Origin of the sequence: Streptomyces radiopugnans (assembly GCF_900110735.1) — a bacterium.
In the GTDB taxonomy this organism is placed as follows: Bacteria; Actinomycetota; Actinomycetes; order Streptomycetales; family Streptomycetaceae; genus Streptomyces; species Streptomyces radiopugnans.
Map to the genome: position 1 here is coordinate 346030 of NZ_FOET01000001.1, position 453099 is coordinate 799128.

The following is a 453099-nucleotide window of genomic DNA, read 5'->3' on the forward strand; positions in this document are numbered from 1 at the left end:
GCACATCCGCCGCTGGACCTCCGGCCACACCGAGGCGATCGTCACCTCCGACACCACCGCGGCCCGCCGCTTCGTGTCGCTGGTGGACTCCACCGCGGTCATGGTCAACGCCTCCACCCGCTTCACCGACGGCGGCCAGTTCGGATTCGGCGCCGAGATCGGCATCTCCACCCAGAAGCTGCACGCCCGCGGACCCATGGGCCTGCCGGAGCTGACCTCGACGAAGTACGTGGTCACGGGCGAGGGGCACGTACGCGGCTGAGCCCGCCGCCGGCGCGCTCCCGCGGGGGCCCACGGGCTCCCGCAGGCCCCCGCGGACGCTCGCGGACCTCGTACGAAGCAGACGAATCACCGTTCTCCCTGCCCAAAGTCCTCCGGCGGGTCTACGCTGGTCCCGTGCCGGAGGATGTGGGGGGCCAGCCGCACCAGAGCGGTGAGGAGCCCGACGACCGCGACCGCGCGGCGGCGGACGACGCGTTCGCCTCCGTGGTACTCGACGAGTCCTTCGTACGTGCCGCCCTGATCCACGAGCCCACCGCCGCCGAGCGCACCCTGGCCGCCGCCCAGTCCCCCTCCGAGACCGAGGCGGCGCTCGCGCACGACGACCAGTACGGCTACGGACCGTGGCGGGACGATCCCGAGGGCGCCGAACACGACCGCGACACCGGGCCGGACGACGGCGACGACCACCACGGCCGGTACCGCTACGGCCGGCTGGAGTTCGCCGACCGCCTCGACCACCTGGAGTACGTGGAGGACACCGAGTACCCCGAGGACGCCGGGTACGCCGGCTACACCGAGGAGAGCGACGGCCGGGGCGGCCTCCACGGGCGCCCCCCGCGCCCGTACCGGGGCCATGTCCGCTGGCAGCGGCCGGTCGCCTGGGTGCTCGCCGTGGTGATGGGCGTCGGCATCGTCGCGATGGCCTTCGCCGCCGTCCACCGGGGCGCCTCGGGTCAGCGGCAGCAGACCCCGCCGGAGCCGCCGCCGGCCACCAGCGGGGTCGACGCCCCGCCGCCGGCCGGCCGGTCCGGCGCGCTGCCCTCCCTGTCCGGCCACTACAGCACCTCCTCGCTCGGCGGTCCGGCGTAACGGGCGCGGCCGGGCCGCCGGCCTGCCGGGTGCCCGGTAGGCCGCCCGGCGGACACCGCCCGACTTTTCCCGTGATCGATGCCTGCGGGCCGGTTTGGGATCTTTCCTCCGGCCTACTCTGGGGGTATGGCCGGGCCTGGAGACCCACCGCCCCGGGGCTTGCCCGGAGGCGGTGACGACGAGTACCGCTCCACCGTCTTCGACGAGTCGTTCGTCCGGGCTGCCCGTCTCCAGGAGTTCTCCGCGCGGGAGCGGCTGGTCGACTGCGAGCACCCCGTCCGCCCCCTCCCGCCCCGGCCGCTGCACGGGGTGCCGTGGCGGGGCCTGGTCCTGGCGGTGCTGATCGTGCTCGCCTTCGGAGCCGTGGTCTACGCGGGGGTGAGCGGCCCGCGGCAGCCCGTGGAGCAGCCGGGCCCGCGGGTGATGAGCAGCACGGTCGTCCCGCTCTCGCCGGACGGGGGGAACGGGGTGCCCGGGGGGCGGCCGTCACGGCTGTTCGAACGCAGCCCGGCCGCGGAGTTCTACACCGGGGCCGCCGGGGTGACGCTCCCCCCGGTCCGCTCCACCGCCCACTTCGCCGACAGCCAGGTGCTCGCCGCGCTGGCCGTCGCCAAGGAGTACGTGGTCGAGAGCTCCCTCAACCCCGAGGTGCTCAGCGGCAGGACCGCGCGGCCGGTGCGGATACTGATCGACCCGGACCAGCACGCGCAGTTCGACCGCAGCATCAAGCGGCCCGCGGCGGACGGCCACCACGCGGCGACCGGCTGGCTGGTGCGCTTCGATCCCGAGCGCACGGAGTTCGCCGGCGAGGGGGTGCGCGTCCGCGGCACGATGAAGGTCCGCGAGGCGGAGGCCGACGCGCTGGAGATCGTCACCGACCACGTCTTCGTCTACGCCGTCCGCCCCGCCGCCCGGGCGGACGGCGAGGCGGCCTCGCTGTTCACGGTGCGGCGCGAACTGCGGCTGCGCTTCGACCGCGAGGACCTGCGCGACCACCATCTGACGGTGGAGCGCAGCGAGGTGCGGGCCGGGCCGATGTCCTGCGCGGCCCGGGCCCACGACGCCCTGCGCCCGCTGACGGCCGGGCAGACCGCCGACGCCGACCACCCGGCCGGCACCGACCCCTACGTGCGCGACGGCGGCGACAGCCCGGTGTGCGGGACGCTGGACCCTAGCTCCCTGCCGCGCCCGTAGCGCCCTCCGCGCCGCCGCTCCCGCCGCCGTCGCCCTTGGCGCCGCCGTTCGCACCGCGCCCGGCGAAGCGGTCGCGCAGCTTCCCGCCCAGGTCCCCGGCGCCGTCGCCCAGGTCCCGCAGCAGGCCCATGAGCGGGTCCTTGCTGGTGCGCACGGTGTCGGAGTAGTGGCTCGCGGACTGCCGGAACGACTCGTAGACCGAGGTGTCCTTGTCGTCCTCGCGCCGGTCGTAGTGGCCTTCCATGATCCGCTGGTGGTCGCGGCTCGCGGCCCACTTGCGCAGCTCCGCGGCGCGCACGGTGGTGAAGGGGTGGCTGCGCGGCAGCACGTTGAGGATCTTCAGTACCGAGTCGCGCAGATCGCCGGAGGACTCGTACTCGTCGGCCTGCTTCAGGAACGCGTCGACGTTCATCTCGTGCAGGTGGTTGCCGCCGGCGATCTTCATCAGGCCGCGCATCGACGCCTGGAGGTCCTGGCCGGCCAGCAGCCCGGCCCGGTCCGCCGACAGCTCCGACTTGCGGAACCACTCGCGCAGCGCCGTCACGAGCGCCATGATCGCCACGTTCCCCAGCGGGATCCACGCCACCTTGACGGCCAGACCGGTCAGGAACAGCAGGATCGTCCGGTACACCGCGTGACCGGACAGGGCGTGGCCGACCTCGTGGCCGATCACCGCCCGCATCTCCTCCTCGTCCAGCAGCTCCACCAGCCCGGTGGTCACCACGATGACCGGCTCGTCCAGGCCGATGCACATGGCGTTGGGCTTCGGGTCCTGCGTGACGTACATCGCCGGGACCTTCTCCAGGTCCAGGATGTAGCAGGCGTCGCGCAGCATGGCGTACAGGTGGGCGAACTGGGCGTCGTCCACCCGGACCGAGTCCGACAGGAACAGCAGGCGCAGGCTGCGCTCGGGCAGCAGCCCGCTCAGGGCCTTGAAGACCGTGTCGAATCCGCTCAGCTTGCGCAGCGCCACCAGCGCGGAGCGGTCCGCGGGATGCTCGTAAGCCCGAGAGGAGATCCCCGGGAAGCGCCGCCTGCTGCGGCCGGGAAGGTGCTCGGTGGTGCCGTTGCCGTTGGTCATCGTCCGCCCCCTGCGGGTCTGGTGTGGGCCCGTCCCCCGTGTCGGACCCCACCCTAGGTGGTGGGTGCCACACGCCACAGCACCCCGCCCCGCTTACGATGTGGCTCAAGTTTCCGCCCCTACCCGATAGGTCTGCCGACGATGACCCTCCCCGACACCGTGCACACCCTGACCCTCCTGGCCTCCGGTGCCGAGAACGGCGAGCACGGCGGCGCGTCCGCCAACCCCTACGCCACCGGTTTCGGCGCTCTGGCGGTGCTGCTCCTGCTGCTGTGGATCACCACCCGCTTCAACCGGGACCGCTGAGGCACCGGGCCCGGGCGGCGGCGCGATCGGCGCCGGACGGCTAAGGTCGGCACGCATGGGAGAGCACATAGTGTCCGGCGCCGGCAAACGGCGGCTGGGAGTGATGGGCGGGACGTTCGATCCCATCCACCACGGGCACCTGGTCGCGGCGAGCGAGGTGGCGGCCAGGTTCCACCTGGACGAGGTGGTCTTCGTGCCGACCGGGCAGCCGTGGCAGAAGAGCCACAAGGCGGTGTCGCCGGCCGAGGACCGCTACCTGATGACGGTCATCGCCACGGCGTCCAACCCGCAGTTCTCGGTCAGCCGCATCGACATCGACCGCGGCGGCCGGACGTACACCATCGACACCCTGCGGGACCTCAGGGCGCTGCACGCCGAAGCCGACCTGTTCTTCATCACCGGCGCCGACGCGCTCGCCCAGATCCTGACCTGGCGCGACGTCGACGAACTGTTCTCGCTCGCCCACTTCATCGGGGTCACCCGTCCGGGGCACGCCCTCGCCGATCCGGGCCTGCCGGCCGGCGGGGTGTCCCTGATCGAGGTCCCGGCGCTGGCCATCTCCTCGACGGACTGCCGTGCGCGTGTGGCGCAGGGGGACCCCGTCTGGTATCTGGTGCCGGACGGTGTGGTGCGCTACATCAACAAACGCCGGCTGTACCGGGACGGCCGGGCGCCGAAGGGCTAGAGGGGCGGCAGTCGTGAACGACCGACAGGACCCGTACGGGCTGGGGGACCCGCCGCAGGCGAGCGGCCACATCTACGGTTACGACGAGTACGGTCGGCCGGTCTACGGCGAGCAGGGCCACGACAGCCCCGCCGGGCAGTACGGGGACGCCTCGTACGACCCGGCGTACGGCTCCGCGTACGGGCAGGGCCCGGGGACGGGGCAGCAGCCCGCTTACGACCCGTACGGCACCGGCGCCTACGGCACGGGGGCCCACGACCCGGGCACGTACGCCCCCGACTCCTACGCCCCCGACCCCTACGCCGCGGGCGCCCGGGGCGGGTACGCGCCGGACGCGTACGCCCAGGGCGGCCCCTACGCCCCCGGCTCCCCCGCCGACGGGTACGACGGGCAGGGGCGGTACGGCGACTGGGACTCCTCCGCCACCGGTCACCAGGAGCCGGTGACGGAGGCGTGGATCCCGCAGCAGGCCCAGGGGCCCTGGTACGGGGAGCGGTCCGCCGGGGACGCCGGTCCGGCCGGGTCCGCCGGAGCCGAGGCGGCGACGGAGACCGGGCCCGGCGCCGACCGCGGCGCGGGCGGGCGTGCCGGTGACGGCGCCCCCACCGGTGACGGCACCGATGCCGACGAGTACCGCACCGAGGAGTTCTCCTTCGTCGAGGAGCAGGACGAGGAGTCCGAGGACGTCATCGACTGGCTGAAGTTCTCCGAGAGCCGCACCGAGCGGCGCGAGGAGGCCAAGCGCCGGGGCCGCAACCGCACGGTGGCCCTGGTCGTCGCGCTCGCCGTGGTGCTGGCCGGCGGGGTCGGCTGGCTCTGGTGGGCGGGCATGCTGCCCGGCACCTCCGGGGACGGCGGGGCCGCCGAGGCGGCGTCGAGTGCCCAGAAGCGCAAGGTGATCGTCGTCCACCTGCGGGAGATCGACGGCGGGGAGATGTCCACCGCGCTGCTGGTCAACAACGAGACGGCGGGCAGGGGCACCACCGTTCTGCTGCCCAACTCCCTGGTCGTCTCCTCCGGCGGCACGGGCGGGGGGACGACGCTGGGCAAGTCCTTCGAGGCCGAGGGCGCGGCGGCCACCCGCGACGCGCTGGGCCTGCTGCTGGGCACCGACATCAGGGGCACCTGGCGACTGGACACCCCCTACCTGGAGAACTGGGTCGATCTGGTCGGCGGCATCTCCCTGGACGCCGACGCCACCGTGCCCGGTGCGAAGGAGGGCGACGATCCGCTGGTGCGGCGGGGCAAGGGGCGCGATCTGGACGGGAGGGCCGCCGTCGCCTATGCCACGCACCGGGCCGCGGGCGAGCCGCAGACGAAGCAGCTCGCCCGGTTCGGGCAGGTCCTGCGGGCCACGCTGGAGAAGATGTCCGACGACCCGAAGACCGCCACCGGCACGGTCCGGGCGCTGACCCAGATCCTCGACCCCTCCCTGACCGACGGACAGCTCGGAGCCAGCCTCGCCTCGCTGGCCGGATACGCCAGGAAGGACGCCTACGGCACCGAACTGCTGCCGGTGGAGGCGGACGGCACGCTCAGCGACGCCACCAGCGAGGGCCTGGTGAAGGACGTGCTCGGCGGCACGGTGAAGAACACCGATCCGAACGCCACGCCGCGCGTGAGCCTGAAGGACGCCACCGGGGACGAGAAGGCGGCGAACAACGCCCGGGTGGCGCTGGTCAACGGCGGCTACACCGTGGTCGGCGGCGGCAGCGCGGACTCCGCGCAGGCCACCACCCGCGTGACCTACTCCGACGCCGGGGACAGGGCCAGGGCCGAGGAGGTCGCCAGGACCCTCGGTCTGTCCGAGAAGGCCGTGGCCAAGGGCAAGGGCGCGGCGAACGCGGACATCACGGTGGTGCTGGGCCGGGACTACGGCTCCGGGGGGCAGTGAGGCCGGCGGGAAGGGCGGGGAGACCCGGAGGGAAGCCGGCGGGGTCCGGCGGGAGGGGGCCGCCGGGCCCGACGGAGCCGGTCCGCGGCGGATCGTGAGACCCTGGAGGGGTTGTAGACCACCGACCGAAAGCGTTGCCTGTGACCGCCACGGACCGCTCCATCGAGCTGATCAACGCAGCAGCCCAGGCTGCCGCCGACAAGCTCGCCCACGACGTCGTCGCGTACGACGTCAGCGATGTGCTCTCCATCACCGACGCCTTCCTGCTGGCCTCCGCGCCCAACGACCGCCAGGTCAAGGCGATCGTCGACGAGATCGAGGAACGGCTGCAGAAGGAGAAGGGCGTCAAGCCGGTGCGCCGCGAGGGCGAGCGCGACGGTCGCTGGGTCCTGCTGGACTTCGTCGACATCGTGGTGCACGTCCAGCACAGCGAGGAGCGGGTCTTCTACGCGCTGGAGCGCCTGTGGAAGGACTGCCCGGAGATCGACCTGCCCGAGGACGCCAAGGCCACCCGGGGCAAGGGCGAGGCGGGCGAGGGCGGTGAGCTGAGCTGAACGGACGCGTGGCCGGACGCGGTCGCCGCATCGTGCTGTGGCGGCACGGGCAGACCGCGTGGAACCTCGAACGCCGCTTCCAGGGCACCACGGACATCGAGCTGACCGAGGCGGGCCTGGAGCAGGCCCGCCGCTCCGCGCGGCTGCTCGCGGCGCTCAGGCCGGACGCGATCATCGCCTCCGACCTGAAGAGGGCCGTCGACACCGCCGCCGAGCTGGCCGCGATCACCGGCCTGGAGGTCACCCGCTACGAGAGCCTGCGCGAGACGTACGCGGGCGTGTGGCAGGGGCTGACGCACGAGGAGATCGTCGAGCGCCACGGCGAGGAGTACGCCGCCTGGAAGCGCGGCGAGCCCGTGCGGCGCGGCGGCGGCGAGCTGGAGACCGAGGTGGCCGACCGCGCGGCGCCGGTGGTCGAGGGCAACGCCGAGAAGCTGCCCGACGGCGGGGTCCTGGTCGTGGTCAGCCACGGCGGCACGATCCGCACCACCATCGGCCGCCTGCTGGGCCTGGAACCGAGCTCGTGGGAGTCGCTGGGCGGACTGACCAACTGCTGCTGGTCCGTCCTGGGCGAGGGGGCGCGCGGCTGGCGGCTGCTGGAGCACAACGCCGGAACGCTTCCCCAGCCGGTCCTCGGCGACGACGTCTGACGCGGTCCGCACGGCCGGCGCCCCGCCCTCTCCGGCAGGGGCCCCGCCGGAGACGGACCGGGGCGGACCCGGGGTGGACCCGGTCGGACCGGGACGTGCCGGTGCGGACCGGAGACCGGTCCGGGGCGGTTCGGACCGGTTCGTGGGGCCGGTCCGAGGCGGATTTCGCATTCGGGCAGGTCACCGGTTAAGATTCTTCCCGTTCACGGCACCGCGGTGAGAGCGGCGGAGCCGGAGCGATGGGGCTATAGCTCAGTTGGTAGAGCGCTTGCATGGCATGCAAGAGGTCAGGAGTTCGATTCTCCTTAGCTCCACGGAAGCGAGAGAGATCCCGTCCCCCACCGGGGGCGGGATCTTCGTTTTTCCGACGGGGGCCGTCCCGGAGCGGCGGGGAGGAAGCGGAACCTCGCCGCACACGTTCGGCGCACTCCTGCACACAGGCGGAGCATGGCAGAATCGGACCGCCGGACGGGCCGCTGCGCGCAGCTGGAACCCGCCGGGGCGTTCGGAGACATCGAGGACGGCAGAGACAGCGGAGGGGTTCCCCACGTGCGCACGCCTGCGGTCACGGCTGGAGTTGACTGACGGACATGGGTGCACACAGCAGGAAGTGCGACTGGTGCGGCAGCGGGACCCCGATCGTCCGCGACATGGAGCCGGTCAACGCGGCGTACCAGTACTGGTGCGTCGAGTGCGCGCGGGCGCTGATCATCAAGGGCGACCCGATCGAGACCTACCGCGAGCTGGAGGGCGAGCCGATCTACGGCCGGCTCCTGGAGGAGCACTGCACCCTCAAGCGCTTCTACTCCTTCGTGGTGGCCTGACCGCCGCCCGCCCGCGCGGAGGCCGGTGAGGCCGTACGTGCCCTGGGCGCCGGGAGGGTGCCGAAGGAGCCGGGCGGGCACGGATACGGCGCGGGCCGCCGCAGCGCGCGTACCACCAGTACCGCGGCCAGTGCCACCAGCGCCGCGCCCGCTGCCGGGTAGACCGCCGACAGCGCCATCTGCGCGCCGCTCTGCCGCAGTTCGAACCGCTCCACCGGGGAACCGTGCGGCACCCACCACAGGGCGTAGGAGCAGAACAGCAGCGCCGCCAGTGCCGTACCCGCCCACCACGGCGCACTGCTCCGGCGCAGCGCCTCCGATCCCAGCAGCAGCACCGCGGGCACGCACCACACCCAGTGGTGCGACCAGGAGACGGGGCTGACCAGCAGCGCGGTGCAGGCGACGCAGACGGCGGCCCAGGCTTGTGCGGAGGGCAGCCGGCGCGGGCCGGCGAGGGCCACGGCCACCGCGACGGCGAGCCCCGCCGCGGTCGCCGCGACGGCGAGCAGCGTCCAGCCGGCGCCGGGTTCGGCCGTGTGCAGCAACCGTGCCAGGACGCCGCGCAGCGACTGGTTGGCGGTGTCCTCGACCCGGCCGACGCGCTCGGGCGAGAAGACCGCCTCGGTCCAGAAGTGCCGGGAGTCCCGCGGCAGCACCAGCGCCGCCAGCACGACCGTCCCGGCGAACGCCCCCGCGGCGACGGAGGCCCGGCGCAGCCAGTGGTTCCAGAGCCGCACCGGGCGGTCGGCGAGCCGCCTCCGCCGCCAGGCCAGCGCCAGTCCGCACAGGGCCAGGAACACCGCGAACAGGGCGGGGGTCAGTTTGATCCCGGCGGCCACCCCGATGCCGACGCCGGCCCAGCGGTGGCCGGCGCGCCGGGACAGGTCCCACAGCACCAGCACCGCCAGCAGCAGGTTGATCTGGCCGTACCGCAGCGTCGTCCACACCGGCTCGCACCAGACGGCGACCGCCGACAGCGCCAGGACGGCGGCCGGGCGCGGAAGGTCCAGCGGACGCCCGATCAGCCGCAGCGACAGATGGACCAGGGCGACCAGCAGGGCGAGGTTCGCCGCGGTCGCCAGCAGCCGCATCGTCGGCACGTCGACGAGGGTCAGCGGCATGAACAGCAGCGCGGCGAACGGCGGGTAGGTCATGGGCAGTTCGGCGTGCGTGGCGCGCATCGTGTACAGGTCGCCGCCGGTGCGCGCCGTCCAGCCCTCGGTCCGGTAGACCATCAGGTCGATCATGGAGACGTTCGCCGCGCTCTGCACCGCCAGGAAGGCGGTGAAGGAGAACAGGCAGAACACGGCGGCGAGCCGCGTGGACCGCTTCAGCAGGTACGCCCGCGCCGCGGGGAACCGGCGGTCGGCGGTCAACTGCAGCGTACTCACGGGCGGCTCCGGGTCCTGGCTGTGACGGTCGTCGGGTCGGGCGGGGCGGTCGGGCCTTCCACGGCCGGCCGTGTGCGTGGACGTGCGCGCGGGTGCGGCCGGTTGCCCGTACGCGCCGGGCGGGCGCGTACGGGCGTGGAGATCCGACACTACCCGGACGGCCGTGACCCACCCGTTATGGGATTTGGCGAAGGAGGCTCCCGGCCGTGTACAGTAGGCATCGCCGCCGCGGGGGACCGCAGCGGAAGGGGCAAGGGGCTATAGCTCAGTTGGTAGAGCGCTTGCATGGCATGCAAGAGGTCAGGAGTTCAATTCTCCTTAGCTCCACAGCAGTGGGAGAGCGGGCCGTCCGGAAGGGCGGCCCGCTTCCGTTCGTCCGGGCCCCGGACGGCCGCCGGGGCCGGGGAGGCCTTGCGGTACCCTGACGGCATGCGTGCCGTACGCCTTCTGCTTAGCGGGCCGCGCTGAACCAGCGCCGACCCTCCGGTCCCGGTTCCGGTGAGGTCGGAATCAGCGCGGCGTCCCCTCCTGTGCGAGGGGTCTTTTCGTTTACGGGCCGTGAGCCCTCCCGCAGGCAGACGACGACCGATGGAGCTTAGAGGACGATGAGCGAGACCACCGCCGCCGCGGAGACCGCGGCCCCCCATCGCTACACGGCCGCGCTGGCCGCGGAGATCGAGGCGCGCTGGCAGGACTTCTGGGACGAGCGCGGCGTGTACGAGGCGCCCAATCCCAGCGGGGACCTGGCCGGCGACCCGGAGACCGTCGCCCGCCCCAAGCGCTTCATCATGGACATGTTCCCGTACCCCTCGGGCGCGGGCCTGCACGTCGGCCATCCGCTGGGCTACATCGCCACGGACGTCACCGCGCGCTATCTGCGCATGACCGGCCACAACGTGCTGCACACCCTGGGCTTCGACGCCTTCGGCCTGCCCGCCGAGCAGTACGCCGTGCAGACCGGCACCCACCCGCGGGTGTCCACCGAGGCCAACATCGAGAACATGAAGGCCCAGCTGCGGCGGCTGGGCCTGGGCCACGACCAGCGCCGGTCCTTCGCCACGATCGACCCGGACTACTACAAGTGGACCCAGTGGATCTTCCTGCAGATCTTCAACTCCTGGTACGACGAGGAGGCCGACCGGGCCCGGCCGATCTCCGAACTGGTCGAGCAGTTCGAATCCGGCGCGCGTCCCACCCCGGACGGCCGGGCCTGGAGCGAGCTGAGCGAGAGCGAGCGGGCCGACGTACTGGGGCAGTACCGCCTGGCGTACGCCTCCGACGCACCGGTCAACTGGTGCCCCGGCCTGGGCACCGTCCTGGCCAACGAGGAGGTCACCGCCGAGGGCCGCTCCGAGCGCGGCAACTACCCCGTCTTCAAGGCCAAGCTGCGCCAGTGGAACATGCGCATCACCGCCTATGCCGAGCGGCTGCTGCGCGACCTGGACGCACTGGACTGGCCCGAGGCGATCAAGCTGCAGCAGCGCAACTGGATCGGCCGCAGCGAGGGCGCCCGCATCGAGTTCCCGGTCGACGGGGCCGGCGAGGGCTCCGCTGAGCGGATCACCGTCTTCACCACCCGTCAGGACACGCTGTTCGGGGCCACGTACATGGTGCTGGCGCCCGAGCACGAGCTGGTGGACCGGATCGTCCCCGAGGCCTGGCCCGAGGGCACCCGCGAGGTGTGGACGGGCGGCCACTCCACCCCGGCCGAGGCGGTCTCGGAGTACCGCAAGCAGGCGGCCGCCAAGTCGGACGTCGAACGGCAGGCAGAGGCCAAGGAGAAGACCGGCGTCTTCACCGGCGCCTACGCCGTCAACCCGGCCGGCGGCGAGCGGATCCCCGTCTTCATCGCCGACTACGTGCTGATGGGCTACGGCACCGGCGCGATCATGGCCGTCCCCGCGCACGACAGCCGCGACTTCGCCTTCGCCCGCGCCTTCGAACTGCCCATGCGCTGCGTGGTCGAGCCGACCGACGGCCGCGGCACCGACCCGGCGACCTGGGACGACGCCTTCTCCTCCTACGACGCCGCGATCATCAACTCCACCGGTGTGGAGGTGTCGCTGGACGGTCTGGGCGTGACCGAGGCCAAGGCCCGGACGACCGAGTGGCTGACCGAGAGCGGCATCGGCGAGGGCACCGTCAACTACCGCCTGCGCGACTGGCTGTTCAGCCGCCAGCGCTACTGGGGCGAGCCGTTCCCGATCGTCTACGACGAGGACGGCGTGGCACACGCGCTGCCGGAGTCGATGCTGCCGCTGCAACTGCCCGAGGTCGAGGACTACTCCCCGCGCACCTTCGACCCCGACGACGCCGACACCGAGCCCGAGACCCCGCTGTCGCGGAACGAGGAGTGGGTGAACGTCACGCTGGACCTGGGCGACGGGCGCGGCCCGCGCAGGTTCCGCCGCGAGACCAACACCATGCCCAACTGGGCCGGCTCCTGCTGGTACGAGCTGCGCTACCTGGACCCGCACAACGACGAGAAGCTGGTCGACCCGGAGATCGAGCGCTACTGGATGGGCCCGCGCGAGGGGATGCCCACCGGCGGCGTGGACCTGTACGTCGGCGGCGCCGAACACGCCGTGCTGCACCTGCTGTACGCCCGCTTCTGGTCCAAGGTGCTGTACGACCTGGGGCACGTCTCCTCGGCCGAGCCGTTCCACAAGCTGTTCAACCAGGGCATGATCCAGGCCTACGTCTACCGCGACTCCCGCGGCATCGCGGTGCCCGCCGCCGAGGTCGAGGAGCGCGACGGCGCCTACTGGTACGGCGGCGAGAAGGTCAGCCGGGCGCTGGGCAAGATGGGCAAGTCCCTGAAGAACGCCGTCACTCCGGACGAGATCTGCGCGGAGTACGGCGCCGACACCCTGCGGCTGTACGAGATGGCCATGGGCCCGCTGGACGTCTCCCGCCCGTGGGACACCCGCGCGGTCGTCGGCCAGTACCGGCTGCTGCAGCGGCTGTGGCGCAACGTCGTCGACGAGACGACGGGCGAGGTCGCGGTCGTCGACGCCGAGCCGGACGAGGAGACCCTGCGCGCGCTGCACAAGGCGGTCGACGGGGTGCGGCAGGACATGGAGGGCCTGCGCTTCAACACCGCCATCGCGAAGATCACCGAGCTGAACAACCACGTCACCCGGCTGCGCGAGGTGCCGCGTTCGGTGGCCGAGCGCATGGTGCTGCTGATCGCGCCGCTGGCCCCCCACATCGCCGAGGAGCTGTGGCGCAGGCTGGGCCACGACACCAGCGTCGTCCACGAGGACTTCCCCGTGGCCGATCCGCGGTACGTGGTGGACGAGACCGTGACCTGCGTCGTGCAGGTGCGGGGCAAGGTCAAGGCCCGGCTGGAGGTCGCCCCGGACATCTCCGAGGCCGACCTGGAGGCCCGGGCGCTGGCCGAGCCGGCGATCACCGGCGCGCTGGGCGGAGCGGACGTCCGCAAGGTGATCGTGCGGGCGCCGAAGCTGGTGAACATCGTTCCCGCCTGACCCCCGGGCACGTACGTGATGCGGCTGCGGGCCGCGGCCGGCCGGCCGCGGCCCGCAGCCGTGCGCGTTCAGCCCTCCGCCGGTCCGGCGACCGTTCCCTGCCCGGGGTCCGGTTCGGGATCCGGCTCGCCTTCCGGCTCCGACCGCGCTGCCATGGCGAGCAGTTCGGCGAGGTGCACGGCCTTCGTCCGGGAGCGCGTGCGGCGCAGCCCCTGCCGCAACTGGCGCAGACAGCCGGGGTTGACCGCCACGACGTAGTCCACGTCCAGCTTCCGCAGGGCCTCCAGCTTCGGATCCAGCACGGCCCGGCTGTCGTCCGGCCGCAGCATCGCGTACGTGCCGGCGGCGCCGCAGCAGTCGCCCGCGCCGGGCAGCTCGACGTAGTCGGCCACCGCGGCGACGAGTTCGCGGGGCGGACGGGTCACGCCCAGGCCGTTGCGCAGGTGGCAGGAGTCCTGGAGGGCGACCCGCGCCGGACGGCCGCCGACCGTGACCCGGCCCGCGGGACGGTGGCCGGTGCGCTCCAGATAGTCGCTCAGCTCCCTGACGCGGTCCCGGCCCAGGTGGTGGGCGAGGTGGGCGGCGCAGCCGCCGGAGGTGGTCACGACGGTGCCGGGCAGCCGCTCGCCGAGCGCGCGGGCCATCTCGGCACCGGCGGCGGAGTCGCCGTTGTGGGCGTGCAGCGCGCCGCAACAGCCCTGCCCCGAGGGGACGGTGACCTCCGGCCGCAGCTCGCGCACGGCGCGCGAGACGGACGGGTACAGCCCGCGCTCGACGCAGCCCAGCATCAGCGACACCGCCTGCTCACGCTCCCCGTGCGCGAGACGGCGGCCGCGGGCGGCGCGGCGGTCGCGGGCGTGGCGACGCACCAGCCCCTGGAGCCGCAGCAGCCACGGCCGGGACACCACGGCCATCAGCAGACGGGCGATCAGGGGCCGGTCGCGCCCCTGCCACTGGTGGTCGCGCCACTGCTCCAGCAGCCGCCCGTACTCCACTCCCGCCGGGCAGACCGTCTCGCAGGCCCGGCAGCCCAGGCAGAACGACGACTCCTCGGCCAGGGTGGGGTCGTCCGGGGCGAGGTCGCCGGACTCCAGCGCCCGCATCAGGGTGATGCGGCCGCGCGGGGAGGACGGCTCCTGGCGGGTGAGGGAGTAGGTGGGGCATGCGGGCAGGCAGAACCCGCAGGAGATGCAGCGGTCGAGCAGAGCCTTGTCGAAGACGCCGAGGCCCTCGCCCCGGCCGGGGGCGGGGCCGGACGGGGGCTCGGGGGCGGAGGCGGGATCGGGGCGGGACGCGGGACGGGGTGCGGAGTCGGTCAATGGGATTCCTCCGTGGACACCCCCGCCTTCGGGCGGGGAGGAAGTCAGGATCCGAGCTTTCCCGGGTTGAGGATGCCCGCCGGGTCGAAGGCCTTCTTGATGCGGCGCAGCAGGGCGACCTGGTCGTCCCCGATCCGGTCGGCCAGGTAGGGCAGTTTGGCCGCACCCACGCCGTGCTCGCCGGTGATGGTGCCGTCCAGGGCGATGGCGGCCGCGAAGATCTCGGCGAACGCCCGGTGGGCGCGCTCGGCCCCCTCGCCGTCGTCGGGGTCGAGTACGCAGGTGGGGTGGAGGTTGCCGTCCCCGGCGTGGCCGAAGGTGGCGATCCGCAGGTCGTGGCGGTCGGCGGTCTCGTCGATGCGGTCCACCATTTCGGCGAGCCGGTGGCGGGGCACGGTGGCGTCCTCCAGGATCGTGAGCGAACCCAGCCGGGAGAGCGCCGGGAGTGAGCAGCGGCGGGCGGCGAGCAGGGCGTCGGCGCGGGCGACGTCCTCGGCGAGGGTGACCTCCAGGGCGCCGGCCCCCTGGCACACCTCCCCGATACGGGCGAGGGTGCCGGCCACGGTGCGCCTGGACCCGTCGTCGCCGAAGAGCAGCAGCGCCCCGGCGTCCCGCCGCAGGCCGAGCCCGGCGAACTCCTCGACGGCCGAGACGCACTTGCGGTCGAGGAACTCCAGCGTGGCCGGGACGATCCCGTCGGCGATGACGGCCGCCACGGCCCGGGAGGCGTCGGCGAGGGAGTCGAAGTAGGCGACCCCGGTGCCGGTCTCCTCGGGGGCGGGCAGCAGGGCCACGGTGGCCTCGGTGATCACCGCGAGGGTGCCCTCGGAGCCGGTCAGCAGCCGGGTGAGGTCGTAGCCGGCCACGTCCTTCCACAGCCGCCCGCCGGTGCGGACGACCTCACCGGTGGGCAGGACGGCCTCCAGGCCGAGCACGTGGTTGCGGGTGACGCCGTACTTCAGGCCGCGCAGGCCACCTGCGCAGGTCGCCACGTTGCCGCCGACGGTGGAGACGGTCCGGCTGCCGGGGTCGGGGGCGTACAGCAGGCCTTCGCGCGCCGCCGCGTCCGCGAGTGCGGTGGTGGTCACCCCGGGCTGGACGCGGGCCAGCAGCTCGGCGGGGCTGACCTCCAGGATCCGGTCGAGCCGGGTGAGCACCATGACGATGCCGCCGCGCAGGGGCACGGTGGCGGCGCACAGGTTGGAGCCCGCGCCGCGCGGTACGACCGGTACGCCCCGCTCGGTGGCGTACCGCAGGACCGCGGCGACCTCCTCGGTGCAGCCGGGCAGCACCACGGCCTGCGGCCGGGCGTGGAAGAGGGGGGTGGCGTCGCGGGCGTAGGCGGCCAGCGCCCCGTCGTCAGTCCTGACGTGGTCGCGTCCCACGATGGCGGCCAGGTCACCGGCCAGGTCGCCGGGCGGGCTCCCGGCCGGGTCCCCGGCCCGGCGTCCGGCCGGGTCCGTCTCCGCGTGCGTGTGCATCGGCGCACCACCATCCAGTCCAGTACGGGCGTGGACCGACGGTAGACCAGCGGGCGCGCGGCGGCGAGAAGGCGGGGAGGGAGAGGGGGGGACGGGGGAGGGCGGGCTCCGTTCCGGGGTGCTCCCGGGACCCCTACGGGACGGATGCGGGGGCGTTCCGGGCCCGCCGGAACCCGGGACCGGCCCCGCGCGTTTACCCTGGGAGGACGACCGCCCCCTCCGGGCTCCGGAGGGCGGTGGCACACCTGCCGACGAGGGAGCGGAGCTGTGGAGTTCGTCATCGGTCTGCTGGCCTTCCTCTTCGTACTCTTCGTCGTCCTCGGCGCGATCGCCACGGTGAAGACCGTGCGAGCGGTCAGGCGCGGCGTGGAGCGGACGGGGCAGCAGGTGCGCCGCACCGTCGAGGAGACCACGCTGAAGGCCCGCAGCGCCCAGCCGGGCCCCGTGGGGGAGTTGGCCCGCGTACGACTGGAGCTGCGCACTTCTCTGGACAGTACGCGCCGCGCACTGGAGACCGGGATCCGGCACGACCCCTCGCTGAGCGAGGCGGCCGGCCTGCTCGACCGGCTCGAAGAGCACGCCCGCCAGCTCGACGGCGAACTGCGGCTGCTGATGGAGCGGGAGCCGGACCGCGGCCGGATCGCCGCCCGGCTCCCGGACGCGCGGGAGCGCGCCGGCCGCATCCGCGCCTCCGCCGACTCGCTGCGCTTCGCCGCGCAGGACCGGGCCCGGCGGCACGACGAGGACGGGCTGGCCGCGCTGAGCGAGCAGATCGAGATCGAGGCGGGCGCGCTGCGGCACTGGACGGCCCCCGCCCCCGCCCCTGCCTCCGAGACCGCTCCCGGTGCCGTTCCCGGCACGGCCTCCGAGGCCGCCGCACCTAGCGCGGAGACCCCGCAGACGCCGGGCATCGAGGGCCCGAAGGACGCCTCGCACGACCGCACGGCGGAATTCGGCACCGACTTCACCAAGGAGTTCGGCCCGGACTTCGGCAGGGGCCGCCCGCAGAGCGCGTCCTGAATCCCGCGGGGTCCTCCGCGCCCGGCCGTGCCGGGCGGACCGGCCCGCACCGCCCCTCCTGATCACCCGAACCGCACCACCGCGAAAGGCCGTCGAGTGAACCACCGGGCAGCGGACCGCCGTACCGCGGACCGCGTCGCACCGCTCGCCGCATCGCGGCGGGGAAGGGCCCGGTAATCTCCGCCCCATGTCCCGCCATGTCGCGATCGTCACTGATTCCACGGCCTACCTGCCGCAGGCGGCACTGGAACACCACCGCATCGCCTCGGTGCCGCTGACCGTGGTGCTGGGCGACCGGGCACTGGAGGAGGGCACCGAGCTCTCCGCCCGCTCGCTGGCCGAGGCCCTGCGGAAACGGCGGTCCGTCACCACATCCCGTCCCGGCCCGCAGGTGTTCGCCGAGGTGTACCGCTCCATCGCGCGGGAGCCGGGAGTGGAGGGCATCGTCTCCCTCCACCTGTCGGCCGAGCTGTCCGGCACCTACGACGCGGCCGTGACCGCCGCGCGTGAGGCCCCCGTGCCGGTGCGGGTGGTGGACACCGGCATGGTGGCGATGGCGCTGGGCTTCTGCGCCCTGGCCGCGGCCGAGGCCGCCGAGGCGGGCGGCACGCTGGACGAGACGGTCGCCGCGGCCCGGAAGCGGGCGGAGGGGACCTCCGCGTTCTTCTACGTGGACACCCTGGAGTACCTGCGGCGCGGCGGCCGCATCGGCGCGGCCCAGGCCCTGCTGGGATCGGCCCTGGCGGTCAAGCCCCTGCTGGAGCTGGAAGACGGCCGTATCGGCATGCTGGAGAAGGTCCGCACCGCCTCCCGGGCCATCGCCCGCCTGGAGGAGATCGTGGCGGAGCGGGCGGGCGGTGCCGACGTGGACGTCGCCGTCCACCACCTGTCGGCCGCGGACCGTGCCGACCAGCTCGCGCAGCGACTGCGAGACCGGCTGCCGGGGCTCGGGGAACTGCACGTCAGCGAGGTGGGGGCGGTCATCGGCGCACACACGGGGCCGGGGCTGCTGGGCGTCGTGGTGTCACTCCGGCAGGTGACGGAGTTGTCCACAACCGGCCGGTAATCCACGGAAGAAAGCCGTGCCCGGACGGGACCGGCGTTCCCGCCTACCGTCGGGCGGCATGAGCACCCCACCACGCCTCCGGCCGCGCACCCCTGTCTCCCGTGCCCCTGCCTCCCGTCCTTCCACCCGCCCGCCCCTGCGTCCTCTGGCGGCAGGCCCCGGCCGCCACCGGGGCCCCGACGGCACGGTCCCGAACGGGGGGCGGCGCAGGCGTCGGCGGGAACTCCGGCGGGCCACCGAGGCGGCGCCCCTGCGGGAGCGCGCGGGCGCGCTGCTCGGGGACGTCCCGCCGGTGCCGGGGCCGGAGCCGCGCGGGCCGGACACCTGCGGGTCGCCCGTCCGGCTGTCGCGGACGGAGGCCATCACGGCCGCACACGACGCGGTCCGGCAGGCGCGGGCCGCCCGCCTGGCGGCGGAGCGGGTGCCCGCGCCGCGCCCGGCCCGTCCCGTTCCCGGACCCGCTCCCGGCCGTGTTTCCGGTTCCGTTCCCGGTCGCGCTCCCGACCCCGGCCCTGCGCCCGATCCCGCGGCCACTCCGGGCGCCGACCCCGCGGACACCGGTCCTGTGGACGAGTCCCGGCGCGCACGGCTGGCGGAGGCCGTGCGGGACAGGCTGCCGCTGTGGGTGCGCACGCGGTGCGGAGTGGAACCACGCACGCTGGCCGCACTCGCCCTGGCCCTGGCCCTGGCCCTCGGATTCGCCGCACACCACTTCTGGAGCGGACGCCCGCAGATGGTGCAGGCACCGCCTGTGGAGTCGGCCTCCCGCTCGCGCCCCGCACCCTCCCCGTCCTTTCTCCCGGGACCCACCTCCGTCCCGGCGCCCGCCGCGGCTCCCGGCCCGGCCCCCGGCGCGGCTTCCGCAGGAGGGCCGCTGCTGGTGGACGTGGCGGGCGAGGTGCGCAGGCCCGGGGTCCACCGGCTGCCGGCCGGAGCCCGTGTGGCCGACGCACTGCGGGCCGCGGGCGGTGTCCGGCCGGGCACCGACCTCCACGGCCTCAACCGCGCCCGGCCGCTGGCCGACGGCGAGCAGATCGTCGTCGGGGAGCCTCCCACGGCGGCAGCCGTCCCCGGTCCGCCCGCCGCCGCCGCCGCGGCCGGGGGCGGGGGCGGGGGCGGGCCGGCGGTGGGCGGACCGGTCAGCCTCAACTCCGCCACGGCCGACCAGCTCGACGCCCTGCCCGGCATCGGCCCCGTGATGGCCCAGCGCATCATCGACCACCGCACCGAGCGCGGCGGTTTCTCCTCCGTCGAGGAGCTCCGCGAGGTCACCGGGATCGGGGAACGCCGCTTCGCCGAGCTGAAGCCGCTGGTCGGGCCGTGACCACGAGTGCGCCGACCGGTACGGCGGCCCGGTCGGCGGTCCACTCCGCCGCTGGCCGCCGGCTGGGGGCGGCGGAGCCGCGCCAGGAGGGACCGGCCGACCTGCGGCTGGTGCCGCCCGCGCTGGCCGCCTGGGGCGCGGCGGCCCTGGCCCTGGGTGCTCCGGGCGGCGCGGCCGTCACCGGCGTGGCACTGTGCCTCCTGGGCGCGGCGGTGTCCCTGGTCCTGGCACGGGGCCGTGGCGGAATCCGCTGCGGTGGGATCCGCCGTGGCGGAATCCGGGGAGGCGGGCGTACGGCCGCCGCCATGACGCTGGTGTGCGCCGCCGCCGGCGGCGGGGTGGCCGCGGCGCACGCGGCCGACCTGCACCGGGGCCCGCTGCCCGCGGCGGCCCGGCAGTACGCGCACGTCACCGCCGAGGTGGCCGTCACCGGTGATCCGCGCCTCGTCCGGCCACGCGTACGCGGCTCGGAGCAGCCGGCGGGCACGGTGATGCTGCGCGCCGAGGCCCTGCGCGTCACCACCGCCGACGGCACGGTGACCGCCACCCGGTCGCCGGTGCTCGTCCTGGTACGGGGGACGGACTCGGCGGCCGGGCCACCGGCGGGATGGCTCGATCTGCTGCCCTCCACCCGGCTGCGGCTCCAGGCCCGGCTCCTGCCGCCCCGGGACGACGGGGCCGGGGGCCGCGACGTCGCCGCCGTCCTGAGGGTGAGCGCCGGTGGGCCGCCCACGGTGACCGCCGGGCCGACGGCGGTCCAGCGCACCGCGGGAGAGCTGCGCTCCGGGCTGCGGGAGGCCAGCGACGGGCTGCCGCGCGACGCGCGGGCGCTGCTGCCCGGACTGGTCGTCGGCGACACCTCGCGCATCCCGCCCGATCTCGACGCCGCCTTCCGGGCCGTCGACATGCTCCACCTGCTGGCGGTCAGCGGTGCGAACCTCGCGATCCTGCTGGTGCTGCTCATCGGGCCGCCGGACCGGGCCGTACGCGCCGAACGCCGGGGCATGGCGCCCCGGCTGGGGATGTCGCTGCGCACCACCGCGGTCGCCGGGGCGCTGCTCACCCTCGCCTTCGTGGTGGTCTGCCGTCCCGAGCCCAGCGTGCTCCGGGCGGCGGCCTGCGGGCTGATCACCATCGTGGCGATCGGCACCGGACGGCGGCGCTCCCTGCTGCCGGCCCTGGCCGCCGCCGTACTGCTGCTCGTCCTTTACGACCCGTGGCTCGCCCGCGACTTCGGCTTCATCCTCTCGGTCCTGGCCACCGGCTCGCTGCTCACCGTCGCACCCCGCTGGAGCGAGGCCCTGCGCCGCCGGCGAGTGCCGGGAAGGCTCGCCGAGGCGCTGGCGGCGGCCGCGGCGGCGCAGGCGGTGTGCGCGCCCGTGGTCGCGGTCCTCGCGGCCCACGTCAGCCTGGTGGCGATCCCGTGCAACATGCTGGCCGAGTTCCTGGTCGCGCCCGCCACCGTGCTCGGCTTCGCGGCCCTGGTCACGGCACCCCTCGCGCCGCCCCTGGCCGAGGCGCTGGCCTGGTCGGCGGGCTGGCCCACCGGGGCCGTCGCCGCCATCGCCCGGGCGGGGGCCTCCCTGCCCGGCGCCGAGATCGACTGGCCGGGCAGCTGGACCGGCGCACTGCTGCTGGCCGCGCTCACCGCGGCGGCGGTCCTGGCCGCCCGCCGGCTGGTGCGGCACCGGTGGCTCTGCGCGGCCTGCGCCGTACTGCTGGCCCTGGCGGTCCTGCGCCCCGTCCCGCTGATCCGCCCCCTCACCGGCTGGCCGCCGCCCGGCTGGCGGCTGGCGGTCTGCGACGTGGGCCAGGGGGACGCGCTGGCGCTGGCGGCCGGGGAGGGCGCGGCCGTGGTCGTCGACGCCGGCCCCGATCCGGAGACGGCGGACCGCTGCCTGAGAGCCCTCGGCGTCACGGCCGTCCCCCTGCTGGTGCTCACCCACTTCCACGCCGACCATGTCGCCGGACTGCCCGGTGTGCTGAGGGGCCGTGCGGTCGGGGCGATCCAGACCACCGACCGGAACGAACCGGCCGGGCAGGCGGCGGCGGTACGGCGCGAGGCCGCCCGAGCGAGGGTGCCGGTGATCGGGGCGGGGCCGGGGGAGCGGCGCCGGATCGGCGATCTGTCCTGGGAGGTGCTCTGGCCCCGCCGGCCGCCGCCGCCCGGACCGCCCTCCCCCTCGGGCGAGGACGCCAACGACGCCAGCGTCACCCTCCTCGTCCGCGCGGCCGGCCTGACCGTCCTCCTCCCCGGCGACCTCGAACCCCCGGCACAGCGCGGCCTGCTGGAGGCACACCCCGACCTGCCCGCGGTGGACGTCCTCAAGGTGGCCCACCACGGCTCGGCCCACCAGGACCCGGCCCTGCTGGAGCGGCTGAGCCCCCGCGTCGCCCTCGTCTCCTGCGGAGAGGACAACCCCTATGGACACCCGTCCCCGAAGGTCCTCGCCGGGCTGCGCGACTCGGGCTCCGCCGTCCTGCGCACCGACACCCACGGCTCCCTGGCCGTCACCGCGGACGGCACGGTGGTCGCGTCGGGCTGAGGGCCGCGACGGCCGCCGTACCGCGGGGGCCGTCCTGTCCCGGCGCTTCGCCGAAGGGCCGTCGGCGAAGCCGTCAGCGGGCGAGCCACAGACCGTCGCGCATCAGCTCCCGGTCGGCCAGTTCGTTCTCCTCACGCCAGGCCAGCAGCCTCTCCGGCCGCAGCCGGAGGTAGAGCCATCCGGGCTTCTCGCGCGGATCCCAGCCCAGCTTCGCGGCGAACGCGTCCGCCTCCCGTCCGGGCAGCTCGCCGGGGCCGAGGATCCCGGCACGGGTGTCGATCAGCACCACGTCCCGCGTGTGCCCCAGCGCCACCCGCGCTCGCGGCACGGCCCGCAGATTGCGGACGGTGGGGCGCGAGTCCCGGGTGGACATCACCAGCGAGCCTTCGGACCAGAGGAACGACAGCGGCACGAGGCAGGGGGTGGCATCGGGATTCACCGTGGACACCCAGGCGTCCGCATCTTCTTCCAGGCGCTCCAGCACATCGCGCCTGCGCTGCTCCGCCGTGCGCGGAGCCGGGTGAGAGACCGTCATGCGCCGGACGGTAACCGGAGGCACGGCACGGCGCATCGGGCGGACGCCCTGGACCGCGCGCCCTACTCCCGCGCGCCCCGACCCCGCGGGCCTCGCACCCGGCCACCGCGACGGCAGCCCGGTCCGCTCCAGTCCGGTCCGGTCCGGTCGCCGGATCCCGCGCGCCGCCTCAGCCCCGCTCCAGCCAGCCGTCGTACTCGGTTGCGAGGGCGTCCAGTTCGGCCGGGTCGTACGCGCCGCCCGGGTCGTCGAGCACGACCAGCCACTGGGCGTCCTCCGCGTCGTCCTCACCCGCCAGCGCCTCGCGGACCGGCCGCGGCTCCTCCGCCAGGCCGAGCCGTTCGGCGACCTCCTCGGCCACCTCCTCCGCGGCGTCGCGGTCGGGGAGCACCAGGATGTGTCGTACGTCGTCCACCGCGTCATTGTGCGACAGCCGCCGGGGCGGCCCGCGCGCAGGCCCCGAGCGGCCCCGAGCGGCTTCCGGGCAGCCCCGGCCGCCGCCGGACTGTCCGCGGCTCGTGGGATGCTGGTGCGCGATGGCCGGTAAAACCAGGAAGTCCTCGACCGACGACCCCCTAGCCCCCGTCACGCTCGCGGTGGGCCAGGAGGATCTGCTGCTCGACCGCGCGGTGCGCCAGGTGATCGACGCGGCCAGGGCCGCCGACGCCGACACCGACGTGCGCGAACTCGCCCCCGCCGACCTGCGGCCCGGCACGCTGGCGGAGCTGACCAGCCCGTCCCTTTTCGCCGAGCGCAAGGTCGTGGTCGTCCGGGACGCGCAGGACCTCGCGGCGGACACCGTCAAGGACGTCAAGGCGTATCTGGGCTCCCCGGCCGAGGAGATCACCCTGGTCCTGGTGCACGCGGGCGGCGCCAAGGGCAAGGGACTGCTGGACGCAGCGCGCAAGGCGGGCGCGCGCGAGGTCGCCTGCCCGAAGATGACCAAGCCCGCCGACCGGCAGGCGTTCGTGCGCGGCGAGTTCCGCGCCGCCGGGCGCTCGGCCACGCCGGAGGCCTGCCAGGCCCTGGTGGAGATCCTCGGCAGCGATCTGCGCGAACTGGCCAGTGCCTGCTCCCAGCTCACCGCCGACGTCGAGGGCACCATCGACGAGGCCGTCGTCGCCCGCTACTACAGCGGGCGCGCGGAGGCCTCCAGCTTCACCATCGCCGACCGGGCCGTGGAGGGCAGGCTGCCCGAGGCGCTGGAGGCACTGCGCTGGTCGCTGTCGACGGGTGTGGCCCCGGTGCTGGTCACCAGCGCCCTGGCCCAGGGGGTGCGGGGCATCGGCAAGCTGATGTCGGCCCCGCGCGGGATGCGTCCCGGCGACCTGGCACGTGAGCTGGGCATGCCGCCGTGGAAGATCGACCGGGTCCGCCAGCAGATGCGCGGCTGGTCGGCGGCCGGGGTGTCGGCGGCTCTGCGTGCGGTGGCCGAGGCCGACGCGGCGGTCAAGGGCGGCGGCGACGATCCGGAGTACGCCCTGGAGAAGGCCGTCATCACCATCGCCCGCGCGGCCCGTTCCCGCTGAGCCGGGTGCCCGCCCTGACCACGGCGGCTTGACCGCGGCGTACGCCGCCGGAATCCTCTTGGCCGGCCGATCGGTCCGGACACGGAACGGGTGGGGCGAATGAGAGCCAGACGGTGGACGGTGTGCGTGGCGCTGGCGGCGATGTGCTTATCGGCCGGCTGCGGTTCGGGAGAGAGGGACGACGGCCCCCGGCCGCCGGCTGACTCCTCGTCCCGGGACGCCGCCCCGGCCGGGGAGTCCCCCGGGCAGGAGCCCGGTGAGGAGAAGCCCTCCGGGCCCGCGGTGACGGTCACCGACGGCGAGGGGTACCGCTTCGAGGTCGTCGGGATGGGCGCGGGGACGGTTCCGGAGATCGGGGAGGAGAACGGCGGGGAGGCGGTGTCGGCACGTCCCGGACACGTCTTCGTCCACGTGGACGTGGCGGTGAGGAACCTCCAGAAGGACCGGAGCGCGCCGCTGGGCGACGTCCTGACCCACTGGCGGATCGACGTGCCCAGGAGCGCGGCGCCGGAGGGGAACACCCTGCGGCAGTGCGACAGCTACTCCGAGCACTGCGCCGACAGGATCTCGTGCCTGCGGACGGACGCGCCGCCCGGCGAGGACGGCGACATGGGCGGCCTGGACGAGAAGAACCGGACGATACCGGCGGGCGCCACCTGGAGGCTGCGCTGCTTCCTGGGGCAGAGCACCTTCGCGAGCGTCTCCGGCGCGAAGGAGGTCAGGGACTCGGTCGACCCCGGCCGGATCCGGCTGCTGCGGGTCGAGGACGCCGGCGGGTTCACCGTGGAGGAGAGCGGCATCGACCTGGAGATCCCCCTGGGCTGAGCACCGAACGCGTACTGCCCGCCGTGGGGGATCACGGCGGGCAGTCGCTTCAGGCTCTCGGCCCGGAACTTCTCGGTGCGCCGCACCCGCGTGGCGAACGCAGGCCGCGTGCGGCGCGGTGGGCCGGTACGGAGCGGTGAGAGGGTCCGCTGGAGTCCGCTTCGGCACCGGGGTGGACCGTCAGCCGACGGTCCGGGGGCTTCAGCCCTTGAGAGCGGAGACCTTCTGGGCCAGCGCCGACTTCTTGTTGGCGGCCTGGTTCTTGTGGATCACGCCCTTGCTGGCGGCCTTGTCCAGCTTCTTGCCGGCCAGGCGCGCGGCCTCGGCGGCCTTCTCGGCGTCACCGGCGGCGATCGCCTCGCGGGTGCGGCGGATCGCGGTCTTCAGCTCGGACTTGACCGCCTTGTTGCGCTGGCGGGCCTTCTCGTTGGTCTTGATCCGCTTGATCTGGGACTTGATGTTCGCCACGAAAGAGCCTTCTCGGGTGTGATGAGGTGTGATTCCGTGCCCCTGTCTCCCCGTGCGGTCCCGTCGCACCGTCCGCGCGCCGGGCCCCGCGCGAGGGCAATGAGACACAGTCGGTCAGGGTACCAGCAGGCCAGATCGGCTCCCAAACCGGACCGTAAGCGCCACTCGTGGGACGATGGGGGAGACGTACCGACCCGAGCCATGACCCGACAGGACCCTGCGTGCCCGCGACCCCATCGAACGTGCCGGAGCCGAGCCGTACCGACCCGGCGCTGATCCGCAACTTCTGCATCATCGCGCACATCGACCACGGCAAGTCGACGCTCGCCGACCGGATGCTCCAGCTCACCGGTGTCGTCGAGCAGCGCCAGATGCGCGCCCAGTACCTCGACCGCATGGACATCGAGCGCGAGCGCGGCATCACGATCAAGTCCCAGGCGGTCCGCCTGCCGTGGGCCCCCACGGAGGGCGAGGACAAGGGGACGACCCACATCCTGAACATGATCGACACCCCCGGGCACGTCGACTTCACCTACGAGGTGTCCCGCTCGCTGGCCGCGTGCGAGGGGTGCATCCTCCTGGTCGACGCCGCCCAGGGCATCGAGGCCCAGACTCTCGCCAACCTCTACCTGGCGATGGAGAACGACCTCACGATCATCCCCGTCCTCAACAAGATCGACCTCCCGGCCGCCCAGCCGGAGAAGTTCGCCGCCGAGCTGGCGCACCTCATCGGCTGCGACCCGTCGGAGGTGCTGAAGGTCTCCGCCAAGACCGGCGAGGGCGTCGAGGCGCTGCTGGACGAGGTCGTGCGGCAGGTCCCGGCCCCGGTCGGCGTCGCGGACGCCCCCGCCCGCGCCATGATCTTCGACTCGGTCTACGACGCCTACCGCGGCGTCGTGACGTACGTGAAGGTCGTCGACGGCAAGCTCTCCAAGCGCGAGCGCATCCAGATGATGTCCACCGGCGCCGCCCACGAGCTGCTGGAGATCGGTACCAACAGCCCGGAGATGCTGCCCGCCGACGGTCTGTCCGTCGGTGAGGTGGGATATCTGATCACCGGTGTGAAGGACGTGCGCCAGTCCAAGGTCGGCGACACCATCACCCAGTTCTCCAAGGGGGCCACCGAGCCGCTGGGCGGCTACAAGGACCCCAAGCCGATGGTGTTCTCCGGCCTGTACCCGCTGGACGGCTCGGACTACCCCGAGCTGCGCGACGCCCTGGACAAGCTCCAGCTCAACGACGCCGCGCTGGTCTACGAGCCGGAGACGTCCGCCGCCCTCGGCTTCGGCTTCCGCGTGGGCTTCCTCGGCCTGCTGCACCTGGAGGTCATCCGCGAGCGCCTGGAGCGCGAGTTCGGGCTCGACCTGATCGCCACCGCGCCCAACGTGGTCTACCGCGTGGACATGGAGGACGGCACCGAGCACGTCGTCACCAACCCCAGCGAGTACCCGACGGGCAAGGTCGCCCAGGTTCACGAGCCGGTCGTCCGCGCGACGGTGCTGACCCCCAACGACTTCGTCGGCGCCGTGATGGAGCTGTGCCAGTCGCGGCGCGGCAACCTGCTGGGCATGGACTACCTGTCCGAGGACCGCGTCGAACTGCGCTACACCCTTCCGCTGGCGGAGATCGTCTTCGACTTCTTCGACGCCCTCAAGTCCAAGACCCGCGGCTACGCCTCGCTCGACTACGAGCCGACCGGCGAGCAGACCGCCGACCTGGTCAAGGTCGACATCCTGCTGCACGGCGACAAGGTGGACGCCTTCTCCGCGATCGTCCACAAGGACAAGGCGTACAGCTACGGCGTCAGGATGGCCTCCAAACTGCGCGAGCTCATCCCGCGGCAGCAGTTCGAGGTGCCCATCCAGGCCGCCATCGGCTCGCGCGTCATCGCCCGCGAGACCGTCCGCGCCATCCGCAAGGACGTGCTCGCCAAGTGCTACGGCGGTGACATCTCCCGCAAGCGGAAGCTGCTGGAGAAGCAGAAGGAGGGCAAGAAGCGCATGAAGGTGGTGGGCCGGGTGGAGGTCCCGCAGGAGGCCTTCATCGCCGCGCTCTCCTCGGACTCCGACGGCGGCGGCGAAGCCAAGGGCAAGAAGTAGGCCCGCCCGGGGCCGGCCGTACGGGCCGGTGCGCGGGCGGAGCCGCAGGACGGAGCGTCTGTGAGGGTGCCCACCGGCCCGTACGGGCCGGTGGGCACCCTCACACGTGCGGGGCCCGTCCGCGGGCGCACGGGTGGGCGGCGGGGTATGTGGTGTATGTATCGCACAGGTCACGGCTTCACGTAGGCGACGTGCAAGCCCTTTCAAGGCGGGGCCTTCCGCCTTAGGCTGATCGCCCGCTCGGTTGTTACTCGCGAGTCACTCAATACGCACAGACCAGCACGCACAGCACGGAACCGTTCCACCCCTTCCCACCCCAGCACTCGCGGTGGACCGAGCCTTGGAGCCACCCCCCTGCACCGTCGCGGGCCCCGGAGGATGTTGTGAGCGACCACCAGTCCCTGATCGAGAACCGTCCGCCCTCGGTGGCGAACCTCTTCCTGGAGCGCATCGAGGCGACCCCGGAAGGCGAGGCGTACCGCTACCCCGTGTCCCCCGCCTCCGGCAAGGGACCGGACGAGTGGCGCTCCTACACCTGGGGCGAGGCCGCGCGGCGCGTCTTCTCGATCGCCGCGGGCCTGATGGACCTGGGCGTGAGGCCCGAGGAGCGGGTCGCCATCGCCTCCAACACCCGGGTCGACTGGATCCTGTGCGACCTGGGCGTGCTGTGCGCAGGGGCGGCCACCACGACCGTCTACCCCAGCACCAACGCCGAGGAGACCGCCTACATCCTCGCCGACTCCGAGAGTCGGGTGCTGATCGCCGAGGACGCCGAGCAGCTCGCCAAGGCCCGTGAGCGCCGGGCGGAGCTGCCGAACCTCGCCCACGTCGTCGTCATCGAGGCGGAGGGCGCCGTGGCCGCCGAGGGCGACCCGGAGGGCTGGGTGCTGTCGCTGGACGAGCTGCGCAAGCGCGGCGAGGCATACCTGGAGGAGCACCCCGAGGCGGTCAAGGAGACCGTCGGCGCCCTGCGCTCCGACCAGCTCGCCACCCTGATCTACACCTCCGGCACCACCGGCCGGCCCAAGGGCGTACGGCTGCCGCACGACGCCTGGTCCTACATGGCCAAGGCCATCACCGCGACGGATCTGGTACGCGCCGACGACGTGCAGTACCTGTGGCTGCCGCTGGCGCACGTGTTCGGCAAGGTGCTCACCGCGGCCCAGATCGAGGCCGGCCACGTCACCGCCGTGGACGGCCGGGTCGACAAGATCATCGAGAACCTCCCGGTCGTGCAGCCCACCTACATGGCCGCCGTACCCCGGATCTTCGAGAAGGTCTACAACGGGGTCGCCGCCAAGGCGCGGGCGGGAGGCGGCGCCAAGTACAAGATCTTCAAGTGGGCCTCCGGGGTCGCGCGCGAGTACGCCAAGGTCACCCAGGACAACTTCCGCCGCACCGGCACGGCCTCCGCGCCCGCCGGCCTGAGGGCGAAGCACGCGATCGCCGACAAGCTCGTCTACGCCAAGCTCCGTGAGGCCTTCGGCGGCAGACTGCGCGCCTGCGTCTCCGGCTCCGCCGCCCTGGCCCCGGAGATCGGCTACTTCTTCTCCGGCGCCGGCGTCCACATCCTGGAGGGCTACGGGCTCACCGAGTCCAGCGCCGCCAGCTTCGTCAACCCCGGCGAGGCGTACCGCACCGGCACGGTCGGCAAGCCGCTGCCCGGCACCGAGGTGCGCATCGCCGAGGACGGCGAGATCCTGCTGCGCGGCCCCGGCATCATGCAGGGCTACCACAAGCTGCCGGAGAAGACCGCCGAGGTCCTGGAGGAGGACGGCTGGTTCCACACCGGCGACATCGGCGAGCTGTCGGAGGACGGCTACCTGCGGATCACCGACCGCAAGAAGGACCTGATCAAGACCTCGGGCGGCAAGTACATCGCCCCGGCCGAGGTCGAGGGGCAGTTCAAGGCGGTCTGCCCCTACGTCTCCAACATCCTGGTGCACGGCGCCGACCGCAACTACTGCACCGCGCTCATCGCGCTCGACGAGGCCACCATCATGGGATGGGCCGAGGAGCACGGGCTCGGCGGGAAGAGCTACGCGGAGGTCGTCGGCTCCGAGGAGGTCCACAAGCTCGTCGACGGCTACGTCCAGCGCCTCAACGAAGGCCTCCAGCGCTGGCAGACGATCAAGAAGTTCCGGATCCTGCCGCGCGACCTGGACATCGAGCACGGCGAGCTCACCCCGAGCCTGAAGCTGAAGCGGCCCGCGGTGGAGAAGGAGTTCGGCCACCTGATCGAGGAGATGTACGAGGGCACCCGCGAGACGTGAGACCCGGGGGCGCGCCGCCCCCGGACCGCTCCGGACCGCTTTCTCGGACCGCCCCCGCCGGGCACCAGGGGCCCGGCGGGGGCGGCCGTCCGGGAGGCGCGGTTCGGGGAGCGGGGGACGGACCGGGGCGGGCTGGGGCGGACCGGTCCGCTCAGTCCACCAGGTCGCGGACCACCGCGTCAGCCAGCAGCCGGCCGCGCAGGGTCAGCGCCGCGCGCCCGCGCTCGTACGCCTCCGGGCGCAGCAGCCCGTCCGCCAGCGCCCGCTCGGCGGCGCGCGCCCCGGCCGGGGCCAGGACGTCCAGCGGTACGCCGTCCACCAGCCGCAGCTCCAGCAGGATCCGCTCCACGCGCCGGTCCCCGGCGTCCAGCACCTCGCGGCCCACGCCCGGTGAGCGGCCCTCGGCGAGCGCCTGGGCGTACGCGCCCGGGTGCTTGGCGTTCCACCAGCGCACCCCGCCGACGTGGCTGTGCGCCCCCGGACCGGCGCCCCACCAGTCGGCGCCCGTCCAGTACAGCTCGTTGTGGCGGCAGCGGGCGGCCTCCGTCGACGCCCAGTTCGACACCTCGTACCAGCTGAGACCGGCCGCCGACAGCATCTCCTCGGCGATCAGGTAGCGGTCGGCGTGCACGTCGTCGTCCGTCATCGGCACCTCGCCGCGCCGGATGCGGGCGGCCAGCCGCGTGCCGTCCTCCACGATCAGCGCGTACGCCGAGACGTGGTCGGGCCCGGCGCCGAGGGCGGCCTCCAGCGAGGCCCGCCAGTCGTCGTCGCTCTCGCCCGGGGTGCCGTAGATCAGGTCAAGGTTGACGTGCTCGAAGCCCGCCGCGCGGGCCTCGGCCACGCACGCCTCGGGGCGGCCCGGGGTGTGGGTGCGGTCCAGCACGGCCAGCACGTGCCGCCGGGCGCTCTGCATGCCGAAGGAGATCCGGTTGAAGCCCGCCTCGCGCAGGTCGGCCAGGTAGGCCGGGTCGACGGACTCCGGGTTGGCCTCCGTGGTGACCTCCGCGTCCTCCGCCAGCCCGAACTCCTCGCGGATCACGGCCAGCATCCGCCCCAGGTCGGCGGCGGGCAGCAGGGTGGGGGTGCCGCCGCCGACGAAGACCGTCTCCACCGGCCGGGGGTCGTCGCCGAGCACCTTGCGGGCCAGCCGCACCTCCTCGGCCAGCGTCCGCGCGTAGTTCTCCCGCGAGGCGAGGACGCCCCCGGAGCCGCGCAGCTCGCTCGCGGTGTAGGTGTTGAAGTCGCAGTAGCCGCAGCGCGTCGCGCAGTACGGCACGTGCAGGTAGAAGCCGAGGGGGCGCCGCGCCGCGTCCGCCAGGGCGTGCGCGGGCAGGGATCCGTCGGCGGGGACGGGCTCGCCGTCGGGGAGTGCGGAAGGCATGGGGTCCATTGTCCCGCACCCGCCCCGCACCTGCCCCGGACCTCTTCCGTCCCGGACCCGCACGGACGGCCGGCGGCGGACGTCCGTGCGTCCGTGCGGCCGGGTTCACGGACCGGTGGGTCCGCCCACCGTGACGTGGTCGATCAGCCGCTCGACCGGGCCGAGCAGCCCCGGCTCCAGATCCGTGTAGTCGCGCACGCTCCCCAGGATCCGCTTCCACGCCGCGCCGGTGTTCTCCGGCCAGCCCAGCGCCCGGCACACCCCCGTCTTCCAGTCCTGGCCGCGCGGCACCTCGGGCCAGGCGTCGATGCCCAGCGCGGACGGCTTCACCGCCTCCCAGACGTCGATGTACGGGTGGCCGACGACCAGCACGTTCTCGCCGGTGACCCGATCGGCGATCCGGGACTCCTTGGAACCGGGCACCAGATGGTCCACCAGCACTCCCAGCCGGGCCTCGGGGGTGGGGCCGAATGCCTCCACGACGGCCGGGAGGTCGTCCACGCCCTCCAGGTACTCCACGACCACGCCCTCGATCCGCAGGTCGTCGCCCCAGACCTTCTCCACCAGCTCCGCGTCGTGGCGCCCCTCGACGTAGATGCGCCCCGCCCGCGCCACCCGGGCGCGGGCGCCCGGCACCGCCACCGACCCCGAGGCGGTGCGCCGGGGCGCCTGCGGAGCGGGCGGGGCCACCGCCCGCGGCCGGACCAGGGTGACGGCCTTCCCCTCCAGCAGGAAGCCGCGCGGCTCCATCGGGAAGACCCGGTGCCTGCCGAAGCGGTCCTCCAGTGTGACGGTGAACCCCTGCGCCGTCTTCTCGCAGCGCACCACGGCCCCGCAGAAGCCGGTCGTGACCTCCTCCACCACCAGGTCCGGCTCGGCGGGAACCTCGGGCGCGGGCCTGTGGTTCCCCGAGGTCCGCTTCCACGGAGGGGTCAGGTCGGGGCCGTACTGTCTGCTGCGCATGCGGTCATTGTGTTACGTGATCCCCACCGCGAAACCCGGGGCGGAAGACGGAACCCGCCGTGAAGCCTGCCGCGTCACCCGCCAACTGTCATCCGCCACCCGCCACCCGCCACCCGTCACCCGGCGCCGAAGCGCTCAGCCAGCGCGTCGCGCTGGGCGCGGACGAAGGCGGCGTCCACCACCGCCCCGTGGCCCGGCACGTACAGCGCGTCCTCGCCGCCCAGGGCGAGCAGCCGGTCCAGCGCGGCCGGCCAGTGGACGGGGTGGGAGTCCGGGCCCGCCTGCGGCTCGCCGGACTCCTCCACCAGATCGCCGCAGAAGACCACGTCCGGCCCGCCGGGGGCGCCGGGGACCACGACGGCCAGGTCGTGGGCGGTGTGCGCCGGGCCGACGTTGGCAAGGAGCACCTCCCGGTCGCCCAGCCGGACGGTCAGCTCGCCGGCCACCCGGTGGTGCGGGTGGACGAGCACGTCGACCGCCTCGGCCGCCTCCCGCGGGTCCACACCGTGCCGTACGGCGTCCTCGCGCAGCCCGTCCTTGGAGTGGACCAGCAGGTCCTCGATCCCCACCGCCCCGTAGACCTCCACCCCGGCGAAGGCCGACGCGCCCAGGACGTGGTCGAAGTGCGGATGGGTCAGCGCCACATGGGTCACCGGCTGCCCGAAGCGCTCGTGCAGGTACCGCCGGACGCGCGCGCCGTCACCCAGCGTCGCGCCCGTGTCGACCACCAGCACCCCCGACTCGCCCGCGACGGCCCCGACGGTCTCGTCCCAGCCGGGCATGCGGCGGCGTACGACTCCAGGCGACAGCTCTTCCCAATCCGTCTCCATACCGCGACGCTAGCGCCATCACGCGGGCGGTGCCCGCCGGGGATGTGGTGCGGATCGCCCTCCCGGTCGGCGGCCGCCCTTGCCCTGGCCGTGGTCACCGGCCGTACACTGGCACAGGGTGACTGGCACTCACCGGCTGAGAGTGCCAGGGAAGAGGACCGGAAGAGACGGCCGGACGGGAGGTGCGCCCAGATGCTCAGCGAACGCAGACTCGAAGTCCTGCGCGCCATCGTCCAGGACTACGTGGGCACCCAGGAGCCGGTGGGGTCCAAGGCCCTCACCGAGCGGCACAACCTCCAGGTCTCCCCGGCCACCGTGCGCAACGACATGGCGGCCCTGGAGGACGAGGGGTACATCGCCCAGCCGCACACCAGCGCGGGCCGCATCCCCACCGACAAGGGGTACCGCCTGTTCGTCGACAGGCTGGCGGGCGTCAAGCCGCTGTCCAAGCCGGAGCGCCGGGCGATCCAGAACTTCCTGGAGGACGCCGTCGACCTCGACGACGTCGTCAGCCGCACCGTGCGGCTGCTGGCCCAGCTCACCCGCCAGGTCGCCGTCGTCCAGTACCCCTCGCTGACCCGTTCGACCGTCCGCCACGTCGAACTGCTGCTCCTGGCCCCCGCGCGTCTGATGCTCGTGCTGATCACGGACACCGGGCGGGTCGAGCAGCGCATGGTGGACTGCCCGGCCCCCATCTCCGAGTCGTCCCTGGCCGACCTGCGCGCCCGGCTCAACAGCCGGGTGGTCGGCGAGCGCTTCTCGGAGGTGCCCAGGCTGGTGCAGGACCTGCCGGAGTCCTTCGACCAGGAGGACCGCGGCACGGTCTCGGCGGTGCTCGCCACGCTCCTTGAGACACTGGTGGAGGAGACCGAGGAGCGGCTGATGATCGGCGGCACCGCCAATCTCACCCGCTTCGTGCACGACTTCCCGCTGACCATCCGGCCGGTGCTGGAAGCTCTGGAGGAGCAGGTCGTCCTGCTCAAGCTGCTGGGGGAGGCGAAGGATCCGGGCATGACGGTGCGAATCGGTCATGAGAATGTTCACGAGGGACTGACGTCAACGTCGGTCGTCTCGGTCGGTTACGGTTCGGGAGACGAGGCGGTCGCCAAGCTCGGTGTGGTCGGACCGACCCGGATGGACTACCCCGGAACGATGGGAGCGGTACGCGCAGTGGCACGTTACGTCGGACAGATCCTCGCGGAGTCGTAAGTGGCAACCGACTACTACGCGGTCCTGGGCGTGCAGCGCGATGCCTCGCAGGACGAGATCAAGAAGGCCTTCCGCCGGCTCGCGCGCGAACTGCATCCCGACGTCAACCCGGACCCGAAGACGCAGGAGCGCTTCAAGGAGATCAACACCGCCTACGAGGTGCTCTCCGACCCGCAGAAGAAGCAGATGTACGACCTCGGCGGCGACCCGATGGGCGGCGCGGGCCGGGGCGGCGGCTTCGGCGGGGGCTTCGGCAACTTCTCCGACATCATGGACGCCTTCTTCGGCGCCGCCTCCCAGCGCGGGCCGAGGTCCCGCACCCGGCGAGGCCAGGACGCCATGATCCGGCTCGACATCGAGCTGGACGAAGCGGCCTTCGGCACCACCAAGGACATCCAGGTGGACACGGCGGTCGTATGCACCACGTGCAGCGGCGAGGGCGCGGCCCCGGGCACGTCCGCGCAGACGTGCGACATGTGCCGCGGCCGCGGAGAGGTCTCGCAGGTCACCCGGTCCTTCCTGGGCCAGGTCATGACCTCGCGCCCCTGCCCGCAGTGCCAGGGCTTCGGCACGGTCGTGCCCACCCCCTGCCCGGAGTGCGCCGGCGACGGCCGGGTGCGCTCGCGGCGCAACCTGACGGTGAAGATCCCGGCCGGCGTCGACAACGGCACCCGCATCCAGCTCGCCGGTGAGGGCGAGGTCGGCCCGGGCGGCGGCCCGGCGGGCGACCTGTACGTCGAGATCCACGAGGTGCCGCACCCGGTCTTCCAGCGGCGCGGCGACGACCTGCACTGCACGGTCACCATCCCCATGACGGCCGCGGCGCTGGGCACCAAGGTCCCGCTGGAGACGCTGGACGGCATGGAGGAGGTCGACATCCGGCCCGGCACCCAGTCCGGCCAGTCGATCCCGCTCCACCAGCGCGGTGTGACGCACCTGCGCGGCGGCGGCCGCGGCGACCTGATCGTCCACGTGGAGGTCCAGACGCCGAGCAAGCTGGACCCGGAGCAGGAGGAGCTGCTGCGCCGTCTGGCCAAGCTGCGGGGCGAGGAACGGCCGACAGGCCAGTTCCAGCCGGGTCAGCAGGGGCTGTTCTCGCGGCTGAAGGACGCGTTCAACGGGCGCTGAGGCGGCACTGGGACGGTGCTGAGACGGCGCTGGGCCAAGGCGGCCGGGGTCCGGGGGCATGACAGGATGCCGTCATGCCCACCGAGCTGATCACCCCGGCCGCCCGGCCGGGGCACCCCGCCGGGCGGCCCTCGTGACCGCCCCCGTCTTCCTGACCGAGACCGCCGCCCTGGCCGGCGCCGCCCCCGGCGCCGTACTGGCGCTGGAGGGGCCCGAGGGGCGGCACGCCGTCGCGGTACGGCGGCTGCGCGCGGGTGAGGAGATCGTCCTCACCGACGGTGCGGGCACCGGGGCCTTCGGCACCGTCGCGGCCGTCGAGGGGAAGGACCGGCTGGAGGTCGCCGTCGCCGAGGTGCGCACCGAGCCGGAGCCGCGTCCGCGGATCACCGTCGTCCAGGCCCTGCCCAAGGGCGACCGCGGCGAGCTGGCCGTGGAGACGATGACGGAGACGGGCGTGGACGCGATCGTGCCCTGGTCCGCGTCGCGCTGCGTCACGCAGTGGCGGGGCGAGCGCGGGCAGAAGGCGCTGCGCAAATGGCGTTCCACCGCGCGCGAGGCCGGCAAGCAGTCGCGCAGGCTTCGCTTCCCGGAGGTCGCCGAGCCGGTCACCACCCGGCAGCTGCTCCCGCTGCTGTCGTCCGCCGCCTTCGCCGCGGTCCTCCACGAGGAGGGCTCGCTGCCGCTGGCGGCCGCCGAGCTGCCCGCCGGGGGCGAGCTGGTGCTCGTCGTCGGTCCGGAGGGCGGGGTCGCGCCGGAGGAGCTGGAGGCGTTCGCGCAGGCGGGCGCGCACCCGTACCGGCTGGGCCCGAGTGTGCTGCGCACCTCGACAGCGGGTACGGCGGCGGCGGCGCTGCTGCTGGGACGCACCGGCCGCTGGTCCTGATCACCGGCGCCCCGGCCGGGGTATACGATCTGCGCTGCGTGACCACCGATCGACCCACTCCACAGCGAAAGGCGCCACCGTGGCGGAAGAACCGCAGGCGGACTGCCTGTTCTGCAAGATCGTCGTGGGGGACGTTCCGGCGACGATCGTCCACGAGACCGACACCACGCTCGCCTTCCGGGACATCAACCCGCAGGCGCCCACCCATGTGCTGGTGATCCCCAAGGAGCACCACCCCGACGCCGCCGCGCTGGCCGCCGCCGCCCCGCAGCTCGCCGCCGACGTGCTGCGCGCGGCGGGCGAGGTCGCCGAGCAGGAGAACATCGCCCCGCCCGGGGGTGCCACCGTCGGCTACCGGATCGTGTTCAACACCGGGGCGGGCGCCGGGCAGACCGTCTGGCACGCGCACGCCCACGTCCTCGGCGGGCGCGGCCTGAACTGGCCTCCCGGGTAAGCCCGTTGTCCGTACGCGAACTGGTCGTGCTGGGCACCGCCAGCCAGGTGCCCACCCGCCGGCGCAACCACAACGGCTATGTGCTGCGCTGGGACGGCGAGGCGCTGCTGTTCGACCCCGGCGAGGGCACCCAGCGCCAGATGCTCCGCGCGGGCGTGGCGGCCCACGACCTCACCCGGCTGTGCGTCACCCACTTCCACGGCGACCACAGCCTGGGGCTGGCCGGGGTCATCCAGCGCATCAACCTCGACCGGGTGCCGCACCCTGTCACGGCGCACTACCCGGTCAGCGGGCAGCGATTCTTCGACCGCCTGCGCTACGCCACCGCCTACCGCGAGACGGTCGAGCTGCGCGAGGAACCGGTCGTCGCCGACGGCACACTGGCCGTCACCGGCGCGTACACCCTCCAGGCGCGGCGCCTGTCCCATCCGGTGGAGTCCTACGGCTACCGCCTGGTCGAGCCCGACGGGCGCCGGATGCTGCCCGAGCGGCTCGCCGCCCACGGCATCTCGGGCCCCGACGTCGGCCGCATCCAGCGCGAGGGCGAGCTGCGCGGGGTGACGATCGACGAGGTGAGCGAGACCCGCCCCGGGCAGCGCTTCGCCTTCGTGATGGACACCCGGCTGTGCGACGGCGTGCACGCGCTCGCCGAGGGCTGCGACATGCTGGTCATCGAGGCCACCTTCCTCGACGAGGAGGAGGCCCTGGCGCGGGAGTACGGTCACCTCACCGCGGGCCAGGCGGCCTCCGCCGCGGTGCGGGCGGGCGTGCGGCACCTGGTGCTCACGCACTTCTCGCAGCGCTACGACGATCCGGCCCGGTTCGCCGCCCAGGCCCGGGCGGCGGGGTTCGCCGGGGAGCTGACCGTGGCCGAGGACCTGATGCGGGTGCCGCTGCCCCGGCGGCGCTGACGGCCCGCGCCCGGCCGCCCGCCCTTCTCCGTGCCCTGCTCCTCCGCGCCCGCGCCCGTACCGGCCTGCTCCGGTCGCCGCCGCGCGCCCTTTTCCGGAAACGTACGGGCACCCTTGACGCCTTCCCGCGCCGTACCTAGTCTCCGTTTCCGCACATAGACAGGGTTCACATAGGAGAACGGATCGGCGGCGGGAAGGCCACGCCCCCCGGCGCCCGCCGCCGTCGGCCCCGACCCGACAGGAGTCGCCGATGAAGGACCTGACCGTCGCCGAGGTGCGCCTCACCCCGATCCTCGTCGCCGACCCTCCCCTGCTCAACACGCAGGGCGTCCACCAGCCGTACACCCCGCGCCTGATCGTCGAGGTGGTCACGGCGGGAGGCGCCACCGGGGTCGGGGAGACCTACGGCGACACCAAGTACCTGGAACTGGCACGCTCCTTCGCCCGGCGGCTGCCCGGGCACCCGGTCAGCGACCTGAACGGACTGCTCGCCCTCGCCGGAGCCCTCCCCCTGGACGGCCACCGGACGGACGGCTCGGTGGACGTGGGCGGGCTGCGCGGCGTCCAGACCGCCGACAAGCTGCGGCTGTCCGTCGTCTCCGGCTTCGAGGTGGCCTGTCTGGACGCCCTGGGCAGGACACTGGGGATGCCCGTGCACGCCCTGCTCGGCGGGAAGGTGCGCGACCGGGTCGAGTACAGCGCCTACCTGTTCTACCGCTGGGCCGCGCATCCCGGCGGCGAGGCGGCCGGAAGCGACGACTGGGGCGCCGCCCTCGACCCGGGCGGGATCGTCGCCCAGGCCCGCCGCTTCGCGGCCGACCACGGCTTCGGCTCCTTCAAGCTCAAGGGCGGGGTCTTCCCGCCCGAGGAGGAGGTCGCCGCCGTCCGGGCGCTCGCTGAGGCCTTCCCCGGCAGACCCCTGCGGCTGGACCCCAACGGCGCCTGGTCGGTGGAGACCTCGCTGAAGGTCGCGGACGAACTGCGCGACGTGCTGGAGTACCTGGAGGACCCGACCACCGGCACGCCCGCGATGGCCGAGGTCGCCGCGCGGGCCGGAGGGCTGCCGCTGGCCACCAACATGTGCGTGACCACCTTCCCCGAGATCGCCGAGGCGTTCACCGCCGGCGCCGTCCAGGTGCTGCTCAGCGACCACCACTACTGGGGAGGGCTGCGTAACACCCAGCAACTGGCCGCGGTCTGCCGCGCCTTCGGAGTCGGGGTCTCCATGCACTCCAACACCCACCTGGGCGTCAGCCTCGCCGCCATGACCCATGTCGCCGCAACCGTCCCCGGCCTGGAGCACGCCTGCGACACCCACTACCCCTGGCAGACCGAGGACGTGCTCACCGAGCGCATCGCCTTCCTCGACGGCGCCGTCACCGTCCCCGACGCCCCCGGACTGGGCGTCACCCTCGACCGCGACCGCCTCGACGCCCTCCACCGCCGCTGGCTGGCCGACGACGGCTCGATGCGCGACCGGGACGACGCCGCCGCCATGCGCCGGGCCGATCCGCGGTGGGAAACCCCCTCCGTACCGCGCTGGTGACGCCGTCCGCAACCCGCCGACGGCCCACCGCGCCGATCGTGCACACTGGCCGCATGCTCGACCCGCTCGCCGCGCTCCGCACCCCCGACGACCCGCCCTGCGACGTCTACCTGACCGGGACGGTCTTCCTGGACATCATCTTCACGGGCCTGGACTCGGCGCCGGTGCGCGGCACCGAGTCCTGGGCGCGGGGCATGGGATCGAGCCCCGGCGGCGTCGCCAACATGGCCACCGCCCTGGCCCGGCTCGGCCTGCGCACCTCGCTCGCCGCCGCCTTCGGCGACGACATGTACGGCGAGTACTGCTGGGAGGCGCTGGAGCGCGGCGAGGGCATCGACCTGAAGCTGTCGCGCACCGTGCCCGGCTGGCACTCGCCGGTCACCGTCTCGATGGCCTACGAGGGCGAGCGGACGATGGTCTCCCACGGGCACGAGGCCCCCCGGCCCGAGGAGCCCGCCCCCGACGACCCGCCCGCCGCCCGCGCCTGCGTCGCTTCCCTCCAGCCCGGCAGACGCCAGGAGTGGATCGCGCGGGCGGCCCGGGCCGGCAGCCGGGTCTTCGCCGACGTCGGCTGGGACGAGACCGGCCGCTGGGACCCGGACGACCTCGCCGACCTGGAGCACTGCGAGGCGTTCCTGCCCAACGCCGGGGAGGCGATGCGCTACACCCGCACCGACTGCCCCCGCACCGCGGCCCGCCGCCTCGCCGACCGGGTGCCGCTGGCCGTGGTGACCATGGGGTCCGAGGGCGCCGTCGCGGTGGACGGCGCCACGGGCGAGACCGCCGAGGTGCCCGCCATCTCGGTGGAGGCGCTGGACCCCACCGGCGCCGGGGACGTGTTCGTGGCCGGCTTCGTCACCGGCACCCTGGCCGGCTGGCCGCTGGCCGACCGGCTGGCCTTCGCCGGACTGACCGCCGCCCTGTCGGTGCAGGAGTTCGGCGGCTCGCTGTCCGCACCGGGCTGGGTCGAGATCGCCGCCTGGTGGCAGCGCGTGCGCGACTTCGACGAGCAGGATCCGGCCGCCCTGAGCCGCTACGGCTTCCTGGACGCCCTGCTGCCCTGCTGCGCCCGGCCGTGGCCGCTGCGCCGCGCGGTGCCGACCATCGGCTTCCGCCGGGCGTGAGGCGGTCCGCGGGGCGTCCGCAGGGTGTCCACGGGGCGTCCACGGGGCACCGTGAGCCGGCCGTGGCCCTGCGGGCCGGCCGCGGGCCCCGTGCGCCGGCCGCGGGCCCTCCGGGCACCCGGACGCGCGGCCGGGCGTACAAATGGCTACTGGCCTGTCAGCGTCACGTCGTACCCTGGAAGTCCAGGCGCGCGGCGGTGACAGACCGGCGGCACAGCAGCGACAGAGAGGGACGCGCAGGCCACAGAGCCGGCCCATGACTCAGACACAGACGGACCAGGCACGGTCCACCTCAGCGAGTGCCCGTTTCACCGTTCCGGCCAAGCACCCGATGGTGACGGTGCTGGGTTCCGGCGACTCCCTCCTCCGCGTGATCGAGAAGGCCTTCCCGGCGACGGACATCCACGTCCGGGGGAACGAGATCACCGCGACCGGCGAGGCGGTGGAGGTCGAACTCGTCCAGCGGCTGTTCGACGAGATGATGCTGGTGCTGCGCACCGGCCAGCCGCTGACGGAGGACGCGGTGGAACGATCGATCGCCATGCTCCGCGACGCGGAGGGCGGCGCCGACGAGACACCGGCCGAGGTGCTCACGCAGAACATCCTGTCCAACCGCGGCCGCACGATCCGCCCCAAGACGCTCAACCAGAAGCGCTATGTGGACGCGATCGACAAGCACACGGTCGTCTTCGGCATCGGCCCGGCGGGCACCGGCAAGACCTACCTCGCCATGGCCAAGGCGGTGCAGGCCCTGCAGTCCAAGCAGGTCACCCGCATCATCCTGACCCGGCCCGCCGTCGAGGCGGGGGAGCGGCTGGGCTTCCTGCCCGGCACGCTCTACGAGAAGATCGACCCTTACCTGCGGCCGCTGTACGACGCGCTGCACGACATGCTCGACCCCGACTCGATCCCGCGCCTGATGGCCGCCGGGACGATCGAGGTCGCGCCGCTGGCGTACATGCGCGGCCGGACGCTCAACGACGCCTTCATCATTCTGGACGAGGCGCAGAACACCAACCCCGAGCAGATGAAGATGTTCCTCACCCGGCTCGGCTTCGACTCCAAGATCGTGATCACCGGCGACGTCACCCAGGTGGACCTGCCCGGCGGCACCAGAAGCGGCCTGCGCCAGGTGCAGGAGATCCTCGAGGGCGTGGAGGACGTCCACTTCTCGCGGCTCACCAGCACCGATGTCGTACGGCACAAGCTGGTCGGCCGTATCGTCGACGCCTACGAGCGCTACGACGACCGCCACGGCACCACCGACGGCAGTGAACGAAAGTAACGGAAAGCAACCACCACCCACATGTCGATCGACGTCAACAACGAGTCCGGCCGCGAGATCGACGAGCGGGCGATCCTCGACATCGCCCGCTACGCCCTCGCCCGGATGCGCATCCACCCGCTGTCGGAGCTGTCGGTGATCGCCGTCGACACCGACGCCATGGAGCAGCTCCACAAGCAGTGGATGGACCTGCCCGGCCCGACCGACGTGATGTCCTTCCCCATGGACGAGCTGCGCCCGCCCTCCAAGGACGGCGACGAGCCCCCGCAGGGCCTCCTCGGCGACATCGTGCTCTGTCCCGACGTCGCCGAGAAGCAGGGCGCCGAAGCCCCGACGAAGCACTCCATGGACGAGGAGCTGCAGATGCTCACCGTCCACGGGGTGCTCCACCTGCTGGGCTACGACCACGAGACGCCCGGCGAGCGGACCGAGATGTTCGGCCTGCAGGCGGCGATCGTCGACGGCTGGCGCGCCGAGCGGGGACTGGAGGGGCCCTCCCCGGCCCCGACGACGACATGAGCACCCCCCTGATCGCCGCGGCGGTCCTGCTGGTCGGCCTCGCCTGGCTGGCCGCCTGCGCCGAGGCGGGCCTGGCCAGCACCACCAGCTACCGCGCCGAGGAGGCCGTACGCTCCGGGCGGCGCGGCGGGGACAAGCTGGCCGCCGTCGCGGCCGACCCCACCCGCTACCTCAACCTCGCCCTGCTGCTGCGGGTGACCGCCGAGATGTCGGCCGGGGTCCTGGTCACCTACGGCTTCCTGCACACCTTCGACAGCACCTGGCAGGCGCTGTCGGCGGCCGGCGGCGTGATGGTGCTGGTCTCCTACGTCGCCGTCGGCGTCTCGCCGCGCACCATCGGCCGCCAGCACCCGCTGAACACCGCCACGGCCGCCGCGTACGTGCTGCTGCCGCTCGCCCGCGTACTCGGCCCGCTGCCGCAGCTGCTGATCCTCCTGGGCAACGCCCTGACCCCGGGCAAGGGCTTCCGCAAGGGCCCGTTCGCCACCGAGGCCGAACTGCGGGCCATGGTGGACCTGGCCGGGCGGGAGGCGCTGATCGAGGACGAGGAGCGCCGCATGGTGCACTCGGTCTTCGAGCTGGGCGACACCCTGGTGCGCGAGGTGATGGTGCCGCGCACCGAGCTGGTCTCCATCGAGCGGTTCAAGACCATCCGCCAGGCGCTCACCCTGGCCCTGCGCTCGGGCTTCTCGCGCATCCCGGTGACCGGCGAGAACGAGGACGACGTCGTCGGCATCGTCTACCTCAAGGACCTGTCCCGGAAGGTCCACATCAACCGCGAGACCGAGAACGACCTGGTCTCCACGGCCATGCGGCCGGCCGTCTTCGTCCCCGACACCAAGAACGCCGGCGACCTGCTGCGCGAGATGCAGAAGGACCGCAACCACGTCGCCGTCGTGATCGACGAGTACGGCGGTACCGCCGGGATCGTCACCATCGAGGACATCCTGGAGGAGATCGTCGGCGAGATCACCGACGAGTACGACCGGGAGCTGCCGCCCGTCGAGGACCTGGGCGAGGGCCGCCACCGGGTCACCGCCCGTCTGGACCTGGGCGACCTGGGCGAGCTGTACGGCCTGGACCTGGAGGACGAGGACGTGGAGACGGTCGGCGGGCTGCTGGCCAAGCTCCTGGGCCGCGTCCCCATCGCGGGCGCCACGGTGACGGTGGAGCTGCCCGAGGGGCGCGGCGAACACCGCGGCGGCCACCACGCGGACAACCGGGGCGATCCGGCGCTGCTCGGCCTGCGGCTGACCGCCGAGTCCCCGGCGGGCCGCCGCAACCGCATCGTCACGGTCCTGGTCGAGCCCGTCCGCGCCCCCGTGCCGGAACCGCAGGACGAGGCGGCGGCCGAGGCCGGCGGCTGACGTCCGGAGGGGCGGAGGGGGATATGGGGACGGGATGCGCCCGTTCCCGGTCCGGCCGCCCCGCCGGGCGGTGAGCGCATATGCTCACCCGCATGAGCGAAGCCGCCGACCTGGACCCCGAAGACCGCAAGATCGTCACCCTCGCGCGCAGCGCGCGGGCCCGCAACGCCGTGCCCGAGGGCGCGGCCGTACGCGATGAGACCGGGCGCACGTACGTGGCCGGAACCGTCGCCCTGAAGTCGCTCCGGCTGAGCGCGCTGCAGACGGCCGTCGCGATGGCGGTGGCGTCCGGAGCCAAGTCCCTGGAGGCCGCGGCCGTGGTCTCCGAGGCGCCCGCCGTGCCCTCCGCCGACCTCGCGGCCGTCCACGAGCTGGGCGGCCCCGCCACCCCGGTACTGCTGGCCGGCCCCGACGGCGCGGTCCGCTCCACCGTCACCGCGGGCTGAACCGCCGGGCGGGGGAGGGGGCGAGACGGCCGGTACGGGGACACCCCGCGAATCGGGGAGAATGGCCACCATGAGCGACCGTTCCCCCTCTTCCCGGCCCGAGCAGCAGGCGGAGTCCGCACCGCACCGCGCGGGCTTCGCCTGCTTCGTCGGCCGCCCCAACGCGGGCAAGTCGACCCTCACCAACGCCCTGGTGGGGACGAAGGTCGCGATCACCTCCAACCGCCCGCAGACGACCCGCCACACCGTGCGCGGCATCGTCCACCGCCCCGACGCCCAGCTCGTCCTGGTGGACACCCCCGGTCTGCACAAGCCGCGCACCCTGCTCGGCGAGCGCCTCAACGACGTGGTGCGCACCACCTGGGCCGAGGTCGACGTGATCGGCTTCTGCCTGCCGGCCGACCAGAAGATCGGTCCCGGCGACCGCTTCATCGCGGGGGAGCTGGCGGCCCTGAAGCGCACCCCGAAGGTCGCGGTCGTCACCAAGACCGACCTGGTGGACTCCAGGGCGCTGGCCGAGCAGCTCGTCTCCGTCGACCGGCTCGGCAAGGAGCTGGGCATCGAGTGGGCCGAGATCGTCCCCGTCTCCGCCACCGCGGGCGACCAGGTGGGTCTGCTGGCCGACCTGCTCGTCCCCCTCCTGCCCGAGGGCCCGCAGCTGTACCCGGACGGCGACCTCACCGACGAGCCCGAGCAGGTCATGGTCGCCGAGCTGATCCGGGAGGCGGCGCTGGAGGGGGTGCGCGACGAGCTGCCGCACTCCATCGCCGTGGTGGTCGAGGAGATGACGCCGCGCGAGGGGCGTCCGGCGGACCGGCCGCTGCTGGACGTCCACGCCAACGTCTTCATCGAGCGCCCCAGCCAGAAGGGCATCGTCATCGGCCCCAAGGGCAGCCGGCTGAAGGAGGTCGGCATCAAGTCCCGCAAGCAGATCGAGGCGCTGCTGGGCACCCCCGTCTACCTCGACCTGCACGTCAAGGTCGCCAAGGACTGGCAGCGCGACCCCAAGCAGCTTCGCAGGCTCGGCTTCTAGGGCTCGGCTTCTCCCGGCTTCCGGGACACGGCTTCCGGGACACGACTCCTGGGACACGGCTTCCGCGAACCGGCCCCCGCACCCCGCGCCGGCGGGATGCGGGGGCCGACTCCGTGCTCACCCATGTGAGTTCTCGCATACTGATACGCGCCGCCACGCACCGTCCGCCTCGGTTACGCTGACTCGCATCATGCGTTTTGGGCTGCTTCTCCTTAGCTGCCGCGGCGAGGGCCTGTAGTCATACGGCCGACCCCCTCCCCGCGGAGTTCGGTGATGCCGTCGTCGGCCCCTTCGGAAAGCGTTCGGAAAGCGCTTCGAAGCCCATCGCCCTCCACAGGAGCCCAGTCCACATGAGCAGTGATTCCTCCCGCGTAGGCCGCCCCACGCCCGTCACCGCCGCCACGGTGACCCAGAAGCCGTCGGGCATGCCGATCCACCGCTACCGCGGCTACGAGGCCGTCGAGCTGCCCGACCGCACCTGGCCCGACAAGCGGATCACCAAGGCCCCCCGCTGGCTGTCCACCGACCTGCGCGACGGCAACCAGGCGCTGATCGACCCGATGTCGCCCGCCCGCAAGCGCGAGATGTTCGACCTGCTGGTCCGCATGGGCTACAAGGAGATCGAGGTCGGCTTCCCCTCCTCCGGCCAGACCGACTTCGACTTCGTGCGCTCCATCATCGAAGAGGACGCCATCCCCGAGGACGTGACGATCTCGGTGCTGACCCAGGCCCGCGAGGACCTGATCGAGCGCACCGTGCAGTCCCTGGCCGGCGCCCACCGGGCGACGGTCCACCTGTACAACGCCACCGCCCCGGTCTTCCGCCGCGTGGTCTTCCGCGGCAGCAGGGACGACATCCGGCAGATCGCCGTGGACGGCACCCGCCTGGTGGTCGAGTACGCCGAGAAGATCCTGGGCGACGAGACGGTCTTCGGCTACCAGTACAGCCCGGAGATCTTCACCGACACCGAGCTGGACTTCGCCCTGGAGGTCTGCGAGTCGGTCATGGACGTCTGGCAGCCCGAGGAGGGCCGCGAGATCATCCTGAACCTGCCCGCCACCGTCGAGCGCTCCACGCCCTCCACCCACGCCGACCGCTTCGAGTGGATGTCGCGGAACCTGTCGCGGCGCGAGTTCGTCTGCCTGTCCACCCACCCGCACAACGACCGCGGCACCGCGGTGGCCGCCGCCGAACTGGCCGTGATGGCCGGCGCCGACCGGGTCGAGGGCTGCCTGTTCGGGCAGGGCGAGCGCACCGGCAACGTGGACCTGGTCACGCTGGGGATGAACCTGTTCAGCCAGGGCATCGACCCGCAGATCGACTTCAGCCGGATCGACGAGATCCGCCGCACCGCCGAGTACTGCAACCAGATGGAGGTCCACCCGCGCCACCCGTACGCGGGCGACCTGGTCTACACCGCCTTCTCCGGCTCCCACCAGGACGCCATCAAGAAGGGCTTCGAGGCCATGGAGGCCGACGCGGCCGCGGCCGGCAGGCCGGTGGAGGAGATCGAGTGGGCGGTGCCGTACCTGCCCATCGACCCCAAGGACGTCGGACGCTCCTACGAGGCGGTCATCCGCGTCAACTCCCAGTCCGGCAAGGGCGGCGTCTCCTACGTCCTGAAGAACGACCACAAGCTGGACCTGCCGCGCCGGATGCAGATCGAGTTCTCCAAGATCATCCAGGCCAGGACCGACGCCGACGGCGGCGAGATCACCCCGGCGCAGATCTGGGAGGCCTTCCGCGACGAGTACCTGCCCAACCCCGACAACCCCTGGGGCCGCATCCAGGTCCGCAACGGCCAGACCACCACCGACACCGACGGCGTGGACACCCTCACCGTCGAGGCGGCCGTCGACGGCACCGACACCGTGCTGACCGGCAGCGGCAACGGCCCGATCTCCGCGTTCTTCGACGCGCTGGAGAGCATCGGCATCGATGCCAGGCTGCTGGATTACCAGGAGCACACCATGAGCGAGGGAGCCTCCGCGCAGGCCGCCTCGTACATCGAGTGCGCCATCGACGGCAAGGTGCTGTGGGGCATCGGCATCGACCCCAACACCACGCGCGCCTCCCTGAAGGCGATCGTCTCCGCCGTCAACCGCGCCTTCCGCTGACGGCCCGGCGGCCCGGCGGTCCCGGGACCCGGCGGCCGCTCCCTCCGCTGTGAACACCGCCCGCCCCGCCGGACGCCCGTCCGGCGGGGCGGGCCGTCTCCACGAGGCCACCGGGGGAGGCGGGCGCGCTCCGGCGGGGTGTGCGAGGCCTCCCCGGCGTGCGTCCGGGCCCGCGGCCCGTTCGCCGGGAGGCCGGGGCGCCGGGCACCTGGGCGGTCCCGGTGGCGCCGTGCTTTCGCAAAGGTTTCCGTCCGGTGCACGGATGCCGCAGAACCCCTCCCGACCTGCGTGTACATCCCCCGGCCCGGTCCGCAAGGGCCGTAAGGGGGAGGGATGTGTGCCTCCCGGGTACTGACGGCACCTCATGGATGTGGTTAACATCACGCCACGCGGCAATGGCGCTGAAGCGTGACGGAGGTACGGCAGTGGTGCACTCCCGGAGCCGGGACGGCCGGAGACTGCGGTTGGCGGGTGTCCGCACGGCCTGGCACACGGTCGACGACGGCGAGTTCTTCTGCCCCTCCTGCGGCGGCGACCGCAACTACAGACGCCGCACCGGGCGCCGCCGCCTGGTCGTGCTCGGCGTCCCCGTACTGCCGCGCGGCGAGGCCGGACCCGTGCTGGAGTGCGCGTCCTGCGACGGGCACTTCGGCACCGACGCCCTCGACCACCCCACCACCACCCGGCTGGGCACCATGCTCCGCGACGCCGTGCACGCCGTCGCGCTGGCCGTGCTGGCGGTGGGCGGCTACGAGGCGCGGTCGACCCGCGAGGCGGCCGTGGAGGGCGTCCGGGCCGCCGGCTTCACCGGCTGCTCCGAGGAGCAACTGGTCGCCCTGCTCGCGGCGGTCGGCTCCGACGGGGTCACGATGGAGATAGAGCTGCACGAGGCCCTGGCCCCGCTCGCCCCGCACCTGGCCGGCCCCGGCCGCGAGAGCCTGTTGCTGCTGGGCGCCCGCATCGCGCTCGCCGATGGCCCCTACACACCCGGCGAGCGCAGGACACTGGGCCTGGTCGGCCGGACCCTGCGGCTGTGCGGGGAGGACACCGACCGTCTGCTGGACGCCGCCCGCACCACCCCCTCCTGACGCCTCCCGGTTCCCCCTGACCCGTCTCCCCGCCGGGGCCGGGTGGGGGACAATGGAGGAATGAGCCTGTTCCGCGACGACGGCGTGGTCCCGCGCACCCAGCCGTGCCGACCCGGGGGGCACCCCCCGGACCCCCGGCCGGGCGCCACGGAGGCGCCGTGAGCCTGTTCCGCGACGACGGCGTGGTCCTGCGCACCCAGAAGCTGGGCGAGGCCGACCGCATCATCACGCTGCTCACGCGCGGACACGGACGGGTACGGGCCGTGGCGCGGGGCGTGCGGCGCACCAAGTCGAAGTTCGGGGCGCGGCTGGAGCCGTTCTCCCACGTCGACGTCCAGTTCTTCGCGCGCGGCAGCGACCTGGTCGGCCGCGGCCTGCCGCTGTGCACCCAGACCGAGACCATCGCGCCGTACGGGCGGAACATCGTCATCGACTACGCCCGCTACACCGCCGGGACGGCCATGCTGGAGACGGCCGAGCGGTTCACCGACCACGAGGGCGAGCCCAACGTCCAGCAGTACCTGCTGCTGATCGGCGGCCTGCGCACCCTCGCCGCCGGCGAGCACGCCCCGGCGCTGGTGCTGGACGCCTTCCTGCTGCGCTCCCTGGCCGTGGGCGGCTACGCGCCCAGCTTCGAGGCGTGCGCCCAGTGCGGGCTGCCCGGTCCCAACCGGTTCTTCTCCGTCGCCGCCGGCGGGGTGGTGTGCGCCGACTGCCGCAGGCCGGGCAGCGTCGTGCCGTCCCCGGAGGCGCTGCGGCTGCTGGGCGCGCTGCTGACGGGCGACTGGGCGACGGCCGACGCGGCCGAGGCCCGGCACGTCCGCGAGGGCAGCGGCCTGGTGTCGGCGTATCTGCACTGGCACCTGGAGCGGGGCCTGCGCTCCCTGCGCTACGTCGAGAAGACCTGAGGGAGCCGACCGGCTACGCTCCCGGTATCCCTTCCCCGTCCTCACCCAGGCGCGGCCGCTCCCGGCCCCGCCCGACTGGAGATGAACCGCATGGCACGGCGCGGAATGCTGTCCCGGAAGCGTCGCGAGTACCTCACCCCCGAACCGCATCCCTCCGGCGCGCGTCCGCCGCGGATCCCCGCCGATCTGGTGCCCGGCCACGTGGCGGTCGTGATGGACGGCAACGGGCGCTGGGCCAAGCAGCGCGGGCTGCCGCGCACCGAGGGGCACAAGGTCGGCGAGGGCGTCGTGATGGACGTGCTCAAGGGCTGCCTGGAGATGGGCGTGAAGAACCTCTCCCTGTACGCCTTCTCCACCGAGAACTGGAAGCGGTCCCCCGAGGAGGTCCGCTTCCTGATGAACTTCAACCGCGACGTCATCCGCCGCCGCCGCGACGAGATGGACGCGCTCGGCATCCGCATCCGCTGGGTCGGCCGGATGCCCAAGCTGTGGAAGTCGGTCGTCCAGGAGCTCCAGGTGGCCCAGGAGCAGACGAAGGACAACGACGCCATGACGCTGTACTTCTGCGTCAACTACGGCGGACGGGCCGAGATCGCCGACGCGGCGGCGGCCATCGCGGCGGACGTGCGGGCCGGGCGGCTGGACCCGTCGAAGGTGAACGAGAAGACCGTCGCGAGGTACCTGTACTACCCGGACATGCCGGACGTGGACCTCTTCGTGCGGCCCTCGGGCGAGCAGCGCACCTCCAACTACCTGATATGGCAGAGCGCGTACGCCGAGATGGTCTTCCAGGACGTGCTGTGGCCGGACTTCGACCGCCGCAACCTGTGGGACGCGTGCCTGGAGTACGCCCGCCGCGACCGCCGCTTCGGCGGCGCCGAGCCCGTCGCGTCCGCTCCCGCCCCGCAGGCCGCTCCCGCCCCGCCGGAGGGGACCGTACCGCCGCAGGCCTGACGCCCGCGGTCCGGCGCGGCGCGCGGGCCACGGGCACGCGCGGTGCGGCGGTCCCGCGGCTCCCACCGGGAGCCGCGGGACCGCCGCACCGGAACCGTCAGCCCTTGGCGCTCCGCGCGGCCGCGCACTCGCCGCAGGTGCCGAAGATCTCGATGGTGTGGGCCACGTCCACGAAGCCGTGCTCCGCGGCGATGGAGTCCGCCCACTTCTCCACGGCGGGCCCCTCCACCTCCACGGCCTTGCCGCAGTTGCGGCAGACCAGATGGTGGTGGTGGTCGTCGCTGCTGCACCGGCGGTAGACGGCCTCGCCCTCGTCGGTGCGCAACACGTCCACCTCGCCGGCGTCGGCGAGCGACTGGAGCGTGCGGTAGACGGTGGTCAGACCGACGGAGTCGCCTCGGTGCTTGAGCATGTCGTGCAGCTCCTGGGCGCTGCGGAACTCGTCGACCTCGCTGAGCGCCGCCGCCACAGCGGCGCGCTGCCGGGTCGACCGGCCGCGTACGGGGGGACCTGCGGTCGCCACCATTGCCTCCTAGAGTCGGCGCTACCTCGCGTAGCTGATCGGCCATTGTGCCAGGTGTGGCGGGCGCCGCCGGGCGCGCTCCGCACCGGTGGTGTCGCCGGCCGCGCCGTCCGCCGACGACCATCGGTCACCGCACGACGGTAACGCCTTCCGCCGCCTCCCGGCCCTCCCCCTCCCGTTCTCCCGCCCGGTCCTTCCGCCCGGGCGCCTCCTCGCCCCGCGCCCGCGCCCTGAGCCGCGCGCGGTTCAGCAGCGGAGCCGCCGCGGACAGGACGGCGAACAGCGCGATGGCCAGCAGCACGATGGTGGCGCCGGGGGGGACGTCGGCGTAGTACGAGGTGGCGGTGCCGGACACGGACACCAGCACGCCCATGCCCACCGCGAGCCCCATGGTGGTCGCGAAGCCGCGCGTGACCTGCTGGGCCGCGGCCACCGGGATCACCATCAGGGCGCTCACCAGCAGCAGGCCCACCACCCGCATGGCCACGGTCACGGTGACGGCGGCGGTGACGGCCAGCAGCAGGTTGAGCAGCCGCACCGGCAGCCCGCTGACCCGGGCGAACTCCTCGTCCTGGCAGACGGCGAACAACTGCCGCCGCAGCCCGAAGGAGACCGCCAGGGCGAGGCCGGACAGCACCACGATGGCGGTGACGTCCTCGGGCGAGACGGTCATGACCGAGCCGAAGAGCGGGGAGAGGAGATCGGCCGTGGTGCCGCCCGGCGCCAGGTTGATGATCAGGACTCCGCCCGCCATGCCGCCGTAGAACAGCATGGCCAGGGCCACGTCGCCGCGCGTTCTGCCGTACCAGCGGATCAGCTCCATGGCGACCGAGCCGAGCGAGGCGACCACCACGGCCGTCCACACCGGGCTGGTGCTCAGCAGGAAGCCCAGCGCCACACCGGTGAGGGCCACGTGCCCGATCCCGTCGCCCATGATCGCCTGGCGGCGCTGGACGAGGTAGATGCCGATGGCGGGGGCCGCGACGCCGACCAGCAGCGCGGCGAGCAGCGCGCGCTGCATGAAGGCGGGCTGGAGGATGTCGATCATGTCAGCAGTCCGGTCCGGGTCGGTTCGGCGGAGGAGCCGGCGTGCGGGTGGCACGCCTGGTCGTGGAGGTGGGCGGTGCCGTCCACCCGCTCCACCCGGCCGTCGTGCAGGACGACCGTGCGGTCGATCAGCGGGGCCAACGGGCCGAGTTCGTGCAGCACCAGCAGGACCGAGACGCCTTCGGCGCTCTGCTCGCGCAGCGCCTCGGCCAGGACGCGCTGGCTGAGCAGGTCCACGCCGGCCAGCGGCTCGTCCATGACCAGCAGTTCGGGTTCGGCGGCCAGCGCGCGGGCGATCAGCACGCGCTGGTGCTGGCCGCCGGAGAGCGCGTTCACCGAGTCCCGGGCCCGGTCGGCCAGCCCGACCAGTTCCAGGGCCCGCCGTACCGCCGCCCGGTCGCCGCGCCCCAGCGGTCCCAGCCGCCTGCGGGCCAGCCGCCCGGAGGCGACGACCTCGCGCACGGTCGCGGGTACGCCGGCCGCCGCGGTCGAGCGCTGCGGTACGTAGCCCACGCGGCGCCAGTCGCGGAAGCGGCGCAGCGGGGTGCCGAACAGCTCCAGTTCGCCGCCCGAGGTCTGCACCTGGCCGACGGCGGCCCGCACCGTCGTGGACTTGCCCGAGCCGTTCGCGCCGAGCAGGGCGACGACCTCGCCCCGCCCCACGGTCAGGTCGATGCCGCGCAGCACCGGCCGTGCCCCGAGCGAGGCGGTCACGCCCCGCAGGGACAGCACCGGGGGCGCCGCCTGTGCCGCGGTCCGCGCCGCCGCCTGTGTCGTGGTGGTGTGCTCGTCCATCATGGTCGGCCTCCTCACCGGGCGCCGAGCGCCTTCCGCAGAGCCTGGAGGTTGGAGCGCATGACCTCGAAGTAGTCGTCGCCCCGGGAGGCGTCGGTGATGCCCTCGACGGGGTCGAGGACGTCGGTGCGCAGCCCCAGGTCGTCGGCGAGGGTCTTCGCGGTGCGCTCGCCGGCCGCCGCCTCGAAGAAGACCGTGTCGACGTCGTCCTCCCGAGCCACCCGGTGCAGCTGCTTCATCCTCGCGCCGCTGGGCTCGGACTCGGGGTCGAGGCCGGCCACGGACTCCTCGTGGAGTCCGTAGCGGTCCGCGAGGTAGCCGAAGGCCGCGTGCGCGGTGATGAAGGTGTCGGTCCTGCGGTTCTTCAGGCCCTCGCGGAAGTCCGCGTCCAGGTCCCTGAGCTTCTCCGCCAGCGCGTCGGCGTTCTTCCGGTAGTCGTCCGCGTGGTCCGGGTCCGCCTTCGCCAGGGCCTCGCCGACGCCCTCGGCGACCTCGGCGTACTTCACCGGGTCGAGCCAGACGTGCGGGTCGGCGGCCCCCTCGCCGCCGTGGTCGTGGCCCTCGTGGCCCTCCTCGGCGGGCTCCTCCTCGTGACCGGAGCCGTGTTCCTCCCCGTGCTCGGAGGCGTGTCCCCCCGCATCCTCCTCGTGGCCGGAGCCGTGCTCCTCCAGCTCGGTGTAGGAGGTCGCCTCGGCGACGTTCTCCACGCCGGACAGCCCGATCGCCTTGTCCACGGCCGGCTGGAACCCCTTGAGGTAGACCACGAGGTCCGCCTCGCCCAGCTCGGCCGTCTGCCGCGGGCTCAGCTCCAGGTCGTGCGGCTCGACGCCCGGCTCGACCAGGGAGGCGACCGAGACGTGCTCCCCGCCTATCTCCTCGGCGAGGAACTGCATCGGGTAGAACGAGGCGACGACGTCCACCCCGTCGCTCGCGCCCCCTCCCGTCCCTTCGGTGCCGCAGGCGGTCAGGCCGAGCATGCCCAGGGCGGCGGCTCCGGCCAGCGCGGTACGGGAGGCGGCGCGGCGGCGGGGGCGGGGTATGAGAGGACGGCGTCGAGCGTTCATGACACCCATTTTCACCCTAGTTGGAAATGATTGTCAAATGAGATGGGGATCCCGGAGAGCGGCGGCGACCGGGTTTCCATCATCTTCCGTCCGAACCCCGAACCGATTTGATCCCGCCCCCGTCATCGCCGGTAACCTGAGGTATTCCGTCGTCTGTACCGAAGAGAGCACCGTGGCCGCCGACAAGATCGACACCATCGTCAGCCTCAGCAAGCGCCGTGGCTTCGTCTATCCCTGCAGCGAGATCTACGGGGGGCAGAGGGCCGCCTGGGACTACGGTCCGCTGGGCGTGGAGCTGAAGGAGAACATCAAGCGCCAGTGGTGGCGCTACATGGTCACCTCGCGCGACGACGTGGTCGGAATCGACTCGTCGGTCATCCTCGCCTCCGAGGTCTGGGTCGCCTCCGGCCACGTGGCCACCTTCACCGACCCGCTGACCGAGTGCACCTCGTGCCACAAGCGGTTCCGCGCCGACCACCTGGAGGAGGCGTACGAGGCCAAGCACGGCCGCCTCCCCGCCGCTGGCCTGTCGGACGTCAACTGCCCCAACTGCGGCGTCAAGGGCCAGTTCACCGAGCCCAAGCAGTTCTCCGGCCTGCTGTCCACGCACCTCGGCCCGACCCAGGACTCCGGCTCGGTCGCCTACCTGCGCCCCGAGACCGCACAGGGCATCTTCACCAACTTCGCCCAGGTGCAGCAGACTTCGCGCCGCAAGCCGCCGTTCGGCATCGCGCAGATGGGCAAGTCCTTCCGGAACGAGATCACTCCGGGCAACTTCATCTTCCGCACCCGCGAGTTCGAGCAGATGGAGATGGAGTTCTTCGTCAAGCCGGGCGAGGACGAGAAGTGGCACGAGTACTGGATGGAGCAGCGCTGGAACTGGTACACCGGCCTGGGCCTGCGCGAGGAGAACATGCGCTGGTACGAGCACCCGGCGGAGAAGCTCTCCCACTACTCCAAGCGCACCGCCGACATCGAGTACCGCTTCCAGTTCGGCGGCGGCGAGTGGGGTGAGCTGGAGGGTGTGGCCAACCGCACCGACTACGACCTGAGTTCGCACTCCAAGGCCTCCGGCCAGGACCTGTCGTACTTCGACCAGGAGGCCGGCGAGCGCTGGACTCCGTACGTCATCGAGCCCGCGGCCGGCGTCGGCCGCACGATGCTGGCCTTCATGCTGGACGCCTACACCGAGGACGAGGCGCCCAACGCCAAGGGCAAGATGGAGAAGCGCGTCGTGATGCGCCTCGACCCGCGCCTGTCGCCGGTCAAGGTCGCGGTCCTGCCGCTGTCGCGCAACCCGCAGCTCTCCCCGAAGGCCAAGGGCCTGGCGGACACGCTGCGCAAGCACTGGAACATCGAGTTCGACGACGCCGGCGCCATCGGCCGCCGCTACCGCCGCCAGGACGAGATCGGCACGCCGTTCTGCGTCACCGTCGACTTCGACACCCTCGACGACAACGCCGTGACGGTGCGCGAGCGCGACACCATGAAGCAGGAGCGCGTCTCGCTCGACCAGATCGAGTCCTACCTCGCGGCCCGGCTGATCGGCTGCTGAGTCCGCGCACAGGACGGACCCGTCCGCGGAGGCCTCCGGACCCGGTGCGGGTGCGGAGGCCTCCGGCCGTTCCCGCCGCCCCGGGCGGCGGCGGTGCGGGCGTACGGGGTGCGGCGGGCGTACGGGACGCCGCGGGGTGCGGGATGCGGGGCGCGGGCTCGGAAGCGGGCTCAGAAACGGAAGACGAAGTTCGTCGCCGTGATGGCCTCGCAGCTGTTCCCGAAGGTCTTGGACCACGCGACCTCGCCGCCGAGCCAGGTGCCCCTGGCGGAGACGGTCACCGGGTCGTGCAGGCCCTGGCAGCCCATGGCCCCGGTGGGGACGAGCTTGTCGAAGTCGCCGGCGGCGGCGGAGAGTTTGGCGCAGGCGCCGACGGCGTCGGGGTGGGTGCCGCCGGGGGGTTGGCACTCCAGGGTGTACTCGGAGCCGGGGGAGTGCAGGCCCGGCGTCATGGTCAGCACCAGCCGGGACTGCGGCCCGGCGGCCGGGTCCTCGGTGTCGGCGGCGATGGCGGGAGCGGCGGGCAGGACGAGGGCCGCCGCACCGACGGCTGCCACGGCCGCCGGGCGTAACGCCAGGGATAAGGACGACCTCGGGCTCTTGCGCATGATCTTCCTCCGCGGAGCAGTGGAAGGCGTCGTTCCGACGCCTGGGACACGGTCGCGAAGAGGCTAGCAACGGGGGCTGCGCAGGGCGATCCCTTCGTCACAACTTTCGCCGTCGCTGCTGGTCAGGGCGTGGGAGCGATCCCAACTCGGCCCTCCTCCACGCCGGTCCCCCAAGGGCCCGGAGAGCCTGCCCCGACTCCCTCCGGCCGCCGGGGCCCGTACGGCACCGGAAGGCGGGACGGCCGCAACGCCGCCCCTGCCGCGTCCCGCTTGCCGGGATCCGGAAACCGGCCGCCGCCGAACACTGCCCCACTCGGCCCTGGCGCCGCGGTGTGCCGCCTCCCAGAATCGGCCGGGAACGCACGGGTGGGATCCGGAGGGCGAAAAAAGGGGGGACGAATGCTGACGACGGGCACGGTGACCACGGGCACGGTCAGCGGTTACGGCGAGGACGGGCGCATCCACGAAGTGAGGATCACCCGTGAGCTGTGCTTCCGCCGCGGTACGGGGGAGGGGCGCCACCTCGTCTGCGGCACCTGCGACCGCCGCTTCACGGCCCGCGGCCTCGCACGCGCCGAGGCCGCGCACCATCTGGCCGAGCACGGCGCGCGGGGCGGCGGCGGGCAGTTGCTGAGCCCGGCGCCCTGGATCCTCGGGCTGATCGGGCTGGCGGGCTTCCTCGCCGTCTTCACCCCCACTTTCCTGGGGCACTGACCTCGAAAAGGGGGCCTCTCGGGGACCTCTGGGGCCCTCCGACGGCCATCCGACGGGCCTCTAAGGGGCGGGGCACGCGGAGCGGCGGGCCGGATGGGGGACAATGGAGGATCGTCCCCCACCGCCGAGCGACAACGAGGATGCCCACTCCCATGTCACAGCAGCTCGCCATCGGTCCGCACACGGTCCGGCCGCCCGTGGTCCTCGCGCCGATGGCCGGGATCACCAACGCGCCGTTCCGGACGCTGTGCCGCGAGTACAGCGGTGGCCGGGGGCTGTTCGTCAGCGAGATGATCACCACCCGGGCACTGGTCGAGCGGGACGCCAAGACCATGCGGCTCGTCCACTTCGCCGAGACCGAGAAGCCGCGCTCCATCCAGCTCTACGGCGTGGACCCGGCGACCGTCGGCAAGGCCGTCCGCATGATCGCCGACGAGGACATGGCCGACCACATCGACCTCAACTTCGGCTGCCCGGTGCCCAAGGTGACCCGCAAGGGCGGCGGCTCGGCGCTGCCGTACAAGCGGAACCTGCTGCGGGCCATCCTGCGCGAGGCCGTCACCGGCGCCGGCGGACTGCCGGTGACCATGAAGATGCGCAAGGGCATCGACGACGACCACCTCACCTACCTGGACGCCGGGCGCATCGCCGTGGAGGAGGGCGTCACCGCCGTCGCCCTGCACGGCCGCACCGCCGCCCAGCACTACGGCGGCACCGCCGACTGGGACGCCATCGCCGCCCTGAAGGAGGCCGTGCCCGAGATCCCGGTGCTGGGCAACGGCGACATCTGGTCGGCCGACGACGCGGTGCGGATGATGCGCGAGACCGGCTGCGACGGCGTCGTGGTCGGACGCGGCTGCCTGGGCCGGCCGTGGCTCTTCGGCGATCTGGTGGCCGCCTGCGAGGGCAGGCCGGAGAGGGCCGAGCCCACCCTGCGCGAGGTCGCCGCGGTGATGCTGCGGCACGCCCGGCTGCTGGGGGAGTGGCTGGAGGACGAGGCGCGCGGGGTGATCGACTTCCGCAAGCACGTCGCCTGGTACACCAAGGGCTTCTCGGTGGGTTCCGAGATGCGCCGGAAACTGGCCGTCGCGGCCTCCCTCGCCGAGCTGGAGGACCTGCTGGGCGAGCTCGACCTGGACCAGCCGTGGCCGAAGGGCGCGGACGGCCCGCGCGGGCGCACCTCCGGACGCAACCGGGTGGCCCTGCCCGACGGCTGGCTGGACGACCCGTACGACCGCGCGGGCGTCGAGGCCGAGGCCGAGCTGGACACCTCCGGCGGCTGAGCCCCGGGAGCCCGGGGGCGTACCCGGGGCGGCAGCCTCCGCTCCCGCTCCCGGTGCCTCCGCTCCCGGGCGGTCCCGCCCGGCCCGCCGTACCGCCGCCTCAGCCCGCGGTACCGCTGCGCACCAGCGCCCCGACGCGCATCCCGGTGCGCACCGCCGCGCGGTCCGCCGACCGGTCCGCGCTGCGGGACAGCAGGTCGAGGGCGAGGGCCGCCGTCCAGCTGAACTCCCGGGCGCCGCGGCCCGCCCCGGTGTGCGGGTCGACGTACTCGGCGAAGCCGGACGCGGCGGCCGACGCCAGCACCGCGGCGCGCAGGGAGTCGGCCCGGGTGGTGTGCCCGTACTGCCTCAGGCCCCGTTCCACCAGCCAGTTGACGTTGAACCAGGCCGGTCCCCGCCAGTAGCGGCACGAGTCGAAGGCGTGGCCCTTCAGGTCGTAGCTGGGCACCAGCCGCACGGTGTCGCCCAGCCCGAAGTGCTCGCCGCCGACCGTGCGCAGCAGCGTGCGGACGATTCCGTGCGGCAGGCCGGGGACGACCAGCGGCACCAGCCCGGCGGCGCTGCGCTCCCGGATCGGCTCACCGCGGTGCCCGGCACGCACGTCGCGGCAGAGGAACATGCCGCTCTCCTCGTCCCACAGGCGGTCCACCAGGGCATCGGTCAGCCGCGCGGCCCGCCCGCGGTGCCCGCCGGGGTCGTCCCCGGGGCCCTGCGCCCCGACCTCGACGGCGATCTGCGCCAGGGCGTGCTCGGAGGCGATCAGCAGGGCGTTGACGCCGGGGTCCTCCACTGCGAACGGGTGCGGGGCGTCGCCGTCCCGGTAGCCGTGGTCGCGGTAGTCGGCCGCCAGTCGCACGTACCGGCCGTAGTCCAGATCGGTGGGACGGTCGGAGGCCGAGCCGTGGTCGAGGTCGCAGCGGCGGAAGGAGCAGGGGTCGGCCGGCTCGATGCGGGAGAGCGGGGCGTCCCAGGCCGGGCTGTTGTCCATGCCCGGCTCCCACGGGTGGACGGCCGACACCAGCCCGTGCCCGCCCAGGTCGCGGTGGACGGTCAGGTAGCGGTGCCAGGCGACCAGCCGGGGGTAGAGGCGTCTGAGGAAGCCGCGCCGCCGCGAGGTCGCCGGGTCGGCGCGGTGCACCAGCCAGGCGGCGAGCGCGTGGACGGGCGGCTGCACGATCCCCGAGGTCTCGACGTGCCCGGGCGCCCCGGCCCCGGCCCCGGCGGTCGAGGAGCGCCAGAAGTCCGGGCTGGGGAAGTACGCGCCGAGCGGCACGGACGGGTTGAAGACGATGTGCGGGACGCGGCCGTCGCCCCACTGGGCGGACATCAGCGTCTCCAGCTCGCGCTGGGCGCGCGGGGCCGACAGATGGCGCAGGCCGATCGCGACGAACGCCGAGTCCCAGCTCCACTGGTGCGGATACAGACTCCGCGAGGGAACGGTCGAGGCGCCCGTCCAGTTGCGCAGCAGCACCTGGCGCGCGGCCTGGCGCAGCTCGGCGGCGGTGACGCCGACGGGCGGCCGCTGGGCGGGGATGAACGGCCGTGCTGTGGTGAGGGGGATCGGGACGGGTTTCATCGGACCGCCGCACCCGCGCCGGAGCGGGCGGTGGAGCGCGGTGCGTGCGGCCGTGGCTTCCCGGCCGCGGGCCATGGCCCCGACCCCGGAACGCCGGCCCCGGGGGAGGGCGGGGATATGTGGATGTCGGTGGACTGGGCGACGCGCTCCACGAGAACTCCGGTGTCTGTACGACTCCTAGGTTACGCCTCCATAAGCCTATGGTTCTGTCTTGTGAAAAGGCAGAAGTGATGCTGTGAGACCGGACACAGGAAGGCGCGGGAGGAAGCACGGGCGAGTACGGACGGGGCGCGGCCGGCGCGCGGGTGGGGAGCGCGTGGACGCGCATGCGCCGCGGCCGGGGGTCCGGCCCGAGGCCGCGGCGCACGGCCGCCCGCCCCCATCCGCGCGCCGCGACCGTCCCGGGCGGCTCCGGGCGATCCCGGGCAGCGCCGGACGGCTCGTGACGCCTCCGGACGGGGGCTGAGCAGGGCGTTCGGCAGGGGCGGGACGGCGGCGGCCGGGAGGTGCGGAGAAGATGACCGTATGACCGGGAACCAATCCAGCGCGGGACATCTGCTGCGACTGGTCCGCAGCGGGCAGGCGACCACCCGCGGCGAGCTCCAGCGTGCCACCGGACTGTCCCGATCCACCGTCGGCCACCGCCTCGACCAGCTCTTCCGGGCCGGCTGGATCCGCGACGGGGCCACCGTGCCCGTGGGCGGCCCGGCGGGCGGACGCCCGTCGAACCGCCTGGAGTTCGACGGCTCGCACGCCGTGGTGCTCGCCGTGGACGTGGAGACCCGGCACGGACTGGCCGCCGCGCTGGACCTCAACGGCCGGGTGCTGGCCGAGCACACCGGGGCCCTGAACATCGAGGACGGCCCGGAGAACGTGATCGACCGGGTGACGAGGTGGTTCCCGCCGCTGCTGGAGCGGGCCGGGGCGGCGCCGGAGGACGTCTGCGGCATCGGGGTGTCGGTGCCGGGGCCGGTGGAGTGGGAGTCGGGGCAGGTGGTCCAGCCGCCGATCATGCCGGGCTGGGACCGCTACCCGATCCCGGAGCGGATGCGGCGGGCGTATCTGCGGCACACCGGTGCGGACGGGGAGGGTCCCGTGGTGCTGGTGGAGAACGACGCCAACCTCATGGCGTACGCCGAGCAGCGCACCGGCTGGCGCGACTGCGGCGCCTTCCTGCTGGTCAAGGTCTCCACCGGCATCGGCGCCGGACTCGTGGTGGACGGCGAGATGTACCGCGGCATCGACGGCGGCGCCGGGGACATCGGCCACATCAGGCTGCACGACCGGCCCGACGCGCTGTGCATGTGCGGCTCGTACGGCTGCCTGGCGGCGGTCGCCAGCGGCCGGGCGCTGGCGGCGCGGCTCACCGGCTCCGGCATCCCGGCCGCGTCCGGCACCGGGGTGCGCGAGCTGCTGGCCGCCGGGCAGCCCGACGCGGTGCGGCTGGCCCGGGACGCCGGGCGCCGGGTGGGAGAGGTGCTGGTCACCGTCGTCACCGTGCTCAATCCCGGAGTGCTGATGATCGCGGGCGACCTGGCCGGCGCCCCGTTCGTCACCGGGGTGCGCGAGCTGCTCTACCAGCGGGCGATGCCCCGCAGCACCGCTCATCTGACCGTGGTCACCTCCCGGCTGGGGGAGCGGGCGGGTCTGGTGGGGGCGGGGGCGATGGTCGTGGAGCACCTGTACGCGCCGGAGCGGGCCGACGCCCGGCTGGCGGCCATGGGGCTGTGAGGCGGGGGCACCGGAGGGGGCGGGCGGGGGCCGTCTACGGGGTGCTCATTCGAGCGGCGTAGCTCCCGTATGTGTCCAATGGCTGAGATGTTGGGCCCGTCAAGAGGGTGATGCTCGCCACTCTGATAGAGGGTGCGCTCACATGAGCGCTTGAAGCGGCCCTGTACTTCTCAAAGGGTGGCACTCGGTGCCACCCCTCTTCCGTTCACCCGCCCGTCCCCGCCCTCACTCAGGGTCGCGAAAGCGGGCCCGGTCGCCACCCAGCGCATCGATGAATTCGAGTGGTGAACGATGGGGTTCGCGGCACTTGAATCATCCTTTACTTTCGATCCATCGGCGGATGAGCGGTTACGCCCCCATGGACTAGTGGTGGCCGTACTCGAAATCCTTCGATCTGGGTACGCTCCCCGCCGTCAGGGCAGCCTTCCCCCGGCCTCCGCCGAGGGGATCCAGCGAGGAGCGCGATTCTCTTGCCGGAAAACCAAGAGCCTCACGTAACCCAGAAGTTCGTCTACGACTTCACCGAGGGCAACAAGGACCTCAAGGACCTCCTCGGCGGCAAGGGAGCCAACCTCGCCGAGATGACCAACCTCGGTCTCCCGGTCCCTCCCGGGTTCACCATCACCACCGAGGCGTGCAAGGTCTACCTCGCCTCCGGCTCCGAGCCCCCGGCTCTCCGCGACGAGGTGAGCACCCACCTCGAGGCCCTCGAGGAGAAGATGGGCAAGAAGCTCGGCCAGGCGGACGACCCCCTGCTGGTGTCCGTCCGCTCCGGGGCCAAGTTCTCCATGCCGGGGATGATGGACACCGTCCTGAACATCGGCCTGTCCGACGCCTCCGTGGCCGGACTCGCCGCCCAGTCCGGGGATGAACGTTTCGCCTGGGACTCCTACCGGCGCCTCATCCAGATGTTCGGCAAGACCGTCCTCGGCGTCGACGGCGATCTGTTCGAGGAGGCGCTGGAGGAGGCCAAGCGGGCCCGGAACGCGTCCACCGACGTCGACCTGGACGCCGGCGACCTCAAGAGCCTCGTCGAGGAGTTCAAGGGCATCGTCTCGGAGCAGACCGGCCGCGACTTCCCGCAGGACCCGCGCGAGCAGATGGACCTCGCCATCCGCGCGGTCTTCGACTCCTGGAACGGCGAGCGCGCCAAGCTCTACCGCCGCCAGGAGCGCATACCGCACGACCTGGGCACGGCCGTCAACGTCTGCTCGATGGTCTTCGGCAACCTCGGTCCCGACTCCGGCACCGGCGTCGCCTTCACCCGCGACCCCGCCAGCGGCCAGCAGGGCGTCTACGGCGACTACCTCGCCAACGCCCAGGGCGAGGACGTCGTCGCCGGCATCCGCAACACCGTGCCGCTGGCCGAGCTGGAGACGATCGACAAGAAGTCCTACGACCAGCTCATGCAGATCATGGAGACCCTGGAGAACCACTACAGGGATCTGTGCGACATCGAGTTCACCATCGAGCGCGGCAAGCTGTGGATGCTGCAGACCCGGGTGGGCAAGCGCACCGCCGCCGCCGCGTTCCGCATCGCCACCCAGCTCGTCGACCAGGGCCTGATCGACGAGACCGAGGCGCTGCGCCGCGTCAACGGCGCCCAGCTCGCCCAGCTGATGTTCCCGCGCTTCGACGAGAGCCGGATCGGCGACGGCGCGGCCGAGCGGATCGGCCGGGGCATCGCCGCCTCGCCCGGCGCCGCCGTCGGAGCGGCCGTCTTCGACTCCGCCACCGCCGTGGCCCGCGCCCGCGCCGGCGAGAAGGTCATCCTGGTGCGCCGCGAGACCAACCCCGACGACCTCGACGGCATGATCGCCGCGGAGGGCATCCTCACCTCGCGCGGCGGCAAGACCTCGCACGCCGCCGTCGTCGCCCGCGGCATGGGCAAGACCTGTGTGTGCGGCGCCGAGGAGCTCCAGGTCGACCTCAAGCAGCGCCGCCTGACCGCCCCGGGCGGCCTGGTCGTCGCCGAGGGCGACGTCATCTCCATCGACGGCTCCACCGGCAGCGTCTACCGCGGCGAGGTGCCCGTCGTGCCCTCCCCGGTCGTGGAGTACTTCGAGGGCCGCACCCGGCCCGACGAGCAGGCCGACGAACTGGTCCGGGCCGTGCACCGGATCATGACCCTGGCCGACGGCAACCGCCGCCTGCGGGTGCGGGCCAACGCCGACAACGCCGAGGACGCCGCCCGCGCCCGCCGCTTCGGCGCCCAGGGCATCGGCCTGTGCCGCACCGAGCACATGTTCCTCGGCGAGCGCCGCGAACTGGTCGAGCGCCTGGTCCTGGCCGAGACGGAGGAGGAGTGCGAGGCCGCGCTGGCCGCGCTGCTGCCGCTGCAGAAGGGCGACTTCGTCGAGCTGTTCGAGGCCATGGACGGCCTGCCGGTGACGGTACGGCTGCTGGACCCGCCCCTCCACGAGTTCCTGCCCGACCTCACCGAGCTGTCGGTGCGGGTCGCGCTCGCGGAGGCCCGCGGCGAGACCGACGAGGACGACCAGCGTCTGCTGCAGGCCGTCCGGCGGCTGCACGAGCAGAACCCGATGCTGGGCCTGCGCGGCGTGCGCCTGGGCCTGGTCATCCCCGGTCTGTTCACCATGCAGGTGCGGGCCGTCGCCGAGGCCGCCGCCGACCGGGCCGCCGCCGGCGGCGACCCCCGCGCGGAGATCATGATTCCGCTGGTGGGCACCGTCCAGGAGCTGGAGTGCGTCCGGGAGGAGGCCGAGAAGGTCATCGCCGAGATCCAGCAGGCCCGCGGCGTGGACCTGAAGCTGCTGATCGGCACCATGATCGAGCTGCCGCGTGCGGCGGTGACGGCCGGCCAGATCGCCGAGTGCGCCGACTTCTTCTCCTTCGGCACCAACGACCTCACCCAGACCGTGTGGGGCTTCAGCCGGGACGACGTGGAGGCGAGCTTCTTCACCGCCTACCTGGAGAAGGGCGTCTTCGGGGTCTCGCCGTTCGAGACCATCGACAAGGACGGCGTCGGCGCGCTGGTGCGAGGCGCGGTCGAGGCCGGCCGGGCCGCCCGTCCCGACCTCAAGCTGGGCGTGTGCGGAGAGCACGGCGGCGACCCGGAGTCGGTCCACTTCTTCCACGGGATCGGCCTGGACTACGTCTCCTGCTCCCCGTTCCGCATCCCCGTCGCCCGCCTGGAGGCGGGCCGCGCGGCGGCCATGGAGAGCGGGGAGGGCAGCGACAGCCGGTGACCCCACCGGTGCGATGACCAACCGACACCGGGACCGTCCCGCCGGCCGACCCTCACCGGCGGAGCAGCGGTTCCGGCGCACAAAAGGAAGGGCGGCGCCTGTGCGGAGGCGCCGCCCTTCCGCGTCGTGTCCGCGCCGCGGGGCCGGCCGCCGGGGCCGGGCTGACGGACCCCGGTGGACGTACCGGGGTCAAAGGCGTCAACTCCTGAACGCTTAGAGGCTTTTCAAGATTGTTCTTGTCGAACATCTTGACGCTCGGTCAGGGGAAATCTACGTTGCCGGAATCTGAGAGCGCTCTCAGGCTTCCCCCACGCACACCCCCAGGAGCCGTTTCATGAGATTCCGCAGACGTCCCGCCGCGCTGCTGGCGGCGGTGGCGGCCTCGGCGGCCGTCGCCACCGGCCTCGGCGTCGTCGGGACGGGCAGCGCCGCGGCCGCCACCGTTCCCGTCGGCCAGGGCGGCTACAGCGACACCCGCCCCGCCGGGGCCGCCGGGCCGGAGAACAACGCCGGGGCGCCGGTGAAGCCCAAGGTCACCGAGGCCGCCGCCGGAAAGCCGGTGCCCACCAACGACTGGTGGTCCTCCCTGGCCTTCCAGCGCTACCCCGACAACCCGTACTCCGAGAACATGTACGGCCACCCCCTCACCTACCGTGCCGTCTCCGGCGGCCTGGAGGTCGGCTACCCCGCCTCGCACGCCGTCGTGGGCGAGGGCCGCCAGTACGAGTTCACGCACAAGCGCGACCTGACCCTCGGCCTGGCCGGCCTCAACTCGCCCGACGCCCGCGCCGACTCCTGGAGCGACTGGACCGTCACCCCCCGCTGGTCCGACGGCTCCCGCACCCTGCGCGCCACCATCGGGCACGGCCTGCCGTACGTGTACGCCCAGGGCACCGGCGGCGCCGCGCGGATCTCCGCCGCGAGCACCCCGACCGTCTTCGCCGACGACGGCAACGTGCTCGGCGTGACCATCGGCGGCCGGCACTACGCGCTGTTCGCCCCCTCCGGCAGCGACTGGACCGTCTCGGGCACCGACATCCGCGCCGACCTGGGCTCCAAGGACTACTTCTCGCTGGCCGTCCTGCCGGGCACCGACGCGCTGGCCACCTTCCGCAAGTACGCCTTCAGCTTCGTCACCGGCTCCAAGGTGGCCTGGGACTACGACGAGGCCGCCGGCCGGATGAAGGCCACCTACACCCTGACCACGACGGCCAAGGAGGGCAGCGAGCGCGGCACCCTCCAGGCCCTCTACCGCCACCAGTGGCTGCACACCTCCGACGCCCTGACCGGCTGGACCTACGCCTCGCCGCGCGGTGAGATGAAGGTCCGCGAGGGCGCCTCCTTCACCACCTCCCAGAAGGTCACCGGCGTACTGCCCGGCCTGCCCGTTCCGGGCGCCGTGGACAAGGCCAGGCTGACGGGGTACCTCAACGAAGTGGCCAACGCCGCCGACCCGTTCGAGGGCGCCACCGACACCTACTGGACGGGCAAGCAGCTCGGCAAGCTCGCCCAACTGGTGCCGATCGCCGACCAGATCGGCGAGACGGGCGTCCGCGACAAGCTGCTCGGCCTGATCAAGGGCCGGCTCCAGGAGTGGTTCACTCCGGGCGGGGCCTCGGAGTTCTCCTACGACCGCGACTGGAGGACGCTCATCGGCTACCCCGCCTCCTACGGCAGCGACAAGGAACTCAACGACCACCACTTCCACTACTCGTACTACGTGATGGCCGCGGCGATCGTGGCCCAGTACGACCGGGCCTGGGCGGTGGACTCCGCCTGGGGCGGGATGGTGAAGACCCTGGTGAGGGACGCCGCCAACCCCAGCCGCACCGACGAGCTGTTCCCCTTCCTGCGCGGCTTCGACGTCTACGCCGGGCACAGCTGGGCCGCCGGGCACGCCGGCTTCGCCGCGGGCAACAACCAGGAGTCGTCCTCGGAGTCGGTCAACCTCAGCGCCGGCCTGGTCCTGTGGGGCGCGGCCACCGGTGACGACTCCCTGCGGGACCTGGGCGTCTACCTGCTGACCACCGAGTCCGAGGCCATCGCCCAGTACTGGTTCGACGCCGACCAGAAGGTCTACCCCGAGAACTTCGGCCACGACGTGGTCGGCATGGTCTGGGGCAGCGGCGGCGCCTACTCCACCTGGTGGACGGCCAACCCCGAGGAGATCCACGGCATCAACGTCCTCCCCGTCACCGGTGGTTCGCTCCACCTGGCCCGCAACAAGGACGCCATCCGGCGCAGCATCGCCGAGATGGAGAAGGCCAACGGCGGCCCGGCCGTCGAGTGGCGCGACATCTTCTGGGAGTTCCAGGCGCTGGCCGACCCCGCCAAGGGCAAGGCCGCCTGGGACGCGCAGAACAGCGGCTACGAGCCGGAGGCGGGCGAGAGCAGGGCCCACACCTACCACTGGGTCACCACCCTGGACGCGATCGGCGCCCCCGACACCTCCGTCACCGCCGACAGCCCGACCGCAGCGGTCTTCACCAAGAACGGCACCCGCACCTACGTCGCCCACAACCACTCCGGCTCCGCGGCGACCGTGACGTTCTCCGACGGCGGGAAGCTGAGCGTCCCGGCCCGCTCCACGGCCACCGGCACCGGCACGGCGAACCCCACGGACCCGGGCGAGCCCGGTGGCCCGCAGGACCCGCCCGCCACCGGCGACACCTTCCACCTGCGCTCCGGCGGGACGCTGAGCACCACGCAGGCCACCGCCTCGGCCGACACCATCGCCTCGGCGGGCGGCGCCAACCACGACGGCACCCCCCACCGGCCGCTGGTGTACGAGGTCAGGAACGTCAACGGCTCCTACGAGTCCGGCGGCGCCACCGGCTTCAGCCTGAAGGTGGACGCCGGCACGGCCGTCGGGCTCGGCCAGCAGGCGCGGGTGTCGTACGACCTGACCGGCGACGGCACCTTCGACCGGGTGGAGACCTACCGCTACTTCGCCACCGACCCGGTGGACGGCTGGGAGGAGTACGACGCCTCCCGCGCCGGACTGAAGTCGGCCTCGGGCCGCCTGGGCGACCTGAAGGGCGGAACGATCCGCGTCGAGGTCTGGAGCGCGATCGGCAACGCCCCGGCCAAGCTCCGGGTCGGCTCCGGCTCGGTCCTCACCGTCCCCTTCGGGTGACCGGTCCCGCCGTGTGCGCGCCCCGCCACCCCGGGCGCGCACACGGCGGTCCGGGTGCGCACACGGCGGCCCCAGCGGCATGGCGTACGGTCGGAGCGTGGCCCTGGTCCGGTCGACTTCCGGGGTCGGCAACACAGTTGACCGCCTGATCGGAGACCACACCGTGCGTACCCGCCGTATCCGCCGTGCCCGCGCCGCCGCGCTCGCCGTCCCCGTCGCGTTACTGCTGCCGTCGTGTTCCGGAAGCGCGGACCGGGAGGCGGGCGGCGGCCCCTCGCCCTCCCGGTCCGCGGTCACGGAGACGACGGCCGGGCCCGCCTCCGAGGAACTGCGGAGCATCGCCTCCGCCTCCGCGGAGGCCGAGGAGTCCGCCGCCTTCTCGCCGCCGGACCCGACCCCGGGCCCCGAGGCGGTCCGCGACGCCTTCGCCGGGCTCCAGGCCACGTTGAACGACTCCTGCGGCACCCCGGGGAACTGCGAGTACCTGCTCAACCGGGTCGTCGACGAACTCGAACGCCTCGACGCGGCGATGAAGGCCGACGGCAAGGGCCCCGGCCACTTCCCCGAGCCGATCGAGTGGATCGCGGCGATGCGGGAGCGGATCGGGGAGGACCGCTCCTACGAGCACCTCAAGTCCCACCAGGACCTGATCTTCGGCACCCGCGACCGGATCAACGTCTGGATGCAGGACCACCCGGACGACTACCGCTGACGCGTCCGCTGACGCATCCGCCGCCGCACCTGCCGGACGCGGTGGGGCCGCACGGCGTGCCCCACCGCGCCGCCGCGCCCGGGGCCGGGTTCAGGAGCGGAACGGGCCGCGCACCTCGTAGGTGATGCCGCCCGAGCTGCTGCCGCTGGTGCCGCGCTGGCTGGAGAAGTACAGCCGGGAGCCGTCGGGGGAGAAGGCCGGGCCGGTGATCTCCGAGGAGGACTGGCCGTCGATCCGCAGGAAGGGCGCGACCACGTCGTCCGGTGTGATGACGCAGATCTCCATGTTGCCCCCGTCCTCGGCGACGAAGAGGTCGCCGGAGGCCGAACCGGTGACGTTGTCGACGCCCGTCAGCGGGGCGGTGCCGGAGACCAGGGAGTCGTCGTAGGCCAGCGCGATCGTGTTGTTCGCCGCGTCGAGCCGCCACACCCGGCCGTCGCCCTTGGTGGTGAACCAGCAGGAGCCGTCCGCGTAGTGGCAGCCCTCGCCGCCGCTGAAGTGCTTGGCGGCGGAGACCTGGTGGCGGGTGGCGGTGGAGGCGGCCGACGGGTCCGGGACGCGGGCCCAGCCTATGGAGCCGGAGGTGCCCGAGCCGCCCGTCATCACCTCCAGCGTCCCCGAGGACAGGTCGCCCCAGGTGGTGGGGCGGAAGCGGTAGAGGCAGCCGTCGGAGACGTCCTCGGTCAGGTAGATCACCTTGCGGACCGGGTCGGCTGCCGCCGCCTCGTGCTTGAAACGGCCCATGGCGTCCCGGCGCACGGCGGGCTTCACGCCCCACGGGTCGGTCTCGTAGACGTAGCCGCGGTCGACCTCCTCGCACGACAGCCAGGTGTTCCACGGGGTCTTGCCGCCCGCGCAGTTCTGCCGGGTGTTGGACAGGACGCGGTGGGCGCCGGTGATGTTCCCGGAGGAGTCGAAGCGCACGGCGCCCGCGCCGCCGCCGGGGTTGATCTCGGAGTTGGAGACGTAGATCCAGCCGCTGCCGTCGGCGTAGCAGGCGCCGCCGTCGGGGGCGTTGTGCCAGGTGTAGGAGGTGCCGGGCACCTTCTGTCCGGAGCGGGCGATCACCCGGCTGGTGAAGCCCTGGGGCAGCCGGATGCCGTTGGCGTCGGCCGGGCGCAGGGCCCCGTAGGGCCCGGCGCCGGGCTGGGCGGGCGCGGCGTGGGCGGCGCCGCGCCACAGGGAGCCGCCGAAGGCGGCCACCGATCCGGTGAGTACGGCCCCGCGCAGGAAGTTACGACGTTCCACGTTCACTCCACCGAAGTCGTCTGGCCCCGCGGCCGGTCGGGCGCGGGGTCGAACGACCTGGAACGGTAGGGAGCCTGCTTTGACAGGACATGAACAACCGGTCGCGCCGGGCGGCCGGTTGCCCCAACACCGGTCGTCACGCCGGTCGCCACACCGGTCGTCACGCCGGTTGCCGGCCGGTCGCCGCGGCCGGGCCGGGAGTGCGGCCGGACGTACGGCTCGGCGCGAGGCTCAGTGCTCGGTTCAGTGCTCGGCTCGGCGCGCGGCGAAGCCGTAGCGCACGCCGGTGAGCCGTTCGGAGTTCTCCCACAGCCGCGCGGAGGCGGCGTCGTCGCGGGTGCGGCGGGCGCGCGGTGAGGGGCCGGGCGTGCCGCGCATGCCCAGCACGCGCGGGCCGGTGAAGGAGTCCGGGCGCACACCGGGGGCGGTGGCGGCGTACAGGGTGGGGGCCGCGCCCAGTTCCGGGGAGGAGGCGACCAGCCGGTTGAGCAGGTGCGCCCCGCGTTCCAGGGCGCGGTTGCCGGCCAACCGCGGGCCCCTGCCCTGGAGTTCGGTCGCCGACCAGCCGGGGTGGGCGGCGGCGGCCACCAGTCGGTGCTCGATGGTGCGGCGGGCCAGTTCGTGGGTGAACAGCAGGTTCGCGCTCTTGGACCGGGCGTAGGCCGTCCACGGGTTGTACCTGGCGCCGCTCGCCGGGTCGTGCGGATCGACGTCCGAGAGCAGGTGCATCAGGCTGGAGACGGTGACCACCCGGGCGGCGGGGGCGGCCAGCAGCCGCTCCAGCAGCAGTCCGGTCAGCGCGAAGTGGCCCAGGTGGTTCACGCCGAACTGCGTCTCGAAGCCGTCGGCGGTCCTGGAGAACGGGATCGCCATCAGCCCCGCGTTGTTGACCAGCAGATCCAGCCGGTCGAAGGGGAGCTCGTCGGCGAAGGAGCGCACCGACGCCAGATCGGCCAGGTCCAGCACCCGCACCTCGGCCCGCGCCTTCGGAGCCTTGGCCCGCAGCCGCTCCAGGGCCTCCTCCCCGCGCGTCCGGTCGCGGCAGGCGAGCACCACCTGCGCGCCGCACCGGGCCAGTTCGCGCGCGGTCACATAGCCCAGGCCGCTGTTGGCGCCGGTCACCACGGCCGTGCGTCCGTCCAGGCGGGGGATGTCCCGTACCGTCCAGCCCATCTGCCACAGCTCCTCGCCTCGGCGCCCGCCCGATCCCACGGTGACGGCGCGATCGTCTCCTTCGCGCGGCACAGCGTAGGCCGGACGGGACGCCGAGGCGAGGAAGGCGGCGCCCGCCGGGGGGCGGGGCGGGCGCCGGCTCGAAGGGCCCCGGCCGAAAGGGCCCGTGTCAGGGCTGCAGGACGCGGACCTCCGTCCCGCAGGTCATCCGGCGGCCGAAGCCGACGGTGCGCTCCGGCCCGGTCAGGGTCAGCGGCACGGTGTGGCGCACGTCGGCGCTGGACGCGGCCAGCCGCAGCTCCACCGCCCCGGGCTCGACGACCCGCTGCCCGGGCCGCACGGTGTACGAGGCCAGGTCGGCGTGGAAGTCGAAGACGACCTCGGCCGCCTGCCCCGGCTCCAGCGCCACCCGCGTGTAGCCGACCAGCTGGACGACCGGCCGGGCGACGCGCGCCACGGGGTCGTGCAGGTAGAGCTGGACGACCTCGGTGCCGGCCCGCTCGCCGGTGTTCCGCACGGTGACGCGGATCTCGGCGGAGCCGTCGGTCGGCAGCGTGTCGGCGCCGGCGCCCGCCGCCTCCCACTCGAAGGAGGTGTACGACAGGCCGTGCCCGAAGGGGTACAGCGGCGTCGGGTCGATGTTGCTGGCGTCACCCTTGAGGCCCAGCGGCGGCACGAGGTAGGTCCACGGCTGGCCGCCGGTGCCACGCGGCACGCTGACCGGGAGCCGGCCGGAGGGGTTGACCCGCCCGGTGAGGACCCCGGCGACCGCCGGTCCGCCCTCCTCGCCCGGGAAGAAAGCCTGGACGACGGCGGCCAGCCGGCCCTCCCACCGGCCGAGCGCGTACGGGCGGCCGGTGAGCAGCACCAGCACCACGGGCTTGTCGGTGCTCTCCAGCAGGGCGTCCAGGAACGCCGCCTGGCCGTCGGGGAGCGTGAGGTCCGCGGCGTCGCAGCCCTCGCCGGAGGTGCCGCGGCCGAAGAGGCCGGAGCGGTCGCCGAGCGCCGCGATAACGATGTCGGCGTCGGCGGGGGAGTCGGTCAGCACCGCTCCGGGCAGTTCGGCGCCCAGGGCGTCCAGCAGCGTGGGGATCTCCACGCCGACGGGCAGCTCGGGGTGCTCGACGCCCACGTGCCGGGGGAAGGTGTAGCAGCCCAGCATGGCCGCCCGCTCCTCCGCGTACGGGCCGACCACCGCGATGCGGGCGGTGGGGTGCACGGGGAGCACTCCGCCGGAGTTGTCCAGCAGGACGACGGACTCCTCGGCCACGCGCCGGGCCAGCGCCCGCATCGCGGGCGGGTCCAGGTCCACGGTGCCGCCGGAGGCGGCGGGCGGGGCGGCCGACCAGTCGGGGTCCAGCAGGCCCAGCTCGCACTTCTGCCGCAGCACCCGCAGCGCCGCGCGGTCCACCAGCTCCTCGGGCACCTCGCCGGAGCGGACCGCCTTCAGCAGCGGCTCGCCGTAGCAGCGCAGGCCCGGCAGCTCCACGTCCACGCCCGCGGCCAGCGCCAGGGCCGCGGCGCGGGCGGGGGAGTCGGCGACGTGGTGGGCCAGCTCCAGGAAGGAGACGCCGAAGTAGTCGGAGACCACCGTGCCGGCAAAGCCCCACTCCTCGCGCAGCAGGTCGGTGAGGAGCTCGGTGTGGGCGGCGGCCGGGACGCCGTCGAGGTCGTTGTAGGCGTGCATGACCGAGCGGGCCCCGCCCTCGCGCAGGGCCATCTCGAACGGCGGCAGGATCACGTCGGCCAGCTCGCGCGGGCCGATCGAGACGGGGCCGTGGTTGCGGGCGCCGCGGGAGGCGGAGTAGCCCGCGAAGTGCTTGAGGGTGGAGACGATCCCGGTGGACTCCAGGCCCGCCACATAGGCGGTGGCCAGCGTCGCCACCAGATAGGGGTCCTCGCCGATGGACTCCTCGGTGCGGCCCCAGCGCGGGTCGCGCACCACGTCCAGGACCGGCGAGAGGCCCTGGTGGATGCCGACCGAGCGCATGGAGTCGCCGATGGCCGCGGCCATCTCGCGCACCAGCGCCGGGTCGAAGGTGGCCCCCCAGGCCAGCGGCGTGGGGAAGATGGTGGCCTGCCAGGCGGTGAAGCCGGTCAGGCACTCCTCGTGGGCCAGGGCGGGGATGCCGAAGCGGTTGGCCGCGGCGACCTTCGTCTGGAAGGCCGCCAGGGCCCGCGCGCCCTCGGCCGGCTCCACGGGGGCGGTGCCGAAGGGGCGGGTGAGCTGGCCCAGGCCGTGGGGCAGCAGGGCGTCCAGGTCGACGGTTTCGGAGACCTCGTGCTGGAGCGGTGCGACGTCCTCGCCGTCGGACTCGGAACCCGGCCAGACGCTGGAGAGCTGTGCGAGCTTCTCCTCCAGGGTCATCCGGGACAGCAGGTCGGCGGCGCGCTCCTCGACGGGTCGGGAGGTGTCCTGCCAGGGGTGGTGATGCATGAGGCTCCTTGTGCGGCGTCGGCGTGTCCGGCGCGTGTCCCGTGGGACGGGACGCGCGGATCAGCGTCCGCCGACTCCCATGAGGCCGTTGATGAGCTGACGGCGGGCGAAGAGGTACACGACGAAGATCGGCACGATCGACAGCACGACCGCGGCGAGCAGTGCGGGGATGTCCACCCGGAACTGGCCGACGTAGTCGTAGAGGCCGAGGGTGAGGACCCGGCTCTCGCGCGACTGGGTGAGGATCAGGGGGAAGAGGAAGTTGTTCCAGGCCTGGAGCGCCGCGTAGACGCCGACGGTGGAGATGCCTCCCCGGGAGAGGGGCACGACGAGCTGGAGCAGGACGCGGGTCTGGCTCGCGCCCTCCAGCGCCATCGACTCGTACATCTCCTCCTCGATGTCCCGCATGGTGCCGGCCAGGATCAGCACGCAGACGGGCAGGCAGAAGGCCGCGGTTGGCAGGATGATCGCCAGCAGGCTGTCGTAGAGGTTCAGCTGGGTGATCAGCAGGTAGATCGGGATGATCACCGCCTGCGCGGGGATGGCCAGACCCAGCAGGAAGAACTGGAAGATCCGCTGGGAGGTGCGGCTGAGGGTGCGCACCACGGTGTAGCCGACGCACACCGACAGGACCACGACGATGGCCGCGGTGGCGACCGTGACGATCGCGGTGTTGAGCAGGTAGACGAGGAAGTCGCTCTCCAGCACCGTGCGGTAGTTGTCGAGCGTGAGGTCGCCCGGCAGGCTCAGCGCGCCCTCGTCGAAGTAGGAGTCGCGGTCCCGCAGCGTGGTGAGGACCAGGACGTACAGCGGCAGGCCGACGATGACCAGCCAGACGACGGAGGCGACGCCCGCCGGGATGTTCCACTTGCGGACGCGGCGCAGCCTGCCGCGCAGGCCCCGGTCGTTGCGGGCCTGGGGCTCGCCGGCCCGCTCGGCGGCGGGGGAGGGCCGGTGCTCCGGCCGGACGGCGGTCTTCACATCCCCTCCCGGGTGCTGCGCATCTTGCTGAAGCCGGTCGCCCGGACCATCAGCAGGGAGATGGCGGTGGCGACGATCACCAGGGTGGTGGCGATGGCGCTGGCGTAGCCCATGTCGTACGCCTGGAAGCCGGTCTCGTACATCAGGTAGGGCACGATCGTGGTGTCCGTTCCCGGTCCGCCCTCGGTCAGGATGAGGACGGTGTCGAAGAAGGTCAGCGCGCCGACGACCATCAGCACCGAGGAGGTGACGATGGTGTTGCGCAGCTGCGGCAGGGTGATGGAGAAGAACTGCCGCACGGTGCTCGCCCCGTCGATGGAGGCGGCCTCGTAGAACGACTTGGGGATCTGCCGGGCGCCGCCCTGGTAGAGCAGGGTGTGGAACGGGATGAACTGCCAGGCGGCGACGAAGGCCACGGCGGCGAAGGCGCCGTCGCCGGTGCCGAGCAGGTTGCCGTCCTCGATCCCCAGCCACGGGCCGATCTCGGCGATCAGGCCGAAGTTGGGGTCCAGCAGCGACTTCCACAGCAGCGCCAGCGCCACGGAGGAGGCCAGCAGCGGCAGGAAGAAGATCGCGCTGAGGACGGCCCGGTTCCTCTGCCGGCCGGCCGACCACACGCCCAGCAGCAGGGCGACGGGTGTCTGGATCAGCCAGCTGACGCCGGTGAGCAGGACGCTCAGCCAGATGGCCTGCCGCATGGTGGGGTCCTCGAACAGCCGCTCCCAGTTGCCGGTGCCGCTGACCGAGGGGAAGTCGCCGAGGCCGTCCCAGCTGGTGAAGGAGAGATAGCCGACGAGCACCATGGGGCCGACGGCGAACAGGACGAAGAACAACACGCCGGGGACCGCCCAGGCAATGCCCGGGCGGCCCACGCGCGGCGACGCGGTCGGTACTGCTTGCTTCACTTGAGGGCCTTCATGGCGTCGACGAACTCTTCGGGGCTGAGCTGCTTGTTGAAGAGCTTCTGGATGTTGGTGAGCATCGGCGAGGCCTGCTGCGCCGGCAGTGCCTGGTCCCAGGAGAGGGTGAAGTTCGGGGCGTCGCGCACCAGGTCGTACTGGAAGAGGGCGTAGTCGGGGGCGGGGTGCCCGGCGAGCATGTCCTCGGAACCGGAGGTGGTGGGCACGTCGCCGTTGTCCACCAGGGCCTCGGCGTACCAGTCCTCGGCGGCGGTCTTGACGAACTCCAGGGCCGCCTCGCGCTCGGCGCCCTTCAGCTTGGAGCTGACCGACCAGAAGTTGGTGGGGTTGCCCACCACGTTCTTGGGGTCGCCCTCGCCGTCGGGGAGGGCGGGGAAGGTGGTCCAGCCCAGGCCCTTCTCGGCGAACTCCTTCTGGTTGGCCTGCTGGTTGGAGTACTCCCAGCTGCCCATCAGGTGCATGGCCGCCTTGCCCTTGGCGAAGAGCGTGGAGGCGCCGTCGGCGGTGTAGTTGACCGAGGCGTAGTTCTTGCCGAACGCCCCGCGGTCCACCAGGTCGCGGATGGTCTCGGCGGTCTTCAGCACGGCCGGGTCGCCCCAGGCCGAGGAGTCGCCGTCCTGGATGCGCTGGAAGACCTCGGCGCCGCCTATGCGGTCCAGCAGGTACTCGACCCACATCAGCTCGGTCCAGGCGTCGGTGCCGGCGAGCGCGAAGGGGGTGACGCCCTCCTTCTTGAAGGTGTCGACCAGGTCCAGCAGGTCGTCCCAGGACTCGGGCGGCTGGGCGCCGGCCTTCTCGAAGACGTCCTTGTTGTAGAAGAGGACCACCGGCTGCATGCCCCGCATCGGGACGCCGTAGATCTTGTCGTTCACCTTGCCCGCGTTGAGGATCGAGGGCAGGAACGCGTCCTTGAGCTTCTCGTCCTTCTGGATCTCGGGGGTGAGGTCGACCAGCATGTCCTTCTCGACGAAGTTGCTGATGCTGCCGCCGCCCCAGTTGAAGAAGACGTCGGGCGCGTTGGGCGTGCCCATCGCACTGCGCATCTTGTCCTGGTAGCCCTCGCCGGGCACCTCGACGAGCTTGGCCTTGACATCGGAGGTCTTGTTGAACCGCTCGACCGCCTCACGCTGCACCTTGGTCGAGGCGTCCTGGTAGACCCACACCTCCAGGGTTCCGCCGGCCTCCTCCTCGCCGGGCCCGCCGCTGCCGCAGGCGGTGAGCACGGAGGCGGCCAGCACCGCCGCCGTCAGCGTGGCGGCGTGGCGCCGCCCGAATCCCTTGCGGCCTCTCACGGCCGAGCCCTGCACTGCTGTTCGCATCGCATACCTTCCGGAAGGACTCCGAAAATTATCGGTAGTGGTGGTGGGAAAGTACGTACGCGTTTCAGCCGTGTCAACAGGTCTGACAAAAAACGGGACCTCTGGCCCGGCAGCGTGATGCGCCCGTTATATGGAGTTGTCCGGTCCGCTGCCGGGATCAGTTCCGCAGCGGTGCCGTACTGGCACGAACGACCAGCTCAGTGGCGAGTTCCACGCGCGGGGAGTCGATCTCCTCACCCCTGGCCTGACGCAGTACGGTGCGGGCCGCGACCTTGCCCATCTCCACCAGCGGCTGGCGCACCGTCGTCAGCGGCGGAGCGGACCAGCGGACTTCCGGAAGGTCGTCGAATCCGACGATGCTGACGTCCTCCGGCACCCGCATCCCGCGCCGCCGCAGCGCCTCGATCGCGCCCAGCGCCATCTGGTCGCTGGCGGCGAACAGGGCGGTGGGCGGCTCGTCCAGGTCCATCAGCCGGTTGCAGCCGGTGAAACCGGCCTCGTGGTAGAAGTCGCCCGGTACCATCAGCCGGTCGTCCACGGGGACGCCCGCGGCCTCCAGCGCGGCGCGGTAGCCGTCCAGCCGGGCGCGGCTGCACAGCAGCCTCGGCGGCCCGGCGATGAAGCCGATGCGGCGGTGGCCCAGCTCCAGCAGGTGCTCGGTGGCGGACATGCCGCCGGCCCAGTTGGTGGCGCCCACCGTCGGGGCGTCCAGGGCCGGGGAGCCTGAGGGGTCCACCACCACCAGCGGCACGCCGAGGCGGTGCAGCTCCTCGTGGAGGACCGGCTCCAGGACCGAGGTCACCAGGATCACGCCCCCCGAGGCGCGGGCCCGCAGGTTGCGCATCCACTGCCGGGCCGAGCCCGCGCGGTCGTGGATCGCCGAGACCACCGTGCCGAAGCCGACCTCGTGCGTGGTCTCCTCCACGCCGCGGATGATCTCCACCGCCCAGGGGCTGTCGAGATCGTTGAAGACCAGGTCGATCAGGGCGGGCCGGTCGCCGGAGGAGGCCGTGCGGCGGCGGTAGCCGTACTGCCGCAGCAGCTCCTCGACCCTGGCCCGGGTCGCGGGCGCGACGTCCGAGCGGCCGTTGACCACCCGCGAGACCGTGGGGACCGAGACCCCCGCCTCCTGGGCGATCGCCGTGATCGTGACCTTCTGCTCCACCTTGGGTGCCATCCTCTGCTCCGCGACTTTGCCGGCCGCGGCGACCGCGCCGTCCGTCATGCCGTCTCCCATGCTCTCTCCTCCACACGCGCACACCGTTGACGGGCGTTCCCATCGGCTCTACCGTTCCCGGCGCACCCTCGAAACCTTCCAACAGTCTTCCGGAAAGAGTTCCGGGGCGTCGAGAGAGGGACACCCCAGCATGAGGCAGCACCGTGTACGCACCGTACGTCGTTTAGCCCGGGCGGCCGTAGCCGCCTCCGCCGCGGCCGCGGCCCTGACCTTCGGATTCAGTGCCCCGAGCCAGGCGGCCGACCCCTCCCTGCGCGAAGTCGCCGAGTCCACCGGCCGCTTCATCGGCACGGCCGTCAACGACGGTCTGCTGAGCAACGGGACCTACAGCGACATCGTCAGCACCGAGTTCGACAGCGTCACCGCCGAGAACGCCATGAAGTGGGAGGCGGTCGAACCCCAGCGCGGCCAGTTCAACTGGGCCGGGGGCGACCGTCTGGTCCAGTTCGCCCAGGCCAACGACCAGCTCGTCTACGGCCACACCCTGGTCTGGCACAGCCAGATGCCCGGCTGGCTGCAGAACGGGTCGTTCTCGAACAGCGAGCTGCGCACCATCGTGACCGACCACGTCACCACCCAGGTCAGCCGCTACAAGGACAAGGTCCAGCGCTGGGACGTGGTCAACGAGGCGTTCAACGAGGACGGCTCGCTCCGGCAGAGCAAGTTCTACCAGCAGCTCGGCGCGTCCTACATCGCGGACTCCTTCCGGGCCGCCCGCGCCGCGGACCCGGACGCCAAGCTGTTCATCAACGACTACAACACCGAGACGGCCAACGCCAAGAGCGACGGTCTGTACCGGCTGGTCAGGGACCTGAAGGCACAGGGCGTGCCGATCGACGGCGTCGGGTTCCAGAACCACCTCATCGTCGGCCAGGTCAACGGCCAGGCGATCCGGCAGAACCTCCAGCGCTTCGCCGACCTGGGCCTGGAGGTCGCGGTCACCGAGCTGGACATCCGGATGCGGATGCCGTCCGACAGCTCCAAGCTCCAGCAGCAGGCCCGCGACTACCGCGCGGTGGCCGACGCCTGCCTGGCGGTCTCCCGGTGCTCCGGCATCACCGTCTGGGGCGTCAGCGACCGGGACTCCTGGGTGCCGGACGTCTTCGACGGGGAGGGCGCGGCCTGCCCCTGGGACGAGAACTACCGGCCCAAGCCGGCCTACGACGCGCTGCGCGACGCCTTCGTCGCGGCGGGCGGAGACCCGGGCGACCCCGACGACCCGGACAACCCGGGCGACCCCGACCCGCCCACGGGCGACTGCTCCGCCGCCTTCACCGTCTCCAACCGCTGGGACACCGGCTCGGTCGTCTCCGTGACCATCCGCACCGGACAGGCCCTGAACGGCTGGCGCGCGCAGTTCGACCTGCCGGCCGGGGTGAACCTGGCCAACGGCTGGAACGGCGCGTTCTCGCAGAGCGGCCGCACCGTCACCGTCTCCAACGCCGCCTACAACGGCACGGTCTCGGCCGGTGGGACGATCTCCTTCGGCTTCCAGACCAGCGGGGGCGCCGCCCAGGACGGCACCCGCGTCAGCCTCGGCGGACAGGAGTGCGCCGCGGGCTGACACCGGCTCCCGTCCGGTGCGCCGAGCCGCCAGGGCAGGGCGGCCGGAGCGCCGGACGGGGCGGACGGCCCCGGTCGCGGCCCGCCCCACACGGGCCGCGGCCGGGGTCCTTTCGCCGCTCCCCGCCGATCTGCTCCGTCCTCCTGCCGCTTCCCGCCGTCCCGGGTGTTCCTCAGCGCGTGCGGACGGCGTACACCGGCACCGACACCGCGTCGTCGTCCAGACACCGGCCCGTGGCCAGGTCGAAGCGCTGCTTCAGCAGCGGGGAGGCCACGAAGGCCCGGCCGCCCGCCGAGCCCAGCAGCCCGCGCGAGAGCACGTAGGCGCCGGTGAACGGGTCGCGGTTGCCGACCGCGTACGTCCGGCCCGCCCGGTCCCGGAACACGGCGATCTGCCGGCCGTCGGGCAGCAGTGCCGCCACCCCCCGCCCCGGCACCAGGTCGGACAGGCGGCACACCGCGGCCCAGCCGCCGTCGGCGCGCACCTCCACCCGCAACCCGGCCGCCCGTTCCTCCCCGGAGGCGGCGACGGCCGCCGCGGTCGCCGGGGTCGTCGCCGTGGTCGTGGTCTCCGTTGTCACTTCTGTCGTCACTGCGGTCATCGGGCCGCGCTCCCTTCGAGGGCATCGAGCGTGCGGACGGGGATGTCGGGGCCGGACAGGAGGGTCAGGTCGGGCCGGACCTGATCGCGCTCGGCGACGAAGCGCACCGACGGGTCCGGCGCGCCCGGGGCGTTGACGAAGGACACGAACCGCCGCAGCCGCTCGGGATCGTCCAGCGTCGCGGCCCACTCGTCGCGGTAGTTCGCCACGTGGTCGGCCATCAGGGCCTCCAGCTCGGCGCACAGCCCCAGCGAGTCGTGGACGACCACGTCGCGCACATGGTCCAGGCCGCCCTCGATCCGCTCCAGCCAGGCGGCGGTGCGCTCCAGCCGGTCGGCGGTGCGGATGTAGAACATCAGGAAGCGGTCGATCAGCCGTACCAGCTCGGCGTCCGACAGGTCCTTGGCCAGCAGGTCGGCGTGGCGCGGGGTCGCGCCGCCGTTGCCGCCCACGTACAGGTTCCAGCCGTTCGCCGTGGCGATCACCCCGAAGTCCTTGCTCCGCGCCTCGGCGCACTCGCGCTGGCACCCGGAGACCGCCGACTTCAGCTTGTGCGGCGCGCGCAGGCCCCGGTAGCGCAGCTCCAGGTCGATGGCCATGCGCACCGAGTCCTGCACCCCGTAGCGGCACCAGGTCCGCCCCACGCACGACTTCACCGTGCGCAGCGCCTTGCCGTAGGCGTGGCCCGACTCGAAGCCGGCGTCCACCAGCCGGGCCCAGATCGCCGGGAGCTGGTCGACGCGGGCGCCGAACAGGTCGATCCGCTGGCCACCGGTGATCTTGGTGTAGAGGCCGAAGTCGCGGGCCACCTCGCCGATCACGATCAGCTTCTCGGGCGTGATCTCACCGCCGGGGATGCGCGGCACGACCGAGTACGAGCCGTTGCGCTGGATGTTGGCCAGATGGTGGTCGTTGGTGTCCTGGAGGGCCGCCTGCTCGCCGTCCAGGACGTAGCCGCTGGCGCCCAGCGCCGGGGCGAGCGAGGCGATGATCGAGGCGACGGCCGGCTTGCAGATCTCACAGCCCTCCCCGCCGCGGGCCTCCCGGCGGCCGTGGCCGTCCAGCAGCTCGGCGAAGGTGGACAGCCGCCGGGTGCGGACGATCTCGTACAACTCGCCGCGGGTGTGGGCGAAGCAGCCGCACAGGCCCTTGTCGACGGTGACGCCGCCCGCCTCCAGCTCGTCGTTGACGAGCGCGGTGAGCACCTTCACACAGCTTCCGCAGCCGGTGCCCGCCTTCGTGCACTTCTTCACCTCCGGCACGGTGGTGCACGCGTGCTCGGTGACGGCCGCGCGGACGGTGCCCTTGGTGACGTTGTGGCAACTGCACACCACCGCCTCGTCCGGCAGCGCGGACGGCCCCAGCGCCGCCGGCGCCCCGGCCCCGGCGGGCAGGACGAGCTGCTCGGGAGCCACCGGCGGGACGCTGCCGGTCAACGGGCGCAGCATGCCGTACGCCTCGGCGTCGCCGACCAGCACGCCGCCCAGCAGGGTGCCGTCGGCGGCGACCACCAGCTTCTTGTAGACCCCGGCGCGCGAGTCGGAGTAGACGACGTCCAGACAGCCCTCGGTCTTTCCGTGCGCGTCGCCGAACGAGGCGACGTCCACGCCCAGCAGCTTGAGCTTGGTGGAGGTGTCGGCACCGGTGAAGGACGCCCCGGCGTCCCCGGCGCCCTCCGCGTCCCCCGTGCTCCCCGCGATCGCCTCTGCCGCCACCCGCGCCATCTCGTAGCCCGGCGCCACCAGGCCGTACACCGTGCCGTCCACGGCCCTGGCGCACTCGCCGATGGCGTACACCGCGGCGTCGGCGGTGCGGCACCGCTCGTCCACGGCGATACCGCCGCGCTCGCCGACCTCCAGACCGCAGCCGCGGGCCAGCTCGTCGCGGGGGCGTACGCCCGCGGAGAAGACCACCAGATCGGTGGCGATCCGCGAGCCGTCCGACAGCGCCATCCCCGTGACGGCCCCGTCCGCGCCGACGGTGATCTCCTTGCCGCCCACGCCCGTGTGGACGGTCAGGCCCATCTCCTCGACGGTGCGGCGCAGGGCGGCGCCACCGCCCTCGTCGACCTGGAGGGCCATCAGACGCGGGTTGAACTCCACGATGTGGGTCTCGAGCCCCAGGCCGCTGAGGGCGCCGGCCGCCTCCAGGCCCAGCAGGCCGCCGCCGACGACCGTGCCCACCCGGCTCCTTCCCGCGTACTCCTCGATGGCGAGCAGGTCCTCCACCGTGCGGTAGACGAAGCAGCCGGTGCTGTCGCTTCCCGGCACGGGCGGCACGAACGGGTAGGAGCCGGTGGCCAGCACCAGCGTGTCGTAGCCGATCTCCAGCCCGGCGCGCGAGGTCACCGTGCGCGCCCGGCGGTCGACGGCGACCGCCGGGTCGCCCAGGTGGAGCTCGATGCCGTGCCGCTCCATGAAGCCCTCGTCCACCAGGGACAGCTCCCCGGGCGTGCGGCCGGAGAAGTACGAGGTGAGCTGCACGCGGTCGTACGCGGGCCGCGGTTCCTCGCACAGCACGACCACCCGGGCCCGCTCGGTCACCTCCCGGCTCGCGAGCTCCTCCAGGAACCGCTGGCCGACCATCCCGTGCCCGACGAGCACGATCGTGGGGCGTGGCGTCCGTGGCATGTCTACAGGCCTCCATCGTTGGTGAGCAGGTGGAGCAGCGGGGCGGAGGGCAGCGGCTCGTCGCCCTCCCAGGCGCGGGCGAGGGCGCCGACGGTGCCGAGGTCGCCCAGGAGGATGCCGCCCACCAGCCGGTCGCCGCGGACGACGACCTTGCGGTAGACGCTGCGGGTGGCGTCGGCGAGACGGACGACGTCGTCGCCCGCGCGGGGCACGGTCTCGCCGAACGCGGCGAGGTCCAGCGCGTCCCCGGGCCCGGAGGGCGGCGGGGCCAGCGTCAGCCGGGTCAGCGCCCGGGTGCCGGTGTACGCACCGCCCGCCGTGCCGCTCTCCGCGCCGCCCGCCGTGCCGCCTGCCGAGCGGTCCGCCGTTCCGTCCGCCAGCAGGACGCGGGCCAGCGCGTCGGCCTGCTCCTGGGCGGCGCCGGCCAGCCCGTAGACCCTCCCGCCGTGCTCGGCGCAGTCGCCGACGGCGTGGATCCGGGGATCACCGGTGCGCAGCTCGTCGTCGACGACGATCCCGTCGCGGACCTCCAGCCCGGCCGCACGGGCGAGCCCGACCCGCGGGCGCACCCCGCAGGCCAGGACGACCAGTTCGGCCTCCAGCCGGTAGCCGTCGGCGAGTTCCACGCCGCGGGCCACGGCCTCCGCGCCGGCGGCCCCCTCCCCGGCGTTTCCCGCGGTCAGCAGGCCGCGGACGCGGCACTCGGTGTGGACCTCGACGCCCAGCCCCTCCAGGTGCCCGCGCAGCAGCGCCGAGGCGCGGGCGTCCAGATGGCGCTCCATGAGGTGTTCGCCCTGGTGGGCGAGGACGGTGCGCACTCCGCGCCCGGCCAGCGCGCGGGCGGCCGAGATCCCGAGCAGGCCGCCGCCGACGACGACGGCCCGCACCCCGGGCCGTACCGCCGCCTCCAGCGCCCGGCAGTCGGCCAGGGTGCGGAAGGGGTGCACGCCGCGGGGCGGCTCGTGCCCGCCGCCGGGGAAGAGCCCGCGCAGCGGCGGCAGCACCGGGTTGGAGCCGGTGGCCAGCACCAGGGTGTCGTACGGCAGCGAGGAGCCGTCGTCGCACCGCACCAGCCGCTCGGCCCGGTCCAGCCGCACCGCCCGCACACCGCGCAGCCAGCGGGCGGCGGGCGGGGCGGGCAGGCCGATCACCTCCGGCGCGTACCGCCCGGCCAGCACTCCCGCCAGCAGCACCCGGTTGTACGGCGCGTGGGGCTCCTCGCCGACGACCGTCAGATCCACGGCGGCGCCGTCGGGGCCGTCGGGGCCGGCGGTACCGAGGGCGCCGGCGGCGGCGAGCTGCCCGGCGAGCCGGGCGGCGGCCATTCCGCCGCCGATCACCACCACACGCTTCGTCGAGGTCATGCGGAAAGCGTGCGGCGCGGCTGTTTCCCGTCCGCATCACCGCTGTTTCCCGGCGGCAACACCGCCCTCAGCGCACCCGGGCCCCGGCTGTGAGCCCGGGGGAGCACCCCTTCCCGGGCGGGACCCTCAGGGCGCCAGGCGGACGGGCAGCGCCGCGAGACCCCTGGTCCACGGCGACGACGCCCAGGCCAGACGCTCCTCGGGCACGGCCAGCCGCAGGCCCGGCAGCCGCCGCCGCAGCACCTCCACGGCCGTCCGCGCGATCAGCCGGGCCTGCGCCTGGGCCGGGCAGGCGTGCGGCCCCGCACCGAACGCCACATGCGCGCGGTTGCCCGTCACCGGCCGTCCGCACGCGGGCAGCACCCGCGGGTCGCGGCCCGCGGCGGCCAGCCCCAGCACGAGCATGTCCCCGGCCCGCACCTCCCGCCGGCCCAGGCGGACGTCGCGCAGGGCGTAGCGGCCGGGGAGGTTCTGGGTGGGCGGGAACCGCCACAGAACCAGGTCCAGCGCCTCGTCCAGGGTCAGGTATCCGCCGTCCAGCGAGGAGCGCAGGGCCGGATCGGTCAGCAGCAGGCGCAGCGTGGTGGCGATCCAGTTCTTCGTCGTCTGGTGGGCCGCCACCACCGTCACGGCCAGGTTGTGCAGCACCTCCTCCTCGCGGAGCGAGGCGGGGTGCGTCAGCAGCCAGGAGGTGACGTCGGGGCCCGGCGCGCGCCGCTTCTCCCGCACCAGGGCCAGCAGGACGCGCTCCAGCCGGCGGCCGGCGTGGACGGAGTCGGCGTTGGCGGCGGCCGTGCCGGCGACGGCCTCCGCCAGTTTCCGGCTGACCGGCTCGTCCGCCCCCAGCAGCCGGGTCACGACCCGCGCCGGCAGGCGGTGCGCGTAGTGCGGTACGAGGTCGGCCTCGCCCCGCCCGGCGAAGGCGTCGATCAGCCGGTCGGCGGTGTCGCGCACCAGGCGGCCCAGTTCGCCGCCGTCGACCCGGCCCAGCGTGTCGGCGACCGCCGACCGCATCCGCCGGTGCCGCCGCCCGTCGGCGAACATCAGGGCCGGACGCCAGCCGAGGAACGCCAGCAGCGGGGAGTCGGCCGGCACCCGCCCCTCGCGCAGCAGGCGCCAGTGGCGAGGGTCGTGGCTGAAGTCCCGTTCGCGGCGCGCCACCCGCAGCAGCTCCTCGTAGCCCATGACCAGCCAGGCGTGCACCCCCGGGGCCAGGGCGACGGGCGCGACCGGCCCGTGTTCCGCGCGCAGCCGCTCGTACAGGGCGGGCAGGCCGTCGCCGTCGAGGCCCGGGCCGTACAGCGGTACGTGGCGCGAGCGGCCGGAGTGCCCCGGCCGGTCGGGGCGGCCGGGGTACTCCGGTGGGGTCTCGGTCCGGGGGCGGCGGGGAGCAGCGGTCATGGTGGCTCCGGGAGGGGGAGGGGGAGGGGGGAGCGGCCCGGGGGCGGCCCGTACCACCGGCAGACAACGCGCCGGCGGCCGACGCGGTCAACCGCCTTATCCGAAAAGAGTCCTGGAATACCACTCAGGAGTGAGCCGGCGGGCGGCGGGCGGTGTGGATCAGCCCGCCAGAGCCCGGTCGAGACCCCGTTCGCGCGGCCCGAGGAAGTGCGGATCGGGGGTGAACGTCGCCTCCAGCCCGGCCTTCGCCGCGCCCGCCACCTCGCGCAGCGCGCCGTAGTACCAGGTGGCGTCGTGCGGTTCGGCGACACCGACGCCGTACGCGTCGATCCCGGCGGCCCGGCACAGGGCCAGCGCGCGGCGTATGTGGAAGCCCTGGCTCACCAGCAGCGCCCGCTCCACGCCGAAGATCCGCCGGGCGCGGGCGCAGGAGTCCCAGGTGTCGAAACCCGCGTGGTCGCCGACGACGTCCTCGGCGGGGACGCCGCGGCGCACCAGGTAGTCCCGCATGGCGCCCGTCTCGTCGTAGTCGCGGCGGCTGTTGTCGCCGGTGACCAGTACCGCGCGCACCCGGCCCCGGCCGTACAGCTCGGCGGCGGTGTCCAGCCGGTGCGCCAGGTAAGGGGACGGCTCCCCGTCCCACAGCCCGGCGCCGAAGACGACCACGACCGGGGCTGCCGGTGCGCCGCCGAGGGTGCGGACGCGGTCGCCGGCGGAGACCGCGACCCAGGTCGCGGGCAGCAGCCCCAGCACGCACAGCAGCACCGCGGTCTGGAGGACCTGCCTCCTTCCGGGTTTCACGGTCCTCCCCATCCCCTTGGCCTTCACCCTGGCGGTCCTCACCTTGGTCTTTACCGAGCTGATCATCACACCGATGGAGACGGTCCGAGCCGCGCCGCGGTTGCCGCGGCTACGGTGGGCGGCACCGGACCGCGAAGGCGGCGAATGCGGCGCGGACGGCGAAGGCGGCCGGGAACGGGAAGAACGGGAACGGAAGAAGAGGAGCGGCGGCCATGGCGGAGACGGGCATCCTGACGGTGCTGACCACCACCGACAGCCGGGAGAAGGCCGAGGCGCTGGCGCGCGGCGCGGTGGAGGCCCGCGTCGCGGCGTGCGCCCAGGTCTCCGGCCCGGTGACCTCGGTCTACCGGTGGGAGGGCGAGGTGCGCGCCGAGCCCGAGTGGCAGGTGCTGCTGAAGACGGCGGCGGCCCGCTACGACGCCCTGGAGGCGCACCTGCGCGCGGCGCACGACTACGACACCCCCGAGATCATCGCCACCCCGGTCATCCGCGGCGGCGCGGACTACCTGGCCTGGGTCGCCGAGGAGACGGAAGGTTCCTGAGCCGTGCGGCGGCTTTACAGGGCCAGATGACGACGCAGGGCGGCGTCGAGGTCGGCCAGGACGTGCGACGGCAGCACACCGACCCGGTGCAGCACCCGTTCCACGGCCACGGAGCGCACCTGTTCGCACTGGGCTTTGGAGTCTTTGCGCAGGCCGCAGTCCGCGGCCTTGAGGAGTACCTGGAACGGGTGGACACGCGTGGTGTTGGAGGTCACGGGCACCACGGTCAGCACACCCCGGCCGGCGCGGTCCACCGAACGGTTGGCCGCGTCGTTGGAGACGACGACGGCGGGGCGTGCCTTGTTCGCCTCACTGCCGCGAGTCGGGTCCAGATCGACCAGATAGATGTCACCGCGCCGCATCGCCGAGCCCGTCCGCAGCAGTCGCGTCCCACAGCTCCGCGTCCTCGTCCTCGGCCCACTCCTGCCAGGCGGCGGTGTAGTCCTGTTCGAGTTCCGAGGCGCGCAGCAACTCGATCGCGGCGTGTATCACGGCCGATCGCGACTCGATCTCGGCCCTGGCGGCGTACGCGTCGACGAAGGCGATGTCTTCCTGAGGGAGGCTCACACTTACCTTCATACCGCCGATGGTACAACGGTGGCTTCGACGGTGCTACCCCGGTTGCTACCCCGAATCCCCCGCGCGCTCCACCCGGACCGCGCAGACCTTGAACTCCGGCATGCGCGAGACGGGGTCCAGGGCCGGGTTGGTCAGGGTGTTGGCGCGGCCCTCGCCCGGCCAGTGGAACGGCATGAACACCGTGTCCGGGCGGATGCCCGGGGTGATCCGGGCCGGTGCCACCGCCCGCCCCCGCCGTGAGACCACCGCCACCGGCTCCCCCTCGGCCACCCCGATCCGCTCGGCCAGCCGCGGATGGAGCTCGACGAACGGGCCCGGGGCGGCCCCGTTGAGCTCCGCCACCCGGCGGGTCTGGGCGCCGGACTGGTACTGGGCCAGCACCCGGCCCGTGGTCAGCAGCAGAGGGTGGTCGGCGTCCGGTTCCTCCGCCGAGGGACGGTGGGTGACGGGCGCGAAGCGGGCCCGACCGTCGTCGGTGGCGAAGCGGTCCAGGAACAGGCGGGGGGTGCCGGGATGGGGGGCGGGGGAGCGGTCCACGGCGGGGTCGTCGGCCTCGTCCGTGCCCGGGACCTCCGGGCACGGCCAGAAGACCCCGTCCTCCTCGGCGATGCGGCGGTAGGTGATCCCCGAGTAGTCCGCCAGGCCCCCGGCCGAGGCCCGCCGCAGTTCCTCGAAGACCTCCTCCGGGTCGGTGGGGAACCCCCTCTCCCAGCCCAGCCGCGCCGCCAGCGCGTTCAGCACCTCCAGATCGGTGCGCACTCCGGGCGGGGCGTCCACGGCCCTGCGGCGCAGCAGCACCCGGCCCTCCAGACTGGTCATCGTGCCCGTCTCCTCCGCCCACTGCGCCACCGGCAGCACCACGTCCGCCAGCGCGGCCGTCTCCGACAGCACCACGTCGCACACCGCCATGAAGTCCAGCGACCGCAGCCGCCGCTCGACATGGGCGGCGCGCGGAGCGGAGACGACCGGGTTGGAACCGGTCAGCAGCAGGGCGCGCACATCGCGGCCGAGCGCGTCCAGCAGCTCGTACGCGCTGCGCCCCGGCCCCGGCAGCACAGCGGGGTCCACACCCCACACCCGTGCCACGTGCTCGCGCGCCGCCGGGTCGTCCAGCCTGCGGTAGCCGGGCAGCTGGTCGGCCTTCTGGCCGTGCTCGCGCCCGCCCTGGCCGTTGCCCTGGCCGGTCAGGCAGCCGTAACCGGACAGCGGGCGGCCCGCCCGGCCGGTGGCCAGGCACAGGTTGATCCAGGCGCCGACGGTGTCGGTGCCCTTGGACTGCTGCTCGGGCCCGCGTGCGGTGAGCACCATCGACGACTCCGCGTCGCAGAACAGCGCCACCGCCTCCCGCAGCGCGGGCACCGGCACCCCGGTGATCCGCTCCACCAGCTCCGGCCAGTGCGCCATCGCCGCCGCGCGCGCCTCCTCCCAGCCGCTGGTGCGCGCCGCCACGAAGCCGGTGTCCACCCGCCCCTCGGCCACCACCAGGTGCAGCATGCCCAGTGCGAGGGCCAGATCCGTGCCGGGGCGCGGGGCCAGGTGCAGGTCGGCGTGCTCGGCGGTACGGGTGCGGCGGGGGTCGACGACGATCAGCTTCCCGCCCCTCTCGCGCAGCTCGGTGAAGTAGCGCAGGGCTGGCGGCATGGTCTCGGCGGGGTTGGCGCCCACCAGGATCACGCAGCCGGTGCGCGCGACGTCCGCCAGCGGGAAGGGCAGCCCGCGGTCCAGCCCGAACGCCCTGTTCAGGGCGGCGGCGGCCGAGGACATGCAGAACCGGCCGTTGTAGTCGATCTGGGAGGTGCCCAGCACCAGCCGGGCGAACTTGCCCAGCGCGTACGCCTTCTCGTTCGTCAGCCCGCCCCCGCCGAACACCCCCACCGCGTCCGGCCCGTACGAGCCCCGCGCCGCCGACAGCCCCGCCGCGGTGCGGTCCAGCGCCTCGTCCCAGCCGGCCGGTTCCAGCGGTCCGCCGGCGCGGCGCCGGACCAGGGGCCCGGTCAGCCGCACCCGGGAGGAGAGCACGGCGGGGGCGGTGCGGCCCTTGCCGCACAGCGCGCCGCGGTTGACGTCGAACGCGGTGCGCTCGACCACCTCGACCCCCTCCTCGCCCCCGGTGGGGCGCAGCCCCATGCCGCACTGCAGGGCGCAGTACGGGCAGTGGGTGTCCACGGTCGCCGCGGGCGCCCGGAGGGTCCGTCCGGCGGGCTGGGCAGTCGTCGCGCTCATGCCGCCCAGCGTGCGTCGCGCGTGTTACGCCCCGCGCCCCCGCGGGTTACGGGCCCGGTACGCCGGGCTCAGTCCGCCGGGACCGGCGCCGTGAGCCGTGTGCAACCGGGCGTCACAGCGGCGCAACGGCGGGGCAACCGCGGCCCGCCACACTCGCCTCATGACCTCCCCCCTCCGCGCCCGCCCCCGCCCCGCGCCCCCGCTGGTCGCGGTCGCCCACGGCTCCCGCGAGCCCGGGGCGCTGCGCACCGTCACCGCACTGCTCGACCTCGTGCGGTCCCTGCGCCCCGGACTGCGGGTGGAGCTCGGGCACGTCGAGCTGAACGAGCCGCTGCTGCCGGACACCCTGGAGGCGCTCCCGGCGGGGGAGGCGGTCCTCGTACCGCTGCTCCTCGGCCGCGGCCACCACGTCAAGCACGATCTGCCCGGGGCCGCTGCCGCCGCCGGGCACCTGTCCGCGCCGATCGCCGCGCCGCTGGGCCCGCACCCCCTGCTGGCCGAGGCGCTGGCCGGGCGGCTGGCCGAGACGGGCTGGAGCGCCACCGGCGCGTCCCGCACCGGCGGCGTGGTGCTGGCCGCCGCCGGATCGCGCGACCCGGACTCGGCCCGGGACGCCGAACGGACGGCCGCCCTGCTCTCCGCCCGCCTCGGCGGCGTCCCGGTGGTGCCCGCCTACGCCTCGGCCGCCGAGCCGACCGTGCCCGAGGCCGTGGCCGCCCTGCGCGCCGCCGGGCGCCACGACACCGCCCTGGCCTCGTACTTCACCGCGCCGGGCCTCTTCGCCACCCGGTGCGCGCGGGACGCCCCCGGCCTGCCCGCCGCCCGCCCGCTGGGCGCGCACCCGGCGCTGGCCCGCCTCGTCCTGCACCGCTACGACGAGGCGCTCGCCCGGGCGCGTACGGCGGCCCGCGAGCCCGCCTTCCCCGCCCTCCGCCCGGTGCGGGGCGGACTGGCCCGCGCCTCCTGACCGCCGGCGGCGGCCCGCGCCCGCCCCGTACCCGCCCGTCCCGTACCCGCGCGCGTTGTCACCCGGGGCGGCTAGCGTCGGTGTATGCGCGGCAGGTATGGCGATGCGTACGCCATGGACGACACGACGGACGGCACGGACGGCACACGGGGCACGGCGGGCGGCGCGGCGGAGCACGTCGCCGGCTACGACGGGGCGGCACTGGAGCGATGGGTGCCCGAGCCCGACAAGCGGCCCGGACGCACCGCCTTCCAGCGCGACCGGGCGCGGGTGCTGCACTCCGCCGCGCTGCGGCGGCTGGCGGGCAAGACCCAGGTCGTCACGCCCGACGCCGCCGCCCGGGCATGGGACGCCACCCCCCGCACCCGCCTGACGCACTCGCTGGAATGCGCCCAGGTGGGACGGGAGTTGGGCGCCGCGCTCGGCTGCGACCCCGACCTGGTGGAGACCGCCTGCCTCGCCCACGACCTGGGCCACCCGCCCTTCGGGCACAACGGCGAGCGGGTACTGGACGAGATCGCCGGCCCCTGCGGAGGCTTCGAGGGCAACGCGCAGTCGCTGCGGCTGCTGTCGCGGCTGGAGCCGAAGCGGTTCGTCGGACGGGCCGGTGAGGACGGCGGCCCGCAGGTCTGCGTCGGCCTCAACCTCACCCGCGCCGCCCTGGACGCCGCCACCAAGTACCCCTGGCCGCGCGGCGGCCACCCCACCGACCGCGCGTCGAGGAAGTTCGGCGTCTACGAGGACGACCTGCCGGTCTTCGAGTGGTTCCGGCGCGGCGCCCCCGAGCACGGGCAGTGCTTCGAGGCGCAGGTCATGGACTGGTCCGACGACGTCGCCTACTCCGTCCACGACGTCGAGGACGGCCTCCACGCCGGCCACCTCGACCCCAACCTGCTGCTGGCCGAACCCGAGCGGCGCGAGGTCTTCGCCGTCGCCGCCGCCCGCTACGCGCCGCCCGGCACCGAGGAGGCCGAACTCGCCGGGGCCCTGGACCGGTTGCTGGAGCAGGAGTGGTGGCCGCACGGCTACGACGGCACGGCGGTCGCCCAGGCCCGTCTGAAGGACGCCACCAGTCAGCTCATCGGCCGCTTCTGCCTGGCCGCCGAGGGCGCGACCCGGGCGGCGTACGGTTCGGGCCGGCTGACCCGCTACGGCGCCCGCCTGGTGGTGCCGCGCGCCACGCGCCTGGAGTGCGACGTGCTCAAGGCCGTCGCGGACCGGTACGTCATGCAGCGCCCCGACCAGGAGCGGCTGCGCGGCGAGCAGCGCGACATCCTGGCCGGACTGGCCGAGGCGCTGATCGCCCGCGCCCCGGACGGCCTGGATCCGCAGTTCCGCGCGCTGTTCTCGGAGGCCGGCGACGACCGGGCCCGGCTGCGCGTGATCGTCGACCAGATCGCCTCCCTCACCGACGCCTCCGCCCGCCACCTCCACGCCCGCCTCACGGACCCGGCGGCGTGACGGCGGCGTGACGGCGGGGGTGGCGGCGCAGACCGGTCGCCGCCCCGGGGCAGGGGCGCGGGCACCGGTCACACATGCGTATGAACGGGCCGTCTTCACACTCCGGCGAACCGGCCCCCTCTGCATGGTCGGCGGTATGGCGACCAAGAAGTACACCGTGGCCCTGCCGGAGGAGCCGGCGCGACCGGTGGGCGATGCGGAGAAGGCCCTGCCGGGCGGGCTCGAGGCCGGTCCGTCGGACCCGGCGGTGGCCGGGGCCCTGATGGTGGGGGCCGTCCGGCCATGGACGGCGGGGGGATCCGGTGCCGCGCGAACACGGCCGGGGGAGCGGGCCTTCGCCGCGGCCCGTACGGGCCCCGGCGCGGCCGGGTGGCCGGCGCCTCCGCGTCGCGGAGGCGCCGGGGGCGCGGTTCAGCAGGCGCCCAGGTCCCGCCAGACCCCGGCGACGCCCGGCTCCTCGCCGCGCGTCCACCAGGCGGCCCGCCAGGCGTGGCCCCGGTGGGTGGCGGACTGGCCGCCGTTGTAGACCGTGGAGTTGTTCCAGGCGGCGGAGGAGCACTCGGCCGGCCGGGTCGGCGGCTCCGGCGTCCCGCCTCCGCCGTCACCGCCGCCGCTGCCGACCTGGATGTCCACGCAGTTGTAGAACGCGTTGGCGGTGTCCGCGACGTTCCACACGGCGAGGATCTTGTGCTTGCCGGAGGGCAGGCCGCTCAGGGTGTGCGAGATGTTCGACGGCGGGCGGGTGCCGCCCTGGTCGAACCGCTTGAACAGCACGCCGTCGACGTAGTAGTCCCAGGTGCTGGTGCTGTGCGCGGCGGTCAGCCGCCACTGGAAGGTGACGGTGCTGGAGACCTGGGTCACCGGCCAGTTCCGGCTGTCGTCGTCCAGGAAGGTCCACCGGGTGCCGCCGCTGCACAGGCGCGAGCCCTTGGGGGCCTCGACGCTCTGCGGCTCGTACTGCAGGCCGTCGCAGCCGGTGACCCGGCCGGTGGCGCAGTGGTCCTGGCGGCTGGGCGGGGAGGTGATCCAGCCGTGGGCGCCCGCCGAGCTTGCCGAGGTCATGACAATCGCGAGGGGCAGTGCCAGCGCGAAGGCGAAGAGCGAGGCCAGCAGCCTCGCGGGACTCCTCCGCGGCGTCCGGGGGATGTGTCCGGTCTGTCGCATGTGGGGGCTCCTCCTCCTTCCGCGCGGGCCGGACCGGCCGGCGCGGAGCGGTACGGGGGGTGGCGACCTGCCGTGCGCAGGGCCTCGACGGTGACGATAGATTGGTACATACCAATCGTTAAGAGCGGCTTCCGGCCCGTTTCGCGGGGGTGTGACCGGGGTGCGCACGGTGCAACGGGGGTCGTCCGCCCGGGTGGAGGAGCCCGGAGGGCGGGCGAAGAGAGCGGGAATGGGCCGTTCTGTCCGCTGGCCGGATCCGGTCCGCGTCAACGGCCCCGCCCCCTCCCCGTCCCTTCCCCGCCGTGCCGCGGCGGGGAAGGGACGGGCCGTTCTCAGTCCAGGGCGTGACCGGTGGTGCTGTCCACATGGCCGGGGATCTCCCCCTCGTGGCGGTCCCCGGTCGAGGCCGTCCCGGTGGGCTCGAACATCAGGATCGACCCGCCGTCCGAGGACGGCTTGTGCTCGGTGCCGCGCGGCACCACGAACACGTCGCCCTTGCGCAGTTCGACGGTCCTCTCGCCGCCGTCGGCGTCGCGCAGGGCGATGTCGAAGCGGCCGTCGAGGACGAGGAAGAACTCGTCGGTGTCCTCGTGCACGTGCCAGACGTGCTCGCCCCCGGTGTGGGCGATCCGGACGTCGTAGTCGTTCACGCGGGCCACGATCCGCGGGCTGTACACGTCGGTGAAGGAGGCCAGGGCCTCGGCCAGGTTGACGGGTCGCTGGGCGGCCTGGGGTACGGGTGTCTTGGTCATGGGGACGATTCTCTGCGGTTTCCGCGCGCCGTTCACGGTGTTCCGCGGGCGCGCACCCTCAGGAGGCCGGTTCCGGGGCCAGGTCCGCCACGACGGCGGCGTGGTCGGACGGCCAGACGCCGCCGACCGGGCCGTCACCCGCCCGCCGTACGGCCGTGACACGGCCGACCCCGTCCGGGCCGGGCGGCCCGACGTGGATGTAGTCGACGCGCGCGCTGGGCCGGAAGGTGGCCGCGACATAGGGGTTGGCCGCGTCCCGGGTGGCCGCCGGGGCGGCCGGGGCGGCGTACTCCCAGGCGTCCAGCAGCACTTGGCCCTCGACGGCGGGGGCCGTACGGGAGCCGCCCAGCAGGCGGATCTCGTCGGAGTCGGGCGCCGCGTTGAAGTCCCCGGTGACCACGGGCGGGAAGTCGGTCCCGCCGCGGTGCGCCGCGACGAACTCCGCCAGGGCCGCGACCTGCCGGCAGCGCAGGGCCGAGGCGTGGGCGGCCGAGGTCAGGTGCGTGGTGAAGAACGGCACCGGGCGGCCGGGCGCGTCCAGCAGGGCGTACAGCGCCACCCGGCCGTCGTCGCCCCCGGCCGGGGGCAGCACGGCCCGGGCCCGGTCCACCACGGGCCAGCGGCTGAGCACGGCGTTGCCGACGCCGAGTTCCGGGTCGTCCAGCCGCTTGCGCCACTGCCCGGGGACGTCCCAGGAGGCCCAGGCCCAGTGCATGTCCAGCTCGCGGGCGAGCCGTTCGGCGAGGTTCTCCCCGCCGCGGGTCCACACCTCCTGCAGGCCGACCGCGTCGGGTCGCAGTTCGCGCAGTGTGGCCAGGATCGCCTCGTACCGCTCCCGCCACGGTCCGAACCGCCACCACACGTTCCACGTCATCACGCGCATCCGCCGCCCCGCTCCCTGCGTCGCCCCTGGTGGGCCATGGGTGTACCCCTTCCACCGCCCCGGTACCCGCCCGACGTGACGCGCAGCGGTCCGCGGGGGAAACGGTTCGGGTACGCCCGATCCGGACGCTCCGGGGCCCCGCGTCAGTCGGCCGACTCCAGGAAGTCCGCTATCGCCGGGGCGAAGGACGGGTCGCGCACGGCCGTCAGATGGTCGCCGTGCAGGGTCCGCAGCGAGGCGTGGGGGAGCGCGTCGGCGAGCACCCGGGGGCGCCCGGCCAGCGGGTCGTCCGCGCCCGCGAGCACCAGGGTCGGCACGGTGACGTCCGCCAGCGCGGTCGGGCCCTGGTGCATGGACCTGCCCTGTGCGGCCAGGGCGCGGCGGTCGGCGCCCACCTCGTCCGCCCAGATCCGCAGGCCCGCCATCCGCAGCGGTACGTCGGCCGGATCGTCCGCGAGCAGCGCCGCCACCACCAGTTCGGGGGGCAGTTCACGGGTGTCCACACCGCCCAGCTCGACCACCCCGGCCCCCACCCCGCCGACGACCAGCCGGGTGACGCGCTCGTCCCGGGCGGCGGCCAGCAGCGCGGTGACCGCGCCCATCGAGTAGCCCACCAGGTGCACCCGTCCCTCGCCGAGGACGTCCAGCAGGCCCAGCAGGTCGCGCGCCATGGCCTCCTCGCCGTAGCGGCGGGCGTCGTGCGGCTTGTCGGAGCGGCCGTGGCCGCGCGCGTCGATGCCGACCACCCGCCGTCCCCGCCGGGTCAGCACCTCGACGACGCCGGGACGGACCCAGTTGGTGTGGGTGTCGGCGATGAAGCCGTGGTGCAGCACCACGACCGGCAGCCCGCTGTCCCCGCCGGGCGCCGGGTCCCACCGGTGGTAGCGGATGGTCACGCCGTCGAAGGAGGTGAACTCTCGTGTCATGGGCCGACCGTAGGACGGCCGGCAGCGGCCCGGCGGTCGCGGGGAAGGCCGTTGTGCGAGCGCACACGCCGCCCGGCCGGCCGCTGGGCCGCGGCCGCGACCTGGTCTTATTGTCATGGACACTATGTGGGCTCGGTGCTGTCGTGGAAGGACACCCGGGCCACCTGGGAGTCCCTTCCGAGGAGGGATGCGCGGATGCACGGTGCGAACACCGCACGCAAGGCCGTGGCGGAACTGATCGGCGGCGCACGCGCGGGACGGGGCGGCGCGCTGCTGGTGCGGGCCGAACCGGGGCTCGGCGCCGGCACCCTGCTGGACCATGCCGCGGCCCGCTTCGAGAGGACGGGCGAGGGCGGCACCGTGCTGCGCGCCCGGGGCGTGGCCGCCGAGACGGCCGTCCCCTACAGCGGACTGCACGCCCTGCTGCGGCCGGTGGCCGACCGTGCGGCGCCGGACGACCCGCGCACCGCCGCCCTCGCCCGCGCCCTCGCGCTCGGCTCGGCGCCCGCCGACGACGGACCGGTGCTGGCCGGCCTGGCGGCGCTGCTGCACGACCTGGCCGCCGAAGGACCGCTGCTGCTGTGCGTCGACGACGCGCACCACCTCGACGCGCCCTCCCGCCGGGCCCTGGGCTTCGCTGCCCGGCGGCTGGGCCCGCCGCTGCCCGCCGCGATGCTGGTCGCGGCGCGCTGCGACGGCGCCGAGGACCCGCTGCTGGCGGGGCTGCCCGTACTCACGCTGGAGCCGCTGGACGCCGCCGCGGCCGGCGCGCTCCTGGACGATCTGCTGCCCGCCGACGCCGACCCGGCCGTACGCGAGGCGCTGCTGCACAGCGGCGGCGGCAACCCCGGCCTCCTCACGGACCTGGCCGCCTCCCTCACCCCCGCCCAGCTCACCGGCGCCGAACCGCTGCCCCACCCGCTCCCCGCCACCGGGCCGCGGCTGCGCGCGGCCGCCGCCGAACTGGCCGGCCTGCCCGAACGGACCCGCACCCTGCTGCTGCTGGCCGCCGCCGCGTACGAGCTGGGCGGCGCGGCGGACTGCTCCGTCCTGGCACGCGCCGCGGCCCTGGCCGGACTCGGCCCGCACGGGGCTGACCCGGCCCCGAGCCGCGGCGTCCTGCGGCGCGAGGGCGACCGGCTGCGCTTCACGAACCCGCTGCTGCGCCGCGCCGCCTACTGGGGCGAGCCGCCGGAGCGGCGGCGCACCGCCCACCGGCTGCTCGCCCGCGCCCTGGAGGGGACCCGCACCGGGGAGGGCCGGAGCGACGGGGGCGCGGAGGCGGGGGCGCCGCACCGGCTGCTCGCCCTGCGCCACCGCGCCGCGGCCGCCCTGCCGCAGGAGGGCCCCGACCCGGAACTCGCCGACGCACTGGCCGCCACCGCCTCCGACACCACGGCCAGCGACGAGCACACCCACGCCGAACTGGCCGACGCCCTGTGGCGGTCCGCCGAGCTCACCGGTGACGGGCCCGGCGGAGCCCAGGACACCGGCGTGCGCGCGGCCCGGCTGACCGCCGCGGCCGAACACGCCTGGTCGGCCGGACGCCCGTACCGGGCCCTGGCCCTGCTGGACCGGGCCCGTGCGCTGCCCGTCCACGACACCGTGCGCGGCCGCACCGAACTCGTGCGCGGAGTACTGGAGTTGCGCAACGGCGTGGTCACCGACGCCCATGAGCTGCTGTCGTACGCCGCCCGGCTGCTGGGCCCCTACGACCCGCACACCGCCCGCCGGGCACTGCTCCACGCGACCGAGGCGGCCTGGGCGATCGGCGACATCGCCGGGTTCCGCGCCGACCTCGCCCGCATCGCCGGGCTGAGGACCCCCGCCGAGGACCCGCTGCTCGACGACTACTGCGCGGGCCTGGACGCTGTGCTGTCCGGCGACATCGCCCGCGGCGGCCCGATGCTGCTGCGCGTCCTGGAGCACGCCGCCGGCGAACGGCAGCCCTGGAGGCTGATACGGGCCGGGATCGTGGCCCTGGTCGTCGGCGACGTCGCGGCGGCCCACGACCTCAACACCCGCGCCCTGGCCGCCGCCCGGGCGTGCGGGCCGGCCGCCGTCGTCCCCCAGGCGCTGGAACACCTTGCCTACAGCGAGCTGCGGGCCGGGCGGCACAGCCGGGCCCGGGCCCACGCCGAGGCCGGACTGCGCCGTGCCCGCCGCACCGGCCAGCGCAACTGCGCCGCCCACCACCACGCGGTGCTGGCGATGGCCGCGGCCGTGCGGGGGGACGCGGAGGCCTGCGCCGGGCACGCCCGCGCGGCGGGCGAGGACGCCGGCCCGCACGGCCTGGGCGTCGCCGCCACCCTGGCCCAGTGGGCGCTGGCCCGCTGCGACATGGGGTACGGCAGGCCGCACGAGGCGGCGGCCCGGCTGGAGCCGCTGGTGGGCACCGGGCCGGGCGAGCTGCCGGGGACCGGTGCCGGGCGCGGGCACTTCGCGCTCCAGGCGCTGGCCGCGCCGTGCCTGGTGGAGGCGGCCGCCCAGGCGGGCGACCCGCGTACCGCGCGCGCCGCGCTGGCGCAGTTCGCCCAGTGGACCGCCGTCACCGCGGATCCGATGGCGCCCGTCCAGCTCGCCCGCTGCCGGGCCCTGCTCGCCGGGCCGGAGGAGGCGCCGGAACTGTTCGCGAAGGCGCTGGAGGAGCACGCGCGGATCGACAGCGACTTCGAGTACGGCCGCACCCAGCTGCTGCACGGCAAGGCGCTGCGCCGCGGACGCCGGCCGGGCGCGGCCCGCGGGGTGCTGCGCGACGCGCTTCTGGCCTTCGAGCGGTGCGACGCCCGCGGCTGGGCCGACCAGGCCCGCGCCGAGCTGCGGGCCACCGGCGAGGCGGCCGGGCAGGGCGCGCCGCGGGTGCTGGGCAGGCTGACCCCGCAGCAGCTGCGCATCGCGCGCTGCGTGGCCGAGGGCGCCACCAACCGGGAGGTCGCGCTGCGGCTGTCGGTCAGTCCCCGCACGGTCGACCACCACCTGCGGAACGTCTTCGCCGCGCTGGGCATCCGCTCCCGTGTGGAGCTCACCCGGGTCCTGGCGGCGGCCGGCGACGGCCGGCACGACGGCTGAGGGCGGGGCCGGGCCGGTGCGGGACCGCTGCCGGGACGGAACCGGCGGCGGGACAGGACCGGGGTGGCGGGGCCGTCCGCCCTCCCGCGCCCGCGTACGCCCACGTGCTGTACCGGTTCGCCCCGCACGGGCCGCCCACGCCGGGCACCTGGGAGACTGAGCGGTCGCTAAGCGATTTCGGCACGCCTCTGGATATCCCGGTCCGGGCCTGCTGACAATGCTGCATCGAGCCGCTCCCGACACCCGCCAGGTGGAGGACCGAGATGCACCCCGTCGTACGCGCTCCCGTGAACGCCGAGGCCGTGGCCGTGCTGCACCGGGCCGCCCGCCCGCTGATGGACGATCTCCCCCGGCTCACCGACCGCGTGGTCGAGCTGCTGCGCAAGGAGGAACCCGCCTACCGCGCCGCCTCCGTCGACCAGGACGAGCTGTGGCACGAGGTGTACCGCTCCCTGCGGCACAACGTGGGCTCCCTGCTGCGTCCCAAGGAACTGCGCGACGCCGCCCGCCGCTGCTCGTGGCGGATCGGCGCCGAGCGCGCCGAGCAGGGGCTGCCGCTCGACGCCCTGATGCGGGCCTTCCGGATCGGCGGGGCGGTGGTCTGGCAGTCCCTGGTGGACCGGGTCACCCGGTACGACCCCGACGGCGCGCGGCTGCTGGTCCACGTGGCGGCCGAGGTGTGGGACTTCGTCGACGAGCACTGCGCGGTGGTCGCCGAGGCGTACCGGCGGACCGAACGCCGGCTGGCCTGGCGCCACGACAACCGCCAGCGGCTGATGGCCGACGCCCTGCTGGAGGGCACCATGCGCGTCGCCGACCTCGCGGAGACCTCCGAGGCGCTGGGCCTGCCCGAGCGGGGCCGGTACGCGGTGGTGATCGTCGCGGGCCCCGGCCGGGAGGCCCACCGGGCCCTGATCCGCTCCCGCGTCCCCGCGGCCGTGCGGATCCTGTGGCACCCCCGGTCCGACGCCGACCTGGGCATCGCCCCGCTCGGCGGCGGCCCCGGAGACTCCGGAGAGCCCGGAGACCCCGGTACCGCGGACGCCGCCGAAGCAGCCGACGGACTGCTGGCGGAGCTGGCCGGCGCCCTGCCCGCGCTGCCGGGGCTGCGGACCGGCATCAGCTCCGCGGTGGAGGGCCTGGCCCAGGTCGGCGACGCCCGCCGGCTCGCCGAGACCGCGCTGCGCTCCGCCACCCCGGGCGGGGCGCCGGTCCTGCTCCATGAGCACCTGCCCGCCGCCCTGCTGGTCTCCTCGCCCGGCCTGGCCGCGGCCCTGGCCGAGCGGGTGCTGGGCCCGGTGCTGCGGCTGGAGGGCCCCGACCGGGACCTGCTGCTGGACACCCTCGCCGTCTGGCTGGAGTGCGACGGATCGGCGCGGCGGGCCGGGAGCAGGCTGTTCTGCCACCGCAACACCGTCCTCAACCGGCTGCGCCGCTTCGAGCAGCTCACCGGCCGGTCGCTGGGCCGCCCCCACGAGGTGGCCGAGCTCTCCCTCGCCCTGACCGCCCGCCGGGTGCTCCACGGCCGGACGTACGGGGAGGGCCCGGGGGCGGCGCGGACCGCGCCCGTCCAGGCCCGCCCCGCGGTCTGAGGCGCGTACCGGATGGTTCCAGACGAAAGAGGATGGTGCACGCGAAGGGGGTAGAGCGGTCCTGAGGGCGGGGAAGATCTGTGGGAGACGTCCGCGGAGCCGGCTGCGGACCGTCCCCGGAACACCCGGACGACCGGCCCGCCGCCCCTCCGGGGCGCGGCCGACGGGGCGAGCCCCGGGAGATCCCACCGCAGGGGGGCAGGGCAACGAGGAGGAAGCACGTGGTCGACGCACATCGCACGTTCGTCATCGTCGGCGGCGGCCTGGCCGGGGCGAAGGCGGCCGAGACCCTGCGGGCCGAGGGCTTCACCGGCCGCGTCATCCTGGTCGGCGACGAACGCGACCACCCCTACGAGCGACCTCCCCTCTCCAAGGGCTACCTCGCAGGCACCGCCGAACGCGACAGCGCCTTCGTCCACGAGCCCGCCTGGTACGCCGGCGCAGCCGTCGAACTCCACCTCGGCCAGCCCGCCGTCCGCCTCGACCGCGGGGCGAGGACGGTGGAGCTCGGCGACGGCACCCGGATCCACTACGACAAACTGCTGCTGGCCACCGGCGCCGAGCCGCGCCGCCTGAACGTCCCCGGCACCGAGCTGGCCGGGGTGCACCACCTGCGCCGCCTGGCGCACGCCGACCGGCTGCGCGGCACCCTGGCCGGGCTCGGCCGCGACAACGGGCACCTGGTCGTCGCGGGCGCGGGCTGGATCGGCCTGGAGGTGGCCGCCGTCGCCCGCTCCTGGGGCGCCGAGGTCACCGTCATCGAGCCGAACCCCACCCCCCTGCACTCCGTCCTCGGCCCCGAGCTGGGCGCCGTCCTCGCCGACCTGCACCGCGAGCACGGCGTGCGCCTGTACTTCGGCACCTCCCTCACCGAGATCGTCGGCCAGGACAGCCAGGTCCTGGCCGTCCGCACCGGGGACGGCGAGGAGCACCCGGCGCACGCCGTGCTCGCCGCCGTCGGCGCCGCCCCCCGCGTCTCCCTGGCCCGCGCCGCCGGGCTGGAACTGGCCGGGGAGCCCGTGGGAGGCATCGCGGTGGACGCCTCGCTGCGCACCAGCGACCCCGACATCCACGCGGCCGGCGACGTCGCCGCCCTCCACCACCCGCTGTTCGGCACCCGGCTGCGCGTCGAGCACTGGGCCAACGCCCTGAACGGCGGGCCGGCCGCCGCCCGGGCGATGCTCGGGCAGGAGGTCTCCTACGGCCGGGTGCCGTACTTCTTCTCCGACCAGTACGGCACGAGCATGGAGTACTCCGGCTGGGCGCCGCCCGGCTCGTACGACCAGGTGGTCGTCCGCGGCGACCTCGGCAAGCGGGAGTTCACCGCGTTCTGGCTGAGCGAGGGGCGGGTGCTGGCCGGGCTGGGCATGAACGCGGAGGGCGTCACCGGCCCGGTCCAGCGGCTCGTCCGCTCCGGCCGGGAGACCGATCCGGAGAAGCTGGCCGACCCCTCGGTCCCACTGGAGGAACTGGCCGGAAAGTGACCCGCGGGTCCCGCCAGGTCCCGCCCCGGCCCCGCCGCGCCCCGGCCGCGGGCCCGCGTCCGCGGAGCCGTAGCGTGGAGGCATGACCGTCCCCGTCGTCCGCACCGCGCTGGTGCCCGTCTCCGAAATCCTCGACCTGCGGTGGGAGGTGCTGCGCCCGGGACTGCCGCGGGAGGCGGCGGTCTTCCCCGAGGACGGCGACCCCGCCGCGTTCCACATCGCCTCCTACGAGGGGGACGCCCCGGAGGTCCTCGGCTGCGGCACGTTCTTCCCCGAGCCCTTCCCCGGCCCCCTCTCCGAACCCCTCCCCGGACCCGCCTCCGGCCCGCCGCCGGAATCCGCCGCCACCGCCTACCGCTTCCGCGGCATGGCCAGCGCCCCCGCCGCCCGCGGCCGGGGCCACGGCGCCGCCGTGCTGCGCGCGGGCGCCGCCGAGGCCGCCGCCCGCGGCGCCGGACTGCTGTGGTGCAACGGCCGCACCCCGGCCCGCGGCTTCTACGAGCGCCAGGGCTTCCGGGCGCACGGCGAGGAGTTCGTCATCGAGGGCGTCGGCCCGCACCTCGTCTTCGTCCGGGAGATCCGGCCCCGGACCCGCCGTACCGGGGATGTCGCAGGGCGGCCGTAGACTTCTGCCGTGGCGGGACGGATCAACGACGACGACGTGAAGGCGGTGCGGGACGCGGTCCCGATCGACGCCGTCGTCTCCGAGTACCTCCAGCTCCGCCCGGCCGGCGGCGGCAACCTCAAGGGCCTGTGCCCCTTCCACGACGAGAAGTCCCCCTCCTTCCACGTCAGTCCGAGCAAGGGCCTGTACCACTGCTTCGGCTGCCAGGCCGGCGGGGACACCCTCGACTTCGTGATGAAGGTGGACCACCTGTCCTTCTCCGAGGCCGTCGAGCGGCTCGCCTCCCAGGCGGGGGTCACCCTGCGCTACGAGGAGGGCGGCTACGCCCCCGGCCGCCAGCAGGGCGAGCGCATCCGGCTGGTCCAGGCGCACAAGGCCGCCGCCGCCTTCTACACCGAGCAGCTCGACTCGCCGGAGGCCGAGACCGGCCGCCGCTTCCTGGCCGAGCGCGGCTTCGACCAGGAGGCCGCCGCGCACTTCGGCGTCGGCTACTCACCGGCCGGCTGGGACCACCTGACCCGTTTCCTGCGCGGAAAGGGGTTCAGCGACAAGGAGCTGATCCTGGCCGGTCTCGCCCAGGAGAGCCGCAACGGCCGCCCCATCGACCGCTTCCGCGGCCGGCTGATGTGGCCCGTCCGCGACATCACCGGCGAGGTCGTCGGCTTCGGCGCCCGCAAGCTGCGCGAGGACGACAACGGGCCGAAGTACCTCAACACCCCCGAGACGGCGATCTACCGCAAGTCCCAGGTGCTCTACGGCATCGACCTGGCCAAGCGCGAGATCGCCAAGACCGGCCGGGCCGTGGTCGTCGAGGGCTACACGGACGTGATGGCCTGCCACCTGGCCGGGGTCACCGGCGCCATCGCCACCTGCGGCACGGCCTTCGGCGGCGAGCACATCAAGATCCTGCGGCGGCTTCTGATGGACAACTCCCGCTCGGAGGTCGTCTTCACCTTCGACGGCGACGCGGCCGGGCAGAAGGCCGCCCTGCGCGCCTTCGAGGACGACCAGAAGTTCGCCGCCCGCACCTCCATCGCCATCACGCCCGGCGGCATGGACCCGTGCGAACTGCGGCTGGCCGAGGGCGACGAGGCGGTGGCGGCCCTGGTGGAGGGGCGCTCGCCGCTGTTCGAGTTCGCCATCCGCTCGGTCACCGGGCAGCACAACCTGGACACCGCCGAGGGCCGGGCCGCCGCCCTGGAGGAGGCCGCGCCGATCGTCGCCCGGATCAAGGACGGCTCGATCCAGCACCAGTACGCCGTACGCCTGGCCGGGCTGCTGGGCATCCTCGACACCGAGTTCGTGGTGCGGCGGGTGGGGCAGCTCGCCCGCTGGGAGCGCGAGCGGCGGTCCGGTGGTCCGGGAGGCCAGGGAGGTCCGCAGCAGCGCCGCCCCGCCGGGCCGCCCGTACCGCAGGTCCGGCCCGGCCCCGCGCCCGGCGGCCCCCGGCTGGACCTGCGCAGCCCCCAGCGGCTGGCCGAGCGCGAACTGCTCAAGCTGGCGCTGCAGTTCCCGGCGCTGGTCTCCCCGCTCTTCGACGCCTACGGGGCCGACGAGTTCACCGCCGAGCCCTACGCCGAGGTGCGCCGGGCCGTGGAGAAGGCCGGGGGAGTGGAGCGGGCCGACGGGGAGTACCTGACGCGGGTGCGCGACGCCGCGCCGGACGACACCGTGCGGTCGATGATCACCGAGTTGAGCGTCGAGCCGCTGCGCACTCCGCGCGAGCCCGACGAGGCCTACGCCGGGGAGTTCCTGGTCAAGGTGCGGCTGGAGGCGGTCAACCGCCGGATCGCCGAGCTGAGCAGCACCCTCGCGCGCATGGCGAACAGCGGGGACGACGCCCAGACGGCCGTCGCCGAGCAGCTCTGGACGCTGGAGCGGTACGGCCGGTCGCTGCGCGACCGCGGCGCCGCCGCGCTCTGGTCGTAGGCCGGGCGCGGACCGGGCCCCGTGCCGGCCCGGTCCTGCACCGCAGGACCCCGTGCCGGCCCCGGGTCCTCCGGCCGCCGCCGCCCGTTCACCGGCCCGTTTCGCCACGTTCCGTACGCGTTCGGTCACCCAGGAGTCCAGAAACCGTGCGCACGCCCCTCGTGGCGGGAGTGTGTCGTACCCCACACTGAGGGAGGTGCCTGAGCCCCCGGAGCGCGTACCCCCTTCGGCGCCGCTCGTCCGCCGCGGTGCGGGCGGCGGTGCGGCCGCGCCCGTCCTCGTCTCGCGTGTCGTCCCCGAACCGGCAGCGATCAACTTGGAGGCCGCCCCCGTGCAGACCCGGACCCCGGCCGGCGCGGCCCTCGCCGCCCCCGCCGTTCCCCCCGCCCCCGCCGTTCCGGACTCCCCGGGCGCTCCGGCCCTGGCCGTCGTGCCGCCGGACGGCCCGCAGCCTCCTCCCCCCGACCACCCCCGGGCCGCCCCCGGGCGGGACGCGGAGCCGGACCCCGTACGCCTCCGGACGGAGCCCGCCCTCGCGCCCCGGCTGGGCGGACCCGACGGAGCGGGCCCCTCCGCCGACCTCTTCCGCCAGTACCTGCGCGAGATCGGCCGCGTCCCCCTGCTGACGGCCGCCGAGGAGGTCGAACTCGCCCGGCGCGTCGAGGCGGGCCTGTTCGCCGAGGAGAAGCTCACCCGCACCCCCGGTCTCGACGAGGGCCTCGCCCTCGACCTCGACCGGCTGGTGGTCATGGGCCGGGTGGCCAAGCGCCGCCTGATCGAGGCCAACCTCCGCCTGGTGGTCTCGGTGGCGAAGCGGTACGCCGGCCGGGGGCTGACCATGCTCGACCTGGTCCAGGAGGGCAACCTGGGCCTCATCCGGGCCGTGGAGAAGTTCGACTACACCCGCGGCTACAAGTTCTCCACCTACGCCACCTGGTGGATCCGCCAGGCCATGTCCCGGGCGCTGGCCGACCAGGCCCGCACCATCAGGGTCCCGGTGCACGTCGTGGAGCTGATCAACCGGGTCGTCCGCGTCCAGCGCCGCATCCTCCAGGAGCGCGGCTACGAGCCGACGCCCGAGGAGGTCGCCGCCCAGCTCGGCCTGACCGGGGAGCGGGTCGGCGAGGTGCTGCGGCTGGCCCAGGAGCCGGTGTCGCTGCACGCTCCGGTGGGCGAGGAGGACGACGTCAACCTCGGCGACCTCATCGAGGACGGCGACGCCCCCTCGCCCGTGGAGTCCGCCGCCTTCCTGCTGCTGCGCCGGCACCTGGACGCGGTGCTGTCCACCCTCGGGGAGCGCGAGCGCAGGGTCGTCCAGCTGCGCTACGGGCTCGTCGACGGCCGCCCCCGCACACTGGAGGAGATCGGCCGCCTCTTCGGCGTCACCCGCGAGCGCATCCGCCAGATCGAGTCCAAGACCCTGGCCAAACTCCGCGACCACACGTACGCGGACCAGCTCAGGGGCTACCTGGACTGACTGGGGGCCCGGGGCCCGGCGCGCGGCCGGGCGCGGCCGGCGTGGGCTCAGCCGAACGCGCCCGGATGCGTCTGCTCCCGCACCGTCACGTACTGCTGCCGCACCGCCTGACCCACCGCCAGCTCCTCGCCCGGTTCCAGGACCCGGCCGGCGGGGGCGGGCCACATCGGGGGCTGCTGCGGCGAGAGGGTGCCCTGGGCCACCCCCAGGGCCCAGGCGGCCTGGCGGGCGGCGCCCAGCGCCGTGTAGTCGGCGGGCTCGGGGACCACCACCTGCGCGCCCAGCAGGGCCGGAGCGATCGCCTGCACGGCCGGGAGGCCGGCCGCGGGTCCCAGCAGGAAGACCCGGCCGACCGACACGCCCCGGCCGCGCAGCACGTCGAGGGCGTCGGCGAGTCCGCACAGCATCCCCTCGAAGGCGGCACGGGCCAGGTGCTCCGGCTTCATGCTCTCGCGCCGCAGCCCGGCCAGCGTGCCGGCGGTGTGCGGCAGGTCGGGGGTGCGCTCGCCCTCCAGATAGGGCAGCAGCACCAGCCCGTGGGAGCCCGGCGTGGAGGTCAGCGCCAGCTCCGACAGCCCCTCCAGGGAGGTGCCGAGCAGATCGGCGGCACCGCGCAGCGCCCGTACGGCGTTGAGCGTGTGCACCACCGGCAGGTGCATGCCGGTGGCGTCGGCGAGTGAGGTGATCGTGCCGGTCGGCTCGGCCAGCGCCTGGTGGTGCACGGAGAAGACCGAGCCGGACGCCCCCAGCGAGACCACCGCGTCGCCCGGGCCGACGCCCAGGCCGAAGGCGGCGGCCATGGTCTCGCCCGTGCCGGCCGAGATCAGCAGCCCCTCCGGAGTGTGCCCGGCGGGCTCGGCCGGACCCAGCACCTCCGGAAGCTTCACCGGGTGGCCGAGCGCCAGCTCGGCCAGGTCCGCCCGCCAGGACTCGGTGGCGGCCGACCAGTAGCCGGTCCCCGAGGCGTCGCCGCGGTCGGTGGTGCGGCGCGGCGGGCGGCCCAGCAGCTGCCACGCCAGCCAGTCGTGCGGCTGGAGGACCTCGGCCACGCGCCGCGCGGCCTCCGGCTCGTGCCGGGCCAGCCAGCGCAGTTTCGCCACCGGCTGCGCGGCCTGCGGAACGGCGCCCACCGCCTGCGCCCACGCCTCGCGTCCACCGAGCGCGTCGACGAGGTCGGCCGCGGCGGTCTGCGCGCGCCGGTCGTTGCCGACCAGCGCGGGCCGCACCGGATCGCCTGCCTCGTCGAGTGCGACCAGTCCGTTCTGCTGCGCCGAGACCCCGATGGCCTGGACGCCCTCCAGGACCCCGCCGGCCGCGGCGTCGCCGAGCGAGAGCAGCCAGGCCTGCGGGTCGGTCTCGGTGCGTCTGCCCGCGGCGGCTCCGGTCCCGTCCTCCCCGCCGCCGGTGCTCCCGGGCACGGGATGCGGGGCGTATCCCTGTCTGACGACGGCACCGGTGTCGGTGTCGCAGACGACGATGCGGGTGTACTCGGACGAACTGTCCAGACCGGCGACTATCCCCATGCAGGAGATGATGCCTCACCGGCCGCGGGTGTCTCCTTCCGGCCCTACGGCTTGGTGGGGGAGTCCGCGCGGGCCGCCGTGTCGGAGGGGGCGCCGGGCCCCTCGCGCACCTCGCGTCCCTGACGCCTCTCGCGCCTCTCGCGCCTCCCGCCCGGCGGCTGCCCCGGCGGGCCGGGGGAGACCTTCACCAGCCGGGGCATCAGGGCCCTGACCGCGGGCTCCGTCCAGCGGGCGGCCAGCGGGCCGATTATCACCATCAGCAGCACGTACGCGGTGGCCAGCGGCCGGATCTCGGCGGCCACCCCGGCGGCCAGGCCGGCGATGACGATGGAGAACTCTCCGCGTGCCACCAGGGCGCCGCCCGCCCGCAGCCGGCCCCTGGGACTGATGCCGGCGCGCTGCGCCGCGTACCATCCGGTGACGACCTTGGTCACCACGGTCACCACGGCCAGGATCAGCGCCGGGACGATCACCGGCGGCATGTTGCCCGGGTCGGTGGACAGGCCGAAGAAGACGAAGAACACCGCCGCGAAAAGGTCCCGCAGCGGGGTGAACAGCCGCTGGGCGCTCTCGGCGACCTCACCGGACAGGGCGATGCCCACGAGGAACGCGCCGACCGCCGCCGAGACGTGGAGCTGCTGGGCGATCCCGGCGATCAGGACGGTCAGGCCGAGCACCACCAGCAGCAGCAGTTCGGGGTTGTCGGAGGAGACGGCCCTGCTGATCAGGCGGCCGTGGCGCAGCGCGACGTAGAGGACCAGGCCCACCGTGCCCAGGGCGACGACCAGGGTGATGCCGCCGCCCATCAGGCTGACGCCGGCCAGCAGGGTGGTCAGGATCGGCAGGTAGACCGCCATCGCCAGGTCCTCCATGACGAGGATGCCGAGGACGACGGGTGTCTCGCGGTTGCCGAGCCGGCCCAGGTCGGTGAGGATCTTGGCGATGACGCCGGAGGAGGAGATCCAGGTGACGCCGGCCAGCGCCACGGCGGCCACCGGCCCCCAGCCCAGGACGAGGGCGGCGACGGCGCCGGGCGTGGCGTTGAGGACGAAGTCCACCGCGCCCGAGGGGTACTGCGTCCTGAGGTTGTCCACCAGCTCGGAGGCGCTGTACTCCAGACCCAGCAGGAGCAGCAGCAGGATCACCCCGATCTCGGCGCCGATCGCGATGAACTCCTCGCTGGCGCTGAGCTCGAAGATGCCGCCGTGGCCGAAGGCGAGCCCGACCAGCAGGTAGAGGGGGATGGCGGACAGGCCGATCCGTCCGGCGAACCGCCCGATGATCCCCAGACCGAGGATGATGGCGCCCAGTTCGATGAGGAGCATGGTGGTGTCGTGCATGCTCAGCCCCCCGCGATGATCTGGGCGAGTTCCTCGACGCCCTGGCGGGTGCCCACGACCACGAGGACGTCACCCGCCTCCAGTCTGAAGTCCGGGCCCGGCGCCGGGTGCGGCGCGGTGCGCCGCAGGACCGCCACGATGGACGCACCGGTGCGGGTACGGGCACGGGTGTCACCCAGCGGCCGTCCCCGGTAGGGGGACTTGGCGGTCACCGGGATCCGCTCGGTGGCCAGGTCCAGCTCCCCGACGGCCAGGTCCGGCGCCTCGGGCTCGGGGGCGATCAGCGCGCCCAGGGAGGCGGCCTCGTCGGAGTCGAGCTGGAAGGACGCCTGGCAGGTGTCGGGGTCCTCGGGATCGTAGAAGCCCAGGAAGCGCCGGCCGTCCTGGTGGACGACGACGGACAGGCGCCGTCCGGAGCGGGTGGTGACGTCGTACTGGACGCCGACTCCCGGAAGCGGTGTACGTTTCATCGACAAGGCTCTCTCCCCCCGTGGAACGGATCGGGCGGGCCCTGGACGTGCGCCGCCGGAAGAGCCCGTTCGCGTGGAACCGAAGTCGATTTTCGCACAGGAAGGTGCTCCGGAGGCCGGACGCCGACGCGTATGCGCTGCTCAGAAGGGCGGCCGCGAACGGCCCCGGGCCGGTCCGAGGACGGAGGCGCGAACGGGGCGGGGAGGGGCGGCGGGTGCGGGACGTCTCCGCCCGGGGGCCTTCCGGCCCGGCCGGGCACGGTGGCCGGGGAGCGCCTGCGCGGCCCGGAGGGAGTGCGGAGTGGGGCGGGTGGGACTCGAACCCACGGCCGACGGATTATGAGTCCGCTGCTCTAACCGGCTGAGCTACCGCCCCGGGACGGCGCGCCACGCACATCTGTGCGCGCCGTCTGCCGCAGCATAGCCGCTCATACGATCTCCCGCCCGTGCCGGGGTGAGGCAGGGGCCGCGGGGCCCGTCATCACGGGCCGGAGGCCCGTCGCCGGAACGGAGCAGACACCCCGGAGGGCGCCGGACACAGGATCCGGCACAGGGCCGGAGACAAGAAGAAGGGCCCCTCGCGGGGCCCTTCTTCGACTGCTCCCCCGACTGGACTCGAACCAGTAACCTGCCGGTTAACAGCCGGCTGCTCTGCCAATTGAGCTACAGGGGACTGCTGCTCGGAGGCGCCCGTTCCGGTTCCCCGGGGGCGTTCCCCGCTGGCGAGGAATACAGTAGCGCATGCCGGGGGGTGCTCTGAAATCGGTATTCGCGGCGCGCCTCGGGGTACCCGGTGGAACGTCCGCCGCAGACCGATCAGGCGCACGCCCGCGCGGCCGGGCTGCGCCGGAAGAGACCTGAGAAAGGGTGGAGCCATGCGCTACCGGCTCACGTTCGTCGTAGGAGTCGCCGTCGGGTACGTGTTCGGCACGCGGGCCGGGCGGGAGAAGTACGAGCAACTGCGCGAGAAGGCCCGGAAGTTCGCCGAGAACCCCGCGGTGCGCAATGCCTACGAGTCCGCCGCGCACAACGGGCGGGAGATGGCCGGCAAGGCGCTGAGCACGGTCTCCGACCGGGTCGGCGACCGGGTGCCGGGCCCGGTCTCCGACAGGGTGCGCATGCTGCGCGGCCGCCGTGTCGAGCAGCGCACGCCGTTCGACGACGGCTGGGGAACCGGCAACGCCTGAGGGGTTCCGCCGCCCCGCGCGTCAGGGGCCGTCCGGCAGCCGCCCGGCGCGGGAGGGGTCCAGGAGGGGGGCGAGCGGATCGCCGTGCCTCTCCAGCCGGGAGGCCAGATCGCCGGCCGTGAAGACGAGGTCGCCGGGTTGTTCGCAGCCGGCGACCTCGTCCCATGTCACCGGGGTGGAGACGGCCGGCCGGGGCCGTGCGCGCAGGGTGTACGGGGCGGCGGTGGTCCGCGTCCACAGGTTCTGGCCGTGGTCGACGAAGACCCGTCCCTCGCGCAGCCGCCGGGGCACCCGGTCCACGACGAGGTCCGGCAGCGCCTCGGCCGCCTCGCGGGCCAGCCGCTCCGCGTAGCCGGCCGCGGCCTCGGAGTCGGCGGGCCGCAGCGGGGCGAGCACGTGCAGTCCCTTGGAGCCGGAGGTCTTGGCGTAGGAGGGCAGGCCGTCGCGCTCCAGCCGGTCGCGCAGCCACCGGGCGACCGTGCAGCACTGGACGATCGTGGCGGGGGCGCCGGGATCGAGGTCGAACACCAGCCGGTCGGCCATCCCCTCGGCGGGAAGCCGCCACTGGGGGGTGTGCAGTTCCAGGACGGAGAGGTTGGCCGCCCACAGCAGTGTCGGCAGGTCCTGGACGACGACCTGCCGGTCGGTCTTCCCGCCGACGCGGTGGACCTCGCGCACGGTCACCCACTCCGGTGTGCCGGGCGGCACGTGCTTGGCCATGAACGACTCGGCCTCCACGCCGCGGGGAGCGCGCACGAAGGACACCGGGCGGTCGCGCAGATGGGGCAGGAGCACCTCGGCGACGGAGGCGTAGTAGTCCACGACATCGCCCTTGGTGAAGCCGGCGGCGGGGTAGAGGACCCTGTCCAGGCTGGTCAGCTCGATCGTGCGGCCTTCCACGACGGTGCTCGTCATGGGGTGCGGGTTCCACGGACGGCGCCGTCCATGCGGGCGCCGCACGCTGCGCGCGGGCGCGGACGGGCGCGGACGGGCGCGGTCGGGGCACCGGCCGGAGCCGGGATCGTTGCGGGGCGCTTCGGGCTGCGGCTAGCCTACGTTCGTGATTCCGGTCATCCTTCGGAATCTCGAACGATCGCGGGTGCCGGTGAGCCCGGAGCCCTCGGGGGAGAAGGGAAGGGCTGCCATGGGGCGCCTCGTACCGGCCGTGACCAGGGCTCTCGACATTCTGGAACTCTTCCTGGACGGGGACGGGATCCTGTCGGCGCCGGAGATCACCCGGAAGCTCGGCCTGCCCCGCACCACCGTCCACGAACTGGTGACCACCCTGGCCGCGCGCTCGTATCTGGTGCCGGTGCCCGAGCAGCCCGGACGTTACCGGCTCGGGGTGCGCACCTACCAGCTCGGGAGCCGCTACGCCGAGCAGCTCGACCTCGCCGCCGAAGGGCAGCAGGTGGCCCGGAGCGTCGCCGAGACCTGCGACGAGACCGTGCACGTGGCCATCCTGGAGGGCGCCGACGTCATCTACATCGCCAAGGTGGACAGCACCCACGCGGTCCGCATGGTCTCCGCCGCCGGCCGGCGCCTGCCCGCGCACTGCACCTCGGTGGGGAAGATGCTGCTGGCCTCGCTGCCTCCGGACGAGCTGGACGCGCGCCTGCCCGGCCCCGGCGACGAGCCGCTGCGGGCGATGACGGAGAACTCCGTCACCTCGCCGGAGAAGCTGCGCGAGGTGCTGGCCGAGATCCGCGGACGCGGCGTCGCCGTCGAGCGGCGCGAGTCCAACCCCGATGTGAGCTGCGTGGCCGCACCCGTGCGCGACGGCACGGGGAAGGTGGTCGCGGCGCTCAGCATCTCGGTGCCCATGATCCGCTGGAGCGAGGAGCGGCGCACCGAGCTGGAGGCCCTGGCGGTCGAGGGCGCGGCCGAACTGTCGGCGCGGCTGGGGTACCGCGGCGCGGCGTAGGCGGGCGGGGACGGGCGGGCACGAGCGGACACGCGGGCGCCGACCGGCGGCCGACGAGCAGGAGAGGGGCGGGACGGCCATGGCCGGATCAGGGACACCGGCGCGACTCGAGGTCGCGGTGCGGCAGGGCGCGCTGCTGGGCGAGGGGCCCACATGGGACGCGGAGCGCGAGCGCCTGGTGTGGGTGGACATCCTCGGGAGCCGGGTGCACACCTACGCCCCGGCCGACGGCCGCCGCACGGTGCTGGCGACCGAGCAGCACGTGGGCGCGGCCAAGCCGCGGGCGAGGGGCGGCCTGGTGGTCAACCTCCGCGACGGGGTGGGCCTGTACGACGGGGACGGCTCGTTCTCGTGGCTGCACCACGAGCCCGTCGCGGGCCGCCGGGGCAACGACGCCGCCGTCGCCCCCGACGGCGCGCTGTGGGCGGGCACGATGGCGTACGACGAGCGCCCGGGCGGGGGCACGCTCAGCCGCATCGCCCCGGACGGCTCCGCCGTCACGGTCCTGGCGGACGTGACCATAGGCAACGGCACGGGCTGGAGCCCGGACGGGCGGCTGATGTACTACATCGACACCCCCACCCGCCGGATCGACGTCTTCGACACCGACGGCCCCGAGGTGCTGGGCCGCCGGACGCTGGCACGGATCGAGGAGGGCGCGGGCTTCCCCGACGGGCTGACGGTGGACGCGGAGGGCTGCGTCTGGGTCGCGCTGTGGGGCGGGGGCGCGGTCCGGCGCTACACCCCCGACGGCAGGCTGGACCGGACGGTCACCGTCCCGGCCTCCAACACGACGGCGTGCGCGTTCGGCGGGCCGGGCCTGCGGGACCTCTACATCACCACGGCCCGGACGGGCGCCGACCCCGGCGCGGAACCGCTGGCCGGCTCGCTGATGGTGCTGCCGGACGCGGGGGAGGGGCTCGCGCCGCCGCCTTTCGCGGGTTGACACCAGATCTTCACAGGGAGCGTCTTCTCCTCTTCCTTCCGGGACTCGTAGCCTGCGGACTCCATGACCTACTGCGTCACATGCCGTCGGCATCTCAACGGCGCCCTCTCCTGCCCGGGTTGCGGCACACCCAGCCACGGCCTGGCACCGGCGGACACCTCCGCTCCGGCCTCCGCCGATCCGTACGGCCAGGGGCACGGTCCGTACGGCGGTGACGTGCACGGCGGCGTGCACGCCGGGGACGCGTACGGCGGATACGGCGGCGGGTACGGCGCCGGCCACGACGGCGGGTACGGGCAGGGCGGCGGGTACGGTCACCAGGGTGGCCGCGAAGGCGCCCACCCGCGGTTCCGGCAGGCCGGGCAGGAGACCCCCGGCGGAGGGCCCGGCCTCCACGGCGACGCCCGCGACACATACGGCGACGCGTACGGCGCGGAGGCGTACGGCGGGTACGACGAGGAGCACGGCGAAAGTGACGGCGACCCCGGCGACGGCCCGGACGGCGGGCCCGGCGAGGGCCGTGCGGCGGCACGCGCCGCCGCACGGCGCGGCCGCCGGGCGCGGTCGCAGGCGGGGCGGCGGCGCCGCGCGGCCGTCGTGGGCCTGATACTCGGCGCAGGAGTGGCCACCCTCGGCGTCGCGGAGTTCACCACCGAGGGCGTGCTGAAGGAGCTGCCCATCCCGGGCGTCTCCCCGGACGGCGGTGTGGACGAGTCCGACGGCGGTGCCGACGGCGAGGAGGGTGCCGGATCCGCCGGCTCCGACGAGCAGCCGCCCGGGGCGGAGCGGCCGGGCGCCGGCCCGTCGGGCTCCTCCTCCGCCGAGCCCTCCGCGTCGGGCTCCTCCTCGGCCGGGCCGTCGGAGTCGGCGGACCCCTCGGCGGATCCCTCCGCCTCCGCGGACCCCTCGACCACCGCGGTGGAGAGCGGCAGCGTCACCACGGCCCCCGAGCCCACCGCCGATCCCACCCGGTCCCCCGAGCCGCCGCCCCAGGAGACGCGGCCCGCCGATCCGCCGCCGCCGCCTCCGGAGGAGCCGGAGCCCGAGCCGACGCCCACCTGCGAGCGCTTCCTGTGGTGGTGCAGCTAGGGCGGGACCGTTCCCGTCTCCTCCGTCCCGCGTCCGCCGCGGCGTGCCCGGCGGCGTCCGAGGGGAGGTGCCGCGCCGCGCCCCGGACGGCCGTCCGGGGCGCGGCGCGGCACCTCCCCTCGGGCGACGAACGCGTCGAGGTGCTCGGCGGATGTCTCGAAGACGTTGATGAACGTGACGGTGGTGTCCGGCGCGCCGGCGGACCGGCTGTCTGTGGTCACGGGGACTCCAGCGCTGGGTGGGGCCACCCGAACCGTTCCGGGCGGGCGGGCCGGCCGGCGGCTCGGGCCCCGCCGTGCAGGGCGGCGGATCGCAGCGTAGCGAACACGGGCCTGGGGAGGGCGGGTTGAACGGACCGTGCCCCGGAGGCCGCGGACGGTGCGGACACCCGCGGCCGGACCGCCACGCGGCCGCGGCCGGCCGTGGGTCCCTCCGCCTCCGGTGCCGGACGCCCGCGGCCGCTCGCCGGGGCTGTTTCTGCGCAAACCATTGACGTGAGCGGTGTTGAATCCTACTTTCCCGTTCGGAGATACGATCAGTATTCGAAATTTCGAACGTGAGGGTGGATCGTATGCGTCGAACCTCCGTGCCGGACCGCGCCCCCAGCCGCCGGCGCGTGCTCGGCGGCGTGGCCGCTCTGGCCGCCGTGACGGCCACCGGGATCGCGGGCACCGCGGGATGCGCCGCCCCCGCCGCCGTGGGCGCGGGCCGCACCCGGCTGCGCTTCTGGCACCTCTACGGCGGCGGCGACGGCGTCAACATGCAGACGATGCTGAACGCCTACCGCGCGGCACACCCGGAGATCGCCCTCCAGGCCTCCACGCTCCAGTGGGGCGCCCCGTACTACACCAAGCTCGGCATGGCGGGAGCCGGCGGCCGGGCCCCCGAGGTCGCCGCCCTGCACCTGGCGCGGCTGCCCGGCTTCGGCCCCGGCCGGCTGCTCGACCCCTTCGACCTCGACCTGCTGGCCGAACACGGCCTCACCGAGAAGGACTTCCCCGCCGACCTGTGGCGGCGCGGCCGGATCGACGGCGCGCAGTACGCCGTCCCGCTCGACACCCACCCGATGGTCCTCTACTACAACACCGAGATCTGCGGAGAGGCCGGACTGCTGGGCGGGGACGGAAAGCTGCGGCCGGTCCGCGGCGCCGAGGAGTTCGCCGCCGCGCTGCGCGCCGCGGGCAAGGTCACGGGCAGACCCGGTCTGGTCATGGAGACGCTCGGCGCCGGCACCATCGGACCCTGGCGCCTGTTCTCCACCTTCTACTCCCAGACGGGCGGCACCCTGCTGAACGAGGACGCCACCCGCATCACCATCGACGACGCCAAGGCGCTGAAGGTGCTGCGCTTCATGCGGCGGCTGGTCGAGGAGGGCCTGGCCCACCACCGCATCGACTACAACGGCACGGTCGGCGTCTTCGGCGGCGGGGAGAGCGCGTTCCTCCTCAACGGCGAATGGGAGGTGAGCACCTTCGCCAACCTGGACCTGCCGTTCTCGATGACCAGGGTGCCGAACATCTTCGGGCGCCCCACCGTCCAGGCCGACTCCCACTGCTTCGTCCTCCCGCACCAGCGCGACCGCGGCGGCGAGGGCAACGAGGCGGCCCACGCCTTCGTCGCCTGGATGCTCAAGAACACCGTCGAGTGGGCCAAGGGCGGCCACGTCCCCGCCTACCTCCCCACCCTGGAGAAGCCCGACTACCTCGAACTGGAGCCCCAGTCGGAGTACCGGTCGGTGATCGACGACGTCGTCCTGGACCCGCCCGCGTGGTTCGCGGGCTCGGCGTCGTCCATGTGGATCCAGCTCGGCGCGGTCTTCTCCGGGGTGCTCACCGGCTCCCGCACACCGCGGGAGGCACTGGAGGAGGCCAGGTCCCGGCTCCAGACCCTGCTCGACACCCCCAACCCGCTCGGAGGCGACGCATGACCGCGACCACGCCCACCGCCCCGGCGCCGCCGGCCGCGGAAGCCGCCCGCACCGGGACCGGGCCCCTGAGCGCGGGCCGCCGCTGGACCGAGCACGGCCTGGTCTTCACCGCGCCCTTCCTGCTGCTGTACGCCCTCTTCCTGGTCTGGCCGGTGCTGCTGGGCCTGAAGATGAGCCTGGGCGACGACAACATCACCGGCACCGGCAGCACCTTCACCGGCCTGGACAACTACGCCGAGGCGCTGCGGGACCCCGGGGTCTGGTCGTCGCTGTGGAACACGGTCTGGTTCACGCTGCTGTCCACCGTGCCCCTGGTCGTCACGGGCCTCGTCCTCGCCCTGCTCGCGCACCACCTGCGGGTGGTCCAGTGGCTGTGGCGGCTGAGCTGGTTCACGCCGTTCCTGCTGCCGTCGGGCGTCGTCGGCCTGCTGTGGCTGTGGATGATCTACCCGTCCGACTTCGGCCTGGCCGACCTGCTGCTGCGGTCGTTCGGCCTCGACCCCGGCATCGGCTGGCTGACCGACACCCGCTACGCGATGCTCTCGATCGTCCTGACCACCGTGTGGTGGACGGTCGGCTTCAACTTCCTGCTCTACCTCGCCGCACTCCAGGCCATCCCCCAGCACCTGTACGAGGCCGCCGAGCTGGACGGCGCCGGGGCCTGGCGGCGGCTGCGGCACATCACCCTGCCGATGCTCAACCGCACGACGGGCGTGGTGGCCGTCCTCCAGCTCCTCGCCTCCCTGAAGATCTTCGACCAGGTCTACATCATGACCGGCGGAGGCCCCGACGAGAGCACCCGTCCGATCCTGCAGTACGTCTACGAAGCCGGCTTCACCGGCTACCGGATCGGCTACGCCTCGGCCGTCTCCTACGTCTTCTTCGCCCTGATCGTGATCGTCTCGCTGATCCACCTGCGGATGACCCGCCGTTCCCGTGAGGAGGCCGCCAAGTGAGCGCGACCGCGAAGGCCGTGACCCCCGCCGCACCGTCCACCGGCCCCGGCCGGGAGCCGGCCGGGACGCTCCCGGCCCCACCGTCCTCGCAGTCCTCGCCGGCCGGGCCTGCCGGACCTGCCGACCCGACCGGCGAGGCCGGCAGACGGCCGCGCTGGACCCCGGGCCGCTTCGCGCTGCTCGCCGCGGCCCTCGTCCTGGCGGCGCTGTGGGTGCTGCCGCTGGCCTGGGCGGTGGCCACCTCGCTCAAGCCCGAGAGCGAGACGACGCGCACCTCGCTGGAGTGGATCGGCTCACGCGTCACCTTCGACGCGTACGAGAAGGTGTGGGCCTCCGGGGACCTGGCGCGCTGGATGGTCAACTCGGCCTACATCTCGACGGTGACGACCGTGCTGACCGTCACGACCTGCGCCATGGCCGCCTACGGCTTCTCGCGCACCGAGTTCCGCGGCCGGAAGGTCCTCTACGGCCTGGTGCTGGCCGGGATCATGGTGCCGCCGCAGGTGCTGATCGCCCCGCTCTTCGCCGAGATGGTCTCCCTCGGACTGGTCGACACCTACTGGGGCGTGATCCTGCCCCAGGTCGCCGTCCCCGCGATGGTGTTCATCCTGGTGAAGTTCTTCGAGGGGGTGCCGAGGGAGCTGGAGGAGGCCGCCTACGTCGACGGCGCGGGACGCTGGCGGGTGTTCTGGACGGTCGTGGTGCCGCTGTCCCGGCCGGTCCTGGCCGCCGTCGCCATCTTCACCTTCATCCAGACCTGGAACAACTTCCTGTGGCCGTTCCTGGTGACCACCGACCCGAACGTGATGACGCTGCCGGTCGGCCTGGTCAACGTCCAGTCCACCTACGGCGCCCGCTACGCCCAGGTGATGGCCTCACTGGTCATCGCCGGGCTGCCGCTGCTGCTGGTCTTCGCCTTCTTCCAGCGGCAGATCGTCCGCGGCGTCGCCCACACGGGGCTGGCCGGCCAGTGACGGCGGCGCAGGCCCGCCCCCGAACACGGGAGAGGAGGTCCCGAGAAACCGCGAACCCCGGCCGCTCACCGAGAACTTCCGAAGGAGCCCGATGAACAGCCGCACCCCCCACGGCACACCATCCCGCACATCCGTCCGCAAACCCTCCCGCACCCACGTCCGCCGGGTCCTGACGGCCCTGACCGCGGCCCTGCTGGGCACGCTCGTGGCCCTCGTCCCCGGCAGCGCCTCCGCCTACCCCGGGCCCGGCCTGGTGACCGGCGACATCTCCGTCCACGACCCGTCGATGGTCCGCCTCGACGACGGCCGCTACATCCTCTACTCCACCCACAACGGTCCCCAGGCGCGCATCTCCACCGACCGGACCCGCTTCACCCACGCCGGGGCGGCGTTCCCCAACCCGCCCTCCTGGTGGGGCCGGTACTCGCCCGAGCGCAGCCCCTGGGCCCCGGACGTCTCCAAGCAGGGCGGCCGGTACTGGCTGTACTACTCCCTGTCCACCTTCGGCTCCAACAACTCCGCCATCGGCGTGGCCACCAGCCCCAGCGGACTGCCCGGCACCTGGACCGACCACGGCCCGGTGCACACCACCACCACGGGCTCGGACCACAACGCCATCGACCCCAACCTGTTCGTCGACGACGACGGGAAGTGGTGGATGACCTTCGGCTCCTGGTGGACGGGGATCAAGATGATCCGGCTCGACCCGTCCACCGGCAAGCAGCACCCCGGCGACCGCACCCTGTACTCCGTGGCCGCCCGCAACCCCACCAGCAACGGCATCGAGGGACCGACCCTGGTCAAGCGCGGCGGCTACTACTACCTGTTCGCCTCCTTCGACAAGTGCTGCGCCGGCACCGACAGCACCTACAGCATCCGCGTCGGCCGCTCCACCAGCCCCACCGGGCCGTTCCGCGACCGCAACGGCGTGGACATGCGCAACAACGGCGGAACGGTCGTCCTGGAGACCCACGGCCAGGTCGTCGGCCCCGGCGGCCAGTCCGTAATGTCCGACGTCGACGGCGACCTGCTCGTCTACCACTACTACGACCGGGCCAACAACGGCTCGCCCACCCTCGGCATCAACCTGATGCGCTGGGACGGCGGCTGGCCCGTCGTCCACTAGAGCACCGCCGGAACCCCTGACGAGATCCCCGGCCGGGCGGGACCCCTGGCGGGTCCCGCCCGGCCGCACCCCCGAAGCCCGCCCCCCGAACCGCCCAGAACCGTCCCGACGGAAGGAATCCATGAACACCGCAAGGTTCACCCTCGACCCCGCCTTCACCGTCGGCGAGGTCGACCCCCGGCTGTTCGGCTCCTTCGTGGAGCACCTCGGCCGCTGCGTCTACACGGGCGTCTTCGAACCCGGGCACCCCTCCGCCGACGAACAGGGCCTGCGCACCGACGTTCTGGAACTGGTCCGCGAACTGGGCGTCACCGCCATCCGCTACCCCGGCGGCAACTTCGTCTCCGGCTACCGCTGGGAGGACAGCGTCGGCCCGGCCGAGCAGCGCCCCCGCCGCCTCGACGCCGCCTGGCGGTCGGTGGAGAGCAACCGCTTCGGCCTGGCCGAGTACATCGACTTCGTCCGCAAGGTCGGCGGCGAACCCATGATGGCCGTCAACCTCGGCACCCGCGGTGTGGCGGAGGCCCGCGAGCTGCTGGAGTACGCCAACCACCCCGGCGGCACCGCCCTGTCCGACCTGCGCGCCGCCCACGGCGACAAGGAGCCCTACGGCATCCGGCTGTGGTGCCTGGGCAACGAGATGGACGGCCCCTGGCAGACCGGCCACAAGACCGCCGCCGAGTACGGCCGGCTGGCCGCCGAGACCGCCCGCGCCATGCGCCAGCTCGACGACTCCCTCGAACTGGTCGCCTGCGGCAGCTCCAGCCAGGCGATGGACACCTTCGCCGCCTGGGAGGCCACCGTCCTGGCCGAGACCTACGACCTGGTCGACCACATCTCCCTGCACGCCTACTACGAGGAGGAGGACGGCGACCGCGACTCCTTCCTGGCCTCCGCGGTGGACATGGAGTCCTTCATCGAGAACGTGGTGGCCACCTGCGACCACATCGGGGCCCGGCTGAAGTCGCCCAAGCGCATCAACCTCTCCTTCGACGAGTGGAACGTCTGGTACCAGCGCCGCTTCCACGCCCGGCCCCTGCCCGACTGGGAGGAGGCGCCCCGGCTGCTGGAGGACAACTACACCGTCACCGACGCCGTCGTCTTCGGCTCCCTGCTCATCGCCCTGCTGCGCCACGCCGACCGGGTGGCCGTGGCCTGCCTGGCCCAGCTCGTCAACGTCATCGCCCCGATCATGACCGAGCCCGGCGGCCCGGCCTGGCGGCAGACCACCTTCCACCCCTTCGCCCAGGCGTCCCGCCACGGACGCGGGCAGGTGCTGGACGTGCGGGTGCAGTCGCCCACGTACACCACCGCGAAGTACGGCGAGGTGCCGCTGCTGCACGCCACCGCCGTACGGGACGGGGCCACCGGCGCCGTCACCGTCTTCGCCGTCAACCGGGACCGGCACGGCGCCCTGCCGCTGGAGGTCGCCCTGCACGGTCTGACCCTGGAGCGGGTCGCCGAGCACAGCGTGCTGGCCGACGCCGACCCCGAGGCCCGCAACACCCTCGCCGACCCCGAGCGGGTCGTCCCCCACCAGGGGGAGGGCACCGAGCTGGCCGGCGGGGTGCTGCGCGCCACCCTGGAGCCGATGTCGTGGAACATGATCCGGCTCGTCTGACGGGCTGACGTGCCCGCGTGCCGACGGCACGGCGGCGGGGGCGGCCCGGTCCGGGCCGCCCCCGCCTCACGCGTACCGCCTCGCGCGTACCGCCTCCGGTGCGCCCCGCCCCGGCCTGCCCCGTCTACTCGGTGGAGAAGGAGTGGACGGTGGTGGAGCGGTAGGTGCGCCCCGGCCGCAGCACGGTGGTGGGGAACGACGGCTGGTTGGGGGAGTCGGGGAAGTGCTGGGTCTCCAGGCAGAAACCGTCGCTCTGCCGGTAGACCCGCCCCGAGGTGCCCTCCAGCGTGCCGTCGAGGAAGTTGCCGCTGTAGAACTGCACGCCCGGCTCGGTGGTGGCGATCCGCATCACCCGCCCGGAGACCGGCTCGCGGACGGTGGCGAAGTGCTCGGGCTCGGCGGTGATGCCCTTGTCCAGCACCAGGTTGTGGTCGTATCCCTGCCCGTACAGGATCTGCGGGTGCGCCTTGCGGATGTCCGTCCCGACCGGCTTGGCCCGCCGGAAGTCGAAGGGCGTGCCCGCGACCCGCTCCAGCTCGCCGGTGGGGATCAGCGTCTCGCCGACCGGCGTGTACCGGGAGGCGGCGACCTCCAGCTCGTGGTCCAGGATGCTGCCGCCGCCCTCGCCGGCGAGGTTGAAGTACGTGTGGTTGGTGAGGTTGACGACGGTGGGCTTGTCGGTGGTGGCCTCGTAGTCGATCCGGAAGTCGCCGTGCCGATCCAGCACGTACTCCACCCGGACCTCCAGCCTCCCCGGAAAGCCCATCTCGCCGTCCTCGCTGGTGCGCGTCAGCACCAGCCCCGTCTCGCCGCGCCGGGTGAACGGCTCCACCGCCCACATCCGCTTGTCGAAGCCGCGGTCGCCGCCGTGCAGGGTGTTGCCGCCGTCGTTGCGCGGCAGCTCGTACGTCCTGCCGTCCAGGATGAAGCGGCCCTGCGCGATGCGGTTGCCGTAGCGGCCGATGAGCGCCCCGAAGTAGGGGGAGCGGGCCTCGTAGGAGGCCGGGTCGGAGAAGCCGAGCGAGACGTTGGCGAGGCGGCCGTGCCGGTCGGGCACCTCCAGGGACTGCACGATGCCGCCGTAGGACAGCACCCGCAGCCGGGTGCCGCCGCACGACAGCGTCCAGACGTCCACCGCCGTGCCGTCCGCCAGTTCGCCGAAGCGGGCGCGGCGCGGAGCGGACGGTTCGCCCGGCTTCGCGTGCGCGGCCCCCGCGCCCGGTCCCGCGGTCGCCGCCGCCGCCAGCCCGGCCGCGGCGGCCGCGCCGATCACACTGCGTCTGCTGGTGCTCACGATCCCACCTTCCGTTTGTTCCAGACGTCGAACCCCACCGCCGCCAGCAGGACCAGGCCCTTGATGACCTGCTGGTAGTCGGTGCCGATACCCACCAGGGACATGCCGTTGTTGAGCACGCCGAGCACCAGACCGCCGATGACGGCCCCGAGTACGGTACCCACACCGCCGCTCATCGAGGCTCCGCCGATGAACGCCGCGGCGATCGCCTCCAGCTCGAAGTTGATGCCCGCCTGCGGGGTGCCCGCGTTCAGCCGGGCGGCGTACACGCAGCCCGCCAGCGCCGCCAGCACGCCCATGTTGACGAAGACCAGGAACGTGACCCGCCTGTCCTTCACGCCCGACAGCCTGGCCGCGGCCCGGTTGCCGCCGAGGGCGTACACATGGCGGCCGACGACGGCGTTGCGCATCACGAAGCCCAGCCCGATCAGGATGCCGCACATGATCAGCAGCACCACCGGGACGCCCCGGTAGCTGGCCAGCGTCAGGGTGAACGCCAGCACCGCCGCCACGATCGCCACGCACTTGAGGACGAACAGGCTCAGCGGCAGCACCTCCAGCTCGTACGCCTGCTGCCGGCGCCGGTCGCGCCACTCCTGGAACAGCACGAACGCCACCACGACCACCCCGATCAGCACCGTCAGGTCGTGGTAGTTCCCCAGCGGGCCGCCCTCGGGCAGGAAGCCCTGGCTGATGTTCTGGAAGCCGCGCGGGAAGGGCGCCAGCGACTGCCCCTCCAGCAGGATCTGGGTGCCGCCGCGGAACAGCAGCATCCCCGCCAGCGTCACGATGAACGACGGGATGCCCACATAGGCGATCCAGAACCCCTGCCAGGCGCCGGCCGCCGCGCCGATCAGCAGCGAGCAGGTCAGCGCCACCGGCCAGGACATGTCGTGGTGGACCATCAGCACGGCCGCCGCGGCCCCGACGAAGGCGGCCAGCGAGCCGACGGACAGGTCGATGTGGCCCGAGATGATCACGATCATCATGCCCATGGCCAGGATCAGGATGTAGCTGTTCTGCTGGACGATGTTGGACACGTTGACGGGCTTGAGCAGGTTGCCGTCGGTCCAGATCTGGAACAGCACGACGATCAGCGCCAGTGCGACGAGCATCCCGTACTGCCGCATGTTGGAGCGCACGGTCCGCAGCAGCAGCGCCCCGGCGCCCGTACCGCCCCCGGTGCCGCCCGTACCGCCGCGGGAGCCGGAACCGCCCCGGGCGCCCTTCACCGGCCCGCCCGCAGACCCTCCCGGTCCCCTGCGCGCCGCGGTCTCTTCGGTCGTCATCTGCTGCCTCGGCTTCCGTCCATCGTCATATGACGCATCAGCACTTCCTGGTCGGCGTCCTCGCGCGCCACCTCGCCGGTCAGCCGCCCGGCCGCCATGGTGTAGATCCGGTCGCACATCCCCAGCAGCTCCGGCAGTTCGGAGGAGATCAGCAGCACCGCCCTGCCCTGGGCGGCGAGCCGGTCGACGGCGGTGTAGATCTCGTACTTCGCCCCGACGTCGATGCCGCGCGTCGGCTCGTCGAGGATCAGCACTTCCGGATCGGCGTGCACCCACCTGCCGAGCACGACCTTCTGCTGGTTGCCGCCGCTGAGCCGGCCGACCTGCTCGAAGACGGTCGGGGTCTTGATGTTCATCGACCTGCGGTAGCCCTCGGCGACCCGCCGCTCCCGGTGCTCGTCCACCACTCCGGCCCGGGCCAGCTTCGGCAGCGAGGCCAGGGAGATGTTGCGGCTGACGGTGTCGATCAGGTTCAGCCCGTAGGTCTTGCGGTCCTCGGTGACGTACGCCAGACCGTGCGCGACCGCCCGCGGCACCGTACGGGTGTCGGCCTCCCGCCCGCCGATCCGCACCGTCCCGCCCGCGTACAGGCCGTAGGAGCGGCCGAAGACGCTCATCGCCAGCTCGGTGCGGCCCGCGCCCATCAGCCCGGCGATGCCGACGACCTCGCCGCGCCGCACCGTCAGCGACACGTCGTCGACGACCTTGCGCTGGTGGTCGATGGGGTGGCGGACCGTCCAGCCGGAGACCTCCAGCGCCACCCGCCCGGCGTCCGGCCCCCGGTAGCGGGTGCGCGGCGGGAAGCGGTGGTCCAGGTCGCGGCCGACCATGCCGCGGATGATCCGGTCCTCCGAGACCTCCGCGGGGGCGCCGGGGGAGGGGCGGACGGCGAGCGTCTCGACCGTCCGCCCGTCGCGCAGGACGGTGACGGTGTCCGCCACCTCGCGGATCTCGCCCAGCTTGTGGGAGATGAGGATGCAGGCGATGCCCTGGGAGCGCAGCTCCCCGATGAGGCCCAGCAGCTTGGCGCTGTCCTCGTCGTTGAGGGCGGCGGTCGGCTCGTCCAGGATCAGCAGCCGCACCCTCTTGGCCAGCGCCTTGGCGATCTCCACCAGCTGCTGCTTGCCCACGCCGATGTCGGCGACGCGGGTCTGCGGGTTCTCGCGCAGCCCGACCCGCCGCATCAGCTCGGCGGCGTGGCGGACGGTCTCGTTCCAGCGGACGACGCCGCGGGAGGCGTGCTCGTTGCCCAGGAAGATGTTCTCGGCGATGGACAGGTAGGGCACCAGCGCCAGTTCCTGGTGGATGATGACGATGCCGCGCCGCTCGCTGGCCCGGATGTCGCGGAACGCGCACGGCTCGCCCTCGAAGAGGATCTCCCCCTCGTAGCTGCCGTGCGGGTGGACACCGCTGAGCACCTTCATCAACGTCGACTTGCCGGCCCCGTTCTCCCCGCAGACCGCGTGGATCTCCTTCGGCCGGACGGTGAGATCGACCCCGGACAGCGCCCTGACCCCGGGGAAGGTCTTGGTGATCGAGCGCATTTCCAGAACGCTGCTCATGGCTGCTCCTCGGCGGTGGGGTGGGGCGGACCGGGCTACTCGAGCTGGTCGGCGGTGTAGTAGCCCTCGTCCACGAGCAGCTCGGTGTTGGACTCGTCGATGCTGACCGGCTCCAGCAGGTAGGCCGGGACGGTCTTGACGCCGTTGTCGTAGGACTCGGTGTCGTTGACCTCGGGCTTGTCGCCCTTCAGCACGGCGTCGGTCATCCGCACGGCCTGCTCGGCGAGCTTGCGGGTGTCCTTGAAGACGGTCTGGGTCTGCTGGCCCGCGATGATCGACTTGATGGACGCCAGCTCGGCGTCCTGGCCGGTGACGACGGGGTAGGGCTTGGCCTTCGTGCCGTAACCGGCGCTCTTGAGGGCGGAGATGACGCCGATGGAGATGCCGTCGTAGGGGGAGAGGACCGCGTCCACGCGCTCGCTGCCGTAGTAGCGGCTGAGCAGGTCGTCCATGCGCTTCTGGGCGGTGCCGCCGTCCCAGCGCAGGGTGGTGACCTGGTTCATCTCCGTCTGGCCGCTGCGCACGACCAGCCGCCCGTCGTCGATGCGGGGCTTGAGGACGCTCATCGCGCCCTTGAAGAAGAAGCCGGTGTTGTTGTCGTCGGGCGATCCGGCGAACAGCTCCAGGTTGTACTTCCCGTCCCCCTTCCCGCCGCCCTCCTCCAGCCCGAGGGCGTCGACGATGTAACGGGCCTGGAGCTCGCCGACCTTGAAGTTGTCGAAGGTGGCGTAGTAGTCGACGCTCCCGGTGCCGCGGATGAGGCGGTCGTAGGCGATGACGGGGATGCCCGCCTCCTCGGCCCGGCCGAGGACGTCGGTGAGCGAGGAGCCGTCGATGGCGGCGACCACCAGGGCCCTGTGCCCCTTGGAGATCATGTTCTCGATCTGCGCGACCTGGTTCTCCACCTTGTCGTCGCCGTACTGCAGATCGGTCTCGTAGCCCGCGGCCTCGAACCGCTTCACCATGTTCCGGCCGTCGGCTATCCACCGCTCGGAGGACTTGGTGGGCATGGCGATGCCGATGGTGCCGCCCTCGGCGGCGTCGCCGGTGCCGCCGTCCCTGCCGCCCTCGGAGTTCTGGCCGCAGGCGGTCAGGGACAGGGCGAGGGCGGCGCAGGCGCCTACGGCGGCTCTGAGGGCGCGGGTGCGGGTGCGGAAGCGGTCGGGCATGGCGGTCAGTTCCCTTCGGACGCGGCGGACACGGGGGAGACGGGAGGCACGGCGGGCACGGGGTTCCCGGGTTCGTCGGGGAAGCGGTTGAGGGGGCCGGGCAGCCGGGAGCCGGCCGGGGACATCCCGTCCCCGGCGCCGAGGCGGGCCAGCAGGTCCAGGGCGAGCCGGCCGCGGCGGACCCGCTCGCGGGCGGTGTCCAGGGTCGCGTCGCGCAGGTGCGCGCCGTAGGGGTAGATGGCGGGGGCCTTGCTGAGCCCGAACTTGAGGTAGACCGGCGCGCCGCGCCGGATCAGCTCGGCGGCGTCGTACATCCGCACATAGCCGCCGAGGTCGTCCGGGGCCTCCAGGTAGAAGTCCATCGGGGCGCGGCTGACCCGGCGGATCTCGGTCAGGTGCTCCAGGGTCAGGTCGGAGGGCACGTTGATCGAGTCGGCGCCCAGCCGCTCGAAGACGGCGTAGGAGGCCGGGTTCACCGGGCCGATCAGCGCCGACACCTTGAGGGTGGTGTCGGCCGGCAGGACGCCGCGCGTCCGCATCCGGTGCAGCGTGTGCAGTACGCCCTCGTCGGCCACCAGCAGGCAGCGCACGCCGAGTTCGGTGGCGCGTACGGCGTCCTCGACGCATCCGGCGAGCGCGTCGTGGCCGCGGGCGCGCAGCCCCGCGCCGCCGGAGGACGTACGGGTGCCGGCACCGGTGTCCCAGGTGCCGCGCGGACCGGTGAACAGGCACAGCTCGACGTTCCGTTCGGCGCAGGCGCCGGCCATCTCGGAGATCTCGGCGTCGGTCAGCATCCACACGCCGCTGCCCTGGCTGATCCGGTGAATGGGGACGTCCAGGGCCTCGGCCTCCTTCAGCACGGTGGCCAGGGCCTCGGGCCCCTCGACGGAGGGGATCTCGGTGCGCCAGGTGCCGCCGTCGGGGAAGGCGTGCGGGGAGGAGTCGGAGGGGCTCCGGTCGGGACAGGGGTGGCCGAGGGAGGCGAGGGCGGCCTCGCCGGGGCGGCGGGGGCCGGAGGGTTTGATGGACGCTTCGGTCACGATGCTCCCTGGTTCGATCTTGTTCGACATCTCGTACGGCGTTCGCGGTCAAGGGCGCGGGCCGGGACCGCGGGCGGCCTGAAAGGGCGGGGTCAGGGCCGCAGCAGAACCTTGCCGACCCCGGGATCGCCGCCGCCGACCAGCGCGACGGCCGCGGCGAAGTCCTCCAGCGGCAGCTCGTGGGTGATCAGGGGCGCGGGCGCGAGCAGCCCGGCGTCGAAGGCCCGTACCGCATGGGCCCAGGCGGCCGGCGGGGCGCCGAAGACGGACCGGACGGTGAGCTGGCTGACGGACAGGTGGACGGGGTCGATGCCCCGCGCGCCCGGCCCGGGCAGCCCGGTCAGCACCACCCGCCCGCCGCGCCGGGCCAGCAGACAGGAGTCGTGGGCGGTGGTGGGCGCGCCGGCGGTCTCCACCACCAGGTCGTAGCGGCCGTGCAGCCCGCCGGCCTCCGCCGGGGCGCACACCCCGGTGGCGCCCATGGGCAGCGCCTGCTCGGCGCGCCCGGTGCGGGGATCGACGACCAGCAGCTCGGCCGGGGAGACCGCGGCCAGCAACTGCACGGCCAGCAGACCGAGCGTGCCCGCCCCGACCACGGCGATCCGCTCGCCGGAGCGCGGCCCGCCCGCCAGCACCGCCGCCGCCACCACGGCGGCGGGCTCCAGCAGGGCGGCCGAGCGCAGGTCGGCGCGGTCGTCGAGGACGTGCAGCAGCCGGGCGGGCAGGACGAGGAAGTCGGCGAAGGCGCCGGGCCGGGTGAAGCCGGTCTCGTCGTAGCCGCCGGTGCACAGGCTGGTGGTGCCCTCGCGGCAGCGGTCGCAGACCAGGCAGGCGCGGAACCCCTCGCCCACCACCTTCCGACCCACCAGCGCCGGGTCGGTGCCGGGGCCCACCGCCTCCACCGTGCCGGACCACTCGTGGCCGGGCACGACGGGGTAGCGGACGTAGCCCTCGGCCCGGGTGCCCGCGTACACCTCGCGGTCGCTGGCGCAGACCCCGGCCGCGTACACGGCCACCCGCGCCTCGCCCGGCCCGGGTTCGGCGCGGGGCGCCTCCACCAGCCGGTGGCCGCCGGGTCGCTCCACGAGGACGGCGCGCCCGGTACGGCGGACGCCGTCCGGCGCCGGGGCGTGTGCGGGTGCGTTCACCACTGGCTCCTCCCCGCGCCGCGCGGACCGCCGGCGCCCTGCGCGCCCGCCGGAAGGCGGACGGCCGCCCCCCGCAGATTCTGCGCCGGATGCCCGGACATGTCACCACCGCCCGCGAGACCGCCCCTCGCAGGACCGGGTGCCGCAGGGCAGGACACACCGCTCCGGCCCGCGCCGCACCGGCGGCCCCGGCGCGCAGGGCCCCGCGCGCCATCCCCGGCTGCCGGAGGCGCGCCCGCGCACCGGTGTGCGGCAGGGGCGTGAAGCCGGGCCGGTGCGAGCCCCCGGCACGCGCCCCGCCTCACGACCGCGCTCCGCGCGGATCCCGCTTCTCCCAGCCCTCGGCCCACAGGTCGAAGCGGGCCTGCTGCTGGGGGAACTCCGCGGCCGCGTCGGTGTCCAGCTCCACCCCCAGTCCGGGGGCGTCGGGAAGGGAGAAGTAGCCGTCCACGACCTCCGGCGCCCCCTTGACCACCTTCTTGATCTCGGCGTCCGCGAAGTCGTTGAAGTGCTCCAGGATCTTGAAGTTCGGTGTGCAGCCGGCCAGTTGGAGGGAGGCGGCCGTCAGCACCGAGCCGCCCACGTTGTGCGGCGCGACCAGCATGTAGTGGGTCTCGGCGGTGGCGGCGAGCTTGCGGGTCTCCAGGATGCCGCCGATGTGGCCCAGGTCCGGCTGGATGATGTCGGCGGCCTGGGACTCGAACAGTTCGCGGAACTCGATGCGGTCGTGGATGCGCTCGCCGGTGGCGATGGGCATGTCCACCTTCTCGGCCACCTTGGCCAGCGCCTTGAGGTTCTCCGGCGGCACCGGCTCCTCCAGCCAGCTCGGCCGGAACGGCTCGACCTCGCGGGCGATGCGGACGGCCGTGGCGGGACTGAAGCGGCCGTGCATCTCCAGCAGCAGCTCGCACTCCGGACCGATCGCGTCCCGCACCGCCTCCACCAGCGCCACCGAGCGCAGCGTCTCGGCGTGGTCCAGCTCGAAGTGGCCGGTGCCGAACGGGTCGAGCTTGAGCGCCCGGTAGCCGCGCCCGACGACCCTCAGCGCCGCTTCGTGGAAGGCCTCCGGGGTGCGCTCGACGGTGTACCAGCCGTTGGCGTACGCCTTGACCCGGTCGGTCACCCTCCCGCCCAGGAGCTGCCACACGGGCACGCCCAGCGCCTTGCCCTTGATGTCCCAGCAGGCCATCTCCACGCAGGCGATGCCGGACATCACGATCTCCCCGGCCCGCCCGTAGTCGCCGTACTTCATGCGCCGGACCAGGTCCTCGACCGCGAAGGGGTCGGATCCGGCGATGTGGTTGACCTCGGCCTCGCGCAGATAACCGACCAGGGCGTCGGTGTGCCCGAGCATCCGGGTCTCGCCGACGCCGGTGAGCCCCTCGTCGGTGTGGACCTGGACGTAGGTCAGGTTGCGCCACGGAGTACCGACGACATGTGTGCTGATCCCGGTGATGCGCACAGCGGCTACCCTTCTCTGTCGTTCGATATTTCGTCAGACGTTCGAAATGCTGGCGCGAATGTAATGACGAGGCTCGACCGGCGTCAATGGGGCGGACGCGGATTTCCGCCGCTCAGGCGGGCGGACGCTCGGCGGTGACCTGCCGGTGGGCGATCTCGGCGAGCGCGCGCTGGCCTTCCGGTCCGGGGTGGAACCAGTCCCAGGCACTCAGCTCGCGGGCGGTGAAGCGGTAGCCGTGCACCGCCCCGCCGTCGTGCCGGCAGCGCGCGTCGCGCTCGCAGACCTCCGCCAGCGCGGCGTTGTACGCCCGCACCCGCGCCGACACCTTCGCCCGCCGCTCCGCCGCCGCGGCGTCCGAGGTCTGCGCACCGCCCAGCATCGACGGGCAGATGCCGAGCTTCCACACCTGCGCGGCCACCGGGTGGGACCGGCCCAGGGACCACAGCCGCTCCAGGTCCGGCACGCCGGCCACGTACACCTGGGTCTTCGGCGAGGCCCGGCGAAGGGTGCGCAGCGCCTCGGCGAAGTCGGCGCGGAACTCCTCCACCGGCGTCATCCGCTCCACCGTCGGCCGGCAGGCGTCGTTCGCGCCGATCAGCACCGTCACCAGCTCCGGCCGGTGCGCCGCCGCCTCGCGGGCCTGGGCGGGCAGCTCGGCCATCAGGGCGCCGGAGCGCGCGTGGTTCCAGGTCGCGGCGGCCGGGACGCCCAGCCGCCGCGCCAGGCTGTCCACCTCCGGGGAGGTGCCGGTGGCCCAGGAGGCCTCGGGGCAGTCGTCCAGCAGTGAGCAGGCGTCGAAGGCGCGGGTGATGGAGTCGCCCAGGGCCGCCAGCGAATCCGGGCCGGTGTCCCACGAGGGGGAGGTCGACGGAGAGGGGGAGGGGCGGGCGCCGGCGGACGCGCCCCGGGAGTGCGGCGCACCACCGCCGGAGCCGTCGCACGACACGGCGAACACGACGAGGGCCACGGTGGCGGCGACCGCGGCGCAGACGGCGGCCGGCAGCCCCGCGCGGCGGGCACGTCCGGCCGGTGGACGGCCGGACGGCGTGTTGTCTCGCACGTGTACTCCCTCCGTTCCGTCCTGTGTCCCGGTGGGGTGATGGTTCGGACGGGTGGGTTGACCGCCTCGGCCGACGGTACGTCACCCCATGGGTGCCGTGGCACGGTAGCTTTTGCCATGACGGTCCGAAAATGGCCGCCGGACACGTTTGACAGATTACATCGCGTCACTTGCTGTCCCTTTTAGGGAGAATCGGCACGGATAGTGTTTACTGTTCGTAACTTCGGGAGCCGGAGGACACGTGACCGATGGGACAAGATGTCAACCGGTGACCCGGCGCATGGCCGGCAGGGATTCGAGGCCGCCACGGAAGGTCGCACTCGAACCACACAGGAGGTCCCGGTGACGACACGTGGAGTTCTGTACGTCCACTCCGCCCCCCGCGCGCTGTGCCCGCACGTCGAGTGGGCCGTGGCGGGAGTACTCGGCGCCCGCGTCAGCCTCGACTGGATCAAGCAGCCCGCCTCACCGGGCACCTGGCGTGCGGAGCTGTCCTGGCAGGGTGAGCCGGGCACCGCCTCGAAACTCGCCTCCGCGCTGCGCGGCTGGCGCATGCTCCGCTTCGAGGTGACCTCCGAGCCCTGCTCCACCGCGGAGGGCGAGCGCTACAGCTCCACTCCCGAGCTGGGCATCTTCCACGCGGTCACCGGCATGCACGGCGACATCCTCATCCCCGAGGACCGGCTGCGTGCCGCCGTGGACCGCGCCGCGCGCGGCGAGACCGAGCTGGAGGCCGAGATCTCCAAGCTCCTGGGCAAGCCCTGGGACGACGAGCTGGAGCCCTTCCGCTACGCGGGCGAGGGCGCCCCGGTGCGCTGGCTGCACCAGGTGGTCTGACACCGGGGCGGCCGCGCGGCGACGCGGCCGTACCCACCGGGCCCGGAGCCCACCCGGGCCGTACGCCCCACCCGGACCGTACGCCCCGCACGGCCGAGCCCGGCGGACCGGACGGTGCCCGCCCGTCCCCCGGCGCCGGTGCCACGGGCGCGGTGACGGCTCACGGCCTCCCGCGCCGGCCCGGCCTCCGCCTTCTGTGACCGACTCCCGCCCGGCTCCGTGTCCTCCGCACGCCCGAGGGCCCGCCGGACGGTGTCCGGCGGGCCCTCGGGCGGTGCTCAGGCCTGTTCAGGCCGTGCTCAGGCGGTGTTCACGCCGTGCGGAAGGCCACGACGACGTTGTGGCCGCCGAAGCCGAAGGAGTTGTTGATCGCCACCAGCGGGCCCTCGCCCAGCGAGCGCGGTCCGCCGGTCACGATGTCGGCGTCGATCTCCTCGTCCAGGTCGTCGACGTTGATGGTCGGCGGCGCCGTGCGGTGGTGCAGCGCCAGCACCGTCGCCACCGTCTCGATGCCGCCCGCGCCGCCCAGCAGGTGACCGGTCATGGACTTGGTGGCGGAGATGGCCACGTGGTCCAGGTCGGAGCCCAGCACCTTGCGCAGCGCCTTGATCTCGGCGACGTCGCCCTGCGGGGTGGAGGTGGCGTGCGCGTTCAGGTGCGCGACCTCCGAGGGCTTCAGGCCGGTGGCCTCCAGCAGGCTCTGCAGGGCGTCGGAGATGCCCCGGCCGGTCGGCTCGGGCTGCGCGATGTGGTGGTTGTCCGCGGACAGGCCCTGGCCCAGCACCTCGCAGTAGACCTTCGCGCCGCGCCGGGCCGCGTGCTCGGCCGACTCCAGCACCACGACGCCCGCGCCCTCGCCGAGCACGAAGCCGTCGCGGGCCTTGTCGTAGGGGCGCGAGACCTTCTCCGGGTCCCCCTCGTTCTTCGACAGCGCCATCATGTTGGCGAACGCCGCGATGGGCAGCGGGTGGATGGCCGCCTCGGTGCCGCCCGCGACGACCACGTCGGCGCGTCCGGTGCGGATCATCTCCACGGCGTAGCCCACCGCCTCGGCGCCCGAGGCGCAGGCGCTGACCGGGGTGTGCACGCCCGCCTGGGCGCCCACCTCCAGGCCCACGTTGGCCGAGGGGCCGTTGGGCATCAGCATCGGCACGGTGTGCGGGGAGACGCGGCGTACGCCCTTCTCCTTGAGCACGTCGTACTGGTCGAGCAGGGTGGTGACGCCGCCGATGCCGGAGGCGACGACGGCGCCGAGCCGGCCCGGGTCCACCTGGCCGTTCTCCCCGGCCCTGCCCTCGAAACCGGCGTCCGCCCACGCCTCGCGGGCCGCGATCAGCGCGAACTGCGCCGAGCGGTCCAGCTTGCGGGCGAGCGGACGGGGCAGGACCTCGGACGGGTCGACCGCCGCCTGCGCGGCGATCCTCACGGGCAGTTCGGCCGCCCACTCCCGCTCCAGGGCCCTGACCCCGGAGCGGCCGGCGAGCAGGCCCTCCCACGTCGATGCGCTGTCGCCACCCAGCGGTGTGGTTGCGCCGATACCGGTGACGACCACGGTGTGGTGGGTCGCGTTCACAGGAATTTCTCCACTGGTAGGGGAAGTGCGGTCATCCGCCACCGCGGAACGGGTGGCGACAAACGCTTCAACGGGCGTGCGGACCGGTCAGTCCTGGTGGTTGAGGATGTAGTCCACCGCGTCGCCGACGGTCTTGAGGTTCTTGACGTCGTCGTCCGGGATCTTGACGCCGAAGCGCTCCTCGGCGGCGACGACGACCTCGACCATGGACAGCGAGTCGACGTCCAGGTCGTCGGTGAAGGACTTCTCCAGCTGGACGTCCTCGGTCGGGATGCCTGCGATCTCGTTGACGATCTCGGCGAGACCCTCGACGATCTCTTCCTTGGTGGCGGCCATGGTGGCGCTCCTTCGTGTTGTGTTACGCGTGGTGTGTTGCGGTCCGGTGTGCTGCGATGCGGAACATCCGGCTAGGGGAGGGTAACGACCGTCGCCGCGTAGACGAGACCCGCCCCGAAGCCGATGACGAGTGCGGTGTCCCCGCTCTTCGCCTGCCCGGTCGCCAGCAGCCGCTCCATGGCGAGCGGAATGGAGGCGGCCGAGGTGTTGCCGGTGGTCTCCACATCGCGGGCGACCGTGACGTGCTCCGGCAGTTTGAGGGTCTTCACCATCGAGTCGATGATCCGCATGTTGGCCTGGTGCGGGATGAAGACGTCCAGGTCGTCGGCGGTTATGCCGGCCGCCTCCAGCGCCTGCTGGGCGACCTTGGCCATCTCGAAGACGGCCCAGCGGAAGACCGTCTGGCCCTCCTGGCGGATCGCCGGGAACTTCTCGACCTCGCCCTCGCGGTAGTCGTCCCACGGCACGGTCTGCGAGATGACGTCCGCCTTGTCGCCCTCCGAACCCCACACCGCGGGGCCGATGCCGGGCTCCTCGGACGGGCCGACGACGACCGCTCCGGCGCCGTCGCCGAAGAGGAAGGCGGTGGTGCGGTCCGTCAGGTCCGTCAGGTCCGACAGCCGTTCGACGCCGACGACCAGCACGTACTCCGCGCTGCCCTCCACCACCAGGCCCTTGGCGATGGTCAGGCCGTAGCCGAAGCCCGCGCAGGCCGCGGAGATGTCGAACGCGGCGGCCTTGCCGGTGCCCAGGCGGTGGGCGACCTCGGTGGCGATCGAGGGCGTCTGCTTGAAGTGGGAGACGGTCGAGATCACGACCGCGCCGATCCGCTCGGGGCCGATCCCGGCGTCCGCCACCGCCTTGCCCGCCGCGGCGAGCGTCATCTCGGCGACGGTCTCCTCCGGTCCGGCCCAGTGCCGGGTGGTGATGCCCGAACGGGAGCGGATCCACTCGTCGGACGAGTCGATGTGCTTGAGGATCTCCTCGTTGGGCACCACACGGGTCGGACGGTAGCCGCCGACACCGAGGATGCGCGCGTACGGCGCGCCCTTCGCGGGCCTGATCTTCGCGGTCATGCTCTCGGAGCTCCTATCGACTGCTGTCCGGCTACTGGGCCGTGGGAGAGGCGTGCTCGGCGATCAGCTCACGGGCCGCGTCGAGGTGCTCGGGGGTCTTCAGGGCCAGGGTCCTCACACCCGGCAGGGCGCGCTTGGCCAGGCCGGTGAGGGTGCCGCCGGGGCACACCTCGATCAGCGCGGTGACGCCCATCGCCTTGAACGTCTCCATGCACAGGTCCCAGCGCACCGGTCCGGCGACCTGCCGCACCAGCCGCCGCACGATCTCGCCGCCGTCGGCGACCGCCTGCCCGTCCCGGTTGGAGACGTAGGGCACGCGCGGGTCCTTGGGGGCCACGCCCTCGACGGCCTCGGCCAGCGCGTCGACGGCCGGGGCCATGTGATGGGTGTGGAAGGCGCCCGCGACGGACAGCGCCTTGACCATCCGCGCCCCCTCCGGCTTCTCCTCGGCCAGGGCGGCGAGCTGCTCCACGGTGCCGGCGGCGACGATCTGGCCGGCGCCGTTGACGTTGGCCGCGGTCAGGCCCAGCCGCTCCAGATGCGCCGTCACCGTCTCCGGGTCCCCGCCGATGACGGCGGCCATACCGGTCGGGGTGACGGCGGCGGCCTCGGCCATCGCCCGGCCGCGGGTGCGCACCAGCGCCATCACGGCCTCGGGGGTGAGGACTTCACCGATCGCGGCGGCGGTCAGCTCGCCCACGCTGTGGCCCGCGACGGCGCCGAGGGAGTCCAGCGGGACGCCCTCCAGCAGCGCCTGCGCGGAGACCAGTCCCGCGGCCACCAGCAGCGGCTGGGCCACGGCCGTGTCGCGGATCCGCTCGGCGTCCGCCTCGGTGCCGTAGTGCACCAGGTCCAGGTCGATGGCGGCCGACCACTCACGCAGCCGGTCGGCGACACCGGGGAGTTCGAGCCAGGGAGTCAGGAAACCGGGCGTCTGGGCGCCCTGTCCGGGAGCGACGAGTACGAGCACTCTCACACTCTCTCTTGTCGACGGAGGTCCACGCCGGTGGGGACCAGCACGAAGAACGGTCAGGGGAATTGTGGGAGGCCGACAAAACCGATGGGCATGACTATATCTGCCCGCCCCCGTCTGCCAGACGACCCAGGATCAGCGCGACGCGCAGCGTGAACGCCGAACGGACGTCCGAGGGAGACCATCCGGTGACGTCCGTCACACGTCGCAGCCGGTAGCGAACGGTGTTGGGGTGCACGAACAGCATCCGCGCGGCCCCCTCCAGACTGCTCGCCTGTTCCAGATAAACACTCAAGGTCTCCAGGAGAGCGGCTCCGGCCTCCTGGAGCGGTCTGTAGATCTCCTCCACCAACAGTGCGCGCGCGGTGGGATCCGCGGCCATCGCGCGCTCGGGCAGGAGATCGTCCGCCAGCACCGGGCGCGGCGCGTCCGGCCACGCGGCGCACGCCTTCAGCCCGGCGGCGGCGGCCTGCGCCGAACGCGTCGCCGACAGCAGGTCGCCCACCACGGGGCCGGCCACCACCGGGCCCGCGGCGAACGGGCCGATCAGCGACTTGGCGACGTGCAGCGGATCGTCCGAGCCGCCGGCGATGACCACCAGCCGGTCGCCCAGCACCCCGGTCAGCACCTGGAGTTTGGCGTGCCGGGAGGCGCGCCGGATCGCCTCCACCGTCAGCTCGCTGTCCCCGTCGGGCGCGGTGCCCAGCACGACGGTCACATGCTCGGGGGAGCTCCAGCCCAGCGCCGCGGCGCGGGAGACGGCCCCCTCGTCGGCCTCCCCGGAGAGCACCGCGTTGACCACCAGCGACTCCAGCCGCGCGTCCCACGCGCCGCGCGCCTCGGCGGCCTGCGCGTACACCTGGGCGGTGGCGAAGGCTATCTCGCGGGCGTAGACCAGCAGCGCCTCGCGCAGCACGCTCTCGTCCCCGGGCGCGGCGACCTCGTCGATCGCCGCCTCCACGACCTCGATGGTGGTGCGGACCATCTCCACGGTCTGCCGCAGCGTGATCGCCCGCGTCAGTTCGCGCGGCGCGGTGCCGAACACGTCCGTACTGATCGCCTGGGGCGTCTCGGGGTGCCGGAACCACTCGGTGAACGCCGCGATGCCCGCCTGCGCCACCAGGCCGATCCACGACCGGTTCTCCGGCGGCATCGCCCGGTACCAGGGCAGTTGCTCCCCCATGCGCGTGAGGGCCGCGGCGGCCAGCTTGCCGGAGGACTGCTCCAGCCGCCGCAGCGTCGCGGGGTGCGGATGGGGGCGCTGCTTGTCGGGTGCTGGTGTCTGAGTGGGTTCTGGCACGGGACAAGACTGCCCTATTGGTACGGCCGTATGGGTGGCGGGTGTCGGATCCGTACAACGAAAGGGGGTAGCGGCGGGGGTGGGGACGCGGCCGGGGCCGGCCCCTGGGCCCGTGTCAGGCCCAGGGGAGCCGGGAGCGGCGGGCCCAGTACTCGCCCGGCGCCTCGGCGAGCCCGGCCAGCCGGGCCAGGTGCCCCTCGTCCAGGCGCACCTCCACCGCGCGCAGGTTGCTCTCCAGTTGTCCGGCGGTCGCCGCGCCGGACAGGACGGTGCCCGCCCACGGCCGGTGCAGGACCGCGGCCAGCGCGACGGCGTCGGGGGACGCGCCCGTCTCGCGGGCGACCGTCTCCAGGACGGCCAGGGGGCGGGAACCGGGCTCCAGCAGCCGCCCGTTGGCCAGCCCCTCCTTGACGATGACCGTGCGGCCCGCCTCGTACGCCTCGGCCAGGGCGGGCCCGGCCGACGGCTCCAGGAGGTTCCAGGTGGCCTGCACGCTGCAAAAGAGCGGCTCACCGTCCACGGTGACCTCCAGCGCGGCCCGTACGGCCTCCCCCTGGTCCGGCCCGCTGGTGCTCACCCCCACGGTGACGCCCTCGGCGGCGAGCGCGGCCAGCCGGCGGTGCAGGGCCGCGTCGGTGAGGGCGGGGCTGCCGGGGGTGACGGAGTGGACCTGGTACAGGTCCAGCCGGTCGCCGAGCAGGGCCCGGGTCTCGGCGAGCTGCCGGTCGTAGGTGGCCGGGCTGTGGTCCTTGACCTCGTGCACGGGCGCGTCCACCGACCAGTCGGCGGTGTAGGTGTAGCCCCACTTGCTGCCCACGACCAGTTCCTCGCGCCGGTCGCCGCCGGCGCGCAGCCAGTCGGCGAGGAACTCCTCGGCGCGGCCGTAGGAACGTGCGGTGTCGATGTAGCGCACCCCCGACTCCCAGGCGAGGTCGAGCAGTTCGCAGGTGCGGCGGCGCAGCTGAGCCACCGTCCGCCCGGTGGGCAGATCGCGCCCGCGCCCGAGGTTGATGTAGCCGGGACGGCCCACGGCGGCCAGCCCCAGCCCCATCCGCGAGGCAGGCGTGCGGTGCGGGCGAGCGGGATCCAAGGTCACGGTCGTCGGCCTCCCCGGTGTGCGGCTGCGTGCCCGCCCAGGCTATGCGGCTGTGGGGGCGCGGGGCGGGGAGCGGGGCCGGAGGAGGCGGTGGAGCCCGGCGACGAGCCGGAGGGCCGCGGTGCCAGGCAGCGGCAGGTGCGGCGGCAGCCCGGCCGCCCGTGCCCCGCACGGACCGACGGTCTTACAGGGGTCGCGACTTCCCGAACGCGAAGCCCCGCCTCGTTCTCGGACGACTCAGTTCGTCGGCCGCCACGGTGAGACAGGCGGCGACCAGGACGACGTTCTTGATGATGTACTGCCCCTCCATGGTCGGTACCACCGAGTCGCTCTGCCACATCTCGCCGGGAAGGACGAAGAGTGCGGAGAACACCCCGGTCATATGGGCGAAGAAAGCCGCGAGAGCCGGGCGGAGGAGGAATCCCGTGGTGAGCCCGGTCCCGATCGCCAATTCGCACAGCGCCAGTGACATACGCACCGTGTCCGGCTGCATCAGACCGAAGGTGAGTTTCATGGCCGCTCTGACGGCGACACCTTCCGCGGGGCTGGTCGCCGGAAACAGCTTCAGTGCCCCGAACCAGAGGAACACCAGACCCACCGAAATCCTCAGGATCGCGGTGCCGTGGCACTGGAACCGGCCGGCCAGACCGCGTAAGCGGACGGCTCTTCGCGAATCTCCCGGGGCGGCGGTTCCGTGTGCGTGCTCCGTTCGCTCCGAGAGAGCTCCGCTTTCCCCCGGGAGGGGAGAACTTCGGAGAGGACTCCGCCCGTCGGAATTCTTCGACATCGTCCGCACTCTCCCGTGATTCGGTGCTCGCCGGTGAAACCGCCGTACCCGCGGTTCATACGAGCGCTTCCCGTGCCGGTGATCACCGGCGTGCCGGGCTCCGCCCGGACACCGGACGCCCGGAACGCCGGGAACGCCGGGCGGTGGGCCCGGGGAAGGCCGCGGCCGGCGCTGCCGGAGGGGCGTGATGGGCGCTGTGCCGCCCACCACGCCCCGGTGCCGGCCGGCCGGCGGAGGCGGCCACCGGCCCCCGCGTCAGCGGATGGAAACGTCCACGCAGGCGTAGAAGGCGTTCGGGGTGTCGGCGATGTTCCACACCGCGAGCACCTTCTGCTTCCCCGTCAGGCTGCCGAAGTTCACCTGGTGGGTGACGGTCGAACCCGGCCGTGCGCCGCCGTCGTCGAATTCCGCGATCTTCCGGCCGCCCGCGTAGTACTGCCAGGTGCTGGTGGCGTGGCGCGCCGTCAGGCGCCAGTTGAAGCTTGTGGTGCGGCTGACCGGGGTGACTCGCCAGCCCTTTCCGTCGTTGTCGAGTTCGGCGAATGCGGCGTTACCGCCGCTGCAGCTCATCAGGCCCTTGGGGCCCTCGACGCTCTGCGGTTCGTACTTGATCGGGCCGCAGGGGACGATTCCCGCGGCGCACTGGGCCTGCCGGCTCGGGGGCGAGGAGACGTAACCGTGCGCGTTCGCGGTACCGGCCGGCAGGGTCACGGCGAGAAGCGGTGCCATTCCCGCTCCGATCGCCGCGGCGAGCATCTTCCTGTTCTTCATGTCGGCTCCTTCGGTCGGAGGCCCGGATTTCCCCCGACGGGCCTCACCTGGGCAGCGCAAGGACGAGGAAGCGCACTCGCGTGGGCGCGGCGACCGATCGTGGGGGCACCGGCAGACGACACTCCGCGGCACGTTTCTTTTCCCTGCTTGGTCTAGACCATACTCTTTGATGGTCCTCGGTCAAGGGGTAGGGCGGACGAACCGTTACTTCCGCGAACCGACGCGTAACCTCGCTGGAGGGCGACGGGCCGGTACCCGGCACCGTCGACCGCACGGATCCGCGGACCCGCGAGGCGGCCGCGTGCCCGCCCGGGCTATGCGGCTGTGACCGGGCGGAAGCGAGGCCGGGCGAGGAGGTGCACTCCGGCGGCGGCGAGCTGGAGGGCCGCGATGCCAAGCAGCGGGAGGTACGGCGGCAGCCCGGCCGCGGCCCCGGCGAGAGCCGAACCGCAGGCCGCCGCCGAGATCTTCAGCCCGGCCCCGATGGTGAAGACCTGGGCCCGCACCCCGGGCGGGGAGTGGTCGGCGCGGATGCGCAGCGTGGCGCTCAGCAGCGGCCCCTCGAAGACGCCCGCCACCGCGAACAGCGCCGTCTGCACGGCGAACGAGGGCGCGGCAGCGGCGGCGGCCAGCCCCAGGCCCGCACCGGTCAGGCAGAAGGGGACCAGGCGCCGGGCGGGGAAGGAGCGCAGCCACCGGGCCACCGCCAGGGAACCCGCCAGTGCCCCGAGCGCCAGTGCCGTCATCAGCACGCCTCCGGCGTCCGGGCGGCCCCGGTCGCCGGCGAGGAGCACCGCGGTGGTGGTCAGGCCGCCGACGCCGACGAAGGCCAGGGAGGTGGCTGCGGTGACCGCGCGCAGCTCCCGCACGCGCCACACCGTCGCCAGGCCGGCCCCGAGATCGGACCGCAGCGCCGTCCGGGACTCCGGGCCGGGCGCCGTGGCCCTGTTCCCGTTCCCGCCCGCGCCCGCGCCCGCGTCCGTCCGCCCGTACGGCAGCGCCGCCGCGGTGACGGCCGCGCCCGCCGCCGAAGCGGCCAGCAGCACCACGGCCGGGGCGGGCGAGGCCAGCGCGGCGACCGTGCTCACCAGGGCGGGGCCGGCCACCGAGACGGCGTTGTAGGTGGCCGCGTCCAGGGCGTATGCGCGGTCGCGGTCCGCCCCCTCGGGCACCAGGCGGGCCACCAGAGCGGACAGTCCGCCGGTGGCCACCGGACCGCAACCGCCGCCGAGGGCGGCGACGGCCAGCACCACGGGCAGGGGCGCGCGTCCGGTTGTCACCGCCAGCGCCGCGATGCCGGCGGCGAGGCCGCCCAGCGCGCACAGGTAGAACAGCCGGGGGTCGCGGGCCCGTTCGGCCAGCGCCCCCGTCAGCGGCGCGGCCAGTACGTGCGGCGCCATCCAGGCGGTGAGCACGAACGCGCCCTGGGCGGCGCTGCCGGTGCGGTGCAGCGCCAGCATCACCACGGCCACCGCCATGCCCTCCTCGGCGAGCCGCGCGAGGAAGGCGGTGGCCAGATAGGGCCTCAGCCCGGTGTGCGGGCGCACAGGCACCTCCAACACGTAACGCCATTTTGGAAAAAGACGTTACCCTGTGCGGGGCGGTGAGGGGAGAGACATATGAACGACGTGGTCACCGGACGCGGATTCCAGCCGGCCCGGCGGCTGGTCGATCTCGCCAACGCCCTCCGCGCCGACCCGGAGCTGCCCCGGGAGGAACTGGCAGGACTGCTCGTCCGCCACGGTGAGCGGCCCGAGGACCTCGCCGAGGAGGCGTTCCCGCCGGCCTGCGCGGCCGAACTGCGCTCCGCCGTCGCCCGTATGACGGCCGTACTGGCCGAGACCGACACCGGCCGGGCCGCCCGCGCACTCAACGCGATCCTCGCCGAGTGCGGTGCCCGCCCCCGCCTGACCGACCACGGCGGACGCGACCCCTGGCACCTCCACGTCGACCGGGACGAGGACGCGGGCTGGGCCGACTGGTTCCTGGCCGCGAGCGCCCTGGCCCTGGCGCAGATCGTCACCGAGTACGGCCGCGTCGCCTGGGGCGAGTGCGCCGCCCCCGGCTGCTCCGCGTACTACCTGGACACCGGTCCCGGCAGCGCCCGCCGCTACTGCTCCGCCACCTGCGCCTCCCGCGCCCGCGTCGCGGCCCACCGCCGCCGCCGGAGGGAAGAGGAGGGCAACCCGGCCGACCGGCGGGAAGGGCGAGGTGGCGCGAGGTGAGCGGAAGAGTCGTCCGCCTTCCGAGAGCGGCGGCGGTCAGCGAGGGGCGTGCTCTCGGAGACCGAAAGCGGTCAGGTGCCGGACGGCGAGGTCATCGCGCGATATGCCCGGGCGCTGAGCGGCAGTCTCACGGCGGTCGCCGTCTTCGGCGACGGCGACCTGCGCAAGGTGGGTGAGCCCGGCCGCTCGTCCGCACGGCGGGACCCGCGGAATCCGTGGGGAAAGCCGCTCCGGACGGGCCGGGAAAGGCACTGCGGCGGTCTTCGGCGGGCATGCCGGCGAATGACTTCACCGGGCCGGGGGTGTGCCCCTGGCCGCCCCCGGCCGGCCCCTTCAGGCGGTCGCGTACGGGGCCGGGCCCGGGGGAGTGGGCTGTGAGCTGCCGGACGCCGAGCTGTACCGCCCGTCCGGCTCCTCCAGCTACTCCGGCTCGCCCGTTCCACCCGGCCTCCACGGCGGTCTGGCCTACACACCGCAGTCGCTGCGCCGGATCTTCTCCGGGCTGACGGAGGTCGAGTCGCGCCGCATGCGCGGCGAACCGCCCGAGTCCCCCCGCTTCGGCGAACCCTTCCTGTGGACGGCCCTGTTCCGCCGGGCGGCGTGAGGGCGGCGGCCGTCGTGTGGGATGTCCGGCCGTCCGCGTACCGTGGAGGAATGCTGCACATATGGCGCGATGCGGACCGTTATCGGGGCGGGGACCCGGCGGCCGGCATCGAGACACGGCACGCCTTCTCCTTCTCCGGCTTCTACGAGCCGTCCAACACGCGCTTCGGGCTGCTGGTCGCCTGCAACGAGGAGCGCCTCGCACCGGGCGCGGGCTTCGCCGAGCACCCGCACGCGGACGTGGAGATCGTCTCGTGGGTGGTCGAGGGAGAGCTGACCCACGAGGACTCGGCCGGCCGCCGCGTGACCGTGCGGCCCGGGGACGTGCAGCGGCTGAGCGCCGGCCGCGGCATCCGGCACGTGGAGCGCAACGCGGGGGGCGAGCCGCTGCGGTTCGTGCAGATGTGGCTGGTGCCGGGGGTGTTCGGGGGCGAGGCGGAGTACGAGGTCGTGCGCGGCATAGCGGACGGCACCCCGTACGCCCTGGACCGTGCCGACGCGGTGTTGCACGTGCGGCGGCTGGGCGCCGGGGAGCGCACCGCGGTGCCGGACGCGCCGTGGGTGTACGTGCACGTGGTGCGCGGCGGGCTGCGCCTGGACGGTGAGTCGCTGGAGGCGGGCGACGCGGCGCGGATCACGGACGCGCAGGGGCTGGAGGCGTCCGGAGGCGGGGCCGGGGCCGAGGCGCTGGTCTGGGAGATGCACTCCGAGCCGTCCTACGGCTGAGACCGCCCCTCCACGGCGGGCTCCACGGCGGAATCCCGTACGGCCGGCTCCGGGGCCGGGAGCGCGCCGGAGCAGGTGGCTCGCCCGTAGGACCCGAAGGCGGTGGAGCGCTGGACGTGCCTGCCGCGGATGGCGAGGGCGCAACTGGCCTCGCCGCCCTTCTCACCGAGGAGGATGCTGACGGTGGGCTCCTTGCCCAGGGGCACCTCCACGGTCTTCTTCCACGGCAGCGTCACGTCCGAGGCGACGGTCGCCTTCCCGGCCTCGCTGCGGGCTAGATAGGTGATGTCGGCCGTGCCCTCCCCCCGGACCTCGTAGGTGACCTCGGCGGTGGGGACGGCCTGCTCCCCGGGTTCGTCCTCGGTGTTCAGGACGCCGTAGCCGACGAGGCCGGCGCAGGCGAGCGCCAGGGCGGCGGCGACGGCCACCACGCGCCGGTCCACGCCCCGTTCGGACGTGCCCTCCGCGGTTTCGCCGCCGGCGGAATCGGCGGGACCGGTTTCCGGGATTTCCGTGGCATCGGATTTCTCCGCGCTTCCGGCCTTGCCGGTGACCTCCGTGACCTCCGGGACATCCGGCGCCGGATTGTCCGGGCGGCCGGGCGATTCCCCGGGCCGCGCATGCGCCCGCGTGCGGTCCTTTTCCTCGTCCGGTGTGTCCGGGGGCCCGGACATGTCCTTGCTCATGACGATCCCCTTCCGAGAACGCGGACATGCGAACACGGCGTTCTACACCATGCGCGACGCCCGTGGCCAGTGAGGGAACAAAGCATCCCAATCCGCCCCATCGGTCCGTCTTGGTCTGCGGCGATGAGGTGCCGAACCTGCGAAGTGCCCCTTATATCGGCACGCTTGACGGGGGATCTGAAACACGCGTAGAACCCTCCGTCGGCTGCGAGAGCCGTCGTGACCGGCGGGCGACGCATTCCTTGGCGGAATCCCTTTCCAGGGGTTCCTCCTGGGGGTGCGTCGTCCAGTCCCCACGCCGTAACGCCGATTTCACGGCCATGTTCCGTCCGTAGGCCGCCCCGTTTTCCGGGGTGGTTGCTTCGGCCTGCCCGCATTCCGCGCGTACGCGAGCGCGGGAGACGCGGGGCCGGCCGGGAAAGGAATTCGGCAGGATGAGAAAGCGGTACCGAAGACTGCTTTCCGGACTCGTCGTGTCGGCCGTCATGGGCACCCTGCTGCCGCAGGTGGCGTACGCGGCCCCGGCGTCCGGAGACGGCGACGACGGCGGCAAGGGCGTCGTAGACACCGTCGCGGACTGGTTCTCCGGCGACGAGGACGACGGCGAGGCGGCCCCGCCCGCCGACGGCAGGGCGGCGCTGCCCAGCCGCGAGAAGCTCCCCAGGGGGAAGAAGGCGCCGGCGGCGAAGCGCGTCAAGGAGCTGACCGGCAAGCGCACCGCGCACGCCCGGTTCTGGCAGCTCTCCGACGGGCGAGTCGAGGCCGAACTGTCGGCCGTCCCCACCTCCTACCGCTCCGGGTCCGGCGAGAAGGCGGAGTGGAAGTCGATCGACACCGCGGTGCGCCCCAGCGACGCCGAGGGGTTCGAGTTCGCCAACACCGCCAACACCGGCCGCAGCTGGTTCGGCTCCGACCCCAGGCGCCTGATGCGCTTCGCCAACGAGACCGGCCAGGGCGTGACGATCGGCCTGCAGGACGCGACGGGCGCGAAGCTCAAGCCCAGGGCCGAGGGTGACACCGTCACCTACGCCGGCGCCCTGCCCGGAGCCGACCTGTCCTACGAGGTGGGCCCGGGCCGGGTGAAGGAGAACATCACCCTGGCCGAACGACCCGACGAGCCGGTGTCGTTCACCTTCACCCTGGACGTCGACAAGCTCACGCCCAAGGCGCGCGAGGACGGCTCGATCGCCTTCTACGGCGAGCACCCCGGCGTGCCCGTGATGGAGATCCCCGCCGCGTACATGACCGACGCGCGCAAGGACGCCTCCTCGCCCTACGGGTACGCACACAGCAACGACGTCACCCAGAAGCTCACCCGCCACGGCGACGACTGGCGGCTGACGGTGACGCCGGACGCCGACTGGCTGGCGGCGAAGGAGCGGCGGTACCCGGTGGTCGTCGACCCCACCGTCTCCATCGCCCCCACGCCGGCGCAGTCGCAGGACGTGATGGTCCTGTCCGACCAGCCGTCGGTCAACTTCAACGCCAACTGGAAGCTCGCGGCCGGCCGTACCGACACCGGAACCGCCCGCTCGCTGATCAAGTTCCCGCTGGACGAGATCCCCGCCGGGGTGGAGGTCGACTCCGCCCGCCTGGAGATGTACTTCGACCAGACCCACACCACCGGCGGCACCGACGTGCCCGTCCGGGTGCACCGGGCCACCGGGGCGTGGGACGAGTCGACGGCGACCTGGTCCAGCACCAGCTCGCTGGTGGGCGAGCTGTCGGGCACCAGCGTCCAGGTCGACGACGGCGACCCGGCCACGGCCGCCTCCGGCTCCTGGCCCGCGTCCGGCTCGACGCTGACGCAGTACGCCGTCGGCGGCGACTACCGCTACAACAAGGACGGCACGGCCGGGGACACCTACGCCTGGCAGCCGAAGGTCGAGGACACCGCCACTTACCGGGTGGACGTCCACTACGTCGCGGCCACCGACCGCGCCACGAACGCCCCCTACACCGTCACCCACCGCGACGGCTCGGCGACGTACACCGTGGACCAGTCGGCCGGCACGGGCGGGCAGTGGACCTCACTGGGCGGCGGCAAGCAGCTTCCCTTCACCAAGGGCACCACCGGCAAGGTCGTGCTCGGGGACGGTCCGGCCTCCACCTCCACCGCCGTCATCGCCGATGCGGTGCGGCTGGTGAACCCGGCCGAGATCTGGAAGAACGTCGGCGAGTACAACCAGTGGCACAAGTTCCCCGTCACCGACACCGTGCAGAAGTGGGTCTCGGGCACCGCGGCCAACCACGGCTTCGTGATCAAGGCGCGGGACGAGTCCTCCTCCGGCCCGCTGGGCGGCCCCCGCTACGAGGCGGCCGACGGCGACTACGGCGGTGAGACCTCGACCTACCCGCGGCTGACCGTCACCTGGGGCAAGACCGGCACCGCGCTGGACTCCCCGACCGTCGTCCACGGCACCGGCCCGGAGCTGCACTGGAAGGCGTACAAGAACACCAGCGGCGACTCCGGTCTGGACATCGTGGAGTACCAGCTGCACCGCTCCACCCAGCAGACCTTCACCCCGTCGGCGGCCACCCTGGTCGCACCGGTGGACAAGGCGGTCACGTCCTTCACGGACACCACCGCGACCCCGACACCCGCCGACCACGCGGACGAGATCGGGCGGTCGTACTACTACCAGATCGCGGTCAAGACCAAGAGCGGCGAGCTGCTCGGTTCGCCCACCCGGGTCGTGGGCATCCCCAAGGCCGGCCGCACCATGAAGCTCATCCAGGCCGGGCAGAGCGACACCACCCTCTCCAGCGCCCAGCCGGACACCAACCAGGACACCATCGAGTCCTGGGGGTCGGCCAGAAATGGCTGAGCGTCGGCAACAACTCCGCCACCTACGGCACCACCCGCTCGGTGCTGGAGTTCCCGACCTCCGACATCCCCACCAGCGCCACCGTGCTGGAGTCCCGACTGTTCCTGTGGGCCTCGCAGACCACCACCGGCAGCGACGGGGCGGTCTACGAACTGCGCCCGCTGACACGGGCCTTCGACGAGACCACCGCCACCTGGAACAAGGCGTCCTCCTCCACCGCCTGGAGCAGACCCGGCGGCGACTACGGCTCCACCGTCTCCGACACCACGGCACAGTGGGGCAACGAGGTCGGACGCCACTGGTGGGACGCCACCTCGATGACGCAGGGCTGGGTGAGCGACCCGGCCGCCAACAAGGGCGCGATGCTCAAGCTCGCCGACGAGTCCTCCACCGGCCCGCAGGAACGCAGCCTGTTCCTGTCGGCGGAGGCCGCCGACCCGCAGCTCCGCCCGCTGATCCGCGTCATCTACGTCGACTCCACCGCCGAGAAGACCTACTACGCGCCGCAGACGCCGTCCCGGATGATCCCCGGTGACACCGACACCGTCGAGGTGACGGTCACCAACACCACCGGCTCGGAGTGGACGGCGACCGGACACGAGCTGTCCTACCGCTGGGCGCTGCCGGACGGCACCGACGCCACCACCGGCGGCAACCAGATCGCCACCGCCCTGCCGAGGAACCTCGCGCCGGGCGAGTCGGCGACGGTGCGGGCTCAGGTCAAGGCGCCGATCAACTCCGACTCCGGCAACAAGCGCCTGGACCACGTGCTCACCTGGGACGTGCGGAACAAGAGCACCGGCGCCTGGGTGTCGGACGGCGGAGGAGTCCCCGGGCTGGCCCAGCACATGGCGGTGGAGGACCCGACCTCCAACCAGCTGGGCCTGGAGAAGTTCTACTCCTACGCGGGCAAGAACACCGGCGCCGGCTCGACGGTGATGAACAACCTGTACGCCGGCAACAACGTCTGGTCCTACAACGCGTTCTCCAACCCCGGCCGAGGCCTGTCCACCTTCGCCCGGTTCTCCTACAACTCCCAGGACACCTCCGACACCGTCCTCGGCCACGGCTGGTCGGCGCAGCTGGCAGCCCCGATCCGTTCGGGCGCGGCGCTGGACTTCCACCCCAACCCCGACCCGACCACCGTCACCCTCCCCGACGGTGACGGCACCGCGCACACCTTCCGCAAGCAGGACGACGGCACCTGGAAGGCCCCGGCCGGGGTCCACTACCTGCTCCAGCGGAAGGCGGGGGTGGACTGCAGGCCGTCGGCCGACGGCGACCCACGTGCCTGGTCGATGACGCGGCCGGACCGCACACAGTTCTTCTTCGACTGCGACGGCTACCTGTCGGCGATCACCGACAAGAACGGCAACACCCAGACCTACACCTACGAGGAGCGCCGCTCCAACAACAAGCCGGTCAAGTTCCTGAAGTACATCACCGACCCGGCCGGCCGGCAGACCCTGACGGTCGACTACTACGACAAGGGCCAGGACTACCCCTACATCGACGACGCCGGTGCCAAACAGTCCGGCACCAACCTGACCAGCCCGAAGATCATCGACCACATCGCGTCGATGACGGATGTCTCCGGGCGGAAGCTGACCTTCGTCTACAGCGACAAGGGCCTGCTCGGTGAGCTGACCGACGGCGCCGGCAGCACGCAGCCGAAGGTGTTCCGCTTCACCTACGACGCCACGCAGGGCAACAAGAACGTCAAGCTCGTCAAGGTCACCGACCCGCGCGGCAACGCCACCTCCTTCGACTACTACGACCCCAGCGAGGGGGATGACCCGAAGTTCCACTGGGCGGCGCAGACCATCACCGACCGCCTCGGGCACGACACCGGCTTCGTCTACACCGACCCCGACGGCACGGCCGGCTCCACCATCCAGACCCGGGTGACGGATGCGGAGGGCAACGCCTCCACCTACCTCCAGGACGGCTACGGCCGCCCCACCCAGGTGACCAACGCCAAGTCCCAGACCACCAAGCTGTCCTGGGACGCGGACAACAACGTCACGCGCCTGGAGGAGAACAACGGCGCGGTCACCACCTACGCCTACGACCCCAAGACCGGCTACCCCACCGAAACCAAGGACGCCGAGGCCAACGCGGCCGGCACCCCGGGCACGACGATGGAGTACGCCACCTCGCTCAACGGCCATGTGGCCGACCTGTGGCGCAAGGTCTCCCCGGAGGGCCGTACCTGGCAGTTCGGCTACGACACTTTCGGCAACCTGACCTCGGTCACCGACCCCAAGGGCACCGCCACCACCACCGCCGACGACTACACCACCACCTACACCTACGACACCCACGGCCGACTGAAGACGGCCACCGACGCAGGCGGCAACACCACCACCCACGGCGAGTTCGGCCCGACCGGCTACCCGGCGCTGATCACCGACGCGCTGAACAACACCACCTCGTTCGTCTACGACGAGCGCGGGCAGGTGCTGGAGAGCACCGACGCGCTGGGCAAGACCACCACGCAGACCTACGACGTCTTCGGGCGTCCGCTGGTCTCCACCGTGCCCAAGGACCAGGACGCCGGTGAGCTGATCACCACCCCGGCCCCGGTCTACGACGCCAACGACAACATCACCGAGTCCACCGCGCCCAACGGGGCGGTCTCCACGGCCGTCTACGACAGCGCCGACCAGCTCACCTCGGCCACCGCGCCGAAGGACACCGACACCTCGGACGAGCGCAGGACGACCTACGCCTACGACAGGGTCGGCAACCTCCTGACGACCACCGAGCCCAAGGGCAACCTGACCACCACGGCCGGCGACTACACCACCACCCACGCCTACGACGCGATCTACCAGCTCACCTCCGTGGTCAACGCGGCGGGCGACAAGATCAGCTACAGCTACGACGACGTCGGCAACCTGGTGAAGGTCACCGACCCGAAGAAGAACGCCAGCACCGATACCGGCGACTTCACCACCGCCTACGCCTACGACCTCAACCACCGCGTCACCACGGTCACGGACGCGGCCGGCCACACCACCTCGCGCGCGTACGACAAGGACTCCCTGGTCGTCTCCACCACGGACGCCGAGAACAACACCACGCTCGTCACCTATGACGAGCGCGGCATGACCACCGAGGTCAAGGTCCCGCACGCCAAGGACGCCTCGGGCACGATCACCTACCGCACGACGAAGTACGAGTACGACGAGGTCGGCAACCGCACCAAGGTGATCACCCCGCGGGCCGTGGCCGCCGGGACGACGGAGGCCTTCACCGCCCGGACCGAGTACGACGCGCTGAACCGCCCGGTCAAGCAGTTCCAGCCCTACGACCCGGACGACTCCCGCTACAACGACCCCAACGTCTACACCGAGACGGTGTACGACGCGGCCGGCCGGGTGAAGTCGACCTCGCTGCCGCCCTCCCAGGGGCAGTCGGTCCGCAACACCACCACCTACACCTACTACGACCACGGTCTGGTGAAGTCCTCCACCGACCCGTGGGACATCACCACCACCTACGACTACAACGACCTGGGCCGGCAGACCGCCCGCACCCTCACCTCGGCCGGAGGCTCCTCCTCCCGCACGATGGGCTGGAGCTACTACCCCGACGGCAAGCTGAAGTCCCGCACCGACGACGGCGTGCCGGTCGGCCGGCACGTGGTGCTGGTCGACAACTCCGACACCCACAACACCGACTCCACCGGCACCTGGACCACGGCGGACGCCGACGGCCAGCAGGGCTACGACCACGCCACGCACGCGGCCGGCACCGGCACGGACGCCTTCACCTGGACCCTCAACATCCCCGCCGACGGCACCTACACCGCCTACGTGAAGTACCCGCAGGCGGCGGGCGCGGCCACCTCCGCGACCTACACCGTCACCCACGCCTCGGGCACCACCGAGGCGACGGTGGACCAGACCAGCGGCGCCGGCACCTGGGTCTCCCTGGGCTCCTACACCTTCACCCAGGGCAACGCGGCCAAGCTGGAGCTGTTCGAGAACGATGGCGGCACGGTCGCCGCCGACGCGGTGAAGCTGGTGCGCGACACCAGCGGCGAGACCGACACCGAACAGCGCGACTTCTCCTACACCTACGACGCCAACGGCAACCTCACCCAGATCACCGACGGCTCCTCCGGCGCCGACATCGACACCTACCGGATCGCCTACACCGGCCTCAACCAGGTCCACCAGGTCGAGGAACTGGCCGCGGGCACGGTCAAGGAGACCACCTCCTACACCTACGACCCCAACGGCCTGGCCAAGACGCTGACCAACCCCGACCAGTACTCCGCCTACGGCTACGACATCCGCGACCTGGTCGACGAGGTCTCCGTCGGGACCAGCCCCCTCGACACCGACCCCAAGGTCACCACCTTCACCTACACTCCCCGCGGCCAGAAGCTGCGCGAGACCAAGGACAACGGCAACACCGTCGACCACACCTACTTCCTCGACGGCGCGCTGAAGACCCAGGTGGAGAAGAAGGCGGGCGGCACCCTGGTCTCCTCCCACACCTACGCCTACGACCCCAACGGCAACAAGGCGCGGGACGTGGCGAAGAAGATGAACGCCGACGACCACACCGCCTACCTGGAGTCCACCACCGACTACACCTACGCCCCGGTCGACCGGCTGGCCACGTCGGTCAAGACCGGCAACGGCGCCGGCACCGACACCTACGTCCACGACGCCAACGCCAACGTCATCAGCCAGACCGTGGGCGGCACCACCACCACCTACGCCTACGACCGCAACCGGCTGCTGAGCGCCACCGCCGGCGGCTCGACCGCCTCCTACGACTACGACCCGTTCGGCCGGCTGAGCTCGGTCACCTCCGGCGGCCAGATCATCGAGTCCAAGACCTACGACGGCTTCGACCACGTCACCGAGCACACCAAGCTCGACGACACCGGCGCGCGGAAGACCACCACCTACACCTACGATCCGCTGGAGCGCACCGCCTCCAAGACCGCCGACGGCACCACCACCGACTTCGACTACCTCGGCCTGTCCGGCGAGGTACTGGATGAGGAGGTCGCCGGCAAGGTCACCAAGTCCTACCAGTACAGCCCCTGGGGCCAGCGCCTGTCCCAGACCAAGCACAACGCCGACGGCACGGCCGAGGACGGGTTCTACGGCTACAACGCCCACACCGACGTCGAGACCCTCACCGACGCCACCGGCGACACCAAGGCCACATACGGCTACACCGCCTACGGATCCAACGACACCTCCGAGTTCACCGGCATCGACAAGCCCGACCCCACCGACCCCACCAAGGAGGCGTACAACCCCTACCGATACAACGCCAAGCGCTGGGACTCCGCCACCGGCACCTACGACATGGGCTTCCGCGACTACAGCCCCGGCCTGAACCGCTTCACCACCCGCGACATGTACAACGGCGCCCTGGCCGACATGTCCCTGGGCACCGACCCCTTCACCTCCAACCGCTACGCCTTCACCGCCGGCAACCCCATCAGCCGCATCGAACTCGACGGACATCTTCCCTGTGCTGATGGAGTCAAGGCATCCTGTGGCATCGCTGCGGCTGGTGGTGCTGCATGTCTGATGGCCTGTCTGGCGAACCCTAATCCAGGAGCTTCTAAACCTCGCGCGAGCATACCCAAGGTAGATAATGGGAAATTGCAAAACATCATCGAGGAACTCTACCTGCGAAAGGGGGAGAATAAGGGCCTGGGGGATGGGAGAACATCGACGGCACTAATCCAGGAATTCAACACAGGAAAGCCCGCCAAGGACGGATCGCGGAGATGGCACCTGGAGAAGGCGTCAAATAAACTGGCTGGACTCGCCTCCCTCCTGGAGGAAGACCGAAAGAGCCGAGAGAAGGGTAATGCACTCCTCTCCGACGCCGACTTGAAGGTAGCACGCAAAGAGGCAGCGGACCTATTCGATGCACTCAACTCGAATGATGTCACCGGCAAGGTGTCCCAGATGGTTCAGAATGATGCCGAGCTAAGGAAGACTCTGGTTACCAACAGAGAGAGGGTTTTGAAGGCGCAGTCGTTGAGCGACATCACGGGCCAGGATTTCAGGGCCGTCGGCAGGAATCCCGCTCCCAAGCCGCATGGAGAGCCCAAGAATGTTCGGGGGTTCTACAAGACCTTTGGCATAGCGGGAACAGGGCTTGGGCTCTTGCAGGCGCCAGAGTACATCAGGGAGTACGGCTGGATTGATGGCAGTTGGGAGATGATCAGGGACGGCATGGATCCCTTCGGGCTCCATGACCTACTAGATCCGCAAGGACCGGCTCCTATGGCGTAGGAGCGATGGCGCACCCGGGTACCCGGCGTGGTGTGCCAGAGTGGTGGCGGCCCGTTCTCATGGAAGCATGACCGGGCCGCCGCCGTCGCGCCCTAGCAGTCCTGGTATTTCGATACTACCTTGAGGTGATTGGAAACTGTGGCAATTTGCAACAGAAGCAAGATTCCTGCCTTGTTGTTCAGAATGGTCCCGGAGAGCGGAGAGGCGATCTCCGTTTTCTTGGGGAGGCCAACCGAAGAGGTGATCACGGGAGAGATCGAGTGGTTCGATCTGTATGATTTCCTCTCCGGAGTGGCGTATCGAGGAATCATTCTCCCTGAACTTCGGAGGCAGGTCCGGAATGCGGAACTTCTTAGCAGGTGCTTTGAGTTCGTAGAGTTGCTTCTTATGAGCCCTGTAGACTCCATCCATGCCGCAGCCTACTTCGAAGTCATCGAACCGTTGCTCGGCGACGAGCAACTCGTTGTCGCTTCGCTTCCCCTATTGGGCGAGGAGGCCGCTCGGCTCATGCTGAGCGAATTGGATGCCACCAGGGTATCCGACGCCACCCGCAAGGCGATCGCGGAGTATCTGTAAACGAGATGCCTTATTCGCGAAAAATGGATCTTTCCCAACCTTATTGATCAGAAACGGTTCGGTTTCTGGGTCGTTGGGGACTGTAAAAAACGTTCGGGGCTGTTCCGTATTCGGTGGTGACGGTGAGTGCTCGTCTGTGATCATTGAGCGTGCACGATGCGGACATCCAGAATGTGGGAGCTTGGTATCAAGGAGGTCCTTACTCGGGAACCGGTCCTAGCTCTAGGGCATACGGCAGGAGGATCGTCGAATGGCAGCCGATGCTGACGGAGCTGCTTAACTGAGGTTCAACTCTGTGGTGCACGTCAATCTGCTTCGGCGCGCGCCACTGATTCTCGGCCGCATTCATTCAAAGGGTTGTCAAGGTGAGTAAGAGCGTAAGCTTGGAGCTTTGGCTGCGAGGCTTGTTCGCGGCAGGTGTTTACCTTGCGGCAACGGCCTTGATGGGTTTGTCGATCTTCGCTGTCGAGGGTGAGCAGACCGGCCCAGGCGACGCTGATTCCACTGCGGGGGCTTATTTCTGCCTGGTGCTAGCAGCGGCGCTGCTTGCGCTCGTTACGTGGATGACCTGGAGAGGGAAGATCGCGCGGGTGTTCTGCCTGCTGTTGGCAGCGCTCATCGTGGTCATGTGGTTCCTGGTGTCAAGTGCCTGACCTGTTTTTCCGCCCACTGGACTCCGTCCATGACGGGCGGCGGCCTCTTGCTCTGGAAGTTTCGTCTCACAGGTTCTGGCGGGTCGATGACTGATTTGTTCGGAACCGACGTGTTCATCGCGCACTTGCAGTGCAACGGCCACGGGTGAGGCACCGGATGAAGTAGGAGCCTCTGGGTGCGTTGACTCCCCCGGAGAGCCATGGCTCTCCGGGGGAGTCTTGCCGGGACTCCGCCACCGGCACCTACGACATGGGCTTCCGCGACTACAGCCCCGGCCTGAACCGCTTCACCACCCGCGACATGTGCAACGGCGCCCTGGCCGACATGTCCCTGGGCACCGACCCCTTCACCTCCAACCGCTACGCTTTCACCGGTGGCAACCCCATTTCATTTATCGAGCTTGATGGCCACAGAGAGGCCCCGATAGGTGACGGAAGCGCCGCCCTGACGCAAGGTAGTACAGTAGATGGCCGATCGGTTATATACGACGCCTTCGGCATTGGTCACATCCTCAGCGATGCGGCTGATAACGCGGAATCAGCAGCCGCCCTCCAAGCGGTAAACGACGATCTCAGGGCAGCCGGGGTCTACTATGACCCGGCAACAGGAACGGGCGAGAGGTACTTCTTCCAGGACGATGCGAACCCGACGGGCAAGGGGGTCATCGAGGATGGAAACGGGAACCTGAGGAACCTAGGCACAACCTCCGACATGATCAGAGTATCTTGGGTCAATGGAGAAATAGTAGACGTACAGGATTACGACGCCACAGGAGCCAAGGCGAGTCAGAGCGTCGACATGATCGCATCGACCATAAGCAACAAGATGGACCCGAACAAGAAAAAGCAGGCGAACAACGTTATTTTTGTCGCGAAGACCGAGGCTCAGGCTGAGGCGGTGGCAGAACGCTTCAAGAACGATTCCCGCGTTAGAGTGATTCACTCAGGCAGCGGGTTCGATAGTGGGAGAGTTTTCAGCTCCGTGACCGGTGGCCCTAATGTGCAACGAATGAGCCCAAGGATGCGGGGTTTCCATGCGCTGGGCGTGGTGGGCAGCCTCATGCCCCTCGCGCAAGCCAACAGCTACTTCCGCAGCTTCGGCTTCTGGGGCGGGCTTCGAGAGATGGGCGAAGATGTCATCGACCCGTGGGGAGTTCTCGACACATACGGCCCCCCTCCGAGAAGTTCGGTGTGCGATCCTACGACGAAATACTGCGCGTGAGTGAATTTGGCGTAACGAGTTAGATGCCACCGCTGGACCGTGGTCCAGCGGTGGCATCCGTCGCTGTTTCAACTTTTCCAATTTCGACAAGGAGGATAAGATGGCGGGGATTAGAGTAGTGGCGTGCTTGCCTGCGGGCGCCGAAGAGAACCTTGAAGCCTTGCTAAGGGATTCTCTCGCTCCCTTTGAGATGTATTCTGGTTTTGAATGGCGAGAAATATGGGATCGATGGACGATTCGCGGTGGTAGCGACGCAACGGGATTCTTGATCGTCCCTGGCTTCGAAGATGATCCTAGGCTCATTCATGATTTCCCTCGCTACGATGGAAAGATCCTTCCGAGCCTTCCGGGCAGATGTGCCGGGGGGCCTAAGGGAATGCTTCGCGTTTCGGATTCCTGGGACGAATGGAATTCGAATCTGTTGACGCTTGACGGCTGGTGGATCGAGAGAGGAAACCCTGTACATGGCGCCTGTGTATCCCCTGAACTCTGTCCACATATGCGAGATGGATGGAGGTATGAAAGGAATCCCCTCGGCTATCTGGAAAACTTGGATTCGAACGTGATCCTGGTGAAGCTTCTGTGTCACGGCTGACCTGTGCCATAATTTTGGGTATCGAAACTATGTTTGTTTCGGTCAGTCACAGTCGCAGCCTCCGTGGCAAGGTCTTTGAGAAGTGATCTTGTGTCCGGGTTCGTCAGGTCAGTCCGAGGGTGGTGAGGGGTCGCTGGTGGTCACGGCCGGTGCGGCGGAGGGCGGCGACGATGTTGGTGTTGCCGTCCTGGCTGTGGACGCCGATGGCGAGGTTGCGCAGGCCGGCCATGATGCGCGGGAGACGGCCAGTACGGATCTTGGAGTCGTCCTCGCGGAAGATCCGGTCGCGGACGTGGTGCAGCAGGTTTTCAATCTTCCAGTGCCCTCTGATCCAGGCAGCCAGTTCGTTGCCGGTGACCGCGCCGGGCGGCAGGTTGGTGATCAGGTAGATGCGCTCGATGGTGAGCTTGCCGCTGGTGAAGTCCTTCTTCCAGCGCACGATGTGGAGGGCCTGGCGGGCGTCGGGGTAGTCGAGGTGGGCGAAGGCGACGGTCTTCAGGCGCCGGACCTCCGTGCGGTAATGGGACCAGGTGCGGTCGTGGTGGTCGAGCGTGATTTCCCGCCAGGGCAGGTGGCGGACGCGGTCGAACAGGGTGGGGTGGTTGGCCTTGACCTGGGCGATGTAGTGGGCGCCGCGTCCACGGAGGTAGGTGCCGTAGGTGTGCTGGGTGTGCAGGGCGTCGGCGGTGATGACCGTGCCGGTCGGGTCGATGGTGTCCAGCAGGGGCTGTAAGCGGGGGATCTGGTTGCTCTTACCGGTGACCTGTCGCTGGGCGAGGACGTGACCGGTGTGGCCCATTGTGGCGAGCAGGGTGACGTGCGGGGCGGTGGGAGTGCGTGAGCCGCGCAGAGCCTTGCCGTCGACGGCGATCGCCCGTAGCCCGGGCTCGGTCGGGGTGGCGCGGGTGGTGAGGAAGGCGCCGGTCGCCCGATCCAGGGCGTCGCCGTCGAGCTGGACAAGAAGAGACATCACAGGGTGTGGGGGTGCGGGACGACACCGTCTACACCTACTACGACAACGGCTGGACGCGGTCGGCCACCGACCCGTTCGGCATCACCACCAGCTACGACTACAACGAGCTCGGCCGGCAGACCCGCAACACCCTCACCTCCGCGGGCGGTTCCTCCTCCCGCACGATGACCTGGGACTTCTACCCGTCGGGCAACCAGAAGGCCCGCTCCGATGACGGCGTCCCGGTCGGCCGGCACGTGGTGCTGGTCGACTCCTCCGACACCCACAACACCGCCGTCCAGGGCGTGTGGGAGTCCTCCCAGGCCACCGACCAGTGGGGCTACAACCTGCGCACCCACGCCGCCGGTGACGGCAGCGCGCGGTTCGTGTGGCAGCTGACCATCCCGCAGGACGGCACCTACGAGGTCTTCGTCCGGCACGGCGATGTGACCGGCGCGGCCGGTGACGCCCCGTTCACCGTCACCCACGCCTCCGGCGAGGCGCAGCGCACCGTGGACCAGTCCACGCGGGCCGGTGAGTGGATCTCGCTGGGGTCGTACTCCTTCACCGAGTCCGCACCGCAGAAGATCACCTTGACCGACGGCGCCACCGGCACGGTCGTGGCGGACGCGGTCAAGCTGGTGCGCGACAACACCGGCGAGACCGACACCGAAGAGAAGGACTTCACCTACCGCTACGACGCCAACGGTCTGCTGACCGAGGTCAGGGACCTCTCCCCGAACGCGGAGATCGACACCTACACGATCTCCTACGACGGGCTCAACCAGATGGTGAAGGTGGAGGAGAAGTCCTCCGGCACGGTGCGCGACACCACCGCCATCACCTACGACGCCAACGGCAACATCACCAGCTCCACCCACGACCTGACCTGGTCGAAGATCGAGTACGACATCCGCGACATGGTCGCCAAGGTGACCAACGCCGACTCCCCGACCGCCGACAGGCAGCAGGTCTCCACCTTCACCTACACCGACCGGCGCCAGCCGCTGAAGCAGGTCAAGCCCAACGGCAACACCGTCGACTTCACCTACTACCTCGACGGCCCGGTCAAGTCCCAGGTGGAGAAGACCGCCACCGGGACGGTGGTGGCCCGCCACGACCTGGAGTACGACCCCAACGGCAACCGCTCCAAGGACACGGCGAAGCTGATGAACGCCGACGACTCGGCGGACCTGCTGGAGACCGTCTCCACCTTCGCCTACGACCCGCTGGACCGCATCGCCAAGGTCACCAAGACCGGTGACGGCGCCGGCACCGAGACCTACGTCCACGACGCCAACCACAACGTCGTCGAGCAGACCATCGGCGGTGTCACCACCACCACGACCTACGACCGCAACCGGCTGCTGAAGACCACCACCAACGGAGTCTCGGCCACCTACAACTACGACCCGCTCGGACGGCTGGACACCGTCTCCTCCAACGGAACCATCCAGGAGAAGTACAGCTACGACGGCTTCGACCGCATCGCCGAGCACACCGCCGGCAGCGGCACCGCGGCCAGAACCACCACCTACACCTACGACGCCTTCGACCGCACGGTGACGGAGACCACCTCCGGTACCAGCGGCAAGACCAAGGCCTTCGTCTACCTGGCCATGGACGACCAGGTGCTGCGCGAGGAGGAGCCGTACAACGCCTACCGGTTCAACGGGCACCGCTGGGACGCCGCGTCGGGCACCTACGACATGGGTTTCCGCAGCTACGACCCGGGTCTGAACCGGTTCCTGACGCGCGACCTGTACGGCGGGGCACTGGCGGACATGGGCCTGGCCACCGACCCGTTCACCAACAACCGGTACGCCTTCGCCGGCGGCAACCCCATCTCCTTCGTGGAGCTGGACGGGCACCTGTTCGGGATGTCGTGGTCGGACATCGGTCACGCCACGCTGGACGTGGTGGGCATGGTGCCGGTGGTCGGCGAGGTCGCGGATGTGGCCAACGGCCTGTGGTACATGGCCAAGGGCAACTACGTCGACGGTGCCCTGTCGATGGCGGCGGCCATCCCGGGGGCGGGTACGGCGGCGACCGCGGCGAAGTGGGCCGAGAAGGGCGCGGGTGCCGCCGGCGCGGCCAACGACGCCCGCAAGACCACCAAGACCGCACCGAAGTCCAAGCCCAAGCAGGACAAGCCGAAGGAGGACAAGCCGGCCACCTGCCCGGCGAAGAAGCCGCACAGCTTCCTCCCCGGCACGCGGGTGCTGATGGCCGACGGGTCCACCAAGGCCATCGAGGACCTCAAGACCGGCGACCAGGTCTTGGCCACCGATCCGGAGACCGGGGACACCCGGGCCCGGGAGGTGACCGACACCCGCAGCCACCGGGGCGGCAAGCACCTGGTCACCCTCACCGTCGACGCCGACGGCTCCGGCGGCGACGCCCCGGAGGAGATCACCTCCACCGAAGGCCACCCCTACTGGCTCCCGGACGCCGGGCGCTGGGTGGAGGCCGGCGACCTGGAGGCCGGGATGTGGCTGCGGACCTCGGCCGGCACCTGGGTCCAGATCACCGCGATCGACCACACCCACCGCACCCAGCGGGTCCACAACCTCACCGTCGACGGCGTCCACACCTACTACGCCCTCGCCGGCCGGACACAACTCCTCGTCCACAACTGCGGTGATCCGGTCGAGGTCACCATCAAGCGCGAAAGCGGCATGCCCAAGGCTGAGTTCGAAAGAAAGGCCACAGCGCTGCAGAAGCTGAGTGGCGAGGGGAAGCTCTACAAGGCGCCGAACCCGGTGGCCAGGGAGTCCTCGGTGACCAGGCAGTACAAGGGAGACCTCATCCGTCCGTGGTGACCAGCCATGCGATGTCATTGGTAGCTGCCCTGTACCGGAATTCGCTTAAAATGTGAGTGATCGCCGATGGAGCACCCCTTCAGGCACAGAACTCGGAGGGGCGCTCCGCTGGGAGATTTTCGGGGAGGCGTGATTCCGTGGCGGAAAGTTCGCAGAGTAGTGAGTCGGGGAGCCCGCGTCCCACGGACTCCGCGCTGGTGCGGGGATTGCTTTGGGAGTTCTTTCCGGAGCAGCGAGTGGAAATCCTCGCCCTGGACGAAGAAGAGCAGGATTACGCCTTCACGAATGGTTCCGACCCTGTGGAAGTCGGAGCTTACACTCTCACCAGTGAAGTCTTCGTCCAAGGGGTGCTGACGCCGCTCTTGGCCACGCCTCCCCCGCTGGACGAGGATATCGCACATCGATGTGCTCAGTTCCTGGAGCGCCTCCTGGGGAGTGGGAGAGCTTCCATCCGTGAAATGGTGAGCATCAGAGTCATCGACCACTTGCTCGGGTATCCGGGGAACTGGGAAATATTCCGGAAGTATGCCGGAGAGTATTTGCTCTGTGAGGTGAGGGATCGACGGCGGTATTACAAGAGTCCCTTTTGGGAGGGTTTAACGGTCTGGTCTGGACTCTCTGTGAGATAATGTTCAGTGAACCGTTTTCATCCCGTCCTGCAGGAGTGATATCACAGGTCAGCAGGGTGGTGTGACGAGGCGAGGCTCCTGGTCGTTGCGGTGGTGTTCTCCACACACCACGCTTCTTCCGGCCGGTACGGTGCTGGCGCCGGGCGTGGGCCGAGGGCGTCCCGCCTCATGTTCCAACCTTGGGTTGACGTGGCGAGGTGGAGGGGCAGGGCGGTCTTGACCGGTTCGGTGATGCAGGTGGTGGCACCGGCGTCGAAGCCTGCGGCGAGCTGGGCGTTGGAGGCACCCCGGCCGGAGGCTGGGGAGTGTGCCCGCACCGCAGGTGGGCGAGGCCGAGCAGGGACTGACGGTCTGTGCTCGGCCGACACCGACGGGTGCCGCGTCGCCGGCGATGGTCCCGTAGCCGAGTGGACAGGAAGCGCAGGGCGGAGCCGAACACGTCGATCCCGGACGGGTGGACAAGCACGCGAAGCCTCCGGCGGAGACGGCTCTCCTGGTCGAAAACCCATCTACCAGGGGCTTCGCCCGGCTGTCAGCTCAACTGGCGGGCTCGCCAAACAGATTGGGCAATGCCATTCAGTGGCACACTGGTCGTCGTGTCCAACTCCCACGCGCAGCCCGTTCTGAGAACAGCGGACCTGTCCGAGGGGTTGCGCACTGTCGAGAGGCTGCTCGGGATCGCCGACTTGGGAGATCTCGAAGTCGATTTCGATGTGCGGATCTCCTCGACTCGCTCGCTCTCGGCGGTGCTGGCCGTGTTGCCGGATGCCGAGTGGTGGGCGGAAGGGGGGAAGGGCGGTTCGTCGGAGCGCAGGAACGATCCGTCGGCCTTCTTGCCCGTCTGGCTGCGACGCTGGGCTGGGGCACCGGAGATGGTGGAGACGTTCCTCCGGGCGGTCGGCGACAGCCCGGCGACGGTGCGCTGGGACTTCAACGCCTGGCCCGAGGCTCCAGAGGTAGGTCTGGGGGCCGGGGGTGCCCGCGGAGCATTCGTCACGCTGTGTGTCCATGCCCGCGACCTCTACTTGGAGGAGCCCGCGGCCGACCACACCGTTTTCGTTCACGTCAAGCAGATCGAGGCCGAACGTGCACCGTGGTTGGCAGCCCAAGTCGGGTTGCGGGTGATCGGCGGCCTGGTGATGGCGCCGTACTGATAAAGCTGTGGCAGCGGTGCGTCGCCGCCGGAGTTGCGCGGGATCTTCCGGGAGAAGGCCGCAGGCCGGTCCGGAGCGCTCTTCACCGTATCGGTCATGCCTTACCTCTGAGGCCCGGGAGGTTGCGGTGGCCGGAACTTCGCGGAGGTGGTGGGGCGGTGGTGGGGTGCCTGACGAGTGGTCGCCCGGAGAAGCAGACGATGCCCTTCCGGGGTGCCCGACCGACGGTTCCATCACCGCCGCTCCGTCGCGGAGCGGACGGGGCGGGCGGGCTTGATCGCTTGTCCGGTCCGCCGGCGGTGTGACAGCGTGTGCCGACCGTGGAGCACGGAGCGACGGATGTTCCGCCGGGCGGCGGCCGGTGATCGTACGGGGCCGCCTCGGCGTTGGATCCCCGCGTGTGCGCGAGACGGTGAAAGACAACGGGAGATGGGGAGTTCGGTGGGGAAGAGCAGAGTCCTCCTGGTAGCCGCGGCGGTGGCGCCGCTGCTGGCGCTCACGGCGGCGTGCGGTGGTTCGGACGAGGCATCCGGCAAGGACGCGGGGAAGCGGCCCGCGAGCAGCGCGTCGCCGGAGGCGGGGGAGCAGGACGGGAAGGCCGCGGGGCCGGTCCTCGACGAGGCGGCGCTGAAGAAGGCGCTGCTCGCCGACGGCGAGGTGAAGGGCTATCAGGTAGCCGCCGCCGACCAGGAGCCGCTGACGCCGGAGGCGGACCGGGCCGAGTGCCGGCCGCTGGCCGATCTGACCGCCTACGGCACCGGACGTACGCCCCGGGCGCGGGCGTTCGCCTCCCAGGGGTTCGCCGGGTCGGGGCAGGAGACGGCCGGGCGGATCGTGTCGGTGTCGCTGCTGTCCTACGACGGCGACGGCGCGGCCCGTACGGTGGAGGGCGTGCGGTCGGCGATCGAGGCGTGCGGCGACGGTTTCACCACCTCGGGCAACAACGGTGGGGAGACGATCCGCTACACGGCCGTGGAGGAGATCGAGGCGCCCGAGAGCGGTGACGAGGCGGTCGCGGTGAAACTGGTGGGTGAGGCGGAGGGCACCGAGGTGCCGATGCACTTCGCGGTGGTGCGTTCCGGGGCGTCGCTGGCGCAGTTCATGAGCCTGAACATCAAGTCGCCGTCGGGCGCTTCGATGCCGCGGGACATCGTCACCGCGCAGGTGGACAAGCTCGCCGGGGCCGCGGCCGGCTGAGGGGGCGGTAAGTGAGGGACCGGCCGCCCCGGTGTGCGGGGCGGCCGGTCCCGGTCCTGTTCCTGGTTCCGGTTCCGTTCGGGCGCGGGGGTGGGTCAGGAGGACGCGGCGGCCTTGGTGCGGATGGCCGGGAGCTGCGAGTAGAGGTTCGCCCCCGGGCACAGGGTCGCGTAGCCGTCGCGGTGGCCGGAGATCCGGTACAGCGTCGCCCGCTCGCCCTTCTTCCAGACGCCGGTGTCGGCGGCCGCGGTGAGCGTCACCTTGCCGGCCGGGTCCGCGCCGTACAGGCCGAGCTTCCAGCCGGAGATCCGGGCGATGGCGTCCAGCGCGGCCTGGGTGGGCCGGCCGCCGTCCTCGTAGTTGCCGAGCAGGGAGACGCCCGCGGAGTAGCCGTTGAAGCCGTAGGTGTGGGCGCCCTGGACGGCCTTGTCGACACCGCCCGCGCGGCCCTCGAAGATCGTGCCGCACTTGTCGACGAAGAAGTTGTAGCCGACGTCGTTCCAGCCGTTGGTCTTGACGTGGTAGGTGAGGATGCCGCGGATGATCGAGGCCGACTGGGCGCAGGTGTAGTCGTTCGTGCCGGCGGTGTGGTGGACGAAGACGGCGTCCACCCGGCTCAGGTAGGAGGGCGGGTCCTCGACCAGCGACTCGTCGGCGCCCCACTGGGCGCGGCTGACGATCCGCGGTGCCTGCGTCCCGGACGGCGAGGGGGCCGGGGCGGTGGTGGACGGCTCACCGGTGGGTTCGGTGCTGGGCCCGGTCGTGGGGCTCTGGGTGGGTTCGGTGGGGGGTTCCGGGCTCGGCTCCCCGGTCGGCTCCCCGGTGGGGGCCGGTTCGGTGGAGGGTTCCGGGCTCGGCTCTCCGGTGGGTTCGGTGGAGGGTTCGCCGGAAGGTTCCCCGGTGGGTTCGGTGGAGGGTTCGCCGGTGGGCTCGGTGGAGGGTTCCGGGCTCGGCTCTCCGGTCGGCTCCCTGGTGGGGGCCTCCGTGGTGGGCTGCTGCGAGGGCTCCAGGCTGGGCTCGGGATCCTCCGTGGCGGGGGCGGAGGCGGACGGCTCCGTGGAGGGCTCGCCCTGGCTGGGCTCCGGCTCCGGCTCTGGTTCCGTCGAGGGCTGCTGCGACGGCTCCTGCGAGTTCCCGCCCCCGCTCATGTCGCCAACCTTGCGCCAGCCTTTACCGATGTCCTCGCCCAGGATGCCGGGGTCGATCATCACCAGGCGGAGTCCGCCGGGCAGTTCGGCCGACTCCCCACCGTCCGCCATGACCCGGGCCTCGACTCCGTCGGACGTACCGACCCACAAGGGCTCGGAGGCCCCGCGCACTCCGCTGTCGTCGCCCTCGTCGGTCTCCGGCGGCCGTATGTCGAGGTCGAGGTCCTGCCACCGCGTCCACTGTCCGGTCTCCGCGCTGCGGGTGCGGATCTGGGCGGTGCCGTCGAGTTCGGCCTCCGGATCCTCCCAGGAGACGCCGAGCATGGAGAAGGGCCGGGTGTCCTTGCGCGGCACCGAGCGCTTCCCCGGATCGCCGCCCTGGAACGTCTCGGTGTAGGCGGCCACGGGCCGCATCCTCTCGCCCCGGGCCTGTTCGTCCGAAGTGCCCGAGGTGGTGGTGACGGCGACCGTCGTCACCACCGATCCCCCGAGCACGACGGAGCCGACCGCCAGCCAGGTCCGGCGCTTCATGCCCGCCGGCCTGCGGCTGCGGCCTCTGTTCGATCCCACGTGTTCCAAACCCCCTCTGGAAGATCCCGGTGCGTCCGGTGGCCGCCGTTCTGTCTCCGCCTGTTCGGCGGCCGGCGGTTTCGCGCCCGGACGCGGACAGTGGGCGGGCACGGCCGTACGAGCGGCACGGGCCGCGCGCGGCGACTCGTCGTACGCGCCGGGGTGCTGTGGACGCCGGCGGTTCCCGCCCCCCGCGGCCCGCCCTGCCGTCCCCGAGGTGCGGTGACGGGCCCCGGTCCGAGGCGGCGGAGCCGCGACCGGTACGTACGGCAGGCCGGGGCGCGGCCGGCCGTCCACTGTCGGACGGGCCGGTTATACCCCAGAGGATCACCGTGCGTCACTCGTGGGGACAAAGGCCGGAAAAGGGTGCAGAGCGGTGTGGTGGGGAGGGGCGGGGGCAGACGGCCGCCGGTTCCGGTGCGGATGGTGGCCGCCGCCCGCACCGGAACCGGGCCGGATGGGGAAGCCCGCTGCCATCAGGGGGTTCGCGGGGTCCGGTACCGGGGGCCGAGGTGGTGCCCGGCGGGCGGGACGAGGTTCCGCATGGCCGCCCGGGGGAGTGGACGCCCCGACGCCGCCGGGACTCCGCCGGACCGTGTGTACGGCTGAAGTTCACGCGGAATTCCTCTGGGTGCGAAGGTGGCGCGGCCCCCTGCCCCGGCCCGGCGCCGGAAGGCTTCGCTGACACCGCGTAAACGTGAATACCGCCACACCGCGAGGGCGTGACCAGGCAGTATGCGGCGGCGCTTGGTGAGGGGGAGGGGGATGGACCCCTCCCTCGGGCGGCGTCCGGCGTACCGCTGCCCGGTGCCGAGCCGAACGCGAGGGGAGACGCTCATGGGCACGGAGACCGCGGCGAGACCCACGGCCGGAAGGATGCGCGGGCATGTGGCGGAGTTCGTCACGGACCTGACGTCGGGGAGGGCCGGGCATCGGCTGCCCCTGGACTACTCCGTGGACAGCCTGCGCATCGTGGACGCGGTCATCGAGGGCATGCGCCGCCAGGGTGCGGAGCCCGCCGGACGTGTGGCGGAGGTCCTGTTCGGTCTGGGCGGATACCTGGGGGAGGTGATGGTCCGGCGGGCCGGGGCGGTGTGGGTGGACTTCGACACCGGGCAGCGCGAGCGATTCGGGCAGCCGGTGGGTGTGCGGATGCCCGACGGGCGCGTGTGGAACCCGCTGGGCAGGGTGGCCAACCGCTTCGCGTACGGCTCGCGGGAGTCGTTGCGGACGTTCTTCCTGCTGCTGCACGGCCGGGATCGGCCCGGTGAGACCGGCTCCGACGCCGCCTGACGGCTCCGGCCCGTCCACGGCCGCACGCGGCGGCCGTGGACGGGCCGGGAGCCGGTGGAACCGGCCGGATCAGCGGAACAGGCGCCCGGGTACGGCGGCGGCCAGCCGGTCGTAACCGGCGGGGTTCAGGTGGAGCCAGTCGCCGTCGTGGAGGTCGGGGCGGAGCCGCTCGGGGTCGGCGGGGTCGCGGACGGCGCGGTCGAAGTCGATGACGGCGTCGAAGCGGCCGCTGGTGCGGATCCAGTCGTTGACCTTCCGCCGGGCGCTCTCGCGGTGCCCGGCCGGGTCGTCGTACATCTCGTTGCCGCCGAAGGGGAGCAGCGTCGCGCCGTGGACCTCGATGCCGTGGGCGTGGGCGCGGGTGACGATCTGCTCGTAGGCGGCGATCAGATCGGCCGCGACCCGCTCCTGCGCGGCCTCGGTGGCCGCCGCGGTGCCGATGTCGTTGACGCCCTCGAAGACGATCAGCGACTCCACCCCGGTCTGCGCCAGCACGTCGCGGTCCAGCCGGGCCAGGACGTTGGGGCCCAGTCCGTCGTGGAGGACGCGGTTGCCGCCGGCGGCCTGGTTGAGGACGGCGAGGTGGGCGGTGCCGCGGCGGGCCTGGAGCCGGTCGAACCACTGGTCCGGCCAGCGGTCGTTGCCGTTGGTGGTGGAGCCGCGGCCGTCGGTCAGGGAGTCGCCCAGGACGGCGACCGCCCGGGTGGACTTCGCCGACCACGCCTCGACGCCGCTGAGGAAGTACCAGTGGTTCGTCGCCGTCGCGCCCGGCAGGTCCTCGGCCGTGACGTGGTCGCCGCGCAGGAGGTGGGAGGTGGTCCGCGAGCCGGGGTGGGAGGTGATGTCGTTCGACGCCTGGCCGTCGGCCAGGTAGAGGGTGACGGCGAGGTTGGTCCCCGGAGCCACCTTCATGTCCACCGGGTCGGAGACGACCTGGGCTCCGACGGGGACGAGGGCCGAGGGCCTGCCGCTGAAGGTCAGCGGGCGGGAGGTGCCCGGACGTATCGCGTCGGTCCCGGCCTTCCCGCCCTCGGGGAAGGCCACGGAGGCGGCGGTGATGGGCAGGCCGGTACCGCCGAAGGCGTTGGAGAAGCGCAGCCGGATCCTGTCGCCGCCGACCGTGACGCGGACGGTCTGCCGCAGCGTGGTGTCGTCCATGACCAGCCCGTCCTCGGTGAAGGGGGCGGGCGGCATGTTGTGGGGCTCGGTGAGCTGCGGCATCGACGTCCAGGTGTTCACCCAGTGCCGTGCCGCTCCGCGGGCGTCCCGCGACGCGGAGTCGGCGGAGGCGTGGGTGCCGGTGCGGTCCCCGGTGCCGGGGGCGGTGGTGTCCAGGGCGCCGGTGGCCTGGGAGGTCAGAAGAACGGTCGCCGCCAGGGCTCCCGCGGTGAGCAGGCTCGTCAGGGACGATCTCCGTCTCATGGGCTGTCCGACCTCCAGGGTCCGTTGCCGTCCGGTGGGCGTGAGCGACCCTAATCGGCGCGGGCGGAAAGACAAGAGGAATTCGTGAACTCGCCTGATTAATTTGCTCGGTGAGGTCGCGCAGAGCGTCACGGCGGTGGCGGCGGGTACGCCGGTCCGCCCGGCAGGCCCCGGTCAGGAGGGTGCGAGCGGGACGCCGACGGCGGGGAGAGCGTTTGCGGCCGTGTCCGCGACTTCGCCCGGCGGAGGCCGTACCGGCTCAGCCGCCGCGTACGAGCGAGGCGAAGCGGAGGGCGACCGTGCGCCACACCTCGGCAGACGCGGGCTCGTCGGCCTCCGCCCGGCGTACGGTCTCGGCGGGATCGAAGCCCAGGCGCCGCAGCCGCTCCGGATCCCACGCCCGCACCTGCGCGGCCGTCGCCTCGGGGTGGAACTGCGTACCCCACGCCCGGCCGCCCACGGCGAACGCCTGGTACGGGCACCGCTCGCTCCGCGCCAGCCACCGTGCGCCGGACGGGAGTTCGGTGATGGCGTCGACATGGTTCTCGATCGCGGCGGTGCGCTCGGGCAGGCCGTGGAAGAGCGGATCGTCCGCCGCCTCGGGCCGCAGCGTCAGCGGTGTGCTGCCGATCTCCGGCTCGCCGTGCTCCCCCGCGACCGCACCGCCCGCGACCTGGGCCAGCATCTGGCCGCCCAGGCAGATCCCGAACACCGGTACGCCGCCGTCCAGCGCCTCGGCGACCAGGGAACGGGCGGAGGCGAGCCAGGGGGCGCGCGCGTCGTCGTCCGGCAGGTAACCGCCGCCGAGGACCAGGAGGCCCCGGTGGCCGCCCAGCCGGGCGGGCAGCGGCTCGCCGTCGTACGCGCGGACGACGTCCAGCGCCAGGCCGCCCTCGGCCAGCCAGGTGCCGAACCGGCCCGGCCCGCCGTTCGGGGTGTGCTGCACCGTCAGGAGGCGTGGTCGCCCGCCCATTCGCCGCTCCTTCCCGCGTCGAACCGTGCCGGCCCGCGCCCCGCCGGGGCCGGTCCGCGTGCCTCGTGCCGCGTGCCTCAGCTCCCTCGGAGCTCGGCCAGCACCGCGTCGGTGAACGGCGGCCACGCCTCGGTCGCCCAGGGGCCGAACGCCCGGTCCGCCAGGGCCACGCAGGCGGCGCCCGCGTCCGGGTCCACCCACAGGAACGTACCGGCCTGCCCGAAGTGGCCGAAAGTGCGCGGGGAGGAGGAGGCGCCCGTCCAGTGCGGGGACTTGCCGTCGCGGATCTCGAAGCCCAGGCCCCAGTCGTTGGGCTTCTGGTTGCCGTAACCGGGCAGGACGCCGGGGAGGCCGGGGAAGGCCACGGACGTGGCCTCGGCGACGGTGCGCGGGTCCAGCAGGCGCGGGGCCTGGAGCTCGGCGGCGAAGCGGACCAGATCGGCCAGGGTGGAGACGCCGTCCTTGGCCGGGGAGCCCGGCAGGTCGGTGGCGGCCATGCCCAGGGGGACGAGGACGGCCTGGCGCAGATACTCGGGGAAGGGGATGCCTGTCGCCTTGGCGATGTGGTCGCCGAGCACCTCGAAGCCGGTGTTGGAGTAGATCCGGCGGGTGCCCGCGGCGGCCATCGTGCGGTGCTCGTCGAAGGCCAGGCCGGAGGTGTGGGCGAGCAGGTGCCGCACCGTCGAGCCCTCGGGTCCGGCCGGCTCGTCCAGCTCGATCGCGCCTTCCTCGACGGCGACCAGCGCCGCGTACGCGGCCAGCGGCTTGGTGACCGAGGCGAGCGCGAAGCGGTGATCGGCGGGGCCGCGCGTTCCGGCCACCGTGCCGTCGGCGGTCACGACGGCCGCAGCCGCCGTCGTGACCGGCCAGTTCTCGATCGTGCGCAGGCTGTCCATGCTCCCGAGCCTAACGTGGGGCGCCGCGGGCGGACGTGGCGGGAGTTCACCCTCGTTATTCGCTTGCCTGGAGCGCACTCGAACTCCGTAGCGTTCCCCCATGACCGTGACGCAGACGCAGGTGCAGACGGGGACGGACACGGACACGGACGCCGGTGGGGAGGCCGGGGAGCTGCCGGCGGACTTGTGCGCGACGGCCGACGTGCCACATCCGCGGCCGGACGGACGGGACCGCTACACGATCAGCGAGGTCGCCTCGATCACCGGTCTGAGCGCCCACACGCTGCGCTGGTACGAGCGGATCGGGCTGATGCCGCACATCGACCGCTCGCACACCGGGCAGCGCCGCTTCACCAACCGGGATCTGGACTGGCTGGCCTTCGTCGGCAAGCTTCGCCTGACGGGAATGCCGGTGGCGGACATGGTGCGCTACGCGGAACTGGTGCGCGCGGGCGACCACACCTTCGAGGAGCGGCAGGAGTTGCTGCGCGCGACCCGCGAGGACGTCAGGCGCAGGATCGACGAGCTGCGGGGCACGCTGGCGGTCCTCGACTGCAAGATCGAATTCTATGCGGACGCCCGGCGGGCGTCGGAGAGGTTCTGAGGGACCGGATGAGCCAGGAGAGGACCGGACGGATCGCCACGGCGCGGCTCGGCGCGGACGGCCCCGAGGTGGGCGTCCAGGGGCTGGGCTGCATGGGCATGAGCTTCGCCTACGGGCCGACGGACGCCGACGGGGCCCGCGCCGCCCTCGAGCGGGCCCTGGAACTGGGCGTCACGCTCTACGACACCGCCGACCTGTACGGCTTCGGCGAGAACGAGAGGTTCATCGCGCCCTTCGTGAGGGCGCACCGGGACGAGGTGGTGGTGGCCACCAAGTTCGGTGTCGTCATGGACCCGGCGGACCCGGCGAAGCGCGGCATCCGCAACGACGCCGCCTACATCAGGCGGTGCGCCGAGGGCAGCCTGGAGCGGCTCGGGGTCGACGTCATCGACCTGTACTACATGCACCGCCGCGACACGCGCGTACCGATCGAGGAGACCGTCGGCACCATGGCCGAGCTGGTGGCCGAGGGCAAGGTCAGGCGACTCGGGCTGAGCGAGGTGACCGGCGACGAACTGCGCGCGGCGCACGCGGTGCACCCGATCGCGGCGGTCCAGTCCGAGTGGTCGGTCTTCAGCCGCGACGTGGAGCGCACGGCGGTGCCCGCCGCGAAGGAGCTGGGCGTCGCCTTCGTGCCCTACTCGCCGCTGGGACGCGGCTTTCTGGCCGGCGCGTTCACCGACGCGGCCCGGGAGTTGGGTGACGACGACTTCCGGCGCACGATGCCGCGCTTCACCGGGGAGAACGCGGCGGCCAACGCCGCCCTGCGGGAGCCGCTGCACGCGATCGCGAAGACGCGCGGGATCACGCCCGGGCAGGTCGCCCTGGCGTGGGTGCAGCAGCGGGCCGCGGTGCACGGGCTGCCGGTCGTCCCGATCCCCGGCACGCGCCGGCGCGAACGGGTCGAGGAGAACACCGCCGCCACCCGCGTCGAGCTGACGGCTGACGAACAGGCCGCACTGGAGCCGATCGTCGGCCGCGTGGCCGGCGGGCGCTACGCCGACCTGGGGTTCACCTCGGCGGGGCGGGAGTAGGGCGGGAGCCCGTCGCACCTCACGGCCCGGCACCGTTCACGGCTTGGCGTACCTCGTGGCTCGGCGCGGTTCACGGCTCACAGCTCGGCGAGGAGTTCGGCCTTCTTCGCGCTGAACTCCTCGTCGGTGAGCAGCCCGGCCCCGTGCAGCTCGCCCAGGTGCCGGATGCGGTCGGCGATGTCGGCGGGGGCGGGCCGGACCGTGGCGACCGGGTCCGCCGTGCGGACGGCGGGAGCCGCCGCCGTCTCCAGGACCGGTGCGGGCTCGGCCGCCCGTACCGCCTCCAGCACCGCGGCCGCCAGCGGCAGCGACTCGTGCACCAGGCCGTAGCCCAGGCCGAAGACGACGGCGGCCGGGTCCTGGTCGGCCTCCGGGCGTTCCCGGTCCTCCGCCTCGCCGCGGCGGACCAGCCGCAGATGGCCGCCCACGACCTCCGGCGAGCGCCACCGGACGCCCCGCAACTCGCCGACCGGGAACGACTGGTCGCCCGCCTTCCACTTCGCCGAGGAGGCCCCGGTCCAGAACCAGCGGAAGGACACCGCCCGGCCGTCGAAGGAGACCTTGCCGTCGTACGCCTTGAACTGCAGCGGAGCGGCGGGCGCGGCGACCAGGTGGCGGTCGGCCGGCTCCTGCGCCCGGGGGCCGAGGACGGAGGTCAGCTCGCTGACCCAGGCGGCGGCCAGTGGCTCGTGTTCGGCGGGGAGCACCAGGCGGTACGGGTCGCTGGTCTCCCTGAGCTGCCCGGCGGCGGCCTCCATCAGCGGATCGGCGCCCGGGCGCGGCTCGGCGCGCAGCACGACCGTGCCCCGTCTGGTGCCGGGGACCAGTTCGGCAGACCTCAGCGCCTCGTAGGGGACGCGCCGCTCACCGAGCACGTGGAACAGCTTCGGAGTGCGGATGCCCCGTTCGAAGCGGATGAGCACGGAGTCGGTGTCGAACTCCCAGGAGGAGTTAATTCCGGCCAGCACGTCACCCATACGGGTCATCGTATGCGTCGGTGCCCGGGTCTTCCTCTCCAGCCGCGCCGCACGCGTCACACCTCGTCCACCCGCCGGCAGCCGTCCGTACCGACGGTCGTCATGTCGGCCGGGACGGCGGTGGCGTACCCGGGGCGTACCGGGCGTACGAGGGGAGCGCCGGGTGTGGAGACGGCCGTCGCCGCCGCGCCACACCGGGGGCGCCTGGGCGGCCCCGCCCGCCGGGCGTCCCACCCGCGTCCCGGAGGCGTGAACCCACCCGAGCGGGTGAACCGCGGTGGGGCGTCCGGTGTCACCCCCGGCACGCAGGAGTGTCCTCTCCGCTTCCGCCGGCGGGCCGCCAGTCCTCCGCCAGAGCGGGGCCGAACCGGTCGAGGTGCTCCCGGAAGACCCTGCGCGCGCCCTCCACGGTGATGTCGCGGCCGGCGGCCCAGCGGCGTCCCGCGAGCTGGAGCACGCCGGCGAAGGCGGCGACCAGTACCCGCGGCCGCGGATCGTGCTCGGGATCGACCCCCGCACGGCGGGCGATCTCGGCGGCGAGCCGCTCCTCCTGCTCCGTGGAGTGCCGCAGATGGGCCGCCACCAGGGCGGGGGTCGTCTCGATGACCCGCCACATCCTCATGTAGACCTCGAGCGGTACGACCTCCTGGATGGCGTCGCCGATATGGTTCCAGGCAGTGCCGAGCGCGTTGCCCAGGACCTGCAGGGGCGCCTCGTCGGCGGGGCGCTCCCGGACGGCGGTGAAGAACCGCTCCTCGACCGTCCGCAGGAGGGCGAAGGCGACCTCCTCCTTGCTGGCGAAGTAGCGGAAGAACGTCCGCTGGGAGACGTCCACGGCGGCGGCGATCTCGTCGATCGTGGTGCGCTCGTATCCCTGGGCGACGAACAGTTCGTGCGCAGTGCGGACCAGCGCGTCCCGGGTGCGCTGCTTCTTGCGTTCGCGCAGTCCGGCCACCCGGCCACCTCCTGCCGTCTCGAAAGGTGCCGGTCACCCTACCTGTGAGCTGGGCTTAAACCGGTCGGCACATAATCGCTTCGAAAGTGTCAGTCGCTGACACTAGGCTCCCGGCCATGACTTCCAACACCGTCTCCGCCACTCCCGGCGCATCGGAGTCGGACGCGGCGCCCGGCCGTGCCGGACTGCGCGGCCACCCCTGGCTGACCCTTCTCGCCGTCGCGCTCGGCGTGGTGATGGTCACCCTGGACGGCACCATCGTCGCCATCGCCAACCCGGCCATCCAGCAGGACCTCGGCGCCTCGCTCGCCGGCGTCCAGTGGATCACCAACGGCTATCTGCTCGCCCTGGCCGTCGCGCTGATCACCGCCGGAAAGCTCGGGGACCGCTTCGGCCACCGCCAGACCTTCCTCACGGGCATCGTCGGCTTCGCCGTCACATCCGGCGCCATCGGGCTGTCCGAGAGTGTCACGACGGTCATCGCCTTCCGGGTGCTCCAGGGGCTGTTCGGCGCCCTGCTGATGCCCGCCGCCCTGGGCCTGCTGCGCGCCACCTTCCCGGCCGAGAAGCTCAACATGGCGATCGGTATCTGGGGCGCGGTGATCGGCGCCTCCACCGCGGCCGGGCCGATCGTCGGCGGCCTGCTGGTGGAGCACGTGAACTGGGAGTCGGTCTTCTTCGTCAACGTCCCGGTGGGGCTGCTGGCCGTGCTCCTGTGCCTGGCGATCCTGGTGGACCACCGGGCGGAGAACGCCCCCAGATCCTTCGACATACCCGGCGTCGTCCTGCTGTCGGGCGCGATGTTCTTCCTGGTGTGGGCCGTCATCAAGGCGCCCGAGTGGGGGTGGGGCGACAACGCGACGGTGTGGTCCCTGGTGATCGCGGCACTGACCCTCCTGGCCTTCCTGGCCTGGGAGACCGTGTCGGGCGAGCCCCTGCTGCCGCTCAGGCTGTTCCGCTCCGTCCCGCTCTCGGCGGGCACCGTGCTGATGGTCCTGATGGCCTTCGGCTTCATGGGCGGCCTCTTCTTCGTCACCTTCTACCTCCAGAACGTCCACGGGATGAGCCCGGTGGACAGCGGACTCCACATGCTGCCGCTGACCGCGATGATGATCGTCGCCTCGCCCGTCGCCGGAGGGCTGATCACCAAGGTCGGCCCACGCCTCCCGATGGTCGGCGCGATGCTGGTCACCGCGGTCGCGATGTTCGGCCTGTCCACCCTGGAACGGGGGACCGGCACCCTCGAGATGTCGCTGTGGTTCGGCCTCCTCGGTCTCGGCCTCGCCCCGGTGATGGTGGGCGCCACCGAGGTCATCGTGGGCAACGCCCCGCTGGAGCACGCCGGGGTCGCCGGCGGTCTCCAGCAGGCCGCGATGCAGGTCGGCGGCAGCCTCGGCACGGCCGTCCTGGGCGCGGTGATGGCTTCCCGGGTGCACGAGACCCTGCCCGTGAAGTGGGCCGAGGCCCAGCTTCCCCTGCTGCCGCCGCAGGACGCCGAACGGCTGGGGAAGGCCGCCGAACTGGGCATCGCCCCGCCCGCCCCCGGCGGCACCCCGGCACAGGCGGCCGAGGCCATGGCCCGGGTGGTGCACGACTCCTTCCTCTCCGGCATGGGACTGGCCTTCACCCTCGCCGGGATCGTGGCCGTCCTGGCCGCGGGCGTCGCGCTGTTCACCAAGGGCGGCCAGCATGGCACGGCTCCCTCGGTGCATGTCTGACGCGGCGGAAAGCTGTGGACAACCGGGCGGTTGTGGACAACTCCGTTACCCGTCCCGGTGAAACGGCCGGTCTGCGCTTGGCAGGCCGGCCGACCCGTGTCGAAGCTGATCGCACGACGACCGACACGGGGGAGAGACCCACATGCGTCACGTACACCGCGCTCGCCGCGCCCACACCCGCCGCATCCACACCGACCGCGTCCGCACCCTCGGCAACCGCGGCCACAGGGCCCGCCGGGCCGCACTGCCCGCAGCCGCCGCGGTGCTCACGGTGCTGACACCACAGACGGCCGTGTCGGCGGCGGCGCCGGCACCGCGTCTGGGGGAGTGCGCGGCCGGGGAGCTGTGCCTGTGGGAGCGTGCGGACTTCAGGGGGCCGCGCCGCACCCACGAACTGGCGGACACCGACATCGAGAGCTGTGTGCCGCTGCCACAGGGCACCTCCGCCGCCTCGCTCGCCAACCGCACCGGGCGGCCCGTCACGGCCTACCAGAGCGCGGAGTGCGCCGAGACCGGCGAGTTCGACACCTATCCGTCGGGCAGCTGGGCACCGCGGACGGATTACCGGGTGCGGGCCGTCAAGATCTGGGAGAGCTGACGTGGCCCGTCCCGCCCGTCACCGCTCCGCCCGTCACCGTCCCGTCCCCGGGCCCACCCGAGCCCGTGAGCCCGCCCCGCAGCTCCGCGACCTCCGCCCGCAGGGCGCGTACCTCGGCCGTCAGCCCCTCGATCGCCGCCTTCTGCTGCCGCTCGGCGGCGTCCTCCTCGTCGAACCGGGCGATGAACCAGGCGGCGATGTTGGCGGTGACCACACCGAGCAGAGCGATCCCGGAGAGCATCAGCCCGATGGCCAGCAGCCGGCCCAGACCGGTGGTCGGCGCCAGATCGCCGTAGCCCACCGTGGTCATGGTGGTGAAGGACCACCACACCGCGTCACCGAGCGTCCTGATGTTGCCGTCCGGGGAGTTCCGCTCGACCTCCAGCACGGCCAGCGAGCCGAACACCAGCAGCCCCAGGCACGAGCCGGCCACATAGGTGGTCACCCGTACCCGGGAGGCCATCCGGGCCCGCTGCCCCACCAGCAGCAGCGCGGAGACCAGCCGCAGCAGCCGCAGCGGCTGGAGCAGGGGAAGCAGTACCGCCAGCAGCGCGAGAGGCTGGCTGCGCACGAAGGCCCACCGCCGCGGGGCCAGCCGGAGCCGTACCGCGTAGTCCAGCGCGAACGCCGCCCAGACGCTCCATTCCACAGCCCTGCACACGTCCCGCACCCACGGAGCGAGGTCCGTGCGCACGATCGGTGCGGCATAGGCGACGGCGAAGAGGACCGACAACAGCAGCAGTGGTCCCTGCGTCCGGCGCTCCCAGCGTTCCTTGGCCCGTATGTCCGCCATGCCCGGCATCGTACGGGGGTCCCGGGGTATCCGAAGCCACAGCCGGTCCGACGACCCTGGGAGGGAAGATGACGGGCACGCGGTACTTCGAAGGCAAACGGCGCGGCGGCGGGGATCTCACCGGGGACGAGCGCTCGACGTTCGGTGTCATCGGCGCGGTCTGCGCGGTCGTCGGGCTCTTCGTGATGGGGTTCGTGCTCGGCCCCATCGCGATGGTCTGCGGCTGGCTCGCCATGGGGCGCCGCTGGAACACCCGGTCGAAGGCGGCGGTGGTGGCCGTGGTCCTGGGCGCGCTGGACACCGTCTTCGGCCTGATATGGCTCTTCGCCGCCTCCGGTTCGTGGGGGCTGTGGGTGTGACGGCGCGCTGTGCGTGACGTGCCCCGGCCCCGGCTTCCAGGCCGGGGCCGGGGCACGTCATGCGGCACGTCGGCGCAATCCGCGGCCGGGGCCGCGGTCGCGGATCAGGCGTCCCCGCCCGCCGGGCCCGGGTCGGCGGCGGTCACATCGAGCAGCCGGTACCGGTCGATGGCCTGCTTGAGCACCGAGCGGTCCACCTTCCCCTCCCCGGCCAGCTCGGTGAGCACACCCAGGACGATCGACTCGGCGTCGATGTGGAAGAAGCGCCGCGCCGCGCCGCGGGTGTCGGCGAAGCCGAAACCGTCCGCGCCCAGCGACTGGTAGCGGTTCGGCACCCAGCGGGCGATCTGGTCGGGCACCGAGCGCATCCAGTCCGAGACGGCCAGCACCGGGCCCTCGGTCCCCTGGAGCTTGCGGGTCACGTACGGCACGCCCTGCTCCTCCTCCGGGTGCAGCAGGTTGTGCTCCTCGACCGAGACGGCCTCGCGGCGCAGTTCGTTCCACGAGGTCGCCGACCAGACGTCCGCCCGGACATCCCAGTCCTCGGCGAGGATGCGCTGTGCCTCCACGGCCCAGGGCACCGCCACGCCGGAGGCGAGGATCTGCGCCGGGATCGACCCGGCCTCACCCTGCCGGTACCGGTAGAGCCCCTTGACGATGCCCTCGGCGTCCACGCCCTCGGGCTCCGCGGGCTGCCTGATCGGCTCGTTGTAGACGGTCAGGTAGTAGAAGACGTCCTCGGCGTTCTCGCCGTACATACGCCGCAGGCCGTCCTGCACGATGTGGGCGATCTCGAAGCCGAAGGCCGGGTCGTAGGCGACGCAGGCCGGGTTGGTCGAGGCCAGCAGCTGGGAGTGGCCGTCGGCGTGCTGCAGCCCCTCACCGGTCAGCGTGGTGCGGCCGGCCGTCGCGCCGAGCACGAAGCCGCGCGCGAGCTGGTCGGCCATCTGCCAGAACTGGTCGCCGGTGCGCTGGAACCCGAACATCGAGTAGAAGACGTAGACCGGGATCAGCGGCTCACCGTGGGTGGCGTAGGCCGAGCCCGCGGCGATCAGCGAAGCCGTGCACCCGGCCTCGGAGATGCCGTCGTGCAGCATCTGGCCGTTGGGGGACTCCTTGTACGCCAGCAGCAGCTCGCGGTCCACCGACTCGTAGGTCTGGCCCAGCGGGTTGTAGATCTTGGCCGACGGGAAGAACGAGTCCATTCCGAAGGTGCGGTACTCGTCGGGGGCGATCAGCACGAACCGCTTGCCGATCTCCTTGTCCCGCATCAGGTCCTTCAGCAGCCGCACGAACGCCATCGTGCTGGCGACCTGCTGCTGGCCGGAGCCCTTCTTCACCGTGGCGTAGGTCTTGTCGCCCGGCAGCACCAGCGGCTTGGAGCGGTCCACGCGCCTGGGCGTGAAGCCGTCCAGCTCGCGCCGCCGGTCGTGCATGTACTGGATCTCCTCCGACTCCCGCCCCGGGTGGTAGTAGGGGGGCAGGCCGGACTCCAGCTCCTTGTCGGAGATCGGCAGGTGCAGCCGGTCGCGGAAGCGCTTGAGGTCCTCGACCGTCAGCTTCTTCATCTGGTGGGTGGCGTTGCGGCCCTCGAAGTTCGGGCCGAGCGTCCAGCCCTTGACCGTCTGCGCCAGGATCACCGTCGGCTGGCCCTTGTGCTCCCGGGCCGCCTTGTAGGCCGCGTACACCTTGCGGTGGTCGTGACCGCCGCGCCCCAGGTGCAGGATCTGCTCGTCGGTCATGTTCTCGACCATCTTCCGCAGCCGGTGGTCGCCGCCGAAGAAGTGCTCGCGGATGTACGCGCCGGTCTCGGTGGCGTACGTCTGGAACTGGCCGTCGGGGGTGGTGTTCAGCTTGTTGACCAGCACACCGTCGCGGTCCTGTGCCAGCAGCGGGTCCCAGGAGCGGTCCCAGATGACCTTGATCACGTTCCAGCCGGCGCCGCGGAAGGCCGACTCCAGCTCCTGGATGATCTTGCCGTTGCCGCGCACCGGGCCGTCGAGCCGCTGGAGGTTGCAGTTGACCACGAAGGTCAGGTTGTCCAGGCCCTCGCGGGCGGCCAGGGAGAGCTGCCCCAGGGACTCGGGCTCGTCCATCTCGCCGTCGCCCAGGAAGGCCCACACATGGCAGTTGGAGGTGTCGGCGATCCCGCGCGCCTGCATGTAGCGGTTCATCCGGGCCTGGTAGATCGCCCCGATCGGGCCGAGCCCCATGGAGACGGTCGGGAACTCCCAGAAGTCAGGCATCGACCGCGGGTGCGGGTAGCTGGACAGACCGTCGGGCGCCTTCGACTTCTCCTGGCGGAACCCGTCGAGCTGCGCCTCGGTGAGCCGGTCCAGCAGGAAGGCGCGGGCGTAGATGCCGGGGGAGGCGTGGCCCTGGAAGAAGATCTGGTCGCCGCCGTCGCCGCCGTCCTTGCCGCGGAAGAAGTGGTTGAAGCCCACGTCGTACAGCGAGGCCGAGGAGGCGAAGGTGGCGATGTGGCCGCCCACCCCGATGCCCGGCCGCTGAGCGCGCGAGACCATCACGGCCGCGTTCCAGCGGGTCGCGTTGAGGATCTTGCGTTCGATCTCCTCGTTGCCGGGAAAGAACGGCTCGTCCTTGGTCGCGATGGTGTTGACGTAGTCCGTGCTGCGCATCTCCGGCACGGCCACACGCTTCTCGCGGGCGCGCTCGATGAGGCGGAGCATCAGGTAGCGGGCACGTTCCCGGCCCCGCTCGTCGACGGCGGCGTCGAGCGAGTCGAGCCATTCCCGGGTCTCCTCGGGATCGAAGTCCGGGACCTGGCTGGGAAGGCCACCAATGATGATCGGGTTGCGATCGGATCCGGAAGCCACGCTGTTCCTTCGCTGTTCGGTCTTGCTCTGCTGGGATGTCGCGCCGTCTCCCATCGTGTACCGCTGGGGCGGATACGTCATCTCTACCGAGGGGTAACCCCACTCCGTGAGACGCCCGGGTGCCCGGGCCGTTGCGGCCGGGGCGTGAGTCGGCCGAACGGCAACCCTACGCCCAAGAGGGCCGCGGTCCACGCACGGCCGTTCGACCCTGGCCTTATTCGCCATCGATTGGGGCAAAATAGGCGTACGGGTGTGCCGTGCACCACAGCGGTTCAGGTGGTGTGGGGCGACACGTCAACGTTTGGGCGGGATCAGCGGCCGGGTACTTGCGCGATCGGTCCGGCCCGTGTGGACTACGCCCAATGCTCCGCGCGCCCGCGCGGGCACCAGCTACTTTCGAAAGATGACAGGAGGCAATCCGTGAGCGCGACCGCGGACCACGCGGAGGAGCGGACCAACCCCGCCGCGAGGCTGGGTTTCCAGCCCGGGCAGGTGGTCCAGGAGCTCGGTTACGACGACGACGCCGAGCAGGCCCTCCGCGAGGGAATCGAGGCCATCACGGGCCAGGAACTCGTCGACGAGGACTACGACGACATGGCCGACGCCGTGGTGCTGTGGTTCCGCGAGGATGACGGCGACCTGACGGACGCGCTGGTGGACGCCATCACGTTGGTCGAGGACGGTGCCCCGGTCTGGCTGATGACGCCGAAGACCGGGCGGCCCGGGTACGTCGAGCCGAGCGAGATCGGCGAGGCGGCCCAGACCGCGGGCCTGGCCCAGACGAGCACCGTCAACGCCGGCAAGGACTGGACCGGCAACCGCCTGGTCACCCCGAAGACCGCCCGCACGGGCAAGCGGTGACCCACCACTGATCCCTCCCGGCCTCCCGAGGAGACCGGGCCGAGCCCCCGTACGGCACCCGCCGTACGGGGGCTCGGTGCTTTTCGGGGGCCCGGGGGCCCTGCGTAGGGTGGGGGCGTCACCTACAGAAGGGAAACGCGTCCATGGCGATCGAGGTGGGCAACAAGGCCCCGGAGTTCGAGCTGAGGAACCAGCACGGCGAGACCGTGCGGCTCGCGGACTTCAAGGGGGAGAAGAACGTCGTCCTGCTCTTCTACCCCTTCGCCTTCACCGGGGTGTGCACCGGCGAGCTGTGCGCCCTGCGTGACGAGCTGCCCCGCTTCGTCAACGACGACGCCCAGCTCCTGGCCGTCTCGTGCGACTCCCCGTTCACGCTGCGCGTCTTCGCGGAGCAGGAGGGGCTCGACTACCCGCTGCTGTCGGACTTCTGGCCGCACGGCGACACCGCGCGCGAGTACGGCGTCTTCGACGAGGAGAAGGGGTGCGCGGTGCGCGGAACCTTCATCATCGACAAGGAGGGCGTGGTGCGCTGGACGGTGGTCAACGCGCTGCCCGACGCACGCGATCTGAACGAGTACGCGAAGGCCCTCGAAAGCCTGTAGAGCCCTGCGAACGCCGGGAACCGATCACTAGGATCGGCTCGTTATCGAACGGCATCCACGCAACGGGGGCACATCGTGCTCCTCATGACCAACCGGGAGGACTCGTGGGAGTCAGCCTCAGCAAGGGCGGCAACGTCTCGCTGACCAAGGAAGCCCCCAACCTGACCGCCGTGATCGTCGGTCTCGGCTGGGACGCCCGCACCACCACGGGCACGGACTTCGACCTGGACGCCAGCGCGCTGCTGACGAACGCCGAGGGGAAGGTCGTCTCCGACCAGCACTTCGTCTTCTTCAACAACCTCACCAGCCCCGACGGCTCCGTGGAGCACACCGGTGACAACCTCACCGGTGAGGGCGAGGGCGACGACGAGGTCATCAAGGTGAACCTCGCGGGGGTGCCCGCGGAGGTCGCCAAGATCGTTTTCCCGGTGTCGATCTACGAGGCCGAGACCCGCCAGCAGAGCTTCGGCCAGGTCCGCAACGCCTACATCCGCGTGGTCAACCAGGCCGACAACAAGGAGCTGGCGCGCTACGACCTGAGCGAGGACGCCTCCACCGAGACCGCCATGGTCTTCGGCGAGCTGTACCGCCACGGCGCGGAGTGGAAATTCCGGGCCATCGGCCAGGGTTATGCCTCCGGGCTGCGCGGCATCGCGCAGGACTTCGGGGTGAACGTCTGAGACCTGTCGGTCACCTCCTGCCGCCGGTCGGTTGCACCCGATCCCGGCAGTCTCCGGCGCCGCAGACTTCCATGTCCGGGAGGTATGCGGCGCCGGGTGTTCCGGGAACACTGGGCGCATCGCATCGGGAGAGGATCAGCAACATGGGCGTCACGCTTGCCAAGGGGGGCAATGTCTCCCTCTCCAAGGCCGCACCGAACCTGACCCGGGTCCAGATCGGTCTGGGCTGGAAGGCCCGTTCCACCACGGGCGCGGACTTCGACCTGGACGCCAGCGCGCTGCTGTGCGCGGGCGGCCGGGTGCTCGGTGACGAGTACTTCGTCTTCTACAACAACCTCAAGAGTCCCGAGGGATCGGTCGAGCACACGGGCGACGAGCTGGTCGGCGGCACGGGCGGCGACGACGAGACGATCCTGGTGGACCTCACCCAGGTGCCCCAGCAGGTCGACAAGGTGGTCTTCGCGGTGTCGATCTACGAGGCCGAGACCCGGCGGCAGAGCTTCGGCCAGGTCACCGACGCGTACATCCGCGTGGTGAACCAGTCCGACGGCAACGAGCTGGCGCGCTACGACCTCACCGAGGACGCCTCCTCCGAGACGGCGATGATCTTCGGGGAACTCTACCGGTACGGGGGCGAGTGGAAGTTCCGGGCCGTCGGCCAGGGGTACGCGTCGGGGCTGCGGGGCATCGCCCTAGACTTCGGGGTAAACGTTTCGTAAAACAGGCCGCGCAGCGGCTCCACCACCCACGGTGTGGGGGGATTCCCACCGAGAGAAGATTGGGTAATCAGTGGTTCTAAGGACATTCGGCTGGTCCTTCGGCGTCACCGCCGCCGGGCTCGTCACCGCCTTCTTGTTCGGGGGGTGGGAGGCGTTCGCCCTGGTGGGGATCCTCTCCATCCTGGAGATCTCGCTGTCCTTCGACAACGCCGTCGTCAACGCCGGCGTGTTGAAGAAGATGAACGAGTTCTGGCAGAAGATCTTCCTCACCATCGGCATCCTCATCGCCGTGTTCGGCATGCGCCTGGTGTTCCCCATCGTGATCGTCTCCGTCTCGGCCCAGCTGGGGCCGATCGAGGCGGTCGACCTGGCGCTCAACGACCAGGAGCGGTACGAGCAGCTGGTCACCGACGCCCACCCGGCGATCGCGGCCTTCGGCGGCATGTTCCTGCTGATGATCTTCCTCAACTTCCTCTTCGACGAGGAACGCGACGTCCACTGGCTCAAGGTGATCGAGCGCCCGCTGGCCCGCTTCGGGCAGGTCGAGGGTCTCGCGGTGGTCGTAGCCCTGATCGCCCTGCTGATCTCGGGCACCGTCCTCGGCACCCACGCCGTGCTCTACGACGGGCACTCCGACGAGTCCGCGACGGTCTACCTCGCGGGCATCGCGGGCCTGCTCACCTACCTCATCGTCAACGGCCTCTCCAGCCACTTCGAGAACAAGATCGAAGAGGACGAGGAGCAGCAGCACGAGGCCGAGGAGGCCGCCCGGCGCGCGGGCAAGCAGGCCCCGGTCGTCCTGCTCGCCGGCAAGGCCGCGTTCTTCATGTTCCTCTACCTGGAGGTCCTGGACGCGTCCTTCTCCTTCGACGGTGTCATCGGCGCCTTCGCCATCACCAACGACCCGGTCGTCATCGCGCTCGGCCTGGGCATCGGCGCGATGTACGTCCGGTCCCTGACCGTCTACCTGGTCCGCCAGGGCACGCTGGACGAGTACCGCTACCTGGAGCACGGCGCCCACTACGCCATCGGCGCCCTGGGCATCCTGCTGCTGATCACCATCAGGTGGCACGTCAACGAGGTCATCACCGGCCTCATCGGCGTCGCGCTGATCGGTACCGCCTTCTGGACCTCCCTGCGGCACAACCGCAGGGACGCCCTGCAGGGCGGAGGCGAGGGCGGCGAGGGCGGCAGCCCGGCGCAGAAGCCGGAGGTCCCCTCGGGCGTGTGACGGCGGCCCGATTGCGGAACGCTCTGTGCGGGGGCGGCCACGAGACGTCTCGTGGCCGCCCCCGCGGCGTGGCGCCGCAGACACGGTCATGGCACGGTCATGGGACGGTCCGCTCGGAGTGGGGGTAGGAAGTCATGGTCTCCCTGTGGGAGAACTGGCGCAGTGGCATGCGCAGGGGTCCGAAGTTCGACACGGTCGGCGGCTCGACGACATACGCGGTCGAGCTGACCAGGCGGCACTCGGCGATCTCGCTCACCCGGCAGGGCGCCGACAGCGGTCATCTGCAGATCAACCTCTCCTGGCGGATGCGCTCGTCCGACTTCGACGGACGGCGCCGGAGCGGCGGCCTGCTGCGCAACCCGCTCCAGGCGTTCAAGCCCGAGCCGGTGCAGGGGCACACCCAGGGCATGGTGACGGTCGACCTCGACCTGGCCTGCATGTACGAGCTGAAGGACGGCTCCAAGGGCGTCGTCCAGCCGCTCGGCGGGCTGCTGGGGGAGATCAACGCACCGCCGTACGTCAAGCTCAGCGGAGACGACCGGTTCGGCGGTTCTTCGGGCGAGACCATCTACGTCAACCTCGACCACAAGGACGAGATCAAGCGGCTGCTGGTCTTCGTCTACATCTACGACGGAACCCCGGCGTTCGACCGCACCCACGCCGTGGTCTCGCTGATCCCCAGCAACGGCCCGCGCATCGAGGTCGGCCTCGACGAACGCGCCCCGGAGGCCCGCTCCTGCGCGGTGGTGCTGATCGAGAACGACAGCAAGGGACACCTGGTGGTCCGCCGGGAGGTGCGCTACGTCTACGGCTTCCAGTCGGAGCTCGACCGGCTCTACGGCTGGGGCCTGCAGTGGGGGCGCGGCTACAAGAGGAAGGCGGGCCGGGCGTGATCCGAAGCCGGGCCCGTGCGCTCCCGCACGGGCCCGGAGCGGCCCGCGCGGGCAGGCGCGCCGGCCGGCTCGGCTAGCGGCCCACGAACTGCGGCCCCTGCGGCGGCAGGGTGAAGGCCGGGTCGGGCGTGCCGGGCCGGTGGGCCGGGGGCCGGGCCGGCGGAGGTGGCACGTGCGGGTAGCCGTAAGCGGGCTGCGCCGGGGGGACCCCCGTCGCGGGCTGGGGCGCGTGGGGCTGCGGGTAGCCGTAGCCGTGGCCGGGCCCCGGGGGCGGCCCGGCCGGCACCGGGGCCGTCGGGTGCGAAGCCGCCGCGGGCTCCGGCTGGGGTTCGGGTCCCGGCTCGGGGCTCGGACCGGGGTGCGGCGGCTGCGGCTCCGGCTCGGGCAGCGGTTCCGGCCCGGGGGTGGGGCCGGGGACGGGGCGCGGCGGCGGAGGGTTCGGCCCGGGCGGCGGCTCGGGGTGCGGCTGCGGCTCGGGACGGGGCTCGGGCATCGGCTCCGGCGAGGGGAAGCCCGGCTCCGGGGGCGGCTGCGGGATCGTCTGCTCCGGCTCACCGGGCGCGGCCGACTCGGCCTCCTCCACCGAGATGCCGAAGTCCGTCGCCAGTCCGACCAGCCCGGTGTCGTAACCCTGCCCCAGCGCGCGGAACTTCCAGCCCTCCCCGCGCCGGTACAGCTCACCGCAGATCAGCGCCGTCTCCGAACCCGTCTCGGGGCGGATCTCGAAACGGGCGACCGTCTCACCGCCGTCGGCGTCCACCACCAGCAGCACCAGGTCGCGTACGTCGGCGAAGGTGCCGCCGTCCGCCGACGCGGACAGCATCACCCGGTCCACGGACGGGTCGAGACGGCCGAGGTCCACCTCGACCGAGTCCGTCAGGCCCTCCGGCTCGCGCCTCTTGGGCAGGTACCGCACCAGCCCGGAGGGGTGCCGCGGCTGGTTGTAGAAGACGAAGTCCTCGTCGGAGCGCACACGTCCGTCCGTGCCCAGCAGCAGCGCGGAGGCGTCGACGTCGAGGACGCCCGTGCCCGGTGTCCAGCGCAGTACGGCGCGCACGGCCGTCGCGTGGAGCTGGATGTTCGACCCCTTCAGCATCGCGTGCGTCATAGCGCCATCCTGCCTGTCGCGGCCCGCCGGTACAACGCGGGTGCCTCGGCACCCCGGGTTTATGCGTAAGTAATGCTATGTTCATGCGTTCGAGTAACTTTTGAGCCACGTGCGTGCTTACGATGATCGGCCGGATCTCGCTCATGAGAGTCATGGCGCCGGTGACGGAACGGGGGTCCTGTGCGGCACTTCGGGCACCTTTCGCCGCAGGTGCGGCGAGAACTGTTCCACAAGGAACCGGCCGAGTTCTCCTCGCAGTCCCCGGCCCGTCTGCTGTCGGTGGCCCTCGGCGCCACCCTCTACAGCCCCGCCACCCGCCCCCGGCTCGCCGACGACGTGCTCAAGCAGGCCCGGCGGGGAGTGGTCTCCATGGTGCTCTGCCTGGAGGACTCCATCGACGACGCCGAGGTGCCCGGCGCCGAGGAGAACCTGGTCCGGCAGTTCGCCGAGCTGGCCGCCGTCCCCGCCGCCGGTTCCACCGAGCCCCCGCTGCTGTTCGTCCGCGTCCGCGAGCCCGCGCAGATCACCTCCCTGGTCCGGCGCCTGGGGCCCAGCACCCGCCTGCTGTCCGGTTTCGTGCTGCCCAAGTTCACCGAGGAGCGCGGCATCCCCTTCCTGGAGGCGCTCACCGCCGCCGAAGCCGACTGCGGGCGGCGGCTGTTCGCCATGCCCGTCCTGGAGTCCCCCGACCTCCTGCACCTGGAGACGCGGGTGGAGACGCTCACCGGGATAGCCCGCACCGTCGACAAGTACCGCGACCGGGTCCTGGCGCTCCGCCTGGGCGTCACCGACTTCTGCTCCGCCTACGGACTGCGCCGCAGCCCCGACATGACCGCCTACGACGTGCAGATCGTCGCCTCGGTGATAGCCGACGTGGTCAACGTGCTCGGCCGGGCCGACGGCACCGGCTTCACCGTCACCGGACCCGTGTGGGAGTACTTCCGGCTCCAGGAGCGGATGTTCAAACCGCAGCTGCGCCAGAGCCCGTTCACCGGCCGCGCCGAGGAGCTGCGCGCCGCGCTGATCGAGCACGACATGGACGGGCTGCTGCGCGAGATCGACCTGGACCGGGCCAACGGCCTGCAGGGCAAGACCTGCATACACCCCTCCCACGTCGCGCCCGTCCACGCCCTGTCGGTGGTCAGCCACGAGGAGTTCAGCGATGCCACGGACATACTGCGCCCCGAGCGCTGCGGTGGCGGAGTGCTGCGTTCCGCGTACACCAACAAGATGAACGAGGTGAAGCCGCACCGGGCCTGGGCCGAGCGCACCCTGCTGCGGGCCGAGGCCTTCGGCGTCGCGCGCGAGGGCGTGGGGTTCGTCGAACTGCTGGCGGCTGGGAGCATATGAGCCACACGGACGAGGACGACCACGGCCATGACCGAGGCCAGGGCGAGGGGTACGGCAGGGTGACGCAGGTGGCGGACGCGAACGGACGCGCGGGCGAACGGGAGGCCGGAGCACCGGGAGGGACGGCTGGACCCGGCACCGGGCAGCGGCGCGGGCCGAGCGGGCCGTGGCCCGGCGAGTGGGTCGCCCGGCGGCTGGAGGTACGGCTGGAGGCCCCGCCCGGCGAGGAGGACGGACGGCTGCGCGACCTGCTCGGCCTGGCCCTGCGGCGCAACCCCCGCCGGGCGCACCTGCTGGTCTCCCAGGTGCTGGGCAAGCACGTCCCCCAGCTCCCCGGGATCGTCCACGGCACCGGCCTGGACCTGGGCAGACGCGTCGGCGAACTGCTGGGCGCGGACGCCGGCCGCGCGGTCGTCCTGGGCTACGCGGAGACCGCCACCGGCCTCGGCCACAGCGTCGCCGACGGCCTGGGCACCGCCCCCTGCCTCCACTCCACGCGCCGCGCCGTCCCCGGCGTGGAGCCGGTGGGCGGCTTCGAGGAGGAGCACTCCCACGCCACCTCCCACCTGCTGCTGCCGGAGGACCCGGAGCTGCTGGCCGGAGACGGGCCGCTGGTCCTGGTGGACGACGAGTTCTCCACCGGCACCACCGTCCTCAACACCATCACCGCACTGCACCGCGCCTTCCCGCGCGAGCGGTACGTGATCGTGGCGCTGACCGACCTGCGCGGACCGGAGGACCGGGCCCGGCTGGAGAAGTTCGCCGCCGACCTCGGCGCCCGTATCGACGTGGTGGCCCTGGCCACCGGCACCGTACGCCTGCCCGACGGCGTACTGGAGCGCGGCGCCGCCCTGGTCGAGGCCCACGACAGCCCGCCGCCGCGGCCCGCGCCCGGATTCGGGCCGGAGCAGGTGCACCGTGTCGACCTGGGCTGGCCGCAGGGCCTGCCCGACGGCGGGCGGCACGGCTTCACCCCCGCGCACCGCGCCCGGCTGGAGGCCGCGCTGCCGGCGATGGCCGGCCGGATCGCCGCCCACCTCCCCGAGGGGGCGCGCAGGGTGCTCGTCCTGGGGTGCGAGGAGCTGATGTACGCGCCGCTGCGGCTGGCCGGCGCCCTCACCGGCGCCACCGGTGCCGAGGTCCGCTACTCCACCACCACCCGCTCGCCCGTCCTGGCGGTCGACGAGCCCGGCTACGCCATCCGCACCCGCCTGGTCTTCCCCGCCCACGACGACCCCGCCGACGGCACCCCCGGCCGGCCGGGCGACCGCTACGCCTACAACATCGCGGGCCAGGGCTTCGACGCCGTGGTCGCCGTCGTGGACTCCGCCGCCGACACCCCCGCCCTCCACGCCCCCGACGGCCTGCTGGCCCACCTCGCCGCCCACACCGGCCGGGTGCTGCTCGCGGTCGTCCCCTCCCACCGGCCGCTGCCCGCGCCACTGCGCGGCCCGGACTTCTCCTCCTACGCACCCGAGGACGTCGGCTGGCTGCTCCAGGACCTCTCCGACGTCACCCTGGAGGCGCCCACCGAGGAGCGCGAGGAGGCCATCCAGTCCGGCGGCGCGCACTACGCCGAGTCGCTGCCGGTGGAGTACCAGCCCAGCCGGGAGTACCAGCGGCTGTTCCACCAGGCGCTGGAGGCGTCCGCGGACCGGATCGCCCGCGCCGTCGGCGCCGTCACCGACACCCTGCTCACCGAGCGGGGCGGCCTCGGCGGCGCGGGAGACCGGGGCGGCCGTGAGGGCGGCATCGTACTGGCCTCCCTCGCGCGCGCCGGCACGCCCGTCGGGGTGCTGATGCGCCGCTGGGCCCGGCACGTGCACGGCCTGGACGTACCCCACTACGCCGTCTCCATCGTCCGCGGCCGCGGCATCGACACCACCGCCCTGCGCTGGCTCGCCGCCCACCACGACCCGGCCGACGTGGTCTTCGTCGACGGCTGGACGGGCAAGGGCGCCATCACCCGCGAACTCGCCGACGCCCTGCGCCCCTTCCCCGGCTTCAGCCCCGAACTCGCCGTCCTGGCCGACCCCGGCGGCTGCGTGCGCACCTACGGCACCCGCGAGGACTTCCTCATCCCCTCCGCCTGCCTCAACTCCACCGTCTCCGGGCTCGTCTCGCGCACCGTGCTCCGGGCCGACCTCGTCGGACCCGACGACTTCCACGGGGCCAAGTACTACCGCGAACTGGCCGGAGCGGACGTCTCCGGCCTCTTCCTGGACACCGTCGCCAGCCGCTTCGACGCCGTACGCGCCGACGTGGCCGCGGACGTGGCGGAACTGCTCGCCGCCGACCGCGCCCCCACCTGGGACGGCTGGAGGGCGGTGGAGCGCATCAGCGAGGAGTACGGCATCGGGGACGTCAACCTCGTCAAGCCCGGCGTCGGCGAGACCACCCGGGTGCTGCTGCGCCGCGTCCCCTGGCGCGTACTGGCCCGGCGCGGCGCGGGCGCCGACCTGGACCACATCCGGCTGCTGGCCGAGCAGCGCGGCGTACCCGTCGAGGAGACCGACGACCTGCCCTACTCCTGCGTCGGCCTCATCCACCCCCGCTATACGCGCGGCGCCACCGGCGCCGACGGGAAGGCCGCCCGATGAGCCGCCCGACGAGCCACCCGGCGGCCGTCGCCGCGACCGGGCCCGCACCCGCGGCCCCGGAGCGGCGCACGGCCCCGGAGCGGCGCACGGCCCTGGTCGCCAGCGACCTGGACCGCACCCTCATCTACTCCGCCGCCGCCCTCGGCCTGACCATGCCCGACGCCCGGGCCCCGCGCCTGCTGTGCGTGGAGGTCTACCGGTCCAGGCCGCTGTCGTACGTCACCGAGACCGCCGCCGCCCTGCTGGCCGAACTCGCCGCCCGGTCCGTCTTCGTCCCCACCACCACCCGCACCCGCGAGCAGTACGGGCGCATCCGGCTGCCGGGCCCGCCCCCGCGCTACGCGATCTGCGCCAACGGCGGCCACCTGATGGTGGACGGCGAGTCCGACCCCGGCTGGCACGCCCGGGTACGGCGCGCCCTGGACACCGACTGCGCGCCGCTCACGGAGGTGCGCGCCCGCATGGTGGGAGCCGCCGACCCCGGCTGGCTGCTCAAGGAACGCGTCGCCGAGGACCTGTTCGCCTACCTCGTCGTCGACCGCGAGAAGCTGCCCGACACCTGGGTGAAGGAACTGGCCGACTGGGCCGGGCCGCGCGGCTGGACGGTCTCCCTCCAGGGCCGCAAGCTCTACGCCGTGCCGCGCCCGCTCACCAAGAGCGCCGCCGTCGCCGAGGTCGCCCGGCGCACCGGCGCCGGGCACGTCCTGGCCGCCGGCGACTCCCTCCTCGACGCCGACCTGCTGCTTGCCGCCGACACCGGCTGGCGGCCCGGCCACGGGGAACTGGCCGACCTGGGCTGGACCGCCCCGCACATCACCGCCCTGCCCGAGCGCGGAGTCGCGGCAGGGGAGCGCGTACTGCGGGAGTTCCTCGCGCACACCGGGCCGGCCTGAGCGAGGATGCGGGCATGACGTCACCGGCATCCCGCGACAAGCGCCCCCTCCAGACCGCCGAGCTGTACAGGTACGTGCTCGACCACAACCCGCCGCTCGACCCCGTCCTGCGCGACCTGGTGGAGACCACGCACGCCCGCTTCCCCGACCGGGCCGGGCTGCAGTCGGCCCAGGAGCAGGGCCCGATGCTGGCCTTCCTGGTGCGGCTGATCGGCGCCCGCCGCGTCGTGGAGGTCGGCACCTTCACCGGCTTCTCCGCCCTCGCCATGGCCCAGGCCCTGCCCGAGGACGGCACGCTCATCGCCTGCGACATCTCGGAGGAGTGGACGGACCTCGGACGCGAGGCATGGGCCAGGGCAGGGGTGGCCGACCGCATCGACCTGCGCCTGGCCCCCGCCCTGGACACGCTGCGCGCCCTGCCCGCCGAGGAGGGGATCGACCTGGCCTACCTCGACGCGGACAAGGAGAACTACATCGCCTACTGGGAGGAACTGGTGCCGCGGATGCGGCCGGGCGGACTGATCGTCGCGGACAACGTGCTCTTCCACGGCGAGGTCACCGACCCGGAGGCCACCGGTGCCGCCGCCGCGATCCGGGCCTTCAACGACCATGTCCTCGCAGACGACCGGATGGAGTCGATCATGCTGACGGTCGCCGACGGCGTGACCGTCGCGCGCAGGCTGTAGCCCGCGCGCGGGCCGCATCCGCCGGCCTTCTCCACCGGCCGCCTCACGTCAGCCGCAGCAGCCGCCCCCGCAGCACCCTCCGCCCCCGCCGCCGCCCGCGCTCGGCGCCGGGGCGGAGGACCGGGCGGCGGCGCCGCCCACGGCGACGGTGGACAGCAGCTTCACCGTGTCGTCGTGGCCCTCCGGGCAACTGGCGGGCGCACCGGACTCGGCCATCGGTCGGTTCACTTCGAACGTGGTGCCGCAGGCGCGGCAGCGGAACTCGTATCGGGGCATACGAGCAGGATAAGCGGCCGTCCGGCGATGCGGAGAGCCTGTGGACAGCGGCCGCGGCACCACGGCGGGACCGGGTCGCGCGCCACCGGGCCGTCCACGACCGCGCACGCCGCGCGGCTCAGCCGCCCGCCGCCCGCTCCTCGCGTATCCGGCGCACCACGTCCGCCACCGTCTCGCGGATGGCGTCCAGCTCCGTCACGAAGCCCCACCAGTCCGGATGCCGCCCGGACAGCCCCGCCACGGCCCGCTCCAGCCGGGCCACCGCGCCGTCCAGCGGGCCCGCGTGCCGGGGATCGGGGTGGCTGCGCCCGGCCATCGCCAGCCGCTGGGCGTCCCGGATGGCGAAGCGCGTCCGCTCCACCTCGCCACTGTGGTCGAAGGAGACCTCGTTCAGCCGCCGCAGGCGCTCACCGGCCGCCGAGACCGCCTCGTCGGCGTCGTTCAGCAGTGCCCGCACCGTCGACAGCCGGGCGGTGGCGTCCGCCCACCGCTGCTCCTGCCGGGCGGTACGCGCCTCGGCCAGCTTCTCCTCCGCCTGCCGCACCGCGCCCGCCACCTGCTCCGGCACGTTCTGCAGGTCCTCCCAGCACGCGACGGTGAACCGACGCCGCAGCTCGCTCAGCACCGGCCCGACGTTCTCCGCCCGGTGCCGCAGCGCCTCGGCGCGGGTGCGCAGGGAGGAGAGCCGCCGGTCGGTCTCGGCCGCCCGCTCCGGCAGCAGCTCGACCTCCCTGCGCACCCCCTCCGCCTCCCGCAGCACGCGCTCGGCCCGCTGGAGGGTGTCCCGCACTCCGTGGCGCGCGGCGCCCTCGTTGAGTCTGGTCAGCTCGGGGGAGAGGGCGGCCAGCCGGGCCGCCGCCTCGTCGGCCCGCAGCCCGGCGGCGCGTACGGCGTCCAGTGCCTTCGTCGCGCCCAGCAGCGCCTGCCGGGCCCGCTCCACCGCCGGGGCCAGCCGGGCGAGCTGCGTCTCGGCCTTCTCCAGCAGCGGACCGAGCCCCTGCCCGAACCGCTCCAGGTCCGCGCGGGTGCGCTCCAGGTCCTCCCGCGTCCTGTCCAGGGCCCGGCGGGCGCGGGAGGCGGCGTCGCCGTCCAGGTCGTCGCGCTCCAGGTCGTGGGCGTCCACGGTGGCGATGTACTCGTGGCTGACCTGGTCGATCCGCCGCCCGAACTCCGCGAACTCCTCGACGGCCCGGCGCGCGGCCGGGGAGTCGTCGACGGCCGCGAGGGTCTCGATGGAGATCCGCAGATCCCGCTGGGCGGTGTCCAGTTCGTAGAACGCGGTGGCCGCCGCGTCCTTCGCGGCCTGGGCCTCGGCGCGCCGGCTCTCGGCGCGCCCGCCGCCTCCCCAGCCCCAGCGGCGTGCGCCGCCGCCGTTCATCGCCGCCACGTGTGTCCTCTCCCCGTACGCCCTCGCCGGCCCGGCTGCCATTCTCCCACCCGGCCCGGGGGAACACACGAGAGGCGATCGGGGCGGTCACCTCACGGCCGGTCCCGCCGGCTCGCGGGGCGCACGGTCACATCGCCGCCCGCGGCGCGGGCGGTGATGGCGGGATCACCCGCGCCGCCCCGCGGGACCTCCACCCGGGTCCCGCCGTTGTCGGCCTCGGCGTCCACGCGGTACGCGGCGCGGGGCACCTCGACGGTGACCGAACCGTTGCGGCCGCGGGCCTCCACCCGCTCCGGCACCCGCACCAGGGCCAGCCTCAGCCCGCCGTCGTCCGCCTCGGCGGTCACCTCGCGGGAGCCGATCCCGGTGGCCTCGACGGAGCCGTTGTCGCCGCTGAGCTCCAGAGGCCCGGTGGCGTCGCGGACCCTTATCCCTCCGTTGTCGGCGGAGACCGCGAGCGCCTTACGGAACCCGCGCGCGGTGACGTCCCCGTTGCGGCCCTCGACCCGCACCGCGAGCCGGTGCGGCACCTCCACCCGGTGCCGGATGTCACAGCTCGCGAGCCCGGAGCAGGCGGGCCCCAGCGAGAGCGTCCCGCCCTCCATCGACCACCGCGCCCCGGTGCTGCCGCCGTAGGCGACCCCGTCGAACCACCGGGTCACCCGTACGTCGGCCCGGTCCGCCGCCACCACCTCCACGGGGGAGTCCTCGACCTCGACCACCAGCGCCTCCACCTCCTTCCCGACCTCGAAGGCCCGGTGCTCGGGCGGCACGTCACCGGCGTCCACGCACCCGGCCACCCCGGCGGTGGCGGCGACCGCGAGGACGACGGCGACCAGGGCGCGTACGGTGCTGCGGCGGGTCTCGGTGGCCATGGACGGTCTCCGTATCCGTTCGGCGGGGCTGCTCGGCGGCGCCCTGCCGACGCTATGGACTCCCGCCCGCCGAGGGCATCCGGCACCCCACCGGACCCGGGGTGGGGACAGCCCCCGCCTCCCGCGTTTGTGGCACACACGGCGCGGCACGGTACGCTGTGGGCTCACCCCGGGCGCATAGCTCAGCGGTAGAGCGCTGCCCTTACAAGGCAGATGTCGGCGGTTCGAACCCGTCTGCGCCCACCAGCACAAAGCCCCCCGGCCGAACGAGGCCGGGGGGCTTTGACATCACCATCTGACATCAACGGGGGCGGTCAGCCCTGGTCGGGCCGTCTCCGAAGCAGCCGGTCCATGTGGCTCACCGCCTCGCGCTGGGTGTCCTGGACGACATGCGCGTACGTGTTCATGGTGATGGCGATCTGGCTGTGCCCGAGGATCTCCATCACCACACGAGGAGCCACCCCGGCGGCGGTCAGCAGCGTCGCGCAGCCGTGCCGGGCGTCGTGCAGCCGGATCACCCGGAGACCGGCGTTCCTCGCGACGCGGGTGAAGGACCGGTACAGGTTCCGCGGTTCGATCGGGCGGCCGGTCCGGGTGGTGAAGACGTGCCCCGACTCCTGCCAGTCCTGGCCGGCCTTTTCCCGCTGTGCCGCCTGCCTCATCCGCTGCCACCGCAGGGGAGCGATGCACATGGCCGGGAGCGGCAACGTCTGGCGACGGCGACGCCCCTTGGGATCGTCCTCGTACAGCTCCCCGCCGACCCGCTGCCGCTGCTTCCGAACGCGGATCTCCCGCCGCTCCAGGTCCACGTCAGCCCAGCGCAGGCCGACGATCTCCCCGCGCCGCAGGCCCATGGTGATGGCGAGCACGAAGGCCGCGTACAGCGGATCGCGCCGGGAGGCCGCCAGGAAGGCCAGCGTCTCGTCCAGCGACCACGGCGTCAGGTCGGGGGACTGCACCCGAGGCGGCTCCACCAGAGTGACCACGTTGCGCGTGATCAGCTCCTCGCGGCAGGCGGCGGTGAGAGCCGACCGCAGCACCTTGTGCGACTCCCGCGCCGTCGCGGCTGTGGTCTGCTTCTCCACCTGGGCGACGAAGCGCCGGACATCGGCGACGCTCAGGGACTCCAGCCGCTTGGAGCCGAGCAGCGGCACGAGGTAGAGCCGCACGTGCACTTCGTACTTCGCGTACGTGGTCTGCTTCCGGCGCGGCTTGATGACGTTCTCCAGCCAGTACGGCAGCCATTCGGCGAGCTTCGCCGAGCGGGTCGGCACCGGCACACCGGACTCGACCTTGCCCAGCAGCTCACGACGCTTGGCGTCGCACTCGGCCCATGTCCGGCCGTACACGAACTTCCGGGCACGGGTGCCGTCCGGCTGGAGGACGTAGACCGCCGCCTGATAGCGGCCGTCCTTCCGCTTGGTGACGGTACCCGCGCCGTTGGGGTTGCGCTTGCGCTGACCAGCCATCAGGCAGCTTCCTCCAGCTTGTGAGCGATGAAGTCCCGCACGGCGGAAACCGGTATGCGCCGGGACCGACCGACAGTGATCGAGGCCAGACGACGAGACCGGATCAGGTCGTAGACCGTGGAGCGGCCTAGCTTGAGCCGCCGCATCACCTCCGGCACAGTCAGCAGTTCCTCAGTCGCGGTGGTCACTGTTCGTCTCCTTCCAGTGCGCGTAGGTCTTGCAGGGCTTCGCGAGCGGTCTCGCGGTTGAGCTGGAGGTCTCGGGCGATCCCTTCAGCGAGGAGGGATTCGCCGGGGGTGTGGCCGTGGCCGGCGTACTGCCAGTCGGCGAGGACCAGCACGGTGTCCGGCTCGGCGTCCTCCAGGCCGAGGGCGGCGCGCTGCTCGGCGGCGCGGTAGTCGGCGCGGACCTGGCGCAGCGCGCCGAGGGTGGTGGAGTAGCGGCGCGACTTGCTGGAGAAGTGGCCGCGGAAGCCGAGCATGTGCGCCCAGACCCACAGTCGCCGGTCCGGGTAGTACGGATCGAGGTCCCAGCAGGCGTGGATCAGGCGGCGGGTGTGCTCGGGCAGGTCGGGCAGCTTCTCCAGCTCGGCCAGCTCCCCGATGCGCCGGTCGAGCAGGCCGGTGGTCTCGGCTGCCTTGGTGGCGTACTTGGCGACGTAGGAGGCCACCGCCTGTTCGGTCAGTTCCTCGCCCGCGCCGAGCGCCCTGATGGGGCGGATGTCGAGCTGGTCGCCCCAGCGCAGTCGCCAGCCACGGTGGTACCCGGCTTCCTCGTTCGGCGGCACGACCACGGTGGTGTAGCGGTGGGCGACGGCCGCCCGGATCGCGGAGGTCAGCAGCTCCACGGTGGCCCAGGACGGCGGCGGGTCGTTCGGGCCGTCGGGGCCGTCGAGGCGGATCACGGCGTGGAAGTGGATGGCGCCGCGCCGCTGGAACTCGGCCACCTTGCCGTAGGAGATGCGGCACCGGTCGTGCAGCTCCCGTTGGGTGAGCCCGGCCAGAAGGGCGATCTCCCGGCGTAGCCGGTTGGTGAAGCGCTGCCACAGCTGTCCGGCATGGTTGTTGAACAGCACCGCAGCCGCGTAGTCGTACTCCAGGGGGTTCAGCGGGGTGCCGAGGGCCGGATCGTCGGCGGCGTGGCGGGTGCCGCAGCGGCAGCGGCCGGAGTCGGGCCGGTTGTGCACCGGGCCGAAGCTGGGGGCGGTGAGGGTGGCGAAGACGCGGGGGTGGTCGCGCACGGTGGCGGGGACGTCCTTGGACTCGTCTCCGGCCAGCCCGGCGCGGATCAGGTGGTAGGTGTCGGCGGCGTAGGTGCGGGCGCAGGCCGGGCAGCGCGAGGCTCGGCGGTTGCCGCAGGCGACGCGGAGCCGTCCGCCCGGTTCGTGCTCGGTGGTGTAGTGGTGCAGGGTCTCGCCGGTGGTCTTGTCTTTGGTCAGGGTCCAGCCGGTGAGGTGGATCGGGTTGGCGCAGCCGCCGGTGCGGCGTATCTGGTCCTGCCAGCGGTCAAAGGCCGGGGACCCGACCACCCGCAGCAGGTCGCCGAGGGTGATCGGGTCCAGGCCCGCGAAGGTCGCGGTGGTCATCAGGCGCGGCCCCCGGCGGAGACGGCAGAGCGCAGGGGAGTGGTGCCGGCACCCCGGCAGGCCGGGCAGGCGACGCGGACGGTCACGCGGGAGCCGTCGCGGTGACGGGTGCCGGTGGTGATGGCGACGGCAGCGAAGCCGTCGCAGTCGCGGCAGTTCCGCATACGGGCGCGGTCGGGCTGGGCCATGATGGGGACTCCCTTTCAGGTCGATGAGGTCTGGAAGTGGGTGAGGCCGCCGGGGCGGCGGATGTTTGGCGACAGAGGCCGCCCCGGGGGCCGCTTAGTTGTGGGTGTTGCGCCTGCCGTGGCCCTTGGCCGCGTACATCGCCGCATCCGCGGCCGACAGGGCGTCGGTCAGGGTTGGCACCGGCAGCTCAGTGCGGGAGCAAGAGCCGACCGAGGCCGAGACCGGCAGCAGGCGACCGCCGTGGGCGACCGGCTGGCGCAGGTCCTCGCGCAGCGCGGCCAGGCCGGAGGTGCGGGCCGGGTCGGTGACGACGGCGGCGAACTCATCCCCGCCGAGCCGGGCGGCCAGGCCGTAGCGTGCGCACCAGCGGGTCAGCCGGTCGGCGGTGGCGACCAGGACGGCGTCCCCGGCGGCGTGGCCGTGGGTGTCGTTGACGGCCTTGAAGTCGTCCAGGTCCACCAGGAGCACCACAGCGGCCGGGGAAGTGGCCAGGATCCGTTCGGCGCGGGCGGTGAATCCGGCGCGGGTGTGCAGCCCGGTCAGCGGATCCCGGCGAGCGGTGGCCAGGCGGCGGGCCAGCAGGCCGCCGTGGACGGCCCAGCCCAGCGCGGGCAGGGCGGCGGCGATCAGGTGCGTGTCCATGCGGCGATCACCGGCCCCGGCGGTGCTGGGTGAGCAGGGAGCGCAGAACGACCGCGCAGACCGCGACCGAGGTGGCGGTGACGGCGACGGCCAGGAGCAGGGAGACCAGCACCGTGCCGACCACGAGCACCGCAGCCGCGCCGCCGCCGACCAGACCGAGCGCGCCGGTCGGGGTGAGCCGCACAGAGCGGCGGGCCGGTGCCGCCGGGGTGGCCGGCGCGGGGGAGTGCTGGCAGCCGCACGCGGCCGGAACCTCGTAGCCGTGGTGCGACTGGACGACGGCGGCCGGAACGACCAGCGGGGAGGTCTGCCCGGTCGGGGCCGGGGCGGTGGGGTACTTCGGACGCAGCATGAGGGTTCTCTCCCTTCCGGGGTCAGTCGGAGGTGCCGTTGACGACCGACACCCCGGTACGGGTGCCGGACTCGATGGCAGGAGCAATGAAGGTGTCGGCGAGGAGGAAGCCGCCCAGGAGCAGGGCGACGATCAGCCACAGGGGCGGGCGCAGGAACTTGATCCCGAAGTAGCCGATCAGTCCGACGAGGGCGATCAGCGGCAGTTCCACGGTCATGGCGGGTTCTCCCTTGGGTTAGTCAGGCGACGCGGCAGCGGTGGGTGCGGGCGGCGAGGGCGGCGGCGGTACGGCTGGCGTAGTCGGCGGACCAGCCGCAGTTCTCGGCGGTGCACGCGGCCACGTAGCGGGTGCGTCCGGTGCGCGAGCCGCGGTGGGTGCCGATCTGAACCGGGCCGATGCGCTGGAGGGAGTGGAAGAAGTCGCGGGCGGGCATGGGGTGAACTCCTTGTCAGGCGGGTTGGGTGAGGTGGGCGGCGATCTGGTCGGCCAGGGCGGGCGGGACGCCAAGGCGGGCGCGCAGGGTGTCGGGGTCGATGGGCGAGCCGGTACGGGCGCGATGGGCGTCGGCGACCTTCCGGGCGTGCTCGACCAGCGCGGCCGGGACCGGCGGAGCGGTAGGCGTTGCCGGGGCGGGGGTCGGCGCAGGTGCGGGTGCGGGCAGCTCGGGAGTCGGTTCCGGCTCGGGCCGGGCGACTGGTCCGGGCTGCGGTTCGCGCTCGACGACCGAGGCAGCCGAGTCCGGCTCGGCGGCGGAAGGCTCCGGTTCTGCGTCCGGAGCCGGATCGGTGTCGGGTGTGGTGTGGGCCAGCAGGGTGCCGCCGAAGAAGGCCAGCGCGGGCCATCCGGCGACGAGGATGCGCAGCCAGGCGGGCACGTCGGTGAGGTCGAGGAGTCCGGCGGTGGCGACGTTGGCGCCGAGCGAGGCGGCCAGGGCGATGACGAACCAGCACCAGGCCGAGCCCGCCGGAAGGTCGGCGGCTTGCAGGGTGCGGATGCGGTGCCAGGCGGCGACCAGCAGCAGGTCCACGCTGATGGGGTAGGCCCAGGCTTTCCAGCCGTTCTGCCCGGCCGCCGCCGCCAGGTCGTGCAGGTGGGCAAACGACAGGGCACCGGCGATGACGGCCTGGATCAGCACGGCGTCGAGGCGGAGTTTGGTGCGCACGGGGTAGCACCTCCTTTCAGACATGGCAGGGGTAGGGACCCGGCGCGAAGACGGTCGCGCCGACCGGCAGAGAGGGAGGGTCAGGCCGCTTCGGCGACCGGAAGAGACTCGACCGGCACAGGGCCGAGGGCCGGGCGGAAGTCGGCCAGCTCGGGCAGCTCGGGTGTCAGGTCCGCGTGGGCGTTGCAGACGTTGACGGCCCGGCGCAGCGAAGTGTGCGGAGTGCGGATGCGGACCCAGCCGCCGGAGGAGTCACCGGCCACGGCCGTACCCGGACGGTCGGCGGGAATCTGCACCGTGGCCAGCACGGCATCCGGGGAGATGTCGGCGAAGGCCATGTTCGCCGACGCCTCGTCGTTGACCCGGTGCGCGGTCCGCCCGGTGAGCTGGGCCCGCAGCATGGTGATGCCCTTGCCCAGCTCGGAGCCGAAGCGCTGCCCGCACACCTCCACGTAGATGCCGGCCGCGCGGCCGAGCTGCACCAGCCGAACCAGGGCGGTGACGATCCGGTCCCGCCGCTTCTCCTCCTCCTTGCTGCCCGCCGACAGCGCCAGCTCGGCCACCTCATCGATCAGCACCACCACCGGCACCGGCCGCAGATGCTCGGGCAGGCCCCAGATATCGGCGGTGATCTCCTCGTCCGGGGTGTCGGCACTGACGCGCTGCTCGCGCCGGATCGTCTGGTAGATCTCCTCCATTCGCTCGATGAGTGCTTCCAGCACGGCCAGGGCGTCATCCGGAGTGGCAGCCAGCGCCGAGAGGCGGCGGGCCAGCGGCGCCAGCTCCACGCCCTGCTTGCAGTCGATGCCGACCAGGGCGACCGGCTGCGGAGCCAGCTCGGCGACCAACTGCCGCTGGTAGACCGACTTGCCCGACTGTGTGGCCCCGATGTTCAGCGCGTGCGGCACCTGGCGGTAGTCGCGGTAGTGGACCGTGCCGTCCTCCCGCAGCGCCACCGGCAGCCGCAGCAGCCCCGCATCGGTTCGGGCGGGCATCTGCACCCGGCGCAGCACGTCGTAGCCGGTCATCCGCAGCTCCACCACACCGGCCCGGATCTCACAGGCGGCGACGCCGTGCAGGCCGAAGGAGTGCCGCAGCCGGTCGGTGGAGGCCAGATAGTCGAAGGCGTCCTGACCGGGCCGCATCTTGACCCGCAGCACCAGGCCGGTCCGGGTGACCGAGAGCCGCAGGATGCGCGGCACCCGGCTGTTCGGGACGGTGCTGCCGGTGACCCGGGCCAGCGTCAGCCGCAACCGGGACGGCGGAACCGTCAGCCCGCAGGCGTCCATCACCGAGCCATACCGGACCAGCACCCGCACCAGGGCGAGCGGTGCGCCGAAGGCCAGCCAGTACCAGGCCGGACGCTGCCACCGCAGCAGCAGCGCCAGCCCGGTCACGACCGCACCGGCGATCGTCCACGCCACCATGATCAGGCAGCCGTCTGCGCGGTGGAGGCCATCGAGGTCACGGCGGCGGCCCGGAAGCTGATCCCGTGCCGCTTCTGGCCGTTGAACTCGTTCTCCCACGGCCGGGCGATCAGGCCGGTCAGCACCACCGGGGCACCCATCACCAGCTCACCGGAGATACCCGGCTCGGGCACGACCACGTTGAGGACCTCGGCCTGCCCGTCCATGACGAACAGCACGTCCACGGTCATCATCTTCGCGCCGGTCTCCCGGTCGAGGGCGATCTCTCCGGTCTGCCGGTTGGCGATCTTCGGCTGCGGGGGCTGGGCGACCATCACGGTCGCGGTAGACGTGTCCACGGGAATCTGACGCATCGTCTGTCTCCAGGTTCTCGACGGTTCGTGTGCCGCAAGCGGCGGCAGACTCAGGGAACCGCGAGGGGTGCTGGACGCATCACCACCCGCGATGGACGTTTGGGGACGTCTGATGTAACGTCAAAACGTCCCAGCGTCCAAGGGAAGGCGTCAGGCCATGCCGAACGAGCGTCTGCGTGCTGCGATTTCGGAGAAGGGCGAGACCGTCCAGTCCGTCGCCGAACACGTCGGAGTGGACCCGAAGAGCGTTGAGCGCTGGATCACGCTCGACCGGACCCCGCACCGCAGCCACCGTTGGAAGGCGGCCAGCTTCCTGGGCGCGGATGAGGTCTACCTGTGGCCGGCCACGATGAAGCAGGCCGAGAAAGCCAGCACCTCCGAGCTGGTCACGTTCTACCCGAACCGCGGAGCGGTCCCCGCCCACCTGTGGACCTCACTGATCGGGAAGGCGACCAGCCAGGTCGAGATCCTGGTCTACGCGGGGCTGTTCCTGTTCGACAACCACCCCGACCTCGCCGACCGGCTCGCGGAGAAGGCCAAGGCCGGAGCCCAGGTGCGCATCATGCTCGGCGACCCGGAGTCGGACATGGTCCGGCAGCGAGGCGAGGAGGAGGGCATCGGCGACAACCTGGCCGCCCGTGCCAAGATCAGCCACCACTACATGACCCCGGCGACCAGCACACCCGGCGTCGAGCTGAGGCTCCACGACACGATCCTCTACAACTCGATCTACCGCTTCGACGAGGACATGTTGGTGAACCCGCACGTCCTCGGAGCCCCGGCCGGGCAGAACCCCGTGCTGCACTTCCGCTACGTCCCCGGCGGCCGGACGTTCCGGCACTACATGCGCAGCTTCGACTACGCATGGGACCGAGCCAGGCCCGCATAGCCGCGGGCGTCCGTGGCACGCTGAGGGCATGGCTCGCGTCGACTACTTCAACGATCCGCAGGCGCCCAAGGCGAACAGCCTCGTTCCCTCCGTGACAGCGGTGGCCCGGAACGAGGCCGGAGACGTCCTGCTGATCCACAAGACCGACAACGACCTCTGGGCACTGCCCGGCGGCGGTGTCGATCTCGGCGAGTCGGCACCCGACGCGGCGGTACGGGAGACCAAGGAAGAGACCGGGCTGGACGTCGAGATCACCGGACTGGTCGGCCTCTACACCAACCCCGCGCACGTCATGGCCTACGACGACGGCGAGGTGCGGCAGCAGTTCTCCATCTGCTTCGCCGCGCGGATCACGGGCGGCGAGCTGCGGACCAGTAGCGAGAGCAAGGAAGTCGCGTTCGTCGCCCCGGATCGGCTGGACGAGCTGAACATCCACCCGTCGATGCGGATGCGGATCGACCACGGCATCGAAGGCCGGACACAGCCCTACATCGGCTGATCCTCGGGCCTACTCACGTGAGGAGGCTGCCGAAGCCGACAGCCTGCCCTGCACACGCTCGACCGCAGCGCCGAGGTAGGGGCGAGCCCTACTGATCGCGGTGTGCACCTCACTGCCCGACTCGTAACGCACCAGGATCTCGTCAATGCGCCGGCCGAAGTCGAAGCGCTGGCCCGCCGGTCCGGTGGTCATGTCCGAGTAGATCAGGGCGTCCAGGAGCGGCGAGTCCTCCCGCTCGTAGGGTTCGAGCTCGGCGACCAGGCCCCGCTGCTCGGCCTCGTAGACGGCACCGGAGTGGTGGGCGACCAGGCAGACCAGCCGACGCGGAGCGCCCAGCGATTCGAGGTGGCGGGCACCGTCGAGCGGATGGAAGCCGGTCTCTCGCAGTTCGGGCGCGTATCCGATGTCGTGCAGCCAGGCCGCGGCGACGAGGAGATCCCGTTCATCCTCGGGCACGGCCGGAGACGCCTCACGGGCCCGCTCCGCGACCGCTTGAGTGTGCAGCCAGCGGTTCCCGAGCGGGGGCAGCAGCGACCCGGCCAGTTCGGCCGCGCCCTGGGGCGTATCCAGCGATGACGACATGTCCACACGGTAGCCGAGCAGAAGCGCCGACATCAGGGCTCAGGAGCCGAGCAGCGCGGTAAGAGTTTCCCTACTTCATCAAGCCGCTTCCGCCGCGCGCGGCGCGGCGTCGCGCGGCCCGGCGGTCCGGGCCGTCGCTCATGTCTTCGCCCCGCTCCGGCCCGGACCGCCGGCCACGCGCCGAACGGCGAGGGGCTGGCTGAGGAGAAACCCGCTGTGGCTGGGGCCGGTCGGCTCCACGGCTTTAGGCAGCCACCTTGGGGCGAGCCTCGAAGATCGGGGCCCACATCGGGCTATTGCGGGCAGGCCAGGAGCCAGCCCGATTCGCGGGCCAGCGTACGGGCCCCGATCTCTCGCCCCAAGGCAGCTCCCGCCCAAAGCCGCTCCGCCGACCTAATTACTGCTGCGACGCCGACGTCGCCTAACTGGCCCTGCTGTGATGAGCCTTCCCAACATCGCTTCGTATGCAGGGAAAAGAATATTCATCCGATCGGTCACCGAAGCAGGCCGAGTACGTGGCGAGAAGACGCGATCAACGGCACGGTCAATGACGTGATGTGCTTTTAGCACGTCCTCTGGCGTCGAGAGAGGATCGTAGAGCTCTGCTAGAGAGGCTCCCGAGTGGTTTCGACGTGCAGCAAGAAGGCCCTTACCTGCCTCGATGATTTCAGTTCGTTGTTTTTGTGTTAGCTGCGGGAGCGGGAAAGTATTGTACACCATGGGCCCCGAAAAGCGTAGATCGCTTTTGATTCTTCCTCCCACCGTACGCAACCATGCCGTGAACATAGCGGAGGATAGAATGGGAAACACCAAACCGTCTGGGTCCTCAGCGGTGAACAGTGCATCGGAGGCGATTGCGGTAGGCTCCACAAAAGCCACCGTGAACCACTCGCGATTCTGAGATACATGCCTCGGAATAGCGATGTACGGGACGGACGGTTGCGGAGTTCGGAAGAATCTCCACGGCTTTGATGCCATCTTCTTCGTGTCGGCGGCTGAGCTATCCAGCCGGAATTTTCTTACTGCTTCAAGTCGCTCACGAAGCCACGTAGACTTGGCCACGGCCTCAGGGTCGGGAGCCTCCATCCAGATGCAATATCGGCGCTTGCCGTATATTAGCTCACGCGCGCCGACGTAAGGACGGATGTAGCTATGAGCTGCATCCCCGTCCGGTGGCAACTGCTCTTCTTTCTCAATAATCAAGTTCCCGTCGTCGCTGGGCTTGTTGCCGTACTGAATGGGCGGGAGAGACGGGGAGATTGGCGTTGTAGCTGACTCAACAAGAACGTCTGGAGCGTCCAACAAGTACGGGTTGACGTGACTCACGTGCTGAATCTGCGGCTCACCCTTTATGTCAGGGTAGTCAAAGATTAGCCGTCGCGTTTGCCGCTCATTCGTAGAGAACCCTACGATGATGACATGAACAATGGCTTTTCCTTTAGCTTCAGAGGTCCAGGCAAAAGTGCGATGAGCGAAATCGATCTTGATGCCCTTATCGAGCATGGTCCGCCAGACCCTTGCAACTTGTTCGCCCTGAGTTACAGAGTTGGTGGAAACGAAAGCTGCCCCGGCGCCTCCCTTGGCGAGATAATCAGCAGCCAGTCGGTACCAACCGGTCACGTAGTCAAGCCAACGTGCGTATGACGCTCCCCAGACGTGCTGCATGTCACCCGTCTGATCTGCGGCGCGCGTCTTCTGTCCTGCGAAAGGCGGGTTCCCGAAGAGGTAGTCACACTGATCCGCCGGCAACAACTCTTCCCAGCTGTCGCGCAACGCGTTACCGATATGAATGTTGGGGACCGCAGGAATCGGGAACCGCATGTAGTGTTCGCCGAACTCTACCGAAACTCGGCGGTTTTCCAAGTGGTCCATAAGGTACAGAGCGGTTCGCGCAATGCGAGCAGGGAACTCTTCTAGCTCCATGCCATAGAAATGGTCGACCGTCACCTTACATAGGAGATCCAGGCTCATTGCGCGCTGCCCGGCCGTTGTGTCCTTTTCTTTCTCGGCAATCCTACGGAGGCATTCTGTCTCCAGGCTACGGATTTCTCGGTATGCGATGACTAGGAAGTTGCCGCATCCGCATGCAGGGTCGAAGAATTTAAGATTGGCCAGCTTTCCGTGAAAGGCGCGTAGCTTCGGTAGGCTGGTTGCGGAAGCCAGTTCACTCTCTAGATCGTCAAGGAACAACGGGCGAATCGTTCGCAGAATGTCGCGTTCAGAAGTGTAGTGTGCGCCCAGTTTTCGACGCTCACGACTCGTCATGACGTTTTGGAAAAGTGAACCAAAGATGGCAGGGGAAATCACAGACCAATTAAAAGCGCATGCGGCTAGCAGAGTGCGCCTCACCTCTGCATTGCCCGAAACAGGCCAAAGATCGTTGGCGAAAAGGTCGCCATTGATGTACGTAAACTGGGAAAGGTCCTCGTCTAGGCTTTGAGGACGCCGCTCCTTCGGAGTGTTGAGGACGCGGTAAACGCGTGCTATTACGTCGCCTAGGTCATGCCCGTCCGGTGCTGTATGCAGGGCCAAATAGCTATGGAAAGCGCCGCGATCCCATACACCTGCATCGTCCGCGAACAAGCAGAAAAGAAGGCGGGTAATCCATTCGCGTGCATCGCCAGCAGGATATCCCGAAGATATTAGAGCGTCGTAGACTTCGGCGAGTAGTTCCGTTGCTGCGAGGTTTGCTACGACCTCATCACCGAGATCCTGGTGTTCTGCCTGATATCCTGCCAACCACCAAAAAACGTGCAGGTTGTCGACAAGCTCATCGAGGGTGAAAAAACCGGATGCACCAGTCTCTAGGTTATTCCATCGGAAGTTTTCGAAGTCCGAAACGACAAGAAGCCATGGATGTTCGGCAGGAGGAAGTGACGGGAGGTAGTCGATGAGCTGATCCATTGCTTCATCGAGTGACTTCCCAGTTGACTTATGCTCAACGCCCATTTGGCCAGGAAGCAGCAAGTCCAGCCAGCCCGACCGTCCTGTTGAAGACCTCTTCGCAAGAGCTTCATAAACAGCAACCTGGCGACGCTCTACACCGAAGATGCGGAAAAATTCGTTCCAGAAGGTCTGTTTCTCTGCTTGCTCGGAAGTGACCCCGGCCCACGCCCGTGCAAACCGCCGGGCTCTACGCCGGATCTCTGCCTTCTCAAGGGTCACAATGGCGTTAGGGCCCTGCACCGGGCGCTTCTGTGCAGTGTTGGTCACAAACGCACCTTAGCTGTATGCCAGCTCCTGTCGCAGCAGGATCGGCCAGTGAAGACGACGCCCGGCGTTCCAAGCAGTCCATCCAGACGGCGATCCGTCCCTGACACACGGCTACGACTTGGTCAGCGATCAGCAGACAGTTGCCATCGTGAGAGCTCAGCAGTGTGCAGCAGGGCAACGCCGCCGTAGGCTGCGGCGACTGGCAACGCGCCGACGTTCCGCGAAGTGACATCAGCAGATGACATCAACGTCCCCGGACAGCAGTGGAACGGGGCAGCCGCAGGAGGACCAGGAGTCGTCAGGGGTACGAGAGCCGAGCAGGCTGCGTAGTCCGGTGATCGAACTTACAAGGCAGATGTCGGCGGTTCGAACCCGTCTGCGCCCACCAGGGAAAAACCCCCGGCCCATCAGGGCCGGGGGGCTTCCGCATCACCGTCCGGCACCGGTGGCCGTGGTGGGGCCGCCGCACGGCTACCGGCCCCCGTCCATCTCGTCCGCCAGAGCCCGCAGGCCCGCGGACGGCCGGAGCTCATGGCCATCGCCTCCAGGGCGACTTCACGCCCGTTCCGTTCCCGCCTCGTCGTTACGGACGGAACCGGGGTCGTGGGCGCCGAGGAGTGTGCCCGCCAGGACGAACAAGACCAGGACCGGTACGGGCATGAGCCCACCCGGACGGTCGACGTCGTCGATGTACATCGAGGAGACGCCGATCCACAGCGGTGTGCCGAGGAGAATCTGGGGCCAGGTGCGCCGTTCGCCGAGGACGCGCATCCCGATCCACAGCACCAGGGGCATGACCATCCACGTGGCGAGGACGGTGGCACCGAATTCGAGCAAACCGGACCAGTCGTCCGGATGGTCCGGTTCCTGCCCGCGGGCCCACGCGAACCCGGCACTCATCGTGAGGTGGCAGGCCACTGTGGCGATGGCCGTGACCACGGCTGCTTTCAGGGCGCGTGCGTAATTCACGATCGCTCCAAGGCGAGAGAGCGGGCTCCAGCGTTGCCGCTGCCCGATGGAGGCTCGCTTTGCGGGTTCCACGGCCGGGCCGAGCCGTGGTGATCGTAGGGTTCGGCCGGGGACGCGCTCCAGAGCGCTGGCGTGGATCCCGGGCCCGAGACCTTCGGACGGAAGGCATACGCCGACGGCTGGACGCCGCCGCTCGCGCCCTCACGTCAGCTCCCGCTCCCGCAGAAGTCCCCGGAGGTCGAGATCACGACGCTCGGAGGGAGCGGTACCGTCGACCAGGACGGCCGCCCCCACCCAGGTGGCGCCCGAGTCCTCCACCAGACGGCGTGCGGTCCGGGCGGTGGCAGAGGTGTCCGCCCAGTCGTCCACGAAGAGCACCCGGTGCGCGGAGCACAGCCGACGGCGCCGTATGCCCCACTCGACGGTACGGCTCAAGTAGTCCGGTGGCGTGCTGCGCAGCAAGACCTGGTCCCCCAGTTCCGCCTCGCTCAGCCCCCTGCGCATCTCGACGAAGCCCGCACCCAGGGAGACCGCCACCAGAGGCCCGAGGAGAAACCCCGTGGCCTCGGGTGCGAGTACGGTCGTGATCCGGTCCCGGGAGGAACACAAGTCGGCGAGCGCGGGCCCCAGTTCGCCCATGATGGACGCGTCGGCCCACCACTGGGAAACATCCGCCCGGCCCTCCTCGCCCCGCCAGGCGAACGCCTCTCGGAGACGGTGTCGGAGATCATGGTGCTTGTGCCGCTTGCCCACGAGCGGCATGGTCCCACCATCCCGGCAGCGATACGGGAGGAGAAGCCGGGCGGGCTGAGCGTCCGTCCGTCCGCCGCGCGGACGCGGACCGATCACGGCCTGGCGGGCAGGGCGGGGCCCCGCAAAGTCCCACATCGGACAGAGGAGCGCATATGACCGGTCGCGGCATGACCCGCGAGGAGGCACTTCTCCTGGTGCGGCGTCTGCTGGAGGGCGACTACGCCGACGACTCCGAGGGCGATGCGCTGGTGGACGAGCTCGAACGCGGCCTGGCCTGCCCCCGCGTCGGCGACTACCTCTACTGCGACCGGGGACCCGAGGTCACCGCCGACGAGGTGGTCGATCGAGCCCTGGCATACAGGCAGACCCCCGGCGACGGTCATCCGGCAGGACGCGCCTGAACGCGCCCGACCGCAGCGCCGAGGTGGGGATGCGCCTCGCTGATCGTGGTGTGCGTACCGCCGCCCGGATCGGGGCGGACCGGGATCCCCCGTCTGCGGGGCCCGGTCACCGCAGCGGTGTGAAGTCCCAGGACAGCCTGTGTTCTTCGTCCACCACGGGTGTGTGGCCGTCAAAGGGCTCGCCGGTCTCGAGAGACGTGGCGATCCGCTCCATGAGTACCGGCAGGGACGTCCACATCTCGTGCGACCCGCGCATGACGCCTTCCACGGCCTCGACTTCGTGGACGCGCCCCCGGTCGATCTCGGGACGGTGGTCCAGTACGAGGCAGCCCCCGCTGATGTCCCGCGCGATGGGGATCAACTGCGGATGTCCGTACAGGGCGCTGCTGATCCCGGTCTTCATGAAGTGGTAGTCCGCCTCCTCCTCTCCCTCCTCATCCGCCGCACGCTTGTCGTAGAAGCCGGTGAGGAGTCTCCACTCGGCCGCTGTCTCGCGTGCGCTCAACGGCCTGTAGGACCCCGGCAGCAGCCAGGACCGCCGGTCGAGGAGGCCGTCGTGCCGCAGCAGCGACTGCACCAGGGGCCTCAGCAGCGGCCGGCCGACGAGGCGTTCGACTTCGGCGATGTCCGCCGGATCCGCGGGCGGCGCCAGCGCGGCGCGGGTCGCCGGGGCGTGCCCGGCCAGCCATTCCTCGATTCGCGTCCACGACTCACTGATCGGTGCGGCCATGGCACGGCATCCTGCCACCCGGCGCTGACAGCCTCACGAGAACAGCCGGACGGTGGCCGTGATTTCGACGCGTACGGCCCGGGGCCGGCCCCGGGCCGTACGAGGGAACTCGGCGACGGCAGGCGGTGCGTCACAGCCTGCCGTCAACGGCCGTGGCCGGCCGCGCTCGCCCGGCTACAGGTACGGCCGGGTGATCAGCTCGATCGCGTGGCCGGAGGGATCCTTGAAGTACACGCCGCGACCGCCGTGCCCGGTGTTGGTCTCGCCCGGGCGCCGCATCTGCGGATCGGCCCAGTGCTCGACACCGCGCTCGCACAGCCGTCGGTACGCCCGGTCGAACAGGTCGTCGTCGACCAGGAACGCATAGTGCTGCATCTGGATCTCCACCGGCGGCTCGGCGAACTGCAGCAGCACGCCGTCGGTGAGCTGGATGTTGGTGAACACGCCCCAGGACGGTGCTTCCGGAAGTTCCAGGAGCTCCCGGAAGAACCGGGCCGACTCCTCGCGGTCCCTGGCGGCGATGATGGTGTGGTTGAACGTGACTGTCATTCGGCTGACCTCACTGTCGCTCGGCACGGAGAGATGGACTCGCGGTGCACGGGCGCGGGGAGGTCCGCGTGCCGGACCGTGGGGGTGCCTTCCGCGCCCCCGCCGTGCGGTCAGCCCTCCACCGGATAGCCGATCCGTGTGTGGCGTGGCGCCGGTCCGGTGTTCACGTCCGGCGACGTTACCCGGTCCCGCCGACTGCGCCAACAGGGCGCGAGAGTGGTCCGCTCTCGGATTGCGGCGACCGCCTTCAGGAGGCGGCCGGGGGTCACAGGCACTCGCACGAAGCCCCGTAGAGGACCAGGACGACGAGGGCGAACGCGGCGACGGCCACCGTGGCGAGACGTCCGCGCCGGGCGGGCTTCCCTGACCGGAAGGCCTCCCGCGCGCCGTAGCCGACGAGGAGCAGGAAGCCGCCGAGCGAGCCGCCCGCGACGAAGGGGCTGATCCTCCAGCCCGCCAGGAACACGGCGACCCCCGCTGCGAGGATGAGGCAGGCGACTACGGCGAGCGCCGCCTCGAGCAGCATCTCGGCGACGCTTTCGGCCACGTGCTCGCCCGTCTTCCTGGCCGCGCGTGCGACGCGTCCTCCCGCCATGTGACCGCACCCCTCCCGCTCGGAACGAGAACCCCGTACGGGAGGGACTGCCGGTGGCGAGCCGGGGGTTCCCGCCACGGGCGGGTCAGTTCCGCAGGTGCCCCAGTACGGACCGCATCGCGCGGTCCACGGCGCGGCGGGCCGGTTCGGTGTGGTCGACGGTCTCGAAGCCGTGGTGGCCGCCCGGTACGCCGATCACCTCCACGGCGGCTTCGGAGTGCTCCGCTACGGCCAGGAACTCCCGCATGGCGGTGGCCAGTTCGGGGAGTTCCAACTCCACCCGGGTCAGCACCACCGGCAGTCGTCCCGCGGTGCGCAGCGCGGTCGCGGGGTGGAAGCGGGAGGCGTCCACGGGCCAGCCCGGCGGGGGCGCGAGCAGGGGGTAGGTGGCGGCCACGCAGCGCAGCCACGGCGGCGGCGCGGCCAGCCAGCCGGCCGACAGCAGCCCGCCGCCGGAGAAGAACCACAGCGCGATCCGGTCCCCGTCGACCCGCGGGTCGGCCCGTACGAGGCGGACGGCCTCGCGGACGTCCTCGGCGGCGCGCCCGTAGTCGGCGATGCCGTGCAGCCGGTGGTCCACCGTCGCGCCGACCGCGCCCAGGCTCGCCGCGTACCGGGCGTAGCCGGTGAAGGCCGGCCAGTCCCGGGGGGTCGGGCACGCATCGGGCGGGACCGGGCCGCCGTGGACGAACACCACCGCCGGGCGGGGCTCGTCGGCGCCGGGCAGATGGAGGTCGACCCGTCCCCTCCGCTCGCGGCGTGCCTCGGGCACGTCCAGGACGAACGGCCGCAGGTGCGCGGGCCGTTCGTCCGCCGGAGGGGGGATCCGGTGCCCCTCTCCCGCGGCGGCCCGCAGCAGTACGCCGGCCAGTTCACCGGGGGCGGAGAGCATCGGCCAGTGTCCGGTGGCGAGTTCGAAGAAGTCCACCCGGGGGTCGGCGAGCGCCCGGAAGCGGGGGTCGCCCAGGCCCACCATGGCCTCGATCGCGGCGATGCCCGGTCCGTTGGCGGTGCACAGGACGCCGGTCGCCGGCATCTTCGACACGGCCTCGGTCAGCCGGAGCGGCCGGGTGAGCGTGTCCGCGGGCTGGGGCGCGGCGAGGCGGGCCAGCCGCTCCAGCGCCTCCCCGGGTACGCCGGCGGTGCTGCCCCAGCGCCGCCAGCCGTCCGGCGACGGCGGAGGGAGCAGTCCGTCCCCGTGCCCGCCGCCCCGCCCGGCCGCGCGCGGGAGCCGCTCGCGGACCGTGCCGTCCGGAACGAGGGCGAGGGCCGGGTCGCCGTCGCGGGGGACGCCCGTGTCCAGGTGGACGATCCGGGCGATCCGCTCCGGTCGCCGTCCGGCGGCGCCGAGCGCCGGGTGGATGCCGTAGCAGTGGCCGACGAGCACCACCCGCGGCGCGTCCAGCCCGTCGATCAGCCGCACCAGGTCCCCGATGTGCGTCTCCAGGTCCGTGCCCGGTCCCGCCGGACCGCCGGGGCCGCCCATGCCGGTGAGCGTCACCGGGTACGCCCCGGCCCCCGACTCCCGCAGCCGGGCGGCCACCTCCTCCCACACCCAGCCGCCGGTGTGGGCGCCCGGCACCAGTACGAACGCCGTCATGGCCGTCTCCTCCCCGCCTCTTCCGCGCGCGGGCCGCCCGCGCTCGCCGGTACGGTAGGAACTCCCCCTGAGGGAGGTTCAAGCCTTGTCGCCCGAGGGCCTGTGGAGCATCGGGGAACTCGCCGAGCAGGCGGGCACCACCGTCAAGACCGTCCGCTTCTACTCCGACCGCGGCCTGCTGCCCGAAGCCGGCCGCAGCACCGGGGGGCACCGCCGCTACGGTCCCGAAGCGCTCGACCGGCTCCGTACGATCCGCTCGCTGCGCGCCCTCGACGTGCCGGTTCCGGAGGTGGGGCGGGCCCTGGAGCGGGAGGACGCGCTGGAGGACGTCGTCGCCGGGCGGCTGCGGGAGGTCGGTTCGCAACTGGCCGCCCTGCGCTGGCGGGAGGCGGCCCTCCACCTGCTGCGGGACTGCACGGCCGAGGAGCGCGCCGACCGTCTGCGGCTGGTCGGCGCCGTGTCCGCACCACCCGGTACGGCGGCGCTGGCGCGTTTCTGGCGGGGCTGGCTGCCGCCGCGGCTCCCGGCCCGGCTGGTCTCCGAGATCCTCGAACACGCGATCCCCCAGCCCCCGGACGACCCGAACCCGGCCCAGGTGCTGGCCTTCGCCCGGCTGCACGCCTTCGTCTCCGGCCCCTGCCCCGGCACCGCCCGGCAGCGGCAGCCCGCGGCGCACCGGCCGGAGGAGGGCTACCGCCCGGCCGTGCTCTACGGCGGTCTGATCGAGGCGTACGGACTGGCGGCCGAGCCGATGCGGGCGGGACGGCCCCCGCACCGGGGCGAGGCGCTGGACTGCTTCGTCTCCGCCTACGCCCGCTCACGCGGCACCAGCGACACCCCCGGTTTCCGGCGCGTGCTCGGGAAGCAGCTCGCGGCCGATCCCCGTATCGACCGCTACTGGCAGCTCGTCGCCGAGGTGACCGCGCCGCCGGCCGGCTCTCCGGAGCCGACCCCCGGCGCCGCCCACGACTGGCTGCTCGCCGCCCTTCGGGAGGAGGAGCCGGCCGGTTGAGACCCCGCCTTGACCGGCTACCGGCCGGGATCCGAGGCGCTGGTCCGGGCACCCGCGGAACTGGGGTGGGCCCCGCGGACGTTGGGAAGGCGGACAGTGAACGAAGAACTGCGGCCCGTACAGGACGGGCGGCGGCCGAGGACGGGATGACGCCAGTGGCGATGTGGGATCGGCTCAAGGACCAGGCCAGGAACCTCCAGCAGTCCCGGGGCGGGCAGGGAACGGGCGGACCGGGAGCCGGAGGGCCGGGGGCGACAGGCCAGGGCCACGGCTCCCGTCCCGGCTCCGGCGGAGGGTCGAAGGCCCAGCTGGTGGGCCTGCTGAAGTCCCAGCTCGCCTCGGTGAAGGCCGAGTTGAAGAGCGGCGCGTACCGGGACGCGAGCATGGCGATGTGCGCGCTGGTGGCCGCCGCGGACGGGCATGTGGACCCGTCGGAGCGGCAGCGGATGGAGTCGATGATCGTCGGCAACGACGTTCTGCAGAACTTCCCGCCCGAGCAGCTGCGTCAGCGGTTCAATCGCCATGTGGACCGGCTCACGGCCGACTTCCAGGCGGGCAGGGCGGAGGCGCTGCAGGAGATCGCCAAGGCCGCCAAGAAGCCGGCGGAGGCCAGGGCCGTCGTCCAGACCGGCATCGTCATCGCCGGTGCCGACGGCCACATCGACCAGTCCGAGCAGCAGGCCATCCGGGAGGCATGCGCCGCGCTGGGGCTCTCCCCGGAGGAGTTCGGCATGTAGGGCCCGGCCGGTCTCGCGGGCGGAGGCGCCCCGGCCGCGAGACGGGCCCGCTGGGCGGACGGTGTCTAGGCCCGCTCCGGGGCGGCGGGTTCGCGGGGGCCGTCGGGGAGGTCGGCGAAGGTGTAGGGGGGCCAGGGGCCGAGGAAGCGGATGCGGGCGGCGGGCTGCTCGTCCCGGACGGCCGCCAGTACGGTGCCCACCGCCTCGATGTCCTCCGTGCGCACCAGCAGGGCCGCCGAGAGGACGTCCGCCTCGCCCGGGTCGCGCACGCCGCGCGAGCGCTCGCGCATGTCCTCGGCCACGGCCAGCAGTCTGCGGCGCACATCCGCGTGGATGGCGTCGGCCAGGCGCTCGGAGGACTCCCGGCGCAACTGTTCGAGCTGCTTGGCCAGCAGACGGCGCAGCCCGGGGGAGCGGCTCTCCATCTCCGCCTCCAGGGCGCGGGCGCGCTCGTCGTCCCGGGCGGACTCCGTGCGGTCTACCGTGATCTCCACCCGCAGCTCCGCCCGGCCGTCCAGCGCCTCGAGCCGGGAGCGGAGTCCGGCCGCGCGGGAGGTGAGCCAGTCGCGCAGCCGCTCCTCGGCGGTGCGGGGGTCCCGCGGTGAGGGGTCGGGGGCGACCAGGACGTTGAAGGTCATCGGCAGGAGCGCTCCGGTGCGCTCCCACACGGCCACCACCGCCCGGTCCTGCTCGGCCACCCGCCGCCGTACGTCCTCGTCCGGGCCCTGGTAGGGGACCGGCTCCGCGTCGTGGACCAGTGCGGCCAGTCCCGTGCCCGGGGCGGCCAGCAGGCGCAGGGGGTGCCCGTCGACCCCGGTGACGCCGTCGGCGGCGCCGGGCCGGTCGGGCGCCACCGCGTACACGTACAGGGCCGGCTCCGTCACCGCCGCGCCTCCTCGGCCCAGCGGGCGGGGTTGACCAGCTTGTCCACGACGTCGTCCACCACCTCGTCCAGGCCCCGGTGCAGGTCGGCGACGGAGTCGGTGATGCCGTGGTCGGACTTGATCTCCTCGATCGCCTCGTCCAGTTCCAGCAGGGCGTCGCCCAGGCGCTCGAGTTCCTCCTCGGTCAGGTCGCCGCCGTTCATCCGGCGCAGCGCCTGCCGTTCCAGGGCCTCCTGGATCACCTCGACCAGGGTGACGACCAGGGACAGCACCCCCTGTTTGAGGCTCTTCTCGTCGACTGTGATGGCCATGGTCCTCTCCGTCCTTCCCTTCCCGCCCGCTGTCCTGCGGGGCCGCCGTCCGTGTGCGTCAGGCCGAGGGCAGTGGCGCCGCGCCGCGCAGCGAGTCCAGCGCCCCGGCCCAGCGCCCCGGTTCGTCGGCCGTGAGCGTCACCGGCCCCTGCGAGGCCGTCTCCACGGTGATCACCGTTCCCCCGCCGGCCGGTGAGCCGCCCGGCTCGGTGCGGACGGCGGTGATGTCGTCGGCGGGCAGGACCAGGGCGGGACGGGAGTCCAGCGGCGACTTCCACATCAGCCCGTCAGGCGTGAGCCTTCCCTGCCCGCCGCGCCACAACGGGCCGTCGCGGCGCGGCTCGTGGTACCAGAGGTGGCCTTCGAGGACCGTCCGGCCGTCCCCGGTCCCGGCCGCCGGGCCGACGGGGGAGGTCTCCAGCGGGCCGGGGCACGTGCCGGCCAGCAGGGCGCGCAGCCTCTCCGGCTCGGTGCAGGACAGCAGCGTCTGGCGGCCGTCCGCCAGGACGACGCGCAGCCTGGTGCGCTGTTCGCCGCCGATGGTCCGCTCGGTCTCCGGCCGCACCGCGCGCACCTCCGCCAGCTCCGTCTCCCACAGCACCTCGCGCGGTTCGCGGCGCAGTACGACCAGCCGCCGGTCGGTGAGGTGGACGGTGCCGGGGCGCCAGGTGGTCTGGAAGCCGTCCTCCAGCAGGTGGCCGCCGCGCATGTGGACGACGTGCCGTTCCCCGGCACGCAGTTCGAGTTCGCGGCGCCCGGTGGAGCGCTCGGCCCAGGCGCGGGTGTCCTCGTCCCACCGGCGCAGCATGCCGTACTCCAGCATGGTCTCCATGCCCGCTATCGCGGCGCGCAGGCTGACACCGATCAGCGGGATGTCGGCCACCGAGACGATGAGGTCCAGGTGGAGGACGGCGCCCTTGTTCAGCAGGACCTCGACGAGGTCGTCCAGCGTCACGCGCGGGTCCCTGGTGGGCTTCATCGGCGGGCGTTCAGCCGTCACGGCCACCGCCCCCGCCGTCGTCCGGGCCCCCGCCGTTCTCCGGGCCCCCGCCGTCGTCCGGGCCGCCGCATCCCGGGCCGCCGTCGTCCGGAAGGGCGCGCGGGGCGGCGCGGCTCTCGGCCAGCCGGGCCCGGGCGCTGCGCCAGCCGCACCACGGGCACATGTCCTCCAGCAACTGGCTCACCGGCGAACGCTTCCCGCACTCGGGGCAGGTGTCCCTCTCCTCGCGGGCCTCGCGCCAGGCGGCCGTCTCGACATCGGTGCCGGAGGGGAACTCCAGTCCGTAGCGCGCGGCGGTCTCGAAGGAGGCCAGCGCCGCCCGCAGCCGGATGCCGAGGAGTTCGACACCGGCCACCGACACCATGATGTCCGCGTTGAGCACCAGCCCCTTGTCGAGGAGGGTCTCCACCACATGGGCGAGGCTTCCCTCGCCGTCCCGCCGCGGTTCCAGCGGCTGCTGGGGCGTCAGGGTCCGGGCCCGCGGCGCCGCGGGGACGCGCGGCGGCGCGGGCCGGACCGTGCCGGCCTCGGCGGGAACGCCTCTCTCCTGGTAATCGCTCACCCCGTTACGCCTATCCGGGTGACCGGCTCCCATGCGTCCGCGGTGCCGGATCGGCCGGGAGCACGCCGGATCAGCCGGGCGTACGGTGCCGGGTCCCGCTCACCCGGACGTCCCCGCGGCGGCTGCGGCATCGGCGGCCGCGGCGGCGGCCGCGCGGGCCCCGGTGTAGGCGTCACGGAGGTCGGGTCCCCAGGCGGGCGCCCGGTCCGAGGGGCGGACGATCCAGCCCCGGTTGCCGACCCGGTCCGGTTCGACGACGTCCGGGTGCGGCAGCAGCACCAGGGTGCCGCGGCCCAGGACGGACATGCCGGCGACCTCCCAGCCGTCCGCCGAACCCAGGGCGACGACGAAGTCCGCGCCGAGCGGGGTGGAGAGCACGGGGCCGAGCGGAGCCCGTGCCGCCCGCATCCTGCGGACCGTCTCCCCGGCGAGGGGCAGCGGGACGCGGACCACGTCCCAGGCGATCCCGGCGGGCACCTCGCCCAGCGCGCCGTGCTCCCAGGCGGCCAGGACGGCGGGTACGCGGCCGGTGGGGTCCAGCCAGCCGGTCGGCGGGGGCTGGACGGCGGTGCCGGCCGGTGCGGGGTGCGGGGAGATGGTCACGGTGTCGCCTTCCTGTTCCACTCGGGGGTCTGACGCAACAGCCATCGGCAGTCGTGTGCGAGGGACCTCACCTGCTGCCGTGCGGAGTGCAGTCCGCCGTCCAGCTCCCGTCCGGCCTGGTTGGTGATCCAGTCCAGCCGGGCCCGGTAGCGCAGCCACTGGGCGGTGCTGGGACGCAGGACGGCGGCGCGGGCCCGCGCGATCGGCAGCAGCAGCCGGATGTGGTCGCGCAGCAGGGCCTCCAGCTCCACCAGCTCCCCGTGGCGCAGGGGCGCGCTGCCGTGGGCCAGGGCGCGGCCTATGGTGCGCTGGACGGCGACGGCGTCCACCAGGGCGGCCGCCTCCGGCGGATCGGCCAACGGCGCCTGCGGGCCGGTCTCCTCCGGGCCTGTCTGGCCGAACGGGCCGGCCTGGCCGAGTGGTTCGCAGGTCGCGGGTGGGGCCGCGGGTGGGGTGGCGTCGGGTGTCGTCTGCACGAATTCCCCCGGACTTCGTCATGGTCGCTTACGGACACAGAGTGGCGGCGCGGCCGGCCCTCAACTGTCACTCTTCGGTGACAGGTGCCGCCCATGTGTGCGCGCGGGGGCGCGCGCCCCGGCGCGCGTGACCGTCCCTCACTTCCCGCCGTCGTGCCCCCGGGCGCCGTGCGCGGACCCTCCGCGCGCGGGCTCGCGCACGGAGGGCCCGGCCGTCAAACGCCGACCCAGGCGGCCATCCGCGTCAGGGCGTCCGGCGACCTGCGCCGCAGGTTCAGCAGGCCGCGCACGGTCTCCCGCACCCGGGGGTGGAAGCGGGTCTGCTGGGGCGCCAGCGTGCGCGCCTGCGCCAGCGAGGCCAGCGCCGCCTCGATCCGGCCGGTCTCCATCTCCGCGCGGGCCCGGTCCACCAGCAGCGCTGCCCGCCGGGAGGCCGCCCAGCCGCGCGGCGGGCGCACGGCGCGCGCCGCGCTCAGCGCCGCGTCGTACTGGCACAGCTCCAGCCGGGCGAAGACCTCGTGCGTCCCGACGTTCGCCGGTCCGAAGGACAGCCAGTGCACCGCTCCCACCTCGCCCGTGCGCCGGGCGATTTCGCCGGCCCGCGCGAGGTGGGACTCCACGGCCGCCGCGTCGCCCGCGCGGGCCGCGATCACGGCCGCGCCCAGGTGGAGCTGTCCGGCCACCGCGAGGCTCTCGGTGCTCTCCCCGGCCTGGCGCAGCAGATCGTGCCCGACCGCCACCATGCGCAGGCCGATGCGGTGTTCGGCGTCCCGGCTGCGGTAGGACAGGGCCCGCTTGTACTGGCGGATCGCGCCGAGCAGCGGGTCGCCGGCGTGCTCGGCGGCCCAGCCCATCCGGTCCAGCGCCACGACGGCCAGGTCGTAGCTGCCGAGCTTCGTCGTCACGTCGTGCGCGCTGCGGTACGCCGAGGCCAGGGCCCGCCACAGCTCGGTGCTCGGGTGCTCCCGGCAGGAGACGGTCAGGTCCGCCAGGAGGCCCGGCAGGCCGGCGGCCGCCTGGTACAGCCGGGCGCCGCGCACGTCGCGGCACAGCGCGTCGGCGGCCGCGACCAGTTCGGGCGCGGGGAGGACGGGGCCGCAGGAGTCGGTCGGCAGGTCGTACAGGTCGAGGGCCTCGCGGATGGGCCGGACCAGGCCGTCGACGCGGTCGGGCCGGGGGGAGTGCGCGGGCTGCCCCGTCAGGGTGGCGACATCGGTGCGCAGCGCTCTGGCCACGGCGGCCACGAACTGCGGGGAGGCGCTCTTGTGGCCGCTCTCGACATGGCGCAGAAGGCTGTAGGAGTAGGGGATGCGCTGGGCGAGCCCCTGCTGTGTGAGTCCGGCGCGCTTGCGCTGGGCGGCGATCCGGTTACCGATGTGCTCGTCGTCGGATGCGGGCATACCGGGTCCCTCCGTTTCTCGCGGCATCTGAACGGTACCCGCGACCCGCCGCCCGTCCCAGTGAGTTCGCGCTGATCAGGTGTGGTGAACTGCGGAGCATGAGGAACCGAGTCATGTACCTGTTCGGTTGCGCCTCCCCGCCCGTCGTCTACATCGACCGCGCGATCCGCGACGCGCAGGCGCGGGGGTGGCAGGTGTGCCTGGGGCTGACGCCGAGCGCACGGGAGTGGCTGGAGGACCGGCTGCCGGAGCTGGAGGAGCTGACCGGCCACCCGGTGCGCAGCGCCTACCGCTCCTACGGCCGGCCCGAGACGTGGCCCAGGACGGATGTCGTGGTGGTGGCGCCGGCGACCCTGCACACGGTCAACGCCTGTGCGCTGGGCATCACTTCGACATTCGTCGTGGGCTTCACGGCGGAGGCGATGGGCAAGCGCATCCCGCTGGTGGTGATGCCGTGCCTGAACTCCACCTACGCCCGGCACCCGCAGTTCGAGCGCTCGCTGGAGGTCCTGCGCGGGGAGGGCGTACGGGTGCTGTACGGCCCCGGCGGCTTCGTGCCGAACCCGCCGGGGCAGGGGCGCCCCGAGGAGTACCCGTGGCACCTCGCGCTGGACGCGGCGCACGAGGCGGTGGAACGGCGCTGACGGGTGGCGCGCGCCGCCTCCCGGAACGGCCTCCCGGGCGGGCCGGCCCGATGATCCCGGGCACAGGAGGTCGGGTCCGGCCGCGGGCCGCCTCCCTAGCGTGGGCGTCAGTACAGAGGAAGGGGGCCGGGAGTGCTGGAGCGGCTCAACCAGGCCATGGAGCACATCGAGCGGAACCTCGGCCGGCCGGCCGACGCGGCCGAACTGGCGCGGATCGCGCTCACCTCGGAGTACCACCTGAGGCGGCTGTTCTCCGCACTGGCCGGCATGGGGCTGTCGGAGTACGTCCGCCGCAGGCGGCTCACCGTCGCCGGTGCCGAGGTGCTCGCCGGGGAGCGGACGCTGCTCGACATCGCGGTGCGCTACGGCTACGGCTCGGGCGAGGCGTTCGCCCGCGCGTTCCGCGCCGTGCACGGTGTCGGGCCCGGTGAGGCCCGGCGGACGGGCGCGGCCCTGCGCTCCCAGCCGCGGATGTCCTTCCGCCTCGTCGTCGAAGGGAGTGCTGACATGCGGTACCGGATCGTGGAGAGGGAAGGGTTCAGCGTGGTCGGGAGGAGGGCGCGTGTCCCTCTGGTGCACGAGGGCATGAACCCGGCGATAGCGGAGTTCGTGCGCGGCATCGGCGGTGAGACCGTCCGGCGGATGGAGGAGCTGTCCGACCGGGAGCCGCGCGGCATCGTCAACGTGAGCCACGGCGTCGCCGAGGGCCGGGAGGAGGGCAGCGAACTCGACTACTGGCACGGGGTGGTGACCGGAGCCGAGCCTCCGGAGGGCATGGAGGCCCTCGCGGTCCCGGCGGGGACGTGGGCGGTCTTCGAGAGCGAGGGGGAGTTCCCGCGGGCGGTCCAGTACCTGTGGCGGGACGTCTTCACCCAGTGGTTCCCGTCCAACCCGTACCGCGCCAGGCCGGGCCCGGAGATCGCGCGCACCCGCCTGTCGGAGGACGGGAAGCGGGCGCGGGCGCAGCTGTGGATCCCGGTGGAGCGGACAGCGGTCTGAGGGTCGCTGCCCGCCGCTCCGCGGGCGCCCGCCGGCAGGGGAAGGCCCGAGCCGCCCCCACGCGGCTCGGGCCTGGTCTCTTGCAGGGCCCGGGTCTCCTCCCCTCGCCGGGAGGGGACCCGGGCCCTTGCGGTCATCCGGCTCCGGACGGCTCAGGGCCGGATGACGGCCCACACGATGTGGCCCAGTCCGAGTCCTGCGGACTCCACCCCCCAGGCCTGTGTGAGCGATTCGATCAGCTGTAGTCCCCGGCCGCGCTCCTCGTCGGCCCGGGGGAAGCACAGGACCGGGGTGCTGGCGTAGCTGCCCTGGTCGCGCACCTCGACGCGTATCTGGTTGTCGGCGACGTACAGCAGACAGCCGATGCGGTCGCTGTCCGTGTGCAGCACGGCGTTGGTGAACAGTTCGGAGACCACCAGCCGTGCCGTGTGGCAGGCCTCCGGGGCGAAACCCCACTGGAGCAGGCGCTCGAAGACGCGGTCGCGGGCGTCGGCGACGGAGAAGGGCTGGGCCGGCAGTTCGAATGTCTCCTGGCGCAGGTCAGGACACACGCCGACCGGTCCCGGGAGGGTCATCGTGCCTGGGGAGAGCGCCACGGCCGTCCGCCTTTCCGTCCGTCTGCCTGTGGGGGACCCTCACTATCCTCGCTGCGGTAGGCAGAAGGCAAGAGGCGTCTTGCAAATTGCAGAATATTCGAGGCAGGCTGCATACGTCATAGACGGTGTGTCAGACTCTCTGTCGGACAGGGGTTTCGAGGGAGGGAACGTGGCGACCGTCGGGCGGATCGTGCTCGGTCTGCGACTCCGCGACCTGCGGGAAAGGGCCGGGTGCTCCTTCGAGGAAGCCGCTGCCGCGCTCAGCGTCAACGCCGCGACGGTGCGACGGATGGAGAAGGCCGAAGTCGGCCTGAAACCGCTGTTCGTGGAGAAGCTGCTGGAGACGTACGGCGTCGAACGGCAGGAGATCGACTCCTTCCTGGCGCTGGTGGAGGAGTCGCGCAAACCGGGCTGGTGGCACCGTTTCCGTGACGTACTGCCCGACTGGTTCGGCCTGTACGTCAGCCTGGAGGGCTCCGCCTCCGTCATCCGCGGCTACGAGCCCCACTGCGTCCCCGGCCTGCTCCAGACCGAGGACTACGCCCGCGCCCTGCTGCGCACCGGCTTCCCCAACGCGCCCGAGGACGAGCTCGAGCGCCGGGTCGCGCTGCGCATGGGCCGGCAGCGGCTCCTCACCGGATCCGGTGCCCCGCGCCTGTGGGTGGTGATGGACGAAACGGTCCTGCACAGACCCGTCGGCGGGCGGGAGGTCATGCGGGCGCAGATCGACCGGCTCCTGGAGGCGGCCGGGATGCCGAACGTCACCCTCCAGGTCCTGACGTTCGAGGCGGGCCCGCACCCGGGCATGTTCGGGCCCTTCCAGCTTTTCCGCTTCGACATACCGGAACTGCCGGACATCGTCTACACCGAGAGCCTCACAGGGGCCGTCTATCTGGACGAACGCCCCGACACGGCCGCCTACCTGGAGGCCCTGGACCGCATGGGTGCGCAGGCCGTATCAGTACGACACACCGAGGAGCTCCTCGGTGACATTCGCAAGGAGTTCTGACCGATGGGTCACATTTACAACGGGATGCCGGCCAAGGAGCTCGGGACCGAGGGCTGGCACAAGCCGTGGAGCGGCACCAACGGCGGCAACTGCGTGGAAGCGATGAAGCTCGGCGACGGACGGGTGGCCCTGCGGCAGTCCAGCGACCCCGACGGCCCCGCGCTGATCTACACCTACCAGGAGATCGAGTCCTTCATCCGGGGCGCCAAGCTCGGGGAAGCCGACTTCCTGCTCGCCTGACCCGCACCACCACCGACCACGACCACCCCCCACGGGAGAACAGATGACCGCCCAGGGCTTCTCCGCCGACGACATCGACACCAGCAGACCGCACTCGGCGCGTATGTACGACTACTTCCTCGGAGGGAAGACCAACTACGAGGCCGACATCCAGGGCGCCGAGGCGGTCATCTCCTTCTGGCCGGGGGTGCGCACCGGAGCCCGCGTCAACCGCGCCTTCATGCACCGGGCTTCCCGGTGGCTGGTGCGCGAGGCGGGCATCCGGCAGTTCCTCGACGTCGGCACCGGCATACCCACCGAGCCCAACCTCCACCAGGTCGTCCAGGCCATCGCGCCCGAGGCCCGGGTCGTCTACGCCGACAACGACCCCATCGTGCTGCGCTACGCGCAGGCGCTGCTGCGCAGCACCCCCGAGGGCCGCACCGCGTACCTGCACGCGGACGCGACCGACCCCGACTCGATCCTGAACCACCCCGAGCTCCACGAGACCCTGGACCTGAGCCGGCCGGTCGGGCTCTCCCTCAACGCGCTGCTCCACTACGTCAACGACGAGAGCAGGCCGCACGAGATCGTCGCGCGGCTGGTGGACGCGATCCCGTCGGGCAGCTACCTCACCCTCACCCACTGCACCCCCGACCTCGACCCCGAGACCTGGGAGCGCCTGAGCAGCCTCTCCATGTCCGGCTCCGCGGCCTCGGCCAAGGCCCGGACGCGCGAGGAGATCCTGCGGTTCTTCGACGGGCTGGAGCTCGTCGAGCCCGGTCTGACCGTGCCGCACCGCTGGCGGCCGGAGCCGGACCAGCCGCTCGCGGACGTCTCCGACGCCGAGGTGTCCCTCTACGCGGCCGTCGCCCGCAAGCCCTGACGGCCGACGGCCGAGGGTCGGCGGTCGTCGACCGTGACCGCCCCGGCCGGCTCCCGCCCCTGCAGGCTCCCGCCGCGGACGCCACGCGCCCGCGGCGGGGCCGGCCGGGGCGGGCGCGTGCGGTGTGTGCGGGCGTCCCCGGGCGGGTGGACGACGGGGCGCCATATCCGTTCCGTACAGCCGCCGGCGGCCCGTCCCGGCGGCGCCCCGGCACGGACGGGTGCGTCAGGAAGCCGGTGCCGCGGGCGCCGGTCCGCGCCGCACCAGGAAGGTCGCCAGGGCGCCCGCGCCGAAGAGGGCCAGCACCGAGACCGCCGTCCCAAGCCACGTCGCCCCGAGCCACTGCCCGCCCACATAGCCGGCGCCGACGCCGTACCCTGCCCAGGCCAGGCCCGCCAGGGCCGACCACGGCAGGAACTCCCTGGTGCGCCGCTGCTCCACGCCGGCGACCAGGCTCATCACCGAGCGCCCGCCCGGGGCGAACCGGGCGAGGACGACCAGGGGGCCTCCGCCGCGCGCCAGCGCGTGGCCGAGCCGCTCCCGGGCGCCGGACAGCTGCCGTGAGCGGGCGACGGCCCGGGCGAAGCGTTCACTGCCGCGCCGGGCCAGCCGGTACACCGCCAGGTCGCCCAGGACCGATGCCGCGGCCGCGCACAGCACCAGCGCGCACACCGTCGGAAGCGAGGCGTTCGGAGCCGGTGCGGCGATCGCGGCCGCGTCGGCCGCCGTGCCCGCGGCCGTCGCACCCGCGGCGGTGGCCGCGGCCGCGATCACGATGACGCCGCTGGGCAGGAAGGGGAGGAAGACGTCGAGCAGCACCGACAGCGCTATGAGCACGTAGATCCAGGGAGCGTAGATCAACTCCCCAAGCGTTTCCTGCACGTTCACCCCCCGGCGCGGCCCCTGCCGCAGGGCGGCCCACCGCCGATCAGCGTACGCCCGCGTCACCCGTGAGGATCAGCTGGGGTGTTGCGGCACGTCATCTCCCCGCGGTCGCGCCGGAGTCGGCGGAGCATGGGCGGCCGTACGGAACGACACGACGAACCGAGCAGGAGGGGCCGACATGCTCAGGGGCAGGAAACCGGCGGACAGCACGGCGAACGGGACCGCGAGCAGGACCGCGAGCGGAGCGGCGGGCAGGATGGCTGCCGCGGCGGTCGCGACGGCCGCGGCAGCCGCGCTGCTGACCGCCGCGGGACCGGCGGGCGGCGCGGGAGCGGCCGAACCCGCCGACGCGGCCGAGGTCCTCGGCGCCGTCGAGTCGGTCGCCGACATCGGCATCGGCGGTTTCGGTATCGGGGGCAGGCACCGGGTGGTGTGGGCCGGCGCCGAGTTCGCCCCGCCCGGGAAGTCCACCGTGCCGGCCGCGGTGACGTACGACCGGGCACTCGTCCCCGTCGGAGCCCGGGTCTCGGTGGTCCGGTACGACAGCCGCCGGGGCATGACGGTCGCGCTGGAGGTGCGCGGGCTGCCGAAGAACCGCGGTTACGGGGCGCACGTCCACACCGAGCCGTGCGGTCCCCGGCCCGGGGACTCCGGCCCGCACTACCGGAACGTCCCCGTGCCGCGGGGCTCGTCCGCCGGGCCCCGCCACGTCAACCCCGAGAACGAGGTCTGGCTGGACTTCACGACCGACGAGCACGGCGAGGGCAGGGCGCTGTCCAGCCACATGTGGCGCTTCCGCGCCGGCGAGGCGCGGTCCGTGGTGATCCACGAGCACCGCACGCGGCACGAGCCCGGGCGCACCGGTGACGCGGGCAGGCGGCTGGCCTGCGTCACCCTGGCGCTCGATCCGAAGCCCGGGAGGTAGAGGCGGCGGCGCCGGACGGGTCCGGCGGCGGCGTCCGGCCGGGACCCCCGTCGGGCCCCCTGCCGAGTTCCCCGCCGAGCTCCCGGTCGAGCTCCCGGTCGAGGACCTTCTCCAGGGCGGCTCCGCCGTTCCCGTCGCCCGCCCCGCCGCGGGCCCGCGCCCGGTCCAGCCGCAACCGGGCGCGGCGCCCGCTCAGGGTGAGCGTCATCAGCTGGTTGCCGAACCACGGCCCGCCCGTCCGGCGCCACTCCACCGGCGGCCGGCCCGTCCGCCCGTGCCGGGCCAGGACCCGGCCCAGCAGCCGCCCGGTACGGCTCCAGCCGAAGCGGAACCCCCAGCGCAGCACGGCCGGGACGCCGTTGTGCATCGGCGAGCAGGTCAGCTGCGCCACCCGGGACCGCACCGCTGGTGCGAAGCGGGGCTCGGCGGTGTACGCGTGGTGCACGTCGCCGGAGAGCACCAGCACCGTGGCCGGGGCCTCCTCGCCCCGGCCCGCCTCCGCCAGCAGCCCGGCCAGTTCGCCGAAGGACTCGGGGAAGGCCGCCCAGTGCTCCAGATCGGCGGCCTGCCGGACCCTCTCGCCCAGCCGCGCCCAGCGCGGCCCCCGCGCCCCGCGGCACAGCGCGGCGCTCCAGGCCTCCGCGTCGTGCACGGCCGGCGGCAGCAGCCAGGGCAGGGAGGAGCCGACGAGGAGGTGGTCGTAGGTGCCGCGTCCGTCCGCGACCTGCTCGCGCAGCCACCGCGTCTCGCTCTCGTCGAGCATGGCCCGCTCCGGCTCGGGCAGGACGCGGGCGGCCCGGGTGTCCACCATCAGCAGCCGGGTGCGGCCCAGGTCGCGGCGGTAGCTCCAGCGGGCGGCGGCCGGATCGGAGTCGGCCCGCTCGGCGAAGGCGCGCAGCAGACCGGCCGCGTCGCCGTCCGCCCCCCGCACGGCCGCGTACAACTCGTCGCCGGCCAGCTCGGTGGGGGAGAGGTTGCCCAGGTGCTGGTGGACCCAGTACGAGGTGAGCCCGCCCAGGACGCGTTCGCGCCACCAGGGGGTGGCGCGGATCTCCCGCTGCCAGGCCTCGCTGGTGTTCCAGTCGTCGATCAGGTCGTGGTCGTCGAAGATCATGCAGCTGGGGACGGTGGACAGCAGCCACCGCACCCGGGGATCGAGCCAGGACTCCTCGTACAGCCAGGTGTACTCCTCGTAGTCCGCCACCTGGCCCCAGGGCGCTTCCCGCAGGCTGCGGCGGGCGGCGATCCTGCGGCGGATCACCTCGGAGGTCTCGTCCGCGTACACCTGGTCGCCCAGCAGGAGCAGGACGTCGGGGCGCTCCGCGGCGCCGGCCAGGACGTCGCGGGCCAGGGCGTCGAGGGCGTCGGGGCCGATCGCGCCGTGCGCGGAGGCGGAGGGACGCGCGGCCCAGCGGCAGGAGCCGAAGACGACGCGCAGCGGACGGACCTCCCCGGGGCCCCCGTCGCTCCCCGCGCTCTCCGAGTCCTCCGCCTCACCGCCGCCCCCGGCGCCGCCCTCCGGCGGGAGGGTGCGGATGGTGCTGGGCGGGAAGGGGGAGCCGGGCGGCGGCCAGACCTGCTCGCCGTCCAGCAGGACGCGGTAGGGCGTCTCGGTGCCGGGGCGCAGCCCGGTGACGGGCACCAGGGCGTAGTGGTGGCCGGCGACCTGCCAGGTGCGGGCGGCGGCGCGGACCTCCGCCCGGCCGTCGCCCGACCCGCCGTCGCAGCGCACCTCGGCCTCGCAGGGGCGGTCGGTCTCGACCCAGACGGTCGCCGAGTCGGTGTCGGCGTACCGCAGCAGCGGGCCCAGGCGCAGTGCGGTCATGCGGCCGGCCCTCCCTCCGTCGGTTCCGGCAGGTTCGACCCTAGGGGAACGACGGGGGAGGACCGGGAGTTTCCGCGCGCCGGGGGCGTGCGCCCGGTCAGCAGCCGCTCAGCACACTGCTGAGCCTGCTCTTCTCGGCGGAGTCCACGGACAGGCCGTAGCTGTGCTTCACCCAGACCCACATCCGGGCGTAGGTGCAGTGGTAGGTGGAGCGCGGCGGCATCCACTCCGCGGGGTCCTTGTCGCCCTTGGACTGGTTGACGTTGTCGGTCACGGCGATGAGCTGGGCGATGGACAGGTCGTTGGCGAACGACTGCCGCTTGGAGGTGGTCCAGGAGCTCGCGCCCGAGCGCCAGGCCTCGGCCAGCGGCACGACGTGGTCGATGTCCACGTCGGAGGCGGCGTACCAGGTGGCGCCGTCGTAGGGCGAGTACCAGCGGCCGCTGGTGGCCGCGCAGCTGCTGTCCTGCACCACGTTGGTGCCGTCGCGCTTGAGGACGACCTCGCGGGTGTTGCAGGTGCCGCTCTGGGTGATCCAGTGCGGGAACTTGTCGCGGCTGTAGCCGTCCGACGAGCCCTCGGCGCGCACCGTCAGGGAGGCGAGGTAGGAGCGGGCGGTGGTCGCGCTCGGCGGGGTGGGGGGCGCGGCCTGGGCGGTGGGGGCGCTCAGGAACAGCAGACCGGCGCAGAGGGCGAGGAGTGCGCCGAGGGTGGCGGATCGACGCGCGTAGAAGCCGCGCCGCGAAGCGGGCAGGCGCATGCCGTGCATACGAACTCCCTGGAAATGGGGGGAAGTTGAGTGGAAGGAACGCCGTCAGGGTGGCGCCGAAAGGTTTCCTCCCGGCGGGCGCCAGATGACAGAATGGCGACATGGGCACGTCAGATCAAGACCGCTGCCCGGACTGATCGACGCGCTCGACGCACCCGGCCCGCGTGCGGAGCCGGCGCGGAGCGCCGGAGCCGCCGTGCCGCCCGGCACCGCGCTGCCGCGGCCCGGTGGCCGGGCCGTCCCTCCGCCGTCTCCGCCACCCTTCGCCGGGTGGGGCCCGGCCGATCGGCTCCTTCTGCGTGGTTCCGCCGCCGTCACCCGCCGGATCGGTCGTGCCGTCGGCCGGAGTCTGCCCGAGGGCGGTGCGTGGGCCGCCGTCGCGCTCCTGCCGGCAGGCCCGGTGGCCAGGGCCTGTGCCGGGCCCGGTTCCGGCTTGGTGCGGCGTGGTGCGGGGCGGGGCGGCCGAGGCCGTGGCGCCGGTCACACCGCCGGCGCGGCCCACTGCCGGGCGGGTGCGGGTGCCGTACCGGCGTCCGCACCGGTCACGGCGGTGTCCGACGGCCGGGGGCCGCCGTGCGCGGACGGCCCGTAACGCGGCGGCGGGCGCGGGGAGGCGCGGGGCATCACGTAGGCTGGTCGGCGTCTGAAGGGGAGTAGCTCTTCGCCGGACCGTCGACATACTGGCCGCGCCGTACCCGTACGGCCGGCCCGGCGCCCGGAGCCGGTGCCCGCGCACCGTGCCAGCGAGACCTTCGGCCGCAGTGTCCACGGCTTCACACAAGCCGCCCACGACGCTGCCGTGCCGAAGCGTGCTCGCCCCCGCGGGCCCCTCGGCAGGGCGGCCCGACCGATGAGGGGTCCCTCTCGCATGTTCAGCATCACCGCCGCCGCAGTGACCTTCGGCGTCGTCTTCCTCGCCGAACTGCCCGACAAGACGGCGCTCGCCGGGCTGGTGCTCGGCACCCGCTACCGGGCCTCTTACGTCTTCGCCGGCGTCGCGGCCGCCTTCGCGCTGCACGTGGCGCTGGCCGTGGCCGCGGGCAGCGTGCTGACCCTGCTGCCGCAGCAGCTGGTGCAGGGGATCACCGGCGCGCTGTTCCTGGCGGGCGCGCTGATGCTGCTGCTGAAGAAGGACGACGGGGACGAGGAGATCAGCAGGCCCTCCGACCAGTCCTTCTGGAAGGTGGCCGGCAGCGGCTTCATGCTGATCCTGGTCGCCGAGTTCGGCGACCTCACCCAGATCATGACGGCCAACCTCGCCGCCCGCTACGACAACCCGCTCTCGGTCGCCCTCGGCGCGGTGATCGCCCTGTGGTCGGTCGCGGCCATCGGCATCCTGGGCGGGCGCGCGCTGATGCGCCGGGTGCCCCTGCGCCTGATCTCCCGGATCGCGGCGTGCGTGATGCTGGTGCTGGCGGCCCTCAGCTTCTACGAGGCGTTCACCGGCTGACCGGCCGACCGGCAGCGGGCCGGACGGCCCGCGACCGGCGGTGCCCCGGCCGGGCGGCCGGGGCACCGTGAGTGATCACGCCCCCCACCCGGAACCGGCGGGGAGGAAGGTTCCAGGCGGGGGGCGTGCGTCCGGGGGAGGGGAGGCGGCGCGGGCTCAGCGGGGCCCGGGCGCCAGGTGCAGGCGCAGTCCGCCTCCGGGCAGGGGCTCGACGCGCACCCCCTCCAGCGTCGGCACATGGGCCGTCGGCCCGAAGGCCGCCGCCCGGGGCCCGACGCCGACCACCCGCATGCCGGCCGCGCGGCCCGCCGCGACACCGGCCTCGGAGTCCTCGAAGACCACGCAGTCCTCGGGCGCGAAGCCCAGTTCGGCCGCGGCCTTCAGGAAGCCCTCCGGGTGCGGCTTGCTGGCGCCGACCGACTCCGCGGTGATCCGCACCTGCGGCATCCGCAGGCCCGCCGCGTTCATCCGGGCGGTGGCCAGGGGGACGCTGGCAGAGGTCACCAGCGCGTGGGGGAGGTCCTCGATCGCCGCGAGGAAGGCGGCGGCGCCCGGTACCGGCACGACGCCCTCGGTGTCGGCGGTCTCCCGCTCCAGCAGGCGCCGGTTCTCGGTGTGGTTGACCTCCATCGGGCGGTCGGGCAGCAGCTCGGCCATCGTGGCGTAGCCCTGCCGGCCGTGCACCACCTTCATGACCTCGTCCCCGTCCAGGCCGTGGCCCGCGGCCCAGTCGCGCCAGACGCGCTCGACGGCGGCGTCGGAGTCGACCAGGGTGCCGTCCATGTCCAGCAGCAGCGCGCGGGCCGCCAGCGGTGCGGCGGCCGTGTCCGCCGGGCGCCGGGCGTCCCGGACGTCCTGGGCTTTCGGGGAGTCCGGGGTGTCCGAGGGCATGGCGGGTGGCTCCAACTGCTGGGAGGGCGGGACAAGTGGCCCGCCCGCCGGGTCAGGGGCCCCCGTGGTCAGGCACGGGGAACGGGCGGAGCCACTTTGTTCCTCCACGATACAAAGCAATCCGCGTTTACGCCACCCCGCCCGGCGTCAGCTTCTCTGCGTGGCCCTCTCCAGGGCCCGCCGGGTGTGCGGCCCGTAGACGCCCTCCGGGTCTCCCCGCACTCCGTACCAGGTCTGGAACGTGGACACCCCGTCGGTGACCTCGCCGTCGTACACGCCGTCCAGGCCGTGCTCCCGGGCGTCGTAGGTGCCCACCGAGGCCAGCCGGTACTGCAGTTCGGCGACCTCCGGCCCCGAGTCGCCCTCGCGCAGTGTGCGCGGCCGGCCGTCGCCGTCACCGTCGCCGTCCCAGCCGCCGTCCCGGTCGTCCCAGTCCGGAGTGGTGGGGGCGGGGGGCGGCGCGGGGGCGGTGCTCGTGGGCGCCTCGGCGGTACGGGAGGGGGTGGGGGAGGAGGACGGCGTACGGCTCTGCGACGGACTCGCGGAGGCGGAGGGGGAGGGCGAGGCCGTGGTCGACGGAGAGGCCGAGGGGGAGGCGGAGTCGTCGGCGCCGGCGGACTCCTCGCCCTTGCCGTCGGTGGGCACCACCGCGGTCGGGGCGCCGCCGCGGTCGCCGAACCGGGCCTCGTCGAAGGTGTCGTCCCCCCGCGTGAACAGCCCTGCCACCAGTACGCCGGAACCCACCACGGCCACCGCGGTGCCGCCCACGGCCAGCGCCAGGCCGCGTCCGATGCGGCGGCGCGGGGCGGGACGGCCGCCGGTCACCAGCGGCAGGGGCGCCGTGTCGCCGTCCGCGTGCCGGGCCCCCTCGGTGAACATCGCCAGGTCGGCCGGGTCCGGCCCCCGGTCCGGCTGTGCCACCGGCCGCGGCAGCACCTCGACCTCGGCGCACCGGCAGCTCGCCCGGCCGGAGTCGTCCGCGGGCCTGTGGCATATGGGGCAGAAGGGCGTATCCGCCACTGCGAGCTCCCCTCCCTCAGAAAGTGCCACAGAGGTTACTGGATGCCCTCCGCCCCCTTTGTACCCGCCGGTCACCTCCGTCCGCCGGGGTCCGCGGGGCCCGCGCGGCGCGCTGCCGGCCGGCCCCGGCCCCGGACGAGGTGCCCGGGGCCGGTGCCGGTGCCCGGTTGCTCAGTCCTCCGTCCCCGCGGTGTCCGCGGCGGGCTTCGGGGCCGCCTGCTGGACGACCTCGAAGGTCCAGACGGTGGAGTCGGACGCCGCGGGGCCCCGGCCCGCGCCGCCGCCCGGACGGCCTCCGCCGCCGCTGCCGCCGCCCTGGTGCGCCGACTTCATCGGACCCGACATCCACGCCTGGAACGCGGCCTCGTCACGCCAGCGGGTGTAGACGAGGTACCGGTCGGTCCCCTCCAGGGGGCGGAGCAGCTCGAACCACTCGAAACCGTCGGAGGACTCCACCGCACCCGCCCGGGAGGCGAACCGCCGCTCGAGTTCCTCCCGCTGCTCGGAGGGGACGGTCAGGGCGTTGATCTTCACGATGCTCATGCCCCCATCGTGCCTTCCGCCCCGGGCCGGAGGTGCGGCGGCACGGCGGTCGTTCCGGCTTGTGGTGCCGTGCGGCGGATGTTCCGGGGGAGCTGCCGTCCTTGCGCCCGTTCGCGTACGCGCCGGCGCGGGCGGCGTACGGACACACGACGGCGGCCCGGCCCCGATGAGGGCCGGGCCGCCGAGGGCACCGGGCGGAGGGTGCCGGGTGCGGCCGCCGCGGTCCGGCGGTCGCGTCACGGCCTGCGGGTCAGAGCCGCATGAGCCGGTCGGCGGCGTCGCGGTACTCCCGCAGCGCCCTGCGCAGGTCCTCCGTGCGCTCCGCGGAGTCCTCGCCGCGCCAGGGCTCGCGCAGTTCGCGGTGGCGTTCGGTGAGCAGATCGGTGATACGGCGGGAGATCTCCTCGAACACGGCGTCCGCCTCCTCGACCGAGCGCCGCGGCCCGTCGACGAAGCCCGTCACCGCGTCGTGCAGCCGCCTGCCGAACCGCTCGCGCTCCTCGGGGGTCAGCAGGCCCGCGCCGCCGTTCCCGTCCTCCGGGCGGTCTCCGTGCGCGTCTGCGCGCGGTTCCCCGTGCGCCGGTGCCGCCGCTCCCGCTCCGGTTCCGGTCCCCGGTCGCGTCGCCCCGTCGGCCGTCCCGGTGCTCTTCCCGAGCGGCCCGTGCGGGGAGGAGGCGGAGGCGCCGTGTCCACCCGCCCGGTCGGCGGAACCGGCCGGAGTCACCGGAGTCACCGGAGTCACCGGTGCCACCGGCTCCGTCCGGTCGACCGGGGGCGCGTCGTCCGTCCACTCGGGCCGGCCGGCGCGGTCGGCCAGCGGGGCCCGGCGCTCCTGGGGGATGTGTCCGTTCGTGCTCATGCCCTGCCTCCGGAGGTGTCGTGGCGGCGCAGCGCCCCGGGGAGGTGCAGCCGCTCGGAGAGGCGGCCGTGGCCCCGCGATCCGGTGCCGTCGGCGTGGGTGCGGTCGCGGTCGTGCTCGTGCCGGGGCCCGCCGCCGTGCGAGTCGTGCGCGGACCGCTCCATCAGGTCCTCGTACAGGGCGCGGGCGTGCACCAGGGCCTCGCGCAGCCGCTCGGTGTCGGCCTGGCCCTCGCGGGCCAGCACGGCCACGGCGTGCACCTCGCGGTAGCCCTGGACGCGCCGGGGGTGGTGGACGGAGAGCGCGGAGACCTGCTCGTCGTACCCGTCGCCGGGGAAGCCGCGCGCCTCGGCCAGCCGGCTCAGCAGCCGGTCGGCGGAGGCGACCGCCTCCACCGGCGCGTCCACGAACCGCTCCTGCACGGCGGCCCACTGGGCCTCGTACTCCTCGCGCTCCTGCGCGGTCAGCGGCTTCGTCCGCAGCTCGCCGTGGCGCTGGAGCCGCTCCCGCAGTTCCCGTTCGGCGGCCTTGGCATCGCCGTTGTGCTGGGCGACGGTCCGCTCGTACTCGGGGCCGAACCGCCGCTTCACGGAGTGCGGTCCGCCGCCGCGCCTGACGAGGAACAGGGCGATCGCGAGGACGACGACCGCCGCCACGATCAGCGTGATGATCAAACCTGTGGACATGGCTCGCCTTCCACGAGTGTCCCCTTGCTCGGGCTGTCAACTCTCCGCGTTGCCGCCCTCGCTGCGTGCAAACGGGGCCCCGGTGAACGCCGCCGGGGCGCCGAACGCCGCCCGGCGTGTGGCGCGGCGCAGTGCCCGCAGCACCGTGCCGCCCACGGTGAGGGTGAGCACCACGGTCAGCAGGGCGCGGGGCAGGTCCCAGCCGAGGGAGGTGGCCAGGATGTAGGCGGTGAACTTGGCCAGCTTCACCTCCAGCGGGTCACCCGGGACATGGGAGATCCCGCTGGCCAGTCCGCTGATGAACGGCCAGCCCTGGAGGTTCATCACCACGCCGTACAGCACCGAGGCGACGGCCCCGTACGCGGCCAGCAGCGCCAGCTCCCGGCGTCCGCGCAGACTGTGGGGGCCGGGCAGCAGGCCCGCGCCCATCGCCACCCAGCCCATCGACAGCATCTGGAACGGCAGCCACGGCCCGACCCCGCCGGTCAGCAGCGCCGAGGCGAACATCGACACCGCGCCCAGGACGAAACCGAAACCCGGCCCCAGCACCCGGCCGGAGAGCACCATCAGGAAGAACATCGGCTCCAGGCCCGCCGTCCCCGCCCCCAGCGGGCGCAGCGCGGCGCCCGCGGCGGCCAGCACGCCGAGCATCGCGACGGCCTTGGCGTCCAGCCCGGTGTCGGCGACGGCCGCCACCGCCACGGCCAGCAGCAGCGGCAGCAGCGCCGCGAACAGCCAGGGCGCGTCCCCCGAGTGGGCCAGACCGGAGGCGGAGTCGGCCAGCAGCGGCCAGCCGAAGGCGGCCATGCCGACGGCCGAGACGATGCCCAGGGCCGCCGCGGAGCGCGGCCCGATCCGTACGGCGCGCACCTGGCGGTCGGCGCGGTCGGCGTGTTCGGCGCGGTCGGTCCGCGCCCGGCGTCCGGCCCGTTCGGTACCGGGGGATCCGGGGATGTCCGGGGTGTCCGAGGCGCCGGTCATACGCCCGCCCCCGCTTCCTCCAGCGCCGCCCGCACCTGACCGACCGTGAGCCAGCGCCGGGGGGCGAGGATCTTCGCGGTCTGCGGGGCGAAGGCGGGGGAGGAGGTGACGACCTCGGCACTCGGGCCGTCCGCGACGACCTCGCCGTCGGCCAGGATCACCACCCGGCGGGCGAGTTCGGCGGCGAGTTCCACGTCGTGGGTGGCCAGGACGATGGCGTGGCCGTCCTCCGCCAGCGCGCGCAGCACGCCGGTCAGCCGCTCCTTGGCCGCGTAGTCCAGGCCGCGCGTCGGCTCGTCCAGGAGCAGCAGGGGAGGGGCCGCGGTGAGGACGACGGCCAGCGCCAGGGCCAGGCGCTGGCCCTCCGACAGGTCGCGCGGGTGGGTGCCGTCGTGGACGTCCGGCAGCAGGGCGGAGACCAGGGCGCGGCAGGTGCCGGGCTCGGCGCCCGCGTCGCGGTCCGCGCCGGCGCACTCGGCGGCGACGGTGTCGGCGTACAGAAGGTCGCGCGGGTCCTGCGGCACCAGGCCGACGCGGCGCAGCAGTTCGGAGGGCCGGGTGCGGTGCGGCACGGCACCGGACGCGCCGCCCAGGCGCACCGTGCCGCGCGCGGGCTCGTACATGCCGACCAGGGTGTTCAGCAGGGTGGACTTGCCCGCGCCGTTGCGGCCCATCAGCGCGATCGTCTCGCCCGGCCGCACCGTCAGGTCGACCTTCTCCAGGGCGGTGATCCGGCCGCGGCGTACGGACAGGGAGGAGACCTCGGCCAGCGGTTCGCCGCCGCCGGACCCGTCCGGTCCGTCCGGCCCGCCGCGGCCGGCGGGCGTCTCCGGCGTCTCCAGAGGCTCCAGCGTGTCCAGCCGCTCCCGCAGCCCCGCCGCCCTGCGGCGCGCGTCCCGCACCGACAGCGGCAGCGGGGACCAGCCGGCCAGCCGCCCCAGGGCGACGACGGGCGGACGGACCGGCGAGAGCGCCATCACCTCGGCCGGCTCGCCCAGCACCGGCGCTGCGCCGGGCGCGGGCAGCAGCAGCACCTGGTCCGCGTACTGCACCACGCGCTCCAGGCGGTGCTCGGCCATCAGCACGGTGGTGCCCAGGTCGTGCACCAGCCGCTGGAGGACGGCCAGCACCTCCTCGGCGGCGGCCGGATCGAGCGCGGAGGTCGGCTCGTCCAGCACCAGCACCTTGGGGTGGGTGGTCAGCACCGAGCCGATGGCCACGCGCTGCATCTGCCCGCCGGAGAGGGTGGCCAGGGGGCGGTCGCGCAGATCGGCCAGGCCCAGCAGGTCCAGGGTCTCCTCGACGCGGCGGCGCATGGTGTCCGGCGGCAGGCCCAGGCACTCCATGCCGTAGGCGAGCTCGTCCTCGACGGTGTCGGTGACGAAGTGGGCCAGCGGGTCCTGGCCCACGGTGCCGACGACGTCGGCCAGTTCGCGCGGCCGGTTCTCGCGGGTGTCGCGGCCGTCCACGGTCACGCGGCCGTGCAGGGTGCCGCCGGTGAAGTGCGGCACCAGCCCGGAGACGGCGCCCAGCAGCGTGGACTTGCCCACGCCGGACGGGCCGACGACGAGCACCAGCTCGCCCTCGGGCACGGTGAGGTCCACCCCGTGCACGGCGGGGGCGGCGTCGTCCCCGTAGGTGACGGAGACCTGGTCGAAGCGGATCATGCGCGGGTCGTCTCCTTCGCCGGCGGGATCTGCCCGGAGCGGGAGACGGACCCGGCGTCGGTTTCGGTTCGGGGGGCGGGTGCGGGGGCGACGAAGGCCGGGAGCAGCCCGGCCAGTACGGCCGCGGCGGGCCACAGCGGCAGTTCGGGCGCGGTCAGCGGCACCGGGGGCGGGTCGAGGGCCTCCGGCAGGCGGGCGGCGGCCCAGACCACGGCCGCGCCGACCGCCGCGCCGGACGCCGACACCAGCCAGGCGCGCGCCCCCCAGCGGTCGGGCCGGTAGCGGCTGCGCACCGCGCGGCGCCCGCCCAGCCACAGCCCGCCGAGCGCGGCGGCCAGCCCGAGCAGCAGCACAGGCAGCCCCAGGGCCGCGCCCCGGGCGGCCAGCAGCCCGTACGTCCCGGCGCACACGCCCAGCAGCCCGCCCAGGGTGAGGGCGGCGGTGGTGCGGCGCACGGCGGGCGGCACCCGCGCGGTGCGGCCGTAGCCGCGCGCGTCCATCGAGGCGGCCAGCGCCACCGAGCGCTCCAGCGCGCCCTCCAGGACCGGCAGCCCGATCCGCAGTACCGCACGGATGCCCTTGTCGTCGCGGCCGCGCAGCCGACGGGCGGCCCGCAGCCGGCGGACGTCGGCGATCAGATGGGGGGCGAACGTCATCGCCACGACCACGGCCATCCCCGCCTCGTACAGCGCGGCGGGCAGGGACTTCAGCAGCCGGGCGGGGCTGGCCAGGGCGTTGGCCGCGCCGACACACACCAGCATGGTGGCCAGCTTCAGCCCGTCGCGCAGCGCGAACACCAGCCCCTCGGCCGTGACCCGGCCGCCGATGCGCACGCCCTGCGCCCAGTCGGGCAGCGGCACCTCGGGGAGGGTGAACAGCACGGTCGTGCCGGGGATCGGGGAACCGAGGAAGACGGCGAAGAACAGCCGGATCACCAGCACCGCCAGGGCGATCTTCAGGAAGGCGCCGTAGCCGCGCGCCCAGGGCGCGTCGGTGCGGCGGGCCGCGACGACGTACGCCGTGACGGCGACGATCAGCGCCAGCAGCAGCGGGTTGGTGGTGCGGGAGGCGGCCGTGGCCAGCCCCAGCGCCCACAGCCACCACGCGCCCGCGTGCAGCGCGTTGGAGCGCGTCGCACGCGGGGCGCGCAGGGCCGACAGGGACTGGCGGAGGGTCATGACCGGCGCCGGCGGGCCTGCCAGACGGCCGCGGCGGCGAGCACGGCGACGACGGCGCCGCCCCCGACCAGCCCGGCGGAGGGGCCGCCGTCCTCGGAGGCGGCGGTGTCCTCGGGAGCGGCGGAGCCCCCGGAGGCGTCCGCCGTCTTTGCCGCCGGGTCGGAGACCTGCTCACCGCAGCCGGTGCGCGGATAGCCGGCGATGGCGCACAGCAGCGAGTCGGAGTTGTACCGCAGCGGCTTCAGCACGGCGGCCAGCGCGTCGGCGGCGGTCCCGTCCCCGGGTACGCGCGCGCACTCGGTGCGGCCCCGGGGCGGTTCCTCGCCCCCGGGCGCGTCGGCCCGGGTGCCGAAGTCGACGCTCAGCGCGATCCGCTTGCCGCCCTCCCCGGCCTCGGCGCCACCGCAGATCTCCTCGAAGTCGCCGGTCCCGCGGGGCTTGTCGGCCTCGGCGGAGTCCTCGCTCACGGCGAACCGGAAGCCCAGCACATCGCCGTCCTCGGGCCGCAGCGTGCCCGGCCCCTGCGTGGCGTACGTCCACCGGTCGCCGTCGCGCTCCCAGAAGGACCAGTAGCGGTAGCCGGCGGCGTGCGCGGGGGCCGCGCCCACCGCGGCCGGAACGGCGGTGAACACGGTGGCGAGCACGGCGGTGAACACGCCGGCGAGCACGGCGCGCGGCGCGGTCACTGTGCCCGCCTCCTGCGGTTGCTGAGCAGGAAGCCGACGCCCGCGCCGGCGGCCAGGCCCGCGCCGATGAGGGACCACATCGCCGGCGAGCCGCCGCCGTCGCCGTCCTCCGCGGCGTTCCGGCTGCCGTCGTCCTCGCCGTCCTCGCCGCCGTCGGCGCCGGAGGGGACGGACACCGGGGCCGGGCCGGTGGCGTTCAGCCGTTCGACCAGGTTCACCCCGCCGAAGTCGGCCGGGTCGCCGCCCGCGGCGCGGGCGGCGAGGACGAGCTGGCCCAGCGCGGCCGGGCCGGTGGTGGCCTTGTCCCAGGAACCGAGGTTCTTCTCCAGCCAGTTCAGGGACTTCGCGGCGGCGTCGCGGTGGCCGCCCGCGGCCAGGGCGATCACGGCGTCGGCGGTGTTGCCGTAGTCGGGCTGCTCCTCGGCACCGGGCATGGCGGACTTCAGATGCCCGCCGCCCGCCTCCAGCACCCGCGTCAGATAGGCGGCACCGGCCTCGGCGGCCTCGGCCGGTGTGCGCCCGCCGTCGCCTCCGTCGTCCTCCCCGCACTCCAGGGCCTTCGCGGCGCCGCGGTCCTCGCCGCCGCTGTTGCCGCCCTCCTCGCCGCCCGGCCCGGTGGCCAGACCCTCGCCCCGGGCGGCCAGCACGGCGGCGGCCGTGGCGTCGTCGTTCGCGGCGAGACGGCCCTTCTCGTCGGGCTGGTAGGCGAAGGCGCCGCGCTCGTCCTTCTCGGCGTCGCAGCCGAGCTGGAAGCCCAGGAGGGAGTCGTAGGGGGACTTCTCCCCCTTCGCCGAGAGCGTCTTCGCCGGGTCCTCGCCCGCGGCGTCCAGGGCGCCGATCACGACGGAGACGGAGTTGGCGTCGCTGGGGCTGCCGGGGTTGAAGCCCCAGCCGCCGTCGTCGTTCTGGACCAGCCGCAGCCACTCCACGGCCCGCTCCACCCGCTCGCCGTGGCCGCCGAGGGCGGCCAGCGCCTGGACGGCGGCGGCCGTGGCGTTGACGTCGGCCACCGTCTCGGCGGTGCACGCCTCGGTGGGGTCGGGACGGTAGGAGGCGAAGGAGCCGTCCTCGCACTGCTGGCCGGTCAGCCACGCCACGGCCTTGGACGCGGGCTTCACCCCGACCGCGTCCTGGGCCAGCAGGGCCGTCGACTGGCGCCACACGCCGTCGTACTGCGGGTCGTCCTTCCCGTACAGCCCTGACGGCAGGTCCCGTTGCGCCGGGGCCTGCGCGGACGGCGACTCGTCGGCGGCGGCGACGGGGGCCGCGACCGCGCAGAGCACGGTGGAGGCGGCCAGGGCCGCGGCGGTGCGGCGCAGGGACATGGGCGGGTGCCTTTCTCGTGGCGCAGCCGTGCACGGACGGCCGGCCGCGCTCACCGCACGGGGCACACCGGGCTCGGCTCCGCATTCCTCGACGGTGCCGGTGCCGGGACCGCGCTCCGCCGTGCGGCGGGGACGGCCCCGGGAGCCTCTCGTGCCCGGGCGGGTGCTCCGGCTGTACGGCGGACGGGTGGGTGTGTCCGCCTGCTCACGGTTGCGGGTCAGCGCCGGATTCGCACCGGCTTCCCCCGATCGGGCACAGGACGTTCTGCGGCTCACTCTAACGGGCGCGGTTCCGGCCGGGCCGCAGGTGGGAGCGGGATCACACCGCAGGCCCGGCCCGCGGTGTGCGACGGGGTGTTCCGGCAGGGTTCTCCCGTCCGTTCCGCAGTCATTTCCAGTGGTTCACACCAAAGAACTCCCGTTGTTTCCGGTGCATTTCGTTGACGCGCGTAGCGCGGATCCGCCACCCTCTGCTGGGGCGCGAATACCCCCGGCGCGGGGACGGTCGCGCCGGGGGCCGTCCGCCCAGGCGGTACGGGCTGTCCGGGTGACCGGGCGCCCTTTCCGGGGTTTTCCGGAGTCCTGCGCGGAATTCCTGTCCGATGGTGGACGGAATCACCGGGGAAATCCGGGAATTCCTTGACGTGTACATGCCTTTCAGGGTAGGAATTCCTTCCGACCACCGGCGTGAGCGAGCAGTGAATGCTCACCCCCCACGCACATGCTGACCGGGAGGAAGAATGTTCCGACGTTTCACCACCTGGAGACGGGCGGGCACATCCGTGCTCGGCGGCCTGGCCGTCGCGGCGCTGGTCGCCACGGGCCAGCCCGCGGGCGCCGCCCCCGCCCCCGCCGACCCGGCACCGCGCGCCCCGATGAACCGGGCGTTCGAGCGGGCGGCCGACGAGTTCCAGGTCCCGCGCGACCTGCTGGTCGCGGTGGGCTACGGGGAGACCCACCTCGACGGCCACGGCGGCGAACCCAGCCACGCGGGCGGCTACGGCGTGATGCACCTGGTCAGCAACCCCGAACGCCGCACCCTGGAGAAGGCCGCCGAGCTGACCGGCGAGCCGGCCGCCGACCTCAGGAAGGACACCGCCGCCAACATCCTCGGCGGCGCCGCCGTCCTGCGCTCCTACGCCGACGAACTGGGCCTGGACGCCGCCGACCGCCGCGACGCGGACGCCTGGTACCCGGTGGTGGCCCGCTACGGCGGCGCGGACGACGACCGCACGGCCCGGCTGTACGCCGACACCGTCTACGACTTCCTGGAGGACGGCTTCAGCGCCCTGACCCCGGCCGGCGAGCGGGTCACCGTGGGGCCGCGCGAGACCGAGCCGGAGCGCGGCCGCTACGCGAAGGTCCGCCCGCTGGGCGCCCCCGCGTCCGCCGAGGCCGGCACGCTGAGCACCGACTACCCGCCCGCGCGGTGGGTGGCGGCCCACTCCAGCAACTACACCCCCGGCCGCTCGTCGGCGATCACCCACGTGGTCGTCCACGTCACCCAGGGCTCCTACGCCGGCTCGATCAGCTGGTTCCAGAACCCCAGCTCCAACGTCAGCGCCCACTACGTGATCCGCTCCTCGGACGGCGAGGTCACGCAGACGGTCCGCGACCGCGACACCGCCTGGCACGCCAGGTCCGGCAACCCGTACTCCATCGGCCTGGAGCACGAGGGCTACGTCGACAACCCCTCCTGGTTCACCGACGCCATGTACCGCTCCTCGGCCGCGCTGACCCGGCACCTGTGCGACCGCTACGGCATCCCCAAGGACCGGTCGCACATCGTGGGCCACGTCGAGGTGCCGGGCAACGACCACACCGACCCCGGCCCCAACTGGAACTGGACCTACTACATGCAGCTGGTCCGCGACGGTGACGCCACCGCCCCCGTCCAGCTGAACTTCACCTCCTACAGCACCCTGCGCAGCGGCTCGACCGGCGCCCAGGTGAAGGCCGTCCAGCACCTGCTCAACCAGCGCGGCTTCGACGCCGGCACGGTGGACGGCGTCTTCGGTCCCGGCACCGAGAGCGCCGTGCGGGCCTTCCAGAGCAGCCGCTCCCTGACCGCCGACGGCGTCGTGGGCGCCCGCACCTGGACCGCCCTGCTGTCGGCCGGTACCAAGCCCGTCCTCAAGCGGGGGAGTTCGGGCGCGGACGTGGAGCGGCTGCAGCGCTCCCTGACCGCCGCGCTCGGCCGCACCGTGGGCATCGACGGCGCCTTCGGCCCGAACACCGAGACCGCCGTGCGCGACTACCAGAGCAGCCGGGGCCTGGCCGTGGACGGCATCGCGGGCAGCGGCACCTGGGGCGCGCTCCAGGCCGGCCGGTAGGACCGGGAACCGCCACCGGCTCCGGCACGTCACACCGGTCCGCACCGCCGCCCGGCGGTGCGGACCGGTGCCGTTGCGCCGCCTCCACCGTCCTCCACCGTTCCCCGCCGTCTCCCACCGCGTCCCGGGAGGCCGCGGAGTCCCTTCCCCGCGGCAGGACACCCCGGCAGGACACCCGGCCGGACCCGCGGCGGAGTCCGCGTCGAGCCCCGCGGCGGAGTTACCCGTGCGTTCCTCACGGCCGACTCGTGACAGCTGTGACTGTCCCGCCCCTCCGGCGCCGTGGAAAGGTCTTCCCCAGACGCCGCCGGTGACCGAGAAGAGCCGAAGGGGGAACGATGAGCAAGGGCTACGCCGTCTTCTGCGACGCAGACCGCCACTTCTACGACGCCCCCCACCGCCTCTCGGACGAGGCCGGGCGGGCCGGCACCTACGAGGCCGCCCGCCGCCCCGCACCCGCCGGCTGGCAGCGCCACCGCTCCGGCGACTGGCTGGCCCTGCGCCCGCTGGACACCGAACTCCCCGCCCAGGGCTGGAAGATCCACGTCTCGGCCTGCCTGGACAACGCCGAGCGGATCCTGGACAAGGTGTGGGACTACTGCGTGTCCCGGGGCGTGGCCTTCAAGTTCATGCCCAGCCGCTACCTCCTGCACAACCGCAACGCCAAGTACGCCGACCGCGGCGCCAGCGGGAAGTTCGTCACCGTCTACCCGGCCGGCGACGAGCAGTGCCGCACCATCGCCGAGGACCTCGACGCGCTGCTGGCCGGCGAGAGCGGCCCGTACATCCTCAGCGACCTGCGCTGGGGGAGCGGCCCGGTGCACGTGCGCTGGGGCAGCTTCACCGAGCGGCACTGCTACGAGGACGGCGAGCTGCGTCCGGCCGTCGAGGACGCCGAGGGCCGCCTGGTGCCCGACCGCAGGGACCCGGCCTTCCACGTCCCGGACTGGATCACCCTCCCCGACTTCCTGCGGCCCCATCTGGAGGCCCGCGGCGCGGCGAAGGTCGCCGACATCCCCTACCGCATCGAGAAGGCACTGCACTTCTCCAACGGCGGGGGCGTGTACGTCGGCACCGACAGCCGCACCGGCGAGAAGGTCGTCCTCAAGGAGGGCCGCCCCCACGCCGGCCTCGCCGCCGACGGCGCCGACGCCGTGACCCGCCTGCGCCGCGAGAAGGAGGCGCTGGAGAGGCTGTCCGGCCTGCCCCAGACCCCCGAGGTGCGCGACTGGTTCCAGCTCGGCGACCACTGGTTCCTGGTGCTGGAGTACGTCGAGGGCCGGCCGCTCAACAGCTTCTTCGCCCTGCGCCACCCGCTGATCGAGGCCGATCCCGCTCCGGAGGCGATAGCCGGGTACACCGAGTGGGCCCTGCGCGTCCACCGGCTGGTGGAGGAGGCCGTCGAGGCCGTCCACGCCCGCGGCGTCGTCTTCAACGACCTGCACCTGTTCAACATCATGGTCCGCGAGGACGAAGACGGCGGAATCTCGGTGACGCTGCTGGACTTCGAGGCCGCGGCCCACATCGACGAGGGCCGCCGCCAGGTCATCGCCAACCCCGGCTTCGTGGCCCCCGCCGACCGCAGGGGGTTCGACGTCGACCGCTACGCCCTGGCCTGCCTGCGCATCGCGCTCTTCCTGCCGCAGACCAGCCTGCTGGCGATCGACCGGGGCAAGGCGGCGCACCTGGCCGAGCTGGTGGCCGAGGAGTTCCCCGTGCCGCGCGGGTTCCTCGACGAGGCCGTGGCGGAGATCCTCCGCGGCTGGGAGCCCCCGGCGCCGTCCGGCGCCGGGCACGGGCCGGGCGGCACGGCCCGGGAGGGGACGGCGGGCACCGCGACGGGCGCACCCGGGCAGGGCTACCTGCCCGTCCACCCCGCCGACTGGCCGCGCAGCCGCGACTCGATGGTGCGGGCGGTACTCGCCTCGGCCACCCCCGAACGCGAGGACCGCTTCTTCCCCGGCGACATCGCCCAGTTCGCCGCCGGCGGCGGCGCGGGCTTCGCCAACGGCGCGGCCGGCGTGCTCTACGCCCTGGCCGAGACCGGCGGCGAGAGGTGCCCGGACGCCGAGGACTGGCTGCTGCGCAGGACCAAGGAGCCCGCCTCCGGCACCCCGCTGGGCTTCTACGACGGACTGGCCGGCATCGCCTGGACCCTGGAGCGCTTCGGCCACACCGACCGGGCCCTGGAACTGGCCGGGACGGTCGTGGACCAGCCCTGGGACGATCTGGCCCCCGACCTGCACGGCGGCCTGGCCGGCATCGGCCTGGCCCTGGACTCCCTGGCCGCCTCCACCGGTGAGAGCGCCCTGCACGAGGAGGCGCTGCGCTGCGCACGCCTCGTCGCCGACAAGGGCGGGCGCGAGGCCGCACGCGCCGGGAACGGCGCCGCGGCCCGGTCCTCCGCCGGGCGCGGCCCCCGGGCCGGGCTGCTGTACGGCTCGGCCGGCCAGGCACTGCTCTTCCTGCGGCTGTACGAGCGCACCGGCGAGCCCGGACTGCTCGACCTCGCCGCCGACGCCATCCGGCGCGACCTCGACCACTGCGTGACGAGCGCCGGCGGCGCCCTCCAGGTGGACGAGGGCTGGCGCACCATGCCCTACCTGGGCGAGGGCAGCGTCGGCATCGGGATGGTGCTGGACGACTACGCCGCCCACCGCGACGACGAGCGGTTCGAGCGGGCGCGGCACGACATCCTCAAGGCCGCCCGCTCCAGGTTCTACGCCCAGCCCGCCCTGTTCCGGGGCGCGGCAGGGATGATCCTGCACCTGGGCCGCACCACCGTCGGCGACCCCGGCGCCCACGAGGTGGATCTGCGCCGCCAGATCGCCTCGCTGACCCGGGCCGCCGTCCCCTACCAGGGCCTGCTGGCCTTCCCCGGCGAGCAGATGATGCGCCTGTCGATGGATCTCGCCACCGGCACGGCCGGCTGTCTGCTCGCCCTGGGCAGCGCGCTGCACGACACCCCCGTGCACCTGCCCTTCCTCCCGCCGCCCCCCGGGCGGCCCCAGAGCCGGTCTCTCGTCAGGGAGGCCGTACCGGAAAATCCCGTCCCCACGGAAACGAAAGGAAAAGAGAAATGACGCTTCTCGACCTGCAGACCCTGGAGACCTCCGAGGACAAGGGCACCGTCGCGGGCGGCGGCTCCGAGGCCAGCCTGCTGCTGTGCGGCGACAGCTCCCTGAGCGTCACCACCTGCCGCTGACCCCGGCGCCGCGGGATCCGGTCCCGCGGTTGTGAAACGGTCGACGCGGTCCCGGGCGGTCACAGCGCCCGGGACCGCATCGCCGTATCCCAGGTCTACCCCGGCCGCCCCGCGCGTACCCCCGCCGCGCCGCCCACGGACGCGAGGAGCCAACCGCCCATGGCGCCCCAGCCCGCCGCAGACCCCGCTGATGCCGATGCCGCTGCCGCCGCCGGTACCGGCACCCCGGCCGACCGCGTCCTGACGGCCGCGATCCGCCACAGCGCCGGACGCGCCGCGGCGATCTGCCTGCTCGCCGCCGCCTCCGCCGCCGCGTCCGTGGCCCTGCCCGCCGCGCTCGGGCACACCCTCGACCTGGCGCTGGACGGCTCCGGGGAGGCCGCCCGCTGGACGGCGCTGTGCGCGCTGCTGGTGGCGGCCGAGGTGCTGCTGGACGCGGTGAGCGCCCATCTCACCGGCACCACCGACGCCCGCTCCACCGCCTGGCTGCGCCGCCGCGGACTGGAGCACCTGCTGGCCGTGGGCCCCCGGCGGGCGGCCCGCTTCCCCCACGGCGACCTGGTGACCCGGCTGTCGGGCAACGCGGCCGAGGCCGGCGCGGTACCCACCACCGCCGCCACCGCCGTCTCCTCGCTCCTCACCCCGCTCGGCGCCCTGGTGGCCCTGCTGCTGGTGGACCCCTGGCTCGCCGCCGCCTTCTGTGCCGGGGTCCCCCTGCTGGTGCTGCTGCTGCGCGCCTTCGCCCGCGGCTCCTCCGACAGCGTCTCGCGCTACCAGCGCGTCCAGGGCGAGATCGCCGCGCGCCTGGTCGAGGCCCTGGCCGGCGCCCGTACCCTCGCCGCCGCGGGCACCGCCGGCCGCGAACGCGCCCGCGTCCTGGCCCCGCTGCCCGAACTGGCCGCCCAGGGACGGCGGATGTGGCACGTGTACGGGCAGGCCATGGTCGGCAGCGGCGTCCTGGTCCCCCTGCTGACGATCGCCGTCCTGGCGGTGGGCGGGGTGCGGCTGACCGCCGGGGAGCTGAGCGTCGGCGAACTGCTGGCCGCCTCCCGCTACGCGGCCCTGGCCGCCGGGGTCGGCGCGGTCACCGGCCGGATCGGCGCCCTGGTGCGCAGCCGCGCCGCCGCCCGCCGCGTCGGTGAGCTGCTGGCCGTGCCCCCGGTGGCGTACGGCCGCCGCACCCTGCCGCCGGACGGCACCGGACGGCTGGAGCTGCGCGGTGTCACCGCCGTGCGCGGCGGGCGCGAGGTGCTGCGCGGTGTCGACCTGGTGGTGCCCGGCGGTGCCACGATGGCCGTGGTGGGGCGGTCCGGCTCGGGCAAGTCCACCCTCGCCGCGCTCGCCGGGCGCCTGGCCGACCCCGACGAGGGGCGGGTGCTGCTCGACGGCGTCCCGCTGGACGGACTCGACCCCGCCGAGCTGCGCCGAGAGGTCGGCTACGCCTTCGAGCGGCCGGCCCTGTTCGGGGACACCGTCGGCGAGGCGGTCGCCTTCGGCGCGTACGACCCGGGACCCGGAGCCGTCGAGGACGCCGCGCGGGCGGCCAGCGCGGACGCCTTCGTCCGCCGCCTGCCCGCCGGTTACGGCACCGCGCTCGCGGACGCGCCGCTGTCCGGCGGCGAGTTCCAGCGCCTGGGCCTGGCCCGCGCCTTCGCCCACGCGGGACGGCTGCTGGTGCTGGACGACGCCACCTCCAGCCTGGACAGCGTCACCGAGCTCCAGGTCAGCCGGGCGCTGACGGACCGGGTGCGGGCCGGCACCCGGCTGCTGATCGCGCACCGCGTCTCCTCCGCGGCCCGCGCGGACCTGGTGGCCTGGCTGGAGGAAGGCCGGGTGCGGGCTGTCGGACCGCACGAGGCGCTGTGGGAACTGCCCGAGTACCGGGCGGCGTTCACGGCCGGGGACGGCCCTGGCGTCTCGGACGGCCCGGACGCCCTGGACACGCCGGATGCCCTGGACACTCCGGGTGCGCCCGGCGGCCCGGCTCCCCGGGCGGCCCGCGCCGCGGCGGAGGAGCCCCGGTGAGCCCGGTGAGCCGTACCGCCCCGGGCCCGGCCCGCCGCCTCCTGCCGCGCGCCGCGCGCTTCCTGCGGAGCCGGCGGCGCGTCCTGGTCCGGCTCGGCGGCTGGTCGCTGCTGGAGTCCGCGCAGACCTTCCTGGTCGGCTACGGCGTGGCCCAGGCCCTCGACCGCGGCTTCCTGGCCGGGAGCACCGGGACGGGGCTGGCCTGGCTGGCGGTGGCCGCCGCGGCGACCGTCGTCGGCGGCCTGGCCGTACGGGGGGTCTTCCGCGGGCTGGCCGACCTGGTGGAGCCGCTGCGCGACGGGCTGCTGCGCCGGGTGGTGACCCGCGCCCTGCACGGGGCGGTGGCCGAGCCGGCCCGGGCGGACAACTCATCCGTCTCCCGCCTGACCCACCAGACCGAGCTGGCCCGGGACAGCTTCGCCGGGCTGGTGCTGGTGCTGCGCTCCTTCGTCTTCACCGCGGCCGGGGCCCTGGCCGGGCTGGCTTCCCTCCACCCCCTGCTGCTCCTGGTGGTCCTGCCGCCTCTGGTGCTGGGGCTGCTGCTCTTCACGGCCACGCTGGTGCCGATGGCGGCGCGCCAGCGGGACTTCCTCGACGCGGACGAGGCCCTCTCCACGGGCTACGGGGCCGTCGCCGCCGGGCTGCGGGACGTCGTGGCGTGCGGAGCCGAGCGGCGCACCGCCGGGGAGGCGGACGCGCTGGTCGCCACCGAGGTGGAGGCGGCACGTTCGCTGGCCCGGTGGGCCGCCGCCCGCACCGTGGCGCTGGGCGTGGCCGGGCACCTGCCGATCGTGCTGCTGCTGTTCGCCACCCCGTGGCTGCTGGAGCGGGGACTCACGGCGGGCGCGCTGCTGGGCGCGCTGACGTATCTGACCCAGTCGCTGCTGCCGGCCCTGCGCACCCTGATGAGCGCCCTGGGGGCGGCGGGCACCCGGCTGCTGGTGATCCTGGACCGGCTCGTCGGGGAGGACCCGCCGCACGGCGCGCCGGCCGCCGCGAAGTCGGCCGCCGCGCCCTCCGCGGCCCTTCCCGCCGCCCGGTCCGGCACCGTGGAATCCGCCGCGACCCCCGCCGAAACCCCCGCGCCCGCCCCCGCCCGGCCCGCGGCCGGCTCCCGGGTGGAGCTGCGCTCGGTGACCTTCGCCTACGGCCCCGGCGCCCAGCCGGTGCTGCGCGAGGTGGACCTGACCGTCGAACCCGGCGAGCACCTGGTCGTCGTGGGCCCCAGCGGCATCGGCAAGTCCACCCTCGCCGCTCTGGTGGCGGGCCTGCTCACTCCCGGCCGGGGCGAGGTGCTGGTGGACGGCGCCCCTCCCCGCGCCGCTGGCAGGAGCGCCGGCGAGCTGGCGCGGCAGCGTGTGCTGATCCCGCAGCAGGCGTACGTGTTCACCGGCACCCTCCGCGAGAACCTGCTCTACCTGTGCCCGGACGACCTTTCGGCAGGGGCGCCGGACGGAACACCGGGCGGGGCGCCGGAGGCCGGCCCGGAGGAGGAGAGGCTGGCCGCATCGGTGGCCGCGGTCGGGCTCGGCCCGCTGGCCGACGGGCTGGGCGGGCTGGACGCGGTGGTCGACCCGGCCGCCCTCTCCCAGGGGGAGCGGCAGCTGATCGCGCTGGGGCGGGCCCATCTGTCGCCCGCGCCCCTGGTGCTGCTGGACGAGGCCACCTGCCATCTGGACCCGGAGGCGGAGGCGCGCGCCGAGCGGGCGTTCGCGGACCGGCCCGGCACGCTGGTGGTGATCGCGCACCGGATCAGCTCGGCGCACCGGGCCGACCGGGTACTGGTGATGGACGGGGCCCGCGCCACCGCCGGAAGCCACCGCGAGCTGCTCGACCGCTCACGGCTCTACCGCGACCTGGTGGGGCGCTGGCACACCGGCCGCGAAGGCCGGTGTGCCGTCAGGCCGGGGCGCTCTCGCGCCCCGGCCTGACGGGCCGTCCGAGCCCGGCCGGTGGGCGCACTCACTCGCGCCCGCGCGCGCATGCGCGCCCGTCCGGGCCGCCGCCCGGCGGACGCTCACACCCAGCCCGCGCCCTGCGATATCCGTATGGCGTCGATCCTGTTGCGCGCCCCGGTCTTACGGGTGATCGCCGACATGTAGTTGCGTATGGTGCCGTGCGAGAGGTGCAGCCGCCTGGCGATCTCGGAGACCGTCGCCCCCTTCGCGGCCAGCGACAGAACGCTCAACTCCCTTGCTGTGAGGGGCATTTCGGCGGAACGCAGCAGATCGTGGGCGAGGGACTCGTCCACGTATCTCTTCCCCGCGGCGACCTGCCGGATCCCCTCGAGTAACTTCTGCGGGGTGGCGTCCTTGTTGACGAATCCCAGGGCCTGTGCGTCATAGGCGCGGCGCAGCGCACCGGGACGCCCCGGGGTGGCCAGAACCAGTAACCCGCATTTTGCCGACGTCATACGCCGACACAGTTCCGCCATGCCGGCCACGTCCGGGGCCCCGGGGCCGTCCATGTCCACGACGCACACGTCCGCCCGCAGGGCCCGGAGCCTCCCGGGATCGTTGGACCAGGGGACGTCACGCACCTCCAGGTCGGATGCATCGTTGAGCAACGCTGCCAGACCGGATCGCAGCAGGCCGAAATGGTGCACCAGCAATACCTGAATCACGTTCGAATCCTCCAGTGCCCTGATCGGGGGACGTTTGTCGAACACCCGTCAACGAATACCTGCAAATAGCACTGGATAACGCAGAGTTTCGGCCAGTACCGGTTGGTAACGGGGGTGCAGGAGGTGACTGGGGGGCGCGCGAACCACCGGATCGAACTACTGGCGCACTTCACTGGTCGTTTCCGCGGTGATCAATGTGCAAACCGTTTCGATGTCTTCTTGGGCCTGTTCGATCGAAATGCGTCCGGAGAGCCATCCGATCAGTGTCGAATGCCAGGTATGGGCGATGACGCGGACCGCCGAGAGCCGCTCCGGCGTCGGCGCCCCCCGCGCTCCCACGGCGTCCAGGATGATCTCGGTGGTGAGCCGGGAGACCGCGTCGACCTCCGCGCCGGCCGAGCGGTCGGCGAAGGTGAACGCCCGCAGCATGGCCTCCGCCAGGTTCGGCTCCCGCTGGAGCGCGCGGAAGGCGCGCATCAGCGTCACCGCGACCCGGGCGGCGGGCTCCGGCTCCTTCGGCGGGTGCCGGTGCAGCGTCTCGTGCAGCCGCTCCAGCTGGTCGTGCATGGTGGCGACCAGCAGATGGACCTTGGAGGGGAAGTAGCGGTAGAGCGTGCCCAGCGCGACGTCCGCGGACTCGGCGACCTCGCGCATCTGCACCGCGCCGAAGCCCCCGCGCCGGGCCAGCCCGGCGCTGGCCGCCAGGATGCGGCGGCGGCGCGCCTCCTGGCGCTCGGTGAGAGGCGGGGCGGATGGGAAGCCGGGATGTGCCGTCAAGTCTCTCCTGCCGTCTGTCCCGTCGGGCCCGGGCGGCTCCCGCCGCGGGTCCGGGCCGTTCCGGGGGCCCGGGAGACCGCATCCTCGCAGGACGGAGCCGTGGCGTGAATCACCCGGACCGGCCCGGTCCGGAACTTCTACCGGCCGGTAATCTTGCGAGCCGGATCCGCCCCGCTCCCGGAGCCGGCCGGGTCCGGGGCGCGGGCCGAGCGCGCCCGGGGCATCCTTGAAACTTGTTCCAGATTATCCCCGGCGGTTACGCTCCGGCGGAAAATCGCCGCGAGGACCTTCGAGAAGGGGGCCGTGAGTGACGGCAGAGGCCACCTGGGGCGCCGCGCCCGGACCCCTGGCGGGCGAGGCCGCCGACGGCGGCCGGCCGCTGCGGATCGCGCTGCTCACCTACAAGGGGAACCCGTTCTGCGGCGGCCAGGGCGTCTACGTGCGCCACCTGTCGCGCGAGCTGGCCCGGCTCGGCCACCGCGTCGAGGTGATCGGCGCCCAGCCCTACCCCGTACTGGACCAGGAGGACGGCCTGCCGGGGGAGGTCTCCCTCACCCGCCTGCCCAGTCTCGACCTCTACCGGCAGCCCGACCCCTTCCGCACCCCGAAGCGCGAGGAGTACCGCGACTGGGTCGACGCGCTGGAGGTCGCCACCATGTGGACCGGGGGCTTCCCCGAGCCGCTGACCTTCTCGCTGCGCGCCCGCCGCCACCTGGCCGCCCGCCGCGGCGAGTTCGACGTCGTGCACGACAACCAGACCCTCGGCTACGGCCTGCTCGGCCTGGAGCGGCTCGGCTTCCCCCTGGTCACCACCGTCCACCACCCCATCACCGTCGACCGCCGCCTGGACCTGGCCGCCGCCGAGGGCTGGAGACGCCGGGCCTCGGTACGCCGCTGGTACGGCTTCACCCGCATGCAGAAGCGCGTCGCCCGGCGGCTGCCCACCGTGCTGACCGTCTCCGGGTCCTCCCGCCGGGAGATCACCGAGGACCTCGGAGTGCGCCCCGAGCGCATTCACGTCGTTCCCATCGGCGCCGACACCCGGCTGTTCTCGCCCGACCCCGCCGTCCCCGAAATCCCCGGCCGCATCGTCACCACCTCCAGCGCCGACGTCCCCCTCAAGGGGCTGGTCCACCTCGTCGAGGCCCTGGCCAAGGTCCGCACCGAGCACCCGGAGGCGCATCTGGTCGTCGTCGGCAAGCGCCCGGAGAAGGGGCCGGTGGCCGAGGCGATGGAGCGCTACGGGCTCGGCGGCGCGGTGGAGTTCGTCAAGGGCATCAGCGACCGGGAGCTGGCCAACCTGGTGCGCGGCGCCCAGATCGCCTGCGTGCCCTCCCTCTACGAGGGCTTCTCCCTGCCGGCGGCCGAGGCCATGGCCACCGGCACCCCCCTGGTCGCCACCACCGGCGGCGCCATCCCCGAGGTCGCCGGCCCCGACGGCCGGACCTGCCTGGCGGTGGAGCCGGCCGACGCCGGCGCGCTCGCCGCGGCGCTGGGCAGACTGCTCGGCGACGCGGAACTGCGGGCGCGCCTGGGCGCGGCCGGACGGGAGAGGGTGCTGCGCCGCTTCACCTGGGAACAGGCCGCCCGCGGCACGGTGGAGCACTACCGGGCCGCCGTCGAGGCCCGCGGACCCGCCGCGACCGCCCTCCACTAGCCGCCGCCCGCCGCCTCCGGCCCGCCACCCCGGCACACCGCACCGCACCACCCGCACCACCCGCACCGAGGAAGGCAGACACCAGTGCTGACCGTGGACTTCTCCCGCTTCCCGCTCGCCCCCGGGGACCGGGTCCTGGACCTGGGGTGCGGCGCCGGACGCCACGCCTTCGAGTGCTACCGGCGCGGCGCCCGCGTCGTCGCGCTGGACCGCAACGCCGAGGAGATCCGCGAGGTCGCCAAGTGGTTCGCCGCCATGAAGGAGGCCGGCGAGGCCCCGGTGGGCGCCGAGGCCACCGCGATGGAGGGCGACGCCCTGGCCCTGCCCTTCCCCGACGACAGCTTCGACGCGGTGATCATCTCCGAGGTGATGGAGCACATCCCCGACGACAAGGGAGTCCTGGCCGAGATGGTCCGGGTGCTGCGCCCCGGCGGCCGGATCGCGGTGACCGTGCCGCGCTACGGACCGGAGAAGGTCTGCTGGGCGCTGTCCGACGCGTACCACGAGGTCGAGGGCGGCCACATCCGCATCTACCGCGCCGGTGAACTGCTGGCGAAGATGCGCGGAGCGGGCCTGAGGCCGTACGGCACCCACCACGCGCACGCCCTGCACTCCCCGTACTGGTGGCTCAAGTGCGCCTTCGGGGTGAACCGGGACGGCGACGACGCCGCGCTGCCGGTACGCGCGTACCACAAGCTGCTGGTCTGGGACATCATGAAGAAGCCGCTGGCCACCCGCCTCGCCGAGGAACTGCTCAACCCGGTGATGGGCAAGAGCTTCGTGGCCTACGCCACCAAGCCGCACCTGCCCGCCGGCGCCGTCTCCGGTCAGGGGACGGCGTGACGAGCCCGGGTCGCACCGAACGGCTGGTCCTGCCCGGCGTCCTGACCGCCGAACAGGCCGAGCGGACCGTCGCGGGCATCGTCGCCCTCCAGCGCGAGGACGGCGCGATCCCGTGGTTCCGCGGCCACCACCTCGACCCCTGGGACCACGTCGAGGCCGCCATGGCGCTGGACGCGGCCGGGGAGCACGCGCGGGCCGAGGCCGCCTACCTCTGGCTGGCCGAGCACCAGAACGAGGACGGCTCCTGGTACGCCGCCTACGCCGACGGGGACGCGGCCCGCCCCACCGACCTGGGCAAGGAGACCAACTTCTGCGCCTACGTCGCCGTCGGGGTGTGGCACCACTACCTGGCCACCGGCGACGACACCTTCGCGGACCGCATGTGGCCGGTGGTCCACGCGGCCGTGGAGTTCGTCCTGGAACTCCAGCAGCCCGGCGGGCAGATCGGCTGGAAGCGGGAGGCCGACGGCACCCCCGTCACCGACGCCCTGCTGACCGGCTGCTCCTCCATCCACCAGGCGCTGCGCTGCGCGCTGGCCCTGGCGGAGCACCGCGAGGAACCGCAACCGGACTGGGAACTGGCGCTGGGCTGGCTGGGCCACGCGGTGCGCCACCACCCCGAGCGCTTCCTGGACAAGGACCGCTACTCGATGGACTGGTACTACCCCGTCCTGGGCGGCGCGGTGACCGGAGCCGCGGCCAAGGAGCGCATCGAGTCCGGCTGGGACCGCTTCGTCGTCCCCGGCCTGGGCGTGCGCTGCGTTCTGCCCAACCCCTGGGTGACCGGTGGCGAGAGCGCCGAACTCGCCCTGGCCCTGTGGGTGATGGGGGAGTCCGACCGGGCGCTGGAGATCCTGCGCTGGATGCAGCACCTGCGTGCCGAGGGCGGCCTGTACTGGACCGGCTACGTCTTCGAGGACGAGGCCTTCTGGCCGGAGGAGCTGACCTCCTGGACCGCCGGCTCGCTGCTGCTGGCCGTGGCCGCGCTCGGCGGCGACGAGGCCACGGTGGCGGTCTTCGGCGGCGAGGGGCTGCCGGCCGGGCTCGAGCCGGACTGCTGCTGAGACGGAGCCTGAGCCCGGGCCGGCCCGGTGGCCTGATCCGGGCCGGCCCAGGACACCGCCGCCGCACGCGGCAGGCCCCGTCCGGTATTACCGGACGGGGCCTGCCGCGTGTCTGCTCGCGCGTCGCCGCGCGACCGCGCGGGGGATCAGCCGCGCTGGATGCCCGAGGTGTCCTGCAGGACGCCGCGGCGGCCGTCCTGCGTCTGCGCCACCAGCGCCTGGCCGCGCTGCTCCACCGCCAGGTACCAGGTGCCCGGAGCCAGTTCGGCGACCGGCGCGGGGGAGCCGTCCTCGCCGTACAGCGGCCGGGCGACCGGCACGGCGAACCAGAACGGCTGGAAGTTCGGGTCGGCCGGAGCGCCACCGCCCACCGGGGCCGCCTGCTGCTGCGCGGGCTGGCCCCCGCCGTACGGCTGGTGCGGCTGTCCCTGCATCGGCTGTCCCTGCATCGGCTGGCCGGGCTGGCCCGGCTGCGGGCCGCCCGGGTAGCCGTAACCGCCCTGCGGCTGTCCCTGCATCGGCTGGCCGGGCTGGCCCGGCTGGGCGCCGGGGTAGCCGTAGCCGCCGGCCTGCGGACCCGGGCCGTAGGGGTTCGGGGCCTGCGGGGAGGGGGCCGGCAGCAGCGGGGCCCTGAGCGCGCCCACGGTGTTGCCCAGGACGGCGAAGGCCGCCATGAGCAGGCCGCCGATGAGGGTCAGCCAGGCGCCCGCTCCCAGGTCGATGCCCCGGTTGAGGTCCTGGTCCTCCGGGTCCGGCGCGATGGTGGCGAACACCGACCACAGTGCCGCCCAGCCGACGAAGACCGCCAGCGCGGTGCCCCACTGGTCGAGGCCGAGCCCCGCCACCTTGCGGTCGCCGGGCAGCACCCGCCCGGCGACGAGCAGGGCGGCCGCGACCAGCGCAGCGAGCGTCACGGTCGGCAGCAGCGGGAAGAGTGCGGGCTCCCAGCTGCTGACCGTGCAGTTCTCGGTGCAGTCGTCGGCCTTGAAGAAGGCGAGGAACGAGGCGATGAACAGCAGCACCGCTGCTCCGACAACCGCGCCATCGCTTCGGGTGAGCGAGCGGATGTTCACGTAATATCCTTAATCGGTTTCGTCATGGTCTGGTCAGACGGGGGCGGGCCCTATCGTACGGAAGGACGCTCCGCGGAGTCCGGCGGGTTCTCCCGCCCGGCCCCGGCCCGTCCCACCGGCTCACCCATCGGTTCGCACGCTGCCGCGCTCGCCGAGCAGGAAGGCCCTGACGCCTTCGGCGATGCCGCGGGCCGCACGCTGCCGCCACTCCGGGTCGGCCAGCCGCCGGGCCTCCCGCGGATCGCGCATGTTGCCGCACTCCAGGAAGACCTTCGGCACCCGGGAGAGGTTCAGCCCGCCCAGGTCGTCGCGGACGACCAGGCCGGTCTCGGCCACGGAGCCCCCCAGGTAGTCGGCGGGCCCGGACCCCGTGGCCTCGGCGAAGGCGCCGACAAGGTGCTCGCCCAGCCGGCGCGAGGGGCCGGTGATCCGCCGGGTGTCGGCGGAGCCCTCGGTCACCCGCGCCGGGAGGATGACGTGGAAACCCCGGTCGCCCTCGCCCGATCCGTCGGCGTGCACCGAGACCACCGCGTCGGCCCCCGCCTCGTTCCCGGCCCGGGCGCGCTCGTCCACGCACGGCCCGTACGGGCGGTCGCCGTCATGGGTGAACTCCACCTCCGCGCCCAGCCCTTCGAGGAGGGTGCGGGCGCGGCGGGCGACGTCGAGGGTGAAGGACGCCTCCGCGTAGCCGGAGTCGGTGGCCGTGCCGGTGGTGTCGCACTCCTTGCGGTGCGTGCCGGCGTCGACCCGGCGCGCGATCTCGCGGGTGTGCTCGCGGTTGTCCGGGTTGTGCCCGGGATCGAGCACCACCACGGTGCCCTCCAGGGGTCCTCCCTCCCCGTCCGGCTCCTCGGGGGAGGGGCCGGGCGAGGGCGTCCCGGACGCCCTGGACGCCTCGGGGGCACCGGACGCGCCGCCCGCGTCCGCGTCCCGCGCCGACTGCCACGCCAGCCGGCCCGCCAGGCAGACGGGCAGCACGATCGCGAGAGCCACGAGGAAGGTGGACAGCCGCCGGCCGAGGGACATGATCGGATCGTAGCGCCGCGCCTTACAGACCCGGGCCCGTACGCCGCAGAACGCGCAGCGAGCGGACCGCGCGCTCCTCGGCGAAGGCGCCGGACTCCAGCGCGCGGCGGTAGATCCGGTACGGCGCCTGGCCGCCGTCGGCCGGGTCCGGGAAGACGTCGTGGACGACGAGCAGCCCGCCCTCGGCCAGGTGCGGGACCCAGCCCTCGTAGTCGGCCGTCGCGTGCTCGTCGGTGTGCCCGCCGTCGACGAAGACCAGGCCGAGCCGCCCGCCCCACACCGACGCCGCCCGCGGCGAGCGGCCGACGAGCGCGACGACGTACTCCTCCAGCCCGGCGGCGTGCAGGGTGCGGCGGAAGAAGGGGAGGGTGTCCATCAGCCCCACCCCGGGATCCACCAGGGAGGGGTCGTGGTACTCCCAGCCCGGCTGCTGCTCCTCGCTGCCCCGGTGGTGGTCGAGGGTCAGGACGGTCACGTCGCCGTCCGCGCGGCGGGCGGCGTCGGCCAGCAGGATGGTGGAGCGGCCGCAGTACGTGCCGATCTCCAGCAGCGGCAGCCCCAGCCGTGCCGCGTCGCGGGCGGCGGCGTACAGCGCCAGCCCCTCGTCGGCGGGCATGAAACCCTTCGCAGCCTCGAAGGCGGCGACGACCTCGGGTGCGGGTCGCGCTGCGGAGTCCATCGGTTCGCTCTCCCTGTCCTGCCCTGTCCTGCCCTGTCCTGCCCGGTCCGGCCGGTTCCGGCCTGCCCGGCCCCTGTGCCGCCGCCCCATGCTGCCCTACGCGCCGCCGGCCCGATGAGGTGGGTCGGGAGCCGCCCGGTGGTCAGGGCAGGCGCAGGACGGGGGCGTCCCCGGACGCCGGATCGCCGTCCCCGGCCGGAGGGGTGGCGGTGGGGCCGGGGAGGAGGCCGCCGATCCGGTCGGGGACGTCGAGGCGGTCCGGCGCGGACGTCTCGGGCTCCGGCTCGGCCGTCTCCCTCTTCCGGGGCGGCTTCGACGGCTCCGCCTCGGGTGTGGGAGCGGGCGCGGACGACGGGCGCGCGCCGCCCTCTCCGCCGGCGCGCTCCGGCTCGCCGGAAGCCGTGCGCGACGGCTTCGGGCGCGCGCTCTCCGGCGCGGCCTGCCCGGCGGGGCTGTCGGGGATGGCGAAGTGGCCGCCGCGGAAGTACGCGAACCACGCCAGGACGGTGCGCAGATACGCCTCGGAGCGGTTGTAGCCGAGGATCGCGCGGTTCAGGTCGGCCGGGTCCGACAGGTTCCTGCCGCCCGCGCACAGGTAGCGCCCGGCGGCGAGGGCGGCGTCGTGGATGTTGTTCGGGTCCTCGCGCCCGTCGCCGTTGCCGTCCGCGCCCCAGGCGGCCCAGGTGGACGGGATGAACTGCATCGGCCCGACCGCGCGGTCGTAGACGGTGTCGCCGTCGTACGCGCCGCCGTCGGTGTCCGTGATGCGCGCGAAGCCCGCGCCGTCGAGCCGGGGGCCGAGGATGGGCGGGGCCGCCGTGCCGTCCGCCGTCACCCGCCCGCCGCGTGCGTGCCCGGACTCCACCTGCCCGATGGCGGCCAGGAGCTGCCAGGACAGCCGGCACCGCGGATGGCTGAGGGCGAGCGCCGCGTCCGCCCTCCGGTACGCCTCCAGGGCCGTGACCGGAATGCCCCCGCGCCGGGCGGCCGGGAGGAGCGGGGAGGGGGCGGGGGAGCCGGTCCCGGCCGAGGGGCCGGGGGTCCGCAGCGGCGGCAGTTCGGTGAGGTAGGGCCCGTCGCCGGAGACGGAAGCCTTCGGAGCCGCGGCCCGTCCGGCCGCGGGTGAGGGGTGGGCCGCCGGCACGGGGGGCTGCGAGGCGGTCAGCGCCGCCACGGCCGCCGCCGTGACCGCCGTCCCCCTGACGCTCCTGCGTATGCGTCCGTTCCGTCTCCTCGCCATGGGCCGGTTTCCTCCGCTCGCTCGTCCGCGCCGTCCGCGGCCTGGCCGCCGCGCGGGCGGCGGCCTCTCCTCATCTGCTCTACGGCGGGGGAGGGGAGGTCCGTCGCGGCGGGTGGAAGCGGGGGAGACGGAGGCGGGGGGCGGACGGGAGGGCCCCGGGTGCCGCGGTCTTCCGCGGCACCCGGGGCCCACGAGGACGTGCCGGAGCGGGGCGGGATCAGTCCTCCCGCTGCTCCTCCCGGGCGGGGCGGCGGTGGCGTCCCCGCACGGGCACCCTGGCCTCCTCGCCGACGGCGGCCGGACCGCGGTGCCGGCCGTGGTGCTCGCCGATCCCGGCGCTCGTCTCGCTGCTCGTCTCGGTCTGGGTCTGGGACATCGCGGAAATACTCCGTGGAGTCGAGGTGTGGACTTGAGGTCGTTTCCTCCGTACCCGACCAGATCGTAGTAGTTCTACGATCTTCGCTCCGCCTCGGTCCGGGCCAGTGGCGCCTGCTGGAGCGGCACCGGTGTGAAGGCCGCAGCCCGTACCGCGAGCGGACCGCCGCCCTCCGCCGGACCGCCCTCCGCCGGACCGTCCCCCTCCGCGGAGCGCTCCGCGCGCTGCCGGGGCAGCGGCCCGGACTCCGGGGGCGGCGGCGTGATCCGGGCCAGCCCGCACTGCGTCCGGCCCGTCCGGCCGACGGCGTACGGCAGCCGCAACTCGCCGTCCGCCGTCCACAGGCCCGTCCCCCGCACCCACCCCACCGGGGCGGGCAGATGCCGCAGCCTCCGCTGGGAGGGGCGCCACACCGCCACCCACGTCCCGTTCGGCCCGTCCGCGCGCAGCGCCACCGCGCAGCCCTCGGGGGTGAGGGCCTGGCCGGGCTGGACGGCGAACGGGGTCAGCGCGACGCCGGGCGGGCGCAGGGCGTCGGGGAAGCGCACCGGCCGGTGGCTGCCGAGCACGCCCCAGCCCAGCCGCACCTCGCCCGGCGCGTCGGAGCGCAGGAGCAGCAGACCGCTGTCCGGGTCGGCCAGCAGCAGCCGGTCGTCGCTGTCGTCGGTGAGCTCCAGCAGCGGGAAGACCTCGCCGCCGCGCCCCAGGTCGACGGCGACGGTCTTGGTGCGGCCGGCGGCGTCGGTGCGGTCCAGGGCCAGCAGCCGCCCCTCGCGGTCCAGCCAGACGCCGCCCGAGCAGCGGCCGGGCACCTCGGCGACCGGTTCCGGGCCGCGGCCGCCCCCGTGCACCAGCCACACCGTCGAGCCGTGCTCGCCGGGTGCGAGCGCGTGGACCGCCGAACCGCACGAACCGTGCGAGCCGTCCGGGGCGGGCGGCAGCAGCCGCAGCCGCTCGCAGCCCACCGAACCCAGCGGGAGCTCGCCGGTGCCCGGGCCGGTGGGGTAGAGCAGCGCGAGGTGGTACCCGCCGTCCGCCTCGCGGCAGATCAGCACCCGCCCGTCGGGCAGCGGCAGCACCTCGGTCCCCGGTCCCTCCGGGCGGGGCCCCGGCAGCGGGACCGCGTACGGCTCCGGGCCGTCCAGCGTCCAGCGCTCCGGGATCCGGCCGCGCCCGTCCCCGGCCGGCGCGAGCCGGGCCGCGTAGGAGCCGTCCGCGGCGATCGTGAGGCCGGGGTGCGCCTCCCTTCCGCCCTCGCTCCGGGCAGCCTCGACGACACTGATCGTCATCAGCCCATCACCTCCGGTGAGGACGGTAGTTTTCGCGCCCCCCGCCGGACGGTCCGAGCCGGACGCCTTCACACGTACGGGGGACGGCGGGCCGTTTCGCGGGGAGGGGAGGCGTCCGGTGTGCTCCGCCCGGCCCCGCATACCGGGCCGCACGGCAGGTAACCTCTCACCCGTGCCTGCACTCTCCGATGTCATCGCCGCGCTCGACGAACTGTGGCCCCCCGAGCGGGCCGAGCAGTGGGACGCCGTCGGAACGGTCTGCGGAGACCCCGGTGCCGAGGTGAGCGCGGTGCTGGTCGCCGTCGACCCGGTGCGGGAGACCGCCGAGGAGGCGGTGGAGCTCGGCGCCGAACTGCTGCTGACCCACCACCCCCTCTACCTGCGCGGCACCACCACGGTCTTCGCCGGCGCCTCCAAGGGCCGGGTCGTACACGACCTGATCCGGGTCGGCACCGCCCTCCACGTGGCGCACACCAACGCCGACCGCGCCGACCCCGGCGTCTCCGACGCCCTCGCCGAGGCCCTCGGCCTGCGGATCACCGGCCCGCTGGTGCCCGACCCCACCGACCCGGCCGGACGGCGGGGCCTGGGCCGGATCTGCGAACTGGACGCCCCCGAGCCGCTGGCCCGCTTCGCCGAGCGGGTGGCCGCACGGCTGCCCGCCACCGCGCAGGGCGTCCGGGCCGCGGGCGACCCCGGCCGGCCGATCCGCACCGTCGCGGTCTGCGGCGGCTCCGGCGACAGCCTCTTCGACCAGGTGCGGGCCGCCGGCGTCGACGCCTACGTCACCGCCGACCTGCGCCACCACCCGGCCTCCGAGGCCGTGCAGCACGGCGGCCCCCACGCGGGGCCGGCGCTGGTGGACGCCGCGCACTGGGCCACCGAGTGGCCCTGGTGCACACAGGCCGCCGCCCAGCTCGACGCCGTGTCGCAGCGGCACGGCTGGGGACTGCGCGTCCACGTCTCCCGCACGGTCACCGACCCCTGGACCGTCCACGCGGCGTCCGCCCCCGCCGAGGGTGCCGCCCCCACCACCACCATCACAGGAGCCCCCAACTGAACGCCGAGCCCGCCGACCAGATCCGCCTCCTCGACGTCCAGGCCCTCGACCTCCGGCTCACCCAGCTCGCCCACCGGCGCAGGAACCTGCCGGAGCACGCCGAGATCGAGGGACTGAACGCCGACCTCTCCCAGGTGCGCGACCTGCTGGTCGCCGCCCGGACGGAGGAGAGCGACACCGCCCGCGAGCAGACCAAGGCGGAGCAGGACGTCGACCAGGTGCGCAAGCGCGCCGCCCGCGACCAGCAGCGCCTGGACTCCGGCGCGGTCACCTCGCCGAAGGACCTGGAGAACCTCCAGCGCGAGATCGCCTCCCTCTCGCGGCGCCAGAGCGACCTGGAGGACGTCGTACTGGAGATCATGGAGCGCCGCGAGTCCGCCCAGGAGCGCGCGGCCGAGCTCGCCCGGCGGACCGACTCCGTCCAGGCCCGGATCGACGACGCGGTCGGGCGGCGCGACGCGGCGCTGGCGGAGATCGACGCCGAGACCGCCGCGGTCACCAAGGAGCGCCAGGTCGTGGCCGCCTCGGTCCCGGCCGACCTGATCAAGCTCTACGACAAGCTGCGCGAGCAGCAGGGCGGCGTCGGCGCGGCCCGCCTCTACCAGCGGCGCTGCGAGGGCTGCCGCCTGGAGCTGAACATCACCGAGCTGAACGAGATCCGCCAGGCCCCGGCCGACGCGGTGGTGCGCTGCGAGAACTGCCGCCGGATCCTGGTGCGCACCCCCGAGTCGGGACTGTGATGCCGGGCCCCCAGGACTCGCCGGGCCCCCAGGACTCGTCGGACTCGCCGGACTCCCCGGATGCCCCGGGGTCCCGCAGGACCTTCGTCGTGGAGGCCGACGGCGGCTCCCGCGGCAACCCGGGCCCGGCCGGCTACGGCGCGGTCGTCCGCGACGCCGGGACCGGGCAGACGCTGTCGGAGGCGGCCGAGTACATCGGCACCGCCACCAACAACGTCGCCGAGTACCGGGGCCTGATCGCCGGGCTGCGCGCGGCCCACGCGCTCGACCCGCAGGCCCTGGTGAGGGTCCGGATGGACTCCAAACTGGTGGTCGAGCAGATGTCGGGCCGCTGGAAGATCAAGCACCCCGGCATGCGCCCGCTGGCGCTGGAGGCCGCCTCGGTCTTCCCGCCGGACTCGGTCACCTACCAGTGGATCCCGCGCGAGGAGAACAAGCACGCCGACCGGCTGGCCAACGAGGCCATGGACGCAGGCCGCCGCGGCGAGGCGTGGCGGCCCTCCGCCTCCACCGCCGAACTCGGCGCCGGCACCCACGCCGAAACCCTCCCCGGCCTCACCGGGGCCTCCGGGTCCCCGGCCACCCCCGAGAGCTCCGCCGAGGCGCGGGCGGCGGCGCGGACCGCCGTACGCCAGGCCGTACGGGAGACCCACCGGACGGCGGCCGCCGCCGAGCGGGGCGCCGGGACGGACGACCCGACTGCCCTGACCGCGGCCGACGAACTGCCCGTGGAGCACGCGGCTCCCGCCGCGCCCGCCGGGCGCGGGGAGCCGAGTACCCCGCAGGTGGGCTGGGGCGCCGACATGGGCACCCCCACCACCCTCGTCCTGCTGCGCCACGGCGAGACCCCGCTCACCCCCCTCAAGCGCTTCTCCGGCAGCGGCGGCACCGACCCGGAACTGTCGGCGACCGGGCTGCGCCAGGCCGAGGCGGCCGCCTCGGCCCTCGCGGCGCGCGGCACCGTCCAGCACGTGGTCAGCTCGCCGCTGGTGCGCTGCCGCCAGACCGCGCGGGCGGTCGCCGACCGGCTGGGGCTGGGGGTCGAGGTCGAACACGACCTGCGCGAGGCCGACTTCGGAGCCTGGGAGGGGCTGACCTTCGCCGAGGTGCGCGAGCGCCACCCGGACGACCTGGACGCCTGGCTGGCCTCGCCCGAGGCCGCGCCCACCGGCGGCGAGTCCTTCGCGCGCGTCATCCGCCGCGTCGAGGCCGCCCGCGACCGGATCCTGGCCCGCCACGCCGGCCGCACGGTGCTGCTGGTCACCCATGTCACGCCGGTCAAGGTGCTGGCGTGCACGGCCCTGGGCGCACCGCCCGAGGCGCTGTTCCGCATGGAGCTGTCGGCGGCCTCGCTGTCGGCGGTGGCGTACTACGCGGACGGCAACGCCTCGCTGCGGCTGCTCAACGACACGGGCCACCTGCGCTGACGTCCCCGCCCCCCGTGCCGCCGCCCGTCCCGGTCCCCGTTCCGCTCCCCGTACGGCCTTCCGCGCCGCCGCCCGTGTCCGCGACCGTCTCCGCGACCGCGGCGGCGCCCAGCCGGGCGGCCTCGCGGGCCAGGTGCTCGACCCGGTCCCAGTCCCGCGTCCGCACCGCGTCCGGCGGCAGCATCCAACTGCCGCCCACACAGGGCACGTTGGGCAGCGCCAGATAGTCCGCCGCCGAATCCGGCCCGATGCCGCCCGTCGGGCAGAACCGGGCCCCGGGCAGCGGTGAGGCCAGCGCCCTCAGATACGCCGGGCCGCCCGCCGCACGGGCCGGGAAGAACTTCATCTCCGCCACCCCGCGCTCCAGCAGCGCCATGACCTCCGAGGCGGTCGAGACCCCCGGCAGCAGCGGCACGCCCGTGTCCCGCGCCGCCGCCAGCAGCCGGTCCGTCCAGCCGGGGCTGACCAGGAAGCGGGCGCCGGCGGCCCGCGCCGCCACCGCCTGCTCCGGGGTGAGCACCGTGCCCGCGCCGACCACGGCCCGCGGCACCTCCGCCGCGACCCGGCGCACCGCCTCCACCGCGCCCTCCGTCCGCAGTGTGATCTCGACCGCGCGCAGCCCGCCCGCCACCAGCGCCCGCACCAGCGGGACGGCCTCGGCGGGACGGGTCTCGCCGAGGACGACGACCGGCAGCACCGGGCCGAGAGCGAGTACGGACGGTACGGGGTCGGCTGTCATGGCGGCCATCCTGCACACCCCGCTCACGTACCGCAACGCCCGTTGCGCAGCATGCAACGAACCGGAGTCCGGTCAGAGTTCGGTGACCACCACGTCCAGCCGCCACGGCGCCCCGCCCTTCGCCGGAGGCTCCGCCTCCACCGTGTATCCCAGGCCGCGCAGCGCCTCCGCCAGCTCCGCCGGGCCGCCCGGCTCGACGCCCTCCCGCAGCAGCGCGCGGACCATCCGCCCCTTGGTGGCCTTGTTGAAGTGGCTGACCACCGACCGCTTCTCCACACCGCCGACGATCCTGGACTGAAGCACCCGCACCGTCGCCGTCCGCCCGGCGAGATCGCCCTTCGGCCTCCACATCGCCCCGTACGCCGCCGACCGCAGGTCCAGCACCAGCCCCTCGCCCGCAGTCTCGGGCAGCACCGACCCCAGCGGCTCCCGCCAGTACCGGCCCAGCGATCCCAGCGCCGGCAGCCGCACCCCGCCCGAGCAGCGGTAGGGCGGAATCGGGTCGCCGATCCGCACCGCACCCCACAGCCCCGAGAACACCAGCAGCCACCGCCCGGCCCGCTCCCGCGCCGCCGCGTCCAGCGTGCCCAGGTCCAGAGCGTCGTAGAGCACACCGGTGTAGACCTCGCCCGCAGGGCGCGTCGGGGCCCCGTACAGCCCCGCGTTCCTCGCCACCTCGCCGCGCAGGCCCTCGCTCAGCCCGAGCACCTCGCGCGCCTTGTCCTCGTCGGCCGCGCACAGCTCCACCAGCTCCGCCAGCACCGCCTCCCGCGCGGCCGTCAGCCCCGGCAGCGACAGCGCTCCCAGATCGAGCGCGGGACCGGACGCCCCGGCGGCCTTCCCCTCGGACGGCGGCAACAGTACGAGCACGGCGGTTCTCCTCACAGATGGCACATGCGCCGGAGTGCGTCCCTCCGCACCGGCGCCACAGCAGCGTATGCGCCCCGCTCACCCGGCCGCCCCGCCACCCCGCCGCCCGGCCGGGGCATCGGTTCCGGCCGGTGCGGTACCCGGCGCGACGTGAACCCTTTCCAGCGCAACCGGAAGGCCCGCGCGGCGTCCTCCCGCTCACCGCTGTGGGTGTGGCCGACCGCCGGCGGCGCCGCCGCTCTGGCCGCCGCGATCCTCCTGGAACAGTTCCGACCGCGGCCCGGAACCGGCCCGGCCGGCCTCTGGCCGGGCGGCCACGACGCGGCCTCCTCGATGCTCCAGGTGGTGGCCACTTCCTCGGTCACGGTGGCGACCCTGTCCCTCAGTGTCACCGTGGTGACGCTGCAACTGGCATCCCAGCAGTTCTCCCCGCGGCTGCTGCGGCGCTACGCCCACGACCCGGTGCTCAAGGCCGTCCTGACGGTGCTGCTCACGACCCTGGTGTTCGCGCTGGCCACCCTGTCCTTCATGAGGTCGGGGGAGGCGCTGCCGGTGGTGTCCCTGGTCCTCGCCTCCGTGCTCGGCGTGGCTTCCCTGGCAGCCGTGCTCGGCTTCCTCAACCACATCATCCGCAGGCTGCGGGTGGACTCCATGATGCTCGACACCCACAAGGAGGCCAGCGACGCGATCCGCAGGTGCCATCCCGCTCGCGACGGCCCCTCCCCGTACACCGGGGACAACCCGGCCCCGCACCCGGAACCGGCGCGTGGCGCGGTGGTGCGCGCCCGCCGCAGCGGCTTCCTGAGGCTGGTCGACGCCCGGGAGCTGGTGGCCTGCGCGCGCCGCGGCGACACCTTCGTCCGCGTCGACGTCCGCCCCGGTGACCTGATTGTCGAGGGGAACCCGGTCGCGGTGGTGTGGGCGCGCACCCCCGGCGGCAGGATGCCCGACCCCGGGGCCGACGGCACCGCCGAGGAGATCGAAGCGGCCCTGAAGACCGGCTTCGAACGGATCCCCGACCAGGACGTGGCCTTCGGCTTCCGCCAGCTCGAGGACATCGCGGTCAAGGCGATGTCCCCGGGGATCAACGACCCCGTCACCGCGTGCACCGCCGTCGGCCACATGGCCGACCTGCTGGTGCGGCTGGCGGGCCGCCGCCTGGGGGACATCCCGCACGAGGACGACGACGGCGTCGTGCGGGTGGTCGTGCCGGACCGGGACCTGCGCTACTACCTCGACCTCGCCTGCGGGCAGCTCAGGCGCTACTCCTCGGGCGAGCCCACCGTGCTCGCCGCCCTGCTGCGCATGCTCCGCGACCTGGCCGCGGCGGTGCACGAGGAGGGCGCCGAAAGCGACGCGGCGGAGGTCCGGCGGGCGGCGGAGCTGGTCATGGACACCATGGCCTCCTCCGTCGGCCCGTCGGACGCCGCGCAGGTGCACGACCTGCACGGACGTGTTCTGGCGGCGCTGGAGGGACGCCTTCTCGACGCCTACGCCGACCGCAGCGGCGAGACACGGTCGGTGTGACGGCCGGACGGTGCGGGGTCGCCGCCGATGGTCGCGGAACGCGCCGCGCCGAAAGGGCGCGAGGAGGCATGACGGGTGCGCGGGCGGGCACCCGCCCGCGGAAGAAAAAACCCGATGTGGGCGAAATGTGAAATCCGTCCTCCGGGTGGCAGGGACCGACTCGTACGGCCGTCCGGGCCGCCAGGACGGCCGGGGAAGCAGGGACACCATGGCCGAACAGGACAAGCGGCACGACCAGGACCTGGCGGAGATCGCCCGGGAACGCAACCGCCACCTGTCGGGGGAGACCGCCAAGGGCCGCGTCGACCCGGCCGCCGCCGGCGGACGGGCCCGGGAGGAGGACACATCCCGGGGCAAGGGCTCCCCGCAGAAGGGGAAGGGGAACGTCCGGGGCACCGAGGACATGCCGCGCTCCGGCGCGGACCTCGGCGACCGCGGCACCGGCGGCGAGGCCGCCCGCGAGGCGATCGGAGCCGACCCCGCCAAGTCCGGCGGCGAGGTGGAGGACCGCAGCACCGGGAAGTCCACCCGCGAGGAGACGCTCGGCGACGAGGGCAAGTCCTGACGGACGAAGGCCCGGGCTCCGGGCCGGTTTCGCGAGGTCCGGGGCCCGGGCCCCGCGCGTCAGCCGGCCCCGCTCCGGCTCCCGAGCCCCTCCCGCAGCGCGGCGTTCCCGCGACCTCACCGCACAGTCCCCGGCTCGGCCCGAATACCTCCCGCGCCTTGTGCTCGTCGGCCGAGCACAGCCCCGCCGGCACCGCCTCCGCGTTCGGCGCCGCCGCTGGACTCGCCTTCGGCCTCGCGGCCGGGCGTCCGGAACACGGCCCGGAGCCGGTTCGCACCCGCCTGCGACTGCGGGGACGCAGGCGCGACCTCCTCGAACACCTGGCACTGGGACTGGGGATCGGTTTCGCCCTCACGCTCGGAATGGACCTGGGGCTGAAGTCCGCGCTCGTCGGGGGACTGGTGTTCGGAGCGGTCGCGGGCGCCGTGTTCGGCCTCTCCGGTAACCTCACCCGTCCCCAGGGCGACGCCACCGGCGAACCGTTCGAGGTGCTGAGGGCGGACCGGGCCGCCGGTCTGGCCGCCGGGCTGCCGAGCGGACTGGCGGCCGGCCTCCTCGCGGCCATCCTCGCCGGCCGCGTCCTCCCGCTCGCGCAGGCGCTGCTCCTCGGCGCGGCACTCGGCCTCGGATTCCTGATCGCATCGGGCGTCACGACCGGCACGGTCTTCGGGATCCTGGTCGGGCTCGCCGTCTCCCGGGCGCTGGACTACCAGATGTGGCTGAACGGGCTCGAGGCCGCCCTGGTCGCCGTCGGGGCGGGCACGCCGCTCGTCCTCCTGGTGGGTCTCGCCGCCGGGCCCACGGCGGGGATCGGCTTCGGCGCCTGGGCCCAGTGGCTCCTGCTGGTCCGCCTCTGGCTGCCGCTGACCGGCCGGCTGCCCTGGTCGGTGGCGACGTTCCTGGCGGACGCGCACGGCCGCGGCGTCCTGCTCCGAAGTGGGGCGGTCTTCCGCTTCCGCCACGCCCGCCTGCAGGACCACCTCCTGGGGCGCCTCGGGACGGAGGCATCCCCGCCGCCCGGGCCCCCGCCAGCCGACCCCGTACCACCCGGACAGGGAGCGACGGAATGAGCCGGACGAGATCACTGATCGTCACCGCCCTCATGGTCGCGGGCATCGTGGCCGGAGCCCTGGGCGCCTACGTCCACGCCCGCGCCGATGCGACGCAGGAGCGCAGGGACAGGAGCCTGGCCACAGCGAAGCGGGCACTGGAGGAAGTGGACGAGCATGCCGGTGCGGCCAGGAAGGACGAGCTGCTGGGGGAGGCGCAGATCGCCGTGCAGATGGCCGATTACCACCAGGATGCGCTCGTGGAGCAGCGCCAGGGCGCACTGTGGTTCGGAGCCGCGGCCCTGACCGCGCTCGCCGCGGGCACCACCGTCCTGCTGCGCGGACGCCGGAGCGGCCCTCGCACGCCGCGGGGCACCGCCGAAGCGGCCGATCCCCCGGCTCGCCCGTAACCGCCCCGCGTCCGCGCCGCCCGGACATCAGCCGCGCTCCGGTCCCGCCCGCCCCGCGGCCCCGTCCACCACGTGTCCGCGCAGCGCGGCCCCCGCCGCGCGCGGGTCGTCGGCGTACAGGCGCAGCACCCGCGCCCGCTCCCGGCCGCCGAGCGGGCGGACGACCTCGACCGGCGCGCCCAGCTCCACCGTGACCGTGGTCCGCCCGCCGACGGCCAGGTCCAGCACCCCGCCGGAGACCTCCACCGTCCGCCCCGGCGGGAAACGGTGCTCGACGCGGACGGCGGTCACCGACCCGGCGGGCACCGCCACGTCCACCAGTGCGCCGTAGCGCACCCGCAGTGAGCCGTCCGCGCCCACCACATGCGGACGCGCCGCACAGGCGGCGTGGAAGCCCAGCACCAGCGCCACCCCCCACACGTCCAGCACCAGCACCGCCGCATGCACCACCGGCCACTCGGCCGGCAGTACCGCCAGCACGGCCGTCTCCACCACGGCCGCGAACAGCAGCCCGTACACCAGCGCCGCCTGCCCGCCCGCGTACGGCACCGCTCTGTCCCCGGAACCCACCCCGTGCGGACGCCGCGCCGCCCACTGCACCAGGCTCGCCACCACACGTACCTCGTGAGCCACCAGCCGCCGCACCGGCAGCGGTACGGCCGCCGCAACCGCCCGCGCGGCCTCGCCCGCCGCCGCCCGGGCCGCCCGCGCCACCCGTGGATCGTCCACGTCCGCCTCCGACAGCTCGTCCAGCAGGGCGTACACCCGATACATCCGGTCCATCGCCGCCGGATCGCCGCCCGCGCCGCCGAGCGCGGCGACCAGCTCCCGCCCGGCACCGTCCGGTGCCGTCTCCAGCAGGGCCAGCAGTTCCCGCTCCTTCGCCGCCATCGCCGGTTCCGGCCCCGGCAGCCGGGCCCCGGCACGGGCCATCTCCCCGAAGAGCGCGGCCAGTTCGGCGGAGACCGGCCCCTCGGCGGGCAGCTCCCCGCGTTCGGCCAGTTCCAGCAGTTCCCGCACCCGGGCACGCCGCCCGCGCAGCGCCTCCTCCTGTCTGGCCAGGTCGGCGTCCAGCTCGGCCAGCACCTCGCACAGCTCGCGCCCGGCATCCGGACCCGGCGCGGCCAGGACGTCGCGCACCTCCTCCAGGCTCAGCCCCAGCTCGGTCAGCCGCCGCACCCGCGCCAGCGCGACCGCGTCACGCAGTCCGTACTCCCGGTAGCCGTTCGCCCGCCGCGCCGGCTCGGGCAGCAGCCCCAGATGGTGATAGTGCCGCACGGTGCGGGTGGTGACGCCCGCCAACGCGGCCAGCTCGCCGATCCTCATGGCGCGAGTGAACACCTTGACGTCGCGGCAGGGTCAAGGCACGGCCGGGCCGCCCTCCGCTCGCCCGCCGCGCGTCCGCGCCGCCCGCTGCGGCGGGATAGCATGGGCGGTACGGCAGACGAGTCGTGCGGGCGGTCGCGGCGCGAACCCTTACGGGGATGAACGTCGAGGAACGTCCGGGCTCCACAGGGCAGGGTGGTGGGTAACGCCCACCCGGGGTGACCCGCGGGAAAGTGCCACAGAAAACAGACCGCCGGGGGCCTCACCGCCCCCGGTAAGGGTGAAACGGTGGTGTAAGAGACCACCAGCGCCCAGGGTGACCTGGGCGGCTCGGTAAACCCCACCCGGAGCAAGGTCAAGAGGGGCCGTCGCCCGACCGGGACGGCGGCCCTGCGCGGACGACCGAGGGCGGCCCGCCCGAGTCCGCGGGTAGACCGCACGAGGCCGGTGGCGACACCGGTCCCAGATGGATGGCCGCCTCCCGGCGGGCCGCGAGGCCCGCCGGAGACAGAACCCGGCGTACAGCGCGGCTCGTCTGCCACCGGCTTTCCCGGGCGCTCTTCCGAGGTGCGCTCCGGCCGCCGCGCGCGACTACCCGACGCGGTCGAGGAACTTCAGCACACGCTCCACGAGCAGCCCGGCCGCCTCCCGGTCGTAGGACGGCAGGCTGCCGTCCGCGAACAGGTGCCGGTCGCCGGGGTAGAGGAACACCTCCGCGTCGTCGGCCCCGCGGGCCAGGCCGCGGGCCGCCTCCAGATCGCCCTCCCCGGCGAAGAACTCGTCGGCCTCCATGCCGTGCACCTGCACCGGCAGCCCCTCCGGCCACTCGCCGCCGAACTCGGAGACCGGGACGCAGGCGTGGAACAGCAGCGCGCCCCTCGCCCCGGCGCGCGTCCGGGCCAGCATCTGCGCGGGCAGGACGCCGAGGGAGAACCCCGCGTAGACCACCTCGCCGGGCAGGTGCTCGGTGGCGGCCCGGCCGCGCTCGGCGATCGTGCCGAACCCCGTCTCCCGCGCGTACGCCGCGCCCTCCGCCATATCGGCGAAGACCCGCCCCTCGTACAGGTCCGGCAGGTGGACGGTGTGCCCGGCCCGCTCCAGCTCCCGCGCGAACTCCCGCACCCCGGACGTCAGTCCGTGCGTGTGGTGGAACAGCACCACCTCGGCCATGAGGCCCCCTCCTCTCCGGCGGCCTCCGGACGAGACCGCCGGGGGAGTCTCGCACGGAGCACCGACATCCCCCGGCGCCCGGCGCGGCCGCCCGGACGCCGGGGACACATTCACCGGAAGGCAACCGGAAAAGCACTGTCCGTCGCGTGTCGGCCGGTTCGGGCTCGGAAGCGACCGGTGGCGGCGGCACAGGACGGGAGAGGGCCCGTGGACGTACGCGACGACCGGCCGCGGCCCGTCACCGCGCTTCGGGGAACGACCGGCCGGGCACAGGCAGTTCGGCGAGCACCACGGCCAGGAGCGGGGAGTCGGCGAGGGGCTGCCGCTCGCCGGCCTTCCGGCAGCCCCACGACTCGTACCAGGGCCTGCACCCCGGGGCGGTGACGCATCGGGGGCCGGGGCGGCCGCAATCGGCCCACCCGCGGCCCTGGTCACCCTTTCGGGCGGTTGCCGGACTTCCCGGCTCCTCCCGCGCGGGAGCACCGTTACCGTGCGCACGGGGCGGGCGCCGCCGCTACGGTGGAGATCGGAAGGAGAACCGTGATGACCATGGCCATCGATCGGTCCGCACAGACGAACGGCTCCGCGCAGATGAGCGTCGAGGAGTTCGAGCAGCTCGAAGCCGCCGCCCCGCAGACGGTGAAGCTGGAATTCGTACGTGGAGAGCTGAGGGTCAAGCCGGTGCCGGACGGGGATCACGGAGAGATCATCAGGTGGCTGCTCAAGCGATGCATGGTGCAGCGACCCGAGCTGTATCTGTACCCGGAGCAGGGGCTCGTCGTGGAGAGGCACGGCAGTGGCCGGGCCCGGCCGGACGGGGTACTGGCCCCGGAGATGTACTTCGCCGGGCGCGGCGAGTGGTCGGACCCCGCCGGTGTGCTGATGGTCGTGGAGGTCACCTCCACCCGACCCGGCAGGGACCGCACCGAGAAGCCCGACGGGTACGCGGCGGCGGGCATCCCGGTGTACCTGCTGGTGGACCGCGAACGCCATGAGCTGGTCGTGCACTCCAACCCGGAGAAGGGCCGCTACAGGGATGTGCACACCACGGCAGGCCTCGGCGAGGAGCTGCGGCTGCCCGACCCGGTGGGGATCGTGCTGGAGACCGGGGAGCTCAAGGAGCTGATGGCCTGACGGCCCGGGTACGTGTCCGGGCCGCCGCCGTCCGCACCGCCGCCGTACGCGCGTCGGACCGGCGTCCCCGTCCCGGCGCCGGTCACCGCCGATAATGCCGGTACGCGACGGAAGGACTACTCCCATGAGCTCCGAGGCGTTCAGGGACCACGGGCCGCGCCCACACGCGCTGGACATCGAGCAGGCGACCCTGACCAACGACCGCTTCCGCACCACCTTGTGGACCGGCACCAACCTCCAGCTGACGGTGATGAGCATCGAGCCGGGCGGCGAGATCGGCCTGGAGATGCACATCGACCGCGACCAGTTCCTGCGGGTGGAGGCCGGGCGGGGCCGGGTGCTGATGGGGCCGGAGAGGGACCGGATGTCCTTCGACCGCGAGGTCGTCGACGACTGGGTGGTCCTCATCCCGGCGGGGACCTGGCACAACGTGGTCAACACCGGACAGGAGCCGCTGAAGCTGTACTCCCTCTACGCCCCGCCCGAGCACCCGCACGGCGCCGTGCACCGCACGAAGGCCGACTCGGACGCCGCCGAGGAGGCGGAGCGGGCCGAGGGGCCCGGCGAGTACGCCGGAGAATGACCGATCGGCGCCCTTGGCGGGGGTGGGGGCGCGTGCCATGCTCGCGGCGCGGTGAGGCCGGACCGGGCCGCCGGGGAGCACGGGCGGGAGAACGGGGGAGCGGCATGGCGGCGGTGCGCGGGGTGCTGTTCGACGTCGACGACACGCTGTTCGACTACTCGGGTTCGGACGAGGCCGGGCTGCTGGCCCATCTGGGGGCGGAGGGGCTGCACGACCGCATGCCCGGACCCGCCGCCCTCGCGCTCTGGCGGGAGATCACCCGGGCCGAGTACGCCCGCTACACCGCCGGCGAGACCACCTTCGCCGCCCACCGGTGCGCCCGGGTGCGCCGGTTCCTGACCCGCCTCGGGCAGCCGGGCGCGCAGGACATGCCGGATCGGGAGGCCGGCGCCTGGTTCGCCGGGTACACGGCCCACCGGGACGCCGCGCGCAGGGCGCTGGAGGGCGCCTCGGCCGTACTGACCGAGTTCGCGCCCCGCTACCGCCTCGGCGTGGTCTCCAACTCCTCCCTGCCGCACCAGCGCGGGAAGCTGGCGGCCATCGGCCTGCTGGACTACTTCGGGGACGCGCTGGTCTGCTCCGAGGAGCACGGCGAGGCCAAGCCCGCGCCGGGCATCTTCCTGGCGGGCTGCGCCCTGCTGGGCCTCGAGCCGCACGAGGTGGCCTACGTCGGCAACGACCACGCGGTCGACGCGGTGGGGGCGCGCGACGCGGGCCTGCACGCGTACTGGCTGGACCGCGGGGAGACCGGCTGGGGCGGCACCCGGGAGGGTGCGCCCGCCGAGGGCGTGCGCGTCATCCGCTCCCTGGCCGAGCTGCCCGCCGCCCTGGCCGCGCCCGCCGCGCCCGCCGGCTGAGGCGCGGCGGGCGCACACCGCGTTCAGGCGTGCCGCAGTGCCTCCGGTGACAGCTCCGACGGCGTGCGGTGGCCGGACAGGCCCAGCGTCAGGTCCAGGTCGGCCAGCAGGGAGCGCAGCACATGCCGTACGCCCTCCTCGCCGCCGTGCGCCAGGCCGTAGGCGAACGGGCGGCCGACCAGCACCGCCCGCGCGCCCAGCGCCAGCGCCTTGACGACGTCCGCGCCGGTGCGCACCCCCGAGTCGAACAGCACCTCGATCCGGTCGCCGACCGCCTCGGCGATCTCCGGCAGCATGTCCAGGGAGGCCACCGCGCCGTCCACCTGGCGGCCGCCGTGGTTGGAGACCACGATGCCGTCCATGCCGGCGTCGGCCGCCCGCCGGGCGTCGTCCGGGTGCTGGACGCCCTTGAGGACGATGGGACCGTCCCAGTGATCGCGCAGGAACGGCAGCCGGTCCCAGGACCTGTCGGTGCCGGTGAACATCGGCACCCACCGCAGCACCGCCGAGATCAGGTCCTCCTCCGGCGACTTGTCCAGCCCCGCGCGGAAGGCCGGGTCGGAGAAGGGGATCGCCGTGCCCACGCCCCGGATGAACGGCAGGTAGGACAGGTCCAGGTCGTGCGGGCGCCAGGCCAGGGTCCAGGTGTCGAGGGTGACCACGAGCGTGGTGAAACCGGCCGCCCCGGCCCGCCGCAGGATGCTGACGCAGACGTCGTCCTCGTTCGGCCAGTACAGCTGGTACCAGCGCGGCCCGTCGCCGCTCGCCCGCGCGACCTCCTCGACGGTGTGGGAGGAGGCGGTGGACAGGATCATGGGCACGCCCAGGGCGGAGGCGGCCCGCGCCGTGGCCAGTTCGCCGTCGGGGTGGACGATCGACTGCACTCCGATGGGCGCCAGCAGCACGGGCGCGGGCATCTCGGTGCCCAGCACGGTGGTGCGCAGATCGCGCACGGTCGCGTCGCGCAGCATGCGCGGGACGATCCGCCGGCGGTCGAACGCCTCCCGGTTGGCGCGGTCCGTCGCGCCGGACCCGGCCGCCCCGGCCACGTACCAGAACGGCCCGTCCTCCAGCCGCTCGCGGGCCGAGGCCTCCAGGGCGGTGAGGTCGGTGGTGAACGGCGGGAGCTGCCCGCCCAGGCCGTTCAGGTAGATCTCGCTCTGGTACGCGCCGAAGTTCGCACCCTGAGCGCCCTGGGCTTCCTGCGCTGTGCCCGGTATCCCGGCCGGTCCGCCCGACTCGCCCATGTCCTGTCCGTCCCTTCCCTCGGTTCAGCCGATGCGGGCCGCCGCTCCCGACACCCGCACGCGTGGGTCGCCCTCGCGCAGCTCGACCTCCAGCAGTCCGGGCCGGCCCATGTCGTGCCCCTGGTGGAGGGTGAGCACCGCCGGTGCGGTGATCAGGCCCAGGGCGCGAAGATACCCGCCGAAAGCCGCCGCGGCCGCCCCCGTGGCGGGATCCTCCACCACGCCCCCGACCGGGAACGGGTCGCGGACGTGGAAGACCGTCCCCGGCCCCGCCTCTGTCCCCGCCTCGCTGCCCGACTCCCGCTCGCGCCAGACCAGTTGGAGGGTGGTCAGGTCCAGCCGCAGCATCAGCGCCCGCAGCCGCTCGAAGTCGTAGTCCAGCGCGGCCAGCCGCTCGCGGGTCGCGGCGGCGAGCACCAGGTGCCGGGCTCCGGCGTAGGCGATGCGGGCGGGCAGCTCCCGGTCCAGCTCGCCGGTGTGCCAGCCGAGCGCGGCCAGCGCCTCGGCCAGGTCGTCCCCGGCGATGTCGGCCACGTACGGTTCGACGCTGGTCAGCGTGGCGCGCAGGGCGCCGCCGTCCTCGGCGACCGTGACGGGCACGGTCCCGGCCGGGGTGGCGAAGACCAGCTCGCCCGGCCCGATCCGCTCGGCGAGGGCGACGGCGGCGGCCACCGTGGCGTGCCCGCAGAAGGGCACCTCGGCGGCCGGGCTGAAGTAGCGCACGGTGAAGCCGCGCCCCGGAGCCGCGTACGGCCCTCCGTCCCGGCCGGGCGGCGGGGGAGTGAGGAAGGCCGTCTCCGAGTAGCCGACCTCGGCGGCGATCGCGAGCATCCGCGCCTCGTCCAGGCCGCTCGCGTCGAGGACGACTCCGGCCGGGTTGCCGCCGTCCGGGTCGGATGAGAAGGCGGTGTAGCGCAGTACGTCCGGGGCTCCCGGCCCCGTCTCCCTGGTGGTCATGCCCGGCCCAACCCCGCGCCGCCCGGCCCGTATTCCGCACCGCCGGTTGGAGCGGAACGCGTCCCGCCGCACGGTTCGCGTCACCCGCCCGCCATAAAAGCGTCGTGTACGCGCCAACGTGTTGCCGCCGCGCCGCCGCCCCGGAACGCTCCAATCATGTGCATGACGCACTCACCGAGCGCCGACACAGAGCTCAGAGCCGCCGCACGCCACCTGGGCCGCCGCCGGTTCCTGACCGTCACCGGAGCGGCCGCCGCCCTGGCCCTGAGCACCAACCTCCCCTCCACCGCCCACGCCGCCCCCGCCCTGGACCCCGGCCGGATCACCGACGACCCCTTCACCCTGGGCGTCGCCTCCGGAGACCCGCGCCACGACTCCGTGGTGCTGTGGACCCGTCTGGCCCCCCGGCCGTACGAGCCGGACGGCGGGCTGCCCGCCGAGCGCGTCACCGTCGGCTGGGAGATCGCCCGCGACGAGCGCTTCCGCCATGTGGTCGCGCGCGGCGCCGCCACCGCCCACCCCGAGTTCCACCACACCGTGCACGTGGAGGCCGAAGGCCTCGCCCCCGGCCGCGACTACCACTACCGCTTCCGCGCCGGCCGCTGGATCAGCCCCGCCGGCCGCACCCGCACCGCCCCCGCGCCCGGCGCGGTGCCCGCCTCGCTGAACTTCGCCCTCGCCTCCTGCCAGGCCTACCACCAGGGCTACTACACCGCCTTCGGGCACATGGCCCGCGAGGAGGACGTCGACGCCGTCCTCCACCTGGGCGACTACCTCTACGAGTACGCCGTCGACTCCGCCGGCGGCGACCGGAAGTACACCGACCGCACGCTGCCGGAGGCGTTCGCCCGGGAGACGGTGACGCTGGAGGACTACCGGCTGCGGTACGCCCTCTACAAGACCGACCCCGACCTCATGGCCGCCCACGCCGCCCACCCGTGGATCGTCACCTGGGACGACCACGAGACGGAGAACAACTACGCGGGCGGCATACCGGAGAACAACGTGCCGCCGGAGGAGTTCCTCATCCGCCGCGCCGCCGCCTACCGCGCGTACTACGAGAACATGCCGCTGCGCCGCCCCCAGCGCCCCCAGGGCCCCGACCTGAGGCTCTACCGGCGCCTCCACTACGGCCGCCTGGCGCAGCTCGACGTGCTCGACACCCGCCAGTACCGCGACAACCAGGCGAACGGCGACGGCTGGAAGGTGCCCACGCCCGAGTCGCAGGACCCCTCGCGCACCATGCTCGGCGCCACCCAGGAGCGCTGGCTGGCCGACGGCTGGCGCCGCTCGAAGGCGCTGTGGAACGTGGTGCCGCAGCAGGTCGTCCTCTCCCGCCGCCGCAACCGGATCGAGGGCCCCTGGCCGGTCTCCATGGACGCCTGGGACGGCTACCCCGGCGCCCGCGAGCGCTTCCTGGCGGGTGCGGAGGCGGCCGGCGTGGACAACCTCGTCGTCCTCACCGGCGACGTCCACGTCCACTACGGGCTGGACATCAAGCGGGACTTCGACGACCCGGACTCGCGCACCGCCGGTGTGGAGATCGTCACCTCCTCCATCACCAGCGGCCGGGACGGTGCGGAGCGGCCCGCCAACTGGCAGACGCTGATGACCGCCAACCCGCACATGCGCTACTACAACGGGCGGCGCGGCTACGTGATGCTCGGCCTGGACCGCGAGCGGCTGCGCGCCGACTACCGCACGGTATCGGCCGTGACCGTCCCCGGAGCGCCGGTCACCACCGCGGCGTCCTTCGTCTCGCCCGCCGGGGAGCCGGGGCTGCTGCCGGCCTGATCCGGGCGCCTGGGGCGGTTTTGTCCGGATGCTGAACAAAGGGGGTGCGCCGGGGCCGGGAAACCTGGGATGATTGGACGGTTTCCGTCGAATCTGGAGAGGTGAATGACCGACCCCGGCCCGTCCCCGGCCGCCGCCGCCGAGTCCGAGATACCCCAGCAGCTCCCCGCGCCTCCGGTCCCCGGCCGTCCGGACCCCGGACGGGGCCCGGCCCGCGCCCCGCAGCCGGCCCGGCCCACCGGACCCGCCCGCGCCGGGCTGCTGATCACCCTCATCCTCGGCGGCCTCACCGCCCTGCCCGCGCTGTCGATGGACATGTACCTCCCGGCGCTGCCCGACGTCGGCACCGTCTACGGCAGCCCGGCCGCCCAGGTCCAGCTCACCCTCACCGCCTGCCTGCTGGGCCTGGCCGTCGGCCAGCTCGTCATCGGCCCGATGAGCGACCGCTTCGGCCGCCGCCGCCCGCTGCTGGTGGGCATGGCCGGCTACGTCCTGGCCAGCGCCGCCTGCGCGCTGGCGCCGGGCATCCACTCCCTGACCGCCTTCCGCCTGCTGCAGGGTCTGGCGGGAGCCGCGGGCATCGTGATCGCCCGGGCGGTCGTGCGCGACCTGTTCGACGGGCTGGCCATGGCCCGCTTCTTCTCCACCCTGATGCTGATCTCCGGCGCCGCCCCGGTCCTGGCGCCCGTCTTCGGCGGGCAGGTGCTGCGGTTCACCGACTGGCGCGGCGTCTTCCTCGTGCTCGCGGCCTTCGGCCTCGTCCTGACCCTCGTCACCGCCTGGCGGCTGCCGGAGACCCTGCCGCCGGCGCGGCGGCACGGCGGCGGCGTGACCGACGCCCTGCGGACCATGCGCGGCCTCTTCGCCGACCGGGCGTTCACCGGCTACCTGCTGGTCGGCAGCTTCGGCTTCGCGGCCCTGTTCGCGTACGTGGCCGCCTCGCCGTTCGTCATCCAGGAGATCTACGGCGCCTCGCCCCAGACGTTCAGCCTGCTGTTCATGGTCAACTCCATCGGCCTGGTGGCCTTCGGCCAGGTCAACGGCAAGATCCTGGTCGGGCGCGTCTCCCTGGACCGCGTCATCGCCGCCGGTCTGGTCGTGATCCTGCTCTCGTCCGCCGCCCTGCTGGTGATGACCTCCGGCCTCCTGGGGAAGGCCGGACTCGTCCCCGTCTCCGCCGGCCTGTTCGTCCTGATGTCGGCCATGGCGCTGGTGCTGCCCAACGCCAACTCCCAAGGGCTGATGCGTACTCCGCACGCCGCGGGCTCCGCCTCAGCCCTGCTGGGCACCTCCCAGTTCCTCGTCGGCGCCATCGCCTCCCCGCTGGTGGGCATCGCGGGCGAGGACACCGCGGTGCCGATGGCGGTGGTGCAACTGGTGTGCGCGCTCGTCGCGATCGCCTGCTTCGCCGCGCTGTGCCTCCCGAAGCGCGGGCGGGGGCGCGTACGGGTCCGGCGGGGTTAGGCGGCGACGGGGAGCGGCGGAGAACGCCGCCCCGCAGCCGTGCGCGACCGTGCGCGACCGTGCGCACGGGGCCCCGCGACCGGCCGTCTGCGGGACCCCGTGCCGTTCGGAGCGCTCGGGCCGCTCAGAGTGCCGCGGCGGCGGCGCGGCGGTGCCGGAAGGCGTCAGCCAGCCGGGGGCGGTAGGCGGCGAGCCGCCGGGTGCGGTTGGCGGTGAGGACGCCGACCAGTTCGCCGTCGCGGTGGTAGGTGACCTCCAGGCGCCGGCCGGGCACGTCGTACTCGACGGTCCGCGCCTCGTCGGCCAGGTGGGGGAGGCCCAGCGAGCGGAAGCGGACCCCGTACTGGTCGGACCAGAACGAGGGCACCGCGACGGGGGGTTCGGGCAGCTCGCCGGCCCCGGCCGGATGCAGCAGGACGCGGGCCGCGACGGCGGCGTGCTCCACCGCGGCGCTCCAGTGCCCCAGGTGGAGCGTGCCGTCGGTCAGGGGGTGCGGGCGGCGGGAGGCGTCGCCGACGGCGAGGACGTCGGGCACCACCGTGCCGTCCTCGGCGAGGGCGCGGCCGTGCTCGTCGCAGACGACGGCGCCGTCCAGGAGCAGCCCGCTGCCGCGCAGCCAGGCCGTGCCGGGCACGGCGCCGAGGGCCAGCAGGACGGCGGTGGCCGGGACGTGGGTGCCGTCCTCCAGGACGGCACCGGTGACGCGGCCGGCGCCGGTGAAGGACCGGAGCGTGGTGCCGGTGCGCAGTTCGACGCCGGCCTCGCGGTGCAGCCGGGCGACGAAGCCCCCGGCGACCGTCCCGATGCCGCGGGCCATGGGGAGTTCCTCGGCCTCGACGAGGGTCACGGGCACACCCAGTTCCGCCGCGGTGGCGGCGGCCTCGGAACCGAGGAACCCGGCGCCGACGACGAGCAGCCGGGCGCCCTCGGCGGCGAGTTCCCGGCGCAGTGCGCGGGCGTCGTCGAGGGTGCGCAGCGTGTGGACGCCGCCGGGCACCGGCGCGGGCCAGGGCCGGGCCGCCGCGCCGGTGGCGACGACGAGGGCGTCCCAGTCCAGGCGGCTGCCGTCGGCGAGGGCGAGCGTGCGGTCGGCGAGGCGCAGGGCGGTGGCGGCGGCCCCGGTGCGCAGTTCGATGCCGAGGCCGTCGGTGGGCGGCAGGGCGATGTCGCCGATCTCCCGCTCCCCGGCGAGGAGTTGCTTGGACAGCGGGGGCCGGTCGTAGGGGGGGTGGGGCTCGTCGCCGACGAGGGTCAGCCGGCCGTCGAAGCCCTGCTCCCGCAGGGCGCGGGCGGTGCCGGTGCCCGCCAGGGACGCGCCCACCACGACGATGTGGCGCGGGCTCATGCGGCGGTCCCGTCGGTGTGGAGGGTGACGGCCCGGACCGGGCAGGCGGCGGCGGCCTCCCGGACGGCCGCGCGGACCGCCTCGTCGGCGGGGACGTCCTCGACGACGAGGAGGTTGTCGTCCTCGTCGAAGGAGAAGTGCTCGGGGGCCGCGAAGACGCACTGGCCGTGGCTCTCGCAGCGGTTCATGTCGACGTGGATGCGCACGGATCACTCCTGGTGGTGCCGGTGTCGGTGGTGGTCGCGCCGGTGGACCGGGCAGAGGGGGAGGGGGAGGGGGAGGGCCGGGGTGCGGCCGGGGGCGAACGGTGCGTCAGACGGCGCTCGGCACCCTGCCCGCGGTCACGGGAGGGTTGAAGCGCGAGAGCGCGGGCGGGCTCCAGCCGGCGGGCAGGGTGCCGGGGAGTTCGGCGACGCCGGTGACGGTGAACTCGATCGCGCGGCCGGTGTCGGCGGGCCCGGCGCCCCCGCTGTCCCCGGCGTCCCAGACGATCTCCGCGGCGCCGGTGAGGTGGAGGGTGGTGCCCGTCGCGTAGTCCGGGACCACCAGGCCCGCCCTGGGGTTGGTCAGGAGGTTGCCCAGGGTCAGGAACATCGCGTTGCCGGTGTAGTCCGGCCAGCGGACCCGGGTGGGCGACAGGACCTGGAGGAAGCCGGGGTTGCCGCCGCGGTGGGAGGCGTCGGCGCGGCCGTGCTCGTCGGCGGTGGCGATGAAGAAGGTGTCGGCGCCGGAGAGGAACCGGCGCTGGCCCTCGTCGAGGCGGTCGCTCCTGCGGGCCGGGGGCCGGGCCTTCGCCGGCCGTCCGGCGTCCGCCTCCGGCGGGGTGCGCTTCTGGATGTACTTGGGGCAGTTGGCGACCACCTGGTCGAGGTCGACGAGGAGACCGCCGTCCTGCGGGCGGGAGGTGCCGTTCATCCGCATGCGCCGCCGGGTGGCGGCTTCGATGGCGAGCATCCCCAGGTGGACCGGGCGCTCCAGGACGGTGGCCAGGGGGTCGTCCGGGGCCGGGCGGGCCGCGATGGACAGGCTGTGCTCGTCCCGGGCGCGCAGGAACCCCGCGGGGCCGGTGAGCACGGTGGCCCACACGTCCCCGCGGTCGTCGGCGGCCCCGGCGACCAGCAGGCGCTGCCCCGTGAGGAAGGCGGCCGCGACGGGCGGCACGGTGCCGCGGATCGCGCGCCCGGAGACCTCGGCCTCCTCCATGAGGCCGGCACGCAGCTGGGCCTCGCGCTCGCCGCGGTGGTAGGGGCCGGTCACTGTGGTCACTCCTCGGGACGTGCGGTGGGTCGGGGGAGGGGGGCCGGGCGGCTGCCGCCGGTCGGGGAGAGAGGCGGCGGGAAGCCGCCCGGCCGTGTGGTGGCGGCTCAGAAGAAGCCGCAGGTGGGGGCGGAGGCGACGGGGGCCGCGGCGGAGTCGGCGCCGGTCGGGGCGTAGATCTCCAGCCGGATGCCGTCGGGGTCGGTGAAGAAGATCCCTCCGGAGGCGGCGCCCTCGCCGTGGGGGACGACGCCGTCGTACTTGAACTCGGCGCCCAGGCTGCGCAGCACCTCCTCGGCCGAACGCACCTCCTCGACCGTCTCCACCTGGAAGGACAGGTGGTGCAGGCCGGACAGACCCGGGGCGTACTCGCCCTCGCTCTGCTGCCACAGGGTCACCATCAGGCGGCCCTCGCGGCCGAGGAAGGCGAAGGCGCGGCCGGGCTCGCGGCCCTCTCCCTGGACCTCGAAACCGAAGACCTTCCGGTAGAAGTCCAGCGAACGGTCCAGGTCGGTGACGTTCAGACCGATGTGCCCGGTCTGCAGGGCGGCGGGGGCGGCGGTTGCGGACATGACGGAATACCTCCAGCGCGGCGTCCGGGGCCATCCCGGACTAACCGTTGATCTGGACTTTAGTGGTTAGGCCTGGAGGCTGCAACTCCCTACGGGGCGATAGCCGGTTAGGCTGGGGTGACGAACAGCCGACGGAAGGAGCTCGCATGGGTGCCGGCGCGGGATACACGGGCCCTCCGTCCCGGGCGGCCGATGCCGACCCCAGGCCCCTCCAGGGCGAACCGCTCAGCCTGGACCTGCTCAACACCCGGTGGATCGACGGCGGAACCCGGCACGACCTGCTGGACGGCCTGGACGGGTTCGCCGTGTGGCTGGCCGGCCACGGCCTGCTGGAGAGGACCGGCGCCACCCCGGCCGCCCTGGCGGCCGCCCTCGGCGCCCGCGAGGCGCTGGAGGCCGTCGTCGCCGACCCCGGCGACGACCGGGCCAGGGACGGGCTCAACGCCGTCCTGGCGAGGGGGCGCGTCCTGCGCACCCTCGGCCCCGAAGGACCGGTCGAGCGGGCCGAGACCGACGACCCCGCCTGGCTGGCGGCCTGGCTGGCCGCCGACGACTACCTGCGCCTGGTGCGCACCGCCCCCGACCGCATCCGGGCCTGCGCCAACGACGAGTGCGTCCTGCACTTCTACGACGTCTCCAGGAACGGCACCCGCCGCTGGTGCTCCATGTCCGGCTGCGGCAACCGCGCCAAGGCCTCACGGCACTACGCGCGCACCCGCCACCGCGAGGGCCGCGAGTAGCTCCGCGGCCGAACGCACCGGACACGGCACGGGCACGGACACGGACACCGGGTGGGGACCCGGGCGCGAAGGAGCGGCCCGCACCGGGAAGCCGTCCGGTGCGGGCCGCCGTGGCCCTCGGGGCCGGTCACATCCAGGCGGGGAGCGCGGGAAGCCCGCCGGAGGAGCACCGCAGTCCGCCGCCGTGACCGCGGCCCGCCAGCCAGGCCGCCAGGGCGTGCGCGGGCCCCGTCACCCGTACCGGGGCGCCGGGGCCCGCCCCCGCGGCGAACCGCTCCCCGGTGTCCGCCGCGCGCAACTCCAGGGGAGGGCAGTCCCCGCGGCCGGACCAGGCGGATGCCAGGGAGGCCAGCAGGAACCGCGCGTCCTGCCCGGACCAGTCGGCCGGGGAGTACCCGGCCGCCAGGTCCACGTGGTGGATCAGCACCTCGCGCAGCCGGTGCCCGGGCAGCATGCGGGCCGGCAGCCGGTCGCCGTTGCGCAGGACGACCTCGGCCGCCCACGCGCCGTCGTCCAGCCGCCGGGCGTGACCGACGAACCCGTCCCCGGAGCGGGCCAGGTCCGCCAGGTGCTCGGCGGCCGGGCGGTGCGCGTCCCGCTCGATGTCGGCCTCGCGCGCGCCCCCGTCCGCGTACATCGGGCGGGGGACGCCGGTCTGCGCCCAGGTGAGGAGGTTGCGCAGCCCGTCGGCGTTGCGGGCCACGTGGGCGCAGACGTGGCCGCGGGTCCAGCCGGGCAGAGCCGAGGCCGCGGCCAGGTCCGCGTCGCCGAGCGAGGCCACCGTGGCCCGCAGCTCCTCCTGGGCGGCGGCGACGCGTGCGATGAGGGCGGCGGTGCCGGCCGGCGTGGAAGTGTCCATGGTCTCTCCGTCGTACGGTGGCGTCGTGGTCGTACCGGGACCGCGTCCGGCCGGCGCCGTGCCCGGGCGCCGGCCGGAGCGGTCGTCGGCCCGGATCACCCGGCGGCCGCCACCGCGGGAGGCCGCTCCCGCCGGAAGTCGGCGGTCCCGGTGCGCTCGCGCAGCTCGGCCCGGCGGACCTTGCCCGACGCGGTGCGCGGCAGCCGGTCCGCGAAGGTGATCAGGTGCACCTGCTTCTGCGGGGGCAGCTCCCTGTCGAGGTGCTCGAACAGGGCCTCCGCCGTGGCCCGGTCGCCGGAACGGAGGGTCGCCGGGACCACGAACGCCTTGGCCACCCATTGCCCGATCGGGTCGGGGTGCGGCACGACGGCCGCGTCGGCGACCGACGGGTGGGCCAGCAGCACGCGCTCCAGTTCCAGCGGGGAGATGCGGTGGTCGAAGGACTTGAACATGTCGTCGGCCCGCCCCACGTAGCGGAAGCTCCCGTCCGCCCCGCCCACCACCAGGTCACCGGTGTGGTACAGACCGCCGGCGAAGGCGGCCGCCGTACGCCGGTCGTCGCCCGCGTACCCGGCCATCACGCCGACGGGCCGGTCCGCCAGGTCGACGCAGAGCTCGCCGGTCTCCCCCGGCGGCAGCCGGTCGCCCGTCTCGGGGTGGACGACGACGGCCCGGTAGCCGGGCATCGGCCAGCCCATGCGGCCGGGCACCGGCGTACGGCCGGGCGGGGTGCCGAGCTGACCGGTGGTCTCGGTCTGGCCGTAGCCGTCCCGGATGCCGATCCCCCAGGCGTCCCGCACCGTGCGGAAGACCTCCGGGTCCAGCGGCTCCCCGGCGCTGGTGGCCTCGCGCAGCACGGGCGGGCGCTGCCCGACGCCGTGCCGCACGAGCGCGCGCCACACGCTGGGCGGCGCGCAGAACGAGGTCACCCCCCGGCCGCGCAGCACCTCCAGGACGCGTTCGGGGCCGCTGTGCCCGGCCGCCAGGGCGACGACCTGCGCCTCGGCGTTCCAGGGCACGAAGAAGGAGCTCCAGGCGTGCTTGGCCCAGCCCGGCGCCGAGATGTTGAGGTGGACGTCGCCGGGCCGCAGGCCGTTCCAGTACATGCCCGAGAGATGGCCCACGGGATAGCTCAGGTGGGTGTGGAGGACCATCTTCGGCAACGATGTCGTACCCGAGGTGAAGTAGCAGAACAGCGGGTCGCCGGCGGCGGTGGCGGCGTCCGGACGGAAATCCTCCGGCGCGGAGCGGGAGTGCCGGTAGCCGGTCCACCCCGCGGGCTCGCCGCCCACCGCGATCCTGCTCCACCGCCCGGGCAGCCCGTCGAACCGGGAGGCCAGCGAGGCCTCCGCCACGACGTGCCGGACCCCGGCGCGGGCGAGGCGGTCGGCGAGTTCGGCCGCGGAAGCGGTGACGTAGGTGGGGACCACCACCGCACCGAGCTTGATCGAGGCCAGCACCGTCTCCCACAGGGCGGGCCGGTTGTCCAGGGCCACCAGCACCGGGTCGCCGCGGCGCACGCCCTGCTCGCGCAGCCAGTTGGCCACCTGGCCGGAACGCCGGGAGAGCTGGGCGAAGGACAGCTCGGCCTCCTCCTCGCCGATCACCCGCAGGGCGGGACGGTGGTTGTCCCGCGCCATCGGATCGAACCAGTCGAGCGCCCAGTTGAAGGTCTCCGGCCGGGGCCAGGCGAACTCCCGGCGGGCGGCCTCCAGATCCTCCCGGTGCCGCAGGAGGGTGTCGCGGGCCTGCTTGAAGAGCAGCCCCGAAGCGCCGAACGTCATGCCCGGCTCCCCTCGGACGGTGTCCCCGAGGCGGCGCCGACGAGCGCCCGCCCGGCGGACCGGGACTCCTCCGGGCCGCCGGCGAGCAGGTCCGCGGCGATGGCGTCGGCGTCCCGGTAGAACAGGGTGCGCATCCCCGGGCGGCTGCTGCCCACCTGGGTGAACCAGCGGGTGTGCTCGGTGGGGATGCCCAGCGCGTACAGGTCGGCGCGGACCCGGCCCCCGGCGTCCACGACGTGGAACGGGGCGCGGGTGACGGCGAGTCCGCCGGACTCGAACCGCTCGCCGTGGACGGAGTCGTCGACCACGTACTCCGAGACCAGGCCGTCCTCCAGCAGCCCCCGGACGAGGGGGGAGGTGTCGCGGCGCAGGTGCGGGGTGGGAATACGGGCGTCGATCAGCACCCGCGCCGTCCGGGCGGAACCGGCCACCCGCGGGGAGACGACGCGGAAGCCGCCGGCCTCCTCGTCCGCGGTGTAGGAGGTGGCCGGGCCGGCGACCTCGACGACCCCGGCCTCGATGAGGGCCACCAGCTGCCGGACCCGGTACCGGGGAGGCCCGGCCGACAGCAGGGCGTTGACCGGCAGGAAGCGGCGCAGGAACGCCTCCTGGTGCGAGGAGGGGCGCAGCCCGCCGTAGTCGACCGCCTCCCGGACCACGTTGCGGATGTCGCGCAGGACGTCCAGGGCGGCCTTGAGCGGGCCCTCGCCGTTGCCCAGGTCCGCCTCGGACAGGTCCCACCGCATGACGTCCAGGAGTTCGGCGCGGAAGGCCTGCGGGTCGGGGAAGTGCCGGTCGCCGAAGGGGCGGGCCAGTTTCTGCAGGTCCAGGGCGGGGAGGCCGTCGAGTCCGGCCTCGCGCAGCAGCTCCGCCGGGTTCCCGCCGGTGAGCAGCACCGAGGCGTGGCGCTCGGCGAACCGCTCGCCCGCCTCCTGCCCGTCGCGGGCGGTGACGTGGGCGGTCCAGTAGACGTGGTCGAGTTCCCGCAGGAGCAGGGGCAGCACGTCCTCGTCGAAGTCCAGACGGGGGCCGCCGGTCTCCGCCAGGCGCCGTTTGCGGGCCTGCTCGACGGCGTGGGGGGTGAGGAAGAGAGCGCGGTGGCTGTGGTGGGGCTCCTTCTGGTTCTTCCCGCGCGCCGGGATCGGCAGCCCGCTGCGGGAGCCGGCGACGATGTGCGGCTCGCGGCCGCTGGGCTCGTAGCGCATGGAGCCGTCGGGCAGGGTGGTGAAGGTGCCGCCGCGGCCGAGGGTGAGGGCGACCATCACGTCGTAGAAGGACAGTCCCATGCCCAGGACGCCGACGGTCGTGCCGGGCGGGATGGTGGCGGAGTCCAGGGCGAGGTCGGCGGCCGAGTCGCCGCACAGGTAGTGGACGCCGGGGCGGCCGGCGGCGAAGTCGAGCATCTCCCGCTCGAAGTCGTCGGGTTCGTTGCGGGGGTGGCCGGTGGCCAGGACGAGCCGGTCGACCCCGAGCGGCGCGGGGTCGTTCTCGCGCACCAGTTCGTAGCCCCCGCCGGGGCGCGGGCGCGCCCTCAGGATCCGGTCGTGCACCGGGACCAGTTCGGCCTCCTCGGGCAGGTGCTCGGCGATGGTGCGGTAGACCGAGCGCAGGTACTGCCCGTAGCGCAGCCGGGAGGCGTAGTCGTTCGGCCCGAGGGGCTCCTCGCCGTGGGTGCGGGCGCGGTCGGCTATCCACTGGCCCAGGCTGGGGCCCGCGCCGGGCCGGGCGGGGCCGCCGTCGGGCTCCCCGGAGTACATGGTCACCTGGCCGACCACGGTGTTCATGGTGAACCAGTCCTGCTGGTCGGTGCGCCACACGCGGCCGGCGCCGACCTCGACCGCGTCGATGGCGTAGACGCGCAGTCTCCGGCGCGGTGCGGGCTCCTCCCGCAGCCGGACGGCGAGTCGCTCCAGCACGGACAGTCCGCGCGGGCCGGTGCCGATCACCGCGACGGTGAGCGGCTGCGGATCGTCATGGGGAAGTCCGGTCACTGTTCCTCACTTCACTTCCTGTCGGGTCCGGCCCGCGGCCGGCAGGGAATCGTGCGACGCCGCAGGGTCCAGTGCCGCGCGGTCGAAGGTGTTCTGTACGTGCGAGAGCATCCCGAGCAGTTCCTCGGCCCCGACCGACGCCGCCGTGCCGCCGGGTACGTCCCGGACGGGCATGCGGCCGGCCGACGACCACCGCAGCCGGCCCCGCCGGTCGATGTGGCTGCGGGCGAGCTGGGCGTTGTCGGCGTGCAGGCAGTAGGGGACGTCGAGATACCCCCGGGCGAACGCCGCCGGGAGCGCGCGGTCGATGTCGGAGTGGAGTTCCAGGACGGCCTCGACCATGTCCCGGGCCTCGCCGAGGAGTTGCTCCGCCTCGCCCTCCTCGGGCCGGTCGGCCGGGGTGGTGGTCGCGGTGCGGGCCGCCTCGGCCGCCGCCTCCAGGGCGTGGACGTTGTCCTCGACGGTGGGGATGCGGTGCGCCTCGGCGGAGGTCTTGACGATGAGCCGCTCCGTGCCGGTGACCGCGGCCAGACGTGCGCTCTCGCGCAGCAGTGCCAGGGCGCCGGGGACGGTGCGGGGGAAGACCCCCATGTAGGTGTAGAGCACCACGTGCCAGTCGGTGTCCCCCAGGTACTCCCCGGCCAGCCGGCGCAGCGCGGCCAGCGCCGCCACGTCCTGGGGGAAGCTGGTCTGCTGGGCGTAGCTGAGCGAGATGCTGCGCAGGCCGTGCCGGCGGAAGAAGATCCCCTCCAGGACGGACAGGGCCACCAGCAGGCTCGGCGGGCACAGCTGCCCGAGCATGCAGCCGCCGAAGCTCTCCAGGTGCGCGCCGGGCACCCGCTCGGCCAGGACCTCGCAGCTTCGGGCCCATGCCGCGACGGCCTCGGTCAGCGGAGTGCGGCTGTAGGGCAGGCAGTAGGAGACCGGCCCGCCCTCCGTGGCGTCGAGGCCGGCGTCGATCAGGGCCCGGACGATGCCCAGGGGCAGCGGGGAGCCGTGGCGCACCTGGATCGCGAAGCCCCCGGCGCCGGCCGCCGCGATCATCTCGCGGGTGGTCCGGCCCCCGTGGGCGACGATGGGGAAGCCGTTGAGCTCCTCGCCCCTCTCCAGGGCACGCGTGGCGGAGGCGTGGTCGCCGACCCTGGTGTAGCTGTCCAGGGTGATGGTGCCGACCGTGCGGGCGCGGGCGCCGTGGACGGCCCTGAGGCCGGCGCCCATCTGCTCCACGGTGGGGAACCCCATGCGGGGCTGGACGACCAGTTCACCGGCCGAGCGCGCCGCGGCCACGGCGGCGGCGAACGAGCCGGTGGGCCCCGTGCGCCCGACGGCTGCGCTCACAGGACCGGGACCGCGGAGGCGGCCCCGCGCAGGGCGCGGGTGCCGGGCGCGGCGAGGTAGCGGCGGAACTCGCCGATGCCCACGGAGTCCTCGAAGACCGCGTCGAACCCCGCCTCGGCCAGCGCCCGGGCGTGGCTGCCGCCCTCGGCTCCGCGAGTGCCGAGCTTGCCCCCGATGACCACGGGCAGGTCGGCCAGATCGGGTTCGGCGCGCAGCCGGGCGATGAGGCGGCGGCCGTCGAGGTGCCCGTGCCCGTTGACGCTGCTGATGACCACCATGTCGGGGCGGTGGCGCCGGCACTCGGCGATCAGGAGGTCGTCCGGGACGCAGGCGCCGATGTTGGTGACGGAGTGGCCGTACTCCTCGATGAGGAGTTGGAGGAAGACCAGGTTCCAGGTGTGGGAGTCGGAGGAGACGCTGGAGACCAGCACCCGGCGGGGGCCGGCGGTGCCGGTGAGCGGCTCCGGGGTTATCACCGTGGGGGCGGCAGCGGACATGATGTGCGTATCTCCTGTGGCGAGGCGTGATGTGACGAAGCGTCACGCGAGGTGACGAGACGCGAGGCGCGAGGTGACGCGGAGCGGCGGACGGCGCGGACCGGTCCGGGCCCCGGGACCGGCCCCGGGGCGGGGCTCCCGGCCCCGGGGCCACGCGGGTCATGCCTGCGCGGCGACCGTGTCGGCGACGGGCCGGATGGGCCGGTCCGGGGTGCGGGCCGCGGCGGGCCGCGTACGGATGGCCAGCACGGTGCAGCCCTCCCGGCTGGACATCTGGTGCCGGGTGCCGGGGGCCTCGACGATCAGGTCGCCCTTGCTGTACGACGGGCCGTCGCTGTGGTCGAGGACGCCGTCGAGGACGAGCATCAGCTCGTAGCCCAGGTGCTCGTGGAAGTCGCCGTGGGCACCGGGCGGGAAACGCAGGAGCAGGCCGACGGAGTCCTCGCCCTTCTCCTCGTCGGGGGCCCACAGGACGTGGTGCTCGACTCCGACCCGGCCGGGCTCCTTCCAGGGCACCCACGAGAGGTCGGTGAGTTCGAAGCCGCTGCGGAAGACATTGGGAATGAATTCGATGTCGGACATCTTTTCCTCTTGTTCGCATGCAGGTCGCCAACCGCCCCGGATATCTTCCGGGGTGGTTTCCAATACCTGGAGAAAACCTTCGAACACGAGGTTATCCGCGCCGCGCGGCCCTACCTGGAGAGCTGTCGATTTCCGGTATCGAGGTTTCCGATACCCCTTTTCGCGCATTTCCCGGAGGGTGGCCGGGCCCGGGGCGCGGGCCCGGCCGGCGGCGCGGAACGCGAAGCCGCCCGGCGCCTCCGGGCGCCGGGCGGCGGGAGTACGGCGGCCGGCCGCCGCGGCCGGACCGGGATCGGGCCGGGATCAGGCCGGGATCGGGTCGGCGGCCGGCTCCGGCGTGTCCGCCGGGAGGCCGCCGCGCGTCCGGCGGGCCAGGCTCAGGAAGGCCGAGACGGCGGGGGAGCGCCAGTCGCCGCCCAGCAGCAGGGCCTGCACGTGCACCAGGGCACTGGGCAGGGAGTCGATCACGGCCAGCCCCTCCGGCGCCGAACCGCAGCCGACCGCGGCGGCCTGCGGGACCATGGCGACCCCCAGCCCGCCGACCGCCAGGGCGAGGGCGCCGCGGGTGGAACCGGTCTCCGTGAGGGTCGGCGCCTCCCCCAGCACCGACGCCAGATGCTGCGGCAGGACCTCCTGGGAGGCGCAGTCGGGGTCCACCACCAGGACCCGGTCCATGGGGGAGGGGGCGCCCGTGGGGGAGGCGACCGGACCGACGGGCACGAAGGGGACGGAGAAGAGCACCTCGCGCAGCAGTCCGCCCGTCGTCCCGGCCTTCCGCTCCTCGACGTCGCGGGTGAAGGTCAGTCCCACGTCCACGCCTCCGGAGGCCACCGCCGCCTCCACGTCCCCGGTGCTCATCACCTTCAGGGAGAGGTGGATCCGGGGGTACCGGTAGCGGCACTCCCGGACGATCTCCTGCAGTTCGTACTCCATGAGCGGGGCGGTCGCCCCCACCACGACCCGTCCGGCCGGCTCGCCCTTGTTCTTGAGCGCGGCGGCCATCTCGTCCATGACGCTTAATATGCGCCCGACGTAGACGCGGAACGTCTCACCGGCGGCCGTGAGGCGAACACCGTGCGGTAGGCGGTGGAAAAGCGGGGACCCCACCCTGCTCTCCAGGGACCTCACATGCGCTGTCACACTTGACTGGGAGTAACCGAGATTCCTGGCGCTTTTCGTCAGGCTGCCGGTCCTGGCCACTTCCCAGAAAGTCCTGAGTTGATAGACGGAAAAATCCATGCGAAATCCCCCACGGCAGTGCTCTGATGGTCTGCACGGTCGCAGGTGGACCATCGATCCAGGGTCCCGGCTCCGGCCGGCGCGACGGCGGCACGTCCCGACCGCCTCCCCGCACTCCGGCGGCCGCCCACCCGGCCGCCGCGCCGATCGCACCCCGTCCCCGACTCGATGCCCCCGCCCCCGTGAAGCGAACTCGTGACCGACGTTGGTCTGTGTCTGCGCAACAGATGAAACGCTAGCATCGCGATTAGACCATTAGGAGATGTCAGTGGCAAAAGCCGTTGTCACGAACAGTAGCCGTAAGGCCCAGGCCGAGCCCCTGCCCGTCGAGTTCGCCAACACGCTCTCCGCGGCCAGGGGATGCACCGTCGAGGGACTCGGCTCGCCCGCCGACCTGGAGGCGTGGCTGTGGCGCCACCGGGACCTGTTCCCCGACCCCGGCCCCCTGCGCGAGGAGACCGCGCTCCGCGCCAGCGAGCAGCAGCTCTCCCACGCGTGCGTCCTGCGCGACGCCGTCCGGCGCCTGATCGCGGCACGGGTCGACCGGAAGGCGCCCCATCCGTGGGACATCGCGCACGTCAACCGTGCTTCCGGCATGAGCCAGGCGTGGCCCGTCCTGGTCTGGCAGGGCACCCGCGCGCCCGGCGCGGACTCCCTGTGCACCGCGGACGCCGTCACCCACGCGCTGTCGCTGATCGCCCGGAGTCTGGTGGTCCTCCTGGCGGGTGAGCAGGGCGCGCTGCTGCGCAGCTGCCGGGCCCCGGGGTGCGTGCTCTTCTTCTACCGGCACCATCCCCGCCGCGCGTGGTGTTCGAGCGGCTGCGGCAACCGCGCGCGGGTCGCCCGGCACCAGGCGAGGCACTGCGCCGACAACAGAAAGTGACGAAAAGGCCCGTCGGAGCCCGGCGCGCGCACGGCAATGAAGAGGCAAAAATTCATTAGCCCACAACATCGGCCGAACGTCTCGGACACCTCGGCGACCCTCATCGGAGTGGCCGATCGCAGGCATCGGGGACGTGATCCGGAGAGCGCTCCCCGCGCCGTTAGCGTCCTCTGCGAGGCCCTGTCACGGACGGCCCGGCGGTGTCCGCACCGCCGGGCCGTCCCGCAGAACGGGCCCCTCCCCAGTCATGAGAGGACTCTCCGCATGTCCGGAATCGCTCCGACGCGCCGCCGCGTCATGGTCAGGGCCGCCGCCGCTGCCCTGGCGATCGGCGGCCTGGTCTCCGTGTCCCCCTCCACCGCGGTCGCCGAGACCCCGCCGGAGAGGACCGACCGCGTCATCTACTGGAACAACGTGCTCCTGGACGCCTTCCGCGAGGTCGGCGGCCACCCCGGTCCGCTCACCCGGGGCGGCGCCATGCTCAACACGGCCCTCTACGACGTCGCCAACTCCATATCCGGAGAGGGCAAGCCCTACCTGACGGACGTGCCCGAGGCCCGGTGGAGACACGGCTCCCTCAACAGCGCCCTCGACTACGCCGCCTACCACGCGCTCGAAGGTGCCTACCCCCGGCTCGACTTCGGCGACGAGCTCGCGGCCGCCCTCGCGCTCCCCGACTCCGGCACCAGGGCGCAGAAGGAGTTCGGCAAGTCGCTGGGCACCAAGGTCGGCAGCGCCATCGTCGCCGCCCGTGCCGACGACGGCGCGAACGACGACACGCCGTACGTGCAGACCGACGCGCCCGGCTACTGGCGGCCGACCGCTCCGGGCGCGGCGCCCGCCGGCGCCAACTGGGGCAAGGTCAAGCCCTGGATCCTGCGCAGCGGTTCGCAGTTCCGGCCGCAGGAGCCGCTGGGCTTCGACGACCGCGCGGAGCTGCTGGCCAGCGAGGCCTACGCGAAGCAGGTCGACGAGGTGCGGCGCCTGGGCGGCGCGACCTCCACCGAGCGCACCGCCGACCAGACCGAGATCGCCCGCTTCTGGGCCAACGACGCCGACGGCACCTACAAGCCGGTGGGCCAGCAGTACGAGCACGCCATCATCATCCAGCAGAGCCTGCGGCCCGACGACAGCTCGTACCGGACGTCGAGGCTGTTCGCCCTGCTGTCGATCAGCCTGGCCGACGCGGCCATCTCGGTGTGGGAGTCGAAGTACCACACCAACCTGTGGCGTCCGGCGACGGCGATCAACCTCGCCGACACCGACGGCAACGACCTGACCGTCGCCGACCCGAACTGGAAGCCGCTGTCCGCCAACGCGGCCGGCGTGCACTTCTCGCCGTCCTTCCCGACCTACTCATCCGGCCACTCGGGCATCGCGGCCGCCTGGGCGGGCATCCTGCGCTCCTACTACGGGACCGACAGGATCAGCTTCACCGGCACCACCGACGACCCGAACGCCGTCGGTGTCACCCGCAGCTTCACCAGCCTGACCCAGGCAGCGCAGGAGAAGGCCGACAGCCGCTTGTACGCCGGCGTCCACTTCCGCATGGACAACGACGCCGCGCTGGCGCAGGGCTACCGGATCGCCGACTACGTCTACGCCAACGCGCTGAAGTGACCCGCCCGGCCGCGCGCCCCGCAACGCCTCGGGCGGCGCCGCGGCCGGCACCCTCCGCCTCCCCGTCCACGGCGGGGAGGCGGAGGCGATGGCGGAGGCCGCGGTGACGGCCGGGGCGCCGGCCGGGGCGGTGGCGGTTCAGGACCGCCGCTGCCTGTGGTGGCGCGCGACGCGCACCCGGTTGCCGCAGCCCGGAGTGCACCACTCCCGGCGCCGGTGGGTCCTGACGAAGTACAGGATGCAGCCCGGGGCCGCGCAGGCGCGTACGTCGTGCCGCCCCGGGCCCGCCAGCAACTCCACGCCGGAGACGGCCACCGTGCCCAGCAGGACCCGGTGGGGATCCGGTTCGGCCCAGCGCACCACCGGGCCGTCCTCCGTCCGTTCCCCGAACTCGGGCCAGCTCACGGCCAGCCGCGCGGCCCGGTTCACCACGGCGACGGCCTGCTCGTCGTAGGGCTCCTCCGCGACGCAGGCGCGGCTCAGCTCCCTCAGCGCCTCGCGCAGCCGCCGGAACTCCTCCAGGCGGGAGGCCGCCGCCGGGGCGGACGCCCGCCGGGCCGGCTCCCGGGGGAACGCCTCCGCGTGCTCCGCGAGCCAGAGGTCCAGGTCGGCCGGGGTGGCCAGCGCGTCCACCAGGCTGCCGCGCAGCCCGCCGTGGATGAACGTGGTGTTCACCAGGTCCAGTGCCAGTGGTTCCCCGGCCAGAGGAGGCCGGGGCGTCTTCGTGCTCTCCGTCTCTGCCGCCCTCCTCGCCGACCCGGGTTGTCGCCCCATCCGCGATAATGCCATACTCCCGAGCTAATGGATTAGATCCCCGTCACACCATTACCAGGTGACGACCATCCGGAGGTCTCCGTGACTGCAGAAACGCCCGTCGGCACCGCGCCGACCCCGGCCGTCCCTCCCCAGCCGGCACCGACCGCCGCCCCCGGGCGACTGAGCAGCCGGGCGCCTGCCCGCCCGCCCCTGCTCACCGTCTCCGTGGCCACCGCCGGCTCCGTCGCCGGACTCGTCCTCCTGGTGGCCGTCGGCGCCTGGCTGGACCAGGTCTGGCTGATCCCCCCGCTCGCGGCCAGCTCCGCCCTCGTCTTCGGGGCCCCCGCGCTGCCCCTCGCCCAGCCGCGCAGCGTCGTCGGGGGCCAGCTCCTGTCCGCGCTCACCGGATTCGCCGTACTGGCGGTGGCCGGAAGCTCCGCATGGGGGGCCGGAGTCGCGGGCGGTCTCGCGCTCGGCGTGATGATGCTGGCCCGCACTCCCCACTCGCCCGCCGCGGCCACCGCCGTGATCGTCGTGGCCCAGTCGCCCGACCCGCTGCTCTTCCTGCTGCTGCTGGCCGCCGCGTCCGCGCTCCTGGTCGCCGTCGGCGTCGCCACAGGCCGGCTGCGCACCGCCACCCGCTACCCCGCCTACTGGTGGTGAGGGGCGGCTCCTCCCGCCCCGTCCCGCCCCAGTCCCCGCACCGAGGACCGCGATGACCAGCCGCTACGCCCAGGTCGCCTTCACCCGGAACGTCCGGCACCACCAGGAGGCGCACAGCAGCCGCAGGGCCTACGCCCGCATGGAGCAGGGCCCGGCGGACGCGGACCTGCTCGGCCCCGACGAGATCGCCTTCATCGCCGAGCGCGACAGCTTCTACCTGGCCAGCGTCGGCGAGACCGGCTGGCCCTACGTCCAGCACCGGGGCGGCCCGCCGGGATTCCTCCACGCCCTGGACCCCGGCACCCTCGCCTTCGTCGACTACCGGGGCAACCGCCAGTACATCACCGTCGGCAACCTCGACCACGACGACCGGATCTCCCTGCTGTTCATGGACTATCCGGCGCGGGCCCGGCTGAAGGTCTACGGCCGGGCCCGCGCCGTGGACCCCCCGGAGGCGGGCGACCTCCTGGCACGGCTGTACCCGGCCGGCGTCCGCAGCCCGGCCGAGCGCCTGATCGTCGTCGACGTGGAGGCGTACGACTGGAACTGCCCCCAGCACATCACCCCGCGCTACACCGCCGAGGAGGTCGAGCGAGCCGTGGAACCGCTGCGGCGGCGCCTGGAGCAGCTCGAACGCGAGAACGCCGCACTGCGCGGCGGCGCCTCGGCGAGCGTCCCGCCACCCCATCCCGCGAAACGGTGACCACATGACCAGACACCAGAGCGCGACCGACGGCTACCTCGCCCACAACTCCGCCCGCGCGGCGGCTCCCGGCGAACCGCTGCCCATGCCCCCCGCCCGCCGCACCGCCGTCGTCACCTGCATGGACGCGCGCCTGGACGTGTACGCGGTCCTCGGCCTCTCCCCGGGGGACTCGCACGTCTTCCGCAACGCAGGCGGCATCGTCACCCAGGACGTCATCCGCTCCCTGGCCGTCAGCCAGCGCCTCCTGGGCACCCGGGAGATCCTCCTCGTCCACCACACCGACTGCGGCATGGCCGCCTTCACCGACGAGGAGTTCCTCGGCGCGGTGGAACGGGACGCCGGCGCCAGGCCCGACTGGGAGCCCGGCAGTTTCACCGACGCCGCGGACAGCGTCCGGGAGTCCATGGCGCGGGTGCACGCCAGCCCCTTCGTGCCCCACAAGGAGTCCGTGCGCGGCTTCGTGCTCGACCTGAGGACGGAACTGCTCGAAGAGGTGCACGCGAAGACCCCGGTGGGCTGATCCCCGCAGCCCACCGGGCCCGTGGCCGCCGCGAGCCGTCGGCCCGGTGCTCCGGCCCTCCCGGGCGGTGACGCCGTCCCGGGGAGGCCGGCACCGGGGCGCGGTCAGCGGGGGTCGGGATCGCGGGCTTCCGCCCGGGGCGCGGGGGGTTGCCGGGGGACGTGGAGGCCGTCGGCCTCCGCCCGGCCCCGCCAGTAGGCGAGGTCGGCGCGGATGCCGGCGATGTTGGGGTGGTGGGAGCCGAGGAAGCGGATGCTGTCGGCGAGGAGGCCGGTGAGGGCTGCCACGGTGCAAGCCGGGTCTCCCGCCTCGCCCGTCCAGCGCGCCAGCGCGTGCCGGGTGACGAGCGTGCTGGGGTGCTCGGGGCCCAGGATGCGCACGCGGTCGGCCAGGAGGACGGAGAGGGCCGCCATGGCACCCGCCGGATCCCCCGCCTCGCCCGTCCAGTGGGCCAGCTCATGGCGGGTGACGAGGGTGCTGGGATTTTCGGGGCCCAGGATGCGCACGCGGTCGGCCAGGAGGACGGAGAGGGCGGCTTCGGCGCCCGCCGCGTCTCCGGCCGCCCCGCGCCACCGGGCCATCTCGTGGCGGGCGGCCAGGGTACTGGGGTGTTCGGGACCCAGGACGCGCACGCAGTCGGCCAGGACGGAGACGAAGGCGGTCGCGGCTCCGTGCGGATCTCCGGCCTTCCCCCGCCAACGGACCATCTCATGGCGGGCGGCCAGGGTGTTCGGGTGCTCGGCGCCCAGGACGCGCAGGCAGTCGGAGAGGAGGTCCGCGAAGGCCTCCCTGGCGCCCGTCACGTCTCCGGCCGCCCCGCGCCACCGGGCCAGCTCGTGCCTGACGGCCAGGGTGTCCTTGTGGTCCGGGCCCAGTACCCGCAGGTAGTCGGCCAGCAGATCGGTGAACGCGGTCCTGGCGTGCACCGCGTCCCCCGCCATGCCCTGCCAGTGGGCCAGCCTGTCGCGGACGTTGAGGAAGTCGGTGTGGTCGGGGCCGAGCCGTTCCCGGATGTTCCCGGCCAGGGCGCGGAAGTAGGCGACCGCGGCGGTGACCTGGCCGAGGTTCCCCAGACTGCGGCCGGCGCGGAAGAGCACCGGATGGGTCGCGGGCCGGTACAGGGCCTCACCGGCGTACCGGGCCAGGGCGTCGGTGTTGGCGCGCAGCGTCTGGGCGAGGGCGGTGTCGCGCCCGATCTCCGGCCAGGCGGCCATCAGCGCGTCGGCGGCGGTGCGGGCCAGGGCGTCGCGCCGCTCGGGGCCGAGGGAGTCGCGGGCGATGCGCTGGATGAGCTGGTGGACGCGTACCGCTCTGCGGGGGGTGCCGGGGGAGTGGTCGATCAGGCTCAGGCGGTGCAGGGCCCGCAGCGCGCCGACGGCCTCCTCGGCGGTGACCCTCCGGCCGGGCGGGCCGGGCGGGCCGGGCGGGCCGGGCGGTCCGGTCCGGTCCGGGGCGTGGCCGGCGGGACGATCGGGGTGCGGGGCGGCGGCCCGGGTGGCCAGATGGTCGGCGAGGTGGGCCAGGGCGGGTTCGCCGGTCAGGACGGCGGCCGGGATGCCGTTGGGGTCGAGCATCGCCGCCAGGCGCAGCATGGGGCGGGCCAGACCGTACGGGCGGAGCCGGTCGGCGCGGTCCGCGGACAGCGACCAGGCCGCGTCCAGCGGGGCGGCCTGGTCGTCGGGCAGGGCCCCGGGATCGGGCAGGGCGTCGGCCAGGTCGCGGGCGCGGTCGGCCAGCAGGGCGCGGTAGGCGGCGCAGTCCAGGCCGGAGTCGATCAGATAGGCGGCGGCCTGGGAAAGGGCCAGTGGAAGATAGCCCAACTCTCCCGCCAGAGCGGCCAGTTCGCCCTCCGGTTCATGGCGGCCGCGGACGGCCAGGGACGCGGCGAGGTACGCCGTCGCCTCCCGCGGGCTGAACAGCCCGACCGGCACCAGACGGCGGCCCGGCCCGGTCAGCGCGGCGTCCCGGCGACGGGTGGTGACCAGGGTGCGGCCCAGCGGGCTCGCGGGCGGCCACAGGCCGCGCAGGTCGGCCGGGTCGGCCACGTCGTCCAGCACCACCATCCAGCGGCGCTGCTCCGGGCCGGGCCGGTGCTCGAGCCAGGCCAGGAACTCCCGCGCCGCCGTCTCGGGCAGATCCGGGTCGGAGTACAGGATCCCGGCGGCGGCCTGGGCGTAGGCGGCGACGACCGCCTCGCGCGTGGCGGCGGTGGCCCACACCAGCAGGTCCACGCCGCCCGCCGCCAGGACCCGGCGGGCGTGGTGGGCGGCGAGCTGGGTCTTGCCGACGCCGCCCATGCCGGACAGCACCTGGCACAGCACCGCCGTACCGCCGCCGTCCAGCGCGCGCTCCAGCTCGCGCACGGCGGCGCGGTCCTGGAAGCAGTCGGCCTCCCTGGGCGGCACCCCGACCAGATGCGGCCAGGAGACGCCGGGGCGGGGGCGGGGATCGGCGTGGTAGTGGGTGTGGAGGCTGGCCCGGTCGATGTGTCCGGCGCCGATGCCGCCGGGGGCCTGGACGTACGCCTCGGCGGAGAGAGGTGTGCCGTCCGCGCCCGGTCCGTTCAGCCCTGGGCCGGACCGGGCGGCCGAGGGTGCACATGGGCGCCGCCGTGGATCACCCCGCCTGCGACGCCGCCGTCCGCGCGGACGTGGACGTCACCGCCCACGGCCATCCCGTCCCGGCCGACGGACGCGCCGCCGGCGGGGGAGTGGCGCTCCAGCAGGGCGCGCAGCTCCTCGGCGAGGCGGGCGCGCTCGTCGCCGCCCGCGCTCTCCAGCAGGTTCTCGAAGCGGGCCTGCCAGGCCGCCTCCTGGCGGACGCGTGCCAGCTCGGTCCCGGCGGCCCCGGCCAGTTCGTCCGCCGCGCGGTCCAGACGCTCCAGCTCCGCGCGCTCGCGCTGCTCGTCGCCCCGGCCGAACCAGCGGGCCACCGCCTCCCGTACCGCCGTCCACGCCTCCGTGCCTGCGGCCTGCACCACCGCCGTGCCTCCGGCGGCGGCCAGCGCCGCCAAAGCCTGCTCCAGCATTCCCCGTCCCCCTCGCGATGCGCGGGCCCGCGCGGCACGGTGGCGCCGCCCGTGGCGCCACGCCGCGTCATCAAGGGGGGAACGTTCTGTTCCCGCCTTCGGTTCCGGTGCGGAGTTTTCCCGGAAAAAACGAACGGCCCTGCCTGCCGGTCGAGTTGGGGAAGAAGTCGGCTGCCGCCCGGATTTCGCAGGGAAATGGCGCGGTGTCGTGGGGAGTGTCCCGTTCCGCGGCTTCCGTGTCGCCATTCCCGTGTGTGGGAAGGCGGGGCGTGCCGGTGCCGAGGCCGTGTGTCAGGCGGCCCGGATCGGGAAGGACGCCCGGATCGTCTTGCCCTCGCCCGGGTGGAGGGTGACGGTGACGTCGGTGGCCAGCTCGCGCACCAGCAGCCAGCCGAAGCCGCCGGGGACGGAGGGGTTTATCTGGACCGTCCTCGGCCGCCGGACGCTGGCGTCCGAGACCTCCACCAGTACGCCGCCCTCCACGGAGTCCAGGCGGAAGTCCGTCACCCCTCCTGCGTGGCGGACCGCGTTGGACACCAGCTCCGAGACGCCCAGCAGCACGGCGTCCACATCGGCCTTCGACGCGTTCGGCTCGGCCGCCCGGAGGAAACCGCGCGTTATCTCCCGCGCCCGGTCCCCGGACTGCGGTGAGCGGTTCGTCAATCGCTCCGGTGGGCGGCCTTCCCTGTGCATCGGTCCTCCTCGGTTCAGAGCTGCTTTCCCAACTCCACTGCATCGTCTGCCCCCCGAGTGCGCAGCCGAACACAATCGAATCCGATGATCCGGATTCCTCGCGGAAGGAGGAGGGGAATGCCACGAAGGTGTGCAACTACCTATGGCATATGCGTGACGAGAAAGGATGGCCGGCGCCCCCCGGACGCGAACGGGAGCGAACCCGCGGGAAGCCGCCGGAAGGGGGCTCCCGCCCGCCGGGCGGCGAGGCGGCGGCCGGACGGCGGACGCGGGTGACCACCCGCCTACACTTGGCCCGGTGTTCGCCCCCCTCCACATCGACGAAGAGCTGCGCGACGCGCTCGCCCGCCTCCTCGACGGGCTGCCGCCCCGGCAGGCCGCCGGGGCGGTCGAGCGGCTGATCACCGGCTACCGGGGGAACGCCGCCGGCGCCCCCGTCCTGCGCGACCGCGGCGACGTCGTCGCCTACGCCGCCTACCGCATGCCCGCCACCTTCGAGGCCGTCCGCGCCGCCCTGGACGCCCTCGCCGACCGGGCCCCGGAGCTGGATCCGGCCACCCACCTGGACGTGGGCGGGGGGACGGGCGCGGCCGTGTGGGCCGCCGCCGCGGTCTGGGGCGACGGTGCGGCGGACACCGGGGGAGCGCGGGCGACCACCGTGCTGGACCGCTCCGACCCGGCCCTCGCCCTCGGCCGCGAGCTGGCCGCCGGATCCGCCTCGGCCGCCCTTCGCGGGGCCGAGTGGCGGCAGGGGCGCATCGGCTCCGCGCCGGGACTGGACGCGGCCGACCTGGTCACCGTCTCCTACGTACTGAACGAGCTGCCCGAGGACGCCCGGCACCCGCTGGTGGACGCCGCCGCGGCGGCGGCCCGGCGGGCGGTGGTGGTCGTCGAGCCCGGCACCCCGGACGGCTACCGGCGGATCATCGAGGCGCGCGGACGGCTGATCGGCGCCGGGCTGCGCGTCCTGGCCCCCTGCCCGCACAGCGGCGCCTGCCCGATGCAGCCGGGCTCGGACTGGTGCCACTTCGCCGCCCGCGTCAGCCGCTCCTCCCTGCACCGGCAGGTGAAGGGGGGCTCGCTGGCGTACGAGGACGAGAAGTTCTCCTACGTGGCCGCCGTCCGCCCCGGCGCGGACGGCGGCCCGGGTGGTACGCCCGCCGCGGCGCGGATCGTGCGCAGGCCGCAGATCCGCAAGGGCCAGGTCCTGCTCGACCTGTGCACCGGACCGGACGCCGAACGCGGCGGGCTGCGGCGCGAGACCGTCACCAAGCGCCGCGGGCCGGCGTACCGCGCCGCCCGGGACGCGCACTGGGGCGACGCCTGGGACGACGGACGGGACGCCGGCGGGGACGAGGAGCGGGACGGCGGACAGGACGGCGGCGGGCGCTGACGGCCCGGCGGCGGGGGCGCGGGGCGGGACCCGCGGGAGCGGGAAGGCGATCGGCCCACCCGCTCCCCGCCCGTCAGCCCCAGCCCGGACCTGCCCCACCCGTCCAGCCCCCGCCCGGACCCGCGGCCCGGATCAGCCGCGCAGCTCCGCCGTGCAGCACTTCACACTGCCGCCGCCCTTGAGCAGCTCGCCCAGGTCGACGCCGATCGGCTCGTAACCGCGCTCGCGCAGCGGCTCGAACAGCCCCACCGCCGCCTGGGGCAGCAGCACGTGGCGCCCGTCGCTGACCGCGTTCAGGCCGAAGGCGCGGGCGTCGTCCTCCCCGGCGGTGATCGCATCGGGGAAGAGCCGGGCCAGCACCGCCCGGCTGCCGGGCGAGAACGCCCGCGGGTAGTACATGACGGCGTCGTCGCGGGTGTCGTCCAGCACGCACAGCGCCGTGTCCAGGTGGTAGAAGCGCGGGTCCACCAGATCCAGGCCGACGACCGGGCGGCCGAAGAACTCCTGCGCCTCCGGGTGGGACAGCGGACTGCTGCGGAAGCCGCGCCCGGCCAGCAGCCAGGAGGCGGTGACGGCGAAGTCGCCCTCGCCCTCGTTGACGTGTTCCGGCTCGCGCACCTCCGTGAAGCCCCGTTCCCGGTACCACTCCCGGTGCACCGCGGCCTCCCGCGCCCGCTCCGGATGGGCGAAGCGGGCGCCCAGCACCCGGCCGTCGACGACGAGCGCGCCGTTGGCGGCGTACACCATGTCGGGCAGCTCCGGGTCGGGCACCAGTTCCTCGACGGTGTGGCCGAGCGCGCGGTAGGTGTCGCGCAGGGACTCCCACTGGGCCACGGCCAGCGGGAGGTCCACGGGTTTGGCGGGATCCATCCACGGGTTGATGGAGTAGGTGACCGCGAAGTACGCCGGTGGGCACATCAGATAGCGGCGGGGTGTGTACACGGAGGGCTCCTCACAGGATCGCTGTGTGCCGGAGGTGTCGCGCTGTGTCAGCACATGGTCCACCCGGCCGGGCCCTCATGTCCCGCAGGATAGGAGGATTTCCGCTGTACGGCGCAGAACCGCCCCCGGCGGGGGCGGGCGGGCTGTGACCATCGCGACCGCCGTTCGATTACTCATCGGGGGCGCGGAAGGAGCAGGATGGAAACGGCCGCCCGGGATCCGCGGATTCCGCCCGGCCGAAGGCGCTCGGTTTCGTACCCTCGAAGCCCACGGCTCTGGTCGCGAGTGGAGCGGTACGCGGCCTCCGCTCCCCTCCCGCGAGGAGGGGTTCCCCAACCCGGAGGTCGCGGTCCGGACCGCCCCGATGCCTTGCGAGACTGGCCGAAAGCACCGCAAACCAGGGAAGTGATTCCCCCACAGGCCGAGGCCGGTGGTTCCCGCGCTAGGAGTCCGATGGAACGCGAAAGCAGATTCTCCCGGTGGCTGCGCCGACGCTCCCGCGGCGGTGCGCACGCGAGCGCCGTGCAGGAAGCGGCCCGCCTCCGGGAGGACCTGCTGCTGACGGCCGCCGCCGCGGGCTTCCCCCTGGCACCCGCCGCGCACCCCGAGGGCTACGGCTGCTCCTGCGACCGGATCGGCTGCCCCACCCCCGGCCGGCACCCGGTCTCCTTCGCCTGGCAGACGCAGGCCACCACCGACCCCGAGCAGATCGCCCGCTGGGCCGCCGGCCAGCCGTCGGCCAACTTCATCACCGCCACCGGCCGCACCCACGACGTGCTGGACGTGCCCGTGGGCGCGGGGCGGGCCGCGCTGGAGCGGCTGGAGGCCGAGGGCGTCGAGGTCGGGCCGGTGGCGGTGTGCGGCACCGATCCCTGGTCGGGGCGGATGCTGTTCTTCACCGCCACCCGCGGCACCCCGGACGACGAGGACGAGTGGTGGCCGTGCGAGCTGGACTGCCATCCCGAGACCCTGGACGACCATCCGGGCCTGCGGTGGCACTGCCGCGGCAGCTATGTGCTCGTACCCCCGGCCCGGCTGCCCGGCGACGACTCCGAATCGGCGGTGGGCTGGCTGCGCGCCCCCGAGCGTCCGCTGCCCGACCCGCTGACGATGCTGGAGGCGCTGACGGACGCGTGCGCCGCGCACGCGCAGGAGGAGCCGGACCACACCGCTCCCTGGCCGGTGCGCTGAACCGGCGCGCTGACGGCGCGCGGGCCGGGGCCGCCGCCGGGGTCACTCGCCCTTGGCGCCCGTCAGACGCTGGAGGCGGTACACCAGCGTGACCCTCGGGTCGTCGGCGTCGGCGGGGGGCACGGCCGCCGCCTGGAGGCCGAGGCGGACGTACGTCACCGACTGCTGCGGCGTGCCCTCCATCAGGGCCTTGACATAGGGGTCCTTGACCTGCGGCTTGTAGCCCTGGGGCACGGTCTGCCGCATCTGGTGGTGGGTGGTGAAGAAGACCAGCGCCCCGCCGTCCTCGGTGCGCAGCCCCACCGGCGCGAACCGCGCGTCCCGGGCCGGGAGGTCGGCCCACTGGGTGCGGGCGCCCGGGCTCGCCGCCGTCTTCCTCCGCTCCTGGCGCAGGGCGCTGGTCGCCGGGCCGTCGGCGAAGGCGTCGCCGCCCTCGCGCAGATAGTCCGTGTACGCCTTGCCCAGGTCCTTCGGCGCGACGGCCAGCCGGGCCGACGCGCCCGCGGGGACGGCCCGTACGTGGCCCTCGCCGTCCTCGGCGAACTCCGGCACGGCGGAGGCGTCCAGCACCGACAGATAGGACGCCTTCCACTTCTCCTCCACGCCGTTCCTGGTGAAGACCAGCAGCCAGCGCTTGCCGGGGCTCTGGCTGGAGGCGGTGTCGGCGACGAAGAACTTCGGCCAGCCGGCCTGCCGCGGTATCAGGAAGCGGGCGTCGGTCAGCTCCAGGTCCCGGTGGTCGGGGCTGCCGTCGGGGTGGACGGCGCGGCGGGCCCGCAGCCCGGCCTGGTCGACGGCGCCCAGCGCACCCGTCTCGATGGTGGCGTTAAGGGAGGCGTCGTGGGTGCGGTTGGCCTCGTTGTTGGTCTCGGTGAAGTGGTCGAGGACCTTCGCGGCCTCCGCCTCGGTCACCGCCGGGACCACGGCCCTCTCGCCGTGCACCGTGACGCAGCCCGGCAGTACCGCCAGTCCGGCCAGCACCGCCGCCAGCGCCACAGCGCCCCTGAGCCCACGCGCCCTCGTCCGCACTCTCCTCGACCCCTCCCGGACCATCACGAGGCTTTCGGCCCGAACCCTACCGGTGCCCCGCGGGGGCCGGACGACGGGACGGGCCGCGGACCGTCGCGGGGTGGCCCCGGCCCCTCCCCGCGACGGTCCGCGGGGAGGGGCCGGGAGCCGTCACACCGGCCGAACGGCGGCACGCCTCACGGCCGGCGTCAGGGCGCCGTGCAGGCGGCGCCGTCGAGCGTGAACGCGTCGGGGGCGGTGTTGCCGCCGTTCCAGGTGCCGGTGAAACCGATGGTCACCGAGCCGCCCGCCGGGATGTTCGCGGTGTACGAGGCGGGCTTGACGGTGACGGACGCCCCGCTCTGGCTCGGGGTGCCGCCCCACATGTTGGTGATGGTCTGGCCGTCGGCGAACCGCCAGCCCAGCGTCCAGCCGCCGATCGCGGACGAGCCGGTGTTGCGGACGGTCACCTCGCCCTGGAAGCCGCCCTGCCACTGGCCGACGATCCGGTAGGCGACCGAGCAGGAGCCCGGCGCGGGGTCGCCGCCCCGGCTCGTGGTGACGTTCACCGTCGCCGAGCGCTCGGAGCGGTTGCCCGCCGCGTCCCGCGCGTACACGGCGAAGGTGTAGGAGGTGCCGGCCGTCAGACCGGTGATCTGCGCCGAGGTGCCCGCGACGCTCCGCACGGCCGTCTCGGAGGCGCCGTCGACGCGCACCACGTCGTAGCCGGTCACCCCGGTGTCGTCGGAGGAGGCCGCCCAGGACAGGGCGACGCCGGTGGAGGTCACGCCGGAGGCCGCCGGGGCGCCCGGCCTGGTGGGGGCGGTGGTGTCGCCCGGACCGCCGGAGCCGCCGTAGACGGTGGCCTCCTTCGCGGTCGCGGCGATGCCGTTCGCGCCGTTGAAGAGGCGCTCGCCCCAGCTCGTCATGGCGTCCGGGTCGAAGCCCTCGACCATGTCCAGGTACTCGACGCCGCCGCCGTTGCCGCTCCAGGACCAGCCCAGGTAGCCCAGGCCGAGCTGCTCGGTGGTGGCCAGGATCGCGTCCTCGTCCGGGTTCCCGTCACTGTGGTCGTGACCGAACTCGCCCACCAGGATCGGCAGTCCGGCGTCGACGAAGCGGCCCAGGTAGTCCCGCACCTCGGCGGCGGTGTCGAAGACGCCGTACATGTGGACGGAGAACACGGTGTTGCGGTCGGGGTCGGCGGCGAAGACCGACCCGGCGTTGTCGCGCATGGTGAACGACCAGTCCTGGCCCCAGTTGGGGGCGTCGACCATCAGGGCGTGGTCGAACCCGGCGTCGCGCAGCTTCCGGATGGCGCCCCTGGTGTCGTCGGCCCAGCTCTGGTAGCCGCTGTTGCCGTGCGGCTCGTTGCCGATGTTGACGACGATGTAGTCCTCCTGGCCCTCCAGCGCGCTCTTGACGCTGATCCAGTAGTCCGCCGCCCGGTCCAGGGAGGCCGCGCCGCTCTGCTCGCCGTAGCCGGTGGTGTCGTGCACCTCCAGCACGCAGATCAGCCGGTTGGCCTTGCACTCGGAGACGACGTTCGCCACGTCGGAGGCGTCGTTGCGCGTCCAGCGGTCGCCGCTGCTGAGCACGACCCGCACGGTGTTGGCGCCCTTGGCCTTGATGTGGGCCAGGGAGTCGAGCTCGCCGGTGTACCAGGTGTGGGCGTGGTTGACGCCCCGCATCACGAAGTCGTTCCCGTTGCCCTCCAGCAGGCGCCCGCCGCTGACGTGGAGGCCGGTCGCGTCCTCCGGGGCGGCCTGCGCGGCCTGGCCCAGGCCGGACAGCGGCAGCAGTAAGCCGAGGAGGGCGCCCGAGGCGGCGGCCCTGCGGGTGGTGCGTGGTCTCATCTCTCACTCCAGTGAGCCGTATGACTGACAACGATGTCAGACCGGAGAGGGGCGAGCGCCCCGCGGTCTGGTGTGGAAGCGCTCCCAACCAATCGCCGACGCCGATGCCGCGTCAAGAGGTGTGACACGGATCGGTTCCGGATCCGTCAGGCGCTGAGCGGGAACTCCTCGCCCAGCTCGCGGAAGACGGCGGTGTTCAGCGCGAAGGCGCGCCGGCACTCCTCGGCGATCCGCTGCTTCTCCAGGTCGTCCACCGGCACCGCGTCCAGCGCCGCCCGGTACTCGCGCTTGAACGCGGCCGGGTTGTCGATCCCCTCGAAGACGTAGAAGCGCACACCGTCGCCCTTGCGCGCGAAGCCCCAGGCCTTCTCGGCCTTGCCCCGGATGATCTGGCCGCCGGACAGATCGCCCAGGTAACGGGTGTAGTGGTGCGCGACGTAACCGCCCGGCCACTCGCGGACCAGGCGGGCGACCCGCCCGGCGTACGCGGCCGTCGCGGGCAGCGGGACCAGCGACCCGCGCCAGCCCTCCCCGCCGTGCAGATGGGTCAGATCGCGCTCCAGGGAGGCGGTACGGGCCAGCTCGGGCCGCAGGAACGGTCCTGCCACCGGATCACCGGCCAGCCCCTCCGCCCCGTCCTCCAGCGCGCGGTAGACGAACCACAGCTGCTCGGTGTAGCGCCGGTAGGCATCCACCCCCAGCCTGCCGCCCAGCAGGGCGCCCATGAACGCGGACCCCTCCGCCTCCGTGTGCTGCTGCCGGGAGGCCTCGCGGATGAGGACGGAGAACGGAGTCGTGGCGGACGCGACCAAGGCGGGCCTCCGGGGACCAGACGGCGAAGAGGACGGCACCACCGGGATGCCGCCGGACCCGACCGATTCTCGCCGACCGGACCCGCAAGTCAACGTCTTCCCGACAGCTTGTCGGAAAACCGTCAGGGAAGCGTCAGGATCTCGGCCCCCGAGTCGGTGACGACGAGCGTGTGCTCGAACTGAGCCGTCCGCTTCCGGTCCTTGGTCACCACCGTCCAGCCGTCCTGCCACATCTCCCACTCGTGCGTGCCCAGCGTCAGCATCGGCTCGATGGTGAACGTCATGCCGGGCTTCATCACCGTCGTCGCCCGCGGGTCGTCGTAGTGGGGGATGATCAGGCCGGAGTGGAACGAGCTGTTGATGCCGTGCCCGGTGAAGTCGCGCACCACCCCGTACCCGAAGCGCTTGGCGTACGACTCGATGACCCGTCCGATGACGTTGATCTGCCGGCCCGGCCGCACCGCCTTGATCGCGCGGTTCAGCGACTCCCGCGTCCGCTCCACCAGCAGCCGCGACTCCTCGTCCACGTCCCCGCACAGGTAGGTGGCGTTGTTGTCCCCGTGCACACCGTGGATGTACGCGGTCACGTCCAGGTTCACGATGTCGCCGTCGCGCAGGACGGTGGAGTCCGGGATGCCGTGGCAGATGACCTCGTTGACCGAGGTGCACAGCGACTTGGGGAACTTCCGGTACCCCAGCGTCGAGGGGTAGGCGCCGTGGTCGCACAGGTACTCGTGCGCGACCTCGTCCAGCTTGTCGGTGGTCACGCCGGGGGCGATGTGCCTCGCGGCCTCCGCCATGGCGCGGGCGGCGATCCGCCCCGCGATCCGCATCTTCTCGACCGTTTCGGAGTCCTGCACCTCGGGGCCGGTGTACGGCGTGGGGGCGTCCTTGCCCACGTACTCCGGGCGGGGGATCGAGGCGGGCACGTTGCGGTGCGGGGAGAGGGTGCCGGGAACGAGAAGCGACTGGCCAGACATGTGCGCGAGTCTAACCGCGGTAGGCGGCGCCCAGGCGGGGCAGCATGGATCACATGGCACTCTTCAAGCGCAAGGCGACCGGCAAGCCCGGCGAGTGGTTCTACTGCCTGGAGCACCACGAGGTCGAGGAGGGGCCCGAGTGCCCGGCCAAGGACCGCATGGGGCCGTACACCTCCCGCACCGAGGCCGAGCACGCGATGGAGACCGCCCGCGAACGCAACGTCCAGTGGGAGAACGATCCCCGCTGGAGCGACCCCGCTGCGCGGGGCGACGCGGACTGACGGGGTGCGCCGTCCCGGCGCCCGCGCCGGGCCACCGGCGGGACGCGGCCCCATGCCGTCCCCGCACTCCCCCACGTCCGCACCCGGGCGACGGCCTCGTACCGCCTCCGCGCCCGGGGGCGCGCCACCGTCCGTCCGCACCCGGCCCCCACCGCACCCCGGTCCACGCTCAGATGTCGGTGAGCCGCACTCCCGCGTGCGCCTTGTAACGCCGGTTGACCGAGATCAGGTTGGCGACCAGCGACTCCACCTGGTGCGCGTTGCGCAGCCGGCCAGCGAACACGCCGCGCATCCCCGGGATGCGCCCCGCCAGCGCCTGGACGATCTCGCAGTCGGCCCGTACCTCCCCCAGCACCATCACGTCGGTCTCGATCTCCTCGATCTCCGGATCCCGCAGCAGGACGGCCGACAGGTGGTGGAAGGCCGCGGTCACCCGCGAGTCCGGCAGCAGGGCGGCCGCCTGCTCCGCGGCGCTGCCCTCCTCCGGCTTCAGGGCGTAGGCGCCCTTCTTGTCGAAGCCGAGCGGGTTGACGCAGTCCACGACGAGCTTGCCCGCCAGTTCCCCGCGCAGGCTCTCCAGCGTCGCGGCGTGCCCCTCCCACGGCACCGCGACGATCACCACGTCGCTGCGGCGTGCGCACTCGGCGTTGTCCGCGCCCTCCACGCCCAGGCCCAGCTCCTCGGCCGCGGCCCGCGCCCGCTCGGCGGTCCGTGAGCCGAGGATCACCTTCTGGCCGGCCCGGGCCAGCCGGTACGCCAGGCCGCGACCCTGGTCACCGGTGCCGCCCAGCACACCGACCACCAGGCCGGAGACGTCCGGCAGCTCCCAGGGGTCCTTGGCGGGGGCCTTCTTCGGGGCGTCTGCGGAAGCATCGTTCGAGGTCATGCTTCCGATCCTGCCAGGGGCCCGGTGAACGGGCACCACCAGGGTTTACGGGCCGGGGTGCGGGCGGACGGTGGCGCGCCCCCGGGCGCGGGGGCGGTACGAGGCCGCGTTCCGCCGGTGGCCGGACGCGGAGGCGGTGCCGGGCCACGCCGGTGGCCCGGCGCGGGCGCGGGGACGGCGCCCCGGCGCGGGGACGGTGGGGGCGGATGGGGGACAATGGGACCGTCGTAACGCCGCAACCCCTGGAGCCCGACCCCATGGCCCCCTCGTCCCCGACCCGACGACTCCCCCTGTTCGCCCTGGTCGTCTGCGGCCTCGCCGTCGTCGCGGCGGTGGTGTCCTTCGCGAAGGGGGCCTGGCCGGTGGGGATCGTCTGGGTCCTGCTGGCCGGGCTGTCGTCCAACATGGCCTGGTACTACGTGCGCCGCGCCAGGCTGGAGCGGGCCGCGGCCGAGGCGAACGGCGTCAACGGGGGATGAAGACGTTCCGGGGCTCGCCCTCCCAGAAGCGGAAGTACTCCAGCCCGTAGGCGACCTCCTGCCAGGAGACGCCCAGGGCCTCCATCACGGTGTCGATGCCGCTCCAGAAGACGGCGTTGACCTCCGGGATCCACAGGCAGGCGAAGACCGCGAGGAGGCCGAAGGGGGCGAAGGGCTCCATTTGGCGGCGGGCCCTGGGCGAGAGCCACGGTTCGAGGACGCCGTAGCCGTCCAGGCCGGGTACGGGCAGGAAGTTGAGGATCGCGGCCGTGACCTGGAGCATCGCCAGGAAGGCCAGCGCGCAGCGGAACGCGATCGGCGCGCCGTCCAGCAGGCCCAGGAGGAAGGGCGCGGCCAGGGCGAGGGCGAGGGCGGCGTTGACCAGCGGCCCGGCCGCCGAGATCAGGCTGTGCTTGAGCCGGCCGCGGACGCGGTCGCGCTCGATGAAGACCGCGCCGCCGGGGAGGCCGATGCCGCCCATGATCACGAAGACCACGGGCAGGACGATGCTCAGCAGGGCGTGGGTGTACTTGAGGGGGTTCAGGGTGAGGTAGCCCTTGGCCCCGACGGATATGTCGCCGCCGTGCAGCGCGGTGCGCGCGTGCGCGTACTCGTGCAGGCACAGGGAGACGATCCAGGCCGAGACCACGAAGAGGAACACCGCGACGCCGGTGTTCGCCGCGTAGTCCGCCCACACGCCCCAGGCCGACACCCCCATGACGGTGACGAGCCCCAGGAACACGGGGCTGACCTGTCTGTTCATGGGGCCCGACCGTACCCGGCGCGATCGCCGGGGCGCGAGCCAGGGGCCCGCGCCCCGGTCGGCCTACTGCGCGCTGATGTCGATCGTGCGCCGCTTGCCCTGGGGCGACTTCGGGATGCGCACCGCGAGCACCCCGTCGGCCAGGTCGGCCGAGACCGCCTCGTCGTCGATGTCGTGCGGGACCATGGTGCGGTAGGAGAACCGGCCGGTGCGGCGGCTGAGCACCTTCCCGTGGTGCTCCTCCTGGAGTTCGCCGGTGATGTGCAGCTCGTTGGCGTCCAGTTCCACCGAGACGTTCTCGCGCGGGATGCCGGGCAGCTCGGCCCGCACCAGGTAGGCGTCCTCGGTCTCCTCCTCCTCGACCAGGGGCACCCAGGGCCGCTCGCCGGTGGGCGTGGTGCCCTGCTGGAAGAACCGGCCCACCTCGGACCACAGGTTCTCGAACTCGCTGCGCGGGTCGCGCCAGCCCCAGCCCGGCTGCTGCCGTGCCGGACGGTGGGCGCCCTCTCCGCGCCGTACTGGCATCTTCACGGGAGTGTCTCCCTCCTCGTCGCCTGTTGGTGCGCCGAGGCGGGTATCCGGGCAGGGCCGAACATAACGGGCGGCCCGCCGACAGGGCCCGAAGGCCGTCGGCGGGCCGCCGCGGGAGGACCGGTGGCGGCCGGTGGGGGAGGGCCGGCCGTGCCGCCGGTCAGTGGAAGGTGTGCTCCTCGGCGGGGAAGGCGGAGCCGACCACGTCCTGGGCGAACTCGCGCGCCGCGTCGCCGAGCGTCTCGCGCAGCCGCGCGTACTGCTTGACGAAGCGCGGCATCCGGCCGGACGTCATACCGGCCATGTCCGTCCAGACCAGCACCTGGGCGTCGCAGTCCGGGCCGGCGCCGATGCCGATGGTCGGGATGCTCAGGGAGCGGGTGACCTCGGCGGCCAGTTCCGCCGGGACCATCTCCATGACGAGGGCGAAGGCGCCGGCGTCCTGGGCGGCCTTGGCGTCGCGCAGCAGCCGGTGGGCGGCCTCTTCGCCGCGGCCCTGGACGTAGTACCCGCCCAGCGCGTTGACCGACTGCGGGGTCAGGCCCAGGTGGGACATCACGGGGATGCCGGACTGCACGAGCAGCTCGGTCTGGGCCAGCGAGCGCTCGCCGCCCTCCAGCTTCACAGCGCCGGCGCCGGCCTCCTTCACCAGCCGGGTGGCGTTGCGCAGGGCCTGGACGGGGCCCTCCTGGTAAGAGCCGAAGGGAAGGTCGGCGACGACCATCGCCCGCCGGGTGCCGCGTACGACGGCTGCGGACATCATGGCCATCTGCTCCATGGTGACGGGCACCGTGCTGTCGTAGCCGAGGTGGCAGTTGCCCGCCGAGTCCCCGACGAGCAGGACGGGGATGCCCGCCTCGTCGAAGACGGACGCGGTCATCGCGTCGTACGCGGTGAGCATGGGCCACTTCTCGCCGCGCTCCTTGGCGGCGGCCAGGTCCCTCACGGTGATGCGTCGCTGCTGCGTTCCGCCGTACAGCGCCTTGCTGCTGCTGTCGGCCGCCTGCTGCTGGGCATGCGTCATTGCGCCGGCTCCTGTGTTCGTCGTCTCGAGGCGCCCTCACGGCGTCCCCGGATCCGCGTCCATGGTGGCACTCCCGCCGGGCAGGAGGGAAGAGGGGCCGCTGCGGTGCGACACGGGAGAGCACATAACGATACGAGACGGATCCGTATCGTAAGCGCCTATGCTGGGCCGCATGAGCGCAGCGAGCCCCGCAGCACCACCGCAACCGACGGTCCCGGAGGCCGTGCACCGCAGGCGCTGGGCGATCCTGGCCGCCCTGATGTTCAGCCTGCTGATCGTCGTGCTGGACAACTCGATCCTCAACGTCGCGATGAAGACCATCGCGACCCCGCCCCCCACCGGCCTCGGCGCCACCCAGAGCCAGCTCGAATGGGCGATCAACTCCTACACCCTCGTCTTCGCGGGACTGCTGTTCACCTCGGGCCTGCTGGGGGACCGCTACGGGCGCAAACGGGTGCTGCTGGCGGGCCTGGCGCTGTTCGGCGTCGGCTCGGTGCTGGCCGGGCTGTCCGACTCGCCCGGCGAGCTGATCGCCTTCCGCGCGCTGATGGGCTTCGGCGGCGCCTTCGTGATGCCCTCGACGCTCGCCATCCTGATGAACGTCTTCGAACGCGACGAGCAGCCCAGGGCCATAGGGATCTGGGCCGGGGGCGTCGGCCTGGCCATCGCCATAGGGCCCATCACCGGCGGCGTGCTGCTGGAGCACTTCTGGTGGGGCTCGGTCTTCATGGTCAACGTGCCCATCGTGATCGCCGCGCTGATCGCGATGGCCGTGCTGGTCCCCGAGTCCAGGGACCCCGCGCCCGGCCGCCCCGACCCCCTGGGCGTACTGCTGTCGGTCGTCGGCCTGGTGCTGCTGGTCTACGGCATCATCAAGGGCGGCCAGCTCGCCGACTTCACCGACCCCGAGGTGCTGCTCACGGCGGGCGGCGGCATCGCCGTCCTGGCCGGCTTCGTGCTCCACGAGAAGCGCAGCGACCATCCGGCCCTGGACATCGGCTACTTCCGCAACCCGGCCTTCTCGGCCGCCGTCACCGCCGTGGCGCTGGTCTTCTTCGCGCTGATGGGCGTGACCTTCTTCATGGTCTTCTACACCCAGAGCGTGCGCGGCTACACCCCGCTCCAGACCGGTCTGCTGCTGCTCCCGCTGGCCGTCGCGCAACTGGTCTTCGCCCCCCGGGCCCGGCTGGCCGTGGAGCGCTTCGGCGCCCGCGCCACCTGCACGGGCGGCATGCTGGTGATCGCCGCGACCATGGCGTCGTTCCTGCTGCTGGACACCGACACCCCGATCTGGATCCTCGAGGTGCTCTTCTTCCTCCAGGGCGCCGGGATGGCGCACATCATGCCGCCCGTCACCGTCACGGTCATGCAGTCGCTGCCGCGCCGGAAGGCGGGCTCCGGCTCGGCGGTCAACAACGTCTTCCGGCAGGTCGGCGGGGCGCTGGGCGTCGCGGTGCTGGGCTCGCTGCTCTCGGCGGCCTACCGGGGCCGGATCGACGGCGAACTGGCCGGGGTGCCGGGTCTGTCCGAGGGCGCCCGGCACGCGGCGGGGGAGTCCATCGAGGCCACCCGGGCGCTGGCGGAGCGGATGGGTCCGGCGGGCCGGGCGCTGGCCGAGCGGGCCGACGAGGCGTTCGTCCAGGCCATGCACATCACGGTCGTGGCCTCCGCCGCCGTCGCCCTGGCCGGTGCGGTCGTCGTCGCGCTCTTCATGCCGGGCAGGCGCGGCGCGCCGGGCGGCTCGGACGGGGCGCGGGGGCCGGAGGAGGGCGAGAGGCACCGGGGGAGGGGCCGGGAGGAGAGCAAGGGCGAGCAGGGCGGGAAGGACGAGGGGGAGGTGCGCGAAGAGGCCGAAGATGCGAGTGTGCCCGGGGCGGGGCGCGAGCGGGACGCCCTGGAGGCGGAGGTGGAGCGGTGACGGAGGAGGGGACCGCGGTGGTGCGCGCCGTGCGCGGCAGGCCGCGCAGCGCGGCCGCCGACCGGGCGATCATCGGGGCGGTCCTGCGGCTGCTGGAACGCGGGATCGGCGTCGGAGCGCTGTCCATTGAGGGGATCGCCCGTGAGGCGGGCGTGGGCAAGGCGACCGTCTACCGCCGCTGGCCCGGCAAGGACGAGCTGCTGCTGGACGTCATGCGGGCCCTGGACGAGCCCCCGCCCGAGGTGCGCGGCCGGTCCGTGCGGGAGGATCTGGTGGAGATCCTGGAGGGGCTGCGGCGCAAGGGCCTGGCCAAGCGGGACTCGGCGCTGCTGCGCACCATGATGAGCCACTTCCACAGCCATCCGAGGTTGTGGCAGGAGTACCACGACACCGTGATCCGCGCCCGCCGGGAGACGCTGCACGCGGTGCTGAGACGCGGCGTGGCCGAAGGCGAGATCCGCGCGGACCTGGACGTCGAGCTGCTGGGGGAGCTGTTCGTCGGGCCGATGCTGTCGCGGGCGCTGCTGCACGAGTGGCGGGAACTGCCCGAGGGACTGTCCGAGCAGATCGTGGACGGGGTGCTGGACGGCGCCCGGCCGCGCGGCTGAGGGGGCCGGTTCTCCGCCGTCCGTCTTCCGCCGCCCGCCGCCCGCCGTCCGTCTTCCGCCTTCCGGTGGTGCGGTGCCGGGGGTTGGGGCGGGGGTGCTCCCGATGGCTGTGCGTGCGCGCACGCGGGTCTGTGCGCCGTGCCGGAATGTGCGTGTTTCGTTACAGTGGCGGGTGCTGCCGAAAGGTCAGGAACCCGCCGCAGGACCGCGTTCGTCCTGGCAGACGTACAGGCGTACGGGCCGCCCGGTGCGGCCGGCGCGCCCAGCAAGCAAGACCGGCCGCCACCCGGGACGCCGGACCGGGGCGGCGGCCTCGCGACGACGGCAAGTGAGGACGGCGGATGGCACGGGCGTACATGACCGAGGCGGAGTCGGAGACGGCGCGGGGCGAGGTGGACGGGCGCCCTGGTCCCGCCCCCTCCTCCGCCGTCCGGTTCCGGCGCGTGATCGCCCGGCTGGGCGGTGAGGGCCGGTGGCGCCGCGGCCTGCTGCTCGCGCTGTTCTCCGTGCTGGTCGCGCTGCTGATGGCGCTGCACTCCAGGGTGCCCAACCGGGTCGGCAACCTGGGCAGCCTGCTGGAGACCTTCCTGCCGTGGGTCGGTCTGGCGATCCCCCTGCTGCTCCTGGCCGCGCTGCTGCGCCGCTCGGCCACCGCGCTGGTGGCGCTGCTGCTGCCCGCGGTGGTCTGGGTGGACATGTTCGGCGGCCTGGTCACGGACAAGCGCGGCACCGGCGGGGACCTGACGGTGGTCACCCACAACGTCAACGCCGACAACCCCGACCCCGCCGGTACCGCGCGGCAGTTGGCGCGCAGCGGCGCCGAGGTGCTGGCCCTCCAGGAGCTGCCGGGCCGGTCGGTGGCGGAGTACGAGAAGGCGCTGGCGGACGCCTACCCCCACCACACGGTGCAGGGCACGGTCGGGCTGTGGAGCAAGTACCCGATCGACGACGCCGGGCCGGTGGACATCGGGATCGGCTGGACGCGGGCGATGCGCGCCACCGTCGCCACGCCGAAGGGGGACGTCGCCGTGTACGGCGCGCACCTGCCGTCGGTGCGGGTGAAGTTCGAGGCGGGGTTCACCGCCCGCCAGCGCGATGTCGCCTCCGACCTGCTGGGCGAGGCCATCGTGGCGGAGCCCGTCGGACGGGTGGTGCTGCTCGGCGATCTCAACGGGACGATGAACGACCGGGCGCTGGCGTCCGTCACATCCCAGATGCGCTCCACGCAGGGCGCGGCGGGCGACGGGTTCGGGTTCAGCTGGCCGGCGTCGTTCCCGATGGCCCGGATCGACCAGATCATGGTGAAGGGGGTCGAGCCGGTGTCGTCGTGGACGCTGCCGCCGACCGCCAGTGACCACCTGCCGCTGGCGGCGTCGGTGCGCTGGTAGAGCTGAGGGGCGGGCCGGGGCGGGCGAGCGCCCGGGTCGGTTCCGGTTCCGGGTTCGGCCGCGGAGGGCCCTTGGCTTCCGGAGGGCGGCCCGCCCCGTGTGGGGCGGGCCGTCCGCTGCTTGTAGCACGGCTGTCACCTATTTGTTTTGTCTAGGAACAAAAAGACTGCGAGACTTGGTCGCATCCGGAGCACACCGACTCCGTTTCTCCGTCCCGCTGCGCATCCACCCCTCGCGTCGAAAGGCTCTCCCATGCCCCTGGCCCTGCTCGCCCTGGCGGTCGCGGCCTTCGGGATCGGCACCACGGAGTTCGTGATGATGGGCCTGCTGCCCAACGTCGCGGACGACCTGGGCGTCTCCGTGCCCACCGCCGGCCATCTCGTCTCCGCCTACGCCATCGGCGTCGTCATCGGCGCCCCGCTCCTGGCCGCGGTCGGGGTCCGCGTTCCGCGCAGGCGGATGCTGATCGCGCTGATGGGACTGTTCACCATCGGCAACCTCGCCTCCGCCCTCGCTCCCGGATACGGCACGCTGCTGGCCGGGCGGGTGCTGGCCGGGCTGCCGCACGGCGCGTTCTTCGGGGTCGGCGCGGTCGTCGCCGCCCGCCTGGTGCGGGAGGGTCGGCAGGCGCGGGCCGTGGCCACGATGTTCCTGGGGCTGACCGTGGCCAACATCGTCGGCGTGCCCGGCGGTACGGCGCTGGGGCAGCAACTGGGGTGGCGCGCGACCTTCCTGGTCGTCACCGTGATCGGGCTGGTCGCGATGGGGGCGCTGGCGGCGCTGGTGCCGCACCTGCCGTTGGAACGGCGCGGCGGTGGGGCGGGGGACGCCGGCGCCGGTGGCGCGGTCCGTGAGTTGCGCCGCGAGGTTCGGGCGCTGGGGGACCGGCAGGTGCTGCTCGGGCTGCTGACGGCCGTCTTCGGGTTCGCGGGCGTCTTCGCCCTCTACAGCTACCTCGCCTCTATGGTCACCGAGGTCACCGGGATGGCCGAGTCGTCGGTCACGGTCGTGCTGGCGCTCTTCGGTGTGGGCATGACGCTGGGGGCACTGGCCGCGGGGCCGCTGACCGACCGTGCGCTGCGGCCCACGCTGTACGGGGCGCTGGGCGCGCTGGCGCTGGTGCTGGTGGCCTTCCGGTTCACGGTCCACGTGCCGTGGGCGGCGATGGCGACCGTGGTGGTGATCGGTGCGGTGGGGTTCATGACCACCACGCCGCTGCAGATGCTCGTGATGGAGAAGGCGCGCCACGCGCCGACGCTCGCCGCGGCCTCCAACCACTCCGCGTTCAACCTGGCGAACGCGGGCGGCGCGTGGGCCGGCGGCACGGCCATCGCGGCGGGCTGGGGATGGACGTCCCCGGCGCTGGTGGGCGCCGCCCTGGCGGTGGCGGGCCTGGTGATCGCCGTGGTGGCGGGGGTGCTGGACCGGGGGACGTCCACCGGGCGGCGGTCGCGGGTGGTGGCTCGCGGGGCGGGTGCGCGCGAGGCGGGTGGCCGCGAGGCCGGCGACCGGGTCCGCTGAGGCCGGAGCCGGCGGGTGTGCGGGTGCGGAAGGTGAGGTCCGGGTCCCGCCGTTCCCCGGGTGCGGCGCGGGCGCCCCGGTGGTGGGGCGCCCGCCGTCGCGGGGGCCCGCGTCAGCCGGTCTCGCGCCAGTGGTTGGTGATCGGCAGGCGGCGGTCCTTGCCGAAGCCCTTCGCGGAGATCTTCGTGCCCGGCGGGTACTGCCGCCGCTTGTACTCGGCGGTGTCCGTCATGCGCAGGACGCGGGTGACGGTCTCCTTGTCGAAGCCCTCGGCGATGATCTCCTCCCGTCCCCGGTCCAGGTCCACGTACAGCTCCAGGATCCGGTCCAGGACGTCGTAGTCGGGGAGGGAGTCGGTGTCCACCTGGTCCGGGCGCAGTTCCGCGCTCGGCGGCTTGGAGATGGAGTTCTCCGGGATCGGCGGGGTCTCGCCGCGTTCGGCCGCGGCCTTGTTGCGCCAGCGGGCGAGGCGGAAGACGGTCGTCTTGTAGACGTCCTTGATCGGGCCGTACGCGCCGACCGAGTCGCCGTAGAGGGTCGAGTAGCCGACCGCCAGTTCGGACTTGTTGCCCGGCGCGAGCACGATGTGGCCCTCCTGGTTGGACAGGCCCATCAGCAGGGTGCCGCGCAGCCGGGCCTGGAGGTTCTCCTCCGCCAGGCCGGTGAGGTGCAGTGACTCCATGTACGCGTCGAACATCGGGACGATCGGCACGGTGCGGAAGTTGAGGCCGGTGCGGCGGGCCAGTTCGGCCGCGTCTTCCTTGGAGTGCTCCGAGGAGTAGCGCGAGGGCATGGAGACGCCGTACACGTTCTCCGGGCCGATCGCGTCGCAGGCGATGGCGGCGGTCAGGGCGGAGTCGATGCCGCCGGACAGCCCGATGAGCACCGAGCGGAAACCGTTCTTCAGGACGTAGGCGCGCAGACCCGTGACGAGGGCGGTGTAGATCTCCTCGTCGTCGTCCATGCGGGGGGCCTCGGCCCCGGTGACCTGCGGCTCGTACGGGGGGAGGGGGGAGGCGGAGAGGGTGCGGTGGTCGATGCGCAGGCCGTCGGAGACGTTGCCTGAGGGGGGCTCGGGCGCGGCGGCGGGCAGGTCGAGGTCGAGGACGACGCAGCCCTCCTCGAACTGCGGCGCCCGCGCGACGACCTCGCCGTCGGCGGAGACGACGATCGAGTCGCCGTCGAAGACCAGGTCGTCCTGGGCGCCGACCATGGCCAGGTAGGCGGTGGTGCAGCCCGCCTCGCGGGCCCGGCGGCGCACCAGGTCCAGGCGGGTGTCGTCCTTGTCGCGCTCGTAGGGGGAGGCGTTGACGGACAGGAGCAGGCCCGCCCCGGCGGCGCGGGCGGCGGGCACCCGGCCGCCGTCCTGCCAGAGGTCCTCGCAGATCGCCAGGGCCACGTCGATGCCGTGCACCCGGATCACGGGCAGGGTCTCGCCGGGGACGAAGTAGCGGAACTCGTCGAAGACCCCGTAGTTGGGAAGGTGGTGCTTGGCGTAGGTCAGCACGACCTCGCCCTCGTGGAGGACGGCCGCGGCGTTCCGGGGCGCGCCGGCGGGCTGGCCGTAGCGGGGCTGGGCCTCCTCCGCCCGGTCGAGGTAGCCGACGACCACGGGCAGCCCGCCCAGCCCCTCGTCGGCCAGGCGGGCGGCGAGGGCGGTGAGGGCGGACCGGCTGGCCTGGACGAAGGACGGGCGCAGGGCCAGGTCCTCGACGGGGTAGCCGGTGAGCATCATCTCGGGGAACGCCACGAGGTGCGCCCCCTGCTCGGCGGAGTGCCGCGTCCAGCGGACGACCGCGTCCGCGTTCCCGGCGAGGTCGCCGACGGTGGAGTCGATCTGGTTCAGGGCGAGTCGTAGCTGAGGCACACGGTCAGTCTAATCGTCGTACTGACGCGATCCCGGGAGGCGGGGGATCGGCCGGGATACCGCGTGTCGCACCCGTTCGTGTGAAGGTCGCCGCCTGTGCGATCGCCGGGATCCCCGTCTGCGTCATCGCCGGTCGCCGCAACCGCCGGGTGCATGTGCTGACCGAGCCGGAGTACGGGGAGTACCGGGTGCACGCGGCGCATCCGCCGGGGGAGTCCTTCACGCTGCCGGAGTCGGTGGGCGCGCCGGTGACGCTGGAGGTGGACCGGGTGCTGGGGCCGGGGTAACGGCTCCGGAGGGTTGTCGTGAGGGGCCCGTGCGGCCACACTGGGAGCGCTCCCAGTGCGGATGGAAGGAGGCCTCGGTGAGCCGGAACAGTGGCGGGCCGTTCGTACGGCCGTACCGGCCGCAGGACCGGGAGGCGGTGTACGACGTGTGCGTGCGCACCGCCGACGCGGGCGGCGACGCGCGGGGCATCTACCGGGACCCCGACCTGATGGGCGACCTCTTCGCCGGGCCGTACGTGTGGCTCGGGCCGCACCTGGCCTTCGTGCTGGACGACGGCGGGCGCGCGGTCGGGTACGCCGTCGGCACCGCCGACACCGCGGCGTTCGCCGAGGCGTTCCGGCGCGAGTGGCTGCCGCGCGTGGTCGGCAGGCGTCCGAGGGCGCGGAAACCGGTCACGCCGGACGAGCGGATGACCGAGCTGCTGTACACCCCCGAGCGGATGGTGCTGCCCGAACTCGCCGACCACCCGGCGCACCTCCACATCGACATCCTCCCCGCGTACCAGCGCGCGGGGCACGGAAGGGCGCTGATGCGCGCGCTGCTGGACGCCCTGCGCCGGGAGGGGGCCGGGCGCGTCCACCTGGGCATGCTGACGGCGAACACCGGCGCACGGCGCTTCTACGACCGCCTCGGATTCCGCGAGCTGGCGGTGGCCGATCCCGGCCCGCTCACCTATCTGGGCAGGTCCACGGAGACCGGGTCGGCGTAATGTGACGGTAACCCCTCACCGTGATACTGGTGTGCGGGCCGCTCCTTTCCCGGGCGGTACGGGGGAGGGCCGTCTGACCAGCGAGGATGGGTGACCATGGACAAGCAGCAGGAATTCGTGCTCAGGACGCTCGAGGAGCGCGACATCCGGTTCGTCCGGCTGTGGTTCACCGACGTCCTGGGCTTTCTGAAGTCCGTCGCCGTCGCGCCCGCGGAGCTCGAGCAGGCCTTCGACGAGGGCATGGGCTTCGACGGGTCCGCGATCGAGGGCTTCGCCCGTGTCTACGAGTCCGACATGATCGCCAAGCCCGACCCGAGCACGTTCCAGATCCTGCCCTGGCGCGCCGAGGCCCCCGGCACCGCGCGGATGTTCTGCGACATCCTGATGCCGGACGGCTCCCCCTCCTACGCCGACCCCCGCTACGTCCTCAAGCGGGCCCTGAACAAGACCTCCGACCTGGGCTTCACCTTCTACACCCACCCCGAGATCGAGTTCTTCCTGCTCAAGGACAAGCCGGTGGACGGCACCCGGCCCACCCCGGCCGACTCCTCCGGCTACTTCGACCACACCCCGCAGCACGTCGGCCAGGACTTCCGCCGCCAGGCGATCACCATGCTGGAGTCGATGGGCATCTCGGTGGAGTTCTCCCACCACGAGGGCGCCCCGGGGCAGCAGGAGATCGACCTGCGGTACGCCGACGCCCTGTCGACGGCCGACAACATCATGACGTTCCGGCTGGTGATGAAGCAGGTCGCGCTGGAGCAGGGGGTGCAGGCGACCTTCATGCCCAAGCCGTTCTCGGAGTTCCCCGGCTCCGGGATGCACACCCACCTGTCGCTGTTCGAGGGCGACCGCAACGCCTTCCACGAGTCCGGCGCCGAGTACCAGCTCTCCAAGGTCGGCCGCTCCTTCATCGCCGGGCTGCTCAGGCACGCCGGGGAGATCTCCGCCGTCACCAATCAGTGGGTCAACTCCTACAAGCGCATCTGGGGCGGGGCCCAGCGCACCGCGGGCGCCGGCGGCGAGGCGCCCTCCTACATCTGCTGGGGGCACAACAACCGCTCCGCGCTGATCCGCGTGCCGATGTACAAGCCCGGCAAGATGGGCTCCACCCGGATCGAGGTCCGCTCCCTGGACTCCGGCGCCAACCCCTACCTGGCCTACGCGGTGCTGCTCGCCGCCGGGCTGAAGGGCATCGAGGAGGGCTACGAACTCCCCGCCGGCGCCGAGGACGACGTGTGGGCCCTGTCGGACGCCGAACGCCGCGCGATGGGCATCGAGCCGCTGCCGCAGAACCTGGGCGAGGCGATCGCGCTGATGGAGCGCAGCGAGCTGGTCGCCGAGACCCTGGGCGAGCACGTCTTCGACTTCTTCCTGCGCAACAAGAAGCAGGAGTGGGAGGAGTACCGCTCCGAGGTCACCGCCTTCGAGCTGCGCAAGAACCTGCCGGTGCTGTAAGCGCAGGTCAGAAAGGGTTTCCAGCTACAGCAGCACTCAGGGCCAGCGGCCGTACGCCGCTGGCCCTGAGCCACTTCACCCGTCCTGGGCCGTCTGTGGGCCGTCCGGCGGTGAAACGGCGCTCTCGTACACGCTGTCCACGGCCCTCCTCGTACGCCTCTCGCTGCTCGGCATCAGGTGCGTGTACACCCGCAGCGTGAAGCCCGCATCGGAGTGACCGAGGTACGTGCTCAGCGCCTTGATGTTCTCCCCGGCGTCCAGCAGCACCGACGCGTAGAAGTGCCGTAGCGCATGCATGCCGTGTTCGCGCGCCGCTTCGTACCGCTCGCCTTCCTCGGGCTGCGGGAGGATCCCGGCCGCTGCAAGGGCGGGCTTCCACACCCGGGTGTTGAAGTCGGTCCGGCGGACCGCTCCGCCACCGGACAGGGAGAAGAACAGCCGCTTCGTCACCGGCTGACCGTCCGGCCGTAGCCACGGAAGCGTGACCTCGGATGGCGGGTGCACGTCCTGGTGCCGCTTCAGGGCGTGCCCTACGTGCTCGGGCAGCGGTACGTCACGCTCCTTGCCGCGCTTCGGCGGGCCGAAGACGAGGTGGCCGTTGACCACCTTCACCTGACAGGCGACGCGCAGCCATCCGGTGTCGAACCCCACTTCGTCCACCGGGAGTCCGAAGATCTCCCCCTGCCGCAGACCACAGCCTGCCCCGACATCGACCATCGCGCGGTAGCGCTCGGGCAGCGCGGCCCGGACGGCGAACACCTGCTCAGCGGTCCAGGGCTGTACGCGGGGAGGAGACGGCCGAGGGGCCCGTACCGTGCGGGCACGGCACGGGTTCTTCGTGAGGTGGCCATCGTCCACGGCCGCGCTCAGGACGGCTGAGACGCTGTTGAAGATGACGCGCCGGTACGAGGAGACCGGGAGTGCGCGCTCCAGGGTGCTCAGCCAGTCGCGGATGTGGGAGGGCTGGAAAGAGCCCAGCGGCCGGGACCCGAGATAGGGAAAGGCGTGTCGACGGAGCTGCACTTCGACCGCCGTGCGCGTCGTCATGTCGGTGGTCTGCGCCGTGAGCCACTTCTCGGCGTACTGCCGGAAGGTGGTCCGGCCGACGGCCGGGTCGATGTAGTGCCCGCGGGACATGTCGGCCTCGATGTGGGCAAGCCACTGCTCGGCAAGGCGCTTCTGCCGGTCGGGGAAGGACTTGGACTTCTCGGTGCCGTCAGGGCCGACGTAGCGGGCGCGGTAGCGCATGCCGGTGCCGTAGCGGTTCGTTCTGACGCGTCGGGGCTTGCCGTCGGGGCCGGACTCGGTCTTGTACCAGCGGTCTTGGATGTGACCTGCCATGCGGTGTGCGTGGTCCCTTCATGGGAGCGCCGCGGGGCGGGACCGGCGAGGGTTCCGCCCCGCGGCGATGTGCTCGGTTGTGGGTGCTCAGGCGGCCGTGTCGGTGGCCATGCGCTCGGCGGCCCAGTTGCGGACGGCTACGGGGTCGTAGCGCAGGTGCTTGCCGACCCGGAATCCGGGTGGGCCGGTGCGCTTCTTGCGCCAGGCGTAGACGGTCTCCAGGGGGACGCCGAACAACCTGGCGATGTCGTCGGGAGTCAGGTAGCGGTCCGGGAGTCCGGCCCGCAGCGCGGTGGTGGCGGATGCCATGCGGTGATCTCTCCTCCGTGGCGCCGGGAAGGGAGAGAGGCCCTCTCCCCGTAGGTCCGCTACATCCGCTACATCCGCTACAGCCCAGGTCAGGGGCCTGTTTTCTGTAGCGGATGCGCGGGATGTAGCGGATAGGTGCCGCTACGCGGAGCGGGCGGTGGTAGCGGAAGCCGGGGTGATGTAGCGGATGCTGGCCGCCTCATCCGCTACATCCGCACCATCTGTGAGCTGCGGTGTAGCGGCTGTAGCGGATGTAGCGGACTTTGGAGGGGGCGGGGGGCAGTAGCGGGTCCAGGCGTCGGCCAGGTCCTCGGCGTAGTAGCCCCTGGGGACTCCGGACGCGGTGCGGATGGGGCGCGGCTTGATGGGCTTGTTGTCCCCGGTGACGTACTCGCCGAGCATCCGCGACAGGCCGCGAGAGGTGAGGGGCTTGCCGCCCAGGTCGCCCCAGGGGGCGTCCTCGATGGCGTTGAGGCATTCGAGGATGACGGCGGTGGGCATCCGGTCGGCCCCTTGGAAGACGTGGTCGCGCAGGTCGGTCAGCAGCCGGATGCCGAGGGAGGCCTTGTCGTCTTCGGCGGCGGCGTTGACCAGTTCCACGCAGGCCGCGCGGGCCCGCTGCGGCCAGGTTCCGCCGGCGGCGTCGGCGATGGTGAGCAGGGGCTCCCAGACGTCGGCGGGCCGGTCGGTGATGCCCTGGGGCATGTCCGGCCACTTGCCTTCCACGGCCGGGCGGACCTGCTCGGCCCAGGCGGCGAGCCGGTCGCGAAGGGCGTGGCCTTCCTTCTCATGGATGCGCTGGCGGAACGGCTCCACGCGCTCGTTGGGGGCGCGGCGGCGCATGCGGATGATGACCGAGCGGGTCAGGATCGTGTCCGGCAGCGAGCCGAGGCCGGCCACGGCCACCGCGCAGTAGGACGGGAAGGCCTGCACGGACTGGTTGGCGCCGTCGCCCACGCAGCGGTAGGTGACCCCGGAGCGGCGGTGCCCGGCGTTGAGGAAGCCGCGCAGCTCCTCGTTGTCTCCGGCCTTGGGGCCGAAGACGGTGTCGATCTCGTCGAAGAGGATGGTGGGCCGCCCGTCCATGCCGGACACGGCCCGGAACAGGGCGGCGGCCGAGGCGTTGACGGCCACCATCGGCTGCGGCACCAGGGTTTCCACGATCTCCAGTGCACGGGACTTGCCGGAGCCGGGTTCGGGGGAGAGGAAGGCGATGCGGGGGGTGGAGTCGAAGGCGTCCAGCAGGTGCGCGTGGGCGTCCCACAGGGTGACGGCGACGTAGGCCGCTTCGGTGGGGAAGGCGTTGAAGCGCCGGTGGAAGCGCTCGATCTCGTTCAGCAGCTCGGCCCCGTCAATGGCCGGAGCGGGTGTGGCGGTGCCGGTCATGCGGCGGTGGTCCTTTCGGTGGTGCGGTGGCGGCCGAACTGCGGGTCAGGGCGAAGGGCAGAAGAGGACGGCCTGCGGCCGACGTTTCCCGGGGCGCCCTCGGCCGCCGTGAGTGCGGCCGGTTCGGCGGCCTGCGGGCCGGGGGCGGTGGCGGATGTGCTCTTCAGCAGGGAGCGGGCGGGGGCGTTCATGCCGTCCCCCGCTGCTGGTTGTGAGCGATGGACCAGTTGAGCGCGCTGCGCAGGGTGGAGCGGCACTGGGCCGGCGGCAGTCCGGTCGACTCGCCCGCCTGCTGAAGAGCGTTCTCCACCACATGCCGGGGGAGGTCGCCCCACGCGACGAACCGGCCCAGAGCGCGCGCGGCCCGGAAGAGAGCGGCCTCGCGCCCGCCCTCCTGGGCCGTCGCGACGGTCGCGGTCTCGTTCTGCAACGCTGCCTCGGCGTAGCGGCCGGACAGAGCCGTTACCGCCACGGAGACCGGCCCTGCGGGCCTTGGAGCGGGGCGCAGGGCGTCCAGCAGCCAGCCGGGCAGCGGAGCCACCGGAGCGGCGTCCACCACCTCGTAGGTGCCCGTGTCGGTGACGCTGCCGGGGGCGACGACGTAACCGCCCCAGGCGCGGGTGTCGATCAGCGGGGCAAGAGTGCCCGCGGTGTTGTGCAGCCGGATGCCGGGCGGGGCGGCGAAGTACAGGTGCTCACCACCGCTCGCGGTCCGGGTGCGGTAGGTGGCGGGGACGGGTTGCCCGGCGCGCTCGCAGAGCGCCTGAAAGGTCGCCGCGCCGCCAGGCGCGTCCGTTCTGTTCTTGGGGGTGTCGAGGTCGGCGACGACCAGGCCGGACGGGCCGGTGGCGATGCCGACGTTGAACGGGCCCGCGGACCATGCGGCGTGGATGCGGTCGGGGTCGGTGGTGGCGCGCTGCTCCCACTTGCGGTGTCCGGCCGCGCATTCCCCGGTCCGGGGGCACCGAGCCTGGCCGTGCAGGGCCGGCCGCTTGCCACCAGGGCGGAGGGGGAAGACGTGCCAGCCGCGCTCGGCGGCGGCCAGGGCGGCGGACAGCAGGGCGTCCGCTCGCCGTTCGGGGACGGGTTGGGTCATGCTGGAAACCTCCTGAGTCTCTTGCTGGAGATGGGAGAACCGGGGCGGTCGCGGTCTTTGGCGAGAGGCGACCGCCCCGGAGTCTTGGACAGCTCAGCGGCGGCCGGCGCGGGCGGTGCGGCGCAGCGCGGTCCAGGCGCGGCGGCCCAGCCGGGCCTTCCCGGCCGGGGTGAACGGCTGGGCGGCGCACAACGCTGCGTAGGCGATGAGCCAGAGCAGGATGGCGGAGCTAGCAGCGAGCATCGGGGTCTCGACTCCTTGTCTGGGCGGGGTTCGGTGGGTGCGGGCCGGTGGGCTGCTAGGGGCTAGTTCGCTGGTCAGCGGCGGTTTGGGGCGCTAGCGGGGGTGCTAGACCTAGCGGCGCGGGGTGCTAGGTCTAGCGGCGGTGCGCGGTCTTCTTGCCGTCACGGGTGGCGACGGCGGCGGCCACCTCCGCGCGGGCGATGCCGCGTCGGTTCTTGCCCTCGCCGCGGTCGTCGGTGCCCCACACCTGGGCGGTGGTGATGCCGTGCGGCTTGAGGGCGGCAGTGACCTGGGGGCCGGTCCAGCCGTCGTAGACGTCGGGGCGCAGCTCGGCCAGCCGGGCGGCGATCCGCTCGCACCACGCCTTGTCCTCGTCGGCCGGGACGACGGCCAGGACGTCGGCGAGGATGTCGAACTCCGGTGCGCGGTCGTCGGGTTCCTCGCCGATGGCGTGGCCGGTGATGTTCCCCAGCTCCTCGCGCAGCTTCCGGGCCCGGGTGACGATCCGCTCGGCGGCAGGGGCGTCGACGAACGCGGAGGCGACGATGCGGGGTTCGTCGCCTTCACCGGCCATCCAGCAGATGCCGCGGTCGGAGCGGGAGAACATGGTGGCCCGGTAGCCGGCCTTGTACATGCTGGTGCCCAGCACCATGTCGTTGGCGGGCTGGCCCATCACCTTCAGGCAGAACCGCAGCACCGCGTTCGCGCTGATGCCGGTGGGCAGGGACTTCGCGTCCGGGCGTTGGGTGCCGAACATCGCCACGATGCCCAGCGCCGGACCGCGCTTGACCAAGTCGGTGCAGATGGCTTCGATCTCCGGGCCGTACTCGGCGTGCTCGAAGGCGACCTGGCATTCGTCCAGGCCGACCACGATCGGGTGCAGCCGGTAGCGCCGGTCACTGGCCAGCGCGGACGTGACCTTGGACTCGGGGCACAGGGCCCGGGGCAACCCCTTGATGACCTTGGCGCGGCGGCGCAGCTCGTCCTTCAGTTCGCGCAGCGCGGCCACCACGTACTCCAGGTCCTCGTCCTCCTCTCCGGCGCGGTAGCGGTGGCAGACCGGCTCCAGGGCGCCGAAGTCGCCGGTGCCCTTGAAGTCGAAGGCGTGGAGCTCGGCGCGGGGGTCGAGGGCGGCGATGAGCAGCAGCAGCCGCATCAGGAACGTCTTGCCCATCCGGGGGATGGAGCCGACCACCACCGAGGCGAACATCAGCGTGACGGTGACGTCCCGCATGCGCTGGTCGTTGCCGAACACCACGGGCCGGAACAGGTCGACGGTGCCGGACTTGGCCAGCGGCCAGGCGGGTTTGGCGGTCTCGTTCATGGGCTTGTCGCCGACCCACAGCACCAGGCGGCCGTCGTGCTCCTCGGGGTCGGGGGAGGGCCACACGCAGCCGACCTTGCGCCGCAGCCCGGAGGCGAGCGGCTTGCGGGCCTCCATGATGTCCTCCGGGGTGACGCCGTACGGGAGGTCGAGGTCGGCGCGGTAGCCGGGCCCGTCGCGGACGATGGGGGCGGTGAACCGCAGCCCGTTCATGTCTCCGCCCCGCTTGATCGCGGCCGAGATTTTCGGGTTGCCGATGGCGTCCAGGCCGCGCAGCACGATGTCGCTGGTGAGCTTGGCCACCTCGGTGCGGAGCACGGCCGGGCCGATGACGGGGGCGTCCTTGGGTTGGCCGGCCCACCCGAGGGCGAGGACGGCGGCCGAGGCGGCCGCGTACAGCCACCCGGGGGCGAGGACGTACAGGGCGCAGGCGAAGGCGGTGCCGAACACGGCGGCGGTGGCGACGACCAGGCCGCGCAGCCGCACCCGGTCGCTACGCAGCTTGGCGAGACGGGCGTATTCGTCGAAGTCCTCGCCGCGCACCGCGGCCGCGCGCAGCGGTGCGGCCTCCTTGTCCCACACCCACCGGCCCGTCTCGCGCACCAGGCGGGCGGCGCCGCGCGGCGCCATCGCGGCGAGCTGCGCGCCGTACCAGGGCAGCCGGATGCCGTGGTAGGCCGCGGCGTATCCGGCCCGGCCGCCGGCGTGACGGGCGGTGGTCAGGAACTCGAGCTTGCTGCGCAGCCAGGCGGGCACGATGGGGCGGCGCCGCTCGCTGCTCACCTCCGGGTCGGGCAGGCCGGGGTCGTCGACCGGCACCGGCCGCCGCTCGTCGGCTTCCTGGCCGTCGTCGATCGGCCCAGGCTCCGGCAGCCGGGGCGGTGGGGTCTTGCTGGTGATGGGGATGACCGTGGCGTCGGTCATGCTGGATGTCTCCTGTCTTCCGATCGGGGGACGGAGGCCCGGGGCGGCCGACGGTGCTGGCAGGCTCAGGCGGCCGCCCCGGGGGTTCATCGGCGTAGCGCGCGTTCGCAGCGGCGCAGCCGCTTCTCCGCCTCCTTACGGGCGTCCTTGGCGGCCTGCCGGTCGACCCGGTCCGCGGCCTTCTCTGCCGCGCGGGCGGTGGCCAGCTCGTTCTTCGCGTCCTCCAGCTGCCGCAGCAGCGCGGCCAGCTCGCGGGCGGCCCGGTCGGCGGCCGCGGCGTCGATGGCGTCCAACTGCCGCTGGATGCGCGAGTCGACGGCGTCGGCGAACGCCTGCTTCGCACCGCGCGCGACCAGGGCGGCCCGGCGCCGGCGCTCGGCCGGGGTGTAGATGCGGGTCGGTGTGCTCATCGCGGCTTCCTTCCTGGTCAGTTGCGGCGGAGGGTGTCCCACTGAGCGGCGAGCCGGTCGGCGGCCTGCTCGGCCTCGGCGCGGGTGGCGTGGAGGGAGACGATGTGGCCGCCGGTCATGCCGGACCGCAGCCCGATCGCGGGCCGGCCGGTCTCCGGGTCGGTGGTGGGCTCGGTGGTGTAGGCGGAGCGGGCGGAGGTGGTGCGGCGGAACAGGCCCATCGGTGGGCTCCTCTCGGGTTGGTGAGGTGGCCGGGCCCGCGCGGTGCGGGCCCGGCCGGGACGGTGGTGGTCAGATGCGGAACTTGGCGCCCAGACGGCGGGTCTCTGCGTCGCGGGCCTCGGACCGGGCGTTCTCGCGGGCCCGGATGGCGTAGTCGCGGCCTTCGTGGTCCTCGCCGCGGACGGTCATGTTCCGCACGATGCGGTCCCACTTGGCCTCGCGGGCCTGGGCGGCCTCCTGCTCCCACTTGGCGCCCAGCTCGGCCATGGCGGCGGTCGCCTTGCGGTCGTACTCGGCCTGGGCGGCCTGCTGGCGTGCCTTGCTACGTCCGAACATCGGGTTCTCCCTCAGGTGATGGGTGGCGGGCGGCCTGCTGGCCGCTCCCCTTGGCGCCCGGACGGGGTGACGTCCTGCCACTCAGTCCGGGCACCGCGGGCAGCGGTCAGCTACGGCGCTGCTCCCGCTCGGCCCGGATGTCCTGCCACACCGACCGCAGCACCAGCAGGCACACGGTCAGCGCCACGGCCGAGACGGCGACCGCGACGGCGGAGACGGCCAGGGTGAGTAGCAGGACGGATCCGCCGACCCCGGCGCCCACCCACTTCCCCGCGCTGGACGGGCGCGGCGCCGGCGCCGGGTGCGCGTGCTGGCACGGCGCCTGCTGCTGGGCCTGGGCGGCGGCCAGCAGCAGCGCGTACTGCTCCGACTGCTGGGCGGCCTGGACCGCGTCGGCGGCGGCCTTCTCGATCTCGTGGCTCATGACCGCTCCTCCCCCAGCACCTCGCGGCGCAGCTCGGTCGCCTCACGGCGCGAGAGGCCGAACGCGTCCTGCAGGGCCTTGATGGTCACCGGCCGCCGCGTCGACCTGACCGCCTCCCGGTGCAGCTTCCGGGCCCGCTTGCGCAGCTCGGCGACCGGCGGCATGACCGGCTCAGTCCGCCCGGTGTCGGCCCGCGCGATGGTCACCTCCGACACCTCGCCGGTCACCTCACCGGTCATCTCGGGCCGGGCCACGGCGGTGCCGAACATGCCCGCCAGGGCGGCGTCGGCGCCGCCGGTCAGCCGCTCGCGCTGCACGGCCACCAGCCGGGAGCCCAGCTCCAGGTCCCCGACACCGACCTTCCGCGCCAGCTTCCACGCGGCCTTCTCGGCCTTGCCGCGGACCTTGTCGTCCGGGTGCCCGTCGGCCACCGCCCGGTGGTAGGCGAGCTGCTGCACGGCCTCGGCGTTGCGCCGCTGCGCCTCGGCGTCGGTGCCGGTGCGGTAGACCACGATCCGCCGGGCCAGGAACCCCAGCCCCTCGGCGGCCACGCACATGCCCATCGGGGAGACGCCGTAGATGACCGCCTCGGTGCCGTCGTCGGCGACGGACAGCCCCACCACCGAGGCGACCACCGGGGCCAGCCACAGGCCGATGCGGACCGGCGCCGGCGCGGCCTGCCCCAGCAGGGTGACGCCGACCATCACCAGGGCGAGCACCAGCGTGGCGCCCTCCCCGGCCGCGACCATGCCCGCGGCGGTCGCTCCCCGGCCGAACTCGGCCTTGATGTTGGCGTAGGTGCCGTATCCGCCGACCACTCCGGTGGCCAGCATCAGGGCCCCGGCGATGCTGAGGACGGTCTTCTGCTCACGCGAGAGGGCGTTCACCGGCCCTCACCGCCGGTGTGCCGGTAGCCGGTCGGCGGGTGCTCGGCCAGCCGCTCGCGCAGGTATTCGGTGTCCCACGCGACGTCCATCAGCGGCCGGTCGTGAAGCACGTTCCGCAGCGTGATCGCGGTGTGCATGGCGCGGCGTTCGAGGATCTCGCGGTACCGCTCGGAGTCGCCGATGGTGGCCGGGTACGGCAGGTCGATGGCCTCCAGCACGGCGGCCAGCAGCTCGCGCACCGGGGCGGGGATCTCGGGGGTGTTCACGCGCCCACCTCCAGGCGGCCGGAGCCGCGGTTGGCCAGCGCGGCGCGGGCGGCCAGCACCCGGCGGCGGGCCCGGCGCAGGCGGCGGGCGTCCAGCTCGGACGGCACCCGGTCCAGCACGGTGATGTGCGCGTCCAGCAGCTCGACCTCCGCCAGAAGCAGCGGCATCTCGTGCTCGATCGCGTCCAGCTCGGCGGCCGACGGCTCCTGGTCGGCCGGATCGGCGGTAACAACCGCCTGTAGTGCAGCGATGTGCGTCATGGGTCGTGATCTCCCTAGCGGGTGGGATGGCCCAGCAAGGCGGCCCCGGTGTTGCAGCACCGGGGCCGCGGGCCGTTCAGCGGAAAGCAGGGGCGTTCAGAGGCCGGTTCAGCGGCCGCCGCGCGCCCAGGCGTCGTCCTGGCTGCGCTTGTTCGCCTCGGCGTTCTTGCGGGACAGCTCGCCCCGCTCCGCGTCTGTCAGACTCGTGCTCACAGGGGCCTCCGGTTCAGGTGCCTGTAAGGCGCCGCCCGGAGTTGCAGCTTCGGGCGGCGCGTCTTCGTTGGAGTCGGCGGATTCCGGCTCCCCCACGCCCCGCCCGTAGAGCCCAAAGGGACTGGACGGGCGGAGGAGGCAACCGGCCGCAGCGCGCTGAGGCGCTGCGGAAGAGGTTGCGGTTACTGCAGAGGTCTCCTTCGGGAGCGTGCTCCCGTTTCAGGCATATGGAGACGCGACCTTTCGGTCTCAGCCCTCCGGTTGCCAAGGGGTCCGGGTCCCTCACCTCCGGGTGGTCCGGAGGCTCTGAGAAGGCACACGCATGCTCTGAGCAGCCCAAAGAAGGCTGTCAGGGATGCGTGGATCTCCCTAGGGATATTTATAGGCAACATCCCTAGGGAGGTCAACCGGTCCGGGTTCAGGACGTAGAAAAGGGAGCCCGCCTGAAGCGGGCTCCCTGGGGTGGCTGCGGACAGTCTTAGCTGTTCAGGTGGTACTCCATGACGTAGACGCCTGCGTCCAGCAGCATCTTGTTCACCTCGATGGCACGGTCGTCCTCGGTGAACGCGGTGCGCCAGATCTCCACTACCGGCGTCCCCTCCGCGAGGTGCAGCCGCTCGGCCTCGGCCTGGCTGGGCATGCGGGCCCGCAGTTCCTCGGTGAAGCGGACGGGCTTCAACCCCAGCTCCGCCAGACGTGCGTAGGTGCCGCCGGGCCCGGTGTCGGGCTGGGCGATCGCGGTGTCGCGCACCAACTCGGCTGGCAGGTAGGAGGTGGCGGCCTGGACCGGCTCACCCTCCACCACGAACACCCGGTCGCGGATCACAACCGGGGTGTCTTCGGCCAAGTTCAGTACGCGCGCCACATGGTCGGGTGCGGTCGTCTCGTAGACCTTCAGATCGGTGACCGAGAGGGGACGCTCACCCAGGTCCGCAGCCCAGATGGACCGTCCGGATCCCCAGCCCTCCTGGGCGAGGCGGCGGTTGGCGACCCGCCGGATCGGCCGGAACTCCCGCACGTACGTCCCACTGCCCCGCCTGCGGACGGCCAGCCCTTCGGTGACCAGCAGTGTCAATGCCCGGCGGGCGGTCTCCTTGGCCACGCCGTACTCGCGTACTAGGGCCGGCTCACCAGGAAGCCGGGCACCGGGAGCCAGCTCGCCCGACTGGATGCGATCCCGCAGCTCATCGGCGATCTGCCTGGCGCTCTCTGCCATCAACGGCCCTCACTTCCCTAGGGTGCTTCCCCTCCACCTTGGCACAGAAGTTCCAGAACCGTTTCGTGTGGGGCGTCGTCCGGTGAGCTGCATGAGCACAAGCCCGTGATGAGGTAGAGACCCGACGACACAGGCCCCAGCTCGACACCACGGCCGGAGTGAGTGAGCTCTTTCATCGTTGTCTCTCCAGGGTGAGGACGGCGGCGGCGATGGCGGTCATGCGGTTGGGACTGCAGCGAGCTCTGCGGAAGATGCGCCAGGACTTCAGTCGCGCGACACTCCGCTCGACGGGTGCTCGTGTCGCCGACAGGGCCCGGTTGATCGTCCGCTGGGTCGCGGTGAGGTCCTGGTGCGGAAGGCGCCTGATCGGTGTGGTCACCCAGGAGCCGGCCCCGAGGTAGGCGCGGTCGGCGAGGACGGGCACGCCCTGGCGTTCGCAGATCCGGATGATGCGGTGGGTGCGGGCCGCGGTCAGGTCGTGGACGCGGCCGGGCAGGGCGGGCGAGATCCACAGCAGCTTGCCCGCAGGATCGGCGACGACCTGCACGTTCACGCCGTGGCGGCGGTGCTTCTGGGAGAAGTCGGCCCGGCTGTCGCCGACCCGGTCGCACTCGGCGAGTGTTCCGTCGAGCAGGACGTGATCGGGATCGGCTTCCCGCAGGACCCGCAGTAGGCCGGGCGCCCGGCGGGCGAGGTGGCCGACGACGGCGGTGACGTAGGCGTGGGCGGTGCCGACGGATATGCCGAAGCCGGCAGCGATGTGTGTGAGCGGGTCATGTCGGCGGAGGTAGATCAGGGCGACGAGAGCACGCTGATGCGGCCGGAGCTTGCAGCGGCGGTCATCCTCACGGGTGACGATGAGCATGGTGACCCACTCGACCAGGGCGTGCGGCAGGTCGAGTGAGGCAGGATAGGGAACCAACGAGGCTCCTGAGCTGATGAGTTGAGACGTCGAACACCTCTCTCAACGGCACAGGAGCCTTGTGCGTTGCGGGACGCCAGCCGGTCACCCGATCAGTGGCCACTCTGAAAGAGCTCAGTAACAACCTTCTCTGCGGGATCAAGGCGACTCGCTCCGCTCACCGCGCGCGGCCCGGCTCCCCGCCGGGCCTGCGCTCCTGTCTCCGCCCCGCTCCAGCCCAGCCGACGCCCGTGCCGGGCTACCAGCGATCTGCCCGTTGAGACCGGATGGCCCGTGTCGCTGCCTCTGGTTAGCCTGCGGCTCTAGAACCACTGGCGAGCAGGTGAAGCTTGCAACTTGTCTCAGTCTGGCCACAGCTGACGGAACATCTCCTACAATCTCCACATGGAGAAGCGGACCATCCCTGCGTCAGACGCTCTGGCACTCATCGAGCGCGAGGAATCGCATTTTTGGGATCACAAAAGCGCGCAAAGCAAGGGAACCGTAATCCAGAAGATTGCGGCGGGCCTTGCCAACTCAGACGGCGGGGAATTTATCGTCGGGATCGAAGATAAGGGAAAACAAGCCGTCGGCCTGGATAGGTGGCAGGGGTACGGCAGTATTGAAGATGCGACAATAGTACTTGAAGCGCTTGCCCGTGATATCGAACCGCCCGTTCCTTACTCAATCGAGTATCTAAGTATCGAGGGGCGTGAAGGTCAAGGGTTGGCATGCCTGGTCGGCATCCGAAAAAGTGAAAGCGTCCATTTTGCTGCAGACAAAAAGGTCTATGTTCGACGCGGGGCGGCTACCCTCTCAATCACAGGCCAGGCAGTCACGGACCTGAGTCTAGCAAAAGGTGCCCGCACGTACGAGGACCAACTACTTGCTGACTACGACAAGGAAGACCTAATCGTCGAAGACGAACTGGCTTATTTCCTAAGGTCGTACAGTCCATCTACGCCACCTGATATCTTCGTCCGGAAGCAGCGCCTCATAAACAGGGACTCAGGCGCCGCGAAGGTGTCCGCAGGGATCCTCTACGCAGAATCACCGCCTGCCGTTGTTCCTAAGCGCTGCGCGGTTAAGATCGCGCGATACAACACTAAGAACAGGGAGCCGCGCCGGGAACACCTGGCAACTACTCCTCTCACGATCGAGGGGCCGGCTCGGGTGGTAATCGAAGAGACAATCTCTGCGGTTACTAACCTAATCGAGTCAGTTTCGGTACTTCAGCCCAGCGGGGAAATGACGCCTGTGAAGTACCCGCCGGAAGTATTGAAAGAGATTATCGTGAATGCGGTAATCCATCGTGACTACAACATCTCTGACGACATCCTCGTATATGTATTCGATGATCGAGTCGAGGTTCGCAGCCCTGGACCTCTGCCGGGAAGCATGACGTTGGATAACCTGCTTCAAGATCGATTTTCCAGGAATCCAACGATTGTGCGCTTGCTCAATAAGTACCCGGATCCGCCGAACAAGGACATCGGCGAGGGGTTGCGTACAGTCGTCGCAAAGATGGCTGAGGCTAAGCTACAGTCTCCGGTTTTTTCGATTGAGGGAAACTACTTTGTAGTGGAACTCGGGCACACGCCTCTTGCCCGCCCTCATGAGATCGTCATGGAGTACCTGGACAGTCATGAGGAGATCACTAACTCCACAGGGCGGAGTCTCACGGGCATCAGTTCCGAAAACAGCATGAAGGACGTTTTCTACGCATTGCGCAAAGCCGGAAAAATCGAAATGGTTCCGGGAAAGCGAGGCAATAAGTCCGCTTGGCGCAAAGTGCCGCCTACTGAAACCGACGCCGACACCAGCAAAGCCGACATTTCTCTAGCGCGGGAGGGTGTGGCGACTCCGCCGGAAGGCGATACAGGACAGAAAACTCTGCCTGCGAGTGACACTCTGAAAACTACCAAAAAGTTGAAGGCTCGAAGGGTCGCCATTGGGCCGACCCGAAATAGGCCATGCTCTTGCGGTAGTGGACTGAAGTATAAAAGATGCTGCGGCCAAAGCTCGGCTTAATATTTCGAAAGTCGGGCTTCCTGTAGAATCAAGGGTTCGTATTGCCTTTCCGGCGCTCCGTCGTGTCCTGCTCTAGTTGACAACATCGACGGCGTGGCTGATGCCCGTAGGGGTGCAGTGAGACACGCGCGCCTGGTCGGTCGGCGCACCCGCCGTCGTGGCTGACTGTCGTCGGCTGAGGTTCGTGCCACAGCCGTGCCAGATGCAGGCGTCAGCCACGATCAACACCGGTGCCCGGCGGTCGAGTGGTCACCCGCTTCCTCGGCCAGCAAAGCCGCAGTTCAGCCCTCAGGTCACCCCGCCGCTCCCCTAAAGTGGTGATGAAGCGTGGTGACATCACCAGTCGACATCAACGTTCCCGGACAGCAGCAGACCGAGGGAGTCGCAGGAAGACCAAGAGCTGCTGGAGATGTGAGAGCCGGGCTGGCCACGCAGCCCGGTGATCGAACTTGTAAGGCGGCAGTCGGTTGGTCTGCGCGTGTCGGTGGGCCGTCTCTGGGCCGTCGAGGGACGGCCCGGGGTAGCCGACAACGACCAACGACGACCGTACGATGGCTGGTCGTAGCGGCTCGTGCGGGGCCTCGCGCAGAACCGTAGGGTGGCTCACAAGTTCCTGCGCAACAAGAAGCAGGAGTGGGAGGAGTACCGCTCGGAGGTCACCGCGTTCGAGCTGCGCAAGAACCTGCCGGTGCTGTAGCGGGTCCGCGCCCCGCGGGACGCGGGGCAGTACGGCAGGCGGTACGGCGGCAGCGGCGAGAGGCAAGGCCACGGTGGTGCAGGGCGGTCGGCGGGACAGCCGGTTCGGACGGTTCGTACGGCAGGGGTTCACCGATCCGGGGGCGGCCGGCCGCCTGCTGGACTCGCCCGCCCTGGCCCGGGTGCGGGACGACGCGGTGCTGCTCGACGCGCTCGGCGCCACCGCCGACCCCGACCAGGCGCTGCTGTCCTTCGTCCGGCTGGTGGAGGCCCAGCCGGACGACGCCGCGCGGCAGACGCTGCTGGGCACCGTGCTGGCCGCCAAGCCGCTGCGCGACCGGCTGCTGGGCGTGCTGGGCGCCTCCGAGGCGCTCGGCGACCACCTCGCGGGCCACCCGGACGACTGGCAGGCCCTCCACTCCTACGAGACGGCCGACCTCCACCCGGGCGTCGAGGAGTTCGAGGCCGCGCTCGCCGGCGCGGACGGTCCCGACGAACTGCGCGTCGCCTACCGCCGCGCCCTGCTCACCATCGCCGCCCGCGACGTCTGCGGCACCACGACCGTCGACGAGACCGCCGCCGAACTGGCCGACCTGGCCACCGCCACCCTGCGCGCCGCCCTGGCGATGGCCGGGCGCGAGGAGCCGGGGGACGCGCGGGCGTGCCGGCTGGCCGTGATCGGGATGGGCAAGTGCGGCGGCCGCGAGCTGAACTACGTCTCGGACGTGGACGTCGTCTTCGTCGCCGAGCCCGCCGGGGGAGCCGGCGGGGCGGCCGGGGACGGCGGCGACGGGGAGGGCGAGGCGCTGCGCGCCGCGACCCGGCTCGCCGCGCGCATGATGCGGATCTGCTCCGACACCACCGCCGAGGGCACCATCTGGCCGGTGGACGCCAACCTGCGGCCCGAGGGGCGCAACGGCCCGCTGGTGCGCACCCTGTCCAGCCATCTGGCGTACTACCGGCGCTGGGCCAAGACCTGGGAGTTCCAGGCACTGCTCAAGGCCCGCCCGGTGGCCGGCGACCTGGCACTGGGCCGCGAGTACACCGAGGCCCTGGCCCCGATGGTGTGGCAGGCCGCCGAGCGGGAGAACTTCGTCACCGACGTGCAGCAGATGCGCCGCCGCGTGGTCGCCGGGATCCCCGCCGCGCAGCTCGACCGCGAACTCAAGCTCGGCCCCGGGGGCCTGCGCGACGTGGAGTTCGCCGTCCAGCTCCTCCAGCTCGTCCACGGGCGCAGTGACACCGCCCTGCGCAGCCCCACCACGCTGGCCGCGCTCGACGACCTCGCGGCGGGCGGGTACGTGGGCCGCCAGGACGCGGCCGCGCTCGGTGACGCGTACCGCTTCCTGCGCGTCCTGGAGCACCGCATCCAGCTCCAGAAGCTGCGCCGCACCCATCTGATGCCCCGGGACGAGGCCGAACTGCGCCGCCTGGGCCGTTCCCTGGGCTTCCGCCAGGACCCGGTGGCCGAGCTGACCCGCGCCTGGAAGCGGCACGCCGCGGTGGTGCGGCGGCTGCACGAGAAGATCTTCTACCGGCCGCTGCTGGACGCCGTCGCCCAGCTCGCGCCCGGCGAGATCCGGCTGTCGGCCAGCGCCGCCGGGCAGCGCCTGGAGGCGCTGGGCTACGCGGATCCGGCCGCCGCCCTGCGCCACCTGGAGGCGCTGACCTCCGGGGTCAGCCGCAAGGCCGCCATCCAGCGCACCCTGCTGCCGGTGCTGCTGGGCTGGTTCGCCGACTCCGCCGACCCCGACGCCGGACTGCTGGGCTTCCGCAAGGTCTCCGACGCGCTCGGCCAGACGCCCTGGTACCTGCGGCTGCTGCGGGACGAGGGGGCCGCCGCGGAGAACCTGGCCCGGGTGCTGTCGGCCGGGCGGCTCGCCCCCGACCTGCTGCTGCGCGCCCCCGAGGCCGTCGCCCTGCTCGGCGACCCGGGCGGGCTGCGGCCGCGCGGGCGGGAGGCGCTGACCCAGGAGGCGCTGGCGGCCGTCGGCCGGGCCGAGGGGCCCGAGCAGGCCGTCACCGCCGTCCGCGGGGTACGGCGGCGCGAGCTGTTCCGTACCGCCGCCGCCGATGTCATCGGCGCGTACAAGGCCGGGGGCGGTGGCGAGGGCGGCCCGGAGGGCGTTTCGGGGAGCGGTGCGGGAAGCGCGGCGGAGGGCGCGCCGTCGGGCGCCGACGGCACGGCGGATGCCGTGGACCGGGTGGGGGAGGCGCTGTCCGACCTGAACGCCGCCACCGTCGCCGGCGCCCTGCGGGCGGCGGTGGACGCCCGCTGGGGCGACACCCTGCCCACCCGTTTCACCGTCGTCGGCATGGGCCGCTTCGGGGGCCGCGAGCTGAACTACGGCTCCGACGCGGACGTGCTGTTCGTCCACGAACCGCGCGAGGGCGTGGACGAGCGGGAGGCCGGCGAGGCGGCGCTCGCCGTCGCGGGCGAGATACGCCGCCTCCTCCAGCTCCCCAGTTCCGACCCGCCGCTGCTCATCGACGCCGATCTGCGGCCGGAGGGCAGGAGCGGCCCGCTGGTGCGCACGCTGGCCTCCTACGGGACCTACTACCGCCGCTGGTCGCAGGTGTGGGAGCGGCACGCGCTGCTGCGGGCCGAGCCGGTGGCGGGCGACGCGGACCTGGGCCGCCGCTTCGTCGAGCTGATCGACCCCCTGCGCTATCCGGAGGACGGCCTGGGGGAGGACGCGGTGCGGGAGATCCGCCGCCTCAAGGCGCGGATGGAGAGCGAGCGGCTGCCGCGCGGCGCCGATCCCACCACCCACACCAAGCTGGGCAGGGGCGGGCTGTCGGACGTGGAGTGGACGGTCCAGCTCATGCAGTTGCGCCACGGTGCGCAGGTGCCGGGGCTGCGCACCACCCGCACCCGTGCGGCCCTGGCCGCCGCGCGGGAGGCCGGGCTGATCGGCGAGGAGGACGCCGCGACCCTGGACGAGGCGTGGCTGCTGGCCACCCGGGTGCGCAACGGGGTGATGCTGGTGCGCGGCCGGCCCGGCGACACCTTCCCCTCCGAGGCGCGCGAGCTGGCCGCCGTCGGCCGCTACCTCGGCTACGAGCCGGGGCACGTGGGCGAGATGCTGGAGGACTACCGGCGTATCACGCGCCGTGCCCGTGCGGTGGTGGACCGGTTGTTCTACGGGGTGGAGTGAGGGCTCCGCCGTTGGTGGCGGGTGCGCTTGTGGTGGGTGCGGTGGGGGCCGGGTGCGTGCGGGGGCCGGGGCCGGTCCGCCTTCCGCCGGTGGCCGGGCGCGGGGGGTGTTCCCGTGTCGTCCTCGCGGTGAGGGCTAGGGGGACGCGGGGACCAGGCGGGGGAGGCGGTGGGCCGGTGCGCCGTACCAGGCGCAGGAGATCGCGAAGCCTATGCCCAGGCAGACCAGCCCGCCCACCGCGTCCAGCCAGAAGTGGTTGGCGGTGCAGACGATGACCACCAGGGTGAGGGCCGGGTAGAGCCAGCCGAGGATCTTCACCCACAGCGGTGCCGCCAGCAGGGCGAGGGTGATGCCGCACCACACGGACCAGCCGATGTGCATCGACGGCATGGCCGCGTACTGGTTGGAGACGTTGGCCATGTTGCCCGAGGCCATCGAGCCCCAGGTGCCGTGGACCTTGACGGTGTCGATGAAGTGCACGCTCTCCATCAGCCGCGGCGGGGCCAGGGGGTAGAGGTAGTAGCCGAGCAGGGCGACGGCCGTGGTGGCGAACAGGACCGTGCGGGTGGCGGCGTAGCGGCCCGGGTGTCTGCGGTAGAGCCAGACCAGGACGCCGATGGTGACGATGAAGTGCAGTGTGGCGTAGTAGTAGTTCATCGTCACGATCAGCCATGTGACGCCGTTGACCGCGTGGTTGAGGGACTGCTCCACGGCGATGCCGAGGGCGCGCTCGACCTCCCACAGCCAGTCGGCGTTCCGCAGGGCCTGCGCCTCCTGCTCCGGCACGGCGTTGCGGATCATGGAGTACGTCCAGTAGCTGACCGCGATCAGCGTGATCTCGAACCAGATCCGGGGCCGGCGGGGCGTGCGGATGCGCTGCGAGACGGTGCGGCGCGGAGCCGGAACAACCGTGCGTTCATCTGCCGGAGCGACAGTGGTCACTCTGGCTTCTTCTGTCGTCCTCGCGATCGGAGCCCCCATGGTGCGTCAGTCTGCCAGAATCCGGCTCCCGACCGATCATCCCCCGGACCGGTCCCGGCCGCCCTCGGTCCTCCCTGAGACGGACCCCCGACCCTGAGGCGCGGAGGCGGTGGATCCGCGGACGACCAGCTCGGGCAGGAAGACGAACTCGCTGTGGGGGGCGGGGGTGCCGCCGATCTCCTCCAGCAGCGCCCGTACCGCCGCCTGGCCCATCGCGGTCACCGGCTGGCGGATGGTCGTCAGGGGCGGATCGGTGAAGGCGATCAGCGGGGAGTCGTCGAAGCCGATGACCGAGACGTCGCCGGGGACGGCCAGGCCGCGCTGCCGGGCGGCCCGGATGGCGCCGAGCGCCATCATGTCGCTGGCGCAGACCACGGCGGTGCAGCCCCGGTCGATCAGGGAGCCGGCCGCGGCCTGGCCGCCCTCCAGGGTGTACAGCGAGTGCTGGACCATCGACTCCGCCTGGCTCCGCGAGAGCCCGAGCTGCTCCTGGAGGCTGGTGGTGAAGCCCTCCGTCTTGCGCTGGACGGGCACGAACCGGGCAGGCCCCAGGGCCAGTCCGATGTGCTCGTGGCCGAGCGAGACGAGGTGGGTGACGGCCAGCCGCATCGCGGCCCGGTCGTCCGGGGAGACGAAGGGCGCGCGGACCTTGGGGGAGAAGCCGTTGACCATCACGAACGGCACGCCCTTGCCGCGCAGCTGCTCGTAGCGCTGCATGTCGGCGGTGGTGTCGGCGTGCAGTCCGGAGACGAAGATGATGCCCGCCACGCCCCGGTCCACGAGCATCTCGGTCAGCTCGTCCTCCGTCGAGCCGCCGGGGGTCTGGGTGGCCAGGACGGGGGTGTAGCCCTGACGGGTCAGCGCCTGTCCGATGACCTGGGCGAACGCCGGGAAGATCGGGTTCTCCAGCTCGGGGGTGATCAGCCCGACCAGCCCCGCGCTGCGCTGGCGCAGGCGCATGGGCCGTTCGTATCCCAGCAGGTCCAGTGCGGCGAGGACGGACTCGCGGGTGGCCGGGGAAACGCCGGGCTTGCCGTTGAGGACGCGGCTGACCGTCGCTTCGCTGACCCCCGCCTGGGCTGCGATGTCAGCTAGCCGTGCGGTCACAGCACCGGACTGTACCGGTCATGTGTCCGACTGCCCACCGTACCCGGGAGTTCGCCCGGATAGGTGTGGTTTCGCCCCCGGATCGGGGGCGAAACCGGAGGCGGGTCTCACCGTTCGACGCTGTAGCCGGGCAGCAGCCCGGCGCTCCACTCCTCGGCGGTGCGGGTCAGCCCCTCGCGCGCGGTCTCCTCGCCGCGCAGGATGGCCGTGTAGTGGGGCTGGAGGGCGACGAAGAGCTGTCCGCCCTCGGGGAGGGAGGGCCGGGCCACGGCCTTGGTCAGCGCCAGGTAGAAGGAGTTGCGGACCGGGTCGGACAGCACCTTCCCGGTGTAGGCGGCCGTACGGGTCGGCAGCAGGCCCAGGGCGAGGGCGGTGCTCTCCTGCTGCTTCGCGTCGGTCATGTACTTGACGAAGAGGTACGAGGCGTCGGGATTCTCCGTCTTCGCGGAGACCACGAGGTTGTGGCCGCCGGTGGGGGAGCCCGCGGTGCCCGATCCCCCGGCCGGCACGGCGGCGATGCCCAGGTTGTCGCGGTCCTCGAACTCGGGGGAGGAGAAGATGTCGGCGGTCGCCCAGGGGCCGTTGACCATCATGGCCGCCTCACCGCTCTTGAAGGCGTTCTGCATGGCGGCGTAGGCGTCCTTCTCCGGCGGCTTGGGCGCGGCGCCGGAGGAGACCAGGTCGGCGGCGGTGGCCACGCCCCGGACCGAGTCGGGGGAGGCGACGGTGATCGTACGGGAGGCCACGTCGACCAGGTCGCTCTTCTCGCCGTACAGGAACGGCAGCGAGAAGAAGGGATCGGGGTTGAGGACGATGCCGTCGGCCCCCGTCTCCCGCTTGATCTTCAGCGCGGCGCCCTTCAGGTCCTTCCAGCTGGCCGGCGGGCGGCTGATCCCGGCCTCCTCGAAGATCCGGCGGTTGTAGAGCAGGGCGAGGGTGTCGGTCACCTGGGGGACGCCGTAGACGCCGCCGTCCTCCAGCATCACGCTCGCGGTGGTGGTGGGCAGGAAGCCGGACATGTCGGCGTCCAGGGCGGGGGTGCCGGTGAGGTCGGCGAGGTGGCCCTCGGCGGCGAAGCCGATCGTCCAGCCGACGTCCGCGCGCAGTACGTCGGGGGCGCCCCGGCCGGACTCCACGGCGTCCAGGAACCTCTGCTGGGCCTGGTCGAAGGGGACGGAGACGTGCTCGACGTCGATGTCCGGATGCTTCTTCTCGAAGGCGGCGACGAGTTTCGCGAAGTGCGGGGCCTCGGCCTCGCCCGAGGTGTCCCACCAGGTGACGCTGCCGGACACGGCGGAGGCGTCGTCCCCCGGGGGTGTGCCGAGGACTCCGCAGGCCGTGGCCGTCAGAGCCAGGGAGGCGGCGGCCAGCGCGGCGGCGGTCCGGCGGGGACGGCCGGTCCGTCCGGCGGAATGGGACGTATCGGGGTGTATGTGGGTTTCCATCGTGCTCTTCCCGTCTGTCCTCAAGCGGGGGATCCGCTGTGGAACGCGGAGGAAGGTAGCAGGGGTGCAACTTCTTGCGGAAGCCGTTGCAGACTCGTTTGCAGAAAGTTGCCGCAAGGTCTTTCTAAAAGATTGCGCCGCTGTTACGTTCCTCGTCAGCCCGGCGCCGCGACCGCGCGGCCCGCGCGGAGTACGCCAGTGCCCCCGCGAGACGGGCACCGGATCATGGAGGAGTTCACATGCGGCGTGGCATAGGGACCACCGCACTGGTCGCGGCCATCGCGCTCGCGGCCACCGCCTGCGGCGGCGGCGGCGACAGCGGCGACGGCGAGAAGAAGAACGCCAACGGCGAGCTGTCGGGCACCGTCGAGTTCTGGGACACGTCGGGCGACGCCGAGAAGGCCTTCTTCAAGAAGGTCGCCGAGGAGTTCGAGGAGAAGCACCCCGAGGTCGACGTCAAGTACGTCAACGTCCCCTTCGGCGAGGCCAGCAACAAGTTCAAGAACGCCGCGGGCGGCGGCTCCGGAGCCCCCGACGTGATGCGCACCGAGGTCGCCTGGGTGGCCGACTTCGCCAGCCTGGGCTACCTCGCCCCGCTGGACGACACCTCCGCGGTCGACAACAAGGACGACTACCTGCCGCAGGCCTGGGGCAGCACCCAGTACGACGGCAAGACCTACGCCGTGCCGCAGGTCATCGACACCCTGGCCCTGTTCTACAACAAGGGCCTGCTGGAGAAGGCCGGCGTCGAGGTCCCGCAGTCGGTCGAGGAGATCAAGGACTCCACCGACGCGTTCAAGAAGAACGACGTCACCCCGTTCTACCTGCGCGGTGACGACCCGTACTGGTTCCTGCCCTTCCTCTACGGCGAGGGCGGCGACATGCTCGACGCCGAGGCGAAGAAGATCACCGTCGACGACGAGCCCGGTGCGAAGGCGTTCGAGGTGATGAAGGACCTGGTGGACTCCAAGGCCGCGATCACGGACACCACCAACGGCTGGGAGAACATGCAGAAGTCCTTCAAGGACGGCAAGGTCGCGATGATGGTCAACGGCCCCTGGGCCATCGAGGACACCCTCGCGGGCAAGCAGTTCAAGGGCGACGAGGACAACCTCGGGGTCGCCGCGGTCCCGGCCGGCAGCGCCGGTCAGGGCGCCCCGCAGGGCGGTCACAACTACTCGGTCTACGCGGGCTCCGACAACCTCGACGCCTCCTACGAGTTCGTCAAGTACATGAGCTCCGCCGAGGTCCAGAAGCGCACCACCGAGGAGCTGAGCCTCCTGCCGACCCGCACCTCGGTGTACGAGGAGAAGACCGTCAAGGACAACCAGATGGTCCAGTTCTTCAAGCCCGCCGTGGACAAGGCCGTCGAGCGCCCCTGGATCGCCGAGGGCAACTCCCTCTTCGAGCCGCTGCGCGTCCAGATGGCCGACGTGCTGACCGGCAAGACCGAGCCGGAGGCCGCCGCGGAGAAGGCCGGCGAGGAGTACGCCAAGCTCCTCAAGGACGGGGACTGGAAGTAAGGGCCCGGAAGAGTTCAGGGAGAGGCTGACCGACGACCATGGCTGTCGAGACCGGCCAGTCGGTGGCACCGGCCGCGGGCGGAGACGCCCGCGGCCGCGGCCGCGGAACTGGCGAGAAGTCCAAAGAGGCCCCCGGACCGCTGCGCCGCGCGCTGGCGACGCACTGGTACGCGTGGGCCATGGTGGCCCCCGTGGTGATCGTCATCGGGGTGATCATCGGCTATCCGCTGGTCCGGGGCATCTGGCTGTCCCTGACCGACGCGGACGAGGCCAACGTCGCCCGCACCATCGGCGTCAACGAGATCGAGGCCACCTACGAGTTCACCGGTCTCGAGAACTACACGGCCATCCTCACCGACAGCGTCTTCTGGGACCGGCTCGGCTGGACGGTGCTGTGGACGGTCGGCTGCGTCTCCGTGACCTTCCTGCTGGGCCTGGTGCTGGCCACCATGCTCAACCGGAAGCTGCGCGGCCGGGCCGTGTACCGCATCGCGATCATCCTGCCCTGGGGCATCCCGGCCTTCGTCTCCGTCTTCGCCTGGCAGATGCTGTTCAACGAGAAGAACGGCATCCTCAACAGGATCCTGGAGGGCGGGGGCATCGACGCCGTCCCCTGGCTGGGCGACCCCACCTGGGCGAAGATCTCCGTCATCGCGGTCAACGTCTGGCTGGGCGTGCCGTTCATGCTCGTCGCCCTGCTGGGCGCCCTCCAGGCCATCCCCTCCGAGCTGCTGGAGGCCGCCGAGGTGGACGGCGCGAACGCCTGGCAGCGCTTCCGCAACGTCACCCTGCCGGGCATCCGCTCGGTCAGCAGCACCGTGGTCCTGCTGAGCACCATCTGGACGTTCAACATGTTCCCGGTGATCTACCTGCTCACCCGCGGCGGCCCGGGCGACTCCACCGAGATCCTGGTGACCTACGCCTACCGGCTGTCCTTCCTCAACAGCCCGCGCGACTTCGCCACCTCCGCGGCCTGGGGCGTGCTGATCCTGCTGCTCCTGATGCTCTTCGCGGTGTTCTACCGCCGTTCGCTCCGCAAGCAGGGAGAGGTGTGGTGACGACGATGAACACCACGGAAACCACCACCGCGACCACGACCCCCGACCCCGCCACCACCGCGCCCGTGCCGCCGGCCGGCGGCGGGCGGCGCGGGCGGGTGCGCGGGCGCGGCGAGCGCGGGCCGCTGGCCTCCGTCGCGCTGCACGCGGGCCTGCTGACGGCGGCCCTGGCCGCGGTCTTCCCGCCGTTCTGGCTGCTGGTGACGTCCTTCAAGCCCAAGACGGAGACCTTCACCACCTCGCTGGTGCAGAACTTCACGCTGGAGAACTACACCCACGTCCTGGGCGAGACATACTTCCTGACCTGGTTCTGGAACTCGGTGGTGGTCGTGGTGATGACCACGCTGCTCGGCGTGTTCATCTCCGCCACCACCGGCTACGCCGTCAGCCGCTTCCGCTTCCCCGGGATGCGCCCGCTGATGTGGACCCTGCTGATCACGCAGATGTTCCCGATGGCGATCCTGATCGTGCCGCTGTACAACCTGATGGCGCAGCTCGGCCTGCTCAACCAGCCCGTCGGGCTGATCATCACCTACCTGACCATCGCGGTGCCGTTCTGCGCCTGGATGATGAAGGGCTTCTTCGACACCATCCCGGTCTCCATCGACGAGTCGGGGCGCGTGGACGGCCTCAACCCCTTCGGCACCTTCTGGCGGCTGATCCTGCCGCTGGCCAAGCCCGGTCTCGCCGTCACCGGCTTCTACAGCTTCGTGACGGCCTGGGCCGAGGTCGCCTACGCGTCGGCCTTCATGACCGGCGAGGAGAACCTCACCCTCGCCGGCGGCCTGCAGACCTTCGTCAACCAGTACGTCGGCGACTGGGGCTCGATGACCGCCGCCGCGGTGATCATCGCCGTCCCGGCCGCGATCGTCTTCGGCATCGCCCAGCGGCACCTCGTCGCCGGACTGACCTCCGGCGCCGTCAAGTCCTGACCCGCCGCCCACCCGTCCGGCACCTCGCGTCCCCCCACTCACGACACCAGGGATGACATGACCCAGCACTCATCAGCCCCCGCCACCGGTACGGCCCCGGCCATCCGCACGGAAGCCTCGGGAGAGTCGACCGGCTGGTGGCGCGACGCGGTGATCTACCAGGTCTACCCCCGCTCCTTCGCCGACGGGAACGGCGACGGCATGGGCGACCTGGCGGGCGTCCGCGCGCGGCTGCCCTACCTGGCCGACCTGGGCGTCGACGCCGTCTGGCTCAGCCCCTTCTACGCCTCCCCGCAGGCCGACGCCGGCTACGACGTCGCCGACTACCGCGCCATCGACCCGATGTTCGGCGACCTCCACGACGCCGACGCGCTGATCCGCGACGCCCACCAGCTGGGGCTGCGGATCATCGTGGACCTGGTGCCCAACCACTCCTCCGACCAGCACGAGTGGTTCCAGCGCGCCCTGCGCGAGGGGCCCGGCTCGCCGCTGCGCGACCGCTACCACTTCCGCCCCGGGCGCGGCCCGAAGGGCGAGGAGCCCCCGAACGACTGGGAGTCCATCTTCGGCGGCCCGGCCTGGACCCGCACCGAGAACCCCGACGGCACCCCGGGGGAGTGGTACCTGCACCTGTTCGCCCCCGAGCAGCCCGACTTCAACTGGGAGAACGAGGCCGTGCGGGACGAGTTCCGCTCGGTGCTGCGCTTCTGGCTGGACATGGGCGTGGACGGCTTCCGCATCGACGTCGCCCACGGACTGGTCAAGGCCGCGGGGCTGCCCGACATGGGCCGGGCCGGCCAGCTGAAGCTGCTGGGCAACCAGGTGCTGCCCTTCTTCGACCAGGACGGCGTCCACGAGATCTACCGCTCCTGGCGGCGCATCCTCGACGAGTACCCCGGCGAGCGCATCGGCGTCGCCGAGGCCTGGACGCCCAGCCCCGAGCGCACCGCGCTCTACCTGCGCGCCGACGAGCTGCACCAGGCGTTCAACTTCCACTACCTGAACACCGCGTGGAACGCCGAGGCGCTGCGGGCGGTCATCGACGAGTCGCTGGACTCCATGCGCCCGGTCGGCGCCCCCACCACCTGGGTGCTGTCCAACCACGACGTGGTGCGCCACCGCACCCGGCTGGGCGGCGGCCTGGCCCGCGCCCGCGCGGCCTCGCTGCTGATGCTGGCGCTGCCCGGCTCGGCCTACGTCTACCAGGGCGAGGAGCTGGGCCTGCCGGAGGTCACCGACCTGCCCGACGAGGTGCGCCAGGACCCGTCCTTCTTCAAGGACAACGGCCAGGACGGCCTGCGCGACGGCTGCCGCGTGCCCATCCCGTGGACGCGGGCCGGGTCCAGCTACGGCTTCGGCTCCGGCGGCAGCTGGCTGCCCCAGCCCGAGCAGTGGACCGAGCTGTCGGTCGAGGAGCAGACCGGCGACCCCACCTCCACGCTGGAGCTGTACCGCAGCGCGCTGGCGGTGCGCCGCGAGCACCCGGCACTGGGCGCGGGCGAGAGCGTGGAGTGGCTGGAGGACTTCCCCGCCGGGGTCCTGGCCTTCCGGCGCCGCGCGGCCGACGGCTCCGGCCGCGACCTCGTCTGCACGGCCAACACCACCGACCGGCCCGTGGAGCTGTCCGCGGCGCCCGGCCGGCTGCTGCTGGCCAGCGGCGAGTACGAGGGCGGTGCGATCCCGGCCGACACCACCGTCTGGTGGGAGGTATGACGGAGACCGGTACGGCACCCGCGCAGGTCCCCCAGCAGGGGGGCCCGGCCGCGGGCGCCGTCCCCGGCAGCGTCCCCGGAACCGCCCGCCTGGCCGACATCGCGGCCCAGGCCTCGGTCAGCGAGGCCACGGTCAGCCGTGTGCTCAACGGCAAGGCGGGCGTGGCGGCCGGCACCCGGCAGAAGGTGCTGGCGGCCCTGGACGTGCTGGGGTACGAGCGGCCGGTGCGGCTGCGGCAGCGCAGCGCCGGCCTGATCGGGCTGGTCATCCCGGAGCTGACCAACCCCATCTTCCCCGCGTTCGCACAGGTCATCGAACAGGTCCTGGCCGGACACGGCTACACCCCGGTGCTGTGCACCCAGATGCCCGGCGGCGCCACCGAGGACGAGCTGGTCGACCAGCTCGTCGAGCGCGGTGTCAACGGCATCGTCTTCCTCTCCGGGCTGCACGCCGACACCACCGCGGACCCGGGCCGCTATGTGCGGCTGTCCGGGCGGGGGGTGCCGTTCGTGCTCATCAACGGTTTCAACGAGCACGTCAGCGCCCCCTTCGTGTCGCCCGACGACCGGGCGGCGGCCCGGATGGCGGTACGCCATCTGGTCGACCTGGGCCACGATCCGCGGCACATCGGCCTGGCGGTCGGCCCCGTACGGTACGTACCGGTACGGCGGAAGGCCGAGGGGTTCACCGCGGCGCTGATCGAGCAGGGCGTTCCCGCGGCGCGGGTACGCGAGCAGGTCCAGCACACGCTGTTCACCCTCGAGGGCGGCCACGCCGCGGCGGGCGCGCTGATCAGCGCGGGCTGCACGGGGGTGGTGTGCGGCAGCGACCTGATGGCGCTGGGCGTGGTGCGGGCGGCCCGGCAGCGCGGGCTGGAGGTCCCGCGCGAGCTGTCGGTGGTCGGCTTCGACGACTCCGAGCTGATCGCCTTCACCGATCCGCCGCTGACGACCGTGCGCCAGCCGGTCAAGGCCATGGCGAGCGCGGCGGTGAACGCGCTGCTGGAGGAGATCGGGGGGAACCCCGTCCAGCACTCGGAGTTCGTCTTCCAGCCCGAGCTGGTGGTGCGCGGCTCGACCGCCCCGCCGTCGTAGGACCGGGTACGTACCGCCGGGCGCCGGCGGGCACCCGGCGGTGCGCGACCTGACAGCCCCGCCGCCGGGTGCCCGCCGGCGCCCGGCGTGCGTCTCGCGGGCCACCACCGTGTGCCGCCGGCGGGGCACGCGGGCACCCCGGCCCGGCCGGCCGGGCGCGTGGGGTCCATGTGCCTGGTCCCCCGGCCGACCGGACCGGGAGTGTGGTCGAACGTAGCACCGTGCAATCTCTTGCGAAAGAGATTGCGCGGAGGCGACGGTCGTGTTTCCCGCGGATGTCCAAAGCCTTGACGCAGTTCCGGGGCCCGTCTACGGTCTCCTGCGCGAAGACTTTCAGGCGCTTTCAGTCTTCTTGCAGCAAGAGCATTCACTGCTCCACCGCCTCACGGGCGCGGCGCGTTGCCCCCAGGCAGGCACTCGCATCTGCTTCCCCCACAGGAGGAAACGTGGCCAGGAGATCCGCAGCCGCCGCACTCGCGCTTGTCGCGGGCATGGCAGGCTCCCTCATCGCCGTGCCGGGACCGGCGCAGGCGGCCCCACCCGGGACCAAGGACGTCACCGCCGTTCTGTTCGAGTGGGACTTCGACTCGATCGCACGGGAGTGCACCGGCAGGCTCGGCCCGGCCGGCTACGGCTTCGTCCAGGTCTCCCCGCCCCAGGAGCACATCCAGGGCGGCCAGTGGTGGACCTCGTACCAGCCGGTCAGCTACAAGATCGCAGGGCGTCTCGGCAACCGCTCGCAGTTCCAGAACATGGTCAACACCTGCCACTCGGCAGGCGTGAAGGTCGTCGTCGACACGGTGATCAACCACATGTCGGCGGGCAGCGGTACCGGCACCGGCGGCTCGTCGTACACCAAGTACGACTACCCCGGCATCTACAGCGGTGCCGACATGGACGACTGCCGGTCCACGATCGGCAACTACCAGGACCGGTACAACGTCCAGAACTGCGAACTGGTGGGCCTGGCCGACCTCGACACCGGCGAGCCCTACGTCCGCAGCCGGATCGCGGCCTACATGAACGACCTGCTCTCGCTCGGTGTGGACGGCTTCCGGATCGACGCGGCCAAGCACATGCCCGCCGGCGACCTGGCGGCCATCAAGTCCCAGCTGAACAACCCGAACGTCTACTGGAAGCAGGAGGCGATCTACGGCGCGGGCGAGGCCGTCTCGCCCACCGAGTACCTCGACAACGGCGACGTGCAGGAGTTCCGCTACGCCCGGGACCTCAAGCGGGTCTTCGGCAACGAGAAGCTCGCCTACCTCAAGAACTACGGTGAGGGCTGGGGCTACATGAGCTCCGGCAAGTCCGGCGTCTTCGTGGACAACCACGACACCGAGCGCGGCGGCGACACCATGAACTACAAGTACGGCTCCGCCTACACCCTGGCCAACGTCTTCATGCTGGCCTGGCCGTACGGCGCCCCGGACGTCCACTCCGGCTACGAGTGGAGCAACTACGACGCCGGCCCGCCCAACGGCGGCCGGGTGAACGCCTGCTGGCAGGACGGCTGGAAGTGCCAGCACGCCTGGCGCGAGATCTCCTCCATGGTCGCCTTCCGCAACGAGACGCGCGGGCAGGCCGTCGTCAACTGGTGGGACAACGGCAACGACGCCATCGCCTTCGGTCGCGGGAACAAAGGCTACGTGGCCATCAACCACGAGACGTACCCGATCTCCCGCACCTTCCAGACCTCACTGCCGGGCGGCACCTACTGCGACCTCCAGAACGGCGGCAGGGTCACCGTGAACAGCTCCGGCCAGTTCACCGCCACCCTCAACCCCGGCACCGCCATAGCCCTGCGCGGCGGCTCCCGCTGCTAGCACCCCCGGCGCCCCGGCGCCGCACGTGACCGCTCCGAGAACCGGCCGCCCGGTACCGGCCCACTTCCCCGCCGCCGGGCCGGGCGGCCCACGGTCCTCCCCACCCCGGACTCCCCCCGCAGGCCACCCCACACGCAGCGCCCACGCACCACGCACAGATCACCGCACCCGAGGAGAGCGACCCGTGACAGGTCCCCTGGCGCGCAGAGGAGCGGCCGCGAGCATCGCGGCCGCGATCCTGGCGACGCTCATCACCGCGGCGGCCCCCGCCAAGGCCGCACCGCCGCCGCCGTCCGACGCGAAACTGGCCGCCGAGCCCACACGGCACGACCTGACGCGGGAGCAGTTCTACTTCGTCCTGCCCGACCGCTTCGCCAACGGAGACCGTTCCAACGACCGCGGCGGGCTGGAGGGCGACCGCCTGGCCACCGGCTACGACCCCACCCACAAGGGCTTCTACCAGGGCGGCGACCTCAAGGGCCTGACACAGAAGCTGGACTACATCAAGGGCCTGGGCACCACCGCCATCTGGATGGCCCCCATCTTCAAGAACAAGCCGGTGCAGGGCGAGGGGAAGAACGCCTCGGCCGGCTACCACGGCTACTGGATCACCGACTTCACCCAGGTCGACCCGCACTTCGGCACCAACGACGACCTGCGGAAGCTGATCGACGCCGCCCACGCCAAGGGCATGAAGGTCTTCTTCGACGTCATCACCAACCACACCGCCGACGTGGTGGACTACGAGGAGAAGTCCTACTCCTACCTGTCCAAGGGCGCCTTCCCCTACCTCACCAAGGACGGGAAGCCCTTCGACGACGCCGACCACGCCGCCGGGGGGAGGTTCCCGCAGACCGACCGCGACTCCTTCCCCCGCACCCCGGTCGTCCCGGCGGCCGAGAAGGACGTGAAGGTCCCCGGCTGGCTCAACGACCCGGAGATGTACCACAACCGGGGCGACTCCACCTTCGCCGGGGAGAGCGCCCTGCACGGTGACTTCCACGGCCTGGACGACCTGTGGACCGAGCGTCCCGAGGTCGTCGAGGGCATGAAGAAGATCTACCAGCGGTGGGTCGAGGACTTCCGGATCGACGGCTTCCGCATCGACACGGTCAAGCACGTCAACATGGAGTTCTGGACCCAGTGGGCCACCGCCCTGGACGCCTACGCCGCGAAGAAGGGGCGCGACGACTTCTTCATGTTCGGCGAGGTCTACTCCTCCGACCCCGCCCAGATGGCCCCCTACGTCACCCGGGGCAAGCTCGACGCCACCCTCGACTTCGGCTTCCAGGAGGCCGCCCGCTCCTACGCCTCCCAGAGCGGGCCGGCGGCCAGGCTGTCGGACCTGTTCGCCCAGGACTACCGCTACACCACCGGCCGCTCCAACGCGTACGAGCAGGTCACCTTCACCGGCAACCACGACATGGGCCGCTTCGGGACCTTCCTGCGCCAGGACAACCCCGGCGCCGGTGACGCCGAGCTGCTGAAGCGGGCGAAGCTCGCCAACGAGCTGATGTTCCTCGGCCGCGGCAACCCGGTGGTCTACTACGGCGACGAGCAGGGCTTCACCGGCGCCGGCGGCGACCAGGACGCCCGCCAGACCCTCTTCGCCTCCAGGACCGACGCCTACCTGGACGAGGAGAGGAACGACCGGATCGGCACCGACCGCACCCACGCCGAGGACGCGTACGACACCTCCCACCCCCTGTACCGCTCCATCGCCGCCCTGTCGAAGCTGACCAGGGAGCACCCCGCCCTGCGCGACGGCGTCCAGACCGAGCGGTACGCGCAGACCGGTGACGGACCCGGCGTGTACGCCTTCACCCGCACCGACGCCGAGCAGCGCACCGAGTACCTCGTCGCCGCCAACAACGGCGCCAAGGCCCGCACGGTCGAGATCCCCACCGGTTCCCCGGCCACCGCGTTCCGGCAGATCCACGGCGGCGACGGCACCGTGCGCACCGGCCCGGACGCGAAGCTGACCGTCACCGTCCCGGCCCTGTCCACCGTGGTGTTCAAGGCGGCGAAGCCGCTCCCCGCACCCGCCGCCGCGCCGGCCGTCGAGCTGAAGGCCCCCGCGGCGGGTGCCACCGGCACCGTCGAGATCACCGCGAACGTCGGGGGAGGAGACGGCGCCGGGCTGAACCGCGTCGTCTTCGCCGCCCAGACAGGCGACGGGAAGTGGCACACCCTCGGCACCGCCGACCACGCCCCCTACAAGGTCACCCAGCACATCGACCGGGACGTGAAGGCGGGAACGCCGCTGCGCTACAAGGCCGTCGTGGTCGACTCCAAGGGCCGCACCGCCTCCGACACCGCCTCCTCGACCGCCGGCCAGGCCCCGCCGCCCGAGAAGCCCTCGGCGGTGGAACGGGACTGGGCCGTCGTCCACTACCAGCGCGCCGACGGCGACTACGACGGCTGGAAGCTGGTCGCCGGCGACCGCACCGCCGACTTCACCGGCCGCGACGCCTACGGGGCCTTCGCCTGGGTCAGGCCGGCCGACGGCGAGGGCCGACTCTCCTTCACCATCACCAAGAACGGCGTGGACGACGGTCCCGAGCGCACCGTCGACCTGGCGAAGACCGGCGAGGTGTGGGTCGAGCAGGGCAGTGACCGGACGCTGTCCGAGCGGCCCGAGGGCGTCTACCCCCCGCAGGACGAGAAGAAGGCCGTACTGCACTACCACCGCGCCGACGGCGACTACGACGGCTGGGGCCTGCACACCTGGACCGGCGCCGCCGAGCCCACCGACTGGTCCAAGCCGCTGATGCCGGTGGCCAGGGACGCCTTCGGCGCCACCTTCGAGGTGCCGCTCGCCGAGGGCGCGACCTCGCTGAGCTACATCATCCACAAGGGCGACACCAAGGACGAGAACGCCGACCAGTCGCTGGACTTCGCCACCCACGGACGCGAGGTCTGGAAGCTGTCCGCCACCCCCGGCTACCTGCTGCCCACCACCGGCAGCGCGCCCGACCTGGACCTGGCCGGCGCCGGAGCCCAGTGGATCGACCGGGACACCGTCGCCTGGAAGGTCAAGGCCACCGAAGCCACCAGCCAGCAGCTCGCCTACGACACCCGCGGCACCATCGCGGTCAAGGACGGCGCCCTGACCCACGAGGGCCGCTGGCTGCGCCTCGCCCCCGTGCCCGGCGGGCTCACCGACGCGCAGAAGGAGAGGTTCCCGCACCTGAAGGACTACCCCGCCTTCCGCGTCGACCCCCGCGACCGCGACCGGGTGCGCACCGCCCTGCGCGGCCAGATCGTCGCCACCCAGCGCAACACCGAAGGGGCGCTGCTGGCGGCGACCGGGGTGCAGATCCCCGGCGTGCTGGACGACCTCTACGGCACGAAGGCGGCGAAGGCCGACCTCGGCCCGGTCTTCGACCGAAGCGGCCGCCCCACCCTGTCGGTGTGGGCGCCCACCGCGCAGAAGGTCTCCCTCGAACTGGACGGCCGTACCGTGCGGATGCGGCGCGACGGCACCACCGGCGTGTGGAGCGCGCACGGCAACCGGAGCTGGACGGGCAAGCCGTACCGCTACCACGTGACGGTCTGGGCGCCCTCGGTGGGCAAGCTGGTCACCAACAAGGTCACCGATCCCTACTCCACCGCCCTGACCACCGACTCAGAAAAGAGCCTGGTCGTCGACCTGTCCGACCCGAAGCTGGCCCCCAGGGGCTGGAAGGGGCTGGACAAGCCCGCCCCGGCACCGCTGCGCGACGCCCAGATCCAGGAGCTGCACATCCGCGACTTCTCCGTCGCCGACCCCACGGTGAGCGAGAAGCACCGCGGCGGCTACCTGGCCTTCACCGAGGACTCCGCCGACGGCATGAAGCACCTGCGGAAGCTGGCGGACGCGGGCACCTCCCACGTCCATCTGCTGCCCTCGTACGACATCGCCTCCATCCCCGAGCGCGCCGCAGACCGGGCCGAGCCCGCCTGCGACCTGGCGGCCCTGCCCGCCGACTCCGGCAAGCAGCAGGAGTGCATCGGGAAGGTCCGCGGCAAGGACGCCTACAACTGGGGCTACGACCCGCTGCACTACACCGTGCCCGAGGGCTCGTACGCCACCGACGCCGAGGGCACCACCCGCACCGTCGAGTACCGGAAGATGGTCAAGAGCCTCAACGAGGCCGGACTGCGGGTCGTGCTGGACGTGGTCTACAACCACACCATGGCCGCCGGGCAGGACGGCAAGTCCGTCCTGGACCGCATCGTGCCCGGCTACTACCACCGCCTGCTGGAGGACGGCACGGTGGCCACCTCCACCTGCTGCGCCAACACCGCGCCCGAGCACACCATGATGGGCAAGCTCACGGTCGACTCCATCGTCACCTGGGCGAAGCAGTACAAGGTGGACGGCTTCCGCTTCGACCTGATGGGCCACCACCCCAAGGCCAACATCCTGGCCGTCCGCGAGGCGCTGGACGCCCTCACCCCCGAGAAGGACGGCGTCGACGGCAAGAGCATCATCCTCTACGGCGAGGGCTGGAACTTCGGCGAGGTCGCCGACGACGCCCGCTTCGTCCAGGCCACGCAGAAGAACATGGCCGGCACCGGCATCGCCACCTTCTCCGACCGGGCCCGCGACGCGGTGCGCGGCGGCGGTCCCTTCGACGCCGACCCCGGAGTCCAGGGCTTCGCCAGCGGCCTGTACACCGACCCCAACTCCTCGGACGCCAACGGCAGCGAGGCGGAGCAGCGGGCCAGGCTCCTGCACTACCAGGACCTGATCAAGGTCGGGCTGTCCGGAAACCTCGCCGGCTACACCTTCACCGACACCTCCGGCAGGCAGGTCAAGGGCTCGCAGGTCGACTACAACGGCTCACCGGCCGGATACGCCGGCGCCCCCGGCGAGGCACTCGCCTACGCCGACGCCCACGACAACGAGACCCTCTACGACGCCCTGGCGTTCAAGCTGCCCAAGGACACCCCGGCCGCCGACCGGGCCCGTATGCAGGTGATCGCCATGGCCACCGCCGCCCTCTCCCAGGGGCCGGCCCTCAGCCAGGCGGGCAGCGACCTGCTGCGCTCGAAGTCGCTGGACCGCAACTCCTACGACTCCGGCGACTGGTACAACGCCATCCACTGGAACTGCGAGGCCGGCAACGGCTTCGGCCGCGGCCTGCCGCCGGCCTGGGACAACGAGGACAAGTGGCCGTACGCCCAGCCGCTGCTGACCGCCGCCACGCTCACCCCGTCCTGCGGGGAGATCGACGGCGCCTCCGCCGCCTACCGCGACCTGCTGGAGATCCGCTCCACCGAGAAGGCCTTCAGCCAGTCCACGGCGGCCGGAGTCCAGCGGGCGCTGTCCTTCCCGCTGTCGGGCAAGGAGGAGACCCCGGGCGTGATCACCATGCGAGTGAAGGACGGCGACCGCGACCTGGTGGTCGTCTTCAACGCCACCCCCGAGCGGCAGACGCAGACCGTCTCCTCGCTCGCCGGCGCCTCCTACGCCCTGCACCCGGTGCAGGCCGAGGGCTCCGACGCGGTGGTGAGGAACGCCGCCTTCGACGGTGGCAAGGGCGCCTTCACGGTGCCGCCGCGCACGGTGGCGGTGTTCGCCGCGCGGTGACCCGGACGGGGAAGTAGACGGGAAACGCTTCGGGGCGGGGCCGGAAGGGACGGCGCCGCCCCGAAGCGCGTCCCCCGCCCGGTCCCCGGCCCCGCCTCCCGCCCGGCCGTCGCGGTCCGGCTCACTCCCACCAGAACGACCACAGGTTCCGGCCGGTCAGCCACTCCTGCGCGTAGCGCGCCAGCGATCCGGCGCCCTGCCGCACCACCGAGGGGCAGAACGCGTAGTGCTCGGCCGCCACCGGCAGAGCCTGGGCAGCGGTGCGGGGCGGCTCCGGCACCGACAGGTGCAGTACGTCCGGTTCCAGCGCCACCACCCGCGTACCGAAACGCTCCTCCCAGGAGTGCAGCACCGAGTCGTACCCCTCGGTCTCCGCGCCGGACGCCAGGGTGCCCGTCCAGCCGATCGCGGCGGGTATGCCGGCGCTCCGCGCCGCCGGGACCAGGGCCACCCGCGGGCGGCGCAGGGTGCCGTGCGCCACCAGCGCGCGGGCCACCCGGGCCGCCGCCGCGTCCGGGTCGCCGCCCGTGCCGAAGGGGCGCGCGGGCTTGGGCGGGCGCCTGCCGTACGGCCGCAGCGCCGGCACCACCCCGGCCTTCCGGCCGGCCGGCTCCCGTGCGGCGTGCTCCTTCCACCAGGCGGCCAGCACACCGGCGGCACCGCCGCCCGTCCCGCCGCGGCCGCCTCCGCCCCGCTGCGGGGGCAGCAGATCGTCCTCCACGGCGGTGCCGCGGACGTGCGCTCCCAGCAGCACGGGCCACAGCCCGGTGGCGTCCCGCACCGGGAGCATCCGCTCCCAGCTGTCCGGCCCGGCGGGCTCGTCGGCGCGCCACAGCAGCGGCTCGGGCAGCCTGCCGAGCACCGTCCGGTCGACCAGCGTGCCCGGCGGCAGCGCCGCCGAGGCCGCGAGCGAGCGCAGGCGCGCCCCTTCGGTGCTCGGTCCACGGGTCATATGAGTCACGACGTCGAAACTACCCGCCGCCGGCACTCCCGGGAACGAGTGCCAGCAGCCGGGACACCAGCTCCGCGAACGGACCGTCGGCGGGCTCCTGTTCCACGACGCGGCGGAGCACTCCGGCGGTCTCCTCGTCGAACGCGGCCGTCACCGCGGCCAGGGCCAGCAGGTCGTGGACGAGCTGCCGTTCCAGCTCCCGGCGCGGTATCGAGCGGTCGGCCAGCCAGCTCAGCGCCGTGGTCTCGGCGACACCGACCCAGGTGCGGATCACCAGCGACATGCGGGGCCCGGGGTCGGTGAGTTCCAGGTGGGCCAGGAGCTGGTCGTACGCGGCCTGCCGCACCTCCTCGACCACGGCCTCGCTGCGCACCGAACCGCCGCGCAGCAGGGCCGAGAAGCCCGGCGCGTGCTCCTCGGCGAAGTCGAAGTAACGCCCCATCACCAGCAGCAGCCGCAGGCTGAACGGGCCCTCGCGCGGTACCTGGAAACGGGCGGACAGCTCGTCGGCCGCACGCCGCACCGCGGCCTCGTAGAGGCTGTACTTGCCCGGGAAGTAGTGGTAGACCAGCGGCCTCGATATGCCCGCCGCGGTGGCTATGTCGTCGATGGAGACGTCCTCGGGCGGGCGGTCGCTGAATAACTTCAGCGCGACGTCGATCAGTTGCTGCCGACGCTCCTCGACACCCATCCTGCGGCGCACCCCGGTGGTCATGGGAACACCCTAGCGAGCACCGCGTGCCGGCGGCCGCCCGTCCGTGCGCGGAGGCGGCCGGACGCCCTCCGCGCACGGCGACGGCCCGGGGCCCAAGGGGCCGGACGCGGTCGCACCCGGCCCCGCACCCGGCCCCCTCGCGTCAGGCCGTGCGCCACCCGGAGAACTCCACCGTGCCGGCCACGCCGCCCGCCGCCGTCATGCCCAGCCCGGCGTCCTGCCGCCCGGCCGCGCCCGGCACCCGCACCGTCGCCACCGTCCGCCAGCTCGCGCCGCCGTCGGCGGACAGCTCGCCGGTGTAATCGGCGCCCGCGCGCCGCAGCCGCAGCAGCACCGGGGCCTTCACCCCGGTGATCCGGCGGTAGGAGTCCAGCGTGCCGTCGCCGTTGGAGTCGTACGACAGCACCACCCCGTTGGCCGGGGTCACCGACAGGTTGACGAAGCCCGGCGATCCGGCCCGCGCCAGGTCGTTGCGGACGATGATGCCCGCCCTCGCCCACGGCCCGGTCTCGTCCTGGGAGTCGACCCGCACCGTCACCGAGCCGCGTTCGCCGAGCCCGCCCGGCCGGTACACGGCGCCGAACTCCGCGGTGCCCCTCCACAGGTCCGCGCCCCCGCCGTGCACGGCGTACCGCGTGCCGAGACGGCCGAAGACCGCCCCGTTGGTGGAGACCGTGCGCAGCCCCGCCGGCAGCGGCCCGGCCAGGAACAGCGAGCCGCCAAGCTCGGCGCGGACCCGGCGCCCGCCGCCCTCGGGCCCGTACCGCGCCGTCAGGCCGTACGACAGCTCCCGCAGCGGTGCGGTCAGCGGCCGGCCGGGGGCGGTCGTCCGCCAGCGGACCCGGGTCCGGCCGCCGGGCGGCACGCGGTCCACGGTGGTGGGGTCCAGCGGCACCGCCTGCAGGCCGGTGGAGCCGGTGGACAGGGCGAACTCGACCGGGCCCGCGGCCCGCAGCCCGTTGGTGTTGGTGAAGGAGGCGGTCAGCATCCCGCGGCCGCCCGGCTCCAGCGCCGCCGGCTCCGGCGCGGCCTCCAGCCGCCCCTGGTAGGGCGCGCGGGCGAGGCTGTCGCGCACGCGCAGCGCGGTGGCGTACGGATCGCCCGACGGCCGCAGCGGATACTCCCGGCGCTCCCGCGTCCAGGGCTCCTCGACCGCGTACCAGTCGATCGGCGCGGGCCCCCGGCCCGAGGCCAGAGCGGCGTCCAGCTCGTCCAGCAGCAGCCGCCAGCGCGGCAGGTAGAAGTCGCCCGTCAGCCCCTGCCAGTCGCGGTTGGCGTAGTCGTGCAGCTTTCCGGCGTCGGCGGTGGCCCGCTCGCCCCACACCGTCAGCAGGACCCGGGCGGTGCGCTCCAGCTCCGCCTCCTCCTCGGGGGAGGCCGCCATGCGGCGGGCGGCGTCCGTCCACGGACCCAGCAGGAACATCCGGTGTGTTCCGGCCAGTTCGTCGGTGAGTGTCATCAACCGCAGCCACAGAGCCGACAGTTCACGGAAGGTCCCCAGGTCGCCGCCCTCGTAGGCGGTGCGCAGCTGGGGCAGCAGCACCCGGCTGCGGTTGGCCAGGGCCTGCCGGGCGACGTCCACCAGGTCGTGGCGGTAGGCGTCGCCGCCGCGCAGGGCGGGGGCGGTCTCCAGCAGCCCGTCCAGGGCGGCGTCGAAGCGCGCCGGGTCGTAGGTCAGCTCGGTGGGGCCGTACTGCCCGGCCCGGGTGGCGGCGAGGTCGGGGCGGGCGGCGAAGAGGCTGTCGTGGGCGAAACCGTAGAGCCTGGCGTGGTGCCGGTAGGCGGTGTCGTGCAGCGCCCGCCAGGCGTCCCGCGCCCGCGGGTCGGCGCCGCCGTAGCGGTACCCGGCGTACCGGGTGAACCAGCCGGGCAGGTCCACCGGGCCGGTGCGCCAGGCCAGTTCGGAGAAGAAGTCGAAGGCGGCCGGGTCGCGGTCGGCGGCCTCCGGCAGGTACGCGGTGCCCGCCAGGGCGCTGCCGGGCTTGTCGCGCCAGGCGTGGAAGCGCTCGTTCCACACATGGGTCTTGGCCCCCAGCGTCGTGCGCCCGCCGAAGTTGGGGATCGCTCCGAAGCAGTAGGGGGTGCCGTTCCAGTCGGCCTCGCGGTCGTGGACGGTCTCGGTGCGCTCGGAGATGCCGTCGACGATGAGCATCCGGCTCTTGTCCACGGCGTCCACCAACTCGCGCCGCGGGTTGTCCTGCCAGCCCAGGATCACCCACACCGCCTCCGGGTGGGCCCTGCGCAGCGCCCTCTCCACCCCGCGCGCGGCCTCGGCCACCGGCACGTCCCCGGCGTTCCCGCCCTCGTGCAGCAGGTCCATCTTGAAGTGCGACGCCTCGCCGAACAGCTCCTGCTGGTGCCGGTAGAAGGAGGCGGCGACATCGGCGAAGACGGGGGTGCGCGGGTCGAGCCAGTCGGGCCGGGCGAAGCCGTGCCAGGTGCCCTGCGGGACGGTGCGGGCGCCGGGGACGCGCCCGGCGAAGTCCCTGGGCACCGAGCCGTAGTAGCCGGGCAGCACCGGGTGCATGCCCAGCTCCCGCAGCCGGGCGGTGATGCGCCGGCCCAGCTCCACGCGCCGCCCGATCAGCTCCGGGCTCGGCGGGCCGCCGTAGCCGCTGAGGTTCTGCAGGTGCCACCAGGGCTGGTGGGAGGGGGCGGGCAGCCAGCGGCGGGCCTCGGCGTCGGAGTAGCCGAAGTCCTTCAGCAGCCGGTGGTAGGCGGCCTCCTGCCCGGCGATGACCATCACCTGGTTGCAGCCGTGCAGGGCGAGCACGTCGATCAGCCGCTCCCAGTAGGGCCAGTCGGCGTAGGGGTGGGTGTAGCCGTCGTTGGTGTCGTTGAGCGCGAAGCGGTTGGGCAGCGTGGTGGAGCGCTCCAGGGGGCGCTCGGGCGCGGGCAGGGTGGCGGGCAGGCCGAGGTTGTGCCCGGCCCAGGAGATGTGCGCGGAGCAGACCTCCTTGAGGTACCAGTGGACGCCGGTGAGCAGTACGGCCGGGCTGGTGCCGGACACCTCCACCCGCCCGGCCGCGCCCGCGACCCGGAACCGCTCGGTGCCGCCGGGCGCGGCCGACGCGGCCAGCCGGAACTGCGCGGCGTGGTCCGGCAGCAGCCGGCGCAGCGCCGCGGCGGCCGGCTCGACGGAGAAGGGCGGCGCGGCCGCCGCCGCGCCGCCGCCCATCGTCAGGCCCGGGCCGACCGCGGCGGCGAGCCCCGCCGCCACCGTCCCGGCGCCCAGCACCGTGCGCCGGGTGAGCCCCGCGGCGCCCGTGCCCTCCACCGCCTGCGCCGCCTCGGCCGCGTCCGGCCGGCCCTGAGCCAACAGTTTCATGGAACACCTTTCGGAGAAGGGAATCCGCCTTCGCCCGCCCTCGCCGCCGCGGCCCGCCGGAGATCTCCGGCAGCCGTACGCCTGGGGCAGCCGTACCAGGCCGCCGCGCCGCGGAAACGGGTCACCGGCCGGGACAACACGCACGGTGACCGCCATCCGCGGCGCGGACGGTCTCGGCGGAAGCCCGCCCGCGCCGCCGCGGCGGCCAACCCCCGTCAGCCGCGCGGCAGTACGGTGGAGAGCACGGACGGCAGCCGGGTCCAGTCGGAGGTGACCACGCTCGCCCGTTCGGCCGCCAGCAGCGCCACCCGGTCGAGGGCCTGGGCCTGGGTGGGGTCGGTGGGGCTGATGGCGGGGGCCACGGCGTGGGCGTCGGTCATCACCAGCAGGTAGCCGTGCCGGGCGTACCAGGCGGTGTCGATGCCGCCGGATACGTACGCCGAGGCGTCGCCGTCGAAGACCACGAACCAGGGGCGCAGGGAGGCGTCCGCGTAGCGGGTGCGCGGGTCCCCGGCCGCCGCGCGGTGCACGGCGGGGAAGGCGGTGGCATCGCCCAGCCGCCCGGCGGCGGCGAGGTCGCGCAGGTGGGCGGCGTACTCGCGGTCGGTCCACAGGGTGTCGAAGGGGTTGGACTCCTCGACGGTGCCGGGGATGAGGTGGATCAGGAACTTCCCCGCCAGCGCGTCCCGCGCGGGCCAGCCCCCGCCGCGTACGGCGTCGTCGAGGGTGGCGTGGCCGGCGGCGAGGTCGCCGGGCCGGTAGAGCGCGTCGCCCAGCTCCCGGGTCACCAGGGCGTCGAACTGCGCCGGCCCGCGGCCGTGGTCGCCGGCGAAGCCGTCCTTCATCTCGATCTTGATCAGCACCGGCCGGTGCCCGGGGTTGGCGTCGTGCCAGGCCCGCATGTCGGCCAGGCAACCGGCCAGGCTCTGGTTGCGGGGTCTGGAGCGCAGCTCGGCGGGGGAGGAGGCGTTCTCGCAGTTGTTGTCGTTGGCCAGCGGGCCGTCGTGGGCCACGCGCCAGCCGCCCGAGTACTTGGCCCACACGTCCAGCTCCAGCAGCGAGGCGCCGGAGTCCAGGGCGTCGGCGAAGTAGGTGTACTTGTCCTTCTCGTAGGCGTTGTGCACGCCGACGGAGGTGGTGCCGGAGTACGGCAGCGCGCCGGTGTCCGCCGCCCCGGCCGGAGCAGCCGCCACGAGCACCGTACCGACACCGGCCGCCGTCACCGTCGCCACCAGCCGGCTTCTCCACTGCTGTGCCATCTGCGCCGCCTTCCGTGTGGGGGGAGGGTCGAATCGCGGTCACAGTAGGGGAGTTGTGCCGACCCGGGGAGGGAGCGCGCATGGCGCGCAGGCGAACGGCGGGCGTACGGCCGCCCCGCGTCCCGGGCCGCACGGCGCCGGGGAGCGGGGCGGCCGGGGAGGGGGCCGCCGGGCGAGTACGGGAGGGGGCGGGCGCGTACGGGCGCCGTCAGCGCCGGAAGGGGCCGGAGACCTCGAACGTCATGCCGCCCAGCCCGGCCGGATCGCCCAGGGTGCCGCGCTGGGAGGAGAAGTACAGCCGGGAGCCGTCCGGGGAGAAGGCCGGGCCGGTGATCTCGGAGTCGCCGTGGCCGTCGAGCCGGATCACCGGGGCCACCGCGCCCTCGGGCGTGATGACGTTGATCTCCATGTTGCCGCCGTCCTCCGCCACGTACAGATCACCGCCGGGGGTGCCGGTGATGTTGTCCACCCCGTCCAGCGGGGAGTCAGCGTCGTAGGCCACCGACAGCTCGCCCCGCTCGGCGTCGTAGGCCCACACCCGGTTGTCGCCCTTGGTGGTGAACCAGCAGGTGCCGTCCGCGTAGTGGCAGCCCTCGCCGCCGTCGAAGCGGCGGGCGGAGCCGACCTGGTGGCGCGTCTGCTTCCCGAACAGCGGCGCCGACGGGTCCGGGACCTCGCGCCACTCCACCCCGCCGCCCGCCGACTCGCACAGCACGTCCAGCCGGCCGCGCGACAGGTCGCCCCAGACCTCGGGGGTGTAGCGGTAGAAGCAGCCGTCCGGCTCGTCCTCGGTCAGGTAGACCACGCGCCGGTCCGGGTCGCACGCGGCGGCCTCGTGCTTGAAGCGCCCCATCGCCTTGTGCGCGACCGCCTCGCGCCGCCCGTACGGGTCGGTCTCGAAGACCCGGCCGCGCCAGGTCTCCTCGCACGACAGCCAGGTCCGCCACGGGGTCGCCCCGCCCGCGCAGTTGAGGTTGGTGCCCTCCAGGACGCGGTAGGCCCGGTCGACCGAGCCGTCGGAGCGGAAGCGGATCGCCGAGGCGCCGCCGACCAGGGGGACCTCGGAGTTGGAGACGTAGATCCACCCGTCGCCGTCCGGGTAGCAGGCGCCGCCGTCGGGCGCCGGGTGCCACAGGATCCCGCCGACCGGCAGGCTGGAGCGGGCCACGATCCGGCTGCGGAAGCCCTCCGGCAGCGCCACCCCGTTGGCGTCGGGCGCCCGCAGCGGTCCGTACGGGCCGGCCCCCGCGGCGGAGGTCCCCGCGGTGGCGGCGCCCTGCCACAGGGCGCCGGAGAAGGCGACGGCCCCCGCGCCGGCGGAGGCGGTCCTCAGGAAGGTGCGTCGCTGCATTCGGACTCCAGGCGTGTGAGGGAGTATGCGAGGGACGTGTACACGTCACCATTGCGCGCCGGCGGCGGCGGGCGAAGGGAGCCGGGGGAGAAGATCCGGTGAACAGCCGTTCACACGCGCGGCCCGGCGCCTCCGCCCACGGCCCGGAACGCCGCCGGCCCCCGGGCGCGCGATCGCACCCGGGGGCCGGCGGTCGTGGCCGCGGTCTCACCGCGGTCTCGCCACGGCCTCACGGCAGCCTCGCCGCGGAGGCGTCAGAAGGAGAAGACCGGACCCGTGGCGCCCTCCATGACGCAGGAGTTGGCGAAGGTGCGCTCGTAGGAGACCTCGCGGCCCTCCCAGAAGCCCTCGGCCTTGATCGTGACCGGGTCCCAGATCATCGGGCAGATCCGGTCGGTGTCGGCCTCGACCAGCGCGCCCACCTCGCCGTCGACGGAGCGCAGCGCGGCGCACGCGCGCCCCGGGGCCGGGTGGGTGCCGGTGGGGCCCGGCGGGCAGGTGAGCACGGCACTCCGCCGCTCGGGGGCCGTCGCAGGGTCCTCGCCCCCGGCGACGGTGAGCACCAGGACCGAGGGCCCGGACGGCCTGTCGGACCCGGCGGGGGTCACGGGCCCGGCGGTCGCGGTGGCCGCGGGGCCCGCCAGGCAGACCGCGGTCAGGGCGGCGCCCAGGCCCAGGCCCTTGGTGGCGTACCGCATGTCGAACACTCCCTGGTCTCTCGGGAACAGATTCCGGAGGAACGACTTGCCGGAGTCCATAACGGGACACATCGGGGCGATCGGATCCGGTCACCTTCCGCTGCGCTGCGCTCCGATGCGCGGCATCGGCCCTGGCCGGAGCCGCGCCGGCGGCTACGGACGGGCGCCGGGGGAGCGGGCGGGGGCCGGTCGGGGGGCGGCCGGGAGCATATGACACCCCGACGACGTGCGCGCTCCTCCGCGGCCGCCGTGCGCCGCGTTCCCGACTCGGCCGGAAGGCGACGCCCCCGGGCGCCGGGCGCACCCCGTACGGGACCCGGACCCCTACCCGAGGCGGCCCCGCGTCCGCATGGCCGCGCGCTGGGCGGCGGCCTGGGCCGGGCCCGTGACGTAGTGGGCCAGGGGGCGGGCGGCGGCCAGGGCCGCGCGGGCCGCGTTGGAGCCGCAGGCGCCGTGGACGCCGCCGCCCGGATGGGCGGAGGCGGAGGCGAGGTAGAGGCCGCGCACGGGGGTGGCGGGACGGCCGGTACCGGGGACGGGCCGGAAGAGGAGCTGCTGGTGGACGGCCGCGGTGCCGCCGTTCAGCGCACCGCCGACCAGGCTCTCGTCACGCGCCTGGAGATCCGGCGGGGCCATGACGCGGCGCTCCTTGACCAGTTCGCGGAAGCCCGGGGCGCGGCGCTCCACCTCCTCCTCCAGCCGGTCGGCCATGGCCTCCCGCTCGCCCGGCCCCCAGTGGCCCGTGATGCCGTCGCCGCCCGCGTCGCCGCGCACCCGCTGGGGCAGGTGGGTGTAGGCCCAGGCCGACTCGGTGCCCCGGGGGGAGCGGGTGGGATCGGCGGTGGTCATCTGGCCCAGCAGGCAGAACGGCCGGTCCGGCACCAGGCCGGTGGCCAACTGGGCGCTGTGGCGGGTGAGGTGGTCCATGCCGTCGGCCAGGTGGACGGTGCCCGCACCGGAGGCCCCGGGCGAGGACCAGGGAATGGGCCCCGACAGCGCCCAGTCCACCTTGAACGTCGAGGTGTCCCACTGGAAGCGGCGGATGTCGTCCTGGAGCCGCAGGGGCAGGTGCTCCCAGTCGACCAGCCCGCCGTACAGCGCCGGGGCGGGGACGTCGGCCAGGACCGCCCGCCGCGCCCGTACGGCGTCGCCTCCGGCGGTCCGCACGCCGAGGGCGCGCCCGTCCCGGACCACCACCCGCACCACCCGGGCGCCGCAGCGCACCGTCCCGCCCCGCGACTCCAGCCGGTCCACCAGGGCCGCGGTGAGGGAGCCGGCGCCGCCGGCGGGCACCGGCCAGCCGTACTGCTGGCCCAGCATCGCCAGCAGCCAGCCGTAGACCGCGCCGGCGGTGGACTCCGGGAAGAGGTCGGTGTGCAGCGCGCACCCCGCCAGCAGCATCGGCCCGCCCTGGCCGCCGAACTCCTCCTCGCCCAGGCGCCGCACCGGCAGCAGCAGCGTGCGCAGCAGCCGCAGCCCCCCTGCCGCGCGCAGGCGGGCCAGCAGCGCCAGCGCGGGGCGCACCGGCGGGAAGGGGTTGAGGAGGGCGTCCAGGAGGTCCGGGCCGAGCCTGTCCCACAGGCCCGTCAGCCGCAGGTACGCCTCCCCGTCGCCGGGCGCGAAGGCCTCCAGGCTCGCGGCGGTGTCCTCCCGGTCGCGGTGGAGTACGGGGCAGCGCCCGTCGGGCAGCGGATGGGCGAGCACGGACGGCGCGTGGCTCCACTCCAGGCCCCAGCGCTCCAGCTCCAGGCCGCGGATGACGGGCGAGGCGGCGGCCAGCGGGTGGAAGGAGCTGAACAGGTCGCTGACGTAGTCGGGGTGGACGCCGCGGTCGCTGCGCACCGCGCCGCCGGGTTCGGGCTGGGACTCCAGGACCAGCACCCGCCAGCCCGCGTCGGCCAGCAGGTTCGCGGCCACCAGCCCGTTGGGGCCGGACCCCACCACGACCGCGTCGTACGCCTCGGACATCTGCGGACAGCCTCCTGTGGAGCGGCGGGTGTACGGGAGCGGGGCGGGCGGTGCGGCGGTCAGGCGCCGGGCGGGGCGGTGCCGGTGCGTGCGGTGCCGGGCCGTGTGGTGTCGGGCCGGGCCGTGTGGGCGGGATGGCCGTGGGTGCGCCTGGCCTCCTTCATCTCCGCCTCGTACAGGTGCTTCAGACCGCCCGTCAGCCGGTCGCGCACCCGCTCCTCCAGCCGTGTGAACGGCTTGTAGTAGTGCGAGTCGTAGCCCTCGACGATCTGGAACGTCCAGTGGCCCGGGATCACGTTGCGGCCCAGGATCTCGGTCTCCAGCAGCTCCGCCTCCTCGGCGTGCCCGGCCTCGCGCAGCAGTTCCACCGCCTCGCCCAGCAGCAGGTCGGAGCGGCCGGTCATCTGGTGGAAGGAGTACAGGTGGCCGCGCGCCCGCTCGGTCGCCTCCAGCGCCTCGGTGACCTTGCCGACGGCCTCGACCGTGGCGTCGTCCACGCCCGGCGGGCGGCGGTGCGCCCTGTCGGGCCGGTCGTCGGGCCTGTCGCCGGGGCGGCCGGCGGCGCGGTCCCCGGTGCGTTCGTCCGTCACACGTGCCTCCCCGCTTCCCGGTCCGCCTCGCTCCGCCCGGACTCCACCACTTTCCGCAGCCGCGACAGCATCAGCCGGTGCCGCAGCTGGAGCGCCACGTCCAGGGGCGCGGTGTGCATCTGGGCCACCGCGCCGCGCAGGGGGTGCTCGTCCATGGTGATCAGCGAGCCCTCGCCCCACGGCTTCACCGAGATCGCGATGCGGGCCGTGCCCAGCCGCCCCGCCGACGCCTCCAGCTCCAGCCGCCCGGGCGGCTCGCAGATGCGCACGATCGTGTAACCGTGCTCGGTCAGCGGCCCCAGGCCGATCGTGTAGCGCAGGGCCGTGCCCACCTCGGGCCAGTGGCCCTCGGACTCATGGGTCTCCTTGGTGCCCACGACCCATTTCTGGTACTGCTCGGCGTCGCTGAGGACACCCCACACCCTCTCGGGCTTCCTGTTCACCCATACGTGTCGCACTGCCATGCGGGCCGGGTACCCGCTTTTGCGCGAAGCACCGCCCGGGCGCGGCGGCCGGCCCCTTACGGACGAACCCGCCGCCCGCCCGTTCCCACCCCGATCCCACCCCGATCCCACCGTCCCCGGCCGGAGCGGGGTGTCGGGCGCCGGCGGGCGTCTGGCATGGTTGGCGGCGCCATCGCTCGTCTTTACCGGTACAGCGGACCGGTACGGCCAAGGAGACACCGGGACATGAGATTCGGCCTGCTCGGCACCGGCCCCTGGGCGGAACTCGCCTACGGCCCCGCACTGCGCGCCCACCCCGACGCCGAACTGGCGGGGGTCTGGGGCCGCCGCCCGGAGGCGGCGGCGGACATCGCCGGACGGTTCGGCGGCCGGCCCTACGACGACGTGGACGCGCTGCTGGAGGACTGCGACGCGGTCGCCGTGGCGCTCCCGCCGGACATACAGGCGCCCCTGGCCGTACGGGCCGCCGAGGCCGGCCGCCACCTGCTGCTGGACAAGCCGGTGGCCACCACCGTCTCCGCCGCCCGCGGGATCGCCGACGCGGCCGCCGCCGCGGGGGTGGCCTCGGTCGTCTTCTTCACCCTGCGGTTCCGTCCCGAGACGGCGGCGTGGATCGAGGAGCAGAGGCGGACGGGCGGCTGGCAGCTGGGCCGCGCCGACTGGCTCGGCGGCATCTTCGCGGAGGGCGCCGAGCCCAGCCCGTTCGCGGGCTCGCCCTGGCGGCGGGAGAAGGGCGGGCTGTGGGACGTCGGCCCGCACGCCCTGTCCGTGCTGCTGCCGGTGCTCGGCGACGTGGCCGACCTCGACGGGTCGGTGGCCGCCGTCTCCGGCGCCGGGCGGACCGTCCAGCTCGCCCTGCGCCACGCCTCGGGCGCCTCCAGCACCTGCGCGCTCGGCCTCGCCGTCGCGCCCGCGGCGTCCGTGACCCGGGTGGAACTGCGCGGCACCGCGGGCGCGGTGGAACTGCCGGAGGGGGAGACGGACGCGGTCGCCGCCCTCGGCAACGCCGTGGACGCCCTGATCGCCTCGGCCCGCACCGGCGAGCCGCACCCGTGCGACATACGGTTCGGGGTGCGGGTGACGGAGATCCTCGCGGCGGCGCAGGCCCGGCTCGGCGACCGCTGACCCGGACCGGGCGGGTGCGGGAGAGCATGTCCCCGTGCGGCCGCCCACCCCTTTCGCGCCCGTACCGGACCGGCTCGGCGAGCCGGTGGTCCTCGTCGAGGCCCTCCGCGTCGGCGACCCCCTCGGCCACGCCTCGTGGCCGCGGACGGTGCCGGGCGAGGAGCTCGGCCTGCGGGACGGCGACGTGGCCGCGGAACTCCCGGGCCTCGTCGCCGCCCCGCCCGCCGGGGAGCGGATGCGCTGCTTCGCCCCCCCGCCACGGCCTGCGCCTACACACCGCCGGCGGAGGCGTCCGTGACATCGCCTTCTGCCTCCGCTGCCACGCCGCGCCGGTCCTCGGACCCGGCGTGGTGCGGGAGTCGCCCGCCTCCGCCGGGGAGAGCGCACCGGCCCGCGAACCGCTGCGCCGCCTCCGCGCGGCCGAGGCCCGGTCGGCCTGAAGGCGCGTCACTCCCGGCGCAGACTGACCCCGCAGCCCGCGCACAGCGTGTACGTCCAGTAGCCGTCGCGCCAGAGCTCGGTGCCGGCCGGCCCGGTGCACACCCAGCACACCGAGTGGCCGCCGGGCGCCGGCCGCTCGGGCGGCCGGGCGTACAGCACGCGGCGCACCACCACCGGCAGCGGTTCGGCCGGGTGGCGCCGGGGGTCGGGGCAGTAGGCCAGGCCGTGCCGCCGGCGCCGCTCCGCCTGCCACGCCTCGGCGCGGCCGGGCTGCCGCCTGCCCGCGCGCTTCTCGCGCACCCGGCGCCCGGCGTACGCGGCCTCGGCGGCCAGCCACACCTGCCGGGCCGCATGGAGTTCCTCGACGGCCCGCACCAGCGACTCCGGGTCCTTCTCGGGCCTGCCAGGGATGCCCGCGCTCCCGCACAGGTGGTGGTACGTCGCCCGGAAGCCGTACGGAGCGAAGTGCTGCAGGCACGTCCGCAGATCGCCCAGCCGGCGGTGGACGGGCCGTGCCGCGTCGTGCACACGGGCCCGGTGCGTACCGAAACTGCTCATCCTCGTCCCCCTGTCGTCCCATGGAGAGGATGACCGCACCCTGCCCCATCCGACACTTCGGCGAGGCCGCTTCCCGTTACTTCCCCGCGCTTTCCCGCGCTTCTCCGAAAGCCGCGGACCGCGGTGCGGGTCACCCCGGCGGGTGATGGAACGGATGTGCGGTATTGGCCAATGTTTTCCGGTGCGTGCACCCGTCCAAAACGGAACGAACGCGCAGGCTTAGGCCGTAACGCCCGCTTGATCACCTAGCGTGTCGCCGCGTATTCGCACGGTGTTTGTCAAGTCTCTGCGACGGCTCACCGGATGCCCCTATGCTCCCTGTCACGCAGCGAGTCGCGGCCGTCACGGGTTGTCGCCGCCGCGTGCGGCGCCTCGGCGCCGCCATGCTCCGAAGCGGGGCGGCCGGAGGGCCTGCGGTTCCGGACGTCCCCCTCCGCGCAAGTGGCGTATGCCGGAGGCCTGTGCCGCCGGCATGTCCTCCGCGCCGCGCCCGCCGCCCGCCGTACGGCTCCACCGCACGGCCCGCCGTGCGGCACAGCCGTTCCGAAACGCCGTCCGTTCCACCAACCCCGCCCAGCCCCGTCCCACCGTCCACCCCAACGCCCAGAGGATGCCCATGGAGCCCGCCGGCTCGTTGACGGGAGGCCGACGCCCCTCTCCCGGGGGCTTGTGGCTCGCCTCCCCCGTACTGGTGGCCGCCTGCGCGGCCCTGGCCGCGCTCTCCGTCACCGCCCCGGCCCGTGCCGCGGTCGCCTGGTGCGGAGCCGCGGCGACGCTCGCGGTGGCCGCGGCCGCCTACGAGGTGGTACGCCGGGGCCGTGCGGTCACCGCCGCCCGGCAGCGGGCGGAACGCCAGCTCGCCGACCTGGAGCACTACTGCCTGGAGGTCATGCCGCCCGTCGTCGAGGCCGTGCAGCGCGGCGAGGCGCCCGGCGACGTACTGCCCCCCTCGCTGCACCCCGCCGACTCCGACCCGCGGCTGGTGGCCGCCCACGAGAAGCTGACCAACACCGTCGTGAGGGCGGTCCAGGACCGCGAGTTCCAGCGCGACTCCGCCCGCCGCGCGATCGTCAACATCGCCTGCCGCATCCAGGCCGAGATCCACCGCCTCCAGGCCGACCTGCGCAGGATGCAGTTCAAGCACCCGGCCCCCGAGATCCTGGGGGACCTGATGCACCTGGAGCACGGCGTCAACGTCGCCGGCCGCGTGGCCACCAGCCTGGCCGTCCTCGGCGGCGGCAGCCCGGCGCGCCAGTGGCAGAAGCCCGTCTCCCTCTACGACGTGCTGCGCGCGGGCAGCGCCCCCATCGCCGAGTACCTGCGCATCGAGCTGCACCGCATCGCCGAGGTCGCGGTGCTCGGCCCGGCGGTCGAGCCGCTGAGCCTGGTCTTCAGCGAGCTGATGGACAACGCCGCCCGCTACTCGCCGCCCAGCACCAAGGTGGTCGTCAACACCGAGGAGGTGGCCTCGGGCATCGAGGTCTCCATCGAGGACAAGGGCGTGGGCCTGACCGAGGAGACCCGCCGGCACGCCGAGTTCCTGCTCACCCAGGCGCAGAACGGGCTGGACCTGGAGGACCTCGGGGAGACGGCCCGTATGGGCCTGCGGGTGGCGGGCGTACTGGCGGGCCGCCTCGGGCTGCGGATCTCCCTGCGTCCCTCCACCTGCGACGGGGTGCGCGCGGTCGTCTTCGTCCCGCACGACCTGCTCACCGCGCTGCCCATGGAGGCCTACGCCCGGGTCGGCGGCCGTCCCCCCGGCCCGGTGGCCCGGCGGCACGCCATGGCCGGACCGACCCCGCCCGCGCCTACGGCCGCGGTCCGGTCCGCGGCCGGGCCGGACCCGGACGGCGAACCGCTCGTCGTCGAGCGGAACGTCAACGGACTGCCCCAGCGCCGCCGCCACCGCGCCGCCGTCCCCCCGGCCGGCCCGGTCGGTCCGGCCGGCACGGGGACCCTGGGCGGCAGGGCCGGTGTGTCCGGGGCACCGGGCGCGGAGGCGGCCGGGAAGTCGCCCCTGGAGGCCCACCCCGACATGGGGCTGTGGATGGGTGCCTTCTTCGCCCGGTCCGATACCGCCCGGTCCGACGGCGCCGGCCCCGGCGAGACCCCGCCCGCACCCCCGGCGGCCCCGGCACCCCCGGCGCCCCGGCGGGCGCCGGACCGACCCGCGGCCGGCGACGAGTCGTGAAACCAGTAGTGGAATCAGGTGATCTGCACGTGACGACGCAGCAGCGGCTCAAGAACATGGACTGGTTGCTCAAGGACCTGGCCGTCACCGTCCCCTGCACCCGGCACATCGTCCTGCTCTCCGCCGACGGCCTGTGCATGGCCCAGTGGGGCGCCGACAAGGACACGGCCGACCGGCTGGCCGCAGCCTCCTCCGGGCTCAAGAGCCTGGCGCAGTCGGTGGCCGCGGAACTCCCGCACAGCGAGGGCGGGGTGCGCATGGTCGTGCTGGAGGTGGACGGCGGCTTCTTCTACCTCATGGCCGCCGCCGCCAACTCCTACCTGGCGGTGACCGCCGACGAGGGGGTGGACGCCGGACTGATGAGCCAGCGCATGAGGGACCTGGTCATCAGGATCGGCGACCACCTCGCCAGTCCGCCCCGAGCACCCGAGCAGGCCCCGTGAGCGGGGACGGCCGAGGATGGGAACGGGACTGGGAGGAGGGCACGCCCGTTCCCCTGTACATCGTCACCGGCGGGCGCACCGACGCGGGAGAGGCACAGGTGCTCGACCTGGTCACGCTGATCGTGGCCCGGTCCGAGCCGCAGCCGGGGATGCGCCCCGAGCACGTCTCCATCCTGCGCCTGTGCGCCGGCCCGCTCTCCGTGGCCGAACTGTCCGCGTACCTGGACCTGCCGTTCAGCGCCGTCCAGGTGCTGCTGGCGGACCTGATCGCCGACTCCCTGGTGGAGGCGCGGCAGACCCGCGCGGCGCACACGGCCGCCGCGGACCCCGACGTCGAGATCCTGAAAGCGTTGATCGATGGACTGCAACGACTCTGAACCGCCGCTCGGCCCGCGGCACGAGGACCTGCTGCCGGCCTCCACCGAGAGGTCGGTCAAGGTGGTCGTCGTCGGGGGATTCGGCGTCGGCAAGACGACCATGGTGGGCTCCGTCAGCGAGATCCGCCCCCTGACCACCGAGGAGACGATGACCCAGGCCGGGGTCGGCGTGGACGACCTGTCCGGCGTGGAGCGCAAGACCGAGACGACCGTGGCCATGGACTTCGGCCGCATCACCCTCAACGACCGGCTCGTCCTCTACCTGTTCGGCACGCCCGGACAGCAGCGCTTCTGGTTCCTGTGGAACGGTGTGATCGCGGGCGCGCTGGGAGCGGTGGTCCTGGTGGACACCCGGCGCCTGGAGGAGAGCTTCCCGGCCATGGACCGCCTGGAACAGGGCGGCGTCCCCTTCGTCGTCGCCGTCAACAACTTCCCCGGCGCCCCCGTCCACCCCGTCCGCGACCTGCGGTCCGCGCTCGACCTGCCCGAGCACGTCCCCGTGGTCGGCTGCGACGCCCGCAGGCTCGACTCCAGCCGCGACGTCCTGCTGACGCTGATGCACCACCTCTACGACTCCGCCACCGCGACCCGGGAGTTCCTGTGAGCACGCCGCACTCCTCCGGACCGGGCCTTCCGTCCACCGGCCCCCTTCCCGGCCCGTCCACCGATCCGCACGGCGGTGCCCCGGCCGCCGGCGCGGTGCCCCCGCCGGGCTGCCCGGCCCACGCGGCGGGCGCCACACCCCTGTACGGACCCGAGGCGTCGGCCGACCCCCTGGGACTGTACGAGCGGATGCGGGCCGAGCACGGCGCCATCGCGCCCGTCCTGCTGGAGGGCGGCGTACCCGCCTGGCTGCTGCTCGGCTACGACGAGATCCTCCAGGTCGCCCGCAACCCGCGCCGCTTCGCCCGCGACCCCCGGCTGTGGCGCGACTGGCGGGAGGGCAGGATCCCCGGCGACTCGCCGCTGGCACCGGTACTGGCCTGGCGCCCCGACTGCATCTCCCAGGACGGCCCGGAGCACCGGCGGCTGCGCGGCGCGGTCAAGGACAGCCTGGAGCGCTTCGACCGGCGGGCCATCCGCCGCGCCGTCCACCGGCGCGCCCACCAGCTCGTCGACGCCTTCGCGACCGCCGGACAGGCCGAACTGGTCGGCCAGTTCGCCCTGTCGCTGCCCATGATGGTGCTGACCGACCTCTACGGGCTGCCGGAGGAGGAGGGGGCCCGCCTGGTCGAGGCCAGCCGGCAGCTCGTCGGCGGCACGGAGAAGGCGCTGGAGGCCGACCGGCACATCCACCGGATCCTGGGGCGGCTGGTCGCCGCCAAACACCTGGCGCCCGGCCCCGACCTGGCCTCCTGGCTGATCGCGCACGAGGCCGGACTCAGCGACGACGAGGTCCGCCAGCACCTTCGGCTCGTCCTCGTCCTGGCCCACGAGGCCACCACCAACCTGATGGTCGGCACACTGCGGATGGTGCTGACCGACCCGCGCTTCAGGGGCACCCTGAACGGCGGCCAGATGACCCTGCCGGCCGCCGTGGAGCAGATCCTGTGGGACGAGCCGCCGCTGACGGTGCTGCCCGGGCGGTTCCCCAGGTACGACATGGAGATCGCCGGGCGCGAGGTCCGCGAGGGCGACCTGCTGCTGCTCGGCCTGGCGGCCGGGAACGCCGACCCGGCCACCGGGCGCACCGCCGGCCAGGAGATGCACGGCAACCGCTCGCACCTGTCGTTCAACAGCGGGCCGCACGAGTGCCCGGGCCAGGACATCGGACGGGCCGTCACCGGCTCCGGGATCGACACCCTGATCGCCAGGCTGCCGGACCTGCGGCTGGCCGTTCCCGAGGAGGAGCTGACCTGGACCTCCTCGTCCTGGTCCCGCCGCCTGGACGCGCTGCCGGTGCGGTTCACCCCCCGCCACGACCGCAACCCCTTCGCCCGCCCCCCGGCCGGCGGGCGACGGCCGCGGCCGTCCGAGGCCGCTCCCGCGGCCGCCGCCCTCGCGGGGTCGGCCGCGCGCGCCGCGGACCCGGCTGCCCCGGCCGGTGCGGTACGTACGGGACCGGGCCGCGGGCCGGCCGGTCTGTGGCGGCGCCTGCGGGGGCGCGTACAGCCCGGCTGACGCGGGAGCGGCGCCGTGGCGGCACGGCGCTAGCGGGAGAGCGCGTCGCGTACGGCCTCCTCGCTGCGCCCCACGACCGCCGAGCCGTCGTCGGCGGTGATGATCGGCCGCTGGATCAGCCGCGGGTGCCCGGCCAGCGCGGCGATCCAGCGGTCCCGCTCGGCGGGCTCCTTCGGCCAGGACCTCAGGCCGAGCTCCTTGGCCTCGGCCTCCTGCGTCCGCGTGATGTCCCACGGCTCCAGACCGAGCCGCTCCAGCACCGCGCGCAGTTCGTCCTCGGTCGGCGGGTCCTCCAGGTAGCGGCGGACGGTGTACTCGGCGCCCTCCGCGTCCAGCAGCTTCACCGCGCTGCGGCACTTCGAGCAGGCGGGATTGATCCAGATCTCCATGCGCTTCACGGTAGCGGCCGCACGGCGGTGACAGGAGCAGCCGCCGCGCTGCCCGGGCACGGGCGTCAGACAAGCGGCGGAGGGAGGGCGTCCCCGGTCCGACGACCGTCCGTTTCCCGGGCCGCCCGCCTGCCGGGAAGAGCGGCTTTTCCCCGCTCTGACCAGCGAGAACGTGCTTCCGTCCGGCCTGTGCGCGGTGCTTGACGGCGAGTCGGGGGCTTCCTATGGTCTCCTCGTTCTACCGGAAGGATTCCGGAAGGTTTCTCTCCCCCCACGTCCCCCCACCGCGAGCCGGACCGGAGCACTCCCGGACGAGGAGAGCCCGGTCCCGGCCGCGCACCAGGAAGGAACCGGAGCCGACCATGACAACGAGCGCCACCGCGAAGGCCACCGCGAGGACCGCTGTGAGCCGCCCGCGCCGCCCGCGCCGCCTGCGCCGTCTCGCGGCGCCCCTGCTGCTCGCCGCCGGGCTCTGCATGAGCTCCCTGACCGCGGCGGGAACGGTCCAGGCCGCCGACGGCACCGTCGTCACCTCCACCCAGAGCGGCGGCCGGACCGTCTCGTTCACCTTCGACGACGGCCCCCACCCCACCCACACCCCGCGCCTGCTGGAGGTGCTGCGCAAGCACAACGTCAAGGCGACCTTCTGCCTGTGGGGCGACCACGTGCGGCAGTACCCGTACCTGGTGAGCCGGATCGCGGCCGACGGCCACCGGCTGTGCAACCACTCCATGGCCCACCAGGACATGGGCGGCTGGTCCCAGCAGCAGATACGCCAGAACCTGGAGCAGGTCAACAACGTGATCCGCCAGGCCGCTCCCGGCGCGCAGATCATCTACTTCCGGGCCCCGTACGGCAGTTGGGGGCAGTCCCCGCAGGTGGCGGCCTCGATGGGGATGCAGCCGCTGGGCTGGCGGACGGACATCGGCGACTGGCAGCCGCCGGGCACGAACGAACTGGTCCGCCGCATCATGCAGGGCGTCACGCCCGGGGCCGTGGTGCTGATGCACGACGGCGGCGGCGACCGCAGCCAGACCGTCTCGGCCGTCGACCAGACCATCCCGCAACTGAAGGCACAGGGCTACACGTTCGACCAGCCGGCCGTCCGCTGACCCTGGCCCCTGGCCCACCGCACCGGCCCCGGCGGGAACTCCCGCCGGGGCCGGTGCCGTCGTGCCGTACGCGGCCGTGCCGCGTGTGCGCGTCAGACGACGGTGCAGGAGACTCCGTTCAGGGTGAAGGAGGCCGGCTCGCCGGTGTCGCCGGTGTGGCTCGCCTGGAAGCCGATCCGCACACTGGCCCCGGCCGCCAGGTTGGAGTTGTACGAGGCGGGCCTGGCGGTCACCGCACCGCTGCCCGGGCTGTAGCTCGCACCCCAGCCGGAGACGATGGTCTGGCCCGCGGGCAGGTCGAAGGAGAGCGACCAGCCGCTCAGCGGCGCGCCGCCGGTGTTGGTGACGGTGACGGACGCGGTCAGCCCGGTGTTCCAGGCGTTGGTGGTGTAGGCGACCCGGCAGGCCCCCGGCTCGGGCTCGGGCTCGGGGTCCGGATCCGGGTCGGGGTCCGTGGAGCCGGTGCCGTCCAGGCCGAAGAACGTGACAGCCCGGGCCGCCATGCCGCCGGTGGGCAGGGAGTGCCCGACCCCCTGGACGCTGACGGCCTCCACCGGGGCCTGGTCACCGGTGCCGCCGTAGCGGGTGCGGACCCAGTTCGACTGCGGCCGGTCGGTGTACGCGGGCGTCGTGCTCACCCCGTGGACGTCCGTCCACTGCTCGATCTGCTCGTTGAAGTTGGGGTAGCGCAGGGTGCTGTCCTCGGTGCCGTGCCAGATCTGCATCCGGGGCCGGGGACCGCTGTAGCCGGGGTACGCGCCGCGCGCCAAGTCGCCCCACTGCCGCGGCGTCCTGTCCAGGGTGCCGTTCGCGCAGGAGCTGTTCCAGCCCGAGCCGTCGGTGGTGGCGAAGCAGGAGTGCGGTACGCCCATGAAGGCCGCGCCCGCCTTGAAGACGTCCGGGTAGTTGCCCACCAGGACGTTGGTCATCATCGCGCCCGAGGAGGCGCCGGTGACGTAGACCCGGCCCGGGTCGGCGTTCAGGCGCTGCAGCACATGGCCCACCATCGACCGGATGCCCACCGGGTCGCTGCCCCCGTCGCGCCGCAGCGCCTGCGGCGAGGAGACGTCGAAGCAGTTGCCGCTGCGGGTCGCCGACGGGTAGACCACGACGAACCCGTAACGGTCGGCCAGCGAGGCGAACTCGGTGCCGGAGTGGAACGCCGGGCCGGAGCCGGTGCAGTAGTGCACCGCCACCAGCACCGGCGGACGCGCCTGGACTTTGTCGGGCACGTACAGGTGCATGCGCAGGTTGCTGGGGTTGCTGCCGAAGTTCGTCACCTCGGTCAGTGAGGCGGCGGAGGCCGGGGGCGCGGCCAGGGCCACGAGCAGGGCCGCCACCATGGGCAGCACACCACCCAGCAGCGCCGCCAGGCGCGATCCGACCGGGCGCCCGGCGGCCCCGCTCGCCGCCGTGTGCACGGATCTGTCGGTCATGTTCATCTCCTTCCTAGACTGCGGAACGTGAAGGGACTGCTGCTGCGGCTGTCCGCGCTGGACGCGGACGCCGCCACCGCCGTACGCGTGATCGCCCACTTCGAGGCGCTGCTCGGCGGTGCGCTGGACCCGGTGACCCTGACGCGGTCCACCGCGGGACTGGCCGGGTGCGCGGCGGGGCTGGAACTGCCCGACGGCCGCGCGGCGCGGTTCGCCCCGGACGGCGCCGCCCTGGCGGGCGCGCCCGCGCACGTCTCCGGCCGGGTGGACCTGGAGCCGGCCGGTCGCGTGTGGCTGGAACGCCCCGGTGCGCCGGGGCCGTTCGACGAGCTGGTGCTGGAGTGGATGGCCATCGCCGCCCGTGTGCTGGCCGGGCGGCCCCGCCCGACCCGCACCCCCAGGGCCGCCGACCCGGCGCTGGTCGAACTGGTGCTGTCCGGGCGGGAGGCCGTCGAGGACCGCGCACGCGCGCTGCGGCTGCTGGGCCTGGAGCCCGGGACGCCGCTGCGGGTGATCGCGGTGGCGGCGGACGCGGCGGCGGGACCGGGCACGGACACGGGCGCGAGCAGGAGCGCGGACGCCGGGGTGGAGGCCGTCGCGCTGCTGGGGCGCGGCGCGCTGCGGGGCACCGTCCGGGTGGCGCGGGTCGGCTCGCTGGGAGCGGTACTGGTGCAGCGCCGGGACGGCGCATCCGGCGGGCCGGGAGCCTCCGGCGGACAGGCCGTCCCCGGCGGGCAGACGGCCTCCGGCTCCCGTCCGGGCGGCACCGCGTCACCGGCCGTGGAGCTGCGGGCGGCGATGCGCGAACGCGTCCGCGAGCGGAGCGCGGCCCGCAGGCCGGCCCCCGGCACACGCGTCGGGATCGGGTCGGAGGCCGACCCGCTGGACGCCCACGCCTCCTGGGCGCAGGCTCGCTCGGCCCTGCGGTTCGCGGTGGCGGGCGCTCCGGAGGAGGCGGTGGCCGACCACGACGAACTCGGCCCGCTCGTGCTGCTGGCCGACATCCCGGTGGAGCGGCTGCGCGCCCAGGCGGACGTACGGCGGCTGGGGGAGCTGGGGGAGCCGGCGCACGGCGAGCGCGGCGGCCCCACCACCGGGCAGGCCCGGCCGGGTGGTGAACTGCTGGCGGCCCTGGCCGCGTTCTGCCGCACCGGCTCGCTGCGGCAGGCCGCCGCCGAACTGCACCTGCACCACAGCTCGGTGGCCGCGCGCCTGTCGCACGTGGAGAAGGAGCTGGGCTGGCGGCTGCGCGACCCGCAGGACCGCTTCCGCGCCCAGCTCGCGCTGTACGCCCTGCGGCTGGCCGGTAACGGGGACGGCTGAGCGCTCACCTCCTCACCGGCCCAGCGCCCGGCCCAGCACCGCGACCGCCTCGGCCGTCGCCCGCCGGATGACGGCGGCGTGCTCCACCGCCCACGCGCCGTGGAAGGTGCCGGGGAGCAGGTGCAGTTCGGCGGGCACCCCGGCGGCCAGCAGGGCGCGGGCGTAGTCGATTCCCTCGTCCCGCAGCGGGTCGAACTCCATCACCGACACGTACGCGGGCGGCAGGCCCGCCAGTTCCATGACCCCGGCACGGGCGGGGACGGCGTAAGGGGAGACGTCGGCGGTGCCCCGCACCCCGTGCCCCAGATACGCGTCCCAGCTGATCGCGGCGTTGCGCCGGTTCCACACGGGCGCGTCGGTGAACCGCCGCGCGCTGGGGGTGGAGAGCCGGTCGTCGAGCGCGGGGGAGCACAGGTGCTGGAAGCAGACCGCCGGGCCGCCGCGGTCGCGGGCGAGCAGGGCCAGCCCGGCCGCGAGCCCCGCCCCGGCGCTGTCGCCCCACAGGGCGATCCGCTCGGGCAGCACCCCCAGCTCCCCGGACCGCTCCACCAGGCCGCACAGCCCGGCGTAGCAGTCCTCCAGGGGTGCGGGGAAGGGGTGCTCGGGCGCCAGCCGGTAGTCGACCGAGGCCACCACCACCCGCAGTTCCCGGCACAGCAGCAGGTTCCAGTCGTGGTCGACGTCCGGTGAGCCCAGCATGAAACCGCCGCCGTGCATGCCGTACACCGCGGGCAGCGGGCCGCGTACGCCCTGCGGCCGGTACAGCCGCAGCCGCACCCCGGGCGCTCCGGCCGGTCCGGGGACGCTGATCTCCCCGACGTCCACGCCGGCGGTGTCGGCCGCCGCCACCGCCGCGGCCACCTGCCCGGCCTGCGCGGCCCGCGCCGCGTCGAGGTCGAGCAGCTCCACCTCGGGAATCAGCGGGAGCGCCGCGGCCAGTTCGGGGTCGAACCGGTGGCGCGGGCTCATCTGCGTCCTCCGATCGTCGGCCCAGGGCACGGCGGGGTGTGCGGCGGCGTTGTGATGAGACGGTGTCACGGGCTTCCTCCCAGGTCATCAGACGGGTGTCGGGAGTACGGCCGTCCGGGCCCGACACCTGTGCGCTTTCCACTGCGTTCTCCCCGCCGGCCGGCCCGGCGACCGGCCCGGTGAGGACGCCGGAAGCCGCCCTGGCCAGCGAGAACACCTCCCCGGCGCGGGAAGCGGGCCGCTCTTGACGCCAGCACGGGGCCTCCCTATCGTCTCCCCGCTCGACCGGAAATTTTCCGGAAGGCGCCGATCCACGCCGTACGGGCCCGCCGCCCGGCCGCCGGTGGAGCCCCGGGGCCCGACGGGAGCACCAGAAAGGGACCAGCCTTGACCACGACCGCCACCCCCTCCGGAAGACCCGCCCCCGGCACGGCGCGCCCCCGGCGCGCCCGCGGGCTGCGCCGCCTGGCGATGCCCCTGCTGCTCTCCTGCGGGATGTGCCTGGGCGTCCTGGCCGCGGCCGGCCCGGCCCAGGCCGGCCAGGTGAACGACACCGTCGTCGAGACCACCCGGCACAGCGGCAGGACCGTCGCCCTCACCTTCGACGACGGCCCCGACCCCGACGACACCCCGCGCCTGCTGGAGGTGCTGCGCAAGCACCGCGTCAAGGCGGTCTTCTGCCTGTGGGGCGACCACGTCGAGGAGCACCCCGAGCTGGTCCGCAGGATCGTCGCCGGCGGCCACACGCTGTGCAACCACACCATGCACCACGACGACATGGCCACCTGGTCCCCCGAGGACATCCGGGCGGACCTGGCCGAGACCAACGCCGCGATCCGCCGCGCCGCCCCGGGCGCGCGGATCCCCTACTTCCGCGCCCCGTACGGCAGTTGGGGGCAGACGCCGCAGGTGGCGGCCTCGATGGGGATGCAGCCGCTGGGCTGGCGGCTGGTGATCGGCGACTGGGAGCCGCACAGCGCCGACGAGTTCGCCCGCCGCATCACCGAGGGCGTCACGCCCGGGGCCGTGGTGCTGCTGCACGACGGCGGCGGCGACCGCAGCGCGACCGTCGAGGCCGTCGACCGGGCCATCCCGCGGCTCAGGGCCGAGGGCTGGCGTTTCGACAAGCCCGCCCGCCGCGGCTGAGCCCGCCCGTGACCGGCCCGGCCAGACCACGAAGCCATCGGGAGACCCGCATGAGACCGAACACGACGCGGTTCGCCTTCCTCCGCGACCGCGCGGGGCGGGCGAGCGGCTACGTCGTCGCCCTGCTCACCGGAGCCCTGCTCATGGGCACGGCTCCGTCCACCCCCGCCGCCCCGGGCGACTCCCCGGCATCCGCCGGGAGCACCGCCGGGAGCGAGGCGGGCAAGCACTCGGGCCGCGCCTGGGTGGGCACCTGGTCCACCACGCCCACGGCCGTCCCCGCCTCGGACACCACCGTGTTCGAGGACCAGACCATCCGACAGACCGTCCGCACCAGCATCGGCGGCGACAGGGTGCGCATCCGGCTGTCGAACGAGTTCGGCGACCGGCCCCTGGTCGTCGGCGAGGCCCGCATCGCCCGCCGCGCCGAGGACGGCGGGCCCACCGCCGTCGACAAGCGCACCGACCGCGCGCTCACCTTCGGCGGGCGCTCCTCGGTGACCGTCCCCGCGGGCGCGCCCATGCTCAGCGACCCGGTCTCCCTGCGGGTGCCGGCGGGCTCCGACCTGGTGGTGAGCATCCACCTGCCCGAGCGCACCCCGGGCTCGACGGTCCACGCGTTCGCCTTCCAGCACAACCACGTCGCCTCCGGCAACGTCACCGGGCACGCGGACATCACACCGACCGCCACCGTCGACCGCTGGTACTTCCTGACCGGCGTGAGCGTGAGCGCCGACCGCTCCAGGGGGGCCGGGAAGGCCTCGGCCGTCATCGCCCTCGGAGACTCCATCACCGACGGCTCCGACACCGAGGTGAACGCCAACCACCGCTGGCCCGACTTCCTCGCCCGGCGCCTGGCCGAGGCCCGCGGACCGTACCCGCGGGGCGTGCTCAACCAGGGCGTCAGCGGCAACCGCCTGCTGCACGACCCCAACCCCCCGGCCGGGACCGGCGCCGAGAACTACGCGGCCTACTTCGGCCAGAGCGCGCTGCGCCGCTTCGACCGCGACGTGGCCGCCCAGCCCGGCGCCGAGCACGTCATCGTCCTGCTGGGTGTGAACGACCTCGGCCACCCGGCCGCGGGCACCGCGCCGGCCTCGGAGAAGGTCACCGCCCAGGACGTCATCGACGGCCACCGCCAGCTCATCGCCCGCGCCCACGAGCGGGGACTGAAGGCCTACGGCGGCACGATCCTGCCTTTCAAGGGCGACACCTTCGGCTTCCACAGCAAGGAGAGCGAGGCCGCCCGCCAGGCCGTCAACCACTGGATCCGCACCAGCGGGGAGTACGACGGGGTGATCGACTTCGACCGGGCCCTGCGCGACCCCGCCGACCCCGAGCGCCTGCTGCCGCGCTACGACAGCGGCGACCATCTCCACCCCAGCGACGCCGGGGCGGAGGCGATGGCCGACGCCGTCCCCCTCCACCTGCTGCGCTGACCGCGCCCCGCACCGCGCGGCGCCCGTGCCGGAGGGGGCACGGGCGCCGCGCCACGTTCGGCATCCGGGACGCTCACAACCCGGGCAGCGCCTCCTGCTCGACCTCCCAGCGCCCGGGGGCCGGGGCCGCGCGCAACGCCAGCTTCTCCCGGCACTCCACCCCCAGGCCCCACAGCCGCGCCTGCCGGTCGCGCAGCGGCCGTCCGCACATCCGGCACGTCACGCGCGGCCGGCCCCCTCCGGACGGTTCGGGGCTGCCGGGGAGCGGTACGGGCTCGGGTCCGGGATCGGGCTCGGCGGTCATCCCACCGGTCTACCAGGCCGCGCACCGGCGCGCGAGAACGGCTCCCGCGGACGCCGACGCCGGAGCCCGGTCAGACGAAGGTGCACGGCACGACGTGGTGGAAGCGGAACATTCTGAAGACGAGGGCGACCCTGCGCGGGACCCGGCACAGGCGCAGCCGCCCGGAGGCGGCGGCGCAGCGGTGGTGCAGCCGGAGGAACAGGTTGATGCCGGAGCTGTCGCAGAAGGTGACGTCGGACAGGTCGATCACCAGCTCCCGGCGGGAGTCCGCAAGCTCCGCGAGGGCGGGTTCCAGGCCCGCCGCGGTGTGGAGGTCGAGCTCGCCCGACAGGTGGACCATCGAGGGCGTCCCGAGCGGCGGCGGTGCTGCGAGGGTGGACCCGGCTGTCATGGAGGCACCTTCTTCGGTGTTCTTGGGTGTTCTTCGGTGTGAGGGTCGAACGAAGCCCTGTTGCCCGCCGGGTGCGGCGGGCACGGGTACGACCTCATCACCGCAGGCCGGGTGCCGGTAAGTCCCGGACGGGCCCCGGCGGAGGGCCGAAGGTCCCCTCAGCCGGGGCCCGTCGGCCATCCGCCATCCGCCATCCGCCATCCGCCATCCGCCATCCGCCATCCGCCGTCCGCCATCCGCCGTCCGGCGACCCGGGCGGGCTGCCCGCGGGTGTCGGCAACGGGGTGAACCGCGCTGCGCGGCGGTTTGCCCACCGCGCCCCCCATGGCACCCGGCGGCGGGAGGTGGAGCACGTGGGTTTCCAGGGACTCCAGATCGAGGAGAACGACCGGTTCGAACGCGGTGAGTGGGCGTTCGAGCGGATCGCCTGGGTGGTGATGGCCGCGATCGTCGCCGCGGCGCTGGTCGGCCTCTTTGGCGGACTGGGCGTCTTCGCCTCCCGGCAGGCGTCGGCCGCCGCGGGCGCGCTCACGGTCGAATATCCGGGGCTCACCCGTTACACGGCCAAGACCGACCTGCGGATCACCACCGGCGCTGCGGCCGTCTCCGAGGGCCAGGTGGCGCTGACCCTGTCCTCGGACTGGGTGGACGGTGCCGACATCAACCAGGTGATCCCCGAGCCGGACACCTGGGAGAGCACACCGGACGGGCTGCGGCTGACCTTCCCCGCCGGCGCGGCCCCGCCCGAGGTCCGGATCTCCTACCGGCCCGACGTCATCGGCTCCCACCCCGGCACCGTCACCGTCGGGGAAGCCGGACCCGCGGTCGACTTCCAGCAGTTCGTCTACCCCTGAGCCTGCGGGGCCCGCCCCAGGTCTGTCGGAAGGAGGCCGCCGTGGAGTCGGTGGTGCGCGCCCTGGTCGTCTACCTGTTCATCCTGCTGCTGCGGGCCGGCGGGAAGCGGTCGCTGTCCAGCATCAACACCTTCGACCTGGTCCTGCTGCTGATCATCAGCGAGGCCACCCAGCAGGCACTGCTGGGCGACGACTTCTCCCTGACCACCGCCGCGCTGGTCGTCACCACCTCGTCGCGGTGGACCGGCTCACCGACTACCTCGGTTTCCGCTTCCCGGCCTTCTCCCGGATCACCGACAGCACCCCGGTGGTCGTGGTGGACGACGGACGGCTTCTGACCGACCGGCTGAAGCGACTGCACATCACCGAGTCGGACATCCTCCAGGCCGCACGGCAGAGCCAGGGGCTGGAACGCATGGACCAGATCAGGTACGCGGTACTGGAGAAGACCGGCAGGATCAGCGTCGTCTCCCGCGGGCAGTAGCCCGCGGAGACATGGGCGCCCCGGTCGCCCGGCTCGGCCCCGGGGCCACGCCGCCACGAACGCCGCCGCGCCCCGCCCGGCCTGCTTTCTCGCAGGTGGGACGGGGCGCGGCGGCGCCGGCCGATCAGAGGTCGAAGTACATCTCGAACTCGTGCGGGTGCGGACGGAGCTGGATCGGGGCGATCTCGTTGGTGCGCTTGTAGTCGATCCAGGTCTCGATCAGGTCTGCGGTGAAGACGCCGCCGGCCTGCAGGTACTCGTTGTCCTCCTCCAGGGCCTCCAGGACGGCCGGCAGGGAGGTCGGCACCTGCGGGACGCCCGCGTGCTCCTCCGGAGCCAGCTCGTAGAGGTCCTTGTCGATCGGCTCGGCCGGCTCGATCTTGTTCTTGACGCCGTCCAGGCCGGCCAGCAGCAGGGCCGAGAAGGCCAGGTACGGGTTGGAGGACGGGTCCGGGGCGCGGAACTCCACGCGCTTGGCCTTCGGGTTGGAGCCGGTGATCGGGATGCGCATCGCGGCGGAGCGGTTGCGCTGCGAGTACACCAGGTTCACCGGGGCCTCGAAGCCGGGCACCAGGCGGTGGTAGGAGTTCACCGTCGGGTTGGTGAAGGCCAGCAGCGACGGGGCGTGCTTGAGGATGCCGCCGATGTAGTACCGGGCGGTGTCCGACAGGCCCGCGTAGCCCTGCTCGTCGTAGAACAGCGGCTCGCCGCCGGACCACAGCGACTGGTGGACGTGCATGCCCGAGCCGTTGTCGCCGAAGATCGGCTTCGGCATGAAGGTGGCGGTCTTGCCGTTGCGCCAGGCGACGTTCTTGATGATGTACTTGAACAGCATCAGGTCGTCGGCGGCCGCCAGCAGCGTGTTGAACCTGTAGTTGATCTCCGCCTGGCCGGCGGTGCCGACCTCGTGGTGCTGGCGCTCGACCTTCAGGCCGACCCGGTCCAGCTCCAGGGACATCTCGGCGCGCAGGTCGGCGAAGTGGTCGACCGGCGGGGTCGGGAAGTAGCCGCCCTTGTAGCGGACCTTGTAGCCGCGGTTGTCCTCCAGCGCACCGGTGTTCCAGGCGCCGGCCTCGGAGTCGATGTGGTAGAAGGACTCGTTCGCGCTGGTCTGGAAGCGGACGCTGTCGAAGACGTAGAACTCGGCCTCGGGCCCGAAGTAGGCGGTGTCCGCGATGCCGGAGGAGGCGAGGTACGCCTCGGCCTTCTTCGCCACGTTGCGCGGGTCCCGGCTGTACTGCTCGCCGGTGATCGGGTCGTGGATGAAGAAGTTGATGTTGAGCGTCTTGTCGCGGCGGAACGGGTCCAGGCGGGCGGTGGACAGGTCCGGCAGCAGCGCCATGTCGGACTCGTGGATCGCCTGGAAGCCGCGGATCGAGGACCCGTCGAAGGCCTGCATCTCGGACGGGTCGAACGTCGAGGCCGGGATCGTGAAGTGCTGCATGATTCCCGGCAGGTCGCAGAAGCGGACGTCGACGAACTTCACGTCGTTGTCCGCGATGTACTTCTTTGCCTCGTCGGCGTTCTGGAACATCCAAGTCCTCCTAGTCCCGCCGCGAGGGGACGGGGTGGCAGCTCGAGTGGCAGTCCAGTGCGATGTCCTGCTGTCGCCCGACCTTAGATTTGCGGGATTTCTCAAGCATGACCCATTTGTTTCGGTGATGTTAACCGGACGAGTGTGCGGACGGTCGCTTTCGGTACCGCCCTGGTGCCGTCCTCGGCGCCGCCCTCGCGGCCGTGTGCGGCCCCCGCAGCCCGGCCGGGTACCCCGGAAGGCCGCGCGTTACCGTTGACGGGTGGACAACAGGCAAGCAATCGGATCCTGGCTCTCGGGCCCCAGGGCCGCGGCCGAGCAGATGGGCGCGGACTTCGGCTACCGGGGCGAGCGGCTGGGCCTGCCCCAGGACGGGCCGGGGTCGGTCGCCCCGCTGGGACGCCGGTTCGGCGCGATCTTCGTCGACTGGGGCCTGTGCATGCTGATCGCATACGGTCTGCTCACGGGCGGCGACCTCGGCTCGGCGGGGAACTGGGCCCTGCTGGTCTTCGCGGTGCTCGGTGTCCTCACCGTCGGCACGGTCGGCTCCACGCCGGGCAAGCGGCTGCTGGGCCTGCGGGTGGTCTCCGTGGGCGGCGGGCGGCTCACGATGCCCCGCGCGGTGGTGCGCACGGTCCTGCTGGCGCTCGCCGTGCCGGCGCTCGTGTGGGACCGCGACTCGCGCGGCCTGCACGACAGGCTCTCCGGCGCCGTACAGGTGCGGATCTGAGCGACTACCGCCCCTCGGCGGTATGACGGCGGTATGACGACGACCCGCCGCGAGTCGCGGGGCGGACCGGCGCGGGCCCGCGGGCGGAACGTGGTGGAGGCCCGGAACTCCGAAGAGTTCCGGGCCTCCACCACATCCGTGTCCGCCCGCCCGGCGCGCCGGGCACGTGCGCGCCTCAGCGGCGGGTCGGCCCCTTGGGCATCCGCATGCCGCGGGGCATCGGCCCCTTGGGCATCGGCAGGTTGTTCATCAGGTCGCCCATGGCCCGCAGCCGGTCGTTGGTCTCCGTGACCTGGGGGCCCTGGAGCACCCGGGGGAACTTGAGCAGCTTGGTGCGCAGCTTCTTCAGCTCCGTCTGGCCCTCGCCGGTGCCCACGACCACGTCGTGGACCGGGACGCCGCTGACGATGCGCGCCATGCGCTTCTTCTCGGAGACGATCAGGGAGCGCACCCGGTTCGGGTTCCCCTCGCCGACGAGCACGATGCCCGCCTTCCCCACGGCCCGGTGGACGACGTCCTGCTGCCGGTTCATGGCGACGGCCGGGGTGACCGTCCAGCCGCGGCCGATGTTGTCCAGGACGGCGGCCGCGGCGCCCGGCTGACCCTCCATCTGGCTGAACGCCGCCCGCTCGGCCCGGCGGCCGAAGACGATGGCCATCGCGAGGAAGGCCAGCAGGAAGCCCAGGATGCCCAGGTAGACGGGGTGGCCGACCCAGAAGCCGATCGCGAGGAGAACACCGAAGGTGACGAGCCCCACGCCCGCGAGGACGAAGCCGATCGACTTGTCGACGCGCCGCGTCATCTTGTACGTCAGGGCGATCTGCTTGAGCCGCCCCGGATTCTCGGATGTTTCCTTCCTCGCCATACAGCGAAGTCTACGTCGCCCGCCTGCGCCGGGTCGCCGCGGCCTCCAGGACGGCCGCGGCCTCCCCCCGCGCCCGTGCCCGGCGGCGGTCCTCCAGGACGGCCGCCCAGGCGTTGCGGCGCGCGGTGCGCTGCCCGCCGGGCAGCAGCAGCCCCTCCAGTCTTCCCAGGATCCGTGCGGTGGTGTGCACCGGAAGGTCCCCTCCCCATGGCGGGCCCCGCGGGGCCGGTGGTGCGGGCGGTCCGTGGTCCCCACCCTCGCCGAACGGTGTTACCAGCGGGTGACGACGCGGTCAAAGGCGCCGAAAGCGGAGGGAGCGGATCAGGCCACGGGGAGGGGAGGGCGTCACGCCGCGGTGGCGCCCCGGCGCTCGACCGCCTGCCGGTACAGGCGCCCGGCGCGGTAGGAGGAGCGGACCAGCGGGCCGGACATGACGCCGGCGAAGCCGATCTCGTCCGCCTCGTCCTTCAGCTCCACGAACTCCTGGGGCTTCACCCAGCGCTCCACCGGGTGGTGCCGGGGCGAGGGGCGCAGGTACTGGGTGATGGTGATCAGCTCGCAGCCGGCCTCGTGCAGGTCGCGCAGGGCCTGGCTGACCTCCTCGCGGGTCTCGCCGAGCCCGAGGATCAGGTTCGACTTGGTGACCAGCCCCTCCGCGCGGGCCCGGGTGATCACCTCCAGCGAACGCTCGTAGCGGAAGGCGGGGCGGATGCGCTTGAAGATCCGCGGGACCGTCTCGACGTTGTGCGCCAGCACCTCCGGGCGCGAGGAGAAGACCTCGGCGAGCTGCTCGGGCACCGCGTTGAAGTCCGGGATCAGCAGCTCGACGCCGGTGTCCGGCATCAGCGCGTGGATCTGGCGGACGGTCTCGGCGTACAGCCAGGCGCCGCCGTCGGGCAGGTCGTCGCGGGCGACGCCGGTGATCGTGGCGTACCGCAGCTCCATCTGCCGGACGGACTCGGCCACCCGGCGCGGCTCGTCGCGGTCGAACTCGGCGGGCCTGCCGGTGTCGATCTGGCAGAAGTCGCAGCGCCGGGTGCACTGCTCGCCTCCGATGAGGAAGGTGGCCTCGCGGTCCTCCCAGCACTCGAAGATGTTGGGACAGCCGGCCTCCTGGCACACCGTGTGCAGGCCCTCGCGCTTCACCAGGGACTGCAGTGCGTTGTACTCGGGGCCCATCTTCGCCCGGGTCTTGATCCACTCGGGCTTGCGCTCGATGGGGGTCTGGCTGTTCCGGACCTCCAGGCGCAGCAGCTTCCTACCGTCGGGTGCGACAGCGGACACGTCCGGCACTCCCCTTATGTGTTGGTGGCCTTTGAATCTTCGGCGCACACAAGGGTACGCCTTGGCTTGTTCGGGTCAGACGGCGCGGGGCAGCGCTTCCGCGGACTCCAGCACCGCGCGCAGGTGCTTCTCCACCACGGGCAGCACCTCGGCGACGGTCACCGGCCTGCCCAGCTCCTGCGAGAGCGAGGTGACGCCGGCGTCCCGGATGCCGCACGGCACGATGCGGTCGTACCCGGTGTTGTCGGAGTCGCAGTTCAGCGCGAAGCCGTGCATGGTGACGCCCTTGGCCACCCGGATGCCGATGGCGGCGAGCTTGCGGTCGTCGCCGCGCTGGCCGGCGTTGGAGGGGGCGTACTCCGGGCCGCGCAGCCTCGGGTCGTACTCGTCGTCGTGGAGTCTCGGGTCGAAGTCCAGGTCCAGGCCGCCCAGCGCGGTCCTCTTCCCGGGATCGCCCAGCACCCACACCCCGCTGCGCCCCTCGACCCGGGTGGTCTCCAGGCCGAACTCCGCGCACGTGCGGATCAGCGCCTCCTCAAGCCGCCGCACATGGGCGACGACGTCCACCGGGCGGGGCAGCTTCAGGATCGGGTAGCCGACGAGCTGGCCCGGGCCGTGCCAGGTGATCTTGCCGCCGCGGTCCACGTCCACCACGGGGGTGCCGTCCAGGGGGCGCTCGCTGTCCTCGGTGCGGCGGCCGGCCGTGTACACCGGCTGGTGCTCCAGCAGCAGGCAGGTGTCGGGGATCTCGTCGGCGAAGCGGGCCGCGTGGACCTCGCGCTGCCTGCGCCACGCCTCCAGATACTCCACGGCGTCCTCGCCGAAGCCCAGGTGGACAAAGCGCAGCTCGCTCACGGCGGCTCCTCCTCCGGTCGTCTCGGGCCGCGGCCCAGGTCGTCGCGGGTCCCGGCAGCCACTGTACGGCTCCGGGGCCGGGGAGCGGCGGGCCGGTGGCTGCCGGCCGGTCACCGGTGACGGACCGCGACGGACGGTCGCCGGACGGTTCCGCCCCCCGCGCCCACTCACACGTATGGATGAAACCCGTGCGCAGACCCCCGGAGGGGCGGAGCGGACGGCTACATTCGCGCCGTTCCAGCAGGGCGCCCCGGCGTCTGTCGTACCCCAAGCCGTGAGGCAGGAGACCGCAAAGCCGATGTCGACGGAACGACCTGGGAAATCCACCCAGCGCACCCCCAACCGCCAGCTCGCCGCGCTCATCGCCGAGGCCGGGTTCTCCAACGCCGGACTCGCCCGGCGGGTCGACCAGCTCGGTTTGGAGCACGGACTGGACCTCCGGTACGACAAGACCTCCGTGACGCGCTGGCTGCGCGGGCAGCAGCCGCGCGGCACGACGCCGGCGCTGATCGCCGAGGTCTTCACCCGCCGCCTGGGCCGCAGGCTCACCGCCCAGGATCTGGGCCTGGACGCGTGCGCGCCGGTCTACGCCGGGCTGGAGTTCGCGGCCACACCCGGCGAGGCGGTGGACATCGTCGGGGGCCTGTGGCGCAAGGACACCGGGAACCACGCCGAGCTGCGCAAGATCGCCTTCACCCCGGCCGGGCTGGTGGTGCCCAGCCGGGACTGGCTGATCGGCCGCCCCGACGAGCGCGTGGCGCGCGGCGAACCCGCACCGGAGGCGCCCAGGGTGCCCTCCCAGGGACGCGGCCCCCTGTCGCCCGCCGCCGTACCGCCGCCCCGGGTGGGGCAGGCGGCCCGGATCGAGCGGGTGGAGCGGGGCCCGGGGCAGCGGGTCACGGCCGGGGACATCGCCGCCCTGCGCTCGGTCGGCGAGCTGTTCCGCGCCCTCGACCACGCCTACGGCGGCGGCCACGCCCGGCAGGCGCTGGTGCGCTACCTGGAGCACGAGGCCGAGCCGATGCTGCGCGGCGCCTACGGGGAGCAGACCGGGCGCCGGCTGTTCGCCGCGGTGGCGGACCTGACCCGCCTGGCCGGGTGGACGGCGTACGACATCGCCGCGCACGGGCTGGCGCAGCGCTACTTCGTCCAGGCGCTGCGGCTGGCCCAGGCCGCCGGGGACCGGGCGTACGGCAGCTATGTGCTGGTGACGATGAGCAGGCAGGCGGTGTACCTCGGGCACGGCCGCGAGGCGGTGCAGCTGGCGCGGGTCGCCCAGCAGGGCGTCGGTTCCTCGGTGCCGCCGGCCGTCCAGGCGCTGCTGCACGCGGTGGAGGCGCGCGGGCACGGGGTGCTGGGGGAGGTGCGGGCGTGCACGGCGTCGCTGGCCCGCGCCGAGCGGGCGCTGGAGCAGGCGCGGCCGGGCGACGAGACGCCGCACTGGGCGCGGTTCTTCGACGAGGCGCAGCTCGCCGACGAGTTCGGGCACTGCCACCGGGACCTCCAGCAGTACCGGGCGGCGGCCCAGCACGCCGAGCGATCCCTGCAACTGCGGGGCCCGGGCTATGTGCGCAGCCGGCTGTTCTGCCGGATGGTGCTGGCCACCGCCCGGCTGGGGCTGGGCGACGTGGAGCAGGCGTGCGCCCTGGCCGCGGAGTCGGCGCAGCAGGCGGCGGAGATGCGCTCGGTGCGGGCGCACGAGTACGTCAAGGACTTCGAACGCCGGCTGGAGCCGTACCGGGACGCCACACCGGTGCGCACCTACCGCGAGCGGGTCGCCGCCCTCGTCTGACCCCTGGAGCCCTCCGCCGCCCACCGGCCGACCGTGCCGCCGCGCCGCCACGCGGCGGCACGGTCACGTTCGGCCCGGGGCCTGCCCGGTCCCCCCGGAGCCCGCCGGAGCCCACCGGAGTCTGCTCAGGCCGCGGCACGCAGGGCCGGGCCCTGCGCGTACAGCCGGATGCCGAAGTCGCGGCGCACGGCGTCCGCGGCGCGGCGGGCCGAGCGCAGCGCGCCCTGGGCGTCGGCGGTGTCGCGGTGGTCGCCGCAGACGTACAGGCCGTACAGCACCCGGACCGGGCGCCGCGGATCGTGCGGTGCGGGCGTCGCGGGCACGGCCAGCGGGTCGTGGTGGACGGCCAGCAGCTCCCAGCGGCCGGTCGGGACGCCGTACAGCCCGGCGAGCTGGGCGCGCGCGGCCCGGTCCAGCACACCGGGCGGCTCGGACGCGGCGGCGCCCAGCACCACGGAGGTGACCAGCGCGCGGCCCGGCCGCGCGCGCGAGGGGTCCACGGCGCTGGCGACGGCCGTGTACGCCACCGGACCGCGCCGGTCGGCGTCGAGCAGGAGCAGCGGCTCGTCCGTGGGTGCCGGGCCCTCCACCGCGTGGTGCAGCACGGTCACCGGGTGGAAGTCCGGCACCCGCAGACCCGGCAGCAGCTCGGCCGCGTCGCGGGCCCCGGTGGCGATGAGCACCGCGCGGCAGCGGATCGTGCCGTGGTCGCGCGTCACCACCGCGTTGGCGGCCACGGACAGGACGCGCACCCCGGTGCGGACGGTACCGGGCGGCAGCCCGTCCGCCAGGGCCCGGGGCACGGACACCGCGCCGCCCGCGGGCAGGCACAGCCCGCCGCGGGCGAAGTCGCGCAGCACCAGATCGCCGATCCGGCTGGAGGTCGTCAGCTCCGGGTCGCACAGCAGCGCGCCGAGCAGGGGGCGCAGCAGGCCGTCGGCCGCCCGGGAGGACAGGGCGCGGGCGGCCAGGGCCTGGGCGGCGGGCAGCTCGGGACGGGCGTCCAGGCGCTCGGCGGGCGTCGAGGCGAGCCGGGCGAGCTGCGCGCGCAGCCGGGCCTGGTCCAGGGTGGTGCCCAGCGCGGTGCCGAGGGCGCCGCCCGGGGGGCGCCGGGCGCCGGCCAGGGCGCTCACCGCGGCACGCGCGCTCCGTGCGCCACGGGGTCGGCCGGCGGTGCGGGAGCCGCGGATGGCGCGGGTGGTGCGGGGCGCGCCGACGCGCAGCCCGCGGTCGCCGCTGCGGATCAGCACCCCGGAGGCGAAGGGGCGCAGGTCGAGCCCGGCCAGGCCGGGGCAGCGGCGCAGCTCGGACCAGCCGGAGGAGAGCGGCCGGCCGCCGCGGTCCAGCCGGTAGCCGTCGATCTCCTCGGTCGCCATCCGGCCCCCGACGGCGCCGGCGGCCTCCAGCACGGTGACGTGCAGCCCGGCGCCGGTCAGATGGTGTGCTGCGGCCAGGCCCGCCAGGCCCGCGCCGACGACGGCGACGTCGGTGGTCTCCCGGCCTCGGCCGGGGCTGGGACGGAGTGCGCTGCCGGGCATGGGCCCTCCCGTGGTCGACACTGCGGCGCGAGCGGACGTCCGGGGGTTTCCTGCCCTCCGAAGACGCGTTCGACGCGCGCTTTCAAGCCGACCCTAGGGAAGCGGGCGATCACGGACAGTCGCGCACGCACCGGGCACGGACGCACATCGGTCGCGCACGGGTGTACGGCGGTCGCACATCGGTCGAGTACGGCTCGTGCGCCACTCGTTCACCACCTGCGCCCCACCCGCGCCCCCACCCGCACGCCCGGCCGGAACGCCTCCGGTGGGCGGGGTCAGCGCAGCGCCGCCCGGACGGCGTCCTCGATGCCGGGGAAGGCGAAGACGAAGCCGGACTCCAGCAGCCGCCGGGGCAGCACCCGCTGACTGCCGAGCACATCCGTGGAGAACTCGCCCAGCACCGCGCGCAGCACGGGAGCGGGCACGGGCAGCACCGCCGGACGGTGCAGCACCCGTCCCATCGCGGCGGCCACCTCCCGCTGGGTGACCGGCTCGGGCGCGGTCAGGTTGACCGGTCCGGACAGCTCCTCGGTGTCCAGCAGATGCCGCAGCGCGGCGATGTGGTCGTGCAGGGCGATGTGGCTCCAGTACTGGCGGCCGCTGCCCAGGGGCCCGCCCAGCCCGGCCCTGAAGACCGGGAACAGCCGGCCCCACGCCCCGCCGGTGCGGGAGACCACCAGCCCGGTGCGGGCGTACACGGTGCGGATCCCCGCCTCCTCGGCCGGCGCGGCGGCCTCCTCCCACTCCTGGCAGACGTCGGCCAGGAAGCCGTGCCCGGGCGGCGCGTCCTCGTCCACGGCGCGGTCGCCGGTGTCGCCGTAGTAGCCGACGGCGCTGCCGACCACCAGGGTGCGCGGCGGGGTGTCGAGCGAGGCCAGGGCCTCGGCGACGGCGGCCGTCCCCAGGACCCGGCTGTCGCGGATCTCGCGCTTGTACGCCTCGGTCCAGCGGTGGTCGCCGACGCCCGCGCCGGCCAGGTGCACCACCGCCTCGCAGCCCACCAGCCCGGCGGCGTCCACGTACTGCCTCCTCGGGTCCCACTCCACCTCGTCGCCGGCCCGGGGCGGGCGGCGCACCAGGCGCAGCACCTCGTGCCCGTCGGCGCGCAGGGAGTCCACAAGTGCCCGGCCGATGAGGCCGGATGAGCCGGTGACCGCGATACGCATGGGGTAATCCTGGTGGACAGCCGCTCCGATGGCGAGGCACAGTGACCGGCATGTCCGCGTCCTCGGCGTCCTCGGCGTCCTCGGCGTCCCCGGCGTCCCCGGCGTCCTCGGCGTCCCCGGCGTCCCCGGGGACGCCGTGCCCCGCGCGCCCCCTCGTACGCCCCGCCGCCGACGAGGACGGCGAGGCGCTGGGGGAGCTGGACCGGCGCACCTGGTCGCCGGTGCACGCGGTCACCCCGCGGCCGCGGCCGCCGTACGGCCCGTTCTTCCACGCCGGCAACCGGCCCCGGGAGTTCCTCGTCGCCGAGCTGGCGGGGGAAGCCGTGGGCTACATCAAGCTGGCCCGTCCCACCCCCCTCGCGAGCAACGGCCACGTCCGCCAGATCCAGGGACTGGTGGTGGACGCGCCGGCGCGCGGCCGAGGTGTGGGCCGGGCGCTGCTGCGCGCGGCGATGGCCGAGGCGCGGCGGCAGGGCGCCTCGCGGATCACCCTGCGGGTGCTGGGCCACAACGCGCCCGCGCGGGCGCTGTACGCCTCGGAGGGCTTCGCGGTGGAGGGCGTGCTGCCCGGGGAGTTCCTGCTGGAGAGCGGCCACGCGGACGACGTGCTGATGGGGCGCTCGCTGGCCGTCTGACCGCCCCGGGGCCGTCCCCGCGGCCGGGTCAGCCCCGCTGCGGCCCGAACCGCTCCCACAGCCGGGGGAAGGCGGCCGCCAGGGCCCGGTCGTCCCCGGAGGGGAGTGGTGTGCCCTCCGGCTCCCGGGGCGGGTCGGGCAGGCCGAGGTCGGGCAGCTCCAGACCGGTGAGCCGCTCGTAGGCCTCGTCCGCGGCGCCGCCGATGTCCTCGCCCTCGCCGTCCACCTCCGGATCGAAGTCCTCCAGCAGGTCGGCGAGCGAGTCCGGGTCGTGCAGCGCGCCCTCGAACACCTTCCTGCCCTGGCCCACCAGCCAGCAGCGGAAGGAGTCGAAGGCGTCGTCGTCCGCCCCGTCCAGCAGCACCCGGGCCGCGCCCCACACGTCCCAGCGCCAGGCCCGGTTCATCCGGGCCTCGAAGTGGCGGGCGAAGTCCACGACGGTGTCCGGGTCGAGCCGTGTCAGCCGGTCGACGAGCAGTTCGGCGTGGTCGACCGGGTCGCCCCCGGCGGCCTCGCGGGTGCTGTCGACCAGCTCCCAGAACTCCGTCTCGTGCATCGTCACGGGACCAAGGATCCGCCCTGCGGGCGCCGTCCGCATGCGGGACGCCCGCCCGGCGGCGCGTCCTGACCGGACCGGCGGAAAAACCCGACAGGAGGTGTCCGGTATCGGTGGCAGCGTGCCCGGTGCGCACAAGGCGCCGGGCAGACGCCGGGAAAGCGCCCGGCAGGCGCCACGGACACGCGAAAGGACATACACGTGAACACGGCAGCGGTGTCGAGGGGAAGTCTGGAGGGCAGGGTCGCCCTGGTGGCGGGGGCCACCAGGGGCGCGGGCCGGGCCATGGCCGTGGAGCTGGGCCGGGCGGGCGCGACGGTGTACGCCACCGGCCGCACCACGCGCGGGAGCGTCAGCGAGGTGGGCCGCCCCACCGAGACGATCGAGGAGACCGCCGAACTGGTCACGGCGGCCGGGGGCACCGGCATCGCGGTGCCGGTCGACCACCTGGAGCCGGAGCGGGTGCGCGCCCTGGTGGAGCGGATCGACCGCGACCACGGACGTCTGGACGTCCTGGTCAACGACGTCTGGGGCGGCGACCACCTGCTCGACTTCGACACGAAGGTGTGGGAGGTCGAGCTGGACAAGGGCCTGCGGATGCTGCGGCTGGGAGTGGAGACCCACCTGATCACCAGCCACTTCGCACTGCCCCTGCTGATCCGGCGGCCGGGCGGGCTGGTGGTGGAGGTCACCGACGGCACCGCCGAGTACAACGGCCCCAGGTATCGCGGCAACCTCTTCTTCGACCTTGCGAAGAACGCCCCGATCCGGGCGGCCTTCGGCCTCGCCGAGGAGCTGGGGGAGTACGGCTGCACGGCGGTCTGTCTCTCCCCGGGCTTCCTGCGCTCGGAGGAGATGCTCGACGCGTTCGGGGTGCGCGAGGAGAACTGGCGCGACGCGGTCGCCCGCGAGCCGCACTTCGCCATCGCCGAGTCGCCCGCCTACATCGGCCGGGCGGTGGCGGCACTGGCGTGCGACCCGGACGTGGCCCGCTGGAACGGGCAGTCCCTGTCCAGCGGGCAGCTCGCCATCGAGTACGGCTTCACCGACACCGACGGCTCGCGGCCGGACGGCTGGCGGTACTTCATCGAGGTCGTCCACGGGGGGAAGGAGGCGACCGCCGAGGACTACCGGTAGAGCTCCGCCGTCCGCTCGGCCGCCCGTGCCATGCGCTCGCGCAGCTCGGGCGGGCCGAGCACCTCGCACTCGGGGCCGAGGGCGAGGAGCTGGCCGTAGGCGACGTCCAGGGACTCCACGGGCAGGGTGACGGTGGTCAGCCCCTCCTCGTCGGTCTCCCCCCGCGCCAGCGCGTCCTCGGCCGCCGCCCGGTCGGTGGCGTACCGCAGCGCGCGCGTCCCGGCCTCGGTCAGCCGCACCACGACGGTCTCGCGCAGGATCGAGCGGGCGAAGGCCGCGGCCCGCTCCTCCCAGAAGCCGGGCAGGTCGAAGTCCGCGTCCCGCTCGAACCGCTCGCCGAGCGGGGTGACGGAACCGAAGCGGTCCACCCGGTAGACGCGGGGATCGCCGTCGGCGCGGGCGACGAGGTACCACACGCCCGCCTTGAGCACCAGGCCGTACGGCTCCAGCGTCCGCTGTGCCCCGGAGCCGTCCCGGCGGCGGTAGCGCGCGGTGACCAGCCGGTCGTCCCACACGGCCTCGGCCAGCGCCGGCAGCGCCTCGGGGGTCTCGGTGGGCTGCCACCACCCCGGGGCGTCCAGATGGAACCGCTGCGCCGCGCTGTGCGGGGCGTCCGCCAGCTCGGGCGTGAGCGCCGCCGCCACCTTCAGCCGGGCGGCCGAGGCCGCGTCCGCCAGGCCCATCTCCCGCAGCGCGGAGGGCACCCCGGACAGGAACAGCGCCTCCGCCTCGTCGCGCCCCAGACCCGTCAGCCGGGTGCGGTAGCCGCCGACCAGCCGGTAGCCGCCGGCCCGCCCCCGGTCGGCGTAGACGGGGATCCCCGCCTCCGACAGGGCCAGCGCGTCGCGGGCGACGGTCCGCTCGGAGACCTCCAGCCGCTCGGCCAGTTCGGCGGCGGTCATCGACCGCCGCGTCTGGAGCAGCAGCACCATCCTGATCAGCCGGGCAGCACGCATGCGCCCATCATCCCCGCCGGAGCGCGCGGCGCGGCGCGCGCTGTTAACGTGCTGTCAACCCACAGGGACAAAAGCCGAGGAACGTCGCATATGGCCACCGAATCCAGCAGCACTCCGACGACCCCGCCGCCCCGCGCCCAGTGGGGGACCCGCACGGGCTTCCTGCTGGCGGCGATCGGCTCGGCCATCGGGCTCGGCAACATCTGGCGCTTCCCCTCCGAGGCCTACAAGAACGGCGGCGGGGCGTTCCTGCTGCCCTATCTGATCGCCCTGCTGACGGCGGGACTCCCCCTCCTCGTCCTCGAGTACACGCTCGGCCGCCGCTACCGGAAGTCCCCGCCGGGCGCGTTCCGCAGGCTGTCCGGCCCGGCGCAGGCGATCGGCTGGTGGCAGGTGGCGGTCTCCTTCGTCATCGCCGCCTACTACGCCGTGATCCTGGCCTGGGCCGTGCGGTACGTGGGCTTCTCGGTCGGCGAGCAGTGGGGCGACGACCCGAACGCCTACTTCTTCGGCGACTTCCTGCGCACCGCCGAGCAACCCGGCTGGATCTCCTCCTACGTCGGCGGCGTGTTCTGGCCGCTGCTCGTCATCTGGATCGCGGTCCTGACCGTCCTGGCCCTGGGGGTACGGCGGGGCATCGAGATGGCCAACAGGATCTTCATCCCCCTGCTGGTGGTCTTCTTCGTCGTCCTGGTGGTCCGCGCGGTCACCCTGGACGGTGCCGGGACCGGCCTGGACGCGCTGTTCTCACCGGACTGGGGAGCGCTGGCCGAGGGCGGTGTCTGGGTCGCCGCCTACGGGCAGATCTTCTTCTCCCTCTCGGTCGGCTTCGGCATCATGATCACCTACGCCTCCTACCTGCGCCGCCGCGCCGACCTCACCGGCTCCGCGCTGGTCGCCGGCTTCGCCAACAGCTCCTTCGAACTCCTGGCGGGCATCGGGGTCTTCGCCACCCTCGGCTTCCTCTCCGCCGCCAGCGGCACGCCGGTGGGGGAGACCGTCACCGACGGCATCGGCCTGGCGTTCATCGCCTTCCCGACGATCATCTCCAACATGCCGCTGGGCACCCTCTTCGGCCTGCTGTTCTTCGGTTCCCTGGTGATCGCCGGCTTCACCTCGCTGATCTCCATCGTGGAGGTGGTGGTCGCCTCGGTGCAGGACAAGACCGGGATCGGGCGCATCCCGGCGGTGCTCGGCGCCGGCGGGCTGACGGCCCTGGTCTCCGTCCTGCTCTTCCCCACCGACAGCGGGCTGTACCTGCTGGACTCCGCCGACCACTTCATCAACCGCTACGGCATCGCCCTGGCCTCCCTGGTCGCGGTGATCGTCGTCGCCTGGGTGCTGCGCAGGCTGCCGGCGCTCCAGCGGGACGCGGACGCCACCTCCGCCATCCGCCTGGGCGTGTGGTGGCGCCTGGCCCTGGGGGTCGTCACCCCGCTGGTGCTGGGCTGGATGATGGTGGACAGCCTGCGTTCGGAGTTCGACGAGGACTACGGGGGCTATCCGTCCGGCTTCCTGTTCTGGTCCGGGTGGGCGGTCGCCCTGGGCGCGCTGCTCTTCGGCGTGCTGGCCTCCCTGCTCCCCTGGCCGCGCGGTACGGAGCCGGCGGGCACGGAACCCTCGGGGCCGGGCGGCCCCGTGGAGAGCCGACCGGGCATGCCCGGGGAAGGGAGGCACTGATGTCGGCGGGCGCCGTCGTGATGATGATCGTCGCCATGGTCGTGGTGTGGGGCGGACTGCTCGCGGCCATCCTCAAGCTCCGCGGCCACACCGAGGAGCCCTGATCCCCGGCCCGATCCGATCCGGCCCGATCCGATCCGGCCCCGACGGGCGGGGCCGGGCGCGCCTCCCGGCAGGTGGGAGGAGACGCGCCCGGCCGGCCGGGGCCGCCCGGCGGCGCGGGGAGGGGCAGCCGGGCGGCGGGGGGAGGGGCAGCCGGGCGGCGGGGGGAAGGGCCGCAGCGGCCGGGAGCCGTCAGGCCAGGCCGTAGCGCTCGGCCGCCTCGCGCACCGTCTCCCGCTTGACCTCGCCGCGCCGGGCCAGCCGGTCCAGGGCCGCCACCGCGATCGACTCGGCGTCCACCCCGAAGTGGCGGCGGGCCGCCTCGCGGGTGTCCGACAGGCCGAAGCCGTCGGTGCCCAGCGATGACCAGTCCTGCTCCACCCACGGGGCGATCTGGTCGGGAACCGCCCGCATCCAGTCGCTGACGGCGAGGACCGGGCCGGGCGCGCCGCACAGGGCGCGGGTGACGTACGGGACGCGGTCCTCGCCTTTGAGCTGCGCCGCGTCGCAGGACAGGGCATCGCGGCGCAGCTCGCTCCAGGAGGTGGCGGACCACACGTCGGCGGTCACGCCCCAGTCGTCGGCGAGGAGGCGCTGGGCGTCCAGCGCCCAGTGGATGGCGGTTCCCGAGGCCAGCAGCTGGATCCGGGGTGTCTCGCCACCGGAGGGGGACGCGGCCGGGACCCCCTCGCGGAAGCGGTACAGCCCCTTGAGGATGCCCTCCTCCACGCCCTCGGGCATGGGCGGCTGGACCTTCGGCTCGTTGTAGACGGTCAGGTAGTAGAAGACGTCCTCCTGCTCCGGCCCGTACATCCGGCGCAGGCCGTCGCGCACGATCACCGCGATCTCGTAGGCGAACGCGGGGTCGTAGTTGAGCGAGGCCGGGTTGGTCGAGGCCAGCAGCTGGGAGTGGCCGTCGGCGTGCTGCAGACCCTCGCCGGTGAGCGTGGTGCGGCCGGCCGTCGCGCCGACGACGAAGCCGCGGCCGAGCTGGTCGGCCAGCTGCCAGAACTGGTCGCCGGTGCGCTGCCAGCCGAACATCGAGTAGAAGATGTAGAAGGGGATCATCGGCTCGCCGTGCGTGGCGTAGGAGGTGGCGGCGGCGATGAAGTCGGCCATGGCGCCGGCCTCGGTGATCCCCTCGTTGAGGATCTGCCCGTCGGCGGCCTCCTTGTAGTACATCAGCTGGTCGCGGTCGACCGGCTCGTACGTCTGCCCCTTGGGCGAGTAGATGCCGGCCGAGGGGAACAGCGACTCCATGCCGAAGGTGCGGGCCTCGTCGGGGACGATCGGCACCCAGCGCCGCCCGGTCTCCGCATCCCGCATCAGGTCCTTGACCAGGCGTACGAACGCCATGGTCGTGGCCGTCTCCTGTTTGCCCGACCCCTTCCGCAGGGCGGCGAAGGCGCGCTCGGGCGGCTCGGGCAGCGCCGGGACCGGGTGGATGCGGCGGGCCGGGGCGGGGCCGCCGAGGGCGGCGCGGCGCTCGGCGAGGTAGCGCACCTCGGGGGAGTCGGGGCCGGGGTGGCCGTAGGGGACCGGGCCGTCGCCGAAGGCGCTGTCGGGGATCGGCAGTCCGAGCAGGTCGCGCATGCCCTTGAACTCGTCGGTCGTCAGCTTCTTCATCTGGTGGTTGGCGTTCTTGGACGCGAAGCCCCGGCCGAGGGTGTGGCCCTTGACGGTCTGCGCCAGGATCACCGTCGGCGCGCCCTCGTGCGCGAGCGCGGCCCGGTAGGCGGCGTACACCTTGCGGGGCTCGTGGCCGCCGCGCGAGGTGTGGAAGCACTCGATGATCTTCGCGTCGGTCAGCACCTTCGCCATCTCGGCCAGCGCCGGATCGGTGCCGAAGAAGTGCTCGCGGATGTAGGCGGCGTCGCGGGTGGCGTACGTCTGGAACTGGGCGTCGGGCACCTCGCGCAGCTTCCTGACCAGGGCGCCGGTGGTGTCCAGGGCGAACAGCTCGTCCCAGGCCGATCCCCACAGCGTCTTGACGACGTGCCAGCCGGCGGCGCGGAACTGGGCCTCCAGCTCCTGGACGATCCTGAAGTTGGCGCGGACCGGGCCGTCCAGGCGCTGGAGGTTGCAGTTGACCACGAAGGTGAGGTTGTCCAGGCCCTCGCGCCCGGCCAGGGCGAGGGCGGCCGTCGACTCGGGCTCGTCCATCTCGCCGTCGCCGAGGAAGGCCCACACGCGGCTGCCGGAGGTGTCCTTGATGCCGCGGCCGGTCAGATAGCGGTTGAAGCGGGCCTGGTAGATCGCCGAGAGCGGGCCCAGGCCCATGGAGACGGTCGGGAACTCCCACAGCCAGGGCAGCCGGCGCGGGTGCGGGTAGGAGGGCAGCCCGTCGCCGCCGGCCTCCCGGCGGAAGTTGTCCAGCTGCGCCTCGGTCAGCCGTCCGTCGAGGAAGGCGCGGGCGTAGATGCCGGGGGAGGCGTGGCCCTGGATGTAGAGCTGGTCGCCGGAGCCGGGGGCCTCGGGGGAGTCCTTGCCGCGGAAGAAGTGGTTGAAGCCCGTCTCGTAGAGCCAGGCGGCGGAGGCGAAGGTGGCGATGTGGCCGCCGACGCCGAAGCGGGAGCCGCGGGTGACCATGGCGGCGGCGTTCCAGCGGTTCCAGGCGGCGATCCGCCGCTCCATCTCCTCGTCACCGGGGAAGGCGGGCTCGGCGGCGGTGGGGACGGTGTTGACGTAGTCCGTCTCCAGCAGCGGAGGGAGACCGAGTCCGGTGCGGCCGGCGTGCTCCAGGGTGCGCCGCATCAGGTACGCCGCCCGGTGCGGACCGGCCTGGCGGGCGACGGCGTCCAGGGACGCGGCCCACTCGGCGGTCTCCTCGGGGTCGCGGTCGAGGAGCTGGTCGAGCTCGCTGGGGGTGCGTTCGGCGTCGGTCATGGTGTGGCCGCCTTCCGGACAGGACGGGACATGGGGGCGGGGGGTGTCACACCCACTGCCGGACTGTACGCCCACGATCGATGATCGATCAAAGGGTGGGAGGTGAAAAAGTGCCGTGGGAACGAAATTGGCATTCAGTGCCGTGAATCAGGCACGGGGTGCACACCCCAGGACGTGCTCCTTGACCAGCTCGCCGATACGCGGATCGCGTCCGCGGAACGCCTCCACGACCGCCTCGTGCTCCTCGGCGTACGACTGCTGCCGGGTGCCCAGCCAGCGGATGGCGAGCGTGGTCCACACCCCGATGCCCAGCGACTCCCAGGTGTGCAGCAGCACGCTGTTCCCGGCCGCGCGCACCAGCTCCCGGTGGAAGGCGACCGTGTGCCGCACCTGGGCCTCGCCGTCCCCGGCCCGGTCGGCCTCGTACAGCCGCGCCACATGCTCCTCGAGCGCCGAGACGTCCTCGGCCAGGCGGTCGGCGGCCAGCTCGGCCGCGATCTGCTCCAGCCCGGCGCGCACGGGGTAGATCTCCTCCAGATCGGCCGCCGTCAGGTTCCGCACCCGTACGCCCTTGTTCGGCGCCGACTCGATCAGCCGCAGCGCCTCCAGCTCGCGCAGCGCCTCGCGCACGGGCGTCTGGCTGACCTCCAGCTCCACGGCGATCCGCCGCTCCACGATGCGCTCGCCCGGCTTCCAGCGCCCGCGGACGATGCCCTCCACGATGTGCTCGCGGATCTGCTCGCGCAGGGAGTGGACGACGGGCGGGGCCATGGGCGCTCCTTCTCTCTACCTTCTCGAAGGGGGGAGGACAACGACGATACGGGCCCTCCACACGGCGGCGCCCCCGCCCGGAGCGGATCCGGTACGGGGGCGCCGACGCACGTGGACCGGTCAGAGACCCAGCTCGCCCTCGAACTCGCCGGCCTCCAGACGGGCCTTGACGTCCGTCAGGTAGCGGGCGGCGTCCGCGCCGTCGACCAGCTGGTGGTCGTAGGACAGGGTCAGGTAGACCATGTCCCGGACGGCGATGGTCTCGCCCAGCTCCGGGTGGTCCACCACGACCGGGCGGCGCACGGTGGCGCCGATGCCCAGCTCGGCCACCTGCGGGTAGTTCACGATGATCGTGTCGAACAGCGCACCGCGCGAACCGGTGTTGCTGATCGTGAACGTGCCGCCGGACATGTCGTCCGGGCTGAGCTTGCCGGTGCGGACCTTGCCCGCCAGCTCCGCGGTCTTCTTGGCGATGCCGGCCAGGCTCAGGTCGCCCGCGCCCTTGATGACCGGGACCATCAGGCCCTTCTCCGAGTCCACCGCGATGCCGATGTTCTCGACGTCGTGGTAGGTCACGGTCCCGTCGTCGTTGATCTTGGCGTTGATCGACGGGTGGGCCTTCAGAGCCTCGGCGGCGGCCTTGACGAAGAACGGCATCGGGGAGAGCTTGACGCCCTCGCGGGCCAGGAAGTCCTCCTTGGCCCGGGCCCGCAGCCGCATGATCCGCGTGACGTCCACCTCGACCACGGTGGACAGCTGCGCCTGGCTGTGCAGCGCCTTCATCATGTTCTCGGCGATGACCTTGCGGATGCGGGTCATCGGCACCGTCTGGCCGCGCAGCGGCGACGGCTCGGCCTTGGCCGGGCCGCGGCCGGCCGGTGCGGCGGCCGGAGCCTGGGCCTGGGCGGCCTGCGCCCTGGCCGCCTCGGCCGCGGCCACGACGTCCTGCTTGCGGATGCGGCCGCCGACGCCGGTGCCCTTGACGGTGGACAGGTCGACGCCGTTCTCGGCGGCGAGCTTGCGCACCAGCGGGGTCACGTAGGCGCCCTCGCCGCCGCCGGCCGGGGCCGCCGGGGCCGGTGCCTGCGCCGGAGCGGGCGCCTGCTGCGGGGCCTGGGCCTGTGCGGGCTCGGGCTGGGCCTGCGGCTGCGCCGGGGCCTGCCGGGGCTGCGCGGGGGCGGCCTGCGGCTCGGGCTTCGGCTCGGGCGCCGGAGCCGGGGCGGGGGCCTCGGCCTGCGGTTCGGGCTGCGGTTCGGGCCGGGCCTGCGGCTCGGGCTGGGCCTGCGGCTCGGGCTGAGCCGGGGCGGGGGCCTGGGCCGGAGCGGCACCGGCGGCGCCGATCACCGCCAGCTTCGCGCCGACCTCCGCCGTCTCGTCCTCGCCCACCACGATCTCCAGCAGGGTGCCGGAGGCGGGGGCCGGGATCTCGGTGTCGACCTTGTCGGTCGAGACCTCCAGCAGCGGCTCGTCGGCCTCGACCTCCTCGCCGACCGACTTCAGCCAGCGGGTGACGGTGCCCTCGGTGACGCTCTCGCCGAGCGCCGGCAGCACCACGTCGGTGCCTTCCGCGGCGCCGCCGGAGGGAGCCGCCTGCTGCGGGGCCTGGGCCTGTGCGGGCTCGGGCTGGGCCTGCGGCTGCGCCGGGGCCTGCTGGGGCTGCGCGGGGGCGGCCTGCGGCTCGGGCGCCGGAGCCGGGGCGGGCGCCTCGGCGGCGGCCGGAGCCTGGGCCTGGGCGGGCGCCTCGGCCGGGGCGCCGGAACCGTCGTCGATCACGGCCAGCTCGGCGCCGACCTCGACCGTCTCGTCCTCGGCGACCTTGATGGAGGACAGGGTCCCGGAGGCGGGGGAGGGGATCTCGGTGTCGACCTTGTCGGTCGACACCTCCAGCAGGGGTTCGTCGGCCTCGACGTGCTCACCCTCGGCCTTCAGCCAGCGGGTGACGGTGCCCTCAGTGACGCTCTCGCCGAGCGCCGGCAGGGTTACGGAAACCGCCATGGTTTCGGTTGCTCCTAACGAAAAGTGCGAATGGCGTGGTGCTCTCGCGCCCGGGAGGATCAGTCGTGGGAGTGCAGCGGCTTGCCGGCCAGGGCCAGGTGGGCCTCGCCGAGGGCCTCGTTCTGCGTCGGGTGCGCGTGGACGAGCTGCGCGACCTCGGCGGGCAGAGCCTCCCAGTTGTAGATGAGCTGGGCCTCGCCGACCTGCTCGCCCATCCGGTCACCGACCATGTGGACGCCGACCACGGCACCGTCGCGGACCTGGACGAGCTTGATCTCGCCCTGCGTCTTGAGGATCTTGCTCCGGCCGTTGCCGCCGAGGTTGTACTTCAGCGTCACGACCTTGTCCGCGCCGTGGATCTCCTTGGCCTTGGCCTCGGTCAGACCGACGGAGGCGACCTCCGGGTGGCTGTAGGTCACACGCGGCACGCCGTCGTAGTCGATCGGCACGACGTCCAGCCCGGCCAGCCGTTCGGCCACCAGGATGCCCTCGGCGAAGCCGACGTGGGCGAGCTGGAGGGTCGGGATGAGGTCGCCGACGGCCGAGATGGTGGGCACGTTGGTGCGGCAGTACTCGTCCACCAGGACGTAGCCGCGGTCCATGTTCACCCCGGCCTCCTCGTAGCCCAGGCCCTGCGAGACCGGACCGCGGCCGATGGCGACGAGCAGCAGCTCGGCCTCGTACTCCTTGCCGTTGGCCAGGGAGACCTTCACGCCGTTGTCGGTGTACTCCGCCTTCTCGAAGAAGGAGCCGAGCGAGAACTTGATGCCGCGCTTGCGGAAGGCGCGCTCCAGCAGCTTGGAGCTGTTCTCGTCCTCGGCGGGCACCAGGTGGGGCAGGCCCTCGACGATGGTGACGTCGGTGCCGAAGGACTTCCACGCGGAGGCGAACTCGCAGCCGATGACGCCGCCGCCCAGGATGACGACGGACTGCGGCACGCGGTCCAGCGTCAGCGCGTGGTTGGAGTTGATGATCCGGTTGCCGTCGATCTCCAGACCCGGGATCGACTTGGGCACCGAGCCGGTGGCCAGCAGGACGTGCCGGCCCTCGTAGCGCTGCCCGTTCACGTCCACCGAGGTCGGGGAGGAGAGGCGGCCCTCGCCCTCCACGTAGGTGATCTTGCGGGAGGCGATCAGCCCCTGCAGGCCCTTGTACAGGCCCGAGATCACGCCGTCCTTGTACTTGTGGACGGCCGGCATGTCGATGCCCTCGAAGGTGGCCTTGACGCCGAAGCCGGCGCTCTCGCGCGCGGAGTCGGCCACCTCGCCGGCGTGCAGCAGGGCCTTCGTCGGGATGCAGCCGTAGTGCAGACAGGTACCGCCGACCTTGTCCTTCTCGATCAGGGCGACGTCCAGACCCAGCTGCGAAGCCCGCAGGGCAGCGGCATAACCACCGCTACCGCCTCCGAGGATCACTAGGTCGAAAACGGTGCTGGCGTCGTTCGCCACGTCACGTCCTCCATGCATGGGTACGCCGGAGCCGGTCCGTCGGAGACCGGGCGGCTGTATGTTCGGCCGCTTCTTGCTCGGCCCTGTGGGTTGAGCGGGCCCTGTCCTGCCGAGACAACATCTTTGCACTTGTCGGCGGAGAGTGGGACGCCGGGCCGGTGTCCCAGCCCCTCATACCCAGATGAACAGGAGGATTGCGAGCGGGTACGCGTGTCTACCGGAGAGTAGGCCGACCGGGATCGCTCACAGCGAACGCGGCCCGGCCGGAACCGGCCGGAACGCCCGCCGGGGCCCGGGACGCGGAGAGCGTCCCGGGCCCCGGCGGATGGGCGCGGACGGGCGGTGGCGCGGGGTTGCGCGGGCGGGTCCGCCGCGGCCGCCGTGCGGCCGTCAGGCGGCCGCCGGACCGCGGGTCAGACCACGTCCCCCGCCGCGGCGCGCTCGGCGAGGCGGACCAGGGTGCGCACCGCGCAGCCGGTGCCGCCCTTGGGGGTGTAGCCGAAGGGTCCGGACTCGTTGAAGGCCGGGCCGGCGATGTCCAGGTGGGCCCAGGTGGTGCCCTCGGCGACGAACTCCTTCAGGAACAGGCCGGCCACCAGGCCGCCGCCCATCCGCTCGCCCATGTTGGCGATGTCGGCGATCGGCGAGTCCATGCCCTTGCGCAGGTGGCCGGGCAGGGGCATCGGCCACGACGGCTCGCCCGCCTCGGTCGCGCTGTCGTGGACGGCCGTGCGGAAGGCGTCGTCGTTGGCCATCACGCCGAACGTGCGGTTGCCCAGCGCCAGCATCATCGCGCCGGTCAGGGTCGCCACGTCCACCACCGCGTCCGGCTTCTCCTCGCACGCCCGGGTCAGGGCGTCGGCCAGCACCAGGCGGCCCTCGGCGTCGGTGTTGAGCACCTCGACCGTCTTGCCGCTGTACATGGTCAGCACATCGCCCGGACGGGTCGCGGTGCCCGACGGCATGTTCTCCGCCAGCGCCAGCCAGCCGGTGACGTTCACCCGCAGGCCGAGACGGGCGGCGGCGACCACGGCGGCGAAGACGGCGGCGGCGCCGCTCATGTCGCACTTCATGGTCTCGTTGTGGCCGGCCGGCTTGAGCGAGATGCCGCCCGAGTCGTAGGTGATGCCCTTGCCGACCAGGGCCAGGGTCTTCTTCGCCTTGGAGTGGGTGTAGGACAGGCGCACCAGGCGCGGCGGGTTCGCCGAGCCCTGCCCGACGCCGAGGATGCCGCCGTAGCCCCCCTTGGCCAGCGCCTTCTCGTCCAGCACCTCCACCGTCAGCCCGTGCTCCTTGGCCGCGCTCTGCACGGCGGCGGCGAAGGACTTCGGGAACAGGTCGTTGGAGGGGGTGTTGACCAGGTCGCGGGCGCGGTTGACCTCCGCGGCCAGCACCTCGGCCCGCTCGGCGGCGGCCTTGTGGGCCTTGTCGCGGGCCTTGGCGCCGAGCACGGTGACCTCGGCGAGCGGGGCGTTCCTGTCGCCGTCCCCGCCCTTGCCCTTCCCGGCGCTCTTGGAGCCCTTGGCGTTCTTGTCCTCCTTGCCGCGGTACTCGGTGAAGGAGTAGGCGCCCAGCAGCGCGCCCTCGCAGACGGCGGCCAGGGACGCCTCGTCCCCGGCCGGCAGGGCGAAGCCGGCCTTCTTCCGGCCGGCCAGCGCGCGGGCGGCCGCACCGGCCGCGCGGCGCAGCGCCTCCGGGTCGTACGGCCCGTCCCCCTCCGGGGCGTCGCCGAGCCCGACCGCCAGCACCAGGTCAGCCTTCACACCGTCCGGAGCGGGCAGCTTGGTGACCTCCCCCTCACCGCCCGACGCGCCGAGGGTCTCCAGGACGCCGGCCAGAGAGCCGCCGAACGCCTGGTCCAGGGGCTCGCCGCCCGGAGCGACCACGGGCCCGTCCGGGCCCTTGGCCACACCGACGACGACGGCGTCCGCGCGCAGCGTCGCGGCGGACGAGGAACTGAGAGTGAGAGCAGACACAGTGGTGGGAATCCCTCTTCCGATGGGCAAGCCGAGTGGATGTGCACGGCTTCGGGCACGGGCCGAGCCTACGTCGCGGCCCGGAGGGCCCCGCCGTCGGCTCCGGGCGGTGGGCCGCGCGTACCGCCCGGAGCCGACGGCGGGGCGTGACGGAAGCACGGACCGTCCCGCGGAATTCTCCGAGGGGCGCTAACCCAGCGCAAGCACCACCAGGCCGGCGGTCAGCGCGGTTTCGCCCACCGCGCCGAAGACGTCGCCGGTCACCCCGCCCAGTCTGCGGCGGCAGCGGGCCAGCAGCAGGTGCGCCGCGCCCAGCGCCAGGACGACCGCTGCGGCACACCGCACGGCCCCGTACGGGCCCCACAGCGCCCCCGCGCCCGCCGCCGCCGAGGCCACCGCCGCACAGGTCAGGGCCGCACTCCGCAAGGGCACCGCCCCGGCCACCGCCGCGCCCAGCCCTCCGGGGCGGGCCGCCGGGACGCCCTCCCGGGCGGCGAGCGTCAGCGCGGCGCGCGCGGTCACCGCCGAGACGGTCACCGTGACCGCGCCCCACGCCCAGCCGGCGGCGTACGCCCCGGCCACCGCCGCGACCTGGGCGAGCAGCACCAGCAGCAGGGTGACCACCCCGAACGGGCCGATGTCGGAGCGCTTCATCACCTCCAGCGCGCCCTCGGCCGGACGGCCGCTGCCCAGACCGTCGGCGACGTCCGCGAGTCCGTCCAGGTGCAGGCCGCGCGTCAGCACGGCGGGCACCGCGACGGTGGCGACCGCCGCGAGCAGCTGCGAGGCGCCCAGGAGCAGCGCGACGCCCCCGGCGGCGGCCGCGCACAGCCCGGTCACCAGGCCCACCAGCGGGGCGCAGACCATGCCCGCGCGGGCCGCGGCCCGGTCCCAGCGGGCCCCGGAGACCGGTAGCACGGTGAGCGTGCCGAAGGCGAAGCGCACCCCGTCCCGTACGCCGGCGGGCGGCGGGGCGGCGGACGGCTGATGCTGTGGCGGCTGCGGATCATGTGGCGGCTGCGGGACGGTGTCCACCGGCTCTCCTGCGTTCTCCCTGCGAGAGGACCGCCGGCCTCGCCCGGCGATGGGATCGCCCCGGCGTGGCCGAGGGAGGCCGCCCGGTGCGCGGTGGCCCGCGTTCCTCCCCGGGCGGGGCGCGGAAGACCACCGGGCGGCAGGCTACCGGTGGCCCCGCGCGCTGACCGCGCACGGGCGGATGCCGTACGGGCTCAGGTGACGTCGGGCATCGGCGCGGCGCCGGAACGGCCCGCGTCCGGCTCCGCCGCGGCGTCCTCCCGCTCCCGGCGCACCGGAAGCTCCGCCGCCAGCGCGGCCGCGGCCCGGACCAGGGGGAGGGCGAGCAGCGCGCCGGTGCCCTCGCCCGCGGTGACGCCGTGGTCCAGCAGCGGGTCGAGCGCCATCCGGTCCAGCGCCTTGGCCTGCGCGGGCTCGCCGCTCGCCGAACCGGCCAGCCACCAGTCCGGCGCCCGGAACGCCACGCGCTGGGCGACCAGCGCGCATGCGGCGGAGACCACGCCGTCGAGGATCACGGGGGTGCGGCGAACGGCCGACTGGAGCAGGAAGCCGGTGATCGCGGTCAGGTCCGCCCCGCCCACGGTCGCCAGCAGCCTCAGCTGGTCCCCCAGGACGGGCCGGGCGCGGCGCAGCCCGTCGCGGATCGCCGCGCACTTGCGCATCCAGGCGAGGTCGTCGATGCGCCCGCCGCCGCGGCCGGTGACCACGGAGGCGTCGGTGCCGCACAGGGCCGCGACCAGCACCCCGGCCGCCGTGGTGCCGCCGACGGAGATGTCGCCCAGGACCACCAGGTCGGTCCCGGCGTCGGCCTCCTCGTCGGCGACGGCCATCCCGGCCCGGAAGGCGCGCTCGGCCTCCTCGGCGGTCAGGGAGTCCTCGACGTCCAGCCGCCCGCCGGAGCGCCGCACCCGGTGGCGGGTGACCTCCTCGGGCAGCTCGCCCGGGTCGCAGTCCAGCGACATGTCGACGATCCGCAGCGGCACGTCGAGACGGCGCGACAGCACCGCCACCGGACTCGTGCCGTCCAGGGCGGCGCGTACCAGGGCGTGCGCGCCCCCGGCGGGCCGGGCGGAGACGCCCAGTTCCGCCACCTTGTGGTCCCCGGCGAACAGCACGGCCCTCGGCCGCGAGACCGGCTCCACGGGAACGCGGCCCTGCGCCGCCGCCAGCCACTCGCCCAGTTCGTCCAGCCGGCCCAGCGCCCCGGCCGGCAGACCGGTGCGGGCGCGCCGCTCCTCGGCGTCCCGGCGGACGCCGCTGTCGGGACGCTCGATGAGGTCGCCGAAGTCGTCGAGGTTCAGGCTGCCGTCGCTCATGGGGCCGACACTACCGCTCCCCGCACGGCCCCTGACCGGCGCTCAGCCGCGCAGCGGCAGGGCCGTACCCGCCGTGACCAGCAGGACGTGCTCGCACTCGGCGGCCACCGCCGCGTTCAGCCGGCCCAGCTCGTCGCGGAAGCGGCGGCCCGCGGCGGTGGCGGGCACCACCCCCGAGCCGACCTCGTTGCTGACCGCCACCACCGTGCGGGAGGCGGCGCGGAAGGCCGCGACCAGGGCGCCGGTCCGCTCGGCCAGCGCGCGGGGGGCCTCGCCGCTCCTCCAGCGGCCGTCGTCCCAGGCCCCGGCGCGGTCCATCGCGTCGGTCAGCCACAGGGCCAGGCAGTCGACCAGCATCGGCGGGGCGTCCTCGGCGGTGAGCAGCGGCACCAGATCGCAGGTCTCGGCCGTGCGCCAGGAGGGCGGGCGGCGCTCCCGGTGGGCCGCCACCCGCACCGCCCACTCCCGGTCGCCGTCCCGGGCGCCGCCGGTGGCGACGTACAGCACGTCCGGGAAGGCCGCCAGCCGGCGCTCGGCCTCGGCGGACTTGCCCGAGCGCGCACCGCCCAGGACCAGCGTGCGCCGGGGCAGGTCGGGGACCGCGCGGTAGTCGCCGACCACCACCGTGGCGCCGTCCGGCTCGGTACGGGCCCCCGCGGCGGCCAGCCGCCGGTGCAGCTCCGGGCCGGGCGGCACGTCGTGGTCGATGTGGACGGCCAGCACGTCCGTGGTCGGGCCCACGGCCCCGGCCGCCCGCAGCCGGGCCAGCGCGTCGGGACGGCCCAGGACGTCCATCAGCACCAGGGCGTACGGCGCGGGCGAGCCGCCGGGCGGCAGGCCCGCGGGACCGGCGCCCGGCGGCAGGTACAGCAGGCGCTCGCCGTCGGGCCCGCCGACCTCGTACCCGGTGCCCGGCGCGTCCAGCGCCACCGCCCGCACCCGGTGGCCGCTGATCAGCGTCAGCCTCCGCCCGTCGGGCACCCGCACCGGCGCGGGCAGCCCGGCCGGGACCTCCGGCGCCGGCCCCTCGTGGGGGTGGGACAGCAGCACCTGCCGCACATCGTGCAGGGAACTGCCCGCGCGGGCGGCCGCCAGGGCAGCGCCGGGGGTCAGGTCGAGCAGCAGGACGCCGTCCACGAGCAGCGCGGTCGCCGCCCGCGCGTCCGCGCGGGAGGCGGTGGCGCAGGCCGCGCAGGGACAACCGGGCCGGGGGAGGCCGGCGGGGGCGCCGGTGCCGAGCAGAGTCAGTTCCACGGCACGATCGTCTCGCGCCCGCCGGGCCGCCGCGCGAGGGGGGCGGGACCGGTCCGCGCGGCGGGGCCGGTCCGCGCGGATCGGCCGGGCAGGGCCTACTCTGCGGACAGCGGGACAGGATCACGGAACGTACGGCGGCACCCGGTGCGGTACGGCACGGGGACGAGCCGCCGGCAAGGGACGGACAAGGGACAAGGGGAGGCGCACATGGCGTGGACGTGGCGGTTCGAGAAGGCCGACGGCACGGAGACGGAACCGGCCGTGCGGCCGGAGGAGTTCTCCACCCAGGGGGACGCGGAGAGCTGGATCGGCGAGACCTGGAGGGAACTGCTGGAGGGCGGCGTCGAGCAGGTGACGCTGCTGGAGGACGGCACGGTGGTCTACGGGCCCATGAGCCTGAGCGCGGCCGAGGAGGCCTGAGGGCCGAAGATCCGGCGGGGCCGTCCCCGGCCGCCCGGGGGCCGGCCCCGCCGTCCCGTCAGCGCTCGCCCAGGGTGATCGCGACGGTCCGCTCCTCGCCGTCGCGCCGGTAGACGGCCTTGACCTCGTCACCCGGCTCGTGCGAGGCCAGCGCCCTCGCCAGCGCGGTGGTGTCCGGGGTCTCCTCGCCGCCGAGCTCGACGATCACGTCGCCCGCCCGGAGCCCGGCCTCGTCCGCCGCGCCGCTGTCCTCGGTCTCCACGATCGCGACCCCGGCGGGCCGGTAGTCGTCGCCCAGGACGGTGCGCACCGTCGCCTCGATCGCCGCCTCGTCGGAGTCGACCACCTCGCCGTGCTCGATCATCTGGTCGGCCAGGTGCCGGACGGTGTCGGAGGGGATGGCGAAGCCCAGGCCAGGCGCCGTGCCGCCGCCCCCGTCCGGGGAGCGGGCGGCCAGGGTGGGCACGCCGATGACGCGGCCGGAGAGATCGACCAGCGCACCGCCGCTGTTGCCCGGGTTGATCGGGGCAGAGGTCTGGATCAGGTTGCCGATGGTGGTCTCGGCGCTGCCCTCGCTGATGGAGCGGCCGGTGGCGGAGACGATCCCCTCGGTGACGCTGGAGGACAGTCCCAGCGGATTGCCCATGGCCAGGACGATCTGGCCGACGTCCAGCTCACCGGAGTCCCCGAAGGTCGCCGGGCGCAGGTTGCGGGGCGGATCGGTGAGCTTCACCACCGCCAGGTCCTCCTCCGGGTAGCTGGCGACCAGCTCCGCGTCCAGCTCGTCCCGTCCGGTGGCCATGGTGATCCGGAACCGCTCGGCGTCCCCCACCACATGGGCGTTGGTGACGATGTGGCCCTCGCCGTCGTAGATCACGCCCGAGCCCAGCCCCTGCCCGGTGGTGACCTGGACGACGGACGGCAGGACCTGGTCGACCACCTGCTGGAAGGAATCCTGCAGATCCTCGGCCGTGGCCGGCACGGGGACTGTGGCGCTGGGTGAGGGCGAGGCGTCGGCGCCGCCGGAGGAGTCCGAGCCGGTGCAGCCGGCGAGCAGCACGGCGGCCGCGCACAGGGCGGCGGCGCCCGTGCGGCGCCCGCCGCGCAGTGGGGAACGGGTCATGGGTACGAGTGCTTCCTTCGCAGGTGTCCGCCGGTCCGCCGCGGTCCGGGCACAGTCGGGCGGTGCTCGGCCGCAGGGCGTCCGCGTTCCCCTCGGAAGCCGCCGGAAACCGCGACGCGGCCGGCAGTCGCACGGATGTGCGCGGGGCCCGGAGGCTCAGCCGCGTACGGCGCACAGGTGCAGCAGTGCCGCCACCGCGCGGTACGGGTCGGTGCGTCCGGCCCGCTCCTCGGCGGCCAGCAGCCGCTGTCCGGCCTCGCCGCCGGGCAGGGCGGTGCCCTCACCGGTGAAGACCCGCACCCCGTACCACCGGTGCACCGGAGTGCTCATCCCGGCCAGGGTGGCGGTCAGCGCCTCGCGGCGCAGGGCGCGCTCGGCGGGGCCGGGCGGGACGAGGCGGTCCAGGGCTGCGGCCCAGTCGCCGGCCAGCCCCGGCCGCATGGCCGCCGCCTCGGTGTTGGGCACCAGCAGCGACAGCAGCCCGCCGGGGGCCAGCACCCGGCCCAGCCCGGCCAGCAGCGGGCCCGCCTCGTCGCCGGGGGCCAGGACCCCGTGGCAGAGCACCACGTCGAAGGAGCCGGGCAGGAAGTGCGCGCCGGTGCTGCGGCTGTCGCCGGAGACGACGCGCATCCGCTCCCGTATGCCCGCCGGCTCCCCCTCCAGGCTCCGGCGTACGGCGTCCGCCCGCCCGGGGCCGGACTCCAGCCCGGTCACCTCGTGCCCGGCGCGGGCCAGTGCCAGCGCCTGCCGCCCGTGGCCCAACGCCACGTCCAGGACGCGCAGCCGCCGCCCCACGGGGAAGCGCGAGGTGATCTGCTCCTCCAACTGCCGGGCGACCAGCTCCTGCCCCACGGCGTCGTCGCCGCGCAGGCCGTCGTGGGATGCGTCCGCGTGGTGCTCGTCGTCTCGTACGGCTGTGTCCATCGATGGGTCCGTCGGTGCTCCGCCGGGATTCCGGTTCCGCTCCGCGCCCGTCAGCGGCGCGGAGCCTCGCCGCGGGCGATCTGCGGCTTGGGCAGCCGCATGCGGCGCATCTGGAGGGTGCGCATCAGCGCGTACGCCACCGCGCCCCGCCGGTTCTCGTCGGGGAAGCGCTCGGCCAGGGCCTTCTTCAGCCGGAAGCCGGTGAGGACGGAGTCGACGACGATCATCACGATGACGCCCATCCACAGCAGCAGGGAGGCGTTCTTCACCTGCATCGACGGCATCATGCTCAGGATCAGGATGACCACGGCCAGCGGCAGGAAGAACTCCGCGACGTGCCACTTGGCGTCGACGAAGTCGCGGGCGTAGCGCCGCACCGGGCCGCGGTCCCGGGCCGGCAGGTAGCGCTCGTCGCCGCCGGCCAGGGCCTCGCGCTGCCGCGCCAGCTCGGCGCGGCGGGCCTCGCGGGCGCGCCGGGCGGCCTCCTTGCGGTCGGCCGGGGGCTTGGCCACGGCACGGCGCAGCGCCTCGGCCTCGCTGCGCTTGGGCGTGGGGCGGCCCTTGGGGGCCTGCGGGTCACGGCGCTGCTTGGTCAGCTCCGCGCTCTCCCTGGGGGGCGCGGCCTGCTCATCACGAGAACGGCTTCGGAACACACCGCCAAGAGTACGGGGCGACCAGGTGTGACCCCCACCCCCACGGGGAACGATCCGGCAACGGCGGGTCGCCGTACCCCCTGCTACTTCCTGGGCGGGAGAAACACCGTTCGCCGATCGTCCTGGAGGAGGAGCACATCCGGGTCCGAACAGTGCGGTAATGGAAGCAGGGCCCGTAGGGTGGGACCTGTCGGTGTGCGAGGTTCAGTCCGTCTTCGAAGGGGGCGCGCGAAGCCCATGAGCGGTGTCATGAAGCGTATGGGGATGATCTTCCGCGCGAAGGCCAACAAGGCCCTGGACCGGGCCGAGGATCCGCGCGAGACGCTCGACTACTCCTATCAGAAGCAGCTCGAACTGCTGCAGAAGGTGCGCCGCGGGGTCGCCGACGTCGCGACCTCCCGCAAGCGGCTGGAACTCCAGCTCAACCAGCTCCAGGGCCAGTCCGCCAAGCTCGAGGACCAGGGCCGCAAGGCGCTCGCCCTCGGCCGCGAGGACCTGGCGCGCGAGGCGCTCTCCCGCCGCGCCGCCCTCCAGCAGCAGGTGACCGATCTGGAACAGCAGCACCAGACGCTCCAGGGCGAGGAGGAGAAGCTCACCCTCGCCGCCCAGCGTCTCCAGGCCAAGGTCGACGCCTTCCGCACCAAGAAGGAGACCATCAAGGCCACCTACACCGCCGCCCAGGCCCAGACCCGCATCGGCGAGGCCTTCTCCGGCATCTCCGAGGAGATGGGCGACGTCGGCCTGGCCGTCCAGCGGGCCGAGGACAAGACCGCGCAGCTCCAGGCCCGGGCCGGGGCGATCGACGAACTGCTGGCCTCGGGAGCCCTCGACGACTCCAGCGGACTGGCCAAGGACGACATCGCGGCCGAGCTGGACCGCATCTCCGGCGGCTCCGACGTGGAGCTGGAGCTCCAGCGGATGAAGGCCGAGCTGGCGGGCGGCACGGGCGCCGACCGGCAGGCCATCGAGGGCGGGCAGGAACAGGCCGCACAGCCCCAGCAGGCGCCGCAGTCGCAGGACGCCCCCCGCTTCGACAAGCAGTAGCGGCAGCGGTACGCCGGGGGCATCACCCCCGGCGTACCGGGCACCCGGCCTCCGGGAAGCCCGGAAGGAGATCGTCGTGATCGTACGGATCATGGGGGAGGGGCAGGTCAGGCTGGACGACAGCCATCTGCCCGGCCTGAACGCACTGGACGACGAACTGCTCCACGAGATGGAGCACGGTGACGAGGCGGGCTTCCGCCGCACCCTCAACGCCCTGCTGGACGCCGTGCGTTCGCTGGGCACGCCGCTGCCGGACGACGCCCTGGAGCCCTCGGAGCTGATCCTGCCCGAGCCCGGCGCCACGCTGGAGGAGGTGCGCGCCCTGCTGGGCGAGGACGGCCTCTTCCCCGCCGACGCCCCCGCCTGAGGAGGCCGGGGAACCCTGCGGGGCCGCGCGGTCCCGCGGTGACGGTCCCGCGGTGGCGCCTCCGCGGCGGCGGCCGCTACGGGAACGCGGCGGAGGGCACGTACGGCGACGGCGGCCGCATCCCGCGCAGGCCCACCCAGCCGGCGGTGCCCGGCTCCAGTCCCGCGGCCAGCCCCACGTCCAGCGCCCACTGCTGCTCGGCGGTCAGGCCCTCGATCCGCACCCGGCGGCCCTCGCCCGCCACGCCCAGGGCGGCGGTCAGCAGCCGGGTGGCCAGCCGCCGCGAGGTCGCGCCCAGCAGCTCCACCCGGACCTCGGGGCCCTCGGTGAGATAGCAGTAGCCGCTGCCGGCGAAGTCGTCGGTGACCAGCAGCCTGGCGTGGCGCGGCAGCTCCTCGTGGTCCGGTCCGTGGGCGCCGCCGCGCAGCCGCCGGTCCACCGAGTCCATCAGGTCGCGGTCCCCGGGCCCGCCCTCGGCCACCGCGCCGTCGGGAGCGGGGAGCGAGGCGGTCGAGACCTTCCCCGTCAGACGGGTGGCAGGGTGCAGCTCGAAGCCCGCCCGGCGGCAGACGCGGGCCGCGACCGGATGGGGCGGTACGAGGGCGATCCCGCGCAGGCAGCCGCGGCCGTACTCCAGCGCGCGCTTCAGCAGGGCCCCGCCCACGCCCCGGCCCCGCGCCTCGGGCAGCACGGCGAGCAGCGACAGCCCCCAGGTGCCCTCCCGCCGCGCGGACAGGACGACCCCGACGGGGCGCCCGGCGGCGTCCTCGGCCAGCCAGCAGCCGCCGGGATCGGTGCGGGCCAGATGGCGGGCGTGGTGGAGGCGGCGGACGGCGGGGGCGGGCAGCGGCGCGTCCCCGGGCGGCGGAGCGCAGGGGGACGGCGGTGCCAGGAGAGCGGCGTCCGCGACGAAGCGCACGGCCTGCGCGTCGTCGTCGCGGTCGCGTACCGGGCGCAGCAGCATGCCGACCATCCTGGCCGACCGCGCCGCGCCCGGTCACACACGCCGCCCGGATTCCCCGGGCATCACGGACCGGGGATCACGGCCCGGGCATCACGGCAGGGCGAGCATCCGCTCCAGGGCCAGCTTGGCGAACTTCTCGGTCTCCGGGTCGACCTGGATGCGGTTGACGACCTTGCCGTCGGCCAGCGACTCCAGCGCCCACACCAGATGGGGCAGGTCGATCCGGTTCATGGTCGAGCAGAAGCAGACCGTCCGGTCGAGGAAGACGACCTCCTTGCCCTCGGGGGCGAAGCGGTTCGCCAGCCGGCGCACCAGGTTGAGCTCGGTGCCGATGGCCCACTTGGAGCCGGCCGGGGCTGCTTCCAGGGTCTTGATGATGTACTCGGTGGAGCCCACGTGGTCGGCCGCCGCGACGACCTCGTGGCGGCACTCGGGGTGCACCAGCACGTTGATGCCGGGGACGCGCTCGCGCACGTCGTTCACCGAGTCCAGGGTGAAGCGCCCGTGCACCGAGCAGTGGCCGCGCCACAGGATCATCTTCGCCGCCCGCAGCTCCTCGGCGGTCAGGCCGCCGTTCGGCCTGTGCGGGTTGTAGACGACGCAGTCCTCCAGGGACATCCCCATGTCCCGCACCGCGGTGTTGCGGCCCAGGTGCTGGTCGGGCAGGAACAGCACCTTCTCACCCTGCGAGAACGCCCAGTCCAGCGCCCGCCTGGCGTTGGAGGAGGTGCAGATGGTGCCGCCGTGCCGCCCGGTGAAGGCCTTGATGTCGGCCGAGGAGTTCATGTACGAGACCGGGACGGTGGAGTCGGCGACGCCCGCCTCGGTCAGCACGTCCCAGCACTCGGCGACCTGCTCGGCGGTGGCCATGTCCGCCATCGAGCAGCCCGCGGCCAGGTCGGGCAGGACGACCTGCTGCCGGTCGGAGGTGAGGATGTCGGCGGACTCGGCCATGAAGTGCACGCCGCAGAAGACGATGTACTCCGCCTCCGGGCGGGCGGCCGCGTCCCGGGCGAGCTTGAAGGAGTCGCCGGTGACGTCGGCGAACCGGATGACCTCGTCGCGCTGGTAGTGGTGGCCGAGCACGAAGACCTTCTCGCCCAGCCGCTCCTTCGCCGCGCGGGCGCGCTCGACCAGGTCCGGGTCCGACGGGGAGGGCAGGTCGCCGGGGCACTCCACTCCGCGCTCGCTCCTCGGGTCGGAGTCGCGGCCGAGGAGGAGCAGGGCCAGCGGGGTCGGCTGGACGTCCAGGGCGTCCCCGGGGGTGGCCGGGACGGGGGCGGAAGGCGGGGCGGTGTTCACGGCACGCACCCTTTCATCGGCTCAGCGGGTCTTTTCGTCGGATTGACGTTATCTATCATAACCGCTTCACGTCATATTGACGATGCCGATCGCGTCAGTGTGACGCATCCCCGTCTCCGCGCGGCCGGCCGTGTGTGAGGAAGTGACCGCCGGGCACCGGGTGTGCGAGCATGAAAGACGCAAAGACGTGCCCGGCCTGGAATGAAACCGGGAAGCCGTCTGTTGAGCAGGCGGCAGAGCAGTCCGTACAACCCGGGAGAGAAGCAGATGTCCGTATCGGACGAGACCGCTGTGACGACTGACGGAATCATCCTGTCCGACGCCGCCGCGGCGAAGGTCAAGAGCCTGCTCGAACAGGAGGGCCGCGAGGACCTGGCCCTGCGCGTCGCCGTTCAGCCCGGCGGCTGCTCCGGCCTGCGGTACCAGCTCTTCTTCGACGAGCGGTCGCTGGACGGCGACGTCGTCAAGGAGTTCGACGGTGTCCGCGTCGTGACCGACCGGATGAGCGCCCCCTACCTGGGCGGCGCCTCCATCGACTTCGTCGACACCATCGAGAAGCAGGGCTTCACCATCGACAACCCGAACGCCACGGGCTCCTGCGCCTGCGGCGACTCCTTCAGCTGAGCCGCCCGCCGGCAGCCGCCGGCGCACACGACAAGCCGAAGGCGGCGGTCCCCCGATCCGGGACCGCCGCCTTCGGCATGCCGCTCCGGCACGACGTGCGGGGGCCGGGCGGGCCGGCCCGCCCGCACCGGCCCGCCCGCTCACTCCTCCGGAGCGCCCTCGGGCAGCCGCTCGCCCTCCTCGTCGAGGATCTCGCGGTCGCCGACCGGCTCGTCGAGTTCCACCTCCACGGTCATGTCCTTGGCGACCATCACACAGGCCCTGCCGGGTTCCCGGGGCTCGCCGGTGATCCGCACCGTCACCTTCCCGGCGCTCTCCTCGGCGCTCGCGCGGTACTCGTCGCACACCCCGCCCCAGAAGTGGACCGTGAGCGTGCGGTCCTTCGGCCCGTACTCCTCGACGTAGGTGGCGGTCCTGATCCGCTCCTCGGGCCGCGGGCCCGGCCCGCCCGGCGCGGAGGTGGGCTCGTCGCCCTCGGAGGGGGGCGGCGCCAGGAACTCCGGCTCCACCGCCGGGTGGGCCACCGTGTGCGTCTCCGCGCCCTCTGGCGCCACCTCGAACAGCCAGGAGGGAACGAGCAGTTCGCGTCCCTGCGAGGAGTACGCCGACAGCCCGAACGCCGCCCCCGTCACCTCCACCGGCTCGCTGCCCCCGGCCGGGCCGCAGGGCTCGGCCCCGCCCGGGCCGCCCGGCCGTTCCGGATCGCCGTCGGCGGGCGGGACGGCCGGGACGTCCTCCGGCTTCCCGGCCCCCGGCCCCGCGGTCCCCGGCTCCGCCCCGCCCTTGAGCGGGGGCTCGGAGCACTTCAGGCCCAGATCCACCCGGCCGCCGCGCTCGTTGAGCGAGGCCAGGGTCTCCTCGGCGTCCATGACCGGGTACTCGGCGCCCCCGGCGACCTCCGCCAGTCCGATCGCCCGCCCGTTGCCGCCGGCCAGCGCGCCCCCGTGGCCGACGCTGATCTCGGTCGTCCAGCCGTGGACGGGCAGCCCGTCCTGCCGGGGCTCGACGCGCACGATCCGCAGCCCGCCCCGCTCCTGCCCGGCGTCCACCTCGGCGTCCTCCAGGCCGAGGGCCTCCACGACGGGACGGGCCGCCTCCTTCGCCTCCTTCTCGGAGACCTCCCCGGCCACCAGCGGCACCGCGCCGGTGAACGACCAGGCGCCGGAGGCGGCGTCCACGGTGAGGTTCCTGTCCTCGCCGCCGACCGTCCAGGCGCCGTCCTTCCCGCGGACCTCGCCGCGCACCTCCAGCGCCTTCGCCAGCTCGGCCACCTCCTGCTCGCCCACCTTCCCGGCCGGCCGGTAGGCCGGGGCCGAGGCGGGGCCGTCGGGGAGGGGGCCCGACGCCTTGTAGACCGGTCCGCCGGGGGCCGGCTCACCGGGCGCGATCCCGCGCTCCGGCGAGACCGCGCGGTCCTGCCCGTAGCCGTCCAGGACAAGCGGCGCGGGCCTGTCCCGGCCGCCCTGCCGGGCCGCGTCCGAGGCTCCGCCGCTCCCGGCGGTCGAGGCCCAGTACGCGCCGCCGCCTCCGGCCAGCAGGACGGCGAGGGCCACCGAGACGGTCGTCAGCCCGCGTCGCCGGGTTCGGGTGGGTTCCGGGGTGTGGTCGGCGCTCACCGCATCGCTCCTTCGGTTCCGTGCACCGTGCGTCCGCATGCCGCGCGTACCTGGTGCCTGTCTTTCCACCGTGCGCCGATGGGACGGGAGGGGGCCGCGGACGGTTCCACCGGCGCGGCCGTGAGGAGGGCGGGGGCAGGGGCGGGAGGTAGGGGGGCGGGCGAGGAAGTAGCGTGGTGTGTCCGCAGTCCCGCCTCTCCAGGAGCAGCCCGCCGTGCGTATCGCTGTCACCGGCTCCATCGCCACCGACCATCTGATGACCTTCCCCGGCCGCTTCGCCGACCAGCTCGTCGGCGACCGGCTCCACACGGTCTCGCTGTCCTTCCTGGCCGACACCCTCAACATCCGGCGCGGCGGCGTCGGCGCGAACATCAGCTTCGGCATGGGCCAGCTCGGGGTGCGCCCGATCCTCGTCGGGGCGGCGGGCGCCGACTTCGAGGAGTACCGCGCCTGGCTGGAGCGGCACGGCGTGGACACCGCCTCGGTGCGCATCTCCGAGATCCTGCACACCGCGCGCTTCGTGTGCACCACCGACACCGACCACAACCAGATCGGCACCTTCTACACCGGCGCGATGAGCGAGGCCCGGCTGATCGAGCTCAAGACGGTCGCCGACCGGGTCGGCGGGCTGGACCTGGTCCACATCGGAGCGGACGACCCCGAGGCGATGATGCGCCACACCGAGGAGTGCCGCACCCGGTCCATCCCCTTCGCCGCCGACTACTCCCAGCAGCTCGCCCGGATGGAGGGGGAGGAGATCCGCGGGCTCACCGAGGGCGCGGCCTACCTGTTCACCAACGAGTACGAGGCCGGGCTGGTGGAGTCCAAGACCGGCTGGAGCGCGCAGGACATCCTCGACCGGGTCGGGGCCCGCGTCACCACGCTCGGCTCCAAGGGGGTCCGCATCGAGCGGGCGGGCGGGGAGACCCTGACCGTCCCCTGCCCCGAGGAGGAGGCCAAGGTCGATCCGACGGGCGTCGGCGACGCCTTCCGTGCCGGCTTCCTGTCGGGCCTGGCCTGGGACCTCGGACTGGAGCGCGCCGCGCAGCTCGGCTGCATGCTCGCCACGCTGGTGATCGAGACTCTGGGCACTCAGGAGTACGAGCTGAAGCGCTCCCACTTCCTGGAGCGCTTCACCAAGACCTACGGCGAGGACGCCGCGGCCGAGGTGCGGGCCTGCCTGGCCTGAGCACGCGCGCCCCGGCGCGGGTCCGCCCCCGGCGGGGAGCCGGGGGCGGACGGGGTCAGGCGCTGCGGCGCACCCGGTAGGCGTGGCCCTGCGCGCCCAGGTACTCGTGACCGCGCATCTCGCACCAGGCCGGGACGTCCAGCCGGGCCGCCTCGTCGTCGGCGAGCAGCAGTACCGTGCCGCCCACCGGCACCCGGTCGATCACCTTCGCCAGCTCGATCACCGGGATCGGGCACCGCTTGCCGCGGGAGTCGACGGTGAGCGCCGCCTCGCGGCCGGGGTCCGCGGTCTCCGGCCCGCCGTCCTCTCCGTCGGCCGCGCCGGCCCTCCCGGCCTCCCCGGCCTCCCGGTCCGCGGCGGCCGGCGCCGGCGGGGCGCCGGAGGGCGCCCGGAGCTGTGCGCGCACCTCCCGCACCGCTTCCGGCAGCACCGCCAGGAAGGCGTCGACGTCCGCCTCGGCCGTGCCCGGCGGCAGCGACACCCGGACGTTGCCCTCCGACAGCACCCCCATCGCGCGCAGCACATGACTGGGGATCAGCGTGCTGGAGGTGCACGAGGAGCCGGAGGAGACCGAGAACCCCGCCCGGTCCAGGGCGTGGAGCAGCGCCTCGCCGTCCACGTACAGGCAGGAGAACGTCACCACGTGCGGCAGCCGCCGCACCGGATCGCCCACCACCTCCACGTCCGGCACCAGCGCGGGCACCTCGGCGCGTACGCGGTCCACCAGGGCGCGCAGCCGTGCCGCCTCGGCGTCCGCCTCCGCCCGCACCGCCCGCAGCGAGGCCGCCGCCGCGACGATCGCCGGGAGGTCGGCGAAGCCGGGGGAGCGCCCCGACTCCCGCTCGTCCACCGGAGCCGGCGGGGCGAACCGCACACCCTTGCGTACCGCCAGCAGACCGACCCCGCCCGGGCCGCCCCACTTGTGGGCACTGGCCGCCAGCAGCGACCACCGCCCGGGCACCGGGCCCCATGCCAGGGACTGGGCGGCGTCCACCAGCAGCGGAACCCCGGCCTCGGCGCAGAACCCGGCCACCTCCTCCACCGGCTGCTCGGTGCCCACCTCGTGGTTGGCGGACTGCAGGCAGGCCAGCGCGGTCCCTCCTTCCGGGGAGCCGCTCTCCCGCAGCGCCGCGCCGAAGGCCGCCGCGTCCACCCGGCCCGTACGGTCCACCGGCACCCGGACCACCGTCCCGCCGCCGGCCTCGTGGGCCTCGGCGGCGTGGAGCACGGCGGAGTGCTCCACGGCGGAGACCACCAGGGCGCGGCCGGCCCGCCGCCTCCCGGCGAGGGCGCCCGCGATGCCGGTGTGCAGGGAGCGGGTGCCCGACGGGGTGAAGACCAGCTCGTCCGGGCGGCATCCCACCGCCTCGGCCGCCGCCTCGCGCGCCGCGTCCAGCAGCAGCCGGGCCCGCCGGCCCTCCCGGTGCAGCCGGGCGGGATCGGCCCAGCCCTCGTCGAGCGAGGCGAGCAGCGCCTGGCGGGCGACGGGGTGGAGGGGGAGCGAGGAGGCTGCGTCGAAGTAGGGCACACCGGCACGCTAACGCGCCCGCCGCCCCCGTGCGCCGGTGGGACCGTACGGGCCGCGGAGGCGGTCGTTCCGTCCCTGCCCCCTCCGTCCCGCCCCGGCACCGGCCCGATTCCGGCCCTGTTCCACCCCATCGGAGGGCCGCGCGGCGCGTTGGGCACCCTCCCCGCGCGACCCCAAATAGCGTCCAGTAGGGTTTGGTCCGCATAAACATCCAAACCCCTGCCCGCGCCAGGGCCGGCGCCCGACCACACACGGCCGAGCCCGGGCCGAGCGGGCGAGACTCTCGGGAAGGCGCTACGTGAGTCCCAACGGCTCCGACCGCTCGTCGCGGCGCCCGATGCGGCGGAAGCTGCCGCAGGCGCTTGCTGCGGGCCTGGTCCTGGCGACCGCCACCGGTTGCACATACAAGGACTTCCCCCGCCTCGGCATGCCCACCCCGGTCACGGAGGAGGCGCCGCGGATCCTCTCCCTGTGGCAGGGCTCGTGGGCGGCAGCGCTCGCGGTGGGCGTCCTGGTGTGGGGCCTGATCCTGTGGTGCGTCATCGTCTACCGGCGCACCAGGACCAAGGTCGAGGTACCTCCGCAGACCCGGTACAACATGCCCATCGAGGCGTTGTACACGGTGGTTCCGCTCATCATCATCTCGGTGCTCTTCTACTTCACGGCCCGTGACGAGTCCAAGCTCCTGGAGCTTTCCGAGAAGCCGGACCACGTGATCAACGTGGTCGGCTACCAGTGGAGCTGGGGCTTCAACTACCTGGAGGACGTGGACGGCGACACCTCCACGTCCAACATGGACGCCGACGAGCTCTCCGGCATCCCCGCCGACATGCTCGAGGCCGTCCCCGAGGGCGCCGAGGGCGTCTACACGGTGGGAACGCCGGGCGACCGGAACCCGCAGACCGGCAACCCCGGCCCGACGCTGTGGCTGCCCAAGGGCGAGAAGGTCCGGTTCATCCTGACCTCACGCGACGTCATCCACTCCTTCTGGGTCGTGCCGTTCCTGTTCAAGCAGGACGTCATCCCCGGTCACACCAACCAGTTCGAGGTGACCCCCGAGAAGGAGGGCACCTTCCTGGGCAAGTGCGCCGAGCTGTGCGGCGTCGACCACGCCCGGATGCTGTTCAACGTGAAGGTCGTCTCCCCGGAGCGCTACCAGCAGCACCTGGAGGAACTGGCGGAGAAGGGCCAGACCGGCTACATCCCGGCGGGCGGAGCCCGCCAAGAACGAGAAGGCCAGTAACCCGTGAGCATCCTCAACGAATCCCAGGGTGCCGCCGCAACGTCGGACCAGCCGGCGGCGACCCCCGCGCCCCTGCGCCGCAGCCGGCGCGGCAACCGTGTGATCCAGTGGCTGACCACCACCGACCACAAGACGATCGGCACGCTCTACCTGGTCACCTCGTTCTTCTTCTTCTGCGTCGGCGGCGTGCTGGCGCTGGTCATGCGTGCCGAGCTGGCCCGCCCGGGCCTGCAGGTCATGTCGAACGAGCAGTTCAACCAGGCGTTCACCATGCATGGCACGATCATGCTGCTGATGTTCGCCACCCCGCTGTTCGCCGGCTTCGCGAACTGGATCATGCCGCTGCAGATCGGCGCGCCCGACGTGGCGTTCCCGCGGCTGAACATGTTCGCCTACTGGCTGTACCTCTTCGGCTCGCTGATCGCGGTGGGCGGCTTCCTCACCCCCGACGGCGCCGCGAGCTTCGGCTGGTTCGCCTACACCCCGCTGAGCGACGTGGTCCACAGCCCGGGCGTCGGCGGCGACATGTGGATCATGGGCCTGGCCTTCTCCGGCTTCGGCACGATCCTCGGCTCGGTCAACTTCATCACCACGATCATCTGCATGCGCGCGCCCGGCATGACGATGTTCCGGATGCCGATCTTCACCTGGAACGTCCTGCTGACCGGTGTGCTGGTCCTGCTGGCCTTCCCGGTGCTGGCCGCCGCGCTCTTCGCCCTGGAGGCCGACCGCAAGTTCCACTCGCACATCTTCGACCCGTCCAACGGCGGCGCGCTGCTGTGGCAGCACCTGTTCTGGTTCTTCGGCCACCCCGAGGTCTACATCATCGCGCTGCCGTTCTTCGGCATCGTCTCCGAGATCATCCCGGTCTTCAGCCGCAAGCCGATCTTCGGCTACATCGGCCTGATCGCCGCCACCATCGCGATCACCGGCCTGTCGATCACCGTCTGGGCGCACCACATGTACGCCACCGGCGCGGTGCTGCTGCCGTTCTTCTCCTTCATGACGTTCCTGATCGCGGTGCCCACCGGCGTGAAGTTCTTCAACTGGATCGGCACGATGTGGAAGGGCTCGCTGAGCTTCGAGACGCCGATGCTGTGGACGATCGGCTTCCTGATCACCTTCCTCTTCGGCGGTCTGACCGGCGTCATCCTGGCCTCCCCGCCGCTGGACTTCCACGTCTCCGACAGCTACTTCGTGGTGGCGCACTTCCACTACGTGGTCTTCGGCACGGTCGTCTTCGCCATGTTCGCCGGCTTCCACTTCTGGTGGCCGAAGTTCACCGGCAAGATGCTCGACGAGCGGCTCGGCAAGATCACCTTCTGGACGCTGTTCATCGGCTTCCACACAACCTTCCTGGTCCAGCACTGGCTGGGCGCGGAGGGCATGCCGCGCCGGTACGCCGACTACCTGGCGGCCGACGGCTACACCGCGCTGAACACCTTCTCGACGATCAGCTCGTTCCTGCTGGGCATGTCGATCCTGCCGTTCTTCTACAACGTCTGGAAGACGGCGAAGTACGCGCCGAAGATCACGGTGGACGACCCGTGGGGCTACGGCCGCTCGCTGGAGTGGGCGACCTCCTGCCCGCCGCCGCGGCACAACTTCGTCTCCATGCCGCGGATCCGCTCGGAATCCCCGGCGTTCGACCTGCACCACCCGGAGATCGCGGCCATCGACCAGCTCGAGAACACCGAGGGTCCCGAGGGCCCGGTCCTCTCCGGTGCCAAGGAGGCCGGCAAGTGAAGATCCAGGGACGCATGTTCATCTGGCTGTCGGTCTTCATCCTGGCCGTCGCCATCATCTACGGCCTCTGGTCCAAGGAGCCGGTCGGCACCACCGCGCTGTTCATGTCCTTCGGCCTGTCGATCATGGTCGGCTACTACCTCGCCTTCACCGCCCGGCGGGTGGACACCGGGGCGCAGGACAACAAGGACGCGGACGTCGCCGACGACGCCGGCGAGCTGGGCTTCTTCAGCCCGCACAGCTGGCAGCCGCTCGTCCTGGCCGTGGGCGGGGCGTTCGCCTTCCTCGGCGTGGCCATCGGCTGGTGGCTGGTCTACATCTCCGCGCCGCTGCTGCTCATCGGCCTGTTCGGCTGGGTCTTCGAGTACTACCACGGCGAGAACCAGAACCAGTGAAACGGTAGGGAACCAGTAGCCCTACCCCCTCACGCACGGGTCATCTCCGGACACGTTCCGGAGATGACCCGTTCGTACGTATCCGGCTCGTCCGTTCCGAGCGGCGTTCCTACCGTTGCAGCATGAGTCGTGGATCACGCAGGACGGCAATGATCTGCTTCCTGATACTCGTGCCGCTCGCGGTGGGACCCGCCGCATGCAGCAGCGGTGAGCGGCCTCAGGACGCGGCCCCCTACGACGCCACCGCGCACGTCTCGCTGAACACCGGCGAGGACGGCCGTGCCGCGGACCCGGATGAGCCCCTGGAGATCACCGCCCGCGACGGCAACCGCATCACGGACGTCCGCGCGGTCGACACGGCGGGCCGCCGCCTGGAGGGCGCGCTCTCCGCCGACGGCTCCCGATGGCGCAGCGACACCCCACTGACCGGCGCCATGCGCTACACCGTCGTCGTCAGCACCGAGCGCGGCGACGGCTCCCCGGGCCGCCGTACCGCCGAACTCACCACCCGGGCGGCGACCGGCGGCAAGAGGCTTGAGGTGGACCTCGGCCCGGACGACGGCACCTACGGCGTCGGCCAGCCCATCACCGCCGAACTCAGCCGGCCGGTCAGGGACGCCGGGCAGCGCGCGATCGTGGAACGCGCGCTGACGGTCCGCTCCTCGCCCGCCGTCGAGGGCTCCTGGCGCTGGATGGACGACGACACCCTCCACTACCGCCCGCGCTCCTACTGGCCCGCGCACGCCACCGTCGAGGCGCGCGGCGCCCTGGAGGGCGTGTGGATCCGGGACGGGCTGCGCGGCGGGAGGACGGAGCCGCTGCGCATCCGCACCGGCGACCGCGTCGAGGCCGTCGTCGACATCGACGACAAGGAGATGACCGTCCGGAAGAACGGAGAGGTCCTCCGGACCGTTCCGGTCACCACCGGCAAACCCGGGTTCCGCACCCGCGAGGGCGTCAAGGTGGTGCTCGGCCGGCAGGCCGCCGTACGCATGACCGGCACCAGCATCGGCATCCCCGCGGGCAGCGCGGACTCCTACGACCTGGACGTCCAGTGGGCTGTGCAGCTCACCGACAGCGGCGAGTTCGTCCACGCCGCGCCCTGGTCGGCGGCGCACCACGGCAGGGACAACGTCAGCCACGGCTGCACGGGCATGAGCACCGAGAACGCCCGCTGGTTCTTCGACACCGTCCGCCGGGGCGACGTCGTCCGGCACGTGGGAGGGGACGGCCCGAGGATGCCGGCCTTCGGCAACGGCCTCGGCGACTGGAACCTCTCCTGGGAGCAGTGGCGCGGGGGCAGCGCCCTGAACTGACCGGCCGGGCGGTGCCGGGAGGCTCCGAAACCCCGAGACCCCGAAACTCCGAAAGGCACAGGGGCCGCCCGAAAGAGGTAAGGGCCGCCGCGGGCACCCCGGGTGCCCGCGGCGGCCCTCCGCCCGTGCGCGGGGCTTCTCTCAGGCGGCCGCGTGCTCGTCGCGGCGCAGCAGTCCGGCCAGGGCGTCGGCCAGGAGCACCGGGTCCACCGGGTGCGGAACGGCTGCCTCCGCCCGGCTCCAGGTGGCCAGCCAGGCGTCCTGCGGGCGGCCGATCAGCAGCAGGACGGGCGGGCAGTCGAAGATCTCGTCCTTGATCTGGCGGCACACGCCCATCCCGCCGGCGGGCGTCGCCTCGCCGTCCAGGACGCAGACGTCGATGCCGCCCTCCTCCAGGGCCGTGAGCACGGCGGGAAGCGTGGCGCACTCCACGTACTCGACCGGCGGCACGTCGGCGGCCGGTCGGCGCCCGGCGGCCAGCCGCACCTGCTCGCGGGTGTTGGCGTCGTCGCTGTAGACCAGCACCGTGGCGGTCGGCTGCATGGTTCCTCCGTGTCCTCGGGGAGTCCTTCGCGGGGTGTCTCGGGGTGTCTCAAGGTGTCTCAAAGGTCCACGGGCCCGTGGAGCACGGACCCCGGGCCGCGTGTGCCGTCGTTGGCGGATGCTACTCCGTCCCGGCCGCCCGCGTCAGGGATCCGGAAGGCCCGGATATGGGCCGTCTGAGCAGGACACGGGCCGTTGACACACCGAACAGGACCCCCCGAGGTGAGGGCCGGATAAGCGACCGACATAATGTCGGCGTGGCGACAGCAACAGCAGTAGATACCGGGCACGCGCACCCGTCGGTCAACAGGCCGAACCTCACCAGCGTCGGGACCATCATCTGGTTGAGTTCCGAGCTGATGTTCTTCGCGGCCCTCTTCGCGATGTACTTCACCCTCCGGTCGGTGACGGGAGCCGAGTACTGGACGGGGCAGGCGGACATCCTGAACCTTCCGTTCGCGGCGACGAACACCACGATCCTGGTGCTCTCCTCCCTCACCTGCCAGCTCGGCGTCTTCGCCGCCGAGCGCGGTGACGTGAAGAGGCTGCGCCTGTGGTTCGTGATCACGTTCATCATGGGTGCGATCTTCATCGGCGGCCAGGTCTTCGAGTACACCGAGCTGGTCCACGAGGGCGTCTCCATCTCCTCGGGGCCGTACGGGTCGGCGTTCTACCTGACCACCGGTTTCCACGGCCTCCACGTGACGGGCGGCCTGATCGCCTTCCTGTTCGTCCTCGGCCGGACGTACATGGCACGGCGCTTCACGCACCACCAGGCCACCGCGGCCATTGTGGTGTCCTATTACTGGCACTTCGTCGATGTCGTCTGGATCGGCCTCTTCGCCACCATCTACCTGATCAAGTGACCAGGCAGTAAGCCAGAAGCATCGACGCAGAAGATCCTGACACCGGGGTAATCCGTGAAAAAGCTCTCCGCACGACGGCGCCATCCGCTGGCGGCGCTCGTCGTCCTACTCTTCGCGCTGGCGGCCACCGGGGGGCTGTACGCCGCGTTCGCACCCGCGGACGAGGCGAAGGCCGACACCTCGGCTGCGTCCTCCCAGTCCCTCGCCATCGAGGAGGGCAAGAAGCTCTTCGCCACCGGCTGCTCCAGTTGCCACGGAACCGGCGGCCAGGGCACGAGTGACGGTCCCAGCCTCGTGGGCGTGGGCGCCGCGGCCGTGGACTTCCAGGTGGGCACCGGCCGCATGCCGGCCCAGTCCCCGGGCGCCCAGGCGCCCAAGAAGCCGCAGGTCTACACGCAGGCGCAGATCGACCAGCTCGCGGCCTACGTCGCCTCGCTGGGCCCCGGTCCGAGCATCCCGACCGAGGAGCAGTACGACCCCGCGGGCGCCGACAGCGCCGCGGGCGGCGAACTGTTCCGCACCAACTGCTCGCAGTGCCACAACTTCACCGGCGAGGGCGGCGCCCTCACCAACGGCAAGTACGCCCCCTCGCTCGACGGCGTCTCCGACAAGCACATCTACGAGGCCATGCTCACCGGCCCGCAGAACATGCCCGCCTTCCCCGACACGATCCTGCCGGAGAAGGAGAAGAAGGAGATCATCGCCTACATCCAGGATGTCCAGGGAGAGGACGAGAAGTCCCCCGGCGGCTTCAAGCTGGGCGGCTTCGGACCGGTCGCGGAAGGCATGTTCGCCTGGACGATCGTCCTCGCCCTTCTGATCGGCGTCGCCGTGTGGGTCGCGGCACGTACCGCCAAGGCCAGGAAGTCATGAGTAGCCACACCGGATCCCCAGACGTGCCCGACGAGAACCTGCCGGGCGAGCGCGCCCACGGCGGCGAGGCGGCCAGGGCCGAGAACCCGTTCGCCGACCCCGGGCTGCCGCCCCACGAGCCGCGCGTCCAGGACATCGACGACCGGGCCGCCAAGCGCTCCGAGCGTACGGTCGCCCTGCTGTTCACGGTCTCGATCCTGGCCACCATCGGCTTCATCGCCTCCTATGTGATCTTCCCGATCGACCAGTACGTCTTCATCTGGCCGCTCGGTGAGATCAGCGCCCTGAACTTCTCGCTGGGCATGACGCTGGGCATCGCCCTGTTCTGCATCGGCGCCGGCGCGGTCCACTGGGCCCGCACGCTGATGTCGGACCACGAGCTGATCGGCGAGCGCCACCCGATCGAGGCTGACGAGGAGACCCGTACGCAGGTCCTCGCCGACTTCGCCCAGGGCGCCAAGGAGTCGCAGCTCGGCCGCCGCAAGCTGATCCGCAACACCATGTTCGGCGCGCTGGCCGTGGTGCCGCTCTCCGGCGTGGTGCTGCTGCGCGACCTCGGCCCCCTGCCCGAGGACAAGCTGCGCCACACCGCCTGGGAGAAGGGCAAGCTGCTCGTCAACCAGAACACCGACGAGCCGCTGCGCCCCGAGGACATCACCGTCGGCTCCCTGGTCATGGCCAAGCCCCAGGGCCTCGAGGAGGGCACCCACGAGTTCATGGCGGAGATCGCCAAGGCCGCGGTCATGCTCGTCCGCCTGGAGCCGAAGGACATCAAGGACAAGCAGGAGCTGGACTGGTCCCACGAGGGCATCGTGGCCTACTCCAGGATCTGCACCCACGTCGGCTGCCCGGTCACCCTGTACGAGCAGCAGACCCACCACGTGCTGTGCCCGTGCCACCAGTCGACGTTCGACCTGGCCGACGGCGCGCGTGTGATCTTCGGCCCGGCCGGTCACCCCCTGCCGCAGCTGCGGATCAGTGTCAACGAAGACGGCTACCTCGAGGCGCAGGGCGACTTCGCGGAGCCCGTCGGCCCGAGCTTCTGGGAGCGCGGATGAGTACTGCAAGCGACGCCCCGAAGCGCCGGGGCAAGGCGCCCGCCGGCGAGCGGGTCGCGGACTGGGCCGACGGCCGGCTGGGTGTCTACAGCCTGGCCAAGGCCAACATGCGGAAGATCTTTCCGGACCACTGGTCCTTCATGCTCGGAGAGGTCTGCCTCTACAGCTTCATCATCATCATCCTGACCGGTGTCTACCTGACGCTGTTCTTCAACCCGAGCATGGGCGAGGTGGAGTACCACGGCGCCTACGTGCCCATGCAGGGCGTGCACATGTCGGAGGCGTACGCCTCGACCCTGGACATCAGCTTCGACGTCCGCGGCGGTCTGCTCATGCGGCAGATCCACCACTGGGCCGCGCTGGTGTTCCTGGTGGGCATGTTCGTCCACATGATGCGCGTGTTCTTCACCGGCGCGTTCCGCAAGCCGCGCGAGATCAACTGGCTGTTCGGCTTCCTGCTGCTGGTGCTGGGCATGTTCACCGGCTTCACCGGCTACTCCCTGCCGGACGACCTGCTCTCGGGCACCGGTATCCGGTTCATGGAGGGCGCGGTCCTGTCCGTGCCGGTGGTCGGCACCTACCTCTCCTTCTTCATCTTCGGAGGGGAGTTCCCGGGAACGGACATCATCCCGCGGTTCTTCGTGGCCCACGTCCTGCTGCTGCCGGGCATCATGCTGGGCCTGGTGGTGGCCCACCTGATCCTGGTCTTCTACCACAAGCACACCCAGTTCGCCGGTCCCGGACGGACCGAGAAGAACGTCGTCGGCATGCCGCTGCTGCCGGTCTACATGGCCAAGGCGGGAGGCTTCTTCTTCCTGGTCTTCGGCGTCATCTCGGTCATCGCCGCGACGTTCACCATCAACCCGATCTGGGTGCTCGGCCCGTACCGCCCGGACCAGGTGTCCACCAACGCGCAGCCCGACTGGTACATGGGCTTCTCCGAGGGACTGATCCGCGCGATGCCCGCGTGGGAGATGGTGCTGCCCGGCGGCTACACCCTCAACCTGGGCGTGGCCATCCCGCTGGTGGTCATCTTCCCGCTGATCCTGACGTCGATCGCGGTGTACCCGTTCATCGAGTCCTGGATCACCGGCGACAAGCGCGAGCACCACATCCTGGACCGCCCGCGCAACGCCCCGACGCGCACCGCGTTCGGCGCGGCCTGGATCAGCCTGTACTTCCTGCTGCTGGTCGGCGGCGGCAACGACCTGTGGGCGACCCACTTCAACCTGTCGATCAACGCCATCACCTGGTTCGTCCGCATCGGCTTCTTCCTGGTGCCCGTGGTCGTCTTCATCGTCACCAAGCGGATCTGCCTGGGGCTGCAGCGGCGCGACCGCGAGAAGGTGCTGCACGGCCGCGAGAGCGGCATCATCAAGCGGCTGCCGCACGGTGAGTTCGTCGAGGTGCACGAGCCGCTCTCGCAGGAGCAGCTCCACACGCTCACCGCGCACGAGCAGTACAAGCCGCTGGAGATCGGCCCGGAGACGGACGAGAACGGCGTGCGGCGCAAGGTCGGCCCCGTCCAGAAGCTCCGTGCCAGGCTCAGCCGGGGCTACTACGGCGAGGACAGCCAGGTCCCCAAGCCGACCGCGGAGGAGTTCAAGGAGCTCACCAGCAGCCACGGTCACGGCCACTGAGCCGCGGCCACCGAGTCCGGTACCGGATATCGCCACACGTGAGGCCCCGGCCCTCCTCCGAGAGGGCCGGGGCCTTCGGCGTTCCGGGGCTGTCCGGACTGCGGGCAGCGGCCGTGGAGGCCGCCGCGCGCCGTTAGGCTGGCCGCGGGCCGCCGAGCCGATCCGGCCGCCCCCGTATCCGACCACGCCAGGAGTGATTCCCATGAGCGCTGCTACGACCACCGGAGGCGACACCGTGGCGGCGCGCACCTGGCCGGACGTGCTGAGCGCCCTGCTGGCCGGCGAGGACCTGCCCGCCGGGAGCACCGCCTGGGCGATGGACCAGATCATGCGGGGCGAGGCGACCGACGCCCAGATCGCCGGGTTCGCGGTGGCGCTGCGCGCCAAGGGCGAGACGGTCGGCGAGGTCACCGGACTGGTCCGCGCGATGTACGAGCACGCCAAGGTGATCGAGGTGCCCGGCCCGTCGGTCGACATCGTCGGGACCGGCGGCGACCGGGCCAGAACGGTGAACATCTCGACGATGTCCGCGATCGTGGTGGCCGGGACGGGCGCGCGCGTGGTCAAGCACGGCAACCGCGCGGCCTCCAGCGCGTCCGGTTCCTCGGACGTCCTGGAGAAGCTGGGCGTCAACCTGGAGCTGAGCCCCGAGCGGGTCGCCGAGGTCGCGGCCGAGGCCGGGATCACCTTCTGCTTCGCGGTGAGGTTCCACCCCTCGCTGCGCCACGTGGCCGCCGCGCGCAAGGAACTGGGCGTCGCGACCACCTTCAACTTCCTCGGCCCGCTGACCAACCCGGCCCGGGTGGGCGCCCAGGCCACCGGGGTCGCCGACGCCCGGATGGCGCCGATCATGGCGGGGGTGCTCGCCGAGCGGGGGACGTCCGCGCTGGTCTTCCGCGGCGACGACGGCCTGGACGAGCTGACGGTGACGGGCACCTCGACGGTGTGGGTGGTACGGGACGGCGAGGTCCGCACCGAGACCTTCGATCCGCGCGACGTCGGCATCCCCCTGGTTCCGCTGGAGGCCCTGCGCGGTGCGGACGCCGCCCACAACGCGGACGTGGCCCGGCGGCTGCTGGAGGGGGAGAGGGGGCCGGTGCGGGACGCCGTCCTGCTGAACTCCGCGGCCGCCCTGGCCGCGCTGGAGCCCACCGGGGCGCCGCTGGCCGAGCAGATCGCCGCGGGCATGGAGCGGGCCGCCCACTCCATCGACTCCGGCGCGGCCAAGGCGGCGCTGGAGCGCTGGGTGGCGGCCAGCAACGCCTGAGGCGGCCCTCCCCGCCTCCCCGCCCGGGGCATGGCTCCGGGCCCCGTAGCGGGACGGGCCCGTCCGCGGACCGGGTCCGGTCGGCGCCGGGGCGGCCGAGACGGCGGAGCCCCGGCACACGCGGTGTGCCGGGGCCTTCCGGTGCGCGGCGGCCCGGGGCCGCCGCGGGGCTCAGGAATCGAGCCCGATGGCGAAGGCGGCCTCCAGGTCGTGCTGGGAGTAGGTCCGGAAGGCGATGTGGGTCTCGGTGGACTCCACACCGGGAACCTTGCTGATGCGGCCCGGGATGACCTCCGCGAGATCGTCGTGCCGGGCCACCCGCACCATGGCGATCAGGTCGTGCGCGCCGGTCACCGAGTAGACCTCGCTGACCCCCTCCAGCGCGGCGATCTGCTCGGCGATCTCCGGGATGCGGTCGGTGGTGGTCTTGATGAGCACGATCGAGGTGATCACGGTTTTCCCTTCTTCGGGGGAGGGGCCGCGGCGGCGCCCCGGTGGGCCCTTCGCTCTCGTGGTCCCACCACCGGCGGAACTGGCCTGCTCACTGTAGCCCGCCGCCGGCGGCGGGCTCACGGGCACGGGGGAGGGGACGGGCGCCGCCGGAGAGGGCCGGCGGTCCGGCCCCGCGGATGGTGTCGGCTCGGATACGGGCCGCCCGCCGCGGCGCGCCCGGTGGTCGCCAGGCCGTAGGGTTGCGGGGATACCCCCGGCCGGGTGCCCGGGGTGCGCGCACCGCGGAGACATCTCCGCCATCCGGGGCACCCGGGTACCGGAGCGCCGGAGAGGGCGGAACGGCAGGACGGCAGGACGAGACAGCAGGACCCGAGTAGACGCGGCAGTGGACGCGCCGGCTGCGCCGAGGGCGGCGGTGCGGGAAGACCTGAGGAGAGGACGGAACGATGCCGGTTCCCCGACCGAACGAAGGATCGCGGTGGCGCTGCACGATGTGCGGCAATCTCACCCGCTTCGACGTGACGCGCTCCAGCAAGGTGGTGGAGTACGTCCATCTGGACCTGGCCGGGGAGCCGAGGGTCGAGGAGCGCGAGGTGCTCAGTGAGACGATCGAGTCGGTGCGCTGCCGTTGGTGCAACGCGGTGGACCAGGTCGAGCTGGTGGACCGTCCCGGCTCCGGCGCGCAGGTGTGACGACGGGCGGGTGTGAACCGTGGTGGAACGGACGGGTGGTGAGCGCGGACCGGGTGAGCCCGGCGAGGAGGCGCTCGACCGCCCGCTGCCCGAGAAGGTGCGCCGCCGGGTGGTGGCGCTGACGGGCGACGCGCTCGGCGGCCTCACCGTCGCCGAACTCCCCGTCCCCCTGAGGCAGTACGCCCGTTTCACCCCCCAGCGGCGGGTCAGGTTCGCGGGCAACGCGATGGCCGCCGCCCTGGAGAGCGACCCGGCCTTCCGGCGGCGCATCGCCGACCGGCTGTGCGAGGCGCTGCCGGAGCTGGCCGACTCCGTCCGGGGCGGTACGTTCCCGGCCGCCGCCGACCCCGTGGACGTGGCCGCGGTCGCGTACGTGCTGCGGCCGGAGGGCTGGGCCAAGCTCGTCGCCGCCGCGGGCGAGGAGGCCCAGCGGGCGCAGGCCGAACGCGCCGGCGAGGAGGCCGAACGGGAACTGGCCCGGCTCCGTGAGGAACTGGCGCAGGCCCGGGCGGCCGGGCGCGCCCACGCCGAGGGGCTCCGCGCGGAGCTGGAGGCCGCCCGCAAGGAGGCCGACTCCCTGCACCGCAGGCTGCGCAGCGCACTCAGCGACGTCAAGCGCGGCGAGGCCGCGGTGCGCAAGGCGCGGGCCGAGCTGGAGGAGGTGCGGACCGCGGCCGCCGCGGAGAAGGCCGCGGCCGAGAGCGAGGCGCGCCGGCTGCGGTCGCGGCTGGCGGAGGCGGAGGCGGCCCTGGAGGCCGGCCGCCGCGCGGTGCGCGAGGGGCGCAGCGTGGAGGACATGCGTCTGCGGCTGCTGCTGGACACGGTGCTGGACGCCGCCCAGGGGCTGCGGCGCGAACTCGCCCTGCCGCCGGTCACGCACCGCCCGGCCGAGACCGTGGACGCGGTCGAGCCGGGCCGGATGACCCCCAAGGACATCGCCCGGCGCGCCCTGTCGGAGGAGGACCCCGCGCTGCTCGACCAGTTGCTGGCACTGCCCCAGGCGCACCTGGTGGTGGACGGCTACAACGTCACCAAGACCGGCTACCCGTCGCTGCCCCTGGAGAAGCAGCGGCTGCGGCTGCTGGGCGGACTGGCGGGGCTGGCGGCCCAGACGGGCGCCGAGGTGACCTGTGTCTTCGACGGGGCGGAGCTGGCCGCTCCGGTACTGCTGGCGCCACCGCGGGGGGTGCGGGTGCTGTTCAGCAAACCCGGGCAGACCGCCGACGAACTGATCCGGCGTCTGGTGCGCGCCGAGCCGCCCGGCCGTCCGGTGGTCGTCGTCTCCACCGATCGCGAGGTGGCCGACGGCGTGGCCGCGGCCGGAGCCCGTCCGGTGGCATCGGTGCTGCTGCTGCGCAGGCTCGGCCGCACCTGACGCCCCGGCGCGCCGCCCGGTTCCGCGTCCGATGCCGTGTCATCTTCCCGCGGGAGTCCGGAATGTCCGCCGGATGCGGCACTCAGCGTCAGACCGCGGTCGCCGACAGTGGGGCGATGGTAAAGGATGTGGCCGACGGGCGAGATTTTTCCTATGAGGATTTGAAGCGATCACCATGCATGGCTAGTGTCTGGCCCGAACCTCTGCGCAGTTGATCACCCAACCGGGGTGGCAGCGGAGGAACCGCCGAATCCGCGGCGCTCATCGCGGAGCCGGGTGGCCCCCGGGTCGCTCCCGGCAGGCGGCTGAGGAAGAAGGAGCTCGCCCCAGTGGCGTCCCACCGTCGACCCAAGCAGCCGAACCGCACACGGGTGACCGTGCTCACCGCGACCGCAGCGGCGGCGGTCGCACTGACCTCCCAGACGGCCCAGGCCGAACCCAAGCCCACCAAGAGCGAGGTCAAGGCCAAGGTCGACAAGCTCTACGAAGAGGCCGAGCACGCCACGGAGAAGTACAACGGCGCCAAGGAGAAGCAGGAGAAGCTGCAGAAGCAGGTCGGCAACCTCCAGGACAGCGTCGCACGCGGTCAGGGAGAGCTGAACGACCTGCGCGACAGCCTCGGTTCGATGGCCACGGCCCAGTACCGCAGCGGCGGCCTCGACCCGTCCCTGCAGCTGTTCCTCTCCTCCGACCCCGACGACTACCTCGCCAAGGCCTCCGCGCTCGACCAGCTCGGCAGCAAGCAGGCCGGCGCGCTGAAGAAGATCCAGGCCAAGCAGCGGACCCTCTCGCAGCAGCGCGAGGAGGCCTCCGAGAAGCTGAAGGACCTGGAGGACACCCGCAAGGAACTCGGCGACAAGAAGAAGAAGATCCAGGGCAAGCTCGCCGAGGCCCAGCGGCTGCTGAACACCCTCACCGCGCAGGAGCGCGCCGAGCTCGCCAGGGAGGAGGAGCGCGCCAACCGCGCCTCCTCGGCCCGCGTGGACCTCGGCAGCTCGGCCTCCGCCACGCAGCGCGCCTCGGCCGCCCTCAGCGCGGCCAAGTCCAAGCTCGGCTCCCCCTACGTCTGGGGCGCGACCGGCCCGAGCTCCTTCGACTGCTCCGGGCTGACCTCCTGGGCGTACAGCCAGGCCGGCGTCTCCCTGCCGCGCACCTCGCAGGCCCAGGCCAGTGCGGGCACCCGCATCTCCCAGAGCCAGCTCGCCCCCGGCGACCTGGTCTTCTTCTACAGCGACCTGCACCACGTCGGCCTCTACGCGGGCAACGGGCAGATCCTGCACGCCCCGAAGCCCGGCGCCAACGTCCGCTACGAGTCGATCAACAACATGCCGTTCATGTTCGGCGTGCGCGTCTGACCGGCCGCCGTCCCAGCTCCCAGGCCTCCTCCGTACGGGTGAAACCCGGCGGGGGAGGCTTTTCGCTGCCCCCTTCCGCGTCCCGCCGCCGACCCGGCCTTTGACCTGTGCCCCCTCCCGCGCCGGGGAGGGACACGGCGGCCCGGACGGTGCGGCGGTCCGTGAACCGAGCGTGCCGGTGCGGCTACTGTCGGCGGCCACCGTCCACCGAAGCGGAAGGGAGAGCGGTCCCGCCGTGGTCTCGCAGCCTTCGCCCCGACACGCCCCCCGCCGTCCCGGCTCCCGCCGGCGCGCCCAGCCCTCCGGCCTGTCCGGGCTGGGCACCAGGGTCACCGCGCTGTCCGCCGCCGCGGGCGCGGCGGCGGTGCTGACGGCGGCCCCGGCGGGCGCCGACCCCGCGGGCGGCCCGTCCCCGGCCGCGCTGAGCGCGCGCGTGGACCGGCTCTACGCCGACGCGGAGCGGGCCACCGAGCGGTACAACACGGCCTCCGAACGCGTGGAGGACCTGCGCGAGCAGGTCGAGCGGGCCCAGGACGGAGCCGCGCGCGACCAGGCCAGGGTCAACCGGATGCGCGGGGACCTGGGCTCCCTGGCGAGCGCGCAGTACCGCTCCGGCGGCATCGACCCGGCCCTCGCGCTGATCCTCTCCGAGGGGCCGGAGGAGTACCTCGCCAAGGCCGCCACCCTCGACCGGATCAACAGCCGCCAGACGGCCAAGCTCAAGGCGTTCCGCAGCGCGGTGCGCGCGCTGGAGCAGCAGCGCACCGAGGCCGGCGGGAAACTCGCCGAACTGCGGCGCCAGCGCGAGGCCCTGGGCGAGCACCGCGAAGCCGTGCAGCGCAAGCTCGCGGCCGCCCAGCGGCTGCTCAACCGGCTCCCGCGCGAGGAGCGTTCCGCCCGCGGGCACGCGTCGCGCGGCGCCGAGCGCCCCGGCGCGCCGATGGAGCCGGCCCCCTCACCGCGGGCCGCCGCGGCGGTCGCCGCGGCCCGCGGGGCGGTCGGCGCGCCGTACGCCTGGGGCCAGGCCGGCCCCCACGCCTTCGACTGCTCGGGCCTGACCTCCTGGGCGTACGCCCGGGCCGGGGTCTTCCTGCCGCGCACCTCGCAGGGGCAGCTGCACGCCGGGCGGCACGTACCGCTGGAGCAGGCGCTCCCCGGCGACCTGGTCGTCTACCGGTCGGACGCCAGCCACGTGGGGATGTACGTCGGCGGCGGCCGGGTCGTCCACGCCCCCCGCCCCGGAGCGCAGGTGCGGTACGACCCGGTCGGGATGATGCCGGTCGCCGCCGTGGTCCGCCCCTGACCCCGCCCTTCCGGCCCCGTTCCTACCCGTTCCCGGCCCTTCCCCGTTCCCGGCCCTTCCCCGTTTCCGGTCCTCCCCGTCCCCGATGCTCCGCGCGCCCCGGGCGGGGCCCGTACGATCAGCGGTGTGACACGGAGGTGGCGGAGGGCGTCGGCGGTACCGGCCGTACTGGTGGCCGGGCTGCTGGCGTTCCAGTCCGGCTGCGTGGAACGGGCGGAGGAGGGCGCCGCGGAGCGCGGAGTGCTCCAGGCGGTGCTGGACCGCCAGGCCGAGGCGGTGCTCACCGGTGACCGCGAGGCCTACCTGGCCACCGTCGATCCCCGCGCGGACGGCTACCGGGACGCCCAGCGCACGGTGTTCGGCAACCTCGCCCGGCTGCCGGTGGATCACTGGTCCTACCGCGTCACCGCCACCGGCGACGACGCCTTCCCGCTCCCGCGGGACACGGACGGCACGAGCGGCGGGGAGGGCGGCGGGGAGCGGGAAGCCGGACCCCGCCGGATCGCGGTCCGTGCCGAACTGCGCTACCGGATCGAGGGCTACGACCCCGCACCGGTGCGGGACGTGGAGTACCTGACCCTCACCGAGCGGAAGGGCCGCTGGTACGTCTCCTCCGACAGCGACGGCGCGCCCGGCGGCCGCCGCAGCGCCCAACAGCTCTGGGAACAGGGGGAGATGACCGTCGTGCGCGGCGAGCGGAGCCTGGTGCTGGGGGTCGGCCGCCCGGAGTTCGACCTGCGCGCGCTGGCGGACGACGCCGACCGCGCGGTCCCCGGCGCCGACGCCGCCTGGCCGCGCGACTGGCCGCGCCGGGTGCTGGTCCAGGCCCCCGCCACACTGGAGCGGATGGCCGGCCTCCTGGGCGGCCCGCCCTCCTCCTACCGCGGCATCGCCGCCGTCACCACCGGAGAGGCGGGCGGCCGGGGCAGGACGCCCGCGGAGCGGATCGTGGTCAACCCGGAAGCCTACTGGCTGCTGGGCGAGGAGGGGCGACGGATCGTCATGACCCACGAGGTCACCCATGTGGCCACCCGCGCGCACACCACCGAGTCCACCCCGCTGTGGCTGTCGGAGGGCTTCGCCGACTGGGCCGCCTACCGGGAGGTGGACCGGCCGCCCGCCCGGATCGCCCCCCTGCTGGCCGGCGCCGTCCGCGACGGAGAGGTGCCCAGGAGACTGCCGACGGACGAGGAGTTCGCCTTCGCCGGGGACGCCGACCGGCTCGCCCGCTCCTACGAGAGCGGCTGGCTGCTGTGCCGGATGGTGGCGCAGCGGTGGGGTGAGGAGAAGCTGGTCGAGCTGTACCTGGCGGCGGGCGGGGCCGACGGCGGCATGGACCCGGTGGTCCGCGAGGTGCTCGGCACCGGCATGGACGGACTCACCGCGCGCTGGCGCGAGTACGTACGGCGGGAACTGGACGAGCGGTAGCGGCCACGGCCGCACCGCCGGGGCGCCGCCGGGGCGCGCCTCACCGGGGGACCAGCCCGTCCTCCCGCTCCGGCGCCCCCGGACGCCTCCCGCGCCCGTCCCCGTCACCGTCCCCGCCGTCTTCCCCGCCACCGTCTCGGCCGGCCGGCTCCGCGCGGCGCAGGGGCTCGGTCACGGTCGTGCGCCACAGCCGGGCGCAGGCCAGCACCGCGGCGGCGACCAGCAGCCCGTTGCGCACCACCAGCAGCGTCACCCCCAGCGCGTCGCTCGCCACCACGCTGCCGAAGTTGAGGGGGAACTCCAGCAGCGTCACCCCCGTCGCCACGACCACCAGCAGCGCGGGCAGCCCCTGCCGGCCGGTGCGCAGCGTCACGCACACCGCGGCCAGACCCACCAGCCAGACCATGTACTGCGGGCTGATGACCCGGCTGGTGACGGTGAACAGCAGCACCGCGGCGAACGCGGCGTCCGCGGCGGTGCTCGCCGTCCACTCCACCGCGCGCAGCCGCCACCGCACCAGCCAGCCGAAGGCGGCGGCGGTGCACAGCAGCGCCGCGGTGCTCACCAGGTCCACGTACGGGCCCAGGAACTCCACCGAGCCGTAGTTCAGCAGCACCTGCCCCTCCCAGCCGAAGTGCCGCGCCACGTGGAAGACCAGGGCGCCCACCGACTCGACCTCGGTGCCGCGGTCGCGCTGGTGGGTGAGGAAGTCCAGCGCGCCGGGCATGGCGGCGGCGAACGCGGCGGTCAGCGCCAGGGCCGTCACCACCGCGGCGCCCCACACGGCGCGGGTGACGCGCCCGCGCGGCGTGCCCGCCAGCAGCAGCGCGGGCCACACCTTCAGCAGCGCCCCGAAGGCCGCCAGCGCCCCGGCCGTGCGCGGGCTGCGGGCCAGGACCAGCAGCGCGGCGACCGCGACGGTGGTGACCATCAGGTCGTAGCGGGCGTACACCGTCGGGCCCAGCAGCGGCACCCCGGCCACCCACACCCACGCTCCCGCCCGGCTGCGGCCCCGCTCCCGCCCGGCGCCGCGGCGGGAGGCGTACAGCAGCAGCGCGAACGCGGCGGCGTCGGCGGCGCAGGCCAGCACGTAGAAGGCGGCCGGGTACTCCAGGAAGGGCAGCAGCGCGGGGGAGAGGATCGCCAGCGCCGCGGCGGGCGGGTACTGCCAGGTGACGTCGTCCGGCGGGAAGACGCCGGTGCTCAGCACCCGGTACCAGCCCTGGTAGATCACCGAGACGTCGCTGGTGACGTCCGGTCCCGGCACCGTGATCACCTTGAACACGCACAGGAGCACCACGGTCCGGGTGGCGGCCCAGGCCGCGATCAGAAGGCGCATGGACCGACCGTACCGGGTGCCGCCCCGGCGCCCCGAGGGCAGCGGGTACTGTCGGCGGCGATGGACAAGACCCTGATCGTCACCAACGACTTCCCGCCCCGGCCCGGCGGCATCCAGGCGTTCCTGCACAGCATGGCGCTGCGGCTGGATCCGGAGCGGGTCGTCGTCTACGCCTCGACCTGGAAGCGCGGCCGGGAGGGCGCCGAGGCCACCGCGCGCTTCGACGCGGAGCAGCCCTTCACGGTCGTGCGCGACTCCACCACCATGCTGCTGCCGACCCCGCACGCGACGCGCCGCGCGGTCTCGCTCCTGCGCGAACACGGCTGCACGTCGGTGTGGTTCGGGGCGGCCGCGCCACTGGGGCTGATGGCCCCCGCCCTGCGCCGGGCGGGGGCGCGGCGGCTGGTGGCGACCACCCACGGCCACGAGGCGGGCTGGGCCCGGCTGCCGGCCGCCCGGCAACTGCTGCGGCGCATCGGAGAGGGCACCGACACCCTCACCTACCTCGGCGAGTACACCCGCTCCCGGATAGCCGCCGCGCTCACCGAGGAGGCGGCGGCGCGGATGGTCCGTCTTCCGCCGGGCGTCGACGAGAAGACCTTCCATCCCGGCTCCGGCGGCGACGCCGTACGGGAGCGGCTGGGCCTGGCCGGCCGGCCGGTCGTGGTGTGCGTCTCGCGGCTGGTGCCGCGCAAGGGGCAGGACACCCTCATCCGCGCCATGCCGCGGATCCTGGCCGAGGTGCCCGAGGCGGTGCTGCTGATCGTCGGCGGCGGGCCGTACGGGCAGGCGCTGCGGAAACTGGCGCAGGAGACCGGAGTGGCCGGCTCGGTCCGCTTCACCGGCGCGGTGCCGTGGGAGGAGCTGCCCGCCCACTACGGCGCGGGCGACGTCTTCGCCATGCCCTGCCGCACCCGCCGCGGCGGTCTCGACGTGGAGGGGCTGGGCATCGTCTACCTGGAGGCGTCGGCGACCGGGCTGCCGGTCGTCGCCGGCGACTCCGGCGGCGCGCCCGACGCCGTGCTGGACGGGGAGACCGGCTGGGTGGTGCGCGGCGGCGCGCCCGGCGGCGAGGCGGCCGCGGAGACGGCCGACCGCATCGTGAACCTGCTGAAGGACCCCGCGCTGCGCCGCCGGATGGGCGAGCGCGGCAGGGAGTGGGTCGAGGAGCGCTGGCGCTGGGACCTGCTGGCCGAGCGGCTGCGGGCACTGCTCTAGCCGTACCGCCCGCGCCGCCGCGCGTCTCCCGGAGCCGGCCGGAGCCCGCCCCGGGAAGTGGGCGTACGCCGAACCGCCCCGGTCCGGACGGGGGTTCCGTCCGGACCGGGGCGGCTCGTGTGCGTCCCGGTGCGCCCGCGCTTCCGCCCGCCGCGTGAGGCGGGCGGAAGCGTCACGCGTACAGCGCCTCGATCTCCTGCGCGAAGTCCTTGGCGACCACGCCGCGCTTGAGCTTCATAGACGGCGTCAGATGGCCCGAGTCCTCGGTGAACTGGGTGGCCAGGACGCGGAACTTGCGCACCGACTCCGCGCGGGAGACGGCCGCGTTGCCGTCGTCCACCGCCTGCTGGACGGCCGCCAGCAGCTCGGGGTCCTCCAGCAGCCGCTCCCTGGACAGGCCGGACTTGCCGTGCTCCTCGGCCCAGCGGGGCAGGAACTCCTCGTCCAGCGTGATCAGCGCGGCGACGAACGGGCGGCCGTCGCCGACCACCATGCACTCGGCGACCAGGGCGTGGGCCCGGATGCGGTCCTCGATGACGGCCGGGGCGACGTTCTTGCCGCCCGCCGTCACCAGGATCTCCTTCTTGCGGCCGGTGATGGTGAGGTAGCCGTCCTCGTCGAGGGTGCCGATGTCGCCGGTGTGGAACCAGCCGTCCGCCATCGCCTCGGCGGTGGCGGCTTCGTTGTTCCAGTAGCCGCTGAACAGGTGCTCGCCGCGCAGCAGCACCTCGCCGTCGTCGCCGATGCGGACCGTCGAGCCCGGCAGCGGCTGCCCGACCGTGCCGACCTTCGGGCGGTCGTAGGGGTTGAAGGCGGTGGGCGCGCAGGACTCGGTGAGCCCGTAGCCCTCCAGCACGGTGAAGCCGATGCCGCGGTAGAAGTGCCCCAGCCGCTCGCCCAGCGCCGCGCCCCCGGAGATGGCGTGGGTGGCCCGGCCGCCGAGGACCGCGCGCAGCTTGCCGTAGACCAGCTTGTCGAAGAGTCTGTGGCGCAGTCTCAGGCCCAGCGAGGGGCCGGAGGCGGTGTCCAGCGCGCGGCTGTAGGCGATCGCGGTGTCGGCGGCCCGGTCGAAAATCCTGCCCTTGCCCTCGCCCCGGGCCTTGGCCCGCGCCGAGTTGTAGACCTTCTCGAACACCCGCGGCACGCCCAGGATCAGCGTCGGGCGGAAGCCGGCCAGGTCGTCGGTGAGCTGCTTGATGTCGGGGCTCAGCCCGAGCCGGATCGGCGCCATGACGGCCGCGATCTGCACCATGCGGCCGAAGACGTGGGCGACCGGCAGGAAGAGCAGCACCGAGCCCTCGCCGGGGACGAACAGCGGCTTGAGCCGCTCGACCACGTTGCCGCAGTCGGCGAAGAACGCCCGGTGGGACAGGACGCAGCCCTTGGGGCGGCCGGTGGTGCCGGAGGTGTAGACGATGGTGGCCGGGGCGTCGGCGTCGGCGGCGCCGCTGTGCTCGTCCAGGACCGCGTCGGTGACCTGCGTCCCGGAGTCGGCCAGCTTCCGCACCGCGCCGTCGTCGACGGTCCACAGGTTCGCCAGCTGAGGCAGCCGGTCGCGCACGGACTCCACCGCGGCGGCGTGGGCGCCGGTCTCCACGACGCAGCCGACCGCGCCGGAGTCGGACAGGATCCACTGGATCTGCTCCGGCGAACTGGTCTCGTAGATCGGCACGGTCACCGCGCCGGCGCTCCAGACGGCGAAGTCCAGCAGCGTCCACTCGTAGCGGGTGCGCGACATCAGGCCGATCCGGTCACCGGGGCGCACGCCCGCCGCGATCAGGCCCTTGGCGGCGGCCCGCACCTCCGCCAGGAAATCCCGGGCGGTCAGGTCCTCCCAGCCGCCCTCGGCGTCCTTGCGGGCGATGACCGGAAGGTCGGGGTGCTGTGCGGCGTTGCGGCGGATGAGATCGGTCAGATTTCCGTCCGCGGGCACCTCGTACAGGGCCGGAAGGCTGAACTCGCGCAAAACTGATGCTCCTCATCGGCGCCGCCGCGGATCCGCCGGGAAACGGACCTCCGCCGGCTCTGGCCCAAGACAGGGGTCTTGAGGGTGGACGGCCACGGACGTTACCCACCGGTACGGGGCTCGGGATAGGGGGTGGCGCCGAGATGTTCGGTGCGTCACACACCACGGGACTGTCCCCCGCAGGGTAGTCCACGCGCCCGCGGGCCACGAAGGAGACGCAGGTCCAGGGGTTGCGCGCGAGCCCTCCGCGCGCCGGGCCACGGGTTCTAGGGTGGCCTCATGCGAGTCCATGTGGTGAGCGACGTACACGGCAACAGCCGGGACCTGGCCGCGGCCGGCGAGGGCGCGGACGCGCTGGTCTGCCTGGGCGACCTCGTGCTGTTCATCGACTACGCCGACCACACCCGCGGCATCTTCCCCGACCTCTTCGGGGCGGAGAACACCACCCGGTACGTCGGACTGCGCACCGCGCGCCGCTTCGACGAGGCCCGTGAGCTGTCGGCCCGGCTCTGGGCCGACGTCGACAAGGCGGGGGCGGTGGAGGCGGCCGTACGCCGCCAGTACGCCGAGCTGTTCGCCGCCTTCCCCACCCCCACGTACGCCACCTACGGGAACGTGGACATCCCCGGGCTGTGGCCCGAGTACACCCGCGAGGGCACCACCGTCCTGGACGGGCGGACGGCCGACATCGGCGGTCTGCGCTTCGGCTTCGTCGGCGGCGGACTGCCCAGCCCGATGCGCACGCCCTTCGAGGTCGACGAGGAGACGTACGCGGCCAAGGTCGCGGCCCTGGGCGAGGTCGACGTGCTGTGCTCCCACATCCCGCCCCTGGTGCCCGAGCTGTGCTACGACACCGTCGCCCGCCGCTTCGAGCGCGGCAGCGAGGCGCTGCTGGAGGCCGTCCACGCGGTGCGGCCCCGGTACGCGCTCTTCGGCCACGTCCACCAGCCCCTGGTGCGGCGCACCCGGATCGGCCGGACCGAGTGCGTGAACGTCGGCCACTTCAACGCCACCGGCAGGCCCTGGGTCCTGGAGTGGTGACTGTGCGGGCCGGACTGCCTGCCGGACTGCCTGCCGGACTGCCGGCCGGGGCGCAGGCCGGATGGGGACGGGGGTGCGCGGGCAGGCGGGGGTGGTGGGAGGGCCGTCGCGTCCGCGCGCGGTAGCCTTCCCCCGCAGACGGCGGCGGACCACGAGCCGGGCGCAGCAACGCGGAGGAGCCACAGGGATGGCCGAGCACACCAGGTCGAGCATCATCGTCGAGGCGGCACCGGCCGAGGTTATGGAGGTGATCGCCGACTTCGGGCGCTACCCGGAGTGGACCGGTGAGGTCAAGGAGGCCGAGGTGCTCTCCACCGACGACCGCGGCCGGGCCGAGCGGGTACGGCTGCTGCTCGACGCCGGGGCCATCCGGGACGAGCACACCCTCGCCTACGAGTGGATCGGCCCCGAGGAGGTCCGCTGGTCCCTGGTGAGGTCGCAGATGCTGCGCACCCTGGACGGCGTGTACCGCCTGAGGTCCCTCGACGGCGGCAGCCGCACCGAGGTGACCTACCAGCTCACCGTGGACGTGAAGATCCCCATGCTCGGCATGATCAAGCGCAAGGCCGAGAAGGTCATCATCGACCGCGCTCTGGACGGGCTGAAGAAGCGCGTCGAGAGCGGCGCGAAGTCCTGAGCGTGGAGGGCACCCGGGCGCGCACGGTCCTGGTCACCGGCGTCGGCGGCGGCGGCCGCACCACCGTCGCGGCCGCCACCGCGCTGGCGGCCGCCCGGAGCGGCCGCCGTACGCTGCTGCTCAGCGCCGAGGACCCGGCCCTGCTGGGGGCGCTGTTCGGCACGGACGGCCCGATCGGCGCCGACGGCGCGGAAGCACCCCGCGAGGTCGCGCCCGGCCTGCTCCTGTCCCGCGTCGACTCCGGCGCCGACTTCCGGGCCCGCGCCGTCGCGCTCCAGGAACGCGCCCGCTCCGCCCTGGACCTGCTGGGCGCCGAGCCGCTGGACGACGACGAACTGGCCGAGCCGCCCGGGGCCGAGGCCTTCGCCATGCTGCGCGCCCTGCGCGCCGCGCACGACGCGGACGCGCACGGTCCCGTGGGGGAAGGCCCGTACGACCTGGTCGTGGCCGACATGCCGCCGGTCGGACGGGCCGTGCGCACCCTGGCGCTGCCCGAGCACACCCGGCGCTGGCTGCGGCGGCTGCTGCCGCCCGAGCGCCAGGCCGCCCGTGCGCTGCGGCCGGTCCTGGCCCAGCTCGCCGGGGTGCCGATGCCCGCCCGCTCGCTCTACGAGGCCGCCGAGCGGCTGGACCGCGAACTCGCCGCCGTGCAGGCGGTGGTCGAATCACCCGGGACCACCGTGCGACTGGTCCTGGAGCCCGGCCCCGCCGCCGTCCGCGCGCTGCGCGCCGCCCGGGCCGGGCTCGCACTGCACGGCCTGGCGCTGGACGCCGTGGTCGCCAACCGGCTGCTGCCCACCGCCTCGCCCGATCCCTGGCTGGCGGGCCTGGCGTCCCGCCAGCAGGGGGCTCTCAAGGAGCTCCTGGGCGACTGCCCGGCCGGTTCGGCGGCCGTGTGCGAACTGCCGCACCTGGGCCGGGAGCCGCAGGGCCCGGCCGACCTCGGCGAACTGGCGGAGCGGATCCCACCGCCCGGCCCGGCGTCAGGCACGCCTTCCGGCCCGATGTCAGGGGCGGCCCCGTCCGGGGACCGGGCCGCGGGACCGTGGACGGTGGAGGACCGGCTGGCCGACGAGGGCGTCCTGCTGTGGCGGCTGCCGCTGCCCGGCGCCGTCCGCGAGACGCTGTCCCTGGTGCGCCGCGGCGACGAGGTCGTCGTCACCACCGGGCCGTTCCGCCGGGTGCTGCCGCTGCCCGCCGCGCTGCGCCGCTGCTCGGTGGCCGGCGCCCGGCTGGCCGACGGCGAGCTGACGGTGCGCTTCGAGCCCGAGCCCGGGTCGTGGCCCGAGCGGGACTGAGGAAGCGCGTCCGGCACCCCGGGCGCCGCCGGGCGTTCGGGTAACGTCGAGGGGGAGGGCCCGTCCGCCGGGCGGCCCTCGGCCACACGCCGCGGACCGCCGCGGCCACCGTCGCAGCCACCGCCCCAGGAGCCCGCCATGAGCGATGCCACCGAGCGCCCCTCCCCTTCGGACCCCGGTGCCGATTCCGACGCCTGGGCCACCGCCTGCGAGGAGGACCTCGCCGCCGAGCGCGAGCGCCGCCGCGAGCGGTACGGGGCTCCGGTGGGGAGCGCCGCCGAGGAGCTGTTCAAGCTGGCCGAGGCGGTCACGGGGAAGCTCGCCGAGCTCGGAGGGCCGCTGGCCGGGCCCGCCGCCCGGGGCGCGGTGCGGCAGTTCGCCCAGTTCGCGGACCGTGCCAGAGCCGCGGTTGAGCCCGTCGTCGAACGCAACCCGAAGGTCTTCGACCACCTCGCCGCCGCGGGTGGCGAACTGCTGGCCGCCTACCGCGCCGCGGTGACGGACCAGGAGGGGCGCTGGACCCGTGGGGGCGCGGGCGGCGGCGCGGCGGACGCGGCGGAGGACCGCGGCGGCCGGGCCGAGCGGGAAGAGGACCGCGGCGCGGCCGGGGCCGAGGGGAAGAAGGACGAAAAGGGCAAGGGCGGCGAGGGGGAGGGCCCCGCCGGATCCCAGCGGATCGAGGTCGACTGATCCCCGCTCCGGCTCCCGCCCCGGCCCCGGCCTGGTCGGAACCCCTTCGGGCGCCGTTCGGGGACCGTTCAGGGCTTGTACGGATCGGGTTTGGTTTCGCAGTCGGTCCGTTCAAGCCTCCGCCCTCCGGTACGGTTGTGCACAGCGGGGATCGACCGAGTAACTGAGGGACACATGGGACTCACCATCGGCGTCGACATCGGCGGTACGAAGATCGCGGCCGGCGTGGTCGATGAAGAGGGCGCGATCCTCGAAACCAGCACGGTGCCCACCCCGTCCACCGCCGACGGCGTCATCGACGCCATCGCGGAGGCGGTCCGCACCGTCAGCACCGGGCACGAGATCGAGGCGGTCGGCATCGGCGCCGCCGGCTACGTCGACGACAAGCGGGCCACCGTCCTGTTCGCCCCCAACATCAAGTGGCGCAGCGAGCCGTTGAAGGACAAGGTCGAGCAGCGCGTCGGCCTCCCGGTCGTCGTCGAGAACGACGCCAACGCCGCCGCCTGGGGCGAGTACCGCTTCGGCGCCGGCCAGGGCCACGACGACGTCGTGTGCATCACGCTCGGCACCGGGCTGGGCGGCGGCATCATCATCGGCGGAAAGCTCCACCGCGGGCGGTTCGGCGTCGCGGCGGAGTTCGGCCACGTCCGGGTCGTCCCCGACGGCCTGCTGTGCGGCTGCGGCAGCCAGGGCTGCTGGGAGCAGTACGCCTCCGGCCGGGCCCTGGTCCGCTACGCCCGCCAGCGTGCCAACGCCACCCCCGAGAACGCGAAGACCCTGCTCGCCCTCGGCGACGGGACCCCGGAGGGCATCGAGGGCCGGCACATCAGCCAGGCCGCCCGGCAGGGCTGCCCGGTGGCCGTCGACTCCTTCCGCGAGCTGGCCCGCTGGGCCGGCGCCGGGCTGGCCGACCTGGCCTCGCTCTTCGACCCCTCCGCGTTCATCGTCGGCGGCGGCGTCTCGGACGAGGGCGATCTGGTCCTCGAACCGATCCGCAAGTCCTTCCGCCGCTGGCTGGTGGGCAGTCAGTGGCGCCCGCACGCCCAGGTGCTCGCCGCCCAGCTCGGCGGCAGGGCCGGTCTGGTGGGCGCGGCCGACCTGGCCCGCCAGGGCTGACGGCACGGGGGCGCGGGTGAGCGAGGCCGCCGGGAACGGAGACTTCCCCGGGCCCGAGTCCGGGCCCGGACCCGAGTCGGGACCCGGGCGCACGGCGCCCGGGGACCTGCCCGCGTCCCGCACCGAGCCCGACGGCTCGGCCGTGGTCCGGCTGCTGAGCTACAACATCCGCTCCATGCGCGACGACACGGACGCGCTGGCCCGGGTCGTCCGGGCCTGCGCGCCCGACGTCCTCTGCGTGCAGGAGGCGCCCCGCTTCTTCCGCTGGCGCAAGTACGCGGCCCGCCTCGCCCGGGAGACGGGCCTGGTGTACGTCACGGGCGGGGCGACCGCCACCGGGCCGATGATCCTGTCCTCGCTGCGCGCCGCGGTGGAGCGCAGCGAGGACGTACTGCTGCCGCGCACCCCCGGCCTGCACCGCCGCGGTCTGGCCACGGCGGTGCTGCGCTTCGGCCCGTCCGCCCGGCTGGCGGTGGTCTGCTGCCACCTCAGCCTGGCCGAGAAGGAGCGGTACGCCCAGGCCGGGATGGTCCTGGACCGCCTGGCGGGCATGGGGGCGGACGCCGCGGTGGTGGCCGGCGACCTCAACGACGAGCCGGACGGCCGGGCCTTCCGGCGTCTGGCCGCCGCCCTCCAGGACGGCTGGGCCACCAGTCCGTGGGGCGGTGAACTCACCTCGACCGCGGCCGAGCCGCGCAAGCGCATCGACGCCGTGCTGGCCACCGGGGCGGTGGAGGTGCTGGGCTGCGGTGTGCCCGCCGGCCTCCCGGGCGTCGCCGAAGCGGACCTGAGGGCGGCCACCGACCACCTGCCGGTCCTGGCCGCCCTGCGCGTACCCGCCGCGTAGCGCCGCGGACCGGTGGGACGGCCCGCTCCGGCCGGGCCGGTCGGCCGTTTCCGGTCCGGTCCGTCAGACCACCGCGCCGCGCCCGGGGTCGTCGAGGTCGTCGTCCTCGTCGTCGCGCATCCGCATCACCAGCGCGGCGAAACCGCCCAGGAACCCGCCGATGCCCAGGGTGGCGATCCACCACGTCACCGGCTGCTGGAACAGGATGGTCAGCATCAGCAGCAGCGGGCCGCCCAGGACCGCCAGCCAGGCGAAGCGGCTCGCGGGGTCCCCCTTGGGCAGCGGCGGGGGCTCGGGCGGCACGAAGTGGCCCTCGTCGTCCTCTCCGAGGTCGCCGTCGGAGGGCTCGGCCGGACTCCAGTCGCGCGGCCCGGAACCGGCCGCGTACACGGTGAAGCTGCGTGCCGCGGAGTCGCCGGCCTCCGGCCCGGAGCGCTCGCCGCCCTCCTCGCCGGGGCCGCCGGACCCGCCCCGCTCGCCGGAGCCACCGGTCTCCTCGGCCCCGCCCGGTTCACCCGGTCCGCCCGGTTCGCCCGGTCCGACGAGTTCGCCGCCCCGCCGCTCCTCGTGCGGAGGGCTCGCGGGCTCCTCTCCGTAGGCGGCCACGATCTGGGCCCAGGCGGCCTCCTCGTCCAGGGGCTCCTGGCCCTCGCCGCGGCCCTGCTCACGCTCCGTCACGTGCCGTCTTCCTCGCTGTGAGGCGGGTGATGAATCCGTAGGAGTCCGCGAAGATCCGCTCCGCGTCGTGGTCCAGGGTGGCCACGTGCAGGCTCCGCTCCAGCACCGTCTCGGTGACGTCGCGCGAGGAGACCCGGTCGAGGATCAGCGCCGAGTCCGAGGGGGGCACGACATGGTCCACCCGGCTGTGCAGGAGCAGCAGCGGCCGGGTGACCCGGGGCAGCTCCCCGCGCACCGTCCGCAGCAGTTCGTACAGGGAGTGCGCGGCGTGCAGCGGCACCCGGTCGTAGCCGACCTCCACCACGCCCTCCTTGGCGATGTCGCCGGTGACGCCCCTGGTCGAGGGGAGCAGGTGGCGCAGGACCGGCAGCGCGTACCCCTGGATCCGCGGGAGCGTCGCCGCCGGGTTGACCGCCACGACCCCGCTGACCGCGTCGCCGTGCAGGGCGGCCAGCCGCAGCGCGAGCGCCCCGCCCATCGACAGGCCGCAGACGAAGACCTGCTCGCAGCGTTCGCTCAGCCGCCGCAGTTCGTGGTCGACGGTCGCGTACCAGTCCTGCCAGCCGGTGACCGCCAGGTCCTGCCAGCGCGTGCCGTGGCCGGGCAGCAGCGGCAGCGAGACGGTCAGGTCCCTCTCGGCCAGATAGCGGGCCCAGGGGCGCATCGACTGCGGGCAGCCGGTGAAACCGTGACACAGCAGGACGCCGACCTCGCCGCCGTCGTGGCGCAGCGGTTCGGCACCGGGGAGCAGGGGCACCGTGGATCTCCGTTCGGTGGTCGACTCGGTGGGGCGCCCGGCATGGGCGGGGATGCTGCCACCCTACGCGTGCGCGCGGTGACCGGGTAGGCCGGACGGCCCGCGCGGGAGCGGAACGAGGGAGGGAGAGCGGTCCCGGCGGGATATGGTCTTACCGGCAGACACAGGAGGTTCCTCGGTTGTTGTACGGCGTCATGAAGCTCTCCCTCGGGAACGGGCTCAGGCTCGCGTTCCGCCCCTGGGTGGAGGGCCTGGAGAACATCCCGGCCGAGGGGCCGGCCATCCTCGCGAGCAACCACCTGTCGTTCTCGGACTCCTTCTTCCTGCCCGCCGTCCTGGACCGCAAGGTCACCTTCATCGCCAAGGCGGAGTACTTCACCACCCCGGGCGTCAAGGGGCGGCTGACGGCGGCGTTCTTCAAGGGCATCGGCCAGCTCCCGGTGGACCGCTCGGGCGGACGGGGCGCGGGCGAGGCCGCGGTCCGCAGCGGCATCCAGGTGCTGGAACGCGGCGAGCTGTTCGGCATCTACCCCGAGGGCACCCGGTCCCCGGACGGCCGCCTCTACCGCGGCAAGCCGGGCGGACTGGCCCGGGTGGCGCTGGCCACCGGCGCGCCCGTCATCCCCATCGCGATGATCGACACCGAGAAGATCCAGCCGCCGGGCAAGGTCGTCCCGAAGCTGATGCGGCCCGGCATCCGGATCGGCGGGCCCCTGGACTTCAGCCGCTACCAGGGCATGGACGGCGACCGCTTCGTCCTGCGGTCGATCACCGACGAGGTCATGTACGAGATCATGAAGCTGTCCGGCCAGGAGTACGTCGACATGTACGCCACGGCGGCCAAGCGGCAGATAGCGGAGCGGGAGAAGGCGGAGAAGGCCGAGCGCGCGGCGCGGCACAGGGCCGGGAAGGCGCGCGGGGGCGAGAGGGCCCGCGAGGGCGGAGAATCCGGGGGAGCCGGGGGAACCGGGAAGTCAGCCGGGGACGGCGGGGGCGACGACAGAGCGGCCTAGGAGCCGCCGGGGGAGGTACGGGGGCGTGGCGATGGCCGCGGGGATGTCCGTCGAGCAGCCGCTGTGGAGGGCGCTGACGGCCTACCGGGTGCTCACCATGGGGTACGCGCTGGCGCTGTACGCCCACGCGTACGGCGAGTACGTCCATCCACTGGGCGCGGGCGCCTATCTCGCCGTCCTGGCGGTGTGGACGCTGGCGACCGTCCGCCGGGTCTCCGGCGCCGAGCGGTGCACCCCGCTCTTCCTGGCGGTGGAACTGGCCGTCGCGCTCGCCGGAATCCTGCTGACACCGGTGGTGGACACCCAGGCGCGCATCGACGCGGGCGGCCCCACCCTGCCGTCGATATGGACGGCCGGCGCGGTGCTCGGCTTCGCGATCAAGAAGGGCTGGCGCTGGGCCGCGGGGGCCTCGCTGCTGGTCGGCGCCGCCAACGTGGCCGCGACGGGCGGCTTCGCGCAGGACACCGTGCACGACGTGCTGCTGGTGTGCATCGCGAGCATCGCCATCGGCTACGTCGTCGAGGTGGCCCGCGCCAGTGAGCGCACCCTGGCCCGCGCGCTGCGGATCGAGGCCGCCACCCGCGAACGGGAGCGCCTGGCCCGGGACATCCACGACAGCGTGCTCCAGGTGCTGGCCATGGTGCAGCGCCGCGGCACCGCCATCGGCGGCGAGGCGGCCGAGCTGGGGCGGCTGGCGGGGGAGCAGGAGGCGGCGCTGCGCACGCTGGTCTCCAGCGGCGTGGTGCCCGAGGCCCCCGCGTCCCGCGCCGCCGGGGACCGTGCTGCGGCCCCCCCCGGCCGCCGTACCGCCGCAGG

Annotated in this window: 403 protein-coding genes, 5 tRNA genes, 1 other RNA gene and 9 pseudogenes (2 of these 418 cut by a window edge); 200 read left to right on the top strand and 218 right to left on the bottom strand. The window is 73.4% G+C overall.

Going from position 1 to position 453099, the window contains the following annotated elements; all coding sequences use genetic code 11:
* The 3 genes from BMY40_RS01460 to BMY40_RS01470 all read left to right on the top strand — a co-directional run.
* Positions 1-262: the end of a glutamate-5-semialdehyde dehydrogenase gene (locus tag BMY40_RS01460; protein ID WP_093654495.1), read on the top strand. Its footprint begins 1016 nt before the window's first position; only the last 262 of its 1278 coding nucleotides appear in the window; the start codon falls outside the window, past its left edge; it ends in the stop codon at positions 260-262.
* A gap of 134 nt (positions 263-396) precedes the next feature.
* Positions 397-1092 (top strand): SCO2584 family spore wall biosynthesis protein, encoded by a 696-nt coding sequence (locus tag BMY40_RS01465; protein WP_093654497.1) that lies wholly within the window; start codon positions 397-399, stop codon positions 1090-1092.
* Between the two features lie 159 nt (positions 1093-1251).
* A complete protein-coding gene (locus BMY40_RS01470; protein ID WP_342745051.1) occupies positions 1252-2286 on the top strand; it encodes an SCO2583 family membrane protein in 1035 nt (344 codons plus the stop codon).
* Here BMY40_RS01470 and BMY40_RS01475 read toward each other — a convergent pair.
* Positions 2264-3367 (bottom strand): M48 family metallopeptidase, encoded by a 1104-nt coding sequence (locus tag BMY40_RS01475; RefSeq protein ID WP_093654500.1) that lies wholly within the window; start codon positions 3365-3367, stop codon positions 2264-2266. The genes BMY40_RS01470 and BMY40_RS01475 overlap by 23 nt on opposite strands.
* A gap of 141 nt (positions 3368-3508) precedes the next feature.
* On the opposite strand from BMY40_RS01475, the gene BMY40_RS27835 reads away from it, so the two are divergent.
* The 7 genes from BMY40_RS27835 (at position 3509) to BMY40_RS01505 (ending at position 8280) form a co-directional block, all read left to right on the top strand.
* A complete protein-coding gene (locus BMY40_RS27835; RefSeq protein WP_177213826.1) occupies positions 3509-3673 on the top strand; it encodes a hypothetical protein in 165 nt (54 codons plus the stop codon).
* A 55-nt stretch (positions 3674-3728) separates the two neighbouring features.
* Positions 3729-4358 (top strand): nicotinate-nucleotide adenylyltransferase, encoded by a 630-nt coding sequence (gene nadD, locus BMY40_RS01480; RefSeq protein ID WP_093654502.1) that lies wholly within the window; start codon positions 3729-3731, stop codon positions 4356-4358.
* 13 nt (positions 4359-4371) lie between these two features.
* Positions 4372-6252: a LytR C-terminal domain-containing protein gene (locus tag BMY40_RS01485; RefSeq protein WP_245769776.1), complete on the top strand. Its 1881-nt coding sequence runs from the start codon at positions 4372-4374 to the stop codon at positions 6250-6252.
* Positions 6253-6392: 140 nt separating this feature from the next.
* Positions 6393-6806, top strand: coding sequence for a ribosome silencing factor (gene rsfS / locus BMY40_RS01490; protein WP_093654506.1), 414 nt, complete (start codon positions 6393-6395; stop codon positions 6804-6806).
* An 8-nt stretch (positions 6807-6814) separates the two neighbouring features.
* Complete coding sequence (locus tag BMY40_RS01495) at positions 6815-7456, top strand: histidine phosphatase family protein (RefSeq protein WP_245769777.1); 642 nt, start codon at positions 6815-6817, stop codon at positions 7454-7456.
* A 241-nt stretch (positions 7457-7697) separates the two neighbouring features.
* Positions 7698-7770, top strand: a tRNA-Ala gene (locus tag BMY40_RS01500).
* A 276-nt stretch (positions 7771-8046) separates the two neighbouring features.
* A complete protein-coding gene (locus BMY40_RS01505) occupies positions 8047-8280 on the top strand; it encodes a hypothetical protein (RefSeq protein ID WP_093654511.1) in 234 nt (77 codons plus the stop codon).
* On the opposite strand, the gene BMY40_RS01510 is transcribed toward BMY40_RS01505, so the two are convergent.
* Positions 8259-9671, bottom strand: coding sequence for a glycosyltransferase 87 family protein (locus tag BMY40_RS01510; protein WP_093654513.1), 1413 nt, complete (start codon positions 9669-9671; stop codon positions 8259-8261). The two genes, BMY40_RS01505 and BMY40_RS01510, sit on opposite strands and share 22 nt — an antisense overlap.
* Before the next feature lie 254 nt (positions 9672-9925).
* Between BMY40_RS01510 and BMY40_RS01515 the strand changes: the two genes are divergently transcribed.
* A tRNA-Ala gene (locus tag BMY40_RS01515) sits at positions 9926-9998 on the top strand.
* Positions 9999-10276: 278 nt separating this feature from the next.
* Positions 10277-13162 (top strand): leucine--tRNA ligase, encoded by a 2886-nt coding sequence (leuS, locus tag BMY40_RS01520; protein ID WP_093654515.1) that lies wholly within the window; start codon positions 10277-10279, stop codon positions 13160-13162.
* Between the two features lie 68 nt (positions 13163-13230).
* Here the strand turns inward: leuS and BMY40_RS01525 are convergent, their stop codons facing one another.
* The gene (locus BMY40_RS01525) at positions 13231-14481 is read right to left on the bottom strand and encodes a (Fe-S)-binding protein (protein WP_093654517.1); all 1251 of its coding nucleotides are present in this window, start codon (positions 14479-14481) and stop codon (positions 13231-13233) included.
* A 44-nt stretch (positions 14482-14525) separates the two neighbouring features.
* On the bottom strand, positions 14526-15962 hold the full coding sequence (locus BMY40_RS01530) for an FAD-binding oxidoreductase (RefSeq protein WP_093654519.1): 1437 nt from the start codon (positions 15960-15962) through the stop codon (positions 14526-14528).
* Positions 15963-16229: 267 nt separating this feature from the next.
* Between BMY40_RS01530 and BMY40_RS01535 the strand changes: the two genes are divergently transcribed.
* From BMY40_RS01535 to BMY40_RS01550, 4 genes are all read left to right on the top strand, one after another.
* A complete protein-coding gene (locus BMY40_RS01535; protein WP_177213827.1) occupies positions 16230-16982 on the top strand; it encodes a tetratricopeptide repeat protein in 753 nt (250 codons plus the stop codon).
* 187 nt (positions 16983-17169) lie between these two features.
* Positions 17170-18048: a DegV family protein gene (locus BMY40_RS01540; RefSeq protein WP_093654521.1), complete on the top strand. Its 879-nt coding sequence runs from the start codon at positions 17170-17172 to the stop codon at positions 18046-18048.
* 565 nt (positions 18049-18613) lie between these two features.
* A complete protein-coding gene (locus BMY40_RS01545; protein ID WP_342745052.1) occupies positions 18614-19372 on the top strand; it encodes a ComEA family DNA-binding protein in 759 nt (252 codons plus the stop codon).
* Positions 19369-21918, top strand: coding sequence for a ComEC/Rec2 family competence protein (locus BMY40_RS01550; protein WP_093654525.1), 2550 nt, complete (start codon positions 19369-19371; stop codon positions 21916-21918). The genes BMY40_RS01545 and BMY40_RS01550 overlap by 4 nt, the downstream gene beginning before the upstream one ends.
* 73 nt (positions 21919-21991) lie before the next feature.
* On the opposite strand, the gene BMY40_RS01555 is transcribed toward BMY40_RS01550, so the two are convergent.
* Entirely contained in the window at positions 21992-22453 is a 462-nt protein-coding gene (locus tag BMY40_RS01555; protein WP_093654527.1) for a pyridoxamine 5'-phosphate oxidase family protein, read from the bottom strand.
* A 169-nt stretch (positions 22454-22622) separates the two neighbouring features.
* Complete coding sequence (locus BMY40_RS01560; protein ID WP_093654529.1) at positions 22623-22868, bottom strand: hypothetical protein; 246 nt, start codon at positions 22866-22868, stop codon at positions 22623-22625.
* A 121-nt stretch (positions 22869-22989) separates the two neighbouring features.
* On the opposite strand from BMY40_RS01560, the gene holA reads away from it, so the two are divergent.
* Together holA and BMY40_RS01570 are read left to right on the top strand one after the other, a co-directional pair.
* On the top strand, positions 22990-23982 hold the full coding sequence (holA, locus tag BMY40_RS01565; protein ID WP_093654531.1) for a DNA polymerase III subunit delta: 993 nt from the start codon (positions 22990-22992) through the stop codon (positions 23980-23982).
* A gap of 99 nt (positions 23983-24081) precedes the next feature.
* Complete coding sequence (locus tag BMY40_RS01570) at positions 24082-24807, top strand: hypothetical protein (protein WP_143071717.1); 726 nt, start codon at positions 24082-24084, stop codon at positions 24805-24807.
* A gap of 201 nt (positions 24808-25008) precedes the next feature.
* Here BMY40_RS01570 and rpsT read toward each other — a convergent pair whose 3' ends face one another.
* Positions 25009-25275: a 30S ribosomal protein S20 gene (gene rpsT, locus BMY40_RS01575; RefSeq protein WP_093654535.1), complete on the bottom strand. Its 267-nt coding sequence runs from the start codon at positions 25273-25275 to the stop codon at positions 25009-25011.
* A gap of 221 nt (positions 25276-25496) precedes the next feature.
* Here rpsT and lepA point away from each other — a divergent pair, with 221 nt between their 5' ends.
* A complete protein-coding gene (gene lepA, locus BMY40_RS01580; protein WP_093654537.1) occupies positions 25497-27374 on the top strand; it encodes a translation elongation factor 4 in 1878 nt (625 codons plus the stop codon).
* Positions 27375-27757: 383 nt separating this feature from the next.
* The gene (locus tag BMY40_RS01585) at positions 27758-29647 is read left to right on the top strand and encodes an AMP-dependent synthetase/ligase (protein WP_093654539.1); all 1890 of its coding nucleotides are present in this window, start codon (positions 27758-27760) and stop codon (positions 29645-29647) included.
* 151 nt (positions 29648-29798) lie between these two features.
* Here the strand turns inward: BMY40_RS01585 and hemW are convergent, their stop codons facing one another.
* From hemW to BMY40_RS01600, 3 genes are all read right to left on the bottom strand, one after another.
* A complete protein-coding gene (gene hemW, locus BMY40_RS01590) occupies positions 29799-31031 on the bottom strand; it encodes a radical SAM family heme chaperone HemW (protein ID WP_093655666.1) in 1233 nt (410 codons plus the stop codon).
* A gap of 105 nt (positions 31032-31136) precedes the next feature.
* Positions 31137-31994: a DUF3097 domain-containing protein gene (locus BMY40_RS01595; RefSeq protein ID WP_093654541.1), complete on the bottom strand. Its 858-nt coding sequence runs from the start codon at positions 31992-31994 to the stop codon at positions 31137-31139.
* Between the two features lie 116 nt (positions 31995-32110).
* A complete protein-coding gene (locus BMY40_RS01600) occupies positions 32111-32824 on the bottom strand; it encodes an MBL fold metallo-hydrolase (RefSeq protein WP_093654543.1) in 714 nt (237 codons plus the stop codon).
* A 192-nt stretch (positions 32825-33016) separates the two neighbouring features.
* Between BMY40_RS01600 and hrcA the strand changes: the two genes are divergently transcribed.
* The 16 genes from hrcA to BMY40_RS01680 all read left to right on the top strand — a co-directional run bounded on the left by hrcA (position 33017) and on the right by BMY40_RS01680 (position 49796).
* Positions 33017-34033, top strand: a complete 1017-nt coding sequence (gene hrcA, locus BMY40_RS01605; RefSeq protein ID WP_093654545.1) for a heat-inducible transcriptional repressor HrcA — start codon at positions 33017-33019, stop codon at positions 34031-34033.
* Complete coding sequence (gene dnaJ, locus BMY40_RS01610) at positions 34034-35161, top strand: molecular chaperone DnaJ (protein ID WP_093654547.1); 1128 nt, start codon at positions 34034-34036, stop codon at positions 35159-35161.
* Positions 35162-35294: 133 nt separating this feature from the next.
* On the top strand, positions 35295-36044 hold the full coding sequence (locus BMY40_RS01615; protein WP_093654549.1) for a 16S rRNA (uracil(1498)-N(3))-methyltransferase: 750 nt from the start codon (positions 35295-35297) through the stop codon (positions 36042-36044).
* 79 nt (positions 36045-36123) lie between these two features.
* Positions 36124-36498 (top strand): histidine triad nucleotide-binding protein, encoded by a 375-nt coding sequence (locus BMY40_RS01620; RefSeq protein ID WP_093654551.1) that lies wholly within the window; start codon positions 36124-36126, stop codon positions 36496-36498.
* Positions 36499-36503: 5 nt separating this feature from the next.
* Positions 36504-37409, top strand: a complete 906-nt coding sequence (locus BMY40_RS01625; protein ID WP_093654553.1) for a ribonuclease Z — start codon at positions 36504-36506, stop codon at positions 37407-37409.
* Positions 37410-37659: 250 nt separating this feature from the next.
* A complete protein-coding gene (locus tag BMY40_RS01630; RefSeq protein ID WP_093654555.1) occupies positions 37660-38955 on the top strand; it encodes a glucarate dehydratase family protein in 1296 nt (431 codons plus the stop codon).
* Positions 38956-39008: 53 nt separating this feature from the next.
* A complete protein-coding gene (locus BMY40_RS01635; RefSeq protein WP_093654557.1) occupies positions 39009-40079 on the top strand; it encodes a carbohydrate kinase family protein in 1071 nt (356 codons plus the stop codon).
* A 256-nt stretch (positions 40080-40335) separates the two neighbouring features.
* Complete coding sequence (locus BMY40_RS01640; RefSeq protein WP_093654559.1) at positions 40336-41364, top strand: PhoH family protein; 1029 nt, start codon at positions 40336-40338, stop codon at positions 41362-41364.
* Between the two features lie 21 nt (positions 41365-41385).
* The gene (gene ybeY, locus BMY40_RS01645; protein WP_093654561.1) at positions 41386-41883 is read left to right on the top strand and encodes an rRNA maturation RNase YbeY; all 498 of its coding nucleotides are present in this window, start codon (positions 41386-41388) and stop codon (positions 41881-41883) included.
* Positions 41880-43250, top strand: coding sequence for a hemolysin family protein (locus tag BMY40_RS01650; RefSeq protein ID WP_093654563.1), 1371 nt, complete (start codon positions 41880-41882; stop codon positions 43248-43250). Before ybeY ends, BMY40_RS01650 begins: the two co-directional genes overlap by 4 nt.
* Positions 43251-43330: 80 nt before the next feature.
* The gene (locus tag BMY40_RS01655) at positions 43331-43696 is read left to right on the top strand and encodes a cytidine/deoxycytidylate deaminase family protein (protein ID WP_093654565.1); all 366 of its coding nucleotides are present in this window, start codon (positions 43331-43333) and stop codon (positions 43694-43696) included.
* Positions 43697-43757: 61 nt separating this feature from the next.
* Complete coding sequence (gene era, locus BMY40_RS01660) at positions 43758-44729, top strand: GTPase Era (RefSeq protein ID WP_093654567.1); 972 nt, start codon at positions 43758-43760, stop codon at positions 44727-44729.
* A gap of 350 nt (positions 44730-45079) precedes the next feature.
* A complete protein-coding gene (gene leuA, locus BMY40_RS01665) occupies positions 45080-46846 on the top strand; it encodes a 2-isopropylmalate synthase (RefSeq protein ID WP_093654569.1) in 1767 nt (588 codons plus the stop codon).
* A 395-nt stretch (positions 46847-47241) separates the two neighbouring features.
* Positions 47242-47934, top strand: coding sequence for a tellurite resistance TerB family protein (locus BMY40_RS01670; RefSeq protein WP_093654571.1), 693 nt, complete (start codon positions 47242-47244; stop codon positions 47932-47934).
* A 158-nt stretch (positions 47935-48092) separates the two neighbouring features.
* Complete coding sequence (recO, locus tag BMY40_RS01675) at positions 48093-48842, top strand: DNA repair protein RecO (protein WP_093654573.1); 750 nt, start codon at positions 48093-48095, stop codon at positions 48840-48842.
* 90 nt (positions 48843-48932) lie between these two features.
* Complete coding sequence (locus BMY40_RS01680) at positions 48933-49796, top strand: isoprenyl transferase (protein ID WP_245769778.1); 864 nt, start codon at positions 48933-48935, stop codon at positions 49794-49796.
* Between the two features lie 97 nt (positions 49797-49893).
* On the opposite strand, the gene BMY40_RS01685 is transcribed toward BMY40_RS01680, so the two are convergent.
* The 4 genes from BMY40_RS01685 to BMY40_RS01700 all read right to left on the bottom strand — a co-directional run bounded on the left by BMY40_RS01685 (position 49894) and on the right by BMY40_RS01700 (position 53234).
* Complete coding sequence (locus BMY40_RS01685; protein ID WP_093655668.1) at positions 49894-50319, bottom strand: Fur family transcriptional regulator; 426 nt, start codon at positions 50317-50319, stop codon at positions 49894-49896.
* 127 nt (positions 50320-50446) lie between these two features.
* Positions 50447-51367 (bottom strand): metal ABC transporter permease, encoded by a 921-nt coding sequence (locus BMY40_RS01690; protein ID WP_093654575.1) that lies wholly within the window; start codon positions 51365-51367, stop codon positions 50447-50449.
* Positions 51364-52161 carry a metal ABC transporter ATP-binding protein gene (locus BMY40_RS01695; RefSeq protein WP_245769846.1) on the bottom strand — a complete coding sequence of 266 codons (798 nt, stop codon included), beginning with the start codon at positions 52159-52161 and terminating at the stop codon, positions 51364-51366. Before BMY40_RS01695 ends, BMY40_RS01690 begins: the two co-directional genes overlap by 4 nt.
* A gap of 14 nt (positions 52162-52175) precedes the next feature.
* Complete coding sequence (locus BMY40_RS01700; protein ID WP_093654579.1) at positions 52176-53234, bottom strand: metal ABC transporter solute-binding protein, Zn/Mn family; 1059 nt, start codon at positions 53232-53234, stop codon at positions 52176-52178.
* A gap of 163 nt (positions 53235-53397) precedes the next feature.
* On the opposite strand from BMY40_RS01700, the gene BMY40_RS01705 reads away from it, so the two are divergent.
* Positions 53398-54780: a glycine--tRNA ligase gene (locus BMY40_RS01705; RefSeq protein WP_093654581.1), complete on the top strand. Its 1383-nt coding sequence runs from the start codon at positions 53398-53400 to the stop codon at positions 54778-54780.
* Positions 54781-54950: 170 nt separating this feature from the next.
* On the opposite strand, the gene BMY40_RS01710 is transcribed toward BMY40_RS01705, so the two are convergent.
* Positions 54951-55337: an SSI family serine proteinase inhibitor gene (locus BMY40_RS01710; protein ID WP_177213830.1), complete on the bottom strand. Its 387-nt coding sequence runs from the start codon at positions 55335-55337 to the stop codon at positions 54951-54953.
* 450 nt (positions 55338-55787) lie between these two features.
* On the opposite strand from BMY40_RS01710, the gene BMY40_RS01715 reads away from it, so the two are divergent.
* Complete coding sequence (locus BMY40_RS01715) at positions 55788-56102, top strand: hypothetical protein (protein ID WP_093654585.1); 315 nt, start codon at positions 55788-55790, stop codon at positions 56100-56102.
* Positions 56103-56254: 152 nt separating this feature from the next.
* Positions 56255-57385, top strand: a complete 1131-nt coding sequence (dusB, locus tag BMY40_RS01720; protein WP_093654587.1) for a tRNA dihydrouridine synthase DusB — start codon at positions 56255-56257, stop codon at positions 57383-57385.
* A gap of 100 nt (positions 57386-57485) precedes the next feature.
* Here the strand turns inward: dusB and BMY40_RS01725 are convergent, their stop codons facing one another.
* Complete coding sequence (locus BMY40_RS01725) at positions 57486-58961, bottom strand: MGH1-like glycoside hydrolase domain-containing protein (protein ID WP_245769779.1); 1476 nt, start codon at positions 58959-58961, stop codon at positions 57486-57488.
* Between the two features lie 525 nt (positions 58962-59486).
* On the opposite strand from BMY40_RS01725, the gene BMY40_RS01730 reads away from it, so the two are divergent.
* The 4 genes from BMY40_RS01730 (at position 59487) to BMY40_RS01745 (ending at position 67749) form a co-directional block, all read left to right on the top strand.
* Positions 59487-60692: an ROK family transcriptional regulator gene (locus tag BMY40_RS01730; protein ID WP_093654589.1), complete on the top strand. Its 1206-nt coding sequence runs from the start codon at positions 59487-59489 to the stop codon at positions 60690-60692.
* A gap of 470 nt (positions 60693-61162) precedes the next feature.
* Positions 61163-63901: a pyruvate, phosphate dikinase gene (gene ppdK / locus BMY40_RS01735; RefSeq protein ID WP_093654591.1), complete on the top strand. Its 2739-nt coding sequence runs from the start codon at positions 61163-61165 to the stop codon at positions 63899-63901.
* A gap of 334 nt (positions 63902-64235) precedes the next feature.
* On the top strand, positions 64236-67037 hold the full coding sequence (locus BMY40_RS01740; protein ID WP_093654593.1) for a glycosyl hydrolase: 2802 nt from the start codon (positions 64236-64238) through the stop codon (positions 67035-67037).
* A 97-nt stretch (positions 67038-67134) separates the two neighbouring features.
* Positions 67135-67749 (top strand): hypothetical protein, encoded by a 615-nt coding sequence (locus tag BMY40_RS01745; RefSeq protein WP_245769780.1) that lies wholly within the window; start codon positions 67135-67137, stop codon positions 67747-67749.
* A 90-nt stretch (positions 67750-67839) separates the two neighbouring features.
* Here BMY40_RS01745 and BMY40_RS01750 read toward each other — a convergent pair whose 3' ends face one another.
* The 7 genes from BMY40_RS01750 to BMY40_RS01780 all read right to left on the bottom strand — a co-directional run bounded on the left by BMY40_RS01750 (position 67840) and on the right by BMY40_RS01780 (position 77004).
* Positions 67840-68997 (bottom strand): alkaline phosphatase PhoX, encoded by a 1158-nt coding sequence (locus BMY40_RS01750; protein WP_093654595.1) that lies wholly within the window; start codon positions 68995-68997, stop codon positions 67840-67842.
* 243 nt (positions 68998-69240) lie between these two features.
* Entirely contained in the window at positions 69241-70170 is a 930-nt protein-coding gene (locus tag BMY40_RS01755; protein ID WP_093654597.1) for an oxidoreductase, read from the bottom strand.
* A 169-nt stretch (positions 70171-70339) separates the two neighbouring features.
* Positions 70340-72607 carry a beta-xylosidase/alpha-l-arabinosidase gene (locus BMY40_RS01760; RefSeq protein WP_093654599.1) on the bottom strand — a complete coding sequence of 756 codons (2268 nt, stop codon included), beginning with the start codon at positions 72605-72607 and terminating at the stop codon, positions 70340-70342.
* Between the two features lie 60 nt (positions 72608-72667).
* Entirely contained in the window at positions 72668-73588 is a 921-nt protein-coding gene (locus BMY40_RS01765) for a carbohydrate ABC transporter permease (protein ID WP_177213831.1), read from the bottom strand.
* Complete coding sequence (locus BMY40_RS01770) at positions 73585-74493, bottom strand: carbohydrate ABC transporter permease (RefSeq protein WP_245769781.1); 909 nt, start codon at positions 74491-74493, stop codon at positions 73585-73587. The genes BMY40_RS01765 and BMY40_RS01770 overlap by 4 nt, the downstream gene beginning before the upstream one ends.
* Positions 74490-75746, bottom strand: coding sequence for an ABC transporter substrate-binding protein (locus tag BMY40_RS01775; RefSeq protein WP_245769848.1), 1257 nt, complete (start codon positions 75744-75746; stop codon positions 74490-74492). Before BMY40_RS01775 ends, BMY40_RS01770 begins: the two co-directional genes overlap by 4 nt.
* A 238-nt stretch (positions 75747-75984) precedes the next feature.
* On the bottom strand, positions 75985-77004 hold the full coding sequence (locus BMY40_RS01780) for a LacI family DNA-binding transcriptional regulator (protein ID WP_093655677.1): 1020 nt from the start codon (positions 77002-77004) through the stop codon (positions 75985-75987).
* A gap of 190 nt (positions 77005-77194) precedes the next feature.
* Here BMY40_RS01780 and BMY40_RS01785 point away from each other — a divergent pair, with 190 nt between their 5' ends.
* On the top strand, positions 77195-78628 hold the full coding sequence (locus tag BMY40_RS01785; protein WP_093654603.1) for an endo-1,4-beta-xylanase: 1434 nt from the start codon (positions 77195-77197) through the stop codon (positions 78626-78628).
* A 172-nt stretch (positions 78629-78800) separates the two neighbouring features.
* Here BMY40_RS01785 and nirD read toward each other — a convergent pair whose 3' ends face one another.
* The 5 genes from nirD to BMY40_RS01810 all read right to left on the bottom strand — a co-directional run bounded on the left by nirD (position 78801) and on the right by BMY40_RS01810 (position 85437).
* A complete protein-coding gene (nirD, locus tag BMY40_RS01790; RefSeq protein WP_425443072.1) occupies positions 78801-79208 on the bottom strand; it encodes a nitrite reductase small subunit NirD in 408 nt (135 codons plus the stop codon).
* Between the two features lie 17 nt (positions 79209-79225).
* A complete protein-coding gene (gene nirB, locus BMY40_RS01795; RefSeq protein WP_093654607.1) occupies positions 79226-81859 on the bottom strand; it encodes a nitrite reductase large subunit NirB in 2634 nt (877 codons plus the stop codon).
* A 2-nt stretch (positions 81860-81861) separates the two neighbouring features.
* Positions 81862-83223 carry an NAD(P)/FAD-dependent oxidoreductase gene (locus BMY40_RS01800; RefSeq protein ID WP_093654609.1) on the bottom strand — a complete coding sequence of 454 codons (1362 nt, stop codon included), beginning with the start codon at positions 83221-83223 and terminating at the stop codon, positions 81862-81864.
* 126 nt (positions 83224-83349) lie between these two features.
* Positions 83350-84624 carry a cytochrome P450 family protein gene (locus BMY40_RS01805; RefSeq protein ID WP_093654611.1) on the bottom strand — a complete coding sequence of 425 codons (1275 nt, stop codon included), beginning with the start codon at positions 84622-84624 and terminating at the stop codon, positions 83350-83352.
* A 159-nt stretch (positions 84625-84783) separates the two neighbouring features.
* Positions 84784-85437, bottom strand: coding sequence for a SanA/YdcF family protein (locus BMY40_RS01810; protein ID WP_425443073.1), 654 nt, complete (start codon positions 85435-85437; stop codon positions 84784-84786).
* Between the two features lie 200 nt (positions 85438-85637).
* Here BMY40_RS01810 and cutA point away from each other — a divergent pair, with 200 nt between their 5' ends.
* Positions 85638-85967 carry a divalent-cation tolerance protein CutA gene (gene cutA, locus BMY40_RS01815; RefSeq protein ID WP_093654615.1) on the top strand — a complete coding sequence of 110 codons (330 nt, stop codon included), beginning with the start codon at positions 85638-85640 and terminating at the stop codon, positions 85965-85967.
* A 14-nt stretch (positions 85968-85981) separates the two neighbouring features.
* On the opposite strand, the gene BMY40_RS01820 is transcribed toward cutA, so the two are convergent.
* The 3 genes from BMY40_RS01820 to BMY40_RS01830 are packed head-to-tail and all read right to left on the bottom strand — an operon-like array spanning position 85982 to position 88769.
* Positions 85982-86329 (bottom strand): type II toxin-antitoxin system PemK/MazF family toxin, encoded by a 348-nt coding sequence (locus tag BMY40_RS01820; RefSeq protein WP_093654617.1) that lies wholly within the window; start codon positions 86327-86329, stop codon positions 85982-85984.
* On the bottom strand, positions 86316-86546 hold the full coding sequence (locus BMY40_RS01825; RefSeq protein WP_093654619.1) for a ribbon-helix-helix domain-containing protein: 231 nt from the start codon (positions 86544-86546) through the stop codon (positions 86316-86318). The genes BMY40_RS01820 and BMY40_RS01825 overlap by 14 nt, the downstream gene beginning before the upstream one ends.
* A gap of 45 nt (positions 86547-86591) precedes the next feature.
* Positions 86592-88769: a molybdopterin oxidoreductase family protein gene (locus BMY40_RS01830; RefSeq protein ID WP_093654621.1), complete on the bottom strand. Its 2178-nt coding sequence runs from the start codon at positions 88767-88769 to the stop codon at positions 86592-86594.
* Between the two features lie 160 nt (positions 88770-88929).
* Here BMY40_RS01830 and BMY40_RS01835 point away from each other — a divergent pair, with 160 nt between their 5' ends.
* Positions 88930-89736, top strand: coding sequence for a sirohydrochlorin chelatase (locus tag BMY40_RS01835; protein ID WP_093654623.1), 807 nt, complete (start codon positions 88930-88932; stop codon positions 89734-89736).
* Positions 89737-89850: 114 nt separating this feature from the next.
* A complete protein-coding gene (locus BMY40_RS01840; protein ID WP_093654625.1) occupies positions 89851-91197 on the top strand; it encodes a deoxyguanosinetriphosphate triphosphohydrolase in 1347 nt (448 codons plus the stop codon).
* A gap of 411 nt (positions 91198-91608) precedes the next feature.
* On the opposite strand, the gene BMY40_RS01845 is transcribed toward BMY40_RS01840, so the two are convergent.
* The 4 genes from BMY40_RS01845 to BMY40_RS01860 form a co-directional block, all read right to left on the bottom strand.
* Positions 91609-92361 carry a lytic polysaccharide monooxygenase gene (locus BMY40_RS01845; RefSeq protein ID WP_093654627.1) on the bottom strand — a complete coding sequence of 251 codons (753 nt, stop codon included), beginning with the start codon at positions 92359-92361 and terminating at the stop codon, positions 91609-91611.
* A gap of 332 nt (positions 92362-92693) precedes the next feature.
* On the bottom strand, positions 92694-93113 hold the full coding sequence (locus tag BMY40_RS01850) for a cupin domain-containing protein (protein WP_093654629.1): 420 nt from the start codon (positions 93111-93113) through the stop codon (positions 92694-92696).
* 58 nt (positions 93114-93171) lie between these two features.
* Positions 93172-93996, bottom strand: a complete 825-nt coding sequence (locus BMY40_RS01855) for an endonuclease/exonuclease/phosphatase family protein (protein WP_093654631.1) — start codon at positions 93994-93996, stop codon at positions 93172-93174.
* Between the two features lie 143 nt (positions 93997-94139).
* Positions 94140-94922, bottom strand: a complete 783-nt coding sequence (locus BMY40_RS01860; protein WP_093654633.1) for an alpha/beta fold hydrolase — start codon at positions 94920-94922, stop codon at positions 94140-94142.
* 195 nt (positions 94923-95117) lie between these two features.
* On the opposite strand from BMY40_RS01860, the gene BMY40_RS01865 reads away from it, so the two are divergent.
* The 6 genes from BMY40_RS01865 to BMY40_RS01890 all read left to right on the top strand — a co-directional run bounded on the left by BMY40_RS01865 (position 95118) and on the right by BMY40_RS01890 (position 105098).
* Complete coding sequence (locus tag BMY40_RS01865) at positions 95118-97991, top strand: LuxR family transcriptional regulator (protein WP_093654635.1); 2874 nt, start codon at positions 95118-95120, stop codon at positions 97989-97991.
* 263 nt (positions 97992-98254) lie between these two features.
* Entirely contained in the window at positions 98255-99583 is a 1329-nt protein-coding gene (locus BMY40_RS01870; protein ID WP_093654637.1) for a PucR family transcriptional regulator, read from the top strand.
* A 221-nt stretch (positions 99584-99804) separates the two neighbouring features.
* Positions 99805-101067 (top strand): NAD(P)/FAD-dependent oxidoreductase, encoded by a 1263-nt coding sequence (locus BMY40_RS01875; protein WP_093654639.1) that lies wholly within the window; start codon positions 99805-99807, stop codon positions 101065-101067.
* An 82-nt stretch (positions 101068-101149) separates the two neighbouring features.
* Positions 101150-101692 carry a GNAT family N-acetyltransferase gene (locus tag BMY40_RS01880; protein ID WP_093654641.1) on the top strand — a complete coding sequence of 181 codons (543 nt, stop codon included), beginning with the start codon at positions 101150-101152 and terminating at the stop codon, positions 101690-101692.
* A 9-nt stretch (positions 101693-101701) separates the two neighbouring features.
* Complete coding sequence (gene dnaG / locus BMY40_RS01885; protein ID WP_093654643.1) at positions 101702-103621, top strand: DNA primase; 1920 nt, start codon at positions 101702-101704, stop codon at positions 103619-103621.
* A 196-nt stretch (positions 103622-103817) separates the two neighbouring features.
* Positions 103818-105098, top strand: coding sequence for an RNA polymerase sigma factor (locus tag BMY40_RS01890; protein ID WP_245769782.1), 1281 nt, complete (start codon positions 103818-103820; stop codon positions 105096-105098).
* Between the two features lie 47 nt (positions 105099-105145).
* Here the strand turns inward: BMY40_RS01890 and BMY40_RS01895 are convergent, their stop codons facing one another.
* From BMY40_RS01895 to BMY40_RS01915, 5 genes are all read right to left on the bottom strand, one after another.
* On the bottom strand, positions 105146-106621 hold the full coding sequence (locus BMY40_RS01895; protein WP_093654647.1) for an FGGY family carbohydrate kinase: 1476 nt from the start codon (positions 106619-106621) through the stop codon (positions 105146-105148).
* A 44-nt stretch (positions 106622-106665) separates the two neighbouring features.
* Positions 106666-107961 carry a cation:proton antiporter gene (locus tag BMY40_RS01900; protein ID WP_093654649.1) on the bottom strand — a complete coding sequence of 432 codons (1296 nt, stop codon included), beginning with the start codon at positions 107959-107961 and terminating at the stop codon, positions 106666-106668.
* 2 nt (positions 107962-107963) lie between these two features.
* The gene (locus BMY40_RS01905; protein ID WP_093654651.1) at positions 107964-108437 is read right to left on the bottom strand and encodes a cation:proton antiporter regulatory subunit; all 474 of its coding nucleotides are present in this window, start codon (positions 108435-108437) and stop codon (positions 107964-107966) included.
* 296 nt (positions 108438-108733) lie between these two features.
* Positions 108734-108807 (bottom strand) — tRNA-Ile (locus BMY40_RS01910).
* A gap of 224 nt (positions 108808-109031) precedes the next feature.
* A tRNA-Asn gene (locus tag BMY40_RS01915) sits at positions 109032-109104 on the bottom strand.
* Between the two features lie 202 nt (positions 109105-109306).
* On the opposite strand from BMY40_RS01915, the gene BMY40_RS01920 reads away from it, so the two are divergent.
* Positions 109307-109618 (top strand): YtxH domain-containing protein, encoded by a 312-nt coding sequence (locus BMY40_RS01920; RefSeq protein ID WP_093654652.1) that lies wholly within the window; start codon positions 109307-109309, stop codon positions 109616-109618.
* 21 nt (positions 109619-109639) lie between these two features.
* Here BMY40_RS01920 and ligD read toward each other — a convergent pair whose 3' ends face one another.
* Positions 109640-110533, bottom strand: coding sequence for a non-homologous end-joining DNA ligase (ligD, locus tag BMY40_RS01925; RefSeq protein WP_093654654.1), 894 nt, complete (start codon positions 110531-110533; stop codon positions 109640-109642).
* Positions 110534-110762: 229 nt separating this feature from the next.
* Here ligD and BMY40_RS01930 point away from each other — a divergent pair, with 229 nt between their 5' ends.
* The 3 genes from BMY40_RS01930 to BMY40_RS01940 all read left to right on the top strand — a co-directional run bounded on the left by BMY40_RS01930 (position 110763) and on the right by BMY40_RS01940 (position 113577).
* Entirely contained in the window at positions 110763-111542 is a 780-nt protein-coding gene (locus tag BMY40_RS01930; protein WP_093654656.1) for an IclR family transcriptional regulator, read from the top strand.
* Positions 111543-111621: 79 nt separating this feature from the next.
* The gene (locus BMY40_RS01935) at positions 111622-112488 is read left to right on the top strand and encodes an SMP-30/gluconolactonase/LRE family protein (protein WP_093654658.1); all 867 of its coding nucleotides are present in this window, start codon (positions 111622-111624) and stop codon (positions 112486-112488) included.
* A 63-nt stretch (positions 112489-112551) separates the two neighbouring features.
* Complete coding sequence (locus BMY40_RS01940) at positions 112552-113577, top strand: SCO2400 family protein (protein ID WP_093654660.1); 1026 nt, start codon at positions 112552-112554, stop codon at positions 113575-113577.
* On the opposite strand, the gene BMY40_RS01945 is transcribed toward BMY40_RS01940, so the two are convergent.
* A complete protein-coding gene (locus BMY40_RS01945) occupies positions 113574-113798 on the bottom strand; it encodes a hypothetical protein (protein WP_093654662.1) in 225 nt (74 codons plus the stop codon). The genes BMY40_RS01940 and BMY40_RS01945 overlap by 4 nt on opposite strands.
* A 350-nt stretch (positions 113799-114148) precedes the next feature.
* On the opposite strand from BMY40_RS01945, the gene BMY40_RS01950 reads away from it, so the two are divergent.
* The 5 genes from BMY40_RS01950 (at position 114149) to arfA (ending at position 120181) form a co-directional block, all read left to right on the top strand.
* Complete coding sequence (locus BMY40_RS01950; RefSeq protein WP_093654664.1) at positions 114149-115504, top strand: extracellular solute-binding protein; 1356 nt, start codon at positions 114149-114151, stop codon at positions 115502-115504.
* Complete coding sequence (locus BMY40_RS01955; protein ID WP_093654666.1) at positions 115501-116460, top strand: carbohydrate ABC transporter permease; 960 nt, start codon at positions 115501-115503, stop codon at positions 116458-116460. Before BMY40_RS01950 ends, BMY40_RS01955 begins: the two co-directional genes overlap by 4 nt.
* Before the next feature lie 176 nt (positions 116461-116636).
* Positions 116637-117434 (top strand): carbohydrate ABC transporter permease, encoded by a 798-nt coding sequence (locus BMY40_RS01960; protein ID WP_245769850.1) that lies wholly within the window; start codon positions 116637-116639, stop codon positions 117432-117434.
* 91 nt (positions 117435-117525) lie between these two features.
* Complete coding sequence (locus BMY40_RS01965) at positions 117526-118560, top strand: arabinan endo-1,5-alpha-L-arabinosidase (protein ID WP_093654668.1); 1035 nt, start codon at positions 117526-117528, stop codon at positions 118558-118560.
* 121 nt (positions 118561-118681) lie between these two features.
* Positions 118682-120181, top strand: a complete 1500-nt coding sequence (arfA, locus tag BMY40_RS01970) for an arabinosylfuranosidase ArfA (protein ID WP_093654670.1) — start codon at positions 118682-118684, stop codon at positions 120179-120181.
* A gap of 124 nt (positions 120182-120305) precedes the next feature.
* On the opposite strand, the gene BMY40_RS01975 is transcribed toward arfA, so the two are convergent.
* From BMY40_RS01975 to BMY40_RS02010, 8 genes are all read right to left on the bottom strand, one after another.
* Positions 120306-121475, bottom strand: a complete 1170-nt coding sequence (locus tag BMY40_RS01975) for an aldose epimerase family protein (RefSeq protein WP_093654672.1) — start codon at positions 121473-121475, stop codon at positions 120306-120308.
* On the bottom strand, positions 121472-122605 hold the full coding sequence (gene mmsB / locus BMY40_RS01980) for a multiple monosaccharide ABC transporter permease (RefSeq protein WP_093655681.1): 1134 nt from the start codon (positions 122603-122605) through the stop codon (positions 121472-121474). The genes BMY40_RS01975 and mmsB overlap by 4 nt, the downstream gene beginning before the upstream one ends.
* A 155-nt stretch (positions 122606-122760) precedes the next feature.
* Positions 122761-124326, bottom strand: coding sequence for a multiple monosaccharide ABC transporter ATP-binding protein (mmsA, locus tag BMY40_RS01985; RefSeq protein WP_093654674.1), 1566 nt, complete (start codon positions 124324-124326; stop codon positions 122761-122763).
* A gap of 35 nt (positions 124327-124361) precedes the next feature.
* Complete coding sequence (gene chvE, locus BMY40_RS01990) at positions 124362-125495, bottom strand: multiple monosaccharide ABC transporter substrate-binding protein (protein ID WP_093654676.1); 1134 nt, start codon at positions 125493-125495, stop codon at positions 124362-124364.
* A gap of 5 nt (positions 125496-125500) precedes the next feature.
* Positions 125501-126535 (bottom strand): hypothetical protein, encoded by a 1035-nt coding sequence (locus BMY40_RS01995; protein ID WP_425443056.1) that lies wholly within the window; start codon positions 126533-126535, stop codon positions 125501-125503.
* Positions 126536-126627: 92 nt separating this feature from the next.
* Positions 126628-127683, bottom strand: a complete 1056-nt coding sequence (locus BMY40_RS02000) for a zinc-dependent alcohol dehydrogenase (protein WP_093654680.1) — start codon at positions 127681-127683, stop codon at positions 126628-126630.
* A gap of 301 nt (positions 127684-127984) precedes the next feature.
* Positions 127985-129145 carry a mandelate racemase/muconate lactonizing enzyme family protein gene (locus BMY40_RS02005; RefSeq protein WP_093654682.1) on the bottom strand — a complete coding sequence of 387 codons (1161 nt, stop codon included), beginning with the start codon at positions 129143-129145 and terminating at the stop codon, positions 127985-127987.
* Between the two features lie 112 nt (positions 129146-129257).
* Complete coding sequence (locus tag BMY40_RS02010) at positions 129258-130205, bottom strand: SGNH/GDSL hydrolase family protein (RefSeq protein ID WP_245769784.1); 948 nt, start codon at positions 130203-130205, stop codon at positions 129258-129260.
* Between the two features lie 342 nt (positions 130206-130547).
* Here BMY40_RS02010 and BMY40_RS02015 point away from each other — a divergent pair, with 342 nt between their 5' ends.
* Positions 130548-131042, top strand: a complete 495-nt coding sequence (locus BMY40_RS02015; RefSeq protein ID WP_093654684.1) for a DUF3145 domain-containing protein — start codon at positions 130548-130550, stop codon at positions 131040-131042.
* A gap of 310 nt (positions 131043-131352) precedes the next feature.
* On the opposite strand, the gene BMY40_RS02020 is transcribed toward BMY40_RS02015, so the two are convergent.
* From BMY40_RS02020 to BMY40_RS02060, 9 genes are all read right to left on the bottom strand, one after another.
* A complete protein-coding gene (locus BMY40_RS02020) occupies positions 131353-132615 on the bottom strand; it encodes a beta-ketoacyl-[acyl-carrier-protein] synthase family protein (RefSeq protein WP_093654686.1) in 1263 nt (420 codons plus the stop codon).
* A gap of 87 nt (positions 132616-132702) precedes the next feature.
* Positions 132703-132951, bottom strand: a complete 249-nt coding sequence (locus tag BMY40_RS02025; protein ID WP_093654688.1) for an acyl carrier protein — start codon at positions 132949-132951, stop codon at positions 132703-132705.
* A gap of 71 nt (positions 132952-133022) precedes the next feature.
* The gene (locus BMY40_RS02030) at positions 133023-134027 is read right to left on the bottom strand and encodes a ketoacyl-ACP synthase III (protein WP_093654690.1); all 1005 of its coding nucleotides are present in this window, start codon (positions 134025-134027) and stop codon (positions 133023-133025) included.
* Positions 134028-134058: 31 nt separating this feature from the next.
* Positions 134059-134997: an ACP S-malonyltransferase gene (locus BMY40_RS02035; RefSeq protein ID WP_093654692.1), complete on the bottom strand. Its 939-nt coding sequence runs from the start codon at positions 134995-134997 to the stop codon at positions 134059-134061.
* A 100-nt stretch (positions 134998-135097) separates the two neighbouring features.
* Positions 135098-136300, bottom strand: coding sequence for a PucR family transcriptional regulator (locus BMY40_RS02040; RefSeq protein WP_093654693.1), 1203 nt, complete (start codon positions 136298-136300; stop codon positions 135098-135100).
* Positions 136301-136415: 115 nt separating this feature from the next.
* Positions 136416-137351, bottom strand: coding sequence for an aldo/keto reductase (locus BMY40_RS02045; RefSeq protein ID WP_093654695.1), 936 nt, complete (start codon positions 137349-137351; stop codon positions 136416-136418).
* A gap of 229 nt (positions 137352-137580) precedes the next feature.
* Complete coding sequence (locus BMY40_RS02050) at positions 137581-137994, bottom strand: hypothetical protein (protein WP_245769785.1); 414 nt, start codon at positions 137992-137994, stop codon at positions 137581-137583.
* A gap of 444 nt (positions 137995-138438) precedes the next feature.
* Positions 138439-138954, bottom strand: coding sequence for a lytic polysaccharide monooxygenase auxiliary activity family 9 protein (locus tag BMY40_RS02055; protein ID WP_093654697.1), 516 nt, complete (start codon positions 138952-138954; stop codon positions 138439-138441).
* A 314-nt stretch (positions 138955-139268) separates the two neighbouring features.
* Entirely contained in the window at positions 139269-140516 is a 1248-nt protein-coding gene (locus BMY40_RS02060) for an MFS transporter (protein WP_281250713.1), read from the bottom strand.
* A gap of 57 nt (positions 140517-140573) precedes the next feature.
* Here BMY40_RS02060 and BMY40_RS02065 point away from each other — a divergent pair, with 57 nt between their 5' ends.
* The 3 genes and pseudogenes from BMY40_RS02065 to BMY40_RS02075 all read left to right on the top strand — a co-directional run bounded on the left by BMY40_RS02065 (position 140574) and on the right by BMY40_RS02075 (position 142508).
* Complete coding sequence (locus tag BMY40_RS02065) at positions 140574-141179, top strand: CGNR zinc finger domain-containing protein (protein WP_093654699.1); 606 nt, start codon at positions 140574-140576, stop codon at positions 141177-141179.
* Between the two features lie 316 nt (positions 141180-141495).
* Positions 141496-141783: pseudogene (locus tag BMY40_RS02070) on the top strand (hypothetical protein); the annotation flags it as partial.
* Between the two features lie 50 nt (positions 141784-141833).
* Positions 141834-142508: a pirin family protein gene (locus tag BMY40_RS02075; RefSeq protein ID WP_093654701.1), complete on the top strand. Its 675-nt coding sequence runs from the start codon at positions 141834-141836 to the stop codon at positions 142506-142508.
* Here the strand turns inward: BMY40_RS02075 and BMY40_RS02080 are convergent.
* Positions 142499-142939 carry a hypothetical protein gene (locus BMY40_RS02080; RefSeq protein ID WP_245769786.1) on the bottom strand — a complete coding sequence of 147 codons (441 nt, stop codon included), beginning with the start codon at positions 142937-142939 and terminating at the stop codon, positions 142499-142501. The genes BMY40_RS02075 and BMY40_RS02080 overlap by 10 nt on opposite strands.
* 689 nt (positions 142940-143628) lie before the next feature.
* Between BMY40_RS02080 and BMY40_RS29095 the strand changes: the two genes are divergently transcribed.
* From BMY40_RS29095 to BMY40_RS27680, 6 genes and pseudogenes are all read left to right on the top strand, one after another.
* Positions 143629-146022: a golvesin C-terminal-like domain-containing protein gene (locus BMY40_RS29095; protein WP_425443057.1), complete on the top strand. Its 2394-nt coding sequence runs from the start codon at positions 143629-143631 to the stop codon at positions 146020-146022.
* Between the two features lie 41 nt (positions 146023-146063).
* Positions 146064-152306, top strand: coding sequence for a golvesin C-terminal-like domain-containing protein (locus BMY40_RS02085; RefSeq protein WP_425443058.1), 6243 nt, complete (start codon positions 146064-146066; stop codon positions 152304-152306).
* 129 nt (positions 152307-152435) lie between these two features.
* The gene (locus tag BMY40_RS02090; protein WP_143071718.1) at positions 152436-152882 is read left to right on the top strand and encodes a hypothetical protein; all 447 of its coding nucleotides are present in this window, start codon (positions 152436-152438) and stop codon (positions 152880-152882) included.
* 383 nt (positions 152883-153265) lie between these two features.
* Positions 153266-153535, top strand: coding sequence for a hypothetical protein (locus tag BMY40_RS02095; protein WP_093654705.1), 270 nt, complete (start codon positions 153266-153268; stop codon positions 153533-153535).
* 226 nt (positions 153536-153761) lie between these two features.
* Positions 153762-153962 (top strand): annotated as a pseudogene (locus tag BMY40_RS29100) (RHS repeat-associated core domain-containing protein); the annotation flags it as partial.
* An 895-nt stretch (positions 153963-154857) separates the two neighbouring features.
* The gene (locus tag BMY40_RS27680; protein WP_143071720.1) at positions 154858-155352 is read left to right on the top strand and encodes a hypothetical protein; all 495 of its coding nucleotides are present in this window, start codon (positions 154858-154860) and stop codon (positions 155350-155352) included.
* A 103-nt stretch (positions 155353-155455) separates the two neighbouring features.
* On the opposite strand, the gene BMY40_RS02105 is transcribed toward BMY40_RS27680, so the two are convergent.
* Positions 155456-156322 (bottom strand): ISAs1 family transposase, encoded by an 867-nt coding sequence (locus BMY40_RS02105; protein WP_245769787.1) that lies wholly within the window; start codon positions 156320-156322, stop codon positions 155456-155458.
* A 14-nt stretch (positions 156323-156336) separates the two neighbouring features.
* Between BMY40_RS02105 and BMY40_RS02110 the strand changes: the two genes are divergently transcribed.
* On the top strand, positions 156337-159126 hold the full coding sequence (locus tag BMY40_RS02110) for a golvesin C-terminal-like domain-containing protein (protein ID WP_245769788.1): 2790 nt from the start codon (positions 156337-156339) through the stop codon (positions 159124-159126).
* 236 nt (positions 159127-159362) lie between these two features.
* Positions 159363-159755, top strand: coding sequence for a hypothetical protein (locus BMY40_RS02115; protein WP_143071721.1), 393 nt, complete (start codon positions 159363-159365; stop codon positions 159753-159755).
* Positions 159756-160059: 304 nt separating this feature from the next.
* Here the strand turns inward: BMY40_RS02115 and BMY40_RS28370 are convergent.
* Positions 160060-160221 (bottom strand): annotated as a pseudogene (locus tag BMY40_RS28370) (IS5/IS1182 family transposase); the annotation flags it as partial.
* Positions 160222-160351: 130 nt separating this feature from the next.
* Between BMY40_RS28370 and BMY40_RS02120 the strand changes: the two are divergent.
* Both BMY40_RS02120 and BMY40_RS02125 read left to right on the top strand, forming a co-directional pair.
* The gene (locus BMY40_RS02120; RefSeq protein ID WP_245769789.1) at positions 160352-160909 is read left to right on the top strand and encodes a hypothetical protein; all 558 of its coding nucleotides are present in this window, start codon (positions 160352-160354) and stop codon (positions 160907-160909) included.
* Positions 160910-161350: 441 nt separating this feature from the next.
* The gene (locus BMY40_RS02125; protein ID WP_143071722.1) at positions 161351-162106 is read left to right on the top strand and encodes a hypothetical protein; all 756 of its coding nucleotides are present in this window, start codon (positions 161351-161353) and stop codon (positions 162104-162106) included.
* A gap of 95 nt (positions 162107-162201) precedes the next feature.
* On the opposite strand, the gene BMY40_RS02130 is transcribed toward BMY40_RS02125, so the two are convergent.
* The gene (locus BMY40_RS02130) at positions 162202-163785 is read right to left on the bottom strand and encodes an N-acetylmuramoyl-L-alanine amidase (RefSeq protein WP_093654715.1); all 1584 of its coding nucleotides are present in this window, start codon (positions 163783-163785) and stop codon (positions 162202-162204) included.
* Between the two features lie 876 nt (positions 163786-164661).
* On the opposite strand from BMY40_RS02130, the gene BMY40_RS02135 reads away from it, so the two are divergent.
* Entirely contained in the window at positions 164662-165117 is a 456-nt protein-coding gene (locus BMY40_RS02135; RefSeq protein WP_425443059.1) for a hypothetical protein, read from the top strand.
* Between the two features lie 69 nt (positions 165118-165186).
* On the opposite strand, the gene BMY40_RS02140 is transcribed toward BMY40_RS02135, so the two are convergent.
* From BMY40_RS02140 to BMY40_RS02150, 3 genes are all read right to left on the bottom strand, one after another.
* Complete coding sequence (locus tag BMY40_RS02140) at positions 165187-166539, bottom strand: SGNH/GDSL hydrolase family protein (RefSeq protein ID WP_093654717.1); 1353 nt, start codon at positions 166537-166539, stop codon at positions 165187-165189.
* A 259-nt stretch (positions 166540-166798) separates the two neighbouring features.
* Entirely contained in the window at positions 166799-167512 is a 714-nt protein-coding gene (locus BMY40_RS02145; protein ID WP_093654719.1) for a type 1 glutamine amidotransferase, read from the bottom strand.
* Between the two features lie 77 nt (positions 167513-167589).
* Positions 167590-168408, bottom strand: a complete 819-nt coding sequence (locus tag BMY40_RS02150; protein WP_093654721.1) for a serine hydrolase domain-containing protein — start codon at positions 168406-168408, stop codon at positions 167590-167592.
* A 100-nt stretch (positions 168409-168508) separates the two neighbouring features.
* On the opposite strand from BMY40_RS02150, the gene BMY40_RS02155 reads away from it, so the two are divergent.
* Both BMY40_RS02155 and BMY40_RS02160 read left to right on the top strand, forming a co-directional pair.
* Positions 168509-169012 (top strand): MerR family transcriptional regulator, encoded by a 504-nt coding sequence (locus tag BMY40_RS02155; RefSeq protein WP_093654722.1) that lies wholly within the window; start codon positions 168509-168511, stop codon positions 169010-169012.
* Between the two features lie 8 nt (positions 169013-169020).
* On the top strand, positions 169021-170046 hold the full coding sequence (locus tag BMY40_RS02160; protein ID WP_093654724.1) for an aldo/keto reductase: 1026 nt from the start codon (positions 169021-169023) through the stop codon (positions 170044-170046).
* 77 nt (positions 170047-170123) lie between these two features.
* On the opposite strand, the gene BMY40_RS02165 is transcribed toward BMY40_RS02160, so the two are convergent.
* Positions 170124-171023, bottom strand: a complete 900-nt coding sequence (locus tag BMY40_RS02165; protein ID WP_093654726.1) for a DUF4429 domain-containing protein — start codon at positions 171021-171023, stop codon at positions 170124-170126.
* A 292-nt stretch (positions 171024-171315) separates the two neighbouring features.
* Positions 171316-171978 (bottom strand): TetR/AcrR family transcriptional regulator, encoded by a 663-nt coding sequence (locus BMY40_RS02170; RefSeq protein WP_093654728.1) that lies wholly within the window; start codon positions 171976-171978, stop codon positions 171316-171318.
* Between the two features lie 116 nt (positions 171979-172094).
* On the opposite strand from BMY40_RS02170, the gene BMY40_RS02175 reads away from it, so the two are divergent.
* A complete protein-coding gene (locus BMY40_RS02175) occupies positions 172095-173696 on the top strand; it encodes an MFS transporter (RefSeq protein ID WP_093654730.1) in 1602 nt (533 codons plus the stop codon).
* A 142-nt stretch (positions 173697-173838) separates the two neighbouring features.
* The gene (locus BMY40_RS02180) at positions 173839-174294 is read left to right on the top strand and encodes a peptidase inhibitor family I36 protein (protein ID WP_093654732.1); all 456 of its coding nucleotides are present in this window, start codon (positions 173839-173841) and stop codon (positions 174292-174294) included.
* Here BMY40_RS02180 and BMY40_RS02185 read toward each other — a convergent pair.
* On the bottom strand, positions 174275-175096 hold the full coding sequence (locus BMY40_RS02185) for a potassium channel family protein (protein WP_093654734.1): 822 nt from the start codon (positions 175094-175096) through the stop codon (positions 174275-174277). The two genes, BMY40_RS02180 and BMY40_RS02185, sit on opposite strands and share 20 nt — an antisense overlap.
* Positions 175097-175155: 59 nt before the next feature.
* On the opposite strand from BMY40_RS02185, the gene BMY40_RS02190 reads away from it, so the two are divergent.
* Positions 175156-175446 carry a hypothetical protein gene (locus BMY40_RS02190; RefSeq protein ID WP_093654736.1) on the top strand — a complete coding sequence of 97 codons (291 nt, stop codon included), beginning with the start codon at positions 175156-175158 and terminating at the stop codon, positions 175444-175446.
* 104 nt (positions 175447-175550) lie between these two features.
* Here BMY40_RS02190 and aceE (BMY40_RS02195) read toward each other — a convergent pair whose 3' ends face one another.
* On the bottom strand, positions 175551-178283 hold the full coding sequence (gene aceE, locus BMY40_RS02195; protein ID WP_093654738.1) for a pyruvate dehydrogenase (acetyl-transferring), homodimeric type: 2733 nt from the start codon (positions 178281-178283) through the stop codon (positions 175551-175553).
* A gap of 420 nt (positions 178284-178703) precedes the next feature.
* Here aceE (BMY40_RS02195) and BMY40_RS02200 point away from each other — a divergent pair, with 420 nt between their 5' ends.
* The 6 genes from BMY40_RS02200 to BMY40_RS02225 all read left to right on the top strand — a co-directional run bounded on the left by BMY40_RS02200 (position 178704) and on the right by BMY40_RS02225 (position 183269).
* Positions 178704-179144, top strand: a complete 441-nt coding sequence (locus tag BMY40_RS02200) for a DUF3052 domain-containing protein (protein WP_093654740.1) — start codon at positions 178704-178706, stop codon at positions 179142-179144.
* A gap of 143 nt (positions 179145-179287) precedes the next feature.
* Complete coding sequence (locus BMY40_RS02205; RefSeq protein WP_093654742.1) at positions 179288-179746, top strand: peroxiredoxin; 459 nt, start codon at positions 179288-179290, stop codon at positions 179744-179746.
* Between the two features lie 104 nt (positions 179747-179850).
* Positions 179851-180426, top strand: coding sequence for a TerD family protein (locus BMY40_RS02210; protein WP_093654744.1), 576 nt, complete (start codon positions 179851-179853; stop codon positions 180424-180426).
* A gap of 143 nt (positions 180427-180569) precedes the next feature.
* Positions 180570-181145: a TerD family protein gene (locus BMY40_RS02215; protein ID WP_093654746.1), complete on the top strand. Its 576-nt coding sequence runs from the start codon at positions 180570-180572 to the stop codon at positions 181143-181145.
* 70 nt (positions 181146-181215) lie between these two features.
* A complete protein-coding gene (locus BMY40_RS02220; protein WP_093654748.1) occupies positions 181216-182376 on the top strand; it encodes a DUF475 domain-containing protein in 1161 nt (386 codons plus the stop codon).
* Between the two features lie 167 nt (positions 182377-182543).
* Positions 182544-183269, top strand: a complete 726-nt coding sequence (locus BMY40_RS02225) for a TerD family protein (RefSeq protein ID WP_425443074.1) — start codon at positions 182544-182546, stop codon at positions 183267-183269.
* Between the two features lie 73 nt (positions 183270-183342).
* On the opposite strand, the gene BMY40_RS02230 is transcribed toward BMY40_RS02225, so the two are convergent.
* Entirely contained in the window at positions 183343-184377 is a 1035-nt protein-coding gene (locus tag BMY40_RS02230; protein WP_093654752.1) for a TerD family protein, read from the bottom strand.
* Positions 184378-184557: 180 nt separating this feature from the next.
* Here BMY40_RS02230 and BMY40_RS02235 point away from each other — a divergent pair, with 180 nt between their 5' ends.
* From BMY40_RS02235 to BMY40_RS02250, 4 genes are all read left to right on the top strand, one after another.
* Entirely contained in the window at positions 184558-185727 is a 1170-nt protein-coding gene (locus tag BMY40_RS02235) for an HpcH/HpaI aldolase/citrate lyase family protein (RefSeq protein ID WP_093654754.1), read from the top strand.
* 59 nt (positions 185728-185786) lie between these two features.
* Positions 185787-188327, top strand: a complete 2541-nt coding sequence (locus BMY40_RS02240) for a phosphoribosyltransferase (RefSeq protein WP_093655693.1) — start codon at positions 185787-185789, stop codon at positions 188325-188327.
* Positions 188328-188479: 152 nt separating this feature from the next.
* Positions 188480-189220, top strand: coding sequence for an HAD family hydrolase (locus tag BMY40_RS02245; protein ID WP_245769851.1), 741 nt, complete (start codon positions 188480-188482; stop codon positions 189218-189220).
* Positions 189221-189234: 14 nt separating this feature from the next.
* Positions 189235-189906 (top strand): O-methyltransferase, encoded by a 672-nt coding sequence (locus BMY40_RS02250; RefSeq protein ID WP_093654756.1) that lies wholly within the window; start codon positions 189235-189237, stop codon positions 189904-189906.
* A 48-nt stretch (positions 189907-189954) separates the two neighbouring features.
* Here the strand turns inward: BMY40_RS02250 and BMY40_RS02255 are convergent, their stop codons facing one another.
* From BMY40_RS02255 to BMY40_RS27840, 3 genes are all read right to left on the bottom strand, one after another.
* Complete coding sequence (locus BMY40_RS02255; RefSeq protein ID WP_093654758.1) at positions 189955-190182, bottom strand: FmdB family zinc ribbon protein; 228 nt, start codon at positions 190180-190182, stop codon at positions 189955-189957.
* Positions 190183-190300: 118 nt separating this feature from the next.
* Entirely contained in the window at positions 190301-191611 is a 1311-nt protein-coding gene (locus BMY40_RS02260; RefSeq protein ID WP_425443060.1) for a hypothetical protein, read from the bottom strand.
* A gap of 50 nt (positions 191612-191661) precedes the next feature.
* Positions 191662-192444 (bottom strand): DUF4097 family beta strand repeat-containing protein, encoded by a 783-nt coding sequence (locus tag BMY40_RS27840; protein WP_093654760.1) that lies wholly within the window; start codon positions 192442-192444, stop codon positions 191662-191664.
* 171 nt (positions 192445-192615) lie between these two features.
* Here BMY40_RS27840 and BMY40_RS02270 point away from each other — a divergent pair.
* Positions 192616-192690: transfer RNA gene (locus BMY40_RS02270), tRNA-Val, on the top strand.
* A gap of 68 nt (positions 192691-192758) precedes the next feature.
* Here the strand turns inward: BMY40_RS02270 and BMY40_RS02275 are convergent.
* The 11 genes from BMY40_RS02275 to BMY40_RS02325 form a co-directional block, all read right to left on the bottom strand.
* Complete coding sequence (locus BMY40_RS02275; protein WP_093654762.1) at positions 192759-193913, bottom strand: site-specific integrase; 1155 nt, start codon at positions 193911-193913, stop codon at positions 192759-192761.
* Positions 193913-194101 carry a helix-turn-helix domain-containing protein gene (locus tag BMY40_RS02280; protein WP_093654764.1) on the bottom strand — a complete coding sequence of 63 codons (189 nt, stop codon included), beginning with the start codon at positions 194099-194101 and terminating at the stop codon, positions 193913-193915. Before BMY40_RS02280 ends, BMY40_RS02275 begins: the two co-directional genes overlap by 1 nt.
* Positions 194098-195498: a replication initiator protein RepSA gene (gene repSA, locus BMY40_RS02285; RefSeq protein ID WP_093654766.1), complete on the bottom strand. Its 1401-nt coding sequence runs from the start codon at positions 195496-195498 to the stop codon at positions 194098-194100. The genes BMY40_RS02280 and repSA overlap by 4 nt, the downstream gene beginning before the upstream one ends.
* Entirely contained in the window at positions 195498-195686 is a 189-nt protein-coding gene (locus BMY40_RS02290; protein WP_093654768.1) for a hypothetical protein, read from the bottom strand. The genes repSA and BMY40_RS02290 overlap by 1 nt, the downstream gene beginning before the upstream one ends.
* A gap of 94 nt (positions 195687-195780) precedes the next feature.
* The gene (locus BMY40_RS02295) at positions 195781-196329 is read right to left on the bottom strand and encodes a GGDEF domain-containing protein (RefSeq protein WP_093654770.1); all 549 of its coding nucleotides are present in this window, start codon (positions 196327-196329) and stop codon (positions 195781-195783) included.
* Positions 196330-196336: 7 nt separating this feature from the next.
* Positions 196337-196681, bottom strand: coding sequence for a SpdD-like protein (locus BMY40_RS02300; RefSeq protein ID WP_093654772.1), 345 nt, complete (start codon positions 196679-196681; stop codon positions 196337-196339).
* 22 nt (positions 196682-196703) lie between these two features.
* Positions 196704-196898, bottom strand: a complete 195-nt coding sequence (locus BMY40_RS02305) for a hypothetical protein (RefSeq protein ID WP_093654774.1) — start codon at positions 196896-196898, stop codon at positions 196704-196706.
* A 22-nt stretch (positions 196899-196920) separates the two neighbouring features.
* Positions 196921-197115 (bottom strand): mobile element transfer protein, encoded by a 195-nt coding sequence (locus BMY40_RS02310; protein WP_093654776.1) that lies wholly within the window; start codon positions 197113-197115, stop codon positions 196921-196923.
* Positions 197116-197130: 15 nt separating this feature from the next.
* On the bottom strand, positions 197131-197844 hold the full coding sequence (locus BMY40_RS02315; protein ID WP_093654778.1) for a DUF2637 domain-containing protein: 714 nt from the start codon (positions 197842-197844) through the stop codon (positions 197131-197133).
* Between the two features lie 80 nt (positions 197845-197924).
* Positions 197925-199271: an FtsK/SpoIIIE domain-containing protein gene (locus BMY40_RS02320; RefSeq protein ID WP_093654780.1), complete on the bottom strand. Its 1347-nt coding sequence runs from the start codon at positions 199269-199271 to the stop codon at positions 197925-197927.
* A gap of 2 nt (positions 199272-199273) precedes the next feature.
* Positions 199274-199624 (bottom strand): SCO3933 family regulatory protein, encoded by a 351-nt coding sequence (locus tag BMY40_RS02325; protein ID WP_093654782.1) that lies wholly within the window; start codon positions 199622-199624, stop codon positions 199274-199276.
* A gap of 157 nt (positions 199625-199781) precedes the next feature.
* Between BMY40_RS02325 and BMY40_RS02330 the strand changes: the two genes are divergently transcribed.
* Positions 199782-200513 (top strand): XRE family transcriptional regulator, encoded by a 732-nt coding sequence (locus BMY40_RS02330; RefSeq protein ID WP_093654784.1) that lies wholly within the window; start codon positions 199782-199784, stop codon positions 200511-200513.
* A 28-nt stretch (positions 200514-200541) separates the two neighbouring features.
* Positions 200542-201012, top strand: a complete 471-nt coding sequence (locus tag BMY40_RS02335) for an NUDIX hydrolase (RefSeq protein ID WP_093654786.1) — start codon at positions 200542-200544, stop codon at positions 201010-201012.
* Positions 201013-201021: 9 nt separating this feature from the next.
* Here BMY40_RS02335 and BMY40_RS02340 read toward each other — a convergent pair whose 3' ends face one another.
* The 4 genes from BMY40_RS02340 to BMY40_RS02350 all read right to left on the bottom strand — a co-directional run bounded on the left by BMY40_RS02340 (position 201022) and on the right by BMY40_RS02350 (position 206529).
* Positions 201022-201594 carry an HD domain-containing protein gene (locus tag BMY40_RS02340; RefSeq protein WP_093655699.1) on the bottom strand — a complete coding sequence of 191 codons (573 nt, stop codon included), beginning with the start codon at positions 201592-201594 and terminating at the stop codon, positions 201022-201024.
* Positions 201595-201987: 393 nt separating this feature from the next.
* Positions 201988-204807, bottom strand: a complete 2820-nt coding sequence (locus tag BMY40_RS27385) for a DNA methyltransferase (protein WP_143071723.1) — start codon at positions 204805-204807, stop codon at positions 201988-201990.
* A gap of 555 nt (positions 204808-205362) precedes the next feature.
* The gene (locus BMY40_RS02345) at positions 205363-205776 is read right to left on the bottom strand and encodes a hypothetical protein (protein ID WP_143071724.1); all 414 of its coding nucleotides are present in this window, start codon (positions 205774-205776) and stop codon (positions 205363-205365) included.
* A gap of 201 nt (positions 205777-205977) precedes the next feature.
* On the bottom strand, positions 205978-206529 hold the full coding sequence (locus tag BMY40_RS02350) for a phosphoribosyltransferase family protein (RefSeq protein WP_218158209.1): 552 nt from the start codon (positions 206527-206529) through the stop codon (positions 205978-205980).
* Positions 206530-206681: 152 nt separating this feature from the next.
* Here BMY40_RS02350 and BMY40_RS02355 point away from each other — a divergent pair, with 152 nt between their 5' ends.
* On the top strand, positions 206682-206930 hold the full coding sequence (locus BMY40_RS02355) for an e9imm peptide (RefSeq protein ID WP_177213835.1): 249 nt from the start codon (positions 206682-206684) through the stop codon (positions 206928-206930).
* Positions 206931-207036: 106 nt separating this feature from the next.
* On the opposite strand, the gene BMY40_RS02360 is transcribed toward BMY40_RS02355, so the two are convergent.
* The 4 genes from BMY40_RS02360 to BMY40_RS02375 form a co-directional block, all read right to left on the bottom strand.
* Positions 207037-207660 carry an SMI1/KNR4 family protein gene (locus tag BMY40_RS02360; RefSeq protein WP_093654790.1) on the bottom strand — a complete coding sequence of 208 codons (624 nt, stop codon included), beginning with the start codon at positions 207658-207660 and terminating at the stop codon, positions 207037-207039.
* A 174-nt stretch (positions 207661-207834) separates the two neighbouring features.
* Entirely contained in the window at positions 207835-208209 is a 375-nt protein-coding gene (locus tag BMY40_RS02365) for a VOC family protein (RefSeq protein ID WP_093654792.1), read from the bottom strand.
* 265 nt (positions 208210-208474) lie between these two features.
* The gene (locus BMY40_RS02370) at positions 208475-208804 is read right to left on the bottom strand and encodes a hypothetical protein (protein WP_143071725.1); all 330 of its coding nucleotides are present in this window, start codon (positions 208802-208804) and stop codon (positions 208475-208477) included.
* Positions 208805-208889: 85 nt separating this feature from the next.
* On the bottom strand, positions 208890-210404 hold the full coding sequence (locus BMY40_RS02375; RefSeq protein WP_093654795.1) for an alpha/beta hydrolase: 1515 nt from the start codon (positions 210402-210404) through the stop codon (positions 208890-208892).
* Positions 210405-210489: 85 nt separating this feature from the next.
* On the opposite strand from BMY40_RS02375, the gene BMY40_RS02380 reads away from it, so the two are divergent.
* Positions 210490-211416 (top strand): helix-turn-helix domain-containing protein, encoded by a 927-nt coding sequence (locus BMY40_RS02380; protein ID WP_245769790.1) that lies wholly within the window; start codon positions 210490-210492, stop codon positions 211414-211416.
* A 155-nt stretch (positions 211417-211571) separates the two neighbouring features.
* On the top strand, positions 211572-212153 hold the full coding sequence (locus BMY40_RS02385) for a tellurite resistance TerB family protein (RefSeq protein ID WP_093654797.1): 582 nt from the start codon (positions 211572-211574) through the stop codon (positions 212151-212153).
* A gap of 65 nt (positions 212154-212218) precedes the next feature.
* Here the strand turns inward: BMY40_RS02385 and BMY40_RS02390 are convergent, their stop codons facing one another.
* The 7 genes from BMY40_RS02390 to BMY40_RS02420 form a co-directional block, all read right to left on the bottom strand.
* Positions 212219-213037: a GvpL/GvpF family gas vesicle protein gene (locus BMY40_RS02390; RefSeq protein ID WP_093654799.1), complete on the bottom strand. Its 819-nt coding sequence runs from the start codon at positions 213035-213037 to the stop codon at positions 212219-212221.
* Entirely contained in the window at positions 213034-213348 is a 315-nt protein-coding gene (locus tag BMY40_RS02395; protein ID WP_093654800.1) for a gas vesicle protein K, read from the bottom strand. Before BMY40_RS02395 ends, BMY40_RS02390 begins: the two co-directional genes overlap by 4 nt.
* Before the next feature lie 58 nt (positions 213349-213406).
* Complete coding sequence (locus tag BMY40_RS28890; RefSeq protein WP_093654801.1) at positions 213407-214327, bottom strand: gas vesicle protein; 921 nt, start codon at positions 214325-214327, stop codon at positions 213407-213409.
* A 10-nt stretch (positions 214328-214337) separates the two neighbouring features.
* Positions 214338-214910: a gas vesicle protein gene (locus tag BMY40_RS28895; RefSeq protein ID WP_281250714.1), complete on the bottom strand. Its 573-nt coding sequence runs from the start codon at positions 214908-214910 to the stop codon at positions 214338-214340.
* A gap of 99 nt (positions 214911-215009) precedes the next feature.
* Positions 215010-215513, bottom strand: a complete 504-nt coding sequence (locus BMY40_RS27845) for a hypothetical protein (protein ID WP_093654802.1) — start codon at positions 215511-215513, stop codon at positions 215010-215012.
* Positions 215510-215989 (bottom strand): DUF6415 family natural product biosynthesis protein, encoded by a 480-nt coding sequence (locus BMY40_RS27850; RefSeq protein WP_177213836.1) that lies wholly within the window; start codon positions 215987-215989, stop codon positions 215510-215512. The genes BMY40_RS27845 and BMY40_RS27850 overlap by 4 nt, the downstream gene beginning before the upstream one ends.
* A gap of 215 nt (positions 215990-216204) precedes the next feature.
* On the bottom strand, positions 216205-217389 hold the full coding sequence (locus BMY40_RS02420; RefSeq protein WP_093654806.1) for a helix-turn-helix domain-containing protein: 1185 nt from the start codon (positions 217387-217389) through the stop codon (positions 216205-216207).
* Between the two features lie 98 nt (positions 217390-217487).
* Here BMY40_RS02420 and BMY40_RS02425 point away from each other — a divergent pair, with 98 nt between their 5' ends.
* On the top strand, positions 217488-218033 hold the full coding sequence (locus tag BMY40_RS02425; protein ID WP_093654808.1) for a flavoprotein: 546 nt from the start codon (positions 217488-217490) through the stop codon (positions 218031-218033).
* Positions 218034-218165: 132 nt separating this feature from the next.
* Positions 218166-219032 carry an AraC family transcriptional regulator gene (locus BMY40_RS02430; protein WP_093654810.1) on the top strand — a complete coding sequence of 289 codons (867 nt, stop codon included), beginning with the start codon at positions 218166-218168 and terminating at the stop codon, positions 219030-219032.
* Positions 219033-219184: 152 nt separating this feature from the next.
* Here the strand turns inward: BMY40_RS02430 and BMY40_RS02435 are convergent, their stop codons facing one another.
* On the bottom strand, positions 219185-219583 hold the full coding sequence (locus tag BMY40_RS02435; RefSeq protein WP_218158211.1) for an ATP-binding protein: 399 nt from the start codon (positions 219581-219583) through the stop codon (positions 219185-219187).
* A 214-nt stretch (positions 219584-219797) separates the two neighbouring features.
* Between BMY40_RS02435 and BMY40_RS02440 the strand changes: the two genes are divergently transcribed.
* The 3 genes from BMY40_RS02440 to BMY40_RS02450 are packed head-to-tail and all read left to right on the top strand — an operon-like array spanning position 219798 to position 221742.
* Entirely contained in the window at positions 219798-220637 is an 840-nt protein-coding gene (locus tag BMY40_RS02440) for a helix-turn-helix domain-containing protein (protein WP_245769791.1), read from the top strand.
* 3 nt (positions 220638-220640) lie between these two features.
* On the top strand, positions 220641-220877 hold the full coding sequence (locus BMY40_RS02445; protein WP_093654814.1) for a DUF397 domain-containing protein: 237 nt from the start codon (positions 220641-220643) through the stop codon (positions 220875-220877).
* 43 nt (positions 220878-220920) lie between these two features.
* A complete protein-coding gene (locus BMY40_RS02450) occupies positions 220921-221742 on the top strand; it encodes an SAM-dependent methyltransferase (RefSeq protein WP_093654816.1) in 822 nt (273 codons plus the stop codon).
* 225 nt (positions 221743-221967) lie between these two features.
* Here the strand turns inward: BMY40_RS02450 and BMY40_RS02455 are convergent, their stop codons facing one another.
* Complete coding sequence (locus BMY40_RS02455; protein WP_093655711.1) at positions 221968-222624, bottom strand: DedA family protein; 657 nt, start codon at positions 222622-222624, stop codon at positions 221968-221970.
* A gap of 259 nt (positions 222625-222883) precedes the next feature.
* On the opposite strand from BMY40_RS02455, the gene BMY40_RS02460 reads away from it, so the two are divergent.
* On the top strand, positions 222884-223552 hold the full coding sequence (locus BMY40_RS02460; protein ID WP_093655713.1) for a superoxide dismutase family protein: 669 nt from the start codon (positions 222884-222886) through the stop codon (positions 223550-223552).
* Here the strand turns inward: BMY40_RS02460 and BMY40_RS02465 are convergent.
* Positions 223518-225377 carry an alkaline phosphatase D family protein gene (locus BMY40_RS02465; protein WP_093654818.1) on the bottom strand — a complete coding sequence of 620 codons (1860 nt, stop codon included), beginning with the start codon at positions 225375-225377 and terminating at the stop codon, positions 223518-223520. The genes BMY40_RS02460 and BMY40_RS02465 overlap by 35 nt on opposite strands.
* Before the next feature lie 97 nt (positions 225378-225474).
* Positions 225475-226137 carry an HNH endonuclease family protein gene (locus tag BMY40_RS02470; RefSeq protein WP_093655715.1) on the bottom strand — a complete coding sequence of 221 codons (663 nt, stop codon included), beginning with the start codon at positions 226135-226137 and terminating at the stop codon, positions 225475-225477.
* A gap of 877 nt (positions 226138-227014) precedes the next feature.
* On the opposite strand from BMY40_RS02470, the gene BMY40_RS02475 reads away from it, so the two are divergent.
* Entirely contained in the window at positions 227015-227596 is a 582-nt protein-coding gene (locus tag BMY40_RS02475; RefSeq protein ID WP_093654820.1) for a TMEM165/GDT1 family protein, read from the top strand.
* A gap of 156 nt (positions 227597-227752) precedes the next feature.
* On the opposite strand, the gene BMY40_RS02480 is transcribed toward BMY40_RS02475, so the two are convergent.
* From BMY40_RS02480 to BMY40_RS02525, 10 genes are all read right to left on the bottom strand, one after another.
* On the bottom strand, positions 227753-228487 hold the full coding sequence (locus BMY40_RS02480) for an HAD-IA family hydrolase (RefSeq protein ID WP_093654822.1): 735 nt from the start codon (positions 228485-228487) through the stop codon (positions 227753-227755).
* Between the two features lie 147 nt (positions 228488-228634).
* The gene (locus tag BMY40_RS02485; protein WP_143071728.1) at positions 228635-229507 is read right to left on the bottom strand and encodes a peptidoglycan-binding domain-containing protein; all 873 of its coding nucleotides are present in this window, start codon (positions 229505-229507) and stop codon (positions 228635-228637) included.
* Between the two features lie 171 nt (positions 229508-229678).
* Complete coding sequence (locus BMY40_RS02490) at positions 229679-230050, bottom strand: antibiotic biosynthesis monooxygenase family protein (RefSeq protein ID WP_093654826.1); 372 nt, start codon at positions 230048-230050, stop codon at positions 229679-229681.
* 250 nt (positions 230051-230300) lie between these two features.
* Positions 230301-230909 (bottom strand): hypothetical protein, encoded by a 609-nt coding sequence (locus BMY40_RS02495; protein ID WP_093654828.1) that lies wholly within the window; start codon positions 230907-230909, stop codon positions 230301-230303.
* Positions 230906-231595: a GAT domain-containing protein gene (locus BMY40_RS02500; RefSeq protein WP_143071729.1), complete on the bottom strand. Its 690-nt coding sequence runs from the start codon at positions 231593-231595 to the stop codon at positions 230906-230908. Before BMY40_RS02500 ends, BMY40_RS02495 begins: the two co-directional genes overlap by 4 nt.
* Before the next feature lie 36 nt (positions 231596-231631).
* The gene (locus tag BMY40_RS02505) at positions 231632-232576 is read right to left on the bottom strand and encodes an ECF transporter S component (RefSeq protein WP_093654832.1); all 945 of its coding nucleotides are present in this window, start codon (positions 232574-232576) and stop codon (positions 231632-231634) included.
* Positions 232573-234243, bottom strand: coding sequence for an ABC transporter ATP-binding protein (locus BMY40_RS02510; RefSeq protein WP_093654834.1), 1671 nt, complete (start codon positions 234241-234243; stop codon positions 232573-232575). The genes BMY40_RS02505 and BMY40_RS02510 overlap by 4 nt, the downstream gene beginning before the upstream one ends.
* Positions 234240-235421, bottom strand: coding sequence for a CbiQ family ECF transporter T component (locus BMY40_RS02515; protein ID WP_093654836.1), 1182 nt, complete (start codon positions 235419-235421; stop codon positions 234240-234242). The genes BMY40_RS02510 and BMY40_RS02515 overlap by 4 nt, the downstream gene beginning before the upstream one ends.
* On the bottom strand, positions 235418-236107 hold the full coding sequence (locus BMY40_RS02520; RefSeq protein WP_425443061.1) for an SCO2322 family protein: 690 nt from the start codon (positions 236105-236107) through the stop codon (positions 235418-235420). The genes BMY40_RS02515 and BMY40_RS02520 overlap by 4 nt, the downstream gene beginning before the upstream one ends.
* On the bottom strand, positions 236104-237432 hold the full coding sequence (locus BMY40_RS02525) for an SCO2321 family membrane protein (RefSeq protein ID WP_093654838.1): 1329 nt from the start codon (positions 237430-237432) through the stop codon (positions 236104-236106). The genes BMY40_RS02520 and BMY40_RS02525 overlap by 4 nt, the downstream gene beginning before the upstream one ends.
* Positions 237433-238172: 740 nt before the next feature.
* On the opposite strand from BMY40_RS02525, the gene BMY40_RS02530 reads away from it, so the two are divergent.
* The 5 genes from BMY40_RS02530 (at position 238173) to BMY40_RS02550 (ending at position 246926) form a co-directional block, all read left to right on the top strand.
* Entirely contained in the window at positions 238173-239765 is a 1593-nt protein-coding gene (locus BMY40_RS02530) for a peptidoglycan-binding protein (protein WP_093654840.1), read from the top strand.
* Between the two features lie 338 nt (positions 239766-240103).
* Positions 240104-242848: a class III lanthionine synthetase LanKC gene (gene lanKC / locus BMY40_RS02535; protein WP_093654842.1), complete on the top strand. Its 2745-nt coding sequence runs from the start codon at positions 240104-240106 to the stop codon at positions 242846-242848.
* Positions 242845-242970 (top strand): SapB/AmfS family lanthipeptide, encoded by a 126-nt coding sequence (locus BMY40_RS02540; RefSeq protein ID WP_093654844.1) that lies wholly within the window; start codon positions 242845-242847, stop codon positions 242968-242970. Before lanKC ends, BMY40_RS02540 begins: the two co-directional genes overlap by 4 nt.
* A 159-nt stretch (positions 242971-243129) precedes the next feature.
* Positions 243130-244995: an ABC transporter ATP-binding protein gene (locus BMY40_RS02545; protein ID WP_093654846.1), complete on the top strand. Its 1866-nt coding sequence runs from the start codon at positions 243130-243132 to the stop codon at positions 244993-244995.
* A 5-nt stretch (positions 244996-245000) separates the two neighbouring features.
* Entirely contained in the window at positions 245001-246926 is a 1926-nt protein-coding gene (locus BMY40_RS02550) for an ATP-binding cassette domain-containing protein (protein WP_093655719.1), read from the top strand.
* Between the two features lie 86 nt (positions 246927-247012).
* Here BMY40_RS02550 and BMY40_RS02555 read toward each other — a convergent pair whose 3' ends face one another.
* Positions 247013-247618, bottom strand: a complete 606-nt coding sequence (locus tag BMY40_RS02555; protein ID WP_177213871.1) for a response regulator transcription factor — start codon at positions 247616-247618, stop codon at positions 247013-247015.
* Between the two features lie 156 nt (positions 247619-247774).
* Positions 247775-248395: a TetR family transcriptional regulator gene (locus BMY40_RS02560; protein ID WP_245769792.1), complete on the bottom strand. Its 621-nt coding sequence runs from the start codon at positions 248393-248395 to the stop codon at positions 247775-247777.
* Between the two features lie 307 nt (positions 248396-248702).
* Here BMY40_RS02560 and BMY40_RS02565 point away from each other — a divergent pair, with 307 nt between their 5' ends.
* The 3 genes from BMY40_RS02565 to BMY40_RS02575 all read left to right on the top strand — a co-directional run bounded on the left by BMY40_RS02565 (position 248703) and on the right by BMY40_RS02575 (position 251959).
* On the top strand, positions 248703-250052 hold the full coding sequence (locus BMY40_RS02565; RefSeq protein ID WP_093654850.1) for a glycosyltransferase family 4 protein: 1350 nt from the start codon (positions 248703-248705) through the stop codon (positions 250050-250052).
* 84 nt (positions 250053-250136) lie between these two features.
* Positions 250137-250895 (top strand): class I SAM-dependent methyltransferase, encoded by a 759-nt coding sequence (locus tag BMY40_RS02570; protein ID WP_093654852.1) that lies wholly within the window; start codon positions 250137-250139, stop codon positions 250893-250895.
* The gene (locus tag BMY40_RS02575) at positions 250892-251959 is read left to right on the top strand and encodes a prenyltransferase/squalene oxidase repeat-containing protein (RefSeq protein WP_093654854.1); all 1068 of its coding nucleotides are present in this window, start codon (positions 250892-250894) and stop codon (positions 251957-251959) included. Before BMY40_RS02570 ends, BMY40_RS02575 begins: the two co-directional genes overlap by 4 nt.
* Positions 251960-252105: 146 nt before the next feature.
* Here BMY40_RS02575 and BMY40_RS02580 read toward each other — a convergent pair whose 3' ends face one another.
* The 6 genes from BMY40_RS02580 to BMY40_RS02600 all read right to left on the bottom strand — a co-directional run bounded on the left by BMY40_RS02580 (position 252106) and on the right by BMY40_RS02600 (position 257642).
* Positions 252106-253032, bottom strand: a complete 927-nt coding sequence (locus BMY40_RS02580) for a DUF5336 domain-containing protein (RefSeq protein WP_093654856.1) — start codon at positions 253030-253032, stop codon at positions 252106-252108.
* 120 nt (positions 253033-253152) lie between these two features.
* A complete protein-coding gene (locus tag BMY40_RS02585; protein ID WP_093654858.1) occupies positions 253153-254058 on the bottom strand; it encodes an N-acetylmuramoyl-L-alanine amidase in 906 nt (301 codons plus the stop codon).
* A 22-nt stretch (positions 254059-254080) separates the two neighbouring features.
* Positions 254081-254737 (bottom strand): class I SAM-dependent methyltransferase, encoded by a 657-nt coding sequence (locus BMY40_RS02590; protein ID WP_093654860.1) that lies wholly within the window; start codon positions 254735-254737, stop codon positions 254081-254083.
* 142 nt (positions 254738-254879) lie between these two features.
* Positions 254880-255977 (bottom strand): lytic transglycosylase domain-containing protein, encoded by a 1098-nt coding sequence (locus BMY40_RS02595; protein ID WP_093654862.1) that lies wholly within the window; start codon positions 255975-255977, stop codon positions 254880-254882.
* A 217-nt stretch (positions 255978-256194) separates the two neighbouring features.
* Positions 256195-256353: a hypothetical protein gene (locus tag BMY40_RS27855; protein WP_177213838.1), complete on the bottom strand. Its 159-nt coding sequence runs from the start codon at positions 256351-256353 to the stop codon at positions 256195-256197.
* A gap of 74 nt (positions 256354-256427) precedes the next feature.
* Positions 256428-257642: a hypothetical protein gene (locus tag BMY40_RS02600; protein WP_245769793.1), complete on the bottom strand. Its 1215-nt coding sequence runs from the start codon at positions 257640-257642 to the stop codon at positions 256428-256430.
* A gap of 172 nt (positions 257643-257814) precedes the next feature.
* Between BMY40_RS02600 and BMY40_RS02605 the strand changes: the two genes are divergently transcribed.
* The 3 genes from BMY40_RS02605 to BMY40_RS02615 all read left to right on the top strand — a co-directional run bounded on the left by BMY40_RS02605 (position 257815) and on the right by BMY40_RS02615 (position 260869).
* Positions 257815-258702: a Nif3-like dinuclear metal center hexameric protein gene (locus BMY40_RS02605; RefSeq protein ID WP_093654864.1), complete on the top strand. Its 888-nt coding sequence runs from the start codon at positions 257815-257817 to the stop codon at positions 258700-258702.
* Positions 258699-259442, top strand: a complete 744-nt coding sequence (locus BMY40_RS02610; RefSeq protein WP_218158225.1) for a zinc ribbon domain-containing protein — start codon at positions 258699-258701, stop codon at positions 259440-259442. The genes BMY40_RS02605 and BMY40_RS02610 overlap by 4 nt, the downstream gene beginning before the upstream one ends.
* An 89-nt stretch (positions 259443-259531) precedes the next feature.
* Positions 259532-260869, top strand: a complete 1338-nt coding sequence (locus tag BMY40_RS02615; protein WP_245769794.1) for a bifunctional RNase H/acid phosphatase — start codon at positions 259532-259534, stop codon at positions 260867-260869.
* On the opposite strand, the gene eda is transcribed toward BMY40_RS02615, so the two are convergent.
* Together eda and yaaA are read right to left on the bottom strand one after the other, a co-directional pair.
* A complete protein-coding gene (eda, locus tag BMY40_RS02620) occupies positions 260844-261608 on the bottom strand; it encodes a bifunctional 4-hydroxy-2-oxoglutarate aldolase/2-dehydro-3-deoxy-phosphogluconate aldolase (protein ID WP_093654868.1) in 765 nt (254 codons plus the stop codon). The genes BMY40_RS02615 and eda overlap by 26 nt on opposite strands.
* A 72-nt stretch (positions 261609-261680) precedes the next feature.
* Complete coding sequence (yaaA, locus tag BMY40_RS02625) at positions 261681-262478, bottom strand: peroxide stress protein YaaA (RefSeq protein ID WP_093654870.1); 798 nt, start codon at positions 262476-262478, stop codon at positions 261681-261683.
* Between the two features lie 150 nt (positions 262479-262628).
* Here yaaA and BMY40_RS02630 point away from each other — a divergent pair, with 150 nt between their 5' ends.
* From BMY40_RS02630 to BMY40_RS02645, 4 genes are all read left to right on the top strand, one after another.
* Entirely contained in the window at positions 262629-264005 is a 1377-nt protein-coding gene (locus BMY40_RS02630) for a DUF2254 domain-containing protein (protein WP_177213839.1), read from the top strand.
* Between the two features lie 208 nt (positions 264006-264213).
* Positions 264214-264570, top strand: coding sequence for a hypothetical protein (locus BMY40_RS02635; protein WP_093654874.1), 357 nt, complete (start codon positions 264214-264216; stop codon positions 264568-264570).
* Positions 264571-264728: 158 nt separating this feature from the next.
* Positions 264729-265640: a hypothetical protein gene (locus BMY40_RS02640; protein ID WP_093654876.1), complete on the top strand. Its 912-nt coding sequence runs from the start codon at positions 264729-264731 to the stop codon at positions 265638-265640.
* Positions 265637-266029, top strand: coding sequence for a hypothetical protein (locus tag BMY40_RS02645; RefSeq protein ID WP_093654878.1), 393 nt, complete (start codon positions 265637-265639; stop codon positions 266027-266029). Before BMY40_RS02640 ends, BMY40_RS02645 begins: the two co-directional genes overlap by 4 nt.
* A gap of 27 nt (positions 266030-266056) precedes the next feature.
* Here the strand turns inward: BMY40_RS02645 and BMY40_RS29105 are convergent, their stop codons facing one another.
* Both BMY40_RS29105 and BMY40_RS28385 read right to left on the bottom strand, forming a co-directional pair.
* Complete coding sequence (locus BMY40_RS29105) at positions 266057-266662, bottom strand: hypothetical protein (RefSeq protein WP_425443062.1); 606 nt, start codon at positions 266660-266662, stop codon at positions 266057-266059.
* 15 nt (positions 266663-266677) lie between these two features.
* A pseudogene (locus BMY40_RS28385) lies at positions 266678-267355 on the bottom strand (MerR family transcriptional regulator); the annotation flags it as partial.
* A 119-nt stretch (positions 267356-267474) separates the two neighbouring features.
* Between BMY40_RS28385 and rnpB the strand changes: the two are divergent.
* Positions 267475-267893: RNase P RNA component class A (gene rnpB / locus BMY40_RS02655), an RNA gene on the top strand.
* 53 nt (positions 267894-267946) lie between these two features.
* Here the strand turns inward: rnpB and BMY40_RS02660 are convergent.
* Positions 267947-268525 carry a dienelactone hydrolase family protein gene (locus BMY40_RS02660; RefSeq protein WP_093654882.1) on the bottom strand — a complete coding sequence of 193 codons (579 nt, stop codon included), beginning with the start codon at positions 268523-268525 and terminating at the stop codon, positions 267947-267949.
* Positions 268526-269068: 543 nt separating this feature from the next.
* On the opposite strand from BMY40_RS02660, the gene BMY40_RS02665 reads away from it, so the two are divergent.
* The 3 genes from BMY40_RS02665 (at position 269069) to BMY40_RS02675 (ending at position 271099) form a co-directional block, all read left to right on the top strand.
* A complete protein-coding gene (locus BMY40_RS02665) occupies positions 269069-269659 on the top strand; it encodes a Uma2 family endonuclease (RefSeq protein WP_245769795.1) in 591 nt (196 codons plus the stop codon).
* 124 nt (positions 269660-269783) lie between these two features.
* Positions 269784-270242 carry a cupin domain-containing protein gene (locus BMY40_RS02670; protein ID WP_177213840.1) on the top strand — a complete coding sequence of 153 codons (459 nt, stop codon included), beginning with the start codon at positions 269784-269786 and terminating at the stop codon, positions 270240-270242.
* 104 nt (positions 270243-270346) lie between these two features.
* A complete protein-coding gene (locus BMY40_RS02675) occupies positions 270347-271099 on the top strand; it encodes an HAD family hydrolase (RefSeq protein WP_093654886.1) in 753 nt (250 codons plus the stop codon).
* Positions 271100-271122: 23 nt separating this feature from the next.
* Here BMY40_RS02675 and BMY40_RS02680 read toward each other — a convergent pair whose 3' ends face one another.
* Positions 271123-272346, bottom strand: a complete 1224-nt coding sequence (locus tag BMY40_RS02680; RefSeq protein ID WP_093654888.1) for a lactate 2-monooxygenase — start codon at positions 272344-272346, stop codon at positions 271123-271125.
* A gap of 24 nt (positions 272347-272370) precedes the next feature.
* Positions 272371-273303, bottom strand: a complete 933-nt coding sequence (locus tag BMY40_RS02685; protein ID WP_093654890.1) for a PhzF family phenazine biosynthesis protein — start codon at positions 273301-273303, stop codon at positions 272371-272373.
* Positions 273304-273465: 162 nt separating this feature from the next.
* On the opposite strand from BMY40_RS02685, the gene BMY40_RS02690 reads away from it, so the two are divergent.
* Entirely contained in the window at positions 273466-275097 is a 1632-nt protein-coding gene (locus BMY40_RS02690; RefSeq protein WP_245769796.1) for an alkaline phosphatase D family protein, read from the top strand.
* Positions 275098-275202: 105 nt separating this feature from the next.
* Positions 275203-276561 (top strand): Bcr/CflA family efflux MFS transporter, encoded by a 1359-nt coding sequence (locus BMY40_RS02695; protein ID WP_093654895.1) that lies wholly within the window; start codon positions 275203-275205, stop codon positions 276559-276561.
* Between the two features lie 124 nt (positions 276562-276685).
* Here BMY40_RS02695 and BMY40_RS02700 read toward each other — a convergent pair whose 3' ends face one another.
* From BMY40_RS02700 to BMY40_RS02715, 4 genes are all read right to left on the bottom strand, one after another.
* On the bottom strand, positions 276686-277906 hold the full coding sequence (locus BMY40_RS02700) for an NAD(P)/FAD-dependent oxidoreductase (protein ID WP_093654897.1): 1221 nt from the start codon (positions 277904-277906) through the stop codon (positions 276686-276688).
* Entirely contained in the window at positions 277903-278112 is a 210-nt protein-coding gene (locus BMY40_RS02705) for a ferredoxin (RefSeq protein ID WP_093654899.1), read from the bottom strand. The genes BMY40_RS02700 and BMY40_RS02705 overlap by 4 nt, the downstream gene beginning before the upstream one ends.
* Positions 278113-278218: 106 nt before the next feature.
* Positions 278219-279172, bottom strand: a complete 954-nt coding sequence (locus BMY40_RS02710; RefSeq protein WP_342745053.1) for a pyridoxamine 5'-phosphate oxidase family protein — start codon at positions 279170-279172, stop codon at positions 278219-278221.
* Between the two features lie 98 nt (positions 279173-279270).
* Positions 279271-279735: a VOC family protein gene (locus BMY40_RS02715; RefSeq protein ID WP_093654901.1), complete on the bottom strand. Its 465-nt coding sequence runs from the start codon at positions 279733-279735 to the stop codon at positions 279271-279273.
* Between the two features lie 146 nt (positions 279736-279881).
* Between BMY40_RS02715 and BMY40_RS02720 the strand changes: the two genes are divergently transcribed.
* Complete coding sequence (locus BMY40_RS02720) at positions 279882-280475, top strand: CGNR zinc finger domain-containing protein (RefSeq protein ID WP_093654903.1); 594 nt, start codon at positions 279882-279884, stop codon at positions 280473-280475.
* A gap of 127 nt (positions 280476-280602) precedes the next feature.
* Here BMY40_RS02720 and BMY40_RS02725 read toward each other — a convergent pair whose 3' ends face one another.
* The 8 genes and pseudogenes from BMY40_RS02725 to BMY40_RS29110 form a co-directional block, all read right to left on the bottom strand.
* Positions 280603-281334, bottom strand: a complete 732-nt coding sequence (locus tag BMY40_RS02725; RefSeq protein ID WP_143071730.1) for a maleylpyruvate isomerase family mycothiol-dependent enzyme — start codon at positions 281332-281334, stop codon at positions 280603-280605.
* 95 nt (positions 281335-281429) lie between these two features.
* Positions 281430-283118, bottom strand: coding sequence for an AMP-binding protein (locus BMY40_RS02730; RefSeq protein ID WP_093654908.1), 1689 nt, complete (start codon positions 283116-283118; stop codon positions 281430-281432).
* Complete coding sequence (locus tag BMY40_RS02735; RefSeq protein ID WP_093654910.1) at positions 283115-285109, bottom strand: FAD/NAD(P)-binding protein; 1995 nt, start codon at positions 285107-285109, stop codon at positions 283115-283117. The genes BMY40_RS02730 and BMY40_RS02735 overlap by 4 nt, the downstream gene beginning before the upstream one ends.
* Before the next feature lie 6 nt (positions 285110-285115).
* On the bottom strand, positions 285116-286447 hold the full coding sequence (locus tag BMY40_RS02740; protein WP_093654912.1) for a methylaspartate mutase: 1332 nt from the start codon (positions 286445-286447) through the stop codon (positions 285116-285118).
* Positions 286444-286944, bottom strand: a complete 501-nt coding sequence (locus tag BMY40_RS02745) for a cobalamin B12-binding domain-containing protein (protein ID WP_093654914.1) — start codon at positions 286942-286944, stop codon at positions 286444-286446. Before BMY40_RS02745 ends, BMY40_RS02740 begins: the two co-directional genes overlap by 4 nt.
* A gap of 159 nt (positions 286945-287103) precedes the next feature.
* Positions 287104-287526 (bottom strand): cupin domain-containing protein, encoded by a 423-nt coding sequence (locus BMY40_RS02750; protein WP_093654916.1) that lies wholly within the window; start codon positions 287524-287526, stop codon positions 287104-287106.
* Positions 287527-287829: 303 nt separating this feature from the next.
* A complete protein-coding gene (locus BMY40_RS02755) occupies positions 287830-288537 on the bottom strand; it encodes a substrate-binding domain-containing protein (RefSeq protein ID WP_245769797.1) in 708 nt (235 codons plus the stop codon).
* A gap of 48 nt (positions 288538-288585) precedes the next feature.
* Positions 288586-288819: pseudogene (locus BMY40_RS29110) on the bottom strand (helix-turn-helix domain-containing protein); the annotation flags it as partial.
* Between the two features lie 214 nt (positions 288820-289033).
* Here BMY40_RS29110 and BMY40_RS28390 point away from each other — a divergent pair.
* Together BMY40_RS28390 and BMY40_RS02765 are read left to right on the top strand one after the other, a co-directional pair.
* Positions 289034-289648: a CGNR zinc finger domain-containing protein gene (locus BMY40_RS28390; RefSeq protein ID WP_245769798.1), complete on the top strand. Its 615-nt coding sequence runs from the start codon at positions 289034-289036 to the stop codon at positions 289646-289648.
* Positions 289649-289912: 264 nt separating this feature from the next.
* On the top strand, positions 289913-291268 hold the full coding sequence (locus BMY40_RS02765) for a vanadium-dependent haloperoxidase (RefSeq protein WP_177213842.1): 1356 nt from the start codon (positions 289913-289915) through the stop codon (positions 291266-291268).
* Between the two features lie 138 nt (positions 291269-291406).
* Here the strand turns inward: BMY40_RS02765 and BMY40_RS02770 are convergent, their stop codons facing one another.
* The gene (locus tag BMY40_RS02770) at positions 291407-292057 is read right to left on the bottom strand and encodes a CGNR zinc finger domain-containing protein (protein WP_412695255.1); all 651 of its coding nucleotides are present in this window, start codon (positions 292055-292057) and stop codon (positions 291407-291409) included.
* Positions 292058-292123: 66 nt separating this feature from the next.
* On the opposite strand from BMY40_RS02770, the gene BMY40_RS02775 reads away from it, so the two are divergent.
* From BMY40_RS02775 to BMY40_RS02785, 3 genes are read left to right on the top strand one after another with little or no spacing between them, the layout of a single operon-like run.
* A complete protein-coding gene (locus BMY40_RS02775; protein ID WP_425443063.1) occupies positions 292124-292687 on the top strand; it encodes an HPP family protein in 564 nt (187 codons plus the stop codon).
* Positions 292688-292739: 52 nt separating this feature from the next.
* A complete protein-coding gene (locus BMY40_RS02780) occupies positions 292740-293390 on the top strand; it encodes a pyridoxamine 5'-phosphate oxidase family protein (protein ID WP_093654926.1) in 651 nt (216 codons plus the stop codon).
* Between the two features lie 4 nt (positions 293391-293394).
* On the top strand, positions 293395-293913 hold the full coding sequence (locus BMY40_RS02785) for a beta-class carbonic anhydrase (RefSeq protein WP_093654928.1): 519 nt from the start codon (positions 293395-293397) through the stop codon (positions 293911-293913).
* A 104-nt stretch (positions 293914-294017) separates the two neighbouring features.
* Here BMY40_RS02785 and BMY40_RS27865 read toward each other — a convergent pair whose 3' ends face one another.
* The 3 genes from BMY40_RS27865 to BMY40_RS27870 all read right to left on the bottom strand — a co-directional run bounded on the left by BMY40_RS27865 (position 294018) and on the right by BMY40_RS27870 (position 297604).
* Positions 294018-296318 carry a tetratricopeptide repeat protein gene (locus BMY40_RS27865; protein WP_177213843.1) on the bottom strand — a complete coding sequence of 767 codons (2301 nt, stop codon included), beginning with the start codon at positions 296316-296318 and terminating at the stop codon, positions 294018-294020.
* Positions 296319-296476: 158 nt separating this feature from the next.
* On the bottom strand, positions 296477-296941 hold the full coding sequence (locus tag BMY40_RS02795) for a hypothetical protein (protein WP_093654930.1): 465 nt from the start codon (positions 296939-296941) through the stop codon (positions 296477-296479).
* Positions 296942-297232: 291 nt separating this feature from the next.
* Positions 297233-297604 (bottom strand): ATP-binding protein, encoded by a 372-nt coding sequence (locus tag BMY40_RS27870; RefSeq protein WP_177213844.1) that lies wholly within the window; start codon positions 297602-297604, stop codon positions 297233-297235.
* 328 nt (positions 297605-297932) lie between these two features.
* Here BMY40_RS27870 and BMY40_RS02805 point away from each other — a divergent pair, with 328 nt between their 5' ends.
* Positions 297933-299027, top strand: coding sequence for a small ribosomal subunit Rsm22 family protein (locus BMY40_RS02805; protein WP_245769800.1), 1095 nt, complete (start codon positions 297933-297935; stop codon positions 299025-299027).
* Positions 299028-299159: 132 nt separating this feature from the next.
* On the opposite strand, the gene ddaH is transcribed toward BMY40_RS02805, so the two are convergent.
* Positions 299160-300020: a dimethylargininase gene (gene ddaH / locus BMY40_RS02810; protein ID WP_342745055.1), complete on the bottom strand. Its 861-nt coding sequence runs from the start codon at positions 300018-300020 to the stop codon at positions 299160-299162.
* 402 nt (positions 300021-300422) lie between these two features.
* Between ddaH and BMY40_RS02815 the strand changes: the two genes are divergently transcribed.
* Positions 300423-301160, top strand: coding sequence for a bifunctional DNA primase/polymerase (locus BMY40_RS02815; protein ID WP_093654934.1), 738 nt, complete (start codon positions 300423-300425; stop codon positions 301158-301160).
* Positions 301161-301202: 42 nt separating this feature from the next.
* Here BMY40_RS02815 and BMY40_RS02820 read toward each other — a convergent pair whose 3' ends face one another.
* The 4 genes from BMY40_RS02820 to map all read right to left on the bottom strand — a co-directional run bounded on the left by BMY40_RS02820 (position 301203) and on the right by map (position 305816).
* Positions 301203-302189 (bottom strand): SCO2278 family lipoprotein, encoded by a 987-nt coding sequence (locus BMY40_RS02820; protein WP_483883289.1) that lies wholly within the window; start codon positions 302187-302189, stop codon positions 301203-301205.
* Positions 302190-302377: 188 nt separating this feature from the next.
* Positions 302378-304024 (bottom strand): cellulase family glycosylhydrolase, encoded by a 1647-nt coding sequence (locus tag BMY40_RS02825; protein ID WP_093654938.1) that lies wholly within the window; start codon positions 304022-304024, stop codon positions 302378-302380.
* 146 nt (positions 304025-304170) lie between these two features.
* Positions 304171-304836, bottom strand: a complete 666-nt coding sequence (locus BMY40_RS02830) for a biliverdin-producing heme oxygenase (protein WP_093654940.1) — start codon at positions 304834-304836, stop codon at positions 304171-304173.
* Positions 304837-304958: 122 nt separating this feature from the next.
* Complete coding sequence (map, locus tag BMY40_RS02835; RefSeq protein ID WP_093654942.1) at positions 304959-305816, bottom strand: type I methionyl aminopeptidase; 858 nt, start codon at positions 305814-305816, stop codon at positions 304959-304961.
* Between the two features lie 53 nt (positions 305817-305869).
* On the opposite strand from map, the gene BMY40_RS02840 reads away from it, so the two are divergent.
* A complete protein-coding gene (locus BMY40_RS02840) occupies positions 305870-306097 on the top strand; it encodes a hypothetical protein (protein WP_093654944.1) in 228 nt (75 codons plus the stop codon).
* Positions 306098-306266: 169 nt separating this feature from the next.
* Here the strand turns inward: BMY40_RS02840 and npdG are convergent, their stop codons facing one another.
* Positions 306267-306983: an NADPH-dependent F420 reductase gene (gene npdG, locus BMY40_RS02845; RefSeq protein WP_093654946.1), complete on the bottom strand. Its 717-nt coding sequence runs from the start codon at positions 306981-306983 to the stop codon at positions 306267-306269.
* Positions 306984-307240: 257 nt separating this feature from the next.
* On the opposite strand from npdG, the gene BMY40_RS02850 reads away from it, so the two are divergent.
* Positions 307241-307462 (top strand): hypothetical protein, encoded by a 222-nt coding sequence (locus tag BMY40_RS02850; RefSeq protein WP_093654948.1) that lies wholly within the window; start codon positions 307241-307243, stop codon positions 307460-307462.
* Here the strand turns inward: BMY40_RS02850 and BMY40_RS02855 are convergent.
* From BMY40_RS02855 to panB, 3 genes are all read right to left on the bottom strand, one after another.
* Positions 307449-308225, bottom strand: a complete 777-nt coding sequence (locus tag BMY40_RS02855) for a site-2 protease family protein (RefSeq protein WP_093654950.1) — start codon at positions 308223-308225, stop codon at positions 307449-307451. The genes BMY40_RS02850 and BMY40_RS02855 overlap by 14 nt on opposite strands.
* A 63-nt stretch (positions 308226-308288) precedes the next feature.
* On the bottom strand, positions 308289-308750 hold the full coding sequence (locus tag BMY40_RS02860; protein WP_093655734.1) for an Hsp20/alpha crystallin family protein: 462 nt from the start codon (positions 308748-308750) through the stop codon (positions 308289-308291).
* A gap of 166 nt (positions 308751-308916) precedes the next feature.
* Positions 308917-309780, bottom strand: a complete 864-nt coding sequence (gene panB / locus BMY40_RS02865) for a 3-methyl-2-oxobutanoate hydroxymethyltransferase (protein ID WP_093654952.1) — start codon at positions 309778-309780, stop codon at positions 308917-308919.
* 172 nt (positions 309781-309952) lie between these two features.
* Between panB and BMY40_RS02870 the strand changes: the two are divergent.
* The 4 genes and pseudogenes from BMY40_RS02870 to BMY40_RS02885 form a co-directional block, all read left to right on the top strand.
* A pseudogene (locus tag BMY40_RS02870) lies at positions 309953-311551 on the top strand (MFS transporter); the annotation flags it as partial.
* Between the two features lie 143 nt (positions 311552-311694).
* Positions 311695-312306: a TetR/AcrR family transcriptional regulator gene (locus tag BMY40_RS02875; protein ID WP_093654954.1), complete on the top strand. Its 612-nt coding sequence runs from the start codon at positions 311695-311697 to the stop codon at positions 312304-312306.
* Positions 312307-312647: 341 nt separating this feature from the next.
* Positions 312648-313694: an endonuclease/exonuclease/phosphatase family protein gene (locus BMY40_RS02880; protein ID WP_093654956.1), complete on the top strand. Its 1047-nt coding sequence runs from the start codon at positions 312648-312650 to the stop codon at positions 313692-313694.
* A gap of 252 nt (positions 313695-313946) precedes the next feature.
* Positions 313947-315215: an MFS transporter gene (locus BMY40_RS02885; RefSeq protein ID WP_093654958.1), complete on the top strand. Its 1269-nt coding sequence runs from the start codon at positions 313947-313949 to the stop codon at positions 315213-315215.
* Positions 315216-315327: 112 nt separating this feature from the next.
* Here the strand turns inward: BMY40_RS02885 and BMY40_RS02890 are convergent, their stop codons facing one another.
* Positions 315328-317082: an NAD+ synthase gene (locus BMY40_RS02890; RefSeq protein WP_093654960.1), complete on the bottom strand. Its 1755-nt coding sequence runs from the start codon at positions 317080-317082 to the stop codon at positions 315328-315330.
* Between the two features lie 80 nt (positions 317083-317162).
* Here BMY40_RS02890 and BMY40_RS27875 point away from each other — a divergent pair, with 80 nt between their 5' ends.
* The 3 genes from BMY40_RS27875 to glnA (BMY40_RS02905) all read left to right on the top strand — a co-directional run bounded on the left by BMY40_RS27875 (position 317163) and on the right by glnA (BMY40_RS02905) (position 319537).
* Positions 317163-317369: a PDDEXK family nuclease gene (locus BMY40_RS27875; RefSeq protein ID WP_093654962.1), complete on the top strand. Its 207-nt coding sequence runs from the start codon at positions 317163-317165 to the stop codon at positions 317367-317369.
* A gap of 77 nt (positions 317370-317446) precedes the next feature.
* Positions 317447-318079: a GNAT family N-acetyltransferase gene (locus BMY40_RS02900; RefSeq protein WP_093654964.1), complete on the top strand. Its 633-nt coding sequence runs from the start codon at positions 317447-317449 to the stop codon at positions 318077-318079.
* Positions 318080-318175: 96 nt separating this feature from the next.
* Entirely contained in the window at positions 318176-319537 is a 1362-nt protein-coding gene (glnA, locus tag BMY40_RS02905; RefSeq protein ID WP_093654966.1) for a type I glutamate--ammonia ligase, read from the top strand.
* 75 nt (positions 319538-319612) lie between these two features.
* Here glnA (BMY40_RS02905) and BMY40_RS02910 read toward each other — a convergent pair whose 3' ends face one another.
* The 15 genes from BMY40_RS02910 to BMY40_RS02975 all read right to left on the bottom strand — a co-directional run bounded on the left by BMY40_RS02910 (position 319613) and on the right by BMY40_RS02975 (position 331316).
* A complete protein-coding gene (locus BMY40_RS02910) occupies positions 319613-320878 on the bottom strand; it encodes a tyrosine-type recombinase/integrase (protein WP_093654968.1) in 1266 nt (421 codons plus the stop codon).
* A gap of 87 nt (positions 320879-320965) precedes the next feature.
* Positions 320966-321187, bottom strand: coding sequence for a helix-turn-helix domain-containing protein (locus BMY40_RS02915; protein WP_093654970.1), 222 nt, complete (start codon positions 321185-321187; stop codon positions 320966-320968).
* Positions 321188-321328: 141 nt separating this feature from the next.
* On the bottom strand, positions 321329-322573 hold the full coding sequence (locus BMY40_RS02920) for a DUF3631 domain-containing protein (RefSeq protein ID WP_093654972.1): 1245 nt from the start codon (positions 322571-322573) through the stop codon (positions 321329-321331).
* A gap of 187 nt (positions 322574-322760) precedes the next feature.
* The gene (locus BMY40_RS02925) at positions 322761-323669 is read right to left on the bottom strand and encodes a bifunctional DNA primase/polymerase (RefSeq protein WP_093654974.1); all 909 of its coding nucleotides are present in this window, start codon (positions 323667-323669) and stop codon (positions 322761-322763) included.
* Between the two features lie 93 nt (positions 323670-323762).
* Entirely contained in the window at positions 323763-323912 is a 150-nt protein-coding gene (locus BMY40_RS27880; RefSeq protein WP_177213845.1) for a hypothetical protein, read from the bottom strand.
* A gap of 133 nt (positions 323913-324045) precedes the next feature.
* A complete protein-coding gene (locus tag BMY40_RS02930) occupies positions 324046-326160 on the bottom strand; it encodes a cell division protein FtsK (protein WP_245769802.1) in 2115 nt (704 codons plus the stop codon).
* Positions 326161-326246: 86 nt separating this feature from the next.
* Positions 326247-326570: a hypothetical protein gene (locus BMY40_RS02935; protein WP_093654976.1), complete on the bottom strand. Its 324-nt coding sequence runs from the start codon at positions 326568-326570 to the stop codon at positions 326247-326249.
* A gap of 17 nt (positions 326571-326587) precedes the next feature.
* Complete coding sequence (locus tag BMY40_RS02940) at positions 326588-326791, bottom strand: hypothetical protein (RefSeq protein ID WP_093654978.1); 204 nt, start codon at positions 326789-326791, stop codon at positions 326588-326590.
* A gap of 70 nt (positions 326792-326861) precedes the next feature.
* Positions 326862-327128, bottom strand: coding sequence for a hypothetical protein (locus BMY40_RS02945; RefSeq protein WP_093654980.1), 267 nt, complete (start codon positions 327126-327128; stop codon positions 326862-326864).
* A gap of 106 nt (positions 327129-327234) precedes the next feature.
* Entirely contained in the window at positions 327235-327552 is a 318-nt protein-coding gene (locus BMY40_RS02950) for a hypothetical protein (RefSeq protein WP_093654982.1), read from the bottom strand.
* The gene (locus BMY40_RS02955) at positions 327549-328439 is read right to left on the bottom strand and encodes a hypothetical protein (RefSeq protein ID WP_093654984.1); all 891 of its coding nucleotides are present in this window, start codon (positions 328437-328439) and stop codon (positions 327549-327551) included. The genes BMY40_RS02950 and BMY40_RS02955 overlap by 4 nt, the downstream gene beginning before the upstream one ends.
* Positions 328436-328705: a hypothetical protein gene (locus tag BMY40_RS02960; protein ID WP_093654986.1), complete on the bottom strand. Its 270-nt coding sequence runs from the start codon at positions 328703-328705 to the stop codon at positions 328436-328438. Before BMY40_RS02960 ends, BMY40_RS02955 begins: the two co-directional genes overlap by 4 nt.
* Complete coding sequence (locus BMY40_RS02965; protein ID WP_093654988.1) at positions 328702-328965, bottom strand: DUF6284 family protein; 264 nt, start codon at positions 328963-328965, stop codon at positions 328702-328704. Before BMY40_RS02965 ends, BMY40_RS02960 begins: the two co-directional genes overlap by 4 nt.
* 691 nt (positions 328966-329656) lie before the next feature.
* Complete coding sequence (locus BMY40_RS02970; RefSeq protein ID WP_093654990.1) at positions 329657-330394, bottom strand: GntR family transcriptional regulator; 738 nt, start codon at positions 330392-330394, stop codon at positions 329657-329659.
* Between the two features lie 172 nt (positions 330395-330566).
* Positions 330567-331316: a transposase family protein gene (locus BMY40_RS02975; RefSeq protein WP_093654992.1), complete on the bottom strand. Its 750-nt coding sequence runs from the start codon at positions 331314-331316 to the stop codon at positions 330567-330569.
* Positions 331317-331700: 384 nt separating this feature from the next.
* On the opposite strand from BMY40_RS02975, the gene BMY40_RS02980 reads away from it, so the two are divergent.
* The 3 genes and pseudogenes from BMY40_RS02980 (at position 331701) to BMY40_RS02985 (ending at position 337180) form a co-directional block, all read left to right on the top strand.
* The gene (locus BMY40_RS02980; RefSeq protein ID WP_093654994.1) at positions 331701-333326 is read left to right on the top strand and encodes an ATP-binding protein; all 1626 of its coding nucleotides are present in this window, start codon (positions 331701-331703) and stop codon (positions 333324-333326) included.
* 610 nt (positions 333327-333936) lie between these two features.
* Positions 333937-334023: pseudogene (locus BMY40_RS27395) on the top strand (glutamine synthetase); the annotation flags it as partial.
* A 73-nt stretch (positions 334024-334096) separates the two neighbouring features.
* A complete protein-coding gene (locus BMY40_RS02985) occupies positions 334097-337180 on the top strand; it encodes a bifunctional [glutamine synthetase] adenylyltransferase/[glutamine synthetase]-adenylyl-L-tyrosine phosphorylase (RefSeq protein ID WP_093654996.1) in 3084 nt (1027 codons plus the stop codon).
* A gap of 135 nt (positions 337181-337315) precedes the next feature.
* Here BMY40_RS02985 and BMY40_RS02990 read toward each other — a convergent pair whose 3' ends face one another.
* The 3 genes from BMY40_RS02990 to BMY40_RS03000 form a co-directional block, all read right to left on the bottom strand.
* Positions 337316-338161 (bottom strand): phosphatase PAP2 family protein, encoded by an 846-nt coding sequence (locus BMY40_RS02990; RefSeq protein ID WP_093654998.1) that lies wholly within the window; start codon positions 338159-338161, stop codon positions 337316-337318.
* 36 nt (positions 338162-338197) lie between these two features.
* A complete protein-coding gene (locus BMY40_RS02995) occupies positions 338198-339268 on the bottom strand; it encodes a LacI family DNA-binding transcriptional regulator (RefSeq protein ID WP_093655000.1) in 1071 nt (356 codons plus the stop codon).
* Positions 339269-339375: 107 nt separating this feature from the next.
* Positions 339376-340713, bottom strand: coding sequence for an extracellular solute-binding protein (locus BMY40_RS03000; RefSeq protein ID WP_093655002.1), 1338 nt, complete (start codon positions 340711-340713; stop codon positions 339376-339378).
* 239 nt (positions 340714-340952) lie between these two features.
* Here BMY40_RS03000 and BMY40_RS03005 point away from each other — a divergent pair, with 239 nt between their 5' ends.
* The 7 genes and pseudogenes from BMY40_RS03005 (at position 340953) to pulA (ending at position 354437) form a co-directional block, all read left to right on the top strand.
* Entirely contained in the window at positions 340953-342236 is a 1284-nt protein-coding gene (locus BMY40_RS03005) for an extracellular solute-binding protein (RefSeq protein WP_093655004.1), read from the top strand.
* A gap of 38 nt (positions 342237-342274) precedes the next feature.
* Complete coding sequence (locus BMY40_RS03010; protein WP_093655006.1) at positions 342275-343294, top strand: carbohydrate ABC transporter permease; 1020 nt, start codon at positions 342275-342277, stop codon at positions 343292-343294.
* A gap of 5 nt (positions 343295-343299) precedes the next feature.
* On the top strand, positions 343300-344226 hold the full coding sequence (locus BMY40_RS03015; RefSeq protein ID WP_093655740.1) for a sugar ABC transporter permease: 927 nt from the start codon (positions 343300-343302) through the stop codon (positions 344224-344226).
* A gap of 57 nt (positions 344227-344283) precedes the next feature.
* Complete coding sequence (locus tag BMY40_RS03020; protein ID WP_093655008.1) at positions 344284-345939, top strand: glycoside hydrolase family 13 protein; 1656 nt, start codon at positions 344284-344286, stop codon at positions 345937-345939.
* On the top strand, positions 345936-347033 hold the full coding sequence (locus tag BMY40_RS03025; RefSeq protein ID WP_093655010.1) for a LacI family DNA-binding transcriptional regulator: 1098 nt from the start codon (positions 345936-345938) through the stop codon (positions 347031-347033). The genes BMY40_RS03020 and BMY40_RS03025 overlap by 4 nt, the downstream gene beginning before the upstream one ends.
* A gap of 446 nt (positions 347034-347479) precedes the next feature.
* Positions 347480-348853, top strand: a pseudogene (locus tag BMY40_RS03030) (alpha-amylase); the annotation flags it as partial.
* A 190-nt stretch (positions 348854-349043) separates the two neighbouring features.
* Complete coding sequence (gene pulA / locus BMY40_RS03035; protein WP_093655014.1) at positions 349044-354437, top strand: pullulanase-type alpha-1,6-glucosidase; 5394 nt, start codon at positions 349044-349046, stop codon at positions 354435-354437.
* Positions 354438-354558: 121 nt separating this feature from the next.
* Here the strand turns inward: pulA and BMY40_RS03040 are convergent, their stop codons facing one another.
* The 9 genes from BMY40_RS03040 to BMY40_RS03080 form a co-directional block, all read right to left on the bottom strand.
* Positions 354559-355389 carry a DUF4253 domain-containing protein gene (locus tag BMY40_RS03040; protein WP_093655016.1) on the bottom strand — a complete coding sequence of 277 codons (831 nt, stop codon included), beginning with the start codon at positions 355387-355389 and terminating at the stop codon, positions 354559-354561.
* Positions 355390-355408: 19 nt separating this feature from the next.
* Positions 355409-356104, bottom strand: coding sequence for a TetR/AcrR family transcriptional regulator (locus BMY40_RS03045; protein WP_093655018.1), 696 nt, complete (start codon positions 356102-356104; stop codon positions 355409-355411).
* A gap of 142 nt (positions 356105-356246) precedes the next feature.
* Positions 356247-359432, bottom strand: coding sequence for an alpha-N-acetylglucosaminidase (locus tag BMY40_RS03050; RefSeq protein WP_093655019.1), 3186 nt, complete (start codon positions 359430-359432; stop codon positions 356247-356249).
* Positions 359433-359647: 215 nt separating this feature from the next.
* Positions 359648-360691: a phosphatidylinositol-specific phospholipase C domain-containing protein gene (locus BMY40_RS03055; RefSeq protein WP_093655021.1), complete on the bottom strand. Its 1044-nt coding sequence runs from the start codon at positions 360689-360691 to the stop codon at positions 359648-359650.
* A 208-nt stretch (positions 360692-360899) separates the two neighbouring features.
* Entirely contained in the window at positions 360900-362042 is a 1143-nt protein-coding gene (locus BMY40_RS03060) for an alkaline phosphatase PhoX (protein WP_093655023.1), read from the bottom strand.
* A gap of 254 nt (positions 362043-362296) precedes the next feature.
* A complete protein-coding gene (locus BMY40_RS28900) occupies positions 362297-362740 on the bottom strand; it encodes a subtilase-type protease inhibitor (RefSeq protein WP_093655742.1) in 444 nt (147 codons plus the stop codon).
* A 324-nt stretch (positions 362741-363064) separates the two neighbouring features.
* Entirely contained in the window at positions 363065-364708 is a 1644-nt protein-coding gene (locus BMY40_RS03070; protein WP_093655025.1) for a phytoene desaturase family protein, read from the bottom strand.
* Between the two features lie 59 nt (positions 364709-364767).
* Positions 364768-365298 (bottom strand): hypothetical protein, encoded by a 531-nt coding sequence (locus tag BMY40_RS03075; RefSeq protein ID WP_093655027.1) that lies wholly within the window; start codon positions 365296-365298, stop codon positions 364768-364770.
* Entirely contained in the window at positions 365295-365762 is a 468-nt protein-coding gene (locus tag BMY40_RS03080) for an SRPBCC family protein (RefSeq protein ID WP_093655029.1), read from the bottom strand. The genes BMY40_RS03075 and BMY40_RS03080 overlap by 4 nt, the downstream gene beginning before the upstream one ends.
* A 225-nt stretch (positions 365763-365987) precedes the next feature.
* On the opposite strand from BMY40_RS03080, the gene BMY40_RS03085 reads away from it, so the two are divergent.
* Positions 365988-366887 (top strand): Gfo/Idh/MocA family protein, encoded by a 900-nt coding sequence (locus BMY40_RS03085; protein WP_093655031.1) that lies wholly within the window; start codon positions 365988-365990, stop codon positions 366885-366887.
* Positions 366888-367334: 447 nt separating this feature from the next.
* Here BMY40_RS03085 and BMY40_RS03095 read toward each other — a convergent pair whose 3' ends face one another.
* A complete protein-coding gene (locus BMY40_RS03095; RefSeq protein ID WP_143071732.1) occupies positions 367335-367886 on the bottom strand; it encodes a hypothetical protein in 552 nt (183 codons plus the stop codon).
* Between the two features lie 667 nt (positions 367887-368553).
* On the opposite strand from BMY40_RS03095, the gene BMY40_RS27885 reads away from it, so the two are divergent.
* The 5 genes from BMY40_RS27885 to BMY40_RS03120 are packed head-to-tail and all read left to right on the top strand — an operon-like array spanning position 368554 to position 373018.
* Positions 368554-370077, top strand: coding sequence for an ATP-binding protein (locus BMY40_RS27885; RefSeq protein WP_093655037.1), 1524 nt, complete (start codon positions 368554-368556; stop codon positions 370075-370077).
* A gap of 56 nt (positions 370078-370133) precedes the next feature.
* Positions 370134-370520 carry a roadblock/LC7 domain-containing protein gene (locus BMY40_RS03105; RefSeq protein WP_093655744.1) on the top strand — a complete coding sequence of 129 codons (387 nt, stop codon included), beginning with the start codon at positions 370134-370136 and terminating at the stop codon, positions 370518-370520.
* Positions 370517-370897, top strand: a complete 381-nt coding sequence (locus BMY40_RS03110) for a DUF742 domain-containing protein (RefSeq protein WP_093655039.1) — start codon at positions 370517-370519, stop codon at positions 370895-370897. Before BMY40_RS03105 ends, BMY40_RS03110 begins: the two co-directional genes overlap by 4 nt.
* Positions 370878-371501 carry a GTP-binding protein gene (locus BMY40_RS03115; protein WP_093655040.1) on the top strand — a complete coding sequence of 208 codons (624 nt, stop codon included), beginning with the start codon at positions 370878-370880 and terminating at the stop codon, positions 371499-371501. Before BMY40_RS03110 ends, BMY40_RS03115 begins: the two co-directional genes overlap by 20 nt.
* Complete coding sequence (locus BMY40_RS03120) at positions 371498-373018, top strand: cytochrome P450 (RefSeq protein WP_245769803.1); 1521 nt, start codon at positions 371498-371500, stop codon at positions 373016-373018. The genes BMY40_RS03115 and BMY40_RS03120 overlap by 4 nt, the downstream gene beginning before the upstream one ends.
* A 29-nt stretch (positions 373019-373047) precedes the next feature.
* On the opposite strand, the gene BMY40_RS03125 is transcribed toward BMY40_RS03120, so the two are convergent.
* The gene (locus BMY40_RS03125; protein ID WP_093655042.1) at positions 373048-373407 is read right to left on the bottom strand and encodes an arsenate reductase family protein; all 360 of its coding nucleotides are present in this window, start codon (positions 373405-373407) and stop codon (positions 373048-373050) included.
* A gap of 362 nt (positions 373408-373769) precedes the next feature.
* On the opposite strand from BMY40_RS03125, the gene BMY40_RS03130 reads away from it, so the two are divergent.
* On the top strand, positions 373770-374519 hold the full coding sequence (locus tag BMY40_RS03130; RefSeq protein ID WP_218158213.1) for a polysaccharide deacetylase family protein: 750 nt from the start codon (positions 373770-373772) through the stop codon (positions 374517-374519).
* Between the two features lie 92 nt (positions 374520-374611).
* Here the strand turns inward: BMY40_RS03130 and BMY40_RS03135 are convergent, their stop codons facing one another.
* Positions 374612-375955 carry an extracellular catalytic domain type 1 short-chain-length polyhydroxyalkanoate depolymerase gene (locus tag BMY40_RS03135; RefSeq protein WP_093655044.1) on the bottom strand — a complete coding sequence of 448 codons (1344 nt, stop codon included), beginning with the start codon at positions 375953-375955 and terminating at the stop codon, positions 374612-374614.
* A gap of 27 nt (positions 375956-375982) precedes the next feature.
* Between BMY40_RS03135 and BMY40_RS03140 the strand changes: the two genes are divergently transcribed.
* On the top strand, positions 375983-377278 hold the full coding sequence (locus tag BMY40_RS03140) for a helix-turn-helix domain-containing protein (protein ID WP_093655046.1): 1296 nt from the start codon (positions 375983-375985) through the stop codon (positions 377276-377278).
* A gap of 12 nt (positions 377279-377290) precedes the next feature.
* Here the strand turns inward: BMY40_RS03140 and BMY40_RS03145 are convergent, their stop codons facing one another.
* On the bottom strand, positions 377291-378247 hold the full coding sequence (locus tag BMY40_RS03145; RefSeq protein ID WP_093655048.1) for an alpha/beta hydrolase: 957 nt from the start codon (positions 378245-378247) through the stop codon (positions 377291-377293).
* A 387-nt stretch (positions 378248-378634) separates the two neighbouring features.
* On the opposite strand from BMY40_RS03145, the gene BMY40_RS03150 reads away from it, so the two are divergent.
* The gene (locus tag BMY40_RS03150) at positions 378635-379393 is read left to right on the top strand and encodes a polysaccharide deacetylase family protein (RefSeq protein ID WP_218158214.1); all 759 of its coding nucleotides are present in this window, start codon (positions 378635-378637) and stop codon (positions 379391-379393) included.
* A gap of 50 nt (positions 379394-379443) precedes the next feature.
* Positions 379444-380832 (top strand): SGNH/GDSL hydrolase family protein, encoded by a 1389-nt coding sequence (locus BMY40_RS03155; RefSeq protein WP_245769804.1) that lies wholly within the window; start codon positions 379444-379446, stop codon positions 380830-380832.
* Between the two features lie 73 nt (positions 380833-380905).
* Here BMY40_RS03155 and BMY40_RS03160 read toward each other — a convergent pair whose 3' ends face one another.
* Positions 380906-381136 (bottom strand): DUF6011 domain-containing protein, encoded by a 231-nt coding sequence (locus tag BMY40_RS03160; RefSeq protein WP_093655050.1) that lies wholly within the window; start codon positions 381134-381136, stop codon positions 380906-380908.
* 70 nt (positions 381137-381206) lie between these two features.
* Positions 381207-381527: an STAS domain-containing protein gene (locus BMY40_RS27890; protein WP_093655052.1), complete on the bottom strand. Its 321-nt coding sequence runs from the start codon at positions 381525-381527 to the stop codon at positions 381207-381209.
* Positions 381528-381880: 353 nt separating this feature from the next.
* Here BMY40_RS27890 and BMY40_RS03170 point away from each other — a divergent pair, with 353 nt between their 5' ends.
* The 3 genes from BMY40_RS03170 to BMY40_RS28210 are packed head-to-tail and all read left to right on the top strand — an operon-like array spanning position 381881 to position 382865.
* Complete coding sequence (locus BMY40_RS03170; RefSeq protein WP_093655054.1) at positions 381881-382381, top strand: hypothetical protein; 501 nt, start codon at positions 381881-381883, stop codon at positions 382379-382381.
* A gap of 41 nt (positions 382382-382422) precedes the next feature.
* Positions 382423-382719, top strand: coding sequence for a DUF421 domain-containing protein (locus BMY40_RS03175; RefSeq protein WP_218158215.1), 297 nt, complete (start codon positions 382423-382425; stop codon positions 382717-382719).
* Positions 382695-382865 carry a YetF domain-containing protein gene (locus tag BMY40_RS28210; protein WP_218158216.1) on the top strand — a complete coding sequence of 57 codons (171 nt, stop codon included), beginning with the start codon at positions 382695-382697 and terminating at the stop codon, positions 382863-382865. The genes BMY40_RS03175 and BMY40_RS28210 overlap by 25 nt, the downstream gene beginning before the upstream one ends.
* A gap of 124 nt (positions 382866-382989) precedes the next feature.
* On the opposite strand, the gene glnA (BMY40_RS03180) is transcribed toward BMY40_RS28210, so the two are convergent.
* The gene (glnA, locus tag BMY40_RS03180) at positions 382990-384399 is read right to left on the bottom strand and encodes a type I glutamate--ammonia ligase (RefSeq protein WP_093655056.1); all 1410 of its coding nucleotides are present in this window, start codon (positions 384397-384399) and stop codon (positions 382990-382992) included.
* Positions 384400-384661: 262 nt separating this feature from the next.
* Here glnA (BMY40_RS03180) and BMY40_RS03185 point away from each other — a divergent pair, with 262 nt between their 5' ends.
* The gene (locus BMY40_RS03185) at positions 384662-385129 is read left to right on the top strand and encodes an RDD family protein (protein WP_093655058.1); all 468 of its coding nucleotides are present in this window, start codon (positions 384662-384664) and stop codon (positions 385127-385129) included.
* A gap of 175 nt (positions 385130-385304) precedes the next feature.
* On the opposite strand, the gene BMY40_RS03190 is transcribed toward BMY40_RS03185, so the two are convergent.
* The 4 genes from BMY40_RS03190 to lipB all read right to left on the bottom strand — a co-directional run bounded on the left by BMY40_RS03190 (position 385305) and on the right by lipB (position 388133).
* Positions 385305-385994 carry a DUF4191 domain-containing protein gene (locus tag BMY40_RS03190; protein ID WP_093655060.1) on the bottom strand — a complete coding sequence of 230 codons (690 nt, stop codon included), beginning with the start codon at positions 385992-385994 and terminating at the stop codon, positions 385305-385307.
* A gap of 10 nt (positions 385995-386004) precedes the next feature.
* On the bottom strand, positions 386005-386184 hold the full coding sequence (locus tag BMY40_RS03195; RefSeq protein WP_093655062.1) for a hypothetical protein: 180 nt from the start codon (positions 386182-386184) through the stop codon (positions 386005-386007).
* A gap of 155 nt (positions 386185-386339) precedes the next feature.
* Positions 386340-387278, bottom strand: coding sequence for a lipoyl synthase (gene lipA, locus BMY40_RS03200; protein WP_093655064.1), 939 nt, complete (start codon positions 387276-387278; stop codon positions 386340-386342).
* A 75-nt stretch (positions 387279-387353) separates the two neighbouring features.
* Positions 387354-388133, bottom strand: coding sequence for a lipoyl(octanoyl) transferase LipB (gene lipB / locus BMY40_RS03205; protein ID WP_093655066.1), 780 nt, complete (start codon positions 388131-388133; stop codon positions 387354-387356).
* Between the two features lie 298 nt (positions 388134-388431).
* Between lipB and BMY40_RS03210 the strand changes: the two genes are divergently transcribed.
* Entirely contained in the window at positions 388432-389925 is a 1494-nt protein-coding gene (locus BMY40_RS03210) for an NsdA family TPR-like regulatory protein (RefSeq protein ID WP_093655068.1), read from the top strand.
* 125 nt (positions 389926-390050) lie between these two features.
* Here BMY40_RS03210 and BMY40_RS03215 read toward each other — a convergent pair whose 3' ends face one another.
* On the bottom strand, positions 390051-391463 hold the full coding sequence (locus BMY40_RS03215; protein ID WP_093655070.1) for an FAD-dependent oxidoreductase: 1413 nt from the start codon (positions 391461-391463) through the stop codon (positions 390051-390053).
* 275 nt (positions 391464-391738) lie between these two features.
* Complete coding sequence (locus BMY40_RS03220) at positions 391739-392629, bottom strand: TIGR01777 family oxidoreductase (protein ID WP_093655072.1); 891 nt, start codon at positions 392627-392629, stop codon at positions 391739-391741.
* Between the two features lie 50 nt (positions 392630-392679).
* On the opposite strand from BMY40_RS03220, the gene BMY40_RS03225 reads away from it, so the two are divergent.
* Positions 392680-393264: a GNAT family N-acetyltransferase gene (locus tag BMY40_RS03225; RefSeq protein WP_093655753.1), complete on the top strand. Its 585-nt coding sequence runs from the start codon at positions 392680-392682 to the stop codon at positions 393262-393264.
* A 28-nt stretch (positions 393265-393292) separates the two neighbouring features.
* Here the strand turns inward: BMY40_RS03225 and BMY40_RS03230 are convergent, their stop codons facing one another.
* Complete coding sequence (locus BMY40_RS03230; RefSeq protein WP_093655755.1) at positions 393293-393820, bottom strand: DUF4240 domain-containing protein; 528 nt, start codon at positions 393818-393820, stop codon at positions 393293-393295.
* Between the two features lie 201 nt (positions 393821-394021).
* On the opposite strand from BMY40_RS03230, the gene BMY40_RS03235 reads away from it, so the two are divergent.
* A complete protein-coding gene (locus BMY40_RS03235) occupies positions 394022-394957 on the top strand; it encodes an SDR family oxidoreductase (RefSeq protein ID WP_093655074.1) in 936 nt (311 codons plus the stop codon).
* On the opposite strand, the gene BMY40_RS03240 is transcribed toward BMY40_RS03235, so the two are convergent.
* Positions 394948-395913 (bottom strand): helix-turn-helix transcriptional regulator, encoded by a 966-nt coding sequence (locus BMY40_RS03240; protein ID WP_093655076.1) that lies wholly within the window; start codon positions 395911-395913, stop codon positions 394948-394950. The genes BMY40_RS03235 and BMY40_RS03240 overlap by 10 nt on opposite strands.
* Positions 395914-396003: 90 nt before the next feature.
* Here BMY40_RS03240 and BMY40_RS03245 point away from each other — a divergent pair, with 90 nt between their 5' ends.
* Together BMY40_RS03245 and BMY40_RS27415 are read left to right on the top strand one after the other, a co-directional pair.
* Positions 396004-397593, top strand: coding sequence for a sodium-dependent transporter (locus BMY40_RS03245; RefSeq protein ID WP_093655078.1), 1590 nt, complete (start codon positions 396004-396006; stop codon positions 397591-397593).
* Entirely contained in the window at positions 397593-397697 is a 105-nt protein-coding gene (locus BMY40_RS27415) for a methionine/alanine import family NSS transporter small subunit (protein WP_107436737.1), read from the top strand. Before BMY40_RS03245 ends, BMY40_RS27415 begins: the two co-directional genes overlap by 1 nt.
* A 190-nt stretch (positions 397698-397887) precedes the next feature.
* Here BMY40_RS27415 and aceE (BMY40_RS03250) read toward each other — a convergent pair whose 3' ends face one another.
* The 8 genes from aceE (BMY40_RS03250) to BMY40_RS03285 all read right to left on the bottom strand — a co-directional run bounded on the left by aceE (BMY40_RS03250) (position 397888) and on the right by BMY40_RS03285 (position 410376).
* The gene (gene aceE / locus BMY40_RS03250) at positions 397888-400581 is read right to left on the bottom strand and encodes a pyruvate dehydrogenase (acetyl-transferring), homodimeric type (protein WP_093655080.1); all 2694 of its coding nucleotides are present in this window, start codon (positions 400579-400581) and stop codon (positions 397888-397890) included.
* Positions 400582-400728: 147 nt separating this feature from the next.
* Complete coding sequence (locus BMY40_RS03255; RefSeq protein ID WP_093655082.1) at positions 400729-401352, bottom strand: GntR family transcriptional regulator; 624 nt, start codon at positions 401350-401352, stop codon at positions 400729-400731.
* Positions 401353-401472: 120 nt separating this feature from the next.
* A complete protein-coding gene (sucB, locus tag BMY40_RS03260) occupies positions 401473-403347 on the bottom strand; it encodes a 2-oxoglutarate dehydrogenase, E2 component, dihydrolipoamide succinyltransferase (RefSeq protein WP_093655084.1) in 1875 nt (624 codons plus the stop codon).
* Positions 403348-403406: 59 nt separating this feature from the next.
* Positions 403407-404795: a dihydrolipoyl dehydrogenase gene (gene lpdA, locus BMY40_RS03265; RefSeq protein WP_177213846.1), complete on the bottom strand. Its 1389-nt coding sequence runs from the start codon at positions 404793-404795 to the stop codon at positions 403407-403409.
* A 413-nt stretch (positions 404796-405208) separates the two neighbouring features.
* Positions 405209-406771 (bottom strand): leucyl aminopeptidase, encoded by a 1563-nt coding sequence (locus tag BMY40_RS03270; protein WP_093655088.1) that lies wholly within the window; start codon positions 406769-406771, stop codon positions 405209-405211.
* Between the two features lie 189 nt (positions 406772-406960).
* Positions 406961-407806, bottom strand: coding sequence for an adenosylcobinamide-GDP ribazoletransferase (locus BMY40_RS03275; protein ID WP_093655090.1), 846 nt, complete (start codon positions 407804-407806; stop codon positions 406961-406963).
* A gap of 194 nt (positions 407807-408000) precedes the next feature.
* On the bottom strand, positions 408001-409122 hold the full coding sequence (locus BMY40_RS03280; RefSeq protein ID WP_093655092.1) for a nicotinate-nucleotide--dimethylbenzimidazole phosphoribosyltransferase: 1122 nt from the start codon (positions 409120-409122) through the stop codon (positions 408001-408003).
* A gap of 42 nt (positions 409123-409164) precedes the next feature.
* On the bottom strand, positions 409165-410376 hold the full coding sequence (locus tag BMY40_RS03285) for a bifunctional adenosylcobinamide kinase/adenosylcobinamide-phosphate guanylyltransferase (RefSeq protein WP_177213847.1): 1212 nt from the start codon (positions 410374-410376) through the stop codon (positions 409165-409167).
* Between the two features lie 207 nt (positions 410377-410583).
* Between BMY40_RS03285 and BMY40_RS03290 the strand changes: the two genes are divergently transcribed.
* The gene (locus tag BMY40_RS03290; RefSeq protein WP_093655094.1) at positions 410584-410796 is read left to right on the top strand and encodes a hypothetical protein; all 213 of its coding nucleotides are present in this window, start codon (positions 410584-410586) and stop codon (positions 410794-410796) included.
* A 58-nt stretch (positions 410797-410854) separates the two neighbouring features.
* On the opposite strand, the gene BMY40_RS03295 is transcribed toward BMY40_RS03290, so the two are convergent.
* From BMY40_RS03295 to BMY40_RS03305, 3 genes are all read right to left on the bottom strand, one after another.
* Positions 410855-411919 carry a S1C family serine protease gene (locus BMY40_RS03295; RefSeq protein ID WP_093655096.1) on the bottom strand — a complete coding sequence of 355 codons (1065 nt, stop codon included), beginning with the start codon at positions 411917-411919 and terminating at the stop codon, positions 410855-410857.
* Between the two features lie 156 nt (positions 411920-412075).
* Positions 412076-412843: a class I SAM-dependent methyltransferase gene (locus tag BMY40_RS03300; RefSeq protein ID WP_093655098.1), complete on the bottom strand. Its 768-nt coding sequence runs from the start codon at positions 412841-412843 to the stop codon at positions 412076-412078.
* A gap of 50 nt (positions 412844-412893) precedes the next feature.
* Complete coding sequence (locus BMY40_RS03305; RefSeq protein ID WP_093655100.1) at positions 412894-413496, bottom strand: DUF3043 domain-containing protein; 603 nt, start codon at positions 413494-413496, stop codon at positions 412894-412896.
* Positions 413497-413733: 237 nt separating this feature from the next.
* Here BMY40_RS03305 and BMY40_RS03310 point away from each other — a divergent pair, with 237 nt between their 5' ends.
* Both BMY40_RS03310 and pspAA read left to right on the top strand, forming a co-directional pair.
* Positions 413734-414540, top strand: a complete 807-nt coding sequence (locus BMY40_RS03310) for a PspA/IM30 family protein (RefSeq protein ID WP_093655102.1) — start codon at positions 413734-413736, stop codon at positions 414538-414540.
* 76 nt (positions 414541-414616) lie between these two features.
* Entirely contained in the window at positions 414617-414907 is a 291-nt protein-coding gene (pspAA, locus tag BMY40_RS03315) for a PspA-associated protein PspAA (RefSeq protein WP_093655104.1), read from the top strand.
* A gap of 76 nt (positions 414908-414983) precedes the next feature.
* Here pspAA and BMY40_RS03320 read toward each other — a convergent pair whose 3' ends face one another.
* Both BMY40_RS03320 and nadA read right to left on the bottom strand, forming a co-directional pair.
* Positions 414984-415871: a GNAT family N-acetyltransferase gene (locus BMY40_RS03320; protein WP_093655106.1), complete on the bottom strand. Its 888-nt coding sequence runs from the start codon at positions 415869-415871 to the stop codon at positions 414984-414986.
* A 90-nt stretch (positions 415872-415961) separates the two neighbouring features.
* Positions 415962-417182, bottom strand: coding sequence for a quinolinate synthase NadA (gene nadA, locus BMY40_RS03325; RefSeq protein ID WP_412695849.1), 1221 nt, complete (start codon positions 417180-417182; stop codon positions 415962-415964).
* Between the two features lie 258 nt (positions 417183-417440).
* On the opposite strand from nadA, the gene erpA reads away from it, so the two are divergent.
* Complete coding sequence (gene erpA, locus BMY40_RS03330; protein ID WP_093655108.1) at positions 417441-417797, top strand: iron-sulfur cluster insertion protein ErpA; 357 nt, start codon at positions 417441-417443, stop codon at positions 417795-417797.
* 140 nt (positions 417798-417937) lie between these two features.
* Here the strand turns inward: erpA and BMY40_RS03335 are convergent, their stop codons facing one another.
* Complete coding sequence (locus tag BMY40_RS03335; RefSeq protein ID WP_245769806.1) at positions 417938-419413, bottom strand: hypothetical protein; 1476 nt, start codon at positions 419411-419413, stop codon at positions 417938-417940.
* Positions 419414-419627: 214 nt separating this feature from the next.
* Between BMY40_RS03335 and BMY40_RS03340 the strand changes: the two genes are divergently transcribed.
* Positions 419628-420602 (top strand): carbohydrate kinase family protein, encoded by a 975-nt coding sequence (locus BMY40_RS03340; RefSeq protein WP_177213848.1) that lies wholly within the window; start codon positions 419628-419630, stop codon positions 420600-420602.
* A gap of 55 nt (positions 420603-420657) precedes the next feature.
* Here BMY40_RS03340 and BMY40_RS03345 read toward each other — a convergent pair whose 3' ends face one another.
* Positions 420658-422130, bottom strand: a complete 1473-nt coding sequence (locus BMY40_RS03345; RefSeq protein ID WP_093655110.1) for a cysteine desulfurase/sulfurtransferase TusA family protein — start codon at positions 422128-422130, stop codon at positions 420658-420660.
* A 298-nt stretch (positions 422131-422428) separates the two neighbouring features.
* Between BMY40_RS03345 and ctaC the strand changes: the two genes are divergently transcribed.
* From ctaC to BMY40_RS03365, 4 genes are all read left to right on the top strand, one after another.
* A complete protein-coding gene (ctaC, locus tag BMY40_RS03350) occupies positions 422429-423373 on the top strand; it encodes an aa3-type cytochrome oxidase subunit II (protein ID WP_093655112.1) in 945 nt (314 codons plus the stop codon).
* Between the two features lie 3 nt (positions 423374-423376).
* Positions 423377-425119, top strand: a complete 1743-nt coding sequence (gene ctaD / locus BMY40_RS03355) for an aa3-type cytochrome oxidase subunit I (protein WP_093655114.1) — start codon at positions 423377-423379, stop codon at positions 425117-425119.
* Positions 425116-425514: a cytochrome c oxidase subunit 4 gene (locus tag BMY40_RS03360; RefSeq protein ID WP_093655116.1), complete on the top strand. Its 399-nt coding sequence runs from the start codon at positions 425116-425118 to the stop codon at positions 425512-425514. The genes ctaD and BMY40_RS03360 overlap by 4 nt, the downstream gene beginning before the upstream one ends.
* Positions 425515-425636: 122 nt before the next feature.
* On the top strand, positions 425637-426830 hold the full coding sequence (locus BMY40_RS03365; RefSeq protein ID WP_093655118.1) for a L,D-transpeptidase: 1194 nt from the start codon (positions 425637-425639) through the stop codon (positions 426828-426830).
* 141 nt (positions 426831-426971) lie between these two features.
* Here the strand turns inward: BMY40_RS03365 and BMY40_RS03370 are convergent, their stop codons facing one another.
* A complete protein-coding gene (locus BMY40_RS03370) occupies positions 426972-427373 on the bottom strand; it encodes a response regulator transcription factor (RefSeq protein ID WP_093655120.1) in 402 nt (133 codons plus the stop codon).
* Between the two features lie 257 nt (positions 427374-427630).
* Here BMY40_RS03370 and ctaE point away from each other — a divergent pair, with 257 nt between their 5' ends.
* The 5 genes from ctaE to trpD all read left to right on the top strand — a co-directional run bounded on the left by ctaE (position 427631) and on the right by trpD (position 433077).
* On the top strand, positions 427631-428239 hold the full coding sequence (gene ctaE, locus BMY40_RS03375; RefSeq protein WP_093655122.1) for an aa3-type cytochrome oxidase subunit III: 609 nt from the start codon (positions 427631-427633) through the stop codon (positions 428237-428239).
* Positions 428240-428293: 54 nt separating this feature from the next.
* A complete protein-coding gene (gene qcrC, locus BMY40_RS03380) occupies positions 428294-429112 on the top strand; it encodes a cytochrome bc1 complex diheme cytochrome c subunit (protein ID WP_093655124.1) in 819 nt (272 codons plus the stop codon).
* A complete protein-coding gene (gene qcrA, locus BMY40_RS03385; RefSeq protein ID WP_093655126.1) occupies positions 429109-430170 on the top strand; it encodes a cytochrome bc1 complex Rieske iron-sulfur subunit in 1062 nt (353 codons plus the stop codon). Before qcrC ends, qcrA begins: the two co-directional genes overlap by 4 nt.
* Positions 430167-431810, top strand: a complete 1644-nt coding sequence (gene qcrB, locus BMY40_RS03390) for a cytochrome bc1 complex cytochrome b subunit (RefSeq protein ID WP_093655128.1) — start codon at positions 430167-430169, stop codon at positions 431808-431810. Before qcrA ends, qcrB begins: the two co-directional genes overlap by 4 nt.
* Before the next feature lie 202 nt (positions 431811-432012).
* Positions 432013-433077 carry an anthranilate phosphoribosyltransferase gene (gene trpD, locus BMY40_RS03395; RefSeq protein WP_093655130.1) on the top strand — a complete coding sequence of 355 codons (1065 nt, stop codon included), beginning with the start codon at positions 432013-432015 and terminating at the stop codon, positions 433075-433077.
* Positions 433078-433248: 171 nt separating this feature from the next.
* Here trpD and BMY40_RS03400 read toward each other — a convergent pair whose 3' ends face one another.
* Positions 433249-433530 carry an Lrp/AsnC family transcriptional regulator gene (locus BMY40_RS03400; protein WP_093655132.1) on the bottom strand — a complete coding sequence of 94 codons (282 nt, stop codon included), beginning with the start codon at positions 433528-433530 and terminating at the stop codon, positions 433249-433251.
* A gap of 446 nt (positions 433531-433976) precedes the next feature.
* On the opposite strand from BMY40_RS03400, the gene BMY40_RS03405 reads away from it, so the two are divergent.
* The 5 genes from BMY40_RS03405 to BMY40_RS03425 all read left to right on the top strand — a co-directional run bounded on the left by BMY40_RS03405 (position 433977) and on the right by BMY40_RS03425 (position 439683).
* A complete protein-coding gene (locus tag BMY40_RS03405; RefSeq protein WP_093655134.1) occupies positions 433977-434222 on the top strand; it encodes a hypothetical protein in 246 nt (81 codons plus the stop codon).
* 22 nt (positions 434223-434244) lie between these two features.
* The gene (locus BMY40_RS03410) at positions 434245-435597 is read left to right on the top strand and encodes an NYN domain-containing protein (protein ID WP_093655136.1); all 1353 of its coding nucleotides are present in this window, start codon (positions 434245-434247) and stop codon (positions 435595-435597) included.
* 329 nt (positions 435598-435926) lie between these two features.
* Positions 435927-436952 carry a C40 family peptidase gene (locus tag BMY40_RS03415; RefSeq protein WP_093655138.1) on the top strand — a complete coding sequence of 342 codons (1026 nt, stop codon included), beginning with the start codon at positions 435927-435929 and terminating at the stop codon, positions 436950-436952.
* Between the two features lie 235 nt (positions 436953-437187).
* A complete protein-coding gene (locus BMY40_RS03420; RefSeq protein ID WP_425443064.1) occupies positions 437188-438255 on the top strand; it encodes a C40 family peptidase in 1068 nt (355 codons plus the stop codon).
* Between the two features lie 126 nt (positions 438256-438381).
* On the top strand, positions 438382-439683 hold the full coding sequence (locus BMY40_RS03425) for a hypothetical protein (RefSeq protein ID WP_245769807.1): 1302 nt from the start codon (positions 438382-438384) through the stop codon (positions 439681-439683).
* A 40-nt stretch (positions 439684-439723) separates the two neighbouring features.
* On the opposite strand, the gene BMY40_RS03430 is transcribed toward BMY40_RS03425, so the two are convergent.
* Entirely contained in the window at positions 439724-441022 is a 1299-nt protein-coding gene (locus BMY40_RS03430; RefSeq protein ID WP_093655142.1) for a glycosyltransferase 87 family protein, read from the bottom strand.
* Between the two features lie 60 nt (positions 441023-441082).
* On the opposite strand from BMY40_RS03430, the gene BMY40_RS03435 reads away from it, so the two are divergent.
* Complete coding sequence (locus BMY40_RS03435; RefSeq protein ID WP_093655144.1) at positions 441083-442240, top strand: glycosyltransferase family 4 protein; 1158 nt, start codon at positions 441083-441085, stop codon at positions 442238-442240.
* 172 nt (positions 442241-442412) lie between these two features.
* Here the strand turns inward: BMY40_RS03435 and BMY40_RS03440 are convergent, their stop codons facing one another.
* Entirely contained in the window at positions 442413-444206 is a 1794-nt protein-coding gene (locus BMY40_RS03440; RefSeq protein WP_093655146.1) for an AMP-dependent synthetase/ligase, read from the bottom strand.
* 279 nt (positions 444207-444485) lie between these two features.
* Between BMY40_RS03440 and BMY40_RS03445 the strand changes: the two genes are divergently transcribed.
* The 6 genes from BMY40_RS03445 (at position 444486) to BMY40_RS03470 (ending at position 449835) form a co-directional block, all read left to right on the top strand.
* A complete protein-coding gene (locus tag BMY40_RS03445; protein ID WP_093655148.1) occupies positions 444486-445247 on the top strand; it encodes a metallophosphoesterase family protein in 762 nt (253 codons plus the stop codon).
* 187 nt (positions 445248-445434) lie between these two features.
* Positions 445435-445884, top strand: coding sequence for an SRPBCC family protein (locus BMY40_RS03450; RefSeq protein WP_093655150.1), 450 nt, complete (start codon positions 445435-445437; stop codon positions 445882-445884).
* Between the two features lie 2 nt (positions 445885-445886).
* Complete coding sequence (locus tag BMY40_RS03455; RefSeq protein WP_093655152.1) at positions 445887-447182, top strand: ArsA family ATPase; 1296 nt, start codon at positions 445887-445889, stop codon at positions 447180-447182.
* Positions 447183-447320: 138 nt separating this feature from the next.
* Positions 447321-447872, top strand: coding sequence for a DUF5304 family protein (locus tag BMY40_RS03460; RefSeq protein WP_093655154.1), 552 nt, complete (start codon positions 447321-447323; stop codon positions 447870-447872).
* Between the two features lie 174 nt (positions 447873-448046).
* Entirely contained in the window at positions 448047-448988 is a 942-nt protein-coding gene (locus BMY40_RS03465; protein ID WP_093655156.1) for an ROK family glucokinase, read from the top strand.
* Positions 448989-449094: 106 nt separating this feature from the next.
* A complete protein-coding gene (locus tag BMY40_RS03470) occupies positions 449095-449835 on the top strand; it encodes an endonuclease/exonuclease/phosphatase family protein (RefSeq protein WP_245769856.1) in 741 nt (246 codons plus the stop codon).
* Positions 449836-449898: 63 nt separating this feature from the next.
* Here BMY40_RS03470 and BMY40_RS03475 read toward each other — a convergent pair whose 3' ends face one another.
* Both BMY40_RS03475 and BMY40_RS03480 read right to left on the bottom strand, forming a co-directional pair.
* Positions 449899-450513, bottom strand: a complete 615-nt coding sequence (locus BMY40_RS03475) for a hypothetical protein (RefSeq protein WP_093655159.1) — start codon at positions 450511-450513, stop codon at positions 449899-449901.
* Entirely contained in the window at positions 450500-451270 is a 771-nt protein-coding gene (locus BMY40_RS03480; RefSeq protein ID WP_093655161.1) for an alpha/beta hydrolase, read from the bottom strand. The genes BMY40_RS03475 and BMY40_RS03480 overlap by 14 nt, the downstream gene beginning before the upstream one ends.
* A 194-nt stretch (positions 451271-451464) precedes the next feature.
* Here BMY40_RS03480 and BMY40_RS03485 point away from each other — a divergent pair, with 194 nt between their 5' ends.
* Together BMY40_RS03485 and macS are read left to right on the top strand one after the other, a co-directional pair.
* A complete protein-coding gene (locus BMY40_RS03485; protein ID WP_245769808.1) occupies positions 451465-452283 on the top strand; it encodes a lysophospholipid acyltransferase family protein in 819 nt (272 codons plus the stop codon).
* A 31-nt stretch (positions 452284-452314) separates the two neighbouring features.
* A pseudogene (gene macS / locus BMY40_RS28400) lies at positions 452315-453099 on the top strand (MacS family sensor histidine kinase); it runs 446 nt beyond the window's last position.

Excerpts from the sequence above, each read along its gene's own strand:
- BMY40_RS01475 (WP_093654500.1), bottom strand. The coding sequence starts at position 3,367 with ATGACCAACGGCAACGGCACCACCGAGCACCTTCCCGGCCGCAGCAGG.
- BMY40_RS27835 (WP_177213826.1), top strand. The coding sequence starts at position 3,509 with ATGACCCTCCCCGACACCGTGCACACCCTGACCCTCCTGGCCTCCGGT.
- nadD (WP_093654502.1), top strand. The coding sequence starts at position 3,729 with ATGGGAGAGCACATAGTGTCCGGCGCCGGCAAACGGCGGCTGGGAGTG.
- BMY40_RS01505 (WP_093654511.1), top strand. The coding sequence starts at position 8,047 with ATGGGTGCACACAGCAGGAAGTGCGACTGGTGCGGCAGCGGGACCCCG.
- leuS (WP_093654515.1), top strand. The coding sequence starts at position 10,277 with ATGAGCGAGACCACCGCCGCCGCGGAGACCGCGGCCCCCCATCGCTAC.
- BMY40_RS01530 (WP_093654519.1), bottom strand. The coding sequence starts at position 15,962 with ATGCACACGCACGCGGAGACGGACCCGGCCGGACGCCGGGCCGGGGAC.
- BMY40_RS01540 (WP_093654521.1), top strand. The coding sequence starts at position 17,170 with ATGTCCCGCCATGTCGCGATCGTCACTGATTCCACGGCCTACCTGCCG.
- BMY40_RS01555 (WP_093654527.1), bottom strand. The coding sequence starts at position 22,453 with ATGACGGTCTCTCACCCGGCTCCGCGCACGGCGGAGCAGCGCAGGCGC.
- holA (WP_093654531.1), top strand. The coding sequence starts at position 22,990 with ATGGCCGGTAAAACCAGGAAGTCCTCGACCGACGACCCCCTAGCCCCC.
- BMY40_RS01570 (WP_143071717.1), top strand. The coding sequence starts at position 24,082 with ATGAGAGCCAGACGGTGGACGGTGTGCGTGGCGCTGGCGGCGATGTGC.
- hemW (WP_093655666.1), bottom strand. The coding sequence starts at position 31,031 with ATGCCTTCCGCACTCCCCGACGGCGAGCCCGTCCCCGCCGACGGATCC.
- BMY40_RS01595 (WP_093654541.1), bottom strand. The coding sequence starts at position 31,994 with ATGCGCAGCAGACAGTACGGCCCCGACCTGACCCCTCCGTGGAAGCGG.
- BMY40_RS01600 (WP_093654543.1), bottom strand. The coding sequence starts at position 32,824 with ATGGAGACGGATTGGGAAGAGCTGTCGCCTGGAGTCGTACGCCGCCGC.
- hrcA (WP_093654545.1), top strand. The coding sequence starts at position 33,017 with ATGCTCAGCGAACGCAGACTCGAAGTCCTGCGCGCCATCGTCCAGGAC.
- BMY40_RS01630 (WP_093654555.1), top strand. The coding sequence starts at position 37,660 with ATGAAGGACCTGACCGTCGCCGAGGTGCGCCTCACCCCGATCCTCGTC.
- BMY40_RS01635 (WP_093654557.1), top strand. The coding sequence starts at position 39,009 with ATGCTCGACCCGCTCGCCGCGCTCCGCACCCCCGACGACCCGCCCTGC.
- BMY40_RS01640 (WP_093654559.1), top strand. The coding sequence starts at position 40,336 with ATGACTCAGACACAGACGGACCAGGCACGGTCCACCTCAGCGAGTGCC.
- ybeY (WP_093654561.1), top strand. The coding sequence starts at position 41,386 with ATGTCGATCGACGTCAACAACGAGTCCGGCCGCGAGATCGACGAGCGG.
- BMY40_RS01650 (WP_093654563.1), top strand. The coding sequence starts at position 41,880 with ATGAGCACCCCCCTGATCGCCGCGGCGGTCCTGCTGGTCGGCCTCGCC.
- BMY40_RS01655 (WP_093654565.1), top strand. The coding sequence starts at position 43,331 with ATGCTCACCCGCATGAGCGAAGCCGCCGACCTGGACCCCGAAGACCGC.
- era (WP_093654567.1), top strand. The coding sequence starts at position 43,758 with ATGGCCACCATGAGCGACCGTTCCCCCTCTTCCCGGCCCGAGCAGCAG.
- leuA (WP_093654569.1), top strand. The coding sequence starts at position 45,080 with ATGAGCAGTGATTCCTCCCGCGTAGGCCGCCCCACGCCCGTCACCGCC.
- BMY40_RS01670 (WP_093654571.1), top strand. The coding sequence starts at position 47,242 with ATGGCGCTGAAGCGTGACGGAGGTACGGCAGTGGTGCACTCCCGGAGC.
- BMY40_RS01680 (WP_245769778.1), top strand. The coding sequence starts at position 48,933 with ATGGCACGGCGCGGAATGCTGTCCCGGAAGCGTCGCGAGTACCTCACC.
- BMY40_RS01690 (WP_093654575.1), bottom strand. The coding sequence starts at position 51,367 with ATGATCGACATCCTCCAGCCCGCCTTCATGCAGCGCGCGCTGCTCGCC.
- BMY40_RS01695 (WP_245769846.1), bottom strand. The coding sequence starts at position 52,161 with ATGGACGAGCACACCACCACGACACAGGCGGCGGCGCGGACCGCGGCA.
- BMY40_RS01700 (WP_093654579.1), bottom strand. The coding sequence starts at position 53,234 with ATGGGTGTCATGAACGCTCGACGCCGTCCTCTCATACCCCGCCCCCGC.
- BMY40_RS01715 (WP_093654585.1), top strand. The coding sequence starts at position 55,788 with ATGCTGACGACGGGCACGGTGACCACGGGCACGGTCAGCGGTTACGGC.
- dusB (WP_093654587.1), top strand. The coding sequence starts at position 56,255 with ATGTCACAGCAGCTCGCCATCGGTCCGCACACGGTCCGGCCGCCCGTG.
- BMY40_RS01725 (WP_245769779.1), bottom strand. The coding sequence starts at position 58,961 with ATGAAACCCGTCCCGATCCCCCTCACCACAGCACGGCCGTTCATCCCC.
- BMY40_RS01730 (WP_093654589.1), top strand. The coding sequence starts at position 59,487 with ATGACCGGGAACCAATCCAGCGCGGGACATCTGCTGCGACTGGTCCGC.
- BMY40_RS01740 (WP_093654593.1), top strand. The coding sequence starts at position 64,236 with ATGAGATTCCGCAGACGTCCCGCCGCGCTGCTGGCGGCGGTGGCGGCC.
- BMY40_RS01755 (WP_093654597.1), bottom strand. The coding sequence starts at position 70,170 with ATGGGCTGGACGGTACGGGACATCCCCCGCCTGGACGGACGCACGGCC.
- BMY40_RS01760 (WP_093654599.1), bottom strand. The coding sequence starts at position 72,607 with ATGCATCACCACCCCTGGCAGGACACCTCCCGACCCGTCGAGGAGCGC.
- BMY40_RS01780 (WP_093655677.1), bottom strand. The coding sequence starts at position 77,004 with ATGGCACCCAAGGTGGAGCAGAAGGTCACGATCACGGCGATCGCCCAG.
- BMY40_RS01785 (WP_093654603.1), top strand. The coding sequence starts at position 77,195 with ATGAGGCAGCACCGTGTACGCACCGTACGTCGTTTAGCCCGGGCGGCC.
- nirB (WP_093654607.1), bottom strand. The coding sequence starts at position 81,859 with ATGCCACGGACGCCACGCCCCACGATCGTGCTCGTCGGGCACGGGATG.
- BMY40_RS01800 (WP_093654609.1), bottom strand. The coding sequence starts at position 83,223 with ATGACCTCGACGAAGCGTGTGGTGGTGATCGGCGGCGGAATGGCCGCC.
- BMY40_RS01805 (WP_093654611.1), bottom strand. The coding sequence starts at position 84,624 with ATGACCGCTGCTCCCCGCCGCCCCCGGACCGAGACCCCACCGGAGTAC.
- BMY40_RS01810 (WP_425443073.1), bottom strand. The coding sequence starts at position 85,437 with ATGGGGAGGACCGTGAAACCCGGAAGGAGGCAGGTCCTCCAGACCGCG.
- cutA (WP_093654615.1), top strand. The coding sequence starts at position 85,638 with ATGGCGGAGACGGGCATCCTGACGGTGCTGACCACCACCGACAGCCGG.
- BMY40_RS01820 (WP_093654617.1), bottom strand. The coding sequence starts at position 86,329 with ATGCGGCGCGGTGACATCTATCTGGTCGATCTGGACCCGACTCGCGGC.
- BMY40_RS01825 (WP_093654619.1), bottom strand. The coding sequence starts at position 86,546 with ATGAAGGTAAGTGTGAGCCTCCCTCAGGAAGACATCGCCTTCGTCGAC.
- BMY40_RS01830 (WP_093654621.1), bottom strand. The coding sequence starts at position 88,769 with ATGAGCGCGACGACTGCCCAGCCCGCCGGACGGACCCTCCGGGCGCCC.
- BMY40_RS01835 (WP_093654623.1), top strand. The coding sequence starts at position 88,930 with ATGACCTCCCCCCTCCGCGCCCGCCCCCGCCCCGCGCCCCCGCTGGTC.
- BMY40_RS01840 (WP_093654625.1), top strand. The coding sequence starts at position 89,851 with ATGGACGACACGACGGACGGCACGGACGGCACACGGGGCACGGCGGGC.
- BMY40_RS01845 (WP_093654627.1), bottom strand. The coding sequence starts at position 92,361 with ATGCGACAGACCGGACACATCCCCCGGACGCCGCGGAGGAGTCCCGCG.
- BMY40_RS01850 (WP_093654629.1), bottom strand. The coding sequence starts at position 93,113 with ATGACCAAGACACCCGTACCCCAGGCCGCCCAGCGACCCGTCAACCTG.
- BMY40_RS01855 (WP_093654631.1), bottom strand. The coding sequence starts at position 93,996 with ATGCGCGTGATGACGTGGAACGTGTGGTGGCGGTTCGGACCGTGGCGG.
- BMY40_RS01860 (WP_093654633.1), bottom strand. The coding sequence starts at position 94,922 with ATGACACGAGAGTTCACCTCCTTCGACGGCGTGACCATCCGCTACCAC.
- BMY40_RS01865 (WP_093654635.1), top strand. The coding sequence starts at position 95,118 with ATGCACGGTGCGAACACCGCACGCAAGGCCGTGGCGGAACTGATCGGC.
- BMY40_RS01870 (WP_093654637.1), top strand. The coding sequence starts at position 98,255 with ATGCACCCCGTCGTACGCGCTCCCGTGAACGCCGAGGCCGTGGCCGTG.
- BMY40_RS01880 (WP_093654641.1), top strand. The coding sequence starts at position 101,150 with ATGACCGTCCCCGTCGTCCGCACCGCGCTGGTGCCCGTCTCCGAAATC.
- BMY40_RS01895 (WP_093654647.1), bottom strand. The coding sequence starts at position 106,621 with ATGGGGATAGTCGCCGGTCTGGACAGTTCGTCCGAGTACACCCGCATC.
- BMY40_RS01900 (WP_093654649.1), bottom strand. The coding sequence starts at position 107,961 with ATGCACGACACCACCATGCTCCTCATCGAACTGGGCGCCATCATCCTC.
- BMY40_RS01920 (WP_093654652.1), top strand. The coding sequence starts at position 109,307 with ATGCGCTACCGGCTCACGTTCGTCGTAGGAGTCGCCGTCGGGTACGTG.
- ligD (WP_093654654.1), bottom strand. The coding sequence starts at position 110,533 with ATGACGAGCACCGTCGTGGAAGGCCGCACGATCGAGCTGACCAGCCTG.
- BMY40_RS01930 (WP_093654656.1), top strand. The coding sequence starts at position 110,763 with ATGGGGCGCCTCGTACCGGCCGTGACCAGGGCTCTCGACATTCTGGAA.
- BMY40_RS01935 (WP_093654658.1), top strand. The coding sequence starts at position 111,622 with ATGGCCGGATCAGGGACACCGGCGCGACTCGAGGTCGCGGTGCGGCAG.
- BMY40_RS01940 (WP_093654660.1), top strand. The coding sequence starts at position 112,552 with ATGACCTACTGCGTCACATGCCGTCGGCATCTCAACGGCGCCCTCTCC.
- BMY40_RS01950 (WP_093654664.1), top strand. The coding sequence starts at position 114,149 with ATGCGTCGAACCTCCGTGCCGGACCGCGCCCCCAGCCGCCGGCGCGTG.
- BMY40_RS01955 (WP_093654666.1), top strand. The coding sequence starts at position 115,501 with ATGACCGCGACCACGCCCACCGCCCCGGCGCCGCCGGCCGCGGAAGCC.
- BMY40_RS01965 (WP_093654668.1), top strand. The coding sequence starts at position 117,526 with ATGAACAGCCGCACCCCCCACGGCACACCATCCCGCACATCCGTCCGC.
- arfA (WP_093654670.1), top strand. The coding sequence starts at position 118,682 with ATGAACACCGCAAGGTTCACCCTCGACCCCGCCTTCACCGTCGGCGAG.
- mmsB (WP_093655681.1), bottom strand. The coding sequence starts at position 122,605 with ATGCGGCAGTACGGGATGCTCGTCGCACTGGCGCTGATCGTCGTGCTG.
- mmsA (WP_093654674.1), bottom strand. The coding sequence starts at position 124,326 with ATGAGCAGCGTTCTGGAAATGCGCTCGATCACCAAGACCTTCCCCGGG.
- chvE (WP_093654676.1), bottom strand. The coding sequence starts at position 125,495 with ATGCCCGACCGCTTCCGCACCCGCACCCGCGCCCTCAGAGCCGCCGTA.
- BMY40_RS02025 (WP_093654688.1), bottom strand. The coding sequence starts at position 132,951 with ATGGCCGCCACCAAGGAAGAGATCGTCGAGGGTCTCGCCGAGATCGTC.
- BMY40_RS02030 (WP_093654690.1), bottom strand. The coding sequence starts at position 134,027 with ATGACCGCGAAGATCAGGCCCGCGAAGGGCGCGCCGTACGCGCGCATC.
- BMY40_RS02045 (WP_093654695.1), bottom strand. The coding sequence starts at position 137,351 with ATGGGGCTGGGGCTGGCCGCCGTGGGCCGTCCCGGCTACATCAACCTC.
- BMY40_RS02055 (WP_093654697.1), bottom strand. The coding sequence starts at position 138,954 with ATGAAGAACAGGAAGATGCTCGCCGCGGCGATCGGAGCGGGAATGGCA.
- BMY40_RS02065 (WP_093654699.1), top strand. The coding sequence starts at position 140,574 with ATGAACGACGTGGTCACCGGACGCGGATTCCAGCCGGCCCGGCGGCTG.
- BMY40_RS02075 (WP_093654701.1), top strand. The coding sequence starts at position 141,834 with ATGCTGCACATATGGCGCGATGCGGACCGTTATCGGGGCGGGGACCCG.
- BMY40_RS29095 (WP_425443057.1), top strand. The coding sequence starts at position 143,629 with ATGAGAAAGCGGTACCGAAGACTGCTTTCCGGACTCGTCGTGTCGGCC.
- BMY40_RS27680 (WP_143071720.1), top strand. The coding sequence starts at position 154,858 with ATGGCGGGGATTAGAGTAGTGGCGTGCTTGCCTGCGGGCGCCGAAGAG.
- BMY40_RS02105 (WP_245769787.1), bottom strand. The coding sequence starts at position 156,322 with ATGTCTCTTCTTGTCCAGCTCGACGGCGACGCCCTGGATCGGGCGACC.
- BMY40_RS02130 (WP_093654715.1), bottom strand. The coding sequence starts at position 163,785 with ATGAAGCGCCGGACCTGGCTGGCGGTCGGCTCCGTCGTGCTCGGGGGA.
- BMY40_RS02135 (WP_425443059.1), top strand. The coding sequence starts at position 164,662 with ATGGGCACGGAGACCGCGGCGAGACCCACGGCCGGAAGGATGCGCGGG.
- BMY40_RS02140 (WP_093654717.1), bottom strand. The coding sequence starts at position 166,539 with ATGAGACGGAGATCGTCCCTGACGAGCCTGCTCACCGCGGGAGCCCTG.
- BMY40_RS02145 (WP_093654719.1), bottom strand. The coding sequence starts at position 167,512 with ATGGGCGGGCGACCACGCCTCCTGACGGTGCAGCACACCCCGAACGGC.
- BMY40_RS02150 (WP_093654721.1), bottom strand. The coding sequence starts at position 168,408 with ATGGACAGCCTGCGCACGATCGAGAACTGGCCGGTCACGACGGCGGCT.
- BMY40_RS02155 (WP_093654722.1), top strand. The coding sequence starts at position 168,509 with ATGACCGTGACGCAGACGCAGGTGCAGACGGGGACGGACACGGACACG.
- BMY40_RS02160 (WP_093654724.1), top strand. The coding sequence starts at position 169,021 with ATGAGCCAGGAGAGGACCGGACGGATCGCCACGGCGCGGCTCGGCGCG.
- BMY40_RS02165 (WP_093654726.1), bottom strand. The coding sequence starts at position 171,023 with ATGGGTGACGTGCTGGCCGGAATTAACTCCTCCTGGGAGTTCGACACC.
- BMY40_RS02175 (WP_093654730.1), top strand. The coding sequence starts at position 172,095 with ATGACTTCCAACACCGTCTCCGCCACTCCCGGCGCATCGGAGTCGGAC.
- BMY40_RS02180 (WP_093654732.1), top strand. The coding sequence starts at position 173,839 with ATGCGTCACGTACACCGCGCTCGCCGCGCCCACACCCGCCGCATCCAC.
- BMY40_RS02185 (WP_093654734.1), bottom strand. The coding sequence starts at position 175,096 with ATGCCGGGCATGGCGGACATACGGGCCAAGGAACGCTGGGAGCGCCGG.
- BMY40_RS02190 (WP_093654736.1), top strand. The coding sequence starts at position 175,156 with ATGACGGGCACGCGGTACTTCGAAGGCAAACGGCGCGGCGGCGGGGAT.
- BMY40_RS02205 (WP_093654742.1), top strand. The coding sequence starts at position 179,288 with ATGGCGATCGAGGTGGGCAACAAGGCCCCGGAGTTCGAGCTGAGGAAC.
- BMY40_RS02215 (WP_093654746.1), top strand. The coding sequence starts at position 180,570 with ATGGGCGTCACGCTTGCCAAGGGGGGCAATGTCTCCCTCTCCAAGGCC.
- BMY40_RS02225 (WP_425443074.1), top strand. The coding sequence starts at position 182,544 with ATGCGCAGGGGTCCGAAGTTCGACACGGTCGGCGGCTCGACGACATAC.
- BMY40_RS02230 (WP_093654752.1), bottom strand. The coding sequence starts at position 184,377 with ATGACGCACGCGATGCTGAAGGGGTCGAACATCCAGCTCCACGCGACG.
- BMY40_RS02245 (WP_245769851.1), top strand. The coding sequence starts at position 188,480 with ATGCCCGACGCCCGGGCCCCGCGCCTGCTGTGCGTGGAGGTCTACCGG.
- BMY40_RS02250 (WP_093654756.1), top strand. The coding sequence starts at position 189,235 with ATGACGTCACCGGCATCCCGCGACAAGCGCCCCCTCCAGACCGCCGAG.
- BMY40_RS02255 (WP_093654758.1), bottom strand. The coding sequence starts at position 190,182 with ATGCCCCGATACGAGTTCCGCTGCCGCGCCTGCGGCACCACGTTCGAA.
- BMY40_RS02260 (WP_425443060.1), bottom strand. The coding sequence starts at position 191,611 with ATGGCAGCCGGGCCGGCGAGGGCGTACGGGGAGAGGACACACGTGGCG.
- BMY40_RS27840 (WP_093654760.1), bottom strand. The coding sequence starts at position 192,444 with ATGGCCACCGAGACCCGCCGCAGCACCGTACGCGCCCTGGTCGCCGTC.
- BMY40_RS02275 (WP_093654762.1), bottom strand. The coding sequence starts at position 193,913 with ATGGCTGGTCAGCGCAAGCGCAACCCCAACGGCGCGGGTACCGTCACC.
- repSA (WP_093654766.1), bottom strand. The coding sequence starts at position 195,498 with ATGACCACCGCGACCTTCGCGGGCCTGGACCCGATCACCCTCGGCGAC.
- BMY40_RS02290 (WP_093654768.1), bottom strand. The coding sequence starts at position 195,686 with ATGGCCCAGCCCGACCGCGCCCGTATGCGGAACTGCCGCGACTGCGAC.
- BMY40_RS02295 (WP_093654770.1), bottom strand. The coding sequence starts at position 196,329 with ATGGACACGCACCTGATCGCCGCCGCCCTGCCCGCGCTGGGCTGGGCC.
- BMY40_RS02300 (WP_093654772.1), bottom strand. The coding sequence starts at position 196,681 with ATGCTGCGTCCGAAGTACCCCACCGCCCCGGCCCCGACCGGGCAGACC.
- BMY40_RS02305 (WP_093654774.1), bottom strand. The coding sequence starts at position 196,898 with ATGACCGTGGAACTGCCGCTGATCGCCCTCGTCGGACTGATCGGCTAC.
- BMY40_RS02310 (WP_093654776.1), bottom strand. The coding sequence starts at position 197,115 with ATGCCCGCCCGCGACTTCTTCCACTCCCTCCAGCGCATCGGCCCGGTT.
- BMY40_RS02320 (WP_093654780.1), bottom strand. The coding sequence starts at position 199,271 with ATGGTGGCGTGGACGATCGCCGGTGCGGTCGTGACCGGGCTGGCGCTG.
- BMY40_RS02325 (WP_093654782.1), bottom strand. The coding sequence starts at position 199,624 with ATGCGTCAGATTCCCGTGGACACGTCTACCGCGACCGTGATGGTCGCC.
- BMY40_RS02330 (WP_093654784.1), top strand. The coding sequence starts at position 199,782 with ATGCCGAACGAGCGTCTGCGTGCTGCGATTTCGGAGAAGGGCGAGACC.
- BMY40_RS02335 (WP_093654786.1), top strand. The coding sequence starts at position 200,542 with ATGGCTCGCGTCGACTACTTCAACGATCCGCAGGCGCCCAAGGCGAAC.
- BMY40_RS02340 (WP_093655699.1), bottom strand. The coding sequence starts at position 201,594 with ATGTCGTCATCGCTGGATACGCCCCAGGGCGCGGCCGAACTGGCCGGG.
- BMY40_RS02355 (WP_177213835.1), top strand. The coding sequence starts at position 206,682 with ATGACCGGTCGCGGCATGACCCGCGAGGAGGCACTTCTCCTGGTGCGG.
- BMY40_RS02360 (WP_093654790.1), bottom strand. The coding sequence starts at position 207,660 with ATGGCCGCACCGATCAGTGAGTCGTGGACGCGAATCGAGGAATGGCTG.
- BMY40_RS02365 (WP_093654792.1), bottom strand. The coding sequence starts at position 208,209 with ATGACAGTCACGTTCAACCACACCATCATCGCCGCCAGGGACCGCGAG.
- BMY40_RS02370 (WP_143071725.1), bottom strand. The coding sequence starts at position 208,804 with ATGGCGGGAGGACGCGTCGCACGCGCGGCCAGGAAGACGGGCGAGCAC.
- BMY40_RS02375 (WP_093654795.1), bottom strand. The coding sequence starts at position 210,404 with ATGACGGCGTTCGTACTGGTGCCGGGCGCCCACACCGGCGGCTGGGTG.
- BMY40_RS02395 (WP_093654800.1), bottom strand. The coding sequence starts at position 213,348 with ATGGCCATCACAGTCGACGAGAAGAGCCTCAAACAGGGGGTGCTGTCC.
- BMY40_RS28890 (WP_093654801.1), bottom strand. The coding sequence starts at position 214,327 with ATGAAGCCCACCAGGGACCCGCGCGTGACGCTGGACGACCTCGTCGAG.
- BMY40_RS02420 (WP_093654806.1), bottom strand. The coding sequence starts at position 217,389 with ATGCCCGCATCCGACGACGAGCACATCGGTAACCGGATCGCCGCCCAG.
- BMY40_RS02425 (WP_093654808.1), top strand. The coding sequence starts at position 217,488 with ATGAGGAACCGAGTCATGTACCTGTTCGGTTGCGCCTCCCCGCCCGTC.
- BMY40_RS02445 (WP_093654814.1), top strand. The coding sequence starts at position 220,641 with ATGGGTCACATTTACAACGGGATGCCGGCCAAGGAGCTCGGGACCGAG.
- BMY40_RS02450 (WP_093654816.1), top strand. The coding sequence starts at position 220,921 with ATGACCGCCCAGGGCTTCTCCGCCGACGACATCGACACCAGCAGACCG.
- BMY40_RS02460 (WP_093655713.1), top strand. The coding sequence starts at position 222,884 with ATGGCTGCCGCGGCGGTCGCGACGGCCGCGGCAGCCGCGCTGCTGACC.
- BMY40_RS02465 (WP_093654818.1), bottom strand. The coding sequence starts at position 225,377 with ATGACCGCACTGCGCCTGGGCCCGCTGCTGCGGTACGCCGACACCGAC.
- BMY40_RS02470 (WP_093655715.1), bottom strand. The coding sequence starts at position 226,137 with ATGCGCCTGCCCGCTTCGCGGCGCGGCTTCTACGCGCGTCGATCCGCC.
- BMY40_RS02475 (WP_093654820.1), top strand. The coding sequence starts at position 227,015 with ATGTTCAGCATCACCGCCGCCGCAGTGACCTTCGGCGTCGTCTTCCTC.
- BMY40_RS02480 (WP_093654822.1), bottom strand. The coding sequence starts at position 228,487 with ATGCCCTCGGACACCCCGGACTCCCCGAAAGCCCAGGACGTCCGGGAC.
- BMY40_RS02490 (WP_093654826.1), bottom strand. The coding sequence starts at position 230,050 with ATGAGCATCGTGAAGATCAACGCCCTGACCGTCCCCTCCGAGCAGCGG.
- BMY40_RS02495 (WP_093654828.1), bottom strand. The coding sequence starts at position 230,909 with ATGAGCACGAACGGACACATCCCCCAGGAGCGCCGGGCCCCGCTGGCC.
- BMY40_RS02500 (WP_143071729.1), bottom strand. The coding sequence starts at position 231,595 with ATGTCCACAGGTTTGATCATCACGCTGATCGTGGCGGCGGTCGTCGTC.
- BMY40_RS02505 (WP_093654832.1), bottom strand. The coding sequence starts at position 232,576 with ATGACCGGCGCCTCGGACACCCCGGACATCCCCGGATCCCCCGGTACC.
- BMY40_RS02510 (WP_093654834.1), bottom strand. The coding sequence starts at position 234,243 with ATGATCCGCTTCGACCAGGTCTCCGTCACCTACGGGGACGACGCCGCC.
- BMY40_RS02515 (WP_093654836.1), bottom strand. The coding sequence starts at position 235,421 with ATGACCCTCCGCCAGTCCCTGTCGGCCCTGCGCGCCCCGCGTGCGACG.
- BMY40_RS02525 (WP_093654838.1), bottom strand. The coding sequence starts at position 237,432 with ATGTCCCTGCGCCGCACCGCCGCGGCCCTGGCCGCCTCCACCGTGCTC.
- BMY40_RS02530 (WP_093654840.1), top strand. The coding sequence starts at position 238,173 with ATGTTCCGACGTTTCACCACCTGGAGACGGGCGGGCACATCCGTGCTC.
- lanKC (WP_093654842.1), top strand. The coding sequence starts at position 240,104 with ATGAGCAAGGGCTACGCCGTCTTCTGCGACGCAGACCGCCACTTCTAC.
- BMY40_RS02540 (WP_093654844.1), top strand. The coding sequence starts at position 242,845 with ATGACGCTTCTCGACCTGCAGACCCTGGAGACCTCCGAGGACAAGGGC.
- BMY40_RS02545 (WP_093654846.1), top strand. The coding sequence starts at position 243,130 with ATGGCGCCCCAGCCCGCCGCAGACCCCGCTGATGCCGATGCCGCTGCC.
- BMY40_RS02585 (WP_093654858.1), bottom strand. The coding sequence starts at position 254,058 with ATGTCCCTCGGCCGGCGGCTGTCCACCTTCCTCGTGGCTCTCGCGATC.
- BMY40_RS02590 (WP_093654860.1), bottom strand. The coding sequence starts at position 254,737 with ATGGACTCCGCAGCGCGACCCGCACCCGAGGTCGTCGCCGCCTTCGAG.
- BMY40_RS02595 (WP_093654862.1), bottom strand. The coding sequence starts at position 255,977 with ATGGCGAGGAGACGGAACGGACGCATACGCAGGAGCGTCAGGGGGACG.
- BMY40_RS27855 (WP_177213838.1), bottom strand. The coding sequence starts at position 256,353 with ATGTCCCAGACCCAGACCGAGACGAGCAGCGAGACGAGCGCCGGGATC.
- BMY40_RS02600 (WP_245769793.1), bottom strand. The coding sequence starts at position 257,642 with ATGACGATCAGTGTCGTCGAGGCTGCCCGGAGCGAGGGCGGAAGGGAG.
- eda (WP_093654868.1), bottom strand. The coding sequence starts at position 261,608 with ATGACAGCCGACCCCGTACCGTCCGTACTCGCTCTCGGCCCGGTGCTG.
- BMY40_RS02635 (WP_093654874.1), top strand. The coding sequence starts at position 264,214 with ATGGCCGAACAGGACAAGCGGCACGACCAGGACCTGGCGGAGATCGCC.
- BMY40_RS02645 (WP_093654878.1), top strand. The coding sequence starts at position 265,637 with ATGAGCCGGACGAGATCACTGATCGTCACCGCCCTCATGGTCGCGGGC.
- BMY40_RS02660 (WP_093654882.1), bottom strand. The coding sequence starts at position 268,525 with ATGGCCGAGGTGGTGCTGTTCCACCACACGCACGGACTGACGTCCGGG.
- BMY40_RS02665 (WP_245769795.1), top strand. The coding sequence starts at position 269,069 with ATGACCATGGCCATCGATCGGTCCGCACAGACGAACGGCTCCGCGCAG.
- BMY40_RS02670 (WP_177213840.1), top strand. The coding sequence starts at position 269,784 with ATGAGCTCCGAGGCGTTCAGGGACCACGGGCCGCGCCCACACGCGCTG.
- BMY40_RS02675 (WP_093654886.1), top strand. The coding sequence starts at position 270,347 with ATGGCGGCGGTGCGCGGGGTGCTGTTCGACGTCGACGACACGCTGTTC.
- BMY40_RS02680 (WP_093654888.1), bottom strand. The coding sequence starts at position 272,346 with ATGGGCGAGTCGGGCGGACCGGCCGGGATACCGGGCACAGCGCAGGAA.
- BMY40_RS02685 (WP_093654890.1), bottom strand. The coding sequence starts at position 273,303 with ATGACCACCAGGGAGACGGGGCCGGGAGCCCCGGACGTACTGCGCTAC.
- BMY40_RS02690 (WP_245769796.1), top strand. The coding sequence starts at position 273,466 with ATGACGCACTCACCGAGCGCCGACACAGAGCTCAGAGCCGCCGCACGC.
- BMY40_RS02695 (WP_093654895.1), top strand. The coding sequence starts at position 275,203 with ATGACCGACCCCGGCCCGTCCCCGGCCGCCGCCGCCGAGTCCGAGATA.
- BMY40_RS02700 (WP_093654897.1), bottom strand. The coding sequence starts at position 277,906 with ATGAGCCCGCGCCACATCGTCGTGGTGGGCGCGTCCCTGGCGGGCACC.
- BMY40_RS02715 (WP_093654901.1), bottom strand. The coding sequence starts at position 279,735 with ATGTCCGCAACCGCCGCCCCCGCCGCCCTGCAGACCGGGCACATCGGT.
- BMY40_RS02720 (WP_093654903.1), top strand. The coding sequence starts at position 279,882 with ATGGGTGCCGGCGCGGGATACACGGGCCCTCCGTCCCGGGCGGCCGAT.
- BMY40_RS02725 (WP_143071730.1), bottom strand. The coding sequence starts at position 281,334 with ATGGACACTTCCACGCCGGCCGGCACCGCCGCCCTCATCGCACGCGTC.
- BMY40_RS02730 (WP_093654908.1), bottom strand. The coding sequence starts at position 283,118 with ATGACGTTCGGCGCTTCGGGGCTGCTCTTCAAGCAGGCCCGCGACACC.
- BMY40_RS02745 (WP_093654914.1), bottom strand. The coding sequence starts at position 286,944 with ATGTCCGCTGCCGCCCCCACGGTGATAACCCCGGAGCCGCTCACCGGC.
- BMY40_RS02750 (WP_093654916.1), bottom strand. The coding sequence starts at position 287,526 with ATGTCCGACATCGAATTCATTCCCAATGTCTTCCGCAGCGGCTTCGAA.
- BMY40_RS02755 (WP_245769797.1), bottom strand. The coding sequence starts at position 288,537 with ATGGACGAGATGGCCGCCGCGCTCAAGAACAAGGGCGAGCCGGCCGGA.
- BMY40_RS02765 (WP_177213842.1), top strand. The coding sequence starts at position 289,913 with ATGTCCGGAATCGCTCCGACGCGCCGCCGCGTCATGGTCAGGGCCGCC.
- BMY40_RS02770 (WP_412695255.1), bottom strand. The coding sequence starts at position 292,057 with ATGGCATTATCGCGGATGGGGCGACAACCCGGGTCGGCGAGGAGGGCG.
- BMY40_RS02780 (WP_093654926.1), top strand. The coding sequence starts at position 292,740 with ATGACCAGCCGCTACGCCCAGGTCGCCTTCACCCGGAACGTCCGGCAC.
- BMY40_RS02785 (WP_093654928.1), top strand. The coding sequence starts at position 293,395 with ATGACCAGACACCAGAGCGCGACCGACGGCTACCTCGCCCACAACTCC.
- BMY40_RS02795 (WP_093654930.1), bottom strand. The coding sequence starts at position 296,941 with ATGCTGGAGCAGGCTTTGGCGGCGCTGGCCGCCGCCGGAGGCACGGCG.
- BMY40_RS02815 (WP_093654934.1), top strand. The coding sequence starts at position 300,423 with ATGGAACGCGAAAGCAGATTCTCCCGGTGGCTGCGCCGACGCTCCCGC.
- BMY40_RS02825 (WP_093654938.1), bottom strand. The coding sequence starts at position 304,024 with ATGAGACCACGCACCACCCGCAGGGCCGCCGCCTCGGGCGCCCTCCTC.
- map (WP_093654942.1), bottom strand. The coding sequence starts at position 305,816 with ATGTCTGGCCAGTCGCTTCTCGTTCCCGGCACCCTCTCCCCGCACCGC.
- BMY40_RS02840 (WP_093654944.1), top strand. The coding sequence starts at position 305,870 with ATGGCACTCTTCAAGCGCAAGGCGACCGGCAAGCCCGGCGAGTGGTTC.
- npdG (WP_093654946.1), bottom strand. The coding sequence starts at position 306,983 with ATGACCTCGAACGATGCTTCCGCAGACGCCCCGAAGAAGGCCCCCGCC.
- BMY40_RS02850 (WP_093654948.1), top strand. The coding sequence starts at position 307,241 with ATGGCCCCCTCGTCCCCGACCCGACGACTCCCCCTGTTCGCCCTGGTC.
- BMY40_RS02855 (WP_093654950.1), bottom strand. The coding sequence starts at position 308,225 with ATGAACAGACAGGTCAGCCCCGTGTTCCTGGGGCTCGTCACCGTCATG.
- BMY40_RS02860 (WP_093655734.1), bottom strand. The coding sequence starts at position 308,750 with ATGCCAGTACGGCGCGGAGAGGGCGCCCACCGTCCGGCACGGCAGCAG.
- panB (WP_093654952.1), bottom strand. The coding sequence starts at position 309,780 with ATGACGCATGCCCAGCAGCAGGCGGCCGACAGCAGCAGCAAGGCGCTG.
- BMY40_RS02880 (WP_093654956.1), top strand. The coding sequence starts at position 312,648 with ATGGCACGGGCGTACATGACCGAGGCGGAGTCGGAGACGGCGCGGGGC.
- BMY40_RS02885 (WP_093654958.1), top strand. The coding sequence starts at position 313,947 with ATGCCCCTGGCCCTGCTCGCCCTGGCGGTCGCGGCCTTCGGGATCGGC.
- glnA (WP_093654966.1), top strand. The coding sequence starts at position 318,176 with ATGGACAAGCAGCAGGAATTCGTGCTCAGGACGCTCGAGGAGCGCGAC.
- BMY40_RS02910 (WP_093654968.1), bottom strand. The coding sequence starts at position 320,878 with ATGGCAGGTCACATCCAAGACCGCTGGTACAAGACCGAGTCCGGCCCC.
- BMY40_RS02915 (WP_093654970.1), bottom strand. The coding sequence starts at position 321,187 with ATGGCATCCGCCACCACCGCGCTGCGGGCCGGACTCCCGGACCGCTAC.
- BMY40_RS02920 (WP_093654972.1), bottom strand. The coding sequence starts at position 322,573 with ATGACCGGCACCGCCACACCCGCTCCGGCCATTGACGGGGCCGAGCTG.
- BMY40_RS02925 (WP_093654974.1), bottom strand. The coding sequence starts at position 323,669 with ATGACCCAACCCGTCCCCGAACGGCGAGCGGACGCCCTGCTGTCCGCC.
- BMY40_RS27880 (WP_177213845.1), bottom strand. The coding sequence starts at position 323,912 with ATGCTCGCTGCTAGCTCCGCCATCCTGCTCTGGCTCATCGCCTACGCA.
- BMY40_RS02930 (WP_245769802.1), bottom strand. The coding sequence starts at position 326,160 with ATGACCGACGCCACGGTCATCCCCATCACCAGCAAGACCCCACCGCCC.
- BMY40_RS02935 (WP_093654976.1), bottom strand. The coding sequence starts at position 326,570 with ATGAGCACACCGACCCGCATCTACACCCCGGCCGAGCGCCGGCGCCGG.
- BMY40_RS02940 (WP_093654978.1), bottom strand. The coding sequence starts at position 326,791 with ATGGGCCTGTTCCGCCGCACCACCTCCGCCCGCTCCGCCTACACCACC.
- BMY40_RS02945 (WP_093654980.1), bottom strand. The coding sequence starts at position 327,128 with ATGTTCGGACGTAGCAAGGCACGCCAGCAGGCCGCCCAGGCCGAGTAC.
- BMY40_RS02950 (WP_093654982.1), bottom strand. The coding sequence starts at position 327,552 with ATGAGCCACGAGATCGAGAAGGCCGCCGCCGACGCGGTCCAGGCCGCC.
- BMY40_RS02965 (WP_093654988.1), bottom strand. The coding sequence starts at position 328,965 with ATGACGCACATCGCTGCACTACAGGCGGTTGTTACCGCCGATCCGGCC.
- BMY40_RS02970 (WP_093654990.1), bottom strand. The coding sequence starts at position 330,394 with ATGGCAGAGAGCGCCAGGCAGATCGCCGATGAGCTGCGGGATCGCATC.
- BMY40_RS02980 (WP_093654994.1), top strand. The coding sequence starts at position 331,701 with ATGGAGAAGCGGACCATCCCTGCGTCAGACGCTCTGGCACTCATCGAG.
- BMY40_RS02990 (WP_093654998.1), bottom strand. The coding sequence starts at position 338,161 with ATGGGGGCTCCGATCGCGAGGACGACAGAAGAAGCCAGAGTGACCACT.
- BMY40_RS03000 (WP_093655002.1), bottom strand. The coding sequence starts at position 340,713 with ATGGAAACCCACATACACCCCGATACGTCCCATTCCGCCGGACGGACC.
- BMY40_RS03005 (WP_093655004.1), top strand. The coding sequence starts at position 340,953 with ATGCGGCGTGGCATAGGGACCACCGCACTGGTCGCGGCCATCGCGCTC.
- BMY40_RS03010 (WP_093655006.1), top strand. The coding sequence starts at position 342,275 with ATGGCTGTCGAGACCGGCCAGTCGGTGGCACCGGCCGCGGGCGGAGAC.
- BMY40_RS03015 (WP_093655740.1), top strand. The coding sequence starts at position 343,300 with ATGAACACCACGGAAACCACCACCGCGACCACGACCCCCGACCCCGCC.
- BMY40_RS03020 (WP_093655008.1), top strand. The coding sequence starts at position 344,284 with ATGACCCAGCACTCATCAGCCCCCGCCACCGGTACGGCCCCGGCCATC.
- BMY40_RS03025 (WP_093655010.1), top strand. The coding sequence starts at position 345,936 with ATGACGGAGACCGGTACGGCACCCGCGCAGGTCCCCCAGCAGGGGGGC.
- BMY40_RS03040 (WP_093655016.1), bottom strand. The coding sequence starts at position 355,389 with ATGACCCGTGGACCGAGCACCGAAGGGGCGCGCCTGCGCTCGCTCGCG.
- BMY40_RS03045 (WP_093655018.1), bottom strand. The coding sequence starts at position 356,104 with ATGACCACCGGGGTGCGCCGCAGGATGGGTGTCGAGGAGCGTCGGCAG.
- BMY40_RS03050 (WP_093655019.1), bottom strand. The coding sequence starts at position 359,432 with ATGAAACTGTTGGCTCAGGGCCGGCCGGACGCGGCCGAGGCGGCGCAG.
- BMY40_RS03055 (WP_093655021.1), bottom strand. The coding sequence starts at position 360,691 with ATGGCACAGCAGTGGAGAAGCCGGCTGGTGGCGACGGTGACGGCGGCC.
- BMY40_RS03060 (WP_093655023.1), bottom strand. The coding sequence starts at position 362,042 with ATGCAGCGACGCACCTTCCTGAGGACCGCCTCCGCCGGCGCGGGGGCC.
- BMY40_RS28900 (WP_093655742.1), bottom strand. The coding sequence starts at position 362,740 with ATGCGGTACGCCACCAAGGGCCTGGGCCTGGGCGCCGCCCTGACCGCG.
- BMY40_RS03070 (WP_093655025.1), bottom strand. The coding sequence starts at position 364,708 with ATGTCCGAGGCGTACGACGCGGTCGTGGTGGGGTCCGGCCCCAACGGG.
- BMY40_RS03080 (WP_093655029.1), bottom strand. The coding sequence starts at position 365,762 with ATGGCAGTGCGACACGTATGGGTGAACAGGAAGCCCGAGAGGGTGTGG.
- BMY40_RS03085 (WP_093655031.1), top strand. The coding sequence starts at position 365,988 with ATGAGATTCGGCCTGCTCGGCACCGGCCCCTGGGCGGAACTCGCCTAC.
- BMY40_RS03095 (WP_143071732.1), bottom strand. The coding sequence starts at position 367,886 with ATGAGCAGTTTCGGTACGCACCGGGCCCGTGTGCACGACGCGGCACGG.
- BMY40_RS03105 (WP_093655744.1), top strand. The coding sequence starts at position 370,134 with ATGGACTGGTTGCTCAAGGACCTGGCCGTCACCGTCCCCTGCACCCGG.
- BMY40_RS03115 (WP_093655040.1), top strand. The coding sequence starts at position 370,878 with ATGGACTGCAACGACTCTGAACCGCCGCTCGGCCCGCGGCACGAGGAC.
- BMY40_RS03125 (WP_093655042.1), bottom strand. The coding sequence starts at position 373,407 with ATGGAGATCTGGATCAATCCCGCCTGCTCGAAGTGCCGCAGCGCGGTG.
- BMY40_RS03130 (WP_218158213.1), top strand. The coding sequence starts at position 373,770 with ATGACAACGAGCGCCACCGCGAAGGCCACCGCGAGGACCGCTGTGAGC.
- BMY40_RS03135 (WP_093655044.1), bottom strand. The coding sequence starts at position 375,955 with ATGACCGACAGATCCGTGCACACGGCGGCGAGCGGGGCCGCCGGGCGC.
- BMY40_RS03145 (WP_093655048.1), bottom strand. The coding sequence starts at position 378,247 with ATGAGCCCGCGCCACCGGTTCGACCCCGAACTGGCCGCGGCGCTCCCG.
- BMY40_RS03155 (WP_245769804.1), top strand. The coding sequence starts at position 379,444 with ATGAGACCGAACACGACGCGGTTCGCCTTCCTCCGCGACCGCGCGGGG.
- BMY40_RS03160 (WP_093655050.1), bottom strand. The coding sequence starts at position 381,136 with ATGACCGCCGAGCCCGATCCCGGACCCGAGCCCGTACCGCTCCCCGGC.
- BMY40_RS27890 (WP_093655052.1), bottom strand. The coding sequence starts at position 381,527 with ATGACAGCCGGGTCCACCCTCGCAGCACCGCCGCCGCTCGGGACGCCC.
- glnA (WP_093655056.1), bottom strand. The coding sequence starts at position 384,399 with ATGTTCCAGAACGCCGACGAGGCAAAGAAGTACATCGCGGACAACGAC.
- BMY40_RS03190 (WP_093655060.1), bottom strand. The coding sequence starts at position 385,994 with ATGGCGAGGAAGGAAACATCCGAGAATCCGGGGCGGCTCAAGCAGATC.
- BMY40_RS03210 (WP_093655068.1), top strand. The coding sequence starts at position 388,432 with ATGTCGACGGAACGACCTGGGAAATCCACCCAGCGCACCCCCAACCGC.
- BMY40_RS03215 (WP_093655070.1), bottom strand. The coding sequence starts at position 391,463 with ATGCCCGGCAGCGCACTCCGTCCCAGCCCCGGCCGAGGCCGGGAGACC.
- BMY40_RS03220 (WP_093655072.1), bottom strand. The coding sequence starts at position 392,629 with ATGCGTATCGCGGTCACCGGCTCATCCGGCCTCATCGGCCGGGCACTT.
- BMY40_RS03225 (WP_093655753.1), top strand. The coding sequence starts at position 392,680 with ATGTCCGCGTCCTCGGCGTCCTCGGCGTCCTCGGCGTCCCCGGCGTCC.
- BMY40_RS03230 (WP_093655755.1), bottom strand. The coding sequence starts at position 393,820 with ATGCACGAGACGGAGTTCTGGGAGCTGGTCGACAGCACCCGCGAGGCC.
- BMY40_RS03240 (WP_093655076.1), bottom strand. The coding sequence starts at position 395,913 with ATGCGTGCTGCCCGGCTGATCAGGATGGTGCTGCTGCTCCAGACGCGG.
- BMY40_RS03245 (WP_093655078.1), top strand. The coding sequence starts at position 396,004 with ATGGCCACCGAATCCAGCAGCACTCCGACGACCCCGCCGCCCCGCGCC.
- BMY40_RS27415 (WP_107436737.1), top strand. The coding sequence starts at position 397,593 with ATGTCGGCGGGCGCCGTCGTGATGATGATCGTCGCCATGGTCGTGGTG.
- aceE (WP_093655080.1), bottom strand. The coding sequence starts at position 400,581 with ATGACCGACGCCGAACGCACCCCCAGCGAGCTCGACCAGCTCCTCGAC.
- BMY40_RS03255 (WP_093655082.1), bottom strand. The coding sequence starts at position 401,352 with ATGGCCCCGCCCGTCGTCCACTCCCTGCGCGAGCAGATCCGCGAGCAC.
- sucB (WP_093655084.1), bottom strand. The coding sequence starts at position 403,347 with ATGGCGGTTTCCGTAACCCTGCCGGCGCTCGGCGAGAGCGTCACTGAG.
- BMY40_RS03280 (WP_093655092.1), bottom strand. The coding sequence starts at position 409,122 with ATGAGCGACGGCAGCCTGAACCTCGACGACTTCGGCGACCTCATCGAG.
- BMY40_RS03290 (WP_093655094.1), top strand. The coding sequence starts at position 410,584 with ATGGCGTGGACGTGGCGGTTCGAGAAGGCCGACGGCACGGAGACGGAA.
- BMY40_RS03295 (WP_093655096.1), bottom strand. The coding sequence starts at position 411,919 with ATGACCCGTTCCCCACTGCGCGGCGGGCGCCGCACGGGCGCCGCCGCC.
- BMY40_RS03300 (WP_093655098.1), bottom strand. The coding sequence starts at position 412,843 with ATGGACACAGCCGTACGAGACGACGAGCACCACGCGGACGCATCCCAC.
- BMY40_RS03310 (WP_093655102.1), top strand. The coding sequence starts at position 413,734 with ATGAGCGGTGTCATGAAGCGTATGGGGATGATCTTCCGCGCGAAGGCC.
- BMY40_RS03320 (WP_093655106.1), bottom strand. The coding sequence starts at position 415,871 with ATGCTGCTGCGCCCGGTACGCGACCGCGACGACGACGCGCAGGCCGTG.
- erpA (WP_093655108.1), top strand. The coding sequence starts at position 417,441 with ATGTCCGTATCGGACGAGACCGCTGTGACGACTGACGGAATCATCCTG.
- BMY40_RS03365 (WP_093655118.1), top strand. The coding sequence starts at position 425,637 with ATGAGTCGTGGATCACGCAGGACGGCAATGATCTGCTTCCTGATACTC.
- BMY40_RS03370 (WP_093655120.1), bottom strand. The coding sequence starts at position 427,373 with ATGCAGCCGACCGCCACGGTGCTGGTCTACAGCGACGACGCCAACACC.
- qcrA (WP_093655126.1), top strand. The coding sequence starts at position 429,109 with ATGAGTAGCCACACCGGATCCCCAGACGTGCCCGACGAGAACCTGCCG.
- qcrB (WP_093655128.1), top strand. The coding sequence starts at position 430,167 with ATGAGTACTGCAAGCGACGCCCCGAAGCGCCGGGGCAAGGCGCCCGCC.
- trpD (WP_093655130.1), top strand. The coding sequence starts at position 432,013 with ATGAGCGCTGCTACGACCACCGGAGGCGACACCGTGGCGGCGCGCACC.
- BMY40_RS03405 (WP_093655134.1), top strand. The coding sequence starts at position 433,977 with ATGCCGGTTCCCCGACCGAACGAAGGATCGCGGTGGCGCTGCACGATG.
- BMY40_RS03430 (WP_093655142.1), bottom strand. The coding sequence starts at position 441,022 with ATGCGCCTTCTGATCGCGGCCTGGGCCGCCACCCGGACCGTGGTGCTC.
- BMY40_RS03435 (WP_093655144.1), top strand. The coding sequence starts at position 441,083 with ATGGACAAGACCCTGATCGTCACCAACGACTTCCCGCCCCGGCCCGGC.
- BMY40_RS03445 (WP_093655148.1), top strand. The coding sequence starts at position 444,486 with ATGCGAGTCCATGTGGTGAGCGACGTACACGGCAACAGCCGGGACCTG.
- BMY40_RS03450 (WP_093655150.1), top strand. The coding sequence starts at position 445,435 with ATGGCCGAGCACACCAGGTCGAGCATCATCGTCGAGGCGGCACCGGCC.
- BMY40_RS03460 (WP_093655154.1), top strand. The coding sequence starts at position 447,321 with ATGAGCGATGCCACCGAGCGCCCCTCCCCTTCGGACCCCGGTGCCGAT.
- BMY40_RS03465 (WP_093655156.1), top strand. The coding sequence starts at position 448,047 with ATGGGACTCACCATCGGCGTCGACATCGGCGGTACGAAGATCGCGGCC.
- BMY40_RS03485 (WP_245769808.1), top strand. The coding sequence starts at position 451,465 with ATGAAGCTCTCCCTCGGGAACGGGCTCAGGCTCGCGTTCCGCCCCTGG.